349 protein-coding genes and 7 pseudogenes (1 of these 356 cut by a window edge) are annotated in these 390,407 nt (G+C 60.8%); 193 read left to right on the forward strand and 163 right to left on the reverse strand.

What is annotated here, in order from left to right; translation table 11 throughout:
* Positions 1 to 565 carry the 3' portion of an aldo/keto reductase gene (locus tag AACU78_RS22180; RefSeq protein ID WP_106577822.1) on the forward strand. 257 nt of this gene lie to the left of the window's left edge, so the window shows 565 of its 822 coding nt (coding positions 258-822); the start codon falls outside the window, past its left edge; it ends in the stop codon at positions 563 to 565.
* Between the two features lie 54 nt (positions 566 to 619).
* Here the strand turns inward: AACU78_RS22180 and AACU78_RS22185 are convergent, their stop codons facing one another.
* Positions 620 to 1,135, reverse strand: a complete 516-nt coding sequence (locus AACU78_RS22185; RefSeq protein WP_106577823.1) for an Hcp family type VI secretion system effector — start codon at positions 1,133 to 1,135, stop codon at positions 620 to 622.
* Positions 1,136 to 1,612: 477 nt separating this feature from the next.
* On the opposite strand from AACU78_RS22185, the gene tssA reads away from it, so the two are divergent.
* The 16 genes from tssA (at position 1,613) to AACU78_RS22265 (ending at position 21,408) form a co-directional block, all read left to right on the forward strand.
* Positions 1,613 to 3,166, forward strand: a complete 1,554-nt coding sequence (tssA, locus tag AACU78_RS22190; protein ID WP_106577824.1) for a type VI secretion system protein TssA — start codon at positions 1,613 to 1,615, stop codon at positions 3,164 to 3,166.
* Between the two features lie 32 nt (positions 3,167 to 3,198).
* A complete protein-coding gene (gene tssB, locus AACU78_RS22195; RefSeq protein ID WP_106577825.1) occupies positions 3,199 to 3,696 on the forward strand; it encodes a type VI secretion system contractile sheath small subunit in 498 nt (165 codons plus the stop codon).
* A gap of 27 nt (positions 3,697 to 3,723) precedes the next feature.
* Positions 3,724 to 5,202, forward strand: a complete 1,479-nt coding sequence (tssC, locus tag AACU78_RS22200; RefSeq protein ID WP_106577826.1) for a type VI secretion system contractile sheath large subunit — start codon at positions 3,724 to 3,726, stop codon at positions 5,200 to 5,202.
* 14 nt (positions 5,203 to 5,216) lie between these two features.
* Entirely contained in the window at positions 5,217 to 5,618 is a 402-nt protein-coding gene (gene tssE / locus AACU78_RS22205) for a type VI secretion system baseplate subunit TssE (RefSeq protein WP_106577827.1), read from the forward strand.
* Entirely contained in the window at positions 5,608 to 7,395 is a 1,788-nt protein-coding gene (tssF, locus tag AACU78_RS22210) for a type VI secretion system baseplate subunit TssF (RefSeq protein ID WP_106577828.1), read from the forward strand. Before tssE ends, tssF begins: the two co-directional genes overlap by 11 nt.
* On the forward strand, positions 7,359 to 8,366 hold the full coding sequence (gene tssG / locus AACU78_RS22215; RefSeq protein WP_106577829.1) for a type VI secretion system baseplate subunit TssG: 1,008 nt from the start codon (positions 7,359 to 7,361) through the stop codon (positions 8,364 to 8,366). The genes tssF and tssG overlap by 37 nt, the downstream gene beginning before the upstream one ends.
* Positions 8,367 to 8,378: 12 nt before the next feature.
* On the forward strand, positions 8,379 to 10,817 hold the full coding sequence (locus AACU78_RS22220; RefSeq protein ID WP_106577830.1) for an AAA family ATPase: 2,439 nt from the start codon (positions 8,379 to 8,381) through the stop codon (positions 10,815 to 10,817).
* On the forward strand, positions 10,814 to 12,346 hold the full coding sequence (locus AACU78_RS22225; RefSeq protein WP_106577831.1) for a sigma-54 interaction domain-containing protein: 1,533 nt from the start codon (positions 10,814 to 10,816) through the stop codon (positions 12,344 to 12,346). The genes AACU78_RS22220 and AACU78_RS22225 overlap by 4 nt, the downstream gene beginning before the upstream one ends.
* Positions 12,347 to 12,429: 83 nt before the next feature.
* Complete coding sequence (locus AACU78_RS22230) at positions 12,430 to 12,561, forward strand: type VI secretion protein (RefSeq protein WP_106577832.1); 132 nt, start codon at positions 12,430 to 12,432, stop codon at positions 12,559 to 12,561.
* Between the two features lie 17 nt (positions 12,562 to 12,578).
* On the forward strand, positions 12,579 to 13,769 hold the full coding sequence (gene tagH, locus AACU78_RS22235; RefSeq protein WP_106578145.1) for a type VI secretion system-associated FHA domain protein TagH: 1,191 nt from the start codon (positions 12,579 to 12,581) through the stop codon (positions 13,767 to 13,769).
* Between the two features lie 5 nt (positions 13,770 to 13,774).
* Positions 13,775 to 14,260 carry a type VI secretion system lipoprotein TssJ gene (tssJ, locus tag AACU78_RS22240; protein WP_106577833.1) on the forward strand — a complete coding sequence of 162 codons (486 nt, stop codon included), beginning with the start codon at positions 13,775 to 13,777 and terminating at the stop codon, positions 14,258 to 14,260.
* A 1-nt stretch (position 14,261) separates the two neighbouring features.
* Positions 14,262 to 15,590 carry a type VI secretion system baseplate subunit TssK gene (tssK, locus tag AACU78_RS22245; RefSeq protein ID WP_106577834.1) on the forward strand — a complete coding sequence of 443 codons (1,329 nt, stop codon included), beginning with the start codon at positions 14,262 to 14,264 and terminating at the stop codon, positions 15,588 to 15,590.
* A gap of 5 nt (positions 15,591 to 15,595) precedes the next feature.
* On the forward strand, positions 15,596 to 16,456 hold the full coding sequence (gene icmH, locus AACU78_RS22250; protein ID WP_106577835.1) for a type IVB secretion system protein IcmH/DotU: 861 nt from the start codon (positions 15,596 to 15,598) through the stop codon (positions 16,454 to 16,456).
* Positions 16,457 to 16,472: 16 nt separating this feature from the next.
* Positions 16,473 to 19,841 carry a type VI secretion system membrane subunit TssM gene (gene tssM / locus AACU78_RS22255; protein ID WP_106577836.1) on the forward strand — a complete coding sequence of 1,123 codons (3,369 nt, stop codon included), beginning with the start codon at positions 16,473 to 16,475 and terminating at the stop codon, positions 19,839 to 19,841.
* Positions 19,842 to 19,960: 119 nt separating this feature from the next.
* Entirely contained in the window at positions 19,961 to 20,569 is a 609-nt protein-coding gene (locus AACU78_RS22260; RefSeq protein ID WP_371924136.1) for a PP2C family protein-serine/threonine phosphatase, read from the forward strand.
* On the forward strand, positions 20,566 to 21,408 hold the full coding sequence (locus AACU78_RS22265; RefSeq protein ID WP_106577838.1) for a serine/threonine-protein kinase: 843 nt from the start codon (positions 20,566 to 20,568) through the stop codon (positions 21,406 to 21,408). The genes AACU78_RS22260 and AACU78_RS22265 overlap by 4 nt, the downstream gene beginning before the upstream one ends.
* Before the next feature lie 8 nt (positions 21,409 to 21,416).
* On the opposite strand, the gene AACU78_RS22270 is transcribed toward AACU78_RS22265, so the two are convergent.
* From AACU78_RS22270 to AACU78_RS22280, 3 genes are all read right to left on the reverse strand, one after another.
* Positions 21,417 to 21,746 carry a DUF6388 family protein gene (locus AACU78_RS22270; protein ID WP_106577839.1) on the reverse strand — a complete coding sequence of 110 codons (330 nt, stop codon included), beginning with the start codon at positions 21,744 to 21,746 and terminating at the stop codon, positions 21,417 to 21,419.
* Between the two features lie 51 nt (positions 21,747 to 21,797).
* Positions 21,798 to 22,037, reverse strand: coding sequence for a hypothetical protein (locus AACU78_RS22275; RefSeq protein WP_106577840.1), 240 nt, complete (start codon positions 22,035 to 22,037; stop codon positions 21,798 to 21,800).
* Between the two features lie 121 nt (positions 22,038 to 22,158).
* Positions 22,159 to 23,475, reverse strand: a complete 1,317-nt coding sequence (locus AACU78_RS22280) for a serine hydrolase domain-containing protein (RefSeq protein ID WP_106577841.1) — start codon at positions 23,473 to 23,475, stop codon at positions 22,159 to 22,161.
* Positions 23,476 to 23,723: 248 nt separating this feature from the next.
* Between AACU78_RS22280 and AACU78_RS22285 the strand changes: the two genes are divergently transcribed.
* The gene (locus AACU78_RS22285; protein ID WP_106577842.1) at positions 23,724 to 25,796 is read left to right on the forward strand and encodes a PTS sugar transporter subunit IIC/EAL domain-containing protein; all 2,073 of its coding nucleotides are present in this window, start codon (positions 23,724 to 23,726) and stop codon (positions 25,794 to 25,796) included.
* Here the strand turns inward: AACU78_RS22285 and AACU78_RS22290 are convergent.
* Genes AACU78_RS22290 through AACU78_RS22300 form a run of 3 tightly spaced genes read right to left on the reverse strand, consistent with a single transcriptional unit; the run spans position 25,793 to position 29,079 of the window.
* Positions 25,793 to 26,641 (reverse strand): metal-dependent hydrolase, encoded by an 849-nt coding sequence (locus AACU78_RS22290; RefSeq protein ID WP_106578146.1) that lies wholly within the window; start codon positions 26,639 to 26,641, stop codon positions 25,793 to 25,795. The two genes, AACU78_RS22285 and AACU78_RS22290, sit on opposite strands and share 4 nt — an antisense overlap.
* Before the next feature lie 15 nt (positions 26,642 to 26,656).
* On the reverse strand, positions 26,657 to 27,547 hold the full coding sequence (locus AACU78_RS22295; RefSeq protein WP_106577843.1) for an SDR family NAD(P)-dependent oxidoreductase: 891 nt from the start codon (positions 27,545 to 27,547) through the stop codon (positions 26,657 to 26,659).
* The gene (locus AACU78_RS22300) at positions 27,544 to 29,079 is read right to left on the reverse strand and encodes a flavin-containing monooxygenase (RefSeq protein ID WP_106577844.1); all 1,536 of its coding nucleotides are present in this window, start codon (positions 29,077 to 29,079) and stop codon (positions 27,544 to 27,546) included. The genes AACU78_RS22295 and AACU78_RS22300 overlap by 4 nt, the downstream gene beginning before the upstream one ends.
* A gap of 275 nt (positions 29,080 to 29,354) precedes the next feature.
* Here AACU78_RS22300 and AACU78_RS22305 point away from each other — a divergent pair, with 275 nt between their 5' ends.
* From AACU78_RS22305 to praB, 4 genes are all read left to right on the forward strand, one after another.
* The gene (locus tag AACU78_RS22305) at positions 29,355 to 30,353 is read left to right on the forward strand and encodes an alpha/beta fold hydrolase (RefSeq protein ID WP_106578147.1); all 999 of its coding nucleotides are present in this window, start codon (positions 29,355 to 29,357) and stop codon (positions 30,351 to 30,353) included.
* 258 nt (positions 30,354 to 30,611) lie between these two features.
* Positions 30,612 to 31,892 (forward strand): alkane 1-monooxygenase, encoded by a 1,281-nt coding sequence (locus tag AACU78_RS22310; RefSeq protein ID WP_106577845.1) that lies wholly within the window; start codon positions 30,612 to 30,614, stop codon positions 31,890 to 31,892.
* Between the two features lie 134 nt (positions 31,893 to 32,026).
* Complete coding sequence (gene praA / locus AACU78_RS22315) at positions 32,027 to 32,521, forward strand: alkane oxidation protein activator PraA (protein WP_106577846.1); 495 nt, start codon at positions 32,027 to 32,029, stop codon at positions 32,519 to 32,521.
* Between the two features lie 134 nt (positions 32,522 to 32,655).
* Complete coding sequence (gene praB / locus AACU78_RS22320; protein ID WP_106577847.1) at positions 32,656 to 33,141, forward strand: alkane oxidation protein activator PraB; 486 nt, start codon at positions 32,656 to 32,658, stop codon at positions 33,139 to 33,141.
* Positions 33,142 to 33,242: 101 nt separating this feature from the next.
* Here the strand turns inward: praB and AACU78_RS22325 are convergent, their stop codons facing one another.
* The gene (locus AACU78_RS22325; RefSeq protein ID WP_124417231.1) at positions 33,243 to 33,728 is read right to left on the reverse strand and encodes a hypothetical protein; all 486 of its coding nucleotides are present in this window, start codon (positions 33,726 to 33,728) and stop codon (positions 33,243 to 33,245) included.
* Positions 33,729 to 33,874: 146 nt separating this feature from the next.
* Here AACU78_RS22325 and AACU78_RS22330 point away from each other — a divergent pair, with 146 nt between their 5' ends.
* Complete coding sequence (locus AACU78_RS22330; RefSeq protein WP_106577849.1) at positions 33,875 to 35,329, forward strand: outer membrane protein transport protein; 1,455 nt, start codon at positions 33,875 to 33,877, stop codon at positions 35,327 to 35,329.
* A 54-nt stretch (positions 35,330 to 35,383) separates the two neighbouring features.
* Here AACU78_RS22330 and AACU78_RS22335 read toward each other — a convergent pair whose 3' ends face one another.
* Positions 35,384 to 35,557, reverse strand: a complete 174-nt coding sequence (locus AACU78_RS22335) for a hypothetical protein (RefSeq protein WP_158266159.1) — start codon at positions 35,555 to 35,557, stop codon at positions 35,384 to 35,386.
* A 50-nt stretch (positions 35,558 to 35,607) separates the two neighbouring features.
* Here AACU78_RS22335 and AACU78_RS22340 point away from each other — a divergent pair, with 50 nt between their 5' ends.
* The 5 genes from AACU78_RS22340 (at position 35,608) to AACU78_RS22360 (ending at position 43,549) form a co-directional block, all read left to right on the forward strand.
* Complete coding sequence (locus AACU78_RS22340; protein ID WP_106577850.1) at positions 35,608 to 38,133, forward strand: acyl-CoA dehydrogenase; 2,526 nt, start codon at positions 35,608 to 35,610, stop codon at positions 38,131 to 38,133.
* Between the two features lie 149 nt (positions 38,134 to 38,282).
* Positions 38,283 to 39,626, forward strand: coding sequence for a 3-oxoacyl-ACP reductase (locus tag AACU78_RS22345; RefSeq protein WP_106577851.1), 1,344 nt, complete (start codon positions 38,283 to 38,285; stop codon positions 39,624 to 39,626).
* A 3-nt stretch (positions 39,627 to 39,629) separates the two neighbouring features.
* A complete protein-coding gene (locus AACU78_RS22350) occupies positions 39,630 to 40,520 on the forward strand; it encodes a MaoC family dehydratase (RefSeq protein ID WP_106577852.1) in 891 nt (296 codons plus the stop codon).
* Positions 40,517 to 41,815 (forward strand): acetyl-CoA C-acetyltransferase, encoded by a 1,299-nt coding sequence (locus AACU78_RS22355; RefSeq protein ID WP_106577853.1) that lies wholly within the window; start codon positions 40,517 to 40,519, stop codon positions 41,813 to 41,815. Before AACU78_RS22350 ends, AACU78_RS22355 begins: the two co-directional genes overlap by 4 nt.
* 30 nt (positions 41,816 to 41,845) lie before the next feature.
* Positions 41,846 to 43,549, forward strand: a complete 1,704-nt coding sequence (locus AACU78_RS22360) for an AMP-binding protein (RefSeq protein WP_106577854.1) — start codon at positions 41,846 to 41,848, stop codon at positions 43,547 to 43,549.
* A gap of 293 nt (positions 43,550 to 43,842) precedes the next feature.
* Here AACU78_RS22360 and AACU78_RS22365 read toward each other — a convergent pair whose 3' ends face one another.
* The 5 genes from AACU78_RS22365 to AACU78_RS22385 form a co-directional block, all read right to left on the reverse strand.
* Positions 43,843 to 44,820 (reverse strand): 2-hydroxyacid dehydrogenase, encoded by a 978-nt coding sequence (locus AACU78_RS22365; RefSeq protein WP_106577855.1) that lies wholly within the window; start codon positions 44,818 to 44,820, stop codon positions 43,843 to 43,845.
* Positions 44,817 to 46,115, reverse strand: coding sequence for an MFS transporter (locus AACU78_RS22370; protein ID WP_106577856.1), 1,299 nt, complete (start codon positions 46,113 to 46,115; stop codon positions 44,817 to 44,819). The genes AACU78_RS22365 and AACU78_RS22370 overlap by 4 nt, the downstream gene beginning before the upstream one ends.
* A 45-nt stretch (positions 46,116 to 46,160) precedes the next feature.
* Positions 46,161 to 47,102, reverse strand: coding sequence for a sugar kinase (locus tag AACU78_RS22375; RefSeq protein ID WP_106577857.1), 942 nt, complete (start codon positions 47,100 to 47,102; stop codon positions 46,161 to 46,163).
* Positions 47,095 to 47,877, reverse strand: a complete 783-nt coding sequence (locus tag AACU78_RS22380; RefSeq protein ID WP_106577858.1) for a sugar phosphate isomerase/epimerase family protein — start codon at positions 47,875 to 47,877, stop codon at positions 47,095 to 47,097. The genes AACU78_RS22375 and AACU78_RS22380 overlap by 8 nt, the downstream gene beginning before the upstream one ends.
* A gap of 87 nt (positions 47,878 to 47,964) precedes the next feature.
* On the reverse strand, positions 47,965 to 49,023 hold the full coding sequence (locus AACU78_RS22385; RefSeq protein WP_106577859.1) for a LacI family DNA-binding transcriptional regulator: 1,059 nt from the start codon (positions 49,021 to 49,023) through the stop codon (positions 47,965 to 47,967).
* Between the two features lie 367 nt (positions 49,024 to 49,390).
* Here AACU78_RS22385 and AACU78_RS22390 point away from each other — a divergent pair, with 367 nt between their 5' ends.
* The 3 genes from AACU78_RS22390 to AACU78_RS22400 all read left to right on the forward strand — a co-directional run bounded on the left by AACU78_RS22390 (position 49,391) and on the right by AACU78_RS22400 (position 55,997).
* A complete protein-coding gene (locus tag AACU78_RS22390) occupies positions 49,391 to 51,256 on the forward strand; it encodes a hypothetical protein (RefSeq protein ID WP_256586966.1) in 1,866 nt (621 codons plus the stop codon).
* A gap of 132 nt (positions 51,257 to 51,388) precedes the next feature.
* The gene (locus tag AACU78_RS22395; protein ID WP_256586967.1) at positions 51,389 to 53,464 is read left to right on the forward strand and encodes a hypothetical protein; all 2,076 of its coding nucleotides are present in this window, start codon (positions 51,389 to 51,391) and stop codon (positions 53,462 to 53,464) included.
* A gap of 250 nt (positions 53,465 to 53,714) precedes the next feature.
* A complete protein-coding gene (locus tag AACU78_RS22400; protein ID WP_256586968.1) occupies positions 53,715 to 55,997 on the forward strand; it encodes an autotransporter outer membrane beta-barrel domain-containing protein in 2,283 nt (760 codons plus the stop codon).
* Positions 55,998 to 56,067: 70 nt separating this feature from the next.
* On the opposite strand, the gene AACU78_RS22405 is transcribed toward AACU78_RS22400, so the two are convergent.
* From AACU78_RS22405 to AACU78_RS22415, 3 genes are read right to left on the reverse strand one after another with little or no spacing between them, the layout of a single operon-like run.
* Positions 56,068 to 56,709, reverse strand: a complete 642-nt coding sequence (locus AACU78_RS22405) for a DUF1345 domain-containing protein (protein WP_106577860.1) — start codon at positions 56,707 to 56,709, stop codon at positions 56,068 to 56,070.
* Between the two features lie 52 nt (positions 56,710 to 56,761).
* Complete coding sequence (locus AACU78_RS22410) at positions 56,762 to 59,851, reverse strand: efflux RND transporter permease subunit (protein ID WP_106577861.1); 3,090 nt, start codon at positions 59,849 to 59,851, stop codon at positions 56,762 to 56,764.
* Positions 59,852 to 59,869: 18 nt separating this feature from the next.
* Positions 59,870 to 61,027, reverse strand: coding sequence for an efflux RND transporter periplasmic adaptor subunit (locus AACU78_RS22415; protein ID WP_106578151.1), 1,158 nt, complete (start codon positions 61,025 to 61,027; stop codon positions 59,870 to 59,872).
* A gap of 288 nt (positions 61,028 to 61,315) precedes the next feature.
* On the opposite strand from AACU78_RS22415, the gene AACU78_RS22420 reads away from it, so the two are divergent.
* Together AACU78_RS22420 and AACU78_RS22425 are read left to right on the forward strand one after the other, a co-directional pair.
* The gene (locus tag AACU78_RS22420) at positions 61,316 to 62,017 is read left to right on the forward strand and encodes a response regulator transcription factor (RefSeq protein WP_106577862.1); all 702 of its coding nucleotides are present in this window, start codon (positions 61,316 to 61,318) and stop codon (positions 62,015 to 62,017) included.
* Positions 62,018 to 62,020: 3 nt separating this feature from the next.
* Positions 62,021 to 63,322: an ATP-binding protein gene (locus AACU78_RS22425; RefSeq protein ID WP_106577863.1), complete on the forward strand. Its 1,302-nt coding sequence runs from the start codon at positions 62,021 to 62,023 to the stop codon at positions 63,320 to 63,322.
* On the opposite strand, the gene AACU78_RS22430 is transcribed toward AACU78_RS22425, so the two are convergent.
* From AACU78_RS22430 to AACU78_RS22440, 3 genes are all read right to left on the reverse strand, one after another.
* On the reverse strand, positions 63,323 to 64,009 hold the full coding sequence (locus AACU78_RS22430; protein WP_106577864.1) for an anti-sigma factor: 687 nt from the start codon (positions 64,007 to 64,009) through the stop codon (positions 63,323 to 63,325). It abuts the gene before it with no gap.
* Positions 64,006 to 64,533, reverse strand: a complete 528-nt coding sequence (locus tag AACU78_RS22435) for a sigma-70 family RNA polymerase sigma factor (protein ID WP_106578152.1) — start codon at positions 64,531 to 64,533, stop codon at positions 64,006 to 64,008. Before AACU78_RS22435 ends, AACU78_RS22430 begins: the two co-directional genes overlap by 4 nt.
* Positions 64,534 to 64,702: 169 nt before the next feature.
* Complete coding sequence (locus tag AACU78_RS22440; protein WP_106577865.1) at positions 64,703 to 65,224, reverse strand: DUF3455 domain-containing protein; 522 nt, start codon at positions 65,222 to 65,224, stop codon at positions 64,703 to 64,705.
* Positions 65,225 to 65,361: 137 nt separating this feature from the next.
* Here AACU78_RS22440 and AACU78_RS22445 point away from each other — a divergent pair, with 137 nt between their 5' ends.
* Together AACU78_RS22445 and AACU78_RS22450 are read left to right on the forward strand one after the other, a co-directional pair.
* Entirely contained in the window at positions 65,362 to 66,141 is a 780-nt protein-coding gene (locus tag AACU78_RS22445) for a class I SAM-dependent methyltransferase (RefSeq protein ID WP_106577866.1), read from the forward strand.
* 81 nt (positions 66,142 to 66,222) lie between these two features.
* Positions 66,223 to 67,008 carry a sulfite exporter TauE/SafE family protein gene (locus AACU78_RS22450; RefSeq protein ID WP_106577867.1) on the forward strand — a complete coding sequence of 262 codons (786 nt, stop codon included), beginning with the start codon at positions 66,223 to 66,225 and terminating at the stop codon, positions 67,006 to 67,008.
* A gap of 1,071 nt (positions 67,009 to 68,079) precedes the next feature.
* On the opposite strand, the gene AACU78_RS22455 is transcribed toward AACU78_RS22450, so the two are convergent.
* On the reverse strand, positions 68,080 to 69,318 hold the full coding sequence (locus AACU78_RS22455; protein ID WP_106577868.1) for an acyl-CoA dehydrogenase family protein: 1,239 nt from the start codon (positions 69,316 to 69,318) through the stop codon (positions 68,080 to 68,082).
* A 264-nt stretch (positions 69,319 to 69,582) separates the two neighbouring features.
* On the opposite strand from AACU78_RS22455, the gene sfnG reads away from it, so the two are divergent.
* A complete protein-coding gene (sfnG, locus tag AACU78_RS22460) occupies positions 69,583 to 70,668 on the forward strand; it encodes a dimethylsulfone monooxygenase SfnG (protein ID WP_106577869.1) in 1,086 nt (361 codons plus the stop codon).
* Here the strand turns inward: sfnG and AACU78_RS22465 are convergent.
* Positions 70,652 to 71,752, reverse strand: coding sequence for a GNAT family N-acetyltransferase/peptidase C39 family protein (locus AACU78_RS22465; protein ID WP_106577870.1), 1,101 nt, complete (start codon positions 71,750 to 71,752; stop codon positions 70,652 to 70,654). The two genes, sfnG and AACU78_RS22465, sit on opposite strands and share 17 nt — an antisense overlap.
* 94 nt (positions 71,753 to 71,846) lie before the next feature.
* Between AACU78_RS22465 and AACU78_RS22470 the strand changes: the two genes are divergently transcribed.
* Both AACU78_RS22470 and AACU78_RS22475 read left to right on the forward strand, forming a co-directional pair.
* On the forward strand, positions 71,847 to 73,433 hold the full coding sequence (locus AACU78_RS22470; protein WP_106577871.1) for a RimK family protein: 1,587 nt from the start codon (positions 71,847 to 71,849) through the stop codon (positions 73,431 to 73,433).
* 6 nt (positions 73,434 to 73,439) lie between these two features.
* Positions 73,440 to 74,378 carry a magnesium transporter CorA family protein gene (locus AACU78_RS22475; protein WP_106577872.1) on the forward strand — a complete coding sequence of 313 codons (939 nt, stop codon included), beginning with the start codon at positions 73,440 to 73,442 and terminating at the stop codon, positions 74,376 to 74,378.
* 442 nt (positions 74,379 to 74,820) lie between these two features.
* On the opposite strand, the gene map is transcribed toward AACU78_RS22475, so the two are convergent.
* Positions 74,821 to 75,576, reverse strand: a complete 756-nt coding sequence (gene map, locus AACU78_RS22480; RefSeq protein ID WP_106577873.1) for a type I methionyl aminopeptidase — start codon at positions 75,574 to 75,576, stop codon at positions 74,821 to 74,823.
* On the reverse strand, positions 75,576 to 75,776 hold the full coding sequence (locus AACU78_RS22485; RefSeq protein ID WP_003190946.1) for a ParD-like family protein: 201 nt from the start codon (positions 75,774 to 75,776) through the stop codon (positions 75,576 to 75,578). The genes map and AACU78_RS22485 overlap by 1 nt, the downstream gene beginning before the upstream one ends.
* A gap of 271 nt (positions 75,777 to 76,047) precedes the next feature.
* Between AACU78_RS22485 and ilvA the strand changes: the two genes are divergently transcribed.
* Both ilvA and AACU78_RS22495 read left to right on the forward strand, forming a co-directional pair.
* Positions 76,048 to 77,070 (forward strand): threonine ammonia-lyase, biosynthetic, encoded by a 1,023-nt coding sequence (gene ilvA / locus AACU78_RS22490; protein WP_106577874.1) that lies wholly within the window; start codon positions 76,048 to 76,050, stop codon positions 77,068 to 77,070.
* A gap of 222 nt (positions 77,071 to 77,292) precedes the next feature.
* The gene (locus AACU78_RS22495; RefSeq protein WP_106577875.1) at positions 77,293 to 77,556 is read left to right on the forward strand and encodes a DUF1652 domain-containing protein; all 264 of its coding nucleotides are present in this window, start codon (positions 77,293 to 77,295) and stop codon (positions 77,554 to 77,556) included.
* Between the two features lie 91 nt (positions 77,557 to 77,647).
* Here the strand turns inward: AACU78_RS22495 and AACU78_RS22500 are convergent, their stop codons facing one another.
* The 10 genes from AACU78_RS22500 to AACU78_RS22545 form a co-directional block, all read right to left on the reverse strand.
* A complete protein-coding gene (locus AACU78_RS22500; protein ID WP_106577876.1) occupies positions 77,648 to 77,917 on the reverse strand; it encodes a DUF2790 domain-containing protein in 270 nt (89 codons plus the stop codon).
* 245 nt (positions 77,918 to 78,162) lie between these two features.
* The gene (locus tag AACU78_RS22505) at positions 78,163 to 79,101 is read right to left on the reverse strand and encodes a carbohydrate kinase family protein (protein WP_106577877.1); all 939 of its coding nucleotides are present in this window, start codon (positions 79,099 to 79,101) and stop codon (positions 78,163 to 78,165) included.
* Between the two features lie 12 nt (positions 79,102 to 79,113).
* A complete protein-coding gene (xylB, locus tag AACU78_RS22510) occupies positions 79,114 to 80,595 on the reverse strand; it encodes a xylulokinase (protein WP_106577878.1) in 1,482 nt (493 codons plus the stop codon).
* Positions 80,596 to 80,734: 139 nt separating this feature from the next.
* The gene (locus tag AACU78_RS22515) at positions 80,735 to 82,216 is read right to left on the reverse strand and encodes a mannitol dehydrogenase family protein (protein WP_106577879.1); all 1,482 of its coding nucleotides are present in this window, start codon (positions 82,214 to 82,216) and stop codon (positions 80,735 to 80,737) included.
* Positions 82,217 to 82,232: 16 nt separating this feature from the next.
* The gene (locus tag AACU78_RS22520) at positions 82,233 to 83,336 is read right to left on the reverse strand and encodes an ABC transporter ATP-binding protein (protein WP_106577880.1); all 1,104 of its coding nucleotides are present in this window, start codon (positions 83,334 to 83,336) and stop codon (positions 82,233 to 82,235) included.
* A gap of 37 nt (positions 83,337 to 83,373) precedes the next feature.
* Positions 83,374 to 84,204, reverse strand: coding sequence for a carbohydrate ABC transporter permease (locus AACU78_RS22525; protein WP_016968929.1), 831 nt, complete (start codon positions 84,202 to 84,204; stop codon positions 83,374 to 83,376).
* A gap of 10 nt (positions 84,205 to 84,214) precedes the next feature.
* Positions 84,215 to 85,141: a carbohydrate ABC transporter permease gene (locus AACU78_RS22530; protein WP_106577881.1), complete on the reverse strand. Its 927-nt coding sequence runs from the start codon at positions 85,139 to 85,141 to the stop codon at positions 84,215 to 84,217.
* A gap of 207 nt (positions 85,142 to 85,348) precedes the next feature.
* The gene (locus tag AACU78_RS22535; protein WP_371924143.1) at positions 85,349 to 86,632 is read right to left on the reverse strand and encodes an ABC transporter substrate-binding protein; all 1,284 of its coding nucleotides are present in this window, start codon (positions 86,630 to 86,632) and stop codon (positions 85,349 to 85,351) included.
* A gap of 217 nt (positions 86,633 to 86,849) precedes the next feature.
* A complete protein-coding gene (locus tag AACU78_RS22540) occupies positions 86,850 to 87,755 on the reverse strand; it encodes an AraC family transcriptional regulator (protein WP_106577883.1) in 906 nt (301 codons plus the stop codon).
* A 72-nt stretch (positions 87,756 to 87,827) separates the two neighbouring features.
* Positions 87,828 to 89,117, reverse strand: coding sequence for a glycosyltransferase (locus AACU78_RS22545; RefSeq protein ID WP_106577884.1), 1,290 nt, complete (start codon positions 89,115 to 89,117; stop codon positions 87,828 to 87,830).
* A 171-nt stretch (positions 89,118 to 89,288) separates the two neighbouring features.
* Here AACU78_RS22545 and tpx point away from each other — a divergent pair, with 171 nt between their 5' ends.
* From tpx to AACU78_RS22580, 7 genes are all read left to right on the forward strand, one after another.
* The gene (gene tpx / locus AACU78_RS22550; RefSeq protein ID WP_106577885.1) at positions 89,289 to 89,789 is read left to right on the forward strand and encodes a thiol peroxidase; all 501 of its coding nucleotides are present in this window, start codon (positions 89,289 to 89,291) and stop codon (positions 89,787 to 89,789) included.
* 229 nt (positions 89,790 to 90,018) lie between these two features.
* A complete protein-coding gene (locus AACU78_RS22555; RefSeq protein WP_106577886.1) occupies positions 90,019 to 91,323 on the forward strand; it encodes an MdtA/MuxA family multidrug efflux RND transporter periplasmic adaptor subunit in 1,305 nt (434 codons plus the stop codon).
* Positions 91,320 to 94,421: an MdtB/MuxB family multidrug efflux RND transporter permease subunit gene (locus AACU78_RS22560; RefSeq protein ID WP_106577887.1), complete on the forward strand. Its 3,102-nt coding sequence runs from the start codon at positions 91,320 to 91,322 to the stop codon at positions 94,419 to 94,421. The genes AACU78_RS22555 and AACU78_RS22560 overlap by 4 nt, the downstream gene beginning before the upstream one ends.
* A complete protein-coding gene (locus tag AACU78_RS22565; RefSeq protein WP_106577888.1) occupies positions 94,418 to 97,525 on the forward strand; it encodes an efflux RND transporter permease subunit in 3,108 nt (1,035 codons plus the stop codon). Before AACU78_RS22560 ends, AACU78_RS22565 begins: the two co-directional genes overlap by 4 nt.
* Positions 97,522 to 98,991 carry an efflux transporter outer membrane subunit gene (locus AACU78_RS22570; RefSeq protein ID WP_106577889.1) on the forward strand — a complete coding sequence of 490 codons (1,470 nt, stop codon included), beginning with the start codon at positions 97,522 to 97,524 and terminating at the stop codon, positions 98,989 to 98,991. The genes AACU78_RS22565 and AACU78_RS22570 overlap by 4 nt, the downstream gene beginning before the upstream one ends.
* A gap of 229 nt (positions 98,992 to 99,220) precedes the next feature.
* The gene (locus AACU78_RS22575; protein ID WP_106577890.1) at positions 99,221 to 101,317 is read left to right on the forward strand and encodes a putative bifunctional diguanylate cyclase/phosphodiesterase; all 2,097 of its coding nucleotides are present in this window, start codon (positions 99,221 to 99,223) and stop codon (positions 101,315 to 101,317) included.
* Between the two features lie 54 nt (positions 101,318 to 101,371).
* Entirely contained in the window at positions 101,372 to 102,118 is a 747-nt protein-coding gene (locus AACU78_RS22580) for an SDR family oxidoreductase (RefSeq protein WP_106577891.1), read from the forward strand.
* Between the two features lie 57 nt (positions 102,119 to 102,175).
* On the opposite strand, the gene AACU78_RS22585 is transcribed toward AACU78_RS22580, so the two are convergent.
* The 5 genes from AACU78_RS22585 to AACU78_RS22605 form a co-directional block, all read right to left on the reverse strand.
* Positions 102,176 to 102,871 carry a tetratricopeptide repeat protein gene (locus AACU78_RS22585; RefSeq protein WP_106577892.1) on the reverse strand — a complete coding sequence of 232 codons (696 nt, stop codon included), beginning with the start codon at positions 102,869 to 102,871 and terminating at the stop codon, positions 102,176 to 102,178.
* 6 nt (positions 102,872 to 102,877) lie between these two features.
* Positions 102,878 to 103,534, reverse strand: coding sequence for a hypothetical protein (locus tag AACU78_RS22590; RefSeq protein ID WP_250212318.1), 657 nt, complete (start codon positions 103,532 to 103,534; stop codon positions 102,878 to 102,880).
* 103 nt (positions 103,535 to 103,637) lie between these two features.
* Complete coding sequence (gene mapR, locus AACU78_RS22595; RefSeq protein WP_106577894.1) at positions 103,638 to 105,047, reverse strand: GntR family transcriptional regulator MpaR; 1,410 nt, start codon at positions 105,045 to 105,047, stop codon at positions 103,638 to 103,640.
* A gap of 73 nt (positions 105,048 to 105,120) precedes the next feature.
* Positions 105,121 to 106,530 (reverse strand): cytochrome c oxidase accessory protein CcoG, encoded by a 1,410-nt coding sequence (ccoG, locus tag AACU78_RS22600; protein WP_106577895.1) that lies wholly within the window; start codon positions 106,528 to 106,530, stop codon positions 105,121 to 105,123.
* 185 nt (positions 106,531 to 106,715) lie between these two features.
* Entirely contained in the window at positions 106,716 to 106,955 is a 240-nt protein-coding gene (locus AACU78_RS22605) for a DUF3203 family protein (RefSeq protein ID WP_106578153.1), read from the reverse strand.
* Positions 106,956 to 107,078: 123 nt separating this feature from the next.
* On the opposite strand from AACU78_RS22605, the gene AACU78_RS22610 reads away from it, so the two are divergent.
* Complete coding sequence (locus AACU78_RS22610; protein WP_106577896.1) at positions 107,079 to 107,594, forward strand: MgtC/SapB family protein; 516 nt, start codon at positions 107,079 to 107,081, stop codon at positions 107,592 to 107,594.
* Here the strand turns inward: AACU78_RS22610 and AACU78_RS22615 are convergent.
* On the reverse strand, positions 107,583 to 108,593 hold the full coding sequence (locus AACU78_RS22615) for a M10 family metallopeptidase C-terminal domain-containing protein (protein WP_106577897.1): 1,011 nt from the start codon (positions 108,591 to 108,593) through the stop codon (positions 107,583 to 107,585). The two genes, AACU78_RS22610 and AACU78_RS22615, sit on opposite strands and share 12 nt — an antisense overlap.
* Before the next feature lie 233 nt (positions 108,594 to 108,826).
* A complete protein-coding gene (locus tag AACU78_RS22620; protein ID WP_164487928.1) occupies positions 108,827 to 108,985 on the reverse strand; it encodes a hypothetical protein in 159 nt (52 codons plus the stop codon).
* Between the two features lie 204 nt (positions 108,986 to 109,189).
* Here AACU78_RS22620 and AACU78_RS22625 point away from each other — a divergent pair, with 204 nt between their 5' ends.
* From AACU78_RS22625 to AACU78_RS22640, 4 genes are all read left to right on the forward strand, one after another.
* Positions 109,190 to 111,178, forward strand: a complete 1,989-nt coding sequence (locus tag AACU78_RS22625) for an alpha-1,4-glucan--maltose-1-phosphate maltosyltransferase (protein WP_106577898.1) — start codon at positions 109,190 to 109,192, stop codon at positions 111,176 to 111,178.
* Between the two features lie 91 nt (positions 111,179 to 111,269).
* Positions 111,270 to 114,617 (forward strand): maltose alpha-D-glucosyltransferase, encoded by a 3,348-nt coding sequence (gene treS / locus AACU78_RS22630; protein ID WP_106577899.1) that lies wholly within the window; start codon positions 111,270 to 111,272, stop codon positions 114,615 to 114,617.
* The gene (glgB, locus tag AACU78_RS22635; protein ID WP_106577900.1) at positions 114,614 to 116,851 is read left to right on the forward strand and encodes a 1,4-alpha-glucan branching protein GlgB; all 2,238 of its coding nucleotides are present in this window, start codon (positions 114,614 to 114,616) and stop codon (positions 116,849 to 116,851) included. Before treS ends, glgB begins: the two co-directional genes overlap by 4 nt.
* Before the next feature lie 90 nt (positions 116,852 to 116,941).
* A complete protein-coding gene (locus AACU78_RS22640) occupies positions 116,942 to 118,069 on the forward strand; it encodes a GGDEF domain-containing protein (protein WP_106577901.1) in 1,128 nt (375 codons plus the stop codon).
* A 3-nt stretch (positions 118,070 to 118,072) separates the two neighbouring features.
* Here AACU78_RS22640 and AACU78_RS22645 read toward each other — a convergent pair whose 3' ends face one another.
* Together AACU78_RS22645 and AACU78_RS22650 are read right to left on the reverse strand one after the other, a co-directional pair.
* Entirely contained in the window at positions 118,073 to 120,259 is a 2,187-nt protein-coding gene (locus AACU78_RS22645) for a response regulator (RefSeq protein ID WP_106577902.1), read from the reverse strand.
* Positions 120,260 to 120,431: 172 nt separating this feature from the next.
* Positions 120,432 to 121,283 carry a CAP domain-containing protein gene (locus tag AACU78_RS22650; RefSeq protein WP_106577903.1) on the reverse strand — a complete coding sequence of 284 codons (852 nt, stop codon included), beginning with the start codon at positions 121,281 to 121,283 and terminating at the stop codon, positions 120,432 to 120,434.
* A 265-nt stretch (positions 121,284 to 121,548) separates the two neighbouring features.
* Between AACU78_RS22650 and AACU78_RS22655 the strand changes: the two are divergent.
* Together AACU78_RS22655 and AACU78_RS22660 are read left to right on the forward strand one after the other, a co-directional pair.
* Positions 121,549 to 121,725, forward strand: a pseudogene (locus tag AACU78_RS22655) (LysR family transcriptional regulator); the annotation flags it as partial.
* Between the two features lie 56 nt (positions 121,726 to 121,781).
* Complete coding sequence (locus tag AACU78_RS22660) at positions 121,782 to 122,453, forward strand: GNAT family N-acetyltransferase (RefSeq protein WP_106577904.1); 672 nt, start codon at positions 121,782 to 121,784, stop codon at positions 122,451 to 122,453.
* Between the two features lie 63 nt (positions 122,454 to 122,516).
* On the opposite strand, the gene AACU78_RS22665 is transcribed toward AACU78_RS22660, so the two are convergent.
* Entirely contained in the window at positions 122,517 to 122,894 is a 378-nt protein-coding gene (locus AACU78_RS22665; RefSeq protein WP_106577905.1) for a COG4315 family predicted lipoprotein, read from the reverse strand.
* Positions 122,895 to 123,006: 112 nt separating this feature from the next.
* A complete protein-coding gene (locus AACU78_RS22670) occupies positions 123,007 to 123,609 on the reverse strand; it encodes a TetR/AcrR family transcriptional regulator (protein ID WP_106577906.1) in 603 nt (200 codons plus the stop codon).
* 81 nt (positions 123,610 to 123,690) lie between these two features.
* On the opposite strand from AACU78_RS22670, the gene AACU78_RS22675 reads away from it, so the two are divergent.
* Positions 123,691 to 124,290 (forward strand): NAD(P)H-dependent oxidoreductase, encoded by a 600-nt coding sequence (locus AACU78_RS22675; RefSeq protein ID WP_106577907.1) that lies wholly within the window; start codon positions 123,691 to 123,693, stop codon positions 124,288 to 124,290.
* A 1-nt stretch (position 124,291) separates the two neighbouring features.
* Here AACU78_RS22675 and AACU78_RS22680 read toward each other — a convergent pair whose 3' ends face one another.
* Positions 124,292 to 124,681 carry a hypothetical protein gene (locus AACU78_RS22680; protein WP_106577908.1) on the reverse strand — a complete coding sequence of 130 codons (390 nt, stop codon included), beginning with the start codon at positions 124,679 to 124,681 and terminating at the stop codon, positions 124,292 to 124,294.
* Positions 124,682 to 124,713: 32 nt separating this feature from the next.
* Positions 124,714 to 125,970, reverse strand: a complete 1,257-nt coding sequence (locus tag AACU78_RS22685; protein ID WP_106577909.1) for a 3-phosphoshikimate 1-carboxyvinyltransferase — start codon at positions 125,968 to 125,970, stop codon at positions 124,714 to 124,716.
* Between the two features lie 329 nt (positions 125,971 to 126,299).
* Between AACU78_RS22685 and AACU78_RS22690 the strand changes: the two genes are divergently transcribed.
* Complete coding sequence (locus AACU78_RS22690; RefSeq protein ID WP_106577910.1) at positions 126,300 to 126,929, forward strand: lytic polysaccharide monooxygenase auxiliary activity family 9 protein; 630 nt, start codon at positions 126,300 to 126,302, stop codon at positions 126,927 to 126,929.
* A gap of 7 nt (positions 126,930 to 126,936) precedes the next feature.
* Here AACU78_RS22690 and AACU78_RS22695 read toward each other — a convergent pair whose 3' ends face one another.
* Positions 126,937 to 127,491, reverse strand: coding sequence for a UPF0149 family protein (locus tag AACU78_RS22695; RefSeq protein WP_106577911.1), 555 nt, complete (start codon positions 127,489 to 127,491; stop codon positions 126,937 to 126,939).
* A gap of 60 nt (positions 127,492 to 127,551) precedes the next feature.
* Positions 127,552 to 128,820: a chloride channel protein gene (locus AACU78_RS22700; RefSeq protein WP_106577912.1), complete on the reverse strand. Its 1,269-nt coding sequence runs from the start codon at positions 128,818 to 128,820 to the stop codon at positions 127,552 to 127,554.
* A 192-nt stretch (positions 128,821 to 129,012) separates the two neighbouring features.
* Here AACU78_RS22700 and AACU78_RS22705 point away from each other — a divergent pair, with 192 nt between their 5' ends.
* Positions 129,013 to 129,825 carry a crotonase/enoyl-CoA hydratase family protein gene (locus AACU78_RS22705; RefSeq protein ID WP_106577913.1) on the forward strand — a complete coding sequence of 271 codons (813 nt, stop codon included), beginning with the start codon at positions 129,013 to 129,015 and terminating at the stop codon, positions 129,823 to 129,825.
* A 5-nt stretch (positions 129,826 to 129,830) separates the two neighbouring features.
* Complete coding sequence (gene nudC / locus AACU78_RS22710) at positions 129,831 to 130,664, forward strand: NAD(+) diphosphatase (RefSeq protein ID WP_106577914.1); 834 nt, start codon at positions 129,831 to 129,833, stop codon at positions 130,662 to 130,664.
* Here nudC and AACU78_RS22715 read toward each other — a convergent pair.
* The 3 genes from AACU78_RS22715 to AACU78_RS22725 all read right to left on the reverse strand — a co-directional run bounded on the left by AACU78_RS22715 (position 130,632) and on the right by AACU78_RS22725 (position 133,383).
* Positions 130,632 to 131,411, reverse strand: a complete 780-nt coding sequence (locus tag AACU78_RS22715; RefSeq protein WP_106577915.1) for a TSUP family transporter — start codon at positions 131,409 to 131,411, stop codon at positions 130,632 to 130,634. The genes nudC and AACU78_RS22715 overlap by 33 nt on opposite strands.
* A 188-nt stretch (positions 131,412 to 131,599) precedes the next feature.
* On the reverse strand, positions 131,600 to 132,319 hold the full coding sequence (pcsA, locus tag AACU78_RS22720) for a phosphatidylcholine synthase (protein ID WP_106577916.1): 720 nt from the start codon (positions 132,317 to 132,319) through the stop codon (positions 131,600 to 131,602).
* A gap of 149 nt (positions 132,320 to 132,468) precedes the next feature.
* Positions 132,469 to 133,383 carry a class I SAM-dependent methyltransferase gene (locus AACU78_RS22725; RefSeq protein WP_106577917.1) on the reverse strand — a complete coding sequence of 305 codons (915 nt, stop codon included), beginning with the start codon at positions 133,381 to 133,383 and terminating at the stop codon, positions 132,469 to 132,471.
* Positions 133,384 to 133,573: 190 nt separating this feature from the next.
* Here AACU78_RS22725 and mdeB point away from each other — a divergent pair, with 190 nt between their 5' ends.
* Positions 133,574 to 136,252, forward strand: coding sequence for an alpha-ketoglutarate dehydrogenase (mdeB, locus tag AACU78_RS22730; RefSeq protein ID WP_106577918.1), 2,679 nt, complete (start codon positions 133,574 to 133,576; stop codon positions 136,250 to 136,252).
* A 125-nt stretch (positions 136,253 to 136,377) separates the two neighbouring features.
* Here the strand turns inward: mdeB and AACU78_RS22735 are convergent, their stop codons facing one another.
* Both AACU78_RS22735 and AACU78_RS22740 read right to left on the reverse strand, forming a co-directional pair.
* Positions 136,378 to 136,866 carry a DUF1289 domain-containing protein gene (locus AACU78_RS22735; RefSeq protein ID WP_106577919.1) on the reverse strand — a complete coding sequence of 163 codons (489 nt, stop codon included), beginning with the start codon at positions 136,864 to 136,866 and terminating at the stop codon, positions 136,378 to 136,380.
* A 152-nt stretch (positions 136,867 to 137,018) separates the two neighbouring features.
* On the reverse strand, positions 137,019 to 138,269 hold the full coding sequence (locus tag AACU78_RS22740; protein ID WP_106577920.1) for a ribonucleotide-diphosphate reductase subunit beta: 1,251 nt from the start codon (positions 138,267 to 138,269) through the stop codon (positions 137,019 to 137,021).
* Positions 138,270 to 138,540: 271 nt separating this feature from the next.
* On the opposite strand from AACU78_RS22740, the gene AACU78_RS22745 reads away from it, so the two are divergent.
* Positions 138,541 to 139,017: a GNAT family N-acetyltransferase gene (locus AACU78_RS22745; RefSeq protein WP_106577921.1), complete on the forward strand. Its 477-nt coding sequence runs from the start codon at positions 138,541 to 138,543 to the stop codon at positions 139,015 to 139,017.
* Positions 139,018 to 139,073: 56 nt separating this feature from the next.
* On the opposite strand, the gene AACU78_RS22750 is transcribed toward AACU78_RS22745, so the two are convergent.
* Positions 139,074 to 140,177, reverse strand: coding sequence for a DSD1 family PLP-dependent enzyme (locus AACU78_RS22750; protein ID WP_106577922.1), 1,104 nt, complete (start codon positions 140,175 to 140,177; stop codon positions 139,074 to 139,076).
* Between the two features lie 70 nt (positions 140,178 to 140,247).
* Between AACU78_RS22750 and AACU78_RS22755 the strand changes: the two genes are divergently transcribed.
* A complete protein-coding gene (locus AACU78_RS22755) occupies positions 140,248 to 140,874 on the forward strand; it encodes a helix-turn-helix transcriptional regulator (RefSeq protein ID WP_106577923.1) in 627 nt (208 codons plus the stop codon).
* Here AACU78_RS22755 and AACU78_RS22760 read toward each other — a convergent pair.
* Together AACU78_RS22760 and AACU78_RS22765 are read right to left on the reverse strand one after the other, a co-directional pair.
* A complete protein-coding gene (locus AACU78_RS22760) occupies positions 140,862 to 141,242 on the reverse strand; it encodes a RidA family protein (protein WP_106577924.1) in 381 nt (126 codons plus the stop codon). The two genes, AACU78_RS22755 and AACU78_RS22760, sit on opposite strands and share 13 nt — an antisense overlap.
* On the reverse strand, positions 141,239 to 142,204 hold the full coding sequence (locus tag AACU78_RS22765; RefSeq protein ID WP_106577925.1) for a threo-3-hydroxy-L-aspartate ammonia-lyase: 966 nt from the start codon (positions 142,202 to 142,204) through the stop codon (positions 141,239 to 141,241). Before AACU78_RS22765 ends, AACU78_RS22760 begins: the two co-directional genes overlap by 4 nt.
* A gap of 113 nt (positions 142,205 to 142,317) precedes the next feature.
* On the opposite strand from AACU78_RS22765, the gene AACU78_RS22770 reads away from it, so the two are divergent.
* From AACU78_RS22770 to AACU78_RS22780, 3 genes are all read left to right on the forward strand, one after another.
* Positions 142,318 to 142,935: an LpxA family transferase gene (locus tag AACU78_RS22770; protein WP_106577926.1), complete on the forward strand. Its 618-nt coding sequence runs from the start codon at positions 142,318 to 142,320 to the stop codon at positions 142,933 to 142,935.
* 92 nt (positions 142,936 to 143,027) lie between these two features.
* Positions 143,028 to 143,546, forward strand: a complete 519-nt coding sequence (locus AACU78_RS22775; protein WP_106577927.1) for a sigma-70 family RNA polymerase sigma factor — start codon at positions 143,028 to 143,030, stop codon at positions 143,544 to 143,546.
* Complete coding sequence (locus tag AACU78_RS22780) at positions 143,543 to 144,463, forward strand: FecR domain-containing protein (protein ID WP_106577928.1); 921 nt, start codon at positions 143,543 to 143,545, stop codon at positions 144,461 to 144,463. Before AACU78_RS22775 ends, AACU78_RS22780 begins: the two co-directional genes overlap by 4 nt.
* Positions 144,464 to 144,655: 192 nt before the next feature.
* On the opposite strand, the gene AACU78_RS22785 is transcribed toward AACU78_RS22780, so the two are convergent.
* Genes AACU78_RS22785 through AACU78_RS22795 form a run of 3 tightly spaced genes read right to left on the reverse strand, consistent with a single transcriptional unit; the run spans position 144,656 to position 147,178 of the window.
* Entirely contained in the window at positions 144,656 to 145,372 is a 717-nt protein-coding gene (locus tag AACU78_RS22785) for an ABC transporter ATP-binding protein (RefSeq protein ID WP_106577929.1), read from the reverse strand.
* Complete coding sequence (locus tag AACU78_RS22790; RefSeq protein ID WP_106577930.1) at positions 145,369 to 146,196, reverse strand: ABC transporter permease; 828 nt, start codon at positions 146,194 to 146,196, stop codon at positions 145,369 to 145,371. The genes AACU78_RS22785 and AACU78_RS22790 overlap by 4 nt, the downstream gene beginning before the upstream one ends.
* Before the next feature lie 10 nt (positions 146,197 to 146,206).
* On the reverse strand, positions 146,207 to 147,178 hold the full coding sequence (locus AACU78_RS22795; RefSeq protein ID WP_106577931.1) for an aliphatic sulfonate ABC transporter substrate-binding protein: 972 nt from the start codon (positions 147,176 to 147,178) through the stop codon (positions 146,207 to 146,209).
* 319 nt (positions 147,179 to 147,497) lie between these two features.
* Between AACU78_RS22795 and AACU78_RS22800 the strand changes: the two genes are divergently transcribed.
* Positions 147,498 to 147,713, forward strand: coding sequence for a TOBE domain-containing protein (locus tag AACU78_RS22800; RefSeq protein ID WP_003173733.1), 216 nt, complete (start codon positions 147,498 to 147,500; stop codon positions 147,711 to 147,713).
* A gap of 544 nt (positions 147,714 to 148,257) precedes the next feature.
* Here AACU78_RS22800 and AACU78_RS22805 read toward each other — a convergent pair.
* The 5 genes from AACU78_RS22805 to AACU78_RS22825 form a co-directional block, all read right to left on the reverse strand.
* Entirely contained in the window at positions 148,258 to 151,605 is a 3,348-nt protein-coding gene (locus tag AACU78_RS22805; protein WP_106577933.1) for a hypothetical protein, read from the reverse strand.
* Positions 151,606 to 151,814: 209 nt separating this feature from the next.
* Complete coding sequence (locus AACU78_RS22810) at positions 151,815 to 152,960, reverse strand: MalY/PatB family protein (RefSeq protein WP_106577934.1); 1,146 nt, start codon at positions 152,958 to 152,960, stop codon at positions 151,815 to 151,817.
* Positions 152,961 to 153,019: 59 nt separating this feature from the next.
* Positions 153,020 to 153,613: an FMN-dependent NADH-azoreductase gene (locus AACU78_RS22815; RefSeq protein ID WP_106577935.1), complete on the reverse strand. Its 594-nt coding sequence runs from the start codon at positions 153,611 to 153,613 to the stop codon at positions 153,020 to 153,022.
* Positions 153,610 to 154,050, reverse strand: coding sequence for a GNAT family N-acetyltransferase (locus tag AACU78_RS22820; protein WP_106577936.1), 441 nt, complete (start codon positions 154,048 to 154,050; stop codon positions 153,610 to 153,612). The genes AACU78_RS22815 and AACU78_RS22820 overlap by 4 nt, the downstream gene beginning before the upstream one ends.
* A complete protein-coding gene (locus AACU78_RS22825; RefSeq protein WP_106577937.1) occupies positions 154,043 to 154,519 on the reverse strand; it encodes a carboxymuconolactone decarboxylase family protein in 477 nt (158 codons plus the stop codon). The genes AACU78_RS22820 and AACU78_RS22825 overlap by 8 nt, the downstream gene beginning before the upstream one ends.
* 132 nt (positions 154,520 to 154,651) lie before the next feature.
* On the opposite strand from AACU78_RS22825, the gene pdxR reads away from it, so the two are divergent.
* A complete protein-coding gene (gene pdxR, locus AACU78_RS22830; RefSeq protein WP_106578154.1) occupies positions 154,652 to 156,040 on the forward strand; it encodes a MocR-like pyridoxine biosynthesis transcription factor PdxR in 1,389 nt (462 codons plus the stop codon).
* 899 nt (positions 156,041 to 156,939) lie between these two features.
* Here the strand turns inward: pdxR and AACU78_RS22835 are convergent.
* Complete coding sequence (locus AACU78_RS22835; RefSeq protein ID WP_106577939.1) at positions 156,940 to 157,791, reverse strand: LysR substrate-binding domain-containing protein; 852 nt, start codon at positions 157,789 to 157,791, stop codon at positions 156,940 to 156,942.
* A 244-nt stretch (positions 157,792 to 158,035) separates the two neighbouring features.
* On the opposite strand from AACU78_RS22835, the gene AACU78_RS22840 reads away from it, so the two are divergent.
* The 10 genes from AACU78_RS22840 to metC are packed head-to-tail and all read left to right on the forward strand — an operon-like array spanning position 158,036 to position 168,516.
* Positions 158,036 to 158,857, forward strand: a complete 822-nt coding sequence (locus tag AACU78_RS22840; protein ID WP_106577940.1) for a transporter substrate-binding domain-containing protein — start codon at positions 158,036 to 158,038, stop codon at positions 158,855 to 158,857.
* Between the two features lie 2 nt (positions 158,858 to 158,859).
* The gene (locus tag AACU78_RS22845) at positions 158,860 to 159,666 is read left to right on the forward strand and encodes a transporter substrate-binding domain-containing protein (RefSeq protein WP_106577941.1); all 807 of its coding nucleotides are present in this window, start codon (positions 158,860 to 158,862) and stop codon (positions 159,664 to 159,666) included.
* Entirely contained in the window at positions 159,659 to 161,080 is a 1,422-nt protein-coding gene (locus AACU78_RS22850; RefSeq protein ID WP_106577942.1) for an FAD-binding oxidoreductase, read from the forward strand. Before AACU78_RS22845 ends, AACU78_RS22850 begins: the two co-directional genes overlap by 8 nt.
* Positions 161,077 to 162,279, forward strand: coding sequence for an aminotransferase class I/II-fold pyridoxal phosphate-dependent enzyme (locus tag AACU78_RS22855; RefSeq protein WP_106577943.1), 1,203 nt, complete (start codon positions 161,077 to 161,079; stop codon positions 162,277 to 162,279). The genes AACU78_RS22850 and AACU78_RS22855 overlap by 4 nt, the downstream gene beginning before the upstream one ends.
* The gene (locus tag AACU78_RS22860) at positions 162,276 to 163,001 is read left to right on the forward strand and encodes an amino acid ABC transporter permease (RefSeq protein ID WP_106577944.1); all 726 of its coding nucleotides are present in this window, start codon (positions 162,276 to 162,278) and stop codon (positions 162,999 to 163,001) included. Before AACU78_RS22855 ends, AACU78_RS22860 begins: the two co-directional genes overlap by 4 nt.
* Positions 162,991 to 163,674 carry an amino acid ABC transporter permease gene (locus AACU78_RS22865; protein ID WP_106577945.1) on the forward strand — a complete coding sequence of 228 codons (684 nt, stop codon included), beginning with the start codon at positions 162,991 to 162,993 and terminating at the stop codon, positions 163,672 to 163,674. The genes AACU78_RS22860 and AACU78_RS22865 overlap by 11 nt, the downstream gene beginning before the upstream one ends.
* Positions 163,661 to 164,485 (forward strand): amino acid ABC transporter ATP-binding protein, encoded by an 825-nt coding sequence (locus tag AACU78_RS22870; protein WP_106577946.1) that lies wholly within the window; start codon positions 163,661 to 163,663, stop codon positions 164,483 to 164,485. Before AACU78_RS22865 ends, AACU78_RS22870 begins: the two co-directional genes overlap by 14 nt.
* A gap of 16 nt (positions 164,486 to 164,501) precedes the next feature.
* Positions 164,502 to 165,098, forward strand: a complete 597-nt coding sequence (locus AACU78_RS22875; protein ID WP_106577947.1) for a cysteine dioxygenase family protein — start codon at positions 164,502 to 164,504, stop codon at positions 165,096 to 165,098.
* 43 nt (positions 165,099 to 165,141) lie between these two features.
* Positions 165,142 to 165,789, forward strand: coding sequence for a glutathione S-transferase family protein (locus AACU78_RS22880; protein ID WP_106577948.1), 648 nt, complete (start codon positions 165,142 to 165,144; stop codon positions 165,787 to 165,789).
* 27 nt (positions 165,790 to 165,816) lie between these two features.
* Positions 165,817 to 168,516 carry a cystathionine beta-lyase gene (gene metC, locus AACU78_RS22885; protein ID WP_106577949.1) on the forward strand — a complete coding sequence of 900 codons (2,700 nt, stop codon included), beginning with the start codon at positions 165,817 to 165,819 and terminating at the stop codon, positions 168,514 to 168,516.
* Positions 168,517 to 168,557: 41 nt separating this feature from the next.
* Here metC and AACU78_RS22890 read toward each other — a convergent pair whose 3' ends face one another.
* The 6 genes from AACU78_RS22890 to AACU78_RS22915 form a co-directional block, all read right to left on the reverse strand.
* Positions 168,558 to 169,634 carry a nucleoside hydrolase gene (locus tag AACU78_RS22890; RefSeq protein ID WP_106577950.1) on the reverse strand — a complete coding sequence of 359 codons (1,077 nt, stop codon included), beginning with the start codon at positions 169,632 to 169,634 and terminating at the stop codon, positions 168,558 to 168,560.
* Positions 169,635 to 169,662: 28 nt separating this feature from the next.
* Positions 169,663 to 170,973, reverse strand: a complete 1,311-nt coding sequence (locus tag AACU78_RS22895; RefSeq protein WP_106577951.1) for an MFS transporter — start codon at positions 170,971 to 170,973, stop codon at positions 169,663 to 169,665.
* A gap of 296 nt (positions 170,974 to 171,269) precedes the next feature.
* On the reverse strand, positions 171,270 to 171,902 hold the full coding sequence (locus tag AACU78_RS22900) for an N-carbamoylsarcosine amidohydrolase (protein ID WP_106577952.1): 633 nt from the start codon (positions 171,900 to 171,902) through the stop codon (positions 171,270 to 171,272).
* A 292-nt stretch (positions 171,903 to 172,194) separates the two neighbouring features.
* Complete coding sequence (locus tag AACU78_RS22905) at positions 172,195 to 172,947, reverse strand: maleate cis-trans isomerase family protein (protein WP_106577953.1); 753 nt, start codon at positions 172,945 to 172,947, stop codon at positions 172,195 to 172,197.
* Between the two features lie 14 nt (positions 172,948 to 172,961).
* Complete coding sequence (locus AACU78_RS22910) at positions 172,962 to 173,759, reverse strand: alpha/beta fold hydrolase (protein ID WP_106577954.1); 798 nt, start codon at positions 173,757 to 173,759, stop codon at positions 172,962 to 172,964.
* Positions 173,756 to 174,889, reverse strand: a complete 1,134-nt coding sequence (locus AACU78_RS22915; RefSeq protein ID WP_106577955.1) for an FAD-dependent monooxygenase — start codon at positions 174,887 to 174,889, stop codon at positions 173,756 to 173,758. The genes AACU78_RS22910 and AACU78_RS22915 overlap by 4 nt, the downstream gene beginning before the upstream one ends.
* A gap of 307 nt (positions 174,890 to 175,196) precedes the next feature.
* Here AACU78_RS22915 and AACU78_RS22920 point away from each other — a divergent pair, with 307 nt between their 5' ends.
* From AACU78_RS22920 to AACU78_RS22935, 4 genes are all read left to right on the forward strand, one after another.
* On the forward strand, positions 175,197 to 176,249 hold the full coding sequence (locus tag AACU78_RS22920; protein WP_106577956.1) for a 2,5-dihydroxypyridine 5,6-dioxygenase: 1,053 nt from the start codon (positions 175,197 to 175,199) through the stop codon (positions 176,247 to 176,249).
* A gap of 206 nt (positions 176,250 to 176,455) precedes the next feature.
* Positions 176,456 to 176,890, forward strand: a complete 435-nt coding sequence (locus AACU78_RS22925) for a MarR family winged helix-turn-helix transcriptional regulator (protein WP_106578155.1) — start codon at positions 176,456 to 176,458, stop codon at positions 176,888 to 176,890.
* 389 nt (positions 176,891 to 177,279) lie between these two features.
* On the forward strand, positions 177,280 to 177,771 hold the full coding sequence (locus tag AACU78_RS22930) for a (2Fe-2S)-binding protein (protein ID WP_106577957.1): 492 nt from the start codon (positions 177,280 to 177,282) through the stop codon (positions 177,769 to 177,771).
* Positions 177,768 to 181,295 (forward strand): molybdopterin cofactor-binding domain-containing protein, encoded by a 3,528-nt coding sequence (locus AACU78_RS22935; protein ID WP_106577958.1) that lies wholly within the window; start codon positions 177,768 to 177,770, stop codon positions 181,293 to 181,295. Before AACU78_RS22930 ends, AACU78_RS22935 begins: the two co-directional genes overlap by 4 nt.
* Positions 181,296 to 181,426: 131 nt before the next feature.
* On the opposite strand, the gene AACU78_RS22940 is transcribed toward AACU78_RS22935, so the two are convergent.
* Positions 181,427 to 182,074, reverse strand: a complete 648-nt coding sequence (locus tag AACU78_RS22940) for a TetR/AcrR family transcriptional regulator (protein WP_106577959.1) — start codon at positions 182,072 to 182,074, stop codon at positions 181,427 to 181,429.
* Positions 182,075 to 182,233: 159 nt separating this feature from the next.
* Here AACU78_RS22940 and ggt point away from each other — a divergent pair, with 159 nt between their 5' ends.
* Positions 182,234 to 183,958 carry a gamma-glutamyltransferase gene (gene ggt, locus AACU78_RS22945; protein WP_106577960.1) on the forward strand — a complete coding sequence of 575 codons (1,725 nt, stop codon included), beginning with the start codon at positions 182,234 to 182,236 and terminating at the stop codon, positions 183,956 to 183,958.
* Here the strand turns inward: ggt and AACU78_RS22950 are convergent.
* The gene (locus AACU78_RS22950) at positions 183,952 to 185,073 is read right to left on the reverse strand and encodes an FAD-dependent oxidoreductase (RefSeq protein WP_106577961.1); all 1,122 of its coding nucleotides are present in this window, start codon (positions 185,071 to 185,073) and stop codon (positions 183,952 to 183,954) included. The two genes, ggt and AACU78_RS22950, sit on opposite strands and share 7 nt — an antisense overlap.
* A gap of 75 nt (positions 185,074 to 185,148) precedes the next feature.
* Between AACU78_RS22950 and AACU78_RS22955 the strand changes: the two genes are divergently transcribed.
* On the forward strand, positions 185,149 to 185,589 hold the full coding sequence (locus AACU78_RS22955) for a MarR family winged helix-turn-helix transcriptional regulator (RefSeq protein WP_106577962.1): 441 nt from the start codon (positions 185,149 to 185,151) through the stop codon (positions 185,587 to 185,589).
* A gap of 53 nt (positions 185,590 to 185,642) precedes the next feature.
* The gene (gene xth / locus AACU78_RS22960; protein ID WP_106577963.1) at positions 185,643 to 186,437 is read left to right on the forward strand and encodes an exodeoxyribonuclease III; all 795 of its coding nucleotides are present in this window, start codon (positions 185,643 to 185,645) and stop codon (positions 186,435 to 186,437) included.
* Here the strand turns inward: xth and AACU78_RS22965 are convergent.
* The 4 genes from AACU78_RS22965 to AACU78_RS22980 all read right to left on the reverse strand — a co-directional run bounded on the left by AACU78_RS22965 (position 186,434) and on the right by AACU78_RS22980 (position 192,093).
* Complete coding sequence (locus tag AACU78_RS22965; protein ID WP_106577964.1) at positions 186,434 to 187,942, reverse strand: FAD-dependent oxidoreductase; 1,509 nt, start codon at positions 187,940 to 187,942, stop codon at positions 186,434 to 186,436. The two genes, xth and AACU78_RS22965, sit on opposite strands and share 4 nt — an antisense overlap.
* Before the next feature lie 82 nt (positions 187,943 to 188,024).
* A complete protein-coding gene (locus AACU78_RS22970; RefSeq protein ID WP_106577965.1) occupies positions 188,025 to 188,546 on the reverse strand; it encodes an AAA family ATPase in 522 nt (173 codons plus the stop codon).
* Positions 188,543 to 189,106: a nicotinamide riboside transporter PnuC gene (gene pnuC / locus AACU78_RS22975; RefSeq protein ID WP_106577966.1), complete on the reverse strand. Its 564-nt coding sequence runs from the start codon at positions 189,104 to 189,106 to the stop codon at positions 188,543 to 188,545. Before pnuC ends, AACU78_RS22970 begins: the two co-directional genes overlap by 4 nt.
* 1,352 nt (positions 189,107 to 190,458) lie before the next feature.
* Entirely contained in the window at positions 190,459 to 192,093 is a 1,635-nt protein-coding gene (locus AACU78_RS22980) for a methyl-accepting chemotaxis protein (protein ID WP_106577970.1), read from the reverse strand.
* A 229-nt stretch (positions 192,094 to 192,322) separates the two neighbouring features.
* Between AACU78_RS22980 and AACU78_RS22985 the strand changes: the two genes are divergently transcribed.
* Both AACU78_RS22985 and AACU78_RS22990 read left to right on the forward strand, forming a co-directional pair.
* Positions 192,323 to 193,153, forward strand: coding sequence for an undecaprenyl-diphosphate phosphatase (locus tag AACU78_RS22985; RefSeq protein ID WP_106577971.1), 831 nt, complete (start codon positions 192,323 to 192,325; stop codon positions 193,151 to 193,153).
* Entirely contained in the window at positions 193,150 to 193,533 is a 384-nt protein-coding gene (locus AACU78_RS22990) for a DUF1294 domain-containing protein (protein ID WP_106577972.1), read from the forward strand. Before AACU78_RS22985 ends, AACU78_RS22990 begins: the two co-directional genes overlap by 4 nt.
* Here the strand turns inward: AACU78_RS22990 and AACU78_RS22995 are convergent.
* From AACU78_RS22995 to AACU78_RS23005, 3 genes are all read right to left on the reverse strand, one after another.
* Positions 193,522 to 193,878, reverse strand: coding sequence for an MmcQ/YjbR family DNA-binding protein (locus AACU78_RS22995; RefSeq protein WP_106577973.1), 357 nt, complete (start codon positions 193,876 to 193,878; stop codon positions 193,522 to 193,524). The genes AACU78_RS22990 and AACU78_RS22995 overlap by 12 nt on opposite strands.
* Complete coding sequence (locus tag AACU78_RS23000; RefSeq protein WP_106577974.1) at positions 193,875 to 194,783, reverse strand: LysR substrate-binding domain-containing protein; 909 nt, start codon at positions 194,781 to 194,783, stop codon at positions 193,875 to 193,877. Before AACU78_RS23000 ends, AACU78_RS22995 begins: the two co-directional genes overlap by 4 nt.
* A gap of 111 nt (positions 194,784 to 194,894) precedes the next feature.
* Positions 194,895 to 196,274 (reverse strand): NAD-dependent succinate-semialdehyde dehydrogenase, encoded by a 1,380-nt coding sequence (locus tag AACU78_RS23005; protein ID WP_106577975.1) that lies wholly within the window; start codon positions 196,272 to 196,274, stop codon positions 194,895 to 194,897.
* 158 nt (positions 196,275 to 196,432) lie between these two features.
* On the opposite strand from AACU78_RS23005, the gene AACU78_RS23010 reads away from it, so the two are divergent.
* Entirely contained in the window at positions 196,433 to 197,359 is a 927-nt protein-coding gene (locus AACU78_RS23010; protein ID WP_106577976.1) for an AraC family transcriptional regulator, read from the forward strand.
* Here the strand turns inward: AACU78_RS23010 and AACU78_RS23015 are convergent.
* Complete coding sequence (locus AACU78_RS23015) at positions 197,325 to 198,515, reverse strand: MFS transporter (protein ID WP_106577977.1); 1,191 nt, start codon at positions 198,513 to 198,515, stop codon at positions 197,325 to 197,327. The genes AACU78_RS23010 and AACU78_RS23015 overlap by 35 nt on opposite strands.
* Positions 198,516 to 198,748: 233 nt before the next feature.
* On the opposite strand from AACU78_RS23015, the gene AACU78_RS23020 reads away from it, so the two are divergent.
* Together AACU78_RS23020 and AACU78_RS23025 are read left to right on the forward strand one after the other, a co-directional pair.
* Positions 198,749 to 199,360 carry an FMN-dependent NADH-azoreductase gene (locus AACU78_RS23020; RefSeq protein WP_106577978.1) on the forward strand — a complete coding sequence of 204 codons (612 nt, stop codon included), beginning with the start codon at positions 198,749 to 198,751 and terminating at the stop codon, positions 199,358 to 199,360.
* 240 nt (positions 199,361 to 199,600) lie between these two features.
* Positions 199,601 to 200,638 carry an alpha/beta hydrolase family protein gene (locus tag AACU78_RS23025; protein ID WP_106577979.1) on the forward strand — a complete coding sequence of 346 codons (1,038 nt, stop codon included), beginning with the start codon at positions 199,601 to 199,603 and terminating at the stop codon, positions 200,636 to 200,638.
* On the opposite strand, the gene AACU78_RS23030 is transcribed toward AACU78_RS23025, so the two are convergent.
* From AACU78_RS23030 to AACU78_RS23045, 4 genes are all read right to left on the reverse strand, one after another.
* The gene (locus AACU78_RS23030; RefSeq protein ID WP_106577980.1) at positions 200,632 to 201,807 is read right to left on the reverse strand and encodes an MFS transporter; all 1,176 of its coding nucleotides are present in this window, start codon (positions 201,805 to 201,807) and stop codon (positions 200,632 to 200,634) included. The two genes, AACU78_RS23025 and AACU78_RS23030, sit on opposite strands and share 7 nt — an antisense overlap.
* A gap of 293 nt (positions 201,808 to 202,100) precedes the next feature.
* Positions 202,101 to 203,687 carry an ABC-F family ATPase gene (locus tag AACU78_RS23035; RefSeq protein WP_106577981.1) on the reverse strand — a complete coding sequence of 529 codons (1,587 nt, stop codon included), beginning with the start codon at positions 203,685 to 203,687 and terminating at the stop codon, positions 202,101 to 202,103.
* Positions 203,688 to 203,707: 20 nt separating this feature from the next.
* Entirely contained in the window at positions 203,708 to 204,901 is a 1,194-nt protein-coding gene (locus AACU78_RS23040) for a tyrosine-type recombinase/integrase (RefSeq protein ID WP_106577982.1), read from the reverse strand.
* 187 nt (positions 204,902 to 205,088) lie between these two features.
* Positions 205,089 to 205,310 (reverse strand): hypothetical protein, encoded by a 222-nt coding sequence (locus AACU78_RS23045; RefSeq protein WP_106577983.1) that lies wholly within the window; start codon positions 205,308 to 205,310, stop codon positions 205,089 to 205,091.
* A gap of 256 nt (positions 205,311 to 205,566) precedes the next feature.
* Between AACU78_RS23045 and AACU78_RS23050 the strand changes: the two genes are divergently transcribed.
* Entirely contained in the window at positions 205,567 to 205,815 is a 249-nt protein-coding gene (locus tag AACU78_RS23050; RefSeq protein WP_250212143.1) for a hypothetical protein, read from the forward strand.
* Between the two features lie 35 nt (positions 205,816 to 205,850).
* Here the strand turns inward: AACU78_RS23050 and AACU78_RS23055 are convergent, their stop codons facing one another.
* On the reverse strand, positions 205,851 to 207,221 hold the full coding sequence (locus AACU78_RS23055) for a DNA-methyltransferase (protein ID WP_106577984.1): 1,371 nt from the start codon (positions 207,219 to 207,221) through the stop codon (positions 205,851 to 205,853).
* Positions 207,222 to 207,270: 49 nt separating this feature from the next.
* Entirely contained in the window at positions 207,271 to 207,597 is a 327-nt protein-coding gene (locus AACU78_RS23060; protein WP_106577985.1) for a hypothetical protein, read from the reverse strand.
* 151 nt (positions 207,598 to 207,748) lie between these two features.
* Between AACU78_RS23060 and AACU78_RS23065 the strand changes: the two genes are divergently transcribed.
* Together AACU78_RS23065 and AACU78_RS23070 are read left to right on the forward strand one after the other, a co-directional pair.
* Complete coding sequence (locus AACU78_RS23065; protein ID WP_106577986.1) at positions 207,749 to 208,063, forward strand: hypothetical protein; 315 nt, start codon at positions 207,749 to 207,751, stop codon at positions 208,061 to 208,063.
* A 125-nt stretch (positions 208,064 to 208,188) separates the two neighbouring features.
* Positions 208,189 to 208,386 carry a hypothetical protein gene (locus AACU78_RS23070; protein WP_106577987.1) on the forward strand — a complete coding sequence of 66 codons (198 nt, stop codon included), beginning with the start codon at positions 208,189 to 208,191 and terminating at the stop codon, positions 208,384 to 208,386.
* A 56-nt stretch (positions 208,387 to 208,442) separates the two neighbouring features.
* Here AACU78_RS23070 and AACU78_RS23075 read toward each other — a convergent pair whose 3' ends face one another.
* Complete coding sequence (locus tag AACU78_RS23075; RefSeq protein WP_106577988.1) at positions 208,443 to 209,159, reverse strand: hypothetical protein; 717 nt, start codon at positions 209,157 to 209,159, stop codon at positions 208,443 to 208,445.
* Entirely contained in the window at positions 209,156 to 209,467 is a 312-nt protein-coding gene (locus tag AACU78_RS23080) for a DUF4406 domain-containing protein (protein ID WP_106577989.1), read from the reverse strand. The genes AACU78_RS23075 and AACU78_RS23080 overlap by 4 nt, the downstream gene beginning before the upstream one ends.
* 70 nt (positions 209,468 to 209,537) lie before the next feature.
* Between AACU78_RS23080 and AACU78_RS23085 the strand changes: the two genes are divergently transcribed.
* Positions 209,538 to 209,768 carry a hypothetical protein gene (locus tag AACU78_RS23085; RefSeq protein WP_106577990.1) on the forward strand — a complete coding sequence of 77 codons (231 nt, stop codon included), beginning with the start codon at positions 209,538 to 209,540 and terminating at the stop codon, positions 209,766 to 209,768.
* On the opposite strand, the gene AACU78_RS23090 is transcribed toward AACU78_RS23085, so the two are convergent.
* Positions 209,765 to 211,906 carry a DNA cytosine methyltransferase gene (locus tag AACU78_RS23090; RefSeq protein WP_106577991.1) on the reverse strand — a complete coding sequence of 714 codons (2,142 nt, stop codon included), beginning with the start codon at positions 211,904 to 211,906 and terminating at the stop codon, positions 209,765 to 209,767. The genes AACU78_RS23085 and AACU78_RS23090 overlap by 4 nt on opposite strands.
* 363 nt (positions 211,907 to 212,269) lie before the next feature.
* Between AACU78_RS23090 and AACU78_RS23095 the strand changes: the two genes are divergently transcribed.
* Together AACU78_RS23095 and AACU78_RS23100 are read left to right on the forward strand one after the other, a co-directional pair.
* Positions 212,270 to 212,497, forward strand: coding sequence for a hypothetical protein (locus AACU78_RS23095; RefSeq protein WP_106577992.1), 228 nt, complete (start codon positions 212,270 to 212,272; stop codon positions 212,495 to 212,497).
* 91 nt (positions 212,498 to 212,588) lie between these two features.
* The gene (locus AACU78_RS23100) at positions 212,589 to 212,846 is read left to right on the forward strand and encodes a hypothetical protein (RefSeq protein WP_106577993.1); all 258 of its coding nucleotides are present in this window, start codon (positions 212,589 to 212,591) and stop codon (positions 212,844 to 212,846) included.
* Here the strand turns inward: AACU78_RS23100 and yejK are convergent.
* Positions 212,843 to 213,868: a nucleoid-associated protein YejK gene (gene yejK / locus AACU78_RS23105; protein ID WP_106577994.1), complete on the reverse strand. Its 1,026-nt coding sequence runs from the start codon at positions 213,866 to 213,868 to the stop codon at positions 212,843 to 212,845. The genes AACU78_RS23100 and yejK overlap by 4 nt on opposite strands.
* Positions 213,869 to 213,974: 106 nt before the next feature.
* On the opposite strand from yejK, the gene AACU78_RS23110 reads away from it, so the two are divergent.
* Entirely contained in the window at positions 213,975 to 214,385 is a 411-nt protein-coding gene (locus tag AACU78_RS23110; RefSeq protein ID WP_106577995.1) for a hypothetical protein, read from the forward strand.
* On the opposite strand, the gene AACU78_RS23115 is transcribed toward AACU78_RS23110, so the two are convergent.
* The 16 genes from AACU78_RS23115 to AACU78_RS23190 all read right to left on the reverse strand — a co-directional run bounded on the left by AACU78_RS23115 (position 214,357) and on the right by AACU78_RS23190 (position 225,352).
* Positions 214,357 to 214,713 carry a hypothetical protein gene (locus AACU78_RS23115; RefSeq protein WP_106577996.1) on the reverse strand — a complete coding sequence of 119 codons (357 nt, stop codon included), beginning with the start codon at positions 214,711 to 214,713 and terminating at the stop codon, positions 214,357 to 214,359. The genes AACU78_RS23110 and AACU78_RS23115 overlap by 29 nt on opposite strands.
* A gap of 69 nt (positions 214,714 to 214,782) precedes the next feature.
* Positions 214,783 to 215,253, reverse strand: coding sequence for a hypothetical protein (locus tag AACU78_RS23120; RefSeq protein ID WP_106577997.1), 471 nt, complete (start codon positions 215,251 to 215,253; stop codon positions 214,783 to 214,785).
* Complete coding sequence (locus AACU78_RS23125; protein ID WP_106577998.1) at positions 215,250 to 215,492, reverse strand: hypothetical protein; 243 nt, start codon at positions 215,490 to 215,492, stop codon at positions 215,250 to 215,252. Before AACU78_RS23125 ends, AACU78_RS23120 begins: the two co-directional genes overlap by 4 nt.
* On the reverse strand, positions 215,489 to 217,114 hold the full coding sequence (locus tag AACU78_RS23130; RefSeq protein WP_106577999.1) for a YqaJ viral recombinase family protein: 1,626 nt from the start codon (positions 217,112 to 217,114) through the stop codon (positions 215,489 to 215,491). The genes AACU78_RS23125 and AACU78_RS23130 overlap by 4 nt, the downstream gene beginning before the upstream one ends.
* On the reverse strand, positions 217,111 to 217,917 hold the full coding sequence (gene bet, locus AACU78_RS23135; RefSeq protein WP_099235312.1) for a phage recombination protein Bet: 807 nt from the start codon (positions 217,915 to 217,917) through the stop codon (positions 217,111 to 217,113). The genes AACU78_RS23130 and bet overlap by 4 nt, the downstream gene beginning before the upstream one ends.
* Before the next feature lie 168 nt (positions 217,918 to 218,085).
* On the reverse strand, positions 218,086 to 218,280 hold the full coding sequence (locus tag AACU78_RS23140; RefSeq protein ID WP_106578000.1) for a hypothetical protein: 195 nt from the start codon (positions 218,278 to 218,280) through the stop codon (positions 218,086 to 218,088).
* Complete coding sequence (locus tag AACU78_RS23145; RefSeq protein WP_106578001.1) at positions 218,277 to 218,468, reverse strand: hypothetical protein; 192 nt, start codon at positions 218,466 to 218,468, stop codon at positions 218,277 to 218,279. Before AACU78_RS23145 ends, AACU78_RS23140 begins: the two co-directional genes overlap by 4 nt.
* A complete protein-coding gene (locus AACU78_RS23150) occupies positions 218,465 to 218,902 on the reverse strand; it encodes a hypothetical protein (RefSeq protein ID WP_106578002.1) in 438 nt (145 codons plus the stop codon). Before AACU78_RS23150 ends, AACU78_RS23145 begins: the two co-directional genes overlap by 4 nt.
* A 22-nt stretch (positions 218,903 to 218,924) precedes the next feature.
* Positions 218,925 to 219,257 carry a hypothetical protein gene (locus AACU78_RS23155; protein ID WP_106578003.1) on the reverse strand — a complete coding sequence of 111 codons (333 nt, stop codon included), beginning with the start codon at positions 219,255 to 219,257 and terminating at the stop codon, positions 218,925 to 218,927.
* A 760-nt stretch (positions 219,258 to 220,017) separates the two neighbouring features.
* Positions 220,018 to 220,803 (reverse strand): hypothetical protein, encoded by a 786-nt coding sequence (locus tag AACU78_RS23160; RefSeq protein WP_106578005.1) that lies wholly within the window; start codon positions 220,801 to 220,803, stop codon positions 220,018 to 220,020.
* 693 nt (positions 220,804 to 221,496) lie between these two features.
* Complete coding sequence (locus AACU78_RS23165) at positions 221,497 to 221,748, reverse strand: DUF1654 domain-containing protein (protein WP_106578006.1); 252 nt, start codon at positions 221,746 to 221,748, stop codon at positions 221,497 to 221,499.
* 165 nt (positions 221,749 to 221,913) lie between these two features.
* Entirely contained in the window at positions 221,914 to 222,489 is a 576-nt protein-coding gene (locus AACU78_RS23170; RefSeq protein WP_256586970.1) for a hypothetical protein, read from the reverse strand.
* A gap of 132 nt (positions 222,490 to 222,621) precedes the next feature.
* The gene (locus AACU78_RS23175; RefSeq protein ID WP_146151436.1) at positions 222,622 to 223,260 is read right to left on the reverse strand and encodes a hypothetical protein; all 639 of its coding nucleotides are present in this window, start codon (positions 223,258 to 223,260) and stop codon (positions 222,622 to 222,624) included.
* Positions 223,238 to 223,606, reverse strand: a complete 369-nt coding sequence (locus AACU78_RS23180) for an STAS-like domain-containing protein (RefSeq protein WP_106578007.1) — start codon at positions 223,604 to 223,606, stop codon at positions 223,238 to 223,240. Before AACU78_RS23180 ends, AACU78_RS23175 begins: the two co-directional genes overlap by 23 nt.
* Positions 223,607 to 223,608: 2 nt before the next feature.
* Positions 223,609 to 224,643 carry a hypothetical protein gene (locus tag AACU78_RS23185; RefSeq protein WP_146151437.1) on the reverse strand — a complete coding sequence of 345 codons (1,035 nt, stop codon included), beginning with the start codon at positions 224,641 to 224,643 and terminating at the stop codon, positions 223,609 to 223,611.
* A 49-nt stretch (positions 224,644 to 224,692) separates the two neighbouring features.
* Positions 224,693 to 225,352 (reverse strand): LexA family protein, encoded by a 660-nt coding sequence (locus tag AACU78_RS23190; protein ID WP_106578009.1) that lies wholly within the window; start codon positions 225,350 to 225,352, stop codon positions 224,693 to 224,695.
* Between the two features lie 109 nt (positions 225,353 to 225,461).
* Here AACU78_RS23190 and AACU78_RS23195 point away from each other — a divergent pair, with 109 nt between their 5' ends.
* The 10 genes and pseudogenes from AACU78_RS23195 (at position 225,462) to AACU78_RS23240 (ending at position 231,114) form a co-directional block, all read left to right on the forward strand.
* Entirely contained in the window at positions 225,462 to 225,641 is a 180-nt protein-coding gene (locus tag AACU78_RS23195; RefSeq protein ID WP_058415369.1) for a Cro/CI family transcriptional regulator, read from the forward strand.
* A 50-nt stretch (positions 225,642 to 225,691) separates the two neighbouring features.
* Positions 225,692 to 226,309: a hypothetical protein gene (locus AACU78_RS23200; RefSeq protein ID WP_106578010.1), complete on the forward strand. Its 618-nt coding sequence runs from the start codon at positions 225,692 to 225,694 to the stop codon at positions 226,307 to 226,309.
* Between the two features lie 70 nt (positions 226,310 to 226,379).
* Positions 226,380 to 227,231 (forward strand): BRO-N domain-containing protein, encoded by an 852-nt coding sequence (locus tag AACU78_RS23205; RefSeq protein WP_106578011.1) that lies wholly within the window; start codon positions 226,380 to 226,382, stop codon positions 227,229 to 227,231.
* A gap of 1 nt (position 227,232) precedes the next feature.
* A pseudogene (locus AACU78_RS23210) lies at positions 227,233 to 227,526 on the forward strand (phage replication protein); the annotation flags it as partial.
* Between the two features lie 6 nt (positions 227,527 to 227,532).
* Complete coding sequence (locus AACU78_RS23215; RefSeq protein WP_256349208.1) at positions 227,533 to 227,820, forward strand: HNH endonuclease; 288 nt, start codon at positions 227,533 to 227,535, stop codon at positions 227,818 to 227,820.
* On the forward strand, positions 227,817 to 228,746 hold the full coding sequence (locus tag AACU78_RS23220) for a helix-turn-helix domain-containing protein (protein ID WP_106578012.1): 930 nt from the start codon (positions 227,817 to 227,819) through the stop codon (positions 228,744 to 228,746). Before AACU78_RS23215 ends, AACU78_RS23220 begins: the two co-directional genes overlap by 4 nt.
* On the forward strand, positions 228,733 to 229,530 hold the full coding sequence (locus AACU78_RS23225; RefSeq protein WP_106578013.1) for a hypothetical protein: 798 nt from the start codon (positions 228,733 to 228,735) through the stop codon (positions 229,528 to 229,530). The genes AACU78_RS23220 and AACU78_RS23225 overlap by 14 nt, the downstream gene beginning before the upstream one ends.
* The gene (locus AACU78_RS23230) at positions 229,527 to 229,997 is read left to right on the forward strand and encodes a hypothetical protein (RefSeq protein WP_106578014.1); all 471 of its coding nucleotides are present in this window, start codon (positions 229,527 to 229,529) and stop codon (positions 229,995 to 229,997) included. The genes AACU78_RS23225 and AACU78_RS23230 overlap by 4 nt, the downstream gene beginning before the upstream one ends.
* Positions 229,994 to 230,569: a recombination protein NinG gene (locus tag AACU78_RS23235; protein WP_106578015.1), complete on the forward strand. Its 576-nt coding sequence runs from the start codon at positions 229,994 to 229,996 to the stop codon at positions 230,567 to 230,569. Before AACU78_RS23230 ends, AACU78_RS23235 begins: the two co-directional genes overlap by 4 nt.
* Positions 230,566 to 231,114 carry a hypothetical protein gene (locus tag AACU78_RS23240; protein ID WP_106578016.1) on the forward strand — a complete coding sequence of 183 codons (549 nt, stop codon included), beginning with the start codon at positions 230,566 to 230,568 and terminating at the stop codon, positions 231,112 to 231,114. Before AACU78_RS23235 ends, AACU78_RS23240 begins: the two co-directional genes overlap by 4 nt.
* 98 nt (positions 231,115 to 231,212) lie before the next feature.
* Here AACU78_RS23240 and AACU78_RS23245 read toward each other — a convergent pair whose 3' ends face one another.
* Complete coding sequence (locus tag AACU78_RS23245) at positions 231,213 to 233,021, reverse strand: sensor domain-containing phosphodiesterase (RefSeq protein ID WP_106578017.1); 1,809 nt, start codon at positions 233,019 to 233,021, stop codon at positions 231,213 to 231,215.
* Between the two features lie 694 nt (positions 233,022 to 233,715).
* Between AACU78_RS23245 and AACU78_RS23250 the strand changes: the two genes are divergently transcribed.
* Both AACU78_RS23250 and AACU78_RS23255 read left to right on the forward strand, forming a co-directional pair.
* Entirely contained in the window at positions 233,716 to 233,874 is a 159-nt protein-coding gene (locus AACU78_RS23250; protein WP_106578018.1) for a Com family DNA-binding transcriptional regulator, read from the forward strand.
* A gap of 38 nt (positions 233,875 to 233,912) precedes the next feature.
* Positions 233,913 to 234,875 carry a hypothetical protein gene (locus AACU78_RS23255; protein ID WP_106578019.1) on the forward strand — a complete coding sequence of 321 codons (963 nt, stop codon included), beginning with the start codon at positions 233,913 to 233,915 and terminating at the stop codon, positions 234,873 to 234,875.
* Between the two features lie 107 nt (positions 234,876 to 234,982).
* On the opposite strand, the gene AACU78_RS30130 is transcribed toward AACU78_RS23255, so the two are convergent.
* Positions 234,983 to 235,198, reverse strand: coding sequence for a carbon storage regulator (locus AACU78_RS30130; protein ID WP_106578020.1), 216 nt, complete (start codon positions 235,196 to 235,198; stop codon positions 234,983 to 234,985).
* A 159-nt stretch (positions 235,199 to 235,357) separates the two neighbouring features.
* Here AACU78_RS30130 and AACU78_RS23260 point away from each other — a divergent pair, with 159 nt between their 5' ends.
* Positions 235,358 to 235,729: a chemotaxis protein gene (locus AACU78_RS23260; RefSeq protein WP_025856073.1), complete on the forward strand. Its 372-nt coding sequence runs from the start codon at positions 235,358 to 235,360 to the stop codon at positions 235,727 to 235,729.
* Positions 235,729 to 236,046 carry a hypothetical protein gene (locus AACU78_RS23265; protein ID WP_106578021.1) on the forward strand — a complete coding sequence of 106 codons (318 nt, stop codon included), beginning with the start codon at positions 235,729 to 235,731 and terminating at the stop codon, positions 236,044 to 236,046. The genes AACU78_RS23260 and AACU78_RS23265 overlap by 1 nt, the downstream gene beginning before the upstream one ends.
* A gap of 125 nt (positions 236,047 to 236,171) precedes the next feature.
* Here AACU78_RS23265 and AACU78_RS23270 read toward each other — a convergent pair whose 3' ends face one another.
* Complete coding sequence (locus AACU78_RS23270; protein ID WP_124417350.1) at positions 236,172 to 236,420, reverse strand: hypothetical protein; 249 nt, start codon at positions 236,418 to 236,420, stop codon at positions 236,172 to 236,174.
* A gap of 710 nt (positions 236,421 to 237,130) precedes the next feature.
* Between AACU78_RS23270 and AACU78_RS23275 the strand changes: the two genes are divergently transcribed.
* The 31 genes and pseudogenes from AACU78_RS23275 (at position 237,131) to AACU78_RS23420 (ending at position 264,172) form a co-directional block, all read left to right on the forward strand.
* Complete coding sequence (locus AACU78_RS23275) at positions 237,131 to 237,754, forward strand: putative metallopeptidase (protein WP_106578157.1); 624 nt, start codon at positions 237,131 to 237,133, stop codon at positions 237,752 to 237,754.
* 31 nt (positions 237,755 to 237,785) lie between these two features.
* A complete protein-coding gene (locus AACU78_RS23280; protein ID WP_106578023.1) occupies positions 237,786 to 238,262 on the forward strand; it encodes a DUF2280 domain-containing protein in 477 nt (158 codons plus the stop codon).
* A complete protein-coding gene (locus tag AACU78_RS23285; RefSeq protein ID WP_106578024.1) occupies positions 238,237 to 239,559 on the forward strand; it encodes a phage terminase large subunit family protein in 1,323 nt (440 codons plus the stop codon). Before AACU78_RS23280 ends, AACU78_RS23285 begins: the two co-directional genes overlap by 26 nt.
* Complete coding sequence (locus tag AACU78_RS23290) at positions 239,556 to 240,974, forward strand: DUF4055 domain-containing protein (RefSeq protein WP_106578025.1); 1,419 nt, start codon at positions 239,556 to 239,558, stop codon at positions 240,972 to 240,974. Before AACU78_RS23285 ends, AACU78_RS23290 begins: the two co-directional genes overlap by 4 nt.
* On the forward strand, positions 240,949 to 242,040 hold the full coding sequence (locus AACU78_RS23295) for a minor capsid protein (protein ID WP_106578026.1): 1,092 nt from the start codon (positions 240,949 to 240,951) through the stop codon (positions 242,038 to 242,040). The genes AACU78_RS23290 and AACU78_RS23295 overlap by 26 nt, the downstream gene beginning before the upstream one ends.
* 27 nt (positions 242,041 to 242,067) lie before the next feature.
* A complete protein-coding gene (locus tag AACU78_RS23300; RefSeq protein WP_106578027.1) occupies positions 242,068 to 242,442 on the forward strand; it encodes a hypothetical protein in 375 nt (124 codons plus the stop codon).
* Positions 242,443 to 242,524: 82 nt separating this feature from the next.
* A complete protein-coding gene (locus AACU78_RS23305; RefSeq protein ID WP_106578028.1) occupies positions 242,525 to 243,253 on the forward strand; it encodes a hypothetical protein in 729 nt (242 codons plus the stop codon).
* A 12-nt stretch (positions 243,254 to 243,265) separates the two neighbouring features.
* Entirely contained in the window at positions 243,266 to 244,231 is a 966-nt protein-coding gene (locus tag AACU78_RS23310; protein ID WP_106578029.1) for a major capsid protein, read from the forward strand.
* A gap of 47 nt (positions 244,232 to 244,278) precedes the next feature.
* Positions 244,279 to 244,863 (forward strand): hypothetical protein, encoded by a 585-nt coding sequence (locus tag AACU78_RS23315; protein WP_177410095.1) that lies wholly within the window; start codon positions 244,279 to 244,281, stop codon positions 244,861 to 244,863.
* A 59-nt stretch (positions 244,864 to 244,922) separates the two neighbouring features.
* Positions 244,923 to 245,426 carry a DnaT-like ssDNA-binding protein gene (locus AACU78_RS23320; RefSeq protein ID WP_106578031.1) on the forward strand — a complete coding sequence of 168 codons (504 nt, stop codon included), beginning with the start codon at positions 244,923 to 244,925 and terminating at the stop codon, positions 245,424 to 245,426.
* A gap of 203 nt (positions 245,427 to 245,629) precedes the next feature.
* Positions 245,630 to 245,998, forward strand: a complete 369-nt coding sequence (locus tag AACU78_RS23325; protein ID WP_106578032.1) for a hypothetical protein — start codon at positions 245,630 to 245,632, stop codon at positions 245,996 to 245,998.
* Positions 245,995 to 246,591: a hypothetical protein gene (locus tag AACU78_RS23330; RefSeq protein ID WP_106578033.1), complete on the forward strand. Its 597-nt coding sequence runs from the start codon at positions 245,995 to 245,997 to the stop codon at positions 246,589 to 246,591. The genes AACU78_RS23325 and AACU78_RS23330 overlap by 4 nt, the downstream gene beginning before the upstream one ends.
* 190 nt (positions 246,592 to 246,781) lie before the next feature.
* Positions 246,782 to 247,198, forward strand: a complete 417-nt coding sequence (locus tag AACU78_RS23335; RefSeq protein ID WP_106578035.1) for a phage tail terminator-like protein — start codon at positions 246,782 to 246,784, stop codon at positions 247,196 to 247,198.
* Between the two features lie 51 nt (positions 247,199 to 247,249).
* Entirely contained in the window at positions 247,250 to 247,510 is a 261-nt protein-coding gene (locus AACU78_RS23340) for a hypothetical protein (protein ID WP_080673241.1), read from the forward strand.
* Positions 247,511 to 247,597: 87 nt separating this feature from the next.
* Entirely contained in the window at positions 247,598 to 248,254 is a 657-nt protein-coding gene (locus AACU78_RS23345; RefSeq protein WP_106578036.1) for a phage tail protein, read from the forward strand.
* Positions 248,255 to 248,257: 3 nt separating this feature from the next.
* Positions 248,258 to 248,638, forward strand: coding sequence for a phage tail assembly chaperone (locus AACU78_RS23350; protein WP_106578037.1), 381 nt, complete (start codon positions 248,258 to 248,260; stop codon positions 248,636 to 248,638).
* A gap of 47 nt (positions 248,639 to 248,685) precedes the next feature.
* Positions 248,686 to 248,958, forward strand: a complete 273-nt coding sequence (locus AACU78_RS23355) for a DUF1799 domain-containing protein (RefSeq protein ID WP_106578038.1) — start codon at positions 248,686 to 248,688, stop codon at positions 248,956 to 248,958.
* Positions 248,959 to 248,985: 27 nt separating this feature from the next.
* Entirely contained in the window at positions 248,986 to 252,045 is a 3,060-nt protein-coding gene (locus AACU78_RS23360; protein WP_106578039.1) for a phage tail tape measure protein, read from the forward strand.
* On the forward strand, positions 252,045 to 252,383 hold the full coding sequence (locus AACU78_RS23365) for a phage tail protein (RefSeq protein ID WP_106578040.1): 339 nt from the start codon (positions 252,045 to 252,047) through the stop codon (positions 252,381 to 252,383). Before AACU78_RS23360 ends, AACU78_RS23365 begins: the two co-directional genes overlap by 1 nt.
* An 11-nt stretch (positions 252,384 to 252,394) precedes the next feature.
* Positions 252,395 to 253,147, forward strand: a complete 753-nt coding sequence (locus tag AACU78_RS23370) for a phage minor tail protein L (protein ID WP_106578041.1) — start codon at positions 252,395 to 252,397, stop codon at positions 253,145 to 253,147.
* A 2-nt stretch (positions 253,148 to 253,149) separates the two neighbouring features.
* Positions 253,150 to 253,917 carry a C40 family peptidase gene (locus AACU78_RS23375; protein ID WP_106578042.1) on the forward strand — a complete coding sequence of 256 codons (768 nt, stop codon included), beginning with the start codon at positions 253,150 to 253,152 and terminating at the stop codon, positions 253,915 to 253,917.
* Between the two features lie 250 nt (positions 253,918 to 254,167).
* Positions 254,168 to 254,854 (forward strand): annotated as a pseudogene (locus AACU78_RS30135) (PAS domain-containing protein); the annotation flags it as partial.
* A 102-nt stretch (positions 254,855 to 254,956) separates the two neighbouring features.
* Positions 254,957 to 255,391, forward strand: a pseudogene (locus tag AACU78_RS30140) (methyl-accepting chemotaxis protein); the annotation flags it as partial.
* 228 nt (positions 255,392 to 255,619) lie between these two features.
* On the forward strand, positions 255,620 to 256,231 hold the full coding sequence (locus tag AACU78_RS23385) for a tail assembly protein (protein WP_106578044.1): 612 nt from the start codon (positions 255,620 to 255,622) through the stop codon (positions 256,229 to 256,231).
* A gap of 59 nt (positions 256,232 to 256,290) precedes the next feature.
* Entirely contained in the window at positions 256,291 to 260,016 is a 3,726-nt protein-coding gene (gene gpJ / locus AACU78_RS23390) for a TipJ family phage tail tip protein (RefSeq protein ID WP_106578045.1), read from the forward strand.
* On the forward strand, positions 260,013 to 260,366 hold the full coding sequence (locus tag AACU78_RS23395; protein ID WP_106578046.1) for a hypothetical protein: 354 nt from the start codon (positions 260,013 to 260,015) through the stop codon (positions 260,364 to 260,366). The genes gpJ and AACU78_RS23395 overlap by 4 nt, the downstream gene beginning before the upstream one ends.
* Positions 260,366 to 261,028 carry a hypothetical protein gene (locus AACU78_RS23400; RefSeq protein ID WP_106578047.1) on the forward strand — a complete coding sequence of 221 codons (663 nt, stop codon included), beginning with the start codon at positions 260,366 to 260,368 and terminating at the stop codon, positions 261,026 to 261,028. The genes AACU78_RS23395 and AACU78_RS23400 overlap by 1 nt, the downstream gene beginning before the upstream one ends.
* 31 nt (positions 261,029 to 261,059) lie before the next feature.
* Positions 261,060 to 261,986, forward strand: a complete 927-nt coding sequence (locus tag AACU78_RS23405) for a tail fiber domain-containing protein (RefSeq protein ID WP_106578048.1) — start codon at positions 261,060 to 261,062, stop codon at positions 261,984 to 261,986.
* A gap of 386 nt (positions 261,987 to 262,372) precedes the next feature.
* The gene (locus AACU78_RS23410) at positions 262,373 to 262,798 is read left to right on the forward strand and encodes a structural protein (protein ID WP_106578049.1); all 426 of its coding nucleotides are present in this window, start codon (positions 262,373 to 262,375) and stop codon (positions 262,796 to 262,798) included.
* Complete coding sequence (locus AACU78_RS23415; protein WP_106578050.1) at positions 262,795 to 263,310, forward strand: lysis system i-spanin subunit Rz; 516 nt, start codon at positions 262,795 to 262,797, stop codon at positions 263,308 to 263,310. Before AACU78_RS23410 ends, AACU78_RS23415 begins: the two co-directional genes overlap by 4 nt.
* A 67-nt stretch (positions 263,311 to 263,377) precedes the next feature.
* Positions 263,378 to 264,172, forward strand: coding sequence for a DNA adenine methylase (locus AACU78_RS23420; RefSeq protein ID WP_106578051.1), 795 nt, complete (start codon positions 263,378 to 263,380; stop codon positions 264,170 to 264,172).
* Here the strand turns inward: AACU78_RS23420 and AACU78_RS23425 are convergent.
* Positions 264,169 to 264,849 (reverse strand): SOS response-associated peptidase, encoded by a 681-nt coding sequence (locus AACU78_RS23425; RefSeq protein ID WP_106578052.1) that lies wholly within the window; start codon positions 264,847 to 264,849, stop codon positions 264,169 to 264,171. The two genes, AACU78_RS23420 and AACU78_RS23425, sit on opposite strands and share 4 nt — an antisense overlap.
* Positions 264,850 to 264,932: 83 nt before the next feature.
* Here AACU78_RS23425 and AACU78_RS23430 point away from each other — a divergent pair, with 83 nt between their 5' ends.
* Positions 264,933 to 265,142, forward strand: coding sequence for a hypothetical protein (locus AACU78_RS23430; protein WP_106578053.1), 210 nt, complete (start codon positions 264,933 to 264,935; stop codon positions 265,140 to 265,142).
* 36 nt (positions 265,143 to 265,178) lie between these two features.
* Complete coding sequence (locus tag AACU78_RS23435; protein ID WP_106578054.1) at positions 265,179 to 265,406, forward strand: hypothetical protein; 228 nt, start codon at positions 265,179 to 265,181, stop codon at positions 265,404 to 265,406.
* On the opposite strand, the gene AACU78_RS23440 is transcribed toward AACU78_RS23435, so the two are convergent.
* The 4 genes from AACU78_RS23440 to AACU78_RS23455 form a co-directional block, all read right to left on the reverse strand.
* Positions 265,387 to 265,767: a hypothetical protein gene (locus AACU78_RS23440; RefSeq protein WP_106578158.1), complete on the reverse strand. Its 381-nt coding sequence runs from the start codon at positions 265,765 to 265,767 to the stop codon at positions 265,387 to 265,389. The two genes, AACU78_RS23435 and AACU78_RS23440, sit on opposite strands and share 20 nt — an antisense overlap.
* A 79-nt stretch (positions 265,768 to 265,846) precedes the next feature.
* A complete protein-coding gene (locus AACU78_RS23445; RefSeq protein ID WP_106578055.1) occupies positions 265,847 to 266,056 on the reverse strand; it encodes a hypothetical protein in 210 nt (69 codons plus the stop codon).
* A gap of 121 nt (positions 266,057 to 266,177) precedes the next feature.
* Positions 266,178 to 266,354 (reverse strand): DUF3606 domain-containing protein, encoded by a 177-nt coding sequence (locus AACU78_RS23450; protein ID WP_106578159.1) that lies wholly within the window; start codon positions 266,352 to 266,354, stop codon positions 266,178 to 266,180.
* A 445-nt stretch (positions 266,355 to 266,799) separates the two neighbouring features.
* Positions 266,800 to 268,038 carry an MFS transporter gene (locus AACU78_RS23455; RefSeq protein WP_106578160.1) on the reverse strand — a complete coding sequence of 413 codons (1,239 nt, stop codon included), beginning with the start codon at positions 268,036 to 268,038 and terminating at the stop codon, positions 266,800 to 266,802.
* 155 nt (positions 268,039 to 268,193) lie between these two features.
* Here AACU78_RS23455 and AACU78_RS23460 point away from each other — a divergent pair, with 155 nt between their 5' ends.
* Entirely contained in the window at positions 268,194 to 269,006 is an 813-nt protein-coding gene (locus tag AACU78_RS23460) for a class I SAM-dependent methyltransferase (RefSeq protein WP_106578056.1), read from the forward strand.
* Between the two features lie 137 nt (positions 269,007 to 269,143).
* On the opposite strand, the gene AACU78_RS23465 is transcribed toward AACU78_RS23460, so the two are convergent.
* Positions 269,144 to 269,530, reverse strand: a complete 387-nt coding sequence (locus AACU78_RS23465) for a TIGR03067 domain-containing protein (RefSeq protein WP_106578057.1) — start codon at positions 269,528 to 269,530, stop codon at positions 269,144 to 269,146.
* 370 nt (positions 269,531 to 269,900) lie between these two features.
* Between AACU78_RS23465 and AACU78_RS23470 the strand changes: the two genes are divergently transcribed.
* Together AACU78_RS23470 and lpxO are read left to right on the forward strand one after the other, a co-directional pair.
* On the forward strand, positions 269,901 to 271,244 hold the full coding sequence (locus AACU78_RS23470) for an LPS O-antigen chain length determinant protein WzzB (protein ID WP_106578058.1): 1,344 nt from the start codon (positions 269,901 to 269,903) through the stop codon (positions 271,242 to 271,244).
* Positions 271,245 to 271,499: 255 nt separating this feature from the next.
* A complete protein-coding gene (gene lpxO, locus AACU78_RS23475; protein WP_106578059.1) occupies positions 271,500 to 272,399 on the forward strand; it encodes a lipid A hydroxylase LpxO in 900 nt (299 codons plus the stop codon).
* 17 nt (positions 272,400 to 272,416) lie between these two features.
* Here the strand turns inward: lpxO and ligD are convergent, their stop codons facing one another.
* Both ligD and ku read right to left on the reverse strand, forming a co-directional pair.
* Complete coding sequence (gene ligD, locus AACU78_RS23480) at positions 272,417 to 274,927, reverse strand: DNA ligase D (RefSeq protein WP_106578060.1); 2,511 nt, start codon at positions 274,925 to 274,927, stop codon at positions 272,417 to 272,419.
* Between the two features lie 24 nt (positions 274,928 to 274,951).
* The gene (ku, locus tag AACU78_RS23485; RefSeq protein ID WP_106578061.1) at positions 274,952 to 275,803 is read right to left on the reverse strand and encodes a non-homologous end joining protein Ku; all 852 of its coding nucleotides are present in this window, start codon (positions 275,801 to 275,803) and stop codon (positions 274,952 to 274,954) included.
* 184 nt (positions 275,804 to 275,987) lie between these two features.
* Between ku and AACU78_RS23490 the strand changes: the two genes are divergently transcribed.
* Both AACU78_RS23490 and AACU78_RS23495 read left to right on the forward strand, forming a co-directional pair.
* On the forward strand, positions 275,988 to 276,302 hold the full coding sequence (locus tag AACU78_RS23490; protein WP_106578062.1) for a hypothetical protein: 315 nt from the start codon (positions 275,988 to 275,990) through the stop codon (positions 276,300 to 276,302).
* Positions 276,303 to 276,314: 12 nt separating this feature from the next.
* Complete coding sequence (locus AACU78_RS23495; protein WP_106578063.1) at positions 276,315 to 277,472, forward strand: PQQ-dependent sugar dehydrogenase; 1,158 nt, start codon at positions 276,315 to 276,317, stop codon at positions 277,470 to 277,472.
* A 47-nt stretch (positions 277,473 to 277,519) separates the two neighbouring features.
* Here the strand turns inward: AACU78_RS23495 and AACU78_RS23500 are convergent, their stop codons facing one another.
* Together AACU78_RS23500 and AACU78_RS23505 are read right to left on the reverse strand one after the other, a co-directional pair.
* Positions 277,520 to 278,014 carry a nuclear transport factor 2 family protein gene (locus AACU78_RS23500; RefSeq protein ID WP_106578064.1) on the reverse strand — a complete coding sequence of 165 codons (495 nt, stop codon included), beginning with the start codon at positions 278,012 to 278,014 and terminating at the stop codon, positions 277,520 to 277,522.
* A gap of 52 nt (positions 278,015 to 278,066) precedes the next feature.
* Positions 278,067 to 278,630 carry a TetR/AcrR family transcriptional regulator gene (locus AACU78_RS23505; RefSeq protein WP_106578065.1) on the reverse strand — a complete coding sequence of 188 codons (564 nt, stop codon included), beginning with the start codon at positions 278,628 to 278,630 and terminating at the stop codon, positions 278,067 to 278,069.
* Between the two features lie 125 nt (positions 278,631 to 278,755).
* Here AACU78_RS23505 and pssA point away from each other — a divergent pair, with 125 nt between their 5' ends.
* Positions 278,756 to 280,099, forward strand: a complete 1,344-nt coding sequence (pssA, locus tag AACU78_RS23510) for a CDP-diacylglycerol--serine O-phosphatidyltransferase (protein ID WP_106578066.1) — start codon at positions 278,756 to 278,758, stop codon at positions 280,097 to 280,099.
* 180 nt (positions 280,100 to 280,279) lie between these two features.
* On the forward strand, positions 280,280 to 285,199 hold the full coding sequence (locus AACU78_RS23515) for a hypothetical protein (protein WP_146151438.1): 4,920 nt from the start codon (positions 280,280 to 280,282) through the stop codon (positions 285,197 to 285,199).
* 75 nt (positions 285,200 to 285,274) lie between these two features.
* On the opposite strand, the gene efeO (AACU78_RS23520) is transcribed toward AACU78_RS23515, so the two are convergent.
* The 4 genes from efeO (AACU78_RS23520) to efeU are packed head-to-tail and all read right to left on the reverse strand — an operon-like array spanning position 285,275 to position 289,500.
* Positions 285,275 to 286,093 carry an iron uptake system protein EfeO gene (gene efeO, locus AACU78_RS23520; protein WP_106578068.1) on the reverse strand — a complete coding sequence of 273 codons (819 nt, stop codon included), beginning with the start codon at positions 286,091 to 286,093 and terminating at the stop codon, positions 285,275 to 285,277.
* A gap of 26 nt (positions 286,094 to 286,119) precedes the next feature.
* Positions 286,120 to 287,427 carry an iron uptake transporter deferrochelatase/peroxidase subunit gene (gene efeB, locus AACU78_RS23525; protein WP_106578161.1) on the reverse strand — a complete coding sequence of 436 codons (1,308 nt, stop codon included), beginning with the start codon at positions 287,425 to 287,427 and terminating at the stop codon, positions 286,120 to 286,122.
* Between the two features lie 14 nt (positions 287,428 to 287,441).
* Positions 287,442 to 288,644, reverse strand: coding sequence for an iron uptake system protein EfeO (gene efeO, locus AACU78_RS23530; protein ID WP_106578069.1), 1,203 nt, complete (start codon positions 288,642 to 288,644; stop codon positions 287,442 to 287,444).
* Between the two features lie 10 nt (positions 288,645 to 288,654).
* Positions 288,655 to 289,500, reverse strand: coding sequence for an iron uptake transporter permease EfeU (gene efeU / locus AACU78_RS23535; protein ID WP_106578070.1), 846 nt, complete (start codon positions 289,498 to 289,500; stop codon positions 288,655 to 288,657).
* A gap of 168 nt (positions 289,501 to 289,668) precedes the next feature.
* Between efeU and AACU78_RS23540 the strand changes: the two genes are divergently transcribed.
* The 3 genes from AACU78_RS23540 (at position 289,669) to AACU78_RS23550 (ending at position 294,074) form a co-directional block, all read left to right on the forward strand.
* Complete coding sequence (locus tag AACU78_RS23540; protein WP_106578071.1) at positions 289,669 to 290,685, forward strand: AraC family transcriptional regulator; 1,017 nt, start codon at positions 289,669 to 289,671, stop codon at positions 290,683 to 290,685.
* Between the two features lie 188 nt (positions 290,686 to 290,873).
* Positions 290,874 to 292,304 carry a glutamate decarboxylase gene (locus AACU78_RS23545; protein ID WP_106578072.1) on the forward strand — a complete coding sequence of 477 codons (1,431 nt, stop codon included), beginning with the start codon at positions 290,874 to 290,876 and terminating at the stop codon, positions 292,302 to 292,304.
* 69 nt (positions 292,305 to 292,373) lie between these two features.
* Positions 292,374 to 294,074 carry an aspartate:alanine exchanger family transporter gene (locus tag AACU78_RS23550; RefSeq protein WP_106578162.1) on the forward strand — a complete coding sequence of 567 codons (1,701 nt, stop codon included), beginning with the start codon at positions 292,374 to 292,376 and terminating at the stop codon, positions 294,072 to 294,074.
* Between the two features lie 883 nt (positions 294,075 to 294,957).
* On the opposite strand, the gene AACU78_RS23555 is transcribed toward AACU78_RS23550, so the two are convergent.
* From AACU78_RS23555 to AACU78_RS23640, 18 genes and pseudogenes are all read right to left on the reverse strand, one after another.
* Positions 294,958 to 296,373, reverse strand: a complete 1,416-nt coding sequence (locus AACU78_RS23555) for an efflux transporter outer membrane subunit (protein ID WP_106578073.1) — start codon at positions 296,371 to 296,373, stop codon at positions 294,958 to 294,960.
* A complete protein-coding gene (locus tag AACU78_RS23560) occupies positions 296,370 to 299,549 on the reverse strand; it encodes an efflux RND transporter permease subunit (protein WP_106578074.1) in 3,180 nt (1,059 codons plus the stop codon). The genes AACU78_RS23555 and AACU78_RS23560 overlap by 4 nt, the downstream gene beginning before the upstream one ends.
* A gap of 15 nt (positions 299,550 to 299,564) precedes the next feature.
* Positions 299,565 to 300,806, reverse strand: coding sequence for a multidrug efflux RND transporter periplasmic adaptor subunit MexE (gene mexE, locus AACU78_RS23565; protein ID WP_106578163.1), 1,242 nt, complete (start codon positions 300,804 to 300,806; stop codon positions 299,565 to 299,567).
* A 207-nt stretch (positions 300,807 to 301,013) separates the two neighbouring features.
* On the reverse strand, positions 301,014 to 302,357 hold the full coding sequence (locus AACU78_RS23570; RefSeq protein WP_106578075.1) for a TolC family outer membrane protein: 1,344 nt from the start codon (positions 302,355 to 302,357) through the stop codon (positions 301,014 to 301,016).
* Between the two features lie 22 nt (positions 302,358 to 302,379).
* Positions 302,380 to 303,897 (reverse strand): DHA2 family efflux MFS transporter permease subunit, encoded by a 1,518-nt coding sequence (locus tag AACU78_RS23575; RefSeq protein WP_106578076.1) that lies wholly within the window; start codon positions 303,895 to 303,897, stop codon positions 302,380 to 302,382.
* A complete protein-coding gene (locus AACU78_RS23580; protein ID WP_106578077.1) occupies positions 303,894 to 304,961 on the reverse strand; it encodes an HlyD family secretion protein in 1,068 nt (355 codons plus the stop codon). Before AACU78_RS23580 ends, AACU78_RS23575 begins: the two co-directional genes overlap by 4 nt.
* A 27-nt stretch (positions 304,962 to 304,988) precedes the next feature.
* Positions 304,989 to 305,795, reverse strand: a complete 807-nt coding sequence (locus tag AACU78_RS23585) for a DUF3050 domain-containing protein (RefSeq protein WP_106578078.1) — start codon at positions 305,793 to 305,795, stop codon at positions 304,989 to 304,991.
* A 61-nt stretch (positions 305,796 to 305,856) separates the two neighbouring features.
* The gene (locus tag AACU78_RS23590; protein WP_106578079.1) at positions 305,857 to 306,807 is read right to left on the reverse strand and encodes a fatty acid desaturase family protein; all 951 of its coding nucleotides are present in this window, start codon (positions 306,805 to 306,807) and stop codon (positions 305,857 to 305,859) included.
* Positions 306,808 to 306,817: 10 nt separating this feature from the next.
* Complete coding sequence (locus AACU78_RS23595; RefSeq protein ID WP_106578080.1) at positions 306,818 to 307,645, reverse strand: SDR family NAD(P)-dependent oxidoreductase; 828 nt, start codon at positions 307,643 to 307,645, stop codon at positions 306,818 to 306,820.
* A complete protein-coding gene (locus tag AACU78_RS23600) occupies positions 307,642 to 308,784 on the reverse strand; it encodes an acyl-CoA dehydrogenase family protein (RefSeq protein WP_106578081.1) in 1,143 nt (380 codons plus the stop codon). The genes AACU78_RS23595 and AACU78_RS23600 overlap by 4 nt, the downstream gene beginning before the upstream one ends.
* A gap of 3 nt (positions 308,785 to 308,787) precedes the next feature.
* Positions 308,788 to 309,231: a type II toxin-antitoxin system RatA family toxin gene (locus tag AACU78_RS23605; protein WP_106578082.1), complete on the reverse strand. Its 444-nt coding sequence runs from the start codon at positions 309,229 to 309,231 to the stop codon at positions 308,788 to 308,790.
* Positions 309,232 to 309,247: 16 nt separating this feature from the next.
* Complete coding sequence (locus AACU78_RS23610; RefSeq protein WP_106578083.1) at positions 309,248 to 310,513, reverse strand: aspartate aminotransferase family protein; 1,266 nt, start codon at positions 310,511 to 310,513, stop codon at positions 309,248 to 309,250.
* Positions 310,510 to 311,574: an SDR family oxidoreductase gene (locus AACU78_RS23615; RefSeq protein ID WP_106578084.1), complete on the reverse strand. Its 1,065-nt coding sequence runs from the start codon at positions 311,572 to 311,574 to the stop codon at positions 310,510 to 310,512. The genes AACU78_RS23610 and AACU78_RS23615 overlap by 4 nt, the downstream gene beginning before the upstream one ends.
* A gap of 182 nt (positions 311,575 to 311,756) precedes the next feature.
* Positions 311,757 to 312,485: a helix-turn-helix domain-containing protein gene (locus tag AACU78_RS23620; RefSeq protein WP_106578085.1), complete on the reverse strand. Its 729-nt coding sequence runs from the start codon at positions 312,483 to 312,485 to the stop codon at positions 311,757 to 311,759.
* 160 nt (positions 312,486 to 312,645) lie between these two features.
* Positions 312,646 to 312,762: pseudogene (locus AACU78_RS23625) on the reverse strand (hypothetical protein); the annotation flags it as partial.
* 141 nt (positions 312,763 to 312,903) lie between these two features.
* Complete coding sequence (locus tag AACU78_RS23630) at positions 312,904 to 313,749, reverse strand: helix-turn-helix transcriptional regulator (protein ID WP_106578086.1); 846 nt, start codon at positions 313,747 to 313,749, stop codon at positions 312,904 to 312,906.
* Positions 313,742 to 314,380: a YbhB/YbcL family Raf kinase inhibitor-like protein gene (locus AACU78_RS23635; RefSeq protein WP_106578087.1), complete on the reverse strand. Its 639-nt coding sequence runs from the start codon at positions 314,378 to 314,380 to the stop codon at positions 313,742 to 313,744. The genes AACU78_RS23630 and AACU78_RS23635 overlap by 8 nt, the downstream gene beginning before the upstream one ends.
* Before the next feature lie 101 nt (positions 314,381 to 314,481).
* Entirely contained in the window at positions 314,482 to 315,687 is a 1,206-nt protein-coding gene (locus tag AACU78_RS23640) for an MFS transporter (protein ID WP_106578088.1), read from the reverse strand.
* 141 nt (positions 315,688 to 315,828) lie between these two features.
* Here AACU78_RS23640 and AACU78_RS23645 point away from each other — a divergent pair, with 141 nt between their 5' ends.
* Positions 315,829 to 316,740 carry a LysR family transcriptional regulator gene (locus tag AACU78_RS23645; protein WP_106578089.1) on the forward strand — a complete coding sequence of 304 codons (912 nt, stop codon included), beginning with the start codon at positions 315,829 to 315,831 and terminating at the stop codon, positions 316,738 to 316,740.
* A 161-nt stretch (positions 316,741 to 316,901) separates the two neighbouring features.
* Positions 316,902 to 318,620 carry a hydrogenase maturation protein gene (locus tag AACU78_RS23650; protein ID WP_106578090.1) on the forward strand — a complete coding sequence of 573 codons (1,719 nt, stop codon included), beginning with the start codon at positions 316,902 to 316,904 and terminating at the stop codon, positions 318,618 to 318,620.
* Between the two features lie 18 nt (positions 318,621 to 318,638).
* Here the strand turns inward: AACU78_RS23650 and AACU78_RS23655 are convergent, their stop codons facing one another.
* Positions 318,639 to 319,553, reverse strand: a complete 915-nt coding sequence (locus tag AACU78_RS23655; RefSeq protein WP_028616088.1) for a LysR substrate-binding domain-containing protein — start codon at positions 319,551 to 319,553, stop codon at positions 318,639 to 318,641.
* Between the two features lie 247 nt (positions 319,554 to 319,800).
* On the opposite strand from AACU78_RS23655, the gene AACU78_RS23660 reads away from it, so the two are divergent.
* The 4 genes from AACU78_RS23660 (at position 319,801) to pgm (ending at position 326,132) form a co-directional block, all read left to right on the forward strand.
* The gene (locus AACU78_RS23660) at positions 319,801 to 320,823 is read left to right on the forward strand and encodes a zinc-dependent alcohol dehydrogenase family protein (protein WP_106578091.1); all 1,023 of its coding nucleotides are present in this window, start codon (positions 319,801 to 319,803) and stop codon (positions 320,821 to 320,823) included.
* A gap of 723 nt (positions 320,824 to 321,546) precedes the next feature.
* Entirely contained in the window at positions 321,547 to 322,980 is a 1,434-nt protein-coding gene (locus tag AACU78_RS23665) for a hypothetical protein (protein ID WP_106578092.1), read from the forward strand.
* Positions 322,977 to 324,383, forward strand: coding sequence for an aminotransferase-like domain-containing protein (locus AACU78_RS23670; protein ID WP_106578093.1), 1,407 nt, complete (start codon positions 322,977 to 322,979; stop codon positions 324,381 to 324,383). Before AACU78_RS23665 ends, AACU78_RS23670 begins: the two co-directional genes overlap by 4 nt.
* Before the next feature lie 105 nt (positions 324,384 to 324,488).
* Positions 324,489 to 326,132 (forward strand): phosphoglucomutase (alpha-D-glucose-1,6-bisphosphate-dependent), encoded by a 1,644-nt coding sequence (gene pgm, locus AACU78_RS23675; protein ID WP_106578094.1) that lies wholly within the window; start codon positions 324,489 to 324,491, stop codon positions 326,130 to 326,132.
* A 65-nt stretch (positions 326,133 to 326,197) separates the two neighbouring features.
* Here the strand turns inward: pgm and AACU78_RS23680 are convergent, their stop codons facing one another.
* Positions 326,198 to 326,893, reverse strand: a complete 696-nt coding sequence (locus AACU78_RS23680; protein ID WP_106578095.1) for a pirin family protein — start codon at positions 326,891 to 326,893, stop codon at positions 326,198 to 326,200.
* Positions 326,894 to 327,112: 219 nt separating this feature from the next.
* Here AACU78_RS23680 and AACU78_RS23685 point away from each other — a divergent pair, with 219 nt between their 5' ends.
* Positions 327,113 to 329,563 carry a UvrD-helicase domain-containing protein gene (locus AACU78_RS23685; RefSeq protein WP_106578096.1) on the forward strand — a complete coding sequence of 817 codons (2,451 nt, stop codon included), beginning with the start codon at positions 327,113 to 327,115 and terminating at the stop codon, positions 329,561 to 329,563.
* 67 nt (positions 329,564 to 329,630) lie between these two features.
* Here the strand turns inward: AACU78_RS23685 and AACU78_RS23690 are convergent, their stop codons facing one another.
* Positions 329,631 to 329,903 (reverse strand): DUF1652 domain-containing protein, encoded by a 273-nt coding sequence (locus tag AACU78_RS23690; protein ID WP_106578097.1) that lies wholly within the window; start codon positions 329,901 to 329,903, stop codon positions 329,631 to 329,633.
* 256 nt (positions 329,904 to 330,159) lie between these two features.
* On the opposite strand from AACU78_RS23690, the gene AACU78_RS23695 reads away from it, so the two are divergent.
* The 4 genes from AACU78_RS23695 to AACU78_RS23710 are packed head-to-tail and all read left to right on the forward strand — an operon-like array spanning position 330,160 to position 333,933.
* Positions 330,160 to 330,969: a helix-turn-helix transcriptional regulator gene (locus tag AACU78_RS23695; protein ID WP_106578098.1), complete on the forward strand. Its 810-nt coding sequence runs from the start codon at positions 330,160 to 330,162 to the stop codon at positions 330,967 to 330,969.
* Between the two features lie 49 nt (positions 330,970 to 331,018).
* Positions 331,019 to 332,425, forward strand: a complete 1,407-nt coding sequence (locus AACU78_RS23700; protein ID WP_106578099.1) for an NAD(P)/FAD-dependent oxidoreductase — start codon at positions 331,019 to 331,021, stop codon at positions 332,423 to 332,425.
* Positions 332,426 to 332,451: 26 nt separating this feature from the next.
* Entirely contained in the window at positions 332,452 to 332,793 is a 342-nt protein-coding gene (locus AACU78_RS23705; RefSeq protein ID WP_106578100.1) for a cupin domain-containing protein, read from the forward strand.
* A gap of 60 nt (positions 332,794 to 332,853) precedes the next feature.
* The gene (locus AACU78_RS23710; RefSeq protein WP_106578101.1) at positions 332,854 to 333,933 is read left to right on the forward strand and encodes a polyamine ABC transporter substrate-binding protein; all 1,080 of its coding nucleotides are present in this window, start codon (positions 332,854 to 332,856) and stop codon (positions 333,931 to 333,933) included.
* Between the two features lie 314 nt (positions 333,934 to 334,247).
* Here AACU78_RS23710 and AACU78_RS23715 read toward each other — a convergent pair whose 3' ends face one another.
* Complete coding sequence (locus AACU78_RS23715; RefSeq protein ID WP_106578102.1) at positions 334,248 to 335,033, reverse strand: helix-turn-helix transcriptional regulator; 786 nt, start codon at positions 335,031 to 335,033, stop codon at positions 334,248 to 334,250.
* Positions 335,034 to 335,182: 149 nt separating this feature from the next.
* Between AACU78_RS23715 and AACU78_RS23720 the strand changes: the two genes are divergently transcribed.
* The 9 genes from AACU78_RS23720 to AACU78_RS23760 all read left to right on the forward strand — a co-directional run bounded on the left by AACU78_RS23720 (position 335,183) and on the right by AACU78_RS23760 (position 350,767).
* The gene (locus AACU78_RS23720; RefSeq protein WP_106578103.1) at positions 335,183 to 336,286 is read left to right on the forward strand and encodes a DmpA family aminopeptidase; all 1,104 of its coding nucleotides are present in this window, start codon (positions 335,183 to 335,185) and stop codon (positions 336,284 to 336,286) included.
* A gap of 368 nt (positions 336,287 to 336,654) precedes the next feature.
* Positions 336,655 to 338,088, forward strand: a complete 1,434-nt coding sequence (locus AACU78_RS23725) for a serralysin family metalloprotease (RefSeq protein ID WP_106578104.1) — start codon at positions 336,655 to 336,657, stop codon at positions 338,086 to 338,088.
* Between the two features lie 48 nt (positions 338,089 to 338,136).
* Positions 338,137 to 338,505: a protease inhibitor Inh/omp19 family protein gene (locus AACU78_RS23730; protein WP_106578105.1), complete on the forward strand. Its 369-nt coding sequence runs from the start codon at positions 338,137 to 338,139 to the stop codon at positions 338,503 to 338,505.
* Positions 338,506 to 338,607: 102 nt separating this feature from the next.
* On the forward strand, positions 338,608 to 340,362 hold the full coding sequence (locus AACU78_RS23735; protein ID WP_106578106.1) for a type I secretion system permease/ATPase: 1,755 nt from the start codon (positions 338,608 to 338,610) through the stop codon (positions 340,360 to 340,362).
* Positions 340,359 to 341,660: an HlyD family type I secretion periplasmic adaptor subunit gene (locus tag AACU78_RS23740; protein ID WP_106578107.1), complete on the forward strand. Its 1,302-nt coding sequence runs from the start codon at positions 340,359 to 340,361 to the stop codon at positions 341,658 to 341,660. The genes AACU78_RS23735 and AACU78_RS23740 overlap by 4 nt, the downstream gene beginning before the upstream one ends.
* 2 nt (positions 341,661 to 341,662) lie before the next feature.
* A complete protein-coding gene (locus AACU78_RS23745; protein WP_106578108.1) occupies positions 341,663 to 342,997 on the forward strand; it encodes a TolC family outer membrane protein in 1,335 nt (444 codons plus the stop codon).
* A gap of 30 nt (positions 342,998 to 343,027) precedes the next feature.
* Positions 343,028 to 345,985 (forward strand): autotransporter serine peptidase EprS, encoded by a 2,958-nt coding sequence (eprS, locus tag AACU78_RS23750; RefSeq protein WP_106578109.1) that lies wholly within the window; start codon positions 343,028 to 343,030, stop codon positions 345,983 to 345,985.
* Between the two features lie 115 nt (positions 345,986 to 346,100).
* Positions 346,101 to 349,208, forward strand: coding sequence for an autotransporter outer membrane beta-barrel domain-containing protein (locus tag AACU78_RS23755; RefSeq protein WP_106578110.1), 3,108 nt, complete (start codon positions 346,101 to 346,103; stop codon positions 349,206 to 349,208).
* 128 nt (positions 349,209 to 349,336) lie between these two features.
* Positions 349,337 to 350,767: a polyurethane esterase gene (locus AACU78_RS23760; protein ID WP_106578111.1), complete on the forward strand. Its 1,431-nt coding sequence runs from the start codon at positions 349,337 to 349,339 to the stop codon at positions 350,765 to 350,767.
* Between the two features lie 16 nt (positions 350,768 to 350,783).
* Here the strand turns inward: AACU78_RS23760 and AACU78_RS23765 are convergent, their stop codons facing one another.
* Positions 350,784 to 351,053 (reverse strand): hypothetical protein, encoded by a 270-nt coding sequence (locus AACU78_RS23765; RefSeq protein WP_106578112.1) that lies wholly within the window; start codon positions 351,051 to 351,053, stop codon positions 350,784 to 350,786.
* 190 nt (positions 351,054 to 351,243) lie between these two features.
* Here AACU78_RS23765 and AACU78_RS23770 point away from each other — a divergent pair, with 190 nt between their 5' ends.
* Positions 351,244 to 351,408, forward strand: a complete 165-nt coding sequence (locus AACU78_RS23770) for a hypothetical protein (RefSeq protein WP_164487936.1) — start codon at positions 351,244 to 351,246, stop codon at positions 351,406 to 351,408.
* A 40-nt stretch (positions 351,409 to 351,448) separates the two neighbouring features.
* On the opposite strand, the gene AACU78_RS23775 is transcribed toward AACU78_RS23770, so the two are convergent.
* Positions 351,449 to 351,673 (reverse strand): YgdI/YgdR family lipoprotein, encoded by a 225-nt coding sequence (locus tag AACU78_RS23775; protein WP_106578113.1) that lies wholly within the window; start codon positions 351,671 to 351,673, stop codon positions 351,449 to 351,451.
* Positions 351,674 to 351,861: 188 nt separating this feature from the next.
* On the opposite strand from AACU78_RS23775, the gene AACU78_RS23780 reads away from it, so the two are divergent.
* Both AACU78_RS23780 and AACU78_RS23785 read left to right on the forward strand, forming a co-directional pair.
* Positions 351,862 to 353,508 carry a VRR-NUC domain-containing protein gene (locus AACU78_RS23780; RefSeq protein WP_106578114.1) on the forward strand — a complete coding sequence of 549 codons (1,647 nt, stop codon included), beginning with the start codon at positions 351,862 to 351,864 and terminating at the stop codon, positions 353,506 to 353,508.
* On the forward strand, positions 353,505 to 355,769 hold the full coding sequence (locus tag AACU78_RS23785; protein ID WP_106578115.1) for an ATP-dependent DNA helicase: 2,265 nt from the start codon (positions 353,505 to 353,507) through the stop codon (positions 355,767 to 355,769). The genes AACU78_RS23780 and AACU78_RS23785 overlap by 4 nt, the downstream gene beginning before the upstream one ends.
* Here the strand turns inward: AACU78_RS23785 and AACU78_RS23790 are convergent.
* A pseudogene (locus AACU78_RS23790) lies at positions 355,756 to 356,717 on the reverse strand (oxidoreductase). The gene AACU78_RS23785 and the pseudogene AACU78_RS23790 sit on opposite strands and share 14 nt — an antisense overlap.
* Positions 356,718 to 356,819: 102 nt before the next feature.
* Here AACU78_RS23790 and AACU78_RS23795 point away from each other — a divergent pair.
* Complete coding sequence (locus AACU78_RS23795; protein ID WP_106578116.1) at positions 356,820 to 357,779, forward strand: AraC family transcriptional regulator; 960 nt, start codon at positions 356,820 to 356,822, stop codon at positions 357,777 to 357,779.
* Positions 357,760 to 358,701 (forward strand): alpha/beta fold hydrolase, encoded by a 942-nt coding sequence (locus tag AACU78_RS23800; RefSeq protein ID WP_106578117.1) that lies wholly within the window; start codon positions 357,760 to 357,762, stop codon positions 358,699 to 358,701. Before AACU78_RS23795 ends, AACU78_RS23800 begins: the two co-directional genes overlap by 20 nt.
* Here AACU78_RS23800 and AACU78_RS23805 read toward each other — a convergent pair.
* Positions 358,664 to 360,130 (reverse strand): sensor histidine kinase, encoded by a 1,467-nt coding sequence (locus tag AACU78_RS23805; protein ID WP_106578118.1) that lies wholly within the window; start codon positions 360,128 to 360,130, stop codon positions 358,664 to 358,666. The two genes, AACU78_RS23800 and AACU78_RS23805, sit on opposite strands and share 38 nt — an antisense overlap.
* The gene (locus tag AACU78_RS23810; protein ID WP_106578119.1) at positions 360,127 to 360,837 is read right to left on the reverse strand and encodes a response regulator transcription factor; all 711 of its coding nucleotides are present in this window, start codon (positions 360,835 to 360,837) and stop codon (positions 360,127 to 360,129) included. The genes AACU78_RS23805 and AACU78_RS23810 overlap by 4 nt, the downstream gene beginning before the upstream one ends.
* Positions 360,838 to 361,153: 316 nt before the next feature.
* Between AACU78_RS23810 and msrB the strand changes: the two genes are divergently transcribed.
* From msrB to msrA, 3 genes are all read left to right on the forward strand, one after another.
* Positions 361,154 to 361,654: a peptide-methionine (R)-S-oxide reductase MsrB gene (gene msrB / locus AACU78_RS23815; protein WP_106578120.1), complete on the forward strand. Its 501-nt coding sequence runs from the start codon at positions 361,154 to 361,156 to the stop codon at positions 361,652 to 361,654.
* Between the two features lie 35 nt (positions 361,655 to 361,689).
* Positions 361,690 to 363,432 (forward strand): cytochrome c biogenesis protein DipZ, encoded by a 1,743-nt coding sequence (locus AACU78_RS23820; RefSeq protein WP_106578121.1) that lies wholly within the window; start codon positions 361,690 to 361,692, stop codon positions 363,430 to 363,432.
* An 85-nt stretch (positions 363,433 to 363,517) separates the two neighbouring features.
* On the forward strand, positions 363,518 to 364,213 hold the full coding sequence (gene msrA / locus AACU78_RS23825; RefSeq protein WP_106578122.1) for a peptide-methionine (S)-S-oxide reductase MsrA: 696 nt from the start codon (positions 363,518 to 363,520) through the stop codon (positions 364,211 to 364,213).
* Between the two features lie 107 nt (positions 364,214 to 364,320).
* On the opposite strand, the gene AACU78_RS23830 is transcribed toward msrA, so the two are convergent.
* The 3 genes from AACU78_RS23830 to AACU78_RS23840 form a co-directional block, all read right to left on the reverse strand.
* Complete coding sequence (locus tag AACU78_RS23830; RefSeq protein ID WP_106578123.1) at positions 364,321 to 364,749, reverse strand: nuclear transport factor 2 family protein; 429 nt, start codon at positions 364,747 to 364,749, stop codon at positions 364,321 to 364,323.
* Positions 364,750 to 364,853: 104 nt separating this feature from the next.
* Positions 364,854 to 365,804: an alpha-E domain-containing protein gene (locus tag AACU78_RS23835; protein ID WP_106578124.1), complete on the reverse strand. Its 951-nt coding sequence runs from the start codon at positions 365,802 to 365,804 to the stop codon at positions 364,854 to 364,856.
* 2 nt (positions 365,805 to 365,806) lie between these two features.
* Complete coding sequence (locus tag AACU78_RS23840; RefSeq protein WP_106578125.1) at positions 365,807 to 367,216, reverse strand: circularly permuted type 2 ATP-grasp protein; 1,410 nt, start codon at positions 367,214 to 367,216, stop codon at positions 365,807 to 365,809.
* Positions 367,217 to 367,665: 449 nt separating this feature from the next.
* Between AACU78_RS23840 and AACU78_RS23845 the strand changes: the two genes are divergently transcribed.
* The 3 genes from AACU78_RS23845 (at position 367,666) to AACU78_RS23855 (ending at position 368,665) form a co-directional block, all read left to right on the forward strand.
* Positions 367,666 to 368,211, forward strand: a complete 546-nt coding sequence (locus AACU78_RS23845) for a hypothetical protein (protein ID WP_106578126.1) — start codon at positions 367,666 to 367,668, stop codon at positions 368,209 to 368,211.
* Between the two features lie 95 nt (positions 368,212 to 368,306).
* Positions 368,307 to 368,519, forward strand: a complete 213-nt coding sequence (locus AACU78_RS23850) for a hypothetical protein (RefSeq protein WP_106578127.1) — start codon at positions 368,307 to 368,309, stop codon at positions 368,517 to 368,519.
* 11 nt (positions 368,520 to 368,530) lie between these two features.
* Positions 368,531 to 368,665 (forward strand): hypothetical protein, encoded by a 135-nt coding sequence (locus AACU78_RS23855; protein WP_256586972.1) that lies wholly within the window; start codon positions 368,531 to 368,533, stop codon positions 368,663 to 368,665.
* Here AACU78_RS23855 and AACU78_RS23860 read toward each other — a convergent pair.
* The 3 genes from AACU78_RS23860 to AACU78_RS23870 all read right to left on the reverse strand — a co-directional run bounded on the left by AACU78_RS23860 (position 368,656) and on the right by AACU78_RS23870 (position 376,231).
* A complete protein-coding gene (locus tag AACU78_RS23860) occupies positions 368,656 to 370,023 on the reverse strand; it encodes a cation:proton antiporter (protein ID WP_106578128.1) in 1,368 nt (455 codons plus the stop codon). The two genes, AACU78_RS23855 and AACU78_RS23860, sit on opposite strands and share 10 nt — an antisense overlap.
* A 72-nt stretch (positions 370,024 to 370,095) precedes the next feature.
* Positions 370,096 to 375,120, reverse strand: coding sequence for a glycosyltransferase family 32 protein (locus AACU78_RS23865; protein WP_106578129.1), 5,025 nt, complete (start codon positions 375,118 to 375,120; stop codon positions 370,096 to 370,098).
* A gap of 184 nt (positions 375,121 to 375,304) precedes the next feature.
* The gene (locus AACU78_RS23870) at positions 375,305 to 376,231 is read right to left on the reverse strand and encodes a LysR family transcriptional regulator (RefSeq protein WP_106578130.1); all 927 of its coding nucleotides are present in this window, start codon (positions 376,229 to 376,231) and stop codon (positions 375,305 to 375,307) included.
* Positions 376,232 to 376,344: 113 nt separating this feature from the next.
* On the opposite strand from AACU78_RS23870, the gene AACU78_RS23875 reads away from it, so the two are divergent.
* The 8 genes from AACU78_RS23875 to AACU78_RS23910 all read left to right on the forward strand — a co-directional run bounded on the left by AACU78_RS23875 (position 376,345) and on the right by AACU78_RS23910 (position 383,759).
* Entirely contained in the window at positions 376,345 to 377,328 is a 984-nt protein-coding gene (locus AACU78_RS23875) for an aldo/keto reductase (protein ID WP_106578131.1), read from the forward strand.
* A 63-nt stretch (positions 377,329 to 377,391) separates the two neighbouring features.
* Positions 377,392 to 378,147, forward strand: a complete 756-nt coding sequence (locus AACU78_RS23880) for a CDP-diacylglycerol diphosphatase (protein ID WP_106578132.1) — start codon at positions 377,392 to 377,394, stop codon at positions 378,145 to 378,147.
* A gap of 20 nt (positions 378,148 to 378,167) precedes the next feature.
* Positions 378,168 to 378,290 carry a hypothetical protein gene (locus tag AACU78_RS23885; RefSeq protein WP_256586973.1) on the forward strand — a complete coding sequence of 41 codons (123 nt, stop codon included), beginning with the start codon at positions 378,168 to 378,170 and terminating at the stop codon, positions 378,288 to 378,290.
* Positions 378,291 to 378,480: 190 nt separating this feature from the next.
* Positions 378,481 to 380,475, forward strand: coding sequence for an aminotransferase class I/II-fold pyridoxal phosphate-dependent enzyme (locus AACU78_RS23890; protein WP_106578133.1), 1,995 nt, complete (start codon positions 378,481 to 378,483; stop codon positions 380,473 to 380,475).
* 23 nt (positions 380,476 to 380,498) lie between these two features.
* Positions 380,499 to 381,353, forward strand: a complete 855-nt coding sequence (locus AACU78_RS23895; protein WP_164487937.1) for a transporter substrate-binding domain-containing protein — start codon at positions 380,499 to 380,501, stop codon at positions 381,351 to 381,353.
* A gap of 1 nt (position 381,354) precedes the next feature.
* Entirely contained in the window at positions 381,355 to 382,059 is a 705-nt protein-coding gene (locus AACU78_RS23900; protein WP_106578135.1) for an ABC transporter permease, read from the forward strand.
* 6 nt (positions 382,060 to 382,065) lie between these two features.
* Positions 382,066 to 382,764 (forward strand): ABC transporter permease, encoded by a 699-nt coding sequence (locus AACU78_RS23905; protein ID WP_106578136.1) that lies wholly within the window; start codon positions 382,066 to 382,068, stop codon positions 382,762 to 382,764.
* Entirely contained in the window at positions 382,761 to 383,759 is a 999-nt protein-coding gene (locus tag AACU78_RS23910) for a DMT family transporter (RefSeq protein ID WP_106578137.1), read from the forward strand. The genes AACU78_RS23905 and AACU78_RS23910 overlap by 4 nt, the downstream gene beginning before the upstream one ends.
* Here the strand turns inward: AACU78_RS23910 and AACU78_RS23915 are convergent.
* A pseudogene (locus AACU78_RS23915) lies at positions 383,715 to 384,254 on the reverse strand (TetR/AcrR family transcriptional regulator); the annotation flags it as partial. The gene AACU78_RS23910 and the pseudogene AACU78_RS23915 sit on opposite strands and share 45 nt — an antisense overlap.
* 91 nt (positions 384,255 to 384,345) lie before the next feature.
* Here AACU78_RS23915 and AACU78_RS23920 point away from each other — a divergent pair.
* Positions 384,346 to 385,344, forward strand: coding sequence for a succinylglutamate desuccinylase/aspartoacylase domain-containing protein (locus AACU78_RS23920; RefSeq protein WP_106578139.1), 999 nt, complete (start codon positions 384,346 to 384,348; stop codon positions 385,342 to 385,344).
* 150 nt (positions 385,345 to 385,494) lie between these two features.
* Here AACU78_RS23920 and AACU78_RS23925 read toward each other — a convergent pair whose 3' ends face one another.
* A complete protein-coding gene (locus tag AACU78_RS23925; protein ID WP_106578140.1) occupies positions 385,495 to 386,199 on the reverse strand; it encodes a haloacid dehalogenase type II in 705 nt (234 codons plus the stop codon).
* A 114-nt stretch (positions 386,200 to 386,313) separates the two neighbouring features.
* Between AACU78_RS23925 and AACU78_RS23930 the strand changes: the two genes are divergently transcribed.
* Positions 386,314 to 387,171, forward strand: coding sequence for a LysR family transcriptional regulator (locus tag AACU78_RS23930; protein ID WP_106578164.1), 858 nt, complete (start codon positions 386,314 to 386,316; stop codon positions 387,169 to 387,171).
* Here the strand turns inward: AACU78_RS23930 and AACU78_RS23935 are convergent.
* Genes AACU78_RS23935 through AACU78_RS23945 form a run of 3 tightly spaced genes read right to left on the reverse strand, consistent with a single transcriptional unit; the run spans position 387,145 to position 390,125 of the window.
* A complete protein-coding gene (locus AACU78_RS23935) occupies positions 387,145 to 388,398 on the reverse strand; it encodes an EAL domain-containing response regulator (protein ID WP_106578141.1) in 1,254 nt (417 codons plus the stop codon). The two genes, AACU78_RS23930 and AACU78_RS23935, sit on opposite strands and share 27 nt — an antisense overlap.
* A gap of 9 nt (positions 388,399 to 388,407) precedes the next feature.
* The gene (locus AACU78_RS23940; protein WP_106578142.1) at positions 388,408 to 388,791 is read right to left on the reverse strand and encodes a response regulator; all 384 of its coding nucleotides are present in this window, start codon (positions 388,789 to 388,791) and stop codon (positions 388,408 to 388,410) included.
* Complete coding sequence (locus tag AACU78_RS23945) at positions 388,776 to 390,125, reverse strand: sensor histidine kinase (RefSeq protein WP_106578143.1); 1,350 nt, start codon at positions 390,123 to 390,125, stop codon at positions 388,776 to 388,778. The genes AACU78_RS23940 and AACU78_RS23945 overlap by 16 nt, the downstream gene beginning before the upstream one ends.
* Between the last annotated feature and the right edge of the window lie 282 nt (positions 390,126 to 390,407).

The raw sequence follows: 390,407 nt of genomic DNA on the forward strand, positions 1-390,407 counted from the left end.
GGGCGTGCCCCGTGCGTGCGAAGCCAGCCTGCAACGCCTGGGTACTGATTACATCGACCTGTATCTGTTGCACTGGCGGGGCCAGTATCCCCTCGAAGAAACCGTCGAAGCCTTCGAATCATTACGTCAGGCCGGCAAGATCGGCCGTTGGGGCGTCTCCAATTTTGACGTGGCAGACCTGCAGGAACTTGCGTCCCCGGCGTGTGCAACCAACCAGGTGCTCTACAACATCGAAGAGCGCGGTATCGAATTCGACTTGCTGCCATGGTGGCAACAGCACCATTTGCCGTTGATGGCTTACTGCCCGATCGCCCAGGGGGGTGAGCTGTTGTCCAGTCCGACGCTCAAGCAGATTGCCCGTCGCCATGAGGTTACGCCCGCCCAGGTATCCCTTGCCTGGGTGTTGCGTCAGGACGGCGTGATTGCAATCCCCAAGGCTGTGACGCCCGAACATGTGCGGCTCAATGCCGGTGCTGCGAATCTCAAGCTCGATGAGCACGATCTGGACGCGATCGACCGCGTGTTCGGCGCACCCAAGCGCAAGCATCCGCTGGCAATGGTCTAGCCGACCAAGCAGGAGCGGCGCCGTCCCTGGTGGCCGCTTCTGCCTGAGCCGATGTTAGCCGGCTACTGGGCTACGCCAGTCGTCCGAGCCTGACGTGCCGGCGACTTCATGGGTCCAGACGATCTTGCGGTAAGTGAAATACACATCCTCCAAATGGGTGAAATGAGCGTTGTCCGGGTCCTGGCAATTGGGCATCCGCGATTGAATGTCCACGATGGTTGCGCCTTCCAGTTCGGTGGTGAAGTAATGCTCCTGGGTACCAGCCGAGGAGGTACGGAACCATTCCAGGCGACATGACACTTCTTCACCCGTGGTCAGTGCGCTGAATAGCAGCGGTGAGGACTTGTCGAAGACCTTGCTGACCATCAGCGGCTTGTGAACCCGTTGGCCGGTCGGCTGGCCCGATTGCGGGTCGCGGGGAATGATCACCTGGTGGGCAAACGCCTGCACGAGGATCTGATCCTCATGACCTTCCTGATAAATATTGCCTACCGAGTCCTGAGTAAATGTGCCTGCCGTGATCAAGCCTTGCTTGACACCGGTGATAGTGAGGTACGCGGGTGTTGGCATGACTGGTTTCCTTGCCTGATTGAGTAGGTAGTCCCGACGGCGTGTTTGCCGGCGGGCAATGGCCTATAACAAAAAGCGTGCCTGAAATGACGAGAGTCAATGAAATAAAGGGGCGCGGAGTGTTGTTGATTTAAATATATAAAGGTTGTCGTCGGTTGGTGCCGATTTTAGTGTGGATGTTTGCGCGAGTGTGCGCAGTTAGTTGCTCATGCTGTTTTATTAAATGAATGCACGGATGCGCAGGGTATTTGGCTTTATTAAAGTTCGTGAAGTGTGCAAATAGCTGCGCAGGCCTGTTTTTATTAGCTTTGTAGGAAATTGCTTAAGTGCGGGCTGACCGCTTGAGGATTGATTCGTGTATGGCTAAGGTTCGCCTACTTCGTCACGTGCTGAACGAAGATTAATTGGCCTTCTAATGCGTATATTGATTGCGATTAGTTTGCCGCTCCTGCCTTGAATAGTTATGTGCGGCCCGGAATGGTTTATTCAGACACGCTCTACGCTTATCACCTTGAACTTGCACGCTTACCCTGCTCGTCAGAGGGTTTTGCCGGCTGTGATATGCGCTTTTCGAGTGAGTATGAAGCTCTGGAGTCCGAACTCGGCAAAGCACATTCGATACACGGTGCTGGCTTGCCGGACTGGCAGCGCGTCAGCGAGCTAGGCGAGCGGGTTTTGCGTGAGCACTCCAAGGATCTGCGCGTCGCCGTCTGGTTGACCTGGGCGTTGCACCAGCGCGATTCATTCCCCGGGCTTCTGGCGGGCCTCGGTGTACTGCTTCATCTGTGCAAGCACCACTGGGCGATTGTCTACCCTGCTAAATCACGTACGCGTATTGCCGCATTGGGTTGGCTGGTGTTGCGGCTTGACCCCCTGTTCACCAAGCATCTCTCGCTTACTGATCAAGTGCCATTGTTTCAGGCGCTCCTGGAGCACCTGGAAAGCCTCGACGAGCTGTGGCGTGAACACCTGGGGGACGACGCGCCCTTGTTGTTACCGATCCGTAGACAACTGTCAGAGCGTTTGGCGCTTGCCCTGCAGGGCGGTTCCGAGCCGCGTGGTGTTGCGGGCGCCATCGCTCAGGTCAAGCAGGTGGCGACGCAGCTGTTGAGGCCTGAACAGCCGGTCAACAACGAAAAAGACGCGCAAAAACTGTTGCGGGCGTTGCAGGAGCAGGCTCGGCCACTGTGCGCCTGGTGGCTGCGCCAGAGTGCCACTGATCTGCGTGCCTTGCGCCTGAGCCGCACCCTGGCCTGGCTTGCGATCACCAACTATCCCGACGCCAACAGTGAGCGGATAACCGCTTTGCGTGGGCTTCCTCACGACAAACTCAAACGCTACCAGAGCCGTCTCACCCAAGGTCTTCACGCCGATCTTTTGCTTGAGCTTGAAGCGAGTCTGGCTGGTGCATTGTTCTGGTTTGATGGGTTGCGTATGGCCTGGGAGTGCCTCCAAGCCCTGGAGGCAGAGTGGGCCATGACCGAGCTGGAAATGAATTTTGCGTTGTTGTTGCAGCGCCTGCCGAGCCTCGCGGAGTTCAGGTTTGATGACGGCACCCCATTTGCCGACCCCGCGACGTGCGATTGGATAACGCTCCACGTCCTTCGCCACGTCCATAAAGCCGAGCCTTTAAACGCCGCCGCTGATACCGGAAACGAGCCCTGGGAGGTGGCCTTGCAGGCCGTTATGTCCAGGCTGCGCAAGGAGGGTCTGAAGGCGGCAATTGCCACGCTCAAAGAAGGACTTCACGCCGCCCGCGGTGACCGGACCCGTTTCCATTGGCGATTGGCGCTGGCCCGATTATGCATACGAGCGGGCAAACACGAACTGGGCAGGATCCAGCTCGAACAACTGGACCTTGAATTACAACAGGCGGGCCTGGAGCGCTGGGAGCCAGAACTGGCCTTTCACGTCTCCCGGCTCTTGTATCGCTGTTACGACCTTTTGCCACAAGACCATGCCGTGCGCGAACGCAAGGAAGTCACCCATCGCAGGTTGTGCCACTTCGATCTTGAAGCGGTACTTGATTAGGCTCGCGAGCCCACCGAAAAAGGAGAAACACCATGCTCAAAGACGGTTCGGTAGCACCCAAGGAACGTATCAATATCACCTTCAAACCTGCCATTGGCGGTGTGCAGGAGGAAGTCGAACTGCCACTGAAGTTGCTGGTGCTGGGGGATTTCAGCCAGCGCGAAGATCCGCGCAAGCTTGAGGATCGAAAGCCCATTGGTATCGACAAAAACACCCTTGACGAGGTGTTGGCCAAACAAGCGCTGAGCTTGACATTGAGCGTCCCGAATCGGTTGCAGGAGGAGGGTGGCATCGAGGAACTGTCCGTCGAGGTTCGGATTAACGCGATGAAGGACTTCAACCCCGCAAACCTGGTTGAACAAATACCCGAATTGCAAAAGTTGATGGCACTGCGTGAAGCGTTGATGGCACTCAAGGGCCCGCTGGGTAACACACCAAGCTTTCGCAAAGCCATTGAGCAGGCGCTGGCCGACGACGAGTCTCGTGCGCGCGTACTCGCCGAGCTGGGGCTGAGCGGCCCGACCACCTGAACTTTTCAGTAAAAGGACACTGACACCATGACGACCACCCAACAAAACCTGCAGCCTGCCCAAGCTACCGGCGAGTGCAGCATCCTCGACACTATCATCGCCCAGACACTATTGAGCGCCGACGACGAGGCCTACGGCATTGCCAAGCGCGGCGTGTCGGCCTTCATCGAAGAGTTGCTCAAACCCCATAACAGCGCTGAGCCAGTGAAGAAACGCCTGGTCGACCGGATGATCGCCGAGATTGATACCAAGCTCAGCCAGCAAATGGACGAGATTCTTCATCATCCGGATTTCCAGGCGCTGGAGGCTTCCTGGAGGGGCCTGCAGTTGCTGATCGACCGCACCAATTTTCGAGAAAACATCAAGATCGAGCTGCTGAATGTCTCGCGTCAGGACCTGCTGGATGACTTTGAAGACTCGCCGGAAATTACCCAGTCCGGGCTGTACAAGCATATCTACAGCGCCGAGTACGGACAATTTGGTGGCCAGCCGGTGGGCGCGATCATCGCCAATTACTTCCTTTCACCCAGTGCGCCTGATGTGAAGTTGATGCAATACGCTTCGAGCGTTGCCTGCATGGCCCACGCACCCTTTATCGCTGCTGCGGGGCCGGCCTTTTTCGGGTTGGAAAGCTTTACTGGATTACCTGACCTCAAGGATCTCAGGGACCATTTCGAAGGCCCGCAGTTTGCCAAATGGCAAAGTTTTCGTCAGAGCGAAGACGCCCGCTATATCGGCCTCACCGTGCCGCGCTTTCTACTGCGAACTCCTTACGATCCGATTGATTGCCCTGTTAAAACCTTTGCCTATCAAGAGAACGTGGTGAACAGCCACGAGCACTACCTCTGGGGCAACACTGCCTATGCCTTTGCCACGCGCCTGACTGAAAGTTTTGCGCGCTTTCGCTGGTGCCCGAACATTATCGGCCCGCAAAGTGGCGGCGCGGTAGAGGACCTGCCATTGCATCATTTTCAGAGCATGGGCGAGATCGAAACCAAGATTCCTACGGAGGTACTGGTTTCGGACCGGCGCGAATACGAACTGGCGCAAGAAGGGTTTATTGCCTTGACCATGCGCAAGGGCAGTGACAACGCGGCGTTCTTTTCGGCCAGCTCCGTCCAGAAACCCAAAACCTTCGGCATCAGTGAAGAGGGTAAGGCAGCCGAACTCAATTACCGGCTCGGCACCCAGTTGCCCTACATGATGGTGGTCAACCGTCTGGCGCACTACCTCAAGGTCTTGCAGCGCGAGCAATTGGGCTCCTGGAAAGAACGCACGGACCTGGAGCTGGAACTCAACAAGTGGATTCGCCAATACGTGGCCGATCAGGAAAACCCCAGTGCCGAAGTGCGCGGTCGCCGGCCATTGCGGGCAGCCCGCATTGTTGTCAGTGATGTCGACGGGGAGCCAGGCTGGTATCGGGTCAACTTGAGCGTGCGCCCTCATTTCAAGTACATGGGGGCTGACTTCACGTTGTCCCTGGTCGGCAAGCTCGATAAAGAATGAGCAGAAGCCGGCGGATGCCCCCTAACGTAAGCCTTTTCGAACGCCTCGAAGGCGATGCATCAACCCAGCGGTGCAGTGTGGCGTCCGTCGCCGCACACCTGGGGAAAATGCTCAGCACCCGGGCAGGCAGTGTTCAGACACTGCCCGACTATGGTTTGCCCGATCTCAATGACATGCGGCTTAGCCTGCACGAGTCCTTGATCCGCTCACGCGCCTTGATCGAGCGATTCATCCGTGCCTACGAACCGCGACTGGCAAATGTACAAGTCAAAGTGCTGCCGCGTGCTACTGATCCTCTGGCCCTGGCGTTCGCGATCGAAGCTGCGCTGATCGTTAACGGTATTACACAGCCCGTTGTGTTCCATGCGCGCCTGGTGGATGGCGGGCGGGTTGAGGTCTGCGCCGATGGGCTTTAACCGTTACTTCCAAAGCGAGCTCAGCGCGCTGCGGCAACTCGGGCGGCGTTTCGCCGAGCGTAATCCCGCATTGGCGCCGTTTCTGGCTGAAAGCGGCCAGGACCCGGATGTTGAGCGATTGCTGGAGGGGTTTGCGTTCCTGACCGGTCGCCTGCGCCAGAAGCTCGACGACGAGCTGCCGGAGCTGACGCATTCCTTGATGCATTTGCTGTGGCCCAATTACATGCGGCCAATACCCGCCTTCAGCATCCTGCAATTTGACCCGTTGAGACGTGCTGGCCCCGCCGTTCGGGTTGCCCGTGATACGGCGGTAGAAAGTGTTCTGATCCAAGGCGAGCGGTGTCGCTTCAGGACGTGCTACACCACGGATGTCATGCCACTGCAACTCACAAGTCTGGACTACAAGTGCCAGGGTGACGGGGCATGGTTGGATTTGCATGTGGACATGAGTGTCGAGGGTAATTTCAGCCAGTTAACCTTTGAATCACTGCGACTGCACCTGTCGGGTGACCGCTATATAAGCCAGTGGCTCTATCTCAGTTTGCTGCGACGTCTGGAGGGCATCCACTTGCTGTTGTTGGATGGCGAGGGGTTGCCGGTCACGGGTAACGATGGGCAACCCATGACGCTGCGGCTGGGCGCCAACCAGGTCAAGCCGGTGGGGTTTTCGCAAGACGAGGCGTTGATACCGTATCCAGAAAATACGTTTCGCGGTTACCGCCATCTGCAGGAGTATTTCGCCTTCCCCGAGAAGTACCTGTTTGTCGATATCGAGGGGCTGAGTGTCCTGCATACACTTGCCCCTGAGCGGCTCGGCCAGGTCCGCGGCATGGTGCTGCGCTTTGAACTGCGCACACACGGACACGAACTGCAACAGCCCACGCTGGACAACGTGAAGTTGTATTGCACGCCCATTGCCAACTTGTTCAAACATGATGCCGTCCCCATTCGCCTGAATGGAAAAGAGGACGAGTACCTTCTGGTGCCGGGGGAATATACCCCGGGCAATGCCGCTGTGTTTTCCGTCGACAGTGTCACTGGCTGGCGCCCTGGCGGGTTGGGTTACCAGGCCTATGTGCCGTTCGAATCCTTTGAGCATGACTGGGACGTTGATCGGTCTGCAGCGCCGGCCAGCTACAGCATTCGCCAGCGCTCTTCGCCGCAGCATGGGGGGCTCGACACCTGGATGGGGTTTGGCAGTCGCGAAGGTAAAGGCCAGGAAACGTTGTCGATCGAAATGACGTGCACCAACTGCAACCTGCCTCGGCAATTGCAACCAGGCGACATCAACCAACCCTGCGAGCAGGCACCGGAATCACTGACGTTTCGCAACATCACGGCGCCGACGGCGAGCTTCGCGCCGCCGCTGGACCAGGATTTCCTGTGGAAGCTGATCAGCAATATGTCGCTCAACTATCTGTCGTTGACCGATATCAACGCCTTGAAGGTGATTCTCGAAACCTATGACCTGCCGCGCTATCACGATCGGCAGGCGCAAAAGGTCAGTCAGACAAGACTCGGTGCGCTGCAGTCCATTCGCCATGAGCCCGTTGACCGACTGCACCGTGGGTTACCCATTCGCGGCCTACGTGTGGAATTGACAGTCGACCTCCAGGGGTTTCTCGGTCAGGGCGATCTGTTTGTGTTCGCCTCGGTCCTCAATGAGTTCTTTGCGCTCTACGCCAGCCTCAACTCTTATCACGAGTTACGAGTCATCAGCACACAAGGAGACGTGTACCTATGGCCATCCCGCATGGGGCAACAGCCCCTGCTTTGAATGCGCTCTGTTGCGGCATTCGTGAATACACACTGTTCCAGGCAATTGAGCAGGTGATTGAGCGATTGCGCGAAGCTCATCCGCTGATGGACGAAGACGCGCTGTACGACCTGCTGGAATTTCAGGCCAATCCAGGTCTGGGGTTTGCCGGCCACGATATCGATCGCGTGGCGTTCTTTATGGAGCACGGGCAATTACGGGCTCGCCTGCGGCTCAACATATTGGGTTTGGTCGGAGCCGGGTCACCGCTGCCAGCGTTTTATGCAGAGCAGGCGTTTGCCGAGCTGTCCGGTGGCAACCCCACTCGCGACTTCCTCGACATATTCCACCACCGACTGCATCGGCTGATGTGGCCGATCTGGCGTAAATATCGCTATCGAGCGTGTTTCCAGACTGGCGCGAGCGATGCGTTTTCTGAGCAGATGTTTGCGCTGATCGGCTTGGGCGGCAACGCGATACGAGGTAGCGCGCAATTGGACTGCAAACGCCTGTTGCCTTACCTGGGGCTGTTGAGTATGCGCGTGCATTCTGCCGCCTTGATCGAGGCCGTACTGCGCTACTACTTCAAGCATGCCCCGGTGTTCATCGAACAATGGGTTGAGCGCCGCGTGGAGGTTGCCGATTTTCAGCGTAATTGCCTCGGTATCACCCGCTGCGAACTCGGTGAAAACCTGGTGCTGGGGCATCAGGTCAGCGACCGCAGCGCAAAGTTCAGGGTGCATGTCCTGGCGCTGAGCTGGCAGCAGTTTCACGCGTTCCTGCCCACGGGGAAGGGCTACCAGCCCCTGTGTTCACTGGTGCGTTTAACCATGCGAGACCCGTTGGAGTACGACCTGCGCCTGGTGCTTGCCGCCGGTGAAATCAGAGCCCTGCATATCGGTGCGCGCAATGTCTGTCGCCTGGGCTGGACCAGCTGGTTGGACCATGAGCAAGCCGATGGCGTGGTCACGTTTGCTGGCAACTTTCATTAGGGACGGATGATTATGATCAATGTGGACCTGCAACAGCTCATACGTACGCTGACACCCCCGGTACGTCGCGACCTGGAGCGCTCTTCGGAACGCTGTGTAACCCGCGGTGGCCGTGAAGTGCTCGTCGAAGACTTGCTGCTTGCCTTGCTTGAGCAGCCCGGCGGGCTGCTGGCCAAGGCCTTGGCCGACGCTGACGTGCCGATGAGCGCGCTGCAAGCAACGTTGCAGCCAAGAAGTGAGCAAAGCGCAACCCGCAATCCGGTCTTCTCTCAGGCGCTGGTGCATTGGTTGCAACAAGCGTTGATGGTTGCCCATCTCGAGCTGGGGCAACGCTCTGTGGATGAGGGCGCCCTGCTGCTGGCGCTGTTGCGTCATCCGCTGGAGTACGCTGGTGCTGGCTATCAGGCCGTGTTGGGCCGCCTGGATGCAGAGCGTGTACGGGATTTTCTCGCGAGCCAGGCACCTGAGACCGAGCCGTTGGCGACAGAATCGTTGTTGCAGCGTTTTACCCATGACCTCACAGGCCAGGCACGTGAAGGCCTGATTGATCCGGTGCTGTGTCGCGACGGGGAAATTCGGCAACTGATCGACATCCTTGTGCGACGCCGCAAGAACAACCCGATCCTGGTCGGGGAGGCCGGGGTAGGAAAAACCGCAATTGTCGAAGGCCTTGCGCTGAAAATTGTCGCTGCGCAGGTGCCCGATGCCCTCAAGGCGGTTCGCGTACTGACCCTGGACATGGGGCTCCTGCAAGCGGGTGCCAGCCTCAAGGGCGAGTTCGAGCGACGGCTTAAAGGCGTGATTGATGAAGTCAACGCCTCGCCGCAGGCCGTGATCGTGTTTATCGACGAAGCCCATACGCTGGTCGGCGCGGGAGGCCCGGCAGGCGGTTCTGACGCCGCTAATCTGCTTAAGCCTGCGTTGGCTCGAGGCGCTCTGCGCACCATTGCGGCCACCACCTGGTCGGAATACAAGCAATACATCGAGAAAGACCCGGCGTTGGCGCGACGTTTCCAGCCAGTGCTGGTCGGTGAGCCGAGCGTCGAGGAAGCCGTGTCGATCCTGCGCGGCCTGGTTCCGGTTTATGAGGCAAGCCATGGTGTCTACGTCCGCGATGATGCCGTCGTAGCGGCGGCACACCTGAGCGCTCGTTATCTGTCGGGCCGCCAGCTGCCGGACAAGGCCGTGGATGTGCTGGACACCGCCTGCGCACGAGTGCGCACGCGTCAGGCAATGCCCCCGGAGGCGCTGCAGAACCTGCACACGGAAAGGGCTGAAGGCAGGCGGCAACATGAGGCGTTAAGCCGGGACGCCGAGGCGGGGCTGCCGGTGGATGCTCAAGCATTGCAAGCGCTGGGCCGACGCTTGGACGCCATCGAGCAGGAATGTCAGGTATTGGAGCAGCAGCGGATTCAACAGGCTGGCCAGTCATCGGACAAACTTGAGGTGTGCCCGCGTTTGATCGCCGAGGTCGTCAGTGCCTGGACCGGAATTCCGGTTGAGCAGTTGGCGCTTGAGCCCAACGCAAAGGTATTGAGTCTTGCCGCTGCCCTGCGCACGCGCATCCTGGGGCAGGAGCATGCCGTGCAGGTGCTTGATCGTGCCTTGCGAGCGGTTGCTGCGGGCCTGAACAACGCGGATGCGCCGGTGGGTGTGTTTCTGCTGGTGGGACCCAGTGGCGTCGGCAAAACCGAAACAGCAATGGCATTGGCGCAGCTTTTGTATGGCGGTGAGCGGTTCGTAACCACCATCAATATGTCGGAATACCAGGAGAAGCACGCACTGTCCCGTTTGATCGGTGCGCCACCGGGCTACGTCGGTTATGGCGAAGGTGGAGTTCTGACCGAGGCTGTGCGCCAACGGCCTTATTCAGTGGTACTGCTCGACGAGGTCGAGAAAGCCGACCCCGAGGTGTTGAACCTGTTTTACCAGGTCTTTGACAAGGGCCGCGCCAACGATGGCGAAGGCAGAGAAATAGATTTTCGCAACACGCTGATCCTGATGACTTCCAACCTTGGCAGCGACTGCATCAACGCGCTCTGTGAAACCGGTCGGCGGCCTGAGGCCCAGGTGTTGCAGGATGCTATACAGCCCGTGTTACGTAGCCACTTCAAACCGGCGCTGTTGGCCCGGATGCGTGTCGTGCCGTATTACCCGATTGCCGGTCCAGTCCTGCATGAGGTGGTAAGGCTCAAACTGGCGCGCCTCGGTGAGCGATTGCATCGGCGCAAGTTGACCCTGACGTGTTCACCTGAGTTGATCGCGCACATGGCCGAGCGCTGCGCCAACCGTGACAGTGGTGCGCGGTACATCGATCAATGGATCGAGCGCTACTTGCTGCCGCAAATGGTTGATCGCGTTCTGAGTGCCATGGCCACGGATGAAGCATTGTCGTGGGTGCATGCAGGGTTGGATGCCAATGGCCTGCCAAGCTGTGAGTTCGGCCAATGACGAACGATCTGTTCACCCAAGTGGCCGAACCGTTGGTGTATGCCGCAGCCTTGCTGGACGGCTTCATCCGCGTGAGCCAGGAAAATGACCCGACGACGTTGCCAGGCCTATGTGCTGTGAGCGCTGCGCACCTGAGCCACTGTGAGCTCGCTCAGCTGTATCTGGTTGATGAAGTGACCGACCAATTCGAGCTTATTGCTCAACATTTGTCTGAGGCGCTGCCGGGCGGCGAACCGACTTCACGTCCGGTGGTGCAAAACCAGCAGCTGTTGCACTACGTCCTGAGAAAGCGTTGTTGCCTGAGCCTCGATGATGTGGGAAGCAGCCTCTATGACATCGGCTTTTTGCCAGCGACGCAGGCACCTTGGCGGGCGCTGTTGTGTGTTCCGCTGTTCAACCGCACCAATGCGGTCACAGGTGTACTCCTGTGCGCGAGCTGGCGGGCGACGCCACTGATGGGGTACGCGCCCTCGCTGGGGCAACTCGGCGGTTTCGCCGTGAACCAACTGCTTATGTTGCGTCGCATGCAACCTGCGTCAGTCATTAGCCGTTCATCGCGCGGTGTGTCGACCGCGGGGGCCTATGGCTTGATCGGCAACAGCACCGCGATGGAAGAAACTTGCCACCTGATCGGCAAAGTCCTGCAGACCCCTTATACGGTGCTGTTGCGTGGCGAGACCGGCACCGGTAAAGAGGTCGTGGCGCGGGCGATTCACACGGCCGGGCCACGCAGTGCGCAGCCTTTCGTGGTGCAAAATTGCGCTGCGTTTCCAGAAGGTTTGCTCGAAAGCGAACTGTTTGGCTACCGCAAAGGTGCATTCACCGGTGCCGAGCGCAACTATGCGGGGCTGTTCGACGCCGCGCATGGCGGTACCTTGCTGCTGGATGAAATCGGCGACATGCCGCTGTCATTGCAGGCCAAGTTGCTGCGGGTATTGCAGGAGGGCGAGATCCGCCCGTTGGGCGCCAGCGTCGCGCACAAGGTTGACGTGCGCATCGTCGCCGCGACCCACCGCGACCTCGCTGCGATGGTGGCGCAAGGCAGTTTTCGTGAAGACCTCTATTACCGAATTGCACAGTTCCCCATTCAATTGCCTGCCTTGCGTGAACGCGATGGCGATGTATTGCAGCTGGCGCGGCACTTCGCCGACAAGGCGTGTGCCGCGCTGGGTCGGGCGCCTGTCGACTGGTCCAATACGGCCCTCGATCAACTGTCGAGCCACGGCTTTCCCGGCAATGTCCGCGAGCTCAAGTGTCTGGTGGAGCGCGCAGTGCTGCTGTGTGACGACGGTGTGATTCTGCCGGCGCATTTGTCGTTACCACTGGCCTCGGATGCAACCGACGCCGTTGATGTGACGCTACGCCAGCGGATGGAGCGGGTGGAACGCGTATTTCTGATTGATTGCCTGCACAAGAACCGGGGCAATCGAACCCGCACTGCCCGTGAACTGGGAGTTGCTCGGCGCACGCTGCTCTATCGTCTCGCGCGCCTGAACATTCCTTTCGACGATGCCAGAGGCGAGGGCTGAATGTTGCTTTTCTGCATTGCCATGCTTGACCGACGCCTGTGCCGACTCGAGCTGGGCAACCTTATCTCAGTAGGAGAAACCTGATGCCTGATCGTCCGTGGCAAGCCGTTGTGCTTGTGTTGTGTCTGCTGAGTGGCTGCAGCGCCAATTACGTGTTTGACGACGCTGATTACCGCCCGCTGGGTGAGCCCAAGGCGATCACTCGTGGCCAGTGAAAGGGGAGAGGCTGACCATGCAACTTATGCTTGAGCTTTTGGGTACCGAGGACGGAAGCCGCGCACCCACGGCGCGCAAGCTTTTTTCCGCTGCGGGCGGTGTGATCGGTCGTGGTGCCGGGTGTGACTGGGTGATTCCGGACGCCAGCCGTCTGCTCTCCAGTCACCATGGTTTGGTCGCCTATCGTGAGGGCCAATACCTATTGACGGATATCAGCAGCAACGGTATCGGCGTAGCCGGCAGCGCCGAACGTCTGCGCAAGGGGCAGGCGCGATTGATCAGTGACGGCGACGTTTTTCAACTGGGTACCTTGTTGATTCGGGCGAAACTGGTGGCGTCGATGCAGCCTTGCGGTGAGCAATGGGACGCCAACACAGGACTGATTCCCGATGATGCATACCTGGCGTTGGACCCTATTCAAGCGCTCGATGTCGAGCAGCAGCGTCAGACCACGTCGCAGGACCTGGAGGCATTGGCAGATGAGGGCGACACGACTGGTCCGTGGGCCGACGATCGGGTAACCAACAGGGATCATCTGGCGTTACCCCGGCGAGCTGTACCCGCTCTGGAAGCCGTCCCGATTCGCCCCGATGCGATGCCTGCAGCAGGCCGCGACGTTTTTTGGGAGCAGTTTGCGACGGCACTGGGTATTAGCCTGGAAACCCTTGATGCGACGGGTCGCGAGGCGTTGGCGATCAGAGCAGCGCGCCTGCTGCGTATGGAGGTAGAGGGGCTGCAACAAAGTCTGCGGACTTGTGAAGAGCTCAAAAACGAGATGAATCTGCCGCTTTTCGAGACGCTGCAAAGGCGCCGGAGCCCTCTTAGAGACAGCGTCGAAACCGACGCTGTAATGGCGATGCTGCTAGGCGCGGAGGATCTTGGCCAGTTGCCGGCCGAACACGCCATCACCCAGGCCCACCGGGATATGCAAGTTCATCAGGTTGCGTTGCTGGCGGCCTGCCGCAATGCACTGCGCACTACGCGCAGCGCCTTTGCCCCGGGTCATCTGCTGACATGCTTCGAATACCAGGGGCAACGGCGCCGACTTTTCACCGACGGTGGGTATTGGCGGGCTTATCAGCGTCACTACCAGCGTTTGCTCGAGGATGAGCAGTTCACCGATCGTCTGCCAGGCAGTGACTTCGCCAAGGCTTACGAAGAGCAGGTTCGCTTGATCTCAACCTTGCACGTCGATTATCCAGGATGAACATTATGTCTCGAGCCGCGCTTGCAACCACGCTGCTTTTGCTCGGCCTGTTGGCCGGCTGCAGCAGCGTGTCGCCGTTTTCTACCTTGACCAAGCTGGACATGGCGCTGGCCGCCAGTGAGCAAGTCAACCCCGACCTTCACGGCAGGCCATCTCCGGTAGTAGTGCACTTGATCGAGTTGCGGCACGCCGTGGCATTTGAGAATGCCGACTTCTTCAGTCTGTACAGCAATGCCGAGCAATCGCTGCCCAAGGACTGGCTGCGCAGTGAGGAACTTGAACTGCGCCCGGGTGAGCGGCTGGCGCTCAAGCTCGGGCTCGAACCAGGCACGCGTTTCTTGGGCGTGCTGGCGGCGTATCGAGATCTGCCCCATGTTCAATGGCGGTGGGTCGTGCCCATTACCCCGCAGCAGTTAACGCGTGCCGATCTTGTGCTGGACCAGACGGGTATCCGCGTTTCTTCGTCCATGCATGGCCAGGAGTCCGAATGATATGCAGATTCATAAAGTCATCTGGCAGGAAGGCATGCTGTTACGGCCGCAGCATCTGCAGCACAACGATCGCTATTACCACCAGCAGCTCAATCGGACGCGCTTGCTGGGGGCTGATGCGTGGGGGTTTCTGACGCTGGAAGTCGATTTGCAATACCTCAATTTCGGCAAGGTGGTGGTCAACCAGGCCAGTGGCGTATTGCCGGACGGTAGTCTGTTCGAGTTGGGCGGGACGATGGAACCGCTGGTCTTGCAGGTGCCCGCCAACGCCGGCAAACAGGCGATTTATCTCGCGCTGCCGCTGGATACCGGCAATCAGACCGAGGTTCGCCGCCAGCAGCAGACCGACGTCCTGGCTCGCTATCTGGCGTGTGACATCGAGGTGGGGGATTCGAATGCCGGTGTCGACTCCCGGTGTCACATCAGTTGCGCGCGTCCTGACCTGCGTCTGTTGCTGGGCGACCCTCCGAGCGAGCAGAGTTTCGTCAAACTCAAGATTGCCCAGGTGCTGGAGTCGACCGATGAAGGCGGCGTGAGCCTGGACACCGACTTCATTCCCTCCTTCATTTTTCTGCAGGGCCACGGGTACTTGCCGTCGTGCCTCAAGGAAGTGATCAGCCTGCTCTCCAGCCGGGGGGATGCCATTGCAGCACGTATTCGGGGTGAAGGCACCGCCGCAGGCACGGAAATCGGCGACTTTCTGATGCTGCAATTGATCAATCGCACCGAGTTGGAATTGCGTCACTGGCTGAGCCAGACCCACGTGCGCCCGCAAGCCTTGTTCCTGGCATTACTGTCGCTGTTCGGTGAGTTATCTACGTTCGCCAACGACAGCAAACGTGCGCACCTGGATGTGCGTTATCGACATGACGACCAGGGAGAAAGTTTTCGCGGGTTGATGGAGGGCGTGCGTGGCGTGCTGTCAATGGTGCTTGAGCAACACGCCATCGAGTTGACGCTGCAGCAACGCCAATACGGGGTGTTGGTATGCCCGGTGAGCGACCTGAAATTGCTCGGCACTGCGACGTTTATTCTGGCGGCCACTGCTCAGTGTGATTCGGAGGAATTGCGCCATCGCCTGCCTTCGCATTTGAAGGTCGGGCCGGTGGAGCGCATACGCGAGCTGGTCAACTTGCACTTGGCGGGAATCAAGGTCAAGCCATTGCCTGTGGCGCCACGGCAGATTCCGTTTCATGCCGGCAAAACCTATTTCATGCTGGATCTGAGTGCCCGCGACATCACGCAGCTGGAGCAGTCGGGTGGTTTCGCCTTCCATGTAGGCGGTGAATTTACAGCGCTCGAACTCAACTTCTGGGCCATCAGGAACTGAACACAATGGACAGTGAATACCTGCAGGATGAAAAGACTGTTTTGCTCGACCATCAGGGCCGTGGGCCGGGAAACAGCCCAATAACGGACTTCCCTGCGCCGCCGCGCTTTGAGCAGTTGGAAGATCGAATGATCTACGCCGCCCATGAGCGAGGAACCCCGCGCTTCAAGATGGGGTTCAACCCTCTCGTTGAGGCCGCATGGGCGTTGTTGTCGCAAGTGGTTCAGCTCAAGAGCGCCTCTGGCCGCGAAAGCTTGGGCACGGTCAACGACCAGATGGTATTGGCGATCACTCAGTTTGAAGCCCGCGCCTTGCACAGTGGTGTCGAGAGCAGCCAGGTGATGTCGGCACGTTATGTGTTGTGCAGCGTCGTCGATGAAGCCGTGGTGACCACGGCGTGGGGCAGCCGCAGTGACTGGTCGAAGATGAGCCTTCTGAGCCGCTTTCACAACGAAACCTTCGGTGGGGAGAAGGTCTTCCAACTGTTGGAGCGGCTGTCCCGCGACCCGGTCAAGCACCTGGTGATGCTGGAGCTGATGTACCTGTGCCTCTCCATCGGGTTCGAAGGCAAATACCGAATCATGGAGCGAGGTGTCAGCCAACTTGAAGCCGTGCGCGATGCCTTGTACCGACAGATCCGGCACGTGCGAGGCGAGCCACTGTCGGCGCCTTTGCAGCCGACGCGAGCAGGGCGTGCGCGACGTAAACGATTACCCGTTATCCCGATGACTTGGGTCGCAGTCTTTACCCTGGCCTGTTTGTTGGCGATGTACACAGGATTTGCCTGGCGGCTGGGCGAAGAAGCCACGCGAGCGCTGCAACCCTTTCAATTTTCGGCGTCGGAACTGACTCAGACGCCCTTGTAAACGCTGGGAGCAATGAATGAACGCATTCTTCAAGAGCGCGCGCACCGTGCTGGGCACGATTTGGGTCTGGAGCTTGTTGCTGGTACTTTCCTGCGCGGTGTTGGTGTGGTGTTTCGGACCGCTGCTGGCCGTGGATGATCACCGCTTTTGGCAAGGCGCGAGTGCTCGCCTGGTCACTATCAGCGTGTTGTTTCTGCTGTGGGGGCTGGCGATGGTCCTTGCCGGCATACGCCGTGCAGCTGAGCTCAAGAGACCTGAACGCCTGGCACGCCATGAGCAACTGGGATGGGTTGAGGACGAACAGCGACAGGTACGCGGTCGCTTCAAAGAGGCCGTCCACCGCTTGAAAACCTCGCCGCGGTACGCAGGGCACAATCAGCGATGGCGTAATAAATTGCCCTGGTACCTGTTGATCGGCGAGCAGGGCAGTGGCAAGACGCGGCTGTTGGCGGCGGCGGGCTTACAGCTGCCATTTGATCGCGTAGACGCAATGGCGGTGGCAGGCACGGCTCATGCTGAGTGGCATTTCGCTGGCGAAGGCGTACTTATCGATACCCCCGGTCGTTACCTGACGCAACCTGACAGCACGCTAGACGCCGCTGGCTGGTCAATGCTGTTGCGTCTGCTCAGGCAGCGGCGCCGAGTGCGCCCGCTTAATGGTGTGGTGGTGGCGTTGTCGGTTGAAACATTGTTGGGCCGTAATGAGCACGATCTGGACCTGCAGGCTCGCCAAGTGCACTCACGCCTGCAAGAGGTTCAGCAAACGTTGCACGTGGACGTTCCCATCTATCTGGTGTTGACCCAGGCTGACCGCGTGCCGGGGTTTGCCGAGTTCTTTGATGCGCCTCAGGGAGAAGAGGCAGACAGCGTGCTTGGCCAGCCACTCGATGTTGGCAAGGGCGGCGTTGACATCGCACAGGTGCGCCGGGCGTTCGACGAGCTGCTACAGCGTTTAAGCGGTGAACTGATCACGCGATTGCATCAGGAGCGCAATGTCGAGCGCCGTGGCCCTATGCTCGACTTCCCCCAGCAGGCGGCCCAACTCGGCGAGCGGTTGTGCCTGTTCGTGGAGTCGGCTTTCTCCGCACATCGTTATCAGCGCATCAGCGGGTTGCGGGGCTTCTATTTGACCTGCTCCGGCGACAGGCACAGTCATTTCGTGCAGGGCCTGTTCAGTCGGGTGATCTTTGCCGAGGCAGACCTCGCCGGTCTGCAGACCCCGGAGCAGCGGCGCATCCATTTGCGCCAGGGGTTATTGGCCATGGCCGTTGTGCTGGTTATCGGGAGCGCAGGCTGGCTGTGGACGCACAGCTACACCGTCAATCAGCAGCGCCTGGCGCAAGTGGCTGCACTGGCGATGCAACCCGCACCCGCTGCGCAGAGTGCTGACGACACCCTCACACTGCTGGCGCTGTTGGATGCCCGCTGGGCGGCAACGCAGGTTTTCCCTGCAACAGAAGACGCGCGGTTTGTCGAGCGCGCCGGCCTTTATCAGGGTGAATTGAGCCGTCCACCCTTGACCCACGCGTATCAGCTGGCCGTGCAGCAGCTGTTACTGGACCGGCTAACGATAGTGCTTGAGGAGCAAGTACGCACCAGCCTTGGCAATCGTGAGCGACTGCTGGAAAACCTGCGCGCCTACCTGATGCTCAATCTGCGCGAGCGCCGGGATACCGGGTGGCTGGCGCAGCATATGGCAGACCATTGGTCTGCGCGTTATCCAGGTGATGCGTCGCTGCACAAGCGCCTGAATGAACACTTGGCGCGGCTGCTTGAGCAACCGTTCACTGCGTCGCTCGATGAAGCCCTCGTGGCGAAGGCTCGCGAAGAGTTGCGGGGTGAGTCCCTGGCAGATGTGGTTTACCGGGTGTTGCGCGAGCAATCACGCAACCTCGAGCCTTTGCGACTTGCCGAGGGCAGGGTATTCGCAGGTATTGATCCGCCTGTTCCCGGGTTTTACACCAAAAGGTATTGGCAGTACTTCGAGGCACAGGGGCCGCGGCTGGTGAATGCCATCGCGCAGGACAACTGGGTATTGGGGGAGGGCGCCGACCTCAGTGCCATGGACTTGCGGCGGCTGATGATTGAGCTGCAGCAGCGCTATTTCAGCGAATATGCCGATACCTGGAGTGCCGCCCTTGGCCGCGTCAGCCTGCAACACAGTGACAGTTTGAGGCAGGATGCCGAACAGCTCGCGAGCTTGACGTCTGCGCAGTCGCCGCTGATGCAATTGTTGCTGCTGTTGCGAGAAAACACGCGTTTGCTGCCCGGTCATGACGCTTTGGCCAACGTACCCGTTCAGACGGGAGCGTTGGGGGTAATCGCTCAGACGGCCGTGGCTGAAGGGGCGAAAGCGGTCCTTCCAGACTCTGCCCGCCGAGCGTTGCAACGACGCTTTGAGCCACTGCACCAGTTGCTCGACGAGCAGCACAACCCGGGCGTCGAGTTGACGCAGGCATTGCGCCTGCTCGACGAGCTGCACCTGCAACTGGCTGCGCTCAACCGCGAGAGCTCGCCCGAGCAGGCAGCTTTTCAACGGGTAAAGCGGCGAATGGAGGGGCAGCAGGATGTGCTCGGCACTCTGCGTGACGCCGCTGCACGGTTACCGCTGCCGCTCGCAGGCTGGTTTGAAGGGGTGGCTGACAACAGTTGGCGTCACCTGTCGGACGGGGCCTACGCGCACGTCAATCAGCGCTATCACAGTGAAGTGTATGGACTGTATGCCAAGGCGATCCGCCAGCGTTACCCGTTCGATGCTCATGCGAGCAGCGATGTTGCCCTTAATGATTTTCAAGAGTTCTTCAAACCCCAGGGCGTCATGGCGCGCTTTTATGAAAGCTACCTGCGGCCTTTCGTCAGCGTTGACGGCAACCGTTACAGGTTGCGTGGTCTGGATGGCAGTGGCTTGCCGGTTTCGCGTTCGGTGCTGGATCAACTGACGAAAGCCGAGGTTATCCGCCAGGTGTTTTTCACTGAGCCACAGGGTGAGGTGTCGGTTCGATTTACCGTGGCGCCCTATAGCCTGGATCAGTCGGTAAGCCGGGCGACCCTGCGCTTTGGCGATAAGGAGCTGGAATACCGCCATGGTCCCATCGTGCCCATGGTGTTTGACTGGCCGATGGAGGCCGACAACGGTCGCAGCAGCCTGGTATTGGAGCGGGGCACGGAGCAACGTCCCGTGGGTATCGAGAAAGATACCGGCGCCTGGTCGTTGTTCAGGTTTTTTGACTTGATGCAGCGAGAGCCGGCGACCGGCAGGCATGCGCTGATATTCAAGGCCGACCTTGCCGGGCTGCGGGCCAATTACTTGCTGACCAGTCAGCGTACGCCCAGCCCGTTTGACATGGAGGCGTGGCGCACTTTCCGCCTGCCTGAGCAACTGTGAGCAACCCGCCTATTGAGTGGCGCAGTGCCGGGCGCACACAGCAGGGGCAGGCCCGGCCGCGTAACGAAGATGCATTCCTGGACGGTTCGCGACATGGCTGTTGGGCCGTGGCGGATGGCATGGGCGGTCACCAGGGCGGTGATGTGGCTAGCCAATGGGTGGTCCGCAGTCTCGCTTCATTGTCTGGCACAGGTGACCTTAATCAGCGCGTCAACGCGGCTCGGCAACGTTTGCAACAGGTCAGCCAGCAGTTGACGAAGGCGGGTAACCGGTCTGACGCGCGGGGCGGTGTCACGATGGGCAGTACGGTGGTGGCATTGCTGCTCGAGCAGGGGCGCGCCGCCTGTGTGTGGGCAGGGGACAGTCGATGTTATCTGTGGCGCGAACAAAGGCTTTACCAATTATCGCGTGATCATTCACTGCAGCAGCGCCTCATGGATGAGCGCCAATTGAGTGTGGCGCAAGCTCGAGCCCACCCGGAGGCCAGGGCATTGACCCGGGCCATCGGTGCACGAACGCCGCTGCAGCTTGAGGTGCTGGAACTCAGCACCCGGCCAGGGGACGTATTTCTGCTGGCCAGCGATGGGTTGTATCAGGCGCTCAGTCACGCAGACCTGGGACTTGCGTTGAGCGTGGGAACGCCGCAGCAGGTGCTGGAATGTTTATTTGCGACGGTATTGCGCAGGCCCGCGCGGGATGATTTGACCGCCGTGGTGGTACAGCCATGAATGACACATCAATGGCGCCCGGCCTACTCGCCGGGCGTTATCACCTCGAACGCGAGTTGGGCAGGGGCGGGATGGGCGTGGTTTATCGCGCTCGTGACTTGTTGCACGAGCAATTTGGCGCGTCCTGCTCCAGCGTGGCAATCAAGCTGCTGGGCGAGACTGTGTCTGAGTGCCCGGACGCGCATGTGCTGTTGTACAGCGAGTTTTCCCTGACCCGCAGCCTGCGCCACGACGGTGTGGTGCGGGCATTTTCGTTCGAGGTTGATACAACCAGCCAGGCCGCGTTTTTCACGATGGAACTGATGCATGGCATCACGCTGGACCGGCTGCTGCCCGAGTGCCCCACTGGGTTGCCCTGGCGAGAACTGCAACCGATGGTCTTACAGCTTTTGGATGCATTGGTTTACATCCATCAGCAAAACGTACTGCACGGCGATATCAAGCCTGCCAATGTCATGGTCAGCGAAGAAGGTGTGCGGTTGTTCGATTTCGGCCTGGGCCATGCGCAGGTGCCGGGGGCGGCGGGGTTGCCGAGTTTGAATCGCGACCGTTTTAACGCGTGGACACCCGCGTACGTTGCCCCGGAATTACTCGCCGGCGGGGCGCTGAGCACCGCCGCCGACCTATATGGCGTGGCCTGCGTAGTGTACGAGCTGGCCCATGGCCAACGCCTGGATGGGCGTCAGCCCATGCACACCTTGGTTCGGCCTCGGCAACTGCCCAAGCGCTGCTGGCCAGCCTTGCTCTCGGCCCTGGCGGTTGACCCTGAACGTCGAGAGCTGAGCGTCGCCGAGTTACGCGAAGCGATAGCCAACCAGCCTCGACGCGGGTGGCTGTAACCCAATACTCAATGGGCCAGGCCATGCAGTTGGCAGTAGTCGGCCCAGCTCAACCCGGCCATTTGTGCGACTTCCTTGTGCACTTCAAGGCGCTGGGCTTCGAAGGCCTCGGGTGAATCGGCCGTCAACTTGAGTGTCAGCTCCCAGGCAAACAGGTTCTGTCGTTCAGCTTCGGCTTCGAAGGCTTCATGCAGGCGTTCGGCGCGATACTGCTCCAGGGTTTCGCGCTTTGCTTGAGCAGCCAGCGGGTTCAGGGTGTCCAGCTGCGTGGCCACCTCTGGATGTTCGGTCAAGAATCTGTCCAGGGCGCGCTGGTGGTTATCGCCGGGTTGGGACAAGGTAAAACTCCTGGGGGCTCGGGCGCCGGTAGCGGACCTGTGGTGAGGTGTTCAGCGGCGCAGGTATTTGCGTAAGCGGCGGCTTAGGCGATTTCGTATCGGCTCAAGCAGGAAAAATAACACGTAGGCACCCAGCATCACCGCCAGATCCAAGTCCAGCCAGGTTTCTTCGACGGGCCCGGTGAGGCGCTCGATCACATTTCTGGCCATGAACAGCAAGGTGACGCCCACTACCCACAGCAGGGCGTTGAACATCAGTGGACGCAGGTTGTGGGACAGCTTGTATTGCATCTTGAACAGTTCTCCTTGATGTCGGGCTCCTTTTCCTACGGGAGCCAAAACACGCCGATAGTACATTTTGAGGGAGGCTCATGACTTGGCGCAGATCATGGTGCCCGATGATGGATGTTGCTCAGGTGCCCGGGTTTTCGAGCAGGTAGCGTGCCAGTGCCGCATAGGCCGGCAAGGTGACACCGTCGTTCGCGGCGTTGGCCGCAACCGGATGGGAAGCAAAGCGCACAATCACCATCTCGGCCGCGGGGTCGATGTAGATACTCTGGCCGTGGACGCCGCGGGCCATATAGGCGCCATCGGGGTTATGACTGACCCACCACATGGCACGATAACTCCATCCTTTGAGTTGACTATAGCCTGCCTTGGCAAAAGCCTCTTTATCGCCGCCCTGGCGAATATCCTTGACCACGCTTTGAGGCACGATCTGCTGGCCATTGAAGCGGCCGCCATTGCGCAGCATTTCACCGAAACGGGCGATGTCCCGCAGCCCGGCGTTCAAGCCGCCACCGGCGAACGGTGTGCCGATGGAGTCCACGGTGAAATAGGCGTCCTGTTCACTGCCCAGCCGGCTCCAGATGCGCTCGCTGAGCAGTTGCGCGACGTTGCGCCCGGTGACGCGTGCGATCACCCAGCCAAGCACGTCGGTATTCACCGTCTTGTAGCCAAATGCCTGCCCGTGTTCACCGCGTTGCCGCACCGTTTGCAGAAACTCGAAATAACTCCGCGGCCCGGTGTAGTCCTTGGGTTTGGGCAGTGGATTGCCGGCCTGTGCATGGGCCCAGACGTGCGCGTTGGGGTCGGCATAGTCTTCGCTGTAATCCAGGGCCGTGGTCATGTCCAGGACCTGGCGCAGTGTGGCGCTGCCAAACGCGGACTGGCCCAGTTCGGGCACATAGTCGGCGATTTTCCTACGCGCATCGAGGGTGCCGTCAGCCACCAGCATCGCGCCCAGTGTGCCTACCACCGATTTGGTGACGGACATGGCCGCGTGTTGCCCATCGTCAGTCAACACGCCGAAGTAGCGCTCGTACACGACGTTCCCACGGCGCAATACCACGATGCCATCGGTGTAGGTGGCATCCAGCGCCTGGCGCCACGTCAGTGGTTGGCTGGCGCCGGTAGGCACGACGGGCAGCGCATCGATTCGTGGGTCGAGCTGCCGGGGCAGCGGCAAGGGCGCGCCGAGCCCACGGGGAACATTGAGCGTGGGTATCAGTTGGCGAAAGTTCGCCACGCTCCAGCGCATCGCCGGGAAGCGAAAATAGCTGCCATCGTCAAAACGCACGGTGCGGTCCGGTGGCGGTGGGGCGCCGACCATCCATTTGAGGCGAGCAGGATCACTGGCCTGGGCGTCAGGAAAATCTGTAACGCTGGCGTAGACGGCGGCGCTTGAAAAAACCAGTAATACAAAAGTCAGCGGCAGGATGGGTCGCATCGGCAGGCACCTTGATGTCGTATAAAGCGGACGGAGCAAGGCCTGGGCTCGAGTCCGTTCGAGAATTAAGCTGCAAAGGATGAGCTTAATCACCCTGACCGACAAGGATCAGGGAGGTTAAATTAATTCTGAATAATTGCTGGTGTCACGGCAAAAGCCTTTCGCTCCCGGTCTCTGGCCGTGTAGCGTTGCAAGGGATATCGAGGCTGCCGACCACGGGCAGAGGGCGATGGGCAGAGGGACGGGTCATGGCGAAAACGCTGTTCAAACTTTTCCTCACTCAGCGCCTTGCGGCCTTGGCCAGCACGGAGTCGTTACGGGCCATCCGTGAAGGCCTGTTGTGGATTTTGCCGTGTTTGCTGGTGTCGGCCGGTTTCCTGATTCTTTCTGAATGCGCCAGGGTGCTGGGGTTTGATCCGCAGGTAGTGGCCTTTTTGTCTGGGCTGCACAACCAGATCAGCTCGGTGATCCCGTTGTTGGTGGCCGCCTCCATTGGTTACATGCTGGCGATCCAGTATCGCCTGCCACAATTGCCGGTGGCGTTCCTGTGCCTGGCGCATGTGGTGGTCGCCACGTTCGTCTTGCGCGATTACCCGCGGGCGTCGGCGACGTTTGTGCTGTTTATCGCCATCGCCTCGCCGTTGCTGAATGTACCGGCGGTGGCCTGGCTGCATCGCTTTCGCTGGACGCGTCTGGTCAACGAAGACCTGGTGGGCCATAACCTGCGGGGCACCATCAACATGGTGGTGCCGGGGGCTATCACTGCGCTGTCGTTGGTGGGGGTGTTGTCGTTGCTGTTGCAGATACCTTCCGTGGCGCAGTTGCAAGGGCCGCAGGTGCTCGATGCACTGCAATCGCCGTATGGCAGTGGCTTGTTTGTGACCCTGATGAATTCTCTGCTGTGGTTTTTTGGCATCCACGGCGTGTATGCCCTGCAGCCGCTGTTCGATGTGCTGGACCAGGCTGTGCTGCTCAATGGCGCCGCGCTGGGGGCAGGTGAGCCGATCAAATACGCGCTCAACAGTGGCCTGCTGGGGTGTTTCGCGTTTATTGGTGGGTCGGGCGGTGCACTGAGCCTGTTACTGGCAATCCTGCTGTTTTCCAGGAGCCAGTCCATGCGCCTGCTGGCGATGGCCAGTCTGCCGTTATCGCTATTTAATGTCAGCGAAGTGCTGCTGTTCGGCTTGCCGATCATTCTCAATCCGCGCTTGTTCGTTCCGTTTTTACTGGTGCCGGCATTCAACGCCATGCTGGCGCTGACGGCGGTACACCTGGGCTGGGTATCACCGGCTGTGGCCAGCGTACCGTTTACTGCACCGGTGTTGCTCAACGCCTACCTCAGTACCCACGGCGACATGGCGGCCGTGGTGCTGCAGGTGGCGCTGCTGGGCATCGGCACGCTGGTGTATGCGCCTTATGTGCGCGCAATTCATCGTCAGTCCAGCGACGCCAGCACGGTGTACCTCAAGTCGCTGGACATGACCTTTCGCGGCCTGGAGGAGAAGGGCCGGCTGCTGGAACTGGACCCGGTGCTGGCGTCCCACAGGGCGCTGGCACGCCAGGCCGTCGAACTGACCCGTATCCAGCAGATCAGCGATTATGAGTTCTACCTTGAATTCCAGCCTCAGGTCTCCACCCGCACCGGGTTGTGCACCGGCTGCGAAGCACTGATGCGCGCCCGCGACAGCCAGGGCACGGTGCACTCGCCATGGGAGTTTCTGCAGTGGCTGGCGCAGGCGCGGTTGATGCCGGACGTGGATGTCTGGGTGGCCTCCCAGGCCGTGCGCCAGTACCAGCATTGGAAGAAAGTCGGCTTTGCCCTGCCGATGACCATCAATATTTCCAGTGCCACCCTGACGAATGCTGCCTATGGCGAGCGCCTGGTGGAAATTCTCGCCCAGGCCCATGGGCAAGTGTCGGTGGAGATCACCGAAGATGCGTTGGTGCGCGATGTTCCGGCCACGCGCCAGACGATCCAGAAATTGCAGGCGATGGGCGCCAAGGTCTATATCGATGACTTCGGCACCGGGTTTTCCGCGTTGAGCTATCTGCACCAGTTTCCGGTGGACTTCATCAAGATCGACCGAAGCTTTGTGGTGGCCCAGCACGACCCCCAAGGTGCCCGTGTGCTGACCGGCATGCTGCGTTTTTGCGAGGCGCTGAACCTGGGGGTGGTGGTCGAAGGCGTGGAGACCGCCGAGCAATTGGCCTTCCTCAATACCGGCACCGAGCTGTTTGTTCAGGGCTGGTATTTCAGCAAGGCGCTGCCCGGCGATCAGCTGGAGCGCTTTGTGCGCGAGCGTGCGGCCACTCGGGTTTAAGCTGGCGTGGCGGCGAACTCACGCTGCGTCTGCTCGATTTCTTCGACCAGCTTGTCGATTTGCGCCAGCCGCGCGCGGTTGTCGTGGTCCCAGGGGTGAAAGCCCGGTTTGAAGTAGTGCAGCCATGGCCGCAGCATGCGCGGGAACACGCCCTTGGGCCCGTAGAGAAACTTGAGCATGCGCCAGAAACCCTTCACGTGCCCTCCGGCCTTGCGGTCGGCAATCAGCAGGCGCAGGTGGAAATCCAGCACTACCAGCCAGAAGAACACCGTGGTGGTCAGCATGGTGCCGGTGCGCAGCAGGTAGCGCCCAGGCCCGGGTTTGATCACGGTGTTCCACACATCGAACGCCACGGCTTTGTGTTCGGTTTCTTCGAGGGCGTGCCAGTACCACATTTGCTGGTAGCCCTTGAGTGACTCGCCAAAGCGCGTGGGGTCGCTGAGCAGAATTTCCGCGAGCATTGCCGTGTAGTGCTCGAGGGCGATGGTCACCGCCAGGTTGAACGACGGTGGCAGGTGTTTCTTTTGCAGGTCGAGCATGAATTTGAGGCGCCGGTCCAGGGTGTGCGCCGGTAGGCCGGCAGCTTGCATCAGGTCGTTATAGGCCACGTGCTCGCGGCTGTGCATGGCTTCCTGGCCGATGAACCCCTGGATTTCCTTTTTCAACTCCGGATCGTCGATGCGCTGGCGGTAGTGGCGCACGCTGTCCATGAAAAACAGTTCGCCCTGGGGAAACAGCAGCGACAGTGCGTTGAAGAAGTGCGTGATGAACGGGCCTTGTTCATGCCAGTTTTTGATGCGCTCGGCGGGCAAGGCAAAACGGATATCGCGACGGATGGGCAGCATCATGGGTGCTCCTGTTCAGAGACGAGGTTCGTCGTTGGTTTCAAACACCTGCGTGCGCTGTTTGGGCGCCATGCGCTTGCTGGCAAACACCACCAGGGCTTGATAAGCGGCGGGCAGGCAACGGGCGAGCAGGTCGAGGAAATACGCGTCGCGGCCGATCAGCACGCGGCGTTTGTTGTGGCGCACGCCCTGCAGGATGACCTTGGCGGCCTGGTCGGCGTCGGTGATGAAGAGCTTTTCGAAGTCGGCGCGGGCCTGTTGCTCGTTGTGGATCAGAAAACCGGCCATGTTCGCGTCGATGCGGCTGCTGCGGCAGATATCCGTACGGATTCCGCCGGGGTGTACACAGGTGGCGGACACCCCGCAGCGTTGCAGATCGAGTTCCTGGCGCAGCGATTCGGTAAAGCCGCGCACCGCAAACTTGCTCGCGTTGTAGCCACTCATACCGGGCTGGGCAAACAGGCCGAACACGCTGGAGGTGTTGACCACGTGTCCGTCGCCGCTGGCCTTGAGGTGCGGCAAAAACGCCTTGGTGCCGTGCACCACGCCCCAGAAGTTGATGCCAATGATCCACTCCAGGTCTGCGTAGTCCACACCTTCGACGGTGCTCGACAGCGCCACGCCGGCATTGTTGAAAATCAGGTTGACCTGGCCGTGGTCGGCCACGCAGCGTGCGGCCCAGTCGTGCATGGCCTGGCGATCGGACACGTCCAGCACGTGGGTGGTGATCGTCACCGGTGACAGCGTCGAGGTCTTGATCAGCGCCAAGGTCTGTTCCAAACCCTGGCTGTTCTTGTCCGCGAGCGCCAGGTGGCAGCCTTCGCGTGCCAGCGCCAGGGCCAATGCGCGACCCATGCCGGACGCCGCGCCAGTGATTGCCGCCACGCGGCCGTTGAATGACTTCATGACAGGCTGCCTTCTGCGGTGGAGTGGGGCGCCGAAACCGGGCGGGGTGTCGAGGTGGGCAACAGCTCGGTGACATAGTCCTTGAGCGCGAAGTGCCGGGTATCACGTTTGAAACGCCAGGTTGAACCGGGCCACAACGTGGTGTTTTTGCCGGTGCGCGGGTCGAGGTACCAGCTCTGGCAGCCGCCGGTGTTCCAGATGGTGCGCTTGAGCCGGGCTTGCAACTGCTGGTTATAGGCCAGCTCCACCGTGGGTTTGACCTCGACCGTGGCAATGCGCTGGCGCTGCATTTGCGTAATGGCATCCAGGATGTAAGTGACCTGGGCCTCGATCATCAGAATCATCGAGTTATGCCCAAGGCCGGTGTTCGGCCCGACGATCAAAAACAGGTTGGGATAGCCCGGCACGGTGGTGCCCTTGTACGCGTGGGCGCCGTCGCGCCAGGCATCCATCAGGTCGATGCCGTCGCGCCCGATGATGCAATCGCGGGGCAGCGGGTCGGTGGCCTGGAAACCGGTGCCGAAGATCAGGCAATCGGCCGGGTGCTTGATGCCGTCCGCCGTGACCACGCCGTCCGCTTCGATGCGCAGCACCTTGTCGCTGATCACCTCGACATTGCTGCGCGACAGCGCCGGGTAATAGTCATTGGAGATCAGCACGCGCTTACAGCCGATGGTGTAGTCCGGGGTGAGGGTCTTGCGCAGGGAAGGGCGCGCCACGTGTTTGCGCAGGTGGCGCAGGGCGATTTTCTGCACCATTTTCATCAACCTCGGGTGCAGGGCAAACCCCACCACACGGCCTTCCAGCGCCCAGTAGAAAGCGCCGCGCACCAGGCGTTGAGTGAAGGGCAGGTGCTTGAAGGCCCAGCGCTCGACGCGGGAGATTTCGCGGTCGGGCTTGGGCATGATCCACGGCGGCGTGCGCTGGAACAGGTCCAGATGCGCCACCTGCGGCGCGATCTGTGGGACGAACTGAATGGCACTGGCGCCGGTGCCGATCACCGCCACGCGCTTGCCCTTCAATGAATACGCGTGGTCCCACTGCTGGGAGTGGAAGCGCTTGCCCTTGAAGCTGTCCAGCCCCGCAATATCCGGCAACGCCGGGCGTGACAGCCCGCCCATGCCCGACACCAGCACCCGCGCGCTGACCTTTCGGCCGTCGCTGAAGCTCAGTTGCCAGCGTTGCTGCTGTTCATCGAACACCGCACGTTCAAGGCCCATGCCGAAGCGCAGGTAGGGCGCCAGCTTGAAACGCTGCGCGCAGTGTTCAAGGTACGCGCGGATCTCCGCCTGCGGTGCGAACTGCCGCGTCCAGTCCGGGTTGGGCGCAAACGAAAACGAGTACACATGGGACTGCACATCGCAGGCGCAGCCTGGGTAATGGTTGTCCCGCCAGGTGCCGCCGAGGGTCTGGGCCTGTTCGGCGATAAAGAAGTCGGTGATCCCGGCTTCCTTGAGTTTGATCGCCATGCACAGGCCGGCAAAACCGGAACCGATGATGGCGATGTCGATTGAATCGCTGTGGGCATTCATGGCTTGTCCCTCGTGGGCATCGATGTGCTCCTGTTTTTGTTGTGTCTTTTAGATAGAACACCATTGCAAAGAAAAATTGAATTAATTATTTTAAAAAAGATTTTAAATAATCTACCTGAAAATTTCGCCTACGCTAGGACCTTGTTCCGCATGTGCGACTTGTCCGACGGACGAGCACGGTATGCATGAAGTTTAGGTCCAGGGTGTGGACGATGGCTGAGGCCTTGATCAATACCGGTCAGGTCGCCAGCGGCAGGGAAGCAGAGGACCGAGCTATGGCTGTTGAATGGGTTGTCGCTGCGGGTGTGTTAGGAGTGGCGAGCGCGCTGTTGTGGGGCTTCAGTGCCTGGATGACGCGGCGTATAGAAGCCACTGTTCCGATCAACGGGCGCTTCGTCGAGGTCGATGGCGAGCGCTTGCATTATGTCGAGGAGGGTGCAGGCCCGCCGCTGGTGATGATTCACGGGCTGATGGGCAGCAGTCGCAACCTGACCTATGCCTTGTCCGCCCAGTTGCGTGAGCGTTTTCGCGTGATCACGCTGGACCGCCCGGGTTCGGGCTATTCGACCCGGCAAACCGGTACCGCGGCAGACCTGCCGGCTCAGGCTCGGCAAATCGCGGCCTTCATCAAAACGCTGGACCTGGATAAACCGCTGGTGCTGGGGCATTCCCTCGGCGGGGCGATTTCGCTGGCGCTGGCGCTTGACCATCCCCACGCGGTGTCCGGGCTGATCCTGGTGGCGCCGCTGACGCATCCCCAGCGTATGTTGCCGCCGGTGTTCCTGTCCCTGGCGGTGCGCCCGGCCTGGTTGCGACGGTGGATGTCCCACACCCTGACCGTGCCCGTCGGCCTGCTGACCAGAGGCGCGGTGGTGAAGGGCGTGTTCGCCCCCGACGCCGCGCCGTCAGACTTCGCCACGCGAGGAGGCGGGCTGCTGGGTATGCGTCCGGACAACTTCTACGCGGCCTCCACCGAGATCAATACGGTTAACGACCACCTGCCGGACATGGTCAAGCGCTACCCGCAACTGACTCTGCCAATCGGCCTGATCTATGGCGCGCGCGACAACGTGCTGGACTTCCAGAAGCACGGCCAGGCCCTGGCCAGCAAAGTGCCCGGGCTGAAGATGCAGGTGGTGGAGGGGCGCGGCCATATGCTGCCAATTACCGCCACAGAGCGCGTGGCCGCGCTGGTGGAGCAGGTGGCCAAGCGCGTTCGCCCACCGCACAGCGCCACCGTGCTGCACCCGCCATTTGCCTTGGCGAGCAAATAATGGTGTTACCCGACTCGCGGTACAACGGCGTCGATGCCTGCTTTAGACACCTGACCAAACGGCTGAAAAACAGACTGGTCAGTCACGTCAAAAAGCCTTCGAGAAACTAGTTGACGACCTAACGATTCCGCGCTATTTATTTAAAAAAATTATTTCAATGTGTAATTTGAAACAATTTTTGAAGTGCCTAAGAGCGAATAAAATAATGAAAAAAACGCCTTTTATCGCATCTCCAAACCGTCTCGTCCGGAGGCTGCCATGAATCAGACTCTGGTCACTTCTACCGCCTGGACCGACGGCAAACGTCATTTGTGGTGGCTGGGCATCATGCCTCTGGCGACCCCATTGCTCTCCGGCGCCCTGGCCATTACCACGGGTGTGCAGCAATTGTGGTGGGTCGGCGTGCTGGTGATCTTCGGCTTGATCCCATTGATCGACGGCCTGCTCGGTGAAGACGTCAGCAACCCGCCAGAATCCGCCGTCAGCCACCTTGAATCGCAAAGCTACTACCGCTGGATCGTCTACACCGGCGTGGTGTTCGTGATCACCTCGGTGGTGGTGACCGGCTGGCTGGCCGCCGGTGGCATCGACTGGATCATCAACGGCGGCCTGCTCAACGCCACGGCTAGCCTTGATCCGTCGAGCTGGCTGGCGAAGACCGCAGCGTTTATTACCGCGCGCACCCAGTTGCACGGTGAGATCACCTGGTTCACCTACCTGGGCATGGCGCTGTCCACCGGCGCCGCCACCGGCATTGCAATCAACACCGCGCATGAGCTGGGGCACAAGCCCAAGCCACTGGAAGTGTTCCTGGCCAAGGTCACCCTGGCGCCGACCTTCTACGGGCACTTCTACACCGAACACAACCGTGGCCATCACGTACGCGTGGCCACACCGGAAGACCCGGCCAGCTCACGTCTGGGTGAGAGTTTCTGGGCGTTCCTGCCGCGCTCGGTGTGGTTCAGCGCGGTGTCGGCCTGGAACCTGGAACGCGAACGCCTGCGCAAACTCGGCCTGCCGGCACTGCACTGGAAAAACGCCGTACTCGGCGCGTGGATGTACAGCGTGGTGTTGTGGGGCGCGATGATTGCCTGGCTCGGTGCGGCAGTGATTCCTTTCCTGATCATTCAGGGCATCTACGGGTTCTCGTTGCTGGAAGTAGTTAACTACGTCGAGCATTACGGGCTTAAACGCCAGAAGTTGCCCAACGGTCGTTATGAACGGTGCTCGCCGCGGCACTCGTGGAACAGTAACCGCATTGTCACCAATATCTTTCTGTTTCAACTGCAACGGCATTCCGATCACCACGCCAACCCCACCCGCAGTTATCAGTCATTGCGCCACTTTGATGAATCGCCGCAACTTCCTTATGGTTACGCGAGCATGATTGTGTGGGCCTATGTACCGTACTTGTGGCGACGTCGCATGGACCATCGCGTGTTGAATCATTACGCCGGCGATATCACCTTGACCAATCTTCAACCGTCACAACGTTTGAAGTACCTGGAGAAGTACAGCAACAGCGCCAAGCCGTTTTGAGGTGAATTAAAACAGCCGTGGGTGAACTCGGGATCTGTGCATCGCGCCGGTTTTTATCGCCCAGGGTTTATCGGTTTTATGCCAAGAAAGTTGTTTGACCCTACAACAATAACTTCAAGGGAAGGACGTTCATGATGCACAGCCCTGCCACGTTCACCGCGCATATCATACTGGCCGCACTGGGCCTGATCGTTTACCACCAGGCCCAGGCCGCACGCATCGAGCCGGCCGGCAGTGCCTTTACGGCCCAGGGCCCGATTAGCTTTTCCAAGGGTGCGCTGATCAGCGCCGATTGCACCATCAAGGTGGCCGGCAAGGTCGCGGCCGATGGTTCATCGGTGAATGTCGATAAAGTTGAATTCGACGGCGGCCTTAAATGCAGCCGCGTCGAGGCCACCAACTTACCCTGGGTGTTAGTTGCCAAAGACACCAAAAGCGGCTCCATGTCGAAGATCAGCGTCGATGTTCACGCCTTCGGCCTGGGCGGCAAGTGCGGGCCTTCTACGGCCGATGGAACGTGGGACAACGCCACCCGAAAGTTGGAGGCCACCAATGTTCCGATCGGCGAAGACTGCACGATCAAAACGGTGTCGATCACGATGCCGCCGACCTTCAAAGTGGTCGAATAAACAGATTAAAAAGATGCAGCGGTAATTGAATTGAGATTTGGCTGGAAAGGGAAGTTCTGCAGTTTCACCGTGACCTCTCGATCATGGCCATTACCCCTGGCGAAATGACTCGCCATAACATGTGAGGAAAAACAATGAAAAGCTTGAAGACCCTCGTTTGTGCAACTTCTTTTGCTCTGTGCTTTGGCGCCGCCTCGATGGCCAGTGCGGCGTCTATCACCCCGGACGGTCCGTTCACGACCAACCCTGGCACCATCGTTGTGAAGTCGCCCTCGTCGTTCGGTGCAGCCGTAACCTGCGGCATCACTTTTAGCGGCAACGTCAGCGGTGGCGTGGCCTCCATCAACGGTGCTTCGCTGACCGGCGGCGGCCTCTGCGCCTTGCCGACGCTGACCAACCTGCCTTGGGTGCTGACCGCTGCAACCAGCACCACCGGCACCGTGACCAACGTCGGCTACAAGATCACCTCGCTGCCTTCCACCAACTGCGGTCCTACCCCTATCGCTGTGGCGTGGACTGCGGCCAGCAAAACCCTGTCGGCCAGCAATCAATCGCTGAGTGGCAACTGCACCGTGGTGTCCCTGAGTGTTGTGGCGCCAACGCTGACGGTTAACCCGTAAGCGCGTGACTCCAAAGGGCTGATCACCCGTTGAAAGGCCGGTGCCTCGCGTGAGGCGCCGGCTGCGGGAAAACCACCGGCGGAGCCGGTTGGGTACGGTACTTATTGTCTGGGGAACATGACAATGCAAAGCCTTAAAAAAACAGCCCTCCTGGGTTCGATGTTATTCACCCTGGGCGCTGTCTCGTCCATTGCAGGTGCAGCCACCTTTGCCCCGGCGGGCGCTGCATTTACCGCCTCGGGCTCAATCGCCACCGCGGTAAAGCTGCTGGTGTTTACCCCGGTGCCATGCACGATGACACTCAGTGGCCAAGTCGCGGCGGACGGCTCAAGCGCAACGATCACCGGCGCCACGTTCACCGGTAATGCGCTGTGTGGTATTTCCGGCCCGTTGAACTTGCCGTGGACACTGGTGCCGACAAATGCCACCACCGCAACGCTTTCTGGCTTTACCGAAAAATTTCCGTATGACAGCTGCCTGACGCCAAGTGTGCTGACCACACAATGGAGTGCCGCCGACGGCACGTTCAGCATTGCCAGCCCACACACGGTGAACGCCACCTGCAGGGTCACGGCTTTCAACTTCAAGCCTTCATCTGCCCTCACGATTAACCCTTGAAGACATCAACGCGTTAGCGCGTGGGCGCGCACAACGTGCAACGCGTCCCTGAATGAACGAACAGAAAGACGAGACGGCTGGGCCGGCTCAGTGTGATAACAATAAGGAGTGCCTCATGAATAATAAAAAACAACAGGTACAGGCGTTACTGGGGTTGGCGTTGATGGGCGGGCTGATGGTGGCCGTGCCTGTGCAAGCCGGCGGTTTTTCCACGCCGACGTATGGCGCACCGGGCTGGGGGCGGGCGTTCGGTGGTGGTTCGTTGTTCAAGAACGACCCGAGTTCGGCGTTCAACAACCCGGCGGCAATGGCTTTTGTTGACCATAACGTTGCACAAATGACCGTCGATTACGCGCGGATCAAGATCAAGTACAAAGGCCAGGCCAATGATTACCAGGGCAACCCGGTATCCAATACACCGTTTAACCCCGACGGTACTTTCGACCCCGCGCTGACCACGGTGAACAACAACGACGGCGGCCAGGGTGGGTTCACTGCATGGCTCCCAACCGGGTTCATGGTGATGCCGCTGGGTGATCGGTTTTCGTTCGGTCTGGCCCAAGTCGTACCGCAGGGCATGCGCACCACCTGGAACGAAGACTCAAAGTTGCGTGACTTTGCAGTGGACACCAAGATTGAAACGGTAGGGTTGACCGGGTCCTTGTCGTTCAAGGTGCGCGATGACCTGTCCATCGGTGCCGGGATGATCGTTCAGCACAGTAAAGGCTTCGTCAGCCAGAATATCGATTTGCTCGCCGCCGCTGCCAACTCCAAGTCTGAATTGGGCGGTATTCCGTTCCCGGCAGGCCTGGGCACGTCGCTGATTCGGGTCAAAGTCGATAATACGTCGGTGGGTTGGTTCACGGGGGTGGTCTGGAAACCCACTGAGCAAGACAGCCTCGGCCTCAATTACCACGCCAAAATCAAGAACAAGATGGAGGGCAAGTACAATATTCGCGCCGACGCCTTCTCGTATCAGCTGATGACGGGCCCGAGCCCGTTCGGCGGTACCGGGACTATCCCCGAAGTGGCCTATCCGGGGCTGAAATTGATGCCCGACGGCGCCAATGCCAGCACTCAACTGGACATCCCGGCAACTGCGGGCCTGGACTGGGTGCACCAGTTCAATGATCGCCTGACCCTGGGTGTGAGTGCGGTGTGGACCCAATGGTCATCCTTCAAGGACCTGACCCTCAAGTCCGACGGCAACACGATCGTTTCCATCCCCTACAATTACCGCGACTCCTGGATGTACTCCATTGGTGGCGATTTCAAAGCGACCGATGAGCTGACATTGCGTGCCGGTGTGGCGTCCGACCAGACGCCGACCCGCAACTCTACACGCGACCCGCGGATTCCGGACGGTGACCGGTACTTCCTGTCGCTGGGTGCGGGTTACGACGTCAAGGCGATTCCAGGCTTGACGCTGGATCTGGCGTATTCCCATCAGTTCGTGCAGGAGGTCAATCTCAAGACCAAGAACGTGGACCGCTTGGGCGCCGCGAGCCTGGACGGTAAGGCTGAATCATCCGGTGACGTAGTGGCTGTTTCGGCAACCTATGCCTTTTAAGGCCGTCACGCAGCGTTGAGGACAGGGGCGGCAAGCGCATCTTGGCGCCCTTGTTCAGAGGCTCGAAGCGGGGGCGCGCTCGCGACCTGTGCAGCAGCGCATTTTTTGATTCAACAGGCTGACGTGCTCAGCCTGGTTTTTTTTAGCCTTGGCATTAAATAAAAATTTCAAAACAAAATTTGAATTTGTCTTTTCAAGTTTGTAGTGTGGCTTTACGCCGTCACTCATTTCGAGCGACCTGCGCATCGCCCATGCCCTGATTAGGTAGAGGTATCCCCATGGTTATCTGGTTATTAGTGGGTGTCGCAGCAGCGATTGCCCTGGCGTATCGACAAGCCGCCGCCGCGCTGTGGCTGGGCATTGGCCTGATCTGGCTGGCGCTTGGTTACCTGTTCAACGTGGTGGCCGGTCTGGGCACCAGCGTTGCGGCGCTGCTGGTGGTGGTGCCCGCGCTGCTGCTGACGCTCAAGCCCTTGCGGCGCGCGCTGTTGACCAGCAAGGCCTTGGGCCTGTTTCGTACGATCATGCCGGCCATGTCCGACACCGAACGCGCCGCCATCGAATCCGGCACGGTGTGGTGGGACGCCGAGCTGTTCAGCGGCAAACCCAACTGGGATCGCCTGCTCAAAGCTGCGCCGCCCAGCCTCAGCGCCGAAGAACAAGCCTTCCTCGACAACGAAGTCGAAACCCTCTGCGACATCGCCAACGACTGGGAAACCACCCAGATCTGGCAGGACATGTCCCCCGAAGGCTGGCAGTACACCAAGGACGCCGGGTTCCTGGGCATGATCATTCCCAAGCAATACGGCGGCAAAGGTTTCTCCCACTATGCGCACTCCCAGGTGGTGATGAAGCTGTCGACACGCTGCTCGGCGGCGGCGATTTCGGTGATGGTCCCCAATTCCCTGGGCCCGGCTGAACTGCTGCTGCATTACGGCACCGACGCCCAACGCAATTACTACTTGCCGCGCCTGGCGCGAGGCGAAGACATCCCGTGCTTTGCCCTGACCAGCCCATATGCGGGCTCTGATGCCGGCGCAATTCCAGACCTGGGCATCGTCTGCAAAGGCCTGCACGAGGGCGAGCAAGTGCTGGGTTTCAAAGTGACCTGGGACAAGCGATACATCACCCTTGGCCCCATCGCGACGGTGCTGGGCCTGGCGTTTCGCGCCGAAGACCCGGAGGGTTTGCTGGGCAAGGCGGGCTCACTGGGGATTACCTGCGCGTTGATCCCAACGTCTCACCCGGGCGTCAACAGCGGTCGTCGTCACTGGCCTTTGAACGCGGTATTCCAGAACGGTCCGACCACCGGCAAGGATGTGTTCATTCCCCTGGAATGGGTGATTGGCGGCCGCGCACAGGTCGGCAACGGCTGGCGCATGCTGATGGAATGCCTGGCAGCCGGGCGGGCGATTTCCCTGCCGTCGGCCAACGTCGGCCTGGGCAAAGTCGCGGTACGCGGCACCAGCGCCTACGCGGCCATGCGCAAGCAGTTCGGCCTGCCCATCGGCAAGTTCGAAGGCGTGCAGGCGCCGCTGGCGCGCATGGCCGGGCATTTGTATGCCTGCGACGCGGTGCGCAAGGTCTCGGTGGCGTCGCTGGATGCCGGCGAAAAACCCTCGGTGATCTCGGCCATTGCCAAGTACCACGTCACCGAGCGCGCGCGGATCATCGTCAACGACGGCATGGACATCGTCGCCGGCAAAGGCATCTGCATGGGCCCCAACAATTTCCTGGCCCGTGCCTACCAGCAAAGCCCGATTGCGATCACCGTGGAGGGTGCGAACATCATGACCCGCTGCCTGATCATTTTTGGTCAGGGGCTGATTCGCTGCCATCCGTATGTGTTCCGCGAAATGGAAGCCGCGCGTAACCCGGACCAGCGCCAGGCACTGGAAGCCTTCGACCGGGCGATGTTCGGCCATGTGAGCTTTGTCGTCGCCAATGCCGTACGCGCCGGGGTGCATTCGCTGACCGGCGGGCGGCTGCTTTCTGCACCGGCCAAGACCGAGCCGGCGCTGGCGTCCTACTACCGCCAGGCCAATCGGCTGTCGGTGGTGCTGGCGTTGATCTCGGATGTGTCCATGGGCGTGCTCGGCGGTGCGCTCAAACGCAAGGAAAGTATCACCGGGCGTCTGGGCGATATTCTGTCGCAGTTGTACATCCTGTCCTGCGTGCTCAAACGCTTTGAGGACGACGGTCGGCCCCAGGCAGACCTGCCGCTGGTGCACTGGGCCGCCCAGGATGCGCTGTTACGTGCGCATGAAGCGCTGGCCGAAGTGCTCGATAACTACCCCTCGAACGCTGCTGCGGCAGTGGTGCGGGGCTTGAGTTTTCCGTTCGGTATTCCCCTGCGCAAACCGTCGGATCGCTTGCTGGCCCAAGTGGCTGAGGTGGTGCAGACGCCAGGCGAAACCCGCGACCGCCTGTTGGCCAATTCCTACATCCCGCGCCCGGAAATCGACAAGCTGGCCTACGGCGAATTGGCCTTGCGCCTGTTGCCGCAGGTGGAGCTGATCGACGCTCGCCTCAAGTCGGCGGTCAAGCAAGGCCTGATCGAACCGATGCCGATTTCCGCCACCGCGTTCAGCGCCTGGCGCGTCAAGGTGCGGGCGCTGGACCTGATCAGCGACGAGGAAGACACCTTGCTCGGCCGCTATGTGGAATACGCCGACCACGGCATCCAGGTCGATGACTTCCCGCAGGACTTTGGTTTGCTTGAGGCGTTACAGCAGCGCAAACAAGCGTTGGAGCCGAGCGCCAAACGTCGCACACCCCAAAGCGAAAACGCCTCGGTCAACTAGGAGAAACACGATCAAGGTGGAAGCTGGCTTGCCTGCGATGGCATCACCTCGGTGCCTGTGAACGACCGAGTCGTCTGCAGCGCAGGCAAGCCAGCGCCCACCGGCATCGGGTTTATAAAGCCAGTGTGTGTTGTGAGTGAATGCTTACTATGAGTGACAGCTACCTTTCCTTCGTCAACTCCCCGTGGGGCGGGCGCCTCGCCCGGGCCATCGGCCTGCCGCAGCCGTTGCCGTTGCAGCGCCATCGCAGCGGCCAGCAGGGCCTGGTCAACCCGGTCATCGTCGCCGGGGCAGGGCGGTTATCCACAAAGGTGCAGCAGATTTTTGCCGCCACCGACACCGTCGCGGCCACGCCAGCGACGCTCCGGGCGCCGTCCACGGTCAAGGTGCAGGGCGCGGTGTTCGATGCCACGGCGGTGCTCGATTTGCAGCAGCTCGACGAGCTCTATGTATTCTTCCACGCCAACGCCAAGCGCCTCAGTCAGCATGGCCGCGTGGTGGTGCTGGGCACTGCGCCCGAACATTGCCGGGACTTGCCCCAGGCCATCGCCCAACGCGCCCTCGAAGGCCTGGTGCGCTCGCTGGCCAAGGAACTGCGCCGGGCGATCACCGTGCAATTGATCTACGTGGCGCCGGGCGCCGAAGACGCCCTGGACAGCAGCCTGCGGTTTTTTCTGTCGCGCCGTTCGGCCTATGTGTCCGGGCAGGTCGTGCGCCTGGAAAAACCGGTGGATGGCGAGGTTGCCGTCAACTGGGATAAGCCCTTTGCCGGGCGCCGCGCATTGGTCACCGGCGCCTCGCGTGGGATTGGTTTGGCCATCGCCCAGGTGCTGGCCCGCGACGGCGCCCACGTGGTGTGCGTGGACGTGCCCCAAGCCCATGCAGCGCTGCAGCAGGCCGCCGCCGGTGTCAACGGTTCAGCCTTGCCGCTGGACATCACCGCCCCCGACTCGGCCGCGCTGTTGCAGGCGCACGTCGAACAGTACGGCGCTTTCGATGTGGTGGTGCACAACGCCGGGATCACCCGCGACAAGACCATTGCCAAAATGACCGAGACGGCCTGGCGCAGTGTGCTGGCGGTCAACCTGGAAGCGCCGTTGCAGTTGAGCAGTGCGTTGCTGCACCACCAAGGGTTGAACCCGGGCGGGCGCATTGTGTGCGTGTCGTCGATCTCCGGCATTGCCGGCAACCTGGGGCAAAGCAATTACGCCACCTCCAAGGCGGGTGTGATTGGCTTGGTGCACGGCCTGGCGCCGTTGGCGGCAGCGCAACAGGTCACGGTCAATGCCGTGGCGCCCGGTTTTATCGAGACGCAGATGACCGCCAGGATTCCACTGATGATCCGCGAGGCGGGGCGGCGCATGAACTCGATGTCCCAAGGCGGGCAGCCGATTGATGTGGCCGAGACCATTGCCTGGCTGGCGCACCCGGCGTCCGGCGGGGTCAACGGCCAAGTCGTACGCGTGTGCGGCCAAAGCCTGCTGGGAGCCTGAACCATGGACTACGTGACGCAGATCATCGACCCGCCACCGTCGCGCACCCAGCTGTTGCTCGATGGCGTGCGCGCGCTGCGCAAACCCAAGCTTGACGGTGCGCCGTTGCTGCCCAGGGAATGCCTGGTGCGTTCGGCGGTGGCGCTGTCGGCCGGCGCTATCGCCGCGTATGGCCACGCCTGTGGTTTCTGGCGCGAGCAGGGTGTGCCGCTGTCCTATCCGCACGTGCTGGCGTTCCCGTTGCACCTGATGCTGCTGACCCGGCCGAGCTTTCCGTATCCGGCCAGCGGCATGGTGCACCTGGCCAATCGCATTCATCAGCATCAGCGCTTGCACGAAGGCCAGGCGTTGCGCCTGCAAGTGTGGTGCGAGCGCTGGGTGGCGCACCCCAAAGGCCAGGCGCTGAGTATCGCCACGCGGGCCTACAGCGCCGACGCGCTGGTGTGGCAGAGCGACAGCCTGTACCTGCGCCGTGACGTGAAAGGCCCGGTCGGCGAGCCGTGGGAAGACGCGCTGACGTTGCAGGAAGACGGGCTGTTGTGCAGCCAACGCTGGGCAGTGCCGGCCGACCTGGGCCGGCGTTTTGCCAAGGTGTCAGGGGACTTCAACCCGATTCACACCTCGGTGATCGGCGCCAGAATCTTTGGCTTTCGCCGCGCCATCGCCCATGGCATGTGGACCCTGGGCCGCGCACTCGCCGCTCAGCAACCGCCGGGCGGCCTGGAACACGCCCAGGCGCATTGCGACTTCAAACTGCCGATCTTCCTGCCCGGCCAGGTCACCCTGTGGAATCGCCCCGTGACCGGCCCGCGCGGTGAGTTCGAAGTGCGCAATGCGGCTGGCGATAAACCGCATATGCGTGGGCTTTTTGTCTGGAATGAGAACCGTCAATGAGTGACTACAGCTTCAACCCGGCCCCGACTCGCCGCGTGGCGATTGTCGGCGGCAACCGTATCCCGTTTGCCCGCTCCAACAGCGTGTATGCCCACGACAGCAATCAGGACTTGCTGGTTGCCGCCCTGCAAGGCCTGGTTGACCGCTACAACCTGCACGGCCAGCGCCTGGGCGAGTTTGCCGCGGGCGCGGTGATCAAGCATTCGCGCGATTTCAACCTGGCGCGCGAGTCGCTGCTGTCCACCACATTGTCGCCCCAGACCCCCGCGTATGATGTGCAACAAGCCTGCGGCACGGGCCTTGAAGCGGCGTTGCTGGTGGCGAATAAAATCGCCCTGGGCCAGGTCGACGTCGGCATTGCCGGCGGTTGCGACACCACCTCGGACGCGCCCATCGGCATCAACGAATCCCTGCGCCACACCTTGCTCGCCGCCAACCGCGCCAAGGGCATGGGCGATAAGCTCAAGGCGTTGCTGAAGGTGCGCCCCTCGATGTTGTTCAAGCCGTTGCTGCCGCGCAATGGCGAGCCACGCACTGGCCTGTCGATGGGTGAGCACTGTGAAGCAATGGCCAAGCGCTGGCAGATCAAGCGGCTGGCCCAGGATGAGTTGACCCTGACCAGCCACCAGCGCCTGGATGCCGCTTACACCCGTGGTTTTTTCGACGATCTGATCAGCCCTTATCGCGGCCTTGCGCGCGATAACAACCTGCGGCCTGACGCCAGCCTTGCGAAACTCGCCGGGCTATCCCCAGCCTACGACCGCCACAACGGCACGCTCACGGCGGGCAACTCCACGCCGCTGACCGATGGCGCTTCGGTGGTGCTGTTGGCCAGTGAGGCCTGGGCTGCCGAACAGGGCTTGCCGGTGCTGGCTTACCTGCGTACCGGCGAAACAGCGGCGGTGAATTTTGTCGACGGCACCGAAGGCCTGTTGATGGCCCCGGCCTATGCCGTTCCACGCATGCTCAAGCGTGAAGGCCTGAGCTTTGCCGACTTTGACTTCTTCGAGATCCACGAAGCGTTTGCCGCCCAGGTGCTGTGCACGCTAAAAGCCTGGGAAGACGCCGATTACTGCCGTGAGCGCCTGGGCCTGGACGCACCGCTGGGCGCCATCGACCGCAGCAAAATCAACGTCAACGGTGGTTCGCTTGGCTGCGGCCACCCGTTCGCCGCCACCGGTGGCCGGCAGTTGGCGGCGTTGGCCAAAACCATCCATGACAACGGTGGCGGGCGCGGCTTGATTTCGATCTGCGCGGCGGGCGGGCTGGGTGTTACGGCCATCGTCGAAAAGTAGCGCTATAAAAACAACAACAAGGAGACTGCCATGAACGCTGTAAGCCTGGAACGTACCGAACGGATCTGGTTGAACGCTTACCTGCCCGGCGTGCCGGCGGACATCGAGGCCGGTATCGAGGACTACCCGTCGCTGCGCGAGGTGTTCCTTGAGCACCTGGAGAAATTTCGTGAGCGCGTCGCCTACGTCAGCATCGGCACCGAAATGACCTATGCCGACTGGCAGGTGCAAGGCATCGCGTTTGCCGCGTGGCTGCAGGGCCAGGGCGTGAAGAAGGGCGACCGCGTGGCCTTGATGATGCCCAACTGCTTGCAGTACCCGATCTGCCTGTTGGGTACCATCCTGGCCGGCGCGGTGGTGGTCAACGTCAACCCGCTGTACACCTCCCATGAGCTCAAGCATCTGCTCAAGGACAGCGGCGCCGAGACCGTGGTGATCTTCGAAAACTTCGCCCACACCCTGGAAAAGGTCGTGGCCGGCAGCAGCGTCAAGCGCGTGGTGGTGGCGGCCATTGGCGACTTGCTGGGCGCCTTCAAGGGCGCGGCGATGAATTTCATTTTGCGCAGTGTGCAAAAGCAGGTGCCCGCTTTTAACCTGCCAGGCGCGGTGCGCTTCAATCGGGTGCTGAAACAGGGGCGGGTGTTGAATCACTTTCCGGTGGCCATGAACCTCGACGACCTGGCCTTTTTGCAATACACCGGCGGCACCACCGGGGACGCCAAGGGTGTGATGCTCAGCCACCGCAATATCATCGCCAACCTGTTGCAGGCCAAGGCCTGGGTCGGCGACCAACTGGACCAGGACCAGCAGGAAACCAACGTCACCTTGCTGCCGCTGTACCACATCTTTTCGCTGACGGTGAACTGCCTGATGTTCATGTGCCTGGGCGGGCGCAACATCCTGATCGCCAACCCGCGTGATGTGAAACGCGTGCAGATGATCCTGCGCAAGGAGCGCTTCAACGGCATTGCCGGGGTCAACACGCTGTTTAATGGTTTGCTCGAAAACAAGGCGTTCTGCGCGCGCGACTTTTCCGCCCTGCGCATGGTGATCGCCGGCGGCATGGCCACGCACACGGCGGTGGCCAAGCGCTGGAAGGAAGTCACCGGGCTGCCGATCATCGAGGGTTATGGCCTCACCGAGTGCTCGCCGGTGGTGAGCATCAGCCCGATCAATATCGCCCGCATGCGCGAGATGGAATTCACCGGCAGCATTGGCGTGCCGCTGCCTTCAACCTGGGTGCGTTTTATCCGCGAGGACGGTGAGCTGGCCGACACCGGTGAGCAAGGCGAACTGCAAGTGCGCGGGCCGCAGGTGATGCAGGGTTACTGGAAGCGGCCCAAGGAAACCGCCGAGGTGCTGGATGCCGAGGGCTGGCTGTCGACCGGTGATATCGGTGTGATGGACGAGCGCGGCTATATCCGCCTGGTGGACCGCAAGAAAGACATGATTCTGGTCTCGGGCTTCAATGTGTACCCGAATGAAATCGAAGACGTGGTGGCCATGCACCCGGGCGTGGGTGAGGTGGCGGCAGTCGGCGTGGAAGATGGCGTCACTGGGGAAAGGGTGAAGATCATCGTGGTGCGCAAGGACCCGAACCTTACGCAAGAGCAGATCCTCGCCCATTGCCGCGAATACCTGACGGGTTACAAAGTGCCGCGGTATGTGGAGTTCCGCACCAGCGAGTTGCCCAAGACCACCGTGGGCAAAGTGCTACGCCGCGCCTTGCGCTGATTCGAAGGTAACGACAGCCCAAATGTGGGTTTACACAACAAGCTACGTTGGATGAACACGGTCAATGTGGGAGCGGGCTTGCCCGCGAATACAGTGTGTCAGTTTGCACAGGTGGCACTGACCCACCGCTTTCGCGAGCAAGCCCGCTCCCACAGAGATTGGGTTTACACAGCAGGCTACGTTGGATGAGCGCGGTCAATGTGGGAGCGGGCTTGCCCGCGAATACAGTGTGTCAGTTTGCACAGGTGGCACTGACCCACCGCTTTCGCGAGCAAGCCCGCTCCCACAGGGAGTCAGTGTTTCCAGGCTGCTGGATTGACCAGGTTTTTCGGGCGTTCGCCCGACAGCGCCGCCAGTAGATTGTCCACCGCACACTTGGCCATCGCCTCGCGGGTTTCATGGGTCGCCGAGCCGATGTGCGGCGTGGCCACCACGTTGTTCAAACGCAACAGGGGCGAATCGTGGTTCAACGGCTCACGCTCGAACACGTCCAGGCCCGCTGCCCGAATCGTGCGTTGCTGCAGCGCCTGAACCAGTGCCGCCTCGTCCACTACTTTGCCGCGCGAGATGTTGATAAAGATCGTCTCCGGGCCCATCAGCGCGAACTCTTTAGCGCCGATCAGCTTTTCGGTTTCGGCGGTCAGCGGCAAGGTCAGGCAGACAAAGTCAGCTTCCTTGAGCAAATCGACCAGGCTGCGGTACTGCGCGCCGAAGCGTTCTTCCACCAACGGCTTGGGCGAGTGGCTGTGGTAGATCACCGGCATGCCAAACCCAAAATGCCCGCGTTGGGCCAGGGCTTCGCCGATGCGGCCCATGCCGATGATGCCGAGGGTTTTGCCATGCACGTCGGTGCCGAAATGGGACGGGCCGATGTTCTTGCTCCATTGGCCGGCACGCACCATGTCGGCCAGCTCCACCACCCGGCGCGCGGTGGCCAGGATCAGCGCAAAACCGGTATCGGCGGTGGTTTCGGTGAGCACGTCCGGCGTGTTGCTGAGCAGGATGCCGCGCTGGGTCAGGTAGTCGATGTCGTAGTTGTCGACCCCCACCGAGACGCTGGCCACCGCTTCAAGGTGTGGCGCCAGGTCGAGCAGCTTGGCGTCCAGGCGCAGGCTCGCACCCAGCAGGCCTTGGGCGCGGGGCAAGGCCTCGCGCAGCTTGGCCAGGCCAGGTTCGTCGAGCGCTTCGATCAGCGTGACGTCGGCCTGCTCGTGCAGGTGGGCCATCAAGGGCGCAGAGAGTTTCTTGTATAAAACGACAGACTTTTTCATCGGGTTTTCACCTTCAATCCAAGGGTCGGCATCGGCGCGCGTTCACGGTCGCTGGCGCCGGGCTTGAGGAAAATCGTCAGCACCACCGACAGCATCAGCGCACCGCTCATCAGCAGGTACGAAGCGCCGGGCGAACCGGTGGTGCTGTTGAGGTAACCCACCAGGTACGAACCGCCGAACGAGCCCAGCGCGCCCATGCTGTTGATCAGCGCCATGGCGCCGCCGGCGACGTTGGCCGGCAGGATCTCCGGCACGATGGCAAAAAACGGCCCGTAAGGCGCATACATGCACGCGCCAGCGATGACCAGCAGGCTGTAGGACCACCAGAAGTGTTCGGCGCCCAGTGCGTAGGAGGCATAGAACGCAATGGAGGCAATCAGCAGGGGTGGCCACACAAAACGTTTACGTTTTTGCAGTTTGTCCGAGCCCCAGGACACCGCGAGCATGCCGATCACCGCCGCCAGGTAAGGCAACGCCGACAGCCAGCCGGCTTCGACCATGTCCATTTGCAGGCCGGCCTTGAGGATCGACGGCAGCCACAGCACAAAGCCGTAAACGCCGATGCTCCAGCAGAAAAATTGCAGGGCCAGGATGATCACTTTGGGCGAGCGGAAGGCCTCGGCGTAGTTCTTCACCGCCTTGATCCCGACTTGTTCGGCGGCCAGCGCACTTTCGAGGTCTTTTTTGTGCTGCTCACTCAGCCACTTGGCGTCGGCGGGTTTTTCATCTGCTAGCTTCCACCAGATAAACGCCCAGATCACCGCCGGTATGCCTTCGATGATAAACATCCACCGCCAGCTGAAATGCTGCACCAGGTAGCCCGACACCACTGACATCCACAGCATGGTTACCGGGTTGCCGAGGATCAGAAAGGTGTTGGCGCGCGAGCGTTCGGCACGCGTGAACCAGTGGCACAGGTACACCAGCATCGCGGGCATCACGGCGGCTTCGACCACCCCGAGCATGAAGCGAATGGCGATCAGCATGTAGGCGTTGGACACCACGCCGGTCAGGGTGGCAAGGCCGCCCCAGAGGATCAGGCTGACAAAAATCAGCTTTTTAACGCTGCGCTTTTGCGCGTAGATCGCCCCCGGCACCTGGAAGAAAAAGTAGCCGAGGAAGAACAGCGCGCCCAGCAGCGAGGACATGCCGGGGGTGATCATCAGGTCTTCGGCCATCCCGGAGGCGGCGGCGAAGCCGTAGTTGGCGCGGTCCAGGTACGCCAGGCTGTAGGTGATAAACACGATAGGCATGATGTACCACCAGCGGCGGGTGGCGAGTTTCAAGGTATCCATGGAGTTGCTCCTGAGCTTGTTGTAGTTGTGGCAACAGGGTGTACGTCATGCAACGGATCGAGTGGGTAACTCCGAACGAGTGGGCAAGCCTTCCATGTCGCCGCGGCTCTGCACGGCGCGGCTGCCGATCCAGTTACCGCGCTGTACCGCTTCGGGGAAGCTGAGGTTTTCCAGCAGTGCGCTGATCATGCCGACGGCAAAACCATCGCCGGCGCCGACGGTGTCGACGACTTTTTCCACCGGCACGGCGGCAACGAAGCCCTGGTCCATCTGGGTGCGGTAATAGGCGCCGTCCGGCCCAAGCTTGATGGCCACGGCCTCGGCGCCCTGGTCGAGGTAGAACGCGGCGATGTCGGCCGGGTCTTCGAAGCCTGTGAGCAAGCGACCTTCGCTCAAACCCGGCAAGACCCAATCGGCCATGGCGGCAAGGGCGTTGATTTCGGCGATCATCTGCGCCTGGCTGGCCCATAACGATGGGCGCAGGTTCGGGTCGAACGACACGCTGTGCCCGGCTTTGTGCATCTGCGTCATCAGCTCGCGGGACAGCTCACGGGTGGCCTCGGACAACGCCGGCGGAATGCCGGTGGCGTGCAGGTGACGCGCTTGCAGCAGCGTGGGGCTGATGGCGGCGGTGGACAGGTGGCTGGCCGCCGAGCCTTTGCGAAAGTACTCCACTTGAGGGTCTGCGCCGGCTTCTTCGCGGGACTTGAACTGAAAACCGGTGGGGTGCAAGGGATCGACCGCCACATGCTGGCAATCCAGGCCTTCCTTTTTCAGGGTGTCGACCACAAAACGCCCGAGGGAATCATTCCCCACCCGGCTTAGCCACGCCACATTGAACCCCAGGCGCGACAGGCCAATGGCGACATTGCTGTCGGCGCCGGCAATGCGTTTGTGGAACTGCGCCACCTGGGCCAGATCGCCGGTCTGCTCGGCGACAAACATCGCCATGGTTTCACCAAACGACAGGATATCGATCTCAGACATGGGCATTCTCCGCACGGGGTTGGCCAAGGATGGCGAGGGCGGCGACCTGTTGCGCGGTGACCTCGGTCAGGTCATCGCCTTGCAACGGGAATTCCACGGCCCGGGTAATACCTTGAGTCATATGCTTGAGCAGTTGTTCCCACAGATGCAGGTCTGTGGCGCCGGGCGGCAGGGCCACCAGCTTGCCGTCCTGGCGCCGGGCCACGGCCTTGCAGTGCAGGTAATCCACGTGACGACCGAGCAAACGCGCCGCGGTGAGGGCGGACTGGTCTTGCCATTGCCAGTTGCCGATGTCGAACGTCATCTTGACGGGCAGGCCCAGGCGCTCTACCTCGGTGAAGAACCGCTGCATCGGCTCGATCCGTCCGCCGTGCAGGGTCTGGTCGTTTTCCACCAGCAGTTTGACCGGGTGTCGGTTGAGCAGGGCGTGCAGGCTTTGCAGGTCGTTGGTGTCGGTGAAGTAGCCGAGGGAGACTTTCAGCCAGCGCGCGCCGAATGCCTGGGCGCGGTCCAGGGTGTCATTGAGCTCGGCGTTGGGCTGCGCGCGACCGGCGACCCAGAGCTCCAGCGGCGAGGAGTACACCGATTCCAGGCCATGCGCGGCGGCAGCCTGGGCGAGTGTGGCCGGGTGCTCGGTGGTCAGCAGTTCTTCACGCCATTCGATGCGTTGGGCGCCGGCAGCGCTCAGTACGTCGACAAAACTCAGTTGGCCCTGTTGGCGAACACGCTCGGCGCCGTAGCTGGAAAGGCTGATGGAGACGGGGTATTTGTGCATTGTTGTTTACCTCTGAAACCGGTTTCATTTTTATACGCAAAACAAATGTGGGAGCAGGCTTGCCTGCGATGGCGGTGTGTCAGGCGACTACGGCTTCGCCTGGTAAACCGTCATCGCAGGCAAGCCAGCGCCCACAAGGGATTGTGTGGAACCACGGATGATTAATTCCGGCAAAAAATCCAGGGTGCGCGTCGGCGCATCATCGCCGCGCAGGCGTTTGAGCAAGCAGTCAAAGGCACTGGCGCCAATCGCTTCAGTAGGCTGGGCGAGGGCGGTAATGCCATTGCCCACCAGCGGGTACCAGTCCAGATCATCCAGGGCGATCAGGCCGACATCCTCAAACAGCCGGCAGCCTGAGGCCTTGAGCGCGCGGGTACAGGCCAGCGCGGCGATGCCGTTGGCGCAGAACAGCGCTTTCGGGCCGGGCGTGGCAACGAAGGCCTGCAAGCGGCTTTGCAGCGCGTCGTCCAGCTCCAGCACCGCGCCGGTCAGCCCCGGGCGGCTGGCGATCTCGGCCTTGAAACTGGCCTGGCGCTCCAGGCGTGAGCTGGTGCCATCGGCGGCTTCGCTGACCAGCAACACGTCGCGATAACCCTGCTGTTGCAAGTGTTCGACGGCGATGCGTACCGCTGCGGCGTTGTTTAGCCCCACCAGGTCGCTGTGCAATGGCTCGACCTTGCGGTCCACCAGCACCAGCGGCATTTCCTGCTGCAGTTCCAGCAGTTGGTCAAGGTGATGGCCGAGGGTGTTCACGATCAGCCCTTCGATGTTGTACGAGCGCAGGGCGGCCAGGTGCTGGCGCTCCTGCTCGTCATCGCGGTCGGTGTTGCACACCACCAGGCTGTAGCCGTGCTTGCGGCAGGCGGTTTCGACGCCATGCATCACGGCAATGGAATAGGGGTTGCGGATATCGGCCACCAGCATGCCGATCAAGCGTGTCCGCCCACGTTTCAAGCCACGGGCCATCTGGTTGGGGCGGTAGCCAAGTTCGCTGATGGCCTGTTCGATACGCAGCGCAATGGCGTCGGAGAGCAGGGCGCGGTCATCACCGATAAAGCGCGACACACTGGCTTTGGACACGCCGGCGCGCTCGGCAACATCAAGCATGGTCACGCGGCTGCGCTGGGCGGCGGAAAATGGAGTCACGATAACGGGCCTTTCTTATTGGAATTAGCCGTTTCAGTGCCTGAGAGAAGCTCTGAAACCGGTTTCATAAAATGCCAGGTGGCGCCTTTCGTCAAGGAATATTTAGAAATAGACGCGTGCACAACGCTGAAAAAAACGACGAGTGGATGGGCCTACCTGTTAGTTCTGACAGTATCCGTGTGCAGGCTTTAGGCGTTTAATTTTTCCATGGCAGGCACGAAGGCATTGCTCTCGTGACTCGCCATGCTGAAACTTTTCCTGAGGCCGGAACATGTCGACTATCCGAAAGCCCTACACGCGTTCCCGGCTTTTAACCAGGCAGGCCGTCATAGGCGACGGCTTGGATCCCGCTACGGTTCCAGGTGTTATGACCGCCGATGGCAGAGGGGTCGTGCCACTGCAACTGTTGCTCAGCCCGTTGAAGGTGCGTATTCCCGCGTGGGAGCCGATGCCAACACCCGCCATCCCGGGTGACCCGGCTGACCCGGTGCATACGTGTGAACTTTGGTGGGAGAGCGATGATGGCATCAGGCTTCTCGACCGGTTTCTGATCGGGCCGCCACCGCCGGACATTCCGGCTTTTTTCGAGCGTGAAATCAGCATGCTCAACCTGCGCAGCCGCAGTCGAGTCGCGCGCGTTTACTACACCGTTCGCAACGTCGGCGGGCAGAGCACCAGTTTGCCAGTGACGATCACAATCGACCTGGAACCGCCAAAATTGATCGCGCCGACAGACATGGCACGCTTTGTCGTACCGCCAGAGCCGGCGATCAACGCGCAGTATCTGACAGACCATCAGCCCACGGCGTTTTACATTCCGGTCTACAACGTCGCGGCGCCCAACGACCGTATTGAATTCTTTTTATCCAATTCGCCTGCGCCTCCGTTGAAGCTGGCGGACGGCGGCTCGCTGGTAAATTTCAGCACCACGCCACCCACGGCAACCTTGAACTCGGATGCGTTTCGCGACCTGAACAATGGCCCCGGGTACCTGTTCTATCGGATCTATGACGAGGCCGGTAATTTCAGCACGTTGAGCAGCGGTCTGCCCTTTGTGCTGTCCCTGGGGCTGCCAGCCCCGAGCATTCGTCCGCCGATCTACAACGACGAGTTGATCAAGCGCAATGACGCTCGCGTCGATGAAGGCGGCGGTGTGTTTGTGCGCATAGACAGCTACCCGGGATGGTCCGCAGCTGCCCGGCATGAAGTGATTGTGTATTGGGATGACCGACCCACCACGCGCCGGTTGGTGTCGCAACTGCCGTTCGACGTGGACATCCCCTGGACGGTTCTGCGGGGGCCGAGTCCGGTGCTGGCGGCGCAGACCGTCCCGGTACGCTACGAAATTTATGGCCTCAACCCTGTGCCGACGTCGTCCAAGTCTCTTTCCGTCAATGTGAACCTGACGATCGCCGGCCAGGATCACCCCAATGCACCGGCATTGCTGAACCCGACGTTGGCGCCGGTGGAAATTGTGGGCCGCACAGGCATCAACACGCTGGTTGATGCAGACCGAGGTTACCCGGTTCGCGTGCGAGTGCGGCTGTTTGATACGCCCCGTGTGGGCGACTCGCTGAGCCTGTACTGGAACGGGGCAGGCCCGGTGGCCACCTATGCTGTGGGCACCGCTGATAGTGCCGGTAGCTGGGTGTTTTTCAGCGATGTGCCGTGGTCGGTAATCAGCGGCGCCACTGCCGCGGTGTACGCGGTGCATTACACCACCACCAACGGCTTTAACGAGCAACGCTCCCCCGTTACCAATGTGAATACCCAGCTTGTCCCACTGCCTGCACCGCTTATACAACACACGCTGACCAATGGTTACTTGACCTGCAGTTCGCAAACCAACCCGGTTAACGGGGTGCCGTGGTCAATGTTGAAAGATGGCGTGCGTTGGTTAATAACACCCAACCCCGCGCTACGGGTGGGCGACATGCTCAAGTTCGTGTGGCAAGGCTTCAATGAGAATAACTGGAGCACTATAAATACAAGCGTTGTAGTCAGTCGGTCACTGTTATGGGAGCCCGCACATACAGTGGCCGGCGCAATCATTGTTCTGAATTCGTTTGACGCGACGCTATTGCCGGTGCGCAAGTATGGATCGGCAACCGGCAGTTATGAAGTCTGGCGTGACGGTGTGAAAGTTGGCGAGTCACTCCCGGGACGAGTCAGAGTTGATTTGACTTACGGTACAGGTCGTTATTGTTCTGCAAATGGAATTGTGGCGGGTTGAATCATCGGTGTGTGTCATGTGTACACAAGGTATTTGGTTGTTGCAGTAAAGCTTCGTGGTTGAAAAACAAGATTTATTCAATTGGCGAAGAGCATTGCTAGTCTTAGCCGTTTAACTGTCCGGAGCAAGATAATGGAACTTACAAATAGACAAATCATAGATGCTTTTGTACCCAGGGCGCCCTCCGATTACACACCCGAAAGATTTCAACTGGGCGTGTTTGCTGACCAAGTGATCGGATACACGGGGTTGCTGACGCGTGCGGCTTCAAAAGGACAGTCCACCAATTTGAATATTCCCCTGTGGGACGGCGCCAGTACCGACCCCGCGGCGATGGATGTATTAACGGTCGAGATTGCTCCGTACCTGGACCTGAGTGGTTTGGATGTCGATGCCGAAGATGCCTATTTCGGCTCCAGCAGCACCCGGTTTCAACGCCGACTGACCAGTCAACCCGATCCAGTGCCGGTGGCAATACCGCAAGCCTATCGTCCCCCGGGTGTGTATTTGGTCAGGTATCGGGTGCTCATTGCCGACTCGGGCGTCGATAACTTTTCAGTCCCGCAGCTGCTGGTCGTCGATGAGACGTCGCCCTATGACCGTCCCCGCATCAACCCGCCGGAACCCTCGTTGCCGGTGGGTCTGGTCGGGCCTCTGGACCTTGCCTATATTCAGAGTCAGCCAAACCAGACGGCGCTGTTACCGATTCCCTACGACGCGCAAAACGGCCTGTCCGATGGCGATTACATCGAAATGTTTTTCGGCTCTTCGGATAAGCCTTACGCATTTGCGCCGCCTAACCCGGAAACAAAGTTCCGGGTTGATCCGGCCGTGCCCCTGACTCTCCCGTTGCCGGCAAGTGTTGTGGCGGCTGAACGCCGGGGCAACTTCAGTCTGCGCTATCGCCTGTTCGACGTGGCCGGCAACCCGTCCGAGCTCTCGTACAGCCTGGATTTGGCGGACTTGGCGCAGGCGCCATTGCCCACCGAATTTTCTGCGCCAACTGTTGTACTGGCAGTGCCCGGTGACGGCTTGATTGATCGGGCTGATGTATTGTCCGGAGGCGGCGTACGAGTGCTGGTTCCCAGCTACACGAATGCGCTGCGCCCCACAGATGAAATCGTCGTCGCGCTGAGCTCAACGTTCGCCTCAATCCAGGTCACGGTGCCGCTGGGCACCACTGCATTCCCGGTGCCGGCTCTGTTCACTGCGGCCAATATGGATACGCTGTACGGGCCTCAAACACCCGGCAAGAACCGGGTGCCGGTGACGGCTTCGTACGTCGTGCGTCGCGGCGCCAACACCCATCCGACGCCGCCGTTGGAAACACCGTTCGATCTGGACCTGTCTATCGTGGGGCCGGTGGGGCCGGTGATCGTCGGGCCTGGCAACTTGAATCCCAACCTGTTGCCCGTGGTGGTCCAAGCGATGCGCGCCGGGGGCACATTCGGGCCTGACAACCATTTGGAGGTTGATGACGTAAATCTGGCGGCAAGGGCTCGAATTCCATTGTGGACGACGCCTGCATTGCCGGCCGCATCACTGCCGTTCACGGTGACCTTGAATTATGGTGGCCGTCTGCAAGCGCAGAATATCGTGACCCTGCCTGCCAGTGGGTTCGTGGATTTCACCATTCCCTTCAGTGATATCAGAGCGTTGGGCGGCCCTACGCAGTTGGCGTCTTACACCATCACGTCGGCGGCCAGTGCAAACCCAAGTGTGTCGGTCAATACAACGGTGATCGTCGACTCTGTCATCTTGCGAATGGAAGCACCGAGAGTCCTTAATAATACCGGTACGCTGAACTGCGATACGCTGAGGCCAATTAACAGCGGCAGACTCATCATCCATATTCCAGGCTCGGATTATTTGAGCGCGGGTCAACTTATAAACGTGACGTTCGTCGGGTTCCAGAATAATACCCAGACACCCCCGTCCGTGGTCACGGAATCTAGAACGTTTACCGTGCCCGATGCCACGGCTGCCAATATTGGGTGGGACCTTACATTCGACGTAAGTTCCACGGTCTTGTTTAACCCGATCAACGCCAACCGGTCATTGTTGACCCAAGGCTCGGCAACGGTAACCTTTGATACTCAATATCTGGGGCAAACAGTGCCTTCGCTTCCCGCCAATTATCGGGTGCGGGGTTTCCGTCCGGGCACGGGAAGTTCCAACTATTGCGCCGGCGGCGTTGTGCCCGCTTAGTTTAAAACATTGGGGTAGTTACCAGAGAGGGGCAGAACCCTCTTTGGTATTCCTGGCTTATATTGAATTTTTTAAAGGCGTAGAGGGCGCCACCACCCCACAGCAGTTGTTGATTTTTATCGGATTGATTGGGAGAAATCCTACAGATTTTAAGCGAGTGCTCGTCAATCATGGCGCCGCTTAATGGGCTGGGTCCCACGAGATTTAGAACCCGCCCAATCGTTTCGTGCAGGAACTAGAGGTCCATTATATGTCGGCAGTATTTAACTTCAAACCAACACCCTTGAGCCTTGCGTTGTCAGCCCAGGCCGTCACGTTAATGTTCCTGGTTGCCCCCACTGCGCAAGCGCAAACCCAAGTCATTCTCCCCAACACGTCAATATCGGCCGCTACGCCGATTGATAACTATGTACTGTCCGGCGGATCAAGCCTGATTGCGCACGGTGCGACGACCCGGCAGATTCAAATGGTTAACGCAGGTTTGACGCTGGAGCCGGGCAGCAAAACGTTAGATATTGAAGCCCGACTGCAATCGAAAGTGGTCGTTGATAACTCCCAGGTGACGGCGCGCCCCACGATCACCCAGGCCATTTCGGTCGCGGGCAACAGCAGTGCCTTAATCACCAATAACAGTACGGTCACCAACGCCACGGGTTGGGGTGTGAGTGTCACCCGCACGACAGGCGGCACGGATGGCTCATCCCTCACGGTCAAAGACAGCAGTGTTATCGGTGCAACCCGCGGTATTTCGGCCGCCGGCTACGGCACGGTGAACCTGGACAATGCCCGCGTAGACGCTACGGCTGCGACAGGTGTCGGTTTGGTGCTGCTTAATGCCGACGCCGTGGCGCGCAATAACAGCCGTATTACTGGCGGGGTGAACGGGGTCAATATGCGCATGGAGGGGGACCTGACGCGGACCAACTCCTTGATCCTGGATAATTCCGTGGTCCAGGGCAAAAGCGGTTCAGCCATCCTGGTCAATCCGCCGCTCACCAACAGCACCAAGGCTGATATCCAGGTTCTTAACGGTTCGAACCTGCTCAGCGGTAATGGCGTGCTGCTTCAAGTGGACAATAACTCCAGCGCCAACCTGTTCGTCGACAACAGCCAGTTGATCGGCGACGTGGTCATTGGCGCGGGCAGCACGGGCATGGTGCAACTCAACAACAATGCCTCGCTGACCGGCCAGTTGCGCAATGTCGAGCAACTCGACGTCAACAGCAACGCCCAATGGGTGCTGGTGGGCGACAGCCAGGTCAATACCCTGAAAATGGGCGGCGGCAACGTAGTCTTTGGCGCCCCGGGCCAATTCTTTCAACTGAACACCCATAACCTGACCGGTAACGGCACGTTCAAAATGCACACCAACTTCAACACCGGCGAGACCGACCTGCTGAATGTCAATGGCAACGCCGAAGGTAATCACCAACTGTTGATTGGCGCCAGTGGCTCGGAGTTGGCCACCGGTGAGGCCATCAAAGTGGTACACACCGAAAGCGGCGGCGCGAGGTTCGGGCTGGTGGGCGATACCGTCGATGTCGGCGCTTTCGAATATGGGCTCAAGCAGGAAGGGACCGATTGGTACCTGGATACCGAGAAAAAGGGCACCAGTACCAGCGCTAAAGCCGTGCTGGCATTGGCCAACGCTGCACCTGCGGTACTGGTGGGTGAGTCGAGCATATTGCGCACCCGCATGGGCGAAGTCCGCTTTGGCCAAGGCAAGAGCCAGGGCCTGTGGATGCGCGGCTACGGCAACAAGATTGACGTGGCGGCCAACAGCAACGGCGTGGGCTACTCACAGAACCAGACCGGCCTGACCATCGGTGCCGACACGGCGCTGGATGCGGGTGACGGCCAGTGGACGCTCGGTGTCATGGGTGGTTACAGCAACTCAACCCTGGGCCTGAGCCGTGGCAGCAGCGGTATGGTCAACAGCTACTACCTGGGTACCTATGCAACCTGGCTGGATGAAGAAAGCGGCGTGTACGTGGATCTGGTGGGCAAGGTCAACAAACTCAAAGGCCAAAGCCAGGTCAACATGAGCGACGGCCAACGTGCCAAAGGCAAATACACGCAAGACGCGGTGAGCGCATCTGCCGAGGTGGGCAAAAACATCAAGCTCGACGATGAGGGCCTGTATGTTGAACCGTTTGCCCAGTTGTCCGTCGCCGCCATTGGTGGCGCCAACTACACCATGGACAACGGCCTGAAGGCAAAGAGCGATCGTGCCACGTCAGCCATCGGCAAGGTGGGGGTCACCCTGGGCAAAAATGTCCAGCTGGACAGCGGCAGCATTCTGCAGCCGTACCTGCGGACGGCGGCGGCGCGTGATTTCAGCCCGGACAACCGGGTGTACATCAACGATCAGAGGTTTAATAACAACCTTTCGGGCGCGAGCGTCGAGGTAGCGGGCGGCATGGCTGTTTCGTTGTCGAAAAACCTTAGCCTGCATGCCGAAGTCAGTCACAGCAAAGGCAAGGCATACGACATGCCTTGGGGCGCAACGGCAGGTTTGCAGTACGCCTTCTAAAGTACATGTGCACGAAATAGGGGAAGCCTCGGCTTCCCCTTTTTTTGCCCGTCTGATCAGCACGCTGGGCCTAACTGAACAACCCTGCGGCAATGTTGATCGAAAAACCCAGAATCGCCGTATTGAACAGAAAACCGATCAACGACTGGCCCAGCACCACTTTGCGCAGACCGCGCGTGGCCACACCCACATCGGCTGTTTGCACCGCCACGCCGATGGTGAACGAGAAGTAGAGGAAGTCCCAGTAGTTGGGGTTGCGCAACCCTTCGGCAAAACGCAACGCCGGCTCCTCGCCCTCCCAGGTGTAGAAAAGGCGTGCGTAGTGCACGCTGAAAATCACCCCGGTCAGCAACCATGAGCCGACCACTGTCATGCCGGTAAAGCCGTAATGCAGCAGGCGCGCCGTGCTGTCGAGGTCTTTGCTGCCCACCAGGTTCACCGTGATGGTCGCAAGGCTGGCAATCGCCGCGATGCACACCATGAACAGCACCAGCCCGGCGTTTTCGTCTTCGATCTCGGCGATGCGTTTTACGTCGTCGGCGCGAGCACGGGTCGCCAGCCACAGCATCAGCAACAGGTAGGTCCAGACGCCGGCGTTCCAGCCGATGAGGATTTTGCTGATCAGCGTATCGGCAGGCGCCAGAATGCCTACGGCAAGACCGAGTACGGCGGCGGATGAAAGGCGAGGGTGGGTGCGGGCGAGGAAGGCCATAGGTGCTCACAACAAGAGAGGTTGTGAGCACCATAGCGCATTTTCGGACGGGTTATGGACGCTTGCGCACCCACTTCATGACGACCACAAAGAACACCGGCACAAACACCACTGCCAGTGTTGCGGTGATCATCCCGCCGATCACCCCGGTGCCAATGGCTTGCTGGCTGGCGGAGCTGGCGCCGGTGGCAATCGCCAGCGGCACCACGCCGAGGATAAACGCCAGCGACGTCATGATGATCGGCCGCAGGCGCAGGCGCGCGGCTTTCAAGGTGGCGTCGATCAGGTCCTCGCCTTGCTCATACAAATCCTTGGCAAATTCGATGATCAGGATCGCGTTCTTTGCCGACAAGCCGATGATGGTGATCAAGCCGACCTTGAAAAACACATCGTTAGGCATGCCGCGCAAACTCACCGCCAATACCGCGCCGAGCACGCCCAGCGGCACCACCAGCAACACCGAGGTCGGGATCGACCAACTTTCATACAGCGCCGCCAGGCACAGGAACACGATCAGCAGCGACAGGCCCAACAGCAACGGCGCCTGGGAACCGGACAGACGCTCCTGCAGCGACAAACCGGTCCATTCCTGGCCCAGCCCTGCGGGCAGTTGGCTGACCAGGCGCTGGATTTCTTCCATGGCCTCACCCGTGCTGTGCCCTGGCGCCGCTTCGCCGCTGATGGCGATGGCGGGGTAGCCGTTGTAGCGGGTCAGCTGCGCAGGGCCCTGGGTCCATTTGGCTTCGACAAATGCCGATAACGGCACCATCTTGCCGGCGTTGTTGCGCACATTGATCTTCAACAAATCCGCCACCTGACTGCGCTGATCGCCTTCGGCCTGCACCACCACCCGTTGCATACGGCCCTGGTTGGGGAAGTCGTTGATGTAGGCCGAGCCGATGGCTGAAGACAACACATTACCGACGTCAGCAAAGGAAACCCCCAGTGCATTGGCCTGCTTGCGGTCTACTTCCAACTGCACTTGTGGCGCCTCGGCCAGAGCGCTTTCACGCACATTGGCCAGGATCGGGTTTTTCTCGGCGGCCGCCAGCAGCTCAGTACGCGCCGCCATCAAGGCGGCATGGCCGACACCGCCACGGTCCTGCAACCGGAACTCGAAACCGCTCGAGGTGCCCAGGCCGTCCACCGGCGGCGGCAGGATCGCATAGGCAATCGCATCCTTGAGCTCGCTGAACGCGGCGTTGGCGCGGTCGGCAATTGCCGCCGCCGAATCGGCGCTGCTGCGTTTGGACCAGTCCTTGAGCGTGGTAAATGCCAGCGCCGCGTTCTGCCCGGAGCCAGAGAAACTGAAGCCCATGATCATGGTCGTATCGCCCACCCCTGGCTCCTGGGCGTTATGCGCCTCGATCTGCTCGGCTACCTGCACCGTGCGGTTCTTGCTCGCGCCCGGTGGCAGCTGGATATCGGTGATGGTGTAACCCTGGTCTTCCACCGGCAGGAACGAGGAGGGCAGACGGCTGAACATCCAGCCCAGGCCCACCAGCAGCACCAGATAGATCAGCAGGTAACGACCACTGCGTTTGAGGGCGTAGGCCACCCAGCCTTCATAACGGTCGGTGAGGCGTTCAAAACGCGTATTGAACCAACCAAAGAAACCGCCCTTGGCGTGGTGCTCGCCCTTGGCAATCGGCTTGAGCAAAGTGGCGCACAGGGCGGGGGTCAGGGTCAAAGCCAGGAACGCCGAGAACAGAATCGAGGTGGCCATCGACAGCGAAAACTGCTGGTAAATCACGCCCACCGAGCCCGGCATAAAGGCCATCGGCAGGAACACCGCGACCAGCACCAAAGTGATGCCGACGATGGCCCCGGTGATCTGGCCCATGGCTTTACGCGTGGCCTCCTTGGGCGACAGGCCCTCGGTGGCCATGATGCGCTCGACGTTTTCGACCACCACAATGGCATCGTCCACCAGAATGCCGATGGCCAACACCATGCCGAACATGGTCAGCACGTTGATCGAAAACCCCAGCAACAGCATGGTCGCGAAAGTGCCCATCAGCGCGATCGGCACCACCAGCGTCGGGATCAGCGTGTAGCGCACGTTCTGCAGAAACAGGAACATCACCGCAAACACCAGCGCCATGGCTTCCAGCAAGGTGTAAATCACTTTAGTGATCGAGACTTTGACGAAGGGCGAGGTGTCGTACGGAATCTTGTACTCCACATTGGCCGGGAAGTAGCGCGACAGCTCATCCATCTTCGCCCGCACCAACGTCGCGGTGTTCAGCGCGTTGGCGCCCGGCGACAGCTGCACACTGACAGCGGTGGACGGCTTGCCGTTCAGGCGTGTGGAAAACTGATATTCCTGGCTGCCGATTTCCACCCGCGCCACATCGCCGATGCGCACGGTGGAGCCGTCCGGGTTGGCCTTGAGCACGATGTCGGCGAACTCCGCCGGCGTCGACAGCTGGCCTTTGACCAGAATGGCGGCGGTGATTTCCTGGGTGTGGGTGCCCGGCAAATCACCGATGCTGCCGGCCGAGACCTGCGCGTTCTGCGCGCTGATCGCGGCGTTGACGTCGGCCGGCGTAAGGTTGAAGCCAATCAGTTTCTGCGGGTCGATCCAGATACGCATCGCACGCTCGGCGCTATACAGCTGCGCCTTGCCCACGCCCTCGATGCGCTTGAGCTCGTTCATCACGTTGCGCGCCAGGTAATCGCTGAGCGCAACGTCATCGAGCTTGCCGTCGCTGGAGGTCAATGTCACCAGCAGCAGGAAACCGGCGGAGACTTTCTCCACCTGCAAGCCTTGTTGGGTCACCGCTTGCGGCAGGCGCGGCTCTACCGCCTTCAGACGGTTTTGCACATCGACCTGGGCCATTTCCGGGTCGGTGCCCGGCTGGAACGTCGCGGTGATGGTCGCCGAGCCCAGGCTGCTCTGGGATTCGAAATACAGCAGATGATCGGCACCGTTGAGTTCCTGCTCGATCAGGCTGACCACGCTTTCGTCCAGGGTCTGGGCCGAGGCGCCCGGGTACACCGCGTAGATTTCCACCTTCGGCGGCGCGACGTTGGGGTACTGGGCCACCGGCAACTGCGGAATGGCGAGCGCGCCGGCCAGCAGGATAAACAGGGCGACCACCCAGGCGAAGATCGGGCGGTCAATGAAGAACTGCGGCATTGTCAGGTATTCCTTTGCTTAGCGGACCGAGGCCTGGGCATTCGGCGCGGGGCTGTCGTCCACTTCGACTTTTTCACCGGGGCGCGCGTGTTGCAGGCCCTCGACGATGATGCGGTCACCGGGTTTGAGGCCGTTGCTGACGATCCAGCGATCCTCGATCACCGCGCCCAGCTCCACCGGTTGCTGGCTGACGACCTGTTCGGCGTCCAGCAAGAGCACCATCGGGATGCCGGCGCTGTCACGGGTAATGGCGCGTTGCGGCACGCTGATGCCCTGTTTGTCCACTGCCTGTTCCAGGCGCACGCGTACAAAGCTGCCGGGCAACAGGTCGAGGTCCGGGTTGGGGAACTCGCTGCGCAGGATGATCTGCCCGGTGCCGGGGTCGACGCTGATTTCGGCAAACAGCAATTTGCCCGGCAGCGGGTACAGGCTGCCGTCGTCCTCGATCAGCGTGGCCTTGGCCTGGTCCTGGCCGACCTGCTTCAAGCTACCGGCACGGAAGGCCCGGCGCAGGTCGTTCAACTCGCGGGTGGACTGGGTCAGGTCGGCGTGGATCGGGTCCAGTTGCTGGATGATCGCCAGCGGCGTGGCTTCGTTTTGCCCGACCAGCGCGCCCTCGGTGACCAGCGCGCGGCCGATGCGCCCGGAGATCGGCGCGGTCACGGTGGCGTAGCCCAGGTTGAGTTTGGCGCGCTCGACGGCGGCTTTGTTGGCGGCGACTTCGGCATTGGTCTGGCGCACGGCGGCGCGGGCATTGTCGTAATCCTGGCCGCTGATGGCGTTGCCTTCGACCAACTGGCTGTAGCGCTGCTCCTGCAGACGCGCCTGGAAAGCGTTGGCCTGCGCCTTGCTCAGGTTGGCCTGGGCGCTGTCCAGGTCGGCTTTGAACGGGGCGGGGTCGATGCGAAACAGCACGTCGCCCTGTTTCACGTCGTGACCTTCCTTGAACACGCGCTGCATGACCACACCGGCCACCCGTGCGCGCACTTCGGCAATACGCGGCGCGGCGATCCGCCCGCTCAGTTCACTGCTGATCGAGAGAGGCTTGGCTTGCAGGGTCTCGATGCGGACTTTGGCCAGCGGCATTGGCGGCGCCTCGTCCGCCGACTGGCCACACGCGCTCAGGGCGAGCGCCAGGGCCAGCAGGCAAAACGGCGCAAACAGATTCTTCGACATGCTCATATCCCAATATTGACTGGCGCATCCTAAAGACACCTGCGCCGTGGTGCTGTGAAGCTGTGTAGCTCGTCTGTGAAGAAATGTAAGGCGCGACCCATAGTCGCCTGAGGGCGTATATCCTTGCACAATCCTGCAAACAGCAAAGATCAAATGTGGGAGGGGGCTTGCCCCCGATGGCGGTGGATCAGCCAATCAATCTAGCCACTGAACCACCGCTTTCGCGAGCAAACCCGCTCCCACATTGGGTTTCTGTACACCTGATGAACTGCATTATTTGGAAACACCATGCCCAACATCCTCCTGGTGGAAGACGACGCCGCACTCTCCGAGCTGATTGCCAGCTACCTGGAGCGCAATGGCTACCATGTCAGTGTGCTCAGCCGTGGCGACCACGTGCGCGAACGCGCGCGCCTCAACCCGCCGGACCTGGTGATCCTCGACCTGATGTTGCCCGGCCTCGATGGCCTGCAGGTGTGCCGCTTGCTGCGCGCAGACTCGGCGGGCTTGCCGATCCTGATGCTGACTGCGCGCGACGACAGTCACGATCAGGTGCTGGGCCTGGAAATGGGCGCCGACGACTATGTCACCAAGCCGTGCGAGCCACGCGTGCTGCTCGCCCGTGTGCGCACTTTGCTGCGCCGCAGCAGCCTGTCCGAACCTCAGATGGCCAACGACCAGATCGTCATGGGCAACCTGTGCATCGACCTGTCGGAGCGCACCGTGACCTGGCGCGAGCAGGCCGTCGAACTGTCCAGCGGTGAATACAACCTGCTGGTGGTGCTGGCCCGGCACGCCGGTGAAGTGCTCAGCCGCGACCAGATCCTGCAGCGCCTGCGCGGTATTGAGTTCAACGGCACCGACCGCTCGGTGGACGTGGCCATCTCCAAGCTGCGCCGCAAGTTCGACGATCACGCGGGCGAGGCGCGCAAGATCAAGACCGTGTGGGGCAAGGGCTACCTGTTCAGCCGTTCCGAGTGGGAATGCTGATCCATGTTTCGTGTCCTGCTGCGCCTCTACCTGATCACCATCATCACCTTCAGTGCGGCAATCTTCCTGATTCCGCGGTTGGTGATCCAGCTGTTTGAACACCGCTACATGGACTACAACGTCGAGCAGACCCGTGGCCTGCAGACGCTCATCGTCAAACAATACCTGCGCGCGCCGGTCGAGCGCTGGTCCCAGGTGACCGAGCAATTGGGCCGCGACTTCGCGCCGCTGAAAGTCAAACTGCTGTTGCGCCAGGACGCCAGCTACACGCCCGCGGAAGAAAAGCTGCTGGAGCAGGGCAAGCCGGTGATCCGCCTTGGCGAATGGGGCTGGATGGAAGAAATCAGTTCGCCGGTCAACCAGCAGTTTGCGGTCAAGCTGACGATTCCCCCCGACCCGATGGACATGAACTTGCTGTACTGGTCGATGAACGTGCTGATCGGCGCCGCGCTGCTGGCTTGCCTGCTGTTTTGGCTGCGCCCGCACTGGCGTGACCTGGAGCGCCTGAAAAGCACCGCCGCACAACTGGGCAAAGGCAACCTGGGCGAGCGCACGCATATTCCGCCCAGTTCCAACATTGGCAGCCTGGCATCGGTGTTCGACACCATGGCCGACGATATCGAGCGCCTGCTCAATCAGCAGCGCGACCTGCTCAATGCGGTCTCCCATGAACTGCGCACGCCGCTGACCCGCCTGGATTTCGGCCTGGCGCTGGCGTTGTCCGAAGACTTGCCCCATGCCAGTCGCGAGCGCCTGCAAAGCCTGGTGGCGCACATTCGTGAGCTGGACGAGCTGGTGCTGGAATTGCTGTCGTACAGCCGCCTGCAAAACCCGGCGCAACTGCCGGAGCGAGTGGACGTGGTGCTCGACGAGTTTGTCGACAGCGTGCTGGGCAGCGTCGATGACGAATTGGAAAACCCCGAGATTGTCATCGACGTGGCGCTCGATTGCGCGGTGGAGCGCTTCCGCCTCGACCCGCGTCTCACCGCCCGCGCGCTGCAAAACTTGTTGCGCAATGCCACGCGCTATTGCGACAGGCGCATCCAGGTGGGCGTCAAGGTGTGTGCCAAAGGCTGTGAGATCTGCGTGGATGACGATGGCATCGGCATCCCGGTAGACCAGCGCGAGCGGATCTTCGAACCCTTCTACCGCCTGGACCGCAGCCGCGACCGCGCCACGGGTGGCTTCGGCCTCGGCCTGGCCATCAGCCGGCGTGCGATGGAGGCCCAGGGCGGCACGTTGACGGCCCAGGCATCACCCTTGGGCGGGGCACGGTTTCGCCTGTGGTTGCCCAGCGTCAGCTGATCAGAGCACCTTGACGGCGCGGCCGATCGCCTGGATCGGCCCGGTGGGTTTGCCGGTCGGCGAGCCATTCGGGTCTTCCAGGGTCAACTCGAACAATTGGTTGGGCGCCAGTGGCGGCAGTTTGTCCAGCGGCACCGACAGCGTTTGCCCTGGCTTGACCAACCCCAGCGACACCGGGCCTTGCCAGCCATCCGCCTTGGTCCAGAATTGCAGCGCCTTGTCGGCAGGTACTTGCATCACACCCAATGGAATCAACTGGATCTGCTGAGTATTGCTGGCCTGGATCACCCACCCCGGAGCCTGGCTTTGCGGCGCCACCAACACCACCACAAAGGTGGGTTCAGCAGTGGGCGGGCGGGTCAGCAGCAGCGTCGCCAGGACCAACGTCGCCACCAGCCCCGCGCCGGCCAAACCACGCCAGAGCGCCAGCAGGTTCCACCACGGTGTTTGGCGATCGGTGCGGGTGTCGGCAGGCGTGACGGTGCGCTCGATGCGCCGCCACAGCTGGGCAGAAGGGGGCACCGGTTCGGCCAATGCGGTCAGCGGCAAAAGGCGCTGCTCCCATGCGTCCACCGCCGCGCGCAACGCGGCATCCTCGGATAAGCGCTGCTCAACCTCGGCGCGTTGCGCGGCGGGCAGGGTGCCCAGCACGTATTCGCCAGCCAGTTCGTCCAGAGGGTTGCTCATGCCATGCACTCCCGCAGCGCAGCGAGGCTGCGTTTGATCCAGGCTTTGACGGTCCCCAGCGGGGTGTCCAGTTTCTGTGCGATTTGGCTGTGGGAATAGCCGTCGACATAGGCATGCAGGATGCACGCGCGACGGGCCGGATCGAGCTGCTCCAGGCAAGCGTGGACCTGCCCCGAGCGCGAAGCGAATTCAAAGGTGTCGGGTGTGGCGATGTGCTCGTGCGCGTCGCCCAGGGGTAATTCCCGGTAGTGATTGCGCACGGCATTGAGCGCCAGGTGCCGGGTCACGCTGAACACCCAGCCGCGCGCCGCGCCACGGTTGGGGTCGAAACTGCCGGCGCCACGCCAGATCTTGATAAACGCGTCATGCACGATGTCTTCGGCCAGGGACTTGTCCCTGGCAATGCGAAAGGCCACGCCGAGCAAACGGCTGCTGTCCTGCTCATAGAGCTGGCGCAAGGCGCGTTGATCCCCACGGGCGCAGGCCAGCAGACAGGCTTCGTAATCAAAATCGGCGTCAGGCAAGGCCACGTGTGTCCACCACTGTCATAACAATCGCCACCGCACTGCAGGGCGCCGGCGTGCCGGCGAAAAAGGGCACGGGCGCAGCGTATAACCCAGGTTCCCTGCGTCATCGTTGACGACCCTCGCCGGCAAGCCGGCCCTTACAGGGGCAGCGTAGCTGAGTTTGTTCTCAGTTGGCCGCCCAGAAGATGTAGTCGGCCTGGTACTTCACCACTGCCTGCGTGCCTTTGTTGGCAGCACTGCACTCGGTGCTCGGCGCCACGCCACCCTTGAGGGCCACGCGCTGGATATAACTCACACCGCTCATTGCGCCTTTGCCTTTGGCCGGGTTGGCCTTGACCAGTTGATACGGCAGGTTGCCCGCACCGGAGGGCGCCACGGCCAACTGCGTGCCGGTGACTTTCGAACCGTCCTGGGCTTGCCATGTAGCGGGTGGGCCGAAATAGGTACCCACTGGCTTGCCGCTGCGGTCATTCAACACCGCCTTGGGGCCGACAAACGTCCACTCGGTCTGGCCCGCGGCGTTAGCTTTGTCGCGGCATTCGTAGGTGATTTCGCCGACGCCTGTGGTCTCCAGCGCCACCTTGTGCCCATCCGGCACCTTGATGCTGTCGGGCAAGCCGGTCTGGGCGAAAACCGTTGGCGCAGCGGCCAGCAGGGCGGTCAGGCAGAACAGTGCTTTAGCGTTCATGGGTGGTTCTCCATTGAGTAAAACAGCGGGGTCACTGTAAGCACTACCCAGGCCGCGCTCGATTGGATGCAGTGATTAGAAAATAAATGCGCAAGGGCGCACACTGTGCCCCCGCTTTACCCGAGGAGAGATTGGCAATGACTGGTGTTCACACGTCTGCTCAACAAGGTTTCTCTACCCAGGCCGTCACTTACGCCCAAGGCCGGCCCGACTATCCACGACAACTCACCGGCTGGCTCACTGATGCGCTGCACATCGATGCGCAATCGACGGTAATCGACCTGGGCGCCGGTACCGGCAAGTTCACCCGTTTGCTCAGCACCCTGGCGCCCACGCTGGTGGCGGTCGAACCGGTCGAAGCGATGGGCGCGCAGCTCAATAAACTGTTGCCCGATGTGCGCCTGGTCAATGGCACGGCCGAATCCATTCCCCTGGAAACCGCCGTCGCCGATGCGGTGGTCTGTGCGCAGGCGTTCCATTGGTTTTCTACCGAAGCCGCGCTGGCAGAAATCCACCGCGTGCTCAAACCCGATGGGCGCCTGGGGTTGGTGTGGAATGTGCGCGATGAATCGGTGGATTGGGTTGCCGCCATCACCGACATCATCACCCCCTATGAAGGCGACACGCCGCGCTTTCATTCAGGCCGCTGGCGCGAAGCCTTCACCGGCGAATATTTTTCTGCGCCCCAAATAACCTGTTTTGCCTATCAGCATGTCGGCAGCCCTGGGGAGGTGATCATGGATCGCTTCCTGTCGGTGAGCTTTATCGCGGCGCTGCCCGCCGCCGAAAAAGCCAGCGTGACTGCGCAATTGCAGGCGCTGATCGACACGCATCCTGCCTTGCGGGGGCGTGACACCGTGGCTTTTCCGTATCAGACGCAAGCTTACGTCTGTCATCGGCTGACACAAAAGGCATAAAGTCAGATCATATTGATATAAGTCGTTATAAGAAAAATCGCTATCCTGCGGCCAGAAATTTATAAGGCCGCGGGTAGCTGTATGGATGTGGGTAATTTTGGTTTTGTCATCGCTGGCCTGGTGGTTGGTTTTATCGTTGGCATGACTGGCGTCGGCGGAGGGTCTTTGATGACCCCGATCCTGTTGTGGTTCGGCATCAACCCGGCGACCGCCGTGGGCACTGACTTGTTGTACGCGGCCATCACCAAGTCAGGTGGCGTGCTGGTGCACAGCAAGAACAGGAATATCGACTGGACCATCACCGGTTGGCTGACCTTGGGCAGTGTGCCTGCGGTGCTGCTGACCCTGTGGTTCCTTGCCAGTTTGCATACCGATCCCAGCGCCATGAACGCGGTGATCAAGCAGGCGCTTGGTGGGGTGTTGCTGCTGACGGCGCTGGCGATTCTGTTCAAGAAAAGCCTGCTGGCTTTTGCGCAGCGTCATGCGGGTGACGACTATCACATGAGCCCGCGCAATTTGAACGTGTTGACGGTGGTGACCGGTGCGATCCTTGGCACCATGGTTGCTCTGACGTCCATCGGGGCGGGTGCGCTTGGTACCGTGGCGCTGTTTATTCTGTACCCGTTTCTGGCGACGCGTCGGTTGGTGGGTACCGAGATTGCTCATGCCGTGCCGCTGACATTGGTCGCCGGGCTGGGGCACGCGAGCATGGGTAATATGGATTGGCATTTGCTGGGCCTTTTGCTGATGGGGTCGTTGCCGGGGATTTACCTGGGGAGTCACATGACCGGTAAGGTTCCTGATGGTGTGTTGCGGCCTTGTCTGGCGGTTATGTTGATGACTATTGGCTATAAGTTGGCGTTCTGATGTTTTCGGGGGTTTGGGTGGGTGGGTACATATCCGTTGCTGCGGTCACGGCGGCTTAGGGTTCCGCTCTTACAGCGGGTCACTTTTGGCAAACGCCCGGAATGCCGGCCCAGCCAAAAGTAACCAAAAGGTCTTTGCCCCACCACTCGGCCCCTCGCTTAGGCTCGGTGTGCCCTCACTCCGGCTTGAATCCGTGGGCCGCCGCGACGGGCCATCCATGGCCCAACGCGGCTAACCCGGCGTCCTGCCGGGTTACCCACGGATTCAAGCCTGCGTTCGGCCAGCGTGGTTGACGGGGCCTGTCAGATCAAAGTCAAAAGCAAGATCAAAAGCAGAGCACGGCGGCCTAGTAGCCGACCTGAGTGGTTGAAGCAAAAGCAGGGCAACAGCACAGCAGCACATCTCTATCTGATGCACTGCGATCCAAATGTGGGAGCGGGCTTGCTCGCGAAGGCGGTGTGTCAGTCAGCTAATGTGTCACTGACCCAACGCCTTCGCGAGCAAGCCCGCTCCCACAGTTTGACCGAGTACAGACCGCCAGCACCGCACTGCCTTTGCTTTTCTGTGGGAGCTGGCTTGCCTGCGATGCAGGCACCTCGGTCTATCAGGCACAACCAGTTGATGCCATCGCAGGCAAGCCAGCTCCCACCTTTGATTGAGTTCAGCTTCCAACATCAGGCCGGCTGTCAGGCCGCCTCCCCTCCGCTTTTGATCTAACCACTCAGGTCGGCTACCAGGCCGCCGTGCTTTGCTTTTGATCTTGATCTGCTTTTGACTTTGATCTTAGGCGCCCCGTTAAACCACGCTGGCCGAACGCAGGCTTGAATCCGTGGGTAACCCGGCAGGACGCCGGGTTAGCCGTGTTGGGCCATGGATGGCCCGTCACGGCGGCCCACGGATTCAAGCCGGAGTGAGGGCACACCGAAGCGTGAGCGAGGTGCCGAGTGGTGGGGCAAGAGCCCTTTGGTTACTTTGGGGCTTTTCCAAAGTGACCCGCCGTAAGGGCGGAACCCAAATCAGCCATCACCCAAACAACGGATATACACCCCAACCCTGAGCGATCAAAAAAGCCTACCCCCTGGCCGGCCCATTCCCGATCTGCCACACAAACGGCGGCTCAGTCCCGTTGATCACCCAGTCCCCGACAATCCGCGCCTTGTAGATCACCGGATTATGCGACGACACCGTCCGGGCATTCCGCCAGTGGCGATCCAGCGCTTTACCCTGGCGCACATCCGACGCCCCCAGCGCATTGAACAACTCCGTAGTGGCCCGCTGCACCAGCGCCGACACCACCACCTGCGCCGTCGCCGATTCAATCTCGGCTGCCACATTCGCCTCCCGCTCGGCCACCTCATCCCCCGCAAACCGCGCCAGGTACGCCTGTTGCGCCGGCACCGCCGCCTTCAACGCACTGGCCTCGGCGGCATACACCAGCGCCGCCACCTCACCCACCACTTGTTGAACCTGCGCATCCTGGCTGACATGCGCGGCATTGCCGTGGCTGTAGATGCGCTTGCGACTGCGCACCTGATGAGCCACGTCGCTCAGTGCCGCACGACCAATCCCGGCCAGGCTCGCCAGCAACACCAGCTGATAAAACGCGGTCTGGTACTTGAACCGAGTGGCAAAGTCGATGACGTTTTCCGCGTCCACCACGGCATCGGTAAAACGGCTGGTGCCGCTGCCGGTGGTGCGCTGGCCAAAGCCATCCCAGTCATCGCTTTGCACCACGCCAGGCTGGCGCGTGCGGGTGGCGGCGATCACATCGGCGCCGGTATCGCTGCGCTGGGCGTACACGTCGATCCAGTCGGAGAAAAGGCTGCCGGTGCTGTAGAACTTTTCACCGTTGAGTTTCCATTTATCGCCGTCGGGGCTCACTTGAGTGACCACCTCGCCAATGGCCACGTTGCCGATTTCGGTCCAGGCGCAGCCGACGATGTCGCCCTCGACAAAGCGCTTGAACCACAGGTCGCGGCCAGCGCTGGGTGGCGCATTCAGACGGTCCTCGGCGAAGGCGAAATGCCCGCGCAACGCCTGGGGCACATTCGAGTCGGCAGCGGCCAGCTCGATCAGCAACTCGAACAACTGCGGCAGCGACGCGCCACCGCCGCCGTATTCCGCCGGCACCCGCACTGCGCCAAAGCCGGCCTGCTTGAGCCATTGGATCGGTTCATAGGGCAGGGCGCGGGTCTGTTCGCGCGCTACCGCACCCGCGGCAATGCGCTCGAATATCGGCCGAAAACGCGCGGCCAACGTGGGGTAATCGGCACCCGTGGACAGCGGGTTGATGACGTGTTGCTCGGTCATGGGGGCAGCTCCTTGGCAGTATCAGTCCTTGGGGGATTGCACAGTTCGTGCCGATGGCGGCAGCCCGTGTTTGCGGGGAAGGCGGGCCATTCACTGTTGCTCCGGCAACAGCGGATCGACAAACCGGTGTGATCCATGACATTGACGGCTCAGCCCTGCGAGATTGGAATTTTTACCGCGACGCCCATGGCCAGGGCGTTTGCACCGGCCTGGCACGCTTGCTGCTCTGGCCCTGGAACATCCCTTCGTGCGAGGTACTGCCAGATGAGTCAGCAAGCCGTGAAATTTGCCTATTGGGTGCCCAACGTCAGCGGTGGGCTGGTGGTCAGCAAGATCGAGCAACGCACCCATTGGGGCATCGACTACAACCGCAAACTGGCGCAGTTGGCCGAAGCGGCCGGTTTTGAATACGGCCTCACGCAAATTCGCTTCACCGCCGGCTACGGCGCCGAAAACCAGCATGAATCCGTAGCCTTCAGCCATGCGCTGCTGGCGGCGACCACCACGCTCAAGGTGATCGCCGCCATCCTGCCCGGCCCGTGGCAACCGGCATTGGCGGCCAAGCAACTGGCGACGATCGACCAGCTCACCAATGGCCGTATCGCGGTGAACATCGTCAGTGGCTGGTTCAAGGGCGAGTTCCAGGCCATCGGCGAACACTGGCTGGAACACGATGAGCGTTATCGCCGTTCCGAGGAGTTCATCCGCGCGTTAAAAGGCATCTGGACTCAGGACGACTTCACCTTCAAGGGCGACTTCTACCGCTTCAACAATTACACCCTCAAGCCCAAGCCCCTTGGCCAACCGGAAGTGTTCCAGGGCGGCAGCTCGCGCGCCGCGCGGGACATGGCGGCGCGCGTGTCGGACTGGTATTTCACCAACGGCAACACCCCGCAAGGCATCAAGGCTCAGGTCGATGACATCCGCGCCAAGGCGGCGGCGAATAACCATTCGGTCAAAGTCGGCGTAAACGCCTTTGTGATCGCCCGCGACACCGAAGAAGAAGCCCGCGCGGTGCTCGCTGAAATCATCGACAAAGCCGACCCGGAGGCCGTGAATGCCTTTGGTGACGCGGCCAAGCAGGCCGGCAAAGCCTCACCGGAAGGCGAGGGCAACTGGGCCAAATCCAGTTTCGAAGACCTGGTGCAGTACAACGACGGCTTCAAGACAGACCTGATCGGCACGCCGCAGCAGATTGCCGAGCGCATCGTCGCGCTCAAGGCCGTGGGCGTGGACCTGGTGCTGGCCGGCTTCCTGCACTTCCAGGAGGAAGTCGAATACTTCGGCAAACGCGTGTTGCCGCTGGTGCGTGAGCTGGAAGCCAAGGCCGGGATCAAGCAAGTGGCTTAAAGAGCACCACCGCCGCGCGCAACTTGTTATTGCCAAAGCGGCACATGCGTTCGAACTCCCCATGACTGACCGGCAAGTGCTGGCAGTCCAGGGGCTGGCGGTGCTGGCTGTGGTCCACATCCGGGTCGTGCAGGTAGACAAAGTCCTCGTCGCAATCGGTGACCATCACCCAGTGCGGCGATTTGGAGCGGGTGAGGCGGTAGCTGCTGATCAACACCAGCGGCTGCCCGCCATCGCGCAATACCTGCGGCAAATCCAACGCGCCGCCGAGCACCTGCTCGACGTCGCTGCCGGCCAGTTCTTCTTCAAATGCTTCGTGCACCAGGCGCATGACGTCCTTTTTATGTTGGTCGCGCACGCCGTCCAGAAACAGCGGGCCGCGCACATTCACCTGCATGCGCACGCGAAAGCCCCGGCGCCACGCTGCCAGGGCCAAGCCTTGCGGGCTGCAGCCGCCGTGGCCGGCGGTCATGAACACGGTGGTCGCTTCACGCCAGATTTGCAGCTCTTCGCGCCGGCCGGCCACGCGCGTCGGCACCAGTGCGCCCATGGCCATCAGCAGGCACGCGGCGCCACAGGTGAAGTCGGTGGTTTGCTGGTAATACGGCACGTTTTGCGGGCGCGCGTCCTGGTGCTGGACGATGCGTTTTTCCAGGCGCAGGGCCGGTGCATGGTCTTCGTAATAGTCATTGATCAGCGCGAAGCGCCGGTAGCCATTGCGCTCGTACAAGGCGAGGGCGCCGGGGTTGTCGGTGCGCACTTCCAGGCGCAGGTAGGCGCAATCATGCGCCACGGCGCAGGCTTCGATGCGCGCCAGCAACTGCTTGCCCAGGCCCATACCGCGCGCATGTTCGGCGATGGCGATGGAGTACAGGCGAGCCAGTGAGGTGCCGCGATGGAACAGCACCAAGGCGTAACCGAGCAAAACGCCGTCATTTTCGGCGACGAGCAACTGGCCATGAGCGCGGCTGATCATCCACTGGAAACTGCGCGGCGAAAGCCGGTCGGTGGTGAAACAGTGCTGTTCCAGTGCCACCAATTCGGGCACGTCAGCGGGGGTTGCAACGCGAAAGGAAAGAGCCATATGACCGCCGTAAAAGTTGCGTAACGAAACGGGACTTCTCTAAAAGATCGTGCTTAATAGAAAAGGTCGAGTTCTCTAAAGCGGATCAAATATTATGTCGGCGGTACAAAGTCATTGGCGTGAAGTATCCGAGCAAACCGTCGCGGCGACAATAACTTCCAACGGTTATTTTTCCGCACCTCTCAAGGGTTCCAGTCAAGTCGTGATCATTGTCGAACGCAAGGAAGATTGGGCTTCTTATTTCCCCAGCGAAGACATCGTCACCGCTCAGGAATACCTGGAGCAAACCCGCGAGAGCGAGACGGGCAAGCGCGTGCAGGTGATCAACCTGTGCCGCAGCTACAAGTACCTGGGGCATGGTTATTACTGCTCGCTGTTGGCCGAGGCGCGCGGGCACAAGGTGATTCCGTCGGTGCGCACCATCAGTGAACTGACGAAAAAGTCGCTGTATGGCTTGTCGCTGGATGACCTGGATAAAACCCTCGATAAAGCCTTGAGTCATCACCTCTACAGCAACACCGAAGGCTTTACCCTGACACTTTATTTTGGCCGGACCAATATAGAGCCGTTGCAGGAATTGGCCCGTCAGTTGTTTGAAACCTTCCCGTGCCCGATTCTGTTAGTTGAGTTTCGCAAGAACAACGGCTGGCACATCGAAGGGGTCAAATCCGGCGTGTTGCACAAGTTGCGTGATGACCAGGAAGACCAGTTTGCCCACGCCCTCGACAACTTCAGCCGCAAGATCTGGCGGCAACCGCGTTCACGCAGGCTGGCCCGTTACGACCTGGCAATCCTGCACGATCCGCAGGAGCAATTGCCGCCCTCCAATGCCCGCGCCCTGGAAAACTTCGTGCGGGTCGGCAAGGGCCTGGGCATCGATGTGGAACTGATCGAGCGCAAGGATTACTCGCGCCTCGCCGAGTACGACGCCTTGCTGATCCGCGAGACCACCAGCGTCGATAATCACACCTACCGCTTCGCCAAGAAGGCCGAGAGCGAAGGCCTGGTGGTGATGGACGACCCGGCGTCGATCCTGCGCTGCACCAACAAGGTCTACCTCACCGACCTGCTCAACAGCCACCAACTGGGCATGCCGGCCACCGAGATTCTGTACAAGGAGCGACCGGAAGATTTCGAGCGGGTGGGCGAGCGCCTGGGCTTCCCGCTGGTGTTGAAGATCCCCGACGGCTGTTTCTCGCGCGGTGTGATCAAGGTGGAAAGCCAGGAAGCCTTGCTCAAGGCCACCGCTGAGTTGTTCGAGCATTCGGTGCTGTTGCTGGCCCAGGAATTTTTCTACACCGAGTACGACTGGCGCATCGGTGTACTCAACCGCAAGCCGATCTTTGCCTGCCAGTACTTCATGTCCAAGGGCCATTGGCAGATTTACAACCACAAGGCTATCGGCCAGGACATCAACGGCGAATGCCGCACCCTGGCGGTCCACGAAGCACCCAAGGCGGTGGTAGAGCTGGCGGTGAAGACCGCCAACCTGATCGGCGACGGCCTTTACGGTGTTGACCTCAAGCAGTCCGGCGACAAGGTGGTGGTGATCGAGGTCAACGACAACCCCAACATGGATGCCGGTATCGAAGACGCCTACCTGCAAGACGACCTGTATGCCCTGGTGCTGGACGAGTTCGTGCGGCGCCTGGAGTTGAAGCGCCAGGGCCAGGTGTGGTGACGCGCGATGATCCAGCGCTTTGAATTGACCGGTGGGAAGTTGTGCGGCGCGGGAAGTGATGATGCGCCGATCATGTTGTTCAACAACCCGGACCTGGCCGAACGTGAATGGCTGCGCGACCACCACAAGCTGGATGAACATGCCCTGGCCTCGGCCCTTGACCCGGATGAAGTGTCACGCATCGAATTTCATCCCGACAACCTGTTCCTGATCTGGAAACGCCCGGAAAACTACTCCGGCGGCGGCAACCTGGTGTTTGAGGTGTCGTCGTGCGGCTTGTTGTTTTCGCAGGATCGCCTGCTGGTGATCGCCACCGATGAAACCCCGCTGTCCGGGCTCGGCGCGCGCCGGCCGCTGCACACGCCGTTGGATGTGCTGCTGGATTTGTTGCTCAACAACATCCACCACTACCTGGGCCACCTCAAGGTGATCAAGCTGGTTGCGCGCGAATTGCAGCAGCAGTTCAACGCGTCGATGAGCAACCATCACCTGATGCAGATGTTCAGCCTCAGCGAAAGCCTGATCTATTACATCAATGCGCTGCACAGCAACGGCGCGGTGTTGTCGCGGTTGCGTAATCACGCTGAAAAAGAGCATTTCAGTGCTGAGATCCTGGGGTTGATCGATGACCTGATCATCGAGAACCACCAGTGCTACAAGCAGGCAGAGATCTACTCCAATGTGTTTTCCGGGCTGATCGATGCGCGCGGTAACCTGATGAACAACAGCATGAACAACCTGCTGCGCAAGTTGACCCTGATTAACGTGGTGTTCCTGCCGCTTAACCTGATTGCCAGTGTGGGTGGCATGTCGGAATTCAGCATGATGACGGCGGGTACGCCGTGGTGGGTGTCGTACCCGCTGCTGATGGCCGCGATGGCGTTGGGGGCGGGCTTGATGGTGCTGGGGCTGAAGCGAATCGCGGGCGGGGCAAGTGGGGTGTGAGTACACCGCCGTTGCTGCGCTAAGGCCCGTTTGGTAGTGCGCCTTACCCACGCTCCGGGCCCGCGTTGCACGCCGCATCCCTTGGTGTAATCAGATCCAAAATTGTGGGAGCGGGCTTGCTCGCGAAGGCGGTGAGTCAGTTACAAATGAGCTGACTGTTCCACCGCCTTCGCGAGCAAGCCCGCTCCCACAAGTTGACCGAATTCGGCTGGCAGCAATGCAGTGCTTGGCTTTTCTGTGGGCGCTGGCTTGCCGGCGATGCGGGCACCTCGGTCCATCAGGTAAACAGGGTTGATGCCATCGCAGGCAAGCCAGCTCCCACATTTGATTGGGTTCAGCTTCTAAAATCAGGCCGCCACGGCTTTGCTCGTGATCTAACCACTTAACTGCTGTCACTCCAATAATGGAAAGGCCCCAGCACCAGTCGCCACATCTACACTTCTCAATCCGGCACCTGCAAAGTAAGCACCTCAAACCCGTCGGCCGTCACCGCCACGGTGTGCTCCCACTGCGCCGACAGGCTGTTGTCCTTGGTCACCACCGTCCAGCCATCTTTCAAGTCGCGCACCTTGGCGCTGCCCTGGTTAAGCATCGGCTCGATGGTAAACACCATGCCTTCACGCAGTTCCAGGCCGGTGCCGGGGCGGCCGAAGTGGAGGATTTGCGGTTCTTCATGCATCTGGCGGCCGATACCGTGGCCACAGTATTCGCGCACCACGCTGTAGCCGTTGGCCTGCGCATGGCTCTGGATCGCATGGCCGATATCACCCAGGCGCGCGCCCGGCCTGACTTGGCGAATGCCGGCCCACATGGCCTCAAAGGTCTGTTCCACCAGGCGCCGCGCCTTGGGCGCCACGGTGCCGATCATGTACATCTTGCTGGCGTCAGCGATAAAACCGCCTTTTTCCAAGGTGATGTCGATGTTGATGATGTCGCCGTCCTTGAGAATATCCTTGGCGCTGGGCATGCCATGGCACACCACCTCGTTGATCGAGGTGTTGATGCAGAAGGGATAGTCATATTGCCCCAGGCTTGCCGGGCGGGCGTTGAGGTCGTTACGAATGAACGCCTCGACGGCGCTGTCCAGCTCCAGGGTGGAGCGGCCGGCGGCGACAAAGCCGTCAAGCATGTCGAAAACCTTGGCCAGCAGGCGTCCGGATTCACGCATTACTGCCAGTTGGGCGGCCGTCTTGATCATCAGCTGCGCCCCCGGATCAGGTCGGGCTTGTCCAGCAACAGCTTGTTGATCAGCTCGTTGTAGGGCAGGTGCGGGTTGAGTTCGGCGAGCAGGCCGATCTTGATCCAGAACTCGGCCTGGGCGTTGATGGAGCGGTCCATGGCAGCGCTGGCCAGGCGGAGTTGTTCGTGCAATTGGTCGGTGATCTTGACGATGCCCATGACGTTCACTGTGTTGTATTGATATACAAAGCGTATACGTTTCGTATCCTTTCCGTAAACCCCTGCTGGATAATGGGGGGTTGGGCATTGACGTGGCCGGTGGGTGGCGGTTAATTTCGTGACATGACATTTCAAGCCTTCCGCAGCCAGCCAAGCATTATTACCGCCATTCCTCATTTGGCGGGATAGCACACGGCTGCACCCCAACCCGCCCTTGAGGCGGGTTTTGTTTTTCCGTCTCGGGGCCCTGTAAAAAGCCAGGAGACACCCCATGAGCATGTGCCCCGTCCCCCACACCGCTGATACGGCATTGCTTGAACACTATGTGAAAAAGATTCTCGCCGCCCCGGTCTATGACCTGGCAGTGCGCACGCCCTTGCAAGCGGCACCGGCACTCTCGGCCTTGCTGGGCAATCAGGTGTTGCTCAAGCGCGAAGACCTGCAGCCGACTTTTTCTTTCAAAATCCGCGGGGCGTACAACAAATTGGTGCAGCTCACGCAGGCGCAGAAGGCGCGGGGCGTGGTGACGGCGTCGGCGGGCAACCACGCCCAAGGTGTAGCGCTGGCGGCGCGCGAACTGGGGATCAAGGCAAGCATTGTGATGCCCTGCACCACGCCTGAGTTGAAAGTGCTCGGCGTTCGCTCCCGAGGCGCCGAGGCGGTGCTGCACGGCGAGAGCTTTCCGTTTGCCCTGGCGCATGCCCTGCAATTGGCCGAGACCTCGGGTTGCACCTTTGTCTCGCCATTCGATGACCCGGAAGTGATCGCCGGCCAGGGCACCGTGGCGATGGAAATTCTGCGCCAGCAACAAGGCGCGCTGGACGCGATCTTCGTGCCGGTGGGCGGTGGCGGTCTGATCGCCGGGATCGCGGCGTATGTCAAATACCTGCGGCCCCAGGTGCGCATCGTGGGTGTCGAACCTGAAGGTTCCAGCTGCCTGTTGGCAGCGCTGCGCGCGGGCGAGCGTGTGGTGTTGCCCAGCGTTGACGGGTTTGCCGACGGCACGGCTGTGGCGCAGATCGGCGCGTATGGCTTCGAAATCTGCCGCGACTGGGTGGACGAAGTCATCACTGTCAGCAACGACCAGCTGTGCAGTGCGATCAAGTTGATCTATGACGATACGCGCTCCATCACCGAGCCATCCGGCGCGCTGGCGGTAGCGGGCATCCGCAAGTACGTGGCGCAAAACGCCGTGCGTGGGCAAACCCTGGTGGCGGTGAATTCCGGGGCAAATATCAACTTTGATAGTTTGCGACATGTTGCAGAAAGAGTCGCAGCGCAAGGTTCAACTTAGTGCATAACCGTTTAATCAACGCTGTTCGCCGAGGATTTGCGCTGAGTTTTCAGAGTTATATAAACCCGCGTGCCGCTTATGAGGAAAAGTTACAACGAGAACGGTTTTTGCCGAGTACGCTGGTGATTGTAAGCGTCTTCCAGGGTCGGTAAGACGTGGCAGGCACGCGTCTGCCGCACACATAACAATCTGTTGGCAGTCTCATGAAAGGAGAGGTTGGCCATGCTTTCGGAATTAGAACTTCGCAGTATTATTGAAGGAAGTTTCCTGCCTAAACGGTGCGAATGCACCAAAGCCGAAGATGCTTCGTTGACGATCAAAGTCTATGACGACCGTGACCGCGACCGGGTGGATTTGGAAGTAAAAGGTATAAACGCGGACAAACTCGACAGCAGTCGAGCCATTTGCAACCTGATCAGCGGCTTGCGCGAAGACCTCAAACACACCCATTCAACCGCTCTGCAAAGAGTGGGAGGGCGCGGCTAGTCATCAGCCGTTGTTGCGAGGTTGAGTTACTGGGGAACTGCGGGCCTGGTAGATGCCAGGCCCAATACGGTTCTGTCGCCAGTGTGAAGGATCAATTCTGGAAATCGCAGGCTTCGGACATTTTCCGGTAGCCGACGTCTTCGACTTTGCCCGCAGTATCGACGAACTTGATATCGGCATTGATGACTTTGCAAACGTTGGTGTCGGTTTCATGCATTGCAATCACCGTTTTAACGTTCATGGGCATGCCGTACTGGTAGGGCACCGGTTTGCTCGCAGTGGCTTGTGTGTCGGCCTGGGCCAGGCCCGAGACGGATGCCAGCGCCAATGCGCCGCCAAGCATCAAAGTGCGCAGTTTCATGGTAGTTCTCCGCAAGTGGGTACACCTTCACTCTCGGCTCGCGGGATTAACCATCGATTAATTTTGCCTTGGCTGACAAAACCTTCATCTATCAACCTTGCGGTGTTGGCTGACAAACAGCCCAACGCATTAGATGCGCCCGCCACCCGTCATGGCCAGCAGGCTTTGTTCGCGCTGACGGCCCTGCGGGGCCGCATGCGTTCTGACAACAGGCCACCAAAGACGTGGCCTGCTGTGATGGGTAATCAGCCCAACTGAGCGCGGTATGGCAGGTCCGGCCCGGTCTTGCTGCACGTCAGGGCGGCGGCGCGAATGGCGAAGCCGAGCATGCTGTCGATCTGCTCGCGCGACAGCTGTTGCAGGCCCTCTACCGAATCAAGCTGCTGCTCGGTCAGCCAGGCAATCAATGCCGCCTGGAAGGTGTCACCGGCACCCACGGTATCGGCCATCGCCACCTTGACCGCCGGTGCAGACCAACTGCCGTACTGGCGGCTGAACACCGTTGCGCCGTCGCCGCCTCGGGTGAGAAACACCAGTTGGCAGCGGTGCTGCAACCAGCCTTGCAGCACGCTTTCCGGCGACTGGTCGGGGTAGAGCAGGTGCAAGTCTTCGTCGCTGACTTTGATCAGGTCGGCGTGCTTGACCAACTCGCCCACGCGATCACGCCACAATTGGATATCCGGCTGCGGGTTCAGCCGAACGTTGGGGTCCAGGCTGATCAGGCGTTTGCCGCTTTCGCGCTTGACCAGGTGCAGCAGCGTGTCGCCGATGGGTTGTACCACCAGCGAAAACGAACCGATGTGCAGCCCGCGAATTTCATGGCCCAGCGTGGGCAAGTGCACCACCCGCAGCTGGCGGTCGGCGCAGCCTTCGCCGCGAAAGCTGTACTGCGGTGAGCCATTGGCGCCCACAGCCACCATCGCCAGGGTGGTCGGCGCGGGAAATTCGACCAGAAATTGCTCGCTGACGCCCTCGTCCTTGAGCACGTGCAGCAAGCGCTGGCCGAGAAAATCATTGGACAACCCGCCGAACAACGCGGAGTCGATGCCCAGACGGCGCAAGCCCACAGCCACGTTGAACGGCGAGCCGCCGGCAATTGCCTTGTAATTGACCTTGGACGCCTGACCGCTGGCATCCTCCTCGCTGAAAAAATCAAACAGCGCTTCGCCACACACCAGATACATAGTCGTTCGCTCTTAAAGGGTTGCCACGAGTTGTTGATAGCGCTCGTAAGCGTGTTGGTAGGCACTGACACTGGCCGCCACCGGCAGCGTGCGGCTGGCCGGGTCGACGCTTACGCATTTGTCGCACAAGCTGGCCAGGGACTCGCCGGACTGGCTCCACGCCGCCTGGATCGCCGCGCCCAGGGCGGCGGCTTCGCTTTGTTCGGTGCAGACGACTTCGGTGTTCATGATATCGGCGACCATCTGGCGCCACACCGGGCTTTTTGAACCGCCGCCGATCAGGCGGATGCGCAGGCTTTGCAGGCCGGTCTGGCGCAGCAGGTCCAGCCCATAACGCAGCCCAAACGTGGTGCCTTCGACCACCGCACGGCAGAGGTTGGCGCGCGTCAGGTTGGTCATGGTCAAGCCGTGCACGCTGCCAGTGGCGTGGGGCAGGGCGGGCACACGTTCGCCATTCAGAAAGGGCAGCATGCTGACGCCGTCGGCGCCAATCGGTGCCTGGGCGACCAGGGCGTTGAAGGCGGCCAGGTCGAGGTCGAACAGTTCGCGAATCACGCCGGTGGCGTTGGTCAGGTTCATCGTGCAAATCAATGGCAACCAGCCGCCGCTGGAGGCGCAGAAAGTCGCCACCGACGCTTGGGGGCTCACAGTCGGCTGATCGGCAAACGCATACACGGTGCCCGACGAACCCAGGCTCATGGTGATCACGCCCGGTGCGATGTTGCCGGTGCCGATGGCGCCCATCATGTTGTCGCCGCCGCCACTGGAGACGCGGGCGTTGGGGTTGATGCCCAGGCGTTCGGCGATGGCTGGCAGGATCGTGCCCACGCTTTGATGCGCCTCGATCAGTTCAGGCAAGGCAGCTTGCAGGCGGCCGCTGGGGTCGATGTGCTGAAGCAGCGCCACGTCCCATTCGCGCGTGCGCACGTTGAAATAGCCGGTGCCCGACGCATCGCCGAATTCTGCGACGGCGCGGCCGGTGAGCCAGAAGTTGAGGTAATCATGGGGCAGCAAAATATGCGCGATGCGTGCGAACACGTCCGGGTGCTGCTCGCGGGTCCACAGCAGTTTGGACACGGTGTAACCCGGTGCAATCGCCACGCCGAGGCGTTCCAGGGAGCCGCTTTCGCCACCCAGGTGTTGCAGCAGGCGGTCGTTTTCGGGTGCGGTTTCGGTGTCGCACCACAGTTTGGCCGGGCGCAGCACCTGGCCTTGGTCATCCAGCAGCACCAGCCCGTGCTGCTGGCCGGAAACGCCGATGCCGAGGATGTCCTGGCCGTCCACGCCGGCCTGTTGCAAGGCGCGGTGCGTGGCTTCGGTAAAAGCGTCCAGCCATTCCTGGGTATGTTGTTCGCGCCGGCCATTGGCGCCGCTGATCAGCGTGTGCGCGGCGGCGCCCAGGCCCAGTACCTTGCCGCTGGTGGCGTCGAGGACGATGGCTTTGGTGCCTTGGGTGCCGCAGTCGATGCCAAGGTAAAGGTTTTGCCGGGTCATGGTGGAGTGCTCAGCAGTGTGGTTTTTTGGATTGAAAACCCGATCAAATGTGGGAGGGGGCTTGCCCCCGAAAGCAGTGGGTCAGTGAAGGGTATTTGACTGATACACCGCCATCGGGGGCAAGCCCCCTCCCACATTGTTAAGCCGATTTCTTCAAGAGGTTTTGCAGGGTTTGGGTAACGCCCTTGTCGCGCAGGCTTGCATAGCACCGCTCAAACGCTGCCACAAACTCGGGAGAATTGGGAATAGCCTTGCCGAAAATCTCCTCCACACCCAACAACCGCTGGCTGATCAGCGCATCATCACTCACCAAATCCTGGCAAAACTGCGCACGTGGATCCGGGATCGTGTAGCTCACCCCATTCTCATCCACGCCTTTCAAATACAGCGCCCAGGCCGCGACCACCAGCGCCGCGCGGTCAGTCTCACGCCCATCGGCAATCAAGCGATTGATCGTGGGCACGGTGAACTTGGGAAACTTCGACGAGCCGTCCGAACACACCCGCTCCAACTGGTCGGCAATCGCCTGATTGGAGAAGCGATCCACCAGGGTCTGCTTGTATTCGGCGAGGTCGATGCCCGGCACCGGCGCCAGGTTTGGCGTGACGTCCAGGTCCATATAGGCGCGCATGTAAGCGACAAACACCGGGTCGTTCATGGTCTCGTGCACAAACCGGTAACCCTTGAGAAAACCCAGGTACGTCAGGGCCAGGTGGCTGCCATTGAGCAGGCCAATCTTCATCTCTTCGTAGGGCGTGACGTCATCGGTGAACTGTACACCGACCTTTTCCCAGGCCGGGCGTCCATTGACGAACTTGTCTTCCAGCACCCACTGCACAAAGGGTTCGCACACCACCGGCCAGGCATCGTCGATGCCATGCTCGTCATGCAGCTGCAAGCGGTGGGCGGTGCTGGTCATCGGCGTGATGCGGTCGACCATGGCGTTCGGGAAGCTCACGTTGGCCTTGATCCAGTCGTGCAGCTCGGCGTTGTGCAGGGCAGCGAAAGCCAGCAGCGCTTTGCGCGTGACGGCGCCGTTGTGCGGCAGGTTATCGCAGGACATGACGGTAAACGCCGGCACACCGGCCGCGCGGCGTTGGGTAAGCGCCGCGCAGATAAAACCAAACACGGTTTTCGGCGATTTGGGGTGCGCCAGGTCATGCTGGATCTGCGGCAGGTGGGCCATGAACTCGCCGTTGCTGTCGTCGATGCAGTAGCCGCCTTCGGTGATGGTCAACGAAACGATGCGAATCTGCGGGTCGGCGAGCTTGTCGATCAACGCCTGGGCGCCGTCTTCGGCCAGCAGCATGTCGCTGATCGAGCCGATCACGCGCACTTCGGTGTCGTCGGTGTCGCCCAATTCATACAGGGTGAACAGGTAATCCTGGCCAGCCAGCTCATCGCGAGCCTTGCGGTCTTCGGCGCGCAGGCCGACCCCGCAGATGCTCCAGTCAAGGCCTTCGCCCGTGTTCATCAAGGCATCGGTGTAATACGCCTGGTGCGCGCGGTGGAAACCGCCGACGCCGATATGCGCGATGCCCTGCGTGGTGCTGGCAATCGCATAGGACGGGATCTTCACTTGCGGCGCCAGTTGGGTCAGGTTTTGCTTATTCAGTTTCATCACAAATCTCGCGAAATCAGGCGGCAGCGCGCAGTGGACGGGCCACGGCCACGCCGTCGGTGTCGAACAGATGGCAGTGCGCCGGGTCCAGGTGCAGGTGCAGGGTCTCGCCATACTGGCTGGCCATGTCGCCACGAATCCGCATGGTCAGCGGCTCGCCGTTGGCGGTGATCACGTGGCAGAAGGTGTCGCTGCCCAGGCGTTCGCCGACGTCGGCGGTGACGGTCAGCGTGGTTTGGCCGGGCGAGGCGATTTCCAGATGCTCCGGACGAATGCCCAAGGTCACCGCGCTGCCGACGCTCAGGGTGGCGCCGCTCAATGGCAGGCTGATGGTGGTGCCGGCGTCCAGTTGCACCTCGCAGCCCTGGCCTTCGACCCGGGTGACCTTGCCCTTGAGGAAACCCATTTTCGGCGTGCCCAGAAAGCCTGCCACAAACAGGTTGGCCGGCTGGTGGTACAGCTCCAGCGGCGAGCCGACCTGTTCAATGCGGCCGCTGTTGAGCACCACCACTTTGTCGGCCAGGGTCATGGCTTCGACCTGGTCGTGGGTCACGTAAATCATGGTCGCCTGCAGCTCTTTATGCAGGCGCGCCAGTTCCAGGCGCATTTGCACGCGCAGGGCGGCGTCGAGGTTGGACAGCGGTTCATCGAACAGGAAGATCTTCGGGTTACGCACAATCGCGCGGCCGATGGCAACACGCTGACGCTGGCCGCCGGACAACTGTTTGGGCTTGCGCTCCAGCAGCGGGCCGAGCTCGAGAATGCGCGCCGCTTCGCTGACCTTGCTTTCCACCAGCTTCTTGTCGACGCCGGCCAGGTCCAGGGCAAACGACATGTTCTTGCGCACGCTCATGTGCGGGTACAGCGCGTAGGTCTGGAACACCATCGCCAGGTCGCGCTTGGCCGGGGTGACTTCGGTGATGTCGCGGCCATCCAGCTCGATGGTGCCTTCGGTGACTTCTTCAAGGCCGGCGATCAGGCGCAGCAGGGTGGATTTACCGCAGCCCGAGGGGCCGACGAACACGACGAATTCCTTGTCGTTCACTTCCAGGTCGATGCCCTTGATGATGGAAAAGCCTTCGAAGCCTTTTTGCAGATTCTTGATTTTCAGGTTGGCCATGGGATGGGCCTCCACTTGGAATTTTTATAAGAAACCGTTACTTGACGGCGCCGAAGGACAAACCGCGCACCAGCTGTTTCTGGCTGATCCAGCCGAAAATCAGGATCGGCGCACAGGCCAGGGTCGACACGGCGGACAATTTGGCCCAGAACAAGCCTTCGGGGCTGGAGTAGGAGGCGATCAGCGCGGTCAGCGGTGCGGCATTCGAGGAGGTCAGGTTCAACGACCAGAACGCCTCGTTCCAGCACAGGATCAGCGACAGCAATACCGTGGAGGCCAGGCCACCCTTGGCAATCGGCAGCAGCACGCGGACCATTTCCTGCCACAGCGTGGCGCCATCCAGGCGCGCGGCTTCGAGGATGTCCTTGGGGATGTCTTTGAAGTAGGTGTAAACCATCCACACCACAATCGGCAGGTTGATCAGGGTGTAGATGATGATCAGCGCGATGCGCGTATCCAGCAGGCCAAAGCTCTTGGCCAGCAGGTAGATCGGCATCAGCACGCCCACCGGCGGCAGCATCTTGGTGGACAGCATCCACAGCAGCGTGCCCTTGGTGCGCTGGGTTTCGTAGAACGCCATGGAGTAGGCGGCCGGTACCGAAATCAGCAGGCACAAGGCCGTGGCGCTGAACGAAATCACCACGGAGTTCCAGGCGTAGGCGAAGTAGTTGCTGCGCTCGTTGATGTGCAGGTAATTCTCCAGCGTCGGCGTGAAGATGAACTGCGGCGGGGTGGCGAACGCGTCGATTTCGGTCTTGAAGCTGGTCAGCACCATCCAGAAGATCGGGAAGAAAATCAGGATCGCGATGGCCCAGGCCAGGGTGCCGAGCAACAGGCTTTGCAGGCGGCGGGATTGTTGAAGCGTCATGGCGCGGCCCTCAAGGCTTGTCAGTCAGGTTTTTGCCGATCATCCGCACCAGGATGATCGCCGCGATGTTGGCGATGACCACGGCAATCAAGCCGCCGGCCGAGGCCATGCCCACGTCGAACTGCACCAGCGCCTGGTTGTAGATCAGGTAGGCGAGGTTGGTCGAGGCGTAACCCGGACCACCGTTGGTGGTGGTGAAGATTTCGGCAAACACCGAGAGCAGGAAGATGGTTTCGATCATCACCACCACGGCAATCGGGCGCGCCAGGTGGGGCAGGGTCAGGTGCCAGAAGATCGCGATGGCGCCGGCACCGTCCAGGCGTGCGGCTTCCTTTTGTTCCTGGTCCAGGGACTGCATGGCGGTCATGAGCAGCAGGATGGCGAAGGGCAGCCATTGCCACGACACAATGATGATGATCGACAGCAACGGGTAGTGCGCCAGCCAGTCCACGGGCTCGGCGCCGAACAGCTTCCACACGGCGGCGAGAATCCCCGACACCGGGTGAAAAATCAGGTTCTTCCAGATCAGCGCACCGACGGTGGGCATGATGAAGAACGGTGAAATCAACATCACCCGCACCACGCCACGGCCGAAAAACTCACTGGCCTCGAGCAGGGCGCTGATCAACACGCCGAACACCACGCTGATCAACAGCACGCTGCCCACCAGCAGCAAGGTATTGGTGGCGCCGGGCAGGAAGCCTGAATCGGTGATGAAGTAAGTGAAGTTTTCCAGGCCCACGAATTGGTTTTCGCCGGGGTAGAGCAGGTTGTAGCGGATCAGCGAAAAGTACAGGGTCATGCCCAGCGGCACGATCATCCACAGCAGCAGCAAGGCCACCGAGGGGCTGACAAGGAACCAGCCGGGGTTGGCCAGGCGGCTTTTGCGCGGCTTTTCAGGCGCGGCGGTTTGCACTTTGGCAGTGGTGGTATTCATAGGGTCAGAACCAGTCAGGTACATGCAAAACTAGAGTCGAAGCGCGGTCAATGTGGGCGCTGGCTTGTGTGGGCGCTGGCTTGCCTGCGATGGCATCAACTCGGTTTAAACAGAAAGACCGAGGTGTCTGTATCGCAGGCGAGCCAGCTCCCACATGAAAGCAGCGCCTACATAAAGCCGTTCCCACATTGACAGGGATGAACCCGCTTATTTGGGATAGCCCGCCCGCTTCATTTCACGCTCGGTGGTGGTCTGCGCGGCGGTCAAGGCTTGATCCACCGTTTGCTGACCGGTCAGCGCGCCCGAGAAGAACTTGCCGACCTGGGTACCAATGGCCTGGAATTCAGGAATGGTCACCAACTGGATACCGATATACGGCACCGGCTTGAGGGTCGGTTTGGTCGGGTCGGCGACTTTCAGCGATTCCAGCGTTACCTTGGCAAACGGCGCGGCCTTCATGTATTCGTCGCTGTAGGTCGACTTGCGCGTGCCTGGCGGTACGTTGGCAATGCCGTCGGTCTTGGCCACGAGCTGGCTGTATTCCTTGGACGTTGCCCAACTGGTGAAGACCTTGGCGGCGTCCTTGGCTTTGGAGCTGGTGGGAATCGCCAGGCTCCAGGAGTACAGCCACGACGTGCCCTTGTCGGTCGTCTCGTGCGGGGCAAAGGTGAAGCCCACGTGATCGGAGACCTTGCTCTGAGTTTTGTCGGTGACAAACGAGCCGGCCACGCTGGCATCGACCCAGATCGCGCACTTGCCGCTGTTGAACAGCGCCAGGTTTTCGTTGAAACCGTTGCTGGATGCACCCGGCGGGCCGGATTTCTTCATGTTGTCGACGTAGAAGTTCAGCGCGTCCTTCCACTCGGGACCGTTGAATTCGGGTTGCCACTTCTCATCGAACCAGCGCGCGCCGTAGCCGTTGGCCAGGGTCGTGATCAGCGCCATGTTCTCACCCCAACCGGCTTTGCCGCGCAGGCACAGGCCGTACTGCTCTTTGGTCTTGTCGGTGAGTTTGGCCGCGAATTCGCCGATCTGGGTCCAGGTCGGGTGCTCGGGCATGGTCAGCCCTGCGTCCTTGAACAGGTCGGTGCGGTAGTAGGTGATCGAGCTTTCGGCGTAGAACGGCAGGGCGTACAGCGAGCCCTTGACGGACAAACCGTCACGCACTGAAGGGAAAACATCGTCGAGGTCGTAGGACGCCGGCAGATCTTTCATCGGCTCCAGCCAGCCCTTGGCGCCCCAGAGTGCGGCTTCGTACATGCCAATGGTCAACACGTCGAACTGTCCGCCCTGGGTGGCGATGTCGGTGGTCAGGCGTTGGCGCAGCACGTTTTCTTCGAGCACCACCCAGTTCAACTTGATGTCCGGATGCTCGGTCTCGAAGGTCTTCGAGAGTTTTTGCATGCGGATCATGTCGCTGTTGTTGACGGTGGCAATGGTCAGGGTTTGCGCGCCAAAACTGACGGCGCTGAGGGTCATGCATACAGTCATGCAAGAACAGGCAAGCAGCGTTTTTGCTGTGAACTTCATCGCGCACTCCATTTCTGCGCCCAGGGGCTACAGAAGGACAGTTATTGTTGTTGTGTCTTCCTACGAACAGTCAGGAAGAGTGTGCGTTGATTACAGCCTTCAAATGGGGTTATGACAAATCCTTGGGCGCACTTGGACTGATACTTTTTTGCACTGATCAGCCAGGTTGCTGAAACAGTTAAGCCAGGTTTTGTTCCGTCAGCCGCTGCACTGCCAGGCGCCGGTAGTGGGAGGGCGTCATGCCCTTGAGCTGCTGAAAGCGCCGATTGAAGTTGGAGATGTTGTTGAAACCCGACTCGAAGCACACGTCGGTCACGGCTTTATCGCCGTCTGCCAGCAATTCGCAGGACTTGCTGATGCGCAACCGGTTTACGAACTCGATAAACGTGCGCCCCGTGGCCTGTTTGAATACGCGGGAAAAATACGTCGGCTTCATCCCCAGGTATTCCGCGACTTCCTCCAGCGATAACTCGCGGGCGTAGTGGGCGAAAATGTAGTCCACCGCGCGGTTGGTGCGGTCGATGCTGTGCTCATCCGCCAGTTGCGGCGTGGTCACGCCAGACAATAATTGGTAGTGCTCACACGCGCTCAGCACTTCCAGCAAGATAAAAAAGTGCCCCAGGCGCGCCATGCCCTGGGCGTCTTCGATGCGCTGCATCAACGTCATGGCCTGGGCGATGGTTTTTTTGCAGCGGAACTCGATGCCGTATTGCGCGCGCTCAAGCAACGGCGCGAGGCTCTTGAGCTCGGTAAAGATCTGACTGCCGCCCTCGAACAGCTCATCGGTAAAGTTGACCAGCATGTCGCGCTTGGGCACGACCTCGTCTTCCTCCACCTGGCTGATCCAGTTGTGGGGCAGGTTGGGGCCGGTGAGGAACAGGCTTTCCGGATAAAAATTGCCGATGTAATCGCCGATAAACACCTTGCCAGAGCTGGCGACAATCAAGTGCAGCTCGTATTCCTTGTGGAAATGCCAGCGCACCAGCGGGCACGGGAAGCCGTGTTGGCGATAGATGATGGACAGACCGTTGTGATCGTCCATCAGCTCGTAGGAAGGGTCGGTGATTCGCGTTGCTCGGGTCATGCTGCCGTCGCTTTATTGTGGTTGCTGCCAGGGATAATGCCCCCTTGCGCGCGACCTCGCCAGCCTCGATGGCTAGACGCTGCGGTTTTTGGCCTCGATCCACTGGGACATGTACTGCGTACTTTTATGCGCATGGTGGCGCAGCATGCTGCCGGTGAAGTTGTCCCGGCGATGGGCCGCGAGCCGGAGGCGGCACTGCTCCAGGCATTGCACCAGCGCCGGGCCGTGCAGGGCCTGGTCGTAGCGGCGGGCAAGCAGGCGCCGGCCATCCTCCTGGGCCTGGGTCCACCGTTCGCGGTCCTGGTACAGCGCCACGGCGGCGGCTGCCAGGGCCGGCGCGCTGTGTTCGATCGCACCCGGCCACGGTTGCTCATCACCCATGCCTTCGGCGCCTATGGGCGTGGTGACATTCGGCGTGCCGCAGAGCATTGCGTCCATCAGCTTGCCCTTGATCCCGGCGCCGAAGCGCAGCGGTGCCAGGCAGATACGCGCGGCGCTCATGACTTGCAGGGCGTCTTCGGCCCAGTTCATCACATGAAACCCTTGCGCTGGGTTGTGCAATGCCGTGGCCTTGGGCGGGGTGTAGGAACCGTAGATATGTAACTGCGCGCCTGGTAATTGCTGACGGATCAGCGGCCACAGGCTGCTCTTCATCCATAACACCGCATCCCAGTTGGGCGCATGGCGGAAGTTGCCAATGCTCAGAAAGTGCGCGCGGTCCTCGAACGGTGCGAAAGGTTCGGTCGGCGGTTCCAGCATCAACGGGCACCCGTGGAGCAGGGCGGCGGGCACCTTGAACTGTTCGGTGAGCAGGCGGATTTCCACGTCGGAGATCACCAGGCTGATATCACAGCGGTAAATCGCCGCGATTTCGCGCTTGGCCAGGTCGGTGTCGGCCATCCGCCGGAATTCTTCCTTTAATGCTGGATTGAACAGCGCACTGAAGTCATCGCTCTCGGGATGGGCCTTGAGGTGGTCCTTGAAACGCTGGTGGCGAGCGTCACGCAGGCTTTGCAAATCGGACGTTTCCAGCACGCGCAGGGCGTCGGGGCAGCACTTCTCTACGCGCCAGCCGAATTGCTCTTCCATCATGAAGCGGTCGAATACCACGATATCCGGGGCCAGCTCGCGAATAAAATCATCGAAACTGCTGTTATTGAGTTCGATGGCGCATTCGGTGATGCCCAGCGCCGGCAAGTCGGCCTTGTGCTCGCCCACGGTTGCCGGGCTGCTGAACGTGATGTCCCAGCCCTGGTCCAGGAAGCTCTGCAATATCTGCATCATGTGCCCGCCGGCGGCCGAGGAGCGTGGTTCCGGCCAGACATAACCAATGACCAGGACTTTGGTGGCGGGCTGATTCATCAACAACGGATTCCTTGAAGGGCGGGCGAAAAGCGCGCAATTAAACCATAGCCGTTGTTAATCGGGCGCCCGCATGACAATTTACGCCCGGCCATAGGTAGCTTCGCCCGTTTGTGGTTAACTTCTGCGTCTCGAATTCGTTTCAATAAACCCAGCATAAGGATTCTCTTCATGGCTCAAGTCACCCATCGTGGTAACCCAATCAAGGTTGAAGGCGAGCTGCCGCAAACCGGTACCCAGGCCCCCGATTTCATCCTGACTGCCGGCGACCTGTCGGACGCAACCCTGGCCACATTCGCCGGCAAGCGCAAAGTACTCAACATCTTCCCAAGTGTTGACACCCCAACCTGCGCCACTTCGGTACGCAAGTTCAACGCTCAGGCCAACGACCTGAACAATGCCGTGGTGCTGTGCATTTCCAGCGACCTGCCGTTTGCCCAGGCCCGTTTCTGCGGCACTGAAGGCCTGGAAAACGTGAAGAACCTGTCGGATTTCCGCGACCCGGGCTTCGCCGTTGACTACGGTGTGTCGATTGTCGAAGGCGCGCTGCGCGGCCTGACCGCCCGTGCCGTTGTGGTACTGGACGAAAACAACAACGTGCTGCACAGCGAGTTGGTCAGCGAAATCGGCCAAGAGCCGAACTACGAAGCCGCCTTGGCTGTTTTGAAGTAACTGTTTCAGCGCATTACTGTCTTTTCGCAGTAACACGCTTGATAGATGATTGCGGCCTGGCCTAGTCCAGGCCGTTTTCATTTAGAGTCAGCGGCTTAGCTAAATAGCCCATAAACTAAGGCCAGAAGTTAAAAGTTGTAATCCAAGGTAAATAGCCGGTAAAGGCGCTTTTCTTAATGCGCCTCAGTGCTTATCTTTCAGCCTCCCAAAGTAGAAGCTCTCGCGCCCAATGGTTGATCACTCCATGCAATCCTCCCCCCGCAACTCCCGCCGCTGGCTGTTCGGCCTGCTCGTGCTGCTGGTTATCGCCGTCCTGTGCTGGAAGTTCTGGCCCGGCAGCCACAAGGATGCCGGCGAGAAAAAACCGGCCGGGCATGCCAGCAAGTCGGGGATGATGCGCCCGGGCTTCGGGGGTTCCACCGGCCCGATTCCCGTGCGCGTGGCGCCGGCGGTGCTGGGTGAGTTCCCGGTGTACTACAAGGCATTGGGCACGGTCACCGCGCTCAATACCATTAACGTACGCAGCCGGGTGGGCGGTGAGCTGGTGAAGATTGCCTTTGAAGAAGGGCAGATGGTCAAGGCTGGCGACCTGCTGGCGGAAATCGACCCGCGCAGCTACCAGAATGCCTTGCTGCAGGCCCAGGGCACGCTGTTGCAGAACCAGGCGCAGTTGAAAAACGCCCAGGTTGATGTCCAGCGTTACCGCGACCTGTATGCCCAGGACAGTATCGCCAAGCAGACCCTGGACACCGCCGAAGCGCTGGTCCTGCAATATCAGGGCACGGTCAAGACCAACCAGGGCGCAGTGGACGACGCCAAGCTCAACCTCGAATTCACCAAGATCCGCGCGCCTATCGGTGGCCGTGTGGGCTTGCGCCAGGTCGACGTGGGCAACCTGGTGGCGGCCAACGACACGACCTTCCTGGCGGTGATCACCCAGACGCAGCCGATCAGTGTGGTCTTCACCCTGCCGGAAAACACCCTGGACACCGTCCTTGCCCGTTACCACGCCGGCAACAAGCTGCCGGTGGAGGCCTGGGACCGTGGCGACGCCAAAAAACAGGCCGTGGGTGTGCTGCAAAGCCTGGACAACCAGATCGACGTGACCACCGGTACCCTGAAATTCAAGGGCCGTTTCGATAACAAGGACCAGGCGCTGTTCCCCAACCAGTTCGTCAACGTGCACCTGCTCGCCGACACCCTGCACAACGTGGTGCTGGCGCCGTCTGCCGCGATTCAGTTTGGCAACAACGGCACCTTCGTCTACAAGCTCGACGGCGACAGGAAGGTCAAGGTCCAGCCACTGGTGGTCGGCGATACCGATGGCGACAACACCGTGATCAAGGAAGGCCTGGCGGCCGGCGACCGTGTGGTGATGGAAGGCACCGACCGCTTGAAGGATGGCAGCGAAATCGAAGTGGTCAACGACAGCAGCGACGTGCCGACCACCCCGACCGAGCACCTGCAAGGCAAGCCTGCGGCAAAAGGGGAGACCGGCGCTAACGCCGGCAAGGCGCAAAAGGTCGGTTCATGAACCTGTCGCGGCTGTTTATCCTTCGCCCGGTTGCCACCACGCTGAGCATGCTGGCCATTGTCCTGGCCGGCATCATTTCCTATCGCTTGCTGCCGGTGTCGGCCTTGCCCCAGGTGGATTACCCAACCATCCGGGTGATGACCCTGTACCCCGGCGCCAGCCCCGATGTGATGACCAGCGCGGTCACCGCGCCGCTTGAGCGCCAGTTCGGGCAAATGCCCGGCCTGACCCAAATGGCGTCCACCAGCTCGGGCGGTGCGTCGGTGCTGACCTTGCGTTTCAACCTCGACATCAATATGGATGTCGCCGAGCAACAGGTGCAGGCCGCGATCAACGCCGCGACCAACCTGCTGCCCAAGGATTTGCCGGCACCGCCGGTGTACAACAAGGTCAACCCCGCGGACACCCCGGTGCTGACCCTGGCGATTACCTCCAAGACCATGCTGCTGCCCAAGCTCAACGACTTGGTGGATACGCGCATGGCGCAAAAGATTGCCCAGATCAGTGGCGTCGGCATGGTCAGCATCGCCGGCGGCCAACGCCAGGCCGTGCGCATCAAGGTCAACCCCGAGGCCCTGGCCGCCAATGGCTTGAACCTGTCGGACGTGCGCACGCTGATCGCCGCGTCCAACGTCAACCAGCCTAAAGGCAACTTCGACGGCCCGACGCGGGTGTCGATGCTGGACGCCAACGACCAGTTGGTCTCGCCCCAGCAATACGCCGAATTGATCCTGGCCTACAACAATGGCGCACCCCTGCGCCTCAAGGATGTGGCACAGATCGTCGACGGCGCCGAAAACGAGCGCCTTGCCGCCTGGGCCAACGAAAACCAGGCCGTGCTGCTGAATATCCAGCGCCAGCCGGGCGCCAACGTGATTGAGGTCGTCGACCGTATCAAGGCGTTGCTGCCGAGCATCACCGACAACCTGCCGGCCGGCCTGGACGTGACGGTGCTCACCGACCGTACCCAGACCATCCGCGCCTCGGTCACCGATGTGCAACATGAATTGCTGATCGCCATTGCCTTGGTGGTGATGGTGACGTTTCTGTTTTTACGCCGTGTCAGCGCCACGATCATTCCGTCCATTGCCGTGCCGCTGTCGCTGATCGGCACCTTTGGCGTGATGTACCTGGCAGGCTTCTCCGTCAACAACCTCACGCTGATGGCCCTGACCATCGCCACCGGTTTTGTGGTGGACGATGCCATCGTGATGCTGGAGAACATCTCGCGCTATATCGAGGAGGGCGAGACGCCGCTCAATGCTGCGCTCAAGGGCGCCAAGCAGATCGGCTTCACCCTGATTTCCCTGACCCTGTCGCTGATCGCGGTGTTGATCCCGCTGTTGTTCATGGCTGACGTGGTGGGGCGGCTGTTCCGCGAGTTCGCGATCACCCTGGCGGTGGCGATCCTGATTTCCCTGGTGGTCTCGCTGACGCTGACGCCGATGATGTGCGCGCGGCTGCTCAAGCGCGAACCCAAGGAAGAAGAACAGGGCCGTTTCTACAAGGCCAGCGGCGCCTGGATCGACTGGCTGATCGAAGCCTACGGGCGCAAGTTGCAGTGGGTGCTCAGGCACCAGCCGCTGACCTTGCTGGTGGCCATCGCCACCCTGGGCCTGACGGTGGTGCTGTACCTGGTGGTGCCCAAGGGCTTCTTCCCGGTGCAGGACACCGGGGTCATCCAGGGTATTTCCGAAGCGCCGCAGTCGATTTCGTTTGCCGCGATGAGCCAGCGCCAGCAAGAGCTGGCCAAGGTGATCCTGGCTGATCCAGCGGTGGAAAGCCTGTCGTCCTATATTGGTGTGGATGGCGATAACGCCACCCTCAACAGCGGGCGCCTGTTGATCAACCTCAAGGCGCACGGCCAGCGCGACTTGAGTGCGGCCCAGGTGATCACACGGCTGCAGCCGGAAATCGACAAGCTGGTGGGCATTCGCCTGTTCATGCAGCCGGTGCAGGACCTGACGATCGAAGACCGCGTCAGCCGCACCCAGTACCAATTCAGCATGTCGTCGCCCGACGCCGACCTGCTGGCGCTGTGGAGCGACAAGCTGGTACACGCCCTCAGCCAGTTGCCGGAACTTACCGACGTCGCCAGCGACCTGCAGGACAAAGGCCTGCAGGTGTTCCTGGTGATCGACCGCGACGCCGCTTCGCGCCTGGGCGTCAGCGTATCGACCATCACCGACGCACTGTACGACGCCTTTGGCCAGCGGCAGATTTCCACCATTTATACGCAGGCCAGCCAGTACCGGGTGGTCTTGCAGGCCCAATCCGGTGAAACCCTCGGCCCGGCGGCGCTGAACCAGATCCACGTGAAGACCGCCGACGGCGGCCAGGTGCGCCTGTCGAGCCTGGCCCACGTGGAGCAGCGCCAGGCGCAGTTGGCGATCGCGCACATCGGCCAGTTCCCGGCGGTGATGATGTCGTTCAACCTGGCCCCCGGCGTCGCGCTGGGCAAAGGTGTGGAGCTGATCAACCAGACCCAGAAAGACATTGGCATGCCAGTGGGGGTGCAGACCCAGTTCCAGGGCGCGGCCCAGGCCTTCGAAGCGTCGCTGTCGAGCACCTTGCTGCTGATCCTGGCGGCGGTGGTCACCATGTACATCGTGCTGGGCGTGCTCTACGAGAGCTACATCCACCCGATCACCATCCTTTCGACCTTGCCGTCGGCAGCGGTGGGGGCCTTGCTGGCATTGCTGCTCAGCGGCAATGACCTGGGCATGATCGCGATCATCGGCATCATCCTGCTGATCGGTATCGTGAAAAAGAACGCGATCATGATGATCGACTTCGCCCTCGACGCCGAGCGTAACCAGGGCCTGGACCCGCAGACCGCGATCTACCAGGCGGCGCTGCTGCGTTTCAGGCCGATCCTGATGACCACCCTGGCCGCCCTGTTCGGTGCGGTGCCGTTGATGCTCGCCACCGGCTCCGGCGCCGAGCTGCGCCAGCCCCTGGGCCTGGTGATGGTCGGCGGCTTGCTGGTGAGCCAGGTATTGACCCTGTTCACCACGCCGGTGATCTACCTGTACTTCGACCGCCTTGGCCGCCGCTGGCGCAAAGAGCCGCAAAGCCTGGAGCCGGTTGAGTCATGAACCTGTCCGGACCGTTCATTCGCCGGCCGGTAGCGACCATGCTGCTGAGCCTGGCGATCATGTTGCTCGGCGGCGTCAGCTTCAACTTGCTGCCGGTGTCGCCGTTGCCGCAGATCGACTTCCCGGTGATCGTGGTCTCGGCCAGTTTGCCCGGGGCCAGCCCCGAGGTGATGGCGTCCACCGTGGCCACGCCGCTGGAGCGCTCGTTCGGCGCGATTGCCGGCATCACCACCATGAGCAGTTCGTCGAGCCAGGGCTCGACGCGGGTAATCCTCGCCTTTGACTCCGACCGGGATATCAACGGCGCGGCGCGCGAAGTGCAGGCGGCCATCAACGCCTCGCGCAACCTGCTGCCCAGCGGTATGCGCAGCATGCCGACCTACAAGAAGATCAACCCGTCCCAGGCGCCGATCATGGTGCTGTCGCTGACCTCCGGCGTGCTGCAAAAGGGCGAGTTGTACGACCTGGCCTCGACCATTCTTTCGCAAAGCCTGTCGCAGGTGCCGGGTGTGGGTGAAGTGCAGATCGGCGGCAGCTCCCTGCCGGCGGTGCGCATCGAGCTGGAGCCCAAGGCCCTCGACCAGTACGGCGTGGCCCTGGACGACGTGCGCAACACCATCGCCAATGCCAACCAGCGCCGGCCCAAGGGCTCGCTGGAAGACAGCGAGCGCAACTGGCAGATCCAGGCCAACGACCAACTGGAAAAAGCCAAGGATTACGAGCCGCTGCTGATTCGCTACCAGAACGGCGCGGCCTTGCGCCTGGGCGACGTGGCAAAAATCAGCGACGGCGTTGAAGACCGCTACAACAGCGGCTTTTTCAACAATGATTCGGCGGTGCTGCTGGTGATCAACCGCCAGTCCGGCGCCAACATCATCGAGACGGTTCGGCAGATCAAGGCCCAGCTGCCGGCGTTGCAGGCGGTGTTGCCGTCCAGCGTCAAGCTCAACCTGGCCATGGACCGTTCCCCGGTGATCACCGCGACCCTGCATGAAGCCGAGATGACCTTGCTGATTGCCGTGGCCCTGGTGGTGCTGGTGGTGTACCTGTTCCTGGGCAATTTCCGTGCTTCATTGATCCCGACCCTGGCGGTGCCGGTGTCGTTGGTGGGCACCTTTGCGGTGATGTACCTGTTCGGCTTCTCGCTGAACAACTTCTCGCTGATGGCGCTGATTCTGGCCACGGGCCTGGTGGTGGACGATGCCATCGTGGTGCTGGAGAACATTTCCCGGCACATCGACGACGGCGTGCCGCCGATGAAGGCGGCGTATCTGGGCGCGCAGGAAGTCGGCTTCACCTTGTTGTCGATGAACGTGTCGCTGGTGGCGGTGTTCCTGTCCATCCTGTTTATGGGCGGTATCGTCACCAACCTGTTCCGTGAGTTCTCCATCACCTTGTCGGCGGCGATCATCGTCTCGCTGATCGTCTCGCTGACCTTGACCCCGATGCTCTGCGCGCGTTGGCTCAAACCGCACATCAAGGGGCATATGAGCGGTTTGCAGCGCTGGAGCCACAGGATCAACGAGCGCATGGTGGCGGTGTATGCCACCAGCCTGGACTGGGTACTGCGCCACCGACGCCTGACCCTGCTGAGCCTGTTGCTTACCGTGGGCGTGAACATCGCGCTGTACGTGGTGGTGCCGAAAACCTTTATGCCGCAGCAGGACACCGGTCAGTTGATTGGCTTTGTGCGCGGCGACGACGGGCTGTCGTTCAACGTGATGCAGCCGAAGATGGAGACCTTTCGCAAGGCGGTCCTCAAGGACCCGGCAGTGCTCAGCGTGGCCGGCTTTATCGGCGGCAACAACGGCACCAACAACGCGGTGATGCTGGTGCGCCTCAAGCCTATCGCCGAGCGCAAGATCTCGGCCCAGGCGGTGATCGAGCGTATTCGCAAGGAAGTACCGCTGGTGCCGGGCGGGCGCTTGTTCCTGATGGCCGACCAGGACCTGCAATTTGGCGGCAGTCGCGACCAGACCAGCGCGCAGTATTCCTACATCCTGCAAAGTGGTGACCTGGCCGCGTTGCGCCTGTGGTACCCGAAAGTGGTCGCCGCGTTGCGCGAGCTGCCGGAGCTGACCGCCATCGACGCCCGTGAAGGCCGTGGTGCAGCGCAGGTAACGCTGGTGGTCGACCGTGACCAGGCCAAGCGCTTGGGCATCGACATGAGCATGGTCACGGCGGTGTTGAACAATGCCTACAGCCAACGGCAGATTTCCACCATCTACGACAGCCTCAACCAGTACCAGGTGGTGATGGAGGTCAACCCGAAATACGCCCAGGACCCGATCACCCTGAACCAGATGCAGGTGATCACCTCCACCGGTGCGCGGGTGCCGTTATCGACCATTGCCCATTACGAGAACAGTCTGGCCGACGACCGGGTCAGCCATGAAGGCCAGTTCGCCTCGGAAAACATCGCGTTTGATATGTCGCCCGGGGTAACGGTGGAGCAGGGCACCGCTGCCATCGAGCGCGCGATTGCCAAGGTCGGTTTGCCCGAAGACGTGATCGCCAAGATGGCCGGCACCGCCGACGCGTTTGCGGCGACCCAGAAGGGCCAGCCGTTCATGATCCTCGGCGCGCTGGTGGCGGTTTATCTGGTGTTGGGCATTCTGTATGAAAGCTACATTCACCCGCTGACCATCCTCTCGACCTTGCCGTCGGCCGGTGTCGGCGCGTTGCTCTCGATCTACCTGCTGGGCGGCGAGTTCAGCCTGATCTCACTGCTGGGCTTGTTCCTGTTGATCGGGGTGGTGAAGAAGAACGCGATCCTGATGATCGACCTGGCCCTGCAGCTGGAGCGCCATGACGGCATGAGCCCGTTGGAATCGATCCGCAGTGCCTGCCTGTTGCGCCTGCGCCCGATCCTGATGACCACGCTGGCCGCCATCCTCGGCGCCTTGCCATTGCTGCTCGGCTCCGGCGATGGCGCGGAAATGCGCCAGCCGCTGGGCCTGACGATTATCGGCGGCCTGGTGTTCAGCCAGATCCTGACCCTTTACACCACCCCGGTGGTTTACCTCTATCTTGACCGCGCGCGCCATCGCTTCAACGCCTGGCGCGGCGTGCGTACCGATGCTGCCTTGGACACTGCGCTATGAGCGATTCAACCTTGACCCAATTGGCCATGAGCATGCCCCGTGGTTTGCGCGTTGCCAGCCTCCTGCTGTGCGGCGCATTGCTCAGCGCTTGCGCCATCGGGCCTGACTACAAACGCCCGGATGTCATCGAGCCGGTGCAGTTCAAAGAAGCCCAGGGCTGGAGCCAGGCCACGCCCAGCGATTCGCTGGCGCGGGGCGCCTGGTGGGAGCTGTACGGCGACCGCCAGCTGAATGACCTGGTGACGCGCCTGAACAACGCCAACCAGACCGTGGCCCAGGCCGAAGCACGTTTCCGTCAGGCCCAGGCCCAGGTGCGCAGCGCGCGCGGTGCGTTCTTTCCAACGGTGGACCTGAGTGCCGGAAAAACCCGCGCGAGCCAGGGCACCGGCAGCAGTAACGCCAGCCTGAGCAGTTCCAGCAGCGGTATCCGCGACACCCTCAACGCGCAACTGGGCGTGAGTTGGGAAGCAGATGTGTGGGGCAAATTGCGCCGCGGTCTGGAAGCCAATGAAGCCACGGCCGAGGCCAGCTCGGCGGATTTGGCGGCGATGCGCTTGAGCCAGCAATCGGAGCTGGTGCAGGACTACTTGCAACTGCGTGTCATGGATGAACAGACGCGGTTGTTGCAAGCCACGCTGGACACGTATCAGCGTTCGCTGCAAATGACCGAAAACCAATACCGCGCCGGTGTGTCCGGCAAGGATGCGATCGCTCAGGCGCAAACTCAGCTCAAGACCACCCAGGCCAGCCTGATCGACTTGATCTGGCAGCGGGCTCAGTTGGAAAACGCCATCGCGGTGTTGATCGGCGAGGCACCGGCCAACTTCAACCTGGCGGTGAGCAAAGATATTCCAGCGTTGCCGCAAATTCCCGTGAGCCTGCCGTCGCAACTGTTGGAGCGCCGTCCGGACATTGCCTCGGCTGAGCGCGCGGTGATCGCTGCGAACGCAAATATCGGTGTGGCCAAGGCGGCTTATTATCCGGATTTGACCTTGAGTCTGGCGGGCGGCTATTCCAGCAGCACCTACGCCGACTGGATCAGCTTGCCGAACCGCTTCTGGTCGGTGGGGCCGAAGTTGGCGATGACGTTGTTCGACGGTGGGCAGCGTTCGGCGGAGGTCGATCGCAGCGTGGCCTCGTATGACGAGACGGTAGCCAAGTATCGCCAGACGGTGCTGGATGGTTTTCGCGAGGTGGAAAACTACATGGTGCAGTTGAAGGTGCTGGAGGACGAGGCGGTCGTCAGCAATGAAGCGCTGGAAGCTGCGCGCGAATCGCTGCGGTTGACGCAGAATCAGTACAAGGCCGGGTTGATTGCGTATCTGGATGTCGTCACGGTGCAGGCTACGGCCCTGAGCAATGAGCGGACCGTACTGACGTTGTTGCAGACCCGGTTGGTGGCCAGTGTGCAGTTGATAGCGGCGCTGGGCGGTGGATGGGATGGGCAGGTAGCGTTCAAGGAGTGATTGAGCAACTGTCCGTTGCTGCCATCTGCAGGTGGGAGGGGGCAAGCCACGTCGATACAGACGCAACTTCAACCCCCGAGCATCGCAATGTTAAGCCAGTAGATTGACGTCAAAACGCCACTAGTGGCCCCGTGATAATTAATCAACGCGCCCATAATTATTCTCGCTACAATCGCCCGCTTTGCCACTTGGCACGGGCGCTCCAGGCCCGTCAGTTCTGAGAAATTCCATGCTGATCGGTAGCTATTCCCCCTCCCTGGTCGTGATTTCCCTGTTCGTCGCGATCCTGGCGTCCTACACCGCGCTGGACCTCGCCGGCCGTCTTGCGACCGCCCGGGGCCGCGCCGTGTATGTGTGGATGACGGGCGGCGCATTGGCGATGGGCGTAGGCGTGTGGTCCATGCACTTTATCGGCATGTTGGCCTTGCGCCTGCCGTTTGCCCTCGGGTTTGACCTGGGCATTACCGCGCTGTCCCTGCTGATCGCCGTGCTGTCCAGCGGCTTTGCCTTATGGCTGGTCAGCCAGCCACGCCTGCCTGCGTGGCAACTGGCGTTCGGTGCGCTGATCATGGGCGCGGGCATCAGCAGCATGCACTACACCGGCATGGCCGCGATGCGCATGACGCCGGGCATCGACTACGACCCGACCCTGTTCGGCGCCTCATTGTTGATCGCGGTCGTCGCGTCCGGCGCTGCGCTGTGGATCGCCTTCAACTTGCGTCGCAGCACGCCTTACGTACGTCTGGCACGCGGTGGCGCAGCCGTGGTGATGGGCATTGCCATCGTGGGCATGCACTACACCGGCATGGCTGCCGCGCGCTTTGATGACAACAGCTTCTGCGGCGCCGCACTGACGGGCCTGAGTGGCAAGGGCCTGGACAACCTGGTGCTGGTGACCACGCTGGCGGTGTTGATCATCGCGTTGCTGACTTCGTTGCTTGACGCTCGCCTGGAGGCGCGCACCGCCGTACTCGCCGACTCCCTGACCCTGGCCAACCAGGAACTGACGCACCTGGCCCTGCACGACATGCTCACCGGCCTGCCCAATCGCACGTTGCTCGCCGACCGTATCCAGCAAGCCATTCAGGCGGTGAAGGAGCAGGGCGGTTGCTTTGCCCTGATGTTTATCGACCTGGATGGGTTCAAACCGGTCAACGATGCGTTTGGTCACCACATGGGTGACCAGTTGTTGCGCGAGGTGGGCCTGCGCTTGCGCGAAGACCTGCGCGGCCATGACACGTTGGCCCGTATCGGCGGGGATGAGTTTGTGTTGCTGGTGCAATTGACGCAGCCGGACGACGCCGTTGGCCTCGCCGAACGTCAGGTCGGCCTGATCAACCGTGCCTTCAAGGTTGCCGAGCATGAACTGAAAATCTCCGCCAGCATCGGTATCGCGCTGTTTCCGGGCAACGGCAGCAACCCGCAAGAGTTGTTGATGAACGCCGACGCCGCCATGTACCACGCCAAGGGCATGGGCAAGAACGGCTACAGTTTCTTCGATGTGTCGATGAACACCAACGCGCGCAAGCAGTTGCAGTTATTGCAGGACCTGCGCAACGCCCTCGAGCACGAGCAATTTTGTCTGTATTACCAGCCCAAGTTCGATGCGGTGAGCGGCATCCCGGTCGGCGCCGAAGCCTTGCTGCGCTGGGAGCATCCGCAGCAGGGGCTGTTGTTGCCTGCGACGTTTATCGACCTGGCGGAAAAGACCGGCTTGATTATTCCTATCGGCGAGTGGGTATTGAACGAAGCCTGTCGTCAGATGCGCCTGTGGTATGCGCAGGGCTATGAAGACTGGCGCATTGCGGTAAACCTGTCGGCCTTGCAGTTTTGCCATGCCGGGCTGGTCAAGAGTGTTGCCGCAGCCCTGGACCGTCACCAGTTGCCGGCCAATAGCCTGACCCTGGAAATTACCGAAACGACTGCCATGAGTGACGCCGACGCGAGCATGACGGTGTTGCAGCAGTTGTCGGACATGGGCGTTGACCTGTCCATCGATGACTTCGGCACCGGCTATTCGAGCCTGATGTACCTCAAGCGTCTGCCCGCCAATGAGCTGAAGATCGATCGCGGGTTTGTCCGCGACCTGGAACACGACAGCGACGATGCCGCCATCGTTTCGGCCATCGTCGCCCTCGGTCAGGCCCTGGGGCTGCGAATTGTCGCCGAGGGCGTGGAGACCGATGTGCAGCAGAGTTTCCTCACCCGCCTGGGGTGCAACTCGCTGCAAGGCTATCTGTTGGGGCATCCCTTGCCGGCTGACGGTTTCATGGCCGACATCCAGCGTGCCGAAGAGGCGGTAGCGCCTGACAAAAGCCGTGCGTGACGAGTATTCTTGGCCCCAACCCTAAACATCAGGTTGAGTCAGGAGACCGCACGCATGGACAAAGTCGTCATCATCACTGGGGGCAGCCGCGGCATCGGCGCCGAGACGGCATTGCTGGCCGCTCGCGAGGGTTACCGCATCTGCATCAACTATCAGTCCGACGAAAACGCCGCCCATAGCGTGCTCGAACAGGTTCGCGCCCTCGGCGCCCAGGCGATTGCAGTGCGTGCGGATGTCAGCATCGAAGATGAAGTGGTCGCGCTGTTCAGTCGCGTGGATGCCGAGCTGGGCCGCGTCACCGCGCTGGTGAACAACGCCGGCACCGTGGGGCATAAGTCGCGGGTCGACGAGATGTCCGAATTCCGCATCCTCAAGATCATGAAAACCAACGTGCTCGGGCCGATCCTGTGCGCCAAGCATGCGGTGCTGCGCATGTCGCCAAGGCATGGCGGGCAGGGTGGCAGTATCGTCAACGTGTCGTCAGTGGCGGCGCGCCTGGGTTCGCCGGGTGAATACGTCGACTATGCCGCCTCCAAGGGAGCGCTGGACACCTTCACACTGGGGCTGTCGAAAGAAGTTGCCGGTGAAGGGATCCGCGTTAACGCCGTGCGGCCCGGCTATATCTTTACCGACTTCCACGCCCTGAGTGGCGACCCGGACCGGGTCAGCAAACTTGAATCCGGCATTCCGATGGCCCGTGGCGGGCGCCCGGACGAAGTGGCCGAGGCGATTATCTGGTTGCTGTCGGACAAGGCCTCGTACACCACCGGCACCTTCCTGGACCTGGGCGGCGGTCGCTGATCACCGCTGTTGCCCGGCTGTTGAGTGAGGCACCCAAGGGGCGCCTCACGGTGACGTTCAGGGCAGCTTGATCTGATACGCCGCCAACTGGGCCTTGTGTTGCGCCTCCACCGAGCTTGGGTCGACGCGTTTGGCAAACTGGTTCAAGTCGCGTCGAGCGTTTTCCTTGTCGCCCAGCCGGTCATAGGCCAGCGCTCGCTGGTAGTAGGCCCACGCGTAGTCAGGCTGCTTGATCAGTCCGGCGCTGTAGGCTTCGGCGGCTTCGCGGTACTGGCCGAGGTCGTAGAGCGCCAGGCCCAAATGATAGAACGTCGGCATGTTGAACCCGGCGCCTTTGCCATTCTCACCCAGGCCGGCATCCAGATTGGACTGCACCAGTTCGAGGGCTTTTTGCGGGTTGCCATTGAGGCGGTACAGATAGCTCAGTTCCAGGGTGGCGCGCGGTTCGGGGTGCGGGTTGGTGGCGATGGATTTTTCGCGTGCGCTGATGGCTTGCGGATACTGCTTGAGGTTTTTGTAGGCCACTGACTGCAACAGGTACACGGTGCTCTTGATTTTGGGCGGCAGGGTGTTCTTCGTCAGGCACAGCTCTGACTCTTGAATCACCTGCTGATTTTGCTCGGCTCTCATGGCCTTGCTGGTGTTGACGCAATGCTGCAAATTGAGTTCGGCGGGGGTTGGCTGGTGCGCGCAACCGGTGACAACTGCGGCAACGGCCAGCAGGGCGAAACCACGAATAGAGGCGTTAGGCATGCTTGGTCAGTCCAGCAGATTGGCGTTGAGGTCGGGGCGATAGACTTGCAGCAGGGCAGGCGTGACGGTGCCTTGCAAGGAGCAGAAGATCTTCGTACGCCCCTCGGTCGGACCTTTTTCCAGGCTCAGCGTACGCTCTACAAAGCCAAAGGGCGTGGCCACGCCCGGTCCCGCCAAACCTTCGGTGCGCCATTGGCCGATCGGGTCGCCTACCCGGCGAATATCGGCGCGGCTGACACTGCCTCGTTCTGCTACCAGACGTGCGTGGTCGGCGATTAAAGGCTTGAGGCGCTCGGCAACATCGCTCGCCGAACCTTCGGCGACGAATCCCCAGAACAGCAAATTGCCGACATTGGGCAGCGACATGGCTTCATTGTGATACCCCACAAGGCGCACGCCGTTGACCACCAGCGGTTGCTCAAAGGTCTGATAGCGACCACCTTCCTGCAGTGGGTTCATGACCACTGGAGCGCTGACGTTGCCCTGTTTGGCCACGCGCAGGGTGCCGGCGGGCAGGGAAGCGGTGTTGAGAGTTTCGAAAAAGCGTGCGTCACAGCGGGAGAAATCGCTGAACAGCTGATCAGGGGTGGCGGCAGTGGTTTGGCCCTGGGCCTGGCTGGCAAGCGCCAGCAAGCAAAGGGCGGATAACAGTGGGCGAAGCATCGGCGTCATCCATGAGCGTTGAGGGGCGGCGAGTGTAACAAGGCTGAAACGTCTTCGCTAACCGGAGGGGCGTTGCCCGACGGTCTGGCTGCGGCGAGCCTGTTCAAAACGAGCGCACGATTCGCCCCAGCGTTTCCATCGCTTTCTCCGACGCCTCGGTCCACGGGCTGCCGTAATTCAAGCGAATGCAATTTCTGAAGCGCTGGGTCGCCGAGAAAATCGGCCCCGGCGCAATGCTGATGCCTTGGGCCAGGGCCATCTGGAATAACTTCAGCGAGTCGGTTTGCTCCGGCAGTTCGAGCCACAAAAAATACCCGCCAGCCGGCTGGCTGACCCGTGTCTGGGCCGGGAAATAGCGGGCGATGGCCGCCAGCATCGCGCTTTGCTGTTCTTCCAGGGCATAGCGCAACTTGCGCAAATGGCGGTCATAACCGCCGTGTTGCAGGTAGTCGGCAATCGCCGCCTGCGCCGGCATTGATGGACACAACGAGGTCATCAGCTTCAAGCGCTCGACCTTCTGCGCATAGCGCCCGGCGGCCACCCAGCCAACGCGGTAACCCGGGGCCAGGCTTTTGGCAAAGGAGCCGCAGTGCATCACCAGGCCTTCGGTATCGAAGGCCTTGGCCGGTTTGGGCGCTTGCTGCCCGTAATACAACTCGGCGTACACGTCGTCTTCGATCAGCGGCACCTGATGACTGCGCAGCAGTTCCACCAACGCCTGCTTTTTGGCCTCCGGCAGGGTTGCGCCCATCGGGTTCTGGAAGCTGGTCATGGTCCAGCAGGCCTTGATCGGGTAGCGCTCAAGGCTTTGCGCCAAGGCGTTGAGGTCGATGCCGTCGCGTGGGTGCACCGGAATTTCCACGGCCTTGAGCTTCAGACGTTCGAGCACCTGCAGGCAGGCATAAAACGCCGGCGCTTCGATGGCTACCAGATCGCCCGGCTCGGTCACGGCCTGCAGGCACAGGTTCAGGGCTTCGAGCGCGCCGTTGGTGATCAGCAACTCTTCCATCGGCAGCATCAGGCCGCCAACCATGTAACGCAGGGCAATTTGCCTGCGCAGCTGCGGGTTGCCCGGTGACATGTCGGTCACGACCAGGCGTGGGTCCATTTCGCGGCTGGCACTGGCCAGCGAACGTGCCAGGCGTGGCAAAGGGAACAGCATCGGGCTGGGAAAGGCCGAACCGAAGGGGACGGTGTTGGGGTCTTTGATGGAGTCCAGTACCGAAAACACCAGTTCACTCACATCGACTTCGGTGGATTCGTGCACGTGCTCGCTCACCACCGGCTCGGAAAACGGGCTCGGTGCATGGGTGTTGACGAAGTAACCGGAACGCGGCCGCGCGCGGATCAGCCCACGGCGTTCGAGCAGGTAATACGCCTGGAACACCGTGGACGGGCTGACGCCGTAGGTCTGGCTCGCATAGCGCACCGACGGCACGCGCTGGCCGGGCCCGAGCACGCCGGAGCGGATCAGTTCTGCGATGTCATCGGCGAATTTTTCGTAGCGTTTCATGAAGACCTTAAAAACAGTTTTCTCATTATGAACACAGGGCAAACAGTGGCTGCGGGCCTGTGTCGGTTAGACCTCAGCGGTTCATCGGCGCCACGAAGCGGCTGTCGGCCGCACTGTAGATCCACGGCTCATCCACGTCTGTCACCTTGAACCGCAGGGTCTGTGAACTGCTCGCCGGCGTGTCGGCCAACAATGCCACCGACACCGGCACATCGCTGATTTCCCCCGGCGCCAGGCTGAGCTCGGTCTTGCCTTGCAGCACGAAATCCTCGGCGTCCACCAACGCCAGGCGATAGTCCTGGCGCTGCTGGGTTTTGTTGATGACCTTGAGGCTGTAAATGTTTTCGATCAAGCCCTGGCTGTTTTCGCGAAACATGCCGCGGTCCTTGGTGACGTCGAGCGACACCATCGGCCGTCCTGCCAGGGCCACCACCAGTGCGGCGATCATCACCAGCAGCACGGCACTGTAGCCGATCAGTCGCGGCCGAAGCAGGTGGGTTTTGCCGCCCTGCAGTTGATGCTCGGAGGTATAGCTCACCAGGCCGCGGGCATAGCCCATTTTGTCCATGATCGAATCGCAGGCGTCGATGCAGGCCGCGCAGCCGATGCACTCCATCTGCAAGCCGTCGCGGATATCAATGCCAGTGGGGCACACCTGCACGCACAGCTGGCAGTCGATGCAGTCACCCAGGCCGACGTCGGCGGGCGTCACGTCTCGTTTGCGCGGGCCGCGGTGTTCTCCACGCGCCGCATCGTATGAAATGGTCAGGGTGTCCTTGTCGAACATCACGCTCTGGAAGCGCGCATAGGGGCACATGTGCATGCACACCGCTTCACGCAGCCAGCCGGCATTGATGTACGTGGCCGCGGTGAAAAACAGCACCCAGAACAGGCTGACGCCGCCCATTTGCCACGTCAGCAGCTCCAAGGCCAAAGGCCGGATGGGCGTGAAGTAGCCGACAAACGTTAGCCCGGTCAACACGCTGATGCCCAGCCACAAGGTATGTTTGGCCGAGCGCCGCGCCAGCTTGTTCAGGCTCCACGGCGCTGCGTGGAGCTTGATGCGCTGGTTACGTTCGCCTTCGGTGACCTTTTCACACCACATGAACAGCCAGGTAAACGAGCTTTGCGGGCAGGTGTAGCCGCACCACACCCGGCCTGCGAACACGGTGATGGCAAACAGGCCAAAGGCGCAGATGATCAGCAGCGCCGATAACAGGATGAAGTCCTGAGGCCAGAAGGTTGCGCCGAAGATGTGGAATTTGCTCTCGGCCAGGTCCCACAGCACGGCCTGGCGTCCACCCCAGTTCAGCCATACGGTGCCGAAAAAGGCCAGGAACAGCACCGCGGCGCCGGCTATGCGCAAGGTACGAAACAGGCCGGTAAAGCTGCGGGTATGGATCAGGTTGTCACTGGATTTGGCCTTCACCTTCTTTGGGTGTATGGGCTCAAAGGTTTCCACGGTTGGGATTCTTTCGCTCATGGTCGTTCGCTCATCAGCCTCCATCAGGCGGATGAACTATGGACGCCGCTCCGTGTGCATAACAGACTCAGCTAGGGCGATAAAAAGCGGATCAGATGGGGTTTTTTCTACAAGGCTGTGGCCGGTCGCTGCACTCCGTGGCGCCAGGAGTGCAGCGCCAATCAGCGCACATTGATACAGATCAATCAAATCACCGAATCACTGTCGGTCGCCTTTAAGTGTTTACGTCCATCCTCGGCACCGGCGACGGTCAAGGCATCGGCTTCGGCCTCGGTGATGTAGATCCTGTCGTTATCCAGCGTCACAAAAGACATGGCTTTGAGGCTGTCGGTACTGACCGTCACCTCGGGCGCAGGCAGGCTGCGCTCCTGGCCGTTTTCATCGACCTTGAAGTAGCACGTCTGGTTATCGATACGTACAGGCATGGTGATCTCCTTTTCCATTGGCGGGTGATCATTAGGGTTCCCAAGGTTGCCCGGCGTTCCAGGCAACTGACTGGCGGTCGCCGTTGTCCATGCTAGACCCATAATCACAAAGGACCGCTTTCCATGGATGCCTGGTGGAGCGAAGTGTGGCAAACCCTGCAAGCCGAATTTGCCGACATCGGCGATGCGAAACAACTCACCCAGATCACCGTGCGCTTGCTGATCGCCGCGCTCCTGGGCGGTATTCTCGGGTTCGAACGGGAACAGAAGGGCAAGGCGGCCGGTGTACGCACCCACATGCTGGTGGCGTTGGGCGCCGCGCTGTTTGTATTGGTGCCGCAGACGTCCGGCAGCCAGGCGGATGCGATGAGCCGGGTGCTTCAGGGCGTGATTGCCGGCATCGGATTTCTCGGCGCCGGCACCATTCTCAAAGGCAAGGAAGATGAGCAGGGCCAGCACGTCAAAGGCCTGACCACCGCTGCCGGCCTGTGGATGACTGCGGCAATCGGGGTTGCCGCCGGCATGGGCCGCGAATCGACAGCGGTGCTCAGTACCTTGCTGGCCTTGGCGGTATTCAGCGTGATGCCCCGGATCGTCAGGGCGTTCGAGAATGAGGATGACCGCCGATCAGGTGAGTAGATCGTTTTCTTTGACCTGACCAAATATCTTTGCGACCAGCGCAGGCTCCCCCTGGTTGCCGGCAATCACCAGCACGCTGGCGTTGTGCGCACGCGAGTATTTCAACTGCATCTCACCACTGGCGCCGGATAACTGGTTGACCCAGTGCAGCGGTTTATTCAGTTGCCGGCGAATGCCGGTGACGTCCAGCTTGTCCCGGTCGGTGACAAAGTGCCTGATTTCACACGGGTGCTCGAGCGTGGACTCAAGCGTGTTAGTGAAACTGTAGGTCTTGGGGTGGTTTTTACAGTCGGACTCGTAGTGGTCCCGTCGCTGCCAATCTTCAAGATGCGCATATTGCAACGGCTCGGTCACCTTCCGGACCTGAGTGGCAATGTCGCAGAGGTGTTTGCTCTTGACCTGCAGGCTATGCATATAGTCCTGAATGCTCGTCAGGGGCGCGTGTTCCTGGCGGGAGAACGCGCGAACCATATCAAAGCGACTGCTCGGTGAGGCTTTCATCAAGCTGGCTTTCAACGCGAACAGCGCCGCCTCCACATAGTTGCGATAGGCGCCGACCTGCTCGGTTTCAATGGGGCTCAAGACCGTGTCGAGCGAACCTTTGTTCAGTTGGGTTTCGATCCTGGCGAGGATCTTGATGCAGGACGTTGCGTTGGGGCTGTTCAACAGGCACTTGAGGTTGTCGGGGGTCAACAGCCTGTCGATGGTGTTGAAGGTGTCTTTTGACTCGCTGGACTCAGGGTCGCGCATCAGGCGCTCAACGGTTTTGCGGTCCAGCTGGTCGCAGAGTTGCTTGAGCTGTTTTTCCAGCGCCGCCTGGTCGGCGGGTACGGCACCATCTGCACGCATCGGCTCGCGGGTGGTGTTCGGCGCCGACCGGAGCAGGGCGTCCAGCGCTTGAGCAGACACGCTCACGGGTGATGGCGGCATGGGGTGGGAATGAAGGTGGCCTGGGATGAGTTCGGCGCGGGCACGAGACGGCTGCTGGATAGTCGACATGATGAATCCTCAAAAACCAATCGGACGAGCGCTGGGGCCAGGGGCCTGGAAATGAAGTCAGCGCAAAATCAGTATGAGAACGATCACATCAGTTGGAATTAGGGCTTTGCCTTTCAAGTGAGTGGGAATTTTCTGCGTCAACGCCTGCTCGCGAGTCACGGTTCAACGGCCAGTACTGCGTCGGCAGTACCCGCCGTGCCTTGCGAGCGGACGCTGAACCTATAAGGACCTCGTCACAGAATGGCCGGCGGCTCGCTCGTTGGCGGTTCCTGCACCGGCGGTGGATCGTTTTCAGGGGGTTCCTGTTCAGGGATCGGCTTCGGCTCAGCGGGCGGTAACGTTGGGTCGTCGATGTTCGGATCGGGTGTTTCAGCCGGAATCGGGATATTCATCGGTGTGGCCTCCTTTGTGCTTTGCTCTTGCGGTGGACATCCGCCTGGGGGAATTGATTCCCCGCCCAATGGCGACATATCCACCTGAACTTTTCACCTGACGCCAGGCTCGGACCTATTACGGCCCTGCTCAGGGAGAGCGTTGCCATATCAGAATTCGGATCAAGCAAAGAGCGTCCACAGGGCGTAAGGGGAAGATGCTCGATGACTGCTGAAACACTGGCTCCAGACGATTCCATTTTGCCGCTGTCCCAGGCGTTGTTATTGCCCAGGATCGCTATCGAAAGTACCGCGCCCGTGATCGACGGCGGCGAGTTTGCCGTGAAGGCCGTGGTCGGCCAGCGCATCAATGTCACCAGCAAGGTCTTTGCTGATGGCCACGACAAGCTTGCCGTACTGATCCGCTGGCGCCCGTTGCAGGACGAAAGCTGGCACAGCGTGGTGATGACCGACGTCGGCAACAATGGCTGGGAAGGCGCGTTCACTGTGACGCAGCAAGGCCCCCACCAATATTGCATCGAAGCCTGGATCGATACCTTTGCCAGCTTCTGTTATGAGCTGCGCAAGAAACACGAGGCCGGCGTGCCAGTCAGCCTTGAGTTGCAGGAAGGTCGCAGCCTGGTGTTGCAGGCCGCCGAGCGCAGTGACAACGAGCTGCGCGATCGCCTGATGCTGTTGCACCACGAACTGTCCGGTTTGCTGGAAACCGAGCAGGTCGCGCAGTTTCTGCACGAAGACAGTGCACACCTGATGACCCAGGCCGACCACCGTGCCTACTTGAGCGTCAGCCCGGTGTATCCGGTGGATGTCGAGCGCACCGCGGCGCAGTTTGCCAGCTGGTACGAGCTGTTTCCGCGCTCGATCACTGACGATCCTGCCCGCCACGGCACGTTCAACGACGTGCACTCTCGGCTGTCGATGATCCATGACATGGGCTTTGACGTGCTGTACTTCCCGCCGATCCATCCCATCGGACGCAGCCATCGCAAAGGTAAGAACAACTCTCTGACCGCCGGCCCCGATGATCCCGGCAGCCCATACGCGATTGGCAGCGAGGAGGGCGGCCATGAAGCCATCCACCCGCAACTGGGCAGCCGCGATGACTTCCGTCGGTTGGTCAAGGCCGCCGCCGACCACGGCCTGGAAATCGCTCTGGACTTCGCCATCCAGTGTTCCCAGGACCACCCGTGGCTCAAGCAGCACCCGGGCTGGTTCAATTGGCGCCCGGACGGCACGATCAAATACGCCGAGAACCCGCCGAAGAAATACCAGGACATCGTCAACGTCGACTTCTATGCCGCCGATGCGATTCCGAGCCTGTGGACTGAGTTGCGCGACGTCGTGCTGAGCTGGGTGGAAGAGGGCGTGAAGACCTTTCGGGTCGACAACCCTCACACCAAACCGCTGCCCTTCTGGCAATGGCTGATCAGCGACGTGCGCGGCAAACACCCTGACGTGATCTTCCTCGCCGAAGCGTTCACCACGCCTGCAATGATGGCGCGCCTGGGCAAGGTCGGTTATTCGCAGAGTTACACCTACTTTACCTGGCGCAATACCAAGGCCGAGTTGAGCGAGTACTTTGCGCAATTGAACGAATCGCCCTGGCGCGAGTGCTACCGACCGAATTTCTTCGTCAACACGCCGGACATCAACCCCGGTTTCCTGCACGAATCCGGGCGGCCGGGTTTCTTGATCCGCGCCGCACTGGCCACCATGGGCTCGGGCCTGTGGGGCATGTATTCGGGGTTCGAGTTGTGCGAAGCCGCGCCGGTGCCGGGCAAGGAAGAGTACCTGGATTCAGAGAAGTACGAGATCCGCCCGCGCGATTTCACGGCGCCCGGCAACATCATTGCCGAGATCGCGCAGCTCAATCGTATCCGCCGGCAGAACCCCGCGTTGCAAACGCACCTGGGGTTGAAGCTCTACAACGCCTGGAACGACAACATCCTGTACTTCGGCAAGCGCAGTGAAGACGGCAGCAATTTCATCCTCGTCGCGGTGAACCTCGACCCGTTCAATGCCCAGGAAGCCCATTTCGAGTTGCCGCTGTGGGAGCTGGGCTTGCCGGACGACGCCCAGACCCAAGGCGAAGACTTGATGAACGGGCACCGCTGGACCTGGTACGGCAAGACTCAGTGGACGCGGCTGGAGCCGCACATGCCGTTTGGAATTTGGAGAATCACCACCTCCTGAAACCAGCCAGTCACCTGCAGGCGTCGGCACACGGCGCCTGCAGGGAGCGTGTTCCACCAGTTGGTTTTTTCAGAATTTTCAGGAGTTTCCAATGGCGAAGAAACCCAAGGCTGCCACCTTTATCAAAGACCCGCTCTGGTACAAGGACGCGGTGATTTATCAGGTTCACGTCAAATCCTATTTCGACTCCAACAACGACGGCATCGGTGATTTTCCCGGGCTGATCGCCAAGCTCGATTACATCGCCGACCTGGGCGTGAACACCATCTGGCTCTTGCCGTTCTACCCCTCGCCACGCCGCGACGACGGTTATGACATTGCCGAGTACCGTGGCGTGCACAGCGACTACGGGACCATGGCCGACGCCAAGCGGTTTATTGCCGAAGCCCACCAACGCGGCCTGCGGGTCATCACCGAACTGGTGATCAACCACACCTCCGACCAGCATCCCTGGTTCCAGCGTGCGCGCAAGGCCAAGCCGGGTTCAGCCGCGCGCGACTTCTATGTGTGGTCGGATGACGACCAGAAATACGACGGCACCCGCATCATCTTTCTCGACACCGAAAAATCCAACTGGACCTGGGACCCGGTCGCCGGTCAGTACTTCTGGCACCGTTTCTATTCCCACCAGCCGGACCTCAACTTCGACAACCCGCAGGTGATGAAGGCGGTGCTGTCGGTGATGCGTTATTGGCTGGACATGGGCATCGACGGCCTGCGCCTGGACGCCATTCCGTACCTGATCGAACGCGACGGTACCAATAACGAAAACCTCCCGGAAACCCACGACGTCCTCAAGCAGATCCGTGCCGAGATCGACGCGCATTATCCCGACCGCATGCTGCTCGCCGAAGCCAACCAATGGCCGGAAGACACGCAGCTGTACTTCGGTGACAAAAAGGGTGACGACGGCGATGAATGCCACATGGCGTTCCACTTCCCGCTGATGCCGCGCATGTACATGGCGCTGGCCCAGGAAGATCGCTTTCCCATCACCGATATTTTGCGCCAGACCCCGGAGATTCCCGCCAACTGCCAGTGGGCGATCTTCTTGCGCAACCACGATGAATTGACCCTGGAAATGGTCACCGACAAAGAACGCGACTACCTGTGGAATTACTACGCCGCCGACCGTCGCGCGCGGATCAACCTGGGTATTCGTCGACGCCTGGCGCCACTGATGGAACGTGATCGCCGCCGTGTTGAACTGCTCAATAGCCTGCTGTTGTCGATGCCGGGCACGCCGACCCTGTATTACGGCGATGAGATCGGCATGGGCGATAACATCTACCTGGGCGACCGCGACGGCGTGCGTACGCCGATGCAGTGGTCCATCGACCGTAACGGCGGCTTTTCCCGCGCCGACCCGGCAAGCCTGGTGCTGCCGCCGATCATGGACCCGCTTTACGGCTACCAGTCGGTCAACGTCGAAACCCAGGCTCAGGACCCGCACTCGTTGCTGAACTGGACCCGGCGCATGCTCGCGGTGCGTAAGCAGTCCAAGGCCTTTGGCCGTGGCAGCTTGAAAATGCTCTCGCCGAGCAACCGCCGCATCCTGGCCTATACCCGTGAATTCACCGGCGAAGACGGCCGCACGGAAATCATCCTGTGCGTGGCTAACGTGTCACGCAGTGCCCAGGCCGCCGAACTGGACTTGTCGGCGTTCGCCGGCATGGTGCCGGTGGAGATGCTCGGCGGGAATGCCTTCCCACCCATTGGCCAGCTCAATTTTCTGCTGACCCTGGCGCCTTACGGTTTCTACTGGTTTGTGCTGGCGGCGGAAAACCAGATGCCGAGCTGGCATGTGGAACCGGCGCAGAGCATCCCGGACTTCACCACCCTGGTATTGAAAAAACGCATGGAAGAACTGCTCGAAGAACCGTGCCGCAGCACGCTGGAACAAACCTCGTTGCCCACCTGGTTGCCCAAGCGGCGCTGGTTTGCCGGCAAGGACACGGCCATCGACAGCGTGCGCATTGCCTACGGCGTGCGCTTTGGCGACCCGCAGCACCCGGTGCTGCTCAGCGAAATCGAGGTGAGCAGCGCCGGCCACGTCAGCCGCTATCAACTGCCATTCGGCTTTCTGGGCGAAGACCAGTTCACCAGCGCGTTGCCGCAGCAGTTGGCACTCGCCCGTGTACGCCGTGCGCGTCAGGTCGGCCTGGTAACCGACGCCTTCAGCCTTGAGCATTTTATTCGCGCGGTGATCCATGGCCTGCAAGCCGGCACCGTGCTGAACACCGGCGAAGGTGACTTGCGCTTTGAGGCCACGCCGCATCTGGCCAAGCTGCAACTGGGCGACGAATCGCAGGTGCGCTACCTGTCCGCCGAACAGTCCAACAGTTCGGTGGTCGTGGGCGAGAGCCTGGTGCTCAAGCTCATCCGCAAAGTCAGCGCCGGCGTGCACCCGGAGCTGGAAATGAGCGCTTACCTGACCGAAGCCGGTTACCCCAACATCTCGCCGTTGTTGGGCTCGATGGTGCGTCGTGACGGTGAAGGGCAAGACAACCTGTTGATGATTGCCCAGGGCTACCTCAGCAACCAGGGCGATGCGTGGGCCTGGACGCAAAACAGCCTGGAGCGGGCGATTCGTGACGAGCTGGCCGAAGCCATGTCCGAACAGGAACAGCACTACAACGCCCTTGGCGAACTGCAGGACTTTGCCGGTTTGCTCGGCCAGCGCCTGGGTGAGATGCACGCGGTCTTGGCGGCGACAACCACCAACAAAGACTTCAAACCCGAAGTCACGAGCGTCAAGGACACCCAGGCCTGGGCCAAGGACGTTGGCGCGCAGATCGACCGCGCGCTGCACTTGCTCAAGCTTCATCAAAGTCAATTGAACCCTGCCGATCAGGCGCTGGTCAGTGAATTGCTGACGCAGAAAAAAGCCATCGGCGCGCACGTTCAGGCCCTGGCGAAAGCCACGGCCGGCGGGTTGCGGATTCGGGTTCATGGTGACTTGCACCTGGGCCAGGTACTGGTGGTCAAGGGCGATGCTTACTTGATCGACTTTGAAGGCGAACCGGCGCGTGCGCTGCATGAGCGACGCGGCAAGCACAGCCCTTATAAAGATGTCAGTGGCGTGCTGCGCTCGTTCGATTACGCCGCTGCCATGGCCTTGAATGTGCAAGGTGTGGATCACTCGCCCGAAGCGGACATTGCCCGCAAGCGCGTGACCGACCGGTACTTGAGTGAAGCACGTCAGGCATTTACCCAGGCTTATCATCAGGCGACGTCTACACTGGCGCATGACTGGCAGGATGCCAAAGGCCAAAGCGCTGCGCTGACGTTGTTCAGTCTGGAAAAGGCCGCGTATGAAGTGGCCTACGAAGCGGAAAATCGCCCGACCTGGTTGCCGGTGCCGTTGCAAGGTTTGCACGGTCTGCTCAGCGGGCTAACACCTATATCGAAAACTGCACGCGGTGGGGAGACGTCATGAGCTTTACAAATAAAGAACCGCTGCAACCGAAACTGACTGCAATGCCGGCGTCCAAGGACGTCGAAGCACTGGTACGCGCCGAACACCATGACCCGTTCTCGATTCTCGGGCCACATGATGACGAGCAAGGCGGCCAGTTCATCCGCGCGTTTCTGCCCGAAGCCCTGAGTGTTCAGGTGCTGGCGCGAGACAGCGGTGAGACACTCGGCAACCTGGACGCCAGCCCGGTACCAGGTTTGTTTGTCGGCCACTTCAAGACGCGCCAGAGCTACCTGCTGAAAATCCAGTGGGCCGGCGGCGAGCAGATCACAGAAGACCCTTACAGTTTCAGCCAGTTGCTGCTCGGTGAAATGGACTTGTACCTGTTTGCCGAAGGCAATCACCGCGACCTGAGCAGTTGCCTCGGCGCGCAAGTGACCAGCGTCGATGGCGTGCAAGGTGTGCGCTTTGCCGTGTGGGCGCCGAACGCCCGGCGCGTGTCGGTGGTGGGTGATTTCAATATCTGGGATGGCCGCCGCCATCCGATGCGGTTGCGCCACCCCTCGGGCGTCTGGGAAATCTTCATCCCGCGCCTGCAACCGGGCGCGGCCTATAAGTACGAGATTCTCGGTGCCCATGGCATTCTGCCGCTCAAGGCCGACCCGATGGCGCTGGCGACCCAGCTGCCGCCTGACACCGCCTCGAAAGTGGCCGCGCCGTTGCAGGTGGACTGGCAAGACCATGAGTGGATGCAGTCGCGCGCCGACAAGCAGAAGCCCTCGGCGCCGCTGTCGATTTATGAGCTGCATGTCGGCTCCTGGCAATGCGAGCTCGACGAGGCCGGTGAAGTCTCTCGCCAGTACGGTTGGCGCGAGCTGGCCGAGCGCTTGGTTCCGTATGTGCAGCAATTGGGCTTCACCCACGTTGAGCTGATGCCGATCATGGAGCACCCGTTCGGCGGTTCCTGGGGTTATCAGGCGCTGTCGCAGTTTGCCCCGAGTGCGCGCTTTGGCTCGCCGGAAGATTTCGGCTTCTTCGTCAACGCCCTCCATCAGGCCAATATCGGTGTGATTCTCGACTGGGTTCCGGCGCATTTTCCGACCGATACTCACGGTTTGGCCCAGTTCGACGGCACCGCGCTGTACGAATATGCCAACCCGCTGGAAGGCTTCCATCAGGATTGGGACACGCTGATCTACAACCTGGGCCGCACCGAAGTGCATGGGTTCATGCTGGCCTCGGCGCTGCACTGGCTCAAACACTTCCATATCGACGGCCTGCGGGTGGATGCCGTGGCGTCGATGCTGTATCGCGATTATTCGCGCAAAGCCGGCGAGTGGGTGCCTAACCGCCATGGCGGTCGCGAGAACCTGGAAGCCATCGACTTCCTGCGTCATTTGAACGACGTGGTGGCCCTGGAAGCGCCGGGCGCACTGGTGATCGCCGAAGAATCCACCGCGTGGCCGGGTGTGAGCCAAAGCACCCAGCAGGGCGGATTGGGCTTTAACTACAAGTGGAACATGGGCTGGATGCACGATTCGCTGCATTACATCCAGCAAGACCCGGTGTACCGCGCTCACCATCACAACGAGCTGAGTTTTGGCCTGGTGTATGCCTGGTCCGAGCGCTTTATCCTGCCGATCTCCCACGATGAAGTGGTGCACGGCAAGCATTCGCTGATCGACAAGATGCCCGGTGACCGCTGGCAGAAGTTTGCCAACCTGCGCGCTTACCTGAGTTTCATGTGGATGCACCCCGGCAAGAAGCTGCTGTTCATGGGCTGCGAGTTTGGGCAGTGGCGCGAGTGGAACCACGACCAGCAATTGGATTGGTACCTGCTGCAATACCCTGAACACCAGGGCGTGCAGAAACTGGTGGGCGACTTGAACCGCCTGTACCGTGAGGAACCGGCGCTGCATGAGCAGGATGATGCGCCCCAGGGCTTCCAGTGGCTGATCGGCGACGATGCGATCAACAGCGTCTATGCCTGGCTGCGCTGGAGCAAGGACGGCAAAGCGGTGCTGGTCGTCGCTAACTTCACCCCGGTGCCGCGTGAAGCCTACGCCGTCGGCGTGCCGTTTGCCGGGCGCTGGAGCGAGGTGATCAACAGCGATGCCGACATGTACGCCGGTTCCAACTACGGCAACGGCGGGGAAGTATTCACGCAGGATGAGCCACGTCATGGGCAGCCGGTGTCGCTGTCGTTGAATTTGCCGCCATTGGGTGTGCTGATTCTGCGGCCGGAATCGCTTTAAGGTCACCCAGGTGCCGGATTCGGTTGTCCGCGCTGCTGGCAGGGTGCCACAATGGCGCCTTTGTCGCGGCAGTCGAAGCAGGCGTATTGAATGAACGGCCTAGGGCGTGGGCAGGACCAGGATGGTTTGATAGAAGAGTTGGTGCGAACCGACCGCTTGCATCAACTGTTTCGTCAATCCTTCGCCGCCATTTTTGGCAGTTACCTGGCCGCCGTCATGCTTTGCTGGTTGTGCTGGGACCGCTTTGACCACACCGTCATGCTGGTCTGGTTATCGGTGTTGGCAGTGACCTCGCTGCTGCGCGTGCAGATGTTCATGCAATGGTTTCGCTGCCCGAACAGCGAACGTACACCCGACCGCTGGGAGCGTCGCTACTGGGTGACATTGATGCTGTCGGCGGGTGTGTGGGGCATTGGCGCGTTGGCGGTGATGCCCACCGACGACCGCGTCTCCCAGGTGCTGGTGATGTTGTTCACCGTGGGCATGTCGGTCAGCGCCGTCTCGTGTTATTCCGCCTACCGTTACATGACGCTGGGCTCCATGGTCCTGGTGCTGTTCCCCTGCACGCTGTGGCTGCTGTTCCAGCCCTCGTCGATGCAAGTGGGTGTGGGCGTGGCAGTGCTGGTGTTCTCGACCTTTGTGGCGAGCGCCACGCGCAAATTGGCGGATGCCCTGGAAAAGGCCTTTCGCCTGACCCGGCAAATGGAACGTGCGCACACGATTTCCACGCGCGCCGCCCAGACCGACGAACTGACCGGATTGATGAACCGCCGCGCATTCTTCGAGCATGCCCAGGTGCTGTACGCGCAATGTCGCCATAACCAGCAGCCGCTGTGCGCGCTGATGATGGACATGGATCACTTCAAAGCCATCAATGACACCTACGGTCACCAGGCTGGCGACCAGGTCTTGCGCCAGATTGGCGGGGTGATCAGTGCATCGTTTCGCCAGGCCGATGTGTATGGGCGGCTCGGCGGCGAGGAGTTTGCGGTGTTGTTGCCCAATACTTCGCTGGAAACCGCCCGGGCTATCGCCGAGCAACTGATCAAGGCCATCTCTGGCCTCGCCGCCGAACCGGTGCAGGGCTTGACTGCCAGCCTCGGTGTGGCGACGACCCGCAGCCTTGATCAGGACCTGCACAGCCTGATGAACACGGCCGACAAGGCGCTGTATCGCGCCAAGGCCATGGGCCGTAACCAGGTAGCGATCGCGGAGTAGGCGTCAGGCGCGCTGCATCGACTTGGCCAGCACGCGTGCCACTTGGTCCGCGGAGTAGGGCTTGGCCAGGAACTCGACCCCTTCATACCCACTGTCGGCCAATTCTTCGCTGTAGCCGGAGGTCAGCACCACTGGCAGGTCCGGCCGACGCTGGCGCAGCAGTTTGGTCATCGCCACGCCGGTCATGCCCGGCATCACCACATCGGAAAAAATCGCGTCGAAGGCCATCACATCCGGGCCGGCCAGCGCGAGTGCCTGTTCGGCATCGGTGGCCCAAGTGGTCTGGTAACCGAGGTCCTGCAGGATCTGGTTGGCGAAGCGGCCCACTTCGAGGTTGTCTTCGACGATCAGGATATGTCGCTGCGCGGTGTCGTGGACCAGCGAGCGGTCCTCTTGTGGCAGGCTGGCCTGCACCGTCTCGGCTTCTGCTTCGGGCAAGTACAGGGTAAACACGCTGCCTTGGCCAAGGGTGCTGGCCACGTCGACGTTACCGCTCGATTGCTTGGCGAACCCGAACACCTGCGACAGGCCAAGGCCTGTGCCTTTGCCCACCGCCTTAGTGGTAAAGAACGGTTCGAAAATGCGCTCGACGGTGTCGTCGGCAATGCCGCTGCCGGTGTCGGCCAGGGCAATCGCCACAAACGGCTGCTGTACTTGCGCATCGCCACGGATCAGCGGCAACGCTGCCACCGTGGCGACGCTCAGTGTCAGGGTGCCGCGCCCGTCCATGGCGTCGCGGGCATTGAGCGCGATATTGATCAGCGCGGTTTCAAACTGGCTCGGGTCGACGCGCACATAGCAGGGCAGGCGGGGCAGTTCGATCTGCACAGTGATACGCGCGCCGGTCACGCTTTCAAGCATCTCGCCGATGTTCTTGACCCGTTCGCACACATCGAAAACTTCCGGGTTCAATGGTTGGCGGCGGGCGAAGGCGAGCAACTGGCTGGTGAGCTTGCTGGCGCGCTCGACGGTGTCTGAAACCGCGCTCATGTAGCGTGTGCGTCGCTCTTCGGACAGCCCCGGCTGGCGCAGAAAATCCACCGAGGAGCGAATGATCGTCAGCAGGTTGTTGAAGTCATGGGCCACGCCGCCGGTCAACTGGCCGATCGCCTCGAGCTTTTGCGACTGGTGCAACGCCGCTTCAGCCTGGGTCAACGCGGCGGTGCGTTCTTCCACGCGTTGTTCCAGGGTGGCATTCAGCTCGGTGATCGCGGCCAGGCCCTCGCGTACGGCGGCGTCGGCGCGCACACGTTCTATGTGTGCCCAGGAGCGCTCGGTGACTTCGCCCACCAGCGCCAGGTCGTACGGTGACCACAGGCGCGCGAATTTATGGTGCACGGCCATCAATGCAGTCAGGCGCCCATCCTTGATCAACGGAAAGCACACCGTCGCCGTCACGCCCAGCGACTGGTAGGCGGCGGCTTCCTCGGGGCTGAACTCCACGCGGTTGTCATTCACCACAAACGGTTCGCCTGCACGCAGGCACTTTACGGCCTGCTCGCCGAAATCCGCGAGGCTGTAGCGCCCGACAATACTCGGCGAGCCAGGTGCGGCCCAGTTGTCGCGGATGGTAAAGCTGTCTTCGTCGGCTTCCATGTCGGCGTAGGCGCAGATGGACACGCCCATGTGCTCGGCGAGCAGGCGCGTGGTGAAGGTCATGATGGCTTCGGCGTCGGTGGCGTTGGCCACCGCGCTGCCAATCGCATCCAATACGGCCAGGCGTCGGCTGAGGAATACCGTTGCGGTGGTTTCGGTGACGGTATTGAGCATGCCCACGACTGCGCCCAACGGGTCGCGCACAGGGCTGTAGCAAAATGTGAAATACGATTGCTCCGGGCCGTTGCCACGTTCAATCACCAGCGGGAAATTCTCGATATAGGTCGCGTGCCCCTCAAAGGCCGCGCGGGCGATGGGGCTTACTTCATCCCAGACTTCACGCCAGGTTTCACTGAACGGGCGGCCTAACGAGTAGGGTTTATCGCCAAGAATGGGGACAAACGCATCGTTGTAGAGCGTGATCAGGTGTGGCCCCCAACTGATGGACTGGGGGAAGCTTGAGGCAAAGCACAGCGCGACCGTCGTTTTGAGTACGTCGGGCCAGTCTTCCAGCGGACCCAATGGCGTACTCGCCCAATCATGCTGACGCACGCGTTCGGCCATGTCGCTGCTGCCTTGCAGCCAATTCATCATTGGGAGAACACCTTGTTTGCCAGAGTCTTCAGCGCGCCTGAACATTCATGGCACCCAGCTACAGACACGGTTGATCGTTAGCAGTTCAGCGCAATTATCAACGAGATGGCACTTTGATGTCTTATCCATTTGAATAGGTGTGCTTGGGCCGGGTTGGGCGCTTGCCCAACCGCTATTGCGTGCCGAATAAACCGGTCCAGTAGATGCCCGCATCACTCTTGGGGTCCATTGCATAAGCGGCGCCCAACTCGCGAAATTGCGGGTTCATCAGGTTGGCGCAGTGCCCTGGGCTGGCGAGCCAGCCATCCACCACCTTGCGCGGCGTGTCGAGGCCGGCGGCAATGTTCTCGCCGATGTTTTTCGCGATATAGCCTGCCAGTTCAGCGCGATCGCCCGGGGTGCGGCCGTCGTGGTCCAGGTGGTCGAAGAAGTTGCCGTTGGCCATATTGCGGGTGTGGCTGTTGGCGGCGCTGGCCAGGTCGTCGTTCCACGACACGGGCGTGGTCGCGGCAAATGCCTGGGTGCCGCACTGGCGCGGCTGTTCACGGGCGGCGTTGATCAGGTTGAGCAACTGCCGGCCTTCGGTCTGCCAATCACCCAAACCACTGGAGAGCAGGGGGCGGGCAAGCACAATGCGCCAGTCCTCGCCGCTGTTGCTCACGCCGATGTCGACAAATTGTGGGTCCAGCACCACGCGGCAGAAACTGTCCCGCACCGCCTTCATGGCCGCCTGGGCATCCTTGGGCCCCGACAGGCTGATGGCTTGCACGTTGACCATCGGGTACGCAGCCCGCGCGAGCGCTTGCTGCAAATCGCCGACATTGGTGGCCGGCAGCACCAGCCGTGTGTCGCTGGCCAGCGGTGGCAGTTCCTGTGAACCCTGGTCACCGCAGCGCTGCACCTGGCTGCGGTACTGGTTGATCTGTTGCACCAACTGACTTTCTTCATTCGCCATCGCGCTGGCGCAGAACGCCAGACTGGCGGCCAGCGTCGTAAAACCCATCATCAATGACAGAACGCGCATGGACGTTACCCTTGAGCTTGAAAGTGCCCATGATGCGCGATGTAACCCGGTCTGGCGCAACGCCTTTTTTGTTTTTTTGCCTCAACGGGTGTTCTGCGCGCCGTTCACGGCGTTGTGGCGGCGCCAGGCGAAGCGGCGTGCGAGGATGATCGGCGCCAGTGCCACGGCAAAGGTCACGCGCAGGCCATTCGCCACGCTTTGCGCGGTTGCGTGGGTTATATCGGGCTGGCCCAGACAAATACTGCGCCCAGGGCCGAGGTGCCGGCTGATCGCCCGCGTGCCCGGACGCTACACCGCCCACCAGCGCGATGGGCTGTACCGCGTTGCGCTGCCGCTGACGCGTGCGTCGTTTACCGTGGCCATGCGCTGACACCCGCGGCCGGATGCCGACCTGGCCCACCGTGGGTTGCGCGGTTGTTTACGCGAGCGGTGCGGGCAATAAACGCGCAGCAGCAGGTACAATCGTCGCTGCCTTGACGCGAAACCCCAGGAATTTGCATGTTCAGCCTTACCCGCTACACCGCGCCGTGCCCCGAGCCGATCACCAGCCAGATCCTGCAGATGGTGGTGGATAACCTCACCGACATCAGCAGCGTCGCGCTGCCGCCCAGCAACCTGCTCTACAACATTTACCAGTACACCACCGGCTTTGAGGTGCACCTGTACCTGCAAGCGCTGGATGGCTCGAAGGGCATCGCCGTTGAACTGGTGGTGGCGATGGAGGAGGACACGCTGGTCGGCTTTTGCCTCTATCTGCCGGTCAAAGACGACCCTCAAGCCTGCGGTATCGCGTTCATGGCAGTGCAGGCGGGTAGGCGGCGCCAGGGCGTGGCGCGCGCAATGATGCAGGACGTGCTGGCGCGTTATCCCCACGCCGAGTTGGCGTGTGCCGTGGAAAAGGTCCCGGCGTTCACGGCCATGGGCTTTCAGGTACGCGGTGCGCGCGACACGCAGGTGCTGATGAACACGCGCGATTACGGCACTGACGGCCTGATGGGCGTGCTGGATGTGGCGGCGATCTATCGCTCGCTGGAAGTGCGGCAGATTCATACCTACCTGCTGCAAAAACACGGCAAGCGCGCCATGGTGGATGCCGAGAAGCAACGCGACCGCCATCTCGATCAGCTGGCGCGCAAGGTGCGGCTATATGTGAATGAGCACTTGGCGTGAAAAGGCCAACCGGTGGCGAGGGCGTTTTCCCTCGCCACCGGTACGCTGCATTGGCCTCACACCTTATGGCTTGGCCAGGTTCCAATTACCGCCAACGCCGTCACCGGTGATGTCGCCCGGTTTGCTGTCCTTGACCCAGGTGTACAGCGCCTGGCCTTTGTAGGCCCATTGCTTGCTGCCGTCATCGCGGGTAATCACGCTGTAGCCGTCGGCATCTTTCGCCGTGGCCTGGGCAGTGAACGCGGGCCAGTTGGCCAGGCATTGGCCGTTGCACGCCGATTTGCCGGCGCTGTCTTTGGCGAAGGTGTAAAGGGTCATCCCCTTGCTGTCCACCAGCACTTTGCCCTTGGCGCTGTCAGCCACGTTGGCTGGAGCGGCGAAGGCCGTGGAAGCCGCACAGGCAAACAGGACGGCAGCAGCGAGGGAGAGTTTTTTCAGCATGACGAGCTCCTGGGTGTTTTTGGATTTAGGTACTGGCCTTGTGCTGTATTCACAAGCCGTACTCAGGTAAACACCCGTCGCGACGCTTTATTCCTGCGGCGTGAATAATTATTTACCCGCGGCTTCGATTGACCATGCCCAGGATCGTCGCGAGCAGCTCATGCTGCGCCTCATCGCGGCTGATCTCGCCGCTGGCTGCCGCCTGTGACAACGCCTCCGCCGCGCCGAGCATCGCCCGCAAGCCGGCTTGCGACACGGTGGCGCCGGGTGCAAACGGCGCCAGGGCGTCGCGGCATTTGTCGAGAAAGATCGCCTCGTATTTGCGCTTGAGGGTTTCCAGTTCCGGCGAACTGCTCAACGCGGCAATGACCCCTGGAATTTCCCGCCCCTGCAGCAACACACAATCGACATAGCACGCGGCGATCACCTGCGCGCGGTCATCGAGTGTCGCGCCACTGCTGTCGAGGGCTTGGGCAAACAGCTGGTTCTGACGCCCGTCGAAATCTTCGTACAGCGCGGCGAGCAAGCCTGCGCGGGTGACGAAATGGTCATAGACCACCGGCTTGGTGACGCCCGCCAGTTCCGCGAGACGGCCCAGGGTCAGCGCTTCGGTGCCTTCCTCGCGTACCAGTTGCCAGGCCACATCGAGCAATTGGCGCAGGCGATCTTCGCGCGCAAGGCGCCGGCGTGGAGCTGTGGATTCAGTGCTTGACATGCTTATATACCAAAAGTAACTTGAGGGAGTAACTTACTAAAAGTAGTTTAGCCCAGCCTAAACGCAAAGGGAGTCAATGTCATGCACGCTCTGATCGTTGTTGCTCATCACGACCCGCAATCGCTCACCCACAGCCTCGCCGCGCAAGTGGCGGCAGGCTTGACTGCCGCTGGCCATACGTTCGAGATCGCCGACCTCGCCGCCGAAGGTTTCGACCCGCGCTACACCGCTGCCGACCACCGTGTGCACCGCACCCGTGCCACGCCACCGGCCGACATCCTCGCTGAACAAGTACGCATCGACCGCGCCGACGCGCTGGTTATCGCCTTCCCGATTTATTGGTGGTCGCTGCCAGCCTTGCTCAAAGGCTGGATCGACCGCGTGTTCGTCAACGGCTGGGCCATCGACTACGGTCCCGATACGCCGGTGGTGAAGAAACTGCGGCACTTGCAGGTGCACCTGCTGGCCCTCGGCGCGGCGGATCACAGTGCGTTCGACCGCCACGGGTACACCCAGGCGATGCGCACGCAAATTGACTACGGGATTTTTGATTATTGCGGTGCTCAGGTGGTGACGTCCGCGCTGCTGTTGGAATCCGAGAGCGGGGGTGCGCAAGCGCATTTACAGGCGGCGAAGGTCGTGGGGCAGGGCCTGTTTGAGGACGAAACCGTGGCCGGGTGATTCAGCCTTCGCGAAACAGGTCGTGGGCATCAAGCAAGCGGTAGGCAATCTCCGGGCGTTTTTCCATGCCGCGACGAATCGCTGCGGGAATTGATTGCCGGGTCTTGCGACACATGCCCGGCAGGTCGTCGATGACGATCTGAATCCCGCGCATGCTCTTGACCTCGGTGTGGCCCGGTGCGACGTGTACGCGGATGCCCAATTGCTCGTACATCCGCTGTTGCATGTGTTCCAGGTCTTGCAGGCTTTTGAGGTCTTCGAGGCGCTCGAGCAGGCGTTTTTCTTCCTGGCGTGTCAGGTGAAGAATGCGCACGTCGGCGTCGGGCGCTTGCAGCAGTTGCTCACGGTCGCAGACGCAGGCGCCGGGCGGGCAGGGCGGGCGAATCGTCATGTGCATTCCCTCCCCATTCCGGCGCTGCTGCTTCAGTAGCTCAGTGCGACCCCAAGGCTGCCCAAGGCCTTCCAGTACTCAGGGTAGGTCTTGGCCACGCAGTCCGGGTCTTGAATGCGGATTCCCGCGACCTTCAACCCGGCCAGCGCAAAGCACATGGCGATGCGGTGGTCGGCATGGGTGTCGATCAGCGCGTTGCACGTGGTGCCGGCCAGTGCAGGGTCGCTGGCGACCAGCAGGTCATCGCCTTCGATGGTGGCCAGGCCTGGGCGAATTTCGTTGAGGCCATCGTGCAGCGCCTGCACCCGGTCACATTCCTTCACGCGCAGGTTGGCCAGTTCAGTGAAGCGCACCGGGGTGTTATTGAACGCGGCCAAGACTGCCAGGGTCGGGATCGCGTCCTGCATCTGCGAGCCGACCACGTTGGCCTGCATGTTCGGGAACTGGGCGATCACGGCCTGGGCCTTGGCGTCCGGCTGGGTGAAGTCCTGCGCCGCCACGCCGATGTCGATGCGCCCGCCGGTCAACACTTCAGCGGCCCACAGGTACGTTGCAGCGGAGGCATCGGGTTCGATCAGGTAGTCATGGGCGGTGTAGCCGGTGGGGGCGACGCGCCAGGTGGTGTCGTCGACCACTTCGACCTGTGCGCCAAAGGCACGCATGCAGTCCAGGGTCAGGTCCACGTAGCCACGGGCGCCGATGTCCTTGCCGGTCAGCGCCACTTCAATCGGCGCTTCGCCGCAGGCGGCAAGCATGAGCAAGGCCGACACATACTGGCTGGACAAACCGCCGTCGATTTCAAAGCGTTTGGCCTGGACCTTGCCCACGCCGTGCACGGTCACCGGCGGGCAACCCGTGGGGCTGTCGACGCGGATTCCGTTCTGGCCAAGGGTGGCCAGCAGCGGGCCGATCGGGCGTTTTTGCATGTAGTCGTCGCCGTCCAGCACCACGGTGCCTTCGACCGTTGCCACGGCCGCCGTGAGAAACCGCATGGCGGTGCCGGCATTGCCGAGGAACAACGGCTGCGCGGGCAATTGCAGTTTGCCGGAGCCTGTGACCACGAAGGTGGTGTCATCCGGCTCATCGATGGTCACGCCCATCTGGCGCAGGGCCACCGACATGTGGCGGGTGTCATCGCTTTTCAGCGCGCCGCTCAAACGGCTGGTGCCCTTGGCCAGCGCCGCCAGCAACAGGGCGCGGTTGGTAATGGATTTGGAGCCGGGAGGAGCGACCTTGCCGTTCAGGGGGAAATTGGGCGGTGTCACGGTCACGGTTTTCTGCGAACTCAAGGTACAAGGCTCCTGATCAAGGCAAGGTGGTGTGGAGTGGCCGACGGGCGGACCCGAATAATCAGCCAAACACGCCACGCTTGTCGAGCAGGGATCGTTGTACGGCGCGTATTACGGCGTGATCAACTCGCGGACAGGGCGTGTAGCCTTACTGCCCTCAGCCGGGTAGGACAAACAACCCCTGCGTTGCAGGACAACGGCCTTTACGCCGCGAAACGGCGTCGCTGTACGAATGTTCCGAAAGAAGCATCGATTGGACAATAAAACCCACCACGGTAAGTTCGAGGCACGCCCCATGACGGGGCGCTTTCAATCAAGGAGTGAATGAAATGAACAAACCTCAGACGCAACTTAGGCACGGCCGTGTCGTGACCCCCGCCAGCCGAGGCTCGGTGGCGGTAGAACGTGGGCTGCTGGGCAACTGGCAGGTCAATGAAATGGAAGGCGGCAAGAACTTCCCGGCACTCACCGCCGGGCCTTTCCCTGCGCCTTATCAAACCGATGATCAAAGCGTCACGCCGCCGGCCGACGGGCACATCCTGAGCGGCGGCAAAACCGATGAGCGCGATTGCATCAACTTCACCGATGAGGAGATGAGCAAAAAGCTCAACACCCCGTTCACTTGGCCATTGCTCAATGTCGAGGCCGGCCAGGTGTTCAAGGTGCAGTGGCAATACACCGCTGCCCACGTCACCCGGGGTTATCGCTGGCTCATCACCAAGGATGGCTGGGACCCCAAGCAGCGCATCAGCCGCGCCCAGCTTGAGGCAAAACCATTCTTTGAAGACTTCTACACCCAGGTGCCGTATTACCAGCACGCCGACGAAATGAAAGCCAGGGTCGAGCACCAGGTGACCTTGCCCAAGGGCAAAAAAGGCCGCCACGTGGTGGTGTTGATGTGGATCGTGGCCAACACCGGCAACGCGTTCTATCAGGCGTTTGACCTGGACTTCAAATAAGCCCGGCTCAGCGTTTGCTCAACCAGTAATCATGTAGCGCCCGCGCAGCCGGTTCGATTGCGCTGACCCGCTGTTGATGGGCGTTTACATCCAGGTCCGCCGGCAATTCGAAGTTGTCCTGCTCGGCGCACCCGGAAATTTTCTCCAGTTGCCCGGCCAGTTCGGCGGGCAATTCGGGCCAGTGGCCGATCGCGGCGCCACGGATATAGCCAAAGCACCATTCCTCCGCCAGGGTGACGACGTGGCCCTGATGCTCCGTGTCATCAAAGCGAGCCTTGAAGCCTTGCGCGTCGGTTGCCAACTGCGCGGCCAGGGTATTCATATGGCGCACGCACAGTTCGAGAAAACGTTGGGCCTCTTCCACACTTTCCCAGTCCGGGTTCTGCCCACCCCAGATCGCCGGAAACCACTCAGCGACGTCCACTTGTGCCGGGCTTGAAACCAGCGCAGTGAAGTAGCCGTCGAGTTCGGCCAGGTTCAGCACCGAGTGATCGTCACCGTACTTGAGCAGGGTTTCGTCGATGAATTCGAAATCGGCGGGGGCGAGGGGTTGGGCGTGCATGGCAATTCCTTTGAGCGTCGAGCGCCGCTGCGGGGCGGCTTAAAGCGCGAAGGATGGCGCTTAGGCCGGCTTTTTTCCAGCGTTTTCCCAGCGCACAAGCAGTTTGCTCACGCACATCGAACCCACCACCGCCAGGATGATCGGCACCAGAAAGTCATGGTCGATCCGGGTAAATTCCGCTACCAGCACAATCGCCGTCAGCGGCATGCTCATGCTCGCCGCCAGGAACGCCGCTGCGCCGATGATCGCAAACGCGCCCAGCGGCACGCCGGGCCACGCCAGGCTCCAGGCGCCGCCGAGGATGATCGCCAGCAACGCGCCATTGGCCAGGGCCGGGGTCAGCAGCCCGCCCTCGGCCCCGGCGCGCAGGCTGCTGGTCGTGATCAGCACTTTGACCAGCAGCAGGATGGCGGCCAGGCCGATTGTCAGCTCATTGTCGAAACCCAGTTGCGCCGGGCCCTTGCCGTTGCCGAGGATCTGGGGCAGCAGCATGGCCAACCCACCGATGAGGGTAAAGTTGATCAACGCCAGCACCGGCAAACGCCAGCCGCGCGCGGCGTTCGCCCTGGCGGCGCCGGTAACGCGGCTGAAAGCGTAGGCCGCCACGCCAAACACCGGGCCACACACCACGGCCCAGGCGATCAACGCCGGGCTCAGCAGAAAATGCGGCACCACGTATTGCGACTCTGCGCCAAGGCCGATCCATGCCACCGCGGCCCCAATCGCCGACGTTGCCAGCGCAATCACCGCCGCTGGCCAGCTGAATGCGCCGACCAGCACTTCCAGCACAAATACCGCGCCGCCCAACGGCACGTTGTACACCGCCGCCAGGCCCGCACCCGCGCCGCAGGCTACGATCAGCCGATGCATCGACGGTTCCAGTCGCGCACGCTGCGCTAACCATGTCGCCGCCAGTGCGCCGACTTCACGCGGCGCCACTTCACGCCCCAGCGGCGAGCCAAGGGCCACGGTGATGATTTGCAGGATGGCGTGGGCGAGGGTGGTCTTGGGCGGCATGATCGGCATCTTTTCGCCAACCGCCTGCTTGATGCTCACCAGCGGGCGGCCGTAGCGATAAATCGCCCACCAGCCCACACCCGCAACGAGGCCGCAAATGACCAAGACCAGTAACCGACGCTGTGGCGCGGCGGCGGTCACGCCCCACAGAAAGGTTTCATGGCTGATCAGGCTGTCGAGGCTGTACCCGTACGCCAGGTGCTGGATGCCGTGCAGCAGCAACGCCAGGAGCATCCCGCCAAGCCCGGCGCCGATGCCAGTCAGCACGACCACCAGGGCCAGAATCAACGATGAGCGAAACGTGGTCGGCATAGACGGCTCCAGGAAGTGGCCCAGATTGTATAGCCGATAAAGTCGCGTTCCCGGGTGAAGTGTATCGGCAGGCCATGAACCGCGGCCCCACAACATTTCATTACGTTTGCCAGTCCCGTTTTTGGCCGATGCGCCGCCGCGCTCCCTTGTTATAGTTCGGCCCTTATCACTCGCCAGTCAGGGATCACTGCCATGTCCGAATACCAAGCTTTCGTCGTCGAACTCACCGGCAACGTTGCCCATGTGCAGATCAATCGCCCGGAAAAGATCAACGCGATGAACGCGGCGTTCTGGACCGAAATCATCGACATCTTCCAGTGGGTCGAAGACACCGACGCCGTGCGCGCCGTGGTACTCAGCGGCGCCGGCAAGCATTTTTCTTCCGGCATCGACCTGATGCTGCTGGCCTCGGTGGCCAACGAATTCGGCAAGGACGTGGGCCGCAATGCGCGCTTGTTGCGCCGCAAAATCCTCGAGCTGCAAGCCTCGTTCAACGCCGTCGACCATTGCCGCAAACCGGTGCTGGCGGCGATCCACGGCTACTGCATCGGCGGCGCCATCGACTTGATCAGTGCCTGCGACATGCGCTACGCCGCTGAAGACGCGCAGTTCTCGATCAAGGAAATCGACATCGGCATGGCCGCCGACGTGGGCACCTTGCAGCGCCTGCCGCGCATTGTCGGCGACGGCATGCTGCGTGAACTGGCTTACACCGGCCGCCAGTTCGGTGCTGAGGAAGCGCGCAGCATCGGCCTGGTCAATCGCGTGTATGCGGACCCTGCAAGCCTGTTGGCCGGCGTCATGGACATTGCCCAGCAAATCGCCGCCAAGTCGCCGATTGCCGTGACCGGCACCAAGGCGATGATCAGCTACATGCGTGACCACACGGTCAATGATGGTTTGGAATACGTTGCCACCTGGAACTCGGCTATGTTGCAATCCAACGACCTGCGCGTGGCCATCGCGGCCCATATGAGTAAGCAGAAACCCGAATTCGTGGATTGACTGACATGACCCCAGGCTGGATTACCACAACGCTGCTGGACAACGACGCCCCCGGTGGCTGGGCGGTCGCCCGCAGCCGCGAAGGCTTTTTGCATGACACCAATGGCCCGCTGTTCCCGCGCGAATGGCTCAAGCGCCAGGACCTGTCGGTGTTCGCTGAACACGGCATCGGCCACCTCGACGGTGAGCCGGTGTACTTGCTGGAACTGAACTCGGCGAGTGACGTGCCAGGCTGCAGCTGGCAAGGTTTGCGCGCGTTCATGCTGCAGGGCGATCACACGTTGTACAAAGTGCTCGGCTACGCCGCGCAGATCGGCACCTGGGCGCGCGAGCACCGGTTTTGCGGCAGCTGCGGCCAGGCCATGGTCCAGGTGCCGCGTGAGCGCGCGATGCATTGCACAGCCTGCGACCTGCGCAGCTACCCGCGCATTTCGCCGAGCATGATTGTGCTGGTGACCCGAGGCGACGAGATTCTGCTGGCGCGTTCGCCGCGTTTTGTCACGGGCGTCTACAGCACCCTGGCCGGGTTCGCCGAGCCGGGTGAGTCGGCCGAAGACTGCCTGATCCGCGAGGTGCGCGAGGAAGTGCAGGTGGAGGTCAAGAATATTCAGTACATGGGCAGCCAATGCTGGCCGTTCCCGCATTCGATGATGCTCGGCTTCCATGCCGAATATGCCGGTGGCGACATCGTGCCCCAAGCTGACGAGATCGAGGACGCGCAATGGTTCAGCATCCACGACCTGCCGCCGCTGCCGGCGTCACGTTCGATTGCGCGTTACCTGATCGACCTCTACCTGGCGCGTCGTTTAGGCCACGCTGAACCAGTGTTGCCAGGCTAGACGCACGGTCAGGCCGAGAACCACGGTGATAAACACCGGGCGAATGAATTTGGCGCCGCCGCTGATCGCGCTGCGTGCGCCAAAGAATGCGCCGCACATTACCGAAAAGCCCATCGCCAGGCCGACGATCCAGTCCACCGAGCCGTTGAAGATGAACACCGACAGCGCCGCCGCGTTGCTGACGAAGTTCATGCTGCGCGCGACGCCGCTGGCCTTTACCAGGTCGATGGGGTGCAGCAGCATCGTGCTGACCGTCCAGAACGCGCCGGTGCCGGGGCCGGCTACGCCGTCGTAGAAGCCCAGGCCAAAGCCCTGGGTGGATTGCCACTTCTTCTTGATCCGCGCGTCGGCATCCAGCGGCGCCTTGGGCGTACCGCCAAACAGCAGGTACACACCGCAGCCGAATACGATCACCGGGAGCATTTTGTTCAGGGTTTCGGCCGGCAGGTAGTGCGCGACGACCGCACCGGCCAGCGCGCCGATCAACGTGCCGACGATGGCATGCACCCACTGGCGGGGATGAAAAAGTTTGCGCCGGTAGAAGGTGAAGCTGGCGGTGGCCGAGCCGAAGGTGGAACTGAGTTTATTGGTGCCCAGCACCAGGTGGGGCGGCATGCCGGCGGTCAGCAGGGCGGGCGTGGTGAGCAGCCCGCCGCCGCCGGCGATGGCATCGATGAAGCCGGCGATAAAGGCCACGATGGCCAGGATGGCGAGGGTGGTGAGGTCGACGCTGAGTTCGAAGGGCATGGGCAGGGCTTATTATTGGCAGGGCACAGCGAAGGGGCTGCACCAAAGGCCCGCATCTTACCTGTCAGATCAACAGAGAGCCAAATGTGGGAGCGGGCTTGATCGCGAAGGCGGCATGGTCAGTCAATATATCTGTGACTGATCCACCGCTTTCGCGAGCAAGCCCGCTCCCACAGGTTTAACCGCGATCAACCGTGACGCTTGTCCAGCCACTCCAGCGCTGTGCGCCACACACAAATGCCGAGGAAATACGCCGACATCAGCGACCACAACCCGAACGTCCATGGGTTGGTATTCGGGTAGTCCACCACCATCAAAAAGCTGCACAGCAACCAGATCGTGGTCACGGCAATGTTGATCGGCATAAAGCGCTTGACCCGGAACGGGTGCAAAAACTTCATCGGCGTCACGGTCAGCAGCGCCAGGCCAATTACCGTCAGCAAGGTGACCCAGGCGTCCGGCTGGATGATGTACACGCACAGGGCAACCACGTTCCAGGCGGCGGGGAAGCCGACGAAGTAGTTGTCCTTGCTCTTCATGTTCACATTGCAGAAGCAGAACAGCGACGACACCAGAATCACCGACACCGTAAACAGGTGAGTGAAGTCGGGCAGGTCGATATAGCGGTAGATGAACAACGCCGGAATAAACACATACGTCAGGTAATCAATCACCAGGTCCAGCACCGAGCCATCGAAGCTTGGCAATACCGTGCTGACATTCACTCGTCGGGCCAGGGAGCCGTCTACGCCATCGACTACCAGTGCCAGGCCCAGCCAGAGCAGGCAAGCCTTGGGTGAGTTTTCCAGCAGCGCCAGCGTGGCCAGAAAGGCCAGCACGACGCCGGTGGCGGTAAAGCCGTGGGCGCCCCAGGCTTTGAGTCTGGCTACATGCAGGGTCGATATCACGGGCGTTTCTCCAAAAGGTCAAACAGGGCAGCCGACAACGTAACGCCGTCGAGTCTGGCCAGGGAATGCAGGTATCGACCGGGAAGGGGGGGATAAGGTTCACCACCCCGGTGTATCACTTAGCGTAGCAAGCGCAGCACGTTTCAGCATCAACCCTGACGGAACACCAGCGCCTTCAAGCCACTTTGGGGGTCGATATCCGGAAATTCAGGCGGGTTTTGCAGCCGCTCAACAAAGCGCAGGCCCGGTGCTTCGCGGGTGACGCCGTCGATCAGGAAGTCTTCGCCAAACGCCGGGTCGTTCATGCACGCCAGTACGCTGCCCTGGGGCGTGAGCAAATCCGGCAGCCGGCGCAGCACGCGTTGGTAGTCCTTGGTCAGCAGGAAGCTGCCTTTCTGAAAGGACGGCGGATCGATGATGACCAAATCATAAGGCCCGCTGTGGGTGACCTTGGCCCAGGACTTGAACAGGTCATGGCCCAGAAACGTAACGTTGCTCAGGTCGTGACCGTTCAGGCGATGGTTGTCGCGGCCACGGCTGAGGGCGCCACGGGCCATGTCCAGGTTCACCACATGGTCGGCGCCGCCTTCGATAGCCGCGACCGAGAACCCGCAGGTATACGCGAACAAGTTGAGTACGCGCTGGCCTTTGGCCTGCTCACGCACCCAGTTACGGCCGTAACGCATGTCGAGGAACAGCCCGCTGTTCTGTTTCTTTCCCAGGTCGATCAGGTAGCGCAGGCCGCCTTCGGTGATGGTCAGCTCCTCAACGGCGTCACCCACCAGCCATTCGGTGGTGCTTTGCGGCAGGTAGCGGTGTTGCAGGGCCACGGTATAGGTGCTGAGCTGTTCCTTGAGCATCTGTTTCAACGCGTCCAGCTGTTCGGCCTCCGGCGCTTTGAACAACGAAACCAGAATCACCCCTTGCAACCAGTCCACCGTCAGTTGTTCCAGCCCCGGCCAGCAGCGGCCACGGCCGTGGAACAGTCGCCGGGTCTCGGCGGGCGGGCTGGCCAGGGCGGTGAGCAGGTGGGCGTGCAGGGTGGCAAGTGCGTCTGGGGTCATCGGTCAGCGTCGGTCATTGAGCGGGCGGCATTTTAAACACAGTTGCGGCGTTGCGTGGGGCTTGAGCACAACGTGCTGGCAAAAAGCGGATTGGCAGTGATTCATGCTCAAAATGCTCGAACCTGCGCCTGATAACAGGCAAAAAATCCTTTAGCGCCAGCATAAACTGGAAAAAAGCCCGGAGGTGCGCATGAATGGTTTCGCCAGTGCAGTCAATCACACGGCGTTGGATCAAGTAGAGCAGGACGAGTGGCGTGACGCACTGGCTTCGCTGGTGGCCAACGCCGGTCCCGAACGGGCGCGGCAGATCCTCGACCTGTTGGCCCGCGAAGGCAGCGCCCCGCACATCAACTGGAAACCACGTCACGGCACGCCGTACATCAACAGCATCAGCGTTGAGCAGCAGCCGGTCTTTCCCGGTGACCTCGCCACCGAAGAGCGTCTGGCTTCCCTGGTGCGCTGGAACGCGCTGGCCATGGTGGTGCGCGCCAATCAGGCGTACGGCGAGCTCGGTGGCCATATCGCCAGCTACGCCAGTGCCGCCGATTTGTTCGAAGTCGGCTTCAACCATTTTTTCCGCGCCCGCAACCCAGACTTTGGCGGCGACCTGGTGTTCTACCAGCCGCATTCCGCGCCGGGCATTTATGCGCGCGCCTTCCTGGAGGGCCGCTTGAGCGAAGACGACCTCGCGCACTACCGCCAGGAGATCGGCGGGCAACAAGCGGGCGCACGGGGTCTGTCCAGCTATCCGCACCCGTGGTTGATGCCGGACTTCTGGCAGTTCCCCACCGGTTCCATGGGGATCGGCCCGATCAGCTCGATTTTCCAGGCGCGTTTCATGCGTTACCTGCAGCATCGTGGGCTGCTCGACACCACCGACCGTCACGTCTGGGGTGTGTTCGGCGACGGCGAAATGGACGAGCCGGAAAGCATGTCGGCACTGACCCTGGCCGCTCGCGAAGGCCTGGACAACCTGACCTGGGTGGTCAACTGCAACCTGCAACGCCTCGACGGCCCAGTGCGCGGCAATGGGCGCATCATCGATGAACTGGAGGCGTTGTTTGCCGGTGCCGGCTGGAATGTCATCAAGCTGGTCTGGGGTTCAGACTGGGACGCCTTGCTCGCCAAGGACAGTGACGGCTCGCTGGTGAGCACGCTGTCGCAGACCGTCGACGGGCAATTCCAGACCTTCGCCGCCAAAGACGGCGCCTACAACCGTGAGCACTTTTTCGGGCAGAGCGAGTCACTGGCCAAGTTGGTCGAGGGCATGAGTGACGAGCAAATCGACCGCCTTAAGCGTGGCGGCCACGACATGGTCAAGATCCACGCCGCCTACCACGCCGCGCGCCGGGTCAAGGGCCAGCCGACGGTGATCCTGGCGCAGACCAAAAAGGGCTTCGGCATGGGCGAAGCCGGACAGGGCAGGATGACCACACACCAACAGAAGAAGCTTGATCGGCAGGCGCTGATCGCCTTCCGCAATCGCTTCCAGTTGCCGCTGACGGACGAGCAGACCGAATCGTTGAGCTTCTTCAAACCGGCCGACGACAGCCTTGAACTGCGCTACCTGCATCAACGCCGCCAGGCGCTCGGCGGTTACGTACCGAGCCGCAGTCAGGTCGCAGCGCCGGTGGCGGTGCCGCCAGTGAAGGATTACGCCGGTTTCGCCACGGCGGCTGACGGCAAGGAAATGTCCACCACCATGGCCTTCGTGCGCATGCTCACCCACCTGCTCAAGGACAAGGCCCTCGGCCCGCGCATCGTGCCGATTGTGGCCGATGAGGCGCGCACCTTTGGCATGGCCAACCTGTTCAAGCAGATCGGCATCTATTCCAGCGTTGGCCAGCGCTACGAGCCCGAAGACATCGGCTCGATCCTCAGCTACCGCGAGGCCACCGACGGGCAGATCCTCGAGGAAGGCATCAGCGAAGCCAGTGCCATCAGCTCGTGGGTGGCAGCGGCCACCAGCTACTCGGTGCACGGCCTGCGCATGTTGCCGTTCTACATCTATTACTCGATGTTCGGCTTCCAGCGCGTCGGCGACCTGATCTGGGCCGCCGCCGACCAGCGCGCCCGCGGCTTCCTGCTTGGCGCCACGGCCGGGCGCACCACCCTGGGCGGCGAAGGGTTGCAGCACCAGGACGGCAGCAGCCACCTCAGCGCCGCCACCGTGCCTAATTGCCACGCCTACGACCCGGCGTTTGCCGGCGAGTTTGCGGTGATCCTCGACCACGGCATGCGCCAGATGCTGGAACACGATGTGGACGCGTTCTACTACGTAACGCTGATGAACGAAAACTACCCGCAGCCAAGCCTGCCGCAGGGCGTGGAGTCAGCGATTATCAAAGGCATGTACCGCTTGCAAGGTGCGCCAGATGCCCAAGTGCGCTTGCTGGGTTCGGGCACGCTGCTGCGCGAGGCCCAGGCCGCCGCGCAGTTACTGGCCGAGGATTGGCAAGTGGCGAGCGAGGTGTTCAGCGTCACCAGTTACAGTGAGCTGGCGCGGGATGCGCGGGAAGTGGAGCGGTGGAATCGCTTGCATCCCCAGCACGCCAAGCGCGTCAGCCATGTGAATGACTGCTTGCCCAACGGCGCGCCGGTGATTGCGGTGTCCGACTATGTGCGGGCGGTGCCGCAGATGATCGCTTCTTACCTGAGCTGCCGCTACACCGTGCTCGGCACCGACGGTTTTGGTCGCAGTGATACACGGGCAGCGTTGCGTGATTTCTTTGAAGTGGATCGCCATCACCTGGTGCTGGCAGCGCTGACGGCGTTGGCGGAGCAGGGGAGTGTGGCGCCGGACGTGTGTCAGCAGGCGATTGAGCGCTATGGCTTGCAGACGGAACGCGAAGCGTCCTGGGTTTGCTGACTGGCGAAAATCCAAATGTGGGAGCGGGCTTGCTCGCGAAGGCGGTGAATCAGTCAGCAGATTTATTAACTGACAGACTGCATTCGCGAGCAAGCCCGCTCCCACACTTTAGGGTTGCGGTGGTGTTAGAACGTGGCAATCAGGGCTGGCCCAAACGCGTCCTTCAGAAACTCCGGCGCGATGTAGCGCTCGTAGTGCGCCTCGGACAACAGGAAAAATTCCCGATCAATCGCATCACGCAAATCCGCAAGGTTGCGCTCACGAAACTCCGGCAACAACGCCAAGCCGTACGCATCCAGCTTGGAAATCACCCGCGCGCCCCGCGCTATCAACTGGTACGCCCAGCAATACGGCGACTGGTGCGGCATAAAGCGAATCTTGCGGTCTTCCAACTGCTGGCGCAGGCGTTGTGGGTCGAACACTTCCAGCTTGCTGGCCATCACCTGCACCAGCAACTGCTCCAGGCGCAGCCACACCGCCTGCTTCTCGTCGGCGTTGTAGCCATTCCACTGAATCACCTCATGGTGATAACGCTTGCAGCCCCGGCAGACCAGGTCACCGTAAACGGTAGAGCACAGGCCGACGCAGGGGGTCTTGATGGTGTGATTGGGCATAAAGGGCAATTTGCAAAGTCTATAGAGCACCGCAGACCCAATGCGGGAGCGGGCTTGCTCGCGAATGCGGAGAGTCAGTCACCGGATGCATCGACTGACACACTGTATTCGTGAGCAAAACCGCTCCCACACGTTTAGATCTGTGTTGTTGATCAATCCCAGCTCAACGCACCACCAGTCTGATACTCAATAACCCGAGTCTCAAAGAAATTCTTCTCTTTCTTCAAGTCCATAATCTCGCTCATCCACGGGAACGGGTTAGTGGTGCCCGGATACTCTTCTTTAAGACCAATCTGCGACAAACGACGGTTCGCGATGAACTTGAGGTAGTCTTCCATCATCGCCGCGTTCATGCCCAACACGCCGCGCGGCATGGTGTCACGCGCGTACTCAATTTCCAGCTGAGTCCCTTGCAGGATCATCTGGGTCGCTTCTTCCTTCATTTCAGCATCCCACAAATGTGGGTTTTCGATTTTGATCTGGTTGATCACATCGATACCGAAGTTCAGGTGCATCGACTCGTCGCGCAGGATGTACTGGAACTGCTCGGCCACGCCGGTCATTTTGTTGCGACGGCCCATGGACAGGATCTGGGTGAAGCCGCAATAGAAGAAGATGCCTTCCAGGACGCAGTAGTAGGCGACCAGGTTGCGCAGCAGTTCTTTGTCGGTTTCGACGGTGCCGGTTTCGAACTTCGGATCGGAGATCGAGCGGGTGTACTTCAAGCCCCAGGCGGCCTTTTTGGCGACCGATGGAATCTCGTGGTACATGTTGAAGATTTCGCCTTCATCCATGGCCAGCGATTCGATGCAGTACTGGTAGGCGTGGGTGTGGATCGCTTCCTCGAAGGCCTGGCGCAGGATGTACTGGCGGCATTCCGGGTTGGTGATCAGGCGGTACACGGCCAGCACCAGGTTGTTGGCAACCAGGGAGTCGGCGGTGGAGAAGAAGCCGAGGTTGCGCATGACGATGCGACGTTCGTCGTCGGTCAGGCCTTCGGGGTTTTTCCACAGGGCGATGTCGGCGGTCATGTTGACCTCTTGCGGCATCCAGTGGTTGGCGCAGCCGTCGAGGTACTTCTGCCAGGCCCAGTCGTACTTGAAGGGCACGAGTTGGTTGAGGTCGGCGCGGCAGTTGATCATGCGCTTTTCGTCAACGGCGACGCGGGCGGCGGAACCTTCCAGCTCGGCGAGGCCTTCGGCGACGTCGAGTTTGTCCAGGGCGGCCTTGGCGCGGATGATCGCGGCGGAGTCGTTGGCGGTAACGGCGCGAGCTTCGATGGCGGCGGCAGCGCCGGCACCGTCGAGGCGGTCCATGTTGGCTTCGGTGGCGTGGCCGGCGTTGGCGCCCTTGATCACCGCTGCACCGGTGTCTTCGTTGTCGACTTCATCCCAACTCAGCATTGAAATACTCCTTCCTGGTCTGTTCTGACGGTGTGTGAACCCGTCCAAAAATATGCGGTTTGCAGGCTACTCGGCATTGAAATACTGCGCGTAGTGTGGTCGGTAAATACCGATACTGCACACTATGTAGTGGTCTGGTTTGTTTGTGGGCACACTATATGGTGTGTAACAAAGTAGGTCAACGCACAAGATGTGCGGTAATGGGTCGCTGCCCGGCGCTGGTTCAGCTATAAAGCCAGGGTTCACTGGCCACATAGGGAAACTCAAGGGAATGAAAAAGATTCTGCTGCGCGCGGCCACCCAGCAAGACGCCGAAAGCATCTTCGCGGTGCATCAACACTCGGTCGAAAACCTGTGCAATGCCGACTACGGCCCTGAGCAGATTGCAATGTGGCTCGACGGTCGCTCGCCTGAGACGTACCGCGCGGCCATCGCCGCGGGCACGCTGTGGCTGGCGTACACCGATACCCTGCAAGGTTTCGTCGAAATTGACGGCCATGAAATCAGCAAATTGTTTGTGCGCGGTGATGCGGCCGGACAGGGCATTGGTGCGCGTTTACTGAGTGAAGCCTTGCAGCACATCCAACACGCGGGCCATGCCAAGGCCTACCTGGAAGCAACCCTGACCGCCGAAACATTCTATGCCACCTTCGGGTTTCGCAACATCGGCGAGGGCAGGTTCAGCCGTGGCAACAGTCCGGTTTCCATTGAGATCATCAAGATGGAGCGGGCTTTTCAGGAAACGTAATGCGCCGCCGACTCAAGCCACCTTCCGCGTTGAGCCAGCGGTGCTTGAACGGAGGGCTACCAGCCGCGCAAACGCTCCCATACCTGCACATCAGCGTCATGCAAAACGGCGATGTAGCTACCAAACTGCGCGCCCGTCGCGCACGCATGGTTGGGCAAAATGCGCAGGCGCGTGCCGAGTGGGAAGTGCGTGACCACATCCACATGGCTGTGCTCAAACCGCGCCACACCGTGTTCCTGATTGGCGCTGCTGAGCAGCAACCCATCGATGGGCTCACCGTATTCATCACACACCTGGCCATACCCGAAATCACGTTTCTGCGACTGAGTGCCACGATCCCGACTCATGGCCATCCAGCCCGCATCGGTGATGACCCAGCCTTTTTCCGCTTGATGGCCGATCACCGTTGTCAGCACGCTCAAGGCCAGTTCATCGGCACGGCACACGCCGATGTTGTGCATCACCAGGTCGAAGAACGCATACACGCCAGCGCGCAGTTCGGTGACGCCGTGCAGGCTCAGCGCCGACAACGCGGTGGGCGTGGAGCCGACGCTGACCTGTTCGCATGACAAGCCCGTCGCACGAATGCGCTCGGCCGCCTCGACGCAACGTGCGCGTTCCTGTTCCGCTATCGCTTGCAAGGCTTCAGGCGTATCCAGGCCGTAGCTTTCTCCGGCGTGGGTCAGCACGCCGGCGAGGCTGGCGCCCAGCAGCTGGGCGATCACCAGCAATTCAGGCGACTGCGGCTTGACCCCGCAGCGATGGCCGTCGCAATCGATCTCGATCATCACCGCAAAGGTTTCGCCGTGCTGCCGGCCAAAATCGACCATGGCCTGGGCACCGGCGAGGCTGTCGGTGATCAGCGTCAGCGCGCAACCCTGGCGCCGCAACGCCAAGGCCTGGGGCAGCTTGTGGGGCGCCATGGCGACTGCGTAGAGAATGTCGTGGATGCCCCGCTCGAAAAAGTACTCGGCTTCCTTGAGCGTCGACACGGTGATGCCGCGCGCACCCGCGGCGATCTGTGCGGCCACCACTTCGGCGCATTTATGGGTTTTGACATGCGGGCGCAAGTGCACGCCCAGGCTGTCAGCGCGCTGTTGCATGCGCTGGATATTGCGCTGCATCTTCAGCGTGTCAATCAATGCAGCAGGCGTGTCCATGGTTGAAACTCCACAATGAGGGACAGCGGCCAAATTGACGCCCTGTCCAGGACTGGATATGTTGTCTTGCATGAAAAAGACCTCTCCGGAACAAACCACCCTGATCAGCCAGCTCGAACAGATTGCCGAAGGCTTGAGCAAAACCTTCAGCCCGTTCTGCGAGGTGGTGCTGCACGACTTGAGCGACCCGCAGCACGCGATCCTGGCGATCCATAACAACCTTTCCGGACGCCAACCCGGTGACCCGGCCACCGAACTGGGCCTGGCGCGGATTGCCGACCCGGACTACCCGCAGGTCATCGCCAACTACCAGAACCAGTTCGCCGATGGGCGTCAGGTCAAAAGCACGTCGATCGGCATCAAGGACGCCAGCGGCAAGTACGTCGCGGCCTTGTGCATGAACGTCGATCTCTCGTTGTTCCGGGGCTTGCAGGGCATGCTGGAGCAGTTTGGTTCAGTCAGTGGCGACAAGCCCAATGAGTCCCTCGACCCGTCCGGCGCCGATGTGATTCGTGCGCGTATCGACCAGTTCGCCGCACGCCTGGCCACCACGCCGCGGGCACTCAAGGCGGCGGATCGGCGGCTGCTTTTGCAAGAGCTCAAAGACTCCGGCTGCATGGACGTTCGTCGGGCCATGGAAACGGTCGCCTCGCACCTGGGCGTGTCGCGCGCGGCGGTCTACACCTACGCCAAGTAACGCGCCAGCGCTTCAATCTCTACCAGATACCCGTGATGCAACTCGGGCACCGGCACCACCGCGCGGGCAGGGCGGTGCTCGCCCAGCGCGGCGGCGTAGAGGCGGTCGAATTCCGGCCAGTGGTTGACCCCGACCACGTACACCGTGACCTTGACCAGGTCCTGGGGCGAACCGCCGGCGGCTTTCAAGATCGCCAACACATTGTCCAGCGCCACCTGCGCCTGTTCGGTAAACGACGCCTCAAGGTTGTGGCGACCCTGCGCGCTGACCGGCAATTGCCCGGAGATATACAGCGTGTCGCCATGGCGCACGGCCTGCGAATAATGCCCGGCAGGCGGCGCGGCAGTCGCGGTGTGGATGATGTTCATGACGCCTCGCTGAGCAGGGCGGCGTAGCGCTGGATATCGACGTTGCCGCCGGTGACGATAACCCCCACGCGTTGGCCCTTGAACCGCTCGCCCAGTTGGCGCAATGCCGCCAGGCCAAGGCAGCCGGTGGGCTCCACTACCATCTTCATGCGCTGCATGAAGAAGCGCATGGCTTGCACCAACTGCGCGTCGGAGACGGTGAAGATGTCGTTCACCTGATCACGGATGATCGGGAAGGTGTAGTTGCCCAAGTGTTGGGTTTGCGCACCGTCGGCAATGGTCGCCGGCGTGTCGATGTGCACAATGCTGCCGGCACGCAAGGAGCGTTGGCCGTCATTGCCGGCCTCCGGTTCGACGCCGAACAGTTGGCAATCCGGTGCCAGCGCACGGGTCGAAAGTGCTGTGCCCGAGAGCATGCCGCCGCCGCCCAGGCCGACGAAGAGCGCGTCCAGAGGACCGGTGAATTCCAGCAGTTCCTTGGCGGCAGTGCCTTGGCCGGCGAGGATGTGCGGGTGATCGTAAGGCGGGATCAGCGTCATCCCTTGCTCGATGGCCAGGGTACGGCCGATCTGCTCGCGGTCCTCGGTGAAACGGTCATACAGCACCACGCTGGCACCATATTCACGGGTCGCGGCGACCTTGGCGGCCGGCGCGTCGGTGGGCATCACAATCGTCGCCGGCATGCCCAGCAAACGCGCCGCCAGCGCGATGCCTTGGGCGTGGTTGCCCGAAGAAAACGCCACCACACCGGCCTTGCGCTGCTGCGCATCAAACTGCGAGAGGGCGTTGAACGCGCCGCGAAACTTGAATGAGCCGGTGCGTTGCAGGTGTTCACATTTGATGAACACTTCGGCGCCGGTTTCGGCGTTGAGAGTGCGCGAGGTGAGCACCGGCGTGGCGTGCGCGAAGCCCTCCAGGCGCTGGGCAGCGGCGGTGACGTCTTGATAGGTAGGCAGTTGCATGCGACGGACCTCATGTGCGTGTTTGGATAAAATATCCATATCAAGACAAATAGTAAAGTTTCCTGTGTTCATGCTAGCGTTTCGAGCTTCTCTGAACGCCCGAGGGTTCGACGTTGATCCGACTCACCGACTACATCGCCAACCTTGCCCAGTCACCGCTGGCGCCGTGGGCCGACCTGGCACCCTGGGCGTTGGTGACCCAGGCGCCCGCCATCGTCCGCCACTTGCTCACCGAACTGGCGGTTGAGGATTACGCCATTCACGATGAAATCGCCGTGCACCGCACCGCCACGGTCGAACCCGGGGCCTTGCTCAAGGGCCCATTGATCATCGGCGCCGAGTGCTTTATCGCCAGCGGTTCGCTGCTGCGCGGTGGTTGCTGGCTGGATGCGCAGTGCATCATCGGGCCAGGCGCCGAACTGAAAACCTCATTTGTATTCAAGGGCAGCAAGCTGGCGCATTTCAATTTTGTCGGTGATTCGGTGCTTGGCCACGGGATCAACCTGGAGGCGGGCAGCATCGTCGCCAACTACCGCAATGAACGCGTGGACAAAGAGGTGCTGGTGCGCATTGACGGGCAGTTACAGCGCACCGGTTGCGACAAATTCGGCGCGTTGCTCGGCGATCAGTGCCGAATTGGCGCCAATGCGGTGCTGGCGCCGGGGGCCGTGTTAGCCCCTGCCAGTGTCATCGGGCGCGGGCAAGTGTTCGACGCAGAAGCCTCTGTATAAACGCAATGTTGAAAAGGGCATGGTGCACCGGCACGATATTAAATAGAATGAATCTCATTTGAGACTCACTCGCGCCGCGCAGGTCGCTTGCCATGAATGATGCAGTTGTCCCGACCCACGCCGCCGAACCCACCTTGTCGAGTTTGTACCGCGACCACCGCAGTTGGCTCGAAAGCTGGCTGCGGCGGCGCCTGGGCAATGCCTGGGATGCAGCGGACCTGAGCCAGGATACGTTCCTGCGCGTGCTCGCCAGTGCCCAGCCGATTGCGCAGATGCAGGAGCCGCGCGCGTACCTGGTCACGGTCGGCAAGCGCTTGCTGGTCAACTTTCATCAGCGGCGCAGCCTTGAGCAGGCTTACTTGACGGCCTTGGCAAGTCTTCCTCACACCTGTGTGCCGTCGCCGGAGCAACGCTGGCTGCTGCTGGAAACCCTGCAGGCGCTGGATGAGTTGCTCGACGGTTTGCCCGTGCTGGTGCGCCGCGCATTTTTGTGGAGCCAACTTGAAGGCCTGGGTTATCGCGAGATTGCCGAGCGGCTCGACGTTTCTGAGCGCACGGTGAAGCGCTACATGGCGCAAGCCTACGAACATTGTTTGCTGGCAGACCTGTGAGCCGCGAGGTCGCGCGCGCCGCCGCGCAGTGGCTGGCCTTGCTGGAATCCGGCGCGGCCACCGAAGTTGATCACGCCGCGTTGCAGCAGTGGCGCGACAGCCACCCCCAGCACGAACAGACCTGGCAGAAAGCCCAAGCCCTGCGCCAGCGTTTCAGCGACGTGCCGCAGGCATTGGCAATGGCCAGCCTCGACCGGCCCCAGCCGTCGCGGCGGGCCATGCTCAAGCGTGCGCTGGGTGTGGCGGCGCTGGTGCCGACCGCCTGGCTGGTGAGTCGGCAGTTGCCCATCGAGGCATGGCGGGCCGACGTGCACACCGCCACCGGCGAGCGCAGGCGTCTGCCGTTGGCCGATGGCAGCAGCCTGCAACTCAACACTGCCACGGCGGCGGATGTCGATCTGCAGCAGCGGCGCATCACGTTGGTCGACGGTGAGCTGGCCGTGAATGTGCCAGGCGCGGCGTCGATGACCGTGAACACCCGCTACGGCGAGGTTCACGTCAGCCAGGCCGAAGTGTGTGTGCGGCAATTGGCGTCCGGTTGTTTGGTCTCTGTGCTCAAGGGCGCGGTGCAGGTGCGCGACGTGCAGGGGCACGTGGCGACATTGAGCAGCGGGCAGCAGGCGCCGTTGCAGGCCAAAGGGCTTGGCGCCTGGGTAGCGTTCGATGCGCTGCAACTGGGCTGGCGCGACGGCGTGTTGACCGCGCAGAACCAGGCGCTGGGGGATTTTTTGCGCGAACTGGCGCGTTATCGCCCAGGCGTGTTGCGCTGGGACCCGAGCCTGGAAAGCCTGCGCGTGACCGGCAGCTTCCGGCTGGACGACACCGACCGCATTCTCACGCTGCTGTCCCAGACGTTGGGGTTTGAAGTGCGCGCGCGTACGCGGTACTGGGTGACCTTGAGCCGCACACTGGTCTGACGCCTCACTGTGGGAGTGGGCTTGGCCTGCGTTGGCGTGCGAAGCGCTTCCAATTCGGACACTTAGGTAAAACTGATAGACCGCGTCGTGGGATTTTAGGGCCGCTTCGCAGCCCAACGCGGGGCAAGCCCGCTCGCCACAGAAAGCCTGCTTGCCATAGGGCGCCCGCATGCCATGGGCGATGATCTGTCTTTAAATCACATGCGCCCGCTGTAACTCGGTCAAGGCCAGTGCCTTGAGCCGTGCCAGCAGCGGGTCGCGACGGTCGCGTGGGTGCGGCAGGTCCACCGCGAGTTCCTGGCGGATGCTGCTCGGCCGGTTGTCCATCACCAGCACCCGATCACTCAGGTACAGCGCTTCGTCCACATCGTGAGTCACCAGCAATAACGCGATGGCATGGTGCTTGGCCAGTTGCAGTAGCAAGTCCTGCAGTTTCATGCGGGTGAACGCGTCCACAGCGCTGAACGGCTCGTCCAGCAGCAACACCTGCGGGCGCGAATACAGGCCGCGTGCGATCGCCACCCGTTGCGCCATGCCGCCCGATAACGCTTTGGGCAGTGCCTGAGCGAAACCCTTGAGGCCGACTTCGTCGATCAATTGCGCGACCCAGGCTTTGTCATAGTGACTGTCATCACTGAAGCCGATGTTCTGCTCTACCGTCAGCCAGGGCATCAGGCGCGGTTCCTGGAACACAAACGCCACTTCGCCTTCGGGGCTGCGCAGTTGGCCTTGAAAGTCTTTTTCCAGGCCGGCAACGATGCGCAGCAACGTGCTTTTACCGCAACCACTGGGCCCCAGCAGGCTCACCGCTTCGCGTGGCTGCAAGGCCAGGTGCACGTTGGTCAGCACGGGGGTGCTGGCAAAGCTTTTACGCTCTACACGAATGTCCAATAAAGGCTGCATGCTCATTGCTCCGCACCCTGGCCGTTGAAGGTGTCACGCCAGGCCAGGCAGTGTTTCTCGAGCGCTGCGAGCAGGCCATCGCTGACTTTGCCGAGCAGCGCCAGCACGATGATTGCAGCCAGCACGATGTCCGGGCGCGAGGTTTCGCGCCCGTCACTGAGCAAGTAGCCCAAACCCTTGGTGGCCGCGATCAACTCGGCCGCCACCAGAAACATCCACGCCAGGCTCAGGCCACTGCGCAAGCCGGTAAACAGACCGGGCAGGGCGGCGGGCAACAGAATCCGCCGCACCAGACGGCGCCGGCTGAAGCCGTACATTTGCCCGACCTCCACCCATTTGCGGTCGATACCGCGGATCGCCGCGACGCCATTGAGGTACACCGGGAAGAACGCGCCAATCGCAATCAGCACAATCTTCGAGGTTTCATCGATGCCCAGCCACAGCAGCAACAGTGGCACCCAGGCCAGGCTCGGGATCGAGCGCAGCCCGGCAAACGTGGGTTCCAGGTACGCCTCGGCTTCGCGGCTGAGCCCTACCCAGGCGGCAAACACCAACGCCAGGCTCGCGCCGATGGCGAAGCCCGCCAGTACGCGCAACAGGCTGACGCCGATGTGCTTCCACAACGCGCCTTCGGCCAGGTCGGTCAGGGTTACGGCGATCTCGCTGGGCGCCGGCATCTGGTACGACGGCAGCCAGCCGATACGCACCACCCCCTCCAGTACCAGCAGGATCAGCACCGGCAACACCAGTCCTTTCAAACGCCGTGGCCAGGCACTGCGCTGCATGACGAGCGGCGCCGCGAGCGGCACGGTTTGGGTTTTGCTGGTCATCACGCGCCCCTTACGGCTTCGGCAAGGCTTGGCCGAACGAGGTGTCGATCAGTTGGTCGATCACCTGATCCACATTGACCCCGCGACGGACCAGTTCCTCGGACACCAGGATCGGCGCCGCGGCCTTGGACGACACCACATCCTGGCGGGTCAGCAACGGGCTGCCGAGGTCGGTACGCGAGAGTTGCAGCTTGGCCACTTCCAGCGGCAGCCCGGACTCATCGGCAAGCAATTTGGCGAACTCATCCGGATGCTTCACCGCCCAGTCGCGGGCCTTTTCATAGGTGCCGAGCACCTTGGTGATGGTCTGCGGATGCTCCTTGGCGTACGTCTCGGTGACGCTGACCACACCGTAGCTGTTGAAGTCTTTGTTGCGGTACAGCAGGCGCGAACCGGCCTGGATTTGACTGGCAGCCATGTGTGGGTCGAGGCCGGCCCAGGCGTCCACGTCACCTTTCTCCAGGGCGGTGCGGCCGTCCGGGTGTTGCAGGTGCACAAGCTCCACGTCATCTTTTTTCAGCCCGGCTTGTTGCAGGCTGCGCAGGGTGAACAGGTACGGGTCGGTGCCTTTGGTGGCGGCGATTTTCTTGCCCTTGAGGTCCGTCACGCTGGTGAACGGCGAGTCTTTGCGTACCACCAAAGCCGTCCATTCGGCGCGGCTGTAGACATACACCGATTTGATCGGGCTGCCATTCGCACGGCTCAATACGGCCGACAAACTGGCGGAGGAGGCGAAGTCCACGCCGCCACTGTTGAGGTATTCCAGTGAGCGGTTGCTGCCCTGGCTCAGTACCCAGCCGACTTTGGTGTGCGGCAACGCCTGCTCCAACCAACCGAAATGCTTGAGCACCAGGCTGACCGGCGAATAGTAGGCGTAATCCAGATTGACTTGCGCCGGGTCGGCCTCGGCGGCAAAGGCCTGGGGTTGCAGGCACAAGGCGAGGGCGCAGGCGCCCAGTAAACGTTGAGCAAACGGTTTCATGGAACAGCTCCGGACAAGGCGATGAGAGAAGGCTTTTCTTATATTCAGAAAATTGAACTGGCATGTTCCATCATGCTTTATCGGAATATGCAGTCTCTGTGCCATCTACGCCGAAGGCGGATTTGCTCGGGTTTAAGCCGCGGTTGCTGTGATGGCAGCGGGCAGTTTGTTGATCAGCTGTTGCCAGGCGAACAGTTCATATATATCCATATCGAATAAACAAAGAGTTATATATTCCTTTTAATGTCCGATTGGATGGCGCATTTTGAGGGCCTGCGCATTCGTGCGGATTGACCCAACAGCCAAAAGGAAAGCCGACATGACCATTAAAGCGATCAACGTGCGCAACCAGTTCAAGGGCGTGATCAAGGAGATTCTGCTGGGGGAAGTGGTGTCCGAGATCGACGTGCAAACCGCGTCCGGCATCGTGACGTCAGTGATCACCACGCGCTCGGTGCGTGACCTGGAATTGAAAGTGGGCAGCGAAGTGATTGCCTTTGTGAAGTCGACCGAAGTTTCCATTGCCAAGCTGTAAGCCAGTGGTTGAAGCAAAAGCAGATTAAGTGCAGATCTGCTTTTCTGTAGGGGCTGGCTTGCCTGCGATGCGGGCACCTCGGTGCGTCAGGCATACCCAGTCGATCCCTTCGCAGGCAAGCCAGCTCCCACATTTGGACCCGGTACACTCGCTACCTGATGCACTTAGATCCAACTGTGGGACTTAGTTGCTCGGGTAGGTCACTCGGGAGGCCGGGCGCCTATCCTTTGCGACAGCCATCGTGGTTGGCTGGACCTGTCAAATCAAGATCAGCATCAGATCAAAAGCAGGTCTGCTTCTCTGTGGGAGCTGGCTTGCCTGCGATGCGGGCACCTCGGTGCGTCAGGCATACCCAGTCGATCCCTTCGCAGGCAAGCCAGCTCCCACATTTGGACCAGTACTCCCACTACCCTGATGCACCCGGATCCAAATGTGGGAGCGGGCTTGCTCGCGAATGCGGTGGGGCATTCAGCTTTTCTGTCGCTGATACACCGCCCTCTCAAGCAAGCCCATTCCACATTGATAGACGCCAGCCCAGTGAACCTCAGTTGATGCGTGGGCCGCCGCCGCCCGGTTGATGCGGTTGCGGTTTGTCCGGTGGGGCATCGCTGGGCAGGCTTTTGGGTGGGGTGTTCGGGTCTTCATAATGCTTGTGCAAGTCCCCATCCAGCCGATTGCTCGACGACCCGCCTTTTTGCGGCGTCTCGTCGAAGTGCTCCCATTCCGATTGCTGGAAGCGAAAGATGCTGTCATCGGTCGGCGTGTCGCGGCCGTGGTAATGGTGGATTTCGTAGTGGGCGTACTCGACCTTGTCGGCCCAGTTGTCCTGCAATAGACCGTCGCCGGCCAGGTCGCGGTACCAGTCGTTTTCTTTCTCGGTGGCTTTCTGCTTTTTGTTGTGGTCGACGAAGTAGCCGATGATCCCGCCCACCACCGCCAGCACCACGCCCACCAGGAACAATGGCCCGGTCAATGCCGCCGCCGTGCCTGCGCCAAACAGCGCCGCCGCGCCGAGTACCCCGGCCGACGCACCGAACGCACCACCGGCCACCTGCAGGCCGCCAGCCGCCTGGGCCAGCGGGTCTTTGCTGTCCACGCCACTTTTGATCGCCAGCGCGCCCAATACAATATCGGCGAACCCGCCGACGATGTCCGTGGCCGGGCCGAGCACCTTGATGACCGAGCCGGCAATTTTCGCTGACTTGGACGCGCCGAGCTTGGCCGCGCCTGCAGCGGCGAGGCCGTCATCCAGGTGAGTCGCCAGGCCTTCGGTGGCCTCGGTGACGGCTTTGTCGCCTTCGCCAAACATCTTCGAAATGCCGTCGTACTGGCTGTCGGGCACGGCATCGAGTGCACTGGTGATCTTGGCTTTTACATCGGGGGGCAGGTCGTTGACGCGGAACTCGAAGTTCGGCTCCTGCAGGCCGGTCTTGCCCCAGATTTCCGGCAGCGTTTTGTCCAGGCCAAGGAAGTCCACCAAGCCGCCTTTACCCAGGGTCTCGCCAATCTTGTCGCCCAGGCGCACGAAGTGGCTGGAACCGCCGGCAAAGCTCAAGAAGTCCTTGGCGATGGACATGCGCTGCGCGGGCGTTTCGCCGAGCTTGCCGCCTTTGCCGACCAATTGGTAAATCGCCGAAAACAGGGTCACGCCAGCACCGAGAGAACCCAGGATGCCCTTGCTGTTGAGGGTATGAAACACCTCGCCGAGCATGCCGCGGTCGGCGACCGGGATATAGGGTTTGCTCAGCGCGGTTTTCAGGTCGGCCTCGCTGATCGAACCATTGTTCTTGTAGACCTCGCCCAACTCCTCCAGGGCCTTGGTAACGCCAGCGGATTTTTCCTTGCCCTGCAGGCCTTCGTTGAGGAATTTCTCCAGGGTTTCCTGGGTGCGCCGTGGCAGGTCGAGCAGGCTGCCTTTCAAGACGCCTTTGAGCAGGCCGAACAGGTCCTTGGTGGCCAGCTCCTTGTTCTCGTCGGAGATCTTGCTCGGGTCCGAAAGGATCGCGTTGAGGTCGGTGGTCAAGCCGTCGGCCTGAATGTTCTGCGCCGCCTTGCTGGCCGCTTCCGGGTCGAACAACGACAGCGAGGTGAGGGTATCGCTCAGGTCCTTCTGCGCCTCCGAGGTCTTGCCCTGGTCTTGCAGGTCCTTGAGGTACAGCACGTAATCCGGGTTGGACGTCAGGTCCAGGAGCTTTTGCTTGATTTCGTCCTTGTTCGGCAGCTTGTTGATCGCGTCGTCCATTTTCGACTTGTAGTCGGCCTGCACGGTCGGGTCTTTGAACAGCTCGCCGATCTGCTCCTGCACTGCCTTGCCGTCGATGATGTCGTGCATATCGGCCGAGGTCAGCTCGGTCTGCTTGTCATCGAACTCGCGCCAGGTGGTGTTGAACGGGCGCTTGGCTTCTTCGTAGCCGGTAATGCCGTGGCCATTCTGGTAGGCGGCCTGGGCTTCCAGCGCGCGCACCAGCTTGGCGCGCGGGTCGTCCTTGGGAATCGAGCCATCCTTGACGCCGGCGCGGTAGGTGTCGATCAACTGGGTGGTGGCCAGCTCACTGACGCTCAAGGTTGGCGACTTGTCGTCTTTGTCATCGGCATGGACGCCGGTGTCCATGTTCAGCACGTCGAGGTCACCGGCCTTGGGCAGGTTGTGCTGGGTGCGCGTGTCATCGACCGCGCCGGCACTGAAGGCGTCCCACTTGGCCTTGACGTCATCGTAGAGCTGCGGGCTGAGTTCCTTGGAGACGATGACCTTGCCTTCGCTGGTTTCATAGCGGATCAGGCCATCGCCCAGTTCGTCGGGCGAACCGAACGTGATGTCGGTGTTTTTCAGGAAGTCATTCGGCCCGGCCAACTTATAGCCTTCGGCTTCGCTGGTGTGGATCTTGTCCCAGGTGTCGTGGGCGGTGGCGACGCTCTTGAACAGCTCGGGGCTGACGTCGGAAGACACCACCACCTTGGTGCCATCATGCAGTTCGTAGGTGAGGATGCTGTCTTTCTGGTCGTTGTTCCAGCTGAACGTCTTGTAGTCATTGAGGCCCGGCACCGGCGTGTTGGCGTCGGCCAGGGCCGCCCCGTTATTCAGCTCGCCTTCCACCACGGCCTTCTTGCCAGGGTCGGTGTAGACCTCGTGCAGGCCCGCCAGGTAGTCGAACAGCTTGGGGTTGTCGTCACGGGCCACGACCATCTTCTGGCCGTTGCTCTCAAAGCGGATCAAGCCCGGGCCGACTTCATCCTCGGGGCCGACCGTGGTGCCGGCGTAGGGCGGCCACACTTCGTTGTCGCTGGCGCGTTTGTAGCCGGCGTCTTCGCTGCTGGCGAGGCCGGTGAAGCTCGCATAGTCATCCTTGGCTTTCTGGAAGGCTTCGGGGTTGTCACGCTGGCTGACCACGACCTTGGTGCCGTCCTGGGTTTCATAGCGGATCACGCCCGGACCGGTCTCGTCGGGCGGTCCGAGGGATTTGTAGTCGGCGAGCTTTTCCGGCGCTTTTGCATCCGCGCCAAGGCTCTGGTAACCCGCGTTCTGGCTGGCCACCACGCCCGTGAGCGATTTGAAATCGGCACTCACTTGCTTGAACAGCTCCGGGCTGTCCTGTTCGCTGACGATGACTTTCTTGCCGTCCTGGGTTTCATAACGAATCAACCCAGGCCCGACTTCATCCGGTGGACCGATGGCTTTGTAGTCGGCGAGGGCGGGCGGTGGCGTGGCGTCCTTGGCCGCCAGTGTATAGCCCTGTTGCTGGCTGGCATCGAGCCCCGATGGCGTCTTGTCCTGGGATTCGACTTTTTTGTTGGCGCTGTTTTTGAGCAGCACATGAAACGCGGTGCTCGACTTGGACGGCGTGCGGGGAAGGGTTTTGGAATCGGACGAGCGATCAAGGGGCTGGGTCGCCATACCATGAAACTCCTGCTGTTGCCGGTGGGACGGATGGCAAAAACAGTAACAGCAGGGGGTCGGCATTCGTTGCGAAACGTTGTGAATTAACGCCAGCGGCCCGCGCCAACGGGCTCATCCGGCCGGGTTGTGCAAGTCAACAGACTGAGCGTTGAGGCGGGCAAGCCCGAGGTTCGAGTGGGGCTGGCCCCGGTAATGGGGCCAGTCGCTCACCGGTTTTTCAGGCTGCGCTCCATACGCTGCAAGCCCTCTTCGAGCATCGCGCGCGGGCAGCCGAAGTTCAGGCGCACAAACTGCTGGCTGTCATCGCCGAACTCAATGCCGGCGCTCAGGCCGACCTTGGCCTGTTCCAGGAAGAACTGCTGCGGATCGTCCAGGCCCAGGGCGCTGCAATCCAGCCACGCGAGGAAGGTGCCTTGCGGGGCATGCGTCACCACGCCGGGCAAACGGGTTTGCACGGCGCTGAGTAGGTAGTCACGGTTGGCTTGCAGGTAGTTCACCAGCGCCTGCAGCCATTCACCGCACTGGCTGTAGGCTGCGCGGGTGGCTTCCAGGCCTAGCGGACTGACGCTGTCGACCATGCCGCAACGCGCGTTATTGAAGCGCTCGCGCATCTCGGCGTTTTGCACCACGGCAAAGCAGGTCTTCAAACCGGCGACGTTGTAGGCCTTGCTCGCCGACATCAGGGTGATGGTGCGCTGGGCGATCTCGGGGCTGAGGCTGGCGGTAGGCGTATGGCGACGGCCATCGAAGCACAGCTCGGCGTGGATTTCGTCACTGATGATCAGCGCGCCGCTTTCCAGGCAGGCGTTGGCCACGGCCAGCAGTTCTTCGCGCGGGAAGACTTTGCCGATGGGGTTGTGCGGGTTGCTCAACAGCAGCGCGCCGGCACCGGTCAGTGCCTGGCGCAGGGCAGGCAGTGGCGTGAGGTATTCGCCGTTGTGCAACGCGAATGGCACTTCGATACGCGGCAGGTTCCAGTTCGCCGGCGCCAGGCGAATCGGGCGATAGTTCGGGGTTTGCAGCACCACCGGCTGGCCCGGCTGCACGAACGCGTGCAGCGCCATGTTGAAGCCCGGTTCGACGCCGGGCAAAAACAGCAGTTCGTCTGGCAGTACGCGCCAGGCATATTTGGCCCACAGGTCGGCAACGATGGCTTCGCGCACATCCGGCCCGGCCACGCTGTAGCCCAGGATGTGCTGGTCGAGACGCTGGTGCAGGGCTTGCAGTACGGCAGGTGGCGCGGCGATATCCATGTCGGCGATCCACATCGGCAAGACGTCTTGCGGGTAACGGTTCCACTTGGTGCTGCCGGTGCCGAGGCGGGGGTGGATCGTGTCGAAATCAAAGCTCATGGGAGGCTCGTGTCAGGGAGGCAGGCGCAAGAATGGCGCTGATTCTAGCGCCATTATTTTTATAGGCCAGAGCTGATTGCCTCGCACAGTTGCCGTTGTGCCTGCTCCACGGCTTGGTTGACCGCTTCTTCACCGCGCACCATGGCGCCCAGGTAAACGAAATCCACGCTGCGAATGCCCACCGTGGACAGGATGGCGGTCAGGTACGGCGTCAGAAAGTCCGGCTCATGCCCTTTGCGTGCATTGCCCGAACTGACCAGCACAAAGGTGCGCCGATCCTTGAGCAAGCCGACCTTTTCGAAGCTGGCGTTGACCGTAAAGCTGCGTTGAATGCGCACCACGTGATCGATCCAGCCTTTAAGCGCCGCCGGTACCGTGAAATTGTGCACCGGGGTGCAGAGGATCAGCAGGTCGCAGGCTTCCAGCTCCACAATCAACTGTTCCGACAGTGCCGTGGCGCTGCCGCTCAAGCCGCCGGCCGTGGTGAGGGCGTTGGCGTATTCGCGGGTCAATGGTGGCAACGCCTGGCCGCCGTAGTCACGCTCGGTGATGTGGGCATTCGGCACCAGGTCGCTGAGCAGGGCGCGCGCCAGCTTGAAGGTTTGCGCGGCCTTGCCATGGGGGCTGAAACTGAGCAGCAGGGCGCGGGTCATTGGCTCAGGTCCTGGGAAAAGTGCATCCCCAACGGCAGCAGGCCCTGGCGGAAGTAAAAGCGCTGAGCCAGGGCCATGTGCATGCCGGTATCCAGCACCAGGAAACGGTAGCCACGGGCACGGGTTTCTTCACGGACCCGATCAAGCAATTGCTCGCCCAGGCGCCGGCGTTGCAGTGCGGCGTCCACTACCAGGTCATCGACGTAGATAAAGCGGCCGTACAGGGTGTTTTCCGTCAGCCGGTAACCGGCCAGGCCGATCACCTTACCGTGCTCGCGCGCGGCGAGCAGGTGGTAGCCATTCTCCCGTTGCCGCTGGATTTGCTCGGCGAATGCCACCGCGTCGGTCAGGTGCGGGCGCAGTTGCTGCATCACGGCGAAACTTTCGAGGTAGTCGGCATGGGTGCGCATCGGCACGAATTCAACGAGTTCATTCATGGTTGAGGTTCTCCAGGTGGGCCTTGATCGCGGCCGGTACTTTGCGAAAGCTGATGGCGACGCGGTTCAAGGCGTTCATCAGGGAGATGGCCAGGGTCAGGTCGGCGATTTCCTTGGCGCTGAACATCGCTGCGGCCTCGGTGTAATCGCCATCCGGCACCTGGGTGTGCGCCACTTCGGTGACCACCTCGGCCCAGGCCAGTGCCGCGCTTTCGCGCGCGGTGAACAGTGGCAATGCCTCGCGCCAGGCGGCCAGTAGCATGATTTTTTCCAGGCTCACGCCTTGCTTGAGCAGGTCGCGGGAATGGGCATCCAGGCAATAGGCGCAGCCGTTGAGTTGCGAGACGCGCAAGTACACCAGGTCGATCAATTCTTTTTCCAGGCCGCAGCCGTGGATATAGCTGTGCACCGAGCCCAGGGCTTTGTAGCCGGCGGGCGCGGCTTGGGCGTAATCAAGACGGTGTTTCATCGGCGATCCTTGTGGTCGTTAAGGGATGCGCCATTTTCGACGGCAGGACGGGCGCTCAACAGGGGCATGATTGGACAAGCGGGTTGGGACATGATCAGACTTGGCCCTGTCTTTCTGCCGAGCCCGCCTGCGATGTCGTCACTGCCCAAATACCAGGAGATCTACCGGCGTTTTCGCCTGGCCATCGACCAGGGCCAACTGGGCCCGGGTGATCGTGTGCCGTCGGTGCGCAGCCTGGCGCTTGAACTCAAGGTGGCGCGGGGCACGGTGGAGGCGGCTTACCAGTTGCTGGTCAGCGAGGGTTTTTTCGAGGCGCGTGGGCAGGCGGGCACCGTGATTGCCGGGGCTTTGCCGCAGGTGTCAGTGAAGCCGCCACCTGTCGTGCTGTCAGCCACCAGCGGGCCTCGGCCGCTGCAAATGGGGCTGCCGGCGCTGGATGCGTTCCCGCGCAAGCTGTGGGCGCGGCTGGTCACCCGGCAAGTGCGCCGCACCGATGCAGACAGCCTGGCGATGGGCGATGTGCGGGGCGTCGAAGCGTTGCGCGTGGCGATTGCCAACTACCTTGCGCTGTACCGAGGCGTGGAGTGTGCGCCACGGCAGGTGTTCGTGTGCGCCGGGTATGCGGGGTGTTTGATGCTGTTGTGCGATGCACTGCAGATGGCGGGGCAGCGTTGCTGGTTTGAAGATCCGGGGTATTTGCATGCGCGTCAGTTGTTGATCCATCAAGGTGTGGAAGTGGTGCCGGTGCCGGTGGACGCCGACGGCTTGGAGGTAGAGCGTGGGATGCAGCGCGATCGGCAGGCGCGGTTGGCGATCGTGACGCCGGCGCACCAGAGTCCGCTGGGCGTGGCGTTGAGCCCGGCGCGGCGCCTGGCTTTGCTGGAATGGGCGCGCGAGCAGGGGAGCTGGGTGGTCGAGGATGATTACGACAGTGAGTTTCGCTATCGCGGGCAGCCGTTGGCGGCGCTCAAGAGTCAGGATGTGGGGGAGCGGGTGATCCATGCCGGGAGTTTCAGCAAGATGCTGTTTCCGGGATTGCGGTTGGGGTATCTGGTGGTGCCTGCTTCATTGGTGGAGGCGTTTGAGCGCAGTGCCGAGGCGTTGCAGCAGCGCAGTGCGCAGTTGTTGCAGCTGACGGTGGCGGGGTTTCTGGAGCAGGGGCATTTTACTCGGCACCTGAAGCAGATGCGGCAGCTGTATGCGCAGCGCAGGGGGTGGTTGGTGGAGGCGCTGAGGGTGCATTGCTCGGGGTTTTTGCGCGTGGATGAGCAGGCGGGTGGGGTTAATCTGCTGGCACGGTTGTTGGTGGAAGTGCCCGATGATGTGGTGGCGGTGGCGGCTGACAACGCGGGGTTGGGGGTTCAGGCGTTGTCGGGGTGGATGATTGAGCCGGGGCGGGAGCGAGGGCTGTTGATGGGGTTTACGAATGTGGCTACGGCTGGGCAGGCGGTGGAGTTGGCTTTGGTTTTACATCGGGTTATTGCGGGGGGCATATCCGTTGCTGCGGTCACGGCCACTTAGGGTTCCGCTCTTACAGCGGGTCACTTTTGGCAAACGCCCGGAATGCCGGCCCAGCCAAAAGTAACCAAAAGGTCTTTGCCCCACCACTCGGCCCCTCGCTTAGGCTCGGTGTGCCCTCACTCCGGCTTGAATCCGTGGGCCGCCGTGACGGGCCATCCATGGCCCAACACGGCTAACCCGGCGTCCTGCCGGGTTACCCACGGATTCAAGCCTGCGTTCGGCCAGCGTGGTTGACGGGGCCTGTCAGATCAAAAGCAAGATCAAAAGCAAAAGCACGGCGGCCTAGTAGCCGACCTGAGTGGTTGAAGCAAAAGCGGATCAAGAGCACAGCAATGGCACAGCGACACATCTCTTTCTGATGCACAGAGATCCAAAATGTGGGAGCGAGTACAGACCGCCAGCACCGCACTGCCTTTGCTTTTCTGTGGGAGCTGGCTTGCCTGCGATGCAGGCACCTCGGTACATCAGGCAAACCCAGTCGATGCCATCGCAGGCAAGCCAGCTCCCACATTTGATTGAGTTCAGCTTCCAAGATCAGGTCGGCTGTCAGGCCGCCTCGCTTGCGCTTTTGATCTAACCACTCAGGTCGGCTACTAGGCCGCCGTGCTGTAGATTTTGATCTTGATCTTAGGCGCCCCGTTAAACCACGCTGGCCGAACGCAGGTAGTACGGAGCGGGTAAACCGGCAGGACGCCGGTTTAGCCGCGACGGGGCAGGGACGCCCCGTCGCGGCGGCCCGCTCCGTAGTACCGGAGTGAGGGCACACCGAGCCTAGGCGAGGTGTCGAGTGGTGGGGCAAGAGCCCTTTGGTTACTTTGGGGCTTTTCCAAAGTGACCCGCTGTAAGAGCGGAACCCATAGCGGCCGTTACTCAAATAACGGATATACCCACCCCAACCACTACAACCCCTGACTCCCCCGTATCAAATCATAAGCCTTACGCGCAATCGGATTCGCCGTATTCGGCCGAATCCACAAGTAGTACGTAACCTCAGGCAGGCGCGGCAACCCATCCGTCTCCCCCAGCACCCGCATGTCCGGCCCCAACATCTCCATGCTGCGCGGCGTCACCCCCAACCCCGCGCGGGTCGCCGCCTTGATCCCAATCAAATTCGACGCCAGATACGCCTGCCGCCACGCAATGTTCGCCCGCTCCAGCGCCTCCAGCGCATACCGCCGATAAATACTCGGCTCATCCACCAGAATCAACGGCAACGGTTCACTCGGCTGGTGAATGTACTGCGCCGAACAAATCCACCACACCGGCGAAGTCCGCAACGCAAACCCCTCCAGATTCGGATCTGAACGCGTGGAAATCACCATGTCCACCTTGCCCCGATGCAAGTCATCCATCAAAAACGGACTACGCCCCACATCAATCTCCAAACGCAGGCGCGGTGCCGAGCGGGCGATGTGGCTGAGGATCGGCGGCAGGATCGTGTCAGCGATGTCATGCGGCGAACCAATGCGCAACACGCCACTCAAGCTGCTTTCACGCAGCGAATTCAACGCATCGTCATTGAGCGAGAGCATCTGCCGCGCATGCCGCAGCAGCTGCATACCCGGCTCGGTCAGCTGCTTCTGCCGCCCGCGCTTTTCAAACAGGCTCACGCCCACCTGCTGTTCCAGGCGCTGCATATGCTGAGTCACGGACGACTGGGTACGCGCCAGATACGTGCCGGCTCCGGCGAAGCTGTGGTGGTCAACCACGGCGATAAAGGTACGCAGCAACTCCAGGTCGAGTGTCGACATAGGCCATTTCCAAAGGCAGTTTTACATCAAGGGTATGAACTTAAACATTACAGATTTTAATGTGTTGTTGAAGCGGATTTTTCCAAGGGCCAACAAATCAAGGGTTATGCCTGAATCGAAGGTCGACCTTGCACGGCAAGTTATAACGATATGAGATATTTGAATTTCCGTTGCTACCCCAGTCTCCCTAGCATGCCCCTCCATCAGGTCGGGGTACGCCGATCATTAGCCAGGGGGAAGTCCAATGATGTTCAAGAAGTGGTTGCCGGTGGCCCTGGGATCGATGATCGCCCTGGGCGCCAGTGTGGCGGCCCAGGCCGATGCCACGCTGGACAAAATCGAGCAGCGCCATGTGCTGGTGGTTGGCGTGCTGTTGTCCGGCGGGCCGTTTGGCAGCATTGATCCCGCCACGCAGCAGCCCAAGGGCCTGAACGTCGACCTGGCCAACGAATTGGGCCGTCAGCTCAACGCCCAGGTGCAACTGGTGCCGGTGCTGCCCGCCAACCGCGTGCAATTCCTGCAGCAAGGCAAGGTCGACCTGCTGATCGCCAACATGGAGTGGACCGCCGAGCGCGGTGAAATCCTGGGCTTTGTGCCGACGCCGTTCTACCGCATCGGCGGCACCGCGGCGGTGCTTAAAGACAGCGCGATCACCCGCTGGGAAGACCTCAAGGGCCAGCCGGTGTGCACCTCCCAAGGCAGCAGCTACGTCAAGCCGCTGACCGAGTTCGGCGCGCAGATCAAGGCGTTCAAGAGCTCGTCGGAATCGCTGCTGGCCCTGCGCGGTAACAACTGTGTGGCGGCGGTGCATGACTCCACGCTGATCAACCCGCTGATCAACGACAGCGCCGAATGGAAGGATTACCGCGCCATCAGCCCTGAGCTTAACCCGGCGCCATCGGTGATCTGGACCCGCCGCGGCGAAGGCGACACCCAGGCCAAACTCGACCCGATCGTCAAGCAGCTGCACCGCAGCGGCTGGCTGATCGAGGCCCAGACCCGCAACCGCATCAGCCCGGCATCGCCGGCGCTGGTAGAACTTCAACAACAGTTCAAGGGCGCCTGAGCATGCGGTTTAAAACCCTCACAGCACTCGGCCTGACCCTGTGCGCCGGCCTCGTCCACGCCGATGCCACCCTCGACAAAATCCAGCAACGCCATGCCATCAGCGTCGGCGTGATCCTCAGCGGCCCGCCGTTCGGCACCCTCGACCCCAAGACCGGCGAGCACCTGGGTTACAACGTCGAACTGGCCAAAGGCATCGGCCAGGCGCTGGGTGTCGAGACCAAGACCGTCTCGGTGCTGGCGCCCAACCGTGTGCAGTTCCTGCAACAGGGCAAGGTCGACATCCTGATCGCTAACATGCAGTTCACCGAAGAGCGCGCCGAGATCCTCGACTACGTGCCCACCCCGTACGAAGAAGTCGGCGGCGCGGCGTTGATTCGCAAAGGTGCGGGCATCAAGCAATGGGCTGACCTGAAGGACAAGCCGGTGTGCGTGTCCCAGGGCAGTAACTTCATCAAGCCGCTGCAGGAGACCTACGGCGCGCAGATCAAGGCGTTCCGCAGCCAGTCCGAATCGCTGCTGTCGTTGCGCGGCAATGGTTGCGTGGCGGCGGTGCACGTCAGCCCGACCATGCATGCGCTGCTCAGCGATGCCGAGTGGGACGGCTATGAAATTCCGCTGCCGGGCGACCTGATTCCGTCCAAGTCGGTGATCTGGATTCGCAAGGGCGAACACGACACCCAGGCCAAGCTCGACGCCATCGTGCGCGACTGGCATAAAACCGGCTTCCTGATCGCCCTCGGCGAACGCACCGGCATGGCGCCGTCCCAGGCTCTGCGTGACCTGCACGAGCAGTACAGCCATGAGTGAAACGCTATTCGCCACCTTGCAACAACTGCTCGGCGCCGGCCATGTACAAACCAGTGCTGAAGCGGCCCAGTACCTGACCGACAAGCAGGGCCGCTACACCGGTCAGGTGGTCGCGGCGGTGCACCCGGCCAACACCGACGAGGTGGCCGCGGTGGTGCGCGCCTGCGTGGCGTTGCAGGTGCCTGTGGTGGTGCAAGGCGGCAACACCGGCCTGATGGCCGGCGCCACGCCGGACGCCAGCGGGCGTTCGGTGCTGCTGTTGCTCGACCGCATGAACCGCGTGCGCCATGTCGACACCGACAACGACACGCTCACCGTGGAAGCCGGCTGCATCCTGCAAAACATCCAGGCGGTGGCCCGCGAGGCCGATCGCCTGTTCCCGTTGAGCCTGGGCGCCGAGGGCAGTTGCACCATCGGCGGCAACCTGGGCACCAACGCCGGTGGCACCGCAGTGCTGCGTTACGGCAACACCCGCGAGCTGACCCTGGGCCTGGAAGTGGTGACCGCCGAAGGTGAGATCTGGCATGGCCTGCGCGGTTTGCGCAAGGACAACACCGGCTACGACCTGCGCGACTTGTACATCGGCAGCGAAGGCACGCTGGGTATTATCACCGCCGCGACCTTGAAGCTGTTCCCGCTGCCCAAGGCCCAGGCCACGGCGCTGTTGGCGTTTGACCAGCTGGCGCAGGCGGTGGCGTTCCTGTCCCATGCGCGTGCCGGGTTTGGCGCCAACCTGACGGCCTTCGAACTGCTGTCCGCCGATTGCCTGGCAGTGTTGCGCGAGCAGTTTCCGGACGGCCCGCAGCCGTTCAAAACAGCACGCCAACCCTGGTTTGCCTTGATTGAGCTTTCTGATAATCACGGCGAAGCGCACGCGCGGGAAGCCTTCGAGCATGTGCTGGGCGATGCCTTCGAACAGCAACTGATCAGTGATGCCCTGATCGCCGAAAGCCTGGCGCAAAGCGAGGCGCTGTGGCTGCTGCGCGAGAACATGAGCGAGGCGCAAAAGCGTGCCGGGCGCAACATGAAGCACGATATCTCGGTGCCGATTTCCCAAGTGGTGGCATTCGTCGCGCACACCGATGCGTTGCTGCAGCAGCATTTTCCGGGCGTGCGCAACTTCACCTTCGGCCACCTGGGCGATGGCAACCTGCATTACAACGTGGCGCATCCGCTGGGTTCGACGGTAGACGCACACATGGCGCATTACGCCCAATTGAGCGCGCTGGTGCATGACAGCGCCCACGCCCATGGCGGCTCGATCAGCGCCGAGCACGGCATCGGCCAGCGCAAGGTCGGCATGCTGGGGCGCTACAAAAGCCCGGTAGAGCTGGACCTGATGCGCCGCATCAAACAGGCGCTGGACCCGCATAACCTGCTCAACCCCGGCAAAGTCCTTGAGGTGCAGCCATGACCGTACGCTTGTCCAAACGCGTGCAGCGCGTGTCGCTGTCGGCCAACGCGGCCGCCAAATCCCGCGCCACTGAACTGCGTGATGCAGGCCGCGATATTCTGGATCTCACCACCGGCGAGCCGGATTTTGATACGCCTGAGCACATCAAGCAGGCCGCTTATGCCGCGATCGCCGCCGGCGCGACCAAGTACACGCCAACGCCGGGCGTGAAGGCCTTGCGCGTTGCGGTGCAGCGCAAGCTCGCCGAGGAAAACCACCTGGACTACCCGCTGGCGTCCATCGTGATTGCCAACGGCGCCAAGCAAATCATCTTCAATGCCTTCGCCGCCACCCTGGATGACGGCGATGAAGTGCTGGTGCCGACGCCGTATTGGCCGTCATTCCCGGACAGCGTGCGTTTCAACGGCGGCGTGCCGGTGTTCGTCGAGTGCGGGCTGGAGCAGGGCTGCAAGTTGCTGCCGGCGCAGTTGCAACAGCACATCACTGAACGCACGCGCTGGCTGATTCTCAATGGCCCGGGCAACCCCAGCGGTGCGGTGTACAGCGAAACTGAATTACACGCGTTGGCCGCGGTGCTGCGTCGCCACCCCCACGTGCTGATCTTGCTGGATGAGCTGTACGAGCACATCCGCTTCGATGGTCGCCCGGCCCAGAGCTTGTTGAACCTCGCACCGGACTTGCAGGACCGCTGCCTGCTGGTGGGCGGTGTGTCCAAGACCTACGCCATGACTGGCTGGCGGATCGGCTTTGGCGCGGGGCCAACAACCCTGACTGACGCGATGGCGGTGGTGCAATCGCAATCCACTTCCGGCGCTTCATCGGTGGGGCAGGCGGCGGCATTGGCGGCCTATAACGGCGGGCTGGATTTCCTCGCCGAGCAGGTCGCGGCCTATCAATTGCGTCGGGATACGCTGGTTGCAGCGCTGAAAACCGTTGCAGGCCTGGACGTGCTCGAACCCCAGGGCGGCTTTTTCGTGTTCGTGCGCTGCGCCGGACTGCTGGGCCGTCATCGGCCGGACGGCCAGCGCATCGAAAACGACGGCGATGTGGTCGCCTGGCTGCTCGAAGAGGGCGTGGCCGGTGTGGCGGGCAGTGCCTACGGCTTGTCGCCGTGGTTTCGCTTGTCCATCGCCACCGCCACCGAGCATGTGGCAGAGGCGGGGCGGCGCATCGCGGCGGCCTGCAGGCAGTTGCGATGATGGAGGCGTTCGTCCATTGGGCTGCCGGCTTTGGCCTGAACTACAACTTCCTGCTGGACGCCTACCAGCGCGGCACGCTGGTCCAGGGCGCGTTGACCACCGGCTGGCTGTGCCTGTTCACGATCATCGGCAGCCTGCTGGCGGGCATCAGCCTGGCGGCCATGCTCACCTCGGGCAACCCTTGGCTGGCCAGGCCGGCGCGGGTGTTCGTCGAAGTCACGCGTAACACGCCAACGCTGGTGCAGTTGTACTGTGCGTTTCTGGTGTTGAACATGTTGCTGACCCAGGCGGTAGGCGCGGCCAACCCGCTGACGCCGTTCGCGTGGGTGGTGATTGTGATCTCCCTGCACAAGGGCGCGTTCCATGCCGAGGCCTTGCGCGCCGGCATCGAAGCAGTGCCCGCAGTCACCCTGGAAGCCGCCAGTTCGCTGGCCTTCAACAGACGCCAACTGTTGTGGAATGTGCAGTTGCCGCTGGCACTGCGCTTTGCCCTGCCGTCGCTGATCAACAACCTGATCGACCTGGTGAAGATGACCGCCGTGGCGTCGGCCATTGCCGTGGGCGACATCACCTACGCCGCAATCATGATCTGGACCCAGAGCGACAACGTGCTGGAACTGATGATCCTGATCCTGAGCTTCTTCGGCCTGCTGAGTTTTACCGTCAATTGTGTGGGGCGCTGGCTGGAAGCGCGCCTGAGGATGCCCGGCTATGGCCATTGAATCATTTCCGGTGCTTTCGGCGTTGTGGCAGTGGTCGCCGGCGCTGGTGGCAGGTTTTGGTCAGAACATCCTGATCAGCCTGCTGGCGATTGCCATCGGCTCGGTGCTTGGCCTGTTGATCGGCGCGCTGGCGTTATCGCCGCTGGGGTTTGTCGCGCGGCTGTGGGTGCAGGTGTTTCGCAATGCGCCCTGGCTGGTGCTGATCTACTTCACCACCTACGTGTTTCCGTTCGAGATTCATATCGGCAGCAGTTATGTGTCGTTCCCCGACTGGGTCAAGGTCACCATCGGCCTGGCTTTGCCGGCAAGTGCCAACGTGGCGGAGATCTTTCGAGGGGCCATCAGTTCGATCCCCAGCACGCAATGGGAAGCGGCGCGGTCGCTGGCGTTTACCCGTGGCCAGCTGTTTCGCTCGATCATCCTGCCGCAGTGTTTCAAGCGCATGTTGCCGCCCTGGATGAACCTCTACGCCGTGGTGACCATGGGCACTGCGCTGGCCTCACTGGTGGGCGTGCATGACGTGATCGACACCGCGCAGATCGCCAGCAACACCGTGAACCTGACCGGCTTTACCGTGGTGATCTACCTGAGCCTGCTGGTGCTGTTTTTTGCCTATTGCTACCCGATTTCCCGCCTGACCCAACACCTGGAGCGCCGTTATGCCTTCTATTGAACCCCTGGTGAGCCTGCGGGATATGCACCTGTCGTTCGGCAGTAATGCGGTGCTCAAGGGCATCGACCTGGAGGTGCATCGCCGCCAGGCCGTGTCGATCATCGGCCCGTCGGGCTCGGGCAAGTCGACGATCCTGCGTTGCATCACCGGGTTGTTGCAGCCGCAGCGTGGGACCATTCGCGTGGGTGAAACCCGCGTCGATACCTTGGCCCATGAAGCCCAGCGCATCGAGTTGCGCAAGCGCGTTGGTTTTGTGTTCCAGCAATACAACCTGTTCCCGCATTTATCGGTGCTGCAGAACCTAGTGATTGCCCCGCGCAAAGTGCTGGGCCGCAGCCGCGCCGACGCCGAAAAAGATGCGCGAGCGTTGCTGGCCAAGGTGCGCATGGAGCACAAGGCCGACGCCTATCCCGGCCAGTTGTCCGGCGGTCAACAGCAGCGCGTGGCGATTGCCCGCGCCCTGGCGATGCGCCCGGAGTTGATCCTGTTCGATGAAGTGACCTCGGCACTCGACCCGGAAACCGTCGGCGAAGTATTGACGGTGATCCGCGAGCTGACCGAAGAGGGCATGACCTGTGTGCTGGTCACCCACGAAATGCGCTTCGCCGAAGAAATCAGCGACCACGTGTACTTCACCGAAAACGGCGTGATTGTCGAGCACGGCAGCGCTGCACAGATCTTCCAGAACCCGGCCAGCGAACGCACCCAGACGTTCCTGCGCCATGCCCTGGGCGATTCGGGGCGCCGTGGCCCCATCGCCCACGACCCGTACCTGTTGACCAATTTGAGCCGTTACAGCCTGTCCGTCTGATAAGAGGAAAACCGTCATGAGTAGCGAAAACCGTGCTGGCGTTATCGAAGCGTTCTTGCAGCACATCCGCGTCATCAATCAGCGCGGCGTAGACCGTGCGGCCCTGGTGGAAATCGTCAGCCTGCTGGAAACCCTGGCCGAGCGCCGCGACCTGTTCAACTTTGACGAATTCCCCGCGCCGGTGCCAGGGCAGGGCAGCACCGCGTTTCGCTATCGCCTGAATGACGACGGTGACACCCCGACGCTGTACCTCAACTCGCTGTTGCCGGGCAAAAGCACGATCCCTCACAACCATGAGACCTGGGCGATCATCAGCGCCATCGAGGGCCAGGAAATCAACTACGTCTACGCGCGCAATGACGAGGGCCGCGAGCCGGGTTTCACCACGTTGACACTGGAAAAAGAAGTGATCGTGCAGCCCGGTACGTCGATCTCGTTCTTGGGTGAAGACCTGCATGGCATCAAGGTTGAAGGCGAGCAGGCGACGTTGCACTTCCACCTCTACGGCTTGCCGCTGGAATCGCTGAACGGCCGTTACGGCGTGGAAGCGGACGGGCGCATTCTCAATTACAACGCCTCGCAGATGGCGCCGTCGATCAAGGCTTATTCCTAAGCACGCCACCGATCAACTGTTCGGTGTTCATCCAGAGGTGTTCATGATTGACCTGTATTACTGGCCAACCGGCAACGGCCTGAAAGTCGGCATCCTGCTCGAAGAACTGGGCCTCGACTACCGCCTGCTGCCGGTGAACATCCGCGAAGGCGAACAAAAGACGGCGAGCTTCCAGCGCATCAGCGCCAACGGACGGATCCCGGCGATTGTCGATCATCGCCCCGAAGCGCCGCTGAGCCTGTTCGAATCCGGTGCGATCCTCAATTACCTGGCCGACGGCGCCGGGCAATTCCTGCCGGCGGCCGGTACTGCCGAGCGGCAAAAGGTGCAGGAGTGGCTGTTCTGGCAAGTCGGGCATATCACCCCCTACCTGAGCCAGTTGCAGGTGTTCAAGGAAAAGGCGCCGGCGCCGATTCCGTTCGCCCTGGACCTGCTGAATGCCGAAGCCACGCGCCTGTACCGCGTGCTGGAACAGCGCCTGGCCGAGGTGCCATTCGTGGCCGGTGAATACTCGGTGGCCGACATGGCGATCTTCCCGTGGATTCAACCATTGCGCCAGGGCCAGGACCTGGCGGACTACCCGCACATCCAGGCCTGGCGCCTGCGTATCAAGGCCCGGCCGGCGGTGCAGCGTGCCTATGCCAAGGGGCGCGAAGTAGCACCGGCCGAGCGTTCGCTGGCGTTGCAGTAACTCTTTTCTTACTTTGTTGGGACTTCCATGAGCCAGACCATCACCCCTAGTCAACTGCAGCAATGGCTGTTCGACGGGCAGGAAATCGCCGTGTTCGACGTGCGCGAGCACGGGCAATACGGCGAAGCCCACCTGTTCCACGGGGTGAATTTGCCCTATAGCCGCCTGGAGCTGGAGGTCCGTCGCCTGGCGCCCAATCCTCAGGTGCGCCTGGTCATCTACGATCAGGACGGCGACGAGGTGGCGGCGCGCGCGGCGGCGCGTTTGCACGCGCTTGGCTACAGCCGCGTGCAGGTGCTGGAAGGCGGCGCCCAGGGGTGGCAAGCAGCGGGCTTGCAGCTGTTTGCCGGGGTGCACGTGCCGTCCAAAGCCTTTGGCGAATTGGTCGAAGAGGCCAGCCACACGCCCCACGTCACCGCCCAGCAATTGGCCGAATGGCAGGCGCGTGGCGAGCCGTTGGTGGTGCTTGATGGGCGGCCGTTCGAGGAGTACCGCAAGATGACCATTCCCGGTTCCATCTGCTGCCCGAATGGCGAGCTGGGGTATCGCGTGCATGATCTGGTGCCGGATGAGAGTACGCCGATTGTGGTCAACTGCGCCGGACGCACGCGCAGCATTATCGGCGCGCAGACGCTGATCAACCTCGGCTTGAAAAACCCGATCTATGCCCTGGAAAACGGCACCCAGGGCTGGTACCTGGAAGACTTCCAGCTGGAGCACGGCAGCACCCGGCGTTATGCCGAGCAGGTCAGCGGCGACTTGACCCGTCAGCGCCTGGCCGCGCGGCAGTTGGCCGAGCGGGCCGGCGTGGTGGATGTCTCGGCGGATCAGGTTCGAGGCTGGGCGGACGATGCGCAACGCAGCCTGTTCCTGTGCGACGTGCGCACCGCCCAAGAGTTTGCCGTCGGCAGCTTGCCGGGTTCCCAGCACACGCCGGGCGGGCAGTTGATCCAATCCACCGACCTGTACATCGGCGTGCGTCAGGCGCGCATTGTACTGGTGGACAGCGACGGCGTGCGTGCGCCGATTGTGGCCAGCTGGCTGCGCCAGCTGGGGCATGAGACCTATGTGTTGAGCGGCGGCATCCACAGCGGCCTGGCCTTGCCGGTGCTGCAGCCGGTGGCGTATGAGCCACTGCCGTTGATCAGTGTTCAGGCACTGGCGCTGGCATTGAACGACGTCAACCTGATCGACCTGCGCCCGAGCATGGTGTATCGCAAAGGGCATATTGCCGGCTCGCAGTGGTCGATTCGCTCGTTGCTCAAAACCGATCACCGGCCCTTGGTGCTGGTGGCGGATGATCCGGCGGTGGCGGCCTTTGCTGCCGAAGGCTTGTCGGCAAGGCTGCTGGACGGCGGCTTCGCGGCCTGGGCAGCGGCCGGTTTACCGGTCAATGAGGGCCCGCAAACTTTGCCCGACGCACAGTGCATCGATTTCCTGTTTTTCACCCATGACCGTCACAGCGGCAACAAGGATGCCGCGCGCCAGTACCTGGCCTGGGAAATCGGCCTGTTGGCGCAGATGAGCGATGCCGAGATCGCCAGCCTCAAACCGCTGACGCCCGCCTCGCGGGTGCGCACGCGCTTGATCCACGCCGCGCGCACTGAAAAAGGCCGCGGCGGCCGTGCCGTGAATGTACCGATCACGCGGTTGAGCACGGTGCTGTTCGATAACCTGGCGCAAATGCGCGACGCCCGTGCCCGGCGCGACAGCGAACGTGTGCTGAGCTACGGTGCGCGCGGCAATCCCACGGCCCATGCCCTGGAGGATCTGGTCACCGAGCTGGAAGGCGGCTATCGCACGCGGCTCTACGGCACTGGCCTGGCGGCAGCGGCTCAGGTGTTTTTGGCCTACCTGCGCCCCGGCGATCATGTCTTGATCACCGACGCCGTGTATTCGCCTGTGCGCAAACTGGCCCGCGAGTTTCTCCAGCCGTTTGGCATCGACGTCAGCTATTTCTCACCCGATGGCAAGGGATTGGAAGCGCAGCTGCAAGCCAACACCAAGCTGGTGTACGCCGAGGTGCCCGGTTCTTTGCTGTATGAATTGTGCGATTTGCCTGCGATTGCGGCGCTGTGTAAGCCGCGCAATATCCTCTTGGCCGTCGACAATACGTGGGGCTCGGGCTACCTGTACCGACCGCTGGCACTGGGCGCGGACATCTCGATCATGGCTCTGACCAAATACCTGGGCGGCCACAGCGACGTGATGATGGGCAGCGTCTGCACGACCGCTGCTGCCTGGCCGGCGTTGGGCAAAATGAGCGACACCTTTGGCAATGCGGTCAGCGCCGACGATGCCTACTTGATCCTGCGTGGCGCGCGCACCCTGGCTTCGCGCCTGGATGTGCACGAGCGCCAGGGCGTCGAAATTGCCCAGTGGTTGCAGGCGCAACCGCAGGTCAGGCGCGTGTTCCATCCGGCGTTGGCTGAGCATCCAGGGCATGCGTTGTGGCGTCGGGATTTCAGCGGCAGCAATGGTCTGCTGTCGTTCGAACTGGCGAATGCGCACGCGGCTTACCTTGAGCGCTTTATCGATGGCCTGCAGTTGTTCGGCCTGGGCGCGTCGTGGGGCGGCTATGAAAGCCTGGTCACCGTGGCAGACACGCGCGACCGTGAAAGCGCGACCGACCGGGCCTTGAACCCGGTGGTGCGCTTGCATATCGGCTTGGAAGACGTGGCGGCGCTGATCGAGGATCTGCAGCGCGGCTTTGCCCTGGCAGGCTGAGTGAAGATCGCTCCCACGCAAGGTGGGAGCGATGCCTTTTATCAGTGCTTGACCGGCGTCGGCAGCGTCACCAGGCCGACGTAGCCGTCCCAGAACTTTTGCTGATCGACGCCAAATACCACCTTGGCTTTCTGCGTGCCAACCGGTGCACCTTTCCGGTAGCCCAGCGCACGGCCGTAGTCGGCGCCGAACGTTGCGTCCACATCCACCCACAAATCGCGGGACTCGGTGACGATGTCCGGGCTGACCAGGAACAGCGCCGGCAAGCTGTCCCAGGTGAAGCTGTGGTAGCTGGGGTCTTTGTCGAACAGCGGGCCGAACTCGTGCTTGTACAGGTCGGCAATCGCGCCTTTTTGCGCAACCACGCGCTGGTACACCGACTTGTCGAAGGTGACTTTCTCGCACACGTCATTCGGGAAAATCACGTGCTCAATGGGTGAGCGCAGGACGATCTTCGCCGCCTCCGGGTCGAACCACCAGTTGAATTCCGCCGCCGGTGTGGTGTTGCCCGGGATCTGGAACGCACCGCCCATGTACACGATGCGCTTGATCAGCGGCACGATGTCCGGCGCCGAGCGAATCGCCAGGGCGATATTGGTCAAGGGGCCGACGGCGAGGATCGTCACTTGATGGGGATTGGCGCGCACGCTTTGCACAATGAACTGCGCGGCGGTCTCGCTGCGCAGTTGGGTGTGCGTCGCCAGGCCATCCGGTGGCGCGAGCAACTGCGAGGGCGAGGCAGGGCGCGGGTTTTTGAACGCGCCCGGCCAACCCGCGCCAAACAGCGCTTTCTCTGCCTCGTAAGTGGCGTAGTCATGCAGCAGCGGGTAGGCGGCGCCAGAGTAGACGCCGACCTCTTTTTCCACGCCCATGCGTTCCACGGCCTTGAGGGCATCGACCTGTTCCTGGTCGACCCAGGCGTTGCCGCTGACCAGGGTCATGCCCAGCAGCTCGATGCGTTTTTGCGCCTGCAGCTGGGCGAGCATGATAAAGGCCTGGCCGTCATCGTTGAGCACGTTGAAGTCGGTGTCGAAGATGACTTTTTCCGCCGCATGCGCGGTGCCGGCACACAGACCGACCGCAACAAGCAGTGCACAGCTTTTAAACAAACCTTGCATGGTGATTCATCCGCAGAAATTGTTGTTGTTAACGGTTCACCAGTTTCGCCGGCAGGGCGATGACCAGGAAGCTGCTGAGGATCAGGCAGCCGGCGAAAAACCACAAGGCGCCCGCGCTGCTGCCGGTGACGTCGATGGCCACGCCCATCAGCGAGTTGCTCACCAGGCCGGCGATGTTCGCCACCGAGCAGGCGAGGGCAAAGCCGGTGGCTGCTGCGGTGCCTTTGAGAAAGGTTGCCGGCAGGCTGAAAAACACCGGCACGGCGCCGATGATCGCGGCCGAGGCGATGGCGAACAGCACCACCGTGGCCACCACGTTATGGGTAAAGAATGTGCTGGTGGCCATGGCGGCCGCACCGACCAGGAACGGCACAATAATGTGCCAGCGGCGTTCGCGATGTTTGTCGGAGCTGGCGCCGATCAACAGCATGCCGAGCAAGGCCGCCACGCTGGGTAATGCAGTCAGCATGCCGATGTGGAACGTGTCGGTAATCCCGGCGTTGCGGATGAACGTCGGCATCCAGAACCCCATGGCGTAGGCGCTGAGCAGGATCGAGAAGTCGATACCGCCGAGCATCCACACTTTGAGGTTGAAGAAGCCGTCGCGGAAGCTGTGCTTGCTGCCGGTGGCATCGGCTTCGTCCTTGCGCAGCTCACTTTCGAGCAGGGCCTTTTCGTCGTCCGACAGCCATTTGGCTTGCTGGAAAGTATTGGGCAGCGCCCAGAAAGTCAGCACGCCGAGCAAAACGCTGGGCACCGCTTCGATCAGGAACAGCCATTGCCAGCCGCGCAGGCCACCCAGGTTGTCGAAGTGGCTCATGACCCAGCCGGACAACGGACCGCCGATCACGCTGGACAGCGGCAGCCCGATCATGAACAGCGCGATGATGCGTCCGCGCCGATGCGTCGGGAACCAGGTGGTCAAGTAATACAACACACCCGGCAAAAACCCGGCTTCGGCGGCGCCGAGCAGAAAGCGCAGGATGTAGAACTGCGTGGTAGAGGTGACCAGCATGGTGCAGGCCGAGAGCAGGCCCCAAGTGATCATGATGCGCGCGATCCAGATTTTCGCGCCGACCCGTTCCAGCACCAGGTTGCTGGGCACTTCAAAGATGATGTAGCCGACAAAAAACAAGCCGGCGCCAAGGCCGAACGCGGTTTCGCTGAAGTGCAGCTGGTCGAGCATCTGCAGTTTGGCGAAGCCGATGTTGATGCGGTCCAGGTAAGCGGCCAGGTAGCAGAAACACAGAAACGGAATCAGCTTCCAGGTGATCTTGTGGTAGAGCGTGGTGACGGGGTCGGCGACGGTGGTCGCGGGCGCTGCATTCGCAATGGGCATTGGGGTGTCTCCTGGCGGTGACTTATGGTTTTTATACAGCCGCTTTTGTTCCAGCACTTCGGAGTGCTGTAAAAGCGACTTCCAAAGGCAGTGTCAGAAGACTGAGATTTCCCTGTTAGAGGAGATCAAGTGTGGGAGCGGGCTTGCTCGCGAAAGCGGTGGATCAGTCAGTGCATTTTTGCCTGACAGGCCGCCTTCGCGAGCAAGCCCGCTCCCACATTCGATTGCATTCCAAAGTGGGAGACGCTCAGTTTTTTTTCCGGACCACGCTCTTTGTCGTGGTTCCTGGTGAATCGTTATTGCTCCCTGAACTTGCTCATCGCCTCCTGCTTGCTCACCACGTCGCCATACTTGCTGTCGATGTCGAACAGATTGGCTTCGTGGGGCGCCGGGTGTCGGTCGCCGACGCATTCGCGCACGACGATGGTGCGAAACCCGTGTTGCACCGCATCCACCGCCGTGGCGCGAATGCAGCCGCTGGTGGAGCAGCCGGCGAGTACCACGGTGTCGATGCCTTGAGCGTGCAGCATCGGGGCCAGGCTGCTGCCGAAAAACGCGCTGGCGTACTGCTTGGTGATCACCACTTCATCGTCCTGGGGCAGCACCTCGGCGCAGAACGCCGCCAGTGGGTTGCCCTCGACCATGTCTTTCATCACCGGGGCTTTCTTGACCCAGATGCCGCCATCGGCGAAATGGCCGCGATGGTAGCGGATATTGGTGTGCACCACCGCAATCCCATGCTGGCGCGCAGTGGCCAGCAACTCGACGCTTTCGGCCACCGCCGTGACCACGCCCGGTGCGAACAATGGCGCGCCTTCGGTGGTGTAGCCCTGCATGAAGTCGATCATCAGCAGCGCGGCCTTTTTGCCGAAGCCGATGCGATTGCCCCAGACGCCTTGGTAGTTGGCGTCGGCAGATTGTTCGCTCATTGGTTTTTCACCTCATTCTCTGCGTCGTGGCGCGCGGGTTGACTGTGGCTAGCGGGTTTACTGTGCCAAGCGGGTTTACTGTGGCGAGCGGGCTTGTCGTGGCGAGCGGGCTTGCCCCGCGTTGGGCTGCGAAGCGGCCCCAAAACCTGCCATGCGGTTTGCCTGACGAAACCCATTGCCTGGACGAGGGGCCGCTTCGCAGCCCAACGCGGGGCAAGCCCGCTCGCCACGACAAGCGCGCTAGCCACGACAGGCCCGCTTGGCACAGCAAGCCCGCCAGCCACGAGCATGTTCAGTACGCGCCGGAGAGCAGGGCGCCGGCACCGGGCACGATCGGCTCCAAATCTAGGGCCTTGAGCATCGCGTAAGTAGTGGCGATGGCGGCAGTGAGTACCGGCTTGCCGGTTTGCGCCTCGACCTTGGCGACCACTGGCAACGACTGCATCTGCACGCAGGCCGAGAGCACGATCACATCGACGCCTTCCAGGTTCATGTCCGCGACGATGGCCGGCAGGTTGGCCGGGTCGTGGCGCGCAACCTGGAGGTTGTCGGGGATTTCCAGCGCCCGCCAGTCCACCACTTCAAAGCCTTCTTCGCGGATGTAATTCACCACCAGTTCGGTCAGCGGCTTCATGTACGGCGCGACGATGGCGATGCGTTTGGCCCCCATGACGTTGAGGCCTTCGATCAGTGCGCCGGCGCTGGTGATCACCGGGGCATTGGCGTCGTTATCGGCAGTGGCCTGGCGCAGGCGCTGCTCGGATTTGCGGTGATAACCCAAGCCCATGGCCATGATCGCCACCAGGCAGGCGTACCCCAGCACATCCACTTTGGCGTCGGACAGCTCAATGGCGCAGCGGTCGGACTCGCCGTCCATTGCCGCCAGTTCTTCCTTGCGCACCTGCTTCATGCGCATGCGGCTGGAGTGGAAAGTAAAACGCTCCGGGCGGATGGCCTGGCGCGCGTTGAGCATCGCCGGGATCTCGGTTTCCATGGTGGTGTTGGAACTCGGCACGATCTGGCCGATGCGGTAAAGCTTCTGCATGGTGGTCTCCGTTCTTAGTGGGTGAGGAAGTCGCCGAGAGCGTCGAAGAAGCCCTCGAGGTCATCCCACGGAATCATGTGCCCGGCGTTGGGCACGCGCACGACCTGGATGGCCGGTTGCAGGTCCTGGATTTCGGCGATGTCTTCATCGAGGATCACGCCGCCGCGCCCGGCTACCATCAACAGGGCAGGGGCCTTGAGGTGAGGCAGGTCCTGATGAAAGTCCACCGTATGAAAGTCATTGAAGGCGCGCACGATGGCGGGCTCAAAGCAGGTGTGCAGCCATTCGGCGCGCAGTTGCAGTTGCTCGGGTGTCCAGGTGGCGCAGAAGGCGCGCATGGCCTGTGCATCCATCCCAACCAGGGATTGGCGGATCGAATCGACGTACCACGGCAATTTGCTCGGGTATTCACGACGACCGGGGCCGGACACTGGCGGGTCGATCAGCACCACACGGTTTACGCCTTGCGGATGCTTGACCGCACTGCGCACGGCAAAGCGCGCGCCCATGGAGTGGCCGACCAGGTGGTAACGGTCCAGCTTCAGTGCATCGGCGAATGCGCCGATGTCATCGCTGCAGGTCTCGGCGCTGTAATCCAGCTCGGCTCCGGTGGACGACAAGCCGCGCCCGCGTACATCCAGCACGTACGTGTCGAAGTGCGCGCCGAGGCGTTCGGCCACAAACCCCCAGGTAATCGCGGGGCTGGTGATGCCCGGAATCAAAATCAGCGCCGGGCCGTTGCCGCCGTAGCGCAGGTAGTGCTGGCGAATGCCGTTGGACTGGACATTGCCGCCATAGAGAAAGGTGCTCACGCGGCCACCCCCGATTTCAGTGGCTGCGCGTACAGGTCATAGCCGTACACCCAATCCGGGTCTTCCTGGGTGCGCAGCCACGTGTTGGCGTTGGACACCGCCTGCACGCGGGAGGCGCGTTCCTTGCGGTTGGCTTCGTAGAGCTGGAACGCGGTGCGGTAATCGCTGATGCCGGTTTCCTGCAGACAGCGGGTGAGCATGGCGGCGTCTTCGATGGCCATGCCGGCGCCCTGGGCCATGTGCGGTTTCATCGGGTGGCAGGCGTCACCGAGCAGCACCAGGCGACCTCGGCTCCACAGTGGCAGCGGGTTGCGATTGCGCAGCGGCCATTTGGTCACGCTTTCGGTGGACTCGATCAGGGCCTGCACGGTGGGGTGGTAGCCCTGGAACGCCTCGAACATCTCTTCGCGGCTGCTGTCGACGAACGCGCCCTGGAAGTCCCATTCGGCATGCGGCACGCCAGTCACGTAGTAGTACTCGTCGCGTTTGCCGGTGGTGTAATACACCATCATGTGGCGGTCTTCGGTCCACCATTTGATGCAGTCTTCGAACGTGAGGTCGTACTTGGCCAACTGCTCGCCACGGATCAATGCGCGGTGCGCGACCCAGCCGCTGTACAGCGGTTTTTCCACGCCGAGCAGTTCTTCACGAATTTTCGAGTTGATGCCGTCGGCGCCGATCACGATGTCGGCATAAGTCACTTCGCCATCGGCGAAAGTCAGGCGCACCTGGGTGTCGGTTTCTTCGAGGGTTTCCAGGCGCTTGTTGAAGTGCAGGGTGCCGGGCTTGAGGGTGGACATCTGCAGCGCATGCAGGTCGCCGCGGTGCACGGTGACATACGAGGCGCCGTAGCCGGTGAGCGGGATGCGCGAGAGGTAGTCGCCGGTTTCGCCGCAACGGCTGAACCAATGCTCGGGGTGCGAGCCCATCAGGTCCAGCTGCTGTTCGATGCCCATGCGGCGGAAGATTTTCATGATGTTGGGGCCCATGTGGATCCCCGCGCCCAACCGGGAAAACTCCGGCGCTTGTTCGTAGATATCTACGTCAAAACCGGCTTGCTGCAACAGGGTGGCGGCGGCGGCACCGCCCAGGCCGGCACCGACGATGGCGATTTTTTGAGTGCTTCCCATGGGGCGTAATCCTCTTTCTTTGTGATTGTCGGCAGCGTCTGTCTGCAAGGTTTTTAAAGTGTATACGCTCATTTTTTGAAATGGGAAGCCCACTTTCGCAAATTTATTTTTTGGCCCTATTTATCCTGTGTAACGCGTTGCAGTCAGTAATTGCTAGGTGTGTGTCGATTGGTAACGAATTGGCGCGCCGCTTGCAGTCCGCCTGCAATTCAGGTCTTATCGTTATTAATTGGCGTATACGCTATAAAAGTGCACTAGAGTGAAGCGCAGTGCTTGAACTTGGTGCAGCCCCACAGGAGACAGGAAAATGCCGGTAAGCGATTGCGAACTGACCCAGATGTTTGAACACGTGCTGAAGCTGTCGAAGGTCGACCCGACCCAGAGCGTTGCCGTGCTCAAGAGCCATTACTCCGACGCACGCACCGTGCGCGCGGCAATGGACGCGGCGCAGCGCCTGGGGGCCAAGGTGTATGCGGTGGAGCTGCCGTCGTTCAATCACCCGCGTGCGATGGGCAATGACATGACCGCCTACTGCGGCGACACCGCGCTCACCGGCAACATTGCCGCCCAGCGTGCGCTGGAAGCCGCCGACCTGGTGGTTGACACGATGATGCTGCTGCATTCGCCGGAACAGGAGCAGATCCTCAAGACCGGCACGCGCATCCTGCTGGCCGTGGAGCCGCCGGAAGTGCTGGCGCGCATGCTGCCCACCGAAGAAGACAAGGTGCGTGTGCTGGCGGCCGAGCGATTGCTGAAAAAGGCGCGTTCGATTCAGGTCAAATCCCGCGCCGGCAGTGATTTTCGCGCCGCCTTGGGGCAGTACCCGTCGGTGACCGAATACGGTTTTGCCGATGAGCCTGGGCGCTGGGACCACTGGCCCAGCGGCTTCCTGTTCTCCTGGCCCAACGAGGAAACCGCCGAGGGCGTGCTGGTGCTGGACGTCGGCGACATCCTCCTGCCATTCAAGACCTACACCCGCGAGAAGATCACGCTGGAAATCGAGAAGGGCTTTATCACCAGGATCCACGGTGGTTTCGAGGCCGAGTACCTGCGTGATTACATGAAGTACTTCAACGATCCGGAGGTGTACGGCATCTCTCATATCGGCTGGGGCTTGCAGCCAAAAGCGCAGTGGACCGCCATGGGTTTGCATGACAAGAACGACGGCATGTGCATGGACGCGCGGGCGTTCTATGGCAATTTCCTGTTCTCCACCGGGCCGAATACCGAAGTGGGCGGCACGCGCAAGACGCCGTGCCACATGGACATCCCGCTGCGTCATTGCGATGTGTACCTGGATGACGAGGCGGTGGTTATCGCCGGTGACGTAGTCGCCCCGGCAGCCTCTCTGGCCCGCTGAAGATCCCAATGTGGGAGCGGGCTTGTCTGGGAGCGGGCTTGCTCGCGAATGCGGTGTGCCAGTCAATACATCTTTAACTGCTACGCCGCCTTCGCGAGCAAGCCCGCTCCCACCGTTCTAACCGTGTTTCCTCGATGAGAAACTTGAGTCGATCCGGTAAGCCAGCCATCATGCTTCCCCATCGCCAATCACCCACCGAGCCCGCCGTGCCTGATTCCTACGTTTTCTCTGAACAAGTTGGCCACCTGCTGCGCAAGGCCTACCAGCGCCACCTGGCGATTTTTCAGCAGAATGTCGGCGACTCCCAGCTCACCGCCGTGCAGTTCGTTACCCTGTGTGCCCTGCGCGATCACGGAGCAAGTTCTCTCACCGAACTGGTCAAGGCCACGGCCGTTGACCAGGCGACCATTCGCGGCATTGTCGAGCGGCTCAAGGCCAAGGAACTGATCACGCTGGAGCCGGACCCGCAAGACAAGCGCAAGGTGGTGGTGGATTTGTCTGCCGCAGGCGCCGACCTGGTCGCGCAAACGGCGCCGCGCGCCGCGCAGATCAGCGAACTGACCCTGAGCAACCTCAACCCGGCCGAGCGCGTGGCGGTGTTGTTCCTGCTGCGCAAGATGATCGACGACCCGCAGCAATAGTGGGCGCCCCGTAGCCGGCCGGCTTGTTAAAACCAGCGGCTTGATGTGGCGACCAGGCTTGATATGGCGAGCAGGCTTGTAGTGGCGAGCGGGCTTGCCCCGCGTTGGGCTGCAAGCAGCCCCAAACCCTGCCATGAGGTTCACCTGAATAAACCCATTGCCTGAGCGAGGGGCCGCTTCGCGCCCCAACGCGGGGCAAGCCCGCTCGCTACAACCATCACAAACCTGCGTACGTCAGAGTAAGCCCAACCCCTTGGCATCGTTTTTGCTCGGTATTGATGTAGTAGCCACTTCACGATTCAAGTGTGTCGCGAGACCCCAGGTCCGCGATGCTTTTTTTTGACTGTTTCGTGTAGTAGCCACTTCACCAACTGACACAGGCGAAGCGAATGATCAGTCCCTCCATCACGGTTGCACTAGAGGTCAATGGCCGCACCCGCGAAGTCAGCGCCATGGCGGACACGCCGCTGTTGCTGGTGCTGCGCAATGACCTGGCACTCAACGGCCCCAAGTACGGCTGCGGCCTGGGCGAGTGCGGCGCGTGCACGGTGATCATCGACGGTGTCGCGGCACGCTCATGTGTGTTCCCGCTGGCGGGCGCGGCAGGGCGTGAAATCGTCACCCTCGAAGGCCTCGGCACACGCCAGGCGCCGCACCCGGTGCAGCAGGCGTTTATCGACGAGCAGGCCGCGCAATGCGGCTACTGCCTCAACGGCATGATCATGACGGCCAAAGCCTTGCTCGACCGTAATCCCAACCCCAGCGAAGCCCAGATCCGCAACGAACTCTCGGGCAACCTCTGCCGCTGCGGCACTCATATCGAAATCCTGCGCGCCGTATTGCGTGCTGCTCACCTCTTGACCGTGGATGGCCGACCATGACCGATATCCCACTTTCCCGTGACCAGTGGCTGGCCAAGACGGGCGTCTTGTTGATCGTCGACGATGTGCTGCCGCCCTCCGGCCCGGTGGCCAAGGGCGGCACGCCGACTGTGAAACCCAAAGAGCTGGGGCTGTTTATCGCGGTCAACGATGACGGCCTGGTCTATGCGTTCAACGGCCATGTGGACCTGGGCACCGGCATTCGCACCTCGCTGGCGCAGATCGTCGCCGAAGAACTGGACCTGACGATGGACCAGGTAACCATGGTGCTGGGCGACACCGAGCGCGCGCCGAACCAGGGCGCGACGATTGCCAGCGCGACCTTGCAGATTTCGGCGATCCCGCTGCGCAACGCGGCTGCCGAAGCACGACGTTTTTTGCTGGCGCGGGCGGCGGGGCGCTGGGGCGTGAGCACCGCCAGCCTCAAGGTCGAAGCGGGCGTTATTCAGGCGGCAGACGGGCGCGCCACCCCTTACGGTGAGTTGGTCAGCGGCCAGCATGACCAGTTGCGTATCAGCGGCGACGCCCCCTTGAAAGCCATCGAGGATTACCGCCTGGTGGGCAAGGGCGCCGCGCGCGTGGATATTCCCGGCAAGGCCACGGGCGAGCTGACCTACGTGCACGACATGCGCGTGCCGGGCATGCTGCACGGCCGCGTCGTGCGCCCGCCGTATGCCGGTCTGGACTGCGGGGATTTTGTCGGCAATAGCCTGCTGCGTGTGGATGAAGCGTCCATCGCGCATATTCCCGGCATTGTTGCCGTGGTGGTGATCCGCGATTTTGTGGGCGTGGTCGCGTTGCGCGAAGAACAGGCGATCAAGGCCGCCCATGAGTTGCAGGTGCAGTGGAAGCCCTGGAATAACGCCCTGCCGGACATGAGCGATGTCGAGCAGGCGATCCGTGACAACCCGCGCGTACGCCGCACGGTGCTCGATCAGGGCGATGTCGATGCAGCCCTGGCGGGCGCCAGCCAACGGATGCCGCGCAGCTACCTGTGGCCCTATCAAATGCACGGCTCAATCGGCCCGTCCTGCGCCGTGGCCGACTATCAGGCCGCGGGCAGTCGCGTGTGGTCGGGCAGCCAGAACCCGCATCTGCTGCGCGCCGACCTGGCCTGGTTGCTGGACTGTGATGAAGCGCTGATCGACGTGATTCGCATGGAAGCCGCCGGGTGCTATGGGCGCAATTGCGCCGATGACGTCTGCGCCGATGCGTTGCTGTTGTCGCGCGCGGTGGGCAAGCCGGTGCGCGTGCAACTGACCCGCGAACAGGAACACCTGTGGGAGCCCAAGGGCACGGCGCAGTTGATGGACGTGGACGGCGGCCTCAACGCCGACGGCAGCATTGCCGCGTACGATTTTGAAACCAGCTACCCCTCCAATGGCGCGCCGACCCTGGCGCTGTTGCTGACCGGCCGCGTTGAGCCCGTGGCGGCGATGTTCGAAATGGGCGACCGCACCTCGATCCCGCCGTATGACATCGACAACATGCGGGTGACTATCAACGACATGGCGCCCATCGTACGCGCCTCGTGGATGCGCGGTGTGTCGGCGTTGCCCAATACCTTTGCCCACGAATCGTATATCGACGAGCTGGCATTTGCCGCCGGCGTCGATCCGGTGGAGTACCGCCTGCGCTACCTCAAGGACGAGCGCGCCATCGACCTGGTCAAATCCACCGCCGAACGCGCCAACTGGTCACCGCGCACTGCGCCCATGCAAACCGCCAGTGAAGACCATTTGTTGCGCGGCCGTGGCTTTGCTTACGCGCGCTACATCCACAGTAAATTCCCCGGTTTTGGCGCGGCGTGGGCCGCCTGGGTGGCGGATGTGGCCATCAACAAACACACCGGCGACGTCTCGGTGACGCGGGTGGTGATCGGCCATGACTCGGGGATGATGATCAACCCGGCGGGTGTGCAGCATCAGATCCACGGCAATGTGATCCAGTCCACCAGCCGCGTATTGAAGGAGCGGGTGACCTTTGAGGAATCGACGGTGGCCAGCAAGGAGTGGGGCGGTTACCCGATCCTGACCTTCCCTGAAGTGCCGCAGATTGACGTGCTGATGATGCCGCGCCAGGACCAGCCGCCGATGGGCGCCGGTGAGTCGGCCTCGGTGCCCAGCGCGGCGGCGATTGCCAATGCGATCTATGACGCCACCGGCATTCGTTTTCGTGAGTTGCCGATTACGCCCGAGCGGGTGTTGGCAGCGCTGAATGCCGGTACCCTCGGCGAGCCTGCCACGTCGCCACAGAAACGCAAAAAATGGTGGTTTGGCGCGCTGTTTGCGACGCTGGGCGCGGTGATGGCCACGGCCTGGCCGTTTCACAGCGCGATCGCACCGATTGCCCCGCCCAGCGCCGGCACCTGGTCCAAGGCCACCCTGGAGCGCGGGCGTTTGCTGGCGGCGGTGGGCGATTGCGCGGTGTGCCATACGGCACCGGGCGGCGCGACCAATGCCGGTGGGTTGGCGATGGAAACGCCGTTCGGCACCCTGTACAGCAGCAATATCACCCCGGATGTGCAGACCGGCATCGGCGCCTGGTCGTACCCGGCGTTCGAGCGGGCGATGCGCGACGGGATTGGCCGTGACGGGCGCAATTTGTACCCGGCGTTTCCCTATACGGCGTTTCGCAATATCAATGAGGCGGACATGCAGGCGCTGTATGCCTACCTGATGTCGCAAGCGCCAGTGAGCCAGGCGCCGACGCCGAATGCCATGCGCTTCCCGTTCAATATCCGGCCGTTGATGGCGGGGTGGAATGCATTGAACCTGAGGCGCGGTGAAATCACGCTGCAACCGGAGCGCGGCGAGCAGTGGAATCGCGGCAATTATCTGGTCAATGGTTTGGGGCACTGTGCCGCGTGCCATTCGCCACGCAACCTGATGGGGGCGCAGAAGGGCGGTAAATCCTTCCTGGCCGGAGGCATGGTTGATGGGTGGGAAGCGCCGGCGTTGATGGGTTTGTCCAAGGCGCCAACGCCATGGACTGAGGACCAGTTATTCACCTATTTGAGCACCGGCTATTCCGATGCCCATGGCGTGGCGGCGGGGCCGATGGGGCCGGTGGTGACTGAGTTGGCGAAGTTGCCCAAGACCGATATTCGCGCGATGGCGGTGTACCTGGCGTCGCTCAATGGCGAGGCGGCGGTTGAGGCGCAAACCGTGGCGGCGGCGACGGTGCCCAATCCCAATGGTCGGCGAGTATTTGAAGGGTCGTGCAAGGCCTGCCACGCCGAGGGTCGGGGGCCAAAGCTGTTTGGCGTCAGCCCGTCATTGGCGACCAACACCAATGTGCACAGTGATCAGCCGGACAATTTGATCAAGGTGATTTTACAAGGCATCAGCAACCCGGCGACCAAGGACCTGGGGTATATGCCGGGGTTCAAAGACAGTTTGTCGAACACTCAGGTTGCCGACTTGGTCGCGTACCTGCGCGGGCAATTTGCGCCGAATGCGGCGCAGTGGAAGGGGGTGGAGCAGAAGGTCGCACACCTGCGGGCCAACCCGGGCACTCACTGATATTCCACAACCGGTAAAGATCAAATGTGGGAGCTGGCTTGCCTGCGACAGCGGTGTGTCTGCACCGAAAATACTACCTGACACATCGCCATCGCAGGCAAGCCAGCTCTCACAGGGATCAGAGCCGGTTTCTATGATGAGCTAGGGGAGACGCCCCTCAGCACCAAATCAGTGATAAACCCCAGCCAATCCTGCTGCTGCCCCTTATCCGCCAGGTCTTCACCCAGAAACGAACTGAGGGTATGGCGGTTGGAGTTATAGAAGTAGCACAGCGAAGCGATCATCAAGTACACGTGCTTGAGGTCGACATCCTGGCGAAACACACCCTGGGCCTGGCCGGCCTCAATGATCGGTTTCAGCACGCCAACCGCTTCGCCCGACAATCGGCGCATCTCCCCGGACTGTTGAGCGTGTTTGCCTTGGTGCAGGTTCTCGATGCTCAGAATCGCCACGAATTCCGGATGCTTGACGTAGTAATTCCAGATAAACGCGACCAGGTCCTGCAGCGCCTGCACGGGTGCCTCCAGGTTGAGCTTGAGTTTGCTTTCGGCTTTGTTGAACTGCTCGTAGATGTGTTCCAGCACGCAGATGAACAGGTGTTCCTTGCTGCCGAAATAGTAATAAAGCATGCGGTCGTTGGAGTCGGCCTCCTTGGAAATGGTGTCGACGCGCCCGCCGGAGTAACCGTCGCGGGTGAACACCTTGACCGCTGCATGCAAGATGCGCGCGCGTGTCTGGTCGGCCTGCTGAGCCCGAATACCGGTCTTCTTGATCACCATCTCAACGCGCCTTGCAGCCAGTCTGGGCGCGAAATATAGCATGGGCTTTTTCGCGGCCGTTCTGTGACCGACAAGTTCTGTAATAAAAACGCCACTGCGCTGGGGATTGGATCCGAGTCGGGCTATTTTGGTGCATCCCAATAACTAGAGTAGCCATGGATGAAATACCAACCCTTCAGCCGCACCTTAATCGCCACCGCTCTGGTGCTGACGGTCAGCGGTGTGCACGCCGCTTCCCAGGCCCCGGTGGCCGGTGAAAACGGCATGGTAGTCACCGCCCAGCATTTGGCCACTCATGTGGGTGTGGATGTGCTCAAGGCCGGCGGCAACGCAGTCGATGCGGCCGTGGCCGTGGGCTATGCGCTGGCGGTGGTGTACCCGGCGGCGGGTAACCTCGGTGGCGGCGGCTTCATGACCGTGCAACTGGCGGATGGGCGCAAGACCTTCCTGGACTTCCGCGAAAAAGCCCCCCTGGCGGCCACCGCCGACATGTACCTGGACAAAGACGGCAAGGTCGTCGAAGGCCTCAGCGCCAAGGGCCACCTGGCGGTCGGCGTGCCCGGCACCGTGTCCGGCATGGAAACCGCGCTGAGCAAGTACGGGACGCTCAAGCGCGACCAAGTGATTGCCCCGGCGATCAAGCTGGCGGAAAACGGCTTTGAACTGGAGCAGGGCGATATCGACCTGCTGCACACCGCCACCGGTGAGTTCGAGAAAGACAAAGACCTGCGCGCGATCTTCCTGCACAACGGCCAACCGATGCAGGTCGGCCAGAAACTGGTGCAGAAAGACCTGGCCAAGACCCTCAAGGAAATCTCCGCCAAGGGCACCGACGGCTTCTATAAAGGTTGGGTCGCCAAGGCCCTGGTGGATTCCAGCCAGGCCGGCAAGGGCATCATCACCCAGGCCGACCTCGACAAATACAAGACCCGCGAACTGGCGCCCATCGAGTGCGATTACCGTGGCTACCACGTGGTCTCGGCACCGCCGCCGAGCTCGGGCGGCGTGGTGATCTGCCAGATCATGAACATCCTCGAAGGCTACCCGATGGCGGAACTGGGCTATCACTCGGCCCAAGGCCTGCACTACCAGATCGAAGCGATGCGCCACGCCTACGTGGACCGTAACAGCTACCTCGGCGACCCGGACTTCGTGAAGAACCCGATCGCCCACCTGCTGGACAAGGACTACGCCGCCAAGCTGCGCGCGGCCATCGAACCGCAGAAGGCCGGGGATTCCCAGGCGATCAAGCCGGGCGTGTCGCCGCATGAAGGCAACAACACCACGCACTATTCCATCGTCGACAAGTGGGGCAACGCAGTGTCGGTGACCTACACCCTCAACGACTGGTTCGGTGCCGGTGTGATGGCGAGCAAGACCGGCGTGATCCTCAACGATGAAATGGATGACTTCACCGTCAAGGTCGGCGTGCCGAATATGTACGGGCTGGTCCAGGGTGAAGCCAACGCCATCGCACCCGGCAAGGCGCCGCTGTCGTCGATGAGCCCGACCATCGTGACCAAGGACGGCAAGGCCGTGATGGTGGTCGGTACGCCAGGGGGCAGCCGGATTATCACCGCGACCTTGCTGACCATCCTGAATGTCATCGACTACAAGATGAACATCCAGGAAGCCGTCGATGCGCCGCGTTTCCACCAGCAGTGGATGCCTGAAACCACCAACCTGGAGACCTTCGCGGTGAGCCCGGACACCCAGAAAATCCTCGAGAGCTGGGGCCACAAGTTTGCCGGGCCTCAGGATGCCAACCACCTGGCCGCAATCCTGGTGGGCGCGCCTTCCCTGGGGGGCAAGCCGGTGGGCAACAACCGTTTCTACGGGGCCAACGACCCGCGCCGCAATACCGGTCTGTCCCTGGGCTACTGAGGCGTGAGGTGGTGATGCAGGTGGGCCAGGGACAGCGCCAGGCTGTCATGGGATAACTGGGTGGCGGCGCCTTCGGCGCTGTCTCTGGCGGCCGGCATCACACGCTCGAACATGTGGTTTTCATAAGCCTGCACTGCTGCCGAGCAGTCAGGCGTCTGGAGCAGATGCTGCGCCAGTTCGGCCGCATCGAGCATCGCTGCATTGACGCCTTCGCCACCAAATGGCGACATCAGGTGCGCTGCATCGCCGATCAACGTCAACCCCTGACGGTGGTTCCAGCGATGGCCCACGGGCAGGGCGTAGATGTGCCGCGTCAGCACGGTTTCGTTGGCCGCTTCAAATAACGCCAGGATGTCCGCGTGCCAGCCTTCGAACTGGGCTTTGAGCGCAGACACACTGCGGGGTGCGGCGGCCCAGTCGGTGGGCACGCGGAAGATCGCGTAGCCGCGCAAGTGCGCGTTGGCATTGCGTTGCACGATGATCGCCTTGGCGCCGCCTTCGACTTCCAGTTTGCCGCGACCGACCAGCCTGGCGATGTGCGGGTGTTGGCGGTCGACATCATCGATGCCGAACTCGATAAACGTCAGCCCGCTGTACTGCGGCACGTAAGGCGACAGCAGCGGCCGGATTTTGGACCAGGCGCCATCGGCACCGACGACCAGATCGAATGGGCCGTGGCTGATCTCGCCCTGGTGCAGCGTCCAGCGTGCGTGCTCGGCCGGGCGAATGGCGCTGATGCCGACGCCCCAGTTCACACAGCCTGCGGGCAGCGCCTCCAGCAGGATCTGGCGCAAGGCCGTGCGGTCGACCTCCGGGCGGTCTCCGGCATCAGGGTTGGGGGCTTCGAACAGCAGGCGAGCGTGTTGATCCATCAACCGTGAGCCTTGGTCTTCGTAGCGCGCGATCCGGTTGAAGGCGTCTTCCAGGCCGGCACGTTGCAGCGCCAGTTGGCCGGAGTCGACATGCAGGTCGAGCGTCCCGCCTTGCGGGCGTTCCAGCGGCCCGCGTTCGCGCTCGAACACGCTGACGGCGACGCCATGACGCGTGAGGATTTGCGCCAGGGTCAATCCGCCAGGACCGGCGCCGACAATCGCAATACGCGTTGGAATGATCATTGAAATGGCCCTTGGCGATGTTTATAGGATCCTATACATTTGATGCATAGGCTCCTATGGAAAGTCAACGACCCCATGAATGTTCAAACCCCGTCACCCAATCCCATGCAACAGATCGGTCTCGCCAACCGCGGTTTTATCCGCCTTTACGAGGGCCAGCTACGCGCGTTGGGGTTTGCCGTGGCGCAAATTCCGGTGCTGGTGGCGCTCAAGCAGAGCGAGGGTCTGCCCCAGGCTGAATTGGTGCGCATCGCCCGTGTCGAGCAGTCGAGCATGGCGCAGCTGCTGGGGCGCATGGAGCGTGATGGAATGATCCAGCGCATGGTCGACCCCGCAGACAAACGCAGCCGCCTGATCACCCTCACCGATGCGGTGCGTGAACGCATGCCTGCGGCCTACGCCGTGATGGTGCAGGGCACGGCGCAGGCGATGCAGGGCTTCAGCGCTGAGGAAGAGGCGACGCTGCTGGCGTTATTGCTGCGCGTGAATGCCAACCTGGAGCGTGGTTTGGATTGAACATCCGCGCCGCTTTCAGGTTCTACCCCAAGAGCCCTGAAAGGACCGGACCGATGAAAGCGCTGAAAATCGCCACCTTCAATATCAACGGCATCCGTGCCCGTCTGCCCAACCTGCTGCAATGGCTTGAGCGCGAGCAGCCCGATATTGTCTGCCTGCAAGAGCTCAAGGCGCCGCAAAGCCTGTTTCCCTATGCCGACTTCGAAGCAGCCGGCTACGGTGCGATCTGCCTGGGCCAGGCCTCGTGGAACGGCGTGGCCATTTTGGCGCGCGATGCCCAGCCGCTGGAGAGCCGGCGCGGATTGCCGGGCGATGACAGCGACACGCAAAGCCGTTACCTGGAAGCCGCGGTGCATGGCGTGTTGGTCGGTTGCCTGTATCTGCCCAATGGCAACCCGCAGCCTGGGCCGAAATTTGAGTACAAACTGGCCTGGTTCGAACGGCTGATTGACTACGCCCAGGCGCTGCAAGTCAGCGAACACCCGGTGCTGCTGGCCGGGGATTTCAATGTGGTGCCCACCGACCTCGACATCTACAACCCGCGCTCCTGGCTCAAGGACGCTTTGCTGCAACCCGAGAGCCGCGCGTGTTATCAGCGCCTGCTGGAGCAGGGTTGGACCGATTCGCTGCGCCATCTGTACCCCGAAGAGCGCGTCTACACCTTCTGGGATTACTTCCGTCAGCACTGGCAGACCAATTCCGGGCTGCGTATCGATCACCTGCTGCTCAATCCCGCGCTCAGGCCTTACCTCAAAGACGCCGGCGTGGACGCCTGGGTGCGCAACGAGCCGCACGCCAGCGACCATGCACCGACATGGATTCAACTGAGCACCCGCAAAAAGCGCTAATCAGCGCGAATAATGGCCAAGGCCTCGGCTTTGCCCAAGGGGTGCTGCATGCGTTGTGACAGGCGCGCCATGGCTTGCTGATGTTCGCAGGCAATCACGGCTTCCACTTGATCATCACGGCACAGCAAGGCAATGAAGTCGTGACGACTCACATCACCTTCCACGTGCAGGCGGTTCCAGTGCAGCGGGTGGCCGAGCACTTCAAAGGTTTTGTCGAAGTGGTAGGTCCAGAAGAAGGGCACGTCGGCGTACACCTGCGTGTCTCCAAGCATATTGCGCGCGGCCAGCACGGCCAGTTGCTGGGCCACGCGCCAGTGCTCGATGCGTGTCGGCTGCTGACGCCAGGCAAAAGTCACGTTGTCGCCGGCCGCCCATAACCCAGGCGCCACCTGTAAATGACTGTCTGCGTTCAGCGACTGATCCTCGGCTTTGTCGACGTCCTGGATAAAGCCTGTGGCGGGTGTGACGCCAACGCCCATTACCACCAGGTCTGCCGCCAGGCGCTTGCCGTTTTTAAGCAGCACGGTACTCACCGCGCCGTGACCGTCGAAGCGTTCGGGCTCGGTGTTGCAGTGAAAGATCACGCCATTGTCTTCGTGCAATTGGCGAATGGCCGCACCGATGCGCTTGCCCAATTGCGCAGCGAGAGGAATGTCATGGCGGCTGACCACCTGCACCACCAGGCCCCGTTGGCGCAAGGCGGACGCGGCTTCCAGGCCGATAAAACTGTCGCCGACAATCACCGCGCACGCTGCCGACTGCGCTGCTTCATCGATTCGCGCTGCATCCTCGCGGCTGCGCAATACAAACACGTGGCTCAATATGGCGCCGGGGATGTCCAGTGGTTGCGCTTCGCCTCCGGTGGCGACCAGGGCCGCGTCATAGTCGAAGTGACGACCGTCGGCGAGTTCGATGCGTTTGGCGCGGGCGTCCAGGCGCTGAACTTCGCCGTGAATGCCAATGGGCTGCTTATCCAGCAGTGGCGGCGTGTCTTCGGGCGTCATCTGGCCCGCGATCACGAATTTACTCAGGGCGGTGCGGTCGTAGGCCGGAGCTTGTTCGCGGTCGATCCACAGCAATCGTCCGCTGAAGCCCTGCTGATGCAACGTCGCCACGGCGGCAGTGCCTGCCGCGCCAGCGCCGATGACCGCTAAACAGCGGTGTTCATCCCGCGCCGGCGCGGCTTCGGCGGCGATGGGCTCGTCGCCAACACTGACCACGCCATCGTGCACCTGCACCGGGTATTGCGTGAGCCCGACCAGTGCCGGAGGTTCGATGACGGCGCCGCTGTCCACGGCAAACGCCGCTTTGTGCCAGGGGCAGATGATCCGCCCGTTACAGATCACACCTTCTTCCAGCGGGGCGCCGGCGTGCGGGCAGTCGGCCTGGAAGGCGCGCACCCGGTCGCCGACACGCACCAGCAAGACAGGATGCTTTGCCGCGGTGACGCGAACGCCACGGTTTTCCGGCAAGTTAATCAGGCGAGCAACAATGCGCATGTTCATAGGCCAATCTCCTTTAGAAGATTGACTGGCGCCGAAGGAAAGGGACTGCGTTGACCCGATGGTCGGTACTCAGGATCGGGCCTTACGCCAGCAGCTGCGCCACCGCTTCAAATGCCTTGTCACGCCGCGCCTGCCAATGGCCGCCAATCACCACGGCGGGCTGCTGGTGCTGTTCGATCCACGCCAGGCTGCCCTGGAAAAACGCCCGACGATCAGCCAGTTCCGGTTGGCAGCGCTGGCCGTCGGCGGTCCACTCCACATCCTCGGGAGACAGCAGCAGATGCAGGTCGTAATGCCGGGCCAGGAGTTCGTTGTCCAGCCAGGCCGGGTAGTCGCCGAACAGCGTCTGGCTCCACAGTTTGTTGGTCAACAGGTGAGTATCGAGCACCAGCAGGTTGGGCTGTTCGGCGCGGGCGGCGTCTTCCCAGGCCAGTTGGCCGCGGGCGATCGCCGGAATATCCGCCAGGGTGGTGTCGCGTTGGTGATGGTCGATGAAATACCGCACGTATTCGCCAACCATCAGCCCGCCAAAGTGTGCATGCAGTTCAGCCGCCAGCCAGCTTTTGCCGCTGGATTCGGGGCCTGCCAGTACCACCACTTTCATGCGTGCAACGCCGGGTCGCTGCGCCATTCACGCCAGCCTTGCACGGCAATCGCGGTGAACAGGGCATAAAGCGCGGCGGTGAGGTACAGGCCTTTGTAGAGGAACAGGCCGACGAAGATCACGTCCACGGCGATCCACAGTGGCCAGCATTGCACGCGTTTTTGCGCCATCCACATTTGCGCCACCAGGCTGAAGCCGGTGAGGGCGGCGTCGAGCCACGGCTGGGCGGCGTCGGTCCAGTGGGCCATGGCCGCGCCGAGCAGCAGGCTGAAGACGGCGCCGACGGCCAGGCTGCTCATGATCGCGGGCACGCCGAGGCGCGTGACCTGACGGCCTTGCTTGACCTCGCCGGCGCGGGTCCATTGCCACCAGCCGTAAAGTTGCAGGGCGGCGTAGACCACTTGCAGGAGCATGTCGGAATAGAGCTTTACGTCGAAGAACACCCAGGTGTAGAGCAACACCATGACCAGGCCGATGGGCCAGCACCAAGGGTTTTGTTTGACCGTCAGCCAGACAGCGATCACCCCCAGGGCGGCGGCGAACAATTCAAGCCCGGACATGGCGGTTCCTTGGGAGAGTGGGAGAGGGCGCTAATTGTAACCAGAGGTGAGGAATGTTTAAACGCGGATGTGGAGGTATACACATTGCTGCGGTCATGGCGGCTGGCGTGGTTTGACGAGGTGCCTGAGATCAAAATCAAAAGCAGAGCACGGCGTGCGTGGCAGAAGCTGAGCAACACCCCATCACCAGATGTACTGAGCATCAACTGTGGGAGCGGGCTTGCTCGCGAAGGCGGTGTGCCAGTGACCCATGAGCTGACTGAACCACCGCATTCGCGAGCAAGCCCGCTCCCACAGTTTGACCGGGTACAGACCGCCAGCGTCGCACTGCTTTGCTTTTCTGTGGGAGCTGGCTTGCCTGCGATGCAGGCATCTCGGTGTATCAGGCACAACCAGTTGATGCCATCGCAGGCAAGCCAGCTCCCACATTGAATTGGGTTCAGCTCTCAAGATCAGGTCAGCTGTCAGGCCGCCTCGGCTTTGCTTTTGCTTCTACCACTCGAGCAAGCCCGCTCCCACAAGTTGACCGAGTTCAACTGTCAGCACCGTGCTGCTTTGCTTTTCTGTGGGAGCTGGCTTGCCTGCGATGCAGGCACTTCGGTGTATCAGGCACAACCAGTAGATGCCATCGCAGGCAAGCCAGCTCCTACATTGAATTGGGTTCAGCTCTCAAGATCAGGTCGGCTGTCAGGCCGCCTCGGCTGTGCTTTTGCTTCTACCACTCGAGCATCAACTGTGGGAGCGGGCTTGCTCTCGAAGGCGGTGTGCCAGTGACCCATGAGCTGACTGAACCACCGCATTCGCGAGCAAGCCCGCTCCCACAAGTTGACCGAATTCAGCAGCCAGCACCGTGCTACTTTGCCTTTCTGTGGGAGCTGGCTTGCCTGCGATGCAGGCATCTCGGTGTATCAGGCACAACCAGTTGATGCCATCGCAGGCAAGCCAGCTCCTACATTGAATTGGGTTCAGCTCTCAAGATCAGGTCAGCTGTCAGGCCGCCTCGGCTGTGCTTTTGCTTCTACCACTCAGGTCGGCTACTAGGCCGCCGTGCTTTGCTTTTGATTTTGATCTCAGGCGCCCCGTTAAACCACGCTGGCCGAACGCAGGCTTGAATCCGTGGCTAACCCGGCAGGACGCCGGGTTAGCCGTGTTGGGCCATGGATGGCCCGTCACGGCGGCCCACGGATTCAAGCCTTCGTTCGGGCACACCGAGCCCAAGCGAGGTGCCGAGTGGTGGGGCAAGAGCCCTTTGGTGACTTTGGGGCTTTTCCAAAGTGACCCGCCGTAAGGGCGGAACCCAAAGCGGCCATCACCCAAACACCGGATATGTACACCCCCCCCCCAAAAAAAAGCTAAACCTTGAACTGCCGCAGCAACCCGTCCAACTCCTCACTCAACCCACGCAAATGCGCACTCGCCACGCTGGATTGCTCCGCCGCCAGCGCAGTGCTGTGAGACAACCCGGCCGCCTGGGTGACGTTCTGGTTGATATCCTCCACCACATGCGCCTGTTGCAAGGTCGCGCTGGCAATCGAGGCATTCAGCCCGTTGAGGTTACGCAACGCCTGACCAATGGCGTTAAGACTGGCACCGGCCTGCCCAGCCTGTTCAATCGTCAGCTGCGAAGCGCTATGGCTGTCACTGATCACCTTGACCGCCGCTTCCGAGTGCCCCTGCAGACGCTCAATCATCACTTGGATTTCAGCAGTGGATTTTTGCGTACGCTGAGCCAGCAGCCGCACTTCATCGGCGACCACCGCAAACCCACGGCCCTGCTCCCCGGCGCGTGCGGCCTCAATGGCCGCGTTAAGCGCCAGCAGGTTGGTCTGGTCAGCGATGGAGCGGATCACTTCCAGCACACCACCAATCTGCGTGCTCTCGCTGGACAAGGTGCGAATCACCTCCACGGCCTGGCTGATGGTGCCGGAAAGCTGGTCGATCTGCTGCAAACTACCGTCAATATTCACCTGGCCCTGCTGCGCCTGGGCCTGGGCATCGCGCATCTCACTGGCGGCATGTTCGGCGTTTTTCGCCACGTCCTGCACGCCATAGGTGACTTCATTGATCGCCGTCGCCACCAGCTCCATCTGCTGCGACTGCTGTTGGCTGCGGTCATGCGCCTGGCTGGCGTTGTTGCCCAATTCCGTGGACGACTGGCCCAACGCATTGGCGCACACCTGCAACTGGCCGACCACCTGGCGCAGCTTGGCGGTAAAGCTGTTGAAGTGCCGAGACAACTGGGTGACTTCGTCGCGCCCGTGGGTGTCGAGGCTGCGCGTCAGGTCGCTTTCGCCACTGGCGATATTGGCCATGGCGTTCACCGCCGCCTGCAACGGCGTCACGATGCTGCGCGCAATCAAGGTGACCAACACGGCCATCAGCAGGGCGATGCCCAGGCCAATCAGCGAGGCCTTCCACACCTGGCCCGTGAACTCGGCCTGCACATCATCCACGTACACGCCGGAGCCGATAATCCAGCCCCAGGGTTCGAACAGCTGGATGTACGAAGTTTTCTCCACGGGCGCTTCGGCGCCAGGTTTGGGCCAGCGATAGTTGACGATGCCGGCGCCCTTGGCCTTGGCCAGGATCACGAATTCGTTGAACACCGCAAAACCGTCCGGGTCGCGGATCGCCGAGAGGTTCTGGCCATCCAGCTTGGGGTTGGCCGCGTGCATGATCATCACCGGCGTCAGGTCGTTGATCCAGAAGTAATCGTCGTGGTCGTAGCGCAGGCCACGCACCGCGCTCAGGGCCTGCTGCTGCGCGGCTTCACGGCTGAGCACGCCGGTTTTCTCAAGGTTCTGGTAATAGGCCAGCACCCCGCTGGCGGTCTGCACCACGTGCTGGGTCTGCTGACGTTTGGCCTGGTAAAGGTCGCCATGGATCTGCTTGAGCATCAACAGCCCCAACGTCAGCAGCATCAACACGGCGACTATCAGGATCAGCCAGAGGCGGCGGCTGATCGACATGCTGCGCAAACTGTTCATCGTCCTGTCACTCCATGCTTTTTATAATTGTGGGCGCTGCATCGACATTTCCGGCTTGTCTGATAGGCTTTCGGCCTGTAATTGAAAAACCTGAGTACTCCCTGATTTTTCACGAAATTTTTGCAGACCGATGTTGAAAATCAGCACCGGAACTTGAGTGCGCTTGTCGTCAGTGAACTATTAAAAAGACAGTCAAGGCATGCCGACAGGCATGACCTTTGGGGGATACATGGATTTTTGGACCGCCATACAGGCATTGATTCTTGGCGTGGTGGAGGGGCTGACAGAGTTCCTGCCCATTTCCAGCACCGGGCACCAGATCATCGTCGCCGACTTGATCGGCTTCGGCGGCGAACGCTTTGAGGCGTTCAACATCATCATTCAATTGGGCGCGATCCTGGCGGTGGTCTGGGAGTTTCGGCGCAAGATCCTCGACGTGGTTATCGGCCTGCCGACCCAGCCCAGTGCCCGGCGGTTTACGGCTAACCTGATCATCGCGGTGGCGCCGGCCATCGTGCTGGGGGTGATTTTTGCCGACCTGATCAAGCACTACCTGTTCAACCCGATCACCGTGGCCACCGCCCTGGTCGTGGGCGGCGTGATCATGTTGTGGGCCGAGCGCCGCCAGCATGCGGTCCATGCTGAAACCGTGGACCAGATCACCTGGAAAGACGCGCTCAAGGTCGGCGTCGCCCAGTGCCTGGCGATGATTCCGGGCACCTCACGCTCCGGCGCCACCATCATTGGCGGCCTGTTGTTCGGCCTGTCGCGCAAGACCGCCACCGAGTTTTCGTTTTTTCTGGCGATGCCAACCATGGTCGGCGCGGCCCTGTATTCGGGCTACAAGTACCGTCACTTGTTCCAGCCCGATGACCTGCCGGTGTTTGCCATCGGGTTTGTCACCTCGTTCATCTTTGCGATGATTGCGGTCAAGGCCTTGCTCAAGTTCATCGCCAGCCACAGCTATGCGGCCTTTGCCTGGTATCGCATCGCGTTCGGTGTGCTGATCCTGGCGACCTGGCAGTTCGGCTGGATCGACTGGTCGGCGGTCAAGCCATGAACATTCAGCATCCGCGCCTCAAGGCGCTGATCTTTGTGCTGCTGTGCGCCGCGCCGCTGCTGGGAGCGGCGCTGGTGTGGCATCGCGGTGAGACAGTGATCCCGCTGGCCGCCTATGGCGTGGTCAGCGTGGTGGCGTTTTTTCTTTATTGGGGTGACAAGCGCAAGGCTGAGACAGCAGGCCCGCGCGTTCGCGAAAACATCCTGCACGCCGTGGAACTGGCCGGCGGGTGGCCTGGGGCGTTGATCGCCCAGCAGGTGTTCCGCCACAAGACGCGCAAGGTGTCGTACCAGGTGCTGTTCTGGGTCATCGTGTTGCTGCACGAGGTGTTCTGGCTCGACCAGTTATTCCTGGGCGGCACGCTGCTTTCAATCTTCTAGCAACAGCCCGATCTGCGTGCGCTTGGGCAGTTTGCTCACCACCAATTGGTGAGAACGCCGCAACAGGCCACGCAGTTCCTCGGCGCCCAGCGGGTAGGGCGTGTTCATGATGATCCACTGTGCCCGCGCCAGGTAAGGCGCCGGGTGGATGCCGGGGCGGTCGACATGGCCGAGGAACAGGTCCTTGTCGACCTTGAACGCCAGCGATTCGCCCCGCAGGTTCTGCAGGGCGAACATCTTGTTGCCGGCGATCGAGAACACCCGCACGCCGCCCCATTTGTAGTCTTCCCGCGCGCCGGGCAGGCTCAGGCAGAAGGCGGCGACGTGTGCTTCAGTCATTTTCATAGCAAGCGGTCTCCGCAGCCCTTGAAGGCTTCTTCCAGGTAGTCGATCCAGGCACGAATGGCCGGCAGCACGCCACGGCGATGCGGGTACACCGCCTGCAACCAGCCGCCCGGCGACGACCATTGCGGCAGCAGCTGCACCAATTGGCCGCTGGCCAATTCCTCTTCGCAGTACATCATCGGCAAGACGGTGAAACCCAGGCCTTTGAGGGCACAAGCCTTGCGCACGATGAAGTCGTCGATGCCCAGGCGGGCTTCCAGCGCGAGGTCCTGAGCGTTGCCTTGCGGGTCGATCAGGCGCAGGTGGACCAGGCGGTCGGCCTCCAGCGCGCCGAGCACCGGCAGTTGTTTGAGGTCTTCGAGGCTGTCGATGTGCCGACCCTGGATGAATTCAGGGCTGGCCACCAGCAGGGTCTGGGCCTGGCGCAGGCGCTTGGTCACCAGCAGCGGGTCTTCATCGCCCGACTCGCGCACGCGCAGGGCCACATCGATGCCCTCAGCCACCAGGTCGACACGGCGGTTCACCAGCGTCATCTCCAGCTGCACCAGCGGGTGGGCGGCGAGAAAACCGGCAACCATGTCCGGCAACATGTGCTGGGCCATGCCCACCGGGCAACTGACCCGCAGGCGCCCGCGCGGTTCGCTGGACATACTGGCCACGGCCTCGTCGGCCATTTCCGCTTCCAGCAGCATCGCCTGGCAATGGCGCAAATAACGCTCGCCGACCGCAGTGAGGGTCAATTGGCGGGTGGTGCGCTGCAACAGGCGCGCGCCGAGGCGTTCTTCCAGCTCGGCAATACGCCGTGACAGCCGTGACTTGGGAATCCCCAGCAGCCGGCCGGCCGCCGCAAAGCCGCCGGCCTCGACGACTTTGGCGAAATAGTAGAGGTCGTTGAGGTCTTGCATGGTCAACCTATTGTCCTGTCAGTGGGACGAACTATCCGCGTCTGGCGAGGGCAAATCCACTACAAAAAAGCGAGCGCCGTGTGGCGGCTCGCTGTGGACGCGATTAAACGCTTAGAACTGCGCGCCCGCCATCAGCACATACTTCACATGCACGTACTCTTCGATTCCGTAGTAGCTGCCCTCACGGCCATAGCCGGATTGCTTGATACCGCCAAATGGAATCGACGCGGTGCCGACCGAACCGGAATTGAGGATGACCATCCCAGCCTCCAGTTGGCGCGACAGCCGCAACGATCGCCCCAGCGCGCGGGTGTAGGCATACGCCACCAGGCCAAACTCCGTCTGGTTGGCGCGCGCGATGACTTCCTCTTCATCCTTGAATGAATAGAAGGCGAACACCGGCCCGAAGATTTCCTCAGTGGCCAGCGGCGAGTCGTCGCGCAAACCGGTCAACACGGTGGGTTCGTAGAACAACCCGCCCCTGGCGTGGGGCTTGCCGCCCATCAGCACGCTGGCGCCGGCGGCCTTGGCGTCTTCCACCAGGCGGACGACTTTGTCAAAACCCAGTTGATTGACCAGCGGCCCGACCACAAAGTCTTCGCGCAGGCCTTGATCCACGTCGATTTTGGCAACGGCCGCCTGCACCCGTTGGACGAAGTCGTCGAGGATGCTGTGCTGCACGAAAATCCGGTTTGGCGAGATGCACACCTGCCCGCTGTTGCGCAGTTTGGCGCTGACCAGGCCCTTGACGGCCTCATCCAGGTTGGCGTCCTCGAACACGATAAACGGCGCGTTGCCGCCCAGTTCCAGGGTCATTTTCTTGAGGGTGGCCGCGCATTGCGCCGCGAGCAACTTGCCGACAGCGGTGGAGCCGGTAAAGGTGATTTTGCGAATACGCGGGTCGCCGGTGAAGATCAGGCCGATCTCCCTGGGATCGCCGACCACCACTTCCAGCACGCCGGGTTCGATACCGGCCTTGCGCGCGTATTCCAGCAGCTTGAAGGCGGTGAGCGGCGTGTCTTCGGCAGGTTTGATGACCATGGTGCAACCCGCCGCCAAGGCTGTGGCGACTTTGCGCGTGATCATCATGAACGGGAAATTCCACGGGGTGATTGCCGCGACAGGGCCAATGGCTTCCTTGGTCACCAGCACGTTGGCGTTGCGGTCGTGGGTGGGCAGGGTGTCGCCGTACACGCGCTTGGCTTCTTCGGCGTACCACTCGATAAAATCCAGGCCGTAATCGATCTCGCCCCGGGCTTCGGTGAGGCACTTGCCGTTTTCGCGGCACAGCAGTTCGGCAAAGGCTTCCTTGTCAGCCTTAACGGCGTCGTGCCAGCGGCGCAGGATCTCGCTGCGCTCCTTGGCGAGCGTCGAAGACCATTCAGGGAACGCCGCGCAGGTGCGGTCGACCGCCGCTTTGACCTCAGCCGAGGTGTTCTTGGCAACGCGGCCGATTTCTTCACCGGTGGCGGGGTTGTAGACGATAAGCATGAGGGAATCTCCGAGGGCTGAACGTGGTGTTTCAGGCTACGGAAACGGGCGGTTTGAGCGAATATCCAAACCAATCTGCTGATTGCCTATTCCTATGAGTGCATAGCCACGGCGACGATTGCGCAGTAACGTGCGGTTTTCGCCAGGAGCCTTTCACCATGGGCCGTACTCAACGAATCATCGAGCTGATGGGCACCCTGGCGCCTGTCGAAGGCTATAACCTGACCGCGTTGGATGATGTGCGCTTTTTGCGTTCCAACCGGCCCTTGCATCGAGTACCAGTGCTCTACGATCCCGGCATTGTGATTGTCTGCCAGGGGTGCAAGCGTGGCTTTCTGGGGGAAGACATTTACCTGTACGACGCGCAGCATTACCTGGTGGTCTCGGTACCCGTGCCGTTCACCATGGAAACCGAGGCCAGCGAAGAGGAGCCCATGCTGGCGGTGTACCTGCGGCTGGATTTTACCCTCGCCGCCGAATGGATGGTGGCGCTGGATGACTTCCCTGACCTGGTTGAGGCCAAGCCCCGCGGCATGTATTCATCGCCCATGGATGAGCCGCTCAGCGAGTCGTTGCTGCGTTTTCTCGAAGTGATGCGTGTGCCGATGGACGCGCAGCTCCTCGGCCCGTCGCTGGTGCGCGAAATCTACTACCGCATCCTCACGGGTGCGCAGGGCGGCTCGATGCGCGCTGCACTTAACCAGCAGGGCCAGTTCGGCAAGGTCGCGCGGGCGATCCGCAAAATTCACGGCTGCTACCACCAGCACCTGGACGTGGAGGCCCTGGCGGCGGAAGCCGTGATGAGCGTGCCAAGTTTTCATGCGCACTTTCGCACGGTCACGGGCACCTCACCGATGCAATACCTCAAGTCCACGCGCCTGCACCAGGCGCGCTTATTGATGTTGCGCAACGACATCACCGCCGCCACGGCGTGTGCCAGGGTCGGCTATGAAAGCGCTTCGCAGTTCAGCCGCGAGTTCAAACGCTTTTTCGGGCGCACGCCGCAGGCAGAGGTCCAGTGGATGAAGCGCACCTACGCGTTGCCGGCGCCTACGTCGGCGTCGCTTTATGTGTCGTCCCACTGAACAGGGTCATCAGCAAGGCCAGCCCGGCAAAGGCCGCGCCGGTGAGGGCCTGACCCTGCCAGCCGTAGTGCTGCGAGGCGAAAGCGCCCGCCGCCGAGCCCAGGGCGCCGCCGATAAAGTAGACCACCATGAACACGGTGTTCAGGCGGCTGGTGGCTGAGGGTTCCAGCGTCAATACGCGGGTCTGGTTGGCCAGTTGGTTGGTCCGGTTACCCAGGTCGAGGAAGGTGGCCGCGATCAGGATGGGCCACCACCAGCCGCTCAGCCCAAGGCTGTAGATCAGGATAAACGCCACCAGCACCGTGGTGATGCCGGCGCGCTCGAGCAAGCGCCCATGGCGCCGGGTTTGTTGGCCGATGGTCGAGGCGCAGAGAATGCCGACAATGGCCGAGAGCCCCACCAGGCCTGCCTGGGCACTCGAAAAGCCATACGGCGGCAAGGCCAGCAAGGCGGCCATCGAGCCCCAGAACACATTCAATGCACCAAATACCAGGGCGCCCTTGAGCGCCGACTGGCGCAGGGTCGGATATTGCCTGGCCAAACCCCAGAGGGATTTGAGCAAGGCGCCATACGCGAGTTTGCTGGTGGAGATCGACACCGGCATGCGCGTCAGAATTGCCATAAACAGCAGTACATCCAGCGCCGCGGCCACGGCAAACATGCCGCGCCAGCCCAGCCAGCCGCTGACCACGCCGCTGACGGTCCTGGCCAGCAAGCCACCGGCCGACAGGCCGCTGACCATCAGGCCCAGCACCGCGCCTTTCTGTTCGAGGGTACTGAGGTCGGAAGCGGCGGGAATGATCACCTGCGCGCTGATCCCCGACAGCCCCAGCAGCCCGCTCGCCACCAGCAGCCAGGTGTAAGACGGCGCTGTGGCCGAGGCCAGCAGGCTGATGAAGTTCAGGCACAGCACGGCCAGGATCAGGGTGCGTCGGCTGATCCGGTCGCCCAGCGGCACGAACAGCAGCAGGCCACAGGCATAACCGAGCTGCGTGAGCATCGCGATCTGCCCGACGTGCGCGGTAGACACCGCAAAGGTGTCGGCAATCAGCGGCAGCATGGCCTGGTTGTAGTAAATCGTGGCGACCGAAAACCCGCAGCAGATGGCTAGGATCAGGGTCAGGCTCTTGGTCAGGACGGGAGAGGGTGGGTGCATGGCGTGGCCGGTGGCTGTCGGATCTGCCGGCGAGAATGAAGCCAAGCGCGGGCGAAATCCAGTGCGTCATCGCATCAGGCAATAACCTTGTTGGATTGAATGTTGGCGCTTTATCGATTGTCCTGCTGGCAGGACGAACAATCGCATTTAAGCTGTCTAATCGTTTATTGGGTTCATGTGTAGGATCAACCTCATTCGATCGCCTAGCCGCGATCCTCACTTGGAGATCCCGCATGAAACTGTTGCATATCGATTCCAGCATCCTCGGCGACAACTCGGCTTCGCGTCAGCTCAGCGCTGGTGTGGTCAAGGCCTGGCAAGCGGCTGAGCCGGGTGTGGAAGTGACTTACCGTGACTTGGCAAGCGAAGGCATCAGCCACTTTTCGGGCCTGACCCTGGGCGCCCTGGGCACCGCGGCTGAACTGCGCGACGCGGTACAACAGCACGAGGCTGAGCTGAGCGCGTCGTCCCTGGCTGAATTCATCGCCGCCGACGCTGTGGTGATCGGCGCGCCGATGTACAACTTCTCGGTGCCGTCCCAGCTCAAGGCCTGGATCGACCGCATCGCCGTCGCCGGCCAGACGTTCCGTTACACCGAAGCCGGCCCTGAAGGCCTGTGCGGTGGCAAGAAGCTGATCATCGTCTCGACTGCGGGCGGTCTGCACGCCGGTCAGGCAAGCAACGTCGGCCACGAAGACTATTTGAAACTGGTGTTTGGCTTCCTTGGCATCACCGACATCGAGTTCGTCCGCGCCCAAGGCCTGGCCTACGGTGAAGAAGTACGCAGCAAAGCCCTGAGCGACGCCAACGCTGTCATCAACGAACAATTGTTCGCCGCCGCGTAAGGCTTGTGTAAATTTCGCGTCTGCTCGGTTCCAATCTGAAGCCGGGCGCCTAAACTCTGTATTCTGATCGCCTCAAACGACCGGAATACGGAGTTTTTTCGTTTACCCGCTGTCACTACTTTGGCCCAGGTTATGCACGCATGGGTTTATCACCCGGTGTGAGCGCCTTGAACCATGGACTTTTCATATAGATCTGCCGCGGGTGTTGAACGTGGTCGCGCAGCAAAGGTGGACATCCCCATGATGCGTCTTTGTGCTGTTTTGGTTCTCTCCCTGCTCGGTGGCCTGATTTCAGTGCACGCCGCCCCAGCGCCGCACCCGCATTGGAGTGTGGGCTTCCATCGCATGACCTTTCTCGACCCGCTGGACCTGCAGCCGATGAAAGCCATCGCGTTTTATCCGTCGACCGACGATGAGCACAGCACTGCGTTGGGCGCCTATCACGTCGCCGCCACCGAAGACTCCAAGGTCGCCATCGGCCGCTTTCCGATGCTGATGCTGTCCCACGGCAACACCGGTACGCCACTGGCCCTGCACGACCTGGCCACGTCTTTGGCACGCAAGGGGTTTGTCGTGGTGGCCGTGTTGCACCCTGGCGACAACTACAAGGATCACAGCCGCCTGGGCACCGTGAGTAACCTGTACGGCCGGCCGATTCAGATCTCCGAAGCGATCACCGCCACCCTCGGCGATCCGATGCTGTCGCCGTTCGTCAACGTCGATCAGGTGGGCGTGATCGGTTACTCCGCCGGCGGCGAAACCGCGTTGATCCTGGCCGGCGCCAAGCCGGACTTCGACCGCCTGCGCCGTTATTGCCAGGAGCGCCCGGAAGACCGCGACGCATGCACCACCAAAGGCGAACTGGTGGTGGATCGCGACGACTTGCAGCCACAGGCCGACCCGCGCATTCATGCCTTGATGCTGATGGCGCCGTTGAGCCTGATGTTTGGCCGCCATACCCTGGCGGATGTGCATGTGCCCGTGCTGCTTTACAGCGGCGACGGCGACAAATTGGTGGCAGTGGACAAGAACGCCGCTGCGCTGGCGCGCAAACTGCCGGAGCCGCCGGATTTCAAACTGTTGGCGGGCGCCGGGCATTTCGTGTTCATGGCGCCGTGTGACAGCGACCAATTGGTGGCGATGCCGGCGATCTGCACCGATGCCGATGGCGTCGACCGCGAAGGCATCCACCGCGACCTGATTTCAGAAGCGGGGCGCTTCTTCTCCCACACGCTGGGCCAAGCGACCCGCGCCGGTATGCAGACCGCCGATCAGTAAGCGCGGCGTTTGAGCAGCACGGTCAGCCCCAGCGCCGTGACCGATAGCAGCGCGGCGCAAAAGAATATCCAGCCGTAGCCCAGGTTCAGGGCCACGGCGCCCATCAATGGCCCGGCAATCGCCAGGGCCAGATCAAAAAACACCGCATACGCACTCAAGCCGGCGCCACGGCTGCTATTGGGCACTTGCTTGATGGCTTCGACGCCCAACGCCGGGTACACCAGCGACAAGCCAAAACCCGTGAGCCCGGCACCGATCAACGCAACCCCGGTTGAGGGCGCCAGCCACAGCAGCGTCAGGCCCAGGGTTTCAATGGTCATGCAGGCAATCGCTGCACTGAACCCGCCAAAACGGCTGATGGCAGAGATGAACACCAGGCGCGACAGGATAAAACACACGCCAAATACCGTCAGGCAATACGCTGCCCCGGCCCAGCCGCGATTGAGGTAATACAGGGTAATAAAGGTGGTCAGCGTGCCATAGCCAATCGACGCCAGGCACAGGCTGGTGCCAAACGGCGCAATGCGCCCGAACACCGCCCAAAAGGGCAGCCGTTCGCCGCGTACCACGGGCACCGAAGGCTTATTGCGGATCAGCACCAGACCCAACGCCGCCAGCACCGTCAAGGCGATGCCAAGGCTGGTGTAGCCATAATCCGCCACCATCACCACGCCCAGCGGCGCGCCAATCGCAATGGCGCCGTAGGAGGCAATGCCATTCCACGAAATCGAGCGCGCGGTGTGTTCAGCGCCCACCGCGCCCATGCACCAACTGATGGTGCCCACGCCAATCAGCCCTTGAGCCACGCCAAGCAACAGCCGGCCGACGATCAGGATGCCCAGGCTCAGCGCGGGCAGGCTCTCGATTAGCGTCGCGAAAAACGTCAGCACACCGCTGACCAGGATACCGGCCAGGCCCAGCACAATCGCCCGCTTGGTGCCGACGTTATCGGACATGCGCCCAGCCATGGGCCGGCTGAGCAGGGTGGCCAGGTACTGCGAACCGATGGTGATCCCGGCCACCACCGCGCTGAAACCCAGGTTTTCATGCACATAGCCCGGGATTACCGCGATCGGCAGGCCGATGCAGATAAAGGCGATGAAGGTGTAGAAGACGATGGAGACGATCTGCAGGGTGATCGACAGTGAAGTGGGGGCGGTGGCAGGCATGGTCACTCGTTCGCGGGCGGGCGGTGACGGCATGATGGCAAGGGCGTGGGGGAAAAGGAAGCAGGCTAACTAGTTTGTTTGATGGCTGGGTTTATTATGGTGAGCGGGCTGCTTGTGGCGAGCAGGCTTGCCCTGCGTTGGGCTGCGCAGCAGCCCCAATAAAAAACACCGCGTTCTGCCAGGCAGAACGCGGTGTCTGATTTTAGGGCCGCTTCGCAGCCCAACGCAGGGCAAGCCTGCTCGCCACAACAAGCCAGCTCACAGGGCAAGCCAGCTCACTACAGTGGCGTTACTTAGAACACCACGCCTTGGCTGCGCAGGTAGTCGTCATAGGTGCCGCTGAAGTCGATCACGCCGTTGGCGCTCAACTCGATGATGCGGGTGGCCAGGGACGATACGAACTCACGGTCGTGGCTGACGAAGATCAGCGTGCCCGGGTAGTTTTCCAGCGCCAGGTTCAGCGCTTCGATGGATTCCATGTCCAAGTGGTTGGTCGGTTCGTCCATGATCAGCACGTTCGGCTTTTGCAGGATCAGCTTGCCGAACAACATGCGGCCTTGCTCACCACCGGAAATCACCTTGACCGACTTGAGGATCTCGTCGTTGGAGAACAGCATGCGGCCCAAAGTACCGCGAATCATTTGTTCGCCTTGCGTCCACTGACCCATCCAGTCGAACAGGGTGACGTCGTCTTCGAAGTCGTGCGCGTGGTCCTGAGCGTAGTAGCCCAGTTCGGCAGCGTCGGTCCACTTGATGCTGCCGGCGTCCGGGGTCAACTCATTGACCAGGGTGCGCAGCAGGGTGGTCTTGCCGATACCGTTCGGGCCGATGATCGCAACACGCTCGCCTGCTTCAACCTGGAAGCTGAAGTCTTTGAACAACGGCTTGCCGTCGAAACCCTTGGCCATTTTTTCGACCATCACGGCCTGGCGGTGCAGCTTCTTGTTCTGATCGAAACGGATGAACGGGCTCACACGGCTCGAAGGCTTTACCTCGGCCAGCTGGATCTTGTCGATCGCCTTGGCACGCGAAGTGGCCTGTTTGGCTTTGGAGGCGTTGGCCGAGAAGCGGCTGACGAACGATTGCAGCTCGGAGATCTGGGCTTTCTTCTTGGCGTTGTCCGACAGCAGTTGCTCGCGGGACTGGGTTGCCACGGTCATGTACTCGTCGTAGTTGCCCGGGAACAGGCGCAGCTCGCCGTAGTCCAGGTCAGCCATGTGGGTGCACACGCTGTTCAGGAAGTGACGGTCGTGAGAGATGATGATCATCAGGCTGGAGCGCTGGGTCAGGATGTTTTCCAGCCAGCGGATGGTGTTGATGTCCAAGTGGTTGGTCGGTTCGTCGAGCAACAGCACTTCAGGGTCGGAGAACAACGCCTGGGCCAGCAATACGCGCAGTTTCCAGCCTGGGGACACTTCGCTCATCGGGCCGAAGTGTTGCTCCAGCGGAATACCCAGGCCCAGCAGCAGCTCGCCGGCGCGGGATTCGGCGGTGTAGCCGTCCATTTCGGCGAATTCGGTTTCCAGCTCGGCCACGGCCATGCCGTCGTCTTCGCTCATTTCCGGCAGCGAGTAGATGCGGTCGCGCTCAGCCTTGACCTTCCACAGCTCTTCGTGGCCCATGATCACGGTGTCGAGCACTGTGAATTCTTCGTAGGCGAACTGGTCCTGGCGCAGTTTACCCAGGCGTACGTTCGGCTCGAGCATGACCTGGCCGCCGGACGGGTCAAGGTCGCCGCCAAGGATTTTCATGAAGGTCGACTTGCCGCAACCGTTGGCACCGATCAAACCATAACGGTTGCCGGCGCCGAATTTGACCGAGACATTCTCGAAGAGCGGCTTGGCGCCGAACTGCATGGTGATGTTAGCTGTGGAGATCAATTACTTTACCTATCAATAGCTTAGGGTGCGCTTATTTGAGCTGGGACCAATTTGGGACCAATCTGGAGCTTTTCCATTTCGCTCCAGTCCGAGCTTGAGTTGATCCAACGCGCATAAGTCGAGAGCAGCATCTGCACACTATGGCCGAGCTGCTGGGAGATGAAGGCGGGGTTCATGCCAGACATAATGCATATTGTCGCATAGGTGTGACGACAGTTGTATGGCGGCCGACGACGGATATTCAGAGCGTTCAAAGTCGGAATCCACTGCTTGTGCAGGTCAGATGTCTGTTTCACGTACTCCGAGTTCTTTGACGGCGGGAAAATGAAGGGCGTTTCCAGCACTTTCCCTTTGCCTTTTTTCCGACGCTCCGCGTACTCCCTGGCAAATTGCAGGGCGTGCATGGCCCGGTCATTCAACAAAACGAATCGGTCTCCGCCGGTTTTCGTGCGCTCCACCACTTCCCCCAAGGCGATCCCGCGACATACGTGGGCCGTCCTCTTCTCTTCGTCAGCCGCATCCCAGCGCATCGCCAGGGCTTCGGATAGGCGCATCCCCGTAAAAAAAACAAACTCAAAAAATGCCGCATAGATCGTACTGGGCCAGTGACTGTGCTCGTACATTTTGGCGATGATCTGGTTTGCCTCGTCTAGGGTGAACGGGTCGATTTCCTTCTTAATACGCTTGGGCAGCTCCAGGATCGCCGCCGGGTTCTTTGGGATCAACTCCTCAGACACAGCGGAGTTCAGTATTGTCGACAGCTTCGAGATCGCGTTGCGCTTCACCCCTGGCGACTTCCACTCCCTGGAAGCCATAACCCGGCGGAGCAGCGTGGTGGTGATCAGGTCGATCCGCACCAGGGCCAGCCCAGGCATCCAGTACCTGTTTAGCGCTCCCTTGTAATTCCCCTTCGTGCCGGCCACTACCTCGCGGCTATCCAGCCAGAGCTGAGCGTACTCGCCGAAGTTGATCTTCCCGCCGGCGACGTTGCTGGAACTGGGGAATAGCTCGGCGTACTTGTCGTCGTCGAGCAACCCCAGCTTGATCAGCCCCTTTACCTGATCAACAACCTGTGAGGCTGATTTGATTCCTTTCTGTGTCGCGGGATAGGGGAGCGTTTCACTGCGCCGGCTGCCGTTCCGCATAAACCGGATGCGGATCGATCCGTGGTGGAGGTCCATTCCTGCGGGCAGACCCACTGACTTTCGAGCCATTCGTAATATCTCCTGATGCTGTAGATGATCCTGCTGCCATGCTTATTCCAGACGCCAAGAGGTATCTGGTTCCTGGCTCGCTTTGAGCGCAGCGCCGCAATGGTGGTGCCGAGGATTTCGGCCATTTGCGCCTCGGGAACCTTGTCACCGGTGACGCCATCGTTGAGTTGTTCTGCCGCTGACATATCTACCTCCCGCTGGCCGCCGTGGGCCGCGCTGTCTTGATGAAGTGAATGACCACGCTGAAGGTGATCAGCATCCAGCCGCAGGCGCCGGCGAAGGCGTAGAGGATGTCGGCCGTTCCGCCGTCCGCCAGAAGGCGTGGGGCGATCCAAAAGAGCCAGCCGCCGCTGCCGACGAGGTACAGCAAAGTGCCCAGCAGGATCAGGGTGACTTTGAATGCGAACATGTGGTGTCCTTGCCGCGCTGGGCGGCTATCGGATTTTTTGATAGTGATTGTTATTTGGGAGTATCTTTGCCACGCTCACTCAGAAGGGAACGCTCTTTACCGGCCCACGGATGGCGAGGCTGAACCTTCTGGGTGAGCACCTCGCCCGCCGCTCACCGACAGGCCCGTAGGGGAATGTAGTGATGGCGTTTTGCTGATATTTAAAATGCGTGAGGTTTTGTGTACAAAAGGGGCTCAACTAAGTTCGTGATGAGGCATGGACGTGTCACACAACTTCGATGCACCAATAGCGCACGCCTATCGCTGCCACGTAATGTTCCTCAAGTTCGACTGGCGCCGCCCGAACGATGATTCTCCTGTTGCTGCCAAGATCATCGAGCCGGCACTCATTGATGGCTTAGGTGAGGTTGCTGCTGAGTTGAAGGGGCCGTGGCCTGACTACCCGGCAGCGCTGGGTGATGCGATGGCGGCCGCAGAGCGTTGGGTAGACAGCCAGTTGCCCTGATGCCGCTCACCGCCAGGCATTTAGGGGGATTGGGGTTAGGCTGTTGCGAACAGATCGAGTTGGTCTGATTCGACCTTCTGCTCTTGCTGCCGGAGTACTTCGAATTCGATGCGTGCTCGGGCGATCGCCGCGTACTGCTCGTCAATCTCGCAGCCGATGAACTCGAAGCCCTCGCGCATTGCTGCTTTGCCGGTGCTGCCCGACCCCATGAATGGGTCCAGCGCTACACCGCCGGGCGGTGTCACCAGTCGAAGCAGGTATGCCATCAGGTCGGTAGGTTTGACGGTTGGGTGGTTGTTGCCTTTCGTTTCAGTCGTCTCGACCTTTCGCAGGGTGGTGCCCATCTTGAACTGAGGTCCTGGGTTGACCATCCCTTCGTGCCGATCGGTGCGACTGGTCTTTGCGCAGTAGAAGAAGCGGGCAGCGCTGCCGGTATCCAGCCGACGATCGCCGGGCTTCATCTGAAAACCAACGATACCGCCATTCTCGCTGCCTGCACTCGCCTCCGTCGCTCGCCCTCGCTTCATCCTGCCGTAGCAGTTTTGTCCGGCCCGCTGTGTGTCGCTGGTGCTGGCAGCGGCGAGCTGACCAGGTGCGTCAGGGAACATGGCCAGTACGGCATCACTTCCGTCATGTATCAGATTCGCCGGCCATCTACCCAAGCGGCTGGCCTTGTCGACGTTGGCGGTAACTTTTTTGCCGTGGGCCGCTACGTGTTCTGTGTCATGCATCCAGGGTCTCACCCAGCCTTCCGGCTTAGATACTTTCCCGCTCTCATCTCCGCCGCCGAGTCGCTCGCCCGTAGGGTCAACACGGCAAGCATCAATGTTCAGGGCGCCGGTACCGTGCTCGGCAACGTTCGATGCGACCGTTCCAGAGAATGGTTTGCGCGCCATGCAGATTGGTTCGTGCGCTGGCTTCAGTGCGGTACCCCATCCAGCGCGATCGCCCTTCAGGTTGTGCGACTTCGGGAAGCCTGAGCCAAACACCCACATGATCTGGTCGCGGATCTCAAACCCGGCCATTTCAATTCCAACCGCCATATGGTGGTAAGTGCGTGCCGCCGCGAACGAGAGCAGGTGACCGCCCGGCTTGAGCACTCGCAGGCATTCGGTTGCCCACTCCAGCGTGAAGGCCTGGAAAGCGCGCATGCCTTCGGGTGTCAGGTCATACTTGCCGGCCTCGGCGGCCACTGACCTGTGACCACCATTCGGACCGCAGGTCGAAGCGTGTGAAGGCATGCTGGCTCGGTAAGCGGCTCGAGCCTCGATGTCTTCGCCATCCCAGCTCTTGCCCATGAAGCGAATACCGTAGGGCGGATCGGTGACCACGCTGTCAATACTGTTATCCGGAAGCGTCCGCATCGACTCAATGCAGTCGCCGATCAAAACGCGATGTTCTTTCATGGCCTCGGCCCCTTGTAGATGAAGACGTAGGCGAACCAGAGGGTGGCGATCATGGCGTCACCCGGCGTGCCCACCAGCAAACCGGGCCATCGTCCGTGTCGTGAATGGCCAGGCAGAACCAGCCTTCGCCATCAGGCCGATCCGGTTCCCAGTAGCTGCAGTCCGGGTCGCCTGCTTCGAAATAGCGCTCAGAGACCGCTTCGTCGCTGTGGTATTCGAGGCTTACCATCTTCACCTGCAAGCCCTGTGTAGCGATCCAGGCCTTGCACTTATCACCGTCGCCCTCGTCGAAATCGGGCATATCGGGGTGAGCGAACATGCCGTATTCGTCGCGCACGACCGGGGCTGGCAGGATCAATTTGATTTCTTCAGGCATGACTTCGTCCTTGCCGCTATAGCGGCTGATTGTGAGGGGGAGGGATTAGTTAATGACCTTTGGTCGGATATGCGGAACCTTCGGCGCCACGCGTAGCTATCCACCGGCGTTGGTGTAATCTTGAGCGACACACATCTAATGAGGCCGGACCATGCGTACCCGCGGTCAGATCTACTGGAATTGGGCTGATCCTGAATTGCATTGCCGCAATCACGATGAGCGTCTTCCATCTGGCATCTTGCTGAACATCCAAGTCCGACTGTCAAAGACCAATCAGACCCAGTTATTCGTTGGTGTTTACGGACAGACTGGAATGATGATTTTTGAAGATAGTTTTCTTGATCGCCCGGCGCAGACCATGTCTCAGGCTCTGGTCTGGGGCTTGGATTTTGCTCGCGAGAGAGCTACGCAGTCCGTACCCAACCTTGCTTCTCCCCCAAAAGAGCGACGTCAAAGGTCGTTCTAGCTTCGAATTCAACCGCTTATCAGCTGATGTGGATCTTTGGAGCGAGTGACTTGTCACTCTTTTGGATCCCAAATTAATCAGATCCGTTATGAGGCCCACTTGGATGAGCCTTTGAGGAAAGCGGTATGGAAGACGTTCGATTCAAATACCACGAGCTGCTCGTAGAACTCGATGCCGCCACTAGCAAAATGATGATGTTGGTGTCGGCTGGGCAGATGACCGGGCCGGAGTGGCTCGAGTCTGCTCAGAAGCATCATTACGCCTATGAGGCTTGGAAAGATTTTCTAAGGACTGCCCCGGCAGCTTCGGAAAGTCGCCATTAGTCAGCAGGCGATGTCTTGAAATATGCACGTTTCGCGAGAGGAGTACGGATGTACTCCTATCGGGATTTGGCTGACTCGGCCGTCTTTGCCTGCCGCGCCTTGAAGCGCTCGTAAGGCCCGCCGGGCAGCGATGCAATCTCGTTGGCCGCCTTGATCAGTAGATCGCCCAGGGCTTTCTGTGCCTTCGGTGTGAATGCCTTGAAGCGTGTGCCCGGCGGGTAATAGGCGGCGTATGCCAGGCGAGCGCAAAGCGTCGAGGCTTCGTCGAGGCCGCTACTTCGACCGTACCCGATTAGGGTTTCGCGATCCTCCAGAATGGGCACCACCGATACCGGAGCGAACTGCTCGACGCCAAACGCCAGATACGCCACCCACAGGCCCTGCACATACTCGTCGGCGTAACCCGTGCGATCATCGCCTCGGGCCAGGGATCGACCATCGAGGAAGCCGTAGACCGGGTGCTTGGTTGCCATCACCCATTTTTCAAAGCGCTCGCGCTTGCCTTCTGGTTGTTCGGTATGGCGAGGGGACAGCAGGTCAATCTGCTCATCCGCTGCGGTCAGGTGCTGTTGCAGTTCTTTCTCCCGGCGTTCAGCGGCAACGCAGCGCTCGGCAGCAGTAAGAAAGCATTGCACGGCGCTGTCGTAGTTTTCAGCGAGAACAAAGAGCCGGCCCTCGCTGGCGTGGATGATCTCGAATTCGGCGGGAGAGCAAGGTCTTGCTTGTGCCTCCCCTCCGAACGCCCCGATGTACCACTTCTTCACTTCGCTCATACAGCCTCCAGCGCTACCAGATCATGGGCATTCACAACCGTCATGCCGAGGCGTTCGGCGATCAGGACTTCCAGTCGGGCACCCTTTGAATGCTCCCAGCCGGGCAGGGTGGCCACGGTGTCGCAGTCCATCAGTGCGGAAATGTCGCGGCGCATGCAGTCGTTCCAGGTGCCGCCGTCGGGGTTGATCTCGGCGGGGTTGGTGACGGTGTGGCCACCGGCGCGCAGGTTGGTGGTCATGGCGTGGAAGGCCGCGAAGTTGAGGCCGGGCAGGCCGGTCATGGGGCCACTGAGGTAAATCTTTTTCACGGGGAGTCCTTGACGGGCCATGCCCGGGGTGTGGTGCTACGATGGCCCCTTCCTCTAAATGGGCTGGACCATGACTAAGCACGATATTTACGATGAGATTGAAGGCTTTCAGGTTTGGAACTACATGGAATGCGACAAGGACGAGGAAGGCCGGGAGACCTGGCGTATCAACGTCGAGGTGAAGCGCGATGGTGAGGTGGTGGTGCCGGTTGTTGCGGGTGACCGAACCTATGTTGACCGTGGACTGGCGCAGGTTGCCGGGCGTGAGGTCGGGGCCCGGTTGATTGCCGAGGGCGTTTAAGCAGCAACGGCCTGACGCTCAGCCACACGCCACGGGTCATTGGCCCGAGCCAGCGCAGCCATCGGCGGCGGGCTGACGCTGTTGCCGCACATGTGCACCTGCTGGGTCTTGGTGAACGGCTTGCCGTCAGCACCGTGGCTGATGATGTAGTCGGCGGGGAAGCCCTGGGCCTTGTACAGCTCGGACGGCTTCAGCATCCGGAGGCAGATGTCGACGATTACGTAGGGCGTGCCCTTAACCATCACGGTGACCATGGCCAGGCGATCCTTGGTGGTGATGGTCGGCGCCGGCGAGTCGCATGCGCTGATGTTCTCCGTGCCGTAGTAGCTGATCAGGAAGGCGGCAACGCGCAGGGCGCCGGCTTCGTGTTCAGGCGACAGGGTGAGCGACACCAAGGAACTCTTACCGCCGCCACCGGCGGTGATCGTCGGCGCGGGTTCTTCCAGACCCTGGCCAACGCTGCCGCCAAATGCCCGTTCCATGAACGCGCTGACCAACCCGTGGTGCTGGCCGCCGGCGCTGATGGTGTGCAGCGGATCATTTACATCCCGTGCATCGCAGTTGCCGCGCATGTGCACCAGGTTAGCTGCAACCAATGCGTGGTGTTGACCGGTGGTCACCGTCGGCACTGGCCCGGCAAGATCGCTGGGAGCATGGCCCGTGGTGTTCGTAATTAAAGTCGCGCTGACCAACTGCTGCTGGCTGCCAGTGTTTGTCACCGTGGTCATCGGTTCTTCGATGCTCTTGGCGACCGTGGTGTTGAAGCCGCCATTCATCTGGGCCATGAACACCGTGGATATGCCCATGGCGTGGGCTGCGCCGGCCGGGCGCTGATAGTTGCCACCGCTGGTGATGGTTGGCAGTGGCTCGTCCAGCGCCTTGCCCGCGTCGTCGAAGCGGAACTTCACCAGGTGCGCCGCTGCGATCGCGCGGTGGTTCTGGGTCGTGACCGTACCGGTCGGCTGGTCGACGCTCACCGGCTTGCCGGAATACTCCGGGCCGCCGGCCCCAACCATCAACGGGCTGATCAGTGTCAGCTCGCCGCGATTCGCGCACGTTACCGTGGGCAGCGGCTGAAGCGGGTCATTGATGCGATCGCTGCCCTGGTGCGTTGCCGGCGCGATGATTGGACTCACCACCGAGAAGGCGCCGCCCTTTGGGTAGGAGGTGATGGTGCGCAGCGGCTCGCCGGCTGACTGCACCGATTCGCCCGACCAGTTCGCGATCGGGACAATGAACGGCGCAGGGTTGTCGATGACGAACTTCTTCATGCCCTTGCGGATACGGCTCAGGGTGGCCTCGGCCAGGTCTTTCTTGCGCCCGAAGATGCTCTTGCCCAGGTCGGAGAAATCGATACAGTCGGCGGCGGTCTTCCACTTTTGCTGACCCTTGGCCGGGTTCTTGGCGTGGGTCGCCTCCGGCCACACAATCGGCTGGCCGTCGCACCGAGCGATCATGAACAGACGTTCCCGGCTGGTCGGCGCGCCGAAGTCGCAGGCCTTGATGACTTTCCACTCCACGACATAGCCCATGCCCTCGAGCAGGGCCACGAAGCGGCGCCAGGTGCGGCCGCGCTGCTTCGGGTCGGGTATCAGGAACTGCTGGCCCACCGGCACAACCTCACCAGGCGCCGCAACGTCGCCGCCGAGTTTCACCACCCGGCCGGTGGCCTTGTCGCGCTTGGCGACCAAGCGGCCCCACTGCAGGATCTGCTTCACGTTCTCCAGGCTGATCACCCGGGGCCGTTTCATGCCTGCCCACTTGAGGCCGATCCACGAAAGGTTGCGGATCTCGCGCTTGCGCGGCTGACCCCCGGCGGCTTGGCTGTGGTGGGTGCAGTCCGGCGACATGTGGAACCAGCCGACGGCCTTGCCGCCGCACTCGGTGTCCGGATCACCCTTGAACACGTCGGTGGTGAAGTGCCGGGCGCCAGGGTGATTGACTGTGTGCATGCTGATCGCTTGCGGGCTGTGGTTCTTCGCCACGTTCACCGTGCGGCCCAGGCCAATCTCCAGCCCGGTACCGGCTCCGCCACCACCGCAGAAAAAATCGACAACGATCTCATCGTCCTGAGGGTTGAAGCCGAGTAAGTATTGGGTTTTGAAATCGAAGAGGTGTTTCTTCTTTTGTGCGGACATGGAGTAACCTCGCTGAACTAAGCTATTCATTCTTGAAGAAGTTAGAGATGAGCAATTCGCGCTCACGAACGGGGTATGGTGTGAGATGGATTTTGAGAATTACGAGCCCAGGCAGCGAGGTTTTCTACAGCGAAGCAAAAAGTGGTGACGGCAATCGGCGCCTTTGCATCGATCCTAGGCACGCAGAACGTTTCGAGAGCCGATCCGATATGGAATCGGCAATCATCTACTTTCAGCTCTTATGGGAATTCAGACGTCATCAGTACGATGCTGCAGAGCTCGATCAGCTAGGCGATCAAGTTGGCTTGATTCGTTGATATGGGGTATTGGGGTTAAAGGTACAGGGTTAGATCAAGGAATGGCATGAACGAAGCGCAGCTTAATTTAATGGAGAAAACGTTATGGATAGTTGGTTGGCTTGCGCTGGTCTTGGGGCTGCTGATCCTTGTACTTGGAATCTCCAGTAAAATAGATCTGGAGGACATCTCCAACATCCACAAGGACGCCTTGGTCTTTTGGCCTCCATTCATAATCGGCGTTATCGCACTATGGAGTCGCGCCTTTATCAGAGCTGGTCGTCGATCAGCTTAAGGCGGCCCCTACTCTGTGACCAGTGGTCCCAATTTAGTCCATGTTGGGGTATTACGGGTGACCGGCATGGAGCCGGATCAAGGAGAATCAGATGGCTACCGATTTCACAAAGGGCCGATATAACGTCTACGCGGGCCGAGGCCCAATAGCACCGCTGATTGGTCGTATCGACGAGGACGAGTTCGTGCGAAACAATTCCGGAGAGCTTCTATATCGGATTGATGGTGACGAGGTCTATACAGCCGGGGCGACCGCCAAATATTTAGGCCGTATCTCGGAGACGGAAGGAGGTCGCGCGATGGTTGTCGATGACAACCATTTTGCTCATTTAGCCATCGTCCCCGACTAACACCGTCCAGAAAGTTGGAGAGAGGCGCGTTTAAGTTGTTCGGTGAGCTGAGTCGGCAGCCCGCGCAGCGTCAGCGTGCCGCCGGCTTCGTCGAACTCGATCTTGTCGCCCAGCAGGTGCGCCTCGAAGCTGATCGACATGCCCTCGGCCCGGCCAGTGAAGCGCCGGAATTTGTTGAGCGTCTTCTTGTCCGGCGGCAGGGTCTCGGAAAGCCCGTAGTCCTTGGCCTTGATGAAGTCGTAGAAGTTCTTCGGCTGATCGTCGTCAATCAACTCCGACAGCTCGGCAAGGGTGATCGGCTCGCCCAGCTTGGCCTGGGCCATGGAGTAGCTGACCAGGGTGTTGGTCTTCTCCCGCGCCGATTCCTCGCCAAGATCCTCGCTTTCAACAAAGTCGCTGAACGCCTTCAGCAGCGTCCGGGTCTCGCCCGGTCCGTCGATCCCTTCCTGGCAGCCAATGAAGTCGCGGAAGTACTCGCTGAACTTCCGACCCTGCTTGCCCTTGATGTACGAGATGTACTGCTTCGACAGTGGGTTGTTCTTCCATTCGCTGATATTGATCCGCGCAGCCAGGCGGATGTGGTCCAGGTCCAGGCGCCTCACTGTCATCAGGTGGAGTTCTTCGGTCATGGTCACCGCTTCTGTTTCCTGCACCAGGGCGATGACCAGGTAATCGGTCATACCTTGCTGGTAATGGCAGAAGAGCGCGTGCCCACCGGTGGAAAGGTTCGATTCTTCCATCAGCTTGGCCAGGTGTTCCGCCGCGGTGGTGCTGAACTCCAAGAAGGTGGAGCCGCCAGCCAAATATTCGCTGAGCCAGCTGCTCAGGGGGAAGGCGCCCGAAGCGGCGTGAAAGAACCCCCAGGCCTTGCCTGCGGTGGCGTTGTAGTTTTCGTTGAACTGCTGCATCAGGTCGTCACGGGCGCCGCTATCCAGCTGCTCGTCGCTGGCGAGATGCAGAACGGCCGGGCTCCCGACGGGCTTCTTGTCGATCTTGTGGATGATGCTGTGGCGGATGGGCATTGCGTTTACCTCAGGTAGGCGCCGCCCTCCGTGACCGGTGGTGGCAATTTGGGTTGGGTTGGAGTATTACGGGGTGACCGGCATGGAGCCGGATCAAGGAGCGGTTATGCTGACAATCCAAGAAGTTGTGGTAGGCAACGTGGCGATTTTAGATGCGGCAGACCTTTTAAATGATGCACGTGTACATCATGACCACGAGGGAGATGTAGGCAGTAAACGCCCATTTCTCTGCGTGAAGGTTGACGAGGGTATTTGCTACTGGGTGCATGTTACAAAGCAGTTCAAGACTGAACGGCTTTGCATTGATCAGTGGAAAATCCCAGGCTCTCCCGAATGGATGTCTACTAACCAATATATCAATGATGCTCGCAAGATTTTCTGGGGGCCTGTTCAGGCATTTGTCGATGCTTCAAAAATCGAGCTGCCGTACAAGCCTCATGTGCGTCCATCAGTCACTCTCGCAGGCGTTGATAAAGTCATCGCCGAGATTAGTAGCTTTGATCCGGATTGGGGTTGATATTAGGATGCCCTAGTATTTCATCACCTGAGTCACGCTTGAGTTCGCGCAAGCTTTCGTTATGGAAGTGATGCGCCACGTCTTCACTAATAACAATTTCGTGGCGCGGATAACGCAAGAACTCCAACAGCTCGTCGTCGCCCATCAAGTCCATCTTCATGATAGCGATCTGCAGGACCTCGCTGATGATCGGCACCTGGCCGCGAAGCCGAATACGGTCCATGGCCTGCTCGATACCCGGCCTGACCTTGTGCCGCAATTCCTTCTCGGCGACTGCCAGGCGCTTCTGCGCAGCCTTGGCCGACCGTTCCTGTACTGATTTGGCCATGGCCTACCTCTTCTATTCCGCTGGCCTGCAGTGCGAGCCAGGTTTGACGTTTGCGTTGCTGGGTGCGGGCTATGCGGCGCATGAATCGACCTTGACCTGATGCCAGGCACCGACGGTTTCGAAGATCCGCGCGGCGTGCGCCTCGTCCAGCGACAGGGCCTCGGGAATGGCGATCCAGCCCGAAGCCACCATCTGGCTTTGATTGGCCTCGTCGCGCAGCTTCTTGTAGCAATGCTCGATCACGTCTTCCAGATGGTCGGAGAGGTAGACGCCATCGGGTGCAACCTCCACTGACTTGCTGTAGCGGTCGCCGCGGGCGTCGATGCAAAGCGCGCTGAGATAGATCGTCCAGCGGTGGGGGATACCGCAGACGGCCTGGCCAATCTTCCCTGGTGCGATGTTCTTCAGCGATTTGTAATTGATCATGCCCTGTCGGCCGCTGGGGTCGATGTTGACCACTGCGACGTGGTTGGATGCCAGCAGCGAGCGGCACGACCGGGCGATGCGCGCCTGCAGGTTATGCGGCTTGCGTTTGCTCATAAAGCCTCCGCAAGTTTGCGCAGCGCCTTACGCTCGTCCCGCGTGATGGGGGGCTTGCGACGCTTGAGGATGGTTGTCGGGTCGATGAATTCCGAACGCTTTGCCGGCTCTGGATTGATCGCCGGGCTCTCGCCGATTGTGATCTTCCCGCCGGCGGCCAAGTGCCGGCGAACCTGACTGGAAAGCTCCAGCGCCTTCTCGCGCCGGAACTCGATATCTGATCTGAGGTTGCTGATCATGCTGCCGCCTTGCCGAGTGTCACCCCAGCCATGCTGAAGTTTGCACCCTGCGCTGCGACCATCGAGTCGAGCGCTTCCCAGTTCACCAGAAGCAGCGTGATCGGCGCCTGACCATATGCCACCGCTTTTATCAGTGCCTCGAAGTCCGTCACGTTGGCCTGCAGCGCTACCTGCTCCACCGTGTTGCTCGGCACAGGCTTTGTGGCCTGGCCGACGGGCGCCGCCTTGACCGGAGCGGTGCGGACAGGCTCTGGTGTCGCCACCTTCTCCACGACAGGCTCTGGCTTGATGGTTGCCAGCCGCTGGGCTTCCTGCTCTTCGGCGATGCGCTTCGCTTCGGCCTTTATCTTCTCCGCCTTCTGGTGTTCGGAGATTCGGAATTTGATCAGCGTCACCAGGTCATCATTGGCCTTGGTCACCAGCTGCTGCACGTCGTTGAACAGGAAGGCGTAATCAACGGCGAGCTCCGCCAGACTGGTCAGGTTCAAGCGAATACTGTCCGCTGCCTGACTTGCATCGATCTTCGCCCGGGCCAGCTCGGTATCTACCGCGTCCTGAAGGCTGGCGATGGTGCGCTTGTTCTTCATGGCGCCGGCGAAGTCTGAAACAACATGAGGCAGTGTGACTTGGCCCAGCGTCTTGTTGATTGCAGCGATGTGATCTGCCAGTGCCAGTTCGGCCTTTTGCTTGATGTTGGTCTTCACCAGCAGCTCTTGAGCCTTCACCAGCTTGTCGACTTTCAGGCGAGTCTCGCGAGCATGGGCACTGATGCGATCCAGCGATGAAAACAACTCATCGATGCTTTGGGTTTGCGACAGGGCCTGTTTCTTGGCGACGGCGACAGCCTCTTCAACATCGCCGCACCATTTGACTGCCTTCTTCGCATCAGCGAAGTCCTGGTCGGTGGAGAGTGTGGTTTTCACCGAATCGATGACGGCCAGGGCCGAGTCTTCAAATACCTTCAGGTTGCTGGCAGTGACCATGCCGGTCAGCTCGATGCGTAGGGCTGGCAGCTCATCAGGTGCCTTGCCGACGACGATTGAAGGAGCGTCGGCCATCTCGAAGTTGGCCAGGTCTGCCTCGAACTGTTTCCATCCTTCGATCAACTGGGCCGCGCGGCCGGCGACGGGCCGGTACTCCATGTGCACGAAGTTCTCCGGCGTGCCGTCCGAGCAAACAAAGATCACCCGCTCAGCGCCGCTGACCAAGAGTTGCTGCTCAAGCTGCCAGTAGTAGTGCGGAGCCAGTTCGCCGGCTTTCACCTGGGCCACAACCGACTCATTCCACAGCTTGTGTTCGAACAGGGTCTCGCCGAGCATCGTGGCGCCGTCCATGGAAGCCAGCAGGTTGCCCTCGGTCGCGACGATCGGATACAACTCTTCGCCGATCAACGCTTCAGTCAGTGGGCGGGCCAGGGCTTCAGTAGCGTGGCCCTTGTCGAAGATGAACTGCTGAGACGGCGTGACATCGGGCGTGATGCCGGTCTTTTTGGCTGCCAGCAGGTCTGTGCGGGTTTGGTACTTCGAGGCGCCCATCATTGCCGGGGCTTCGGAGGCGGTGCGGAACTTAGCGCGAAGGGTAAGCCACTCGGCGGAGCCTTGAGCTACGTTGTGAATTTTCATGCTGAATCTCCATCGAGGGCTTTGAGGTTGGTGATTTTTTCAATCTGCGCCGGGCTCAGCGTGTACTTGCTGCTGATGGTCGCAATGAGGTGTTCGGGGCTGGTGCGGTTCGAGTCGATCAATGGCTGCCACCTCACGATGTTCTCGGTCAGCAGTTCGTCGGAGTAGGCGGGCAGCGCTTCCGGTTCAGGCTGGGCGTGCTGTCGTGGGCTGACATCGCGCGCCGGCTCCTCGAATGCTTTGCCTTCCATCTCGTCGGCCGTTGGCGCCGATCCAACTTCAGGGAAAGCTTTGCGCAGGGCCTGGGCCTCGGCGCACTTGGCGAGTTGGGCAAATGCTCGGCGCTTCCACATGGCGTTGGGCGCCGCGGTGTCCTTGCTCGACGTCGCGTAGTTTTCGAGCCAGCGTTCATTGGCCGTGTATTCGGCAACCAGGCCGTTGCTCATCTGCCGCTTGACCGTTACACGGCACCATTCGGGATACGTGACTTCTACGCCGCTCAACTTCGCCGTTACTGGAGGGCCATATTCCGGCTCGCTGATCCCTGCATATTGGCCGGTGCGAGCTGCCTGAATGCGGTACAGGCCGATGCCCGGCATCACCGTGTCCTGCATCTTTTTCGTCTTGGTGTTCCAGATCGGGACGATGTGGACCGGTTTCAACATTGGGTCCAGGTGAGCGGCCTGGCAGTAAGCCAACACCATCACGACTGAGTTTTTTTCTGCGCCGGGGTAGAGGCTGCTGCTCAGTACTTCAACGAGCGCGGCCTCCGACATCGCAGGCGTGTTGTCGTCCTGCTTCATTACTGCGGACATGGGGAATCCTTGCCGCGATGCTCGCAGCGATTGAAGGTGTTGGTTATTGAGTGATTCGATCAGCGAGGGCGCTGAGCAACATCAGGAAGGTGAAGAGGGCGAGGACAGGGAAGGAGCCGCGCCAGATGAGCAGGCGCCGGGTGCGCTGGCGGGTGGTCACGGCCGAACCCTCACCGCAATTCGACCGCCCTTCATGGTCGCCGCCAGGCGCTTTGGCAGGGAGGACACGGCACGCTCTCGCGGCTGGCCGATCACTTCATTGAAGGGGAGGCCGAAGCCCAGCATGATCAGCTTCGACTCAACGTCATCGAGCTGCTCATCAATCAGCGATTTAACCGGTGCGGTGGTCATGCAGCCTCCTTGCGCTGCCTGGTGATTTTCAGCAGGCGCTGGCAGTAGTGGTTGAATTCTTCGACGGTGATTGCGTCGCCGGTGAGCATGCTCGTGATCATCCGCGCCACGACGGCTTGGGCGCCGGGCTCGCTGCTGGGATGCTCAAGCGCTTCAAGTGCCTCATCGATCAGGATGTGCGGGCTCATACATCGGCATCCACGTCGTCTTCGCGCTCTTCCCGTTCCGCCGCTATCGCGTCTTCGGCATACGGCCTCAGGAGCGCTACAGCGATCTTCTCGACTGCTTCAATGGGCCGTTGCTGGCCCAGCAGGTCTGCGGCGTGAGACCGGGCATCGCTCTGGCTGCCGAGCATTGCCGAAAGCAGCAGGCGGGCAAACGAATCACGCTGGTCCAGGCCGTCGATTTGGCGCTGATTTAGGTGACCCTGCAGCACCGTGCAGAACCGGTCGAACGTCACGACCTGCAGCTGGCCGTAGCGGCGCTTCCACTTGATGTCGACGCCGCACACCAGGCGCTCCGCCGAATGCTCAAGCCAGTCCGTCACCTCGTCGCTCTCGCTGACCTCTGGAGGCAACTGAGCGTCGTAACGCTCCTGGCATATCTTCAATGCTGCGTTCATGGTCGCCTCCAAGGTGGCGTGATCAATTCAGGCCGCCATCGCTGGCGCCGTATTCCCAATCTGAAATTCCATCAAGCGGGTTTTCATCGTCCCAGTCCTTGTCAGCTCTGCGGCTGGCCGGCACACCGTGATACCTATCGGCACGGCCTGTAAGTCGATCCGCGTATTTGGCAATGTTGCTGCGCTTATTGCCGGGACTGGCTTTTTCCCAAAAGGCTTTGGTGGCACCGTACTTTTGCTTGCTGGCCTTGCATGACTTGGAGCAAAACTTGCCCCATCCGCGCTTTCGGTCGGCAACGCGTGCGGTGAATTTGCCCTCGCACCATGCGCAACTGACTTCAACTGTTGCGCACATGGCGACCTCCAGTGTTTGGGGTTAGGCGGAGACTGCGACCGGGACAGCTTCACGAAACCGCGATGGGCTCCAGTCGCAAGACTGGTCAGCAGGGATGTGGCCGAACATCGCGGTGCAGCGCTTGCAGTGCGCGCAGTCGCCGCAGGTCTTGCCCTCAGGCAGACTCATCTGGTCCGTGTTGTCCGCAGACCGTGGATATGGCGCTCGTTGCTCGGGCATGACTCTCTCCATTCGTTGGTTCACCTGTATTCGTCAACACTCATGCCTCCCGCTGGTTGCCGATGGGCGCGGGGTAGGAGTGCTGACGTAATAGAGGTGGGGAAGGGTGCCCAGGCCCGCTACTGGCGACGGCCTGGGTTTGCAGCGTCAAGTTGTCCTGGTGCGCTGGGGTGGCCTACCGGAGTTCCGGCCGATGCGCGGTGACATCGACGACCTACTATCCGCTGCCTGTAGGAGTGTTGGACGCAGCCTTCAGGCTTGCCACGCCGCGCGGGTAAATCGATGATCTACTTCATGGCCGTATCTCCTGTTGTTCGCTCACTGGGAAGGCAGTGGCCACCTATTGAGTCTGCATCGGAGATCGCTCGAATCTGTCTGGCGAGTAAACCGTCTTCGCCGCGTTGTTCGTCGCTCTGGCTCGGGTAAAGGTGGCCACCCTGCTATCTCGGGGCAGTCAGCCGAGCGATCTCCGATGCAGCCTGGTGCTGGGGAGTACCAGGGCATCGGGCAGTTAACGACAGGCTGTCGTGGCGCTGGTTGTTCAGTCGTAAAGCCCGTAGCTCAGGTCATCCGTATCGCAATCGATCAAAAGTATTGCGTTGCCGAAGTACAGGGCTGCCAACATGCGCTCCCACTTCGAATAAACCTGCATGTTGATGGCTAACTTTTTGTCATCCAGCTTTGCGCTGTAGACCTCGCCGAAGGCGATGGTTGGTTTCCACCGATCGCCGGTTTCACGTTCGCCTTTGATTCTCACGTGCAGAGCATGTTTCAGGCTGTAGTTGCTGCGTGAGGATGACGAGTAGTGGCTGCTCCGGTAACTGCCTTCTGGCTCCGGATCGAAGTAGATGTGAAGTGTTTTGAGTGAGTAGCTGCCGTCTCTTTCTTCAACACGGATTTCCGGGCGCTCCCATTGGCCTTCTGCTGCGCTGTCCTTGTGATGCTCGATGAATTCGTCGAGCAGGGCCTTCAGCGATACCTCGCCAGCTATCAGGCCCTCGCCGGTAAGCACCTCAGTGATCGACTTGTCCGCCTGCTCCAAGATGATTGCGCCCAGGCCAGCCGCTTCCCACCGCTGACGAAGCGCATTCGCCACGACTGCGTTGTAACGCTGAAGGTCGAACACGTCGGAGACGTTGGCCGGCAATGCAGCCTTGACAGCCTCCTTGATGGCTCCGCCGAAATCGCCGTAGGAGCGGAAGGTGTCGCTAACAACTTCTTTGAACAGCTTCTCGATACCCTCGTCGATCAGCTCGCGCGGGCGGTCTGACTGGGCGTATGCAGTGACGCGCTCGGCAAGCAGCGCTTGAAGGGTTTGTTCGCTCATTTGAGGCTCCGTGCTTGATCGGTTGTTTTCCCAATGCACCCGTCACCAGGTGCATCAGTGAAAATGCCCGTCATGCTTGCAGTGCATTCAGCTTCTGGCGGCAGTCCCGGACCTCTGCCATACAGTGGGTGGCTTTCGCTTTGTCACCGCTGCGCAGCGCTCGCTTGGCTCAGTGCGTCCAGTCGTCAATGAAGCCTTGAAGGTCGGCAGCGAGCGCTTGCTGGGTGCTGACAAACTGGCCTTTGTCGTTACGAATATTCATGGTCTTGCCCTCCGTTGATTTCCAATGCCGCCTCATAGAAGCGGCATCAGTAAATCTGTGGGTGTTTCATCTCCACCACGCGCATCGCCCGATTCATATCTCTGGCCGGCGTCACACATTTCGTGGACGGTGTTCTTCGCCGACCGGCTTGCGTGGTTTCGCGCACCCTCATGAGGAAGGTGCGGCCAGTTCCAGAGCTGGCGTGGAGATCGAATTTATTGCTCGCACTGTGCCCAATACTGGGGATCGATCTGCGAGGTTCCCGTGCTGTTAAAGAGCGGCGGGCTGTGAGGCCCTAACGAGTCCCCGTTGGGTGACTCGATGGATTAAATTTAAGCAAGCTGAAATCATGGTGTCAAGCATGCTGAATTAATAAATTCAGATTGCTGAAATTTATAGGCGATAAAAAGCCCGCTCATTGGCGGGCTCCGTTATGTGTCGCAGTACTCTCGCCAGCCGATCCTGACGGCGCCGTCATCCAAATGCTCGATCCTAATGCCGGCGGTGTCGCCGATATCCTGGATGACCTGGTGCCAGGCCTCGGGGCTTTCATCGTCGCGCCTGGATACTTCCACCAGCTGAATTCTCTGGACCCGGGGAGAGGTGATCAGACCTTGCAGGCGGCGTCCAACAAGCTCGTATGAGTTTCGTGGTTTTGATGTGGAGTAGGGTGCCTGGTTCATGCTTCGCTCCTTGCGAATACTGTATGAATACACAGTATTTGGACTGGCATATCTTGGCAATAGTGCGGCAGGAAGTTTCATGCATAAATGCATATTGGCTTGCGACGCGCTTTCTGTTACGCATGAAAAAGCCCGCACATGGCGGGCTCTGCTGATGCTAGTGTGTCAATCGGTAATCGGTGGGTACTTACCGCTCACTGAGTCCCTGTAGACGATCTCGCTGAATAGCCGGGGCCCGTCGCGCATTGTGATCAGGGCTTGCTTGGCTTCTTCCTTCGTTTCGAATGGGCCTGCACCCACGGCCATACCGATCATTGAAACAACTGGAAGTCCTGTGCTGGCAATTGCTTCTATGGTTCGTTGCTGTTCTTCTTCGTCACGGCAGACAGTTGATGCAACCCATCCATTTTTAAGGCGCGGGGCGGGTAATGGCTCAACATCGGCGCCGCAGTGCTTGCACTTGACCGCAGCAGTCTTGATGCTCTCAGCACACATAGGGCAGGGGCGAGTATCTTTCTCTACCAGGGCGGCAGCCTGGGATCCTTTACCGCCCAGTAAAATCATGAGCAGACCGGCGAGCGCAATCACTCCGCCGACAATCGTGTGCACCTGACGGTCTGCCATGAGGCCTAAGTTGTTCACCCGGCCGCCGGCGCCGGTCGGCACTGACACATCCATGCTCAGCGCGAAGATCAGCCAGCACACGCCGACGATCAACGCGAACGTCCCAAATCCCTTCATTGGATCCCTCCCTTAATTGAGCCCTCACTTTACCATTCGCGGAGTACGGCCACCATTAGCTGGACGGGTAGGGCAACCGCAGGCGGAGGCAGGCAGTTCATATTCAGAAATAATACTACCAGGTCGCCGTATTTAAACTTTCGATAAAGGGATAAGCTTTAATGTATAAGCTATTATGTATCCTAGGAATAAGTATGCGAGTAAAATCATTATCCATTCTGATTTTCGCTCTACGAATCGCGCTAAGCCACCAAGAATTAATTGTTGTTCAATTGCTTGCTTGATAAGAGCAGCAGTCTTAGTGACGAAGTTTCCCCTAAATAAATTGCTGAACTCAAGTTCTAACGCGGACTCCAGCTCGCTTGATGTATCCCTGATACTTTCTATAATGATAGAGCTCGGAGCCTGCCTGAAAAATGTTGAGCTTTCAAAGTTGTTTAGCATTATTGAGTCGACAAACGATGCATATTCAGATGTGTATGATGAATTTCGAATTCTTAGGTAGCTCAGGTGTTCGCTTAGCCTGCTTTCCATCATTACAATTTTTGTTTCTAAATTGAAATTTCGGTTCGCTGATGTGTGATAGGTGATCGCTTCATTTTGTAATGCCGCAACATCTTCGAATATTTTAGATAATGCTGTCCGAATTTCCTTTCGCTCTTCTCTCCTATTGTTTTGCCAGTTTACTATCAGCCATCCTATTATCACAAGAGCCCAAGTAACCGGGTAAAACCAAATTGGAGTTCCGCTACTTTGGTTCGTATCCGCCATCAATCATGCTCCGTATGAATGATTTGTTTTTCACTCCGCTCTTTCCCCGAGCTTCGTGTATATAACCTTTTATGCGCTGAACAAGATTAGAATCTCGGGAGCTCAAAACAATTAAAGACTCAACCAGATCGGTTGGGTACTTCCGGGCTATGCCTCCAAAGGCTTCCTCCAAAAAAGAGGATCCATAACCGCGTGCACCATCCAGATAGACCACAATCTTCTCATGGTCTTTCATCCGCGGCTCAAGGAACCTTTCACGAAATAGCTCCCCGCTATAAGGCCCGTCGCTTTTATATCTTCCGGCCGGATGCTTCGAAAAGTCCTCAGCCAAATGTATCTCAGTCATAACTAGGCCTCGCCGTTCAAGGGCATTTGCCAATAAATTATCGTACCATTTGTAGACATTTTAAAGTCGCCATAGGTTTCCTTTCCGTCTTTAATTTGATACCAGCCCCTGTTGCTTTGCAATATGGCAACGCTCCCCTCGCTAGCCAGAACTGTTTCCACAATTTGCGTTAATCCCTTACCTCTATTGTGCTTTCTGGTACGAGTCTTGCTGTGACGTATAGCCCCCTTGATAAGCCTCGCATCCCCAAGATTTTGCATTCCGAATCGTGAAAGGACGAGATACCATTTCCTCCAGCCGTCGTCATCGCTATACGGCAGTGATCCAGGAATTCCCACTCCAAGATCACAAAACACAACCGATAGCATCCCATCTTTTTCTTGGGAAAACATCCACCATGGCTTGTAGGATTTGGATGATGCTATGCCGTCTGCTCTCCTGGCTATATATGCATGATGGTGAGCGTTGGTCATAGCCTCAGTGAGGCCAGCATAAAGTTCACGCTGTAGAGCTGGCGTAATTGCACCATCATACTTACCAAGTATGACATCGTATTTTTCGCCGGTAACATTTTGACCTTTTGCTACTCGCCAATTGATTACGTCGGCCAACTCGCAACTTACTACTGGTACGTTCTTTCCTATCCGCGTATAGAAACCGATTTGCTGTAAAACAAGGGACGCTTTCCTATTTAAAGGAATGGTCGAGCGGATATTTAGTCTCGGAAATAAATCTAATAGCCGATCTATTTCTGCAAAGAAAAGGATTGTCCCGCTTGCCATTAATTTATGGGTTTTGGAAAAATCAATCAATATTGATCTGCATCCTGACTTTACCGAAGATCGGATCTCTTCGATAAACTTAATGAGCTTCTGCCGGGGTTCATTTAGGGCGCAAAAAATAGCTGGAGCGTGATGAACTACGGTTTTTAAACGCCTTTTTGACTCCCGCGGTGAGGATGATCTCGTTACCTTACAAAGAGCAAATCTATGACGGCGCAAAGCTATAATTTTATAGTCAATTGGCAGCTTTTTCATGCACGTCTTCCATGTCGTATGAATTTGAATAAACGCCCTGCACCGTCAATCAGTAAAACTTTTGCAGCGCTTGTACTACTACACCCACGATCCGGCAGTTCTCGTCGACAGCCTCAATTGGGTAGCTCGGATTCAGCGGTTTGAGGAACAGCCGCCCGCCGTCGCTGACCAGCTTCTTGAATGTGGCTTCGTTGCTGTCCGGCAGCTTGGCCACGACCAGCTTACCTGGTGCGACCTCAGCCTCGGTGTCCACCAGGATCAGCGTACCTTCGGTGATGCTTTGGCCGGCAGGCGCCGTCATCGAATCACCTTTAACTGTCAGCCAAAACGCAGGGCCTTTGGAGTCGTACTCCGAAAACTCGTAGGTGTCTGAAAAGCCAGTCGGGTAGGGCTCAACAGCCTCGGACCAGGCGCCGGCAGCAACCCAGCTGATTACTGGGTAGCGAAACTTCTGCTCCTGCATATTTGCATCGGCCAAATTTCCAGTCTCACCGCTCTTTCGCTCGGGCCCTCGACCAACTCCAAGCCATTCAGCTTCAAAGCCGGTGGCATCCGCCAAGGCGTACAGATTCTCTGGCCGGAGGCTTTTGCTCTCACCAGTAATCCATTGAGTGACGGCCGAGTTTGCAACACCGCATAGCGCTGCAATCTCCCCCTTCTTCTTCCCGCTGAGCTGTATGGCTCGGGCAATACGTTCGTGTCTTTCCATGGACTCAATATTAAGTTAACTGAATTTAAGCATGCAGTAGGGAGAAAACCCCGTTGACTCGAAAACTTAAGCATGCTGAAATTGCGTAAAAGTCGAACGAGGATGCGAAATGAATACGCATGAAGTCGCCGAATTCTTCGGCAGCAAGACAAAGCTGGCACTGGCCCTGGGCATCCGCCCAAGCGCAGTGACCATGTGGGGGGAAACCATCCCCGAATCCCGGCAGTACCAAATTCAGGTTCTTTCCAAAGGAAAGTTCAAGGCAGCAAAGAAGGCTCAGGCCGCCTGACATCCATGTCCACCAATCCATTGAAGCCAGATTAGAAGAGAGCAGTCCCCATGCAAACGTCCAGTTCCAGACACACCGTACAAACCCGTGATCAGGTGCTGGTCGCCCACGCTGCAAATCAGATCGCGCGCACCAGCCTTAGCCAAGACGACTTCGCCCAGGCGCTGAGCCGCGAACTGCACCTGTCGTGCCCAGAGAAGGCCGTCGCCAAAGAGGTTCCGGACTTCGCCGCGCTGACGCTGCAGAACGACGTCTCTGACTTTGTGAAGGCGACCGGCCGCTGGCTTAAGCGTGTTCAGCGCTGGCTATCCGGCGATCAGGAAATGCCGTCGTGGCTGGAAGAGTCGTGGGTCAACGCCCTTGAGCCTGAATTCCGTGACCACTGCGTAAACGAACTGGCGAGCCGTCATGGCTTGACCGGCGCCCGCCAGATGACCAGCGACCAATGCGCGAACAAAAGCTTCGGCGCGCTGATCCGTGCGCTCGGCGATGTGATCGACACCGGCAGCGAAGTGTTTGACGACCAGGTCATGTGCGAACTGGACCTTCCGCACTTGCCGGCGTTCGCTAAGCAATGCCGCCAGGTTGAAGCGAAGGCGGGGGAGCTGGGGCGCAAGGCGGAGCAGTTGATGAAGGACGCCCGACCGAATTTGAAATCCATCGCCTGAATCACAGGCACAAAAAAAGCCGACGTACGAGGTCGGCTTTTTCAACAGCAGTAAACAACTGGAGCGAATCATGCACCAACACACAGAATCGATCAATAGCCCCAACATTCCCGCGCCACGTTTTTCGCGATCTGAAAACGTGGCGCGCAATTCCTCAGTGATTCCGTTCGACTTCGACGGCGCCGCAATCAGGGTCATCACCGACAAGCTCGGCGATCCGTGGTTTATCGCGCGCGACGTAGCGGACGCCCTCGGTTACTCCAAACCGGAGAATGCTGTGGCCCGTCACTGTAAGGCCGCGACCACTACCCCGAAACAGGGTGGTGGTTTCATGACCATCATTCCTGAGCGCGATCTGTACCGGCTGGTGATGAAGTCCAAGCTGCCGGCCGCCGAGAAGTTTGAAGAGTGGGTGGTGGGCCAGGTCCTGCCGAGCATTCGCAAGACCGGCACCTTTTCCACACAGGGCCCGAACAACTCTAAAATCGTCGGCGAGCTCGCCATCCTGGAATGCTTCGACCGCCTGTTGAAGCCTGCCAACTCCAGCAAGATGATGATGCTGGCCAAGATCGCCGCCAACAACGGTCTGGACGCCAAATTCCTCCCAGGCTACGCCGTTGATGCCGCCTCTGACGCTGCTGGGGGCTCTTCGATGCCCACCAAGGCAATCACCGCCCTTATCAAAGAGCACGCCATCGCCAGCACCGCCCGCGCCTTCAACCTTGCACTTGAGACCCACGGCTTCCTCAAGGTCCTGCAGCGCAAAAACTCCAAGCAGGAAATGGTCGACTTCTGGTCTGTGACCGAGAAGGGCATGGCCTACGGCAAGAACCTCACCAGCCCTCAATGCCCCCGCGAGACGCAGCCTCATTGGTACGTGGATCGCTTCCTTGAATTGGCCGCTAAGGTCGGGAAGGCCTGACATGCAATACACCGTCACAATTAACCAGGTGAAGGCGTTGGAGTGGGGGCCGAATTCTCAGCAGGCCCTGCTGTTCGCCTTCGTCTACGGCTGCCCGAGTTGGACCAAGCCAATCAAGACCGATGACGGGATCTTCTTCGCGCTGAGTAAGGCCAAGATCATCGAGGAGCTTCCACTGCTCACCGATAAGCCAGACACCGCTTACCGCATGCTGAAGGCCCTGGAAGAGGCCGGTTTGATTGAGCTTCGCCCTGAAGCATTCCGACTCACCGAAAAAGGCTGTGAGTGGAACCCGGACCGTATGGGCCACGTCACCGCGCACCAACCGCCGGTCCTCCCGCCCCGGCGCAGGACAAAAAAGAAACCAATCCCTTCTGGCTTGCGTGCTCTGGTGTTCGCCCGCGACGGCCACGCGTGCTTGCGCTGTGGCTGCTCGGTGCTGATGCGCTTGAGGGCTGATCACGTCGTACCTGAAAGCCAAGGTGGAGAGGCTTCTTTGGGCAATCTCCAGACCCTTTGCATGTCCTGCAATAGCTGGAAGGGCGTGCGGACGATTGATTTCCGCGCGTTCGCCGGAGGTGCAGCATGAGCATGGGCCTTATGGTTGCCGCAATGAAGCTTCGCGTTGGTAATCCGCTGCGCAAGCTGGTGCTGATCAAGTTGGCCGACAACGCCAGCGACGTAGGCGAGTGCTGGCCCTCCTATCAGCACATTGCTGTCCAGTGCGAGATCAGCAAGCGTTCTGTCATGAACCACATCACCGCTCTGTGTGAGGCGGGACTGTTGCGCAAGGAGATCCGGAAGGGTGGACCAAAGGGGAATTCGTCGAACGTTTACTTCCTCACCCTCGACGGTGGTGGTGCACCTCCTGCACCAGGGGTAGTGCAGAAGATTCACCGGGGTAGTGCAGCAGGTTCACCCCCTAGTGAATCTCCTGCACCAGGGGGTAGTGCAGCAGTTGCACCCAGAATCAGTAACTCTCTTGAACCAGTCATGGAACCGGTCATTGAACCAATTGCACCCCCGGCTCCCGCCGAGGTTGTGCAGGCTCAGTCCCGCAGCTTGGTGTTGGTGGTTGATCGCACCGACACCCCACGGGTCGAGATCCCCGCCGACATGCCTGGCCCCAAAGACCAGACCTGCAAAACCTTCAAGGTCTGGGCGAACTACGCCATGGCTTACCGCAAGCGCTATAGCGCCTGGCCTGTGTGGAATGCCAAGGTCGGCGGCCAGCTCGGAAAGTTGGTAGACCGTCTCGGCGCCGACGTCGCCCACCACGTCGCTGCCCACTTCCTGAAAACCAGCGATGCCGCTGTGCTGCGCAAGTGCCACAGCCTCAACGAGCTGCTGGCCAACGCCGAGAGCTATCACACCCAGTGGGTGACCGGGCAGCGCATCAACGGCACAACCGCCCGCCAGATGGAACGGACAGAGGCGAACCACTCCGCAGCGGAGCAGGCCGCCCAGATGGTTCTGGCCAAACGCCAAGCAGGAAACCGCAATGAATACCTTTGAAATGAATGACCAGCAGGTTGCCGGGCTGGCCGCCGCCATCTGCGCCACCGCCGAGGCCATGGGCCAGGAAATGAACCCGGGCACTGCCGCGATGATGGCTGAAGACCTCTGTGCGTATCCGGTGCCTGTCGTGAAAGGCGCACTGAAGGCTTGCCGCTTCGAGGTGAAGGGCAAGCTGGCGATGGCCGACATCCTGCAACGCGTCCAGTCCTCCGACGGGCGCCCGGGCAAGGACGAGGCCTGGGCCATCGCCATGACCACTAACGACGAATTTGAAACAGTGGTGCTGACCGACGATATCCAGCTGGCCCTGGCTGCTGCGAAGCCCATCTTGGATGGCGGCGACAAGATCGGTGCGCGCATGGCGTTCATCGATGCCTACCAACGTTTCGTAGGGCAGGCCCGCGAGGATGCGAAACCCGTCAACTGGCACGTGTCCGTGGGCTTCGACGCAAACCGTCGCGTGCAGGCTGTGACCAAGGCAATGGAGCTGAAGAGAATCCCGCGCGAACACGCCCAGAAGTACCTGACGGACCTGAGCGTCGAGCCGATCACTGAGGACGGTCGCGCCATTGCCGGCTTGCTCACTGGCACCGTCACACGGCCAGAGCCCCAGCTTCGGCAGAAGTTGGAACTGGTGAAAAACTCGATGCTGGAAATGCGCAAGGCCAGTGCCGAACGGAAAACCGAAATGCGGATTGACGCGGCAAATGAGTTGGCGGATCGCAGGGCGCTGCTCATCAAGCAAGCTCAGGAACTGGAAGCGAAGAGGGCGGCGCCATGACCGACAAGATCAGCGTCAACTGCCAGGCCAAGCTCTCTGAGGCTATCACCAAGTTGAGCGCCATGTACCGAGACAAGAAGTTCGTGGTGGTCTCCCTGCGCGCTGGCAAGGACCGCACGCTTGACCAGAACCGGTTGTGGTTCGGGATGTACAAGCGCATCGCCGAAATGACCCAGATCGGTGACGCGGCTGACGCCCGGCGCTATTGCAAGCTGCACTTCGGCGTGCAGATCCTGCTGAACGAGGATGCCGGCTTTCAGGCCGAGTGGTACCGGGTCATGCGCCATCTGTCGTACGAAACGAAGCTGGCCATGATGGGGGAGTGTCATCTGTTCGGCCCCGACGGTTTTCCGGTGACCAGCCTGTTCAATCGCGCCCAGGGCATCAATTACACCGACCGCATTGCCGCCTACTTCACGGGCCAAGGTGTGGTTTTCACTGATCTACTCAGCAAGGAGGCTGCATGATCGCCAAGCAACCCAAACCGAAGAAGTGCAAGAACCCAGCATGCGGCATCAGCTTTCCGCCGCAGCGCCTGGGCCAGGCCGTATGCAGCCCTAAGTGTGGCCTGGCCATCAAGGACGTGAACCAGGCCAAAGCGCGTAAGTCGCTGGCCGATATCGGCCGTAAGGAGCTGCGGGCGGCGAAGGTGAAGATCAAGACGCGCGCCCAGCACATGAAGGAAGCCCAAACAGCTTTCAACGCGTGGATTCGCGAACGGGACGTCGGTCTGCCGTGTGTGAGCTGCGGGCGGCACCACAACGGCCAATGGCACGCAGGGCACTACCGCACCGTCGGTGGCAACCCAGAGCTTCGCTTCGAGCCGCTGAACGTGTGGCGCCAGTGCGCGCCGTGCAACAACCACAAGTCGGGCGACATCGTGAATTACCGGCTGGAGCTGGTGAGGCGCATCGGTGCCGACAAAGTGGATTGGCTGGAAGGGCCTCATGAGCCCCAGCGCCATTCCATCGAGCAGTTGCAGGCCATCAAGGCCGACTATCGAGCCAAGACCCGTGAACTCAAGAGGGCTGCAGCATGACTTATCGCAACGTTGTTTCAGCAGTAGTTCGGGCGCTCGCGGCCGAGACCATAGGTTCCGCCGGCGGCTGCGACTTCGAGCCCAAGGTGCAGTGCGCCAAGCAGAAGGGGGAGATCGTCGGCAAGGAGGCGGCGTTTCTCCAAGACTGCTGGGTGTTCGGCCGGCTGCACAAGGCGCTCACCCCGGCGCATTGGCGCGCACTCGTGGCGAAGTACTCGACGCACCAGGAGCGAAAACACGGCGCTATTTTGGAGTTGCTCAACTCGGTAAAGACGCCGGCGCCGAAGCGCTTCCGTGAATGTGCAGTCCTGACCTGGGCGATTCCACAGGTGGCCGGTGCCGAAGGCAAGCGTTCCGCCACGGTGCTCCCTGCGGCCTGGTATGACATTGCCAATTGGGACAATGACGGCAAGCCAGAGTCAACTCGGTATCGTTGGCGTTCATCCATACGAAATTCTTTGGATGGCCTGGTGAATGAGGCGCTGATGGCCGCTCAAGAGATTCTTGACGCCGAGGGGCTAATGGAGAACGTCATGGCATCATAATTTGCTGCGGCAATGAACTGGACAGATGACCTGTACGACATCAGCTTTGAGATGGGCGGGAGGTGGTAAAAGGCTTCCCCCCGACAGGTTTTGATGGACTACAAGGATTCGGTGCCTGGCGTTCTAGTCCTATCACATGCCGCCCTGAAACCACCTTGCGCCAGCCATGTTTCTAATGGTTCCGCTTTCAGCGGTTTTGTTATCAGGTATCCCTGAGCCTCTGAACACCCCCAGAGCGTGATTAGGTCCAGAATGCTTTGGGTTTCGACGCCCTCTGCTACGACTCTATAGCCTAATCCTCTAGCAAGCTCGATGAGTGTCTTAACTAGCCGTTTATCTTTTTCGTTGGTGTTGAGGTTGCTGATTAGTGATTGGTCTAATTTAACCGTACTCACAGGCAGTTGCCTTAGATATGTCCAGTTGCTGTAGCCAGTGCCGAAGTCGTCCACGGAAATTTCAATGCCTAACGCGCGGGCGCGCTCAAGCTGCTCAATAACTGTCTTCGGGTCTGACATGAGCATGCTTTCCGTGAATTCAAGCTCTAGATTTTGCGGCAGAAGGGCGCCGTTGTTTATGTATTCTGTAACGTTATTTAAGAACTTAGAGCTCTCAAGATCACTGACAGTGACATTCATGGAAATTCGTAATTCAATACCCTTGCCGAACCACTCCTTAGCTTGGTCAACTACGGCGTCAAGTACCCAGAGGGTAATTGAATGCATCAGCGCAGTTTTCTCTGCAAGTGGGATAAATTCTGCGGGACTGATAGGCCCGAGTGTAGGGTGATTCCACCTAATCAATGCTTCAACATTTTCACATGCTAGAGTAGGTAATGTGACTTTTGGCTGGAAAACCAAGCTCAGCTGATCTTCAGAGCGAACTGCATCAGACAGGGAGCTCAGTAAGGCAAACGCTCGCTGCTGAGCTGCGTCCAACTCAGGTTGATACGTCGCCCAGCCCAAGTTTCGGACCCTGGCGTCATCAGCTGCCCCTACCACTAACCGTAACCAGTCCCTCTCTTCTGCATCGGCGATTCTCAATACTCCAATACCTGTCTGCATGAGTATTGGGATTCCTTGACAATCAACCGGTTCGTCAAAATTTGAAAGAATCTCAAGGCAGAGACCTTCCACCGGCTGGCCACCTTCTAAGAGAAACCCAAAACGCGTTGGACTGATTTTGTACAAAAGAGAATTCTTAGGTAATAAAGACTGAAGTCTATCCTTAACGTTTAGCATTAAATTTTGAGAAAAGCTGTAGCCAAGTGCTTTTACTACGTCATTCAAAAATTTTGGAGATATGACGTCCACAGCAAATAGATCGTGCTGAATACCACTAGAACTTGCTAGTCGAATATCTTCCTCCAGTCTTAGTCGGTTGAAAAGGCCGGTAGGCTGATCAATAAAATTACGGGAACGTAAACCGATAATCCGCAAGACAACGAGTTGAGCGAAATAAACGAGCATCGCTGCATCTCGTTTGCTCATTGGTTCTCGAGGTGAAGTATCTATTATGCATAGGCTACCCAGAGAGAAACCATCACTTGTGAGAAGTGGCGCGCTAGCGTAATAGCGAATGAAGGGCGCGCCGGTGACCATGGGGTTATCTTTGAAACGCTCATCATCCTGCGCATCCAAAACCTCTAACGCCTTCCTGTCGCGTAGAGAGTGTGCGCAGAACGAAACGTCCCGAGGTGTAGTTTGCTGGTCAATCCCGATCCGCGCTCTGAACCATTGGCGGTGCTTTTCGACGATAGAAATCAGGGCGATGGGTGCATTGAAGTATTCTGAAGTCATTGAAATCATTTTTTCGAAGACTTCGTCGTCTTGTTCACTTTGCGGGCAGAGGGTCTCAACGCGTTTTAAGCGTTCTGCTTCGTACTCAGGAAAGTGGGTATTTACGTCCATGACTAACCTCGTGTATCACGACCATATGGCTAAACGGTATCAGATCCCCTGTAGGCCTACGACTCCTTTTACCTATCGCTCCAATAGGTTAGACCCAATCACACGTATGCGCATGCCCCGGATACTACTGTTTTGCCGTTCGAAAGGGTGTTGGCAGAAATTTGGAGAGCCCTGGATAGGTTTTAATCGGCGGAGCTACATGCAAAATTCTGATACCCAAAAAATGTTGCACTGAGTGAGAAAATGAGAGATGATTTGTTCATCCTATCGATCTTGCGCGTTAAGAGTTTACACTGCGGAGCCCGGCTCATATGTCGGGCTTTTTATTGCGCTCAGTTTGTGCAAGGTTGGAAATAGAGCTTCCGACTATAAGTTGGGACAGCGTCATGGTTTTGCGTGGCATGGCACAGACGCATCTCGACGACTTGGCGGAACGGTTCAAGAGGTTGAACGTAGGGCAGGCTGGCAACGCGAATATTCAGTTGCGTGGCTTGTTTTTTATCAGGGCCGAATGTTCGGAGCTTATTCAACAGCCGAACTTGCGCTGAAGAAAATAACGGACATTGGGCACTGCATCAGCATTGACGAGGCTCCAGTCCCTCAAAAATCAAGCGACTAAAGTTTTTATGAAGCCCCGCCTAGAGCGGGGTTTTTATTGCCCACGGAAGGGCGATTCAGCAAAAGGAATTTGCAGATGTTGAAAGAATTCAGATGCGGTGAATGCAAAAGACTTCTCGCCCGAATGGGTGGGTTTATAGAGCTCCAGATCAAATGTTCCCGATGTGGGACGCTGAATCATGTGAAGGCCGCGAGCCTCGAGCAATCGCCCATGAGCGCCATACGCCCAATATAGAGGCCTGAACTTAAATCAGCTCAGTAACGGAGTTTAAAATGGAAAACGCAAACTCAGCGTCTCAAACCTTGCAAGATCTTTGGACTCAAGTACAACCGGTGGATAACACCGGCATGCTTAGGCGCGTGGTTTTTGCGCAAGGCAAGTTTTATGCGGTTGGTGGCAACGGTCTTACCACAACCACTCAGGTTGTCAGCGGAGGCGCAACTGGTACAGCGTGGACCAAGCTTAAGGGCGCCGTCACTTCTGACAGCGGAAAGGTCCTCAACGAGCTGTACTGGAACGGTATTGGGGTAGCGCTTCAAGCCCTTTCTCAATCCGGCAATCTGATCAACGGCGACGCAGCACGCCCTGAAAGGGTTTGGACAGACCTTACGGCAACTGTTCGTGCGTCCGGAGACTTGCAAGGCATTGTGTTTTATCAGCCAATTTCCGGCAACAACTACACCTGGATACTGGTCGGGTCTAGCGGTAAAGTTTTTTCCCGTTATGGCGATTGGTCAGGCCAGGTGGAGCGTACTACGACCTTCACTTCTAGCGAGACTGTGTACTGCGTCAACGTCATTGGCAGTTTTGTGTTGGTTGCGGGATCGAATGGGAAGCTGCTTAGCGCTGTGAAGATTGCGACGGATAATCCGCAAACATTCACGCCCAGAACCAGCACCTTCGGCACTAGCACCATCCTTTCCATGAAGCTTTGCAACGGGAAAATGTTTATCGTAGGTGCGGATGGCAAGATGGCATATTCATCCGATGGGCTTAGCTGGACTGCTGTTGAAGATACCAGTTTCGGTGGAACCATCATCCGCGACATTGCTTACGGTAATGGCAAGTATGTAGCTGTCGGCGACGGCGGCAAGACAGCCGTTTCCGAGGATGGGATCGGCTGGGTTCAGCAAGCCAACACTTTCGCAGGAACCGATATCCGGAGCGTCGCCTACGGCAACGGCAAGTTTATAGCTGTTGGTGCAGGCGGCAAGATTGCTTACTGTGCTCCATGATCTTCTATCTTCCTGCGTAATAGAGCCCAGCCGTCGCGCTGGGCTTTTTCATTTTCGGCCCTGCCACCCCTCGCTCTGAGCAGGGAGTGCAGCTTGCTAACCCCGTTTCAAGCAAGTTCTACTGCGCCGTTCGGACGCTTGGGTATTTCATCGTCGTGAATACCACTCTCCGCTTTGATTGATATGCGTTCGGGTGCGCTGAGGGCTAAATACACCGTATCTTCAACGACCTTAGCCACGTTGATTTGGATTTCGTCGCCTATACGCAAGCGCTTATTGGGAGTTCTAGTAATGACTAACAAAAGGCGATCCTCTCTGCTCAATTACTCATTTCGACGTCAATATTCCCTATCCGAAGTAAAATTGATGTAGGAATTATCTGATTTTTTGTGTGGAAATATCTTTTTGTCTCCGCTTCTGAATGATGCGGAACATGCAATTATTGAATCCCAGAATGGGAATAAATGCGGTTTGGAGTGAAGATGGACCCTACTGACCTAGGCCCAGGCACAGCTACCTGGCTGGGCGGTAGTGCCACCGTGGTACTGGGCGGCCTGCTATGGCTGCGCCGGTTTCTTTCTAAGGATGCGACTGACCGAGCAATGGACAGCGCCGATATCGGCACACTGAAGCGACTAAACGAGTTGCTGAACCAGGAGCGCGCCGCTCGCAAAGAAGCCGAGGCCCGCGCCGATCAATTCGCGAAGGAGCGGAATGACCTGGCAGCTGCCGTTGGGCGCATGGAAGGTAAGATCGAGGCGCTCACCAGCCAGGTAGCTCAACTCACTGACCGCGTGACGCAGCAGAGCGATGAGATCACCCGCCTTCGCACCAAGCTGGGAGGAATCGCCTAATGGACAGATGCGCATTGGAATTTATCGCACGCCGCTGGTGGCGCCGGGCCGAAGTTTGGACCATTGCTGTAGTGCTGGTGGGTGGTGGGGCAGTACTGGGTTACCAAGCCGCATACTGGTCGCTCGCTGATAAGCAGAGCAGCCAAGTGACCGACATGCGAAAAGCCTACGACACCGCCATGACTGAGCGCGACAAGCGCCTAGAACAGCTGAGCCGCCAAACCGGTACCGCCGCCGACCAAGCCACGAAGGCTGCGACGACTGCTGCCAAAGCTGCCGACAAAGCGGACGAAGTCCTAAACCGAGCACCCCAGTGATGGCGTACTGCGGGTGCACTGCTTACTGAGTTAAGCAGATTAGGTTGCTGGACGCCTGAGCAGGCTAGATGAACGCTCAGATCGTCATAAGCAAGAGTAAGTGAGTGCGACATCGCTCTATACGTTTATCGCTTGACGAGGTGCAGCGCGTGCTTCCCTTTTCGAGCAGGACTATGCATTGCTCCATCGAGGACGCTCAGCCGGCGAACTTGCGCTTGAAGAGCAATCATTGCACCTTTGAGGTGCTCAATTTGGTCTATGAAAGATGGATCTTGAGCAAGTGGAGTGCCTTTGATCATTGCGAGGGTACTTGCCAGCTGCCTGTAATTATTTGCGGCATGGGCAAGCTCTCGTTCAATTTCTTCTTTATTCACTAGCGCTCCAAATTTTTTATTTGCACCTAAATATAGGTCGGCACTGGCGCTCAGAAAGTTTAATTGGTGTGACGAGCGGCTAACGGTACGCCGTACCCCACGCGCCACATTTTTCGAATGCGCCCAAACGTGGCGCGAGGCTTTGCAACTGAGCAACCTCATCCGACTGCTTCACAGTACGCCAGTGATCCCGGATATCAATTCTGCGGTAAGCGCTATCGACAAGGCTATTGCCGATGCCCCGGCAGCGTTGTCTACCAGCGTTGCTAAAGGCTTGATCATTGGATTGCTCCATGGTCACCATGCAGGCCTATGAGATGGTATCTCAATGGATACCATTGCCCACTAAAACGGCCTGATCGATTGTGACTTTGAAGTAGCCAGCGGTGAATCAACACCGATACTGCTCGCTATCGTCTGTTAATAAATGAGATTTGAGCTTCCACTTTCGCCCGAATGGCGCTGGATTTCCCTTGGAAGTGAATGGTTCCCTTTGGATAGATGTTGATTACCATGCCATCAGGAAATACAAACTGTAGGGCTCCGACCGCATTGACCGCAGACCGACTGGCATCAGGGTATGCATTTTCAATATGCTTAACGAGTCTTCGGGGGTCATGGCATGACATCACCATTTGCTGCTCCTTAGCTATGCGAGTCACATATTTGCAGGTATTAGCTAATTATTTCAAGTTTGGAAAGGTGTGATTTTGAGTTGGCCGAGACCCCCTCCCTCAGCGCTTCATCTGGCCGATCTGCCAGACTTCCTAATTCGCCTAACACCAGCGCCGCAGGTATGGGACTGGCTACAAGCCGAGATACTTGCCGACACCGGCAGCCTTTACAACGAAGACCATGCCCATTTGCTGGATGCAGATATCCGTGTCATGTGGGCGTCGTCGAGCTTCGAGAAACAGGGACTCACAGTTCTTGGCCAGGCCGAACAGGTAGCGTTCCGCGCCGGCGGTTGGCAGAAAGCCCGGATGGAGCAACAGATGCGTGATTGGTTTGGCGAAGTGCCGGCTTTCATCATCACCCTGGCGGCTGACTACTGCGCCCAGTGTAGCGATCTTGAGTTCTGCGCACTGATAGAACACGAGCTTTATCACTTGGCTCACGCGACCGACAAGTACGGTCAACCAGCATTTACCCAAGACGGCGCACCGAAGATCAAGCTGCAGGGCCACGACGTTGAAGAGTTCGTCGGAGTCGTTCGCCGCTATGGTGCGAGTCCTGACGTTCAAGCATTGGTGGATGCTGCAAATAGTCCTGCCGAGGTGGGGAAATTGAACATATCGAGGGCCTGCGGAACCTGTCTGCTCAGATCGGCCTGATTCTTGACAGGCTCTAGACGGATGAGAATTTATGGCAGCCCTGAAAAATGAGGTGAAGAGCTTCATCGTTCAGGCGCTGGCGTGCTTTGACACCCCATCCCAGGTGGTGGAAGCCGTCAAGAACGAATACGGGGTTGTGGTGAGCCGCCAGCAGGTGGAGACGCACGACCCAGCCAAGTCCGCAGGTAAGGGTCTGGCGGTGAAGTGGGTGACCCTTTTCCACGACACCAGGAAGCGGTTCCGAGAAGAGACCGCAGAGATCCCGATTGCCAACCGCGCCTTCCGGCTACGTGGCCTGGGGCGAATGGCTGAGAAGGCCGAGAACATGCGCAACCTGGCGCTGACCGCTCAGTTGTACGAGCAAGCCGCCAAAGAGGTAGGCGACGTCTACGTGAATCGCCGCCTCGAACCTGAAAAGCCACTTGGCTCCCATGCGGACCAGCAGCACGCCGTTGCTGAGTACACCCTGGAGCCTGATGAGAATGTCCCGACTTCCCCGCACCTTTGATCCTCCGGTCAAGCTGACCCCCAAGCAGGCGAACATTTACTGCTGGGGATTTCAGCCTGAGGCTCGATTCCGCGATGCGGTGTGTGGTCGCCGGTTCGGCAAGACGTTCTTGGGCAAGGCCGAGATGCGCCGCGCCGCACGTCTGGCTGCTGAGTGGGGCGTGAGCGTTGAGGATGAGATCTGGTACGGCGCGCCGACCTTCAAGCAGGCCAAGCGCGTGTTCTGGCGTCGGCTGAAGCAGGCTATCCCCGAAGCATGGCGTGCACACCGCCCGAATGAGACTGAATGCTCAATCACACTCAAGTCCGGCCACGTCATGCGCGTGGTGGGACTCGACAACTACGACAACCTGCGTGGCTCCGGTCTGTTCTTCGTCCTGGTGGATGAATGGGCGGACTGCCCGTGGGCCGCGTGGGAAGAGGTACTGAGGCCGATGCTTTCGACCTGCCAGTACACGATTCCGGATGTCGGGGTGCGAAAGGGCGGCCACGCGCTGCGTATTGGCACGCCGAAGGGCTTCAACCACTGTTACGACACGTATCTGGATGGCAAGCCAGGTGGCGAGCCGGATCACAAGAGCTGGCAGTACACGTCATTGCAGGGCGGTAACGTCCCCCCTGAAGAGTTGGAAGCGGCTCGCCGGAAGATGGACCCGCGTACCTTCCGGCAAGAGTACGAAGCTGGCTTCGAGAACTACGCGGGCGTCGTCTACTACACATTCAATCGCGATGAGTGCCGAACCAGCGAGCGAATCAAGCCAGGCGAAGCGCTGCACATCGGTATGGACTTCAACGTCATGAAAATGGCCGCTGTCGTCTATGTCGTGCGTAACGATCTGCCGATGGCCCTGGATGAGTTTCACGGTGTTCGGGACACGCCGGAGATGATCGAGAAAATCCAGACACGGTTCCCTGGGCACTCGGTGGCGGTCTATCCCGACGCCAGCGGGCAGAACACCAGCAGCAAGAACGCGAGCGAGTCAGACTTGTCGCTGTTGAAGAAAGCAAAATTTACGGTGATCGTCGACTCCACAAACCCTGGCGTGAAAGACCGCGTGAACTCGGTGAACGCCATGTTCCTGAATGCCTACGGCGAGCGAAGAATGAAGGTCAACATCGACCAGTGCCCTCAGCTCACCTTGTGCCTGGAGCGACAGACCTACACCGACAAGGGCGAGCCGGACAAAGATCCGAAAAAGGGTCACGACCATATGAACGACGCCGCCGGCTACTTCATCGCCAAACGCTATCCGATCAAAGCGATCGTCACTTCTATCAAAATGGGATACGCCCGATGAGCACCGACATCTCCTTCAAGCGGGCGGAATACACGGCAGTGCTGGATCGCTGGGCTACCGTCCGCGACGTCTGCGCCGGTCAGCACCGGGTTGTCGACCGACTGCCGTACATCAACACACACGATAAGTCCCCGGAGAACGAAGACCGGAATCGGGCTTACCGCGAGCGAGCGGTGTTCAAGAACGCCACCGGGCACACCCGTAACGGGCTGCTGGGCCTGGCCTTCCATAAAGACCCCACGCTCACGGTGCCGAAGAAGCTGGAATACCTGCAAGACAACGCCAACGGCTCCGGAGTGAGCATCTATCAACACTCCCAGGGCACGCTTGAAAAGGTGCTTGAAGCTGGTCGCCACGGTCTGTACGTCGACTATCACCAGGACGACGGCATCGGCGGGCATTCGGTGATCCTGTCTTACTGCGCTGAAGACATAATCAACTGGCGCACGGGCATGGTGAACGGTCACAGCGTGCTAACGCTGGTGGTCCTGCGCGAGTCGCCGGAGATTCCTGACGGCTTCGGCTACAAGACGGCTGAGCAGTACCGGGAGCTGGCGCTTGAGGATGACGGCTTTGTTTGCCGCGTCTGGCGCCGGTCCGGTCCGAAAGGTGGCGGGCCGCTTGCGGTCATCGACGAGTTCAAGCCCGAAGGCGTAACCGGTCGCCTCAAGGAGATCCCATTCACCTTCGTCGGCGCGCAGAACAACGACCCAAGCATCGACGAGTCACCGCTGTACGACATCGCGATGATCAACCTGGGCCATTACCGGAACAGCGCTGACTACGAAGACAGTGTGTTCTGGTGCGGCCAGGCCCAGCCGTGGATCAGTGGTTTGGATGAGCAATGGCGCGACTGGATGGAGAAAAACGGCGTTTACGTCGGCTCCAGGGCGCCAATGATGCTGCCGGCCGGCGGCCAGTTCGGTTACGCGCAGCCATTGCCGAACACTCTGGTCAAGGAGGCCATGGCCGACAAGAACCAGATGATGATTGAGCTGGGCGCGCGGATGGTGGTTGCGTCTCTGTCGTCCAAGACGGCGACCGAGGCCCGCGGCGACCAATCGGCGTCCACTTCGGTGCTCGCCGGCTGCGTGGCGAACGTCAGCGAGGCATACACGAGGGCGATCATGTGGTGCTGTGCCTACATGGGCATCGCTGACAAGAAGGTCGCCTACCAGGTCAACCAAGAGTTCGTAGAGCTCTCGGCTGATCCACAGATGATCACAGCCTTGGTTGGCTTGTGGCAGAACGGCGGCTTTGCGAAAGCTGACCTTCGGGCATACCTGCGCAAGCTCGGCTTGATCGCACCAGAGCGTACTGACCTGCAGATCGACGGCGAACTGGAAGAGCAGGGCGACGGCCTGGGCTTAGACGACGAGGACAAACCAAATGGCGGTAAATCCGGCAGTACTTGATGCCACGATCCGGCACGCGGTCTTTCTCGAAAAGCTGAAGGCGGGGGAGGTGGGCAAATTTGCTCCTTTCCTTAAGGAGATTGACCGGTCTATACGGGATCGGCTGACCCAGTCGGACCTGACCGAGTACAACGTCAAGCGTCTGGAAGCGCTGCTGAAGGAGGTGGATAGCCTTCTGCTGGGCATCTTCGACCGCTACAGCGCGCAACTGAACCTCGACCTGGTGGACATCGCCAACTACGAGGCCGAATTTGAGGCGACCAGCCTTGCCAGGTCGGCGCCGGTTGGCGTGTCGCTGGATGTGGTCGCTCCGACGGCCGCTGTAATCCGCACCGCAGTGCTGACGAATCCGCTCAGCGTGCGCGGCACAGGCGGCGGGAAGCTGCTGAAGGCCTTCATCAAGGGTTGGACCGGTGCAGAGCGTGAACGAGTTACCGGCACCATCCGGCAGGGCTTCTTCGAAGGTCAGACGAACTTCCAGATCATCCGCAACATTCGCGGCACCAAAGCGGCAGGATACAAAGACGGCATCCTGGCCACTACCAACCGCAATGCCAGCACGGTCGTGCGCACCGCGATTCAGCATGTGTCGTCCCAGGCGCGCATGGAGGTCGCCAAGGCCAATACGGATATCGTGGAACAGATCCAGATGGTGGCCACGCTGGACAGCAAGACCAGCCAGCAATGCCGCTCAATGGACAAGCGTAAGTTTCCGGTGGACTCCGGCCCAAGGCCGCCTTTCCACCCTAACTGCCGCACCACCTTCATTCTGTTGACCAAGCTCAGCGCGATGTTCGCCAAGGGCGCAACGCGTGCCTCGGTAGGTGCAGACGGCGGCCAGCAGGTGAGTGCCGACCTTGATTACTATCACTGGCTCCAGCAGCAGCCGGCTTCGTTCCAGGACGTTGCCATCGGTCCTGTCCGGGCCAAGCTGTTCAGGGAGGGCGGGTTGACCGTCGAGCGCTTCGCCGAGCTGCAGCTTGATCGCAACTTTGCTCCGCTGACTCTGGCGCAGATGAAAGAGCTTGAGCCTCTGGCGTTTGAACGTGCTGGATTGGTAACCTGATAGCTCGCATATTCAGGGAAGAGTCAGATGCTCTCAAGTCTCACGGATGAAGAATCAGATTGCCTATGCCGTATTTTATGTAGTTTGTTGGAGGTCGGTATCAGTGATAGGGAGCAGGACACCGACGCTGAGTTTCACTTGGCCTTGTCTGAGCTTGATGAATTTGTGCTTTCACTTCGCGGTAATTCATACGCCGAGGTGGACAAGGTTCTAAATGCAATTTTTTCAATCCCGGAAATTGAACAGATATTTTATACGGAGGCGAAACCATTGATTGTTGGAGGGTCGGGAATCGATTGTGCAAACTCCCTGGGTAAACTTCACAGCAGAGCTGAGCATTTATTGGAGTTCATTAACGATTATTCAAATGCAGATTTTTATTACATGACGCACTGGTATTGAAAACCAAAATTCAAACAACCCGCTTCGGCGGGTTTTTTTATTCCTGCAAAGCGGGCTAAACATACCTAAGGGGTGCATCAACGTGGCAGAAGAAAACGAAATCGACCTGGAAAACCCGGCAATTAAGGCCGCTATCGCGACTGCCGTTGAAGCATCCGTTTCCGGTTTGAAAACCAAGAACTCGGAACTGCTGGGCAAGCTGAAGGAAACCTCCGGCAAGCTGACCCAGTTCGAAACCCAGTTTGAAGGCATCGATATCGACGCCGTCAAAGGCCTGCTCAGTCGCGCCGGGCAGGACGAAGAAACCAAGCTGCTGACCGAGGGCAAGGTGGACGAGGTATTCAACCGCCGCACCGAGCGCCTGCGTAGCGACTACGACAAGCAGTTGAAGACCATCAGCGAGCGCGCCGAGAAGGCCGAATCCTTTGCTGCCAAGTTCCAGGGCAAGGTTCTGGGTGACTCGGTACGCGGTGCGGCACTGAAGGCCGGCGCTCTGCCGGAAGCAACAGACGACATCATTCTGCGCGCCAAAGGCGTGTTCACCCTTAACGAAGATGGCGATGCAGTCGCCGTTGATGAATCCGGTCAGGTCATCCTCGGTAAAGACGGCAAAACCCCTTTGACTCCGCTCGAATGGGCGGAATCTCTGCGCGAAAGCGCACCTCATCTGTGGCCAAGGGCTTCAGGGACATTTGCCCCGGGCGGGGGTGGCGGCAAGGCTGCATTCAAGCGCTCCGAAATGACCTCCGAGCAGAAGCGCGACTTCCAGCGCAAGCACGGCCAAACCGCATATCTCGCATTGCCCAAGTAAGGGGATTGACCCATGGCTACAACCGTTAACAGCGACCTGATCATCTACAACGATGAGGCGCAAACCGCATACCTGGAGCGTGTCCAGGACAACCTGGACGTGTTCAACGCATCGTCCAACGGCGCGATGGTGCTGGACAACGAGCTGATCGAAGGCGACTTCCGCAAGCGCGCGCTTTACAAGCTGAACGGCTCTCTGGAGCATCGCGACGTCAACTCCGACGGCAAGGTAACTGCTAAGAAGATCAGCGCCGGCGAAGCTGTCGGCGTCAAAGCTCCCTGGAAGTACGGCCCGTACCAGACCACCGAAGAGGCGTTCAAGCGCCGCGGTCGTCCGGTCGAGGAGTTCTCCCAGATCGTCGGTGCCGACGTTGCTGATGCGACCCTGGAAGGCTTCATCCAGTACGCAACTGCTGGCCTGCGTGCGGCCATCGGCTCCAACGCTGACATGGTGGTCTCGGCTAACATCGAAACCGATGGGAAGAAGACGCTGACTCGCGGTATGCGCAAGTTCGGCGACAAGTTCGGCCGTATTGCTCTGTGGGTCATGCACTCCAGCGCCTACTTCGACATCGTCGACGAAGCCATCACCAACAAGATCTATGAAGAAGCTGGCGTCGTAATCTACGGCGGTCTGCCGGGCACCCTGGGTAAGCCGGTACTGGTAACCGATACCGCGCCGTCGGACGTGATTTTCGGCCTGCTGCCAAACGCCGTGACCATTACCGAGTCGCAGGCGCCGGGCTTCCGTTCCTACGAAGTGAACGACGAAGAAAACCTGAGCATCGGCTACCGGGCTGAAGGCACCGTGAACATCGATGTGCTGGGTTACAGCTGGAAAGCCACCACTGGCGGCTCCAACCCGACCCTGGCTGCCGTTGGCTCCGCTGCCAACTGGGTCAAACATGCGGGCAGCAACAAGGTTACCGCCGGCGTGATGATCACGCTGACCCCAACGCCTTCTGTTACTGGCGGTTAAGCCTCAAACTCAACGCGCGGTCAGCAATGGCCGCCTTGGAGAAACACATGGAACTGACTTACAGCAACCAGCTGAGCGGCTTCGACCCGGAGAAGCGTTACCGCAATCCGGAACACTTCGATAAGCCCGAAGCGGGTGTGACCAGCGTGCTGGTGATTGGCGATTGGCCGAGCGTGGTCAATGCGTACGAAGCAGCCGGCATCGATGTGTCGGTGAAGGAAGCCAAGCGGGCGCAGATTGTTGGTGCGGGCAACCAAGCCGGAATGGAAAAGGTTATCGCGGCTTTGCGTGCTGAGCATGGATCGATCCAGAGCCTTGTTGACGGCCTGGAAGCTGGCGAAATCCATCGTCCAGAGTCTGGCGACCTAGCGTTGCGCTTGTTTGACGTGCTGGGCAACATCCATGCTTCGGTAGGTGAGCTGACCACTGAGCGTAACGGCTTGGCCTTGACTGTCGATGCACTTCGCGGAGAGGTTGAAGCGCTGAAGAAGTCTACCCTCGCACCGCTGGCTGACGAGGCCGGTGAAATCGCGGCGCTGAAAGCAAAGCTCGATGATGCCAAGGTCCAGTATCGGGCCAACGCTTCGAAAGAATCCCTGGAAAAGCTCGTAGCTGAGCTGCCCAAGGAGTAATACTGCTGGCTGTCGGTGACCCGGCGGCCAATCTTCAAACCATTGCAGCGAGTTGACGCATGACACTCATCATCGAGGACGGCACCGGCAAGCCTGACGCCGAAAGCTACGCGAGCGCCGAGGACCTGGCCCTGTATGCCGTGAAATTCGGCACGGTCATCCCCGCAGGTGTTCCCGAGCAGGACGCGTTGCTTCGCCGCGCCGCCTTGGCGATGGATGGCATGAAGTGGAAAGGGCGTAAGACGAACAGCGAGCAGGCCTTGTCCTGGCCGCGCCGGGAGGTGCTGCTGGATCAGGAGATCAAGCCAGACAACTACCTTCCCGCGCGAATCCAGTACGGGCAGATGGCCCTGGCCGCCGAGATCCATCAGGACGACATCGACCCGGTGGAGAAGCGCAAAGGTGCAGTGCTGCTGGATCGTGTTGAGGGAGCGGTGACGCGGCAGTATGCGGCGATCCCGTCCACCAGCAACCGGCTTTTGCCGGCGGCACCGGATCGGCCAAGCGCCACTCAGTTTGCGGATTATTTGCAGAAGCGTGGCCTGTTCGCTGTTCGTGCATAATTGTAATACGGGGGAATGCGCAGGCTGATGCGCGAGGAAGCTACACGGGTTTGCCGGTGAAATTCCGGTGCTCCTGCAGGGTTTGCGACCAGCGTTGCCGGTTCGAGTCCGGACGGAACCTTGTATGCCGGGATCAGCTCCGGCGTCCCGCACCCATTCAAAGGCCCAGCCATAGCGCTGGGCTTTTCACATCTGGAGCCGCCATGGCCTTCTACGACGAAATGGCCGTGATGGCTCTGGAGATGATCACAGAGTTCGGCCAGTCCGTGACCATCAGCAAGCCGGAGCCGGGCGAGTACGACCCGGACATCGGCGGCGAAGCGCCAGGCGCCACTGTCGAGCAAATCGCCCAAGGTATCCTGCTCGACTTCACCGGCCAAGAATTCCAAAACAACAGTCTCATCCGGCAAGGCGACAAGAAACTCAAGATCGCCGCGCAGGGATTGGCCTGGGTGCCCGGCCTACTCGACAAAGTGGTCGTCCAGGGCCGCACGTGGTCAATCGTGCCCCCAATGAAAGAGATCAACCCCGCCGGCACGCCGATCCTGTATGAGCTGCAGGTGCGCTCGTGAGCCGAGCAGGCGCTGGCCAATCCGGCAGTTTCGCCCTGAGCCTGGCAGAGTTCGCCGCCCAGACGGGTGAAGCCATCGATGCCAGCGTGCGTGAAATCATCATCGAGGTCGGCAGCAGCCTGATTCGAATGTCCCCCGTGGGTAACCCGGAGATCTGGGCGCAGAACGCAGTGGCCACCCAGTACAACAAGGCTGTCGACGATCACAACAGCGCGCTGCGCAACGACCCGGACAATCTCACGAAGGGCGGTAGGCTCATGAAGGGCCGAAAGCTCAACGACGGCATGGACATCAAGGCGCCAGAGGGCTACGTCGGCGGCAGGTTCCGTGCGAACTGGCACATATCGCTCGGCGTGGTCGAGAACGTCACCTTTGACGAGGTAGACCCGAGCGGCGCCGAAACCACTGCGGCGCTGGTTGCTGCGATGAGCGACTTCACCGCCGGCCAGATGGCCTACATCATCAACAACTTGCCCTACGCGATTCCGCTGGAGTTCGGCCATTCCACCCAGGCCCCCGGCGGAATGGTCCGGGTAACCGTGGCTCGCTTTCAGCAGATCGTGCTGGAGGCCATCAGGAACAACCAGGTATGAAGTTCGAAGACGTGCCGGTTCGCCCGGTGATGCGCTATACGCTTTGCGAGTGCGGCGGAAGGCTGCTGCAAGTCGAATACGCCCCGGTACTGCTGTCGTTTCCTGCGCAGTACCTTCACCAGTGTGCCCTCTGCGGCCGACAGAAGAGCTTGCGCGGAGTATCGCCTACGCTTGTGTACGAGGTGGCCTGATGTCGCATGCAATCATCGCTTCGATCTACGAGGCAAAGCTGATTGCCTGGAACAATGCCAGGCCGGAAAAGCTGGGGATCGTCTTCGAAAACAAGAGCTACAAGCCTGCGGTCGACGAAACCTACCTGCGGGCGTTCACGATTCCGGGCGATACCGCGAGCAACACGCTCGGCGGCGATCACCGGCTGTTCACCGGAGTGTTCCAGGTGAGCATCATCGCGCCGGCGGGCACTGGGAAGACCAAGACGAACCCTATTGCGTTCGAGCTGGTCGGCTTGTTCCCGCTATACGCCAGGGACACGAAGGGCTCGGTCACCGTGGTGACCATGTCGCCAGTCGACCCGGGCCCTGGCATCAGCGGTGATTCCACCTACACCGTTCCAGTCTCGTTCTTGTACCGAGCCGACACCAATTGAGCGGCTCGCGCTAGAATCGCTCCACGTAAATGGGTAGGTAGGGGCGTCACCATGGATGAAGATACAAAAGCGCGATTACAGTGGCTGGATGAGTCGGCAGATGATCACGCCTGGAACAACCGCGACGAGATTATTGCCAGCGACAGGTGCATCTGCACTGCGTGCGGGGAATGGTCTACGCCGAGTCAAATTACGAAGTGGTATCTGGAAAAGCATGCCTGTTGTCCTTCCTGCGGCCTTACCGGCGTCGTCATTGGTTCCAAATCTGGGCTGCCTCTTGAGGCTTATCAAGACTGCCGTAATCCTGAATAACGTAACCGCCAAATAATTCGCCCATTGGGCAATCCCAAGAACCCGCCATTGAGCGGGTTTTTTCACATCTGCAAAGAGGAAATACCCATGGGCTACAAAATTCCGGACGGCGGCACCTTCCAGCACGGTGCAACCTATGGCCCGGACATCCCGTTTTCGGCACTGAGCAACGCGGCTGAGGCCGTGGCCACTTTGACTGGCGGCACGCTGTCGGCTGGCGACATCGTGATCGTCACATCCGGCTGGACTCGCCTGGGTAATCGGGTTGTGCGTGTGAAAGCTGCCACTGCCACCGCCATCACCCTCGACGGCATCGACACCACCGACGTGCAGGTCTACCCGGCCGGCTCCGGCATCGGCTCGCTGAAGAAGGTGCTGACCTGGGTGCAGATTCCGCAAATCACTGACGTGGCTTTCGCCGGCGGCACCCAGAACTATCTGGACGTGGTGTTCCTGGAAGATAAGCAAGGCCGCCAGATGCCAACCGACAAAGCGGCGGCCAGTTTGGCGCTGACCATTGCGGATGACCCGGGCCAGGCGTTCAACGCCATCCTTCGCGCCGCTGATGCCAGCCAGACCATTCAGGCTGCGCGCCTGAACCTGCCAGGCAACGACACTCTGTTCTACGGCGCCTTCACCTCGTTCTCCAACCAGCCGACCGTGTCCCGCAGCAACTTGCTGACCCGGACTGTGAACCTGGCGCTACAGGGCGAACCGACCCGCTACCTGACAGCGGTGGCGTAACCCATGGCAAAGATCAGAATCGCCCAAAACCCGACGTTCAAGGCCTTCGTGTCGATCCCTATCGTTGGGGGTGAGCCCGAGAAAATCGAGTTCACCTTCAAGTATCGTGATCGCCCGGGGCTTGCCGCTTTGTTTGATGAGTGGAACCTGAAGCGCGATGAAGCTCGGACCTCCCTGGGCGAAAGCCCAACGCTTTCCGAAATCGTTGCTGCTGACACTGAGCAGCAGTCGCAGCAGATCAAGGACCTCGTGGTTGGCTGGGGCTTCGACGACAAGTTCGACGACAAGAGCATTCGTGCGCTGGTGACGTCCTGCCAGGGCGCTGCTGAGGCGGTCGTGAATGCGTACCAGAGCGCATTCAGTCAGGCCCGCTTGGGAAACTGACGGACGCCGCCCGCGCACTCTATGCGCCGGCGGCACCTGCTGAGTTGATGGGCCTGTTCGGGCTCACCCCGGGTGACCTTGAAGAGGTGACCGAGGTCTGGCCCTGCAACTGGCCGGCGTTCTTCCTGTTCAACCGGATGTCGACTCAGTGGCGGGCGGGCGCCGGCGGCGCGATCGGCCTCGATTACAACTGCATCCGCGACGTGGCCGGGTTCCTCGGAATCAAGAAAAAGAAACTCGCTGAAATCTTCCCTGACCTTCAGGTGCTGGAAGGCGAAGCCCTGCGCGTCATGGCGGAGGAAAGGGAAAACAGCCCGTGAGCACGGGCACTTATTCAAGGTGAGTCGATGAACATTGCAGAGCTCGGCGTCAAGATCGACTCGGCCGATGCAATCCAGGCGAAAACCAGCCTGGATGAGATGGCGAAGGCCGGCGGCCGGGCCGAGCAATCCGCCGTCAGCCTGATGAATGAAATGCAGGCGCTGGAGAAATCACTTTCCACCAGTGCCAAGACTACGCAGGACCTGGCAAAGCAGCGTGATGCGCTCACCAAGCTGACCAAGACCGGCGCCTATGGCGAGGCCGAGGCGGCGAAGCTCTCGGCGCAGCTCGATAAGCAGCAAATCGCCTTGGCCAAGTCAGCGATGGACGAACAGAAGGCCCTGAACAGCCTGCTGGGTGCCATCGACCCGGCCCGGGCCGCATTTGTAAAGCTGGATACCCAGGTTGAGCAGCTGGGTAAGCACCTGGATGCGGGTCGTATCAACCAAGAGCAATACAACCAGGCCCTGAAGAAGATCGATGGCAAGTATGCCGAGATCGACAAGACGAGTTCGGCGTTTGCCGGCCTCGGCCTGAACACCAAAGCCGCCAGGCAGAACGTGGTTCAGCTAGGAAACGCTCTGGCTGAAGGCAACATCCGCGTTGCAGCGCACAACGTTCTGGAGCTGGGGACCAATGCCGGCGCTTCGGCCGTTCGGATCGCAGCCATGGCCGCGCCTATTGGGCTTGCTGTAGCAGCGATCGGCGCGCTGGCTTATGGATTTGTTCAGGGCAGAGCCGAAACCGACAAATACAACAAGTCTCTGATCCTCACCGGCAACTATGCAGGCGTCAGTGCCGGGCAGCTCGGCGATATGGCGCGCCAGGTCAGCGCTACTGTCGGATCTACGGGGCAAGCAGCCTCTGTCTTGGCCCTGCTGGCTGACAATGGGAAGATCGCAGGTGCGAGCTTTACCGAGATCACTCAGGCCGCCGTGTCGATGCAGGAAGCGACCGGCAAGGCCGTGAGCGAGACGGTTGCCGAGTTTTCCAAGCTGGCTGACGATCCGGTCAAGGCGTCCGCCGCGCTAAACGAGCAGTACCACTACCTGACTGCCTCGGTTTACTCGCAAATCGTGGCCCTTGAGAAACAAGGCGATCACGCCGGCGCCGTAAAGCTCGCGACCGATGCCTACGCTGATGCGATCAATGAGCGCACTCCGAAGATTCTGGCAAACCTCAGTCTTTGGGAAAAGGCCTACAACGCCGTGGCGCGCGCCGCCGACGGGATCAAGAATATTGGCCGTCGCGACATCAACGCGGATATTGAAAGTGCGAAGGCGGACCTGCTTGAAGCGCAAAACATGGACGGTTTGTTCCAAAACAAAAAGTCCAAAGACGCGCTGATTGAGTTTCGGCAAAACCGCCTAAACATGCTGGAAGATGAGAAGGCGGCCCAAGCCGATATCGCCAAGTGGGAGGGTGACCAAGCTAAGGCCCAAGGCGAAGCCGTATCGTCGATGGCTAAAATCGATGCTTTGACTAAATCGTCATGGACGAATGAGCAGAAGCGCGCCGATGCGCTCAAGGACTACAAAAAGCAACTCGACGATATCCGCAAGGTAGCGCCGAACGATCCTCGCCTGGCTCAGGCAACGGTTGACAAAAACATCGCCAATATCAACGACAAGTTCAAAGACCCAAAGGCCGCCGGTTCACAGGTCGACTTAACCAATTTCAACAACACCAAGAACGACTTGGCGGCGATCACCGACACCTACAAAAATTACCAGAAGGAACTGGAAGCGGCTCAAAAGGCTGGCTTGCTTTCCGAGGAAGACTATCTGCTGCGGCGCCAGGCGTTGATCGGCAATCAGCTCGACCAAACCAAGGCGGCCTACGAGGCAGAGATTGCAGCGCTTGAGGCCGCCAAAGGCAAGAAGACCACGTCGGCCGCGCAGACCATCCAGCTCGACCAGAAGATCGCTGACGCGCGAGCGGGAATGGTCAAGGCGCAGAAGGACGCTGATAGCCAGCTTGAAGTGTTGGCGACCAACGAGACCGGGCGCCTGGCGAAGCAAGAGCGCGCGATCAGCACCTACGTGCAGGCACTGGGGCAGCAACAGAGAGCCCTGGAGCTTGCCGGGCAGCGCGCCGTGATTGGCGTAGGCCAGGGTGACCGCCAGAACGCACTCAGCGGCGAACTGAACAACCAACAGGATCGATTTGCTCAGCAGTCGCTCGAGCTTGCCAACCAGAAGTCTGACCCGTCGCGGAACATGTCAGAGGAGGAGTTCAAGCGTAAGTCGCAGGCGCTCGCCGACGCGAACAAGGCTGCCACTGACCAGATTCGGCAAAACTACGCGGATGTGGAAAATGCGCAGGGTGATTGGACCAAAGGTGCAACAGCGGCGTGGGACAACTACTTGGATTCGGCTCGCAACGTCGCCGGGCAGACAAAAAGCCTGTTCGGCAATGCCTTTAGCTCCATGGAAGACGCCGTCGTCAACTTCGCCATGACTGGGAAGCTTTCCTTTGCGGACTTCACGAAGTCGATTTTGGCGGATATGGCGCGTATCGCGACCCGTCAGGCGAGCTCGGCATTGCTTGGCAGTTTGGTTGGCGCAGCGGCGAGCTACTTCGGTGGAAGCTCCGCCGGTGGCAATGGGCTGGCTGCTGGATCAGCTGGTGCCGCGTCTTCAAACCTTGGCGCCTCGGCTGGCGGCTATTCCGGCACCTACTTCCCGCAAGCTTTGGGCGGCGCCTGGTCGGGCGGTGTGCAGATGTTCGCCGACGGCGGCGCCTTCACCAATTCAATCGTCAGTAAGCCCACGGCGTTCGGTATGGCCAACGGCAAAACCGGTGTCATGGGGGAGGCTGGAGCAGAGGCGATCATGCCACTGACTCGCACATCCAGCGGCAAGCTTGGTGTTATGGCGATGGGCGGCGGCGGGGCGGGTGCAACGCAGATCAACGTCGCGGTGCATATCGACGGAGACGGCAACGCATCATCCTCCGCCGACGCGCCTGGCTACGACCTGTTCGGCAAGGAGCTGGCGGCTTTTGTGGAGCAGAAGTACCAGCAGATGCGCAACAAGGACATGGGCCAGGGCGGCGTCATCAACAAAGCAATCAAGGGGCGCTGATGGCAATCGAACGATTTACATGGGCAACGGAGAAGGGCGCGGAAGGGGAGATTACCCAGCGCGTCCGGACCAAAAAGTTCGGCGATGGCTATGAGCAGTCGGTCGAGGACGGACTGAACAATCAGTCGGAATCCTGGCCGGTGACGTTTACCGGTATGGCCGCGCGAATCCTGGAGATCAGGAAGTTCCTCGACAAGCACAAAGGGGCAAAGGCGTTTCTCTGGACGCCACCACTCGGCGTGCTCGGGCTCTACAAGTGCAACGGCTACAAGCCTGTTCACCGTGGCGGCCAGGTCTACGCCATCACCGCCACCTTCCAGCAAACCTTTCACCCCTGAGATAACGGCCCATGGCACTGATCACGGACATCCAGAAACTGGAGCCCGGCGGCGAAATCCGCCTATTCGAAATTGACGGGACCGAGTACGGCGCCGATTACCTGCGCTTTCACGGTCACGCCATCCCGCACACACCGGACGAACTATTGGCATACGAGGGATCGGAAGCCGATCTGCCGGCAAAGTCGATTTGGTGGCAGGGTGCCGAGTACGCGGCCTGGCCGGTGCAGATAGAAGGCATTGGCTCAAGTAGCGACGGCACGGCCACCCGGCCGACATTCGCCGCTGGCAACGTCAACGGTCGCGTGACGGCGCTGTGCCTGGCCTTCGAGGACATGCTGAAATTCAAGTTGACGGTCCGCGAGACCCTGGCCAAGTACCTGGACGCAGCCAACTTCCCCGAAGGCAACCCTACTGCTGATCCGACACAGGAAGCGCTGGAGATCTGGTACATCGACCAGAAAACCAGCGAGGACGGAGAGGCTGTGGTCTGGGAGCTTTCGTCCCCGGGCGAGATCGACAACCACGGACTGCCCGGCCGGCAGATGACGACGTTCTGCCACTGGGCCATGACCAATGGTTACCGTGGGCCTGACTGTGGCTACACCGGCGGGGCCATGTTCGACGACGAGGACAACCTCACGGATGACCCAGCCAAGGACCAGTGCAAGGGTTGCTTGTCTTCCTGCAAGAAGCGCTTCGGCGAAAACAACGAACTCTCCTTCGGCGGTTTCCCCGCTGTGTCCCTTCTTGCCAGGAGCTGACCATGCGCAAGCACATTATTGCGGGGATCAAGGCGCATGCGGCGGCGGAGTATCCGCGCGAGTGCTGTGGCCTGCTGCTGGCCATCGGTCGTAAGCAGAAATATTTCCCGTGCCGAAACATCGCCACGGAGCCAAGCGAAGAGTTCCGGCTCGACCCCGAGGACTATGTCGCGGCGGAAGATCTGGGCGAAGTGATCGGCATTGTTCACTCCCACCCGGACGCAACCAGCAGGCCGTCACCGCATGACTTGGCGATGTGCGAGGCCACGGCCCTGCCCTGGCACATTTTGTCGTGGCCTGAGGGCGACCTGCGCACGATCACCCCGACGGGCAACACGCCGCTGCTCAAGCGGCCGTTTGTGCACGGCGCTTGGGACTGTTGGCAGGTCTGCGCCGATTGGTACCAGCGCGAATGGAGAATTGAGTTCGAAGCTTTCCAGCGCATCGATGGCTGGTGGGAGAGTGCGGAGCACGCCAGTTTGTACGAGCATCACTACGAGGACGCCGGATTCGTCCGTGTCGCCCGGCCACAACGTGGAGACCTGATCGTCATGCACGTTGGGCGGACGGTTCACCCCAACCATGCAGGGATCTACCTGGGCACTGATCCAGCTCTACCTGGTGAAGAGTCGGGTACGTTCGGCATCGGTCCATTCCTACTACACCATCTTTACGGAAGGCCATCTGAGATCATTGTCTTTGGCGGACCTTGGTATGACCGAACCAGCTTGATTCTCCGGCACAAAGACGCCATGAGCCAATTGAAATAATTTTATTTAGCGCCAGAGTCGCTGAATTCTGCAGCTTCTGGATGTTGCAGCATCGTCGCTCAACTACACTGTGCACAGCAAAACCGTTTTCCCCTCGGATGTCCTCAATTTTCGCCAGAAGATGCCGATAGGACTGGTGTGATCACAGAGGCGACTTCCTATGTTCAACGCTAACCTTAAGAAACAGCTTCAATTTCAAAATAATGAGCTGTTGGAGCTGCGCCAGCTGCGCGATGGCCTTAACCGTGAAATGTTAACTTTGAGTATCGACTCAACGTTTAGAATTACGGCATGTAACGACAATTTTGGAAAAGCACTGGGCTATGCTCCGGATAGTCTTTTAGGTCGCGCAATGGCAGAGATTGTGCCGCAGTACGTATCCAAGCTAGAGTGCTTTCATAACTTCCGATCCGCGGTTGCCGCAGGCAAATCGATCACCGACGATTATAGGTACCTTCATGCTGATGGCTCATTAGTCTGGATTCATGCACATTGGCAGCCAATCAAAGATGAGAGTGGCCAGTTGAGTCATGTTACTTGCTACGCTACTAACATTACTTCTCGAGTAGAAAAAGCTTCGGAAAATGCGTCATTCATTGAGGCGCTACTACGTTCTACAGCGGTGATCGAGTTCGATCTCTCTGGAAATGTACTGATGGCAAATGATCAATTTTTACAAGCTATGGGCTACAGCCTAAAACAAGCAAAAGGGAGCCATCACCGAGTTTTCTGTAAACCAGAGCAAGTTTCATCCCAGGAATACAATGATTTCTGGTCAGCGTTGAATAAAGGTGAGTTTGTTGCCGGCCGATTCGAGCGTTTAGACAGCCGCGGCCAAACGGTGTGGCTGGAAGCAACCTACAACCCGGTTTACGACACCGAAGGTAAACTTTGTAAAGTAGTAAAGTTCGCGACTGTGGTGACGGATCAGGTGGCCCGTGAGCAAGAAGTCAGCGGGGCAGCCCAAACAGCGTTTGAGATATCCCAGCAAACTGATATCAGCGCACAGCGAGGAGCTGTTGTCGTAAACGACACTATGCACACAATGCGTAAAATCGCCGCTGACATGCAGGCAGCCTCTGGGGGAGTAGAAGCGCTGGGCAAACAGTCATTGTTGATCAGCTCGATTATTCAGACGATTAGCAGCATCGCTCAGCAAACCAATCTTCTGGCTTTAAACGCTGCGATTGAAGCCGCTCGCGCAGGTGAGCAGGGTCGAGGCTTTGCCGTTGTTGCTGACGAGGTTCGACAATTGGCTGGGCGAACCAGCACGGCGACAGAAGAAATCGCATCGGTAGTTTTACAGAATCAGAAGCTGGTAGATGAGACCGTCACTGAAATGGCAAATAGCAAATCACAAGCGGAACAGGGCCTTGAGCTCGCCACCCAGGCAGGTCAGGTCATTGTCGAAATTCAGGATGGTGCGAAGCGAGTGGTCGACGCGGTGGGCAGGTTTGCGACCCAGGTTGCTTAGCGAACGAGGTAGTCCGGTAAGGCTGCCATTTTGAGGGCTAGGTTCATTCGTTGGAGAGTAACTTTAAAACGGCCCAGAGGCGTAGCTTCTGAGACAACGCACTATTTGTTGGTGAGTTACTGGATCGCCAGTAAGAGACTGGCGGTACTTAAACTAGCGCGTATTGCAGCGCATCAAATTGATCAAGGCTCGCTTCGGCGGGCTTTTTTATCGCCTGGAGAAAAGCAAATGGCGGCACTTGCCGTTAATTATCAGCCTATGACCACGATCCTGCTCTACGGACAGCTTCGTCAGTTTGGTAAGTCCTTTCGGATGGCCGTAAGGACGCCGGCAGAAGCAGTTAAGGCCCTGTGCGTGCAAATTCCAGGGTTCGAGCGATTCTTGTCCAACGCCAAGTCCCGTGGGATCGAGTTCGCCGTATTTCGCGGCAAGACAAACCTAGCTGAGAAGGAACTTGAGTTCTCGGGGGAGGGTGATATTCGCATTGCCCCGGTGATAACCGGCAGTAAGCGCGGCGGAGCGCTGCAAACCATTGTCGGCGCAGTACTGATCGTTGTCGGGCTGGTCATCACCGGCGGAACCTTTGGCGCGGGTGCACCGTTTGGCTCAGCCTTGATCATGATGGGCGGCTCGATGCTGCTGGGCGGCGTTATCCAAATGCTCAGCCCCCAGGCCGGCGGCCTCAAGACCAGTGCGGCGCCGGTGAATACTCCCGGCTACGCCTTCGGTAGCGCCAAGAACACCACGGCATCCGGTAACCCGGTACCGCTCTGCATTGGCGAGCGCCGCTGGGGCGGCGCAATTATCAGTGCCGCGATTTACGCCGAAGATCAGATGTAAAGACCACCCGCAGCTCCAATGCCGGCCATGAGCCGGTTTTTTATTGTCCGGAGGAAAGCATGGGCGCAGCACGCAAGATTGATATCCACGGCGCCAAGGGCGGCGAAGAGAAGCCAAAAACGCCAACGGAAGCCCCGGACAGTCTGCGCTCGGTCGCTATTGCCAAGATGCTGATCGCTGTAGGGGAGGGCGAGTTCGAAGGAACACCAACCGCCAAGGACATCTACCTCGACAACACCCCACTGCAAGACCCTCAGGGGAACATGAACTTCCCGAACGTGAAGTGGGAATGGCGTACTGGCGCGGTCGACCAGACCTATATCCAGGGTATTCCGTCCGTCGAGAACGAGACCACCATCAGCACGGAGCTGCGTAGCGGCACGCCGTGGGTTCGGGCGATTAGCAACACTCAGCTTTCCGCTGTGCGCGTTCGATTCGCATGGCCAGCACTGCAATCCGTCGATGCGGACAACAACATCAACGGCTACCGCATTGAGTACAAGGTCGAGCTGGCCACCGATGGCGGCGCTTACAAGCAGGTGCTGAGTGAGGCTGTCGACGGCAAGACCACCAGCACCTATGAGCGCACTCGTCGCATTGATTTGCCCAAGGCAACTACCGGTTGGCTGATGCGCATCACCCGTCTGACTATCAACCAGAACAACAACAAAATCTCGGACACGATGCAGATCGCCGGCTTCACTGAGGTGATCGACGCGAAAATTCGCTACCCGAATACCGCGCTTCTCTACATCGAGTTCTCGGCAGAGCAGTTCCGCAGCATCCCGGCGGTGACCGTGGGCTGCAAGGCTCGAAAATGGTCAGTACCGAGCAACTATGACCCCGCATCGCGCACATACAGCGGCGTGTGGGACGGCACCTTCAAGGAGGCCTACACCAACAATCCGACCTGGGCGACGCTCGGCATCACCACGAACGACCGCTTCGGCCTGGGCCGCCGCATCAAGCCATGGATGGTCGACAAGTGGGAGCTGTATCGGATCTCGCAGTACTGCGACCAGTTGGTGCCGGACGGGAAGGGTGGCCAGGAGCCGCGCTTCATCTGCAACTTGAATCTGCAGAGCAAGGCTGATGCCTGGTCGCTGCTGCGCGATATCTCGGCGATCTACCGTGGGATGACCTACTGGGCCCAGGGCCAGGTATTCACCCTTTCGGATATGCCGCGCGCCACGGACTTCGACTTCGCTTACACCCGCGCAAACGTGATCGATGGCAAGTTCACCTACTCCAGCGCGTCGGAGCGCACCCGCTATACCCGCGCGCTGGTCAGCTACGACAACCCGCTCAACAACTACGACACCGATGTCACGGCGGTGACTGACCAGAAGCTGCAGCGCCGCTATGGCGACAATCCGTTGGAGATCAGCGCGATTGGCTGCACCCGCGAATCGGAGGCCCAGCGCCGTGGTAAGTGGGCCCTGCTCACAAACGCCAAGGATCGGGCGGTCACCTTCAAGGTCGGCCTCGACGGGCGCATTCCGCTGCCTGGCTACGTGATCCCGATCGCTGACGAACTGCTGGCCGGTCGGCCGGTGGGCGGGCGTATCTCGGCGGTGAACGGCAAGATCATCACTCTCGACCGCGACACCCAGGCTAAGCCCGGCGACCGCCTGATCCTCAACCTGCCCGACGGTAAGTGCGAGGGGCGCACCGTGCAACTGGTCAGTGGCCGGCAGGTCACGGTCACCGTGGCTTACTCGGTTGCGCCCGAGCCTGAGCTGGTGTGGGCACTGGATGCTGACGACCTGGCCATCCCGCTTTACCGCGTGGTGAGCGTGGCCCGGCCAGAGCCTGGAGTGTTCGAGATCTCGGCCGTGCAGTACGACCCAAGCAAGTTCGCGCACATCGACACCGGCGCGCGCCTGGAAGAGCGGCCGATCAGCGTTATCCCGATCACCGTCGTTCCGCCGCCGGCAAGTGTCACGCTCACGTCGAGCTACGCCGTGAACCAGGGCATTGCGATCAGCACCATGAACATTTCATGGCCTGCCGTGGCTGGCGCTGTCGCGTACGACGTGGAGTGGCGTAAGGACAGCGGCAACTGGATCAAGGTGCAGCGCACTGGCTCGACCAGCGTCGACGTCACCGGCATTTACTCGGGCGCCTACCTGGCTCGCGTGCGCTCGGTGAGCGCCTTTGAAATTTCCTCAGTCTGGAAGAGTTCGAACCTCACCAACCTGCAAGGCAAAACTGGCCTGCCGCCGGCGGTGTCGTTCCTGCACACCACCAGCGAACTATTTGGCATCAGCATCAAGTGGGCTTTCCCACCAGGTGCAGAGGACGCCCAGCGCACCGAGTTGTGGTACGGCCCGGCGAACAACCAGGCGGCGGCTACCAAGCTGGCCGACCTGGCTTACCCGCAGGCCGACTATCGCATGCAGCAGCTGCAGGCGGGTGCAACGCTGTTCTTCTGGGCGCGCCTTGTGGACCGCACCGGCAACATGGGGCCGTTCTACCCGGTGGTGAATGGCGTGATGGGCCAAGCCAGTTCCGACGCTGGCCCGATCCTTGAACAGATCAAGGGGCAGATCAACGAAACGTCGCTTGGGAAGACGCTCAACGACCGTATCAACCTTGTCGACGGCAATGGCCCGGGTTCGGTGAACAGCCGCATCAACACGGCCAAGAAGGAGCTGGAAGGCCTGATTGACCAGATCGTCGACGCTCTTGAGTACGTTCCCAGCAAGGCCTACGCCTTGAACGACATTGTGCGAATGGGTCAGCACCTGTATCAGGCAAACGGGGCGGTACCGCCGAATAGCCCGCCGCCGAACGCAACCTACTGGACCGACATCGGCACGGTCACGCAGACGGTAAACGCCCTGGTGACGCAGGTTCAGCAGAACTCGGCGACGATCAATCAGCACGGCCAGGACATCAGCGCCCAGGCGTCGCAGTTGAATGCGGTGAGGACGACAGTCAACGATCCAGTCATCGGCGTGGTTGCCACAGCGTCGGGCCTGAGCACGCTGAAAACCTCGGTTACCACGCTCGACGGCAAGGTCAAAACCACCGCTGAACGCGTAGACGGCATCTACGTACAGGTCAATCCACCGCTGCAGGGCGACGATAGCGCGCTGATGGGGTCGGAGGCAGCCTACATTGGAGTCTGGTCAACTCAGTCAGCATTGATCGAGGGGGATCTTGTCCAGGGGCAGAAAACCGAGGCCGTCGAGGTGAAGGTGGCGGCGACCGCCGCGGCAGTCGCCGCCGAGCAAACCGCAAGGATCAGCGGCGAGGGCGTGCTCGCGTCCAGCATCGAGACGCTAAAGACCTCGGTGGGCGGCAACACCCTGGCCATCCAGACCAACGCCACGGCCATTCAAACCGTCGACGGCAAGGTCACTGCGAATTGGACTGTGCGGTTGCAGTACGAGGCTGCCACCGGCCTCTACAAGTACGCGGGTATCGGGCTTGGGTTGGAGAACGGGCCGGGCGGTCTGCAGTCGCAGTTCATCATCGACGCCGACCGGTTCGCCATCGGGCAGGCCGGCATCGTGCCCTTTGCGGTACAGGGTGGGCAGACTTTCATTAAATCGGCTTTCATCCAGGACGGCACGATTACCAACGCCAAGATCGGCAACTACATCCAATCCAACAACTACGACCCGGGTAAGGCTGGTTGGAAGCTGTTCTTTGATGGCACGTTTGAAATCAATGGGGTTGTTCCTGGGCAGGGTAGATCAATGATGACAAATAGATCATTACGGTTTTGGGACAATGGCGGCGTCAAGCGGGTCCAAATTGGGGATCTAAGCGAATGAGTGTTGGTATGAGAATTTGGGGCGCTAATGGCGCCCTCCAGCTGGATGAGAATTCATTTACTGTAAGGATTGTACACTCACAGATTGTTCAGGCTGCAGCCGGTCAAGGTAGATTTATTGATTTGGCGATTCCCGGATATCCAGATGTTAATCCTACTACGTATTCTGCTGTTTGTGTTCCTGTAGCACCATATGAAGTTAGTGGTCAACGTACACCTATTACATATACACCTATTATTTATCCGGGTCCACCGGGTTATGTAAGGGTTTACTTTGGTGCACCGGGCGGTGCTGCTGGTTCACCTATTGGAACAACACCTCAGAGACTTTTAGTTATGAGGTATAAATAATGTCCTTCGGCCTAACTTTTGTAAACAATAAGGATGTTGTAACTCTTGACTCTGAATTTTCCAGGCTTGTAATTGTAGAGTCTGGAACATGGACAACAAATAGCAGTCAGAATACGCCAATCTTTTTCAAGGCAGCGGTTACAACTACAGAGCCACCATTGGTATTTGTAAGACCAAATGCTGCTAGCAATTTATACTACTGTCAAGTGATTGGAACACCGGGTAATTGGACCGCTGTATCTTTTTCAACATCGCTTGTTGGTGCAACAGGTAAGTGGTTTTCTGCTGTGTTTAGATCAACACCAACTGCCACATATGGTTTGCGCTTATGGGATGCTAATAAAACCCTTATCTTTGATAATGGAACACCTTGTGCCCAATTCACAGCAACTGTAAACAACTGGACTTATCTAGGTTTAACTCAAACTTTACAAGGTTTATACAATTTAATGTGGACGCCTACTGGTGGATTTCCATTATCCAATGGTGATTATATGCTGATCAATAATATTGCCTTTGACATGCCGGGTCTGCAATCTAGACAAGGTAACATGTATGCCTTTTGGGACTTCCCAAACGATAGAATGATCTTACAGGCGGTAGGTGTTGATTTACCATCAGCACAATATCTACCAATGGTATTTGCAAAACCCTTTTCTTGATTAACGATGAATATGTTACTTGGAGTTTATAATGGCAAGACAGGAAATCAACTTAGGTACAGCGCCCACAGGCGCCGGTGGTGATACCACCCGGAGCGCCGCCGCTAAAATGAACGCAATGTCTACGGAGCTCTATACCGCCCTCGGCGGAGCGACTGGAACTCTCCCGTCCGCCTTACCAATTGCTAAGGGTGGCACTGGCGTGACTGATGGCCGCGCTATATTCACCGAGGTAGGCGTGCAGGGGGCTTCGGGCCGGTACAACATCCAGGGTCTGTATGCGGGCTGGAATGCTGCCGGGCTGGGGGAAGGGCACTTCATCGTAAACAAAGGTAATGGTGACGGTGGTTTCTCTTGGCGCTCAGTAAATGCTGGCAATACCGCCGGTGGCCCAGCCATGACCTACTCATATGATGGGATCTTGAAAGTCACTACCGTATCCGCGTCGGGTGTGGCAGTTGGTACGTTGGCTGTATCGAATGAGGTCTCAGTAGAATTGCCGGTTCGTGGAATTCGTTGCCGCACTGGTGTGAGCGGGGCTTATACAGCTCAGTCCTATAATCTCAACTGGACTGGCTCCAACGTTGACGTGTACATCGGCGCAACGTACGTGGGCACCATGACACTGTTCGGCTCTGACTACCGCTTCAAGAAATACATCAAGGACGCGCCGAAGACATCTTACCTGGACCGTGTCGACGCTTACCGGATCGTCACCTACCAGCGCAAAAACTTTGGCGATGTGTTCAAAGGCGATGACGTCGTTTACCAAGGGCTGATCGCGCACGAGGCACAGGCGGTCAACCCGCTTGCCGTTACCGGCGAAAAAGATGGGCTTGGCGAAGATGGCCAACCCCGCGTTCAGCAACTCGAACCGATGGCGCTGATCACGGACTTGATGGGAGCCGTCAAAGAATTGCGCGCAGAGCTCGCTGCGTTGAAGGCTGCACAGGTTTAAGCAGAGCCCTCCACAAACAAGCACACCGATACCGCCTTGAGCGGTTTTTTTTCGCCTGGAGAAAGCTCAGCGCTTCAAACTTTAAAAGCCGTTACCACGAATGAAAAAATGACCGGGGAGCTTGGTCCACCAGGAAGGGGCTGGGGTGTAGCATCCGGGCTGATCGGCCGGGGTTGCATTGCAACTGACCTGAAGTCGACCAGCCTTAATGTCAGGGCCATCCTGCCCGCCGCTATAAGTTTCACAGGCGCTCAGAGTGAGGACTGCTAAGAAAAGTATTCCGTATTTCATGGGATCCATCCCTGTCCGTTCCGATAATTAATCGGAGTATATCGAAAGAGTATCGCCCGACAAGACGCGGGCTTTTTTTCGTCTGGAGAAAAGTTATGCCGATCACTGAAACCCGCGGCGTTCGTAACCGCAACCCCGGCAACATCGACTACAACTCAGCCAACCAGTGGCAAGGCCAGCTAAAGCCCGATCCCTCGGTTGAGAAGCGGTTCGCTCGGTTTGATACGCCAGAGAATGGCATCCGCGCCCTGGGCAAGGTGCTGCTGACCTATCAGCGAAAGCATGGCTTGAAGACGGTAAAGGCGATCATCAGTCGCTGGGCGCCGGCTGTAGAGAACGACACCGCAGCCTACGTGCGTGCCGTCGAGGCGAACACCGGCACCCGCCTTGGCGCCGAGGTTGACCTAACGCAGCCGATGGTGATGTCCGGCTTCGTCAAGGCGATCATCCACCACGAAAATGCCGGGTTTGCCTATCCGGATGCGGTACTGGCGGAAGGCGTGCGGCGGGCGCTGGCATGACGCCGGTGCAGAAACTGGCGAGTCTGGTGCTGCTGATCCTGGTGTTGATGGCCGGCGCCGTGGGCGTGACCTGGCAGGTGCAGGACTGGCGCATGGGGGAGAAGCTCGCCGAGCAGGCCGGCCTGCACAAGGATGATTTGACCGCGGTCAGCAATGCCGCCGCTACGCAGGCCCGCGCCGAACAGGAAAAGCGGCTGGTCATCGAGAAAGAACTCGCTAACCAGGACCAACAACACACTCGAGAACTATCCGATGCTCAACGCAACCAGGCTCTTTTGCGCGACCGCCTTGCCACTGCTGATGTGCGGCTGTCAGTCCTCCTTGCCGACGATCCAGCCAGTGGCTGCAACGTGCCTACCGCCGCCGGCGCCGTCGGCGTGGTTCATGCAGCCCGTAGAGCCCAACTTGACCCAGCTCATGCTCAAAGAATTATCGGCATCACCGACGCCGGCGACCAAGGATTGATCGCGCTGCGGGCGTGCCAGGCCTATATCAGGACAATTGCGCCCTGACCTACCTTTCAGGTTGCAAAAATCAGCACCACCACAATGAACACTCACCTTGCAAAGGATTGCAAAAATGACAAACCCAATCGTTCCATGGATGGGTGGCAAGCGCCGCCTGGCCGACCGTCTGATTTCTCTCTTCCCTCCACATGAATGCTACGTTGAAGTTTTCGCTGGCGGCGCGGCGCTCTACTTCATGCGGCCCCAGGCTGCACAAGTTGAAGTCCTCAACGATATCAATGGCGACCTAGTGACGTTGTATCGGGTGGTGCAAAACCACCTGGAGGAATTCGTGCGCCAGTTCAAATGGGCGCTCAGTTCCAGGCAGGTATTTGAGTGGCAGAAGATGACTCGGCCGGAAACTCTTACCGATATTCAGCGGGCTGCCCGATTTTTCTACCTGCAGCACCATGCCTTTGCCGGCAAGGTCAGCGGCCAGAGCTTCGGCACCGCCACTACGGCGCCGGCTATCAATCTGTTGCGGATTGAAGAGAACCTTTCTGCGGCCTGGCAGCGCCTTTCCGGAACCTACGTCGAAAACTTAGGATGGCTTGAATGCGCCGAGCGCTACGACCGGCCACACACTTTCCACTACATGGACCCGCCGTACTGGCAGACGGCAGGCTACGGGGTGGACTTTCCGTTCGAAAACTATGAGCGGATGGCCGACTTCATGCGCCGCTGCAAAGGCAAGGTCATGGTGAGTATCAACGACCACCCTGATATCCGGCGGGTATTTGAGGGGTTCCACTTTGAAACGCTGGACATCCGGTACAGCACCACCAATCAGCGTCAGGGAAAAGCCGAGGTCAGCGGCGAGCTTGTGATCATGAATTGGAAACCCTCTGACCTCGGCGGGCTGTTTTAGGGTGCAGGCTGTATCAGGTGGGGCCCCTTGTTCCGTACGTTGCCCACGGCCGTATCGACCTTGAACCATTCGAATGCCTCAGCTGGCTCGCCCTGGTGCAGCACCATCTGCTCGGCGCGCTCCTTGGGCGTGGCCGGGTCAAGCCATTCACGAGCCAGGTCGGGCGTCAGCACCACCGGCCGCCGGTCGTGGATGTCCACCATTCCGCCTGCGCTGTCGGCGGTGATGATCACGAACCCGTCGTGCTCGCCTGGTCCTTCATCAGCGTCGGGCAGTTGGCCGATGGCAGCGCAGAAGATGGGAGCGCCATCGCGCCGCCGGATCAGGTAGGGCTGTTTTTTGGGTCCACCTTCGTCGACCCATTCAAACCAGTTATCGATGGGCGTGATTGCCCGGTGCGGCCAGATCGCCCGGAAGAAAGGCCCATGGGCTACCTTCTCGGCGCGCGCATTAATTGGCGCGGCGCGGTCTTTAGCCCAGTGCGGCCGCCAACCCCAGCGCACCGCCTCAGCCAGGAGCAGCTCGCCCTGGACGTGAAGCAGCGCGACCTGAGTCGTGGGCGCTACGTTGTAGCGCTCAATAGGCAGGTCACCCACCGAATTCGCCAGGGCATTGGGCATGCTCAGCGCTGTGACAAAGTCGTGGATGCCGCGGTACTGTGAAATTCTCCCGCACATGGTGTTCTCCGCTCGTCGGACCTGCTGAACAGCTGGGCGCTGGCCAATCTCTACACTGTAGACACTGACCTCGAGTATTCGTCATGACGATCAACATTGAACAAGTTAACGCGATGGAGGCGTGGTTCGCCTTGCGCACTGATCCTGAATTCATCTCAGCCACTCCAGAGGATCGCTACGAAACGCGGCTCTCACTGGCTGATGATCTGCAACAGAAAGGCCTTATCGACAGCGGCGAGTGGCGTGAGCTGGTAGAGCAAGCGCAGGCCGCGTATGTAGACGAGCTGGGCTGACGCGCCTGCTGCCAGATATTTCTCAGAGGATTTGATATGGATGGTGTAATTCTGAGCGCCAGGATCGAACGAGGCGCGGATAAGCTGTTGGCACAGATTGCAAGGGCGGGCTCAATGATTGTGGCGGCCAAAGCAGGCGCTCGGGCCGACGGGTTCGTATTGGGTTTGGAGTCGGCGCGCGCGGTGGCAGACGAAACTATTGAACAGCTTTACGTCATCTTCGACAACGCAACTGAGGAGCGCCTCAAAGTGCTTTCAAAGTAGCGTCCCGAACCGGGCGCTCTTGAGGCGCCCTCAGTTCCGCCAGCAAACGCTGATTCTCCCTCAGCAAATAGTCGCGCTGTTCGGTGACCAGCTTGATGCCGAGGATAGAGGGCTCTGAGCATCGTTCTTTGAGATCATCAATTTCGATGCGGGCAACGTTGAGGTATGCCAGTGCTTCAGCTAAACGCGTGGCAAGTCCATCGCTCATCTGAACCAGCCCAGCAATATTCCGACGAGCGCCACTTAACCGCTTTAAGGTTTCGTTCAGCTCGTCCTCGAGCAGGGCGCACTGATGCTTGTACATTTCCAGGGGCGTAGGGCAGCCGAGCCACGTTGAGGTGTCTTCGTCGATAGAGTGCATGGTGAGTAAATCCGAATGCTGTATGTTCATACAGTAATCGAGATCTAAGCACGACGCGATTTCAGGCGACGAGAGGCGTTCAATCCGGAGCCAGGAGGACTGCTAAGGTTATTTTTATGAAGTCTTGGTTGTGATCGAGGGTGTCTAGGGCGCCGCGGACATTCTCAGCCACTTCGGTGGAGCCGCGCTGTTCCACCCAGTTCGATAGCTCCGAGATAGAAGCCTCAAGAGCGAGTTGGTTTTCATAGAGTTTCGAGAGCAGGGAAGGGATCAAATCTGAATTTGGCATTAGTGTTTCTCCGTGAGGCGAACGTCGTAAAGGGGGGGGGGCATCGGTGCGCTGCTGAATGTTGGCTCAAGACGTTGCAAAGAAATTGAACACACCCCGCAAGCGCTGGGCGCGCCTGATTCTACTTGCCGAGCTTTTTACGAACGTCCGCAATCATCGGGCCTACAGCTTTCACTGCATCTTTGAGCTGTTGCTCCGTTACGCCTAACTCCTTCGTCCAGTGCTTTAGCTCCCAAGCTTCTGATGTGTTCACCTGAGCACGATCTTGAGACCCACGGTTCTTCAGATCATCAGACATATTCCACTCCCTGAGGTTGGCCTGGAGGGCCCAGGCGACTCCCGATAGAGCATGGGAAAGTATGGGTAGTTCGATTGACATTACAAGAGGAGGAGTTTTCGTTCGGCAGGACGCCGGAGGAAGGATTATGCATTTTCGGCATGGGCTGAAATTACACCCGCTGGGACCAATCGTGGAACCAGCGGGTGTGATTCGGTGCGTTATCGCTGATTACTCATGACGATTTCGCCCAGTAAACACTGATCAGCAGTAATCACTGGGCTGCATTTTATACTGCATGGTGATGTTAGCTGTGGAGATCAATTACTTTACCTATCAATGGGTTGCGAGCGTGGCGGCAGGAGCCTTCAGGCATGCGTCAACAGCGACATCAAGGCGCGAAACCCGGTCGCTGAGCAGAAAATTTTGGATGTGTGTTGGAATTTGGCGCGCATTGTCGCATATGTCAGGCGACAGTTGTAATGCGCGCGAGCGATGGTTTCGCCAATGTCTCCGGCATCGCCAGCCATAACAATGCCAGCGCTGCCGCCGCAACCCCCGCCAGCGTCAGGAAGGCCGCGTTGTAACCGGCCTGTTGCACCACGAAACCGGCCAGGCTGCTGCTCAGCGCCGCGCCCAGGCCAAACACGGTGGACAGCGCGCCAAGGCTGACGTTGAAACGACCCGTGCCCTGGGTCAGGTCCTTGACGATCACCGGGAACAGCGCGCCGAAAATCCCTGCGCCGATGCCGTCGAGCATCTGCACCGCCACCAGCCAGTACGGGTCGCTGGACAGGGTATACAGCACGCCACGCAGCGGCAAAATCAGAAAACCGGCCAGCAACAACGGTTTACGCCCCCACACGTCAGCTTTTATGCCCACCAGCCAGGCCATCGGCACCATGACCAGCTGCGCGGCGACGATGCAGGCCGAGGTCAGCGGCGTGGCCATTTGCAGGTTGATCTGCGACAGCTTCTGGCTGACCAGCGGCAGCATCGCGGCATTCGCCAGGTGAAACAGCGCGCAGCAGATGGCAAACAGCAGCAGCGGGCGATTGCTTAGCAGCACCTTCACGCCGGAGGGTTGTTCATGATCGCTGCGGTGCGCGGGATCAAAGCCCCGGGCGACTTCGTGGTCAATCGCCGACGCCGAGACACAGCTGACCGCCACAACACTGGCCACGGCCATAAAGGCCATCAAGTAAAACACCACCACCGGGCCGAACCGATACGCCAGACCGCCCGCCAGCAGGGCCGCCACGGCATTGCCGGCGTGGTTGAAGGTTTCATTGCGACCGGTGCGGCGGGTAAAGGCACGCGGCCCGGTAATGCCCAAGGAAATCGCCGAAATCGCCGGCGCGAACACGGAGGCGGCTACGGCACTGGCCGCCTGAGTCAATGCCACCCAGCTGAACGCGCTGACGAACGGCAGCAGCAGGCAACTGACCGTGACAAGGAGGGCGGCCACTGCGATCACCGCACGCTTGCTGCGCGTACGGTCGATCAGTGCACCCGCCGGACCCTGGGTGATCAAGGCCGCAATGCCGGCCAGGGTCATGACCACGCCGATGCTGGCGGGCTCCCATTTGTGCACCGCCAGCAAGTAAATCGCCAGGTAAGGCCCGAGCCCGTCACGGACATCGGCCAGAAAGAAATTCAGGCTATCCAGGGACAGGGTATTACGCAGGTCGGAGTGATTGGCCACGGCGCTGTCTTCGCTAAGAGTGTTCAGGGGCTGGAGACTCATTGGGCTAGTGACCTACGGGCTCTAACAGAAGTTTCGCCGCCTCAGAGGGTTTCATCTGACAGGCAATTGGCTTAATTTCCGAAGCCCGTTGTAGTAACGATCTGGAGAAGCACATGGAGATGCCCTCAGCCCAACAGGCGATTGCTCATAACAAGGACGCCTGGGACGCCTCCGCCAGGCTGCACAAAGACACCGCCACTTGGAAGACGCTGGTGGAATCGGTCGCCCAGGCGGATTTTTCGTGCCTGGATCCAACAATCACTGCGTTGCTGCAAGACGTCGGCGTTGCCGGCAAGGACGTGGTGCAGCTGGGCTGCAACAACGGGCGTGAAAGCCTGTCGCTGCTCGGCCTGGGTGCCCGCCGTGTGTTGGGCGTCGATCAATCCCGGGCGTTTCTTCAACAAGCGCGGGAATTGGCCGAAGTGTCGCCGCATAACCCCGAGTTCATTGAAGCCGATATCCATCACCTGCCCGAACCTCTGCTGGGGCGCTTCGACGTCGCCCTGGTGACCATTGGCGTACTCAACTGGATGCCCGATGTGGCGCTGTTCATGCGCCATGTGGCAAGTGCCCTCAAACCCGGCGGCACGCTGGTGGTCTACGAAACTCATCCCTTCCTGGAGGTATTTGACCCGAGGGCTGCCAACCCTTTGCTGCCGGCGAGTTCATATTTTCAGCGCGATCCGTTCGTGCTGCAGCAGTCGATTGTCTACGAAGGGCAGGGCGAGGTTGCCGGTCCGACGTCCTATTGGTACGTGCATACCCTGGGAAGCGTGGTGAGTGGCGCAATTGCCGCGCAACTGCAGATCGAGCACCTGCAGGAATACCCGCATTGCAACCGCGAAGAACTTTACGAGCAGTACGCGCATCAGCCGGCCCAATTGCCGCTGTGTTTCACCTTGACCGCCACCAAGCGTTGCGCCTGAGCGGTTTTCCCACACGCAAAAAAAGGCCCGCGAGGAGAGGCGGGCCAAGTGATTCACTGGAGTAGGTAGGCCTCACCCTATAGGCCGGAAAGTGAAGGCCGTGTGAAAACCATGTCGCAAGTTCGGATGGGGGCGGATCAACCTTTGCGCACAAAAGTGCGCATGGTTTGCCCGGGTCCCGTGCTGAATACCGTTGGCCTTGGCATGCCCGCATCGGCGGCGATAAACACAAAATCATTACCCTCCAGGCGATAGCTGGCGGGCAGTGGCTTGCCGGCATCTTCGCCGATGGCATCCACCCAGGTGATGCTTTTGGGCGCCGTGCTGCTGTCCAGCGTAAACCGGCCTGCGAGCAGTACTTCACCCTGGGTCGTTTTCACCTCGAACGTGTCCCCGGCAATGGTCGTGATTGCCCCCGGCGCGCTATGCGCGTCGGCAGGGTTGAGCACGCCACTGTCTTCGAGGGCGGTCTGCTCCCAAGCGCCTTGAAGAAATTGATAGTCCGGATCTGAGAAAGAGTGCATGCACATTCCTTGTTGCAGGGGCTGGATTGAGGGTGAGCACCTGAGTGCCGAAAGTTGAACAGGGCAAATTGTAACCCCGTGCTGACCAAAATGTACCGAAAAGGGCTTTATGCGTTAGCGGGCAGAGATTCACTGAACTATTGACTACGCTTATGACATTCTCGGACAAACATTCGCGATGGCCCTGCGTCGTCATCGACATGAAATAGAAACAATCTCTAATTGCGTCGGATTTTTCGCATTAGCGTGTGGTCTGAGTGCCGTTGGTCACTGTGCCAGGGCGTTGTCCCTCGTCTCTCCGTCATTAGAGCCTGTGCTCGAGTTCGAATGGGGTGGTGGCTTTTTAATGTCATTTTAAGGTGTTCTCATTTTGAATCGAACTTCTCCGCTCAATTCACCTGCAACGCCAGATGAAATTGATCTGTTTGAATTGTTCCAAGCCATCTGGCGGCAAAAAAAACTGATAGTGGGTTGTACGATTCTGGCGGGGATACTGGGGACGGGTTACGCACTGCTTGCTCCCAAGACATATGAGGTCAGCAGTGTGCTGCGCCCGGCGGCCATCAATGAGCTGGATGCGTTGAATCGCTCCGAGGTTTATAAGTTGCCGCCCGCCGATGCGCTGGAAAAAGTCGGCGCCCAGCTGGATTCCTATGGGGCTCGCCTGGGGTTTTTCAAAAGCCACAAAGAACTGTTCAAGGCCTTTCAGAAGCCAGGGCGAAGCCTTGAGCAGAGCTTTGAAGACTTCAACCGCAACTCGATTAACCTGATTCTGCCAGACCCGAAGAAGTCCGATTCGTTGAGCAGTTATGTGCGTCTTGAGATGCAATACCCAGCGGACGTAGACGGCGTGGCGATCCTCAACGGGTTTGTCGACTATGCCGTCGCGGCAGAGCGTGAGCAGGTTGGCGCCGACCTCAAGGTCATCGTCAATAACCGTTTGACCGAGCTCAGAGGCAAGATTGACGCGGCCCGCGCCAACTACGATACCGAGAAGGAATCGAAGATCGCCACGCTGCTTGAAGCTGACCGGGTCAAGCGCGCCCGCTTGCAGGATGAACTCAGCGGGCTGCGCCTGCAGATGAAAATGGAGCGCACCGACCGCTTGGCAGAGCTGGCCGAAGCGATCTCGATTGCCAAATCCATGGGCATCAAAAAGCCTACGACGCCGTCGTCCATGGCCGACACCACACGGGCCGGTTCCAACCAAGTGGTACGCACCGAGATCAGCAACCAAAAGATTCCTTTGTATTTCCTCGGCACCGAGGCGCTGGAAGCCGAGCGAACCGCATTGCAACAGCGCACCAGCGATGACTTCACCAATAGCCGCATCGCCGAAATTGGCAAAGAGCTGCAATTGCTTGAAACCAACCGTGAGGTTGAAGTCCTGCAAAAGCGTGGGAATGAGGACATCTTCCTGCAAGACGTTGAGCCGCTGCGGGCCGAAATCGCGCGCTTGAAAGGCCTCAATATCGACATGAGCAACCTGAAGCTGGTGTCCATCGACCGTCGCGCTCAGGAGCCGCTGACCTCGATCAAGCCGAAAAAGCTGCTGATTGTCGCGGTGAGCCTGGTCGTCGGCTTGTTCCTGGGCGTATTGGCTGCATTGATCCGTCACTTCGTGCTGACGCATCGCAAGGCTGAACTGTACGCGACCCAAGAGGCCGCTCGCCGCCCACGCCGTGAGCCTACGGACGATCAGCCGCTGCCGTGAGCGCGACTGTCAATGGGCCAGCGTCAATGCTGGCCCACGATGGCTCCGAGCCGGTCTGTGGACAGCTTTTCACAATTCTTAGTTAACCTTTGGTTACAAACTGTGGCTAAATAACGGCCAATGGCCTTGGTCCGGATTGTAACCAACCCGTCCAGTCGCCTATGTGTAACCGTGATTTCAGGTGCTGCTTATATATCCTCGGCCGTTGTGGGCACGCAGGAGCAGCCTGTTCTCTTCTGACGTGTGACGAATCCCTTGAAACTCATCATTGTTGCTCTCTACGTTGCCTCCATTGCGTATGTTCACCTGCGTGGCCGGGTGCGACACAAGCTGGGCCGCCAGCTTAGCGATCACTCGACGTTCCTTGCGCCGATCAACTGCTTCCTTTACCTGTTTTCCAAGCAGCCAAGCCGTCCCTTTTTGTCGCCCGGCGATTTTCCCGACCTGAGCCCGTTGCAAGAGCATTGGCAAGAAATCCGCCAGGAAGGCCAGAACCTGATGCGCATGGGCGAGATCAAGCGTTCCGAGCAGTACAACGATGTGGGTTTCAACTCGTTCTTCAAGTCGGGCTGGAAGCGTTTCTACCTCAAGTGGTACGGCGACAGCCACCCGTCGGCGATGAAGCTGTGCCCGCGCACCACCGAGCTGGTGCAGAGCATTGGCTCGATCAAGGCGGCAATGTTCGCCGAGCTGCCACCAGGCTCCAAGCTGGTGCGCCACCGCGACCCGTACGCCGGCTCCTACCGCTATCACTTGGGCCTGGACACGCCCAACGATCCTGGCTGCTACATCAATGTGGACGGCGAGAGCTATTACTGGCGCGACGGCGAGCCGGTGATGTTTGATGAGACCTACATTCATTACGCGGAAAACACCACCCAGCAGAACCGCATCATCTTGTTCTGCGACATTGAGCGGCCAATGAAATACCGCTGGGCAGCGGCGTTCAACCGCTGGTTCAGCCGTAACGTGATGGCGGCCGCCGGTTCACCCAATGATGAGGGCGACAAGACCGGCGGCCTGAACCGCGCGTTCACCCGCCTGTACAAGATCCGCCTGCGCGGCAAAGAGCTGAAAAAGCGCAATCGCGCGCGCTACTACCTGGAAAAGTGGGCGATCTTCGCGGGCCTGGCGCTGATCTTTATCCTTATCTGAACCCACCCAGGCGCGCATCACGCGGGTGGTTTCGCGCCCAGTTTGTCCCACATCTTCTTGGTGATCTTCTGCCGATTGGCGTAGCCGGCCCACGGGTCGGCTTTGAGTTTATCCAAACGTTCATGCAGGTTTGCCACCGTCCACTGCTGGGCGCCGCGCAAACCGTTCAACTCCTCTCGACTCACCGGTACCGATACCGGCAGGCCGGGCCGTGCGCGCACCGAATAGGCGGCCACCGTACTGGCGCCGCGCGCATTGCGCAGGTAGTCGATAAAGATCTTGCCGATGCGGTTTTTCGGCCCTGACGTCGCGGTAAACCGTTCTGGCAACTGCGCGGACATGAACTGCGCGATGGCCTTGGCGAAGGCTTTGACGCTGTCCCAGCCATCCCGGCGCGCCAGCGGCACCACCAGGTGCAAGCCTTTACCGCCGCTGGTTTTGACAAACGCTTGCAGCCCAATCTCATCCAGAACCGACAACGTGAGTTGCGCCGCCTCCAGCATGGCTTTCCACGGCAGCGCCGGGTCCGGGTCAAGGTCGAGCACAAACAGGTCAGGGGTTTCGATTTTGTCGACAGTCGCGCCCCAGGTGTGCAACTCGACGGTGCCCATCTGCACGGCGCCGATCAGGGCGTCGGTGGTGTCGATCTCCAGCAGGCGCGCATGACCGGGGTCCAGTGCCGGGTCCAACTGTTTGATGTTTGGAATGGCCAGGCGCTCGGAATGCTTCTGGAAGAACTGCTCGCCCTCAATCCCTTCGGGCGCGCGCAGCAGCGACACCGGTCGGTGCTGCAGAAACGGCAGGATCCATGCGCTGATGCCTTGATAGAAGTCGGCCAATTGCTGTTTTTGCGTACCACTCTGCTGGTCGATCACCCGGTCAGGGTGCGTGATGTTCACGCCGCTGCCGACCTTTTTTGCCTTCGGGGCCGCCTTGCTGACGGATGTGGCCTTGCGCGGCAACTCGTGAATGATCTGCGCCACCGGCTTGTCGGTGCGCAACGCAACAAATGATGCCTGGCGCACCACGCCTTCGCGGGTCCACTCGGCGAAATTCACCTCGCCAACCAACTGAGGTTCCACCCAATGCACGCCGCGCGCCTGGGCGCTGGTCAGCGCTTTGTGCAGCGGCGAGGTCTTGCGTTCCAGGGGCGTGAGCTGCGCATAGATGGCTTTCAACGATGCCTGATCAAACCCGGTACCGACGCGCCCGGCATAGACCAGCCCGGAATCGTCATTGACAGCCAGCAACAGCGCGCCAAAGCCGCTGCGCGAACCCTGAGGCCGCGTGTAGCCAATGATCACGAACTCCTGGCGCAAGCGACATTTGAGTTTGATCCAGTCGGCATTGCGGCTCGACACGTATGGGCTGCCGACGCGCTTGCCGATCACGCCCTCCAGCGCCAGGTCGCAGGCGCTCTCGAAAATGTCACGCTGGTTGGCGGCGAAGGCTTCGGAGAACCGCAGCAGTTTGCTGCGGCTCGCGGACAGCGCGGATTTGAGCGCAGCGCGGCGCTCTTGCACCGGTGCGCTGCGCTGATCCTGGCCGTCGAGAAATGGCGCGTCGAACAGGTAATACACGATGTCCAGGCTGCGGCCGATGTCGAAGGCATTCTGCAGCGCCTGGAAGTCCGGCAGCCCCTCGCCATTGAGGCTGACCACTTCGCCGTCGAGCCAGCTGTCCTTGAGTTTGAGGGTTTGCAGGGCTTTGACCTGACGCGGCAGGCGGTCGGTCCAGTCATTGCCGTTACGGGTGAACAGACGCACGTCACCGTCGCGAATGCGCGCCAGCATGCGGTAGCCGTCGAACTTGATTTCGTATTGCCAGTCACCTTCGGGCGCGCGATCGACCAGGGTCGCCAGCTGCGGGGCCAATTGCTCGGGCAGGGCATCGGCGCGTTTGGCGACGGGTGCTTTTTTGGCGGCCGCGGCCTTTTGGCGTTTGGCCGGCACTTTGGGTTTGCCGACCGAGGCGTCGCTGAGCACGCTTTTGGGCTCGGCCTCGACGATGTCGTAGTCATCGGAAGGGCGCGCCTGCTGGTCCTTTTCCTTGATCAGCAGCCACTGTTCCTTGTCGCCGCTGCCTTTGAGACGGGTGCGCACCAAGGCCCAGTCGCCGGAGAGTTTTTCACCGACCAAGGTGAACTTGAGTTTGCCGGCCGCGTAGGCCTTGTGCGGGTCTTCATGGGGCTGCCAGACACCGCGATCCCACACGATCACATCGCCCGCGCCATATTGCCCCGCCGGGATGCTGCCCTCGAAATTGCCATAGCTGAGCGGGTGATCTTCAACGTGGACCGCCAGGCGTTTCTGGGTGGGGTCCAGGCTGGGGCCCTTGGGCACCGCCCAGCTTTTGAGCACGCCGTCGAGCTCCAGGCGAAAGTCATAATGCAGGTTTCGCGCGTCGTGTTTTTGAATCACGAACGACAGCGCCGTGGCTTTGCGTTTGCCCGCGGGCGCACTGCCGGCGGGCTCGGCGGTAATCCCGAAATCACGTTTGCGGTTGTATTCGCTCAGGGGCTTTGCCATGTCGTTCTCCAGCAAATGGCGGGCTCAAGAGGCCTTTTTGGCGGATTTTTTCGCGGCAGGCTTTTTCGTCGCGCGCTTGGCGGCGGGCTTGCCGGCCAGGCTGCGCTTGAGCAATTCGGTGAGGTCAATGACATCCGCCGATTTGCGCTCTTCGCTGCCTTCCTGGCTTTCCACATCTTCGATCTTGCCGGCCTTGGCCTTCTTGGCCACCAACGCCATGATTTTGTCCTGGAAGCTGTCGCGGTATTCGTCGGGCTGCCAGTCGGCGCTCATGTCCTCCACCAAGCGTTTGGCCATGTCCAGCTCACCTTTGGCCAGGCTCGGCTTTGTGACGTCGCTGCCCAGTTCCAGTTCGTCCAGGCTGCGCACTTCGGCAGGCCAGCGCAGCATCACCAGCACCAGCGCCGACTCCAGCGGCATTAACGCCGCCAGGTGCTGCTTGGTGTGCAGCACCACATTGGCCAGGGCCACCTTGCCGGTTTTTTTCAGGGTTTCGCGCAGCAGTGCGTAGACCTTGCCGCCGCGTTTATCCGGGGCCAGGAAGTAGGGCGTGTCGATGTTTTGCAGCGGGATCTGGTCGCTGGCGACAAAGGCGATGATTTCGATGGTCTGGGTCGACTTGGGGTGCGCCGAGCGGATTTCGTCCTCGCTGAGCACCACGTAGCGGCCTTTCTCGAACGCTACGCCCTTGACGATGTTCTCTTTGGTGACTTCCTTGCCGGTGGTCTTGTTGATGCGCTTGTAGCCGACCGGGTCCATGCTGCGTTTGTCCAGCCAGTCAAAATCAACGCCTTGGGAAGACGTGGCTGAGACCAGTGATACCGGTATGTGGACCAAGCCGAAGCTGATCGCGCCTTTCCAGATTGCCCTTGGCATGCCTGCAATTCCTTGAGAAGAGACTGTGTTCTGGTGACTCACAGGCGCCGGGAAAAGTTTCGGCGAGCAGATGCGCGGACAGATTGTGTTACACCTCATGAGAAACAATTTAGTGTCGAAAGCCGAACCCAAGGCGTAGCGTGTTATCGAAAGCACGTACCACTCGCCCAAGAGAGGCTTTGTCATGAACAGCTGTGTGCGTCACCTTGCAGTACTGGCGTTGGGCCTGGCGCTCACGCCATTGGCCCAGGCGCAAAACCTGCCTGGCAGCTACGACTCCAACAACAGCCCTATTCATCGGGCCAACCCCAACAGCATGCAGGGCACCCAGCCCAATGCGCCGGCAACACGGGGAATTCAGACCGGGCCGACCAGCCCCGCACCCACCGTGGAAAACGGCGGCATTGGCAATCGCTATCCCAAGCGTGAGGCCGCCCCGAGCCGTCCCACAACCGAAACCAAAGCTCCCACCTATGATGCCAACGGCAATCGCCGGTAAGGACTCCGTCTTATGTTGCTACGCAAAACCCTTCTAGCCGCTATTTGCGCAACCACTCTGCTGCCACTGGCGGCGGTTTACGCCGCCGATGCCCAGCAATTCCCGAGCGAACAAGGCAGCATCACCGCGACCCCAATCGTCAAAGGCCTCGACCATCCCTGGGCAGTGGCGTTTCTGCCGGACAAGCAAGGCTTTCTGGTGACCGAACGCCCAGGTCATCTGCGTTTTGTCAGCCCAGACGGCAAGCTTTCTGCACCGTTGACCGGCGTGCCCCAAGTGTGGGCCAAAGGGCAGGGCGGTTTGCTGGATGTGGTGCTGTCGCCGGACTTCAAGCAGGACCGCATGGTCTACCTGTCGTACGCCGAAGGCGGCGGCGAGGGTGGCAAGGCCGGCACTGCCGTCGGACGCGGGCGCTTGGCGGATGACCTGAGCGGCCTGAAGGATTTCAAAGTGATCCTGCGCCAGGAGCCCAAGCTGTCCACCGGCAATCACTTTGGCTCGCGGTTGGCCTTCGACCGCGATGGCTACCTGTTCGTGACCCTGGGTGAAAACAATGATCGCCCGACCGCCCAGGACCTGGACAAGTTGCAAGGCAAGGTGGTGCGGATCTTCCCGGACGGACGCGTGCCAGAGGACAACCCGTTCGTTGGCCAACAGGGTGTACGCCCCGAGATCTGGTCCTACGGCCAGCGCAACCCGCAAGGCCTGGCGTTGAACCCCTGGAGTGGCACCATCTGGGAAAACGAACACGGCCCACGCGGTGGTGATGAAATCAACATCATCGAGCGCGGCAAGAATTACGGTTGGCCGTTGGCGACCCACGGCATCAATTATTCGCTGACACCGATTCCCGAGGCCAAGGGCAAGACAGTGGAAGGCACCGTGGCGCCTCATCACGTCTGGGAGAAATCACCGGCGATCAGTGGCATGGCATTTTATGACGCCGACCGCTTCAAGGCGTGGCAGCACAACCTGTTCATTGGCGCACTGGCCAGCCAGGAGTTGATCCGCTTGCAGTTCGACGGCGACAAGGTGATCCATGAAGAGCGTTTGCTCGCAGGTTTGAAAGCGCGCATCCGCGATGTGCGGCAGGGGCCGGATGGGTTTCTGTATGTGCTGACTGATGAGGATAATGGTGTGCTGTATCGGGTCGGTCTGAATCAGGACTAAATGCTGGAGCGGGCGTGCCCGCTCCCACATTTCGCGTCGCAACCGGCTTAAAGCCCGAGGTCGGACAGCCCCGGATGATCATCCGGGCGTCGACCCAGCGGCCAGTGAAACTTGCGGTCGCTCGCCTTGATCGGCAGGTCATTTATGCAGGCAAAGCGGTTGGCCATCAGACCGTTTTCGTCGAATTCCCAGTTTTCATTGCCGTAGGAGCGGAACCAGTTACCGGAATCGTCGTGCCATTCGTAGGCATAGCGCACGGCGATACGGTTACCGGTGAAGGCCCACAATTCCTTGATCAGCCGATAGTCCAGCTCTTTAGCCCACTTGCGGGTCAGAAAACCCTTGGCCTCTTCGCGGTTGTGCGCAAATTCAGCGCGATTGCGCCATTGCGTGTCCAGTGTGTAGGCCAGCGATACGCGGTGCGGGTCGCGGGAATTCCAACCGTCTTCGGCCAGGCGAACCTTTTCGATGGCCGACTCGCGGGTGAACGGTGGCAGCGGCGGGCGAACGTCTGCGTCGGATGACGGTGCCTTGGATGACATGGGCAGCTCCTGAAAACAATTAGGTGTATCGAAAGTTGCTCAGTTGATGCGTTCAAAGTTGCAATAACGTTCGCGCCATGCAGCGCGCATTATCAGCAGCTGTTGAATCACCCATCACCAGGGCAACGGTAATGGCGCCGTCGATCAAGATCAGCAGTTGCGCGGCCTGCTGTTCAGGGTCCGGGGTGCCATGTGCTTTGCACAGTTGCAGTGCGTAATCGAACAGTTTGCGTTTATGCGCCTTGGCCAGCAGGCGCACCGGGTCGTGCGGGTCGCCGGTTTCACCGCTGGTGTTGATGAAGGCGCACCCGCGAAAGTCTGCCGAGCCAAACCATGTCTTGAGGGCGTCGAACAGCGCCAGCAGGCGTTCTCCACTGCCTTCACTGCGTTCGACTTCGCTGCGCAGCCATTGCATCCAGCGCTCATCGCGGCGGTGCAGGGCGGCAATCACCAACTCATCTTTATTGGCGAAGTACCGGTAAATACTTTTGCGCGAGACGCCCGCGGTTTTCACCAGCAAGTCCATGCCGGTGGCGGCGATGCCATGGCGATAGATCAACTTTTCGGTGACATCGAGGATAATATCGCGAGTATCGTTGCTGATTAATTCATTCATGCTTCGCACAGTAGAACGATCGTTCTCCATGGTCAATTAACTTTTTTCCATCGCGGGCGACGAGACCTGAGCTGCCCCATGGTGTAAGCTCGGGGCCTCTTCGGATTCGACCCATTGCGAGCCTTATGCCGTCGTTCTTCAAACGCTCCCTGTTGCCAAAACTGCGTGGTTTCCCACTGTCTCCCGAGTCGATCGACGTGCTGTCCGGCGCCGATGCGTTTCGCCGTTGCCTGCTGGAGAAAATCCCCCAGGCCACGCGGCGCATCTACATCGTTGCGCTCTACTTGCAGCAGGATGAAGCCGGCCAGGAGATCTACGATGCCTTGCACGCCGCCAAGGCTGCACGGCCAGCGCTGGACATCGTCGTGGTGGTTGACTCGCTGCGCGCCCAGCGCGGCCTGATTGGCGCAGGCAAGCAACCCGGCAACAGTGCCTGGTACCAGGCCATGACCCAACGCCACGCCAGCGAAGTGCCGGTGTACGGCGTGCCGGTGCAGACCCGTGAACTGTTCGGCGTGTTGCACCTCAAGGGCTTTGTGATCGACGACAGCGTGCTGTACAGCGGCGCCAGCTTGAATAACGTGTACCTGCACAAGTTCGACAAGTACCGTTTTGACCGCTACCACCTGATCCACAGCCAGGCGCTGGCCGACTCGATGCAGCATTTGCTGGAGCACGGCTTGATTGCCTCCAAGGCCGTGCATCGCCTGGACCTGCCGAACCCGCCTACCACCCGCAGCCTGCGCAACGATATCGGCGATTTGCGCAGCCGCCTCAAGCATGCGGCGTATGACACCACTGCGGGGCTGTTGCCCAACGGCCACCTGTTGGTAAGCCCACTGCTCGGCGTCGGCAAGAACAACCCTCTGAACCGCGTGATCCTTGAGTTGATCGCCAGTGCCCAGCATCAGCTGACGGTCTGCACGCCGTATTTCAACCTGCCACTGCCGGTGACCCGTGAAATCAATCGCGCCCTGGCGCGTGGGGTCAAGATCGACATCATTGTTGGCGACAAAACCGCCAACGACTTTTACATCCCGCCCAGCGAGCCGTTCAAGGTGATCGCGGCGTTGCCTTATTTGTATGAAATCAGCCTGCGCCGTTTCGCCAAGCGCCATCAGCCGATGATCGACAGCGGCCAGTTGAACCTGCACCTGTGGCGCGACGGCGACAACACCTATCACCTCAAGGGCATGTGGGTTGACCAGCGCTACACCTTGCTCACCGGCAACAATCTGAACCCACGAGCGTTCCGACTCGACCTGGAAAACGCTTTGCTCATCGATGACCCGCGCGGCCAATGGCTGGAGCCGCGGCGTACCGAACTGGCGCAGATTTTCCAGCACACCACGCGCATCGAAGGGTATCAGCAGCTGCAGACCCTGGTGGACTATCCGCCGGCTGTCGGCAAGTTCCTGCGACGGGTCAGCCGGGTGCGCATCGAGCGGCTGCTGTACCGCATCTTGTAAGCCCTCGTGGCACAGAGCAGCAGCCGGGCCTGATTCAAGTCCGGCTGCTCGCCCGCCAGGCTAGGTTCAGCGACAGATTGAGAACTCTCCTACACCTGGCCTTCGGGTTCTCTCGTAGTCTTTTTGTCGACGGTTCTTAAGGACTAGAACTCTTGCGGTCAAACGTGAAGAGAGCTTGAAATGTCGACCATTTCCTTGATTCGTACGCCCACGCCTTCATCTGTCCCATCAGGCCTACACGGTGAAACTGAACCGCGTGCTTCCCCGGGCGCGCCCACCCCTCAGGACAGTTCCCGCAACGCTGAACATGCGTCACTGGCAGGCGCGCCACGCCGGTTGGACGGGCAACTGACACAAGCCAGGTTTGAACAGGCCGCACTGCGCTACAAGCGCGAAAACTCATCGGCAAGTACTGGCCACTCGGCCGAAGCTGAGCATGCAGGCAGAAGCTTTCCGCAGGACGTCGACGCACGCAGGGCGGATGAAAAACTGCAACAAACCCTCATTCACTGGTTGATGACTGGCGACATCAAAGACCAGCCCTTTGCGCGTAACGCCTCGATCCGGCCATTTATTGACGCGCTCAGCAATGCCGCATGGGCGCCACAGGTGCAGGCCTGGTTCAAGGCCAATGGCGTGGACGTTGCCACGGTGCGTGTTTTCAGTGACGGCGTGGAAGGCACCGTGTCGGTCAACGGTGTAAAGGTCAGGCGCAGGTTTACCGCTGCAGACGGGTCAGGCTGGGGCGAGGTCGGGGCGAAAGTGACCGAGGCGGCCGACAAGTTGTCGCCTGATCCTTTCGGGGTATTGCTGCCCGGCAGGAAAAAAGCGCCGTTCCGTGATTTGGACGCGGTTTTTCATTTCTACGGCGTAGCCCCCCCCCATTCCGACAAAGAAAGACAGCCGTTGGGCGAGCTGCTCAAGAGCGCTGGCTGGCCCGCGATAACCGACGAAAAACGCCTGTTCTGGCGCCAGCAGTTCGGTGAACTTCAGCAAAAAAGCGCTGACATTGACGCACGGGTGAACCTGGCGTCTCAACTGCAGAACCTGATCAGGGACGCGAAGGAGGAGGGCACACTCAACCTGGGCGACCAGCCTGCAATGGTTCAGCCTGAGTCGACATTGGCGCAAAACAGCCGGCTGCCTCGCGAACGCTTTATCGCATGGCTGGCGTCGCCAGCGTTCAAGACATTTATCGAGAAGATCGGCTTCGGCGGCGGCGACAACATCTACCGGGTTTTCGAGGGCGACCTGGAAATACGCCAGCGTGATACTCAATGGTTTTCGTTGGGCCGTATGCTGCAGGATGAGATCAGCAAGGTCGGCGCAGGCGGCAGCCCGGCCGAAAAAGCCGCTATCCGTGCCCTCGAGGGCGACTTCAAGCAACTCGTCGAGATGACCGGGCCGATCGGCAACACCCTGTACTCGCAGCCTGTTTATGATGCGCGTCAGTACCTGGCGTTTTCCGGGCTGGGGTCACCCAGTACGCTTGCGCACATTTACTCGGCCATCACCGGCCTGAGCAACAACCTGCCACCATCGCCTCCCCACTGGACTCTGCCTTCCTCACGCCCCGAAAACCCGGACCGTGTGTCTGTTGACGCCGCGTTTGGTAACGACCTGCTCAGTTCGATGCACACGGGTTATTCCATTGTCGAGGTCCCGCAGGGGACGTCCATGGCGGCGGCGTTGGACGTTTATCGGCACGTCCTGGCCCAGCCGGAGCTGCAGTCCTGGTTCAAAAGCAAGGGGTTGGAAACCCAGGGGCTCAGGCTGCACAAGGACAGTATCAGCGGTTTCATCAACCGCGACGGCGTGCGCACAGCGGTTACATTCAGCACCGCGGACGATTCCGGATGGTGGCAAGTCAGCGCGAAGCTGCGCTTGATCAGGGAGGTGCTGGACCCGGCCGACAAGGGTATTTATTACCTGGCGGAGGGTGAGTCGTGGGTGCCCACTTCCGTTGTCCTGCAGGCCTACGGTTTGCCCGAGCCGGTCTGGACTGGGGACCGGGAGCGGTTGATGACGCAGCTGCAGACCACCGGGCTGGTGATGCCCGCCGACCAGTATCGGCTCATCAGCACGCGCGTGGAGGGCGTGCGACAAGCGATCGGTGACCTGGATGAACGTGCCTACCTGGCCGACTATCTGGAAAACCAGGTCAAGAACGCGCCTGACGATACGCCGTGGGACTGGTCAGAAGAGCCGGTGCTACCGTCGGCGAGCTCACCGATGGTGATGGGCGATCATGCGGCGCGGGCGAGCCTGCAGAGGTTCACCGAGTTGCCTGCCGTGCGCACGCCTCTGCAACGCCAGGGCCTGTTTTGGCCAGGGCAGCCGTTCCGGGTTTCCGAAGGCAAATTCGAACACCGGCTCCCGCAAGGGAAGTGGATAGACCTGAGCAGCCGCCTCACTGGCGAGCGCGGCATCGACCTTGAACTGCGCCACTTGGTCAACATGAGCCAGTCGCGTGGAAACGCCCTGTACTCGGTGCCTTATTACGACATCCGCCAGATGCTGGACCACAAGGGATTGGGCTCACCCCGGACCGCTGGCGAGACGCGCAACATGGTGCGGTGGCTGCGCAGCGCCTTGCCGCCCGCGCCGGCGCTCGGTGATTACTCCGGGCTTATGCAGGCCCCGTGGTCCCCCGGCCAATTGACCCCGAGCGACAAAGCCATCCTCAAGGTCCAGGCTGGCGAGCGTCTGAGTGGCTCGGCCGTGAGCCGTTTCAATTACCTTGGTCAGACCACTCTTGAGGCGCTGCAACAGCATCCGGCTGAACACCTGGAAAAATTTCTCGGCAGCCCCGATGCGCTGAACTTTGGTGACGACCTGGCTTATGTTCTGAAGTGGCGGGAATCGCCAACGCCCCAGACGGTGCGCCAACAGTTGGCCGTGGCCGCGCTCACCTTGCACGCAGAGCCGGATGGCCCTGCAGCGCCGGGCTACATTGGCGGCTATAGCCTTTACCAACCGGGCAATATGGGCCGCACGTTGACTGCGGTACGTCGGGACCTGGAGAAACACCTGCAGCTTGAGCGGGGGCTTGAGCCAAAACTTGCGGTGTTGGCGGCCCAGATCCGTCTGGCTCAGGTGGCGCCCGAGTTTCTCGTCCAGGAGGTGCCCAAGGAAATACGGATCGGCACGCCTGCCTGGATGGAACTGCGCCTGGGGTGCGAGATGGCGGAGCTCAAGGCGCCAGGGACCAGCCGCATGATGAACGAGGCACACATCAGCGATCTGGCTGCGCTGGCCCCTACCAGCGAAGCACAGGCCACCTTGATGCAATTGGGCGCCATGAAGATTTTGCTGGATTGGGCGGTGCTCAATGGTGTGATTCCCGCAGCCGCTGGAGGAGAACACCCGCGGTCGGCGATCAACAAAGCCAGCCAGGCGTTCTTCAAACAGCGCCAGGAGGTCAACGATGCAATGAACGCCGTGGCAGAAGTACCGGCGCGCAAGGCGATTGCACTCCGGGAGTTGCTCAAGGTGTTTGCGCCAAGCACGCCCAGCCAGCTGGAGGGCATGAAGGTATTGATTGCCGATGTCAGCGCCCGACGCAACCTGCCCATTTCCGAACCGCGTACACGCTCGCTTGTAGAAACGTACATGACCGGCGACCTGATACCTGGCAAGTGGGTACTCAGAAGCGACATGCCGCAAAGGTTGGTCCGGCCCCGATCCAGCCCCTATCAACTCAACCTGGACGTCGAGGCGCCCGCCGACAAACGCGCCGAACTTGATGAACGAATTCGCAGGCTGCCCGATTTGAAGGCCCTGCTGAAAACCGCAGTCGATGCGCACACCGCGACGCTCAAAAAAGCTTACGCAACCCAGCTCAAACTCATGTTTGCCAAGCTCCCGCTGCCCGATCGTCAGCTTCTGAATAACCCCGAAAGCGTGGTCAGGTTGTTCACCGTGCGAGGGGAGACGGGGCTGCCTCCGGTCAAGCAGACCGAGGCGGATAAAGAGGCGGTCCGGGGGCGGCAAGGGACATTGATGAGGGTCGAACTGGGCAAGGCGGTGTGTTACTTCGAAGTGTTTGCCAATGGCAAGATCACCAAGCGCACCGACCTCCCCAATAACCTGAGGCTGGGCGATGTGCTTGCCGGCAAACCCAATCCCTTGGGGTTGAGCGGCATCTACACGACCGCCTTCACCGCAGGTTTCGAGCTGAATGTGGACTTTGACGCCTACTTGAAAGGCACCGTGCCCCGGCCGAATGTCTCATCCAGAGTCATCGTTGAAAGCATCGGCAATCCGATTGTCGGCGACACGCCCGCGGCCGGTGGTGCAGTGGGAAGTGTCATCACGGACACCTTTGCATCGGCGAAGACGCAACGCATCGTGACGCTGATTGCCGAGCGTAATTTATATGAAAGCGACGACGCGCTGCTGCAACGGGCCGAGGGCACACTGCCGCTGGAAAAAAAGCGGGAAGTCCTGGGTCGTGACAAGGCCATCTTGAAGGGGCTTGTGCCGTTCGTGGGGGCTTATCAGGAGTTTGCGGACGGGAATATTGGCAAGGGCTTGTTTGCCTTGACGTTGGACGTGGGCGGGCTGGTTATCGGCGCGGGAGGCCAGGCCCGCTCATTGCTGCGCACGGCCAAGACGCTCACGCCCAACCCGGTAGGCGGCCTGGTTCGCCGGCTGGGCAGCACTGTGGCGCCGGCCAGGCCCAAAATTGCCTGGACAAAGCCAGTGGCGAGCTTTGGCGACAGGGCCTTCAATTTCGTCAAGGAATCGGCGTTGTTCTCCAGTGCGGTGATGAATCCGGCGGACGGGTATGCGCAATTGGTAAATGCCGCTATCAAGGGCCTGTTCAAACTGTCGCATCTGGCCCCCAGTGCTTCGATGCTGGGCAAGGCCGCGCCACACTTGCTCACCGTTGAGGAGAAGTTGAGGGCTTACTGGTTGGCGGGAGGGTGGGATCCTGCACCCGCGCCTGCGCCGACGGGCGTGGCTGGAACCAGCCAGGGCGTCGCCGTGGTCGCGTCCAGGGTCAATGGCTTCTGGTATGCGATCAATCCAAAAACGGGGCGGGCGGATGCCACGCCGTTGCCAGACTTCAAATCGACAACCCCATTGGCCGTCTAAGCGGTTAAACCCGACGCTACGCTGAATAGGCCCCAGGCCCTGCACTGGCTCAAGTGCAGGGCCTGGGGTTTTTTATCAGTTCAGGCCGAGCTTGCCGCGCAGGGTCGACAGGTCTTCAGCCAAGGTGTTGACCGGGCCTACCAGGGCCTTGCGGTCGTTTTCCTTCACTTTGTCGTAGGTTTCAAAGCCGCCATCCTTGGTTTTGTACTTGGCCAGGATTTTGTCTACGGCAGCGAAATTCTTGTCGACTTTGGTCAGGAAGACCTTGTCTTGCTTCTCGAGCTGACCACGGAACAGGTCGACGATTTTCTTCGCGCCGTCGATGTTGCCCTGGAAGTCATACAGGTCGGTGTGGCTGTAACGGTCTTCCTCACCGGAAATCTTGGTGGCAGCCACTTCTTCCAGCAGGGCAGCAGCACCGCCGACCACTTTCTCAGGTGGGAAGGTCAGGCCGTCAACCCGGGTTTTCAGGTCGTTGACGTCAGTGTTGAGTTTGGCGGTCAGCGCTTCGAGGCCTTTGGTGGTCTTCTCGGAGAACAGCACGTACTCGATGCGGTGGAAGCCGGTGAAGTCTTCGGCGGTTACGCCTTTTTCGTGGTCGTCAACGCGCGAGTCAATCGAGGCGTCGAGGTCGCTGAACAGCTCGGCGATCGGCTCGATGGACTCATAGTGAACACGGGTCGGGGCATAGAGCTTCTGGGCGGTGGCCAGGTCGCCCTTGTTGATGGCGTCGGTGAACGCCTTGGTCTGGGTGACCAGCTCACCGATTTCTTCGGTGACGTAGATCTTGTAGTCCGACACCGGGCCTACCAGGTCCAGAGGCGCGGTAGCGGCGAATGCTGCCAGCGGCGAGAGGGTCATTAACAACGACAACGCGATAGTCGACTTCTTCATGGGACGTTTTTCCGCTCTGGTTTGTTTTAGGTGTTGGCAGTGGTTTGAGGGTGCGTTGCAGCGAGCAGCGTGCGCCCGATGAAATCCGCAGGCCCGGTGACCCCCGGCAAGGTGAAGAAATACCCGCCGCCGACTGGCTTGAGGTACTCCTCCAGAGGCTCGCCGTTGAGCCGGGTTTGCACGCTGATAAAGCCTTTCTCCAGGTCAGCCTGGTAGCAGATAAACAACAGCCCCATGTCCAGCTGACCGTTTTTGTTGACGCCGTTGGAGTAGTTGAACGGCCGACGCAGGATCAGGTTGGCCTGAGTCTGCGGGGTGCGCGGGTTGGCCAGGCGGATGTGAGCATCGAGCTTGGTCAGCTTGCCTTCCGGGTCCTTGCTGTAGTCGGGAACCTGGGTTTCCTTGTCGCCATCCATGGGCGCGCCGGTGGGTTTGATGCGCCCGATAATGCTTTCCTGCTCTTGCAGCGGGGTACGGTCCCAGCGCTCGACGAAATTGCGGATGATGCGCACGGCCTGGTAGCTGCCGTTGGCGGCCCAGGCGGGTTCGTCGCTGCCAGGCTGCACCCAGACAATCTGGTCCATGGCCTTGTCGTCGTTGGAGTTCGGGTTGGCCGAACCGTCACGAAAACCGAGAAAATTACGCGCGCTCTGCGCAGGCTCGCCGGGTTTGGCTGGCGCCTGCGGCGGCACGCTGCCTTCCTGTTTCCAGCGCACCAGCAACAGGTCCGGCAGGTTTTTGACGATGTCGCGCAGGGCGTGGATATTGGTGTCCGGGGTGTTTGAGCTGAACTGCAGGCTCAGGTCGCCGTGGCACTGCGCCGGCTCCAATGCGTCGTTGGGGAAGCCGACCATGCGGCTCAGGCGCTTGGGTTTGACGGCGGTGAGGCCGAAGCGCTCATCGAACAGCGACTCGCCGACGGACACGGTGATGGTCAGGTTATCCGGCGTGACCACCGGGCCCAGAATGCCGGAATCGGTAGGCGGCAGTTTCGGGTCGACCTGCGGCACGGTGCCGCCGGTCATCAGGAAGCTGATGCGCTCGTTCAAGGTGCGAAACAGACGCTCCAGGTCTTCGCGATCAGTGGCCAATACGTCGAATGCCACCAGCATGCCGCAGGCCGGGCGTGGGGTGACGATGCCGCTCTGGTGCTTGCCGAAAAAATCGTGGTGGTCCTGCGTCTTGTCACTGCGCGGTGCCGTGGTGACTTGCTCGGCCGCCGCAGCCGCCATGGCCGGGCAGCTCAAGCTGCTGCCGGCAATCGCGGCGCCGGTGGCCGCCATGCCCAACAGGACACGGCGACGTTGCGCGGAAAACTGTTCTGAATCGCTCATGTAGTAGGTCGTCTTCACTGCAGGCCGGAAAGGCCAAGGGCGGGGTCGATTCCATCGAGTGCAACGGCCAGAGCCTTGGCCTTGTCGGCGATCTGCTTGCGCTGATCGGCGGTGACGCTGTCGTAGCGGCTGTACTGGCCGTCGACTTTCAACGCATTGAGCTCGGTATCGAAGGCGGCGAGGGCGCTGTCGATTTTCGGCAGCAGGTCAGCTGCGGATTTGGTCAGCAGCGGGCGCATCAGCTCGACCACCTTGTGGGCGGCTTCCAGGTTGGCGGCAAAGCCATTCAGGTCGATGTGGCTGTAGCGTTCCTCTTCACCGCTGGCGGCGCGTACATCCGCCAGGCTGTTGAGGTTGAGCACCACAATGCTCACCAGTTGTTCCGGCGGCAGCGATTGGGCCAGCAGTTGTTGCTTGAGCGTGGTGACGTCGGCGACCAGGCGTTGCGCGATCGGGGCCAGGCCCTCCAGGCTGTGCTGCTGGAACAGGCTGTATTCGAGGCGATGGAAGCCGCTGAACGCCGGGTCTTGCTCGCGTTTTTCAAAGTAGTCGGCGCGTGCGTTGATGGCGTTATCCAGCTCGGCCAGGCGTTGCGAAGCCGGCGCCAGGCGCTGGTAGGCCTCACGGGCCGGCACGTAGAGCGCCTGCGCCTGAGCCAGGTCGCCGGCTTCAATGGCCTGCGACAGCGCCGTAACGGCCTTGACCAGCGCACTGCCCTGGCCGCTCAGGTACACGCGGAACTCCGACAGCGGGCCGATAAACGCCACCATCGACGGCTTGGCCTTGGCCTGGGCGTCGGACTCAGCCGTCGGCGTCACGTGCAACGTGCCGCGCGGGTTGCTCAACAGCCCGCAGGTGATTGCATAGTCGCCGGGCAGCAGGTTGGCGTTGATCACCTGGCTCAGGCCGGGGGCGATATTTTCGCGCTCCTCGATCACCAGCACGCCGTCGAGGATTTCCCACTCCACCGCGCGGTCGGAGCGGTTGATGATGCGAAAGCTCGCGTGCCCGGCGGGCACAGTCAACGCGTTGGGTTCGCAGGCGTGACCATGGATGGTCACTGCGATTTCATTGTGGTTGGTCTGACGTTTGGCGGCGGCCAATTGCGAGGCGTAATAGAACAGCGCACCGGCGCCGATCATCACGACCACCGAGCCGGCCACCGCCCAGCGCAGGGCGCGGGAAGGCAGAGCCGGTTGAGGGGTTGGGTTGGACAAGAGACGGTCCTTACTGGCTGGAAACGGAAGAGGTGTTAGCGACAGGCTTGGGTGGGGCGGATGGCAGGAAGAACATCACCAGCGCCACCACCAGGTAAATCAGATACGCGCCCAGGGTGCTGATGGTCGGTGCATCCTGATAGCCGAACATCCCGGCCAGCACCGAGCCCAACGGGCCATCCATCGGCAGTGTCGCGCTGAAATCGAACAAGACGGTTTGCAGGTGGTTCCACACCCCGGCTTCGTGCAGGGCTTGTACCGAGTTGGCGAGGATGCCGGCGGCCACCACCAGGATGAACAAGCCGGTCCAGCGAAAGAACGCACCCAGGTTCAAGCGCATGCTGCCGGTGTAGATCAGGAAACCGACGACGATCGCCAGGATCAGGCCGAGCAGGGCGCCAATCGGCGCGCCCGGGCCTTCGCTCTGCTGGAACACCGCGAGCAGGAAGAACACCGTCTCCAGGCCTTCACGGGCCACGGCGAAAAACACCATGGCAATCAGCGCGATCACCTGATGCTTGGAGCCGGCCAGCGCGTGGTCCAGGGATTCGTGCAGGGAATGCTTGATGGAGCGCGCTACTTTGCGCATCCAGAACACCATCGAGCTGAGAATGCCGACGGCCACCAGGCCGACCACACCTTCGAACAATTCCTGTTGTTTTTGCGGGAATTCGGCGCTGACCAGCTCCAGGCCGCCGCCTACCAGCAGGGCCAGGGCAGCGGCGAGGAACACGCCGATCCATACTGCGGGCATCCACTGGCCGCGGCCGGTTTGTTGCAGGTAACTGGCGATGATGCCAACGATCAATGCTGCTTCAATGCCTTCGCGCAGCATGATTAGAAAGGGAACGAGCATTCGGCACCGCATCATGGCTGGATAGGATGCTAATTTGTAACATAATGATACTCATTACTAAACAGGGAATGTTGCGCTTTGCTGAACTGCGGCTGAACGGTGGTGGCGAATCGCGACCGCCCTTATGATGCACCCCATCTTCATGTACAGCCGATAAGCCCATTTCCCATGTCGGAAAAAGACAGCATTTCCATCCACCTCGTGCGCGAAGCCCTGTTGCAGAGCTGCGCGCCGGGGGCGGTGACGGTTGAAGCGTTGAGCAAGGTCGGGATTGATCCGGCCTGGCTCGAGCAGCCCGGTGCCCGCGTGCCGGCCACCGCTTACGCGCGCTTGTGGCGGTTGCTGGCGCGGCGCGCGGATGATGAATTTTTTGGGATGGACCCGCGCAAGCTCAAGTCAGGCAGCCTGGCGTTCCTGTGCCGCGCCGCCATGGCGCAACCCAATCTGGGCGCGGCCCTGCAAACCGGCCTGGGGTTTCTGTCCCTGATGCTTGAGCAAATGCCCGCGCAGTTGGTGCACCAACAGAGCCTGGCGGAAATCGTGTTGGCTGAACCTGCGCCCAAACGCGCGTTTACCTACTTCACCTATTGGATGATTGTGCACGGCGTCGCCTGTTGGCTGGCCGGCCGGCGCATCCCGATCCTTGCGATTGAGCTGCGCTGCGCGCAGCCGGACTTTTACGACGATTACCGGGTGATGTTCTCTGACAACCTGCGTTTTGATCGGCCGCGCACGCGCATGATCTTTTCCGCAGACTGCCTGGACGTGCCGATCAAGCGCAGCCCGGAAGAACTCAAGCGCTTTCTTGCCCATGCGCCGGCCAACATATTGGTCAAGTACCGCGACCCGGATAGCCTGGCCACGCGGATCAAGCACGATCTACGCCAGATGCCCGCCGATACCTGGCCGGAAACCGAGGGCTTGGCGGCCAACTTGTGTATTTCGGCGTCAACCCTGCGTCGCCGCCTGGCGGATGAAGGCCAAACCTATCAGGGGCTCAAAGACAGCGTGCGCAAGGAGCTGGCAATTGTCTGGCTGGCAGAGCCACAGGTCAGCTTCGCCGAAATCGCCGGGCGCTTGGGGTTTGCCGACACCAGTTCGTTCTACAAGGCGTTTCGCAAGTGGTCCGGGTCCAACCCCGGGCATTACCGCAGCTTGATATTGAACGAAGCGGTGAGCCAATAGGTCATTGGAACGCTGCGTGGCCTGTGCAAGCCGTTACCCGCAGCTTCAATGACCCAGGTCACTTTCCGGCGCTCGCGTTTGTGTGATAGTCGGCGCAACCGTTCCATCGCTTGTCTCCTGACGCAGCCTGATCGGCACTTGTCGCGATCAACGTCTACGCCATTTCCCTCATTCAAGAGCAGGATTTCATGGCACTTCACAAAACCGTAGAAACCCAAGACCAAGCCATCGAAGACGTGTATTCGAGCGGTTCGTCCCAGCACACCTTGCCCAAGTACCGTTTGCCGAACCACTCGACCACGCCGTCGGCGGCCTACAACCTGGTGCGCGATGAGCTGTTGCTGGACGGTAACTCGCGCCAGAACCTGGCGACCTTCTGCACCACGTGGGTCGAGCCCGAAGTGAAGCAGTTGATGGCCGACGCTCTCGACAAAAACATGATCGACAAGGACGAGTACCCGCAAACCGCCGAGATTGAAAACCGCTGCGTGCACATCATTGCCGACCTCTGGCACGCGCCCAAATCCTGGCAAACCGTGGGTTGTTCGACCACAGGGTCCAGCGAAGCGGCCATGCTTGGCGGCCTGGCCCTGAAGTGGAGCTGGAAAAAACGCCGCGAAGCCGCGGGCCTGCCGACTGACAAACCGAACTTCGTGTGCGGGCCGGTGCAGATCTGCTGGAAAAAATTCGCCCGCTATTTCGACGTGGAAATTCGTGAAGTGCCCTTGCGCGGTGACGCCTTGGGCCTGCTGCCGGCCGACCTGCGGGAATATTGCGACGAGAACACCATCGGCGTGGTCGCGACCTTGGGCGTGACTTTCACCGGTATCTACGAACCCGTGGCCGCGCTGGCCGCCGAGCTGGACGCGATGCAGCGCGACCTCGGCCTGGACATTCCGATACATGTTGATGCGGCCAGTGGCGGGTTTATCGCCCCGTTCATCCAGCAAACGCTGCAATGGGATTTTGTGATCGAACGGGTCAAGTCGATCAACGCCTCGGGCCACAAATACGGGCTGGCGCCGCTTGGCGTGGGCTGGGTGATTTGGCGCTCGACCGAAGATCTGCCGGAAGAATTGATCTTCTACGTGGACTATCTGGGCGGCAACATGGCGACCTTCGCGCTGAATTTCAGCCGGCCGGGCGGTGAGATCATTGCCCAGTACTACAACTTCCTGCGACTGGGGCGCGACGGCTACACGCGTATTCAACAAGCCTGCTCCGACACGGCGCAGTGGCTGGCCGCGCAAATCGGCAAGTTTGCCCCGCTGGAATTGGTGTATGACGGCAAAGACGGGCTGCCGGCGGTCTGCTACAAGCTCAAGGACGGCATCGACCATGGCTTCAGCCTGTATGACCTGTCCGAGCGCGTGCGCATGCGCGGGTGGCAGATCGCGTCCTACCCACTGCCTTCAGACCGCCAGAACATCGTGGTGCAACGCATTCTGGTCCGCCATGGCGTGAGCCGCGACCTGGTGGCGCTGTTGCTTGATGACTTGCGCAAGGCTATCGAGTACCTGCAGAAAAACCCGGTGGCCAATTCCGACGCCGGGCCGAGTTTCAGCCACGGCGCAATCGCCGACCCCGTGATCCCGGCAGACACCCCTAACCTGGCCTGACACACCTCACGCTCACCGGGCCTTGAGGCCCGGTGCCTTAAGTGTTTGCCTTGCCGGGTGCGAATCATCGTGACTGCCATTTTCAGTTTTCTGCACGACAACCCCTATATTCTGCTGTTCCTGGTGGTCGGCCTGTCCGTCTGGGTCGGGCGCGGCACCATCAAGGGGTATGGTTTGGGGGCGGTGGCCGGGGCCATCGTCATCGGTTGCGCCATTGCGACCTGGGCGTCTTACTACGGCGTGCATTTCGAACTCGATAACTTCACCAAAAGCCTGTTTTATTACCTGTTCATGTACGGCGTCGGGCTGCGCGTGGGGCCCTCGTTTATCAATAGCCTCAAGGGCGATGGGCTGAAATTCACCTTTCTGGCGATACTGTCGTCGTTCCTCGGCTTGGGCATCGTGGTGCTGGGTGTGAAGCTCTTGTCTCTGCCGGTGGGCGCCGCTGGCGGTATTCTTGCCGGCTCACAAACCATGTCCGCGGCCATCGGTTCGGCGGAGCAAGCCCTCACCTCCGGCGTCGTCCCGCTGCCGCCGGGCACTACGGTTGCCGCCGCGACGGCCATGATCGCGTTGTCCTATGGCATCACCTACATCTGGGGCACGGTCGGCATCATCCTGATCTGCAAATACCTGCCGCGCTGGTGGGGGGTGGATGCACGCACGGCGGCCAAGGCGTATGAAGTCGAACACGGCGTGCCCAATGTCGATGACGCCGGGCTCAGTGGCTATCGGCCTTTCGACTTGCGTGCGTACCGATTGGTGAACAGTAAATGGGTGGGGCAGACCATCGCGCAGTTCCGCCAGCAATTTGCGCTGTACCAGATTGAGAATGTCGAGCGCGGCGATCAGTTACTCGGCGCCGACCCCGCACTGGTGCTGCAGCTGGGCGATATCATTGCCCTGGGGGGCAGCCTCGATGCGCTGACCGATCACATGGGCCTGATCGGGCCGGAAGTGCCGGACGCCCGGGCGCTCAACATCCCGCTGGACGAGGCGGTGATTCTGGTGACCCACCGTGATGCGATCGGCAAGCAGCTTAAGCAGTTCAGCCAGTCATCGATTGCCGGACAGGTGCAGCTGGTGGGCATCGAACGCGGCGGCGCGCCCATTCCCCTGGGGCTGGAAACACGCCTGCAACGCCTGGATGTGATGCACCTGATCGGCTTGCGTACCGCCATCGACAAAGCCACGGCGTTACTCGGCAAGGCGGGGCGGCCAAGTACCGCGACCGATTTGCTCACGCTGTCACTGGGCATGGTGTTGGGGTTGCTGATCGGTCTGATCCAAGTGCCGGCGTTCGGTGCGGCGGTGGGTCTGGGTAACGCGGGCGGTTTGCTGGTGTCGGGGATTATCGTCTCGTCACTGGTGTCGCGCGTGCGCTTTTTTGGTAATACACCCAACGCCGCCCGCAACATTCTTGAAGACATGGGGCTGATTTTCTTTGTCGCCATCGTGGGAGTGAACGCTGGCGCCAACCTGGTTTCACAAATCAGCCCGATCATCGCGTTGAAGATCTTTGTACTCGGCTTTGTCGCCTGCACCGTTCCGCCGTTTATCGTCTGGGCGGTGGGGTTTCATGTGTTCAAGATCAACCCGGCAATCCTCATGGGCGGCGTGGCGGGCGCGCGCAGTCACTCCGGGCCGGCACGTGAGGCCGCCAAGGAAATCGACAGCAGCGTGCCCTGGATCGGTTTTCCTGTGGCGTATGCGGTGTCGGGGATTTTGCTGACGGTGTTTGGGTATTTTGCCATGGTGCTTGCGCGGTAGTGGTTTGAGGGGGCATATCCGTTATTTAGGTAACGGCGGCTTATGGTTCCGCTCTTACAGCGGGTCACTTTTTTACAAACGCCTAAAAAAGTAACCAAAAAACGCTTTGCCCCACCACTCGGTGCCTCGCCTAGGCTCGGCATGCCCGCACTCCGGCACGCTTGCGCGGGTCGCCGCGACGGGCCATCCATGGCCCGGAGCGGCTAAATCGGCATCCTTGCCGATTTAGCCGCTCCACCGTGCCTACTTGCGGCCATCGTGGTTGACGGGGCCCGCAGATCAAGATCAAAAGCACGCAGCCTCGCTGGCGCTCGACAGCTGCTACGGGTGGGGTGGCTCTGCTTTTCTGTGGGAGCTGGCTTGCCTGCGATGCAGACAACTCGGTCTTCCAGATACACCGAAGCGATGCTATCGCCGGCAAGCCAGCTCCTACAGTGGACCGTGCCCGCTTTGGCTTTTGATTTTGCTCTTCAACACTCAAGCCGGCCGGTAGGCCGCTGTGCTCCTGCTTTTGATCTTGATCTTAGGCGCCCCGTTAAACCACGCTGGCCGAACGCAGGCTTTGGAGCGTGGGTAACCCGGCAGGACGCCGGGTTAGCCGTCCTGGGCCAAGGATGGCCCATGACGGCGGCCCACGGTCCAAAGCCTGCGTGAGGGCACACCGAGCCTAGGCGAGGTGCCGAGTGGTGGGGCAAGAGCGTTTTGCTTACTTTTGCGCTTTTCAAAAGTGAGCCGCTGTCAGAGCGGAACCAATAGCAGCCCTGAGCGAAATAACGGATATGCACACACCACAAGCGAGCAAAAAAAAGCCCCGCGACCGAATGACGGCACGGGGCTAAAAATTGGCTGGATGCGACCAACCAAAGGAGCTCTTTAAGTCAAATCACTTGGCACTGGCAATCGTGGTACTCGGCTGCCAGCCACCACCGAGGGCCTTGTAGATCGCGACAATCCCGCGATACAAGTCCACTTCGGCCTGGGCCTGGGAGTCTTCAGCGGCCAGACGCTCACGTTGCGCGTCAAGCAGCACCAGGAAATCCACCGTGCCTTCGCGGTAGCGGATCGCCGCAAGGTCGGCCGCCGCGCGACTTGATTCACTCTGACGGATCAGCGAGACCAGGCGCTGCTGGCGTTTGCCGTAATCACTGAAAGCATTTTCCGATTCTTCCAACGCCAGCAGCACTTGTTGCTCATAGGTTGCCAGGGCGCCATCGGCCTCGGCGTTCGCGCCGCGCAACCGCGCACGCACGCTGCCCAGGTCAAACGCCGCCCAGGTAATGCTTGGGCCGAGGGACCAGGCATTCGCTGCGGCGGACCCGATCTGCGAACCGCGCCCGGCCGTAAAGCCGAGGAAACCGCTGAGGCTGACCCGTGGGAACAGGTCGGCCTTGGCCACGCCGATACGCGCGGTGGCGGCCGCCAGTTTGCGTTCGGCACTGAGGATGTCCGGGCGACGCTGCAGCAGTTGCCCCGGATCGCCAATGGGCAACGCCTTGGCAATCGCCGGCAGGTCTTTGGGGCTCAGGTCCACAGTCAGCTTGTCGGGGCGCTGGCCGAGGAGGGTGGCGATGCGGTTACGCTCGCGCACTTGCTCGGCCTGCAGTTGCGGCACGCTGGCTTCAACCGCGGCCAGGCGTGCGTCGGCGCGTTCCACATCGAGCTGATCACCGACGCCGGCATCGCGCAGGCTGACGGTAATGGTGCGCGATTCCTGCTGGTTCTTCAGGTTGTCCAGGGCGATGCGTTCACGCAATTGCGCACCGCGCAGTTGACCGTAGGCGTCCACCAGCTCGGCAATCATGGTGACTTGCAGTTGGTACAGGTCGGCTTCGGCAACCTGTTGGTCAGCATCGCTGGCTTCCAGGTTGCGGCGGATGCGGCCGAACAAATCCACTTCCCAGGCCATGTCCAGGCCCAGGTCGTAGCGCTCGCTGTTGACGCGCTTGGTGGTCTGGCCCGGGATCTGGCCTTTGCCCACGTCGCTGCTGGCACGGCTGGTGACCACTGGCATGATGTCGTTGGCCGCGTCATCGCGAATTGCACGCGCCGCTCGCAGACGGGCAAAGGCTACGCGCAAGTCGCGGTTACCGTTCAACGACTGGGTCACCAGTTGGTCGAGGGTCGGGTCGTCGAACTGCTGCCACCAGATGCCTTCGTACTTGGCATGGTCATAACTCTTGGTGTCGGCGGCGGCCGTGATGTTGGCCGCCTCCAATTTCTCGGTTTTGTAATCCGGGCCCACGGCACAGGCGCTCAGAGCCAATACCAGCAAGCTCGGCAGGAATACTTTCACGCTCATTGCTGTGTCTCCAGCTTCAAGGCCTTGGCCGCTTTGCGCGCTTCCTGGCGCTCCACATAGCGACGGATCAGTACGTAGAACACTGGCGTCAGCAACAGACCGAAGAAGGTCACGCCGATCATCCCGGAGAACACCGCCACACCCATGGCATGACGCATCTCGGCACCGGCACCGCTGGACAACACCAGGGGCACCACGCCCATGATGAACGCGAACGAGGTCATCAGAATCGGCCGCAGACGCAAGCGGCAGGCTTCCAGTACCGCGGCCAGTGGGTCGAGCCCCTCGGCCTGTTTATCCTTGGCGAATTCGACGATCAGAATCGCGTTCTTGCACGCCAGGCCCACCAGTACGATCAAGCCGATCTGGGTGAAGATGTTGTTGTCGCCGCCCGAGATGATGACCCCGGTAATGGCCGACAGCAGCGTCATCGGTACGATCAGGATCACCGCCAGTGGCAGGCTCCAGCTTTCGTATTGGGCGGCCAGTACCAGGAACGCCAGCAGTACGCAGAGCGGGAACACGAACAGCGCGGTGTTGCCCGAGAGGATTTGCTGATAAGTCAGGTCAGTCCACTCGTAGGTCATGCCGTTGGGCAGTTCCTCTTTCAGCAGTTTCTCAATCGCGGCCTGGGCCTGGCCGGAGCTGTAGCCCGGTGCGGCGTTGCCGTTGATTTCAGCGGTGATAAAACCGTTGTAGTGCATCACGCGGTCCGGGCCCGAGGTGTCGCTGACCTTGATAAAGGTCGCCAGCGGGATCATCTCGCCCTTGTTGTTACGCACTTTCAGCTGGCCGATCTGGTCTTCATCCTGGCGGAACTGTTGCTCGGCCTGCACGTTGACCTGATAGGTACGCCCGAAGCGGTTGAAGTCGTTGGCATACAACGAACCCAGGTAGATCTGCAGGGTGTCGAAGATGTCGCTGACGGCCACGCCGTGGGTCTTGGCTTTTTCACGGTCGATGGCCGCATCAACCTGCGGCACGTTGACCGTGTAGCTGGTGAACAGGCCGAACAATTCAGGCACGCCACGGCTTTTGGTGATGACGTTCTGCACTTCTTTGTACAGCTCGTCGTAACCCAGGTTGCCACGGTCCTCGATCTGCAGGCGGAACCCGCCAATCGTGCCCAGGCCCTGTACCGGCGGCGGCGGGAAGATCGCCATGTAGGCTTCTTCGATGCTGCTGTACTTGCCGTTCAGTGCACCGGCAATCGCGCCGGCCGACAGGCTCGGGTCTTTACGTTCATCGAACGGCTTCAAGGTCACGAACACGATGCCGTTGTTCGGGCTGTTGGTAAAACCGTTGATCGACAGGCCGGGGAAGGCGATCGCGCTTTCCACGCCCGGCTGCTTCATGGCGATGTCCGACATGCGCTTGATCACATCTTCGGTGCGGTCCAGGCTCGCGGCGTCCGGCAATTGCGCGAAGGCCACCAGGTACTGCTTGTCCTGGGCCGGTACGAAACCGGTGGGGGTATGGGCGAAACCCAACCAGGTCAGCACCATCAGCCCGGCGTACAGGAACAGTGCGATGCCGCTGCCGCGAATCACCCGGCGTACGGTGCCGACGTAACCATGGCTGGCCTTCTCGAAGAATCGATTGAACGGACGGAACAACCAGCCGCCGAACACCTTGTCGAGTGCCTTGGAAAAACGGTCCTTGGGGGCGTTATGACCCTTGAGCAAGACGGCAGCCAGGGCCGGGGACAAGGTCAGCGAGTTGAACGCCGAGATCACCGTCGAAATCGCAATGGTCAAGGCGAACTGCTTGTAGAACTGCCCGGTCAAGCCGCTGATAAACGCTGCCGGAATGAACACCGCACACAGCACCAACGCAGTGGCGATGATCGGGCCGGTCACTTCGCTCATGGCTTTTTCAGTGGCCGGGAACGGTTCCAGTCCCAACTCGATGTTACGTTCGACGTTCTCCACCACCACGATGGCGTCGTCCACCACGATACCAATCGCCAACACCAGTCCGAACAGCGACAGCGCATTGAGCGAGAAGCCAAACAGGTGCATCACCGCAAAGGTACCGATCAACGAAACCGGCACTGCCACCAGCGGAATGATCGACGCGCGCCAGGTCTGCAGGAACAGGATCACCACCAGCACTACCAGGATCAGTGCTTCAAACAGGGTATGAACCACGGCTTCGATGGAACCGCGCACGAAGACCGTCGGGTCATAGGCGATGCGGTAATCCATGCCTTCCGGGAAGCTCTGTTTCAGCTCCGCCATCTTGGCGCGCACTTCATTGGAGATGTCGATGGCGTTGGAGCCGGGGCGCTGGAAGATCGGGATCGCCACGGCCGGCTGGTTGTCGATCAACGAACGCAGGGCGTACTGGCTGGAACCCAGCTCAACCCGCGCGATGTCTTTCAACCGCGTGATTTCGCCGTTGGCGCCGGCACGAATCACGATATTTTCGAACTCTTCCTCAGTGACCAGGCGGCCCTGAGTGTTGACCGACAGTTGGAAGCTGGTGTCATTGGGCGCAGGTTGCGCGCCCAATGCACCGGCCGCCACCTGGCGGTTCTGCTCGCGAATGGCCGTGACCACATCCGTGGCGGTCAGGTTGCGCGAGGCGGTCTTGTTCGGGTCCAGCCACACACGCAGGGAGTAGTCGCCCATGCCGAACAACTGCACATCGCCCACGCCGCCCAGCCGCGCCAACTCATCCTTGATGTTGAGGATCGCGTAGTTGGACAGGTAGAGCATGTTGTAGCGCTGATCCGGGGAGGTGATGTGCACCACCATGGTCAGGTCGGGAGACGCCTTGTCCACAGTGATACCGATGCGCGTCACTTCCTCAGGCAGTTTTGGCTGAGTCCGTGTCACACGGTTCTGCACCTGTACCTGCGCGTTGTCCAGGTCGGTGCCCAGGGCGAAGGTGATGGTCAGGGTCAGTTTGCCGTCGGCGGTCGACTGCGAGGACATGTACAGCATGTTCTCGACGCCGGTGATGGCTTGCTCCAGCGGAGCGGCCACGGTTTCACCGATGACTTTAGGGTTGGCGCCCGGGAAGTTGGCGCGTACCACGACGGTCGGCGGTACCACTTCCGGGTATTCGCTGATCGGCAGCTGGAACAGCGAGATCGCGCCGGCAATCAGGATCAACAGCGACAGCACCGCTGCGAAGATCGGCCGCGAAATGAAGAACTTGGAAAAATTCATCTTGAGTTGTATCCCTTAACCGCGTGGAGTCGCGACGCTGGCAACTTTGGGCGCGGCTTTATCCGGCGCCACTTGCTCCAGGTTGCTGGCTTCAAGCGCTTGTCGTTGTTGTGCCAAGGCCGCGAGGGTTTCCTTGCTGGCCATCGGGATCGTTTCCGGCGCAACCGGCGAGCCCGGGCGAATGCGCTGCAGGCCCTTCACGACGATGGTGTCGTCCTTGTTCAAACCGCTGCGTACGATGCGCAGCCCTTCGATCTTCGGCCCCAGTTCCACCGAGCGATACGCAGGCTTGTCGCCGTCCATCACCAGCACGAACTTCTTGCCAAGGTCAGTGCCGACGGCTTCATCGTTGATCAGCACGGCGGAGTAAGTGCCGCTGCCGACCAGCTTCAAGCGTGCATACAGGCCAGGGGTGTATTCGCCCTTGCTGTTATCGAACACGGCGCGACCACGGATGGTGCCGGTGGCCGGGTTGACCTGGTTGTCGACGAAGTTCATCTGGCCCAGGTGCGGGTTGCCGGTTTCGTTGGACAGGCCCAGGTACACCGGAGTGGTTGCACCACGACGGCCTTCGCGCGCCAGCTGGGTGTACTTGAGGTACACGCGCTCATCGGCGTCGAAGTAGGCGTAGACCTTGTCGGTGGAGACCACACTGGTCAGCGCGGTGACGTCGGCGGTCACCAGGTTGCCGGCGGTGATTTCGGCACGGCTGACACGGCCGCTGATCGGTGCGGTCACGCGGGTAAAGCTCAGGTTCAACTTGGCCAGGTCCAGCTGCGCCTGAATCCCGGCCACTGCGGCGCGGGCTTCCTGGGCGGCGGTGGTGCGCGAGTCGGCCAGTTCGGCGGAGATCGCGTTGCTCTGACGCAGGCGGTCGCCACGTTGCGCTTCGTTATCGCTACGGGTGGCGGCGGCTTTGGTTTGGGCAAGCTGGGCTTCGAGGCGGCGCACTTCAGCCTGGAACGGACGCGGGTCGATCTGGAACAGCAAGTCGCCCTTTTTCACCAGGGCGCCTTCGGTGAAGGCCACCTGGTCGATCTGGCCGGACACGCGCGGACGAATCTGCACGGTTTCCGGAGCTTCCAGGCGACCGGTGAATTCGTCCCACTCGTTGACCGGTTGTTCGAGTACCTTGGCCACACTGACTTTCGCAGGAGGCATGGCGGCCGCTTGTTCCGGGGTCTTGCCGCATGCGCTCATCACCACCACGGCCAAAATCGCCAAGGGGAAGCGCAAATGTTTGAGTGACTGTTCCATGAAGTGCATCCGCCAATGTATTGAGATGGGCGGATCATGCGCGGCGAGGTGCTATGTCACGAATCGAATGAAGCAAAGGTAACTATCATTCGGAATGATATAAGCGCGAGATTAGCCCTCTAGGATGCGGGTTTAGTTAGGGAGCTATCAATAGGAGTGATGACAAAAGACTGTTGCGCGGGCTGCAAGGAACGCCCGCGCGGTTTTTCAGTCCAGCAGGCGGCTGACTTCGCGCAAACGCACCTCGCTCAGGTTGCCGGTGGAGGCCAGCAGGTTCAATTGGGCCAGCAAGATGCTGTAGCGCTGCTGGGCCAAACGCTGCTGGGTGTCGGTGACTTTCTGCTGCGCATCCAGCACGTCGGTGTTGATGCGTGAGCCGGCTTCAAAGCCGTGCGTGACCGACGTCAGGTTAACCTGGCTGGACTTGAGCGCCTGCTTGAGCGCCTGGTATTGGCTCATGCCGCTGGTGACTTGCAGGTACGCCTGGCGCGCCATCAACCCGGCGTTGCGGCGCGCGTCTTCGACCTCATCCAGGGCCTTGCTTTGCAGCGCATGGGCTTCGCGCACGCGGCTGCTGGTGCGGCCACCGCCGTAAAGCGGCACGCTCAACTTGACCCCGACCACGGTCTGGTTATAGCGGTTTTCCGGCAGCGTGACGTCGTACACATCGCCGCCCACCGAGGCAAAGCGGCCGTGGGCGGCGATCAGGTCGAGGGTCGGCAAGTGGCCGGCCTGTTCCTTGTCGATGTCCATTTCGGCCAGGCGCTGGGTGATCTGCGCGCGCTGCACGGCCAGGTTGCCTTGTTGCGCGGTGCTTGCCCATTCGCCGATGGCCGCAGGCACAGGGGCGCTGAATTGCGGCTCCTTGCCCGACCACGGCCGGGCCTGAGCGGCGGTCAATTGGGTCAGCGTTTCGGTGGCGATGTCCAGCGCGCCGCGTGCGGCAATCTGCTCGGCGAAGGCCTGGTCGTACTTGGCCTGCACCTGTTCGAGCGCATTGGCGGTAGCGGCGCCGTCGGCCAGTAAACGCCGTGTGCGGTCCTGGCTCTCCTGCAAGGTTTGCAGTTGTTGTGTGCGGGTGTTCAACAGCTCCTGGTTGAGCAACACCTCAAAATAGGCGCGGGCCACGCGCAGCATCAGGTCCTGGCGCGCCTGTTCGGTCTGCACCTCGCTGGCGCTGATCAGCAATTTGCTTTGGTCGTGGGCGATTACGTTCTGCCAGCGCAACAGCGGCTGAGTGAGCACCACCGCGTAAGCATTGGTGTTGTTGCGGTTGCGGTGGTAATCGTTGGAATCCTCGGCATCGACCCAGGCGGCGCCGCCCGTGACGGACAAGTCCGGCAGCAGGTTGGCGCGGCTTTGCGGTTCTTTTTCCGCCGTGGCCAGTTGCTGGGCCTGGGCGGCGGCGAACTTCATGTCGTGGCTCAGCGCTTTTTGATACAGCTGGTACAAGTCCTCTGCCGACGCGCAGGTCGGGCAGCAGGCGAGGGCAAGCCCGCCCAGGCAGGTGAGCAGGGTGAGGTGTTTTAGATGCAGCCCTGGAATACGCAAGGGTAGGTGCTCCACAAAAAAATTATCGGCTGAGGGTGCTTCTGCGCATCATCAGCACCATGGGAATGCCGATGGCCATAACGGCGCCCAAGGTGCCGAACAGCATGCTGAAGGCCAGCATTTGCGCTTGTTCACGCGCTTGCAGGTAAGGCATCAAGGCCAGGGCTTGTTGATGGCTGGCAAGGCTGAGCGAGAGGAACAGCGGGTTGGATTCCACGCCGCCCCAACCATTGGCGATCAGGCTGGACTCGGTCACGTGCTCGGAGAGCAGGCGATAGCGCTCCCACGAAAACCGTGTGAGCAGCGTTGCAGCGATGGCGATGCCGACGCTGCCGCCCAGTTGGCGCATCAGGTTCAATACGCCCGAGGCGCCGGAGATCAACGTCAACGGCAGGCGGCGCATCGCCAGATTGGTCAGCGGCACGAAGATCATGCCCAGGCCCAGCCCGCGGATCACCAGCGGCCAGTACAGCGTGTCCGGGTTGCTGTCGAGGGTGAACTGGGTGTGCAGGAACATCGCGTAGCAGTACATGACGATGCCCAAGGTCACGAACACGCGTTCGTCGATCTTGTTTTCCTGGGACAGCTTGCCGATCACCAAGGTACTGATGGCGCTGGCCACCGCCCCGGGGAAAATCACCAGCCCGCTCTGGTACGCGCTTTGCGCCAGCAACGTCTGCAAAAACAGCGGCACCATGAACAAGGTGCTGTACAGCCCGAAGCCCACGCAAAATGCGCAGATGCAGCCCATCAGGAACTCGCGGTTCTGAAACAGCGCGACGTTGACGATTGGGTTGGCCGCGCGCCGTTCCCACCAGAAAAACCCCACCAGGCTAAAGCTGCTGAGCAACAGGCAGGCCACGGTCCAGTTGGATTCCAGCCAGTCCCAATGCTCGCCGCGCTCGAGCAGGATCTGCAAACTGCCGACCCCCAGCGCCAACAGGCAGAAACCGCTGTAGTCAACACTGCTGGGTTTTTGCTCGTTGGCCGAATCGCCGATGCACAGCCAGCACAGCAACAGGGCCACGGCGCCGATGGGCACGTTGATCAGGAAGATCCAGTGCCATGACAAGGTGTCGATCAGATAGCCACCGACCGTCGGCCCAAGGGTCGGCCCCATCATTACGCCGACGCCGTACAGCGCCATGCCGCTGCTGACCTTTTCCTTGGGGAACACGTCGTAGATGATCGCCTGGGAAATCCCCAGCAAGCCGCCGCCCGCCAACCCCTGCAGCACCCGACATGCCACCAGTTGCCACAGCTCAGCGGAGAACGCGCAGCCTACCGACGCCAGCACAAACACGGCCGTGGAGACCAGGTAATACCGGCGCCGCCCGAACCAGGCAGACAGCCAGCCGCTGACCGGCAGAATCACCACGTTGGCCACCACGTAGCCGGTGGAGACCCACGAGATTTCATCGACCGACGCCCCATAGGTGCCCATCAGGCTGGGAATCGCCACGTTGACGATGGTGACGTCCAGCAACTCCATCATCGACACCAGCGTCACGGTGAACGCAATCAGGTACGGCGACCTCATAGCGTTTGGCTGGCGTTGTGTGGCGTGGCGACTTCGACAAAGGCGCTCATGCCGGGGCTCAACACGGCCTTGTAGTCATCCGGCACGTCTTTGAGCGCAATCCGCACCTGGACGCGCTGCACCACCTTGGTGAAGTTGCCCGTGGCGTTTTCCTGGGGCAGCAGCGAGAACTTCGCCCCGGTCGCCGGTGCCAGGCTTTCGACCACGCCGTCGAAGGCGTGGCCGGGAAACGCATCCACCGTGACCTTGGCGTGTTGGCCGACGCGCACGCGACCAACCTGGGTTTCCTTGAAGTTGGCGGTGATCCACAGCGGGTCGGTGGCAATCAGGCTCAAGAGCTTCTGCCCGGCAACCACGAACTGGCCGGGTTCAACCTCTTTTTTCGAGACAATACTGCGCACCGGCGCAGTCTGGCGGGCGTCATGCAATTTGATGCGGGCTTGCTCGAGTTCGGCTTGCGCCGCCGCGATCCGATAGTCCTGCACCTTGAGTTCGGCCTTGTTGGCCAGCGTGCTTTGCGCGGCGGCCTGGGCATTGCTGCGGGCTGCTTCCTGGGCATGGCTCAACGCGTCGAAACGCGCCTTGGCCAGCTCCAAGTCCTGAGTGCTGAGCACACCCTGGGCGCCCAGGCGCCGGGCACGTTGGTAGTCGTTGCGCGCCTGCTCCAGGTTGGCACTGGACTGCGCCAGCGCCGCTTGTGCGGCCTGGCGCATGGCGACTGCGCCGAGAATCTGACTGTCCAGCGCACCCGGGCTGCCGCTGCGTCCGGCGGCGGCGAGCAAGGCTTGCCACTGTGCTTCGCGCTGCTGCACCTGGTATTGATATTCGCTGTCGCGTATCTGAAACAGCAGGTCGCCGCTTTCCACGGTGACGTTATCCATCACCGGCACGCTCATCACCACACCCGAGAGCTTCGCCCGCACCGGGATGATCACGCCGTCGAGTTCCGCGTTGTCGGTGCTCACGTAGGCGCTGGAATACTGCCAGCGCTGCCAGCCGAGCAGCAGCAACCCACCCACCACGGCGACGCACAGTGTCATTTTTATAAGCTTGCCTTTGGTCATGTCCTACTCCCTGTGTTCATGCGAGGCTCAGACGCTGTGTTCAACCTGACGCACAGGGCGGTCAGCGGCGTGTTGCGCTTTTTCCTGGAGGAAGTGATGCACGCCATCCCACAGGTCGATGCGCGAGTTGATCGCGGTCTTGGCGCTTTCGATCATGTGTTGGTGTTGCGCGGGCGTGGTGACGATTTCGGCGATGATGCGCTTGGCCGCCGGGCCGTGATCGTCGCCGTCCATTTCGATGTGGCGCTTGAGGTAATACGTGAGCATCGGCACATCGGTTTCACGCACCGACCATTGCGACAGCAGGCGGCCGAACATGTCGGGGATGATGTCTTCACGGCCAAAGAAGAAGTACGCCAGCACCGCTTCGGTCGAGCCGTGCTGCGCCACATCGAGGGTCTGGCACATGAACACTTTGGCGGCCAGCGGAATGTCGCGGTCGTTGAGGGCCTTGGCCAGCGGCACCTTGGCCTCGATGGCAGCGAGGAAGCGCCGGAACACCGAACTGTCGGCGCCGATTTCATCCATTGCCGTGAGGTACAGGTCCAGGTGGCTGATAAAGCCGCCGTCCGGGTGTTCGTCGGTTTCTTCGCCCACCACAATTTCATTGATCAAGCGCGCGGCGGTGATGTGCACTGGCGGCACCCACGGCAACTCGACGCAGGTCAGATCGCGCTGGATGCGCTTGAGCAAGGTCATGAAATCCCACACGGCGAACACGTGAAATTCCATCAGCGTGCGCACGTCTTCAACCGTGCGGATAGTGGCGAACAGCGGGTGGCTGAATAACTGCTTGCGTTCGGTTTCGATGTGGCTGTCGATATCAAAAGGCATACATGCTCCTGCAGCCTGAGTCTTCAGGCGGGAAATCCATTCGGAATGTTTGGGTGAGTGTTCAGTCGTTTACCGTGTCTCCACGGTAGGGATGGCGGCGGGTGGCGTACTTGAAGGACGCGACGAAGTGCTTTTCCAGTAAGTACTGCCGGTCTGTGTACCAGCCCGCGTCCAGCAGTTGGCGGTGCACTTTTGGCAGGCGCCAGCACGGCACCGCGGGATAAAAGTGATGCTCCAGGTGAAAGTTCGCGCCGGCGTGCAGCCAGGTGCACAGCCGCGAGGTGCGCGAGCGCGCTGGCGGAGCTTCAGCGCCTTCGCTGAACGCATGTTCCTGATAGGCATTGAAGGCCGAGACCAGGAACGCCACCGCAAGGCTCGCGCAAAACCCCAGCAGCAACCCGTCGATCTGCCACAGCGCCACGGCGTACACGCACAACCAGCCCACCTGGCAGGCGATGTTGCAGCGCGCCAGCCGTTGCACCTGCGCCGCGCTCAAGGGCAGCGGCGAAGGGCTGCTCAGTGGGCCGAACGCCAGGCGCACGGTGGCTTGCAGGTAGTTCGAGGTCGCGAGTAAACGCGACAGCGCGATGCGGCTTGCCAGCGTGCGATAGCGCGAGAAGTGCCGGTAGTCCGGGTCTTTGGCGCTGTTGCTGTAGCGATGATGTTGCCAATGGTCGACGAAGTAACCGGTCACGCAGAACCCCGGCAGCAGCGAACTGGTAAGAATGCCCAGGTAGCAGCTGTGCATCGGGTTACCGCTCAGGTTGAAGTGGAAGCCTTCATGCCCAAGGATCGCTTGCAGAAACAATCCGTATCCGGCCACGACCAGCAAGGGCGAACACAGCAGCACCCACACGGTGGGCGCCGTGTTTGCCACCCACACAAACAGGGCAAGGGGCAGCAGGTACAGGCACACGGCGTAAGCGATGATCAGCAGCGACTCGCCCGTGCGCGCCTTGAACAAGGCGCGGTCGAGACGGACCTGGGGCTTGGGGTGCAGTTGTCTGGCCATTGGCGAGGTGTTACTCGATCAGTTCAGGTTTGAGCGCCAGGTGCCCGCCGCGTGTGAGCGTGCGCAGGCGCAAGGCGATAAAGGCGTCGACCACACTTGGCGCGATGCGCGCGGTGTACATGGCCAGCGTGCCCATGAAGGTCAGCCCGCGATTGCGCAAACCGTGTGTGCGGCAGGCGCGCACCAGGCCGTCAGAGGCTGCATCGAGTTTTTCTTCCAGAGACAGCAGCGTCTTGTCACCCCGCTTGAAGGTCACCAGGCGCTTGACCGACAGCCCCACCCGCTGGGCCGGCAAGTGGATCGCCGTATCGATGAACCCCGGGTACACCGTGACCACATCCAGCTGCCCGCGATACTGCATGCGCAGCACGTCCGAATAGGCGCTCAGCGCGCGTTTGCTGGCAGCGTACGCGGCCACATAAGGCGCATTCACCAGGGCGAAGAGGGAGGATACGTTGACCACTTTGCCGCGTTTGCGCAGCAGCCCCGGCAAGAACCCGGCCACCAATTGCCATGGTGCAAACAGGTTTACATCCACTGCGCGGATGACTTCGTCGGTGACGCCGGTTTCACCGCGTTCCAGGGTCAGCGTGCCGGCGTTATTGACCAGGATGTCGATGTCGCCGAAATCGGTTGAGATAGCGCCGATCACCGACGCCAGCGCGCTGCGGTCGCACAGGTCGACCTGATAAAACCCGTCCAGCAGTTCCGGTTCCTGCGGCGCCAGAATGTCCAGGCCAATCACCGTGGCGCCTTGTTGTTTGAGTTTGCGGGCGGCGGCATGGCCCAGGCCACGCGCGCAGCCGCTGATGACGATGATTTTTCCGAGCAGGTTCATGGGTGCGCTCCGGCGATGCTGAAGGTTGAGTGGGACAAATAGGTGTCGAGGTTGCTCGCCATCGAGATCTTCGCCGGCGGGTGAAATTGCAGGCCGCGGCAGGCCATCAACCCGTTCGAACTCTGGTTGCTGGTGATAAATGCCATGCCGCCGAGCATCGCGTGGGCCTGGTCCGACAGCTCGGTCAGCAGCTGCTCGATGCCATAACGCACCAGCAGCAGACGGGCCAGTACGTTCGGCAGGTCCTGGGGATTGCGCTCGATATCCAGCGCCGCGCCTTCCAGCGCGCTGATTGCCAATTGCAGGTTGGCCGCCAGGTCCACGCGGTGATGCGCGGTCCAGCGGCCTGCGTCGGTCACCGTCTCGATCAGGCCGGCGCAGGCACCCACGTAGGACGCGCAGATCAACAGTTCGAACCAGATGAAACCGACGGTTTGCACGTCGCCCAACAGGTGCTTGTAGCCGGCGGAAAACAGCATGCGTTCGGGCACCAGCACGTCATTGAGGCGTACCTCGATGCTTTCGGCAGCGGCCAACGCGTTGTTCTGCCAGAACGGCGCGCGGCTGATGCCTGGCGCGTTGGCGGGAATCAACGCCACCATCAGCTCTTCGCCCTGTGGGGTCTGGCGGGTATAGCTGGCGGTGAGCAGGTCCATCGACCGGCCCAGGCAGCAGGGTTTTTTGCTGCCACTGAGCAACACGCCTTCGGGGGTGTGCACGGCCTGCATGTTCGAGTCGAGGATGCCCGCGCCCGAGTTGCCCTCGGCAAACCCCGAGGACAGCAACAACCGATTCTGTGCAACGGCCGCCAGCAACAGACCTTCGGCGCCGCCCCCGTTTTGGGTGAGTGCCAACAGGCTCGCCACCGAAAACTGGTGCATGGTGCTGGCCACCGCCAGCGAGGGCGACCGCGCGCCCAGGGCGATCTGCACATGCACGGCATCGAGGATGCCTGCACCCAGCCCACCGGCGGCGCGGTTGACCAGCAGCCCGACCGGACCGTGTTGCTTGAACAGGGCGATGACGCTGCTCTCGGGGGCTTCGCGTTCGGCGAAGGCGAGGGCGGCCAGGCGCGCGTCAAACTCCGGGGCGTAGCGGTCAAGCAAGGCGCGCGAGCGGTTTAACAATGACAGTGACATGGCTCAGGCCTTCAGGTAGCTCGCCGGGAATAGGCCGGTGATGATCGAGTGGATGTTTTCGCGAATGGCCTTCTGCGCGACGGGGTCGAGCATGTCGGCGAGCATCGGCAGGCCCAGGTCAAAGCGTGAGGTGAAGGTGATAATCGCGTCCTTGCCATCGGGCAGGACTTGCCAGGTGCCCGAGAAGTGATCGACATCGCCGGCCATTTGCTCGAAGTGGATCTCGCGGGTCTGAACGTTGAATGTGTCGCGCTCCTGCCACTTGAGAATGCCGCTGTGGAAGTTGACTTCCCAGGAGGTGAACGACACGTCGTCGCTGACCTTGTTGATTGTGATATTGCGCACCGAGTCGCACAGCTCGACGTAGTGGCTGAAGTCGCTGATCACGGCGAAGACTTCATCAGCGCAGGCATGGGGGATATGTGCCTGGACATTGACTTCCTGCATGGGGTAACTCCAAAGATCAAAGGGGTGAGACAGAGGTGGTGAGCGCCTGGGCGAATCCCTCGATCAACCAGTTGCAGTCCTGGGCGGTGAGCAGCGGCGACGGTGTAAGCCGCACGACGCGGTGGTCATTGAGCGAGTGGCACACGATGATGTGCTGCTCGATCAGGGCCATGACCATGTTCGCGGCGATCGAGGCGTCGCTGAACTCAAAACCCAGCAGCAAGCCGGCACTGCGCAACGTGACGCGCTCGGCCAGGCCCATGCGCTGCAACAGCGCGCTGAAACGTGCGTGCAGGTCCTGGCCCATCAGCCGTGCCCGCGCCACCAGGTCCTCTTGCACCATCACCTGCAGCGTGGCCTGCACGGCCGCCATGGCCAGCGGGTTGGCGCCAAAGGTAGAGGTGTGCACCGTGGGGTTGCGGTTGAACGGCGCATAAATGGCCGCGCTGGCGACCATGGCGCTGACCGGCACGCAGCCGCCGGACAGGCTTTTGCCGACCAGCATGATGTCGGGCACCACCTGTTCCTGATCGCACGCCCACCAATGGCCGGTGCGGCCCAGGCCGGACTGGATTTCGTCGATGATCAGCACGGCGCCGTACTGGTCACACAGCTCGCGTACCCGCGTCAGGTAACCCGGTGGCGGCAGGATCACGCCGGCTTCGGCCTGGATCGGCTCAAGAATCACGCAGGCTTTTTCCGGCGAGGCGAGCAGTTGCTGTTCCAGTGCGGCGCTGTCGCCGAACGGCACGAATGCGCTTTCACTGAGCAGGCCACTGAACGGTTCGCGGTAGCTTTCGCGGCCGGTGACGGCCAGTGCGCCGAGGGTCTTGCCGTGGAAACCGCCGAGCGTCGACAGCGTGCGACGGCAGCCGTTAAGCCGGGCGAGTTTCAGGCCGGCTTCGGTGGCTTCGGCGCCCGAGTTGCAAAAGAACACATAGTCCAGGTTACCCGGGCAGCGCGCTGCCAGCGCCTGCGCGGCCAGCGCTTGTTGCGGGTTGAGCAACAGCTTGCTGGCCAGCGCGTTTTGCTGCAGTTGGCGGGTTACGGCCTCCACGACAACCGGATGGCCGTGGCCGAGGAAAAACACCCCATAGCCACCGGCATCCAGGTACTGGCGCCCTTGGCTGTCATAGATGTAGACGCCCCGGCTGGCGTGTTCGATCGGCAGGTTCATCAAGGACGCGAGGCGTGCATAGCCCGAGTTCACATGCTGGCGAAAATACTGGTCAATCTGTTCGGCGTCGGCGGCGGGTTCCAGTTCTGTCAGGTGCGAGTTCATGCAACGGATGCCTCTGCAACAGGTGGGACCGGCTGTTTAAGCATCCGCGTCAAGGCACCGAGCTTGGGGGCCAGGTGATTGAGTGACAGCAGCAATTCGCGGCTGACGTCGCGCGCACTGAAGGCCGGCTCGCCGAGCAACTCGGGCAACGAAGTGGGCAGCGGCGTGCGCAGGCAGGCATAGCGGCACAGTTGGTTGGCGCGGCCCAATGCGGCCTGGACGGCGCCGGTCAGTGCTGGCAGAAACACCGGGCGGATCAGGCGCTCATAGATGTCCGGCGCCATGCAGCGAGGCCGTGTGAAGGGTTGCGCCTGGGCTTGCATGGACTCGCACATCAGGTCCAGCAGGCCGGTGAGGTCCAGCGCCTGTGGGCCGCTGGTGAGGAAGTAGTCCGCGCCGATCAAGCGCCGGTGCAAGGCGTTGGCAATCGCCTGCGCCGCCACGTCGCGGGCAATCAGGTCGATGTAGCCGGCAGGCGGGCAGGGCACGATGGGCAGCACGCCGGACATCATCAGCCCCATGGTCATGTGAAAACCCTGGAAGTTGGGCATGTGCCCGGTGTCGGAATTGCCGATGATGATTGACGGGCGAAAAATCGACACGTCGATACCGGAAGAACGCACCAGCGTCTCGGCCTGGCGCTTGGCGACTTCGTACGGCGTCTCGGCCTGCACGCCTTCGTAGTAGTCGCACGGGTGGGTGAAAGCGGTGCTGATGTGGTAGAGCGGCACCTTGGCTTGCTGCACAAAGCGCACGACGTTCTCGGTACCCAGGTAGTTGACCGAAAAGATCTGGTCGATGTCGCCATCCATGCGGGTAACCGCTGCGGCGTGAATGACCCAGTCGACGCGCTGCAGCAGCGCTTCATAATCCTCGGCGGCCAGCCCCAGCCGGGGGCGGCAGATATCACCGCTGAGCACTTGCACCTGCGGGTGGCGGATGCGGCTTTTGCGCGCCAGGCAGATCAGGTTGAAGTCCTCTGCCAGGCAGTCGATCAGTGACTCGCCGAGTACGCCCGAGCCTCCTGTGAGAAGGACGGTTAATTTTTGCTGTTCTGACATGTAGGACGCTTCCTGCGGACTCATCGAAAGAATTAACGGTGCGTTCCGCCGAATCCCAGGCACACGGGCCCCTGGCGAACACTCTTGTATTCACTTTCGGTGGCGCTGACGTGCTTTGGGGGAAGGCAGTCAGCGCTTAACGTTTTCGCGAATAAGATGCGATCGATATTGGCCTTTTGATATCACCGCGTCTTGAACGAAACGCTTGTCTTGCGCAAAACCTTGGCTGCCGTGCGCGGGGTCATGCCGATCATGCGGCGCATCATGCGCGCCAGGTGCGCCTGGTCGGAGAACCCGCCATCGGCGGCCGCGTCCGACAAGCTGGCGCCGCCGGCCAGGGATTTGGAGGCGCGCTCAAGTTTGTTCCAGATGATCCACTGGGACAGGGAAACGCCCATCTGATGCGTCGCCACACACCGCAGGCGCGGGCTGGACAGGCCGACCGCATTGGCGGCGCGGCTGACGGAACCGGGACCGTCGCGGTCCAGGCGCAGGATGTTCAAGGCTTTATAGAGGCGTTGGTCGATGGGCGGCGTAATCGCCAGCAAACGCGCGAGCGCGTCGACAAACTGGGGCAGGGACGTGGTACGGCGAAAGCACTCCAGCAGTTCGTCACTGGCCAGGGCGATGCCGTTGTCTTGCAGCAATGCGTTGAGTGCACGGCCCAGTGGCGTGTCCGGATTAACGTACACAAATGCCACCGGATGACTGTCGGCCACGGCGCGGTGTTCGACGTTGGGGCCGATGATCACCCCGGCCGCGCGGATCAACTGGCCGGGCAGTTCCAGGGTGACCGGTTGGTGCACGCCGATGCACAGCTGGATGGCGACATGGGAATGGGCAGAGTTCTGATCCGCGCGACCGATGTAACCGGCCCATGAATCGCCAAAAGTAACGCTGCCGTCCCACATGTAAGGTCTTCCTGACTCGGAGGGTGAGTTTTCCGTGTGCAGGGTAGGCCTGCACAGGTCTTGATTCAAGCACCGGGCGCGCAGTCGGCGAACGCATGCCGGCCAGTTTGATGCAGGTTTCGTCGTATTCGCAGGCAGGGTCGGAGTGCGCCACGATCCCGCACCCTGCAAACAGGCGAGCCTGGTTGCCCTTCAACAGGGCGCTGCGCAGGCCGACGATGCCGTTACTGAGCCTGGTGTGCGTCGGCTGATTGCACGTGGCCGCCGCCAGGGACACACAGCCGGACGTGGCGCATGCTTCGCTGTGGCGGTTTATCAAGCGGCCGAAGGCGCTGGCGCTGCTGGTGGTGTTGAACGTGTCGCGCCAGGGAAGGCGCGAAAGCGTTGCGGGTTGAAGCTGTGGGTTGAGTGTTGGTCGCTACCGAATGGCCTGCACCGAAAACCCGAACCGATGCTTGAACCGCATCGAAAACCTCGACAGCGACCGATACCCGCACGCGTCGGCAATCTGCGACACGCCCAGGTGTGTGGTCTGTAACAGCATCATCGCGTGGTGCATGCGGATATCGGTCAGCAAGGTGCTGAAGTTGACGCCCTCATCCGCCAGCCGGCGGCGCAAGGTGGCTTCACTCACCGCCAATTCACGGCCGGCGAGCGCGGCGGTCCAGGCGTGCTCGGGGGCCTTGGTCAGCAGTTGCGTCAACCGTTCGGCCAGCCCGGCAGCCGCGGGGCGCGGGTAGACAATACCGCGCTCGTACAGGGCGAGCAGCAAGCCCAACGCGCGATGGCTTTGCTGCACGCCGCCGACCTGGGGCGAGTCGATCCCGCGCAGGCAAAATTGCAGCGAGTCGTTCAGGTGTTCATCCAGCGCGGCCAGCGTGCAATTGCCGACGGTCTGGGTGGCGGCGAGCACGTGCCCATAGCGTTGATGGAATTCGGTGATCAGTGCCGGGCTGAAGGTCAGCAATAGCGCGGTATAAGGCGAGCCATTGGCGGCCGGCGCCTTGCTGACATTGAGCTGGGTGTTCTTGGCCACGGCCATGAGGCTCGCGCTGTCGTCCAGTGCCCAACGACCGTGGGCATTCTCCATCAGCAGCGTGCCGGCAGTAACCAGCAGCAGCGTCGCTTCGAAAAAGCGAAAGTTGCGCGCGTGGTGGCTGCGCGTCAGCTGAGGGCGGGCGACGCTGCAAACGCCTTGGCATGGCAGCCGTTCGCCCGATGGCAACAGCCATTGGGCGGGCAATGCAGTGAGCGGTTCAGTCAACGCGCAGCAGCTCTTTGGGGGCCAGGGTATAAGTGCCGGTCAGGCTGGCCTGGGCAAGGACATGGCCTTGCAGTGCAGCCAGCACAGCGGCGCCGTTCAGCGCACCTTGTACCTCCAGACGCGCAACGTCCAGTGCGTAAAGGGTAAAAATGTAGTGGTGCAGGCGTTCATCATTCCACGGTGGGCAAGGGCCGTCATAGCCAAAGTAATCGCCGGCCATTTGTGGGTCGGCGGCGAACCACACGCTGTAGTCATTCAAACCATGGCGCAGGCCGTCCGCGGCTTGCGGGCCGGTTTTGCCCTTGGCCGTGACGCCGTCACTGTGGCTGCCGGCGCTGATTTGGCGGGTGTCGGCAGGAATGTCGAGCAGCAGCCAGTGATAAAAGTCCACGCGGGGCAAGTCCGCCGCCACGCGTTTGCCGGCCTGGTTGACGTCATCGCCGACGCTGGGCACATCCGGGTCGTGGCACACCAGGACGAAGGATTGGGTACCCGCCGGCGCATCCGTCCACGCCAGGTGCGGGTTGCGGTTGCTGGACAGCGCATAGTGGTGGATCGGCTCGGGAATGGCGAAGGCGTATTCGCCGGGGATGGCGGTGTTGTCAGCGAAAGCGTTGCTGATCAGTTTCATGTTCAAGTCTGCCTGGTAAAGGAGCGCTCATTCTAGGCAGACAGCCGGGACGGCTTTTGACCCAGCCGATCAAATAGTCTGCCCAGGCGCTCAATGTGCGCTCACGTCACCGCTTCAGGCTTTGCCTCAGCTGACAGGCGCACGCCTAAACCGTAGAGCACTGCGCCGGCAATGATGAACAGCGCCAGCATGTAAAACATGTGGTGGGCCGGTTGCGTCGCCAGCATCACGCCACACAGCACCGGGCCTAACGCTGCGCCGACGTTGCTGAGGTTCTGCGCGGCGTAATACATGCCCCGCAGAGTGTCCGGCGCGATGGTGTCGATAAACATGTATTCAGCCGGGAATACGATGATTTCACCCACGGTGAAGATGGCCATGGCGATCACCCACACCGTCAGCGTGGTCGACAGCGCAAAACCGCCCAGCCCGACGATGAACAGGCTAAGCCCAGCGGCGAGCCACAGGTTCAGGTGTTTGTGGGTGATCCGTTTGCCGAGGCTGTATTGCAGGCAGATAACCATCAGGGCGTTGGTCGACACCACGCTGCTGATAATGCGGTAGGCCGTCTGGGGGTTGCTGGTGACTATCAGGTACTGCGAGAGGTAAGCGGTGAACTGGCCGAACACCACCGCGCTCAGCACCCCGCCCAAGGTAAAGCACACCAGGCGGTAATCGCGCAGCAGCACTTTGCCGACGGCCAAAAATGGCGTGGTTTGCCGGTTTGCCTCGGCTGTTGCCAGGCCTGTGTCGCCCCACACGAAGTAGACAAAAAAATAGCCGGCTCCCAGTCCCGCCGACAGCAGGAACGGCAGGCTCATGTCCAGGGCGGCCACGCCGGCACCGAGGAACGGCCCGACGGCGTAGCCAATATTGGTCAGCGTGTACTTGATCGAAAACACTTCACTGCGCTGGTCAAGGGGAAGCAGGCTGCCAAACCCGGCTTTCACCGCGATATCAATGACGGCATAGGCCAGGTTGATTGCCACCAGGCACGCATAAAACAGCCCGAGACCAGACGCGATGAAGGCGCCGAGAAAACCTGCCGTAAAGACGGCGCAGGCCGTAAGGATGAGCCGGTAACTGGAGAGGCTATCGACCAGGAAGCCGCCATACAGGCTCAGCAGTGAGCCGATGATCAGCGTGCTGCCGATCACCAGGCCGACCTCGGCAATGCTCAAGCCAAAGTGGCCGGACACATAAATCACCAGGTAGGGCAGCGTGATGGCCCGGGCGAGGGTTAGCACCAATGAAGCGCAGAGCAGCAGATTGAGGGTGGCGGGATATTTTTTCAGCGTGGCGAGCATTCGAGCCTCATCGTCCATTTATAAGGTGCAAGCGTCGCAAGTCGCTCGTCCGGCTCGACGCAGCTTACTGTTGATCTGAATTCTGATTTAGGATGCTTTTTATCAAAAGGCACGAACTGAATTCATGAATAAGGGCCGCGTATGTTTTCCTCCGAGCGCTTGAAGGGTATCGATGTGTTCGTCTGCGTCGCGCAGTACGGCAGCTTCACGGCGGCCGCCGAGAAAATGAACCTGACGGCGTCTGCCGTGAGTAAAGGCATCGCCAGGCTGGAAAAGCGCCTGGGCGCGCGACTGTTCCAACGCACGACGCGCACGTTGGCGTTGACCGATGCCGGTGCCGCGTTTCTGCGTACCTGTACGGGGGTGCTGGCCGACCTGGAAGACGCCGAGTTGTCGCTGCAAGCCGAAAACACCGAGCCTCGCGGGCGCGTGCGCATCGACTTGCCAGGCCCATACGGGCGCATGCAGGTGCTCCCGATTCTTCTGCCGTGGCTGCAGGCGCACCCGTTGGTGGTGCCGCATATTTCCTTTTCTGACGGCCATATCGACTCGTTCAAGGAGGGCGTGGACATTGCACTGCGCATTGGTGACGGCCACGCCTGGCCGCACACGGTGGAGCATCGGCTGCTGACACGCGAGTGGCATGTGTTTTGTGCATCGCCGGCATACCTGGCTCGCCATGGCACGCCGTTGTCCGACCGCGACCTGGAGCAGCACCAGTGCATTGCCTATGGCTGGGTGGATGGACGCATCAGCCCTTGGCGCTACACCGGCGAGGAGGGCACGACACTGCACAGGCCACTCACGCCGCAACTGGTGGTAGGCAATGGCGAAGGGCTGGTGATGGCCGCGTTGGCGGGCTGCGGTATCGTCGAGTTGCCATCCTGGCTGGTCAAGCAACAGTTGCAGGACGGCGCGTTGGTCGAGGTACTGCCGCAACTGGCGACGCCGGGGTTTGAGGTCAACCTGGCCTGGGTCAAAAGCCGGCAAGACCAGCCCAAGGTTCGCGTGGTGCTGGAGGCGCTGATTGCCGGTTTGAGTTCGCTTGAATAATCATTGGCTTTGCGGCTGGCCACGAATGCGCGATTGGCTGACACAAGATTGATCCTGATCAGGTGCCCCGCCTGGCAGCGCCTCTAACCTTATGCTTCCATCAAAGGCCAGGGAGGGCTCAATGAGTGCCTCGGGTCGCGTATCTCAAGGAAGAGTCAGCTATGCGGTCATTGAAGATCCTGTTGTTATCGTCGGCGTTCAACGGTTTGACCCAACGGGCCTGGTTGGACTTGCGCCAGGCAGGTCACGCGCCCAGCGTGGTGCTGTTCACCGATGCCGCCACGGTGTGCGAGCAGGTCGAGGCGTCAGGCGCCGATGTGGTGATTTGCCCGTTTCTGAAGGACCGTGTGCCACAGCAGCTGTGGAGCAACCCGGAACGCCCGGTCGTGATCATCCATCCGGGGATCGTCGGCGACCGCGGCGCCAGCGCGCTGGACTGGGCCATCACCCGGCAGGTCGACCGCTGGGGTGTGACCGCCCTGCAGGCGGTGGAGGAAATGGACGCCGGGCCGATCTGGTCGACCCGTGAATTCGACATGCCGGCTGATGTGCGCAAATCCGAGCTGTACAACGGGCGGGTGAGTGACGCAGCCATCGATTGCATCCGCGACGTGGTGGCAAAATTCGCCCGGGGCGTCGTCCCGACGCCGCTTGATGACACGCAGCCCGATGTCATCGGGCGATTGCAGCCAAACATGACCCAGGCCGACCGCAGCTTCAGTTGGTTCGATTGCGCACGCTTCATCAAACGCAACATTGACGCCGCCGATGGCCAGCCCGGTGTGCTGGCGAGCATCAGGGGCGGGCAGTATTACGTGTACGACGCGCACCTGGACTCACGCCACGGCATTCCGGGAGACATTCTTGCGGTACAGGACGACGCGGTGCTGGTGGCGGCCGGCGATCACAGCCTGTGGATCGGCTCGCTCAAGCGCAAAGCCCAGCCCGGGGAGGAGACCTTCAAGTTGCCGGCCCGCCACGTGCTGGCCGAGAAACTCGCAGGCATTCCCGTGCTGGACAGCTCCCTCGCCAGCCACACGTGGAATGAACAGGCCTATCAACCGATCCGCTACCGAGAGTCAGGGCCTGTCGGCGAACTGACGTTTGAGTTCTACAACGGCGCCATGAGCACCGAGCAATGCCAGCGTCTGGTGGCTGCACTGCGTTGGGCCAAGGCGCGGGACACCCACGTGTTGTTGATCAAGGGCGGGCGTGGCAGCTTTTCCAACGGCGTGCACCTCAATGTGATCCAAGCCGCTGCGGTGCCTGGGCTGGAAGCCTGGGCCAACATCCAGGCCATCGACGATGTGTGCAAGGAGCTGCTCACGGCCCGGCAGCTGGTGGTCAGCGGCCTGACCGGCAGTGCCGGAGCCGGCGGCGTCATGCTGGCGCTGGCGGCCGACATCGTTTTTGCCCGTGAGGGCGTGGTGCTCAACCCGCATTACAAAACCATGGGCTTGTATGGCTCCGAATACTGGACCTACAGCCTGCCACGTGCCGTCGGCAGCGAAGTGGCGCACCGGCTCACGCAAGAATGCCTGCCGATCAGTGCCCACCAGGCCCAGCACTACGGCATGGTTCAGGCCATCGGCCCACGGTGTCCACAGGCATTTGGCCTATGGCTTATGCAACAGGCCACCCGCGCGCTCGACGATGAGCACTACGTGCTGGCGCGCGCGCGCAAGGCAACCATGGACCTGGATCAGGTTGAACGCTGTCGCGAACACGAACTGGCACACATGCAGCAAGACATGGTGCACAACCGCCAACAGTTCGCCGAAAAGTGCCGCAACTTCGTGTTCAAACGCAAGACGTGCCAGACCCCGCAACGCCTGATGGCGCCATGGGCTGTGGCGCGCAAGGTGGCGTTGGTTGAGTGAGGGGGTTGCAGGTGGTGGTCAGAGGCTGTCGGGATCGCCAAAAAACATCTGAATCCGCGAGCGCAACCAGCGCTCTCCCGGGTCGTTGTCCTGCGAGCCACGCCAGGCCATGTGCAATTCGAACGAGCGTACGGGCAACGGCGGGTCTTCTGCGCGCAAACCGCCCGCTGAGGTCAGCGCCTCGGCGGCGTAGTCCGGCACGGTGGCCAGGATATCGGTGCCGGCCAGCAATGTGCCCAGCCCGTTGAACTGCGGCACGGCTAGGACCACGTGGCGTTTGCGGTCGAGTTTTTCCAGCTCTTCATCGATAAACCCGCTCAGGTCGCCGGCGAATGACACCAGGGCGTGGGGGCGGGCGCAGAAATCGTCCAGGCTCAGCGAGCCGGGCACGCTGTCGGCGCGCAGCAGTTTCGGCAGGCTGCGGCGCAGGACCTTGCGCTTGGCGTTGGCCGGCAGGTCGGCGGTGTAGCTTACGCCGATGGAAATTTCGCCGGAGGCCAGCAGACCCGGCATCAGGATGTAATTGACCCGGCGCACCACCAGCACGATGCCCGGCGCTTCGGCGCGCAGGCGTTTGAGCAACTGGGGGAGCAGGGCGAATTCGACGTCGTCCGACAAACCGATGCGGAACACGGCCGTACTGGTGGCCGGGTCGAACTCGGCGGCGCGGCTCACGGCGGTGGAAATCGAGTCCAGGGCCGGGGAGAGCAGGGCGAAAATCTCTACAGCGCGGGCGGACGGCTCCATGCTGCGTCCGGTGCGCACAAACAGCGGGTCATCGAACAGTCCACGCAGGCGCGACAACGCCGCACTGATGGCCGGCTGGCCAAGGAACAGCTTCTCGGCAGCACGGGTCACACTGCGCTCATGCATCAAGGTTTCGAATACGATCAAGAGGTTAAGGTCGACACGACGCAGGTCGTTACGGTTCATCTTGTGTCCTGGAAGAGTCAGCGAGCTTGACGAGAGCGGCCACATGTAAACAATGACCGGCATGAATCTTACGGGGAAAGGCTGGTACTCTGCACCGGCTAATTGAGTTTTCCTACAAGATCTGGGGTCCATTCCTCAGTTGCGGAATCAATGACAGGCATGTCGACTATTAACGGCGACCGGTGGTCTTACCTGGAAAGCCCAGATAGAGTTCATGGCATTAGAGGTTACTTTGACGAGGTTTGCGATGTCCCGCACGATCCGTTTTCACAAGTTTGGTCCGGCCGAGGTGCTCAAGTGCGAAGAGCATGTAGCCGCGCTGCCCGCACCGGGCGAAGTGCAGGTGCGTGTCGACGCGATTGGCATCAGCTGGTACGACATTTTGTGGCGCCAGAACCTGGCGTCTTCCCATGCACGTCTGCCATCCGGCCTCGGCCATGAGATGGCCGGGGTGGTTGTAGCCCTCGGCGACGGCGTGGATGACTTGGCGGTGGGCGATAAAGTGGCCAGTTTTCCGGCCGAGAGCCCCAACGATTACCCGGTGTATGGCGAACAGATCGTCCTGCCCCGTTCGGCCCTGACCCGTTACCCGGACGTCTTGAGCCCGATCGAAGCCAGCGTGCACTACACGCCGCTGCTGATTGCCTACTTTGCCTATGTGGACCTGGCACGGGTCAAACCCGGCCAGTTCGCCCTGGTGACCGACGCCAGCCACTGCGCCGGCCCCTCGTTCGTACAACTGGGCAAAGCCCTGGGTGTGCGGGTGATTGCCGCGACCAAAGACAGCGCGGAGCGTGAGTACCTGCTGTCCCTCGGGGCAGAAAAGGTGATTGTCACCGAAGAACAGGACTTGCTCATGCAGGTCAACAAGTTCACCGACAACCGCGGCGTTGACGTGGTGTTCGATGGCTTGGGCGGCCCGCAGATGTCGTTGCTCGGTGACGTGCTGGCACCGCGTGGCAGCCTGGTGCTTTATGGCCTGCAAGGCGGCAACCAGACACCGTTTCCGGCGTGCGCAGCGTTCCAGAAGAACATTCAGTTCTTTGTGCATTGCATCGGCAACTTCACCGGCAAGCCGGAGCTGGGCATCATTCAGGATCAGGTGGCCTTGCAGCGTGCGCTGCGTGATATCAACCAACTGACGGCCGACCGCGTGCTGGTGCCGCTGAAAACGACGGTGTTTCCATTCAATCAGTTCGTGGAAGCGCACCGCTATATGGACGAATGCCCGTGTCGCGAACGCGTTGCGTTGCAGGTTGAAGCTGTTTGAGGTGTAGGAATATTCGCAAATGAGTCATCCGGGCCCTGGGCGCATGAGACAAATGCGCCATTTAGCAGGGCTTAACCCGCGCGTTGGATGAAACGCGCGCGCGTCTTTCGGTCCTGTAAACGATACCTTTGCCCCTGCCGCCGCCCTGATTTTCAGCGCGGCGTCTTTGTGTGCGCGCTATTGACGCGGCAACGGATAATTATCTGAACTGGTTTTCGACCGGCTTCTGTATCTGTTAATCATTATTCCAGTCCTGATAATTGAGTCTTCACGTTCAACTCAAGGACCGAGTAATGATTGATACTCTGATACCCCAGCAGGGGCTGCCTGCAACTCCCCATGATAATGCAGCAACTGCCTGGACCCGAGGATGCGGGTACTTTCCAGGCGAGCCTCAATCGATAAATCAGCGGAGGTCAAAGTTAGAAGCTTTTTATGTGTCAGATTCATCTTCTAGTTTAAGGATAAATGAGTGTAGGGGGCCGTCAGAGCATTCCTAGGATTGCCGCATTGACGGCCTGGACGCCTCACGCACGGCCTGTTGGCGCAAGGGATGCTCCAACTGCGCTCCGGTGCATATTCCATGTCGATTAATTGCACAGTGCTAGTGTTTATTTATCGCGAACACGGTAGCGCGGGCACCCCTTCTTACAGATGCAATAGACCGGACAATACGTCTCGGTAGTTGCTTGAAACTGATATTTCAACTCAGGTAGTAGAGCTATGAGCGCTATTCACGAACAAGCTATGAATTATGTTTACCAGCAAGTACTGCAACGGCTCATTGGGCACTTCAATCGTGCAGAACGCACAGCACTTCAATTGTTGATACAGCGGATTGTGGTTGCCGCTGGCGGTATGGAGCAGGTGGGCGATTACAAGGTGCTGGTGGCCCATGGCGGCGGTGAAGTCAGCAGCTACACCCTGGCGTTGTTGCGTGCCGCGCAATTAAGCATCGCCGGCCGCGCCCCCAGGACGTTCCAACTGCGCGTGGCCACCTTGCGTCACAGCGGCATGACCCAAGGCACGCTCGACACGCTTCACCGCGGCTACAGCCAGTTGTTTTTTCACGACGACCCACGGGTTGAGCTGCTGATGGTGGAAAACCACCAGGTGCTGCCGTTCAACCACCAGCGCCCGGCCTCTGCCACTGGGCGCGAGGTCAGCCAGCGCAACATGTTGATGATGGGGCATCTGTCCTCCGGTGACGTTCGCGCAACACTGTGCAACGAGACCTATCTGGCCTTGGGCGACTTCTACCAGCGCGTCACCGCCTGGGACGGTGGCGTGCATGCATTGGTCAGCGGCGATTGCGCGCGCAAGCAGGGCCAGTTGCTGGCCTGGCTGAAAAAGACCGCCCAGGCCGCAGGCGTCGAGGTTCCTGCGGGCAGGCCTGCCACACTCAATGGGCTGTTCGCGCGCATGGATCAGTGGAGTGATGACATTTATCGTGACTTGTACGGCGAGCACTATGTGGCGAAGAGCGACACCAGCCCGGGTGGGCACCGCCACCTCGCGTACATCGGTATCGCCGACCTGCTGGACGGCATTGACCGCGCTTGTGCACCGTTGCTCACCGAGTTCATGGCCTATAACCCGGACCCACTGGGCTTTCATCTGAGTCATCCGACCTTTGCCAATCCGATGTTGATGGCGCACCTGCGAGGCCTGCAAGCCGAGAGCCTGAGGGCGCTGGATTACGAAGCGGGCGTCGAAGGGTTCATGCTGCAGGCAGCGAATTACCTGCGTCGTCGGCAAGTGTGCGAAGCGTTGATCACCCAAGCCGTCAGCCGCGAAGGGCGCGCCATATCGGCCCAGCACGCCCAGCAGTTTTTCGGCCTGGATGAGGGCCAGTTGATCTGCCTGCTGTTCTCGCCCTTTATCCACCACGGTGAGCGGCTGGAAGGTTATTTGCGCCAGTGCCACTCGGGCATGCTGGTGGCCCTGCCGGAACTGCACAAAGTGCTGCAGGGCAAGCCCGCTGCCGAGATGCTGCAGCAATGGGTAACCGACGCCAGCGGGCTGCCGCTGCCGTTGCTTCAGCATCTGTACCGCAAGCGGCCAATGCCCGGCGGCCGCGGCAGTACCGCTCGTGGTTGCCGTCAGGAACGGTCGATGGCCAGTGCCGACATGGCCTTGCAGCTGTCCGGGCGATGACGCTGCGTGGTGTGCGGCAGGTGGATTTCGCCTATCAGGCGGTGTATCGCTACATGATCAACCTGATTGACGAGGTCAGCAGCGATAGCCGGGTAAAACTGCCGTCTCTGCGCCAGTTATCCCAGCGCCTGAACGTGTCCATTTCCACCATCCAGTACGCCTATTCGCTGCTGGAGAAAGAGGGGCGGGTGTATTCAGTGGCCAAGTCAGGCTATTACGCCTGGCCGCTTGCCGGCGGCACCTCGACGTGGCCAAGCGGGGATTTGCTCGAGCGCCTCTATGTGGCCGCGCGACGCCCGGGCATGGTAGTGCTCAGTGGCGATGAACCTGCCTTGTTGGCGTCGCTGGACAGCACGCTATTGCGCCTGGAGCGGGAGTTGGTGCGCCAATACCCGCACCACTTGCAGCCCTGGTCCCAGCCATGTGGGGTGTGGGAGCTGCGCGCAGCGCTGGCGGCGCGTTACACCTCGTCGCCGACGCGCTGCTGGCACGCCGACGACGTGTATATCGGTGCCGACCTGCGCGGGGTGCTTGATATCCTCATCGAGGTGCTCGGCCTGCCCGGTTCTACGGTGATTATCGAATCGCCCTGCGACTGGCTGATCCTGCGCCTGCTGCAGGATGCCGGCATCCGCCTGCTCGAATTGCCCTGGGCGCAGGACGGCAGCCTCGACCTGGTGTCGCTCGAAGGCCTGCTGCGCGACGAGCGCGTGAGCCTGGTGCTGCTCTCATCGACGGTCAGCCAGCCTTCCGGCGTGGCGATGGCCCTGCGCGATCGCCTCAAGGTGGCGCAATTGCTCGACCAGCATGGGTGCTGGCTGTTGGAGAACGACACGTGCGGGGAGTTGAGTTTCAAACCGCCCCACACGGCCTTGCGCGATCTGGTGAACCCGGAGCGGCTGATGGTGTTTTCCTCCTTCGAGAAAATTCTCGGCCCGGAAGCGCCGTATGGCTACGCGCTGTCCCGGCACATGAGCAGCCAATTGCAGCGCCAGTTTCTGCTGCGTTCGTTCCGGTTGTCGTCAATTCGCCAACGCGCGATTGCCCGCCTGTATCAGAGCGGGCAAATTGATCAGCACCTGCGTACCCTGCGTCAGTTGCTGCGTGAGCAAGCCGGGGCAATGAGCCTGCTGCTCGACCAGCATTTGGGCGATCAAGTGACTTATCGCATGCCTGCCGGCGGCGCTACGTTCTGGTTGGGTTCGACCCAGGCAGTGGACATGCGCCAGGTGTTCCAGTGTTTGCTGGCCCGGCAAGTGGTGGTGGCGCCCGGCGAGTTGTTCAGCGTCGGCGGCCTGCACCATCAGCACATGCGTTTGAGCCATACCTTTCATGGGCAGCCCAACCTGGACGTTGCGCTGGCGGCACTGGCTGATGCCCTGCGGCAGGCACAAACGGGCTAGATGCGTGAAATTTCTCTGAGTTTTGTAGGATCGATACCGTCGCGTAGTAGTCCAACTCTCAGTAAACTGTCGTTTTTTCCAAATCCTTCTTTTCGAGGTTCATGCATGACTATCAGTCCTTTTGCGGGCAAGCCGGCGCCAGCTCAGTTGCTGGTGGATATCCCGCGACTGGTCACGGCCTACTACACAGGCCAGCCTGATGCAGCGATCTCCACCCAACGCGTGGCTTTTGGTACCTCCGGCCACCGCGGCAGCTCGTTTGAGCTGAGCTTCAACGAGTGGCACGTACTCGCCATCAGCCAGGCCATCTGTTTGTATCGCGAAGCCCAAGGCATCAATGGTCCTTTGTTCGTCGGCCTGGATACTCATGCGCTGTCGACGCCGGCCGGTGCCAGCGCGCTGGAAGTCCTGGCGGCCAACGGCGTGCACGTGATGCTGGCCGAGGGCGATGAATACACGCCGACCCCGGCCATTTCCCACGCCATCATCTGCTACAACCGCGGCCGCACCACAGGCCTGGCCGACGGCATCGTTATCACGCCGTCGCACAACCCGCCGCAAAGCGGCGGCTACAAGTACAACCCGCCCAATGGCGGCCCAGCCGATACCCACGTCACCAAGTGGATCGAAGCCAAGGCCAATGAATTGCTGGCCAACAAACTCGCCGGGGTCAAGCGCATCACCCACGCCCAGGCGCTCAAGGCCGATACCACGCACCGCCATGACTACCTCAACAGCTACGTGGCCGACCTGGTCAACGTGATCGACATGGACGCCATCCGCAGCGCCGATTTGCGCCTGGGCGTTGATCCGCTGGGCGGAGCAGGGGTGCGCTACTGGTCGGCGATTGCCGAGCACTACCGCTTGAACCTGGACGTGGTGAACACTGAAGTCGATTCCACCTTCCGCTTCATGAGCGTCGACTGGGACGGCCAGATCCGTATGGACCCGTCCTCCAGCTATGCGATGCAAGGCTTGATCGGCCTCAAGGAGCGGTTCGACGTGGCCTTCGCCTGCGACCCGGACCACGATCGACACGGCATTGTTACGCCGTCCGGCGGCCTGTTGGCACCGAACAATTATCTGGCCGTGTCCATCGATTACCTGTTTCAGAACCGTCCGGACTGGCGCGCCGATGCAGCCGTGGGCAAGACCGTGGTCAGCAGTGGCTTGATCGACCGCGTGGCCGCACGTATCGGCCGTCGTCTGTACGAAGTGCCCGTAGGCTTCAAATGGTTTGCCGATGGCCTGTTTGAAGGCTCTCTGGGTTTTGGCGGCGAAGAGAGCGCCGGCGCCTCGTTCCTGCGCAAGGATGGCACTGTGTGGAGCACCGACAAGGATGGCTTGATTCCGGCCCTGCTGGCGGCGGAAATGACCTCGCGCAAAGGCCAGGACCCAAGCCAGATCTACCGTGGCCTGACCGATGCACTGGGCGAGCCCTTCGCGATCCGCGTCGACGCCAAGGCCACCCCGGCGCAGAAAGCCTTGCTGGGCAAGCTGTCGCCGGAACAGGTCACGTCCACGCAATTGGCCGGGGAAAGCATTCAGCAGATCCTCAGCCATGCGCCGGGCAATAACCAGGCGATTGGCGGTTTGAAGGTGATGACCGAAAACGGCTGGTTTGCCGCGCGCCCATCGGGCACCGAGGACATCTACAAGATCTACGCCGAGAGCTTTGTGGGCGAGGATCACCTCAAGCAACTGGTAGAAGAAGCGCAGGTGCTGGTCGACGGCGCAATCAGCCAGTAATCACGCCATATCGGCTGTGGGAGGGAGTTGCTCCCTCCCACATTTTCAGGTTAACGAAAGTCCCTTCAAGCCAGATCGACCAGCACGATCTCGCTGTCCTTGAGCGCCGTCACCCGCAACACTTGCTCATCCTCAACCGCCACGCCGTCTCGCGCTTGCGCACGCAAGCCATTGACTTCAATCACGCCCGTCGCCGGCACCAGGTACGCGCGGCGCCCGCTGTCCAGTCGATACTCGGCACTTTCGCCCGCTTTCAGGTTGGCCGCTACCAGACGTGCATCAGCGCGGATGCGCAGGCTTTCGCTGTCACCGGCCTTGCCGCTGGCCAGGGTCACAAAGCCCTCGCGATCTCCCTGGGGAAAGGGTTTGGCGCCCCATGAAGGCGGCAAGCCGGCTTCGTTTGGAATAATCCAGATCTGGAAAATCTTGGTCGGGGTGGCCTCCAGGTTGTATTCGCTGTGGGCAATCCCGGTGCCGGCGCTCATCACCTGCACATCGCCGGCCTCGGTGCGGCCCTTGTTGCCCAGGTTGTCGGCGTGGCTGATGGCGCCTTCGCGCACGTAGGTGATGATTTCCATGTCGCGGTGCGGGTGCTGCGGGAAACCCGTGCCCGGCGCGATAATGTCGTCGTTCCATACCCGCAGGTTGCCCCAGTGCATGCGCTTGGGGTCGTGGTATTGGGCGAATGAAAAGTGGTGATGGGCGTCAAGCCAGCCATGATGGGCGCCGCCCAGCGTGTTGAAAGGTCGAAGTTCGAGCATGAGAGTCTCCTGTTGATTGGGACCATGATCCAGCAGTGCATGATCGATAAAAAGCGTAAAAATTGCCGTATTCTCATCCAATAATTCGATTGGTTACAGGCGTTTCAACTTTCACTTCATCGCCTAACTGTATGACGTCAAAGCAATTGGCTGGAACTGAGCGCCAATTCCGGCGACCATGGCGCCTTCGCCAAAACCAACCTCATCGCTGGAGTCCGCGTGCCGCAACAAACGCCTGATTTGCCCCCTGAGCTTCGACCTCTGGCAGAAATGCCGCTGCTGAAACGGCTTGCCGCCCGCTTGTTTGGCCACGGCCTGACGCGTCTACGTGCGCAGCATCGGTTTTCCTGGCTGCACGGCCAGGCTGACGGATTTCGCAGCGGGCACGAAGCCGGTGTGGAATATGGGTATCGCGAAGGCAAGGCTGACGGAATAGAAGAGGGCCGCCAGGTATTGCTGATCCGTGACTTCCGGCCCGAAGAGCACAAGGCGCCAGGCGTGGATGACAGCCTGTTCGACGACTGGCGGCTGCCGCTCAGCGCCGACGTGAAGAAGCGCATGAAGGCGGATGTGGCGCGCTTACTGCCGGCCCATGCACAGCCGAGCAGCGCGCAATGGAAAATGATCTTCAGCGACACGCCTTCGACGTCGGTGATCGCCGGTGCGGGCGCCGGTAAGTCCACCTCCCTGGTGCTGCGGATCCTGTTGCTCACCCATTACCTGGGCTTTGAACTGAGCTCGATGACCGTGGTGACGTTCACCCGCGAGTCGCGCAAGGACTTCATCAACAAGCTCATGGAAATTCTCAGTCTGTGGGGCCAACCCCTTGGCAGCAAAGAAGCCCGGGCCGTGGTGCGTACCTTTCACTCGCGCATCTTGCCGATGGTACGCAGCTTGCCTGGCTTTGAACGGCTGCAGGCGTTCGAAAACCTCAGCAGTGGTGTCGAGGACGCGGACAGCAACCCATTCGACCTGCGCATCGGCGATGCCCAGCGCCAACAGATGAATGCCTGCTACCACCGGCTGCACGGCCGGCACGAGCGTTTCCGTGAACTGATTGCACCCTTGGCCCGTCATGGCCTGCAGCTCAAGGAGCTGGAGCGTGATCATCCGGACGTGCAAAAGCGCATCGCCGTCACCGAGTTGGCCGCCAAGCGTGATGAAGAACTGTGCGATGTCATCGAAGACCTGTGGTTTCGTGCGGGCGCATGGCCGATCAAGGGCATTGAGCCGAGCCGTCAGACTTTTGAGATCAATGGCGCGCAGTTTCACTGTCACGGTTATATTCCCCAGTTGGACGCCTGGGTGGTGCTGGGCTTCGATTCACGCGAAAACGCCCAGATCAGCCGGCCGAATTCGAAGCTTTCGGTGCGTGCCGAGTGGGCAGTAAAGCGCACCCTGTTTCAAGCTTTCTGTCGTAAACCTATGATTTGGCTTGATAGTTACGAATCTTCCAAACGGTTATTAAGCAGCTTGGCTGGCGATGCTACCGCAGGGCCGGGCTTCGATTACAAGATCAAAGGCGAACTCGCCTCGGCGCCACTGCTGGACAGCTTTGTCATGGCTGCCGGGTTCATCGAGAACCTCGGCCTGGACGTGCCGACCGCCGTGGGCCAGATGAGCTTTGCCAAGGACGATCCCGACCGCTTGTTTTTTGAAGCCCTGAGCATCTTCTGGAAAGCCCTGGAAGATCACCTGCTCGACCAATCGCCGCCGATCATGACCTACAACCGGATGTTTTCGCTGTTTGGCGAAAATACCCCGGAAAATCTCAAGCTGCTCAGCGATCCGTTGCTGCGGCCGATGTCGCACTTGATGATCGACGAGTTTCAAGACGTGTCACCGCAGATCGTGTCGTGGATTCGCGCCAGCCTGCGGGAAATCCGTAGTCGCGGCCCGGCGATGCACATGGGCCGAGGCGCACAGCGCTCATCCTTGCTGTGTGTCGGCGATGACTGGCAGTCGATTTATGGCTGGCGCGGCAGTTCGCCCCAATACTTCATGGCATTCAACGCCGAATTCCCGTCGCCGAGCACCACCCGCGTGATGCTGAGTGAGAACTACCGCAGCCACCAGCACATCATCGACGCCGCCGAGCATATTGTGCGCGCCGCCCCTGCAATCCCCGGCAAGAAAGCCAAGGCCAGTGGGGCGCCCAAGGCACTGGTACCCGTGACGGTGCTTGAGCGCGACGACGCTGCATTGGGTCGGCAGTTGCTGGCGCACTACCAAAGAGGCGAATCGGTGTTAATGCTTTATCGAAAAAGTAGCGATAAGTTATTGATTCAGGAGCATATTCAGCCTGTAGTTAATGCTGATTCTAGCTTGCCGCTGGCGGCCCGCAGGCTGAGACAGCTGACTTACCACAGCGCCAAAGGACTACAGGCCGATGCGGTATTTCTACTCGGTGATTGTCAGCATGTGACCAGTTCGCCTTACAAGAATCAGGTCTACCGCATGGCTGGCCTGGGCAAGGCTGGTGACAGCGAACCGTATGACTCTGCCCAAAAAGACGAAGTGCTGCGCCTGGCCTATGTCGGGATCACCCGCGCGGTAAGCTATTGCTATTGGTACGTGGAAAAGCCGGAAGGCCAGGGCGTGAATGTGCCCAGGGCTTCGGAACGGGTAGATGGCAACAAAGCGTTTTTCGACGATCAGCGCGGCCAGTGAGTGCAACGTGATGTGGGAAGGCGCCAGCCGTTCCCACGTTAGCTACACGTCGCTTGATAACCTGAGGTCAGGCCCGCAAGGACAGCGGCGGCACAAAACACTCCAGCTCATCTTCGACCGCTTCGATGATGCGCTCTACATCGGCGGCATTCATCACGGTGGCACAGGGAATGCCGGCAATCGCGATCAACGTTTCGCCGCTGCTGCGATCAAACAGGCGGGCGACCATGCTGCCGGGGGCGTCCATGCTCCCCTCAAAGCCCATCGGGTGAAAATGCCAGCGCATCAGCTGGCAAGCGTTGGGAAACGTCACTTTATTCATGTTGCCCACCTTCTTCATTGAGCGCTTCCTTTAGCTCGCGGCAGGGGCCGTGACCGTCACTGGCCAGGGCATCGAAGACGTTCAAAATAACATCCGTTCGCAAGCGCAAGGTGACTTTTTTAGGCCCGTTGGGCAGTTCTTTTTCAATAACTTGATGTGGGTCATGTCCTACTACAAACTAGGCAAAAGGCCAGTATTCAGAAGCGCCAATTGACCATTGAAGGCTGCCCTGAAATTCGGCACTCTCCAGGGTTTACCCGCAACAGAGCCGCCCATGCCGCAGACCGCCCCGGACGATGATTGCCAACACACCCAAGCCACGGGCGATCTGGTGCTGCGTCACCATCTGTGCTGGCGCCATCGTGATCTGGATGGCGTGATGTCCTATTACCATCCGGACATCCAGTACCACGACTTCTTCCAGAACCGCGTCATCGCCTACGCCGAACTGCGTGAATACCTGCAAGCGAGCATGCCGCGTGGCGCCGATGAAGCCATTGAGCACACCGACCGCATCCGTGCCGACGGCGACACCGCGTTCATCCAGTACCGCATCACCTTGCGGGGCGGCCAGGGCCTGGTGTCGTTTCGCACCAGCGAGGCCATCACCGTGCGCGACGGGCTGATCTGGCGGGTCAACGAATACGCGTCACTGGTGCACGAACAGGCGACCCAGGCCATGCGCCCCACGGTCAGCCGCCTGGGCTTGTCGCCCCAGCAATTGGGGCACATGGCCAATGACCTGCAACAGTATTTCGAACTCAAGCAACCCTATCTGGACCCGGAACTGGACCTGCAACGGGTTGCCAAGGAATGCGGCTACAGTCGCAATCAGATTTCCTACCTGTTGAACCAGGTGCTGGGGCAGAGCTTCTATCGCTACGTCAACCAGGCACGGCTTCAACACTTGCTGGCGGCGCTGGACAACGCCGTGCCACCGATCAAAGTCGATGACCTGGCATTCGCCGCCGGTTTCAATTCGCTGTCGGCCTTCTACAGTGCCTTTCGCCAGCACACCGGCCAGTCGCCCAAGGCCTACGTCAAACAAATTTCTCTGCGTGCACGCGCGCAAGACAGCCCATAACACCGCGCTCTAGGATCCAGCCTATCGAAACGAGGTAGGGGAGCTTGGCATGCCGGCATGGCGCAATATCAGTTTATGGATGGACCAGTTGGACGACCCGCTGCTGGCGCGGCCGGCGCTGGAGCATGACTTGGACGTCAATGTGGCCATCATCGGTGCCGGGTACACGGGCCTGTGGACGGCCTATTACCTGAAACGCCAGGCACCTGAGCTGAAAATTGCAATTATCGAAGCGCAAACCGCAGGTTTTGGCGCCTCTGGCCGCAACGGCGGCTGGCTGATGGGCAATTTGCTCGGAGAAGATCGCTTGCTCGCCGGGCTTGACCCGCAGCAACGCCGCGCCTCCTTTGACCTGCTGCACGGGATTCCCGATGAAGTGGCGCGAGTGCTTGCCCGTGAGGGCATCGACTGCGACTACCGCAAGGGCGGCGCGCTGTACTGCGCGGCGCGCTACCCCGAGCAGGAAGGCAGCCTGCGCCGCTACCTCGAAAAACTCTACGCCCAAGGCCTGACGGCAGACGATTACCGCTGGCTGAGCCCGCAACAATTGGCCGAACAGGTCCGTATCGCCAAACCCTATGGCGGCATCTACGCGCCGCATGTGGCGACGATCAACCCGGCCAAACTGGTGCGTGGCCTGGCGCGCGTCGTGGAGAGCATGGGCGTCACCCTCTACGAAAACAGCCCGGTCACCCATTGGCAGTCCGGCAGCCTGCGCACCGCCAAGGCGGGTGTGCGGGCCGCCTGGGTGGTGCCGGCTGTCGAGGGGTATGCCACCACGCTGCCGCCGCTGGGTCGCTATCAACTGCCGGTACAAAGCCTGATTGTCGCCACCGAGCCACTGCCCGCCAGCGCCTGGGATGAAATCGGCTTGAGCCACGGCCAGGCATTCGGCGAAAGCAGCCGCCAGGTCACTTACGGCCAGCGTTCGGCCGACAACCGCCTGGTGTTCGGCGCGCGTGGCGGTTACCAGTTCGCCGGTAAATTGCGCCACAACTTCGACCTGACCGACAGCGAAGTGGAACTGCGTCGCTACCTGTTCGGCGAACTTTTCCCACAGTTGAAGAAGGTTCGGATTACCCATTCGTGGGGCGGCAACCTCGGCATGTCGCGTAACTTTCGACCGCACATGCTGTGTGACCACAAGACCGGCATCGCGCTGTCCGGTGGGTACGGCGGGGAGGGCGTAGGCGCCAGCAACCTGGGTGGCCGCACCCTGGCTGATTTGATCCTGGGCCTCGACACGCCGCTGACCACCCAGCCGTGGGTGATCCGCGAACGAGGCCTGGACGCGCTCAAGGCCTGGGAGCCCGAGCCGTGCCGCTGGCTGGGCTACAACGCGATCATTCGCAGTTTCGTCCATGAGGACCAGGTATTGGCCAACCCCAATACCGCGCCCTGGCGCCGCAAGTTGGCGACCGGCGTGGCCGGGTTCATGGAAGGTTTCATGCACTAAGACGTTTCAATCACACGGGAAAACCCATGAGCATCACTCAATTCAAAGACACGCTGAATGCCCACTTGCCGGACTCGTCACCGGTGGCCGTGCCCTTGGGCGAACCCGTCGCCGTGGCCTCGACCTTAAGTGTTGAGCGCGGCGACGGCGTCGAAACCGGCATCTGGGCGTGCACGCCGGGGCGCTGGCGTCGGCAGATCAAATCCCAGGAGTTTTGCCACTTTATCCAGGGCCGCTGCACCTTCACGCCCGATAACGGTGAAATCGTCCACATACAAGCCGGTGATGCACTGATGTTGCCGGCCAACAGCACCGGAATCTGGGATATCCAGGAAACCGTGCGCAAGACCTATGTATTGATTCTGTAACGCTTTGATCCTTGATCGCCTGCCATAAAAACAGCCCTAAAACCGCCAGGAAATCGAACCATGAAAGCCATTGCCCTGTTGCCCTTGATGTTGGTGGCCGCTATCAGCCAGGCCGCCGAGACGGTGAAGATCTATAACTGGTCGGACTACATTGCGCCGGACACCACCAAGAACTTCCAGCAAGAAACCGGCATCGGTTTCACTTACGACGTGTACGACAGCAACGAAACCCTCGACGGCAAGTTGATGACCGGCAAATCCGGGTATGACGTGGTGTTTCCGTCCAACCACTTCATGGCCCGGCAAATCCAGGGCGGCGCCCTGAAAAAGCTCGACAAGAGCCAGTTGCCGAACTGGAAAAACCTCAACCCGGTATTGCTCAAGGCCCTGGAAAACAACGACCCGGGCAACCAGCACGGCTTCCCGTACCTGTGGGGCAGCACGGGCATCGGCTACAACATCGACAAGGTCAAGGCCGTGCTGGGCGACAACGCCCCGGTGGATTCCTGGGACCTGATCTTCAAGCCGGAGAATATGGCCAAGCTGCAAAAATGCGGCGTGGCGATCCTCGACAACGGCCCGGAACTGCTGCCGGCGGCGCTTAACTACCTGGGCCTGCCGCACCACAGCAAAAAGCCCGAGGACTACAAGAAGGCTCAAGACCTGCTGATGAAAGTGCGGCCGTACGTGGCGTATTTCCACTCTTCGAAGTACACCGCTGACCTGGCCAATGGCGACATCTGCGTGGCCGTCGGCTTTTCCGGCGACATCCTGCAGGCCGAGAGCCGTTCCAAGGAAGCCAAGAACGGCGTAAACATCGGCTACAACATTCCCAAGGAAGGCGCCGCCATCTGGTTCGACATGGTCGCCATGCCGGCCGACGCGCCTGACGAAAAGGCCGGCTATGCGTTCATGAACTACCTGCTGCGCCCGGAAGTGATGGCCAGCATCACCAACTACGTGCACTACGCCAACGGCAACGCCGCAGCCGACAGCCTGGTAGACCCGGCGATCAAAGCCGACACCAAGGTGTACCCGAGCCCGGAAATGATGGGCAAGCTGTTTGCACTCGAAGCGATGCCGCTGAACATCGACCGGGTTCGTACGCGGGTGTGGAACACCATTCGTACCGGGCGATAGGCTTAACCGCTGTGGCGAGCAGGCTTGCTGTGACAAGGCCCTGTTGTGATAAGGCACTCTTGTGGCAAAGACCTGTTGTGAGAAGCGGGCTTCCTGTGGCGAGCGGGCTTGCCCCGCGTTGGGCTGCGAAGCGGCCCCAAAACCTGCCGCTGAAGACTGTCTGATACACCGCACTCATCCCAACTGGGGCCGCTTCGCGCCCCAACGCGGGGCAAGCCCGCTCGCCACAGTAACCCAGCTCGGCACGGTAGCCTTGCGCGCCACAATAAGCCTGCCAGCTGGAACGCGCCGGCTCGGCACAACCGTGCATGCCGTCAGGGGTTTTCCAGATCATGGCCCAAAGACTGGATAAACAACGAAAACAGCTCCGGCTGTGACGAGATATCCAGCTTTGCGTACAGGTGTCTCCGGTGCACCTTCACGGTGTCCGGCGAGATCTTCAGTCGCTCGGCCATGGCCTTGGACGAGAAGCCGCGCAGCACCAGGCGGGCCACTTCCAGCTCACGCTCCGAGAGCACGCCAATGCCGAATTGGTTCAGCGCATCCCTGACCTGGCTGTGCATCGTCGGCGCGCGTTGGGCGCTTTGCTGCCAATGTTGCTGCATCAGGGGCAACACCCAGGCCGCCAGCAGGGTCATCAGCCCGGTCTCCTCGAGGCTGAAGCGCCGTTGCATGCCCAGCGACAGCGACAATGTCCCTGTGCCCGGCACCTGCAGGATGAACTGCACCTCGTCTTCCAGCACGTTGTCGTGGAAGTAGTTGAGGAAGTAATCGCTCTGGCGAAAATGGTCCGGCGCGACTTCCTCCAGCCGGTACATGCCACTGGCATAACCCTCGCGACAGGCCTGGTAAAACGGGTCGAGCACATACAGGCCGTTGAGGTAGGCCAGCATCGACGCCGGCTTGCTGTTCGGCAGGGCGTCGTATTCCTCCAGGGCCTGGGGCGGCCCCGCCAGTGGATACACAATCGCCAGGGCGTTATCGAAGGGCAGGCATTGCTGCAGCAACAGCACCAGTTGCTTCCAGAACCGCTCGGTGCCGATGTGAGCGACGGTGCGGCCAAGGCCTGCGTGCAGACCGACCTCTTTGAACAGGCTCATGTCACAGGCTCCCGCCCTCAAAAGATCGGCCAAGGGTTCGGCTTTTGGCGAGTACCGTCAAGGGGAGTACGCCAATAGGGGCATTGGCTGACAGGCCGGCAGGCGCTACCGTCAGCCTCATTTCGCGCAATTACAGGTAAGGAGTGGCTATGCGTGCACGTCAAATCGGCATCACGTTGGGGCTGGGCACGCCCGGCGAATTGAACGCCATCACCGATGTGCCGGGCGTTCGGGTCGGTCACAGTACGCTCAAGGCGTGTATCGACGGCAAACAAGTGCGGACCGGCGTCACCGTGATCCAGCCGCGCGACGGCGAGGCGCGCCAGCAACCGTGTTTTGCCGGGTACCACGTACTCAACGGCAATGGCGATGCCACCGGCCTTGAATGGATCAGCGAAGCGGGGTTGCTGACCACGCCAGTGGCCATCACCAACACTCACAGCATCGGCGTGGTGCGTGACACCTTGATCGCCCTGGAGCGTGAACGCCTGGCGGACCCGGCGGTGTATTGGTGCATGCCGGTGGTGATGGAAACCTACGACGGGCTGCTCAATGACATCTGGGGCCAGCACGTCAAGCCTGAGCATGTGCGCCAGGCGCTGGATAGCGCCCAAGGCGGCGCGGTGCAGGAAGGCGCGGTGGGCGGTGGCACCGGGATGATCTGCCATGAGTTCAAGGGCGGCATCGGCACCGCCTCGCGGCGATTGCCGGCCGAGCAGGGCGGCTGGACCGTCGGCGCGCTGGTGCAGGCCAACCATGGCAAGCGCCAGGAGCTGCGGGTGGAGGGTTACCCGGTTGGTCGTCACTTGATGGGCATTGCATCCCCCTTCGCCACGCGTGGCACGCCAGGCATGGGCTCCATCGTGGTGATCATCGCCACCGACGCACCGTTGTTGCCACATCAGTGTCGGCGTCTGGCGCAACGCGCCTCGATCGGCATTGCGCGCACCGGCGGCGGCACCGAGGACTCCAGCGGCGACCTGTTCCTGGCCTTCGCCACCGGCAACCGCGATCTGCCGCCAGCCGATTACGGGCGCAAAGGCTCGCCACTGAGCACCGCGTTGCAGATGGTCAACAACGATCACATCTCACCGCTGTTCACGGCCGCGGCAGAAGCTGTGGAGGAGGCGATCATCAATGCCCTGCTGGCCGGTGAGGACATGACCACGGAGCAGGGGGGCACGGTGCCAGGGTTGGCGGGTGAAACGTTGCTCGAGGCATTGGCGAGGTCCGGCTGGAGTGTGTCCCGGTAATAGGGGGCAACTAATAATTAATAGTGTAAGTAGTGGCTCTTTAATGTCGCCAATGACACCGTGACAATATATTGGATCCATTATCCAAGTGCGCCGCTCAACTTGAGCGGCTTTACTTCTATTTAATATTTAAATAACACAGGGTCCGCGCCCGTTGGGCAAATGCAATGGCCCCCAATAAACATTGCCCGCGACTTCCTTAAGTTGAATCCACGTCACATTTTCGCTGCGGAAATATTTGTAGACGAAAGATTTCAAGTTGTGTCAGTTTCGATACGCCTTCAAAAGAGGCGAGTGATAGGACGATCTCGCCCGCGGGGTTCCTATCGACCAAAGACTGATGCACTTGCAAACAAGGAAGTACGTTTATGTCAAAAGTAAAAGACAAAGCTATTGTTTCTGCCGCGCAAGCCAGCACTGCTTACTCGCAAATCGATAGCTTCAGCCATCTGTATGACCGTGGCGGCAACCTCACGGTGAATGGCAAACCGTCCTTTTCCGTGGACCAGGCAGCGGACCACCTGCTGCGCGATGGCGCCTCGTACAAGGATGTGAATCACAACGGCAAGATCGATCTGACCTACACCTTCCTCACCTCGGCTTCCTCGGCCACCCTGAACAAACATGGTATCTCCGGGTTCAGCCAGTTCAACGCCCAGCAGAAAGCACAGGCCGTACTGGCCATGCAATCCTGGTCGGATGTCGCCAACGTGAGCTTTACCGAAAGCGCCTCGGGCGGTGACACGCACATGACCTTCGGCAACTACAGCGGTGGCCAGGATGGCGCGGCTGCCTTCGCTTACCTGCCCGGCACCGGCGCAGGCTACGACGGCACTTCGTGGTACCTGACCAACAGCAGCTACACGCCGAACAAGACCCCGGACGTGAACAACTACGGCCGGCAGACCCTGACCCACGAAATCGGCCATACCCTGGGCCTGGCTCACCCTGGCGACTACAACGCCGGGACCGGCAACCCTTCGTACAAAGACGCGGACTATGGACAGGACACGCGTGGCTACAGCGTCATGAGTTACTGGAGCGAAAGCAACACCAACCAGAACTTCACCAAAGGCGGCGTCGAAGCTTACGCATCGGGCCCGCTGATCGACGACATCGCCGCAATCCAGAAGCTCTACGGTGCCAACTACAGCACCCGCGCCGGCGACACCACCTACGGTTTCAACTCCAACACCGGGCGTGATTTCTACAGCGCTACGTCCAATGCCGACAAGCTGGTGTTCTCGGTATGGGACGGTGGTGGCAACGACACCCTGGACTTCTCCGGTTTTACCCAAAACCAGAAGATCAACCTCAATGAGGCCTCGTTCTCCGACGTTGGCGGCCTGGTGGGCAACGTGTCCATCGCCAAGGGCGTCACTGTCGAGAACGCCTTCGGCGGCTCGGGCAACGACCTGATCATTGGTAACAACGCAGCCAACCTCATCAAAGGCGGTGCCGGCAACGACATCATCTACGGCGGTGGCGGTGCGGACCAACTGTGGGGCGGCGCCGGCAACGATACCTTCGTGTACGGTGCCAGTTCCGATTCCAAGCCGGGTGCTGCTGACAAGATCTTCGACTTCACCTCGGGTTCGGACAAGATCGACCTGTCCGGTATCACCAAAGGTGCAGGCTTGAGCTTCGTCAATGCATTTACCGGGCATGCCGGCGATGCTGTACTCAGCTATGCCTCGGGTACCAACCTGGGCACCTTGGCCGTGGACTTCTCCGGGCACGGCGTGGCGGATTTCCTCGTCACCACCGTTGGCCAGGCTGCGGTCAGCGACATCGTAGCGTGATGTAAAGCGCGCGGCGCTCCGGCGCCGCGCTCTATGATGGAGCAGAACATGCCGCGTTTTTCTCATTTGATCGCCTGTGCTTCACAGGTGTTGTTCGTGTCGGCAGGAGCCCACGCAATGGCTAGCAGTCTCGTTTTACCCACTACCGCCCAGTTGGCCGGCCACTGGCAGTTGCACCAGCAGGATCAAGTGTGCGCGTTGGACCTGTTGGACCAGCCGAACGCGCTGGCCGGTGACGTGGCGTGCGCCGCGCAATGGCTGGGCGATAAACCGCTGACCTGGTTGCCGACCCCGGATGGCATCTGGCTGATGAACGCCCAGGGCACCGGCATTATTCATTTGAACCGTGAAAAAGACGGCGAATATAAAGGGCAGACGCCTTCAATCCCCGAAGTTGTCCTGCAACGAACACCTTAATTAAAAGTTATAAGCATATAACCCGATTTTAATAGTTGGCCGCCCTACTGTGGGGCCTGGGCAACTAGTGCGCGTAATTCGCTTCAGGGAAGATCAGAAGATATGGCGAAGTCCCATGCGGTTGCGCCCTTATTCAGGGCGTTGGGTGAATACAAGAGTATTTTGATCAGCATCGGCTGTTTTACCGCATTGATTAACCTGTTGATGCTGGTGCCGTCGATTTACATGCTGCAAGTGTACGACCGTGTGTTGTCCTCCCAGAATGAAACCACCCTGGTGATGTTGACGTTGATGGTCGTCGGCTTCTTTGCGTTTATCGGCACGCTGGAAGTCATTCGCAGTTTTATCGTGATCCGTATCGGCAGTCAGTTAGAGCGACGCTTCAACTTGCGCGTCTACAAAGCCGCCTTTGAACGCAACCTGCAACGCGGTGAGGGGCACGCCGGGCAATCCCTTGGCGACCTGACCGTGATCCGCCAATTCATCACGGGGCCTGCGCTGTTCGCGTTCTTTGATGCACCGTGGTTTCCCATCTACCTGTTCGTGATTTTCCTCTTCAACGTGTGGCTTGGCGTGCTGGCAACGGCGGGCGCGGTACTGCTGATCGCGCTGGCGTGCCTGAATGAATACCTGACCAAAAAACCGCTGGGCGAGGCGGGCGCGTTTTCCCAGCAATCGACCCAGTTGGCCACCAGCCATTTGCACAACGCCGAGACGATCCAGGCCATGGGCATGCTCGGCGCGTTGCGCAAGCGCTGGTTCGCGGTGCATTCGCAATTTCTCGGCTATCAGAACAAGGCCAGCGACACCGGCTCGGTGATCACCTCACTGAGCAAGTCCTTTCGTTTGTGCCTGCAATCACTGGTGCTGGGCTTGGGCGCCTTTCTGGTGATCAAAGGCGAGATGACGGCCGGGATGATGATCGCCGGTTCCATCCTCATGGGCCGCGTGCTCAGCCCCATCGACCAACTGATTGCGGTGTGGAAGCAGTGGAGTTCGGCCAAGTTGGCTTACCAGCGGCTTGACCAATTGCTGCGCGAATTCCCGCCGGAAGTCGAACACATGGCGCTGCCGGCGCCCAACGGCCAGGTCAGTTTCGAGCAAGTCAGCGCGGGCCCGCCCGGGCGGCGCGTGCCGACCTTGCATCAGGTCAGCTTCAACCTCGGTGCGGGCGAAGTGCTGGGCGTGCTCGGCGCGTCGGGTTCGGGCAAATCCACCCTGGCCCGCGTGCTGGTGGGTGTGTGGCCAACCCTGGCCGGCACGGTGCGCCTGGACGGCGCCGATATCCATCGCTGGGACCGTGACGACCTTGGCCCTCATATCGGTTATTTGCCCCAGGACATCGAACTGTTCAGCGGCAGCATCGCCGACAACATTGCGCGGTTTCGCGACGCCGACCCGGAACGCGTGGTGCAGGCCGCGCAACAAGCCGGTGTGCATGAGCTGATCCTGCGCCTGCCACAGGGTTACGACACGGTGCTGGGCGACAACGGCGGTGGCCTGTCCGGTGGCCAGAAACAACGCGTGGCCCTGGCCCGCGCGCTCTACGGCGGGCCGCGCTTGATCGTGCTGGATGAACCCAACTCCAACCTCGACACCGTCGGCGAGGCCGCGCTGGCCAGTGCCATCGTGCAGATGAAAGCCCAGGGCAGCAGCGTTGTGCTGGTGACGCACCGGTCCTCGGCGCTGGCCCAGGCCGATAAATTGCTGGTGCTGAACGAAGGCCGTTTGCAGGCCTTCGGCCCCAGCCAGGAAGTGCTGCGCGCCTTGTCGGGCCAGCAGCAGGAAGCACCACGAGAAAAGGCCGGCGTGAGCCTCAGCCGTCAGTACCAAGCCGGAAGGAATCCAGGCGCATGAGCAGCCTTACATTTGAGCAACGTGATGCCGGTTTTTTCGTAAAAATGGGTTGGCTGCTGACCATCGTCGGCGCCGGCGGCTTCTTTCTCTGGGCCAGCCTGGCGCCTCTGGACCAAGGCATCCCGGTGCAAGGCACGGTGGTGGTGTCGGGCAAGCGCAAAGCCGTGCAAACCTTCAGCCCCGGCGTGGTCAGCCGGATTCTGGTGAAGGAGGGCGAGGTGGTCAAACAAGGCCAGCCGCTGTTTCGCCTTGACCAGACCCAGAACCAGGCCGACGTGCAATCCCTGCAAGCCCAGTACCGCATGGCCTGGGCCAGCGTGGCGCGCTGGCAGAGCGAGCGCGATAACCGCTCCAGCATCACCTTTCCGGCCGAGCTGAGCGCCAACCCCGATCCGGCCCTGGCCCTGGTGCTGGAAGGCCAGCGCCAACTGTTCAGCAGCCGCCGCGAGGCGTTTTCCCGTGAGCAAGCCGGGATTCGCGCGAATATCGACGGTGCCACCTCGCAACTCAATGGCATGCGCCGTGCCCGCAGCGACTTGTCCGCCCAGGCCCAATCCCTGCGTGACCAACTGGCCAACCTGCAACCCTTGGCCGACAACGGCTATATTCCGCGCAATCGCTTGCTCGATTACCAGCGCCAACTGTCCCAGGTGCAACAGGACCTGGCGCAGAACGCCGGCGAAAGCGGTCGCGTAGAGCAGGGCATTCTTGAATCACGGCTCAAGTTGCAGCAGCACAGCGAGGAATATCAAAAGGAGGTGCGCAGCCAACTGGCCGACGCGCAGCTGCGCAGCCTGACCCTGGAGCAGCAGCTCACCTCGGCCGGCTTCGACCTTCAGCACAGTGAAATCAACGCCCCGGCCGATGGCATTGCGGTCAACCTCAGTGTGCACACCGAAGGCGCCGTGGTGCGTGCCGGTGAAACCCTGTTGGAAATCGTGCCCCAGGGCACACGCCTGGAAGTCGAAGGGCGTTTGCCGGTGAACCTGGTGGACAAGGTTGGCACGCACTTGCCGGTGGATATCCTGTTCACGGCCTTCAACCAGAGCCGCACCCCGCGCGTGCCGGGCGAAGTCAGCCTGATTTCTGCCGACCAGATGCTTGATGAAAAAACCGGCCAGCCGTACTACGTGCTGCGCACCACGGTGAGCGAGGCCGCACTGGAAAAACTCCATGGCCTGGTCATCAAGCCGGGCATGCCTGCCGAGATGTTCGTGCGCACCGGCGAGCGCTCGTTGCTCAATTACCTGTTCAAGCCGCTGCTGGATCGCGCCGGCTCCGCGTTGACCGAGGAATGAGCATGAAACCTGTGTTCATTTCACTGCTGTTGATGTGTGGCTCTGCCCAGGCTGCCATGGGCCCGTTTGATGTGTATGAGCAAGCCTTGCGCAACGATCCGGTGTTTCTCGGCGCGATCAAGGAGCGCGACGCCGGCCTGGAAAACCGCACCATCGGCCGCGCCGGGCTGCTGCCCAAGCTGTCGTACAACTACAACAAGGGCCGCAACAACTCTGAGGCGCACCTGCCGGACGGGCGCGGCGGCAACTACCGCGACGACCGCAACTACAACAGTTATGGCTCCACCTTCAGCCTGCAACAGCCGCTGTTCGACTACGAAGCCTATGCCAACTACCGCAAGGGCGTGGCCCAGTCGTTGTTCGCCGATGAAAGCTTTCGCGACAAGAGCCAGGCGCTGCTGGTGCGGGTGCTGAGCTATTACACCCAGGCCTTGTTTGCCCAGGACCAGATCGACATCGCCCGCGCCAAAAAGAAGGCCTTCGAGCAGCAGTTCCAGCAAAACCAGCACCTGTTCCAGCAGGGCGAAGGCACGCGCACCGACATCCTCGAAGCCGAATCGCGTTATGAACTGGCCACTGCCGAAGAGATCCAGGCGCTGGATGAGCAGGACGCGTCGCTGAGGGAGTTGGGCGCGTTGATCGGTGTGCAGAGCGTCAACATCCAGGATTTGGCGCCACTGAACCAAAGCTTCGCCGCCTTCACCCTGACGCCGGCCAACTACGACACCTGGCATGAACTGGCGATCACCAATAACCCGACCCTCGCTTCCCAACGCCAGGCCGTCGAAGTGGCGCGCTATGAAGTGGAGCGCAACCGCGCCGGGCACCTGCCGAAGATCACCGCGTATGCCAGCTCGCGCAAACAGGAATCCGACAGCGGCAACACCTACAACCAGCGCTACGACACCAACACCATCGGCATTGAAGTCAGCGTGCCGTTGTATGCCGGTGGCGGCATTTCGGCCTCCACCCGCCAAGCCAGCCGCGGCATGGAGCAGGCCGAGTACGAGCTGGAAGGCAAGACGCGCGAAACCCTGATCGAGTTGCGCCGCCAGTTCAGCGCGTGCCTGTCCGGGGTGAGCAAATTGCGCGCGTATCAAAAAGCCCTGACCTCGGCCGAGGCGCTGGTGGTATCGACCAAGCAGAGCATCCTTGGCGGCGAGCGGGTCAACCTGGATGCGTTGAACGCCGAGCAGCAGCTGTACAGCACCCGTCGCGACCTGGCCCAGGCGCGTTATGACTATTTGATGGCCTGGACCAAATTGCACTACTACGCGGGCAACTTGCGCGACACCGACCTGGCGAAAGTCGACGAGGCGTTCGGCCCGGTGAAATGAGCAGTTATAAAAACAATAAGGATGGTTTAGATGATCACCGATTCATCACGCTTCAAACCCTTTACCGCAGGTTCCTTGCTGCTGTTGTCCGTTGCGGCACAGGCGCAATACACCGAGACCGGTTTACTGGGTAACCCCGCCAGCTGGCGTTCGGCCGAGTTCCAGAGTGACTGGGGCCTGGACCGCATGAAGGCGAATGAGGCCTACGCCGCCGGGATCAGCGGCAGCGGGGTAAAAATCGGCGCGCTGGACTCCGGGTTCGATACCGATCACCCGGAAGCCTCCAAAGACCGCTTCCACCCGGTCACGGCCACCGGCACTTACGTCAATGGCAGCGCGTTCAGCACCACCGGCGCGCTCAACCCCAACAACGACTCCCACGGCACCCACGTCACCGGCACCATGGGCGCGGCGCGCGATGGCGTGGGCATGCATGGCGTGGCGTACAACGCGCAAGTCTATGTGGGCAATACCAACGCCAACGACAGCTTCCTGTTTGGCCCGACCCCGGACCCCAAATACTTCAAGGCGGTGTACGCCGCGTTGGTGGATTCCGGCGTGCGCGCCATCAATAACAGCTGGGGCAGCCAGCCGCCGGACGTCAGCTACCAGACCCTCGACAGCCTGCACGCCGCCTACGCCCAGCATTACAACCAGGGCACCTGGCTGGATGCGGCAGCGGATGTGGCCAAGGCCGGCGTGATCAATGTGTTCAGCGCCGGCAACAGTGGTTACGCGAATGCCAGCGTGCGTTCGGCGCTGCCCTATTTCCAGCCGGAGCTGGAAGGCCACTGGCTGGCCGTGTCGGGCCTGGACAAGGCGAATAACCAGAAATACAACAAGTGCGGCATCGCCAAATACTGGTGTATTTCCACCCCGGGCGCGCTGATCAACAGCACCGTGCCCGGCGGCGGTTATGGGGTCAAGTCCGGCACATCGATGTCGGCGCCGCACGCCACCGGCGCCTTGGCGCTGGTGATGGAACGCTACCCGTACCTGAACAATGAGCAGGCGTTGCAGGTGCTGTTGACCACCGCCACGCAACTCGACGGCTCGATCACTCAGGCACCCAATACCACCGTGGGCTGGGGCGTGCCGGACCTGGGCCGGGCGATGCACGGGCCGGGGCAATTGCTCGGCTCGATGAACGTCAACCTGGCGGCCGGGCAGGGCGATGTGTGGAGCAACGGCATCACCGACCAGGCGTTGCTCCAGCGCCAGGCCGAAGACCGCGCCGAGCACACGGCCTGGCAGCAAACCCTGATCGACAAGGGCTGGCAAAACGGCGTGGGCGCAACTGCCAGCCAGCAGGACCAGACCGACTACGCGATCGGCACCGCCCGTGATCAAGCCGCCGCGAACCGCGTGTATGAAGGCAGCCTGATCAAATCCGGCGCCGGCAGTTTGTTGCTCAGCGGCGACAGCACCTACCGCGGCGCGACCAGCGTCAATGGCGGCCTGCTGGCGGTAAACGGCTCGCTGACCTCGGCAGTGACGGTGAACGACAGCGGCACCCTCGGCGGCTCCGGGCGCATCGGCGCCTTGGCGGTGAACAGCGGCGGCACCGTGGCACCGGGTAATTCGGTCGGCACCTTGCAGGTGGCGGGCGATGTGAACCTGGGCGCGGGCTCCACCTATGCGGTGGAACTGACCCCGACCAGCAGCGACCGCATTGTCGCCGGTGGCAAAGCCGTACTGGGCGGCGGCACCGTCACCCTGGCGCTGGAAAACAGCCCGACATTGCTGAGCCAGAGCCAGGTGCAAAGCCTGATCGGCCGCCAATACACCATCCTGCAGGCGGCGGGCGGCATCCAGGGGCAGTTTGGCCAAGTGCTGCCCAACTACCTGTTCCTCGGCGGCACCCTCGACTATGCGGCCAACGGCGTGCAACTGGACGTGGGACGCAACGGTGCGACCTTTGCCAGCGTTGCCGCCAACCGTAACCAGCGCGCTGTCGCCGCCGCTGCCGAGCAACTGGGCGCGGGCAACCCGGTGTATGAAAGCCTGTTGCAGTCCGATTCCGTGGCAACCGCTCGGCAAGGCTTGCAGCAACTGTCCGGCGAGGTCTATCCAGCGATTGGCGCGATGCTGATCAACGACAGCCTGCAGCTGCGTGAGGCTGTGGGTGAGCGGCTGCGCCATGTACCGGTGAGCGGCGAAAGTAACCTGTGGCTCAAAGCCCTCGGCGCCTGGGGCAAGGCTGACAGCCGCAGCGAAACCGCAGGCTCGACCACCTCGATCGGTGGCTTGCTGGCCGGTGTGGACGGTGCGTTGGACGAGCAGACCCGCGTGGGTGTGGTGGCTGGCTACAGCGACAGCTCCTTGAACCTGGGCAATGGCACGCACTCATCGGCGTCCATCGACAGTTACCACTTCGGTGCGTATGCCGGGCGGGAACTGGGTGACTGGCGCGTGAGCGTCGGCGGCGCCTACAGCTGGCATCGCGGTGATGTAAAACGCGACCTGCAATACGGCGACGTCAGCGGCAAGCAAAAGACCAAGCTGGATGCGCGCACGGCGCAGCTGTTTACCGAGGCGGCGTACCGCATTCACCTGCAACCGCTGGCGCTGGAGCCGTTCGCCAACCTGGCGTACGTGCACCTGGACAGTGACTCATTCCACGAAAAAGGCGACGCCGCGGCCCTGGAGCGTGGCAGTGACCGGCGTGATGCGGTGCTCAGCACCCTGGGCCTTCGCGCGTTGAAAACCTTGCCTTTGAATGACCATCAGCGACTGGAACTGTTCGGTTCGCTGGGCTGGCAGCACAGCCTCACGGCGGTGGAATCCGAAGAACACTTGGCGTTTGTTGCCGGCGGGCCGTCATTTGCCGTGCGCAGTTCGCCGTTGCTACGTGACGCGGCGCTGGTTGGCGTGCAGGCCAGCCTGGCGTTGAGCCCGACCACACGGGTCAACCTGGATTACAACGGCCAGTTGGGTGGCCGCGAGAAAACCCAGGGCGTGGGGCTGAGCCTCAACTGGCAGTTCTAAAGAGCAACGCAGGTCAAGAACTGTGGGCGCTGGCCCGCCAGCGCCCACGTTAGACAGGCGACGCTGCAGAAAAGCGATTCACATACCGGCAATAAGAAAACTAAGGAAGGTCACCGTGAACAAACGCAAGTCAGGGTTAATCACCGCCACTCACACCGGCCCGGGCTACCCGCTCAAGGCCTTGAGCTGCGTGCCATACGGCGCGTTGCTGTGCTGCCTGGCAAGCCTGGGAACCGCCCAGGCCGCACCCTATGTGGAAGCGGGCAAGCTGGGCGACGCGGCCAGTTGGCGCAGCAATGAATTCAAGGCCGACTGGGGCTTGGGCGCGGTGCACGCAGATGCCGCCTACGCCGCGGGCTACACCGGCAAGGGCGTCAAGCTGGGGATCTTCGACCAGCCGGTGTACGCGCAGCACCCGGAATTCGACAGCCCCGGCAAGGTGGTGACCATTGTCACCGAAGGCATTCGCCAATACACCGACCCCTACATTCCGGTGAAGGCGGGCGATGCGTTCCGTTATGACGGCACGCCATCCAAAGACTCCAACGGCAAGCTGGGTAACCACGGCACCCACGTCGGCGGCATTGCCGCGGGTAATCGCGATGGTGGGCCGATGCATGGCGTGGCGTTTAATGCGCAAATCCTCAGCGCCGAAAACGGCGACCCGGGCCCGGAAGACGGGATCATCCTCGGCAACGACGGCGCGGTGTACAAAGCCGGTTGGGATGGGCTGGTCGCCAATGGCGCGCGCATCATCAACAACAGTTGGGGCATCGGTATCGGTGACCAGTACGCCAAGGGCGGCCGCGATCCGGCATTCCCCAACTTCACGGCCAATGAAGCGCAGGCGCAGTTCAACGTTATCCGGCCGATCCTCGGCACGCTTGCCGGCGGGGCTTATCAAGGCGCAATCGACGCGGCCCGCAGCGGCGTGCTGACCATCTTTGCCGCCGGTAACGACTACAACCGCAACAACCCGGATGCGATGTCGGGCCTGGCCTACTTCGTGCCGGACATTGCGCCAAACTGGCTGTCGGTGGCGGCCTTGCAGCAAAACCCGGACACCGCCAGCGCCGATCCTTATGTGATCAGTACGTTCTCGTCGCGCTGCGGGTATGCGGCAAGCTTTTGCGTGTCGGCGCCGGGCACCAAGATCTTCAGCTCGATCATCAATGGCACCGATCTGTCAAACCTCACCACCGACTGGGCCAATAAAAATGGCACTTCCATGGCCGCACCCCACGTGGCCGGCGCTGCGGCGGTGTTGATGGAACGCTTCCCGTACATGAGCGGCGATCAGGTCTCCACCGTGCTCAAAACCACCGCCACCGACCTCGGCGCGCCAGGCATCGACGCGCTGTACGGCTGGGGCATGATCAACCTGGGCAAGGCGGTCAACGGCCCGGGAATGTTCATTACCGGCGCTGATATCCCGGCCGAGTTTCGCATCGACGGTGCGTATGGCAACGGGCAGTTCGTGGCGAATTTGCCAGGGATCGGCGCTGTGGTGGATGCCGGCAAACCGACCCAGCGTCTGTGCACCGACGTGCACTGCGGGCTGGACGTGTGGAGCAACAACATCTCCGGCCACGGCGGCCTGACCAAGCAGGGCATCGGTGCACTGGTGCTGACCGGCAACAACACCTACAGCGGCCCGACCCTGGTCAATCAGGGCTTGCTGGCGATCAATGGCTCGGTCACCTCCGACGTCACCGTCAGCCAGAGCGGCGTGGTCGGTGGCTCGGGGCGTATTGGCTCGCTGTCCGCGAAAAGCGGCGGCACCGTGGCGCCGGGTAATTCCATCGGCACGCTGAATGTGGCTGGCAATGTCACCTTCGACGCGGGCTCGACCTATGCGGTCGAGTTGTCGCCGACCAGCAGCGATCGCATCGTCGCCGGTGGCACGGCCACACTCAATGGCGGCACCGTGACCCTGGCCCTGGAAAACAGCCCGACACTGCTGACAAACGCGCAGGCCCAGAGCCTGATCGGTCGCCAGTACAACATCCTGCAAGCCGCGGGTGGGGTTACCGGTAGCTTCGGTGCGGTTCTGCCCAACTACCTGTTTATCGGTGGCACGTTGAACTATGCCGCCAACGGTGTGCAGTTGGATGTGGCGCGTACCAACAGCTTCGCCAGTGTGGCCGTCACGCCCAACCAACGTGCGGTCGCCGCGGCGGCAGACCAGTTGGGCGCGGGCAACGCGGTGTATGAAAGCCTGTTGCTGGCGCCGACGGCGGCCTCGGCGCAGGGCGCGTTCCAGCAACTGTCCGGCGAAATCTACCCGGCGTTGCAGAGCGCGCTGGTCAACGACAGCCGCTACGTGCGTGAAGCCGTGGGCGAGCGCTTGCGCAATGGCGAGATGGGCGCTACCAGCGAAACCCTCGACAGCCGTGGCAACGTGTGGGTCAAGGCCCTGGGCGCCTGGGGCAAAACCGACAGCCGCAGCGACACGGCGGGCTACACCACGTCGCTGGGCGGCATGCTTGTGGGCGTTGACGGTGCGTTGGACGAGGCGACCCGGATCGGTCTGGTCGCCGGCTACAGCGACACCTCGTTGAACATGGGCAACGACACCCACTCACGTGCCTCGGTCGACAGCTACCACTTTGGCGCCTACGCCGGGCATGAGATCGGTGCCTTGCGCTTGAGCGGGGGAGCGACCTACAGCTGGCATCGCGCCGATGTGAAGCGCGACCTGCAGTACGGTGATGTGGCCGGCAAGCAGAAAGTCAAAGTGGACGCGAGCAGCACGCAGGTGTTTGGCGAAGCAGCTTACCGCGTCAATCTGCAACCGCTGGCCCTGGAGCCGTTCGCCAACCTGGCTTACGTGCACCTGGACACCGACGGCTTTACCGAAAAAGGCGATGCCGCCGCGCTCAAAGGCCACGACGACAGCCGCGATGTGGTGTTGAGCACCCTGGGCATGCGTGCATTGAAGACCTTCAATGTGAACGATCACCAGCAACTGGAGGTGTCCGGCACCCTGGGCTGGCAGCACAACCTGAGCAGCACTGATTCCGAGCAGCACCTGGCGTTCGCGTCGGGCAGCCCGTCGTTCGCGGTCGAAAGCGCGCCGATGGTGCGCGATGCCGCGCTGGTGGGCGCGCGGGTGAGCCTGGCCTTGAGCAAAGAGGCGCGGGTGAACTTTGACTACAACGGCCTGCTGGCCAGCAAGGACAAAGTGCACGGTGTGGGGCTGAGCCTCGACTGGGCGTTCTAAAGGTTTCATAACCTTTGCATGCGGGCCAGGTGTCCGGTGGGTGCACGCCAGCTCCCACCGGACCCCTGGCCCGTCGCTGAAACGTGTTTTCGCTTTCTCTACAAATCCAACAACAGAGAGGCACTACCATGGGTATCTTTGACTATAAAAACCTTGGCACCGAGGGTTCCAAAACGTTGTTCGCCGATGCCATGGCGATCACGTTGTATTCCTATCACAACCTGGATAACGGCTTTGCTGTGGGCTACCAGCACAACGGGTTGGGCTTGGGGCTACCGGCCACGCTGGTCGGTGCGCTGCTCGGCAGCACGGATTCCCAGGGCGTGATCCCTGGCATCCCGTGGAATCCGGATTCGGAAAAAGCCGCCCTCGAGGCGGTGCAGAAAGCCGGTTGGACACCGATCAGCGCCAGTGCCCTGGGCTACGCCGGCAAGGTCGATGCACGTGGCACCTTCTTCGGGGAAAAAGCCGGCTACACCACGGCCCAGGTCGAGGTACTCGGCAAGTACGATGACGCCGGCAAGCTGCTCGAAATCGGCATCGGTTTTCGTGGCACTTCGGGGCCACGGGAAACCTTGATCAGCGACTCGATCGGCGACTTGATCAGCGATCTGCTCGCGGCCCTGGGGCCCAAGGATTACGCGAAAAACTACGCCGGCGAAGCCTTCGGCGGCTTGCTCAAGAATGTTGCCGACTACGCCGGTGCCCATGGCCTGACCGGCAAGGACGTGGTGGTCAGCGGCCACAGCCTGGGCGGGCTGGCGGTCAACAGCATGGCGGACTTGAGCAACAACAAATGGGCGGGTTTCTACAAGGACGCCAACTATGTTGCCTATGCCTCGCCGACCCAGAGTGCCGGCGACAAGGTGCTCAATATCGGTTACGAAAACGACCCGGTGTTCCGCGCGCTGGACGGCTCGTCGTTTAACCTGTCGTCGCTGGGCGTGCACGACAAGCCCCACGAGTCCACCACCGATAACATCGTCAGCTTCAACGACCACTACGCTTCGACGCTGTGGAATGTGCTGCCGTTTTCCATCGTCAACCTGCCCACCTGGGTCTCGCATTTGCCGACGGCGTACGGCGATGGCATGACGCGCATCCTCGAGTCCGGCTTCTACGACCAGATGACCCGTGACTCCACGGTGATTGTTGCCAACCTGTCCGATCCGGCGCGGGCCACCACCTGGGTGCAGGACCTCAACCGCAATGCCGAGCCCCACAAGGGCAACACGTTCATCATCGGCAGCGACGGCAACGACCTGATCCAGGGCGGCAACGGTGCGGACTTTATCGAGGGTGGCAAAGGCAACGACACGATCCGCGACAACAGCGGGCACAACACCTTTTTGTTCAGCGGCCACTTTGGCAATGATCGCGTGATTGGCTACCAGCCCACCGACAAACTGGTGTTCAAGGACGTGCAAGGCAGCACCGACCTGCGTGACCACGCGAAGGTGGTCGGCGCCGATACGGTGCTTACGTTTGGGGCCGACTCGGTGACGCTGGTCGGCGTGGGGCATGGCGGACTGTGGACGGAGGGCGTGGTGATCGGCTGATTACTCACGCAACCGATCAGTGCCAGTGCTGCCCCCGCCAGCCACCGCCCCAATTGGGCCGGTGGGGGTAGCCATAGCCATAACCGTAATAGTGATGTGGGTAGTAGTAAGGGCGTGGCGCATAGCCCCAATGCCCGTAATAGACCGGTGGCGGTGGTTGCACCACGATCACCCGCGGTGGCTGGCGAATGATGAGGGTGTCGGCGAATGCTGGCGCGCAGGCCAGGGTCGCCAGGGTCAGGGGAATCAGTAAAAGAGCGCGTACCGTGCGGGACATGAGTGCCATGGCCGTCGTTCCTCCGTTGTGCCGCGTTCGAAAATAAAAGCGGCTTATCGGTTAAACGCCCAGGCGGGGAAAATCCTTCGGTAAATAAATCTTCATTGATCAGCGGCGCGGCCTTGCGACGGATTACGTGCGCCTGACGCGTTTAATCAGCACCTGCGAGATGTTTCGCGCGTCATGTGAGGAGCTGAGCATGTCCCGACTTCGATTGCTGCTGTGCGCCTTGGTACTGCTGGGGTTGGGCGGGTGTGCGGTGTACCCGGCCTATCCGGGCCCATGCTGCTACCGGCCGTACTACCACTCGTACTATTACCATCCCTACTATCACCCGTATTACCACCCGTACTACCGATACTGAACCTGCAACAAAAAGCCCCGCATCTGCGGGGCTTTTTTTATCAGTTTTCCTTGCGTACCGTCGCTACGTCATCGGCCTTGACGCGCACATGCTTGCCAGCGATGTCGGTGAACTCGTAGAAGCCGTCGGCCGTCTTGGTTTTAGGGGTGTCCTTGGTCAGATACTGCGTACCATTTTGCAATGTCACCACGGTTTGCGTTGAGCAACCGGCCAAAAGCAGAAAAGTGAGTGCAACCAGCGGCAGACCCAAATTCTTCATGTTCATAACCCTTACCTTTAACCCTGAAAAGTCCCGCAGCCTATGGGTGCGGGCCGTAAATGTTACGCCATCAACTGAGCTATCTGATCCTTTTTATTAGAAAAGTTGCGTGCGCCATTTATCTATTACCGATTGCAACAACGGGTGTGCGACGGCACTCTGTATGCATAACCAGTATTTGATCAGCGCGCGACATGGCCAACCCCCTCGAAAATCCCTTGTATTACCTGCACAACTTCCGCCAAGTCCTGCATTGGCTGGTGCAGCGCTATGCAGATTTGCTTGATGCGGACGAACAGCATTTCATTCAGCAATTTGACAGGTTGCCGCAAGCGTCACAGGCGCTGCTGGTGCGCATGGTCATGCGCAAGGGCGTGCATTTTCGCGCAAGCAAGCTCAATTACCTCGAGATTGGTTGCACACGTTCGGCCGCCCTGGCGCTGATTGAGCAGGGTTGGGTCGATGATCAAGGCGCGCTGTGCGTTGAAGAGCTGTTCGCCGTGCTGCAAAAAGGCGAAGTCCTTGCTGCCTTCAAACCCTGGATTGATCAACCCAAAGCCAAGAAAGCCGACTGGCTGGCGCCACTGACGCAGCATTTTACGCAGCAGCGCAGCTTTGCCCAGTGGTGCCCGGACCTGAGCGATGCACTGTACAGCCTCACTGTGATGGACCTGTGCGACCGCTTGCGCCTGATGTTCTTTGGCAATCTGCACCAGGACTGGTCAGAGTTCGTGCTGGCCGACCTTGGCATCTACACCTACGAAAAAGTCGAGTTCTGCGCCGAGTCCCGCGGCCTGCGCACCCGTGACGACGTCGTCGGTTTTCTATTTCTGCATCAATGCCAGCAGGCCTTTGAAGCGGGGGAGGCACTGGACGGCGTACTCGCGCAAATCGCTACGCTGTGCACCGATAACCCGTGGCTGGAAAAGCGTCGCGCCAAGCTGTTGTTCCAGATCGGCCAGTACTGCGAACGCAGCGCCGAACTGGACCTGGCGCAACGGATTTACCGCCAATGCGCCTATCCCGGCGCCCGCTCACGCCTGATTCGCGTGCTGGAGCGCCAGGAGGATTACCCGCAAGCCATGGCCCTGGCGTGCGCCGCGCAACAGGCTCCGGAAAGCGCCGCCGAACAGCAACACCTGCTGCGCGTGCTGCCACGCCTGCGGCGCAAGCTGGGGGAGCCGGCGTTGCCCAAGGCCAAGCCGCGGCCCGTCACGCGTCTGGATCTGGCGCTGGAGGTGCCGCAGCCGCTGATGTCAGTGGAGTACTGCGTGCAGGCGCACCTCAGTGAGCCCGATGCGCCGGTGCATTACGTCGAGAATGGCCTGATCAACTCCCTGTTCGGTCTGTTGTGCTGGGAGGCGATTTTTGCACCGCTGCCCGGCTCGTTTTTCCACCCGTTCCAGCGCGGGCCGGTGGACTTGCACAGTGAGGATTTCCATCAGCGCCGCGCGCCGTTGTTCGCGGCGTGTTTCGAGCAGCTTGGCGATGAGCGTTACAAGGCCACCATCCGCCAGCGTTACGTCGACAAATGGGGCATCCAGTCGCCTTTTGTGTTCTGGAACCTGCTCAGTGAAGACCTGTTGCAGCAAGCATTGGACTGCTTGCCCGCCGAACACCTGCGCTACTGGTTTGAACGCTTGCTGCTGGACATCCGCGCCAACCGCGCCGGCATGCCGGACCTGATCCAGTTCTGGCCCGCCCAAAAGACTTACCGGATGATCGAGGTCAAGGGCCCCGGCGACCGCCTGCAGGATAACCAGCTGCGCTGGCTGGAGTTCTGTGGCGAGTACCAGATGCCGGTCACCGTCTGTTATGTGCGCTGGGCGCAGTCAGCTTGAGCTACAGCGTTGCGGTGCGTGCGCTGTGTGAATTCACGGCCAAGGTCGGCGACCTCGACCTGCGCTTCACGCCGTCGCCCAGCGCCCAGGAAGGTATCGTCGGCCACCGCACCGTGGCGTCGCGGCGCAGCGCGCACTACCAGAACGAAGTCGCGCTGGAAGGCGAATACCAACAGCTCACAGTACGGGGCAGGGCGGACGGCTACGACCCGGACAGCAATCGCCTGGAAGAAGTGAAAACCTATCGCGGCGACCTCGACGCCCAGCCCACCAACCACCGTCAACTGCATTGGGCGCAGGTCAAGGTATACGGCTGGTTGATGTGCCAGAAGCTTGGCCTGCAAGAGATCGACCTGGCGCTGGTGTACTTCGACATCGTCGGCGAGGGCGAAACCCTGCTCAACCAGCGCTTTGAAGCGGCCGACCTTGAACGGTTCTTCAACCAACAGTGCGCGTTGTTCCTGGGCTGGGCCCAACTGGAAATGCAGCACCGCGACGCGCGCAATAGCGCCGCCCAGCGCCTGGCGTTCCCCCACGCCGACTTTCGCCCCGGCCAGCGCGCCCTGGCAGAGTCGGTCTACAAAGCCGTCAGTACCGGACGTTGCCTGATGGCGCAGGCGCCCACTGGCATCGGCAAAACCGTCGGCACGATCTTTCCGCTGCTCAAGGCCCTGGCGCCGCAGCAGCTGGACAAGGTGTTTTTTCTTACCGCCAAGACGCCGGGCCGCAAGCTGGCCCTGGACGCCGCCCAAGTCCTCTACGACAGCAGCCCTGATTTGCCCGTGCGCGTGCTCGAACTGGTGGCGCGGGACAAGGCCTGCGAACACCTGGACAAAGCCTGCCATGGCGATTCCTGCCCCTTGGCCAAAGGCTTTTACGATCGTCTGCCGGCCGCGCGCACGGCCGCGTCCAAGGTGCGCCTGCTGGACCAGCGCAACCTGCGCGACGTGGCGCTGGCCCATGACGTTTGCCCGTATTACCTGAGCCAGGAAATGGCGCGCTGGACCGACCTGGTGGTGGCCGACTACAACTACTATTTCGACTTTGGCGCCATGCTGTTCGGCCTGGCCCAGTTGAACCAATGGCGCGCCGCCGTGCTGGTGGACGAAGCCCACAACCTGGTAGAGCGCGCGCGTTCGATGTACAGCGCCAGCCTCGACCAATACAGCCTCAAGACCCTGCGCGACAGCGCACCCGAGCCGCTGAAGAAACCCTTGCAACGCCTGAACCGCGAATGGAACGCCCTGCACAAGGACCAGCTCGCGCCGTACCAGGCCTACGCCAACAAACCCGAAAAACTGCTGCAGGCGCTGAGCCTCTGCGCCAGCGCCCTGGGCGACTACTTCAACGATCACCCCGAAGCCCTCAGCGGCGACCTGCAGGCGTTTTATTTCGAAGCGCTGCAATTTTCCAAAGTTGCCGAACTGTTCAACGAACACTTCATCTTTGATATCAGCAAGCGCCAGTTCGGTGGCAAGCGCAGTGCTTCAACCCTGTGCCTGCGCAATGTGGTGCCGGCCGAATTCATTCGGCCCAGGCTGACCGCCGCGCGCAGCAGCGTGCTGTTTTCCGCGACCCTGAGCCCACGCCACTATTACGCCGACTTGCTCGGCTTGCCGGCGGATACCGCGTGGATCGACGTGGAATCGCCGTTCAAGGCCGAGCAATTGCAGGTGCGTATCGTCGATGCGATCTCCACACGGTTTGTGCACCGCCAAGCTTCGCTGGAACCCATCGTGGAGCTCATCGCCGGGCAATTCGCGCAACGGCCCGGCAACTACCTGGCGTTTTTCTCAAGCTTCGATTACCTGCAACAGGTGGCGCAGTTAATGGCCGAGCGCCACCCGCAAGTGGCGCTGTGGTTGCAGTCACGCGGCATGGCCGAGGCCGAACGCCAGGGTTTTCTCAACCAGTTTACCCAGCACAGCCAAGGCATCGGCTTTGCCGTGCTGGGCGGTGCGTTTGGCGAAGGCATTGATTTGCCTGGCGCACGCTTGATTGGCGCCTTCATCGCCACCCTGGGTTTGCCGCAACTGAACCCGATCAACGAACAGATGAAAGCGCGCATGGCGTCGATTTTCGGCTCCGGTTACGACTACACCTACCTGTACCCCGGCATTCAGAAAGTGGTGCAGGCGGCGGGGCGCGTGATTCGCAGCCAGCAGGATGAGGGCGTGGTGATGTTGATTGACGACCGCTTTGGCGAAGCGCGCGTTCGCCAATTGTTGCCGCGCTGGTGGGCGCCCGTCACTCAAGCGTGATGCCGCTCAGTTGTTCGCTCAGCGCCCAGAGCTTTTCGGCTTGCTCCGGATCGATGGCCCAGGCGTGAACGCCGCTGCGCTGGGTGTGATCTTGAGTGGGCGTGGCGACTTCACAGTCCTCGCAGTACAGGCCGCCCATGCCGTCAAGTTGCGGGCTGACGCCACACCACACCAGCGTCGCGGCGCCTTGTGCGGGGCTTTTGTAATGGCTGGCCGCACGCACAGTGCCGTGTTCATCCAGCGCGCCGACGAACGCCAAGTCCTTTTTGTCCAGATAGCGAACCAGGTCAGTAAGAATTTCGCCGGGGTGCACTGAAAAGGCACGCACGTGGTGGGCCTCGCCACGTGTGTCCAGCGCCACCGCAAACAGTGCGTTGGCGGTTTTTGATTGCCCGTAGGCCAGCCATTTGTCATAAGCGCGCCGTTCAAACTGCGGGTCTTCGAAATGAAGGGGGCTCAGGCGATGACCCAGAGACGACACCGACACTACGCGCGCACCGTTAGCCTTGCACAAGGACGGCCACAGCCGGGCGGTCAGTTGAAAGTGGCCGAGGTGGTTGGTGGCGAACTGTGCCTCCAGGCCGGCGGCGCTTCTGTGCAACGGCGTGGCCATGATTCCGGCGCTATTGATCAGCAGGTCCAATGGCCGCCCGGACGCAATAAACCCTTGGGCAAAGCGCTCAATTGACGCCGCGTCGATCAGGTCCAGGCGGGCGTGTTCAACGCCCTGTATGCCGTGCAGATTGCGCTGCGCCTTTTGCACATCACGCGCCGGGACGATCACCTGTGCCCGGCACTTGCAAGTGCGCGAGTGGCCTCCAGGCCAATTCCGGAGTAACCACCGGTGACGATGGCTGTCATTGCGCGCAAGTCTTTAGCGGCCAGTGCTTGCAGCGCGGTGGTACTGGCATCAAAACCACTGTTGAGGGGAGCTTGTTTGCGCGTCATGGCGGTTCTCCGTTTGGGGTAGAGCTATGTTCTTCGTTGAAGGTCGGACGCGGAATACCCTAAAGTCCGTGTTTCTATCGCGATCGTCCGGAGCTTTTTAGTATGGATACGCTCTCCGAGGTATTGGCCCTCTTGAAAAGCCACCGCACGTTGTTCGCGGGCTTGAAGGCCGGCGGCACGTGGGCGGTGAACTTTCCGGCGCCGCAGGGCATCAAGTTCAATGCCGTGGTGGAGGGCAATTGTTGGTTGGAAGTGGAGGGCGAGCCGGTGCCCATCGCCTTGAGCGAGGGCGATTGTTTTTTACTGACACACAACCGCCCGTGGAGATTGTCCAGCAACCTTGCACCGGAGGGCGTTGACGCGCGTGACGTTTACCGCGAGGCGGTGGGCGGCATCGCCCGCGTGGGCGACGCGCAGGATTTGTTTCTGATTGGCGGGCTGTTCACCTACGGCGATGAGGCGCGTTTGTTGCTCGATGGGTTGCCGCCAGTGGTGCGTATCAGCGCCAGGTCCGAACAGGCCGGTGTGTTGCGCTGGTGCCTGGAGCGGCTGGCCCTGGAATATGCAGGGCCAAGACTCGGCGCGGCATTGATGACCGAGCATTTGGCGCAAATGATGCTGGTGCAAATCCTGCGGCTCTATCAATCTTCCCTGGGTGCCAGCACTCAAGGCTGGTTGGCGGCGTTGACCAACCCTCGGCTGGCACCGGTACTTGCGCAAGTACACGCCGCACCGGCGCGGCGTTGGACCTTGAGTGACATGGCCGGTATTGCCAATCAGTCCCGTTCGACGTTTGCCTTGCGCTTCAAGCAGCAGGTCGGGATGGCCCCTCAGGAGTACCTGACCCGTTGGCGCATGCACTTGGCGATAAAGGCCTTGAACACCTGCGGCAGCAGTGTGTCCAGCATCGGCCAGGCGTTGGGGTACCAGTCGGACAGCGCCTTCAGCAACGCATTCAAGCGTCAGATGAAGTGCACCCCACGCGAATACCGCGAGCGCTCCCTGCATAACCTTCACACCATCGATCACAAGGAAGCCCGTGATGAGCGATATCCAGCATGACAAGGTTCAGGTCAACGGTATTGAGTTGAGCGTCCACATCGCCGGGCCCGAGCAAGGCCAGCCCATCTGGCTGCTGCACGGGTTTCCCGAGTGCTGGCACTCCTGGCGAGAGCAGATTCCCGCGCTGACCGGCGCCGGGTATCGGGTGTTCGCGCCCGAAATGCGCGGCTACGGCGAATCGAGTTCGCCTGCCGAGGTCGCCGATTACGAGTTACTGACCTTGTGCGCCGATATTCAGCAGGCCATGGACCATTTCGGTCATCACCAGGTGGTGATGGTCGGCCACGACTGGGGCGCCGTGGTGGCCTGGCATCTGGCGTTACTGGAGCCTGCGCGGGTCAGCCGCTTGATCACGATGTCGGTGCCGTTTGCCGGACGTGCGCGGCGCCCGGTGATCGAGATCATGCGCGAGCTGTACGCCGATCGCTTCAACTACATCCTGTATTTTCAGGCACCGGGCGTAGCCGAGCGGGAGCTGGATGCCGACATCGAACGCACGTTGCGGCTGTTCATGCAGGATCAGGACGTGTTCCTGCAGAAAAAGCCAGCCAACGCCACTTTGTTCGACGGCGTCTCGGCCCCCGGCGCATTGCCAACGTGGTGTACTCAAGCGGACATGGACGTTTACGTGCACACCTTCAGCAAGTGCGGTTTTCGTGGCCCGCTGAACTGGTATCGCAACTTTGAGCGCAATTGGCAGCGCACCGAGTTCCTCGCCGGCCAGCCCGTGCTGCAACCCACATTATTCTTGATTGGCGACCGTGATCCGGTCGGCGTGTTTGAAGCTCACACCCTCAAGCGCATGCCCGACGCAGTGCCCAACCTGCACCAGCAGGTGTTGGCCAACTGCGGTCACTGGATCCAGAACGAACAGGCCGAGCGGGTCAACGCGCTGATGCTCGCGTTTCTAGCGAGAACCTGAAGGTCGCCCCATGGCCTGGGCGCTCCACCAGTTGGATGCTGCGCCCGTGCAGTTGCAGGATGCGATGCACGATGCGCAGGCCCAGGCCGCCATCGCGGCGTGCGCCGCCGATGGTGAACGCGCGCAGGAACAGGCCATCGCGCAGCTCGGCATCAATGCCTGGGCCGCTGTCGCTGACGGTGACCGCCACAGTGTTGGCCTCGGGTGACAGGATCACTTCGACTTCACCGTTTACCGGTGTGTGGCGCAAGGCGTTATCGAGCAGATTGGTCAGCACGCGTTCGATCAAGCCGAGGTCGGCCAGCACTGTCGGCACCTGGGGCGGCAGGGTGGCGATGAGGTTGATTGAGCGGGCTTCGGCGGTGAGTTCGAATTTCTGGAAGATGTCTTGCACCAGGTCGGGCAGGGAAAAGCCTTCGATCACGGGCTGCACAAAACCATGTTCCAGGCGCACCAGCTCCAGCATTGACTGGGCCAACCCGCCCACCTTGCGGCTTTGGTCGAGGGCAATGCCCAGGTAGCGGCGGCGCTCGTCGGGGCTGAGGCTGGCGTCCTTGAGGGACAGGGTTTCCAGATAGCCGTGCAGCGACGCCAACGGCGTGCGCAGGTCATGGGAAATATTCGCGACCATTTCCCGGCGTTCCTGGTCCTGATGGGTGATGGCGCGCCATTGTTCGCCCAGGCGGTTTTCCATTTGTACGAAGGCATGGTCGAGCACCGCGATTTCATCGCCGCTGTCGAGTTCGGGGGTATTGATTTGCGTGGGTTTGGGGGCGCCGTCGATGTCGAACCGGCCCACCTTGTCGGTGAGCTGACGCAGCGGTCGGGTGATCCAGGCAAAGGCGATCAAGCCGGCCAACAGGCAGAGCAGGGCGACCAGCCCGATGGACCACAAGGCAATCTTCAGCGCCATGCCGGTCGCGTCTTTAGCGTCGTACACATCATGGGCTTCGCCCAGCAGCACCACGTACAGGAAGCCGGTTTGCTGGCCGTTGGCCTTGAGCGGCGCCGCGCTGAATACCTTGTGCCCATCGACGCTGCGCGGGTCATCGCCGAGGATCGGCAGCATCGCGCCGCTGAGGAATCGGCGCACCGGTGCGAGGTCGACCTTGTCGCGCAGCAAGTGCCCGCTGGGCGCGGCATTCCCGACCACACGCCCGTCAATATCGAGCAAGTACACCTCGACACTCGGGTTGACCAGCATCAACTGGCTGAACAGGTTGCGCACTGCCTCGGGCTTGAGGCCGTCGGCGTCCATCAGTTGAGTGTCGCGAGCAATATGCGCCGCCAGGTCGCGCGACAGGCCTTGCACCACTTCCAGCTCATGCATGCGGTTGGAGCGCACCTGCAGCCATGCCGAGGTGCCGCTGCAGATCACCAGCAGCACGGCGAACACCACCGACAGGCGCTGGGTCAGGGTCAGTTTCATGATGCATTCTCGGCAAACTTGTAGCCCCGGCCCCACACCGTGAGGATGAGCACCGGGTTGGCCGGGTCGGCTTCGACTTTGGCGCGCAGCCGGTTGATATGCGTGTTCACGGTGTGTTCATAGCCTTCGTGGCTGTAGCCCCACACCGCGTTGAGCAGGTCCATGCGTGAAAACACCTTGCCCGGCTGGCGGGCGAAGAAATACAGCAGGTCAAACTCGCGCGGCGTGAGGTCCAGGCGCTGGCCTTGCAGGGTCGCGTCGCGGGTCAGCGGGTTGATGAACAGCTGGCCGAGGTCGAGGCTGCCGGCGTCCATTTTCAAATTGCGCGCCATTGCATCCACGCGGCGCAGCAGCGCCTTGACCCGTGCGACCAGTTCGGGCATCGAAAACGGCTTGGCCAGGTAATCGTCGGCGCCCAGCTCCAGCCCAAGGATGCGGTGCAACTCGCTGGAGCGCGCGCTGGTGATGATGATCGGGGTGTAGCGCGTCATGGCGCGGGCGCGCCGGCAGATCTCCAGGCCATCGACGCCGGGCAGCATCAAGTCGAGGATCAGCGCATCCCAGCCGCCCTGTTCGAGCAGGTGCAGGCCTTCATTGCCGTCGGCGCTGTGCACCACCTCAAACTGCTCGTCGCGCAGGTGCAGGCAAATCAAGTCGGCAATATGGGCATCGTCCTCGACCACCAGGACACGTTTGGGCTGATCCATGCTGAAAACCTTCGCTTGTAGTTCGCGCATTGTGCGGGTTTTGCAACAGTGTAGTTATCACGAATTGTTTAACTCTGCGTGAGGATTTCGCGACCGCCCATGGCCCAGGATCACCTCAATGCAAAGGCGCCGGTTACGACAAGACAAGCTTTTATGACGAGCCAGATCCCCGTGGCGAGCGGGCTTGCCCCGCGTCGGGCTGCGCAGCGGCCCCAAAAAAAGCGGGCGCTACGCACGCCAACGCGGGGCAAGCCCGCTCGCCACACCAAACCCTCCAGCCACACGATCAGCGCCAGTCATCCATGAGGAAAATCCCATGTATTCACGCCGACAAATACTGCTAGCCACCGGCGGCCTGGGTGTCGCCGTCCTGGCCGGCGGCCTGCTCAAACAGCTCAACCTGGTCACCGACGCCGAAGCCGCGGAAACCTTCGAGGTCAACCATACCGATGCCCAGTGGCGCAGCCTGCTCAGCGCCGAGCAATTCGACATTCTGCGCGAGGAGGGCACCGAACGGCCTTACACCAGCCCGCTCAACGATGAGCACCGCACAGGCACTTTCGCCTGCGCCGGCTGTGCGCTGCCTTTGTTCTCCTCGGCCACCAAGTTCGAAAGCCACACCGGTTGGCCAAGCTTCTGGCAGCCACTGGACAACGCGGTCGCCAGCCACGTCGACACGTCCTTTGGCGTGGTGCGCAAGGAGATTCACTGCCGCCGCTGTGGTGGCCACCAAGGGCACGTTTTCGACGATGGCCCTGCACCCACCGGCCTACGCTATTGCATGAACGGCGCGGCCATGACGTTCACGGCGGCTTAAGCCGATGTTTATCAATACTTATAAGGGACGATCCCATGTGGCTTCTGGTTCTCGCGTATCTGGGCGGCGTGCTGACAATTGTCAGCCCGTGCATCCTGCCTGTTCTGCCTTTTGTCTTCGCTCGCACCGGGCAGCCGTTTATGCGCAGTGGCTTGCCGCTGTTGGCGGGGATGGCGGTGACGTTCGCCCTGGTGGCCTCGCTGGCGGCAGTGGGCGGCGGTTGGGTGGTGCAAGTCAATCAATACGGGCGCTGGCTCGCGTTGCTGTGCGTTGCCCTGTTCGGACTCACGCTGTTGCTGCCGCAATTGTCGCAGCGCCTGACGCGGCCCTTGGTGGCCGCCGGCAGTCGCCTGTCCGAAGCCGCTGGAGCCGACGCCAGACCGCGTCCGGGCGCCTCGTTCCTGATCGGCGTGGCCACCGGTTTGCTCTGGGCTCCCTGCGCCGGGCCCATCCTCGGGTTGGTACTGACCGGCGCGGCACTGCAGGGCGCCAGCATCGGCACGACCTTGCTGTTGCTGGCCTACGCCGCCGGTGCTGCGACGTCACTGGCGCTGGCGCTGCTGGTCGGCGGTAAAGTCTTTGGCTTGATGAAAAAGTCGCTCGGCGCCGGCGAATGGCTGCGCCGCGGTCTGGGTGCACTGATGTTGGCCGGCGTGGCCGCCATCGCGCTGGGCCTGGACACCGGGGTGCTGTCGCGCTTGTCGACAGCCTCCACCGGCGGCCTGGAACAAAGCCTGGTGAACACACTCAGCGCCAAGCCCGAACAGAAGAGCGGCGCGATGATGGCGGCGGCCAACCACAGCGATTCGCTGCCCATCGAAGGGGCTTTGCCGGCGCTGGACGGCGCGGTGCAGTGGCTCAACAGCCCGCCACTGAGCGCCGAAGCGCTCAAAGGCAAAGTGGTGCTGGTGGATTTCTGGACCTACTCCTGCATCAACTGCCTGCGCAGCTTGCCGTATGTCAAAGCCTGGGCCGAGAAATACCACGACCAGGGCCTGGTGGTGATTGGCGTACACGCCCCGGAATTCGCCTTTGAACGCGACGTGAGCAACGTCACCAAGGCCATGAAGGATCTGGGCATCACCTACCCGGTGGCGATCGACAACAACTATAAAATCTGGCGCGCCTTCAACAACCAGTACTGGCCGGCGCACTACTTTGCCGATGCCAAGGGCCAGATTCGCTATCACCACTTTGGTGAGGGCGATTACGCCGAGTCCGAACGCGTCATTCAACAACTGCTGCGTGAGGCTGGCGCGACCCACGTCGCCGGTGGCTTGATCGAAGCCGACGCCAAGGGCGTGCAGCAAGCGCCGGACATGAACGAGGTGCAATCGCCGGAAACCTACCTGGGCTTCCAGCGTGCGGAAAACTTCGTCACCACCGGCACCCTGGGCACTGACACCGTGGTGAATTACCCGGCAGCCGGCACCCTGGCGCTGAACAACTGGACCCTGGAAGGCCCATGGAATGTCGGCGGCCAGCAAGCCACCCTCGACCGGGCTGGCGGGCGCATCGTCTACCGCTTCCATGCCCGTGACCTGCACCTGGTGCTGGGCCCGGGTGCCGATGGCAAGCCGGTGCGTTTCAAGGTGACGATTGACGGCCAAGCGCCGGGCAATGCCCACGGCACGGATGTGGCGCCCGATGGCAGCGGCACGGTGACCGAGCAACGCCTGTATCAGCTCGTGCGCCAGCCTGCCGGGGTCAAGGACCGCACCTTCAGCATCGAATTTCTCGACCCGCACGTGGCGGCTTATGCCTTCACCTTCGGCTGACCCACCAATCTTGAAGTGAAAACCCAATCAATGTGGGAGCAGGCAAGTCAGCTCCCACACTCGACCGCGCTCTGGAGTGAGTTTTATGAGACTTCTCAAAATTTTACCCGCATTGGCCTTCGCCACCTTCGTCGGTCAAAGCTCGGCCTTTTCTTTCGGCGCCTCCGATGACGCGGTGATGATCGCGCCGCCCGCGCTGGACCTGCCGGCCGAGTCCGGCAACCTGCAAACCGCGGTGTTTGCCGGTGGCTGTTTCTGGGGCGTGCAAGGGGTGTTCCAGCATGTACAGGGCGTGAAAAACGCCGTGTCCGGCTACGACGGCGGCGCGGCCAACACGGCGCAGTACGAGTCGGTCAGCGAGGGCGACACCGGCCACGCCGAGTCGGTGTCGGTGACCTACGATCCGAGCAAGGTCAGCTACGGCAAGCTGCTGCAGATCTACTTCTCGGTGGCCCACAACCCCACCGAACTCAACCGCCAGGGCCCGGACAGTGGCACCCAGTACCGCTCTGAGATTTTCGCGCAAAATGCCGAGCAGCAAAAAGTCGCCCAGGCCTACATCGCGCAGCTCGACGCTGCCAAGGCCTTCGCCAAGCCGATCGTGACCAAAGTGGAGATGGGCAAGGCGTTTTACCCCGCCGAGTCTTATCACCAGGACTTCCTCACCGAGAACCCGTCCTACCCCTACATCGTGATCAATGACCTGCCGAAAGTGGCGCAGCTGAAAAAGCTGTTTCCGGACCAATACCGCGCAGAACCCGTACTGGTAAAAAACCAATAACCAACACAAAACCCAATGTGGGAGCGGCTTGCCCGCGATGGCGTCCGTTCAGTCACCACCGATGCAACTGAACCTGCGCTATCGCGGGCAAGCCCGCTCCCACAGTTTTAACCTTTGGCGTTTGCCAGATAAGGCGCCAACCGCCGCCCCATTTCCTCACCCAACGCCTGCAACCCGCTCAGCGGCCGCACCATCACTTCAAACTCGACGATTTGCCCCGACTCATTAAAACGAATCAGGTCAATCCCCTTGAGCTGCTTGTCGCCCACCCGCGCGCTGAACTCCAGCACCACACTGAGCCCGTCGGCCGTGGCCATTTCACGGTGGTACTTGAAGTCTTCAAACACCGTGATCACGGTGTTCAGAATCATCGACACCACGGGCGCGCCAGGGTAGGGCGTGTGGGCCATGGGTGAGCGGAAGACGGCATCAGGCGCCAGCAGTTCGGGCAGCGATTGCAGATCGCGCCCGGCCAGCATCGCGTGCCAGCGTTGCAACGTCTGAGCGGCGGCGGGGGTCAGTGTCAGTTCGGACATGCGCTGTACCTGTTCTTGGGATGGGAAGGCCTTTCACCTGCCCAACATAAGAGCGGCACCTGAGCAGGGTCAATCACCCGAACTGACAGTTAAGTGACTGCAACTCACACCACTTCCAGGTACGAGCTATGAATCGCCCGTGCCAGCTCACGCACCGTGTCGATAAAGTCCGTCAGGCGGCTGTGCAAGCCGTCCTCCAGAATCTCATCGATCCCGGTATAGCGCAGGCGCGCCTCGAATTCCGCCGCCAGGCGCTGCGCCGTGCGCCCATAGCTGCCGGGCAAGCCCGCGAGGATATGGCTCAGCTCCTCGATACACGCATGCAACGAACGCGGCACGTCACTGCGCAGCAGCAGCAACTCCGATACCGAGCGCGCATTCAAGGCATTCGGGTACAGCTCGGTGTAGGCCTCAAACGACGACAACGCCCGCAGCAGGGCGCTCCACTGGTAATAGCCGCGTGCCGACAAGTCGCTGACTTCTTCCGACTCCTCGCCAAACATCTCATAGCGCGCGTCCAGTAAGCGCAAGGTGTTGTCCGCGCGCTCGACGAAGGTGCCCAGGCGGATAAACCGGTATGCGTCATTGCGCATGATGGTGCCGGAGGTCGCGCCGCGGAACAGGTGCGAACGCTGCTTGACCCAGTCACAGAAGTGGCTGATGCCGTGCCGCGCGAGGCCACCGGCGGCGATGCTGCGCATTTCCAGCCAGGTGGCGTTAAGGTTTTCCCACATGTCGGCGGTAATGCGTCCGCGTACCGCGTGGGCGTTGCCCCGCGCGGCACGCAGGCAGTTGTAGATGCTGGCGGGGTTTTCTTCGTCGAGGGCGAAGAAGTGCAGCATGAGCGTCGCGTCCAGCTCTTTGTGACGCTCCAGGTAATTCTCCAGGGTGCCGCTGCTGAGCAACGCCATCGCCAGTTCGTCCAGCCCATCGCTGTGCCCGGCCTGGGGCATCAGCGACAGCGAGTAACTGACTTCAAGCATGCGCGCCAGGTTTTCGGCGCGTTCCAGGTAACGCGACATCCAGTACAGATCTGCGGCGGTTCTACTCAACATACTCAGCCCTCCACCACCCAGGTGTCCTTGGTTCCGCCGCCTTGCGACGAGTTGACGATCAACGAGCCTTCCTTCAATGCCACGCGGGTCAGGCCGCCGGGCACCAGGCGGGTTTCCTTGCCCGAGAGTACGAACGGGCGCAGGTCGATATGCCGCGGCGCAATGCCGTTTTCGACGAAGGTGGGGCAGGTGGACAGGCTCAGGGTCGGTTGGGCGATGTAGGCGTGGGGACGTGCCTTGATGCGTTGGCGGAAGTCCTCGATTTCGGCGGCGGTGGAGGCCGGGCCGACCAGCATGCCGTAGCCGCCCGAGCCCTGGGTTTCCTTGACCACCAATTCCGGCAAGTGGGCGAGCACGTGGGACAGTTCATCCGGCTTGCGGCACTGAAAGGTCGGCACGTTTTGCAGAATCGGCTCTTCATCCAGGTAGAAACGGATCATCTGCGGCACGTACGGGTAAATCGACTTGTCATCGGCCACGCCGGTGCCAATTGCATTGGCCAGCACCACATTGCCGGCACAATAGGCGGCAACCAGCCCCGGCACGCCGAGCATCGAATCGGGATTGAAGGCCTTGGGGTCGAGGAAGGCGTCGTCGATTCGCCGGTAAATCACATCCACCGGCTTGGGCCCGTCGGTGGTGCGCATGAACACCTTGAGGTCGTGCACGAACAGGTCGGCGCCTTCGACCAGTTCCACGCCCATTTCTCGGGCGAGGAAGGCGTGTTCGAAGAAGGCGCTGTTGAAGCGGCCCGGGGTCAGCACCACCACGTTGGGGTTGTCGAGGCGGCTGGAACTTTTCAGGGTCTTGAGCAGCAGGTTGGGGTAGTGGTCCACCGGCGCGATGCGCTGCTTGGCGAACACTTCCGGGAACAGGCGCATCATCATCTTGCGGTCTTCGAGCATGTAGCTCACGCCGCTGGGGGTGCGCAGGTTGTCTTCGAGCACGTAGTAGGTGCCGTCGCCGTCGCGCACCAGGTCAACCCCGGAAATGTGCGAGTAGATGTCGCGGTGCAGGTCCAGCCCGACCATCGCCTTCTGATAACCCTCGTTGCCCAGCACCTGCTCGGCGGGAATGATCCCGGCCTTGATGATGCGTTGGTCGTGATAGATGTCGGCCAGGAACATGTTCAGCGCATTGACGCGCTGGATACAGCCGCGTTCGATCACGCTCCATTCAGTGGCGGGGATGCTGCGGGGAATGATGTCGAAGGGGATCAGGCGCTCGGTGTCCTGCTCGTCGCCGTAGAGGGTGAAGGTGATCCCGGCGCGGTGGAACAGCAAATCGGCTTCGCGGCGCCTTTGCGCCAGCAGTTCCGGCGGCGTGTTGGCCAGCCAGCGGGAGAAATCCTGATAGTGCGCACGGCACACGCCATGTGCGTCATTCATTTCATCAAAGAAAGATCGAGCCATTCCAGTACCTTGTCAGTGCCCAGGGGTGCTTGGGTGGCACTGCCGCTTTAAAAAACGCATTTTTTTATGAGCCCGTGGCTGATCGTGCCAACAGGCCTGGTCCTTACTTTCTTATGGGGTCGGCTCTGGGTCGGGGGGTAACGAATGCTCCTGAATCCGGGCAGATGAATGGATAAAGCAATGCGTGTGCCGGAACCGGGGATTGTGTTGATTTAATCCTGCGGCGAGCGGGCTGATGGTGGTAGCGGGCGTGCTGTGGCGAGCGGCCTCCCCCGCGTTGGGCTGCGCAGCGGCCCCCAGCGAAAGCAGGCGCGCTGCGCACGCCAACGCGGGGCAAGCCCGCTCACTACAAGGGTGCAGGGCCTGTTCCACAATGGTGCATGAACAAACTTGAACTTCACCGCTGCCTGATTCTTCTAACGAGACTCGCAATCTTGTGGAGCACCGTCGTGCCCAGAATCATCTCCCCGAACACCCCCGAAGCAGCGCTGGACGATCACAGTGAACACAACGCCAAGATTTTTGGTTCGCCCAAGGACCGCCTTGACTTCTATCGCCGCGAAATCCAGTACGAAACCTCCATCCTGGCCAACCGCACCGATGCCTACCTGACGGCGCAGTCGTTTCTGGTCATCGCGTTTGTCTCCGGCATGGGCAACCTGAACCCGGAATGGGGCAAGTTTTTCACCCTGATCGTGCCGGTGTTCCTGGCCTCCCTGGGAGTGCTCAGTTCCCTGAATGCCTGGCCGGGGATCCGTGCCGCGTACGAAATCATCGACCACTGGCACTACAAACAAAGCGAATTGCTGCGCAGCGAGCCGGTCATGGGCATGGCCTATGACGATTCGCCGCTGTTTTGCGAAACCGAGTCGTCGCACAAGGGCTATCGCAAGTCGCTGCTGTTTTCCATGCGCGCGCCATGGCTGTTCATGGTGTTCTGGCTGTTGCTGGGCGTCTACGCGTTCTACATCCAGATCGATAACCCTGTGTCTTGAGCACTGCTGCTTAAATCGTCGGAACTTCATCGTCCTGCGCGGGACCTTACCTTTACGCAGGATGTGTTTTCCGAAACTGCGAAGAGGTGACCCCCATGAATACAAGCAACGATCCGCAAGTCAGCAACCGCAACGACCCGGCCATCGATGGTGGAGAGCCGGCGCCCGGCACTGGCGCCGACGCGCCTAAAGACCCCAAGCCTGCCAGCGATCCAAAAGCCAAGGAAAACGACTACAGCCCCGACTTCAAGCCTGAGCCCGAAGTCAAGCCTGAGACGGATGCCGATATCGATACCCAAGGCGGTTAGAGGAGACGGTCATGTCAGAACAAGACGACGAAGAACTCAACGACCCGGGCAACGAAGACCCGGGCTCATTGATGGATGATGCAGAAGTGCCGCTGAACGATCTGGATGACGCGGCCGATGTAGGTCATACCGAAAATCAGGACTGAGCTGCAATCTTTTGAGCTTTCACCTTGGCACGTCGTTCATACCAGGCCAGCATCGGCTGGGTACTCAGGCCATGAACGACGATGCTCAAGGCGATTACCGACACCGTAAGGTTCACCGCCACCGCACTGCTGGTGCCGATCAACCCATGGTTGAGCGCGTAGAACAGGTAGTAGATGCTGCCGATCCCGCGAATGCCGAACCAGCCCATCAAGCCACGCTGCCGATAGTCGATCAGGCTGCCCCAGGGTACGGCCAGCACACTCGCCGGCCGAATCACGCAAAACAACAGCGCCGCCACCGGCAGCGCGCGCCAGTCCCAATGACTGACCAGAATGATCCCCAGCAGCGTCACCAGGAAAACCTCCATCGAGCGTTCCACCAGGCTGCCGAATGACAGCATGTCGCCCATCATCACACCGGCGGCGATCTGTGTGTCTTGCAGTTCACTGACATCACCTTGGAGCGCGCGTGCAGGTTCCACCTCCAGATGGCCCACCACCGGCAATGCCAAGTGCTCGGAGGGCGTCTGCGAATTGCCCGTTGACCTGAACTCTGCCTGGCGCAAGCCGAGCCCGGCGGCGAACACCGACAAAAAGCCGTAGCCGCCCACCGCCTCGGCCGCCACGTAGGCCAGGGCGATCAACGCCAGCGTCAGGTAATCGTTGGGCGACAAGGTGCTGTCTTCATTGGTGATGCGCATCCACAAGGTCACGCGGCCGATGCCCCGGCCCATCCAGTAGCCGATCAGCAACCCGGCCGGTACGGCCCACAGCAGGTTTTTCAGGGCCCAGACGCCCAGCCAGTCACCGTCAAAGCCGCCATGCTGCATGAATAACAGCGCAAAAATCACAAACGGAAACGCCGTGCCATCGTTCAAGCCGGCCTCGCCCGACAGGCCAAAACGCAGCGCGTCGTAGTCCTGCGCATTGTTGACCTGAACCAGGCCGGCCAGCACCGGGTCGGTCGGCGCCAGAATGGCACCGACCAGCAGCGAAACGCCCCAGGAAAGCCCGAACAGGTAATGCAGCGCGAGGCCACTGCCCAGGATAGTCAGCAACATCACCGGGCCTGCCATGCCAAACGCAATGCGCCAGGTGCGATGCCGCAATGGCAGGCGCAGCTTCAAGCCGCTGACGAACAGCGAAAACAGCACCGCCACTTCCGTCAAGTGCTCCATCCAGCGTGCGGAAGCCTTGATGTCCATCTGCAGCAGGTCCATGCCCAGGGGCCCAATGGCGATGCCCAGCAACAGGCAGACTGCCGAGGTCGTCACCGGCATCCAGCGCAGGTAGGAGGAGGTGAGGGCGAGGGTCAGCAATACCGCGCCGAGTACGGCCAACCAAAGAATAAAAGTCATCGAACGTGCACCGTGGCCGTGGTTTGTAGCCGTTGGAGGACCACGACCCGGTACTGGTTCAAAGTTGTTGGGTCAGGTGTTGATCCACGAATGATCGGCGCCGATCCTGATGTTGAACCGGTAGCGAAGCGGGTAGTAGTGGTGTTTGATTTTTTGTATCTGCTCACGCAGATGATCCGGTGGCGCAAGCCCTTTGCTGGCGTAGACGCCAAGTACGTCGTTTTCAATGTCGACGATAGGGCCGGACGAGACGAGGCTGCCGTCGACCAGCTTGGACTCTTTGGCTAATCCATCCAAACCCAGGTCGTACAGGTCGGGCCGTTTCGACTTGAGGATGTCATTGAACAGATTCGGGCCTGCGGTCTCGAATATCTTGCGTTCATAAGCGCTGAATTCGGGTGTGTAGTGCACCCGGCCATTGGCGGATTTCGTGGCAGTGGGGCGGTTGGCCGCGAAGTACGCCTTGTTGGCTTTAAAACGTTGGTTCATCTGCGTGATCATCGCCTCGATGATCGGGTTGCCAGGGCGTGTCGCGAAGTTACTGGTGTTATAGAACGGTGTGTAGTCGGTCAGGCGATGCACGACCGGCGCGCCGAGCAGAACATCGTCAGCGCCGGCGAGCAATGCGCCGGTGCCGATGTTTTTTTGAATGACGTCATCGGTGTCCAGGTACACACCGCCGTGCTTGTTCATGATGGGATAACGCGCAACGTCCGAGGCGGCCGCCAGGTTTTTGCCTTGCCCCTGCCGAAAGTAGTCGTACATTTCGCCGCGCCTGAGTTGCTTGAAGACTTCGTCCTCATGCAGGTTCACGATCTTCACGCCGGGCACCTTGCTCTCCAGCGTGTTTTTTATGCGTTGAAACACCGCCGGGCTGTCGGCATCGACGTGAAGGATGGAGGTATAACCGGGCGCCTGAGTGGCGTTCCTGGCGATGTTGTCGGCCAGGTGCGACGGTATTTCCTGGCCGGCCCAAAAATAGTGCAGCGCCTTGGGCAGCGGTTTCACTTCGTTTGGCAGCTTCAGCACCGACGGCGGTGAGACATCAATAAAGGTGTACTGATGCGCGTCGGCCTTTTTAGCTTTGCTGAACTCATCAAGCGTTCCCCGTTGCCACTTGCCCTTGGCACTTCGCCAGAAATACTTCGTGGGCGTGTCATCGATACCGGTGGCGAGCGGGGTCAGTTTCCACGCGCCGGCCGAACTGTCGAAGATGACGCTGTGTTCGGCGCCTTTGTGATTGAGCCTGAACGGCGTGGCTGCATGTTCGACAACGTCGATGTCATCCATCGGGACCACGTAAGTGCTGTCGCCAAATTTCCAGGGCGTGGGTGTGTCATGAGCGCCACCCAGCAGCCGGGCGGACCTGGAGGTGGGTTCCCAGCCGGACACACCGAGGTCCCTGATGGCGATGTCTGGCCCCGTGCCATTGGGGTGCCGGATGACTCGCTGGCCATCCTTCAAGCGTGACTCATAAAGTGTTCCGTCGACCTTTACATATTCTTTTTTACTGCGGCCTACGTACACGTTGCCCTGCAAACCCTTGGTCGACAGCGCGTGCGGGGCTATGTGTCTGGCTTCATAACCGCGCAGGTTGGCGTCCAGTGTCCGGGTCTGGCCACTGGCCGCCAGGCGCTTGGGCGTGAAGTCTTTGAGCGGGGGGCCAAAGGGGTATTTTTTTACCGCGTCGTATTGGTGCCAGTGACCCTGGAACAGCACGGCATGACCTTCAACAGTGTGTTGCCCGACCTTGAACGTGCCGTTTGCCGCCAGACCCTGTTGCCGATCGGCGATCTTTACCAGGTCATCGCCGCCGAGGGCGTGCAGGCTGCTGGCGTCGTTTGAGTTGGGGCTGTCGACGACAAAGTTTTCCAGCGGTTTGCCGTACGCCTGTTGGGTGCGCGGATTAACGGCATACCACTGTTGGGTCGCCTCATCGAATGTGGCCAGCGCTGGGGTGCTCTGCGCGCGGTGGGAGGCCCTGAAGGTGCCTTGCGCGATATCGGGCTTTTTCGCCAACTCAAGCAGGTTGACACTGCGGTAAGACCCGCGCAGGTGCTTGAGGCCCCTATAGCTGGCGCCGGCTAAGCTGCGGACGCCGTTGGCGACTCCGCGCGCCAGGTCATCCACCCCGCTCAGGGGGTTGAGCGAGCCGACCGCCGCGCGCCCGACAATCTTGAACGTCTGGCCGAGCCTGGAGATGGCCGACGCGCCGGCAAATGCGCCTTTCGCGCCCTTGGCCGCAGCCCCCAGGCCCACCGCGAAACCAAAGATATCGAAGGCCAGATCGACGATACCGTCCTTCGCGTTGCCGTCGATGAAATGCTTGATGGCTGACCTGAACGGGATCAGATTCAGCGCTACGTCCTCAACCACCTTATAGGTCGGTACTTCAGTGTCGAACGTCGTCACGCCTCTGGCGCTGCGGTGCACAGCGGGCAGGTTGATGTCTTCGATCAGCGCATCGGCCATGTACCGGGTTCGGTCACTGGCGAAGCTATCAGGCACGGTGTGCGCACCTTTGCGCTCATCCAGCAGGGCCGATGAGTATTCACCCGCAGGCTTTACGGCATCGTAGCGTTTGCCGGGTGACGGATACCAACCGCCGGCGGGTGGGTACGCTTTGTAGGTCTGGCCCGGCCGCCGGGTCACCGTGCCCTTGAGGCGGTCGACTGCATAGGTCATGGCCTTGCCATTGCGCTGGGTCTCGACCAGTAGAACGCCTTCTGCAACGCGGCGATCGTCTCGGCTGTATTCAATTTCCTTGCGCACGCTTATTTTGCCGAATTCCAGGTTTTGCCGGTCTTCCAGCGGCAGCTTGGCGATCAAGTGCTTGAGTTGCGCAGTGGTGGTCTTTTTTACCCGGCTGGTGTAAGCCCCAAACGCTTCATCAAACGCATCCTGCGGACGCGGCAGGTCTTTAAGCGTCGCCAGAGCGGCGTTGATGTTGATCGCATGCGAGGACGCTACCCAAGCCCCCGGCGCGCCATCCGTGGGCAAAGCGACGTTGCCCAGCGTCACCGCGCTGGCAGCCGCGCGACCGGCCCGGCCCCAATCATCGGACGAGTCGGGCGCGCCGAGCAGGGCTCTGCCGTCGATAAACAGATCCAGCAGCGAGTAAGGCCCCGGGAAGTGCCTGCTGGCGGGCTGCGAGGTGATGCATTTTTCTTCGAACAGGTTCGGGTCCATCGCCGGCAAAGCGAGTTTCAGTTGTGCCAGCGCCAGCGCTTTTGTGGTCGGCATCTCGCCGATCTGCGTTTGGGCAGCCTCTCTCAACTCATTGACCTGGGCACTGAATCGCTGACGCACCAGGGCCATGGCTGCATCGGTGGTCGGGTAGTGCAGGCCATTGCCAACGGCCCAGTCCTTGATCGCTTCATGCTGGGCGGCGTATTCAATGCGGCGCTCGTCATCGGTCACGGGTGCAATGCTGCCCTCCAGCATGACGCGCGCATAGCTCATCGCCGCCGTTGCCCCCGGCGATTTTGCCTCGATGCGCGCGACCGCCGTGGCAAAGCTGACCCAGCTGTGGGTGCCCACGGCCACCTGATCGGGGATGTCCTTGACCAGAAGCGCCGGCGCCCGGCTGGCAAGCAAAAGGTGAGTCAGCACGCAAGCGGTGGCCGGGGAGGACGCTCGCCCGGTGGTCACCAGGTGGTCTTCCATCTCGCTGATGATCGTAGACGCGGACTTGCCGGCGTTTTCGGCGCAGAACAGCGTGTAACCTTCAATGCTCAGGGGCGTGTCTGACCGCGCAGCGCCAAACGGATCGTCCACCCTGACACGCTCCACGTTCAATGCCGCCAGTAGCCAATCGGTGGCACTGCCCTTGATTGACCGTGCCTCGAAGCTGGCCTGGATGGCCTCGCCCAGTGCCTTGCCTCTGGGCGTGTTGAGCAACTCGTCGAGTAAGCGTCGCGGCTGGCTCAGCGCTGAGGGCGTGAGAGGCCTGTTGTCGAGCAGGTACTCCAGGACATTGTTAAACGGGCGCACATCAATGTCGCCAAAGCCGCCTGCGTACAGGCCGCTACTCAACAGTCGCTGGTTGCGCTGATCCAGGGGTTGCGGCCAGCTCAGCGCACCGCCAAGGTTCCCGTGGGTGGGGGTATTGGGCGGTGGCGTGGTGATTGCTTGGGCAAGGTTGTCCATGGCTTCGCGGCTGGTCGGCACATCCCAGCCGTTATCTTCCAGGAACCGCTTGAGGCTGACCTCGGCCCACGCCTGCATGTGATCGCTGCGGTACGTGCTGTGGGTGCCCAGTTGAATGGTGTTTTCCTGTAACTCATCGGCGATGTCGGCATTTGATCGCGTGCCGTCTTTCAACTGCGCTGACAGGTACCGTAACGACGCTGCGGCCTGGTGCTGCGCGTGCGTATCGTCGACGACGGATTTCTGGCTTTGCAGGGCACGTTCGCTGCGCGATTCCACCACGTCGGAAAAAACCACCGGGTCGAGCCTGGCGAAGCGGCGCTCGCGGCTGAGTACGTCGGCGCGCTGTGTTAGCGCCGAGCCCGAAAGGTGGGGCGGCTCTTTATAAAAGTTGCCCACCAGCGCCAAGGGCGCGATGTGCTCGTTTGTAGCGCCCGGCAGGGTGAAGGTCGCATCTGCCTGGCCGGCGGCGATGACGCGTGCCGCCTGGAGCACCGGGCCGCTGATGGCGCCCCAGTCTCTGTCGTCCAGCCCCAGCGTGTGCAGCGTCTGGGCGGGATCCAGGTAGCGCTTTCGCGTGAAGTGAATCCGCCCCGACGCCGGGTTGAGGCTGATCGAGTGGCTGTCTATGCCCTTGTCATGGATCCACTGGGCCACGTCCGGTGATCGCAAGGCGTTTGCCAGCTGCGCCCACCACTGCCCGAAGGTTGAATGCGCGGGGATGGGCCAGATTTTCTGGTCAGCGTCGCGGGCGGTCACGCCGGTTGCGCCGCGCAGTGCAGCGCCGTATTGAGCCGCCAGCTCGCGATCACCGTGGGCCCGGGTGCCTTCGATGTCTGGCTGAATGGGCGCGCCGGGCTCAGAGGTGAGCCTGGGCGGCGCAACGCTGTTGTCAGGAACCTGCGTTGGCTGCACGTGCGCAGCGTGAGGGTTGGAAATACGGGTCATAAAGTCTGTCACCTGGGCAGGGGAATACGCCACGGCACAGTGGCGTGGCCTCCCCTTGTGGCAGTAGTGCGTGCAGCGATTCCGTCGCCTGGCGGCGATAATCTTTACCCCTGATGTCAGCCTTCATGCTCGGATGCCAGGGGTGTCCGTTCGGCTACATCAACGGCTGACATCCCTTACAGGCTCAAGGCCTTTGCATTAACTGCGAGCCGATGGTGTTCAGCCGAATCATGTCCATCAACTGGCGCAACCCTGGCTGCGATTGCCGGCGGCTGGCGTAGTACATGCACAACGGTTCGCCCAGGCAGGCCCAGTCGGGCATCACTTCCACCAGACGGCCGTCGGACAGTTCCTGTTGCACACGGTTGGACAGGCAGTAGGCAATGCCCACACCTTGCAGCGCGGCATTGACGATGGTTTCAGTGTCGGCTGCGCTGAAATGGCCAGGCACGTCGATGCGCTGTTGACGCGGGCCGTTGCCCAGTTCCCATTTGTAAGTGGTCTTGTCTCCCAGGTACATGCGGATGCACGCGTGTTGCAGCAGGTCTTTGGGAACCTGTGGCGTCCCGTGACGTGCGAGGTAGGCAGGGGAGGCGACCACGATCCAGCGCAACGGGCCGGTCAGCGGCACCGCGACCATGTCTTGTGGCACGGTCGCGCCATACCGGATACCGGCGTCGTAGCCTTCGGCAATGATGTCGATCATCGCGTCCTGCACGATCAGGTCCAGGCGCAGTTGCGGGTAGGCGGTGGCGAAGTCGCCGAGGATCGGCGCCAACAGCAGCACCGCGGCATCCCTGGGCACATTGAGACGCAGGCGGCCAATCGGCGCTTCACGGTACAGCTCGAGGGTGTCGAGGCCGTCCTGGATGGTGGCAAAACCCAGGCTGAGCTTTTCGGCGAGCAGGGTGCCGGCGTCGGTGGGCTCCACGGCGCGGCTGGTGCGGTACAGCAACTTGACCCCAAGGCGGGTTTCCAGGTTGCGCATGGTGTGGCTCAACGCCGACGTGGTCACCCCCAGTTCGTGGGCGGCATGGCGGAAACTGCGACGGCGGATGATCGCCATGAACACATTCAGGTCGGCCAGTTCGGAACGATTGAAAGCAGCCATTTCAAGCCTCTTTTATGGGAGTTCGGTTGCATGCGGCGTTGAGCCCTATTCAACCTCGGATGATCTAGAGTAATTGCTTTTTTAAGCAATGTTGTGGGCAGGGGTATTTTTTTATGCGCATCGAGACCATCCGGATTTCTGGCATAGACAAGCCGGTCTCGCGGATTGCCCTTGGCACCTGGTCCATGGGCGGACACTTGTGGGGCGGCGCGGATGACGAACAGTCGACCAGGACCCTGCGCCATGCCTTGAACTGCGGCATCAACCTGATCGACACCGCCCCGGTGTATGGCTTTGGGCTGTCCGAGGAGCTGATCGGCAAAGCCTTGCGCGGCGTACGTCACTCGGCAGTCATCGCTACCAAAGCCGGGCTGCAGTGGGAAGACGGCACCCCGCGCCGCAATGCCACGGCCGAGCGCATTCGCAAAGAGGTCGAGGATTCATTGCGACGCCTGGAGACCGACTACATCGACCTGTATCAGGTGCACTGGCCCGACCCGCTGGTGGCCCAGCAGGAAACCGCCGAGGCGCTGGAGCGCCTGCGCCGTGAAGGCAAGATCCTGGCGGTGGGCGTGAGCAACTACTCGAGTGCGCAGTTGGACGAGTTCAGTCGTCACACGGCCCTGGCCACGGTGCAACCGCCGTACAACGTGTTCGAGCGCGCCATTGACAGCGACATCCTGCCGTATGCAAAGCGACACTCGCTGGTGGTGTTGGCTTATGGCCCGCTGTGCCGAGGGTTGCTGGCCGGCAATATGCATTCGGCCACCCGCTTTGCTGGCGACGACGTACGCAATCTCGACCCCAAGTTCAGGGCGCCGCGTTTCGAGCAGTACCTGGCGGCGGTGGCGGCACTGGACGTGTATGCCCGCGAATGCCATGGCAAATCCGTACTGGCCCTGGCACTGCGTTGGGTATTGGACCAGGGCCCAACCATCGCGCTGTGGGGTGCCCGTCGGCCGGAGCAGTTGAAGGGCTTCGACGAGGCATTCGGCTGGCACCTGAGCGCCGACGACTTGACACATATCGACCGTATTCTCGCCAGCACGATAAAAGATCCGATTGGCCCGGAATTTATGGCCCCAGCTAAACGTTAGCCCTAGCGACAGGGAGGTCAGCGAGAAAAATAACTGACATCCCCGTACGTTGAGGTTTTTTGCATGAAGCGCGGTACCGTATTCAAGATCGCTGGTGGTTTGCTGTGTGTGCTTGCGCTGGTCGGCGCCTGGCAGTGGCGGGGCAACCCCGATGCTTTATGGCATATCGTCAGCCAGCAATGCGTGCCCCATCAGCAACAGCAGCAAAACCCCAGCCCGTGCCTGGCGGTGGACCTGGACCGTGGCTACACGCTGTTCAAAGACCGCAACGGCCCGCTGCATGATGTGTTGATTCCGGTCGATAAGGTCACCGGCATTGAAGACCCTGCGCTGGGTCGACAGTTGCTGCCGCATTACTTTGCCCAGGCCTGGCGGCATCGCAGTGTGCTGTCCGACGGCTTGCAACAGCCGATTTCGGACGCGTTCCTCTCGGTGGCGATCAACTCACGTTACGGCCGCTCGCAAAACCAGTTGCACGTGCACATCGCGTGCCTGCGCCCGGAGGTGTTTGCCGCGCTGAACCGGCACAGCAACGACCTCACCGCGCAGTGGCAGGTGCTGCCGACGCGCCTGAAGGGGCACACCTACAGCGCCCGCACGCTGACGGCGGCGGACGCCGATACGCTGGACCCGCTGGCCGTGCTGCGTGAGTATGTCGAGGCGCAGGGCGACGCCATGAGCCAGTACAGCCTGCTGATGACACCGCGCGCCGATGGCAGCCTGGTATTGCTGACCACGCACCTGGCGTTGACCGAACTCAACCTGGGGTCGGCCGGTGAGCTGCAGGACTATCGCTGTGACTTGATGAATGCACATTGACCCCTTTCGGACCTGCCTGCATGCGCTTGACGGTGTTGCCCTCGCTGTTCCTGCTCGTCGGTGTCGCCCCTGCGGCGATCCCATACGGCAGCGGTGTGCGCCTGGGCAACGCCAGTACCCGCATGGGTTTGAACACGCGCTGAGCTGCATTTGAACCGGCCTAATACTGGGCGACCTACACCCGGTCACTTCATTCGCGACCTCTTTAACCGATAAACGACACCCGCCTGAACCTACCCATTGAACGACTGTTCAGTTTGCACTATGTTGACCGCATCCACCCGTTTGCACCTGCACGGGTTCGCGCTTTCTTCTTGAACGAGAGACTCTGGCATGCGGTTTTCCCCCTTCGTTGAACGAATTGCAGGGCAGGGCGTAGCCGCCTGGGACATCCATCACGCCGCGTTCAACGCCGCAAGCCAGGGCGAAGACGTCATCATTCTCAGCGTCGGCGACCCTGACTTCGCCACCCCGTCATTCATCACCGACGCCGCCGTCAGCGCCTTGCGCGAGGGCGACACTCACTACACCGAAATCCCCGGCCGTACAGCGCTGCGCAACGCGATTGCCGCGCGCTACAGCAAGACCTTGTCCCGCCCGTTGAGCGCCGAAAACGTCATCATCGTGCCCGGCGCGCAGAACGCGTTGTTCATCAGTTCGCTGTGCCTGCTGCAAGCCGGTGATGAAGTGCTGGTGCTCGACCCGATGTACGTCACCTACGAAGCCACGCTCAAGGCCAGCGGCGCCACGCTTACACGCGTGCCGTGTTCGCCGGAGTCCGGGTTTCGCCTGGATGCGCAACGGCTCGGCGCTGCGATCACGCCTCGGACCCGGGCGCTGTTCTTCTCCAACCCGAACAACCCCACGGGTGTGGTGCTGAACCCGCAAGAGCTGCAAGCCATTGCCGATCTGGCCATCGCCCACGACCTGTGGGTGGTGGTCGATGAGGTCTACGAAAGCCTGGTGTTCGACGGCGAGTACCACAGCCTTGCCGCGTTGCCGGGCATGGCCGAGCGCTGCATCGTGATCGGCAGTTTGTCCAAATCCCACGCCATGACCGGCTGGCGGATCGGTTGGATCATCGCCGCACCGCAGATGATCGTGCACGCCGAAACCCTGGTACTGAGCATGCTCTATGGCTTGCCGGGCTTTGTGATGGAAGCCGCCACGGCGGCGGTGCTGGCCCATGACGAGGTGACGGTGGGCATGCGCGAAATCTACCGCCGCCGCCGCGACCTGGTGGTGACAGGCCTCAGTGCCTGCCCGGGCATCAAGGTGCAGGCACCGCAAGCCGGCATGTTTGTGCTGGTGGACGTGCGCGGCACGGGCTTGGGGTCATTGGATTTTGCCTGGCGGCTGTTTCGCGAGGCGGGCGTGTCGGTGCTCGATGCCGCCGCCTTTGGTGAGCCCGCGCAAGGGTTTGTGCGCTTGTCCTTCACCCTGGGTGAGGAACGCCTGGCCGAGGCCTGCCGACGCATCGCCGGGTTTGTCGCCCGGCAGGTCGCTGAACCGCGTATCGCCGCCGCACCGCCCCCCGAAGTGGCGCAGCCGGCACAAGCCAGAACGATGATCGAAGTCGTCGACCTGCATAAGCGCTTCGGCAATATCGAGGTGCTCAAAGGTATTTCCCTCACGGCTCACGAAGGCGAGGTGATCTCGCTGATCGGCGCCAGCGGCTCGGGCAAAAGCACCTTGCTGCGCTGCATCAACATGCTCGAGGTACCCGACCAGGGCAGCATTCATGTCGATGGCGAAAGCATCAAGTTGAATTACGGTCTTCCCGGCGCGCCACTGGTGGCCGATGCCAAGCAGTTGGTGCGCATCCGCTCGACCTTGGGCATGGTGTTCCAGAACTTCAACCTGTGGCCCCATCGCACAGTGCTGGAAAACCTCATCGAGGCGCCCATCCAGGTGCTGCGCGAAAGCCGCGCCGAGGCCATCGAGCGCGCCGAAGCCTTGCTCGACCGCGTCGGCCTTGCCGCCAAGCGCAACGAATACCCGGCGTTTCTTTCCGGTGGCCAGCAACAACGCGTGGCGATTGCCCGCGCGTTGGCCATGCGCCCCAAAGTCATGCTGTTTGACGAACCCACCTCGGCCCTCGACCCGGAACTGGTGGGCGAAGTGCTGCGCGTAATCCGCTCGCTGGCCGAAGAAGGCCGCACCATGATCCTGGTCACCCATGAAATGGCCTTCGCCCGGGATGTGTCCTCCAAAGTGGCTTTTCTGCACCAAGGCATGATCGAGGAAACCGGCTCGCCGGACTCGGTGTTTATCGACCCACGCAGTGAACGTTGCCGACAGTTCGTCAACGCGCATCAAACTCGCTAACGCCAAAAAAGACGGGGCAAATCATGAAATCCAGACGCATGGCAACGTGGTTGAGCAGTGCAGTGTTGATGGTGGCCGCCGGGTTTATCCAGGCCGCAGAGAAACCCATCGTGTTCGCGGTGGCGGCAGAACCCTATCCACCGTTTACCGTCAAAGGCGGCAACGGGGAGTGGTCCGGCTTTGAAGTGGACCTGATCCACAAACTCTGTGAAGGCATGAAAGCCGAGTGCCAGATCAAGGAAGTGGCCTGGGATGGCATCATCCCGTCGCTGCTGGCGAAGAAAATCGACGTGATTTTCTCCTCGATGTCGGTTACCGATGAGCGTGAAAAACAGATCGCCTTCAGCCGTGCCTACTACGATTCGCTGCTGGGCGTGGCAGGGCCCAAGGGCGCGACGGTGGATATCACGCCTGAAGGCCTCAAGGGCAAGCTGATCGGCGTGCAGATCTCCACCGTCAGCGCCAATTACCTGAAAAAGTACTACGAGAACATCGCCGACCTTAAGTACTACGACACTCAGGAATCGGCCAACGCCGACCTGATCGCCGGGCGCATCGACTACATGATGGCCGACGACACGGCCATCGCGATGATGGTCAAGACCCCTGAAGCCAGCGGCCTGGCGCATATCGCCAGCGTGCCCTACGACCCGATCATCGGCCGTGGCGTGGGTGCCGGCTTACGCAAGGAAGACACCGCGCTCAAGGCCCGTCTCGACAAGGCGATCGGCGAACTGCTGGTGAGCAAGGACTATGACGACCTGGCCCAGCATTACTTCGGCCTGTCGGTCAGCCCGTGCAAACGCGGCGAGACCCCGGCGTTTGTGAGCAAGACCTGCGACAGCCCGTACCCGCCCATCGCGCAGAAGACCGAATAAGATGCTCGACCTTCTCAGCTTTGGCGAACAAGGGTGGGGCAACGCGCTGCTCAAAGGGTTATGGATGACCCTGCAAATCTCCGCCGGCGCCTTCGCGGTGGGCTTGCTGATCGGCCTGGTGGTGGCCTGCGCCAAGCTCAGCGCGCCACGCCCGGTTGCACAGCTGATGCGCGGTTACACCACCGTGTTTCGTGCGGTGCCGGAACTGCTGCTGATTCTGCTGCTGTACTACGCAGGTTCCATGGGCCTCAACGCGCTGATGCTGTGGCTGGGTTTCGAACAGGTAAACATCAGCGGCCCGCTGGTGGCGATCCTGGTGCTGGGGCTGGTGCAGGGCGCCTATGCCTCGGAAATATTCCGCGCAGCCATCCTGGCCATTCCCCACGGTCAGATCGAGGCGGCGCGGGCGTTTGGCCTGAGCGGGTTTGGCCTGTTCCGCCGGGTGACCTTGCCGATCATGGCGCCGTACGCCTTGGCCGGCATGTCCAACCTGTGGATCAACCTGATCAAGGACAGCGCCTTGATCAGCGTGGTCGGCACCAACGAGCTGCTGTACACGGCCAAGCAGGCGGCCGGTTCCACCCGTCAGTATTTGCTGTTCTACCTCACGGCCGCCGCCTTGTATTACCTGGTGACGCTGGCTTCCAACTACCTGTCCGGGCGCCTGGAGCGACGTATTCGTCGCTGGATGCCGGTTGTCGAGTGAGTCGCCATGCCTGAGTGGATAAGCTATTACGCGGGGCTGATCGCCAAGGGGTTGCAGACGACTTTGTCGCTGCTGGCGATCTCGGCAGTGCTCGGCTTTGCCCTGGCGGTGCTGGTGGCGTTGTCGCGCTTGTCCAAGCGCAAGTGGCTGGCCCGGGGTGCGCTGGCTTACACCAGCGTGCTGCGCGGCACACCGCTGTTGATCCAGATCTACATTTTTTACTATGGGCTGGGCAGCCTGTTTGCCCAGTTCCCGATGGTGCGCGGCAGTTTCCTGTGGCCGTTTCTGCGCGACGGCTATTGGTACATCGTGTTCGCCCTGGTGCTGTCGGTGGGCGCTTATGTGGGCGAAGTGATCCGCGGCGGCCTGTTGGCCGTGCCCAAGGGCGAGATGGAGGCCGCGTCTGCCTTTGGCATGACCACGCGCCAGGCGTTGCTGCGGGTGCGGTTGCCACGCGCGATGCGGCTGCTGCTGCCGACCCTGGCCGGGGAGACGGTGATGTTGCTCAAGTCCACTGCGCTTGCTTCGACGATTGCCGTGGTCGACCTGCTGGGCGCGGCCAACGTGGTACGCGCGCAGACCTTGCAGATTTATCAACCGCTGCTGCTGGTGGCCGGTGTCTACCTGTGCCTGACCTTCCTCATCGAAGGCGTCTACGCCATCGCCGAGCGGCGCGGCACGCCGCTGCGCAGGTCGGCAGGATGAAGCAGAACCGCGCGCTGCAAGGCATTGCCTTGTGCTCATTGGCCTACGCGTTCCTGGCATTGCAGGACGCCGTGATCAAATGGCTGGTGGCCGATTATTCGGTATTCAGCATTCTATTCTGGCGCAGCCTGGTGGTGGTGGGGGCGTGTGTGATCGCCGGGCGCATGGGCCTGTTGCGCCGGGCGTGGACCTCGGCCAGTCGCCAGCTGCTGATCATTCGCGGCCTGTTGTCATTGCTGGCGTGGGTGCTGTATTACACCGCCGCCAAAGACCTGACCCTGGCGGAAATGACCACTCTGTATTTCTCCGCTCCGATCATGGTCACGCTGCTCGCAGCGCTGATCCTCAAGGAGCGCGCCAGCCGTGGCCAATGGGTTTCGCTGCTCATCGGCTTCGTCGGCGTGGTGATTGCCTGTCGTCCCAGCCACATGGTTGACGCGCTGCCCATCGCGCTGACCCTGGCGGCCGCCTTGTGCTGGGCGTTCACTTATATCCAGCTGCGCCAGGTCGACCCGACTACCTCGGTGCTCGAGCAGATGCTGATCACCAATGCGGTGTTTGTGGTGTGCATGGGCGTGACCTTGCCGTGGACCCACACCCCGGCGCCGACACCCGCGTGGCTGGGCATGCTGGCGGCAGGGCTGGTCGGCGGGGTTGGCCAATTCCTGCTGTTTGCGAGTTTCCGCCGCGCCACCGCGACCTTGCTCGCGCCGTTCGAGTACACCGGGTTGATCTGGGCGTTTGTGTTGTCGAGCCTGATCTGGGGCACCTCGATGGATGTGTCGCTGATCATCGGTGCGGTGCTGATTGCGCTCAGCGGCACCTTGGCGATGCTCAGCGCGCGCCACCCTGAATCACAGGACGTGGTCGGCGCCGAATGCGCCGTGACGCAACCCCTGTACCCAACAGCGGCAGATGTGCAAGCCGTTGGCGGGGCTGAACGTGCCGGGGTTGAGGCACCCCTCGAGCCAGAGCCCGTCAAGCATCGCCGATAGGCCGATGGCCGCCAAGTGGCTGTCGTGGATCACCAGGTTTTCGCTGCGGGCCAGGTCGTCGAGCAGTTGCTGGATCAGCGCCAGATAGGCGCGGTAGCTGTTTTCGTGGGACTGGTTCACATGGGGCGAGTGGCGGATCAAGCTCCAGAACACCACCCACACGCCGAGCAGGTCGGGGTCCATCACCCGTGGCGAAAAGGACGCGCTGAGAAACGCATCCAGCCGTGCGGCGGCGCCTTCGGCCTGCTCGACTTGCGCCCAGAGGGCACTGGTCAGCTCACTGGCCAGCTTGTGGTAGGTCTCGGCGATCAGCGCATCGATGCTGCCGAAATGGTGGTTGAGCAGGCCCACGGATACCCCGGCCTGGGCCGCGATCCGGCGCACGGAAATGCCTGCGTGACCGTCGCGTGCGAGGCTGGTGAGTGTGGCGGCGATCAGCAAGTCCCGGCGTTCGTCGGGGTCGGCACGGCGCAGTTTGGGAGGGTCGACAGTCACGGGAGTGCCTTGGGTTGATGACCAGAGCGCTCAGGTTAGTTGAACACGTGTTCAATCTCTAGCGATTAAATGATGAGAGGAGGGGCAAGGCATGGCAAATGACCTTTCGTGGCAGGTTCAAGGCGATGCAGGCAACCCGCTGCACATCGGCGCCTGGCGTTTCGAAGGCGACGGCAGCGGGCCCAGGGTGCACCTGCAGGCGGGCGTGCACGCCGATGAAATCGCCGGGATGCTGGTGCTGCACCAGTTGCTCCCGCGTTTGCAGGCCTGCCAGGCTCAAGGGCGGCTGCGCGGCACTGTTACTGTTGTGCCCCAGGCGAACCCGTTCGGCATCGGCCAATTTCGTCAGGGCCGGCTGCTGGGGCGCTTTCACGACGCCACTGGGCAGAATTTCAACCGCGCTTTCGACCACTCACTGGCCATGGAGCGCCCGGCGACCAACCTGGCGCAGTGGCAAAAGAGCCTGGTGCAGTTGGCCGCCGACGCCGACCTGGTGCTGGACCTGCACACCGATGATGAGGCGCTGCCTTACCTCTACATCCATCGCCGTTTCTGGCCGGAGCAAGGCCTGGCGCTGGCGGCGGCGTTGCAGGTGGACGTGGTGATCGTCTGGGATGACGGCGGGGATGGTTCCTTTGAAGAAACCCTCATCAACCACGCGGCGCCACAGTTGGCGGCGACTGTCGAATTGCGCGGCCAGGCTGATGTCAGCGATGCGCTGGCGCGGCAAGACGCCGATGGCTTATGGGCGTGGCTGTGCATCAACGGCGTGATCGATGAAGTGGCGGCGATCAACGAATGGCAAGGGGAAGTGGTGGACATGGGCTGCATGGAGACCCTGATGGCGCCCTGTGCCGGTGTACTGGTGTTCGAAAAAGCACTTGGCGATGAGGTCGAGGAAGGCCAGCGTTTCGCCCGGATCATCGCAAGGCCCGGTGAGCCGACGTCGGAGGTGACCCTGCACGCCGCGCAAGCCGGGCGCATGGTGACCCGCCACCGCGAGCGCCTGGTGGCGCAAGGTTCAGTCGTCGCCAAATTTACGGGCACGCGTCTATCCGACAGCTACAGCGGCGGGGTGCTGGACCCATAAAGTGCTGCCTGTACACGCCCCCAATGTGGCAGCAGGCTTGCTCGCGAAGAAGGCGTATCAGCCGACCGATTCAGTGAATGACACTGCGCCTTCGCGGGCAAGCCCGCTCCCACCGTTGGATCGTGGCGCGTCGGGTGATTTCGATAGGCCTCACCACCCCACGGACGTGAACAGCTCAGGCACGCGGTCAAGCGTCGGCAAAATCGCATCAGGCGTGTAGTCCGCCAGCAACTGGCGGCCGGTGCCACGGTCGATCCATACACACCGAAAGCCGATATCCCGCGCGGCCGCGTGGTCCAGGTGCGGGCTGGCGCAGATATGCACGACCTGGTCGAGGTTCACGCCCAACTGCTCGTGGGCGTAGTCGAACAGACGGCGATCGGGCTTGTAGGCGCCTGCCTGCTGCGCAGTGATCACTCGATCAATCGCGCCGCCCAACTGCGCAACATTGCCGGCAATCACGTCATCGTCGGTATTGGAGACAATGCACAACTTGAACCCCATCGCTTTAAGCTGCTGGAGTGTCCCTACGACCTCAGGAAACGGCGGCATCGCGCTGATGCTGTCGGTGAGGAGGGTGCCGTCGTGCTCATTGGCCGGCAATCCCAACGCGTTCAGCGCCAACTGCATGCTCAAGCCTGCCAGCGTGCGAAAGCTGCGATGCGGTGGCGTCTGTTCCAGGGTGTGCTCGTGATGATCGTAGGCGCTGAGCAAGGTATCCCGGTCGACCTGATGATCACCTTTTTCGTCGAGGATTTTATCGATCGCGGCGCGCAGGCCTTCATCCCACTGGATCAGCGTGCCGTAGCAGTCAAAGGTCAACCAGAGCGGGCGAGGAGTGTTCTCAAGGGGCATGGGGCACCGGTGCGGAAAGTGAGTGACCCTGGCAGCATAGGAAACGTGGCGGTCAGTTGGAAATTAAATTAACCTCTGCCACACAGTTGAATATCCGATATGAAGGTCGCCGCCATGTTTGATCTCGAGCTGCTGCACACCCTGGTCTGCGTGGTGGACGAAGGCAGTTTTACCCGCGCCGCGGAGCGCGTGCACCGCACTCAATCCACGGTCAGTCAGCAGATTCGCAAGCTTGAAGAAAGCGCCGGCCAGGTGCTGTTGGTGCGTGACCGCTCCGGCCAGCAGGTCAGCCCCACCGAGCATGGCGAGTTGCTGACCCACTACGCGCGCCGGCTGCTGAATTTGTCGCGCGAAGCCCGCGAGGCGCTGAGTACCGAGGCCAGCGTGGTGCCGGTGCGCCTGGGTGTACCCGAAGATTTTGACGCCACGCGCATGGCCTCGATGCTCTCGGGGTTTGTGCGCACTTACCCTGAAGCGCGGCTGGAAACGGTCAGCGGCATGAGCACCGACTTGCGTCGCCAGTTGGAAAACGGCGAGATCGACATCGCCCTGATCAAGCGCGAGCCCGGCAGCGGCGAGTGCCATGCCAGTTGGCCGGAGCCGCTGGTGTGGGTGTGCGGCGCGGGCCAGGACCTGCAGGCCGAGACCTTGCTGCTGGCATTATTCCCCCAAGGCTGTATCTACCGCCAACGCGCCATCCGCACCCTGGACAAGGCTCGACGCAGTTGGCGCGTGGCGTTCGGCAGCCATAGCCTGACTGGCATCCAGGCGGCGGTGACGTCCGGGCTGGGCGTCAGCATCCTGCCCAACAGCGCCGTGCTGGCCAGCCATCGAATCTGCACGCAACTGCCGCCGGTGGCGCCTTCGGAGCTGGCGCTGGTCAGTGGCGCGGGGCGATTGAGTGCGACACACCGCGGGCTGATCGATTGTTTGCGTGAAGAGATTTCAGAGCCTCGGCAGTCGCTCCAGTAGCAGGCGTTCCAGCGTGATGGCGGGCAATGGCCGGCTGAATAAGTACCCTTGAATCTGATCACAGCCGGCGGCTTTCAAAAATGCCAGCTGATCCTGGGTTTCGACACCTTCGGCGACCACTTGCAGGCTCAGGCTATGGGCCAGTTCAATGATCGTGCGGGTGATGGCCGCGTCTTGCGGGTTGGTGGTGACTTCGCGAATAAACGCGATGTCGATCTTCAACGTGTCGATGGGAAACCGGCGCAGATACGCCAGGCTTGAATAGCCGGTGCCGAAGTCATCGATGGAGATTTTCACGCCCATCGTGCGCAGCCGTTGCAGGCTGGCAATGGTGTGCTGGGTGTTTTCCATCAATGAGCCTTCGGTCAGTTCAACCTCCAGCCAGTGCGGCGCCACCCCGTTTTGCCTCAGGGTGCGCTCGATATCGGCAATCAGGTCGCCCTCGATCAACTGATGACCGGAGACGTTGACTGAAACCTCTACGGCGCCAATCAGGCCGCGTTGCCACACGGCGATTTGCTGGCAAACCGTGTCAATCACCCAGCGCCCCACCGGCACGATCAAGCCCAGGCTCTCAAGTATCGGCACAAATACCGCCGGTGAAACCGCGCCATAGCCTGGGCGCTCCCAGCGCAGCAGGGCTTCGAGTGCGCATATCTGGCCGCCGGCCAGCTCGACCTTGGGTTGGTAATGCACGCTGAACGCATTGGTTTCGACCGCCCGGCGCAGGGCGTTTTCCAGGTCCTGGCGCGCCAGGTCGTGCACGCTCATGCCCGCCGGCTCTCCCGTTTGCCGCTGCAGTTGCTGTTCGAGCATCAGGTTGTGGACTTTCAAATGATCGCCGCGCGCCTTAAGCCGCAGCAGGTTGCGCACCCGCAGCCACAACTCGACACGCTCCACCGGTTTGCTGATGAACTCCTCGGCGCCGGTTTGCAGCCCGCTGACGCGCGCGCTGGGCTCGCTGAGGGCCGACAACATGATGATCGGGATACTCGCCGTGGCTTCGTCGCCCTTCAAGTGGCTGGCCACCTCGTAACCGTCCATGCCCGGCATCATGATGTCCAGCAGGATCAGGTCGGGCGGTTGCTGCGCCACCAACTGCAAGGCTTCCTCACCGCTGCTGGCACTCAGGGTCTGGTAGCCCTCGTGTTGCAGCAGGGTTTCCAGCAGCTTGCGAACCTGGGGTTCATCATCAACGATCAATAGCGTTGCGGGTTGGCTGGCCATGGAGAGGACTCACAGGAGAGGGCTGATGTGTGGTTGCAGCAAAGTGTCGATGGTCTGGTACAGCTCTTTGTAGCGCAGCGGCTTGATGATGTAGGCGTCGCAGCCGGCCAGTCGGGTCTTTTCGCGGTCTTCCTTCATGGCCATGGCGGTCAGGGCGATCACCGGAATATGCGCGGTGCCGGGGTCTTGCTTGAGCAGTCGGGTGGCGGCGAGGCCGTCCATGCCCGGCAACTGGATATCCATCAGGATCAGCGCCGGCTGTTTTTCCCGCGCCAGCGTCAAGCCGGTTTCTGCATCCGCCGCCCACAACACGCTGTGACCGGCATTGACCAGCAACAGCCGAGCCAGGCGCATGTTCGCCTCGTTGTCTTCGACGATCAGGATTTCGGCCATGCAGCCTCCGGGGCGCGATGCAGAGGCAGCCACACCACAAAGCGGGTGCCCAGGCCCACGCGGCTGGCGACGGCGACGCTGCCGCCATGCAGGTCGGTCAATTGCTTGACCATCGCCAGCCCCAAACCCGTGCCTTCAAATTTACGCGCCAGGCTGCTGTCGATCTGGCTGAACGCCTTGAAGAGCTTGCTCATGTCGTCCTTGGCAATGCCGATGCCGGTGTCGCTGACGCTCAGTTCGAGGAACTGCGCGTGAGGGCTGGGCTGCAGGGCGAAGCCATGGGTCGGCCAGTCGCCAGGGATCTGCCCGACCTGGGCGCGACTGACCTCGCGCACCGCCAGGGTCACGGAGGCGCCGTGTTCGCTGAACTTCACCGCATTGGCCAGCAGGTTGTAGATGATCTGCTTGGTCTTGCGCAGGTCCAGTTCCAGGGTGCCGAAATCGCCCTCGCTTTCCAGCTTCAACTGGATGCGTTGCAGGGCGGCTTTTTCGCGCACGATCAACAGACTGTTGGCCAGCAAGCCCGCGAGCTCCACGGCCTCAAGCTCCAGGTCCATCATCCCGGCCTCGACCTTGGACAGGTCGAGAATGTCGTTGATCAGCGACAGCAAGTGCTGGCCGCTGGTGAAGATATCGCCGATGTATTCACGCTGCACCTCGCTCATGTCGCCGACCAGGCCATCCTTGAGCGCCTCGGAGAAGCCGATCACCGCGTTCAGCGGCGTGCGCAATTCGTGGGACATGGTGGCGAGAAACTCGGACTTCATGTGGTTGGCGTGTTCCAGTTCCAGGTTCTTTTCTTCCAGGGCGCGTTCGAAACCTTTGCGCTCGGCTTCTTCCTGCTTGCGCGCGGTGTTGTCGGTGCCGATCAGCAAGTAGCCGATGATGGTGTCGTGGCGGTTGCGCAGGGCCGTCACCGAGACCATGGCCGACAGGCGACTGCCGTCCTTGCGGATGTAGGTCAGCTCGTAAATGTCTTCGATGCCGCGCGAGGCTTTGAACACCAGGGCTTCGAAGCCTGGCGTGATCGGTGTGTCGAGCTCCAGGCTGAGGGCGGCGGCGCGGGTGATGAGTTCGGCGGGGTCGGAAATGTCGGCGGGGGTAATGCGGTTCAGTACGTCGTCGGCGGCGTAACCGAGCATGCGTTCGGCGCCGACGTTGAAGATCTGGATCACGCCTTTTTCGTCGGTGGCGATGCTTGAAAAATACGCGCTGTTGAAGATCGCGTCTTGCAGGGCGCCGGTCTTGAGCAGGGTTTTCTGGCGTTTGAATTCGACGATTTTTTCGGCCCGCGATTGCGGTTCGAGGGGTCGTTCGGTCGGGTTTTTATCCATCGCTGTGGCGTTCCATGAACTTCAGGCCCGCCAACGTTGATAGCCGATGGCGCAGAGCATGCTCACTGAAGATCGCACGAGGGCGACGAGGAGGAGATGAGGTCTTTGGACGATAGCAGAGATTATGGCGTTTTGATGGTTGGCGGCTTTGGCGTGGTGGGTTTTGGCACTCAAATGGATGGATTAATGTTGGCTGTGCGCTGGGTGTAGTGATGAGTTAGGTTGGGGGTATCGGCACTGTAGGCTGGTGTTTGCAGGGGGATGGGGTAGATGGGTGGGGTT

The sequence above is a fragment of the Pseudomonas sp. R9.37 genome (assembly GCF_963878885.1).
Lineage (GTDB): Bacteria > Pseudomonadota > Gammaproteobacteria > Pseudomonadales > Pseudomonadaceae > Aquipseudomonas.

What these genes read in the sequence shown, in the direction of transcription:
- AACU78_RS22185 (WP_106577823.1), bottom strand. Translation starts at nt 1,135, where the DNA reads ATGCCAACACCCGCGTACCTCACTATCACCGGTGTCAAGCAAGGCTTG.
- tssA (WP_106577824.1), top strand. Translation starts at nt 1,613, where the DNA reads ATGGTTTATTCAGACACGCTCTACGCTTATCACCTTGAACTTGCACGC.
- tssB (WP_106577825.1), top strand. Translation starts at nt 3,199, where the DNA reads ATGCTCAAAGACGGTTCGGTAGCACCCAAGGAACGTATCAATATCACC.
- tssC (WP_106577826.1), top strand. Translation starts at nt 3,724, where the DNA reads ATGACGACCACCCAACAAAACCTGCAGCCTGCCCAAGCTACCGGCGAG.
- tssE (WP_106577827.1), top strand. Translation starts at nt 5,217, where the DNA reads ATGCCCCCTAACGTAAGCCTTTTCGAACGCCTCGAAGGCGATGCATCA.
- tssF (WP_106577828.1), top strand. Translation starts at nt 5,608, where the DNA reads ATGGGCTTTAACCGTTACTTCCAAAGCGAGCTCAGCGCGCTGCGGCAA.
- tssG (WP_106577829.1), top strand. Translation starts at nt 7,359, where the DNA reads ATGGCCATCCCGCATGGGGCAACAGCCCCTGCTTTGAATGCGCTCTGT.
- AACU78_RS22220 (WP_106577830.1), top strand. Translation starts at nt 8,379, where the DNA reads ATGATCAATGTGGACCTGCAACAGCTCATACGTACGCTGACACCCCCG.
- AACU78_RS22225 (WP_106577831.1), top strand. Translation starts at nt 10,814, where the DNA reads ATGACGAACGATCTGTTCACCCAAGTGGCCGAACCGTTGGTGTATGCC.
- AACU78_RS22230 (WP_106577832.1), top strand. Translation starts at nt 12,430, where the DNA reads ATGCCTGATCGTCCGTGGCAAGCCGTTGTGCTTGTGTTGTGTCTGCTG.
- tagH (WP_106578145.1), top strand. Translation starts at nt 12,579, where the DNA reads ATGCAACTTATGCTTGAGCTTTTGGGTACCGAGGACGGAAGCCGCGCA.
- tssJ (WP_106577833.1), top strand. Translation starts at nt 13,775, where the DNA reads ATGTCTCGAGCCGCGCTTGCAACCACGCTGCTTTTGCTCGGCCTGTTG.
- tssK (WP_106577834.1), top strand. Translation starts at nt 14,262, where the DNA reads ATGCAGATTCATAAAGTCATCTGGCAGGAAGGCATGCTGTTACGGCCG.
- icmH (WP_106577835.1), top strand. Translation starts at nt 15,596, where the DNA reads ATGGACAGTGAATACCTGCAGGATGAAAAGACTGTTTTGCTCGACCAT.
- tssM (WP_106577836.1), top strand. Translation starts at nt 16,473, where the DNA reads ATGAACGCATTCTTCAAGAGCGCGCGCACCGTGCTGGGCACGATTTGG.
- AACU78_RS22260 (WP_371924136.1), top strand. Translation starts at nt 19,961, where the DNA reads ATGGGCGGTCACCAGGGCGGTGATGTGGCTAGCCAATGGGTGGTCCGC.
- AACU78_RS22265 (WP_106577838.1), top strand. Translation starts at nt 20,566, where the DNA reads ATGAATGACACATCAATGGCGCCCGGCCTACTCGCCGGGCGTTATCAC.
- AACU78_RS22275 (WP_106577840.1), bottom strand. Translation starts at nt 22,037, where the DNA reads ATGCAATACAAGCTGTCCCACAACCTGCGTCCACTGATGTTCAACGCC.
- AACU78_RS22280 (WP_106577841.1), bottom strand. Translation starts at nt 23,475, where the DNA reads ATGCGACCCATCCTGCCGCTGACTTTTGTATTACTGGTTTTTTCAAGC.
- AACU78_RS22285 (WP_106577842.1), top strand. Translation starts at nt 23,724, where the DNA reads ATGGCGAAAACGCTGTTCAAACTTTTCCTCACTCAGCGCCTTGCGGCC.
- AACU78_RS22290 (WP_106578146.1), bottom strand. Translation starts at nt 26,641, where the DNA reads ATGCTGCCCATCCGTCGCGATATCCGTTTTGCCTTGCCCGCCGAGCGC.
- AACU78_RS22295 (WP_106577843.1), bottom strand. Translation starts at nt 27,547, where the DNA reads ATGAAGTCATTCAACGGCCGCGTGGCGGCAATCACTGGCGCGGCGTCC.
- AACU78_RS22300 (WP_106577844.1), bottom strand. Translation starts at nt 29,079, where the DNA reads ATGAATGCCCACAGCGATTCAATCGACATCGCCATCATCGGTTCCGGT.
- AACU78_RS22305 (WP_106578147.1), top strand. Translation starts at nt 29,355, where the DNA reads ATGGCTGTTGAATGGGTTGTCGCTGCGGGTGTGTTAGGAGTGGCGAGC.
- AACU78_RS22310 (WP_106577845.1), top strand. Translation starts at nt 30,612, where the DNA reads ATGAATCAGACTCTGGTCACTTCTACCGCCTGGACCGACGGCAAACGT.
- praA (WP_106577846.1), top strand. Translation starts at nt 32,027, where the DNA reads ATGCACAGCCCTGCCACGTTCACCGCGCATATCATACTGGCCGCACTG.
- praB (WP_106577847.1), top strand. Translation starts at nt 32,656, where the DNA reads ATGAAAAGCTTGAAGACCCTCGTTTGTGCAACTTCTTTTGCTCTGTGC.
- AACU78_RS22330 (WP_106577849.1), top strand. Translation starts at nt 33,875, where the DNA reads ATGAATAATAAAAAACAACAGGTACAGGCGTTACTGGGGTTGGCGTTG.
- AACU78_RS22335 (WP_158266159.1), bottom strand. Translation starts at nt 35,557, where the DNA reads ATGAGTGACGGCGTAAAGCCACACTACAAACTTGAAAAGACAAATTCA.
- AACU78_RS22340 (WP_106577850.1), top strand. Translation starts at nt 35,608, where the DNA reads ATGGTTATCTGGTTATTAGTGGGTGTCGCAGCAGCGATTGCCCTGGCG.
- AACU78_RS22345 (WP_106577851.1), top strand. Translation starts at nt 38,283, where the DNA reads ATGAGTGACAGCTACCTTTCCTTCGTCAACTCCCCGTGGGGCGGGCGC.
- AACU78_RS22350 (WP_106577852.1), top strand. Translation starts at nt 39,630, where the DNA reads ATGGACTACGTGACGCAGATCATCGACCCGCCACCGTCGCGCACCCAG.
- AACU78_RS22355 (WP_106577853.1), top strand. Translation starts at nt 40,517, where the DNA reads ATGAGTGACTACAGCTTCAACCCGGCCCCGACTCGCCGCGTGGCGATT.
- AACU78_RS22360 (WP_106577854.1), top strand. Translation starts at nt 41,846, where the DNA reads ATGAACGCTGTAAGCCTGGAACGTACCGAACGGATCTGGTTGAACGCT.
- AACU78_RS22365 (WP_106577855.1), bottom strand. Translation starts at nt 44,820, where the DNA reads ATGAAAAAGTCTGTCGTTTTATACAAGAAACTCTCTGCGCCCTTGATG.
- AACU78_RS22370 (WP_106577856.1), bottom strand. Translation starts at nt 46,115, where the DNA reads ATGGATACCTTGAAACTCGCCACCCGCCGCTGGTGGTACATCATGCCT.
- AACU78_RS22375 (WP_106577857.1), bottom strand. Translation starts at nt 47,102, where the DNA reads ATGTCTGAGATCGATATCCTGTCGTTTGGTGAAACCATGGCGATGTTT.
- AACU78_RS22380 (WP_106577858.1), bottom strand. Translation starts at nt 47,877, where the DNA reads ATGCACAAATACCCCGTCTCCATCAGCCTTTCCAGCTACGGCGCCGAG.
- AACU78_RS22390 (WP_256586966.1), top strand. Translation starts at nt 49,391, where the DNA reads ATGACCGCCGATGGCAGAGGGGTCGTGCCACTGCAACTGTTGCTCAGC.
- AACU78_RS22395 (WP_256586967.1), top strand. Translation starts at nt 51,389, where the DNA reads ATGGAACTTACAAATAGACAAATCATAGATGCTTTTGTACCCAGGGCG.
- AACU78_RS22400 (WP_256586968.1), top strand. Translation starts at nt 53,715, where the DNA reads ATGTCGGCAGTATTTAACTTCAAACCAACACCCTTGAGCCTTGCGTTG.
- AACU78_RS22405 (WP_106577860.1), bottom strand. Translation starts at nt 56,709, where the DNA reads ATGGCCTTCCTCGCCCGCACCCACCCTCGCCTTTCATCCGCCGCCGTA.
- AACU78_RS22410 (WP_106577861.1), bottom strand. Translation starts at nt 59,851, where the DNA reads ATGCCGCAGTTCTTCATTGACCGCCCGATCTTCGCCTGGGTGGTCGCC.
- AACU78_RS22415 (WP_106578151.1), bottom strand. Translation starts at nt 61,027, where the DNA reads ATGTCGAAGAATCTGTTTGCGCCGTTTTGCCTGCTGGCCCTGGCGCTC.
- AACU78_RS22420 (WP_106577862.1), top strand. Translation starts at nt 61,316, where the DNA reads ATGCCCAACATCCTCCTGGTGGAAGACGACGCCGCACTCTCCGAGCTG.
- AACU78_RS22425 (WP_106577863.1), top strand. Translation starts at nt 62,021, where the DNA reads ATGTTTCGTGTCCTGCTGCGCCTCTACCTGATCACCATCATCACCTTC.
- AACU78_RS22430 (WP_106577864.1), bottom strand. Translation starts at nt 64,009, where the DNA reads ATGAGCAACCCTCTGGACGAACTGGCTGGCGAATACGTGCTGGGCACC.
- AACU78_RS22440 (WP_106577865.1), bottom strand. Translation starts at nt 65,224, where the DNA reads ATGAACGCTAAAGCACTGTTCTGCCTGACCGCCCTGCTGGCCGCTGCG.
- AACU78_RS22445 (WP_106577866.1), top strand. Translation starts at nt 65,362, where the DNA reads ATGACTGGTGTTCACACGTCTGCTCAACAAGGTTTCTCTACCCAGGCC.
- AACU78_RS22450 (WP_106577867.1), top strand. Translation starts at nt 66,223, where the DNA reads ATGGATGTGGGTAATTTTGGTTTTGTCATCGCTGGCCTGGTGGTTGGT.
- AACU78_RS22455 (WP_106577868.1), bottom strand. Translation starts at nt 69,318, where the DNA reads ATGACCGAGCAACACGTCATCAACCCGCTGTCCACGGGTGCCGATTAC.
- sfnG (WP_106577869.1), top strand. Translation starts at nt 69,583, where the DNA reads ATGAGTCAGCAAGCCGTGAAATTTGCCTATTGGGTGCCCAACGTCAGC.
- AACU78_RS22465 (WP_106577870.1), bottom strand. Translation starts at nt 71,752, where the DNA reads ATGGCTCTTTCCTTTCGCGTTGCAACCCCCGCTGACGTGCCCGAATTG.
- AACU78_RS22470 (WP_106577871.1), top strand. Translation starts at nt 71,847, where the DNA reads ATGTCGGCGGTACAAAGTCATTGGCGTGAAGTATCCGAGCAAACCGTC.
- AACU78_RS22475 (WP_106577872.1), top strand. Translation starts at nt 73,440, where the DNA reads ATGATCCAGCGCTTTGAATTGACCGGTGGGAAGTTGTGCGGCGCGGGA.
- map (WP_106577873.1), bottom strand. Translation starts at nt 75,576, where the DNA reads ATGATCAAGACGGCCGCCCAACTGGCAGTAATGCGTGAATCCGGACGC.
- AACU78_RS22485 (WP_003190946.1), bottom strand. Translation starts at nt 75,776, where the DNA reads ATGGGCATCGTCAAGATCACCGACCAATTGCACGAACAACTCCGCCTG.
- ilvA (WP_106577874.1), top strand. Translation starts at nt 76,048, where the DNA reads ATGAGCATGTGCCCCGTCCCCCACACCGCTGATACGGCATTGCTTGAA.
- AACU78_RS22495 (WP_106577875.1), top strand. Translation starts at nt 77,293, where the DNA reads ATGCTTTCGGAATTAGAACTTCGCAGTATTATTGAAGGAAGTTTCCTG.
- AACU78_RS22500 (WP_106577876.1), bottom strand. Translation starts at nt 77,917, where the DNA reads ATGAAACTGCGCACTTTGATGCTTGGCGGCGCATTGGCGCTGGCATCC.
- AACU78_RS22505 (WP_106577877.1), bottom strand. Translation starts at nt 79,101, where the DNA reads ATGTATCTGGTGTGTGGCGAAGCGCTGTTTGATTTTTTCAGCGAGGAG.
- xylB (WP_106577878.1), bottom strand. Translation starts at nt 80,595, where the DNA reads ATGACCCGGCAAAACCTTTACCTTGGCATCGACTGCGGCACCCAAGGC.
- AACU78_RS22515 (WP_106577879.1), bottom strand. Translation starts at nt 82,216, where the DNA reads ATGAAACTGAATAAGCAAAACCTGACCCAACTGGCGCCGCAAGTGAAG.
- AACU78_RS22520 (WP_106577880.1), bottom strand. Translation starts at nt 83,336, where the DNA reads ATGGCCAACCTGAAAATCAAGAATCTGCAAAAAGGCTTCGAAGGCTTT.
- AACU78_RS22525 (WP_016968929.1), bottom strand. Translation starts at nt 84,204, where the DNA reads ATGACGCTTCAACAATCCCGCCGCCTGCAAAGCCTGTTGCTCGGCACC.
- AACU78_RS22530 (WP_106577881.1), bottom strand. Translation starts at nt 85,141, where the DNA reads ATGAATACCACCACTGCCAAAGTGCAAACCGCCGCGCCTGAAAAGCCG.
- AACU78_RS22535 (WP_371924143.1), bottom strand. Translation starts at nt 86,632, where the DNA reads ATGACTGTATGCATGACCCTCAGCGCCGTCAGTTTTGGCGCGCAAACC.
- AACU78_RS22540 (WP_106577883.1), bottom strand. Translation starts at nt 87,755, where the DNA reads ATGACCCGAGCAACGCGAATCACCGACCCTTCCTACGAGCTGATGGAC.
- AACU78_RS22545 (WP_106577884.1), bottom strand. Translation starts at nt 89,117, where the DNA reads ATGAATCAGCCCGCCACCAAAGTCCTGGTCATTGGTTATGTCTGGCCG.
- tpx (WP_106577885.1), top strand. Translation starts at nt 89,289, where the DNA reads ATGGCTCAAGTCACCCATCGTGGTAACCCAATCAAGGTTGAAGGCGAG.
- AACU78_RS22555 (WP_106577886.1), top strand. Translation starts at nt 90,019, where the DNA reads ATGGTTGATCACTCCATGCAATCCTCCCCCCGCAACTCCCGCCGCTGG.
- AACU78_RS22560 (WP_106577887.1), top strand. Translation starts at nt 91,320, where the DNA reads ATGAACCTGTCGCGGCTGTTTATCCTTCGCCCGGTTGCCACCACGCTG.
- AACU78_RS22565 (WP_106577888.1), top strand. Translation starts at nt 94,418, where the DNA reads ATGAACCTGTCCGGACCGTTCATTCGCCGGCCGGTAGCGACCATGCTG.
- AACU78_RS22570 (WP_106577889.1), top strand. Translation starts at nt 97,522, where the DNA reads ATGAGCGATTCAACCTTGACCCAATTGGCCATGAGCATGCCCCGTGGT.
- AACU78_RS22575 (WP_106577890.1), top strand. Translation starts at nt 99,221, where the DNA reads ATGCTGATCGGTAGCTATTCCCCCTCCCTGGTCGTGATTTCCCTGTTC.
- AACU78_RS22580 (WP_106577891.1), top strand. Translation starts at nt 101,372, where the DNA reads ATGGACAAAGTCGTCATCATCACTGGGGGCAGCCGCGGCATCGGCGCC.
- AACU78_RS22585 (WP_106577892.1), bottom strand. Translation starts at nt 102,871, where the DNA reads ATGCCTAACGCCTCTATTCGTGGTTTCGCCCTGCTGGCCGTTGCCGCA.
- AACU78_RS22590 (WP_250212318.1), bottom strand. Translation starts at nt 103,534, where the DNA reads ATGCTTCGCCCACTGTTATCCGCCCTTTGCTTGCTGGCGCTTGCCAGC.
- mapR (WP_106577894.1), bottom strand. Translation starts at nt 105,047, where the DNA reads ATGAAACGCTACGAAAAATTCGCCGATGACATCGCAGAACTGATCCGC.
- ccoG (WP_106577895.1), bottom strand. Translation starts at nt 106,530, where the DNA reads ATGAGCGAAAGAATCCCAACCGTGGAAACCTTTGAGCCCATACACCCA.
- AACU78_RS22605 (WP_106578153.1), bottom strand. Translation starts at nt 106,955, where the DNA reads ATGCCTGTACGTATCGATAACCAGACGTGCTACTTCAAGGTCGATGAA.
- AACU78_RS22610 (WP_106577896.1), top strand. Translation starts at nt 107,079, where the DNA reads ATGGATGCCTGGTGGAGCGAAGTGTGGCAAACCCTGCAAGCCGAATTT.
- AACU78_RS22615 (WP_106577897.1), bottom strand. Translation starts at nt 108,593, where the DNA reads ATGTCGACTATCCAGCAGCCGTCTCGTGCCCGCGCCGAACTCATCCCA.
- AACU78_RS22620 (WP_164487928.1), bottom strand. Translation starts at nt 108,985, where the DNA reads ATGAATATCCCGATTCCGGCTGAAACACCCGATCCGAACATCGACGAC.
- AACU78_RS22625 (WP_106577898.1), top strand. Translation starts at nt 109,190, where the DNA reads ATGACTGCTGAAACACTGGCTCCAGACGATTCCATTTTGCCGCTGTCC.
- treS (WP_106577899.1), top strand. Translation starts at nt 111,270, where the DNA reads ATGGCGAAGAAACCCAAGGCTGCCACCTTTATCAAAGACCCGCTCTGG.
- glgB (WP_106577900.1), top strand. Translation starts at nt 114,614, where the DNA reads ATGAGCTTTACAAATAAAGAACCGCTGCAACCGAAACTGACTGCAATG.
- AACU78_RS22640 (WP_106577901.1), top strand. Translation starts at nt 116,942, where the DNA reads ATGAACGGCCTAGGGCGTGGGCAGGACCAGGATGGTTTGATAGAAGAG.
- AACU78_RS22645 (WP_106577902.1), bottom strand. Translation starts at nt 120,259, where the DNA reads ATGATGAATTGGCTGCAAGGCAGCAGCGACATGGCCGAACGCGTGCGT.
- AACU78_RS22650 (WP_106577903.1), bottom strand. Translation starts at nt 121,283, where the DNA reads ATGCGCGTTCTGTCATTGATGATGGGTTTTACGACGCTGGCCGCCAGT.
- AACU78_RS22660 (WP_106577904.1), top strand. Translation starts at nt 121,782, where the DNA reads ATGTTCAGCCTTACCCGCTACACCGCGCCGTGCCCCGAGCCGATCACC.
- AACU78_RS22665 (WP_106577905.1), bottom strand. Translation starts at nt 122,894, where the DNA reads ATGCTGAAAAAACTCTCCCTCGCTGCTGCCGTCCTGTTTGCCTGTGCG.
- AACU78_RS22670 (WP_106577906.1), bottom strand. Translation starts at nt 123,609, where the DNA reads ATGTCAAGCACTGAATCCACAGCTCCACGCCGGCGCCTTGCGCGCGAA.
- AACU78_RS22675 (WP_106577907.1), top strand. Translation starts at nt 123,691, where the DNA reads ATGCACGCTCTGATCGTTGTTGCTCATCACGACCCGCAATCGCTCACC.
- AACU78_RS22680 (WP_106577908.1), bottom strand. Translation starts at nt 124,681, where the DNA reads ATGACGATTCGCCCGCCCTGCCCGCCCGGCGCCTGCGTCTGCGACCGT.
- AACU78_RS22690 (WP_106577910.1), top strand. Translation starts at nt 126,300, where the DNA reads ATGAACAAACCTCAGACGCAACTTAGGCACGGCCGTGTCGTGACCCCC.
- AACU78_RS22695 (WP_106577911.1), bottom strand. Translation starts at nt 127,491, where the DNA reads ATGCACGCCCAACCCCTCGCCCCCGCCGATTTCGAATTCATCGACGAA.
- AACU78_RS22700 (WP_106577912.1), bottom strand. Translation starts at nt 128,820, where the DNA reads ATGCCGACCACGTTTCGCTCATCGTTGATTCTGGCCCTGGTGGTCGTG.
- AACU78_RS22705 (WP_106577913.1), top strand. Translation starts at nt 129,013, where the DNA reads ATGTCCGAATACCAAGCTTTCGTCGTCGAACTCACCGGCAACGTTGCC.
- nudC (WP_106577914.1), top strand. Translation starts at nt 129,831, where the DNA reads ATGACCCCAGGCTGGATTACCACAACGCTGCTGGACAACGACGCCCCC.
- AACU78_RS22715 (WP_106577915.1), bottom strand. Translation starts at nt 131,411, where the DNA reads ATGCCCTTCGAACTCAGCGTCGACCTCACCACCCTCGCCATCCTGGCC.
- AACU78_RS22725 (WP_106577917.1), bottom strand. Translation starts at nt 133,383, where the DNA reads ATGACCCCAGACGCACTTGCCACCCTGCACGCCCACCTGCTCACCGCC.
- mdeB (WP_106577918.1), top strand. Translation starts at nt 133,574, where the DNA reads ATGAATGGTTTCGCCAGTGCAGTCAATCACACGGCGTTGGATCAAGTA.
- AACU78_RS22735 (WP_106577919.1), bottom strand. Translation starts at nt 136,866, where the DNA reads ATGCCCAATCACACCATCAAGACCCCCTGCGTCGGCCTGTGCTCTACC.
- AACU78_RS22740 (WP_106577920.1), bottom strand. Translation starts at nt 138,269, where the DNA reads ATGCTGAGTTGGGATGAAGTCGACAACGAAGACACCGGTGCAGCGGTG.
- AACU78_RS22745 (WP_106577921.1), top strand. Translation starts at nt 138,541, where the DNA reads ATGAAAAAGATTCTGCTGCGCGCGGCCACCCAGCAAGACGCCGAAAGC.
- AACU78_RS22750 (WP_106577922.1), bottom strand. Translation starts at nt 140,177, where the DNA reads ATGGACACGCCTGCTGCATTGATTGACACGCTGAAGATGCAGCGCAAT.
- AACU78_RS22755 (WP_106577923.1), top strand. Translation starts at nt 140,248, where the DNA reads ATGAAAAAGACCTCTCCGGAACAAACCACCCTGATCAGCCAGCTCGAA.
- AACU78_RS22760 (WP_106577924.1), bottom strand. Translation starts at nt 141,242, where the DNA reads ATGAACATCATCCACACCGCGACTGCCGCGCCGCCTGCCGGGCATTAT.
- AACU78_RS22765 (WP_106577925.1), bottom strand. Translation starts at nt 142,204, where the DNA reads ATGCAACTGCCTACCTATCAAGACGTCACCGCCGCTGCCCAGCGCCTG.
- AACU78_RS22775 (WP_106577927.1), top strand. Translation starts at nt 143,028, where the DNA reads ATGAATGATGCAGTTGTCCCGACCCACGCCGCCGAACCCACCTTGTCG.
- AACU78_RS22785 (WP_106577929.1), bottom strand. Translation starts at nt 145,372, where the DNA reads ATGAGCATGCAGCCTTTATTGGACATTCGTGTAGAGCGTAAAAGCTTT.
- AACU78_RS22790 (WP_106577930.1), bottom strand. Translation starts at nt 146,196, where the DNA reads ATGACCAGCAAAACCCAAACCGTGCCGCTCGCGGCGCCGCTCGTCATG.
- AACU78_RS22795 (WP_106577931.1), bottom strand. Translation starts at nt 147,178, where the DNA reads ATGAAACCGTTTGCTCAACGTTTACTGGGCGCCTGCGCCCTCGCCTTG.
- AACU78_RS22800 (WP_003173733.1), top strand. Translation starts at nt 147,498, where the DNA reads ATGACCATTAAAGCGATCAACGTGCGCAACCAGTTCAAGGGCGTGATC.
- AACU78_RS22805 (WP_106577933.1), bottom strand. Translation starts at nt 151,605, where the DNA reads ATGGCGACCCAGCCCCTTGATCGCTCGTCCGATTCCAAAACCCTTCCC.
- AACU78_RS22810 (WP_106577934.1), bottom strand. Translation starts at nt 152,960, where the DNA reads ATGAGCTTTGATTTCGACACGATCCACCCCCGCCTCGGCACCGGCAGC.
- AACU78_RS22815 (WP_106577935.1), bottom strand. Translation starts at nt 153,613, where the DNA reads ATGACCCGCGCCCTGCTGCTCAGTTTCAGCCCCCATGGCAAGGCCGCG.
- AACU78_RS22820 (WP_106577936.1), bottom strand. Translation starts at nt 154,050, where the DNA reads ATGAATGAACTCGTTGAATTCGTGCCGATGCGCACCCATGCCGACTAC.
- AACU78_RS22825 (WP_106577937.1), bottom strand. Translation starts at nt 154,519, where the DNA reads ATGAAACACCGTCTTGATTACGCCCAAGCCGCGCCCGCCGGCTACAAA.
- pdxR (WP_106578154.1), top strand. Translation starts at nt 154,652, where the DNA reads ATGTCGTCACTGCCCAAATACCAGGAGATCTACCGGCGTTTTCGCCTG.
- AACU78_RS22835 (WP_106577939.1), bottom strand. Translation starts at nt 157,791, where the DNA reads ATGTCGACACTCGACCTGGAGTTGCTGCGTACCTTTATCGCCGTGGTT.
- AACU78_RS22840 (WP_106577940.1), top strand. Translation starts at nt 158,036, where the DNA reads ATGATGTTCAAGAAGTGGTTGCCGGTGGCCCTGGGATCGATGATCGCC.
- AACU78_RS22845 (WP_106577941.1), top strand. Translation starts at nt 158,860, where the DNA reads ATGCGGTTTAAAACCCTCACAGCACTCGGCCTGACCCTGTGCGCCGGC.
- AACU78_RS22850 (WP_106577942.1), top strand. Translation starts at nt 159,659, where the DNA reads ATGAGTGAAACGCTATTCGCCACCTTGCAACAACTGCTCGGCGCCGGC.
- AACU78_RS22855 (WP_106577943.1), top strand. Translation starts at nt 161,077, where the DNA reads ATGACCGTACGCTTGTCCAAACGCGTGCAGCGCGTGTCGCTGTCGGCC.
- AACU78_RS22860 (WP_106577944.1), top strand. Translation starts at nt 162,276, where the DNA reads ATGATGGAGGCGTTCGTCCATTGGGCTGCCGGCTTTGGCCTGAACTAC.
- AACU78_RS22865 (WP_106577945.1), top strand. Translation starts at nt 162,991, where the DNA reads ATGGCCATTGAATCATTTCCGGTGCTTTCGGCGTTGTGGCAGTGGTCG.
- AACU78_RS22870 (WP_106577946.1), top strand. Translation starts at nt 163,661, where the DNA reads ATGCCTTCTATTGAACCCCTGGTGAGCCTGCGGGATATGCACCTGTCG.
- AACU78_RS22875 (WP_106577947.1), top strand. Translation starts at nt 164,502, where the DNA reads ATGAGTAGCGAAAACCGTGCTGGCGTTATCGAAGCGTTCTTGCAGCAC.
- AACU78_RS22880 (WP_106577948.1), top strand. Translation starts at nt 165,142, where the DNA reads ATGATTGACCTGTATTACTGGCCAACCGGCAACGGCCTGAAAGTCGGC.
- metC (WP_106577949.1), top strand. Translation starts at nt 165,817, where the DNA reads ATGAGCCAGACCATCACCCCTAGTCAACTGCAGCAATGGCTGTTCGAC.
- AACU78_RS22890 (WP_106577950.1), bottom strand. Translation starts at nt 169,634, where the DNA reads ATGCAAGGTTTGTTTAAAAGCTGTGCACTGCTTGTTGCGGTCGGTCTG.
- AACU78_RS22895 (WP_106577951.1), bottom strand. Translation starts at nt 170,973, where the DNA reads ATGCCCATTGCGAATGCAGCGCCCGCGACCACCGTCGCCGACCCCGTC.
- AACU78_RS22900 (WP_106577952.1), bottom strand. Translation starts at nt 171,902, where the DNA reads ATGAGCGAACAATCTGCCGACGCCAACTACCAAGGCGTCTGGGGCAAT.
- AACU78_RS22905 (WP_106577953.1), bottom strand. Translation starts at nt 172,947, where the DNA reads ATGCAGAAGCTTTACCGCATCGGCCAGATCGTGCCGAGTTCCAACACC.
- AACU78_RS22915 (WP_106577955.1), bottom strand. Translation starts at nt 174,889, where the DNA reads ATGGGAAGCACTCAAAAAATCGCCATCGTCGGTGCCGGCCTGGGCGGT.
- AACU78_RS22920 (WP_106577956.1), top strand. Translation starts at nt 175,197, where the DNA reads ATGCCGGTAAGCGATTGCGAACTGACCCAGATGTTTGAACACGTGCTG.
- AACU78_RS22930 (WP_106577957.1), top strand. Translation starts at nt 177,280, where the DNA reads ATGATCAGTCCCTCCATCACGGTTGCACTAGAGGTCAATGGCCGCACC.
- AACU78_RS22935 (WP_106577958.1), top strand. Translation starts at nt 177,768, where the DNA reads ATGACCGATATCCCACTTTCCCGTGACCAGTGGCTGGCCAAGACGGGC.
- AACU78_RS22940 (WP_106577959.1), bottom strand. Translation starts at nt 182,074, where the DNA reads ATGGTGATCAAGAAGACCGGTATTCGGGCTCAGCAGGCCGACCAGACA.
- ggt (WP_106577960.1), top strand. Translation starts at nt 182,234, where the DNA reads ATGAAATACCAACCCTTCAGCCGCACCTTAATCGCCACCGCTCTGGTG.
- AACU78_RS22950 (WP_106577961.1), bottom strand. Translation starts at nt 185,073, where the DNA reads ATGATCATTCCAACGCGTATTGCGATTGTCGGCGCCGGTCCTGGCGGA.
- AACU78_RS22955 (WP_106577962.1), top strand. Translation starts at nt 185,149, where the DNA reads ATGAATGTTCAAACCCCGTCACCCAATCCCATGCAACAGATCGGTCTC.
- xth (WP_106577963.1), top strand. Translation starts at nt 185,643, where the DNA reads ATGAAAGCGCTGAAAATCGCCACCTTCAATATCAACGGCATCCGTGCC.
- AACU78_RS22965 (WP_106577964.1), bottom strand. Translation starts at nt 187,942, where the DNA reads ATGAACATGCGCATTGTTGCTCGCCTGATTAACTTGCCGGAAAACCGT.
- AACU78_RS22970 (WP_106577965.1), bottom strand. Translation starts at nt 188,546, where the DNA reads ATGAAAGTGGTGGTACTGGCAGGCCCCGAATCCAGCGGCAAAAGCTGG.
- pnuC (WP_106577966.1), bottom strand. Translation starts at nt 189,106, where the DNA reads ATGTCCGGGCTTGAATTGTTCGCCGCCGCCCTGGGGGTGATCGCTGTC.
- AACU78_RS22980 (WP_106577970.1), bottom strand. Translation starts at nt 192,093, where the DNA reads ATGAACAGTTTGCGCAGCATGTCGATCAGCCGCCGCCTCTGGCTGATC.
- AACU78_RS22985 (WP_106577971.1), top strand. Translation starts at nt 192,323, where the DNA reads ATGGATTTTTGGACCGCCATACAGGCATTGATTCTTGGCGTGGTGGAG.
- AACU78_RS22990 (WP_106577972.1), top strand. Translation starts at nt 193,150, where the DNA reads ATGAACATTCAGCATCCGCGCCTCAAGGCGCTGATCTTTGTGCTGCTG.
- AACU78_RS22995 (WP_106577973.1), bottom strand. Translation starts at nt 193,878, where the DNA reads ATGAAAATGACTGAAGCACACGTCGCCGCCTTCTGCCTGAGCCTGCCC.
- AACU78_RS23000 (WP_106577974.1), bottom strand. Translation starts at nt 194,783, where the DNA reads ATGCAAGACCTCAACGACCTCTACTATTTCGCCAAAGTCGTCGAGGCC.
- AACU78_RS23005 (WP_106577975.1), bottom strand. Translation starts at nt 196,274, where the DNA reads ATGCTTATCGTCTACAACCCCGCCACCGGTGAAGAAATCGGCCGCGTT.
- AACU78_RS23010 (WP_106577976.1), top strand. Translation starts at nt 196,433, where the DNA reads ATGGGCCGTACTCAACGAATCATCGAGCTGATGGGCACCCTGGCGCCT.
- AACU78_RS23015 (WP_106577977.1), bottom strand. Translation starts at nt 198,515, where the DNA reads ATGCACCCACCCTCTCCCGTCCTGACCAAGAGCCTGACCCTGATCCTA.
- AACU78_RS23020 (WP_106577978.1), top strand. Translation starts at nt 198,749, where the DNA reads ATGAAACTGTTGCATATCGATTCCAGCATCCTCGGCGACAACTCGGCT.
- AACU78_RS23025 (WP_106577979.1), top strand. Translation starts at nt 199,601, where the DNA reads ATGATGCGTCTTTGTGCTGTTTTGGTTCTCTCCCTGCTCGGTGGCCTG.
- AACU78_RS23030 (WP_106577980.1), bottom strand. Translation starts at nt 201,807, where the DNA reads ATGCCTGCCACCGCCCCCACTTCACTGTCGATCACCCTGCAGATCGTC.
- AACU78_RS23040 (WP_106577982.1), bottom strand. Translation starts at nt 204,901, where the DNA reads ATGGCTCGAAAGTCAGTGGGTCTGCCCGCAGGAATGGACCTCCACCAC.
- AACU78_RS23045 (WP_106577983.1), bottom strand. Translation starts at nt 205,310, where the DNA reads ATGTTCGCATTCAAAGTCACCCTGATCCTGCTGGGCACTTTGCTGTAC.
- AACU78_RS23050 (WP_250212143.1), top strand. Translation starts at nt 205,567, where the DNA reads ATGGACGTGTCACACAACTTCGATGCACCAATAGCGCACGCCTATCGC.
- AACU78_RS23055 (WP_106577984.1), bottom strand. Translation starts at nt 207,221, where the DNA reads ATGAAAGAACATCGCGTTTTGATCGGCGACTGCATTGAGTCGATGCGG.
- AACU78_RS23060 (WP_106577985.1), bottom strand. Translation starts at nt 207,597, where the DNA reads ATGCCTGAAGAAATCAAATTGATCCTGCCAGCCCCGGTCGTGCGCGAC.
- AACU78_RS23065 (WP_106577986.1), top strand. Translation starts at nt 207,749, where the DNA reads ATGCGTACCCGCGGTCAGATCTACTGGAATTGGGCTGATCCTGAATTG.
- AACU78_RS23070 (WP_106577987.1), top strand. Translation starts at nt 208,189, where the DNA reads ATGGAAGACGTTCGATTCAAATACCACGAGCTGCTCGTAGAACTCGAT.
- AACU78_RS23075 (WP_106577988.1), bottom strand. Translation starts at nt 209,159, where the DNA reads ATGAGCGAAGTGAAGAAGTGGTACATCGGGGCGTTCGGAGGGGAGGCA.
- AACU78_RS23085 (WP_106577990.1), top strand. Translation starts at nt 209,538, where the DNA reads ATGACTAAGCACGATATTTACGATGAGATTGAAGGCTTTCAGGTTTGG.
- AACU78_RS23090 (WP_106577991.1), bottom strand. Translation starts at nt 211,906, where the DNA reads ATGTCCGCACAAAAGAAGAAACACCTCTTCGATTTCAAAACCCAATAC.
- AACU78_RS23095 (WP_106577992.1), top strand. Translation starts at nt 212,270, where the DNA reads ATGAACGAAGCGCAGCTTAATTTAATGGAGAAAACGTTATGGATAGTT.
- AACU78_RS23100 (WP_106577993.1), top strand. Translation starts at nt 212,589, where the DNA reads ATGGCTACCGATTTCACAAAGGGCCGATATAACGTCTACGCGGGCCGA.
- yejK (WP_106577994.1), bottom strand. Translation starts at nt 213,868, where the DNA reads ATGCCCATCCGCCACAGCATCATCCACAAGATCGACAAGAAGCCCGTC.
- AACU78_RS23110 (WP_106577995.1), top strand. Translation starts at nt 213,975, where the DNA reads ATGCTGACAATCCAAGAAGTTGTGGTAGGCAACGTGGCGATTTTAGAT.
- AACU78_RS23115 (WP_106577996.1), bottom strand. Translation starts at nt 214,713, where the DNA reads ATGGCCAAATCAGTACAGGAACGGTCGGCCAAGGCTGCGCAGAAGCGC.
- AACU78_RS23120 (WP_106577997.1), bottom strand. Translation starts at nt 215,253, where the DNA reads ATGAGCAAACGCAAGCCGCATAACCTGCAGGCGCGCATCGCCCGGTCG.
- AACU78_RS23125 (WP_106577998.1), bottom strand. Translation starts at nt 215,492, where the DNA reads ATGATCAGCAACCTCAGATCAGATATCGAGTTCCGGCGCGAGAAGGCG.
- AACU78_RS23130 (WP_106577999.1), bottom strand. Translation starts at nt 217,114, where the DNA reads ATGAAAATTCACAACGTAGCTCAAGGCTCCGCCGAGTGGCTTACCCTT.
- bet (WP_099235312.1), bottom strand. Translation starts at nt 217,917, where the DNA reads ATGAAGCAGGACGACAACACGCCTGCGATGTCGGAGGCCGCGCTCGTT.
- AACU78_RS23140 (WP_106578000.1), bottom strand. Translation starts at nt 218,280, where the DNA reads ATGACCACCGCACCGGTTAAATCGCTGATTGATGAGCAGCTCGATGAC.
- AACU78_RS23145 (WP_106578001.1), bottom strand. Translation starts at nt 218,468, where the DNA reads ATGAGCCCGCACATCCTGATCGATGAGGCACTTGAAGCGCTTGAGCAT.
- AACU78_RS23150 (WP_106578002.1), bottom strand. Translation starts at nt 218,902, where the DNA reads ATGAACGCAGCATTGAAGATATGCCAGGAGCGTTACGACGCTCAGTTG.
- AACU78_RS23155 (WP_106578003.1), bottom strand. Translation starts at nt 219,257, where the DNA reads ATGTGCGCAACAGTTGAAGTCAGTTGCGCATGGTGCGAGGGCAAATTC.
- AACU78_RS23160 (WP_106578005.1), bottom strand. Translation starts at nt 220,803, where the DNA reads ATGAGCGAACAAACCCTTCAAGCGCTGCTTGCCGAGCGCGTCACTGCA.
- AACU78_RS23165 (WP_106578006.1), bottom strand. Translation starts at nt 221,748, where the DNA reads ATGAACCAGGCACCCTACTCCACATCAAAACCACGAAACTCATACGAG.
- AACU78_RS23170 (WP_256586970.1), bottom strand. Translation starts at nt 222,489, where the DNA reads ATGAAGGGATTTGGGACGTTCGCGTTGATCGTCGGCGTGTGCTGGCTG.
- AACU78_RS23175 (WP_146151436.1), bottom strand. Translation starts at nt 223,260, where the DNA reads ATGGCGGATACGAACCAAAGTAGCGGAACTCCAATTTGGTTTTACCCG.
- AACU78_RS23180 (WP_106578007.1), bottom strand. Translation starts at nt 223,606, where the DNA reads ATGACTGAGATACATTTGGCTGAGGACTTTTCGAAGCATCCGGCCGGA.
- AACU78_RS23185 (WP_146151437.1), bottom strand. Translation starts at nt 224,643, where the DNA reads ATGAAAAAGCTGCCAATTGACTATAAAATTATAGCTTTGCGCCGTCAT.
- AACU78_RS23190 (WP_106578009.1), bottom strand. Translation starts at nt 225,352, where the DNA reads ATGGAAAGACACGAACGTATTGCCCGAGCCATACAGCTCAGCGGGAAG.
- AACU78_RS23195 (WP_058415369.1), top strand. Translation starts at nt 225,462, where the DNA reads ATGAATACGCATGAAGTCGCCGAATTCTTCGGCAGCAAGACAAAGCTG.
- AACU78_RS23200 (WP_106578010.1), top strand. Translation starts at nt 225,692, where the DNA reads ATGCAAACGTCCAGTTCCAGACACACCGTACAAACCCGTGATCAGGTG.
- AACU78_RS23205 (WP_106578011.1), top strand. Translation starts at nt 226,380, where the DNA reads ATGCACCAACACACAGAATCGATCAATAGCCCCAACATTCCCGCGCCA.
- AACU78_RS23215 (WP_256349208.1), top strand. Translation starts at nt 227,533, where the DNA reads ATGGGCCACGTCACCGCGCACCAACCGCCGGTCCTCCCGCCCCGGCGC.
- AACU78_RS23220 (WP_106578012.1), top strand. Translation starts at nt 227,817, where the DNA reads ATGAGCATGGGCCTTATGGTTGCCGCAATGAAGCTTCGCGTTGGTAAT.
- AACU78_RS23225 (WP_106578013.1), top strand. Translation starts at nt 228,733, where the DNA reads ATGAATACCTTTGAAATGAATGACCAGCAGGTTGCCGGGCTGGCCGCC.
- AACU78_RS23230 (WP_106578014.1), top strand. Translation starts at nt 229,527, where the DNA reads ATGACCGACAAGATCAGCGTCAACTGCCAGGCCAAGCTCTCTGAGGCT.
- AACU78_RS23235 (WP_106578015.1), top strand. Translation starts at nt 229,994, where the DNA reads ATGATCGCCAAGCAACCCAAACCGAAGAAGTGCAAGAACCCAGCATGC.
- AACU78_RS23240 (WP_106578016.1), top strand. Translation starts at nt 230,566, where the DNA reads ATGACTTATCGCAACGTTGTTTCAGCAGTAGTTCGGGCGCTCGCGGCC.
- AACU78_RS23245 (WP_106578017.1), bottom strand. Translation starts at nt 233,021, where the DNA reads ATGGACGTAAATACCCACTTTCCTGAGTACGAAGCAGAACGCTTAAAA.
- AACU78_RS23250 (WP_106578018.1), top strand. Translation starts at nt 233,716, where the DNA reads ATGTTGAAAGAATTCAGATGCGGTGAATGCAAAAGACTTCTCGCCCGA.
- AACU78_RS23255 (WP_106578019.1), top strand. Translation starts at nt 233,913, where the DNA reads ATGGAAAACGCAAACTCAGCGTCTCAAACCTTGCAAGATCTTTGGACT.
- AACU78_RS23260 (WP_025856073.1), top strand. Translation starts at nt 235,358, where the DNA reads ATGGACCCTACTGACCTAGGCCCAGGCACAGCTACCTGGCTGGGCGGT.
- AACU78_RS23265 (WP_106578021.1), top strand. Translation starts at nt 235,729, where the DNA reads ATGGACAGATGCGCATTGGAATTTATCGCACGCCGCTGGTGGCGCCGG.
- AACU78_RS23280 (WP_106578023.1), top strand. Translation starts at nt 237,786, where the DNA reads ATGGCAGCCCTGAAAAATGAGGTGAAGAGCTTCATCGTTCAGGCGCTG.
- AACU78_RS23285 (WP_106578024.1), top strand. Translation starts at nt 238,237, where the DNA reads ATGTCCCGACTTCCCCGCACCTTTGATCCTCCGGTCAAGCTGACCCCC.
- AACU78_RS23290 (WP_106578025.1), top strand. Translation starts at nt 239,556, where the DNA reads ATGAGCACCGACATCTCCTTCAAGCGGGCGGAATACACGGCAGTGCTG.
- AACU78_RS23295 (WP_106578026.1), top strand. Translation starts at nt 240,949, where the DNA reads ATGGCGGTAAATCCGGCAGTACTTGATGCCACGATCCGGCACGCGGTC.
- AACU78_RS23300 (WP_106578027.1), top strand. Translation starts at nt 242,068, where the DNA reads ATGCTCTCAAGTCTCACGGATGAAGAATCAGATTGCCTATGCCGTATT.
- AACU78_RS23310 (WP_106578029.1), top strand. Translation starts at nt 243,266, where the DNA reads ATGGCTACAACCGTTAACAGCGACCTGATCATCTACAACGATGAGGCG.
- AACU78_RS23315 (WP_177410095.1), top strand. Translation starts at nt 244,279, where the DNA reads ATGGAACTGACTTACAGCAACCAGCTGAGCGGCTTCGACCCGGAGAAG.
- AACU78_RS23320 (WP_106578031.1), top strand. Translation starts at nt 244,923, where the DNA reads ATGACACTCATCATCGAGGACGGCACCGGCAAGCCTGACGCCGAAAGC.
- AACU78_RS23325 (WP_106578032.1), top strand. Translation starts at nt 245,630, where the DNA reads ATGGCCTTCTACGACGAAATGGCCGTGATGGCTCTGGAGATGATCACA.
- AACU78_RS23335 (WP_106578035.1), top strand. Translation starts at nt 246,782, where the DNA reads ATGTCGCATGCAATCATCGCTTCGATCTACGAGGCAAAGCTGATTGCC.
- AACU78_RS23340 (WP_080673241.1), top strand. Translation starts at nt 247,250, where the DNA reads ATGGATGAAGATACAAAAGCGCGATTACAGTGGCTGGATGAGTCGGCA.
- AACU78_RS23345 (WP_106578036.1), top strand. Translation starts at nt 247,598, where the DNA reads ATGGGCTACAAAATTCCGGACGGCGGCACCTTCCAGCACGGTGCAACC.
- AACU78_RS23350 (WP_106578037.1), top strand. Translation starts at nt 248,258, where the DNA reads ATGGCAAAGATCAGAATCGCCCAAAACCCGACGTTCAAGGCCTTCGTG.
- AACU78_RS23355 (WP_106578038.1), top strand. Translation starts at nt 248,686, where the DNA reads ATGGGCCTGTTCGGGCTCACCCCGGGTGACCTTGAAGAGGTGACCGAG.
- AACU78_RS23360 (WP_106578039.1), top strand. Translation starts at nt 248,986, where the DNA reads ATGAACATTGCAGAGCTCGGCGTCAAGATCGACTCGGCCGATGCAATC.
- AACU78_RS23365 (WP_106578040.1), top strand. Translation starts at nt 252,045, where the DNA reads ATGGCAATCGAACGATTTACATGGGCAACGGAGAAGGGCGCGGAAGGG.
- AACU78_RS23370 (WP_106578041.1), top strand. Translation starts at nt 252,395, where the DNA reads ATGGCACTGATCACGGACATCCAGAAACTGGAGCCCGGCGGCGAAATC.
- AACU78_RS23375 (WP_106578042.1), top strand. Translation starts at nt 253,150, where the DNA reads ATGCGCAAGCACATTATTGCGGGGATCAAGGCGCATGCGGCGGCGGAG.
- AACU78_RS23385 (WP_106578044.1), top strand. Translation starts at nt 255,620, where the DNA reads ATGGCGGCACTTGCCGTTAATTATCAGCCTATGACCACGATCCTGCTC.
- gpJ (WP_106578045.1), top strand. Translation starts at nt 256,291, where the DNA reads ATGGGCGCAGCACGCAAGATTGATATCCACGGCGCCAAGGGCGGCGAA.
- AACU78_RS23395 (WP_106578046.1), top strand. Translation starts at nt 260,013, where the DNA reads ATGAGTGTTGGTATGAGAATTTGGGGCGCTAATGGCGCCCTCCAGCTG.
- AACU78_RS23400 (WP_106578047.1), top strand. Translation starts at nt 260,366, where the DNA reads ATGTCCTTCGGCCTAACTTTTGTAAACAATAAGGATGTTGTAACTCTT.
- AACU78_RS23405 (WP_106578048.1), top strand. Translation starts at nt 261,060, where the DNA reads ATGGCAAGACAGGAAATCAACTTAGGTACAGCGCCCACAGGCGCCGGT.
- AACU78_RS23410 (WP_106578049.1), top strand. Translation starts at nt 262,373, where the DNA reads ATGCCGATCACTGAAACCCGCGGCGTTCGTAACCGCAACCCCGGCAAC.
- AACU78_RS23415 (WP_106578050.1), top strand. Translation starts at nt 262,795, where the DNA reads ATGACGCCGGTGCAGAAACTGGCGAGTCTGGTGCTGCTGATCCTGGTG.
- AACU78_RS23420 (WP_106578051.1), top strand. Translation starts at nt 263,378, where the DNA reads ATGACAAACCCAATCGTTCCATGGATGGGTGGCAAGCGCCGCCTGGCC.
- AACU78_RS23425 (WP_106578052.1), bottom strand. Translation starts at nt 264,849, where the DNA reads ATGTGCGGGAGAATTTCACAGTACCGCGGCATCCACGACTTTGTCACA.
- AACU78_RS23430 (WP_106578053.1), top strand. Translation starts at nt 264,933, where the DNA reads ATGACGATCAACATTGAACAAGTTAACGCGATGGAGGCGTGGTTCGCC.
- AACU78_RS23435 (WP_106578054.1), top strand. Translation starts at nt 265,179, where the DNA reads ATGGATGGTGTAATTCTGAGCGCCAGGATCGAACGAGGCGCGGATAAG.
- AACU78_RS23440 (WP_106578158.1), bottom strand. Translation starts at nt 265,767, where the DNA reads ATGCACTCTATCGACGAAGACACCTCAACGTGGCTCGGCTGCCCTACG.
- AACU78_RS23445 (WP_106578055.1), bottom strand. Translation starts at nt 266,056, where the DNA reads ATGCCAAATTCAGATTTGATCCCTTCCCTGCTCTCGAAACTCTATGAA.
- AACU78_RS23450 (WP_106578159.1), bottom strand. Translation starts at nt 266,354, where the DNA reads ATGTCTGATGATCTGAAGAACCGTGGGTCTCAAGATCGTGCTCAGGTG.
- AACU78_RS23460 (WP_106578056.1), top strand. Translation starts at nt 268,194, where the DNA reads ATGGAGATGCCCTCAGCCCAACAGGCGATTGCTCATAACAAGGACGCC.
- AACU78_RS23465 (WP_106578057.1), bottom strand. Translation starts at nt 269,530, where the DNA reads ATGCACTCTTTCTCAGATCCGGACTATCAATTTCTTCAAGGCGCTTGG.
- ligD (WP_106578060.1), bottom strand. Translation starts at nt 274,927, where the DNA reads ATGGCAAAGCCCCTGAGCGAATACAACCGCAAACGTGATTTCGGGATT.
- ku (WP_106578061.1), bottom strand. Translation starts at nt 275,803, where the DNA reads ATGCCAAGGGCAATCTGGAAAGGCGCGATCAGCTTCGGCTTGGTCCAC.
- AACU78_RS23490 (WP_106578062.1), top strand. Translation starts at nt 275,988, where the DNA reads ATGAACAGCTGTGTGCGTCACCTTGCAGTACTGGCGTTGGGCCTGGCG.
- AACU78_RS23495 (WP_106578063.1), top strand. Translation starts at nt 276,315, where the DNA reads ATGTTGCTACGCAAAACCCTTCTAGCCGCTATTTGCGCAACCACTCTG.
- AACU78_RS23500 (WP_106578064.1), bottom strand. Translation starts at nt 278,014, where the DNA reads ATGTCATCCAAGGCACCGTCATCCGACGCAGACGTTCGCCCGCCGCTG.
- AACU78_RS23505 (WP_106578065.1), bottom strand. Translation starts at nt 278,630, where the DNA reads ATGAATGAATTAATCAGCAACGATACTCGCGATATTATCCTCGATGTC.
- pssA (WP_106578066.1), top strand. Translation starts at nt 278,756, where the DNA reads ATGCCGTCGTTCTTCAAACGCTCCCTGTTGCCAAAACTGCGTGGTTTC.
- AACU78_RS23515 (WP_146151438.1), top strand. Translation starts at nt 280,280, where the DNA reads ATGTCGACCATTTCCTTGATTCGTACGCCCACGCCTTCATCTGTCCCA.
- efeO (WP_106578068.1), bottom strand. Translation starts at nt 286,093, where the DNA reads ATGAAGAAGTCGACTATCGCGTTGTCGTTGTTAATGACCCTCTCGCCG.
- efeB (WP_106578161.1), bottom strand. Translation starts at nt 287,427, where the DNA reads ATGAGCGATTCAGAACAGTTTTCCGCGCAACGTCGCCGTGTCCTGTTG.
- efeU (WP_106578070.1), bottom strand. Translation starts at nt 289,500, where the DNA reads ATGCTCGTTCCCTTTCTAATCATGCTGCGCGAAGGCATTGAAGCAGCA.
- AACU78_RS23540 (WP_106578071.1), top strand. Translation starts at nt 289,669, where the DNA reads ATGTCGGAAAAAGACAGCATTTCCATCCACCTCGTGCGCGAAGCCCTG.
- AACU78_RS23545 (WP_106578072.1), top strand. Translation starts at nt 290,874, where the DNA reads ATGGCACTTCACAAAACCGTAGAAACCCAAGACCAAGCCATCGAAGAC.
- AACU78_RS23555 (WP_106578073.1), bottom strand. Translation starts at nt 296,373, where the DNA reads ATGAGCGTGAAAGTATTCCTGCCGAGCTTGCTGGTATTGGCTCTGAGC.
- AACU78_RS23560 (WP_106578074.1), bottom strand. Translation starts at nt 299,549, where the DNA reads ATGAATTTTTCCAAGTTCTTCATTTCGCGGCCGATCTTCGCAGCGGTG.
- mexE (WP_106578163.1), bottom strand. Translation starts at nt 300,806, where the DNA reads ATGGAACAGTCACTCAAACATTTGCGCTTCCCCTTGGCGATTTTGGCC.
- AACU78_RS23575 (WP_106578076.1), bottom strand. Translation starts at nt 303,897, where the DNA reads ATGAGGTCGCCGTACCTGATTGCGTTCACCGTGACGCTGGTGTCGATG.
- AACU78_RS23580 (WP_106578077.1), bottom strand. Translation starts at nt 304,961, where the DNA reads ATGACCAAAGGCAAGCTTATAAAAATGACACTGTGCGTCGCCGTGGTG.
- AACU78_RS23585 (WP_106578078.1), bottom strand. Translation starts at nt 305,795, where the DNA reads ATGCCTTTTGATATCGACAGCCACATCGAAACCGAACGCAAGCAGTTA.
- AACU78_RS23590 (WP_106578079.1), bottom strand. Translation starts at nt 306,807, where the DNA reads ATGGCCAGACAACTGCACCCCAAGCCCCAGGTCCGTCTCGACCGCGCC.
- AACU78_RS23595 (WP_106578080.1), bottom strand. Translation starts at nt 307,645, where the DNA reads ATGAACCTGCTCGGAAAAATCATCGTCATCAGCGGCTGCGCGCGTGGC.
- AACU78_RS23600 (WP_106578081.1), bottom strand. Translation starts at nt 308,784, where the DNA reads ATGTCACTGTCATTGTTAAACCGCTCGCGCGCCTTGCTTGACCGCTAC.
- AACU78_RS23605 (WP_106578082.1), bottom strand. Translation starts at nt 309,231, where the DNA reads ATGCAGGAAGTCAATGTCCAGGCACATATCCCCCATGCCTGCGCTGAT.
- AACU78_RS23610 (WP_106578083.1), bottom strand. Translation starts at nt 310,513, where the DNA reads ATGAACTCGCACCTGACAGAACTGGAACCCGCCGCCGACGCCGAACAG.
- AACU78_RS23615 (WP_106578084.1), bottom strand. Translation starts at nt 311,574, where the DNA reads ATGTCAGAACAGCAAAAATTAACCGTCCTTCTCACAGGAGGCTCGGGC.
- AACU78_RS23620 (WP_106578085.1), bottom strand. Translation starts at nt 312,485, where the DNA reads ATGTGGGACGGCAGCGTTACTTTTGGCGATTCATGGGCCGGTTACATC.
- AACU78_RS23635 (WP_106578087.1), bottom strand. Translation starts at nt 314,380, where the DNA reads ATGAAACTGATCAGCAACGCTTTCGCTGACAACACCGCCATCCCCGGC.
- AACU78_RS23640 (WP_106578088.1), bottom strand. Translation starts at nt 315,687, where the DNA reads ATGCTCGCCACGCTGAAAAAATATCCCGCCACCCTCAATCTGCTGCTC.
- AACU78_RS23645 (WP_106578089.1), top strand. Translation starts at nt 315,829, where the DNA reads ATGTTTTCCTCCGAGCGCTTGAAGGGTATCGATGTGTTCGTCTGCGTC.
- AACU78_RS23650 (WP_106578090.1), top strand. Translation starts at nt 316,902, where the DNA reads ATGCGGTCATTGAAGATCCTGTTGTTATCGTCGGCGTTCAACGGTTTG.
- AACU78_RS23655 (WP_028616088.1), bottom strand. Translation starts at nt 319,553, where the DNA reads ATGAACCGTAACGACCTGCGTCGTGTCGACCTTAACCTCTTGATCGTA.
- AACU78_RS23660 (WP_106578091.1), top strand. Translation starts at nt 319,801, where the DNA reads ATGTCCCGCACGATCCGTTTTCACAAGTTTGGTCCGGCCGAGGTGCTC.
- AACU78_RS23665 (WP_106578092.1), top strand. Translation starts at nt 321,547, where the DNA reads ATGAGCGCTATTCACGAACAAGCTATGAATTATGTTTACCAGCAAGTA.
- AACU78_RS23670 (WP_106578093.1), top strand. Translation starts at nt 322,977, where the DNA reads ATGACGCTGCGTGGTGTGCGGCAGGTGGATTTCGCCTATCAGGCGGTG.
- pgm (WP_106578094.1), top strand. Translation starts at nt 324,489, where the DNA reads ATGACTATCAGTCCTTTTGCGGGCAAGCCGGCGCCAGCTCAGTTGCTG.
- AACU78_RS23680 (WP_106578095.1), bottom strand. Translation starts at nt 326,893, where the DNA reads ATGCTCGAACTTCGACCTTTCAACACGCTGGGCGGCGCCCATCATGGC.
- AACU78_RS23690 (WP_106578097.1), bottom strand. Translation starts at nt 329,903, where the DNA reads ATGAAGAAGGTGGGCAACATGAATAAAGTGACGTTTCCCAACGCTTGC.
- AACU78_RS23695 (WP_106578098.1), top strand. Translation starts at nt 330,160, where the DNA reads ATGCCGCAGACCGCCCCGGACGATGATTGCCAACACACCCAAGCCACG.
- AACU78_RS23700 (WP_106578099.1), top strand. Translation starts at nt 331,019, where the DNA reads ATGCCGGCATGGCGCAATATCAGTTTATGGATGGACCAGTTGGACGAC.
- AACU78_RS23705 (WP_106578100.1), top strand. Translation starts at nt 332,452, where the DNA reads ATGAGCATCACTCAATTCAAAGACACGCTGAATGCCCACTTGCCGGAC.
- AACU78_RS23710 (WP_106578101.1), top strand. Translation starts at nt 332,854, where the DNA reads ATGAAAGCCATTGCCCTGTTGCCCTTGATGTTGGTGGCCGCTATCAGC.
- AACU78_RS23715 (WP_106578102.1), bottom strand. Translation starts at nt 335,033, where the DNA reads ATGAGCCTGTTCAAAGAGGTCGGTCTGCACGCAGGCCTTGGCCGCACC.
- AACU78_RS23720 (WP_106578103.1), top strand. Translation starts at nt 335,183, where the DNA reads ATGCGTGCACGTCAAATCGGCATCACGTTGGGGCTGGGCACGCCCGGC.
- AACU78_RS23725 (WP_106578104.1), top strand. Translation starts at nt 336,655, where the DNA reads ATGTCAAAAGTAAAAGACAAAGCTATTGTTTCTGCCGCGCAAGCCAGC.
- AACU78_RS23730 (WP_106578105.1), top strand. Translation starts at nt 338,137, where the DNA reads ATGCCGCGTTTTTCTCATTTGATCGCCTGTGCTTCACAGGTGTTGTTC.
- AACU78_RS23735 (WP_106578106.1), top strand. Translation starts at nt 338,608, where the DNA reads ATGGCGAAGTCCCATGCGGTTGCGCCCTTATTCAGGGCGTTGGGTGAA.
- AACU78_RS23740 (WP_106578107.1), top strand. Translation starts at nt 340,359, where the DNA reads ATGAGCAGCCTTACATTTGAGCAACGTGATGCCGGTTTTTTCGTAAAA.
- AACU78_RS23745 (WP_106578108.1), top strand. Translation starts at nt 341,663, where the DNA reads ATGAAACCTGTGTTCATTTCACTGCTGTTGATGTGTGGCTCTGCCCAG.
- eprS (WP_106578109.1), top strand. Translation starts at nt 343,028, where the DNA reads ATGATCACCGATTCATCACGCTTCAAACCCTTTACCGCAGGTTCCTTG.
- AACU78_RS23760 (WP_106578111.1), top strand. Translation starts at nt 349,337, where the DNA reads ATGGGTATCTTTGACTATAAAAACCTTGGCACCGAGGGTTCCAAAACG.
- AACU78_RS23765 (WP_106578112.1), bottom strand. Translation starts at nt 351,053, where the DNA reads ATGGCACTCATGTCCCGCACGGTACGCGCTCTTTTACTGATTCCCCTG.
- AACU78_RS23770 (WP_164487936.1), top strand. Translation starts at nt 351,244, where the DNA reads ATGTCCCGACTTCGATTGCTGCTGTGCGCCTTGGTACTGCTGGGGTTG.
- AACU78_RS23775 (WP_106578113.1), bottom strand. Translation starts at nt 351,673, where the DNA reads ATGAACATGAAGAATTTGGGTCTGCCGCTGGTTGCACTCACTTTTCTG.
- AACU78_RS23780 (WP_106578114.1), top strand. Translation starts at nt 351,862, where the DNA reads ATGGCCAACCCCCTCGAAAATCCCTTGTATTACCTGCACAACTTCCGC.
- AACU78_RS23795 (WP_106578116.1), top strand. Translation starts at nt 356,820, where the DNA reads ATGGATACGCTCTCCGAGGTATTGGCCCTCTTGAAAAGCCACCGCACG.
- AACU78_RS23800 (WP_106578117.1), top strand. Translation starts at nt 357,760, where the DNA reads ATGAGCGATATCCAGCATGACAAGGTTCAGGTCAACGGTATTGAGTTG.
- AACU78_RS23805 (WP_106578118.1), bottom strand. Translation starts at nt 360,130, where the DNA reads ATGAAACTGACCCTGACCCAGCGCCTGTCGGTGGTGTTCGCCGTGCTG.
- AACU78_RS23810 (WP_106578119.1), bottom strand. Translation starts at nt 360,837, where the DNA reads ATGGATCAGCCCAAACGTGTCCTGGTGGTCGAGGACGATGCCCATATT.
- msrB (WP_106578120.1), top strand. Translation starts at nt 361,154, where the DNA reads ATGTATTCACGCCGACAAATACTGCTAGCCACCGGCGGCCTGGGTGTC.
- AACU78_RS23820 (WP_106578121.1), top strand. Translation starts at nt 361,690, where the DNA reads ATGTGGCTTCTGGTTCTCGCGTATCTGGGCGGCGTGCTGACAATTGTC.
- msrA (WP_106578122.1), top strand. Translation starts at nt 363,518, where the DNA reads ATGAGACTTCTCAAAATTTTACCCGCATTGGCCTTCGCCACCTTCGTC.
- AACU78_RS23830 (WP_106578123.1), bottom strand. Translation starts at nt 364,749, where the DNA reads ATGTCCGAACTGACACTGACCCCCGCCGCCGCTCAGACGTTGCAACGC.
- AACU78_RS23835 (WP_106578124.1), bottom strand. Translation starts at nt 365,804, where the DNA reads ATGTTGAGTAGAACCGCCGCAGATCTGTACTGGATGTCGCGTTACCTG.
- AACU78_RS23840 (WP_106578125.1), bottom strand. Translation starts at nt 367,216, where the DNA reads ATGGCTCGATCTTTCTTTGATGAAATGAATGACGCACATGGCGTGTGC.
- AACU78_RS23850 (WP_106578127.1), top strand. Translation starts at nt 368,307, where the DNA reads ATGAATACAAGCAACGATCCGCAAGTCAGCAACCGCAACGACCCGGCC.
- AACU78_RS23855 (WP_256586972.1), top strand. Translation starts at nt 368,531, where the DNA reads ATGTCAGAACAAGACGACGAAGAACTCAACGACCCGGGCAACGAAGAC.
- AACU78_RS23860 (WP_106578128.1), bottom strand. Translation starts at nt 370,023, where the DNA reads ATGACTTTTATTCTTTGGTTGGCCGTACTCGGCGCGGTATTGCTGACC.
- AACU78_RS23865 (WP_106578129.1), bottom strand. Translation starts at nt 375,120, where the DNA reads ATGACCCGTATTTCCAACCCTCACGCTGCGCACGTGCAGCCAACGCAG.
- AACU78_RS23870 (WP_106578130.1), bottom strand. Translation starts at nt 376,231, where the DNA reads ATGGCTGCTTTCAATCGTTCCGAACTGGCCGACCTGAATGTGTTCATG.
- AACU78_RS23875 (WP_106578131.1), top strand. Translation starts at nt 376,345, where the DNA reads ATGCGCATCGAGACCATCCGGATTTCTGGCATAGACAAGCCGGTCTCG.
- AACU78_RS23880 (WP_106578132.1), top strand. Translation starts at nt 377,392, where the DNA reads ATGAAGCGCGGTACCGTATTCAAGATCGCTGGTGGTTTGCTGTGTGTG.
- AACU78_RS23885 (WP_256586973.1), top strand. Translation starts at nt 378,168, where the DNA reads ATGCGCTTGACGGTGTTGCCCTCGCTGTTCCTGCTCGTCGGTGTCGCC.
- AACU78_RS23890 (WP_106578133.1), top strand. Translation starts at nt 378,481, where the DNA reads ATGCGGTTTTCCCCCTTCGTTGAACGAATTGCAGGGCAGGGCGTAGCC.
- AACU78_RS23895 (WP_164487937.1), top strand. Translation starts at nt 380,499, where the DNA reads ATGAAATCCAGACGCATGGCAACGTGGTTGAGCAGTGCAGTGTTGATG.
- AACU78_RS23900 (WP_106578135.1), top strand. Translation starts at nt 381,355, where the DNA reads ATGCTCGACCTTCTCAGCTTTGGCGAACAAGGGTGGGGCAACGCGCTG.
- AACU78_RS23905 (WP_106578136.1), top strand. Translation starts at nt 382,066, where the DNA reads ATGCCTGAGTGGATAAGCTATTACGCGGGGCTGATCGCCAAGGGGTTG.
- AACU78_RS23910 (WP_106578137.1), top strand. Translation starts at nt 382,761, where the DNA reads ATGAAGCAGAACCGCGCGCTGCAAGGCATTGCCTTGTGCTCATTGGCC.
- AACU78_RS23920 (WP_106578139.1), top strand. Translation starts at nt 384,346, where the DNA reads ATGGCAAATGACCTTTCGTGGCAGGTTCAAGGCGATGCAGGCAACCCG.
- AACU78_RS23925 (WP_106578140.1), bottom strand. Translation starts at nt 386,199, where the DNA reads ATGCCCCTTGAGAACACTCCTCGCCCGCTCTGGTTGACCTTTGACTGC.
- AACU78_RS23930 (WP_106578164.1), top strand. Translation starts at nt 386,314, where the DNA reads ATGTTTGATCTCGAGCTGCTGCACACCCTGGTCTGCGTGGTGGACGAA.
- AACU78_RS23935 (WP_106578141.1), bottom strand. Translation starts at nt 388,398, where the DNA reads ATGGCCAGCCAACCCGCAACGCTATTGATCGTTGATGATGAACCCCAG.
- AACU78_RS23940 (WP_106578142.1), bottom strand. Translation starts at nt 388,791, where the DNA reads ATGGCCGAAATCCTGATCGTCGAAGACAACGAGGCGAACATGCGCCTG.
- AACU78_RS23945 (WP_106578143.1), bottom strand. Translation starts at nt 390,125, where the DNA reads ATGGATAAAAACCCGACCGAACGACCCCTCGAACCGCAATCGCGGGCC.